400 protein-coding genes, 3 pseudogenes and 1 riboswitch (1 of these 404 cut by a window edge) are annotated in these 459,727 nt (G+C 65.1%); of the genes and pseudogenes, 213 read left to right on the top strand and 190 right to left on the bottom strand.

Translation table 11 applies throughout. The annotated features are described in order from the left end of the window. Window positions 1-140, top strand: the 3' end of a protein-coding gene (locus U4Y88_RS05340) for a S10 family peptidase (protein WP_224009542.1). 1,522 nt of this gene lie to the left of the window's left edge; only the last 140 of its 1,662 coding nucleotides appear in the window; its start codon lies beyond the left edge, outside the window; its stop codon occupies window positions 138-140. Between the two features lie 53 nt (window positions 141-193). Here the strand turns inward: U4Y88_RS05340 and U4Y88_RS05335 are convergent, their stop codons facing one another. Both U4Y88_RS05335 and U4Y88_RS05330 read right to left on the bottom strand, forming a co-directional pair. Then, window positions 194-718 carry a nucleoside 2-deoxyribosyltransferase gene (locus tag U4Y88_RS05335; protein ID WP_321782759.1) on the bottom strand — a complete coding sequence of 175 codons (525 nt, stop codon included), beginning with the start codon at window positions 716-718 and terminating at the stop codon, window positions 194-196. Window positions 719-790: 72 nt separating this feature from the next. Further along, complete coding sequence (locus U4Y88_RS05330) at window positions 791-1,174, bottom strand: Rap1a/Tai family immunity protein (protein ID WP_224009538.1); 384 nt, start codon at window positions 1,172-1,174, stop codon at window positions 791-793. 369 nt (window positions 1,175-1,543) lie between these two features. Here U4Y88_RS05330 and U4Y88_RS05325 point away from each other — a divergent pair, with 369 nt between their 5' ends. The 6 genes from U4Y88_RS05325 (at window position 1,544) to recD (ending at window position 15,501) form a co-directional block, all read left to right on the top strand. After that, a complete protein-coding gene (locus U4Y88_RS05325; RefSeq protein ID WP_321782758.1) occupies window positions 1,544-2,482 on the top strand; it encodes a transporter substrate-binding domain-containing protein in 939 nt (312 codons plus the stop codon). A 305-nt stretch (window positions 2,483-2,787) separates the two neighbouring features. Then, window positions 2,788-4,029 (top strand): NAD(P)/FAD-dependent oxidoreductase, encoded by a 1,242-nt coding sequence (locus U4Y88_RS05320; RefSeq protein ID WP_321782756.1) that lies wholly within the window; start codon window positions 2,788-2,790, stop codon window positions 4,027-4,029. A gap of 105 nt (window positions 4,030-4,134) precedes the next feature. Continuing rightward, window positions 4,135-5,436: an autotransporter strand-loop-strand O-heptosyltransferase gene (locus tag U4Y88_RS05315; RefSeq protein WP_321782754.1), complete on the top strand. Its 1,302-nt coding sequence runs from the start codon at window positions 4,135-4,137 to the stop codon at window positions 5,434-5,436. A 233-nt stretch (window positions 5,437-5,669) separates the two neighbouring features. Next, the gene (recC, locus tag U4Y88_RS05310; protein WP_321782752.1) at window positions 5,670-9,290 is read left to right on the top strand and encodes an exodeoxyribonuclease V subunit gamma; all 3,621 of its coding nucleotides are present in this window, start codon (window positions 5,670-5,672) and stop codon (window positions 9,288-9,290) included. Beyond that, window positions 9,287-13,204 (top strand): exodeoxyribonuclease V subunit beta, encoded by a 3,918-nt coding sequence (gene recB, locus U4Y88_RS05305; protein ID WP_321782750.1) that lies wholly within the window; start codon window positions 9,287-9,289, stop codon window positions 13,202-13,204. Before recC ends, recB begins: the two co-directional genes overlap by 4 nt. Further along, window positions 13,201-15,501 (top strand): exodeoxyribonuclease V subunit alpha, encoded by a 2,301-nt coding sequence (recD, locus tag U4Y88_RS05300; RefSeq protein WP_321782748.1) that lies wholly within the window; start codon window positions 13,201-13,203, stop codon window positions 15,499-15,501. The genes recB and recD overlap by 4 nt, the downstream gene beginning before the upstream one ends. Window positions 15,502-15,699: 198 nt before the next feature. Here recD and U4Y88_RS05295 read toward each other — a convergent pair whose 3' ends face one another. Both U4Y88_RS05295 and U4Y88_RS05290 read right to left on the bottom strand, forming a co-directional pair. Beyond that, window positions 15,700-16,125 (bottom strand): organic hydroperoxide resistance protein, encoded by a 426-nt coding sequence (locus tag U4Y88_RS05295; protein ID WP_224009525.1) that lies wholly within the window; start codon window positions 16,123-16,125, stop codon window positions 15,700-15,702. A gap of 307 nt (window positions 16,126-16,432) precedes the next feature. Beyond that, window positions 16,433-16,999 (bottom strand): TetR/AcrR family transcriptional regulator, encoded by a 567-nt coding sequence (locus U4Y88_RS05290; protein WP_224009523.1) that lies wholly within the window; start codon window positions 16,997-16,999, stop codon window positions 16,433-16,435. A gap of 222 nt (window positions 17,000-17,221) precedes the next feature. Here U4Y88_RS05290 and U4Y88_RS05285 point away from each other — a divergent pair, with 222 nt between their 5' ends. Together U4Y88_RS05285 and U4Y88_RS05280 are read left to right on the top strand one after the other, a co-directional pair. Continuing rightward, complete coding sequence (locus U4Y88_RS05285) at window positions 17,222-19,627, top strand: TonB-dependent siderophore receptor (RefSeq protein ID WP_321782746.1); 2,406 nt, start codon at window positions 17,222-17,224, stop codon at window positions 19,625-19,627. A gap of 81 nt (window positions 19,628-19,708) precedes the next feature. After that, on the top strand, window positions 19,709-20,389 hold the full coding sequence (locus U4Y88_RS05280) for a Fe2+-dependent dioxygenase (protein ID WP_321782744.1): 681 nt from the start codon (window positions 19,709-19,711) through the stop codon (window positions 20,387-20,389). Window positions 20,390-20,409: 20 nt separating this feature from the next. On the opposite strand, the gene U4Y88_RS05275 is transcribed toward U4Y88_RS05280, so the two are convergent. After that, window positions 20,410-21,045 carry a LysE family translocator gene (locus U4Y88_RS05275; protein ID WP_321782742.1) on the bottom strand — a complete coding sequence of 212 codons (636 nt, stop codon included), beginning with the start codon at window positions 21,043-21,045 and terminating at the stop codon, window positions 20,410-20,412. Window positions 21,046-21,229: 184 nt separating this feature from the next. Next, a complete protein-coding gene (locus U4Y88_RS05270) occupies window positions 21,230-22,048 on the bottom strand; it encodes a CerR family C-terminal domain-containing protein (RefSeq protein ID WP_321782740.1) in 819 nt (272 codons plus the stop codon). Between the two features lie 102 nt (window positions 22,049-22,150). Here U4Y88_RS05270 and U4Y88_RS05265 point away from each other — a divergent pair, with 102 nt between their 5' ends. The 4 genes from U4Y88_RS05265 to kdgT all read left to right on the top strand — a co-directional run bounded on the left by U4Y88_RS05265 (window position 22,151) and on the right by kdgT (window position 27,738). After that, entirely contained in the window at window positions 22,151-23,314 is a 1,164-nt protein-coding gene (locus U4Y88_RS05265; RefSeq protein ID WP_415774396.1) for an HlyD family secretion protein, read from the top strand. Next, window positions 23,307-24,908: an MDR family MFS transporter gene (locus U4Y88_RS05260; protein ID WP_415774395.1), complete on the top strand. Its 1,602-nt coding sequence runs from the start codon at window positions 23,307-23,309 to the stop codon at window positions 24,906-24,908. The genes U4Y88_RS05265 and U4Y88_RS05260 overlap by 8 nt, the downstream gene beginning before the upstream one ends. Before the next feature lie 18 nt (window positions 24,909-24,926). After that, entirely contained in the window at window positions 24,927-26,408 is a 1,482-nt protein-coding gene (locus U4Y88_RS05255) for an efflux transporter outer membrane subunit (RefSeq protein ID WP_321782736.1), read from the top strand. Between the two features lie 313 nt (window positions 26,409-26,721). After that, complete coding sequence (gene kdgT / locus U4Y88_RS05250) at window positions 26,722-27,738, top strand: 2-keto-3-deoxygluconate transporter (RefSeq protein WP_224009508.1); 1,017 nt, start codon at window positions 26,722-26,724, stop codon at window positions 27,736-27,738. 47 nt (window positions 27,739-27,785) lie between these two features. On the opposite strand, the gene U4Y88_RS05245 is transcribed toward kdgT, so the two are convergent. Then, window positions 27,786-28,331 (bottom strand): cytochrome b, encoded by a 546-nt coding sequence (locus U4Y88_RS05245; protein ID WP_321782734.1) that lies wholly within the window; start codon window positions 28,329-28,331, stop codon window positions 27,786-27,788. Then, window positions 28,328-29,389, bottom strand: coding sequence for a catalase family peroxidase (locus tag U4Y88_RS05240; RefSeq protein WP_321782732.1), 1,062 nt, complete (start codon window positions 29,387-29,389; stop codon window positions 28,328-28,330). The genes U4Y88_RS05245 and U4Y88_RS05240 overlap by 4 nt, the downstream gene beginning before the upstream one ends. A 195-nt stretch (window positions 29,390-29,584) precedes the next feature. Here U4Y88_RS05240 and U4Y88_RS05235 point away from each other — a divergent pair, with 195 nt between their 5' ends. Then, window positions 29,585-29,989, top strand: a complete 405-nt coding sequence (locus U4Y88_RS05235; protein WP_321782730.1) for a GFA family protein — start codon at window positions 29,585-29,587, stop codon at window positions 29,987-29,989. 61 nt (window positions 29,990-30,050) lie between these two features. Here the strand turns inward: U4Y88_RS05235 and U4Y88_RS05230 are convergent, their stop codons facing one another. From U4Y88_RS05230 to U4Y88_RS05215, 4 genes are all read right to left on the bottom strand, one after another. Beyond that, on the bottom strand, window positions 30,051-31,493 hold the full coding sequence (locus tag U4Y88_RS05230; RefSeq protein ID WP_321782728.1) for an NAD-dependent succinate-semialdehyde dehydrogenase: 1,443 nt from the start codon (window positions 31,491-31,493) through the stop codon (window positions 30,051-30,053). Between the two features lie 227 nt (window positions 31,494-31,720). Further along, the gene (locus U4Y88_RS05225) at window positions 31,721-33,985 is read right to left on the bottom strand and encodes a TonB-dependent siderophore receptor (protein ID WP_415774394.1); all 2,265 of its coding nucleotides are present in this window, start codon (window positions 33,983-33,985) and stop codon (window positions 31,721-31,723) included. Window positions 33,986-34,292: 307 nt separating this feature from the next. Beyond that, entirely contained in the window at window positions 34,293-36,431 is a 2,139-nt protein-coding gene (locus U4Y88_RS05220) for a phosphocholine-specific phospholipase C (RefSeq protein WP_321782724.1), read from the bottom strand. A 59-nt stretch (window positions 36,432-36,490) separates the two neighbouring features. Next, window positions 36,491-36,913, bottom strand: coding sequence for a hypothetical protein (locus tag U4Y88_RS05215; RefSeq protein ID WP_321782722.1), 423 nt, complete (start codon window positions 36,911-36,913; stop codon window positions 36,491-36,493). An 89-nt stretch (window positions 36,914-37,002) separates the two neighbouring features. Between U4Y88_RS05215 and U4Y88_RS05210 the strand changes: the two genes are divergently transcribed. Continuing rightward, entirely contained in the window at window positions 37,003-37,206 is a 204-nt protein-coding gene (locus tag U4Y88_RS05210) for a hypothetical protein (protein WP_321782720.1), read from the top strand. A 28-nt stretch (window positions 37,207-37,234) separates the two neighbouring features. On the opposite strand, the gene U4Y88_RS05205 is transcribed toward U4Y88_RS05210, so the two are convergent. Both U4Y88_RS05205 and U4Y88_RS05200 read right to left on the bottom strand, forming a co-directional pair. After that, window positions 37,235-38,383: a porin gene (locus U4Y88_RS05205; RefSeq protein WP_224009483.1), complete on the bottom strand. Its 1,149-nt coding sequence runs from the start codon at window positions 38,381-38,383 to the stop codon at window positions 37,235-37,237. Window positions 38,384-38,687: 304 nt separating this feature from the next. Continuing rightward, on the bottom strand, window positions 38,688-39,020 hold the full coding sequence (locus U4Y88_RS05200; protein ID WP_321782718.1) for a DUF1330 domain-containing protein: 333 nt from the start codon (window positions 39,018-39,020) through the stop codon (window positions 38,688-38,690). A gap of 205 nt (window positions 39,021-39,225) precedes the next feature. Between U4Y88_RS05200 and U4Y88_RS05195 the strand changes: the two genes are divergently transcribed. From U4Y88_RS05195 to U4Y88_RS05185, 3 genes are all read left to right on the top strand, one after another. Next, window positions 39,226-39,522, top strand: a complete 297-nt coding sequence (locus tag U4Y88_RS05195) for a type II toxin-antitoxin system RelE/ParE family toxin (RefSeq protein ID WP_321782716.1) — start codon at window positions 39,226-39,228, stop codon at window positions 39,520-39,522. A 23-nt stretch (window positions 39,523-39,545) separates the two neighbouring features. Beyond that, window positions 39,546-39,845, top strand: a complete 300-nt coding sequence (locus U4Y88_RS05190) for an addiction module antidote protein (RefSeq protein WP_321782713.1) — start codon at window positions 39,546-39,548, stop codon at window positions 39,843-39,845. A 389-nt stretch (window positions 39,846-40,234) separates the two neighbouring features. Continuing rightward, window positions 40,235-40,453, top strand: coding sequence for a hypothetical protein (locus tag U4Y88_RS05185; protein WP_224009478.1), 219 nt, complete (start codon window positions 40,235-40,237; stop codon window positions 40,451-40,453). 87 nt (window positions 40,454-40,540) lie between these two features. On the opposite strand, the gene U4Y88_RS05180 is transcribed toward U4Y88_RS05185, so the two are convergent. Both U4Y88_RS05180 and U4Y88_RS05175 read right to left on the bottom strand, forming a co-directional pair. Then, entirely contained in the window at window positions 40,541-42,673 is a 2,133-nt protein-coding gene (locus U4Y88_RS05180) for a tetratricopeptide repeat protein (protein WP_321782711.1), read from the bottom strand. Next, window positions 42,670-42,960 carry a hypothetical protein gene (locus U4Y88_RS05175; RefSeq protein WP_321782709.1) on the bottom strand — a complete coding sequence of 97 codons (291 nt, stop codon included), beginning with the start codon at window positions 42,958-42,960 and terminating at the stop codon, window positions 42,670-42,672. The genes U4Y88_RS05180 and U4Y88_RS05175 overlap by 4 nt, the downstream gene beginning before the upstream one ends. A 56-nt stretch (window positions 42,961-43,016) precedes the next feature. Here U4Y88_RS05175 and U4Y88_RS05170 point away from each other — a divergent pair, with 56 nt between their 5' ends. Then, the gene (locus U4Y88_RS05170) at window positions 43,017-44,021 is read left to right on the top strand and encodes an aldo/keto reductase (protein WP_224009474.1); all 1,005 of its coding nucleotides are present in this window, start codon (window positions 43,017-43,019) and stop codon (window positions 44,019-44,021) included. 704 nt (window positions 44,022-44,725) lie between these two features. Further along, window positions 44,726-45,541 carry a DNA alkylation repair protein gene (locus U4Y88_RS05165; RefSeq protein ID WP_321782707.1) on the top strand — a complete coding sequence of 272 codons (816 nt, stop codon included), beginning with the start codon at window positions 44,726-44,728 and terminating at the stop codon, window positions 45,539-45,541. A 364-nt stretch (window positions 45,542-45,905) separates the two neighbouring features. Here the strand turns inward: U4Y88_RS05165 and U4Y88_RS05160 are convergent, their stop codons facing one another. After that, window positions 45,906-46,958, bottom strand: coding sequence for an alcohol dehydrogenase (locus tag U4Y88_RS05160; protein WP_321782973.1), 1,053 nt, complete (start codon window positions 46,956-46,958; stop codon window positions 45,906-45,908). A 311-nt stretch (window positions 46,959-47,269) separates the two neighbouring features. Here U4Y88_RS05160 and U4Y88_RS05155 point away from each other — a divergent pair, with 311 nt between their 5' ends. From U4Y88_RS05155 to U4Y88_RS05145, 3 genes are all read left to right on the top strand, one after another. Beyond that, a complete protein-coding gene (locus U4Y88_RS05155) occupies window positions 47,270-48,907 on the top strand; it encodes a Na/Pi symporter (RefSeq protein ID WP_321782705.1) in 1,638 nt (545 codons plus the stop codon). 202 nt (window positions 48,908-49,109) lie between these two features. Beyond that, complete coding sequence (locus U4Y88_RS05150; protein ID WP_224009462.1) at window positions 49,110-49,526, top strand: MarR family winged helix-turn-helix transcriptional regulator; 417 nt, start codon at window positions 49,110-49,112, stop codon at window positions 49,524-49,526. Window positions 49,527-49,619: 93 nt separating this feature from the next. Next, window positions 49,620-49,808 carry a hypothetical protein gene (locus U4Y88_RS05145; protein WP_224009736.1) on the top strand — a complete coding sequence of 63 codons (189 nt, stop codon included), beginning with the start codon at window positions 49,620-49,622 and terminating at the stop codon, window positions 49,806-49,808. A 130-nt stretch (window positions 49,809-49,938) separates the two neighbouring features. Here the strand turns inward: U4Y88_RS05145 and zwf are convergent, their stop codons facing one another. Then, entirely contained in the window at window positions 49,939-51,414 is a 1,476-nt protein-coding gene (gene zwf / locus U4Y88_RS05140; RefSeq protein WP_321782703.1) for a glucose-6-phosphate dehydrogenase, read from the bottom strand. A 337-nt stretch (window positions 51,415-51,751) separates the two neighbouring features. Continuing rightward, a complete protein-coding gene (locus tag U4Y88_RS05135; RefSeq protein ID WP_321782701.1) occupies window positions 51,752-53,077 on the bottom strand; it encodes an Nramp family divalent metal transporter in 1,326 nt (441 codons plus the stop codon). Window positions 53,078-53,365: 288 nt separating this feature from the next. Here U4Y88_RS05135 and U4Y88_RS05130 point away from each other — a divergent pair, with 288 nt between their 5' ends. The 3 genes from U4Y88_RS05130 to U4Y88_RS05120 all read left to right on the top strand — a co-directional run bounded on the left by U4Y88_RS05130 (window position 53,366) and on the right by U4Y88_RS05120 (window position 56,759). Next, window positions 53,366-54,397, top strand: coding sequence for a YncE family protein (locus U4Y88_RS05130; protein ID WP_224009457.1), 1,032 nt, complete (start codon window positions 53,366-53,368; stop codon window positions 54,395-54,397). 15 nt (window positions 54,398-54,412) lie between these two features. After that, complete coding sequence (locus U4Y88_RS05125; protein ID WP_224009455.1) at window positions 54,413-55,420, top strand: sterol desaturase family protein; 1,008 nt, start codon at window positions 54,413-54,415, stop codon at window positions 55,418-55,420. 211 nt (window positions 55,421-55,631) lie between these two features. Then, a complete protein-coding gene (locus U4Y88_RS05120; protein WP_224009453.1) occupies window positions 55,632-56,759 on the top strand; it encodes a 3-deoxy-7-phosphoheptulonate synthase in 1,128 nt (375 codons plus the stop codon). 94 nt (window positions 56,760-56,853) lie between these two features. On the opposite strand, the gene U4Y88_RS05115 is transcribed toward U4Y88_RS05120, so the two are convergent. From U4Y88_RS05115 to U4Y88_RS05105, 3 genes are all read right to left on the bottom strand, one after another. After that, window positions 56,854-58,107: an MFS transporter gene (locus U4Y88_RS05115; protein WP_321782699.1), complete on the bottom strand. Its 1,254-nt coding sequence runs from the start codon at window positions 58,105-58,107 to the stop codon at window positions 56,854-56,856. 85 nt (window positions 58,108-58,192) lie between these two features. Continuing rightward, window positions 58,193-59,002, bottom strand: coding sequence for a siderophore-interacting protein (locus U4Y88_RS05110; protein WP_321782697.1), 810 nt, complete (start codon window positions 59,000-59,002; stop codon window positions 58,193-58,195). 51 nt (window positions 59,003-59,053) lie between these two features. Continuing rightward, entirely contained in the window at window positions 59,054-59,905 is an 852-nt protein-coding gene (locus U4Y88_RS05105; RefSeq protein WP_321782695.1) for a PadR family transcriptional regulator, read from the bottom strand. A gap of 653 nt (window positions 59,906-60,558) precedes the next feature. Here U4Y88_RS05105 and U4Y88_RS05100 point away from each other — a divergent pair. Then, a complete protein-coding gene (locus U4Y88_RS05100) occupies window positions 60,559-61,230 on the top strand; it encodes a TonB-dependent receptor (protein WP_321782693.1) in 672 nt (223 codons plus the stop codon). Between the two features lie 94 nt (window positions 61,231-61,324). Here the strand turns inward: U4Y88_RS05100 and U4Y88_RS05095 are convergent, their stop codons facing one another. Then, window positions 61,325-61,696 carry a VOC family protein gene (locus U4Y88_RS05095; RefSeq protein ID WP_321782691.1) on the bottom strand — a complete coding sequence of 124 codons (372 nt, stop codon included), beginning with the start codon at window positions 61,694-61,696 and terminating at the stop codon, window positions 61,325-61,327. Between the two features lie 337 nt (window positions 61,697-62,033). Then, a complete protein-coding gene (locus U4Y88_RS05090) occupies window positions 62,034-62,333 on the bottom strand; it encodes a hypothetical protein (protein WP_321782689.1) in 300 nt (99 codons plus the stop codon). Here U4Y88_RS05090 and U4Y88_RS05085 point away from each other — a divergent pair. The 4 genes from U4Y88_RS05085 (at window position 62,332) to U4Y88_RS05070 (ending at window position 65,450) form a co-directional block, all read left to right on the top strand. Further along, window positions 62,332-62,466, top strand: a complete 135-nt coding sequence (locus U4Y88_RS05085; RefSeq protein WP_321782687.1) for a type II 3-dehydroquinate dehydratase — start codon at window positions 62,332-62,334, stop codon at window positions 62,464-62,466. The genes U4Y88_RS05090 and U4Y88_RS05085 overlap by 2 nt on opposite strands. Window positions 62,467-62,624: 158 nt before the next feature. Continuing rightward, window positions 62,625-63,743 (top strand): branched-chain amino acid ABC transporter substrate-binding protein, encoded by a 1,119-nt coding sequence (locus tag U4Y88_RS05080; protein WP_321782685.1) that lies wholly within the window; start codon window positions 62,625-62,627, stop codon window positions 63,741-63,743. A 33-nt stretch (window positions 63,744-63,776) separates the two neighbouring features. Then, the gene (gene lhpH / locus U4Y88_RS05075) at window positions 63,777-64,784 is read left to right on the top strand and encodes a trans-3-hydroxy-L-proline dehydratase (protein ID WP_224011107.1); all 1,008 of its coding nucleotides are present in this window, start codon (window positions 63,777-63,779) and stop codon (window positions 64,782-64,784) included. Then, window positions 64,785-65,450, top strand: coding sequence for a pyridoxamine 5'-phosphate oxidase family protein (locus tag U4Y88_RS05070; protein WP_321782683.1), 666 nt, complete (start codon window positions 64,785-64,787; stop codon window positions 65,448-65,450). A gap of 15 nt (window positions 65,451-65,465) precedes the next feature. On the opposite strand, the gene U4Y88_RS05065 is transcribed toward U4Y88_RS05070, so the two are convergent. Further along, complete coding sequence (locus U4Y88_RS05065; RefSeq protein ID WP_321782681.1) at window positions 65,466-66,212, bottom strand: FadR/GntR family transcriptional regulator; 747 nt, start codon at window positions 66,210-66,212, stop codon at window positions 65,466-65,468. 207 nt (window positions 66,213-66,419) lie between these two features. On the opposite strand from U4Y88_RS05065, the gene lhpI reads away from it, so the two are divergent. Beyond that, the gene (gene lhpI / locus U4Y88_RS05060) at window positions 66,420-67,328 is read left to right on the top strand and encodes a bifunctional Delta(1)-pyrroline-2-carboxylate/Delta(1)-piperideine-2-carboxylate reductase (RefSeq protein ID WP_321782679.1); all 909 of its coding nucleotides are present in this window, start codon (window positions 66,420-66,422) and stop codon (window positions 67,326-67,328) included. Between the two features lie 343 nt (window positions 67,329-67,671). Here the strand turns inward: lhpI and U4Y88_RS05055 are convergent, their stop codons facing one another. The 4 genes from U4Y88_RS05055 to U4Y88_RS05040 form a co-directional block, all read right to left on the bottom strand. Next, window positions 67,672-68,406, bottom strand: a complete 735-nt coding sequence (locus U4Y88_RS05055; protein WP_321782677.1) for an SDR family NAD(P)-dependent oxidoreductase — start codon at window positions 68,404-68,406, stop codon at window positions 67,672-67,674. A gap of 97 nt (window positions 68,407-68,503) precedes the next feature. Continuing rightward, window positions 68,504-69,286: a hypothetical protein gene (locus tag U4Y88_RS05050; RefSeq protein ID WP_321782676.1), complete on the bottom strand. Its 783-nt coding sequence runs from the start codon at window positions 69,284-69,286 to the stop codon at window positions 68,504-68,506. 46 nt (window positions 69,287-69,332) lie between these two features. Next, entirely contained in the window at window positions 69,333-70,319 is a 987-nt protein-coding gene (locus U4Y88_RS05045; protein ID WP_321782674.1) for a flavin reductase, read from the bottom strand. 29 nt (window positions 70,320-70,348) lie between these two features. Then, a complete protein-coding gene (locus U4Y88_RS05040) occupies window positions 70,349-71,731 on the bottom strand; it encodes an LLM class flavin-dependent oxidoreductase (RefSeq protein WP_224009268.1) in 1,383 nt (460 codons plus the stop codon). Between the two features lie 183 nt (window positions 71,732-71,914). Between U4Y88_RS05040 and U4Y88_RS05035 the strand changes: the two genes are divergently transcribed. From U4Y88_RS05035 to U4Y88_RS05010, 6 genes are all read left to right on the top strand, one after another. Then, window positions 71,915-73,387 (top strand): aldehyde dehydrogenase (NADP(+)), encoded by a 1,473-nt coding sequence (locus tag U4Y88_RS05035; protein ID WP_321782672.1) that lies wholly within the window; start codon window positions 71,915-71,917, stop codon window positions 73,385-73,387. Between the two features lie 110 nt (window positions 73,388-73,497). Then, complete coding sequence (locus U4Y88_RS05030; protein ID WP_321782670.1) at window positions 73,498-74,004, top strand: 6,7-dimethyl-8-ribityllumazine synthase; 507 nt, start codon at window positions 73,498-73,500, stop codon at window positions 74,002-74,004. Window positions 74,005-74,163: 159 nt separating this feature from the next. Then, complete coding sequence (locus tag U4Y88_RS05025; RefSeq protein WP_321782668.1) at window positions 74,164-75,117, top strand: DMT family transporter; 954 nt, start codon at window positions 74,164-74,166, stop codon at window positions 75,115-75,117. A 390-nt stretch (window positions 75,118-75,507) separates the two neighbouring features. Beyond that, the gene (locus tag U4Y88_RS05020) at window positions 75,508-76,827 is read left to right on the top strand and encodes an MFS transporter (RefSeq protein WP_321782666.1); all 1,320 of its coding nucleotides are present in this window, start codon (window positions 75,508-75,510) and stop codon (window positions 76,825-76,827) included. 159 nt (window positions 76,828-76,986) lie between these two features. Further along, on the top strand, window positions 76,987-77,712 hold the full coding sequence (locus U4Y88_RS05015) for an HpcH/HpaI aldolase family protein (protein WP_321782664.1): 726 nt from the start codon (window positions 76,987-76,989) through the stop codon (window positions 77,710-77,712). Window positions 77,713-77,856: 144 nt separating this feature from the next. After that, window positions 77,857-78,696 (top strand): IclR family transcriptional regulator, encoded by an 840-nt coding sequence (locus U4Y88_RS05010; protein ID WP_321782662.1) that lies wholly within the window; start codon window positions 77,857-77,859, stop codon window positions 78,694-78,696. 114 nt (window positions 78,697-78,810) lie between these two features. Here U4Y88_RS05010 and U4Y88_RS05005 read toward each other — a convergent pair whose 3' ends face one another. Then, entirely contained in the window at window positions 78,811-80,049 is a 1,239-nt protein-coding gene (locus tag U4Y88_RS05005) for a LysR substrate-binding domain-containing protein (protein ID WP_321782660.1), read from the bottom strand. 143 nt (window positions 80,050-80,192) lie between these two features. Between U4Y88_RS05005 and U4Y88_RS05000 the strand changes: the two genes are divergently transcribed. From U4Y88_RS05000 to U4Y88_RS04980, 5 genes are all read left to right on the top strand, one after another. Continuing rightward, a complete protein-coding gene (locus tag U4Y88_RS05000) occupies window positions 80,193-81,044 on the top strand; it encodes an amidohydrolase family protein (protein WP_321782658.1) in 852 nt (283 codons plus the stop codon). A gap of 47 nt (window positions 81,045-81,091) precedes the next feature. Next, window positions 81,092-82,003 carry a hypothetical protein gene (locus tag U4Y88_RS04995; RefSeq protein WP_321782656.1) on the top strand — a complete coding sequence of 304 codons (912 nt, stop codon included), beginning with the start codon at window positions 81,092-81,094 and terminating at the stop codon, window positions 82,001-82,003. 68 nt (window positions 82,004-82,071) lie between these two features. Next, entirely contained in the window at window positions 82,072-83,430 is a 1,359-nt protein-coding gene (gene dctA, locus U4Y88_RS04990) for a C4-dicarboxylate transporter DctA (RefSeq protein ID WP_321782655.1), read from the top strand. A gap of 170 nt (window positions 83,431-83,600) precedes the next feature. After that, the gene (locus tag U4Y88_RS04985) at window positions 83,601-84,632 is read left to right on the top strand and encodes a porin (protein ID WP_321782653.1); all 1,032 of its coding nucleotides are present in this window, start codon (window positions 83,601-83,603) and stop codon (window positions 84,630-84,632) included. Between the two features lie 279 nt (window positions 84,633-84,911). Continuing rightward, window positions 84,912-85,670, top strand: a complete 759-nt coding sequence (locus tag U4Y88_RS04980) for a hypothetical protein (RefSeq protein ID WP_321782651.1) — start codon at window positions 84,912-84,914, stop codon at window positions 85,668-85,670. A 478-nt stretch (window positions 85,671-86,148) separates the two neighbouring features. On the opposite strand, the gene U4Y88_RS04975 is transcribed toward U4Y88_RS04980, so the two are convergent. Both U4Y88_RS04975 and U4Y88_RS04970 read right to left on the bottom strand, forming a co-directional pair. Next, entirely contained in the window at window positions 86,149-87,273 is a 1,125-nt protein-coding gene (locus tag U4Y88_RS04975; RefSeq protein ID WP_321782649.1) for a porin, read from the bottom strand. A gap of 187 nt (window positions 87,274-87,460) precedes the next feature. Continuing rightward, entirely contained in the window at window positions 87,461-88,198 is a 738-nt protein-coding gene (locus U4Y88_RS04970) for a GntR family transcriptional regulator (RefSeq protein WP_110330029.1), read from the bottom strand. A 159-nt stretch (window positions 88,199-88,357) separates the two neighbouring features. On the opposite strand from U4Y88_RS04970, the gene U4Y88_RS04965 reads away from it, so the two are divergent. The 7 genes from U4Y88_RS04965 to U4Y88_RS04935 all read left to right on the top strand — a co-directional run bounded on the left by U4Y88_RS04965 (window position 88,358) and on the right by U4Y88_RS04935 (window position 95,763). Continuing rightward, a complete protein-coding gene (locus U4Y88_RS04965) occupies window positions 88,358-88,783 on the top strand; it encodes a heme-binding protein (RefSeq protein WP_321782647.1) in 426 nt (141 codons plus the stop codon). Between the two features lie 14 nt (window positions 88,784-88,797). Beyond that, window positions 88,798-89,826: an amidohydrolase family protein gene (locus U4Y88_RS04960; protein WP_321782645.1), complete on the top strand. Its 1,029-nt coding sequence runs from the start codon at window positions 88,798-88,800 to the stop codon at window positions 89,824-89,826. 1 nt (window position 89,827) lies between these two features. After that, window positions 89,828-90,748: a VOC family protein gene (locus U4Y88_RS04955; protein ID WP_321782643.1), complete on the top strand. Its 921-nt coding sequence runs from the start codon at window positions 89,828-89,830 to the stop codon at window positions 90,746-90,748. Between the two features lie 53 nt (window positions 90,749-90,801). Then, window positions 90,802-91,677, top strand: a complete 876-nt coding sequence (locus U4Y88_RS04950; RefSeq protein WP_321782641.1) for a fumarylacetoacetate hydrolase family protein — start codon at window positions 90,802-90,804, stop codon at window positions 91,675-91,677. Next, the gene (locus tag U4Y88_RS04945; protein WP_321782639.1) at window positions 91,674-93,260 is read left to right on the top strand and encodes a bifunctional 3-(3-hydroxy-phenyl)propionate/3-hydroxycinnamic acid hydroxylase; all 1,587 of its coding nucleotides are present in this window, start codon (window positions 91,674-91,676) and stop codon (window positions 93,258-93,260) included. Before U4Y88_RS04950 ends, U4Y88_RS04945 begins: the two co-directional genes overlap by 4 nt. 105 nt (window positions 93,261-93,365) lie before the next feature. Beyond that, window positions 93,366-94,769 carry an MFS transporter gene (locus tag U4Y88_RS04940; RefSeq protein ID WP_321782638.1) on the top strand — a complete coding sequence of 468 codons (1,404 nt, stop codon included), beginning with the start codon at window positions 93,366-93,368 and terminating at the stop codon, window positions 94,767-94,769. A gap of 79 nt (window positions 94,770-94,848) precedes the next feature. Beyond that, window positions 94,849-95,763: a LysR substrate-binding domain-containing protein gene (locus U4Y88_RS04935; RefSeq protein WP_217086193.1), complete on the top strand. Its 915-nt coding sequence runs from the start codon at window positions 94,849-94,851 to the stop codon at window positions 95,761-95,763. Between the two features lie 181 nt (window positions 95,764-95,944). Here U4Y88_RS04935 and U4Y88_RS04930 read toward each other — a convergent pair whose 3' ends face one another. From U4Y88_RS04930 to U4Y88_RS04920, 3 genes are read right to left on the bottom strand one after another with little or no spacing between them, the layout of a single operon-like run. Further along, a complete protein-coding gene (locus tag U4Y88_RS04930) occupies window positions 95,945-96,847 on the bottom strand; it encodes an alpha/beta hydrolase (RefSeq protein WP_224009229.1) in 903 nt (300 codons plus the stop codon). Between the two features lie 18 nt (window positions 96,848-96,865). Continuing rightward, a complete protein-coding gene (locus U4Y88_RS04925; RefSeq protein WP_224009227.1) occupies window positions 96,866-98,122 on the bottom strand; it encodes an amidohydrolase family protein in 1,257 nt (418 codons plus the stop codon). 36 nt (window positions 98,123-98,158) lie between these two features. Beyond that, on the bottom strand, window positions 98,159-99,331 hold the full coding sequence (locus U4Y88_RS04920) for an MFS transporter (RefSeq protein WP_415774393.1): 1,173 nt from the start codon (window positions 99,329-99,331) through the stop codon (window positions 98,159-98,161). A gap of 354 nt (window positions 99,332-99,685) precedes the next feature. On the opposite strand from U4Y88_RS04920, the gene U4Y88_RS04915 reads away from it, so the two are divergent. The 3 genes from U4Y88_RS04915 (at window position 99,686) to U4Y88_RS04905 (ending at window position 105,498) form a co-directional block, all read left to right on the top strand. Next, on the top strand, window positions 99,686-102,316 hold the full coding sequence (locus U4Y88_RS04915; RefSeq protein WP_321782634.1) for an alpha-L-rhamnosidase C-terminal domain-containing protein: 2,631 nt from the start codon (window positions 99,686-99,688) through the stop codon (window positions 102,314-102,316). A gap of 668 nt (window positions 102,317-102,984) precedes the next feature. Then, window positions 102,985-104,076: a porin gene (locus tag U4Y88_RS04910; protein ID WP_321782632.1), complete on the top strand. Its 1,092-nt coding sequence runs from the start codon at window positions 102,985-102,987 to the stop codon at window positions 104,074-104,076. Window positions 104,077-104,160: 84 nt separating this feature from the next. Continuing rightward, complete coding sequence (locus U4Y88_RS04905; RefSeq protein ID WP_321782630.1) at window positions 104,161-105,498, top strand: glycoside hydrolase family 1 protein; 1,338 nt, start codon at window positions 104,161-104,163, stop codon at window positions 105,496-105,498. A gap of 166 nt (window positions 105,499-105,664) precedes the next feature. On the opposite strand, the gene U4Y88_RS04900 is transcribed toward U4Y88_RS04905, so the two are convergent. From U4Y88_RS04900 to U4Y88_RS04880, 5 genes are all read right to left on the bottom strand, one after another. Beyond that, window positions 105,665-106,771 carry a TIGR03118 family protein gene (locus U4Y88_RS04900; RefSeq protein ID WP_321782628.1) on the bottom strand — a complete coding sequence of 369 codons (1,107 nt, stop codon included), beginning with the start codon at window positions 106,769-106,771 and terminating at the stop codon, window positions 105,665-105,667. 204 nt (window positions 106,772-106,975) lie between these two features. Continuing rightward, window positions 106,976-107,344 carry a hypothetical protein gene (locus U4Y88_RS04895; RefSeq protein WP_310631290.1) on the bottom strand — a complete coding sequence of 123 codons (369 nt, stop codon included), beginning with the start codon at window positions 107,342-107,344 and terminating at the stop codon, window positions 106,976-106,978. A 155-nt stretch (window positions 107,345-107,499) separates the two neighbouring features. Beyond that, window positions 107,500-108,735, bottom strand: a complete 1,236-nt coding sequence (locus U4Y88_RS04890; RefSeq protein WP_321782626.1) for a porin — start codon at window positions 108,733-108,735, stop codon at window positions 107,500-107,502. A 71-nt stretch (window positions 108,736-108,806) separates the two neighbouring features. Continuing rightward, the gene (locus U4Y88_RS04885) at window positions 108,807-110,135 is read right to left on the bottom strand and encodes an MFS transporter (protein WP_321782624.1); all 1,329 of its coding nucleotides are present in this window, start codon (window positions 110,133-110,135) and stop codon (window positions 108,807-108,809) included. 67 nt (window positions 110,136-110,202) lie between these two features. After that, entirely contained in the window at window positions 110,203-111,264 is a 1,062-nt protein-coding gene (locus U4Y88_RS04880; protein WP_321782622.1) for a lactonase family protein, read from the bottom strand. A 247-nt stretch (window positions 111,265-111,511) separates the two neighbouring features. Here U4Y88_RS04880 and acnA point away from each other — a divergent pair, with 247 nt between their 5' ends. Genes acnA through U4Y88_RS04865 form a run of 3 tightly spaced genes read left to right on the top strand, consistent with a single transcriptional unit; the run spans window position 111,512 to window position 115,843 of the window. Continuing rightward, window positions 111,512-114,145: an aconitate hydratase AcnA gene (gene acnA / locus U4Y88_RS04875; protein WP_321782620.1), complete on the top strand. Its 2,634-nt coding sequence runs from the start codon at window positions 111,512-111,514 to the stop codon at window positions 114,143-114,145. Between the two features lie 35 nt (window positions 114,146-114,180). Next, the gene (locus U4Y88_RS04870; RefSeq protein WP_224009206.1) at window positions 114,181-115,074 is read left to right on the top strand and encodes a GntR family transcriptional regulator; all 894 of its coding nucleotides are present in this window, start codon (window positions 114,181-114,183) and stop codon (window positions 115,072-115,074) included. Window positions 115,075-115,108: 34 nt separating this feature from the next. Beyond that, on the top strand, window positions 115,109-115,843 hold the full coding sequence (locus U4Y88_RS04865; RefSeq protein WP_321782618.1) for an ABC transporter substrate-binding protein: 735 nt from the start codon (window positions 115,109-115,111) through the stop codon (window positions 115,841-115,843). 46 nt (window positions 115,844-115,889) lie between these two features. Here U4Y88_RS04865 and U4Y88_RS04860 read toward each other — a convergent pair whose 3' ends face one another. After that, a complete protein-coding gene (locus tag U4Y88_RS04860; protein WP_321782616.1) occupies window positions 115,890-117,173 on the bottom strand; it encodes a D-amino acid dehydrogenase in 1,284 nt (427 codons plus the stop codon). Window positions 117,174-117,350: 177 nt separating this feature from the next. Then, window positions 117,351-117,441, bottom strand: a riboswitch (glycine riboswitch). Window positions 117,442-117,617: 176 nt separating this feature from the next. On the opposite strand from U4Y88_RS04860, the gene U4Y88_RS04855 reads away from it, so the two are divergent. The 4 genes from U4Y88_RS04855 (at window position 117,618) to U4Y88_RS04840 (ending at window position 122,497) form a co-directional block, all read left to right on the top strand. After that, on the top strand, window positions 117,618-118,541 hold the full coding sequence (locus tag U4Y88_RS04855; protein WP_321782614.1) for a LysR family transcriptional regulator: 924 nt from the start codon (window positions 117,618-117,620) through the stop codon (window positions 118,539-118,541). A 120-nt stretch (window positions 118,542-118,661) separates the two neighbouring features. After that, on the top strand, window positions 118,662-119,987 hold the full coding sequence (locus tag U4Y88_RS04850; RefSeq protein ID WP_321782612.1) for an MFS transporter: 1,326 nt from the start codon (window positions 118,662-118,664) through the stop codon (window positions 119,985-119,987). A gap of 47 nt (window positions 119,988-120,034) precedes the next feature. Continuing rightward, the gene (locus tag U4Y88_RS04845; protein ID WP_321782610.1) at window positions 120,035-121,225 is read left to right on the top strand and encodes a M20 aminoacylase family protein; all 1,191 of its coding nucleotides are present in this window, start codon (window positions 120,035-120,037) and stop codon (window positions 121,223-121,225) included. Between the two features lie 90 nt (window positions 121,226-121,315). Further along, window positions 121,316-122,497 (top strand): porin, encoded by a 1,182-nt coding sequence (locus U4Y88_RS04840; RefSeq protein ID WP_321782608.1) that lies wholly within the window; start codon window positions 121,316-121,318, stop codon window positions 122,495-122,497. Between the two features lie 6 nt (window positions 122,498-122,503). Here the strand turns inward: U4Y88_RS04840 and U4Y88_RS04835 are convergent, their stop codons facing one another. After that, complete coding sequence (locus U4Y88_RS04835; RefSeq protein WP_224009192.1) at window positions 122,504-122,842, bottom strand: ArsR/SmtB family transcription factor; 339 nt, start codon at window positions 122,840-122,842, stop codon at window positions 122,504-122,506. Window positions 122,843-122,939: 97 nt separating this feature from the next. Between U4Y88_RS04835 and U4Y88_RS04830 the strand changes: the two genes are divergently transcribed. Continuing rightward, complete coding sequence (locus U4Y88_RS04830) at window positions 122,940-124,193, top strand: MFS transporter (protein ID WP_321782606.1); 1,254 nt, start codon at window positions 122,940-122,942, stop codon at window positions 124,191-124,193. Here U4Y88_RS04830 and U4Y88_RS04825 read toward each other — a convergent pair. The 4 genes from U4Y88_RS04825 to U4Y88_RS04810 form a co-directional block, all read right to left on the bottom strand. Further along, the gene (locus U4Y88_RS04825) at window positions 124,180-124,521 is read right to left on the bottom strand and encodes a zinc ribbon domain-containing protein YjdM (protein WP_321782604.1); all 342 of its coding nucleotides are present in this window, start codon (window positions 124,519-124,521) and stop codon (window positions 124,180-124,182) included. The genes U4Y88_RS04830 and U4Y88_RS04825 overlap by 14 nt on opposite strands. Before the next feature lie 94 nt (window positions 124,522-124,615). Continuing rightward, window positions 124,616-125,530, bottom strand: coding sequence for a glutaminase (locus U4Y88_RS04820; protein WP_310633152.1), 915 nt, complete (start codon window positions 125,528-125,530; stop codon window positions 124,616-124,618). 171 nt (window positions 125,531-125,701) lie between these two features. Then, window positions 125,702-126,388: a transcriptional regulator gene (locus U4Y88_RS04815; protein ID WP_321782602.1), complete on the bottom strand. Its 687-nt coding sequence runs from the start codon at window positions 126,386-126,388 to the stop codon at window positions 125,702-125,704. Window positions 126,389-126,465: 77 nt separating this feature from the next. Further along, complete coding sequence (locus tag U4Y88_RS04810; protein ID WP_321782600.1) at window positions 126,466-127,479, bottom strand: ornithine cyclodeaminase family protein; 1,014 nt, start codon at window positions 127,477-127,479, stop codon at window positions 126,466-126,468. 183 nt (window positions 127,480-127,662) lie between these two features. On the opposite strand from U4Y88_RS04810, the gene U4Y88_RS04805 reads away from it, so the two are divergent. Together U4Y88_RS04805 and U4Y88_RS04800 are read left to right on the top strand one after the other, a co-directional pair. Further along, entirely contained in the window at window positions 127,663-128,481 is an 819-nt protein-coding gene (locus tag U4Y88_RS04805) for an ABC transporter substrate-binding protein (protein WP_290371069.1), read from the top strand. A 41-nt stretch (window positions 128,482-128,522) separates the two neighbouring features. Beyond that, entirely contained in the window at window positions 128,523-129,767 is a 1,245-nt protein-coding gene (locus tag U4Y88_RS04800; RefSeq protein ID WP_321782598.1) for an FAD-binding oxidoreductase, read from the top strand. A 12-nt stretch (window positions 129,768-129,779) separates the two neighbouring features. Here the strand turns inward: U4Y88_RS04800 and U4Y88_RS04795 are convergent, their stop codons facing one another. From U4Y88_RS04795 to U4Y88_RS04775, 5 genes are all read right to left on the bottom strand, one after another. Then, window positions 129,780-131,360 (bottom strand): DHA2 family efflux MFS transporter permease subunit, encoded by a 1,581-nt coding sequence (locus U4Y88_RS04795; protein ID WP_310633159.1) that lies wholly within the window; start codon window positions 131,358-131,360, stop codon window positions 129,780-129,782. 129 nt (window positions 131,361-131,489) lie between these two features. Continuing rightward, entirely contained in the window at window positions 131,490-131,963 is a 474-nt protein-coding gene (locus U4Y88_RS04790) for a tyrosine-protein phosphatase (RefSeq protein WP_321782596.1), read from the bottom strand. Further along, on the bottom strand, window positions 131,950-132,465 hold the full coding sequence (locus tag U4Y88_RS04785; RefSeq protein ID WP_321782594.1) for a hypothetical protein: 516 nt from the start codon (window positions 132,463-132,465) through the stop codon (window positions 131,950-131,952). Before U4Y88_RS04785 ends, U4Y88_RS04790 begins: the two co-directional genes overlap by 14 nt. Continuing rightward, window positions 132,462-133,616: an MGDG synthase family glycosyltransferase gene (locus U4Y88_RS04780; RefSeq protein ID WP_224009168.1), complete on the bottom strand. Its 1,155-nt coding sequence runs from the start codon at window positions 133,614-133,616 to the stop codon at window positions 132,462-132,464. The genes U4Y88_RS04785 and U4Y88_RS04780 overlap by 4 nt, the downstream gene beginning before the upstream one ends. Window positions 133,617-133,635: 19 nt before the next feature. After that, window positions 133,636-134,331 (bottom strand): YdcF family protein, encoded by a 696-nt coding sequence (locus tag U4Y88_RS04775; RefSeq protein ID WP_321782592.1) that lies wholly within the window; start codon window positions 134,329-134,331, stop codon window positions 133,636-133,638. A gap of 490 nt (window positions 134,332-134,821) precedes the next feature. On the opposite strand from U4Y88_RS04775, the gene U4Y88_RS04770 reads away from it, so the two are divergent. The 3 genes from U4Y88_RS04770 to U4Y88_RS04760 all read left to right on the top strand — a co-directional run bounded on the left by U4Y88_RS04770 (window position 134,822) and on the right by U4Y88_RS04760 (window position 137,975). Beyond that, window positions 134,822-135,478 (top strand): alpha/beta hydrolase, encoded by a 657-nt coding sequence (locus U4Y88_RS04770; RefSeq protein ID WP_321782590.1) that lies wholly within the window; start codon window positions 134,822-134,824, stop codon window positions 135,476-135,478. A gap of 424 nt (window positions 135,479-135,902) precedes the next feature. Beyond that, a complete protein-coding gene (locus tag U4Y88_RS04765) occupies window positions 135,903-136,976 on the top strand; it encodes a rod shape-determining protein (RefSeq protein ID WP_310633165.1) in 1,074 nt (357 codons plus the stop codon). A gap of 213 nt (window positions 136,977-137,189) precedes the next feature. Further along, window positions 137,190-137,975 carry an alpha/beta hydrolase gene (locus U4Y88_RS04760; RefSeq protein WP_310633166.1) on the top strand — a complete coding sequence of 262 codons (786 nt, stop codon included), beginning with the start codon at window positions 137,190-137,192 and terminating at the stop codon, window positions 137,973-137,975. Between the two features lie 214 nt (window positions 137,976-138,189). On the opposite strand, the gene U4Y88_RS04755 is transcribed toward U4Y88_RS04760, so the two are convergent. Beyond that, complete coding sequence (locus U4Y88_RS04755) at window positions 138,190-138,591, bottom strand: hypothetical protein (protein WP_205997025.1); 402 nt, start codon at window positions 138,589-138,591, stop codon at window positions 138,190-138,192. A 364-nt stretch (window positions 138,592-138,955) separates the two neighbouring features. Here U4Y88_RS04755 and gltA point away from each other — a divergent pair, with 364 nt between their 5' ends. Both gltA and U4Y88_RS04745 read left to right on the top strand, forming a co-directional pair. Then, window positions 138,956-140,257: a citrate synthase gene (gene gltA / locus U4Y88_RS04750; protein WP_224009159.1), complete on the top strand. Its 1,302-nt coding sequence runs from the start codon at window positions 138,956-138,958 to the stop codon at window positions 140,255-140,257. Between the two features lie 270 nt (window positions 140,258-140,527). After that, a complete protein-coding gene (locus tag U4Y88_RS04745) occupies window positions 140,528-142,798 on the top strand; it encodes an amylo-alpha-1,6-glucosidase (RefSeq protein WP_224009157.1) in 2,271 nt (756 codons plus the stop codon). A gap of 68 nt (window positions 142,799-142,866) precedes the next feature. Here the strand turns inward: U4Y88_RS04745 and U4Y88_RS04740 are convergent, their stop codons facing one another. Then, the gene (locus U4Y88_RS04740; protein WP_321782588.1) at window positions 142,867-143,916 is read right to left on the bottom strand and encodes an asparaginase; all 1,050 of its coding nucleotides are present in this window, start codon (window positions 143,914-143,916) and stop codon (window positions 142,867-142,869) included. 620 nt (window positions 143,917-144,536) lie between these two features. Here U4Y88_RS04740 and U4Y88_RS04735 point away from each other — a divergent pair. After that, complete coding sequence (locus U4Y88_RS04735) at window positions 144,537-145,694, top strand: porin (RefSeq protein WP_224009153.1); 1,158 nt, start codon at window positions 144,537-144,539, stop codon at window positions 145,692-145,694. 123 nt (window positions 145,695-145,817) lie between these two features. Here the strand turns inward: U4Y88_RS04735 and U4Y88_RS04730 are convergent, their stop codons facing one another. Further along, window positions 145,818-147,449: an MFS transporter gene (locus U4Y88_RS04730; protein WP_415774392.1), complete on the bottom strand. Its 1,632-nt coding sequence runs from the start codon at window positions 147,447-147,449 to the stop codon at window positions 145,818-145,820. 67 nt (window positions 147,450-147,516) lie between these two features. Here U4Y88_RS04730 and U4Y88_RS04725 point away from each other — a divergent pair, with 67 nt between their 5' ends. Further along, window positions 147,517-148,395 carry a LysR family transcriptional regulator gene (locus U4Y88_RS04725; RefSeq protein WP_224009151.1) on the top strand — a complete coding sequence of 293 codons (879 nt, stop codon included), beginning with the start codon at window positions 147,517-147,519 and terminating at the stop codon, window positions 148,393-148,395. Window positions 148,396-148,419: 24 nt separating this feature from the next. On the opposite strand, the gene U4Y88_RS04720 is transcribed toward U4Y88_RS04725, so the two are convergent. From U4Y88_RS04720 to U4Y88_RS04705, 4 genes are all read right to left on the bottom strand, one after another. Then, complete coding sequence (locus U4Y88_RS04720) at window positions 148,420-148,869, bottom strand: hypothetical protein (protein ID WP_321782585.1); 450 nt, start codon at window positions 148,867-148,869, stop codon at window positions 148,420-148,422. Then, entirely contained in the window at window positions 148,856-149,428 is a 573-nt protein-coding gene (locus U4Y88_RS04715; protein WP_321782583.1) for a nucleotidyltransferase domain-containing protein, read from the bottom strand. The genes U4Y88_RS04720 and U4Y88_RS04715 overlap by 14 nt, the downstream gene beginning before the upstream one ends. A gap of 152 nt (window positions 149,429-149,580) precedes the next feature. Further along, on the bottom strand, window positions 149,581-150,744 hold the full coding sequence (locus tag U4Y88_RS04710; RefSeq protein ID WP_321782581.1) for a M20 aminoacylase family protein: 1,164 nt from the start codon (window positions 150,742-150,744) through the stop codon (window positions 149,581-149,583). Window positions 150,745-150,781: 37 nt separating this feature from the next. After that, complete coding sequence (locus tag U4Y88_RS04705) at window positions 150,782-151,996, bottom strand: diaminopropionate ammonia-lyase (RefSeq protein WP_321782579.1); 1,215 nt, start codon at window positions 151,994-151,996, stop codon at window positions 150,782-150,784. Between the two features lie 109 nt (window positions 151,997-152,105). Here U4Y88_RS04705 and U4Y88_RS04700 point away from each other — a divergent pair, with 109 nt between their 5' ends. From U4Y88_RS04700 to U4Y88_RS04690, 3 genes are all read left to right on the top strand, one after another. Beyond that, window positions 152,106-152,657, top strand: a complete 552-nt coding sequence (locus tag U4Y88_RS04700; protein ID WP_321782577.1) for an Lrp/AsnC family transcriptional regulator — start codon at window positions 152,106-152,108, stop codon at window positions 152,655-152,657. 117 nt (window positions 152,658-152,774) lie between these two features. After that, window positions 152,775-153,884: a nitronate monooxygenase gene (locus U4Y88_RS04695; protein WP_321782575.1), complete on the top strand. Its 1,110-nt coding sequence runs from the start codon at window positions 152,775-152,777 to the stop codon at window positions 153,882-153,884. 122 nt (window positions 153,885-154,006) lie between these two features. After that, window positions 154,007-154,897 (top strand): LysR substrate-binding domain-containing protein, encoded by an 891-nt coding sequence (locus U4Y88_RS04690; RefSeq protein WP_321782573.1) that lies wholly within the window; start codon window positions 154,007-154,009, stop codon window positions 154,895-154,897. 99 nt (window positions 154,898-154,996) lie between these two features. Here the strand turns inward: U4Y88_RS04690 and U4Y88_RS04685 are convergent, their stop codons facing one another. Further along, window positions 154,997-155,674: a TetR/AcrR family transcriptional regulator gene (locus U4Y88_RS04685; RefSeq protein ID WP_321782571.1), complete on the bottom strand. Its 678-nt coding sequence runs from the start codon at window positions 155,672-155,674 to the stop codon at window positions 154,997-154,999. 84 nt (window positions 155,675-155,758) lie between these two features. On the opposite strand from U4Y88_RS04685, the gene U4Y88_RS04680 reads away from it, so the two are divergent. Continuing rightward, a complete protein-coding gene (locus U4Y88_RS04680) occupies window positions 155,759-156,904 on the top strand; it encodes an FAD-dependent oxidoreductase (protein WP_321782569.1) in 1,146 nt (381 codons plus the stop codon). Between the two features lie 34 nt (window positions 156,905-156,938). Here the strand turns inward: U4Y88_RS04680 and U4Y88_RS04675 are convergent, their stop codons facing one another. From U4Y88_RS04675 to U4Y88_RS04650, 6 genes are all read right to left on the bottom strand, one after another. After that, window positions 156,939-157,700 (bottom strand): YoaK family protein, encoded by a 762-nt coding sequence (locus tag U4Y88_RS04675; protein WP_321782567.1) that lies wholly within the window; start codon window positions 157,698-157,700, stop codon window positions 156,939-156,941. A gap of 243 nt (window positions 157,701-157,943) precedes the next feature. After that, a complete protein-coding gene (locus U4Y88_RS04670) occupies window positions 157,944-158,219 on the bottom strand; it encodes a DUF4148 domain-containing protein (protein ID WP_224009135.1) in 276 nt (91 codons plus the stop codon). Between the two features lie 94 nt (window positions 158,220-158,313). Continuing rightward, window positions 158,314-158,901: a cytochrome c gene (locus tag U4Y88_RS04665; protein WP_321782565.1), complete on the bottom strand. Its 588-nt coding sequence runs from the start codon at window positions 158,899-158,901 to the stop codon at window positions 158,314-158,316. Window positions 158,902-159,134: 233 nt separating this feature from the next. Beyond that, window positions 159,135-160,481, bottom strand: a complete 1,347-nt coding sequence (locus tag U4Y88_RS04660) for a HAMP domain-containing sensor histidine kinase (protein WP_321782563.1) — start codon at window positions 160,479-160,481, stop codon at window positions 159,135-159,137. Beyond that, window positions 160,471-161,160, bottom strand: coding sequence for a response regulator transcription factor (locus tag U4Y88_RS04655; RefSeq protein ID WP_224009129.1), 690 nt, complete (start codon window positions 161,158-161,160; stop codon window positions 160,471-160,473). Before U4Y88_RS04655 ends, U4Y88_RS04660 begins: the two co-directional genes overlap by 11 nt. 103 nt (window positions 161,161-161,263) lie before the next feature. Beyond that, window positions 161,264-161,386 (bottom strand): hypothetical protein, encoded by a 123-nt coding sequence (locus U4Y88_RS04650; protein ID WP_321782561.1) that lies wholly within the window; start codon window positions 161,384-161,386, stop codon window positions 161,264-161,266. Between the two features lie 179 nt (window positions 161,387-161,565). On the opposite strand from U4Y88_RS04650, the gene U4Y88_RS04645 reads away from it, so the two are divergent. Next, the gene (locus U4Y88_RS04645; protein WP_321782559.1) at window positions 161,566-161,901 is read left to right on the top strand and encodes a hypothetical protein; all 336 of its coding nucleotides are present in this window, start codon (window positions 161,566-161,568) and stop codon (window positions 161,899-161,901) included. Window positions 161,902-161,912: 11 nt separating this feature from the next. On the opposite strand, the gene U4Y88_RS04640 is transcribed toward U4Y88_RS04645, so the two are convergent. The 6 genes from U4Y88_RS04640 to U4Y88_RS04615 all read right to left on the bottom strand — a co-directional run bounded on the left by U4Y88_RS04640 (window position 161,913) and on the right by U4Y88_RS04615 (window position 169,621). Continuing rightward, the gene (locus U4Y88_RS04640; RefSeq protein ID WP_321782557.1) at window positions 161,913-163,538 is read right to left on the bottom strand and encodes a penicillin-binding protein 2; all 1,626 of its coding nucleotides are present in this window, start codon (window positions 163,536-163,538) and stop codon (window positions 161,913-161,915) included. Window positions 163,539-163,706: 168 nt separating this feature from the next. Further along, a complete protein-coding gene (locus tag U4Y88_RS04635; RefSeq protein ID WP_321782555.1) occupies window positions 163,707-165,008 on the bottom strand; it encodes an N-acetylmuramoyl-L-alanine amidase in 1,302 nt (433 codons plus the stop codon). A 92-nt stretch (window positions 165,009-165,100) separates the two neighbouring features. Continuing rightward, complete coding sequence (locus U4Y88_RS04630) at window positions 165,101-166,318, bottom strand: D-alanyl-D-alanine carboxypeptidase family protein (protein ID WP_321782553.1); 1,218 nt, start codon at window positions 166,316-166,318, stop codon at window positions 165,101-165,103. 88 nt (window positions 166,319-166,406) lie between these two features. Beyond that, window positions 166,407-167,435: a sterol desaturase family protein gene (locus U4Y88_RS04625; RefSeq protein ID WP_415774391.1), complete on the bottom strand. Its 1,029-nt coding sequence runs from the start codon at window positions 167,433-167,435 to the stop codon at window positions 166,407-166,409. A 20-nt stretch (window positions 167,436-167,455) separates the two neighbouring features. After that, window positions 167,456-168,445, bottom strand: a complete 990-nt coding sequence (locus U4Y88_RS04620; protein ID WP_224009118.1) for a beta-propeller fold lactonase family protein — start codon at window positions 168,443-168,445, stop codon at window positions 167,456-167,458. 345 nt (window positions 168,446-168,790) lie between these two features. After that, a complete protein-coding gene (locus U4Y88_RS04615) occupies window positions 168,791-169,621 on the bottom strand; it encodes an AraC family transcriptional regulator (RefSeq protein WP_224009116.1) in 831 nt (276 codons plus the stop codon). A gap of 221 nt (window positions 169,622-169,842) precedes the next feature. Here U4Y88_RS04615 and U4Y88_RS04610 point away from each other — a divergent pair, with 221 nt between their 5' ends. The 8 genes and pseudogenes from U4Y88_RS04610 to U4Y88_RS04575 all read left to right on the top strand — a co-directional run bounded on the left by U4Y88_RS04610 (window position 169,843) and on the right by U4Y88_RS04575 (window position 182,260). Beyond that, complete coding sequence (locus tag U4Y88_RS04610) at window positions 169,843-172,068, top strand: TonB-dependent siderophore receptor (protein WP_321782549.1); 2,226 nt, start codon at window positions 169,843-169,845, stop codon at window positions 172,066-172,068. A gap of 31 nt (window positions 172,069-172,099) precedes the next feature. Continuing rightward, window positions 172,100-173,026, top strand: a complete 927-nt coding sequence (locus tag U4Y88_RS04605) for an ABC transporter substrate-binding protein (protein ID WP_321782547.1) — start codon at window positions 172,100-172,102, stop codon at window positions 173,024-173,026. Then, window positions 173,023-175,053: a Fe(3+)-hydroxamate ABC transporter permease FhuB gene (fhuB, locus tag U4Y88_RS04600; RefSeq protein ID WP_321782545.1), complete on the top strand. Its 2,031-nt coding sequence runs from the start codon at window positions 173,023-173,025 to the stop codon at window positions 175,051-175,053. The genes U4Y88_RS04605 and fhuB overlap by 4 nt, the downstream gene beginning before the upstream one ends. Window positions 175,054-175,062: 9 nt before the next feature. Then, window positions 175,063-176,754, top strand: a pseudogene (locus U4Y88_RS04595) (cyclic peptide export ABC transporter); the annotation flags it as partial. 38 nt (window positions 176,755-176,792) lie between these two features. Beyond that, window positions 176,793-177,614 carry an ATP-binding cassette domain-containing protein gene (locus U4Y88_RS04590; RefSeq protein WP_321782971.1) on the top strand — a complete coding sequence of 274 codons (822 nt, stop codon included), beginning with the start codon at window positions 176,793-176,795 and terminating at the stop codon, window positions 177,612-177,614. Between the two features lie 85 nt (window positions 177,615-177,699). Further along, complete coding sequence (locus U4Y88_RS04585; RefSeq protein ID WP_321782543.1) at window positions 177,700-180,186, top strand: penicillin acylase family protein; 2,487 nt, start codon at window positions 177,700-177,702, stop codon at window positions 180,184-180,186. A 122-nt stretch (window positions 180,187-180,308) separates the two neighbouring features. Further along, entirely contained in the window at window positions 180,309-181,013 is a 705-nt protein-coding gene (locus U4Y88_RS04580) for a DUF2325 domain-containing protein (protein ID WP_321782541.1), read from the top strand. 188 nt (window positions 181,014-181,201) lie between these two features. Then, window positions 181,202-182,260, top strand: coding sequence for a fatty acid desaturase (locus U4Y88_RS04575; protein WP_224009101.1), 1,059 nt, complete (start codon window positions 181,202-181,204; stop codon window positions 182,258-182,260). Between the two features lie 136 nt (window positions 182,261-182,396). On the opposite strand, the gene U4Y88_RS04570 is transcribed toward U4Y88_RS04575, so the two are convergent. From U4Y88_RS04570 to U4Y88_RS04555, 4 genes are all read right to left on the bottom strand, one after another. Then, entirely contained in the window at window positions 182,397-183,707 is a 1,311-nt protein-coding gene (locus U4Y88_RS04570) for an Nramp family divalent metal transporter (RefSeq protein WP_321782539.1), read from the bottom strand. Window positions 183,708-183,764: 57 nt separating this feature from the next. Then, on the bottom strand, window positions 183,765-184,400 hold the full coding sequence (locus U4Y88_RS04565; RefSeq protein ID WP_310633589.1) for a superoxide dismutase: 636 nt from the start codon (window positions 184,398-184,400) through the stop codon (window positions 183,765-183,767). 70 nt (window positions 184,401-184,470) lie between these two features. Continuing rightward, on the bottom strand, window positions 184,471-184,911 hold the full coding sequence (locus tag U4Y88_RS04560; protein ID WP_321782537.1) for a DUF2753 family protein: 441 nt from the start codon (window positions 184,909-184,911) through the stop codon (window positions 184,471-184,473). Between the two features lie 258 nt (window positions 184,912-185,169). Continuing rightward, on the bottom strand, window positions 185,170-185,874 hold the full coding sequence (locus tag U4Y88_RS04555) for a cation transporter (protein ID WP_321782534.1): 705 nt from the start codon (window positions 185,872-185,874) through the stop codon (window positions 185,170-185,172). A 645-nt stretch (window positions 185,875-186,519) separates the two neighbouring features. Here U4Y88_RS04555 and U4Y88_RS04550 point away from each other — a divergent pair. The 7 genes from U4Y88_RS04550 to U4Y88_RS04520 all read left to right on the top strand — a co-directional run bounded on the left by U4Y88_RS04550 (window position 186,520) and on the right by U4Y88_RS04520 (window position 192,640). Continuing rightward, entirely contained in the window at window positions 186,520-186,954 is a 435-nt protein-coding gene (locus U4Y88_RS04550) for a glycine zipper domain-containing protein (RefSeq protein WP_415774401.1), read from the top strand. Between the two features lie 273 nt (window positions 186,955-187,227). Next, window positions 187,228-187,815, top strand: a complete 588-nt coding sequence (locus U4Y88_RS04545) for a YSC84-related protein (RefSeq protein ID WP_310630898.1) — start codon at window positions 187,228-187,230, stop codon at window positions 187,813-187,815. A 114-nt stretch (window positions 187,816-187,929) separates the two neighbouring features. Continuing rightward, entirely contained in the window at window positions 187,930-188,520 is a 591-nt protein-coding gene (locus tag U4Y88_RS04540; protein WP_224009090.1) for a hypothetical protein, read from the top strand. Window positions 188,521-188,650: 130 nt separating this feature from the next. Continuing rightward, window positions 188,651-189,037 (top strand): response regulator transcription factor, encoded by a 387-nt coding sequence (locus U4Y88_RS04535; RefSeq protein ID WP_224009089.1) that lies wholly within the window; start codon window positions 188,651-188,653, stop codon window positions 189,035-189,037. Window positions 189,038-189,145: 108 nt separating this feature from the next. Further along, window positions 189,146-190,432 (top strand): paraquat-inducible protein A, encoded by a 1,287-nt coding sequence (locus U4Y88_RS04530; protein WP_321782533.1) that lies wholly within the window; start codon window positions 189,146-189,148, stop codon window positions 190,430-190,432. Beyond that, complete coding sequence (locus U4Y88_RS04525) at window positions 190,425-192,047, top strand: intermembrane transport protein PqiB (protein ID WP_224009085.1); 1,623 nt, start codon at window positions 190,425-190,427, stop codon at window positions 192,045-192,047. Before U4Y88_RS04530 ends, U4Y88_RS04525 begins: the two co-directional genes overlap by 8 nt. Continuing rightward, complete coding sequence (locus U4Y88_RS04520) at window positions 192,044-192,640, top strand: membrane integrity-associated transporter subunit PqiC (RefSeq protein WP_224009083.1); 597 nt, start codon at window positions 192,044-192,046, stop codon at window positions 192,638-192,640. Before U4Y88_RS04525 ends, U4Y88_RS04520 begins: the two co-directional genes overlap by 4 nt. A gap of 34 nt (window positions 192,641-192,674) precedes the next feature. Here the strand turns inward: U4Y88_RS04520 and U4Y88_RS04515 are convergent, their stop codons facing one another. Continuing rightward, on the bottom strand, window positions 192,675-193,595 hold the full coding sequence (locus tag U4Y88_RS04515) for a transporter (protein ID WP_321782531.1): 921 nt from the start codon (window positions 193,593-193,595) through the stop codon (window positions 192,675-192,677). 249 nt (window positions 193,596-193,844) lie between these two features. Between U4Y88_RS04515 and U4Y88_RS04510 the strand changes: the two genes are divergently transcribed. Next, entirely contained in the window at window positions 193,845-195,614 is a 1,770-nt protein-coding gene (locus U4Y88_RS04510) for a sulfate permease (RefSeq protein WP_321782529.1), read from the top strand. A 67-nt stretch (window positions 195,615-195,681) separates the two neighbouring features. On the opposite strand, the gene U4Y88_RS04505 is transcribed toward U4Y88_RS04510, so the two are convergent. Then, the gene (locus U4Y88_RS04505; RefSeq protein ID WP_321782527.1) at window positions 195,682-196,677 is read right to left on the bottom strand and encodes a DUF2950 domain-containing protein; all 996 of its coding nucleotides are present in this window, start codon (window positions 196,675-196,677) and stop codon (window positions 195,682-195,684) included. A 42-nt stretch (window positions 196,678-196,719) separates the two neighbouring features. Then, window positions 196,720-198,225 (bottom strand): DUF3300 domain-containing protein, encoded by a 1,506-nt coding sequence (locus U4Y88_RS04500; protein ID WP_321782525.1) that lies wholly within the window; start codon window positions 198,223-198,225, stop codon window positions 196,720-196,722. A gap of 359 nt (window positions 198,226-198,584) precedes the next feature. Here U4Y88_RS04500 and U4Y88_RS04495 point away from each other — a divergent pair, with 359 nt between their 5' ends. The 3 genes from U4Y88_RS04495 to U4Y88_RS04485 all read left to right on the top strand — a co-directional run bounded on the left by U4Y88_RS04495 (window position 198,585) and on the right by U4Y88_RS04485 (window position 201,338). Then, a complete protein-coding gene (locus U4Y88_RS04495; protein ID WP_310631282.1) occupies window positions 198,585-198,842 on the top strand; it encodes a hypothetical protein in 258 nt (85 codons plus the stop codon). A gap of 709 nt (window positions 198,843-199,551) precedes the next feature. Continuing rightward, window positions 199,552-200,703, top strand: a complete 1,152-nt coding sequence (locus tag U4Y88_RS04490; protein ID WP_321782523.1) for an ATP-binding protein — start codon at window positions 199,552-199,554, stop codon at window positions 200,701-200,703. After that, entirely contained in the window at window positions 200,700-201,338 is a 639-nt protein-coding gene (locus U4Y88_RS04485; protein ID WP_224015521.1) for a response regulator transcription factor, read from the top strand. Before U4Y88_RS04490 ends, U4Y88_RS04485 begins: the two co-directional genes overlap by 4 nt. 115 nt (window positions 201,339-201,453) lie before the next feature. On the opposite strand, the gene U4Y88_RS04480 is transcribed toward U4Y88_RS04485, so the two are convergent. After that, a complete protein-coding gene (locus tag U4Y88_RS04480) occupies window positions 201,454-201,711 on the bottom strand; it encodes an RNA-binding protein (RefSeq protein ID WP_321782521.1) in 258 nt (85 codons plus the stop codon). Window positions 201,712-201,744: 33 nt separating this feature from the next. Further along, window positions 201,745-202,512: a polyphosphate kinase 2 gene (gene ppk2 / locus U4Y88_RS04475; RefSeq protein ID WP_310631285.1), complete on the bottom strand. Its 768-nt coding sequence runs from the start codon at window positions 202,510-202,512 to the stop codon at window positions 201,745-201,747. A gap of 667 nt (window positions 202,513-203,179) precedes the next feature. Between ppk2 and U4Y88_RS04470 the strand changes: the two genes are divergently transcribed. The 3 genes from U4Y88_RS04470 to U4Y88_RS04460 are packed head-to-tail and all read left to right on the top strand — an operon-like array spanning window position 203,180 to window position 209,174. Beyond that, complete coding sequence (locus U4Y88_RS04470; RefSeq protein WP_405045005.1) at window positions 203,180-204,355, top strand: efflux RND transporter periplasmic adaptor subunit; 1,176 nt, start codon at window positions 203,180-203,182, stop codon at window positions 204,353-204,355. Between the two features lie 12 nt (window positions 204,356-204,367). Then, complete coding sequence (locus U4Y88_RS04465) at window positions 204,368-207,610, top strand: multidrug efflux RND transporter permease subunit (RefSeq protein ID WP_321782519.1); 3,243 nt, start codon at window positions 204,368-204,370, stop codon at window positions 207,608-207,610. Between the two features lies 1 nt (window position 207,611). Beyond that, window positions 207,612-209,174, top strand: a complete 1,563-nt coding sequence (locus U4Y88_RS04460; protein ID WP_321782517.1) for an efflux transporter outer membrane subunit — start codon at window positions 207,612-207,614, stop codon at window positions 209,172-209,174. Between the two features lie 27 nt (window positions 209,175-209,201). Here U4Y88_RS04460 and U4Y88_RS04455 read toward each other — a convergent pair whose 3' ends face one another. The 7 genes from U4Y88_RS04455 to U4Y88_RS37735 form a co-directional block, all read right to left on the bottom strand. Continuing rightward, entirely contained in the window at window positions 209,202-209,591 is a 390-nt protein-coding gene (locus U4Y88_RS04455) for a potassium channel family protein (RefSeq protein ID WP_321782967.1), read from the bottom strand. Then, on the bottom strand, window positions 209,591-210,625 hold the full coding sequence (locus tag U4Y88_RS04450) for a DUF2955 domain-containing protein (RefSeq protein ID WP_224015515.1): 1,035 nt from the start codon (window positions 210,623-210,625) through the stop codon (window positions 209,591-209,593). Before U4Y88_RS04450 ends, U4Y88_RS04455 begins: the two co-directional genes overlap by 1 nt. Window positions 210,626-210,627: 2 nt before the next feature. Further along, entirely contained in the window at window positions 210,628-211,752 is a 1,125-nt protein-coding gene (locus U4Y88_RS04445; protein ID WP_321782515.1) for an HlyD family secretion protein, read from the bottom strand. After that, window positions 211,749-213,395: an efflux transporter outer membrane subunit gene (locus U4Y88_RS04440; protein WP_321782965.1), complete on the bottom strand. Its 1,647-nt coding sequence runs from the start codon at window positions 213,393-213,395 to the stop codon at window positions 211,749-211,751. Before U4Y88_RS04440 ends, U4Y88_RS04445 begins: the two co-directional genes overlap by 4 nt. Before the next feature lie 29 nt (window positions 213,396-213,424). Next, complete coding sequence (locus U4Y88_RS04435; protein ID WP_321782514.1) at window positions 213,425-214,594, bottom strand: AI-2E family transporter; 1,170 nt, start codon at window positions 214,592-214,594, stop codon at window positions 213,425-213,427. 174 nt (window positions 214,595-214,768) lie between these two features. After that, window positions 214,769-215,698 (bottom strand): hypothetical protein, encoded by a 930-nt coding sequence (locus tag U4Y88_RS04430; protein ID WP_224015531.1) that lies wholly within the window; start codon window positions 215,696-215,698, stop codon window positions 214,769-214,771. Between the two features lie 208 nt (window positions 215,699-215,906). Further along, window positions 215,907-216,539: a hypothetical protein gene (locus U4Y88_RS37735; RefSeq protein WP_415774390.1), complete on the bottom strand. Its 633-nt coding sequence runs from the start codon at window positions 216,537-216,539 to the stop codon at window positions 215,907-215,909. A 58-nt stretch (window positions 216,540-216,597) separates the two neighbouring features. Between U4Y88_RS37735 and U4Y88_RS04420 the strand changes: the two genes are divergently transcribed. Further along, window positions 216,598-218,367 carry a SulP family inorganic anion transporter gene (locus tag U4Y88_RS04420; protein ID WP_321782512.1) on the top strand — a complete coding sequence of 590 codons (1,770 nt, stop codon included), beginning with the start codon at window positions 216,598-216,600 and terminating at the stop codon, window positions 218,365-218,367. Window positions 218,368-218,380: 13 nt separating this feature from the next. After that, window positions 218,381-219,073: a VIT1/CCC1 transporter family protein gene (locus tag U4Y88_RS04415; protein ID WP_224015507.1), complete on the top strand. Its 693-nt coding sequence runs from the start codon at window positions 218,381-218,383 to the stop codon at window positions 219,071-219,073. A 287-nt stretch (window positions 219,074-219,360) separates the two neighbouring features. On the opposite strand, the gene U4Y88_RS04410 is transcribed toward U4Y88_RS04415, so the two are convergent. From U4Y88_RS04410 to speC, 8 genes are all read right to left on the bottom strand, one after another. Continuing rightward, window positions 219,361-219,591, bottom strand: coding sequence for a hypothetical protein (locus tag U4Y88_RS04410; protein WP_321782510.1), 231 nt, complete (start codon window positions 219,589-219,591; stop codon window positions 219,361-219,363). Window positions 219,592-219,661: 70 nt separating this feature from the next. After that, window positions 219,662-219,931 (bottom strand): hypothetical protein, encoded by a 270-nt coding sequence (locus U4Y88_RS04405; RefSeq protein WP_321782508.1) that lies wholly within the window; start codon window positions 219,929-219,931, stop codon window positions 219,662-219,664. A 168-nt stretch (window positions 219,932-220,099) separates the two neighbouring features. Next, window positions 220,100-222,415, bottom strand: coding sequence for an Orn/Lys/Arg decarboxylase N-terminal domain-containing protein (locus tag U4Y88_RS04400; RefSeq protein ID WP_321782506.1), 2,316 nt, complete (start codon window positions 222,413-222,415; stop codon window positions 220,100-220,102). Between the two features lie 148 nt (window positions 222,416-222,563). Continuing rightward, on the bottom strand, window positions 222,564-223,496 hold the full coding sequence (arcC, locus tag U4Y88_RS04395; RefSeq protein ID WP_321782504.1) for a carbamate kinase: 933 nt from the start codon (window positions 223,494-223,496) through the stop codon (window positions 222,564-222,566). A gap of 49 nt (window positions 223,497-223,545) precedes the next feature. After that, window positions 223,546-224,556 (bottom strand): ornithine carbamoyltransferase, encoded by a 1,011-nt coding sequence (locus tag U4Y88_RS04390; protein ID WP_224015497.1) that lies wholly within the window; start codon window positions 224,554-224,556, stop codon window positions 223,546-223,548. 29 nt (window positions 224,557-224,585) lie between these two features. Continuing rightward, on the bottom strand, window positions 224,586-225,842 hold the full coding sequence (gene arcA / locus U4Y88_RS04385) for an arginine deiminase (RefSeq protein WP_224015495.1): 1,257 nt from the start codon (window positions 225,840-225,842) through the stop codon (window positions 224,586-224,588). Between the two features lie 22 nt (window positions 225,843-225,864). Then, complete coding sequence (gene potE, locus U4Y88_RS04380; protein WP_224015493.1) at window positions 225,865-228,126, bottom strand: putrescine-ornithine antiporter; 2,262 nt, start codon at window positions 228,124-228,126, stop codon at window positions 225,865-225,867. Window positions 228,127-228,185: 59 nt separating this feature from the next. Next, window positions 228,186-230,498, bottom strand: coding sequence for an ornithine decarboxylase (gene speC / locus U4Y88_RS04375; RefSeq protein ID WP_321782502.1), 2,313 nt, complete (start codon window positions 230,496-230,498; stop codon window positions 228,186-228,188). 486 nt (window positions 230,499-230,984) lie between these two features. On the opposite strand from speC, the gene U4Y88_RS04370 reads away from it, so the two are divergent. The 5 genes from U4Y88_RS04370 to U4Y88_RS04350 all read left to right on the top strand — a co-directional run bounded on the left by U4Y88_RS04370 (window position 230,985) and on the right by U4Y88_RS04350 (window position 236,157). Continuing rightward, the gene (locus tag U4Y88_RS04370) at window positions 230,985-231,845 is read left to right on the top strand and encodes a MurR/RpiR family transcriptional regulator (protein WP_310632849.1); all 861 of its coding nucleotides are present in this window, start codon (window positions 230,985-230,987) and stop codon (window positions 231,843-231,845) included. A gap of 197 nt (window positions 231,846-232,042) precedes the next feature. Beyond that, window positions 232,043-233,104, top strand: a complete 1,062-nt coding sequence (locus U4Y88_RS04365; RefSeq protein WP_321782500.1) for a C45 family peptidase — start codon at window positions 232,043-232,045, stop codon at window positions 233,102-233,104. A 55-nt stretch (window positions 233,105-233,159) separates the two neighbouring features. Beyond that, entirely contained in the window at window positions 233,160-234,524 is a 1,365-nt protein-coding gene (locus tag U4Y88_RS04360) for an aspartate aminotransferase family protein (RefSeq protein WP_321782498.1), read from the top strand. A gap of 87 nt (window positions 234,525-234,611) precedes the next feature. Continuing rightward, on the top strand, window positions 234,612-235,178 hold the full coding sequence (locus U4Y88_RS04355) for a carboxymuconolactone decarboxylase family protein (RefSeq protein ID WP_321782496.1): 567 nt from the start codon (window positions 234,612-234,614) through the stop codon (window positions 235,176-235,178). A 688-nt stretch (window positions 235,179-235,866) separates the two neighbouring features. Beyond that, window positions 235,867-236,157: a YodC family protein gene (locus U4Y88_RS04350; protein ID WP_321782494.1), complete on the top strand. Its 291-nt coding sequence runs from the start codon at window positions 235,867-235,869 to the stop codon at window positions 236,155-236,157. Window positions 236,158-236,271: 114 nt separating this feature from the next. Here U4Y88_RS04350 and U4Y88_RS04345 read toward each other — a convergent pair whose 3' ends face one another. Continuing rightward, the gene (locus U4Y88_RS04345) at window positions 236,272-236,904 is read right to left on the bottom strand and encodes a LysE family translocator (RefSeq protein WP_224015479.1); all 633 of its coding nucleotides are present in this window, start codon (window positions 236,902-236,904) and stop codon (window positions 236,272-236,274) included. A gap of 230 nt (window positions 236,905-237,134) precedes the next feature. Continuing rightward, window positions 237,135-237,467: a superinfection immunity protein gene (locus U4Y88_RS04340; protein WP_224015477.1), complete on the bottom strand. Its 333-nt coding sequence runs from the start codon at window positions 237,465-237,467 to the stop codon at window positions 237,135-237,137. A gap of 218 nt (window positions 237,468-237,685) precedes the next feature. Between U4Y88_RS04340 and U4Y88_RS04335 the strand changes: the two genes are divergently transcribed. Then, the gene (locus tag U4Y88_RS04335; protein ID WP_415774389.1) at window positions 237,686-239,155 is read left to right on the top strand and encodes a M20 family metallopeptidase; all 1,470 of its coding nucleotides are present in this window, start codon (window positions 237,686-237,688) and stop codon (window positions 239,153-239,155) included. Between the two features lie 107 nt (window positions 239,156-239,262). Here the strand turns inward: U4Y88_RS04335 and cadR are convergent, their stop codons facing one another. After that, entirely contained in the window at window positions 239,263-239,745 is a 483-nt protein-coding gene (cadR, locus tag U4Y88_RS04330) for a Cd(II)/Pb(II)-responsive transcriptional regulator (protein WP_321782489.1), read from the bottom strand. A gap of 82 nt (window positions 239,746-239,827) precedes the next feature. Between cadR and U4Y88_RS04325 the strand changes: the two genes are divergently transcribed. Then, the gene (locus U4Y88_RS04325) at window positions 239,828-242,461 is read left to right on the top strand and encodes a heavy metal translocating P-type ATPase (protein ID WP_321782487.1); all 2,634 of its coding nucleotides are present in this window, start codon (window positions 239,828-239,830) and stop codon (window positions 242,459-242,461) included. 355 nt (window positions 242,462-242,816) lie between these two features. Here U4Y88_RS04325 and U4Y88_RS04320 read toward each other — a convergent pair whose 3' ends face one another. Next, on the bottom strand, window positions 242,817-247,421 hold the full coding sequence (locus U4Y88_RS04320; protein ID WP_321782485.1) for a DEAD/DEAH box helicase: 4,605 nt from the start codon (window positions 247,419-247,421) through the stop codon (window positions 242,817-242,819). Between the two features lie 193 nt (window positions 247,422-247,614). Here U4Y88_RS04320 and U4Y88_RS04315 point away from each other — a divergent pair, with 193 nt between their 5' ends. Further along, window positions 247,615-248,661 (top strand): aldo/keto reductase, encoded by a 1,047-nt coding sequence (locus U4Y88_RS04315; RefSeq protein WP_321782483.1) that lies wholly within the window; start codon window positions 247,615-247,617, stop codon window positions 248,659-248,661. Between the two features lie 139 nt (window positions 248,662-248,800). Here U4Y88_RS04315 and U4Y88_RS04310 read toward each other — a convergent pair whose 3' ends face one another. After that, a complete protein-coding gene (locus U4Y88_RS04310) occupies window positions 248,801-249,145 on the bottom strand; it encodes a BON domain-containing protein (RefSeq protein ID WP_224015465.1) in 345 nt (114 codons plus the stop codon). Window positions 249,146-249,502: 357 nt separating this feature from the next. Here U4Y88_RS04310 and U4Y88_RS04305 point away from each other — a divergent pair, with 357 nt between their 5' ends. Next, window positions 249,503-251,047, top strand: a complete 1,545-nt coding sequence (locus U4Y88_RS04305; protein ID WP_321782481.1) for an RNA polymerase factor sigma-54 — start codon at window positions 249,503-249,505, stop codon at window positions 251,045-251,047. A 173-nt stretch (window positions 251,048-251,220) separates the two neighbouring features. Further along, window positions 251,221-251,862: a TetR/AcrR family transcriptional regulator gene (locus U4Y88_RS04300; protein ID WP_321782479.1), complete on the top strand. Its 642-nt coding sequence runs from the start codon at window positions 251,221-251,223 to the stop codon at window positions 251,860-251,862. A gap of 48 nt (window positions 251,863-251,910) precedes the next feature. Here the strand turns inward: U4Y88_RS04300 and U4Y88_RS04295 are convergent, their stop codons facing one another. Beyond that, the gene (locus U4Y88_RS04295) at window positions 251,911-252,765 is read right to left on the bottom strand and encodes a DUF72 domain-containing protein (protein ID WP_321782477.1); all 855 of its coding nucleotides are present in this window, start codon (window positions 252,763-252,765) and stop codon (window positions 251,911-251,913) included. Between the two features lie 197 nt (window positions 252,766-252,962). On the opposite strand from U4Y88_RS04295, the gene U4Y88_RS04290 reads away from it, so the two are divergent. After that, window positions 252,963-253,358: a transposase gene (locus U4Y88_RS04290; RefSeq protein ID WP_224012293.1), complete on the top strand. Its 396-nt coding sequence runs from the start codon at window positions 252,963-252,965 to the stop codon at window positions 253,356-253,358. 34 nt (window positions 253,359-253,392) lie between these two features. On the opposite strand, the gene U4Y88_RS04285 is transcribed toward U4Y88_RS04290, so the two are convergent. Next, on the bottom strand, window positions 253,393-255,096 hold the full coding sequence (locus U4Y88_RS04285; RefSeq protein ID WP_321782475.1) for an AAA family ATPase: 1,704 nt from the start codon (window positions 255,094-255,096) through the stop codon (window positions 253,393-253,395). A 277-nt stretch (window positions 255,097-255,373) separates the two neighbouring features. On the opposite strand from U4Y88_RS04285, the gene U4Y88_RS04280 reads away from it, so the two are divergent. Next, the gene (locus tag U4Y88_RS04280) at window positions 255,374-256,345 is read left to right on the top strand and encodes an acetyltransferase (protein WP_224012291.1); all 972 of its coding nucleotides are present in this window, start codon (window positions 255,374-255,376) and stop codon (window positions 256,343-256,345) included. Between the two features lie 35 nt (window positions 256,346-256,380). Here the strand turns inward: U4Y88_RS04280 and U4Y88_RS04275 are convergent, their stop codons facing one another. Beyond that, window positions 256,381-258,816 carry a phosphoketolase family protein gene (locus U4Y88_RS04275; protein ID WP_321782473.1) on the bottom strand — a complete coding sequence of 812 codons (2,436 nt, stop codon included), beginning with the start codon at window positions 258,814-258,816 and terminating at the stop codon, window positions 256,381-256,383. Window positions 258,817-259,296: 480 nt separating this feature from the next. On the opposite strand from U4Y88_RS04275, the gene U4Y88_RS04270 reads away from it, so the two are divergent. From U4Y88_RS04270 to U4Y88_RS04230, 9 genes are all read left to right on the top strand, one after another. After that, entirely contained in the window at window positions 259,297-260,283 is a 987-nt protein-coding gene (locus tag U4Y88_RS04270) for a zinc-dependent alcohol dehydrogenase family protein (protein WP_321782471.1), read from the top strand. Between the two features lie 145 nt (window positions 260,284-260,428). Continuing rightward, on the top strand, window positions 260,429-260,896 hold the full coding sequence (locus U4Y88_RS04265; RefSeq protein ID WP_224012288.1) for a universal stress protein: 468 nt from the start codon (window positions 260,429-260,431) through the stop codon (window positions 260,894-260,896). 360 nt (window positions 260,897-261,256) lie between these two features. Further along, window positions 261,257-261,829 carry a hypothetical protein gene (locus tag U4Y88_RS04260; RefSeq protein ID WP_321782469.1) on the top strand — a complete coding sequence of 191 codons (573 nt, stop codon included), beginning with the start codon at window positions 261,257-261,259 and terminating at the stop codon, window positions 261,827-261,829. Continuing rightward, the gene (phbB, locus tag U4Y88_RS04255) at window positions 261,819-262,565 is read left to right on the top strand and encodes an acetoacetyl-CoA reductase (protein ID WP_321782467.1); all 747 of its coding nucleotides are present in this window, start codon (window positions 261,819-261,821) and stop codon (window positions 262,563-262,565) included. The genes U4Y88_RS04260 and phbB overlap by 11 nt, the downstream gene beginning before the upstream one ends. After that, entirely contained in the window at window positions 262,562-264,454 is a 1,893-nt protein-coding gene (locus U4Y88_RS04250; RefSeq protein ID WP_321782465.1) for a PHA/PHB synthase family protein, read from the top strand. The genes phbB and U4Y88_RS04250 overlap by 4 nt, the downstream gene beginning before the upstream one ends. A gap of 167 nt (window positions 264,455-264,621) precedes the next feature. Further along, the gene (locus U4Y88_RS04245) at window positions 264,622-265,053 is read left to right on the top strand and encodes an Hsp20/alpha crystallin family protein (RefSeq protein ID WP_321782463.1); all 432 of its coding nucleotides are present in this window, start codon (window positions 264,622-264,624) and stop codon (window positions 265,051-265,053) included. A 206-nt stretch (window positions 265,054-265,259) separates the two neighbouring features. After that, complete coding sequence (locus U4Y88_RS04240) at window positions 265,260-265,502, top strand: hypothetical protein (RefSeq protein ID WP_224012283.1); 243 nt, start codon at window positions 265,260-265,262, stop codon at window positions 265,500-265,502. Window positions 265,503-265,663: 161 nt separating this feature from the next. After that, the gene (locus U4Y88_RS04235; RefSeq protein ID WP_224012282.1) at window positions 265,664-265,828 is read left to right on the top strand and encodes a hypothetical protein; all 165 of its coding nucleotides are present in this window, start codon (window positions 265,664-265,666) and stop codon (window positions 265,826-265,828) included. 162 nt (window positions 265,829-265,990) lie between these two features. Then, complete coding sequence (locus tag U4Y88_RS04230; protein WP_321782461.1) at window positions 265,991-266,971, top strand: hypothetical protein; 981 nt, start codon at window positions 265,991-265,993, stop codon at window positions 266,969-266,971. 70 nt (window positions 266,972-267,041) lie between these two features. On the opposite strand, the gene U4Y88_RS04225 is transcribed toward U4Y88_RS04230, so the two are convergent. Continuing rightward, entirely contained in the window at window positions 267,042-267,803 is a 762-nt protein-coding gene (locus U4Y88_RS04225) for an SH3 domain-containing protein (RefSeq protein WP_321782459.1), read from the bottom strand. Window positions 267,804-268,085: 282 nt separating this feature from the next. Here U4Y88_RS04225 and U4Y88_RS04220 point away from each other — a divergent pair, with 282 nt between their 5' ends. Further along, window positions 268,086-269,408: a TIGR00366 family protein gene (locus U4Y88_RS04220; protein WP_224012279.1), complete on the top strand. Its 1,323-nt coding sequence runs from the start codon at window positions 268,086-268,088 to the stop codon at window positions 269,406-269,408. Window positions 269,409-269,531: 123 nt separating this feature from the next. On the opposite strand, the gene U4Y88_RS04215 is transcribed toward U4Y88_RS04220, so the two are convergent. Then, on the bottom strand, window positions 269,532-269,909 hold the full coding sequence (locus U4Y88_RS04215) for a DUF488 domain-containing protein (RefSeq protein ID WP_321782961.1): 378 nt from the start codon (window positions 269,907-269,909) through the stop codon (window positions 269,532-269,534). Between the two features lie 96 nt (window positions 269,910-270,005). Then, window positions 270,006-270,608 (bottom strand): annotated as a pseudogene (locus U4Y88_RS04210) (uracil-DNA glycosylase family protein); the annotation flags it as partial. Between the two features lie 180 nt (window positions 270,609-270,788). On the opposite strand from U4Y88_RS04210, the gene U4Y88_RS04205 reads away from it, so the two are divergent. The 5 genes from U4Y88_RS04205 to dld all read left to right on the top strand — a co-directional run bounded on the left by U4Y88_RS04205 (window position 270,789) and on the right by dld (window position 277,896). After that, a complete protein-coding gene (locus tag U4Y88_RS04205) occupies window positions 270,789-271,838 on the top strand; it encodes a patatin-like phospholipase family protein (protein ID WP_224012278.1) in 1,050 nt (349 codons plus the stop codon). Further along, window positions 271,835-273,325: a GntP family permease gene (locus tag U4Y88_RS04200; RefSeq protein WP_321782457.1), complete on the top strand. Its 1,491-nt coding sequence runs from the start codon at window positions 271,835-271,837 to the stop codon at window positions 273,323-273,325. Before U4Y88_RS04205 ends, U4Y88_RS04200 begins: the two co-directional genes overlap by 4 nt. Window positions 273,326-273,486: 161 nt before the next feature. Continuing rightward, on the top strand, window positions 273,487-275,031 hold the full coding sequence (hpnR, locus tag U4Y88_RS04195; protein WP_321782455.1) for a hopanoid C-3 methylase HpnR: 1,545 nt from the start codon (window positions 273,487-273,489) through the stop codon (window positions 275,029-275,031). Window positions 275,032-275,109: 78 nt separating this feature from the next. Then, entirely contained in the window at window positions 275,110-276,000 is an 891-nt protein-coding gene (locus U4Y88_RS04190; RefSeq protein WP_321782453.1) for a LysR family transcriptional regulator, read from the top strand. A 147-nt stretch (window positions 276,001-276,147) separates the two neighbouring features. Then, window positions 276,148-277,896, top strand: coding sequence for a D-lactate dehydrogenase (gene dld / locus U4Y88_RS04185; protein ID WP_321782451.1), 1,749 nt, complete (start codon window positions 276,148-276,150; stop codon window positions 277,894-277,896). Window positions 277,897-277,946: 50 nt separating this feature from the next. Here dld and U4Y88_RS04180 read toward each other — a convergent pair whose 3' ends face one another. The 5 genes from U4Y88_RS04180 to U4Y88_RS04160 all read right to left on the bottom strand — a co-directional run bounded on the left by U4Y88_RS04180 (window position 277,947) and on the right by U4Y88_RS04160 (window position 282,516). Then, on the bottom strand, window positions 277,947-278,708 hold the full coding sequence (locus tag U4Y88_RS04180; RefSeq protein WP_321782450.1) for a DUF4410 domain-containing protein: 762 nt from the start codon (window positions 278,706-278,708) through the stop codon (window positions 277,947-277,949). A gap of 247 nt (window positions 278,709-278,955) precedes the next feature. Then, window positions 278,956-280,323: an ATP-binding protein gene (locus U4Y88_RS04175; protein ID WP_224012272.1), complete on the bottom strand. Its 1,368-nt coding sequence runs from the start codon at window positions 280,321-280,323 to the stop codon at window positions 278,956-278,958. A gap of 10 nt (window positions 280,324-280,333) precedes the next feature. Further along, window positions 280,334-281,047, bottom strand: a complete 714-nt coding sequence (locus U4Y88_RS04170) for a response regulator (protein ID WP_224012271.1) — start codon at window positions 281,045-281,047, stop codon at window positions 280,334-280,336. Window positions 281,048-281,084: 37 nt separating this feature from the next. After that, window positions 281,085-281,405: an EF-hand domain-containing protein gene (locus U4Y88_RS04165; RefSeq protein WP_224012270.1), complete on the bottom strand. Its 321-nt coding sequence runs from the start codon at window positions 281,403-281,405 to the stop codon at window positions 281,085-281,087. Window positions 281,406-281,496: 91 nt separating this feature from the next. Beyond that, window positions 281,497-282,516, bottom strand: coding sequence for a hypothetical protein (locus U4Y88_RS04160; RefSeq protein ID WP_321782448.1), 1,020 nt, complete (start codon window positions 282,514-282,516; stop codon window positions 281,497-281,499). 389 nt (window positions 282,517-282,905) lie between these two features. Here U4Y88_RS04160 and U4Y88_RS04155 point away from each other — a divergent pair, with 389 nt between their 5' ends. From U4Y88_RS04155 to U4Y88_RS04145, 3 genes are read left to right on the top strand one after another with little or no spacing between them, the layout of a single operon-like run. Continuing rightward, window positions 282,906-283,814, top strand: a complete 909-nt coding sequence (locus U4Y88_RS04155) for a sterol desaturase family protein (protein WP_321782446.1) — start codon at window positions 282,906-282,908, stop codon at window positions 283,812-283,814. A 23-nt stretch (window positions 283,815-283,837) separates the two neighbouring features. Continuing rightward, the gene (locus U4Y88_RS04150; protein ID WP_321782444.1) at window positions 283,838-284,017 is read left to right on the top strand and encodes a hypothetical protein; all 180 of its coding nucleotides are present in this window, start codon (window positions 283,838-283,840) and stop codon (window positions 284,015-284,017) included. Then, on the top strand, window positions 284,002-284,712 hold the full coding sequence (locus U4Y88_RS04145) for an SDR family NAD(P)-dependent oxidoreductase (RefSeq protein ID WP_321782442.1): 711 nt from the start codon (window positions 284,002-284,004) through the stop codon (window positions 284,710-284,712). Before U4Y88_RS04150 ends, U4Y88_RS04145 begins: the two co-directional genes overlap by 16 nt. Before the next feature lie 55 nt (window positions 284,713-284,767). Here U4Y88_RS04145 and U4Y88_RS04140 read toward each other — a convergent pair whose 3' ends face one another. The 4 genes from U4Y88_RS04140 to U4Y88_RS04125 all read right to left on the bottom strand — a co-directional run bounded on the left by U4Y88_RS04140 (window position 284,768) and on the right by U4Y88_RS04125 (window position 289,891). Beyond that, window positions 284,768-285,130 carry a hypothetical protein gene (locus U4Y88_RS04140; RefSeq protein WP_224012266.1) on the bottom strand — a complete coding sequence of 121 codons (363 nt, stop codon included), beginning with the start codon at window positions 285,128-285,130 and terminating at the stop codon, window positions 284,768-284,770. A gap of 109 nt (window positions 285,131-285,239) precedes the next feature. Beyond that, a complete protein-coding gene (locus U4Y88_RS04135; RefSeq protein ID WP_321782440.1) occupies window positions 285,240-286,784 on the bottom strand; it encodes a PepSY domain-containing protein in 1,545 nt (514 codons plus the stop codon). 35 nt (window positions 286,785-286,819) lie between these two features. Continuing rightward, window positions 286,820-289,225 carry a TonB-dependent receptor gene (locus U4Y88_RS04130; protein ID WP_321782438.1) on the bottom strand — a complete coding sequence of 802 codons (2,406 nt, stop codon included), beginning with the start codon at window positions 289,223-289,225 and terminating at the stop codon, window positions 286,820-286,822. 303 nt (window positions 289,226-289,528) lie between these two features. Further along, on the bottom strand, window positions 289,529-289,891 hold the full coding sequence (locus tag U4Y88_RS04125) for a DUF2946 domain-containing protein (protein WP_321782437.1): 363 nt from the start codon (window positions 289,889-289,891) through the stop codon (window positions 289,529-289,531). Window positions 289,892-290,201: 310 nt separating this feature from the next. Between U4Y88_RS04125 and U4Y88_RS04120 the strand changes: the two genes are divergently transcribed. Further along, complete coding sequence (locus U4Y88_RS04120) at window positions 290,202-290,468, top strand: hypothetical protein (protein ID WP_321782436.1); 267 nt, start codon at window positions 290,202-290,204, stop codon at window positions 290,466-290,468. 7 nt (window positions 290,469-290,475) lie between these two features. Here the strand turns inward: U4Y88_RS04120 and U4Y88_RS04115 are convergent, their stop codons facing one another. The 3 genes from U4Y88_RS04115 to U4Y88_RS04105 all read right to left on the bottom strand — a co-directional run bounded on the left by U4Y88_RS04115 (window position 290,476) and on the right by U4Y88_RS04105 (window position 295,359). Beyond that, a complete protein-coding gene (locus U4Y88_RS04115) occupies window positions 290,476-293,808 on the bottom strand; it encodes an ATP-binding protein (protein ID WP_321782435.1) in 3,333 nt (1,110 codons plus the stop codon). Next, a complete protein-coding gene (locus U4Y88_RS04110; RefSeq protein WP_224012260.1) occupies window positions 293,808-294,470 on the bottom strand; it encodes a response regulator transcription factor in 663 nt (220 codons plus the stop codon). Before U4Y88_RS04110 ends, U4Y88_RS04115 begins: the two co-directional genes overlap by 1 nt. A 232-nt stretch (window positions 294,471-294,702) precedes the next feature. Further along, window positions 294,703-295,359: a hypothetical protein gene (locus U4Y88_RS04105; RefSeq protein WP_321782433.1), complete on the bottom strand. Its 657-nt coding sequence runs from the start codon at window positions 295,357-295,359 to the stop codon at window positions 294,703-294,705. A gap of 233 nt (window positions 295,360-295,592) precedes the next feature. Between U4Y88_RS04105 and U4Y88_RS04100 the strand changes: the two genes are divergently transcribed. From U4Y88_RS04100 to U4Y88_RS04085, 4 genes are all read left to right on the top strand, one after another. After that, window positions 295,593-296,183 (top strand): YSC84-related protein, encoded by a 591-nt coding sequence (locus U4Y88_RS04100; protein WP_321782431.1) that lies wholly within the window; start codon window positions 295,593-295,595, stop codon window positions 296,181-296,183. Between the two features lie 305 nt (window positions 296,184-296,488). Beyond that, window positions 296,489-298,696, top strand: coding sequence for an indolepyruvate ferredoxin oxidoreductase subunit alpha (locus U4Y88_RS04095; RefSeq protein ID WP_321782429.1), 2,208 nt, complete (start codon window positions 296,489-296,491; stop codon window positions 298,694-298,696). Between the two features lie 15 nt (window positions 298,697-298,711). Further along, window positions 298,712-300,217: an indolepyruvate oxidoreductase subunit beta family protein gene (locus U4Y88_RS04090; protein WP_321782428.1), complete on the top strand. Its 1,506-nt coding sequence runs from the start codon at window positions 298,712-298,714 to the stop codon at window positions 300,215-300,217. Between the two features lie 36 nt (window positions 300,218-300,253). Further along, window positions 300,254-300,682, top strand: coding sequence for an acyl-CoA thioesterase (locus U4Y88_RS04085; RefSeq protein WP_224012255.1), 429 nt, complete (start codon window positions 300,254-300,256; stop codon window positions 300,680-300,682). Window positions 300,683-300,701: 19 nt separating this feature from the next. On the opposite strand, the gene U4Y88_RS04080 is transcribed toward U4Y88_RS04085, so the two are convergent. Then, on the bottom strand, window positions 300,702-301,151 hold the full coding sequence (locus U4Y88_RS04080) for a MarR family winged helix-turn-helix transcriptional regulator (protein ID WP_224012254.1): 450 nt from the start codon (window positions 301,149-301,151) through the stop codon (window positions 300,702-300,704). Window positions 301,152-301,376: 225 nt separating this feature from the next. Between U4Y88_RS04080 and U4Y88_RS04075 the strand changes: the two genes are divergently transcribed. After that, the gene (locus tag U4Y88_RS04075) at window positions 301,377-302,156 is read left to right on the top strand and encodes a cyclase family protein (protein ID WP_321782426.1); all 780 of its coding nucleotides are present in this window, start codon (window positions 301,377-301,379) and stop codon (window positions 302,154-302,156) included. 167 nt (window positions 302,157-302,323) lie between these two features. Then, a complete protein-coding gene (locus U4Y88_RS04070; RefSeq protein ID WP_321782424.1) occupies window positions 302,324-303,010 on the top strand; it encodes a CBS domain-containing protein in 687 nt (228 codons plus the stop codon). Window positions 303,011-303,135: 125 nt separating this feature from the next. Here U4Y88_RS04070 and surE read toward each other — a convergent pair whose 3' ends face one another. Beyond that, the gene (gene surE, locus U4Y88_RS04065) at window positions 303,136-303,924 is read right to left on the bottom strand and encodes a 5'/3'-nucleotidase SurE (protein WP_321782422.1); all 789 of its coding nucleotides are present in this window, start codon (window positions 303,922-303,924) and stop codon (window positions 303,136-303,138) included. Between the two features lie 160 nt (window positions 303,925-304,084). Between surE and ydiK the strand changes: the two genes are divergently transcribed. From ydiK to U4Y88_RS04050, 3 genes are all read left to right on the top strand, one after another. Beyond that, entirely contained in the window at window positions 304,085-305,146 is a 1,062-nt protein-coding gene (ydiK, locus tag U4Y88_RS04060; protein WP_224012250.1) for an AI-2E family transporter YdiK, read from the top strand. 273 nt (window positions 305,147-305,419) lie between these two features. Further along, window positions 305,420-308,083 (top strand): ATP-dependent Clp protease ATP-binding subunit, encoded by a 2,664-nt coding sequence (locus U4Y88_RS04055; protein ID WP_321782420.1) that lies wholly within the window; start codon window positions 305,420-305,422, stop codon window positions 308,081-308,083. 378 nt (window positions 308,084-308,461) lie between these two features. Beyond that, on the top strand, window positions 308,462-309,505 hold the full coding sequence (locus U4Y88_RS04050; RefSeq protein WP_321782418.1) for an alpha/beta hydrolase: 1,044 nt from the start codon (window positions 308,462-308,464) through the stop codon (window positions 309,503-309,505). Between the two features lie 190 nt (window positions 309,506-309,695). Here U4Y88_RS04050 and U4Y88_RS04045 read toward each other — a convergent pair whose 3' ends face one another. Further along, window positions 309,696-310,259 (bottom strand): thioredoxin family protein, encoded by a 564-nt coding sequence (locus U4Y88_RS04045; protein WP_224012248.1) that lies wholly within the window; start codon window positions 310,257-310,259, stop codon window positions 309,696-309,698. Window positions 310,260-310,600: 341 nt separating this feature from the next. Here U4Y88_RS04045 and U4Y88_RS04040 point away from each other — a divergent pair, with 341 nt between their 5' ends. Further along, a complete protein-coding gene (locus U4Y88_RS04040) occupies window positions 310,601-311,395 on the top strand; it encodes a cytochrome c biogenesis CcdA family protein (protein WP_321782416.1) in 795 nt (264 codons plus the stop codon). 141 nt (window positions 311,396-311,536) lie between these two features. On the opposite strand, the gene U4Y88_RS04035 is transcribed toward U4Y88_RS04040, so the two are convergent. Next, the gene (locus U4Y88_RS04035; RefSeq protein ID WP_321782414.1) at window positions 311,537-311,992 is read right to left on the bottom strand and encodes a DUF1269 domain-containing protein; all 456 of its coding nucleotides are present in this window, start codon (window positions 311,990-311,992) and stop codon (window positions 311,537-311,539) included. Between the two features lie 194 nt (window positions 311,993-312,186). On the opposite strand from U4Y88_RS04035, the gene U4Y88_RS04030 reads away from it, so the two are divergent. Further along, window positions 312,187-312,585, top strand: a complete 399-nt coding sequence (locus U4Y88_RS04030) for an FKBP-type peptidyl-prolyl cis-trans isomerase (protein WP_224012245.1) — start codon at window positions 312,187-312,189, stop codon at window positions 312,583-312,585. A gap of 450 nt (window positions 312,586-313,035) precedes the next feature. Here the strand turns inward: U4Y88_RS04030 and U4Y88_RS04025 are convergent, their stop codons facing one another. The 7 genes from U4Y88_RS04025 to U4Y88_RS03995 all read right to left on the bottom strand — a co-directional run bounded on the left by U4Y88_RS04025 (window position 313,036) and on the right by U4Y88_RS03995 (window position 321,054). Then, the gene (locus U4Y88_RS04025; protein ID WP_321782412.1) at window positions 313,036-314,673 is read right to left on the bottom strand and encodes an AMP-binding protein; all 1,638 of its coding nucleotides are present in this window, start codon (window positions 314,671-314,673) and stop codon (window positions 313,036-313,038) included. A gap of 85 nt (window positions 314,674-314,758) precedes the next feature. After that, a complete protein-coding gene (locus U4Y88_RS04020) occupies window positions 314,759-315,175 on the bottom strand; it encodes a RidA family protein (protein ID WP_321782409.1) in 417 nt (138 codons plus the stop codon). Window positions 315,176-315,210: 35 nt separating this feature from the next. Beyond that, a complete protein-coding gene (locus tag U4Y88_RS04015; protein ID WP_321782407.1) occupies window positions 315,211-316,410 on the bottom strand; it encodes an acyl-CoA dehydrogenase family protein in 1,200 nt (399 codons plus the stop codon). A gap of 2 nt (window positions 316,411-316,412) precedes the next feature. Next, the gene (locus tag U4Y88_RS04010; RefSeq protein WP_321782405.1) at window positions 316,413-317,270 is read right to left on the bottom strand and encodes an enoyl-CoA hydratase family protein; all 858 of its coding nucleotides are present in this window, start codon (window positions 317,268-317,270) and stop codon (window positions 316,413-316,415) included. Between the two features lie 90 nt (window positions 317,271-317,360). Next, entirely contained in the window at window positions 317,361-317,906 is a 546-nt protein-coding gene (locus tag U4Y88_RS04005) for a MarR family winged helix-turn-helix transcriptional regulator (protein ID WP_224012240.1), read from the bottom strand. Beyond that, window positions 317,903-318,679 (bottom strand): SDR family NAD(P)-dependent oxidoreductase, encoded by a 777-nt coding sequence (locus U4Y88_RS04000; protein ID WP_415774400.1) that lies wholly within the window; start codon window positions 318,677-318,679, stop codon window positions 317,903-317,905. The genes U4Y88_RS04005 and U4Y88_RS04000 overlap by 4 nt, the downstream gene beginning before the upstream one ends. Before the next feature lie 2 nt (window positions 318,680-318,681). Next, window positions 318,682-321,054 carry a bifunctional salicylyl-CoA 5-hydroxylase/oxidoreductase gene (locus U4Y88_RS03995; RefSeq protein ID WP_321782401.1) on the bottom strand — a complete coding sequence of 791 codons (2,373 nt, stop codon included), beginning with the start codon at window positions 321,052-321,054 and terminating at the stop codon, window positions 318,682-318,684. 510 nt (window positions 321,055-321,564) lie between these two features. Between U4Y88_RS03995 and opgC the strand changes: the two genes are divergently transcribed. Then, window positions 321,565-322,656, top strand: coding sequence for an OpgC domain-containing protein (gene opgC, locus U4Y88_RS03990; protein WP_321782400.1), 1,092 nt, complete (start codon window positions 321,565-321,567; stop codon window positions 322,654-322,656). Between the two features lie 177 nt (window positions 322,657-322,833). Here opgC and U4Y88_RS03985 read toward each other — a convergent pair whose 3' ends face one another. Further along, entirely contained in the window at window positions 322,834-323,601 is a 768-nt protein-coding gene (locus tag U4Y88_RS03985) for an SDR family oxidoreductase (RefSeq protein ID WP_321782398.1), read from the bottom strand. A 280-nt stretch (window positions 323,602-323,881) separates the two neighbouring features. On the opposite strand from U4Y88_RS03985, the gene U4Y88_RS03980 reads away from it, so the two are divergent. The 5 genes from U4Y88_RS03980 to U4Y88_RS03960 all read left to right on the top strand — a co-directional run bounded on the left by U4Y88_RS03980 (window position 323,882) and on the right by U4Y88_RS03960 (window position 330,369). Further along, the gene (locus U4Y88_RS03980) at window positions 323,882-324,871 is read left to right on the top strand and encodes a ProQ/FINO family protein (RefSeq protein ID WP_321782396.1); all 990 of its coding nucleotides are present in this window, start codon (window positions 323,882-323,884) and stop codon (window positions 324,869-324,871) included. Between the two features lie 171 nt (window positions 324,872-325,042). After that, complete coding sequence (locus U4Y88_RS03975) at window positions 325,043-325,951, top strand: LysR family transcriptional regulator (protein ID WP_321782394.1); 909 nt, start codon at window positions 325,043-325,045, stop codon at window positions 325,949-325,951. A gap of 184 nt (window positions 325,952-326,135) precedes the next feature. Then, window positions 326,136-327,482, top strand: coding sequence for an MFS transporter (locus U4Y88_RS03970; protein ID WP_321782392.1), 1,347 nt, complete (start codon window positions 326,136-326,138; stop codon window positions 327,480-327,482). A gap of 107 nt (window positions 327,483-327,589) precedes the next feature. Continuing rightward, window positions 327,590-328,930: a DUF1254 domain-containing protein gene (locus U4Y88_RS03965; RefSeq protein WP_321782390.1), complete on the top strand. Its 1,341-nt coding sequence runs from the start codon at window positions 327,590-327,592 to the stop codon at window positions 328,928-328,930. Window positions 328,931-328,962: 32 nt separating this feature from the next. Further along, window positions 328,963-330,369, top strand: coding sequence for a DUF1254 domain-containing protein (locus tag U4Y88_RS03960; protein ID WP_321782388.1), 1,407 nt, complete (start codon window positions 328,963-328,965; stop codon window positions 330,367-330,369). A 50-nt stretch (window positions 330,370-330,419) separates the two neighbouring features. On the opposite strand, the gene U4Y88_RS03955 is transcribed toward U4Y88_RS03960, so the two are convergent. Both U4Y88_RS03955 and U4Y88_RS03950 read right to left on the bottom strand, forming a co-directional pair. Further along, entirely contained in the window at window positions 330,420-331,178 is a 759-nt protein-coding gene (locus U4Y88_RS03955; protein ID WP_321782386.1) for a transglycosylase SLT domain-containing protein, read from the bottom strand. 147 nt (window positions 331,179-331,325) lie between these two features. Beyond that, window positions 331,326-332,222 carry a fructose bisphosphate aldolase gene (locus U4Y88_RS03950; protein ID WP_321782384.1) on the bottom strand — a complete coding sequence of 299 codons (897 nt, stop codon included), beginning with the start codon at window positions 332,220-332,222 and terminating at the stop codon, window positions 331,326-331,328. A gap of 761 nt (window positions 332,223-332,983) precedes the next feature. Between U4Y88_RS03950 and U4Y88_RS03945 the strand changes: the two genes are divergently transcribed. Both U4Y88_RS03945 and U4Y88_RS03940 read left to right on the top strand, forming a co-directional pair. Then, window positions 332,984-334,474, top strand: coding sequence for a DUF1254 domain-containing protein (locus U4Y88_RS03945; RefSeq protein ID WP_321782382.1), 1,491 nt, complete (start codon window positions 332,984-332,986; stop codon window positions 334,472-334,474). 20 nt (window positions 334,475-334,494) lie between these two features. Next, on the top strand, window positions 334,495-336,036 hold the full coding sequence (locus U4Y88_RS03940; protein ID WP_321782380.1) for a DUF1254 domain-containing protein: 1,542 nt from the start codon (window positions 334,495-334,497) through the stop codon (window positions 336,034-336,036). A gap of 80 nt (window positions 336,037-336,116) precedes the next feature. Here U4Y88_RS03940 and U4Y88_RS03935 read toward each other — a convergent pair whose 3' ends face one another. Further along, complete coding sequence (locus U4Y88_RS03935) at window positions 336,117-337,250, bottom strand: porin (protein WP_321782378.1); 1,134 nt, start codon at window positions 337,248-337,250, stop codon at window positions 336,117-336,119. Window positions 337,251-337,539: 289 nt separating this feature from the next. After that, entirely contained in the window at window positions 337,540-338,940 is a 1,401-nt protein-coding gene (locus tag U4Y88_RS03930; protein ID WP_310632440.1) for a PLP-dependent aminotransferase family protein, read from the bottom strand. 191 nt (window positions 338,941-339,131) lie between these two features. Between U4Y88_RS03930 and cyoA the strand changes: the two genes are divergently transcribed. Genes cyoA through cyoD form a run of 4 tightly spaced genes read left to right on the top strand, consistent with a single transcriptional unit; the run spans window position 339,132 to window position 343,150 of the window. Continuing rightward, window positions 339,132-340,172, top strand: a complete 1,041-nt coding sequence (gene cyoA / locus U4Y88_RS03925) for a ubiquinol oxidase subunit II (RefSeq protein ID WP_415774388.1) — start codon at window positions 339,132-339,134, stop codon at window positions 340,170-340,172. A 6-nt stretch (window positions 340,173-340,178) separates the two neighbouring features. Beyond that, a complete protein-coding gene (gene cyoB, locus U4Y88_RS03920) occupies window positions 340,179-342,170 on the top strand; it encodes a cytochrome o ubiquinol oxidase subunit I (protein ID WP_310632439.1) in 1,992 nt (663 codons plus the stop codon). Window positions 342,171-342,173: 3 nt separating this feature from the next. Next, window positions 342,174-342,782, top strand: coding sequence for a cytochrome o ubiquinol oxidase subunit III (gene cyoC, locus U4Y88_RS03915; protein WP_310632438.1), 609 nt, complete (start codon window positions 342,174-342,176; stop codon window positions 342,780-342,782). After that, a complete protein-coding gene (cyoD, locus tag U4Y88_RS03910) occupies window positions 342,779-343,150 on the top strand; it encodes a cytochrome o ubiquinol oxidase subunit IV (protein WP_224011434.1) in 372 nt (123 codons plus the stop codon). The genes cyoC and cyoD overlap by 4 nt, the downstream gene beginning before the upstream one ends. 92 nt (window positions 343,151-343,242) lie before the next feature. Here the strand turns inward: cyoD and bfr are convergent, their stop codons facing one another. The 4 genes from bfr to U4Y88_RS03890 form a co-directional block, all read right to left on the bottom strand. Continuing rightward, the gene (gene bfr / locus U4Y88_RS03905; RefSeq protein ID WP_224011435.1) at window positions 343,243-343,719 is read right to left on the bottom strand and encodes a bacterioferritin; all 477 of its coding nucleotides are present in this window, start codon (window positions 343,717-343,719) and stop codon (window positions 343,243-343,245) included. 165 nt (window positions 343,720-343,884) lie between these two features. Continuing rightward, window positions 343,885-345,168 (bottom strand): helix-turn-helix domain-containing protein, encoded by a 1,284-nt coding sequence (locus tag U4Y88_RS03900; RefSeq protein ID WP_321782376.1) that lies wholly within the window; start codon window positions 345,166-345,168, stop codon window positions 343,885-343,887. 218 nt (window positions 345,169-345,386) lie between these two features. Beyond that, window positions 345,387-346,505: an NAD(P)-dependent alcohol dehydrogenase gene (locus tag U4Y88_RS03895; RefSeq protein ID WP_321782374.1), complete on the bottom strand. Its 1,119-nt coding sequence runs from the start codon at window positions 346,503-346,505 to the stop codon at window positions 345,387-345,389. A gap of 41 nt (window positions 346,506-346,546) precedes the next feature. Continuing rightward, window positions 346,547-348,019 carry a benzaldehyde dehydrogenase gene (locus tag U4Y88_RS03890; protein ID WP_321782372.1) on the bottom strand — a complete coding sequence of 491 codons (1,473 nt, stop codon included), beginning with the start codon at window positions 348,017-348,019 and terminating at the stop codon, window positions 346,547-346,549. 300 nt (window positions 348,020-348,319) lie between these two features. Between U4Y88_RS03890 and U4Y88_RS03885 the strand changes: the two genes are divergently transcribed. Next, window positions 348,320-348,508 (top strand): CsbD family protein, encoded by a 189-nt coding sequence (locus U4Y88_RS03885; protein WP_224011439.1) that lies wholly within the window; start codon window positions 348,320-348,322, stop codon window positions 348,506-348,508. Between the two features lie 115 nt (window positions 348,509-348,623). Here U4Y88_RS03885 and U4Y88_RS03880 read toward each other — a convergent pair whose 3' ends face one another. From U4Y88_RS03880 to U4Y88_RS03855, 6 genes are all read right to left on the bottom strand, one after another. Continuing rightward, window positions 348,624-349,952 (bottom strand): type II toxin-antitoxin system HipA family toxin, encoded by a 1,329-nt coding sequence (locus U4Y88_RS03880; RefSeq protein ID WP_321782370.1) that lies wholly within the window; start codon window positions 349,950-349,952, stop codon window positions 348,624-348,626. After that, window positions 349,952-350,494: a helix-turn-helix transcriptional regulator gene (locus U4Y88_RS03875; protein ID WP_321782368.1), complete on the bottom strand. Its 543-nt coding sequence runs from the start codon at window positions 350,492-350,494 to the stop codon at window positions 349,952-349,954. The genes U4Y88_RS03880 and U4Y88_RS03875 overlap by 1 nt, the downstream gene beginning before the upstream one ends. Before the next feature lie 144 nt (window positions 350,495-350,638). Beyond that, the gene (locus tag U4Y88_RS03870) at window positions 350,639-351,580 is read right to left on the bottom strand and encodes a phosphatidate cytidylyltransferase (RefSeq protein ID WP_310633294.1); all 942 of its coding nucleotides are present in this window, start codon (window positions 351,578-351,580) and stop codon (window positions 350,639-350,641) included. A 3-nt stretch (window positions 351,581-351,583) separates the two neighbouring features. After that, entirely contained in the window at window positions 351,584-352,201 is a 618-nt protein-coding gene (locus tag U4Y88_RS03865) for a lysophospholipid acyltransferase family protein (protein WP_310633293.1), read from the bottom strand. Next, window positions 352,194-352,841 (bottom strand): CDP-alcohol phosphatidyltransferase family protein, encoded by a 648-nt coding sequence (locus U4Y88_RS03860; protein WP_321782366.1) that lies wholly within the window; start codon window positions 352,839-352,841, stop codon window positions 352,194-352,196. The genes U4Y88_RS03865 and U4Y88_RS03860 overlap by 8 nt, the downstream gene beginning before the upstream one ends. Window positions 352,842-353,138: 297 nt before the next feature. Then, the gene (locus U4Y88_RS03855) at window positions 353,139-354,095 is read right to left on the bottom strand and encodes a hypothetical protein (protein WP_321782957.1); all 957 of its coding nucleotides are present in this window, start codon (window positions 354,093-354,095) and stop codon (window positions 353,139-353,141) included. A 136-nt stretch (window positions 354,096-354,231) separates the two neighbouring features. Here U4Y88_RS03855 and U4Y88_RS03850 point away from each other — a divergent pair, with 136 nt between their 5' ends. The 4 genes from U4Y88_RS03850 (at window position 354,232) to U4Y88_RS03835 (ending at window position 361,271) form a co-directional block, all read left to right on the top strand. After that, entirely contained in the window at window positions 354,232-355,089 is an 858-nt protein-coding gene (locus U4Y88_RS03850; protein WP_321782955.1) for a M15 family metallopeptidase, read from the top strand. A gap of 293 nt (window positions 355,090-355,382) precedes the next feature. Further along, the gene (gene tssM / locus U4Y88_RS03845; protein ID WP_321782364.1) at window positions 355,383-359,327 is read left to right on the top strand and encodes a type VI secretion system membrane subunit TssM; all 3,945 of its coding nucleotides are present in this window, start codon (window positions 355,383-355,385) and stop codon (window positions 359,325-359,327) included. Then, window positions 359,324-360,334, top strand: a complete 1,011-nt coding sequence (tagF, locus tag U4Y88_RS03840) for a type VI secretion system-associated protein TagF (protein WP_224011446.1) — start codon at window positions 359,324-359,326, stop codon at window positions 360,332-360,334. Before tssM ends, tagF begins: the two co-directional genes overlap by 4 nt. Further along, complete coding sequence (locus U4Y88_RS03835; protein ID WP_321782361.1) at window positions 360,318-361,271, top strand: OmpA family protein; 954 nt, start codon at window positions 360,318-360,320, stop codon at window positions 361,269-361,271. The genes tagF and U4Y88_RS03835 overlap by 17 nt, the downstream gene beginning before the upstream one ends. Window positions 361,272-361,325: 54 nt before the next feature. On the opposite strand, the gene U4Y88_RS03830 is transcribed toward U4Y88_RS03835, so the two are convergent. The 13 genes from U4Y88_RS03830 to U4Y88_RS03770 all read right to left on the bottom strand — a co-directional run bounded on the left by U4Y88_RS03830 (window position 361,326) and on the right by U4Y88_RS03770 (window position 378,996). Further along, entirely contained in the window at window positions 361,326-363,587 is a 2,262-nt protein-coding gene (locus U4Y88_RS03830) for a DUF2235 domain-containing protein (RefSeq protein WP_321782359.1), read from the bottom strand. Window positions 363,588-363,706: 119 nt separating this feature from the next. After that, window positions 363,707-364,582 carry a hypothetical protein gene (locus U4Y88_RS03825; protein WP_321782357.1) on the bottom strand — a complete coding sequence of 292 codons (876 nt, stop codon included), beginning with the start codon at window positions 364,580-364,582 and terminating at the stop codon, window positions 363,707-363,709. After that, complete coding sequence (locus U4Y88_RS03820; protein WP_321782355.1) at window positions 364,572-365,522, bottom strand: DUF4123 domain-containing protein; 951 nt, start codon at window positions 365,520-365,522, stop codon at window positions 364,572-364,574. The genes U4Y88_RS03825 and U4Y88_RS03820 overlap by 11 nt, the downstream gene beginning before the upstream one ends. Beyond that, the gene (locus tag U4Y88_RS03815; RefSeq protein WP_321782353.1) at window positions 365,522-368,086 is read right to left on the bottom strand and encodes a type VI secretion system Vgr family protein; all 2,565 of its coding nucleotides are present in this window, start codon (window positions 368,084-368,086) and stop codon (window positions 365,522-365,524) included. Before U4Y88_RS03815 ends, U4Y88_RS03820 begins: the two co-directional genes overlap by 1 nt. 19 nt (window positions 368,087-368,105) lie before the next feature. Continuing rightward, entirely contained in the window at window positions 368,106-369,242 is a 1,137-nt protein-coding gene (tssA, locus tag U4Y88_RS03810; protein WP_321782351.1) for a type VI secretion system protein TssA, read from the bottom strand. Window position 369,243: 1 nt separating this feature from the next. Beyond that, window positions 369,244-371,922 (bottom strand): type VI secretion system ATPase TssH, encoded by a 2,679-nt coding sequence (gene tssH, locus U4Y88_RS03805; RefSeq protein ID WP_321782349.1) that lies wholly within the window; start codon window positions 371,920-371,922, stop codon window positions 369,244-369,246. A gap of 37 nt (window positions 371,923-371,959) precedes the next feature. Next, window positions 371,960-373,045, bottom strand: a complete 1,086-nt coding sequence (tssG, locus tag U4Y88_RS03800; RefSeq protein ID WP_321782347.1) for a type VI secretion system baseplate subunit TssG — start codon at window positions 373,043-373,045, stop codon at window positions 371,960-371,962. Then, entirely contained in the window at window positions 373,009-374,847 is a 1,839-nt protein-coding gene (tssF, locus tag U4Y88_RS03795; RefSeq protein WP_321782345.1) for a type VI secretion system baseplate subunit TssF, read from the bottom strand. Before tssF ends, tssG begins: the two co-directional genes overlap by 37 nt. Before the next feature lie 71 nt (window positions 374,848-374,918). After that, window positions 374,919-375,398 carry a type VI secretion system baseplate subunit TssE gene (gene tssE, locus U4Y88_RS03790; RefSeq protein WP_065058887.1) on the bottom strand — a complete coding sequence of 160 codons (480 nt, stop codon included), beginning with the start codon at window positions 375,396-375,398 and terminating at the stop codon, window positions 374,919-374,921. A gap of 71 nt (window positions 375,399-375,469) precedes the next feature. Next, the gene (locus tag U4Y88_RS03785; protein ID WP_224011453.1) at window positions 375,470-375,973 is read right to left on the bottom strand and encodes an Hcp family type VI secretion system effector; all 504 of its coding nucleotides are present in this window, start codon (window positions 375,971-375,973) and stop codon (window positions 375,470-375,472) included. Window positions 375,974-376,236: 263 nt separating this feature from the next. Next, window positions 376,237-377,736, bottom strand: coding sequence for a type VI secretion system contractile sheath large subunit (tssC, locus tag U4Y88_RS03780; protein ID WP_224011454.1), 1,500 nt, complete (start codon window positions 377,734-377,736; stop codon window positions 376,237-376,239). Between the two features lie 13 nt (window positions 377,737-377,749). After that, on the bottom strand, window positions 377,750-378,280 hold the full coding sequence (gene tssB / locus U4Y88_RS03775) for a type VI secretion system contractile sheath small subunit (RefSeq protein WP_224011455.1): 531 nt from the start codon (window positions 378,278-378,280) through the stop codon (window positions 377,750-377,752). 62 nt (window positions 378,281-378,342) lie between these two features. Beyond that, a complete protein-coding gene (locus tag U4Y88_RS03770; RefSeq protein ID WP_321782343.1) occupies window positions 378,343-378,996 on the bottom strand; it encodes a hypothetical protein in 654 nt (217 codons plus the stop codon). 449 nt (window positions 378,997-379,445) lie between these two features. Between U4Y88_RS03770 and tssJ the strand changes: the two genes are divergently transcribed. The 3 genes from tssJ to icmH all read left to right on the top strand — a co-directional run bounded on the left by tssJ (window position 379,446) and on the right by icmH (window position 382,430). Then, window positions 379,446-380,072, top strand: coding sequence for a type VI secretion system lipoprotein TssJ (tssJ, locus tag U4Y88_RS03765; protein ID WP_224011537.1), 627 nt, complete (start codon window positions 379,446-379,448; stop codon window positions 380,070-380,072). A 229-nt stretch (window positions 380,073-380,301) separates the two neighbouring features. After that, a complete protein-coding gene (gene tssK / locus U4Y88_RS03760) occupies window positions 380,302-381,648 on the top strand; it encodes a type VI secretion system baseplate subunit TssK (RefSeq protein WP_224011457.1) in 1,347 nt (448 codons plus the stop codon). Next, complete coding sequence (gene icmH / locus U4Y88_RS03755; RefSeq protein ID WP_310633918.1) at window positions 381,645-382,430, top strand: type IVB secretion system protein IcmH/DotU; 786 nt, start codon at window positions 381,645-381,647, stop codon at window positions 382,428-382,430. Before tssK ends, icmH begins: the two co-directional genes overlap by 4 nt. A gap of 95 nt (window positions 382,431-382,525) precedes the next feature. Here the strand turns inward: icmH and U4Y88_RS03750 are convergent, their stop codons facing one another. After that, window positions 382,526-383,587: a diguanylate cyclase gene (locus U4Y88_RS03750; protein WP_321782341.1), complete on the bottom strand. Its 1,062-nt coding sequence runs from the start codon at window positions 383,585-383,587 to the stop codon at window positions 382,526-382,528. Between the two features lie 434 nt (window positions 383,588-384,021). Here U4Y88_RS03750 and U4Y88_RS03745 point away from each other — a divergent pair, with 434 nt between their 5' ends. After that, window positions 384,022-384,582 (top strand): DUF4142 domain-containing protein, encoded by a 561-nt coding sequence (locus U4Y88_RS03745; RefSeq protein ID WP_224011460.1) that lies wholly within the window; start codon window positions 384,022-384,024, stop codon window positions 384,580-384,582. Window positions 384,583-384,656: 74 nt separating this feature from the next. Here U4Y88_RS03745 and U4Y88_RS03740 read toward each other — a convergent pair whose 3' ends face one another. Further along, window positions 384,657-385,256 carry a TMEM175 family protein gene (locus U4Y88_RS03740; RefSeq protein WP_224011461.1) on the bottom strand — a complete coding sequence of 200 codons (600 nt, stop codon included), beginning with the start codon at window positions 385,254-385,256 and terminating at the stop codon, window positions 384,657-384,659. A gap of 186 nt (window positions 385,257-385,442) precedes the next feature. Here U4Y88_RS03740 and U4Y88_RS03735 point away from each other — a divergent pair, with 186 nt between their 5' ends. After that, a complete protein-coding gene (locus U4Y88_RS03735; protein ID WP_310633920.1) occupies window positions 385,443-386,168 on the top strand; it encodes a cytochrome b/b6 domain-containing protein in 726 nt (241 codons plus the stop codon). Between the two features lie 25 nt (window positions 386,169-386,193). Here the strand turns inward: U4Y88_RS03735 and U4Y88_RS03730 are convergent, their stop codons facing one another. Then, on the bottom strand, window positions 386,194-387,267 hold the full coding sequence (locus tag U4Y88_RS03730) for a hypothetical protein (protein ID WP_415774399.1): 1,074 nt from the start codon (window positions 387,265-387,267) through the stop codon (window positions 386,194-386,196). 133 nt (window positions 387,268-387,400) lie between these two features. On the opposite strand from U4Y88_RS03730, the gene U4Y88_RS03725 reads away from it, so the two are divergent. Next, entirely contained in the window at window positions 387,401-387,661 is a 261-nt protein-coding gene (locus tag U4Y88_RS03725) for an H-NS family nucleoid-associated regulatory protein (protein ID WP_224011464.1), read from the top strand. Between the two features lie 105 nt (window positions 387,662-387,766). Here U4Y88_RS03725 and kdgD read toward each other — a convergent pair whose 3' ends face one another. From kdgD to U4Y88_RS03705, 4 genes are all read right to left on the bottom strand, one after another. Then, a complete protein-coding gene (gene kdgD / locus U4Y88_RS03720; RefSeq protein WP_224011465.1) occupies window positions 387,767-388,684 on the bottom strand; it encodes a 5-dehydro-4-deoxyglucarate dehydratase in 918 nt (305 codons plus the stop codon). Window positions 388,685-388,728: 44 nt separating this feature from the next. Then, entirely contained in the window at window positions 388,729-390,078 is a 1,350-nt protein-coding gene (gudD, locus tag U4Y88_RS03715; protein WP_321782337.1) for a glucarate dehydratase, read from the bottom strand. Window positions 390,079-390,194: 116 nt separating this feature from the next. Then, the gene (locus U4Y88_RS03710) at window positions 390,195-391,271 is read right to left on the bottom strand and encodes a lactonase family protein (RefSeq protein ID WP_321782336.1); all 1,077 of its coding nucleotides are present in this window, start codon (window positions 391,269-391,271) and stop codon (window positions 390,195-390,197) included. 38 nt (window positions 391,272-391,309) lie between these two features. Further along, window positions 391,310-392,647, bottom strand: a complete 1,338-nt coding sequence (locus tag U4Y88_RS03705; protein WP_321782334.1) for an MFS transporter — start codon at window positions 392,645-392,647, stop codon at window positions 391,310-391,312. A 389-nt stretch (window positions 392,648-393,036) separates the two neighbouring features. Between U4Y88_RS03705 and U4Y88_RS03700 the strand changes: the two genes are divergently transcribed. Together U4Y88_RS03700 and U4Y88_RS03695 are read left to right on the top strand one after the other, a co-directional pair. Then, complete coding sequence (locus U4Y88_RS03700; RefSeq protein ID WP_321782332.1) at window positions 393,037-393,408, top strand: type II toxin-antitoxin system RelE/ParE family toxin; 372 nt, start codon at window positions 393,037-393,039, stop codon at window positions 393,406-393,408. Between the two features lie 26 nt (window positions 393,409-393,434). Beyond that, window positions 393,435-393,719, top strand: coding sequence for a helix-turn-helix domain-containing protein (locus U4Y88_RS03695; RefSeq protein WP_224011470.1), 285 nt, complete (start codon window positions 393,435-393,437; stop codon window positions 393,717-393,719). A gap of 37 nt (window positions 393,720-393,756) precedes the next feature. Here U4Y88_RS03695 and U4Y88_RS03690 read toward each other — a convergent pair whose 3' ends face one another. Next, window positions 393,757-394,497, bottom strand: a complete 741-nt coding sequence (locus tag U4Y88_RS03690; RefSeq protein WP_321782330.1) for a FadR/GntR family transcriptional regulator — start codon at window positions 394,495-394,497, stop codon at window positions 393,757-393,759. A 614-nt stretch (window positions 394,498-395,111) separates the two neighbouring features. Here U4Y88_RS03690 and U4Y88_RS03685 point away from each other — a divergent pair. The 9 genes from U4Y88_RS03685 (at window position 395,112) to U4Y88_RS03645 (ending at window position 403,079) form a co-directional block, all read left to right on the top strand. After that, window positions 395,112-395,717 carry a c-type cytochrome gene (locus U4Y88_RS03685; protein WP_224011538.1) on the top strand — a complete coding sequence of 202 codons (606 nt, stop codon included), beginning with the start codon at window positions 395,112-395,114 and terminating at the stop codon, window positions 395,715-395,717. 115 nt (window positions 395,718-395,832) lie between these two features. Next, complete coding sequence (locus U4Y88_RS03680; protein ID WP_405045142.1) at window positions 395,833-397,107, top strand: c-type cytochrome; 1,275 nt, start codon at window positions 395,833-395,835, stop codon at window positions 397,105-397,107. A gap of 7 nt (window positions 397,108-397,114) precedes the next feature. Continuing rightward, a complete protein-coding gene (locus U4Y88_RS03675; protein ID WP_065058906.1) occupies window positions 397,115-397,297 on the top strand; it encodes a hypothetical protein in 183 nt (60 codons plus the stop codon). Window positions 397,298-397,312: 15 nt separating this feature from the next. Further along, window positions 397,313-397,888 (top strand): cytochrome C oxidase subunit II, encoded by a 576-nt coding sequence (locus U4Y88_RS03670; protein WP_310633925.1) that lies wholly within the window; start codon window positions 397,313-397,315, stop codon window positions 397,886-397,888. After that, window positions 397,878-399,503: a cbb3-type cytochrome c oxidase subunit I gene (locus U4Y88_RS03665; protein ID WP_224011473.1), complete on the top strand. Its 1,626-nt coding sequence runs from the start codon at window positions 397,878-397,880 to the stop codon at window positions 399,501-399,503. The genes U4Y88_RS03670 and U4Y88_RS03665 overlap by 11 nt, the downstream gene beginning before the upstream one ends. After that, window positions 399,500-400,288 (top strand): c-type cytochrome, encoded by a 789-nt coding sequence (locus U4Y88_RS03660; protein ID WP_321782328.1) that lies wholly within the window; start codon window positions 399,500-399,502, stop codon window positions 400,286-400,288. Before U4Y88_RS03665 ends, U4Y88_RS03660 begins: the two co-directional genes overlap by 4 nt. Before the next feature lie 157 nt (window positions 400,289-400,445). Then, window positions 400,446-400,877: an OsmC family protein gene (locus U4Y88_RS03655; protein WP_310633927.1), complete on the top strand. Its 432-nt coding sequence runs from the start codon at window positions 400,446-400,448 to the stop codon at window positions 400,875-400,877. 82 nt (window positions 400,878-400,959) lie between these two features. Then, window positions 400,960-401,298 (top strand): cupin domain-containing protein, encoded by a 339-nt coding sequence (locus U4Y88_RS03650; protein ID WP_224011476.1) that lies wholly within the window; start codon window positions 400,960-400,962, stop codon window positions 401,296-401,298. A 194-nt stretch (window positions 401,299-401,492) separates the two neighbouring features. Then, complete coding sequence (locus U4Y88_RS03645; protein WP_321782326.1) at window positions 401,493-403,079, top strand: diguanylate cyclase; 1,587 nt, start codon at window positions 401,493-401,495, stop codon at window positions 403,077-403,079. 94 nt (window positions 403,080-403,173) lie between these two features. Here the strand turns inward: U4Y88_RS03645 and U4Y88_RS03640 are convergent, their stop codons facing one another. Further along, window positions 403,174-404,607, bottom strand: a complete 1,434-nt coding sequence (locus tag U4Y88_RS03640; RefSeq protein ID WP_321782324.1) for a cytochrome-c peroxidase — start codon at window positions 404,605-404,607, stop codon at window positions 403,174-403,176. Between the two features lie 174 nt (window positions 404,608-404,781). Beyond that, on the bottom strand, window positions 404,782-406,464 hold the full coding sequence (locus U4Y88_RS03635; RefSeq protein WP_321782322.1) for an alkaline phosphatase family protein: 1,683 nt from the start codon (window positions 406,462-406,464) through the stop codon (window positions 404,782-404,784). A gap of 530 nt (window positions 406,465-406,994) precedes the next feature. Here U4Y88_RS03635 and U4Y88_RS03630 point away from each other — a divergent pair. Further along, a complete protein-coding gene (locus U4Y88_RS03630) occupies window positions 406,995-407,252 on the top strand; it encodes a hypothetical protein (RefSeq protein WP_224011479.1) in 258 nt (85 codons plus the stop codon). Window positions 407,253-407,345: 93 nt separating this feature from the next. Here the strand turns inward: U4Y88_RS03630 and U4Y88_RS03625 are convergent, their stop codons facing one another. From U4Y88_RS03625 to U4Y88_RS03615, 3 genes are all read right to left on the bottom strand, one after another. Beyond that, window positions 407,346-407,750 carry a DUF302 domain-containing protein gene (locus tag U4Y88_RS03625; protein ID WP_321782321.1) on the bottom strand — a complete coding sequence of 135 codons (405 nt, stop codon included), beginning with the start codon at window positions 407,748-407,750 and terminating at the stop codon, window positions 407,346-407,348. Between the two features lie 172 nt (window positions 407,751-407,922). Then, entirely contained in the window at window positions 407,923-409,017 is a 1,095-nt protein-coding gene (locus U4Y88_RS03620) for a peptidoglycan DD-metalloendopeptidase family protein (RefSeq protein ID WP_321782319.1), read from the bottom strand. Window positions 409,018-409,345: 328 nt separating this feature from the next. Beyond that, a complete protein-coding gene (locus U4Y88_RS03615; protein ID WP_321782317.1) occupies window positions 409,346-409,651 on the bottom strand; it encodes a hypothetical protein in 306 nt (101 codons plus the stop codon). Between the two features lie 205 nt (window positions 409,652-409,856). On the opposite strand from U4Y88_RS03615, the gene U4Y88_RS03610 reads away from it, so the two are divergent. From U4Y88_RS03610 to U4Y88_RS03590, 5 genes are all read left to right on the top strand, one after another. Beyond that, the gene (locus U4Y88_RS03610) at window positions 409,857-411,398 is read left to right on the top strand and encodes an FAD-dependent oxidoreductase (RefSeq protein ID WP_321782315.1); all 1,542 of its coding nucleotides are present in this window, start codon (window positions 409,857-409,859) and stop codon (window positions 411,396-411,398) included. A 155-nt stretch (window positions 411,399-411,553) separates the two neighbouring features. Beyond that, the gene (locus U4Y88_RS03605; protein WP_321782313.1) at window positions 411,554-411,763 is read left to right on the top strand and encodes a hypothetical protein; all 210 of its coding nucleotides are present in this window, start codon (window positions 411,554-411,556) and stop codon (window positions 411,761-411,763) included. Between the two features lie 56 nt (window positions 411,764-411,819). Beyond that, window positions 411,820-412,236 carry a universal stress protein gene (locus U4Y88_RS03600; RefSeq protein WP_224011485.1) on the top strand — a complete coding sequence of 139 codons (417 nt, stop codon included), beginning with the start codon at window positions 411,820-411,822 and terminating at the stop codon, window positions 412,234-412,236. A 52-nt stretch (window positions 412,237-412,288) separates the two neighbouring features. Beyond that, window positions 412,289-412,681: a hypothetical protein gene (locus U4Y88_RS03595; RefSeq protein WP_321782311.1), complete on the top strand. Its 393-nt coding sequence runs from the start codon at window positions 412,289-412,291 to the stop codon at window positions 412,679-412,681. Between the two features lie 177 nt (window positions 412,682-412,858). Then, window positions 412,859-412,996 (top strand): hypothetical protein, encoded by a 138-nt coding sequence (locus U4Y88_RS03590; RefSeq protein ID WP_224011487.1) that lies wholly within the window; start codon window positions 412,859-412,861, stop codon window positions 412,994-412,996. 145 nt (window positions 412,997-413,141) lie between these two features. On the opposite strand, the gene U4Y88_RS03585 is transcribed toward U4Y88_RS03590, so the two are convergent. Next, complete coding sequence (locus tag U4Y88_RS03585) at window positions 413,142-414,065, bottom strand: LysR substrate-binding domain-containing protein (protein ID WP_310633936.1); 924 nt, start codon at window positions 414,063-414,065, stop codon at window positions 413,142-413,144. Window positions 414,066-414,143: 78 nt separating this feature from the next. After that, window positions 414,144-415,106 carry a fatty acid desaturase gene (locus U4Y88_RS03580; protein WP_321782309.1) on the bottom strand — a complete coding sequence of 321 codons (963 nt, stop codon included), beginning with the start codon at window positions 415,104-415,106 and terminating at the stop codon, window positions 414,144-414,146. A gap of 256 nt (window positions 415,107-415,362) precedes the next feature. Between U4Y88_RS03580 and U4Y88_RS03575 the strand changes: the two genes are divergently transcribed. Together U4Y88_RS03575 and U4Y88_RS03570 are read left to right on the top strand one after the other, a co-directional pair. After that, on the top strand, window positions 415,363-416,388 hold the full coding sequence (locus U4Y88_RS03575) for a sulfonate ABC transporter substrate-binding protein (protein ID WP_321782307.1): 1,026 nt from the start codon (window positions 415,363-415,365) through the stop codon (window positions 416,386-416,388). A 251-nt stretch (window positions 416,389-416,639) separates the two neighbouring features. Next, on the top strand, window positions 416,640-417,266 hold the full coding sequence (locus U4Y88_RS03570; RefSeq protein ID WP_224011490.1) for a LysE family translocator: 627 nt from the start codon (window positions 416,640-416,642) through the stop codon (window positions 417,264-417,266). A gap of 18 nt (window positions 417,267-417,284) precedes the next feature. On the opposite strand, the gene U4Y88_RS03565 is transcribed toward U4Y88_RS03570, so the two are convergent. Then, window positions 417,285-418,700, bottom strand: a complete 1,416-nt coding sequence (locus U4Y88_RS03565; RefSeq protein ID WP_321782306.1) for a PLP-dependent aminotransferase family protein — start codon at window positions 418,698-418,700, stop codon at window positions 417,285-417,287. 155 nt (window positions 418,701-418,855) lie between these two features. Here U4Y88_RS03565 and U4Y88_RS03560 point away from each other — a divergent pair, with 155 nt between their 5' ends. From U4Y88_RS03560 to U4Y88_RS03550, 3 genes are all read left to right on the top strand, one after another. After that, a complete protein-coding gene (locus U4Y88_RS03560) occupies window positions 418,856-420,184 on the top strand; it encodes an aspartate aminotransferase family protein (RefSeq protein ID WP_321782304.1) in 1,329 nt (442 codons plus the stop codon). Window positions 420,185-420,374: 190 nt separating this feature from the next. Next, window positions 420,375-420,623 carry a hypothetical protein gene (locus U4Y88_RS03555; RefSeq protein WP_224011493.1) on the top strand — a complete coding sequence of 83 codons (249 nt, stop codon included), beginning with the start codon at window positions 420,375-420,377 and terminating at the stop codon, window positions 420,621-420,623. Window positions 420,624-420,625: 2 nt separating this feature from the next. Continuing rightward, complete coding sequence (locus U4Y88_RS03550; protein WP_321782302.1) at window positions 420,626-421,735, top strand: NAD(P)/FAD-dependent oxidoreductase; 1,110 nt, start codon at window positions 420,626-420,628, stop codon at window positions 421,733-421,735. Window positions 421,736-421,759: 24 nt separating this feature from the next. Here the strand turns inward: U4Y88_RS03550 and pcaC are convergent, their stop codons facing one another. The 5 genes from pcaC to U4Y88_RS03525 all read right to left on the bottom strand — a co-directional run bounded on the left by pcaC (window position 421,760) and on the right by U4Y88_RS03525 (window position 425,831). Next, window positions 421,760-422,158: a 4-carboxymuconolactone decarboxylase gene (gene pcaC, locus U4Y88_RS03545; protein ID WP_321782300.1), complete on the bottom strand. Its 399-nt coding sequence runs from the start codon at window positions 422,156-422,158 to the stop codon at window positions 421,760-421,762. Then, the gene (gene pcaD / locus U4Y88_RS03540; RefSeq protein ID WP_224011496.1) at window positions 422,155-422,946 is read right to left on the bottom strand and encodes a 3-oxoadipate enol-lactonase; all 792 of its coding nucleotides are present in this window, start codon (window positions 422,944-422,946) and stop codon (window positions 422,155-422,157) included. Before pcaD ends, pcaC begins: the two co-directional genes overlap by 4 nt. Before the next feature lie 4 nt (window positions 422,947-422,950). Then, a complete protein-coding gene (locus U4Y88_RS03535; RefSeq protein WP_321782298.1) occupies window positions 422,951-424,330 on the bottom strand; it encodes a 3-carboxy-cis,cis-muconate cycloisomerase in 1,380 nt (459 codons plus the stop codon). Between the two features lie 122 nt (window positions 424,331-424,452). Then, window positions 424,453-425,112: a 3-oxoacid CoA-transferase subunit B gene (locus tag U4Y88_RS03530; protein ID WP_224011498.1), complete on the bottom strand. Its 660-nt coding sequence runs from the start codon at window positions 425,110-425,112 to the stop codon at window positions 424,453-424,455. 17 nt (window positions 425,113-425,129) lie between these two features. Beyond that, on the bottom strand, window positions 425,130-425,831 hold the full coding sequence (locus U4Y88_RS03525) for a 3-oxoacid CoA-transferase subunit A (RefSeq protein ID WP_224011499.1): 702 nt from the start codon (window positions 425,829-425,831) through the stop codon (window positions 425,130-425,132). Between the two features lie 352 nt (window positions 425,832-426,183). Between U4Y88_RS03525 and U4Y88_RS03520 the strand changes: the two genes are divergently transcribed. Together U4Y88_RS03520 and folE are read left to right on the top strand one after the other, a co-directional pair. Then, on the top strand, window positions 426,184-427,107 hold the full coding sequence (locus U4Y88_RS03520; RefSeq protein WP_224011500.1) for a LysR family transcriptional regulator: 924 nt from the start codon (window positions 426,184-426,186) through the stop codon (window positions 427,105-427,107). 108 nt (window positions 427,108-427,215) lie between these two features. Beyond that, complete coding sequence (gene folE / locus U4Y88_RS03515; RefSeq protein ID WP_224011501.1) at window positions 427,216-427,878, top strand: GTP cyclohydrolase I FolE; 663 nt, start codon at window positions 427,216-427,218, stop codon at window positions 427,876-427,878. A 69-nt stretch (window positions 427,879-427,947) separates the two neighbouring features. On the opposite strand, the gene epsC is transcribed toward folE, so the two are convergent. Beyond that, window positions 427,948-428,871 (bottom strand): serine O-acetyltransferase EpsC, encoded by a 924-nt coding sequence (gene epsC, locus U4Y88_RS03510; protein ID WP_224011502.1) that lies wholly within the window; start codon window positions 428,869-428,871, stop codon window positions 427,948-427,950. A 148-nt stretch (window positions 428,872-429,019) separates the two neighbouring features. Continuing rightward, window positions 429,020-429,253, bottom strand: a complete 234-nt coding sequence (locus tag U4Y88_RS03505; protein WP_224011503.1) for a hypothetical protein — start codon at window positions 429,251-429,253, stop codon at window positions 429,020-429,022. Between the two features lie 304 nt (window positions 429,254-429,557). Here U4Y88_RS03505 and U4Y88_RS03500 point away from each other — a divergent pair, with 304 nt between their 5' ends. Both U4Y88_RS03500 and U4Y88_RS03495 read left to right on the top strand, forming a co-directional pair. Continuing rightward, window positions 429,558-429,995, top strand: coding sequence for a DUF3005 domain-containing protein (locus U4Y88_RS03500; protein ID WP_224011504.1), 438 nt, complete (start codon window positions 429,558-429,560; stop codon window positions 429,993-429,995). Between the two features lie 549 nt (window positions 429,996-430,544). Beyond that, the gene (locus U4Y88_RS03495) at window positions 430,545-431,249 is read left to right on the top strand and encodes a helix-turn-helix transcriptional regulator (RefSeq protein WP_224011541.1); all 705 of its coding nucleotides are present in this window, start codon (window positions 430,545-430,547) and stop codon (window positions 431,247-431,249) included. Here the strand turns inward: U4Y88_RS03495 and U4Y88_RS03490 are convergent. Next, window positions 431,233-431,553 carry an XRE family transcriptional regulator gene (locus tag U4Y88_RS03490; RefSeq protein ID WP_310630394.1) on the bottom strand — a complete coding sequence of 107 codons (321 nt, stop codon included), beginning with the start codon at window positions 431,551-431,553 and terminating at the stop codon, window positions 431,233-431,235. The two genes, U4Y88_RS03495 and U4Y88_RS03490, sit on opposite strands and share 17 nt — an antisense overlap. A gap of 168 nt (window positions 431,554-431,721) precedes the next feature. Between U4Y88_RS03490 and U4Y88_RS03485 the strand changes: the two genes are divergently transcribed. Then, window positions 431,722-432,312, top strand: coding sequence for an acyl-homoserine-lactone synthase (locus tag U4Y88_RS03485; RefSeq protein WP_224011506.1), 591 nt, complete (start codon window positions 431,722-431,724; stop codon window positions 432,310-432,312). 189 nt (window positions 432,313-432,501) lie between these two features. On the opposite strand, the gene U4Y88_RS03480 is transcribed toward U4Y88_RS03485, so the two are convergent. Next, complete coding sequence (locus U4Y88_RS03480) at window positions 432,502-434,040, bottom strand: MFS transporter (protein WP_224011542.1); 1,539 nt, start codon at window positions 434,038-434,040, stop codon at window positions 432,502-432,504. Between the two features lie 358 nt (window positions 434,041-434,398). Between U4Y88_RS03480 and U4Y88_RS03475 the strand changes: the two genes are divergently transcribed. The 21 genes from U4Y88_RS03475 to U4Y88_RS03375 all read left to right on the top strand — a co-directional run bounded on the left by U4Y88_RS03475 (window position 434,399) and on the right by U4Y88_RS03375 (window position 450,212). Beyond that, window positions 434,399-434,866, top strand: a complete 468-nt coding sequence (locus tag U4Y88_RS03475; protein WP_224011507.1) for a universal stress protein — start codon at window positions 434,399-434,401, stop codon at window positions 434,864-434,866. Window positions 434,867-435,045: 179 nt separating this feature from the next. Beyond that, window positions 435,046-435,804: a helix-turn-helix domain-containing protein gene (locus U4Y88_RS03470; protein WP_415774387.1), complete on the top strand. Its 759-nt coding sequence runs from the start codon at window positions 435,046-435,048 to the stop codon at window positions 435,802-435,804. Between the two features lie 166 nt (window positions 435,805-435,970). After that, window positions 435,971-437,248 (top strand): SUMF1/EgtB/PvdO family nonheme iron enzyme, encoded by a 1,278-nt coding sequence (locus U4Y88_RS03465; RefSeq protein ID WP_321782296.1) that lies wholly within the window; start codon window positions 435,971-435,973, stop codon window positions 437,246-437,248. 454 nt (window positions 437,249-437,702) lie between these two features. After that, window positions 437,703-438,509 carry a transporter substrate-binding domain-containing protein gene (locus U4Y88_RS03460; RefSeq protein ID WP_224011510.1) on the top strand — a complete coding sequence of 269 codons (807 nt, stop codon included), beginning with the start codon at window positions 437,703-437,705 and terminating at the stop codon, window positions 438,507-438,509. Window positions 438,510-438,571: 62 nt separating this feature from the next. Next, window positions 438,572-439,249, top strand: coding sequence for an amino acid ABC transporter permease (locus U4Y88_RS03455; protein ID WP_321782294.1), 678 nt, complete (start codon window positions 438,572-438,574; stop codon window positions 439,247-439,249). Then, entirely contained in the window at window positions 439,246-439,896 is a 651-nt protein-coding gene (locus tag U4Y88_RS03450) for an amino acid ABC transporter permease (protein WP_321782292.1), read from the top strand. Before U4Y88_RS03455 ends, U4Y88_RS03450 begins: the two co-directional genes overlap by 4 nt. Then, a complete protein-coding gene (locus U4Y88_RS03445; protein WP_224011513.1) occupies window positions 439,883-440,602 on the top strand; it encodes an amino acid ABC transporter ATP-binding protein in 720 nt (239 codons plus the stop codon). The genes U4Y88_RS03450 and U4Y88_RS03445 overlap by 14 nt, the downstream gene beginning before the upstream one ends. A gap of 505 nt (window positions 440,603-441,107) precedes the next feature. After that, complete coding sequence (locus tag U4Y88_RS03440) at window positions 441,108-441,995, top strand: Crp/Fnr family transcriptional regulator (RefSeq protein ID WP_321782290.1); 888 nt, start codon at window positions 441,108-441,110, stop codon at window positions 441,993-441,995. Window positions 441,996-442,093: 98 nt separating this feature from the next. Continuing rightward, complete coding sequence (locus U4Y88_RS03435; RefSeq protein WP_224011515.1) at window positions 442,094-442,648, top strand: RNA polymerase sigma factor; 555 nt, start codon at window positions 442,094-442,096, stop codon at window positions 442,646-442,648. Between the two features lie 142 nt (window positions 442,649-442,790). Beyond that, window positions 442,791-443,027 carry a RebB family R body protein gene (locus U4Y88_RS03430; protein WP_065061686.1) on the top strand — a complete coding sequence of 79 codons (237 nt, stop codon included), beginning with the start codon at window positions 442,791-442,793 and terminating at the stop codon, window positions 443,025-443,027. A gap of 22 nt (window positions 443,028-443,049) precedes the next feature. Then, the gene (locus U4Y88_RS03425) at window positions 443,050-443,751 is read left to right on the top strand and encodes a hypothetical protein (protein WP_321782288.1); all 702 of its coding nucleotides are present in this window, start codon (window positions 443,050-443,052) and stop codon (window positions 443,749-443,751) included. A gap of 29 nt (window positions 443,752-443,780) precedes the next feature. Beyond that, window positions 443,781-445,196, top strand: a complete 1,416-nt coding sequence (locus tag U4Y88_RS03420) for a patatin-like phospholipase family protein (protein WP_321782286.1) — start codon at window positions 443,781-443,783, stop codon at window positions 445,194-445,196. 196 nt (window positions 445,197-445,392) lie between these two features. Beyond that, complete coding sequence (locus tag U4Y88_RS03415) at window positions 445,393-445,860, top strand: hypothetical protein (protein ID WP_321782285.1); 468 nt, start codon at window positions 445,393-445,395, stop codon at window positions 445,858-445,860. Continuing rightward, entirely contained in the window at window positions 445,860-446,957 is a 1,098-nt protein-coding gene (locus U4Y88_RS03410; RefSeq protein ID WP_321782283.1) for a PHB depolymerase family esterase, read from the top strand. The genes U4Y88_RS03415 and U4Y88_RS03410 overlap by 1 nt, the downstream gene beginning before the upstream one ends. Further along, complete coding sequence (locus tag U4Y88_RS03405; RefSeq protein ID WP_321782281.1) at window positions 446,954-447,601, top strand: hypothetical protein; 648 nt, start codon at window positions 446,954-446,956, stop codon at window positions 447,599-447,601. Before U4Y88_RS03410 ends, U4Y88_RS03405 begins: the two co-directional genes overlap by 4 nt. A gap of 35 nt (window positions 447,602-447,636) precedes the next feature. After that, entirely contained in the window at window positions 447,637-448,077 is a 441-nt protein-coding gene (locus U4Y88_RS03400) for a lysozyme (protein ID WP_321782279.1), read from the top strand. Between the two features lie 93 nt (window positions 448,078-448,170). Next, the gene (locus U4Y88_RS03395; protein ID WP_224011522.1) at window positions 448,171-448,374 is read left to right on the top strand and encodes a hypothetical protein; all 204 of its coding nucleotides are present in this window, start codon (window positions 448,171-448,173) and stop codon (window positions 448,372-448,374) included. Continuing rightward, the gene (locus tag U4Y88_RS03390; protein ID WP_321782277.1) at window positions 448,367-449,074 is read left to right on the top strand and encodes a hypothetical protein; all 708 of its coding nucleotides are present in this window, start codon (window positions 448,367-448,369) and stop codon (window positions 449,072-449,074) included. Before U4Y88_RS03395 ends, U4Y88_RS03390 begins: the two co-directional genes overlap by 8 nt. Window positions 449,075-449,144: 70 nt before the next feature. Beyond that, window positions 449,145-449,468, top strand: a complete 324-nt coding sequence (locus U4Y88_RS03385) for a RebB family R body protein (RefSeq protein WP_065061677.1) — start codon at window positions 449,145-449,147, stop codon at window positions 449,466-449,468. 28 nt (window positions 449,469-449,496) lie between these two features. Continuing rightward, window positions 449,497-449,823: a RebB family R body protein gene (locus U4Y88_RS03380; RefSeq protein ID WP_224011524.1), complete on the top strand. Its 327-nt coding sequence runs from the start codon at window positions 449,497-449,499 to the stop codon at window positions 449,821-449,823. Window positions 449,824-449,885: 62 nt separating this feature from the next. Beyond that, the gene (locus U4Y88_RS03375) at window positions 449,886-450,212 is read left to right on the top strand and encodes a RebB family R body protein (protein ID WP_224011525.1); all 327 of its coding nucleotides are present in this window, start codon (window positions 449,886-449,888) and stop codon (window positions 450,210-450,212) included. Between the two features lie 94 nt (window positions 450,213-450,306). Here the strand turns inward: U4Y88_RS03375 and yicI are convergent, their stop codons facing one another. The 7 genes from yicI to U4Y88_RS03340 all read right to left on the bottom strand — a co-directional run bounded on the left by yicI (window position 450,307) and on the right by U4Y88_RS03340 (window position 458,698). Continuing rightward, window positions 450,307-452,649 (bottom strand): alpha-xylosidase, encoded by a 2,343-nt coding sequence (yicI, locus tag U4Y88_RS03370; RefSeq protein WP_321782275.1) that lies wholly within the window; start codon window positions 452,647-452,649, stop codon window positions 450,307-450,309. 54 nt (window positions 452,650-452,703) lie between these two features. Continuing rightward, window positions 452,704-453,768 (bottom strand): sn-glycerol-3-phosphate ABC transporter ATP-binding protein UgpC, encoded by a 1,065-nt coding sequence (locus U4Y88_RS03365; RefSeq protein WP_321782273.1) that lies wholly within the window; start codon window positions 453,766-453,768, stop codon window positions 452,704-452,706. 18 nt (window positions 453,769-453,786) lie between these two features. Continuing rightward, entirely contained in the window at window positions 453,787-454,599 is an 813-nt protein-coding gene (locus U4Y88_RS03360) for a carbohydrate ABC transporter permease (RefSeq protein WP_310634012.1), read from the bottom strand. A gap of 1 nt (window position 454,600) precedes the next feature. Then, complete coding sequence (locus U4Y88_RS03355) at window positions 454,601-455,539, bottom strand: sugar ABC transporter permease (RefSeq protein ID WP_310634013.1); 939 nt, start codon at window positions 455,537-455,539, stop codon at window positions 454,601-454,603. Between the two features lie 86 nt (window positions 455,540-455,625). Next, a complete protein-coding gene (locus U4Y88_RS03350; RefSeq protein WP_321782271.1) occupies window positions 455,626-456,837 on the bottom strand; it encodes a sugar ABC transporter substrate-binding protein in 1,212 nt (403 codons plus the stop codon). Between the two features lie 284 nt (window positions 456,838-457,121). Next, entirely contained in the window at window positions 457,122-458,168 is a 1,047-nt protein-coding gene (locus U4Y88_RS03345; RefSeq protein ID WP_321782269.1) for a substrate-binding domain-containing protein, read from the bottom strand. A 137-nt stretch (window positions 458,169-458,305) separates the two neighbouring features. Continuing rightward, on the bottom strand, window positions 458,306-458,698 hold the full coding sequence (locus tag U4Y88_RS03340) for a hypothetical protein (RefSeq protein WP_321782267.1): 393 nt from the start codon (window positions 458,696-458,698) through the stop codon (window positions 458,306-458,308). A 308-nt stretch (window positions 458,699-459,006) separates the two neighbouring features. Between U4Y88_RS03340 and U4Y88_RS03335 the strand changes: the two genes are divergently transcribed. Continuing rightward, window positions 459,007-459,273: a hypothetical protein gene (locus tag U4Y88_RS03335; protein WP_224011533.1), complete on the top strand. Its 267-nt coding sequence runs from the start codon at window positions 459,007-459,009 to the stop codon at window positions 459,271-459,273. Window positions 459,274-459,570: 297 nt separating this feature from the next. On the opposite strand, the pseudogene U4Y88_RS03330 reads toward U4Y88_RS03335, so the two are convergent. Continuing rightward, a pseudogene (locus U4Y88_RS03330) lies at window positions 459,571-459,727 on the bottom strand (EmrA/EmrK family multidrug efflux transporter periplasmic adaptor subunit); the annotation flags it as partial.

Below are 459,727 nucleotides of genomic sequence, written 5' to 3'. Positions count from 1 at the left end.
TGTATCTCGACGGCGCGTCGCGCACGGCGCTCAAGGCCGATCTCGCGAAGCTCTACGATAGCGCGGTGGCCAACCGTCCGGCCGTGGCGCGCATTCGCGCGTTGCAGCGCATGAGCACGATGAGCGCGCTGCATCACTGAGCGCGTGGTGCGTGGTGCGTGGTGTGTAGTGCGCAAGGGCGCGCGAGGCTGGGTTAAAGCGTGCGCCCTTGCGACAGCGCCGTGAGACACGCGCGCGCGTCGCCCTGCACGATGCGCGCGGCGCAGGCGATCATCAGGTTCTTCGAGAGACCGAAATCTTCCACGAGAAAGCCGCGTTCGCAGACGCGTCCGCGCGGACCGGCCTGCGCGGGCACGCGTTCGGCGAGCGTGCCCGCGTCGGTCGTATAGGCCCAGATTTCCTTGCCGAGCGCGGCGGCGAAGCCGATCTCGAACGCCGTGCCCGAATCGGGCTCGCCGGGGCCGCGAAAGTCGTCGACGTTGGCCATGACGATGTCGGCGGTGCGGATCGACTCGATGTTCGCGCGGTAGATCCAGGCGGCCTGGCGCGGGCCGTCGAGATCGGCGGGCGCCTGGGCGTCGAGCGGATAGACGCCCTCGAAGCCGAACTCCGCGCACGCGGCGACGAGACGCGCGCCGTGTTCGAGCGCATCGGGACGAAAGACGTCGAAGCCCGCGAGATAAACGCGCGGGCGGCGGGGCGAGGCGGCGAGTGTCATGGCGTCGGAGTCTCCGGTGGGACGGGCGGGGCGTTTGCCGATTCTAGTCCCGTTGCCCGCGCGCGCGCAGCTTCAGCGCTTCGCCTGGCAGGGGTACGCGGCGATCAGCGCCTTGTAGACGACCGCGCCCGTGGGTTCGAGCATATTTTCCAGATGGCCCTTCATATACGCGAGCACCGCGCCGAGCTGCTGCGGACGCGTGGCGTTCGGCGGCAGGCAATAGCGCGGCTGCTGGCGGTCGAGGAGCGCCTGGACGAGCGCGCCGTTGGCGTAGCCGGCCATGTACAGCAGGCAGGCGTCGCGGTTTTCGGGCTGCTGGCAGGCGGCGTAGAACACGTCGGCCTGATCGATGGAGGGCGCGGGCCTGGCGGCGGGCGCGGGGGCGGTTTGTGCCGCTGCGCTGCCGGCGGCGAACGCGGCGGCGAGCGCCAGCGCGGGGAGGATTGCCTTGGTCATGATGCTTTCCGTGGGATGGGAGTGCGGAACGAATGCGGCGCGAGCGTGGCGCGTCCGTCATGCGGACTTCGGTGCGGGCTTCGATGCGGACAGCCGGACGGACTTCGATGCGAACGGCAGCGTGAATTCCGGTGCGGATTGCGCCGCGGCTTCCACTGCGGTTTGTGCTGCGACCCGCGTTTCAATCCGCGTTGCGACCCGCCTGGCGGCCCGCGCGAGCCGGGCGCAAGGATAGCCGCGCCGCGCTATCTCAGGCTTGCCGTCCGTCAAAGGGAAGCGGTGGGCATGGCATGATGCAGGGCGGCATCGGATTTTGGGATGCCCGCGCGGCGCATCGCCGCTTGCCCATCAACAAGGAGAGAGACCGTCATGAGCCGCTTGAGCCGACCGAGGCGCCTGCCGCGAGGCGCGCACGCCGCCTGCGCCGCGCTCGTCGTGATCGCCGCCGCCGTGGCGTGGCCGGGACCGGCGCGCGCGCAGGTCGCGCAGCCCACGCTCGACAAGATCCGCGACGCCAACGCGATCGCGATCGGCTATAGCGAGACCTCGGTGCCGTTTTCGTCGGTCGACGCGAACGGCAAGGTCGTCGGCTTTTCGCAGGACATCTGCGACCGCGTGATCGCGGCGGTGAAGGCGCGCACGCAGCGTCCGGGGCTGGGCGTGCGCTTTATCGCCGTCACCTCGCAGAATCTGATGCCGCTGGTGCAGAACGGCAGCGTCGATCTGGTCTGCGGCGTCACCACCAACACCCACGCGCGCCAGCGTCAGGTGCAGTTCTCCAGCACCTTCTTCATCGCCGATACGCGGCTGCTCACGCGCCGCAATTCGGGCATCCACGATTTCCCGGATCTCGCGGGCAAGACCGTGGTGACGAATCAGGGCACGACGTCCGAGCGCATGCTGCGGCGCATGAATCTCGATCGCCACATGAACATGCAGGTGCTCAGCGCGCGCGATTACGGCGAGGGGCGCCGCATGCTCGAATCGGGCCGCGCCGTCGCCTACATGATGGACGACGTGCTGCTCGCGGGTACGCGCGCCCACATGGCGAAGCCGGCGGACTGGGTGATCGTCGGCACGCCGCAGTCGTCGGAGGCCTACGCGTTCGTGATGCGCAACGGCGACCCCGCGTTCCGCCAGGTCGTCGACGACGCGATGAGCGACCTCATGACGAGCGGCGAAATGAGCAAGCTCTACGCGAAATGGTTCGAGCAGCCGGTGCCCGGCAGCGGCGCGGACTTGCGCTTTCCGATGAGCGACGCGCTGCGCAAGCTGTACGCCGCGCCGAATGACCACGCGCTCGATTGAGGTCGGGTTAGGTCGATTGAGGTCGATCGGGCGTTCGATGGCGTGGCCGCTCGATCGCTCGAATAAGCGCCTGAACCCGAAGATCCCGAAGCGGACTTTTACCGGCCACGCGCCGCGATCGTGAGATGATCTCGGTCCCGGCCAGCGGCGCGAACGCGCGTTGCCGATCGGAAACAGGGCGCGAGACGCGTGTTTCCGATGCGAAAATGGCGGGTTCGAAGCGCGCCTGAACGAAACAGGCGACGCCGATACGAAACACGAACAAGGCGCGCGGGCCGCGCGCACGCACACCTGAGGGAGCGGACATGCAGGAACAGGGCAGCACGGTGGTGATCGTCGGAGCAGGGCACGCGGGTGGCAACGCCGCGGCGCTGCTGCGTCAATACGGTTTCGAAGGGCGCATCGTGCTGGTGGGCGAGGAGCCCGTGCCGCCGTATCATCGTCCGCCGCTCAGCAAGGCGTATCTGAAGGGCGAGGCCGATGTCGAGCGCCTCTGGCTCAAGCCGCGCCAGTTCTACGAGGATCAGCGCATCGAGCTGAAGCTCGGCGTCAGCGCGCAATCGCTCGACCGCACGGGCCATACGCTCACGCTCAGCGACGGCAGCAGCCTGCACTACGACAAGCTGATTCTCGCCGCCGGCTCGCTGCCGCGCGCGCTGACGGTGCCGGGCCACGACCTCGCGGGCGTGGTCGCGCTGCGCTCGCTCGCCGACGCCGACGTGCTGCGCGAACGCGTGCAGCCCGGCGAAAAACTGGTCGTGATCGGCGCGGGCTATATCGGCCTCGAAGCGGCGGCCGCCGCGCGCCAGCTCGGCCACGCCGTGACCGTGCTCGAAGCCGCGCCGCGCGTGCTCGGCCGCGTGACGGGCGAAACGGTGTCCACGTTCTACGCCGACCTGCATCGCGCGCAGGGCGTCGATCTGCGCCTGAACGCGAAGATCGAGGCGCTGGTGGGCGAAAACGGCAAGCTCACGGGCGTGCAGCTCGCGGGCGGCGAAGTGGTGCCGGCCACGCTGGCGCTGATCGGCATCGGCATCGTGCCGAATGTGGGGCTGGCCGAGACGGCGGGCATCGTCTGCGAAAACGGCATCCGCGTCGACGACGACGCGCGCACGTCCGACGCCGACGTGTTCGCGATCGGCGACTGCGCGAGCCGTCCGCTCTCGCACTACAGCCGCACGGGCCGTCTCGAAAGCGTGCATAACGCGGTCGAGCAGGCGAAGCTCGCGGCGGCGGCCATCGTCGGCAAGCCGCGTCCGGCCTGCGATGCGCCGTGGTTCTGGTCCGATCAGTACGAACTCAAGCTGCAGACCGTGGGCCTGCTCGAAGGCTATGACGAGACCGTGCTGCGCGGCGATCCGGCGGCGCGCCGCTTCGCCGTCTACTACCTGAAGAACGGCGCGCTGCTGGCGGTCGACGCGGTCAGCTCGATGCCCGATTTCCTCTGCGGCAAGAAGCTGGTGGGCTCGGGCAAGACGCTGGACGTCGCGGCGCTGCGCGATCCGGCCACCGATATCGGCAAGTTCGCGGCGGCCACGCTCGCCTGAGCGCGCGGGGGGGCAAAACGCGCGATCTGTTGATCTGCGTGGGCGTAGGGGGAAGGCGGCGCGTACTATGATCCGGCGCGCACGCCGACGGAGTCCCCCCACATCATGAATACGCCGCCCCCGCTGCCTTCCCGCACGCAAAACGTTTCCGAAGATCAACAAGTTTCCGATAAGCAGCGCGGCCGCGCGGCCGCCGCTTTCGCGCGCGTCGACGCGCCCGCGCTGAGCGGCCCGGAAGGCATCCGCTACGACTTTAACTACGGCTGCCGCGTGCAGGTGCCGCGCGCCGGCTGGCGCGTGCGCCTGCACGATCTCGATACTGGCAATCTCGTGTTCGACGCCGAAGCCGGGGCGGGCGAGATCGTCGCGAGCCGCCGCAAGTATTTCGTGCGGTTTCTGCTGGAGGTGTTCGACGGCGCGCGGCGCGTGTTCGAGCATCGATACGATGCGGCCGGCCAGCACGTGCGGATGGTGATCGGCTCGGGCGCGCTCGGCGACGCCATCGCCTGGGTGCCCGCCATCGAGGCCTTCCGGCAGCGCCACGGCTGCACGGTGAGCGTGGTGATGCGGCCGTATCTGCATGCGCTGTTCGAGGCGGGCTATCCGGCGCTGCGTTTCGTATCGGAAACGACGGCGCAACATGCAGCGGATAACGGCGAAGCGGGCCGAGGCACCGATGCCACCTTTGCCACTTTTTCCACCTATGCGACCTATCGCGTGGGCTGCTATTCACCCTACGCCGACCGCGACCATCAGCCCACCGATCCGCGCGTGAGCAGCCTGCAGGACTTCGCCTCGTACATGCTGGGCGTGGACGCAATCGAGCGACGTCCGAATGTCGTCGTCGCGCAGCCTGCGCGCACGATCGCCGAACCCTATGTCTGCGTCGCCGCGCAGGCCTCCACGCAGTGCAAATACTGGAACCATCCCGACGGCTGGCGCACGCTCGTCGCGCATCTGAACACGCGCGGCTATCGCGTGCTCTGCATCGACCGCGATCGCGAATATGGCTTGCCCGGCGCGCTCAACACGATGCCCGAAGGCGCGGAGGACTACACCGGCGAGCGGCCCTTGCAGGAGCGGGCGAGCCTGCTCGCGCACGCGGCGGGCTTCGTCGGCCTGGGCAGCGGGCTGTCGTGGCTCGCGTGGGCGGTGGGCGCGCCCGTCACGATGATCAGCGGCTTCTCGCATCCGCACACCGAGTTCCGCACGCCGTGGCGCGTGATTAACTTCCACGCCTGCAATAGCTGCGCGAACGACACGCGCGTCGAATTCGACGGCGATTTCGGCTGGTGCCCGCGCCACGCGCACGACGCCATGCGTTATCAGTGCACGACGGCGATCACGGCGGCCCACGTGATCCGGGTCGTCGACGCGATGCTCGATTCGCAGGCACACGCGGCCTGAGACGCGCTGGGACGGCCTGAAAACCTGGCCTCGTCCGGGCCGCCAATGTCGTAAACTGTCGCATCGGGCGGCGGGTTTCCTTTGCGAAACTTCTGGGCAACATGGGAAACCGTGCGCCCCGCCCGAGTTTCCTATCGGCAACATTTGCGACATCTACGACCAGGCGACATGGCCGCATTCCACCCGCTCGATCTTCTTTCCCGTCCCGCTCGCGTGATGCCGGGGAGCCGCGTTTGAACGCGCGCGCCTTGCCGCCCGGCCTGATGCTCGTTCACGGCAACGAGCCCGAACGGCTGCGCGATCTGATCGTGCAGTGGATCGGCCAGCATCCCATTGCGCCGCTCGAAAAAGAAATGCTGCTGGTGCAGAGTAACGGCATCGCGCAGTGGCTCAAGCTCGCTTTCGCGGCCGATCCCGAGGACGGCGGCTGCGGGATCGCGGCGGCGCTGGAAATGTCGCTGCCTTCGCGTTTTCTCTGGCAGGTCTATCGCGCGGTGCTGGGCGAGGAGGCGGTGCCGGCCGTCTCGCCGTTCGACAAGTCGCGTCTCGTCTGGCGCCTGATGCGCATGCTGCCCGCGCTGCTCGACGAGCCGGGCTACGAGCCGCTCAAGCGCTTCATGGCCAACGACGAGGAACAGCGCAAGTGCTTCCAGCTCGCGCAGCGCGTGGCCGACCTGTTCGACCAGTACCAGGTGTATCGCGCCGACTGGCTGGCCGCGTGGGCCGATCACGACGACGTGGTGATCGATGCGCGCAACAATCGCATGCCACTCGCCGACGACGCGCGCTGGCAAGCCGCCCTCTGGCGCGCGCTGCTCGCCGACGTGAGCGCGCGCGCGCCCGCCGGCAGCGCGCTCGCGCAAACCGGCCGCGCCGCCGTGCACGATCTCTTCATGCGCCGCGCGCAAGCGTGGCAGGAAGGCGAGCCGCGGCCGCGCGGACTGCCGCGCCGTCTCGTGGTGTTCGGCATTTCGAGCCTGCCGCGCCAGTCGCTCGAAGTGCTCGCGGCGCTCGCGCGCTGGAGCCAGGTGCTGCTTTGCGTGCATAACCCGTGCATGCATTACTGGGCCGATATCGTCGCCGATCAGGATCTGCTGCGCGCGCGTCACGCGCGTCAGCGCCGCCGCGCGGGCGCGCCCGCCGTGCTCGACGAATCGCAACTGCATCTGCACGCGCAGCCCTTGCTGGCGGCGTGGGGCAAGCAGGGCCGCGACTTCATCGGCCTGCTCGACGAATACGACAGCGACGAAGCGCGCGAGACCTACACGCCGCATTTCACGCGTATCGGCCAGCGTATCGATCTGTTCGATGGCGCCGACGCGCATACGCTGCTGCAACAGCTACAGGACGACATTCGCGATCTGCGACCGCTGCCGGAAACGCGCGACCATTGGCCCGCCGTCGATCCGCAGACCGACGAGTCGGTGCGCTTTCACGTCGCCCACAGCGCGCAGCGCGAAGTGGAGATCCTGCACGACCGTCTGCTCGCCGCCTTCGCCGCCGACCCCGCGATGCGTCCGCGCGACGTGATCGTGATGGTGCCCGACATCGAGATCTATACGCCGCATATTCAGGCCGTGTTCGGCCTCGTCGACAGCGACGATCCGCGCTACATCCCGTTCAGCGTCGCGGACCGCGCGCAGCGCGCGTTCGATCCGCTGATCGGCGCGCTCGAAATGCTGCTCGCGCTGCCGCACGGACGCGTCACCGTGAGCGACGTGCTCGACCTGCTCGAAGTGCCCGCCGTGCGCGCGCGCTTCGAGATCGACGCCGAGGATGTGCCCACGCTGCGCAACTGGATCGACGGCGCGAATATCCGCTGGGGCCTGCACGCCGAACAGCGCGCGAGCCTCGGGCTGCCGAACGGCGAAAGCGGCGCGCCCAATAGCTGGGCCTTCGGGCTGCGCCGCATGCTGCTCGGTTATGCGGCCGGCGATCGCGCGAGCGCGTGGCGCGGCATCGAACCGTATGCGGAGATCGGCGGGCTCGACGCGGCCTTGCTCGGCCCGCTCACGCGCCTGATCGACGCGCTCGACGACGCCTGGCGCACGCTGCGCGAACCGGCGAGCGTCGATGTCTGGTGCGAGCGTCTGCGCGCGTTGAAAACGACCTTCTTCGCCACCGACGAAGGCGAGGACGCGTACACGCTCGAACGCCTCGACAGCGCGCTCGAAACGTGGCGCGACGCGTGCAGCGAAGCCGAACTCACGGACGCGCTGCCGCTCGCCATCGTCGCCGAAAACTGGCTCGGCCAGCTCGACGGCGGCGGACTTTCGCAGCGCTTTTTCGCGGGCGCGGTGACCTTCGCCACGCTCATGCCGATGCGCGCGATTCCGTTTCGCCACGTGTGCCTGCTCGGCATGAACGACGGCGACTATCCGCGCAGCCGCACGCCGCTCGACTTCGACCTGATGCGGCGCGACTATCGTCCCGGCGACCGTTCGCGCCGCGAGGACGACCGCTATCTGTTTCTCGAAGCGCTGCTGTCCGCGCGCGAGCATCTGCATATCTCGTGGGTCGGCCGTAGCGTGACCGACAACACGCCGCGTCCGCCCTCGGTGCTGGTCGCGCAGTTGCGCGATCACATCAAGTCGGGCTGGCGGCTCGAAAGCGAGGACGACGACGAACCTGGCAAACCCGATGCGCTGATCCACGCGCTCACGATCGAACATCGCTTGCAGCCGTTCAGCGCCGACTACTTTCCCGCCGATCCGCGTCATGCGCCGCTGTACACCTTTGCGCACGAATGGAGCCGTCCTGCGCCGTTTGCGAACGACGTGTCGGGCGCATCGCAAGACGCGGATGCGCCGACGCTGCCCGCGCCCGAGCGCGACGAGCCGCTTTCGCTGCGCGAACTCGCGGAGTTTCTGCGCGATCCGGTGCGCAACTTCTTTCGTCAACGTCTGCGCGTCGCGCTCGAAATGCAGGACGAAGCGAGCGAGAACCACGAGCCGTTCGAAGTCGATGCGTTGCAGGCGTGGCAACTGCAGGGCGAACTGATTCGCGCGCAGGTGGCGGCGATGGAGCGCGGCGAAACCGATCTCGAACCGGTCGCGCGCGAACGGCTCGAACGCATGCATCGCAGCGGCGATCTCGCGAGCGGCGGCTTCGGCGAAGTGATCGGCGAGGAATTGCTCGCGCCGATGGAAGAACTGTTCATCGAATATCGCAAGGCGCTGGCGCGCTGGCCGCGTCTGCGCACGGATCAATATGAAATTCGTCTGGATACGCTGCGCGAGGGCCGCACGCTCGACGTGCAGGACTGGCTCGACGATATTCGCGAAGGCGAGGACGGCTCGCTCGGGCGTGTGATTCTCGAACCGGGCACGCTCGTCAAGGACAACAAGTATCGCGGCGAACGGCTCGTCGCGTACTGGGTCGCGCACGTCGCCGCGCAGCTTGCAGTGGGCGAAGTGACGACGGTCGTGGTGAGCAAGGTGGGCGTGGCCGAGTTCGCGCCGCTGGCGCGCGAGACCGCGCGTGCGTGGCTGCTCGCACTGCTTGCGGCATGGGACGAAGGTTCGCGGCGGCCGTTGCCGCTCGCGGTGAAAACGGCCTTCGCGTGGCTGCGCAAATTGCCGGTCGATTACGACGCGGCGTCGGGCGCGGTGCCCGCCGAAGCGTGGGAAGCGGCGCGCACGGCCTTCGAAGGCGCGGCGCGCATGGCGGGCGAGTGCGAGACGAATCCGTATCTGCGCCGCGCGTTCCCCGACTTCGACACGCTGATCGCCGGCGACGAATTCGCGACGCTGGCGTCCACGCTGCTGCTGCCGGTGCAGCGTGCGCCGCTCGCCTCATCGAAGAAGAAAAGCGCTTCTGCGGGTTCCGCGGAGAGCGCGGGAGATGCCGCATGATTCCGGCCGACGACATGATCCCGAACGAACTGAAACCGCTGTCGTTTCCGCTTTACGGCAGCCGCCTGATCGAAGCGAGCGCGGGCACAGGCAAGACCTTCACGATCGCGATGCTGTATGTGCGGCTCGTGCTGGGTCATACGGGCGCGCGTGCATTACACGACGAGTCCGACGACGAAGACTTCGACGGACTCGAAGCGTTCGACGAGTTCGACGAATTCCACGAGCACGGACACGAGCACGAGAACCACGGGATCGCAGCCGACGCACGGCCCGCCATGCGGCCGCTCACGCCGCCGGAAATTCTCGTCGTGACCTTCACCGACGCCGCGACGAAGGAACTGCGCGACCGCATCCGCGCGCGGCTGATCGAAGCGGCCGAGTATTTCCGCGCCGATCCCGACGACGTGCCGTTGCGCGCGGCAGGCGCCGATCTGCTGCACGACTTGCGCGAGGAATATCCGCACGAACAATGGCCCGCATGCGCGCGCCGCCTGCAACTCGCCGCCGAATGGATGGACGAGGCCGCGGTCTCGACGATTCACGGCTGGTGCAATCGCATGCTCAGCGAGCACGCCTTCGACAGCGACAGCCTGTTTTCGCAGACGCTGGAGGCCGATCAGACCGAGTTGCGCGCCGAAGTCGTGCGCGATTACTGGCGCACGTTTCTCGCGCCGCTCGACGCGCAGGATGCCGCGCAGGTGCGCGCGTGGTTCGCGAGTCCCGACGCGTTGCACGGCGCGGTTCGCAGCCTGCTCGGCCACGCCAATCTGCTGCCCGATGCCGACGTGCCCGCCGCCGCCTTGAGCGAAGCCCGCAAGCAGGCGCACGACGCGCTCGAACTGCTGAAGGCGCCGTGGCGCGCGGGCATCGACGAAGCGGAAGGTCTGCTCGCGGCGGCGCGCGAAAAGAAACTGTTCGACGCCAAGAAGCTCAACACGCGCAACTGCGAGACGTGGTTCAGCAAGCTGCGCGAATGGGCGAACGATCCCGACAGCCTGCATCCGGGTTTCAAGGACGATGCCGCCGTGTGGACGCGTCTCACGCCCGCCGGTCTCGCGGAAATCTGGAAGGACGGCCCGCCGCCCGAACACGATTGCTTCGTGGCGATGGAAGCGTTGCGCGAGGCGCTGGCCGCGCGGCCCACGGCGAAGCTGCCGATCCTCTGTCATGCCGCGCGCTGGATCGCGCGCCGCTTCGAAGAGGAAGAAACGCGCCGCTCGCAGATGGGATTCGACGAGCTGCTCACGCGTCTGCTCGACGCGCTCAAAAAGCCCAACGGCGCGCGTCTGGCCGAGATCATCCGCAAGCAGTATCCGGTGGCGCTGATCGACGAGTTCCAGGACACCGATCCGGTCCAGTACCAGATCTTCGACGCGGTCTACGCGATCCAGGCGAACCGGAGCGAGACGGCTATCGTCTTGATTGGGGATCCTAAACAAGCGATCTATGCGTTTCGCGGCGCGGATATCTATACGTATCTGCGCGCGCGCGAGGCCTGTGCGGGGCGGCTCTATACGCTCAAGAAGAATTTCCGCTCTACGCGCGCGATGGTCGATGCGGTCAATCGCTGCTTCGAGGCGGCGGAACAGCGTGCCGAAGGCAGCGGCGCCTTTCTGTTTCGCGGCGCGCCAGGCGAAGCCAATGCACTGCCTTTCGTCGCGGCGGATGCGGCGGGACGCCCCGACGCACTGATCGCATCCGGTGCCGCCGTGCCCGCGCTGAACGTCTGGTGGCTGCCCGGTTCGGCCGACGGCAAGCCGTTGAGCAAGACCGCGTACTTCGCGAGCATGGCAGCGAGTTGCGCGACCGAAATGGCGCGGCTGCTGAATCTCGGGCAAGAGGGCGCGGCGGGCTTCAAAGGCGAGCAGGGCATGAAGGCCCTGCAGCCGGCCGACATGGCCGTGCTCGTGAACAATCGCGACGAGGCGCGCGCGATCCGCGAAGCGCTGGCGGCGCGCGGCGTGCGCAGCGTCTATCTGTCCGATCGCGATTCCGTCTATCAAACGCCGCAAGCGGAGGAACTGCGCTACTGGCTCGGCGCCTGCGCGGAGCCCGACGACGGCCGCCTCGTACGCAGCGCGCTCGCAACCGGATCGCTCGGCTTAAGCTGGGACGAACTCGATGCGCTCGGCCGCGACGAGATCGCGTGGGAAGCGCGCGTGCTGCAATTCCGCGGCTATCGCGAAGTGTGGCGCAAGAAGGGCGTGCTGCCGATGCTGCGCCGCCTGCTCAACGATTTTCATGTGCCGCAGCGTCTGCTCGGCGCGAGCGCGGCGGCGGGCCTGAACGGCGAGCGCGCGCTCACGAATCTGCTGCATCTGGCTGAGCTGTTGCAGCAGGCGAGCACGCAGCTCGATGGCGAGCATGCGCTGATCCGCTATCTCGACGAACAACGCGACGACGAGAGCGCGGGCGGAGGCGGCGACGCGCGACAGTTGCGGCTCGAAAGCGATGCGGGCCTCGTGCAGGTAGTGACGATCCACAAGTCGAAAGGCCTCGAATATCCGCTGGTGTTTCTGCCGTTCGCTTGCGCGCATCGCGCGGTGAAGGCCGACGACGTGCCGTTCAAGTGGCACGACGAGGCGGGCAATCTGCGTGTGACGCTCGAAGCGGATCACGCCGTGCTCGCGCAGGCCGACCGCGAACGACTCGGCGAGGATCTGCGCAAGCTCTACGTGGCGCTCACGCGCGCGCGCTACGCGACGTGGATCGGCTATGCGCCCGTGCAGAACGTGGAGGGCAGCGCGTTCGGCTATCTGATGGGCGGCGGCGCGCCGTTGCCCGCCGAGCAAAGCGCGGTACTGCTAAACAATCTGCGCGACACATGCACGGATATCGACGTCATGGAAGCACCCGCGCCGAGCCATGAAGCCTTCGCGTTGCGCGGCCCGGGCGTCGTGCGTGGACGCGCGCGCATGTTCCCGCGTCGTGGCCGCGAACCGTGGTGGATCGCGAGCTATTCGAGCCTGAAGACCGTGGAGGGCACACAGGTCGCGTACGCCGCGCAGATGGCCGAGGAAGATCACATCGCGCCGGACACGCGCAGCGAAGACGTGTTTCGCGAACTGCTCGACGCACGCATTCTCGACGACGCCGATGCGGAAGACGCGCTGCAAACGTCGGCGGAACTCGCGCCCGAGGGCGCGCCGATGCACGGCTTCGAACGTGGCGCCGATGCCGGCAGCTTCCTGCACGAACTGATCGAATGGGTCGCGAACGAAGGCTTCGCCGAAGTCGCGCACGACGCCACGCGGCTGCGCGACATGATCGCGCGACGCTGCAACGTGCGCGGCTGGTCGCAATGGATCGACACGCTCACGTCGTGGATGCTCGGGCTGATCGGCACGCCGCTGCGCTTGCCGTCGATCGACGGCGAGGCGGTGTCGCCCGTCACGCTCGCGAAACTCGATAGCGCCTCCTATATGGCGGAAATGGAATTCTGGGTCGCGGCGCACAGGGTGAACACGCTCGAACTCGACGCGCTGGTGACTGAGTTCACGCTCGACGGCGCGCCGCGTCCGCCGCTCGACGCCACGCGTTTGAACGGCATGCTCAAGGGCTTTATCGATCTGGTGTTCGAGCACGAGGGCCGCTATTACGTCGCCGACTATAAATCGAACTGGCTCGGCGCCGACGATGATGCGTACACCGGATCGAGAATGAGCGCGCAGATTCTGCATTCGCGCTATGAGTTGCAGTACGCGTTGTATTTGTTCGCGCTGCATCGTCTATTGAAAGCGCGCTTGCCCGATTACGACTACGACCGGCATGTCGGCGGCGCGGTCTATATGTTCCTGCGCGGCGGCCGTTCGCCGAGTCAGGGCTTGCATTGCGAGCGGCCGCCGCGCGAGCTGATCGAAGGACTCGATGCGCTGTTCGCGCATCACGACGCGCTTGAGGATGCAGCATGAGCCCGCGACGTAACACGCGCAACGATTTGCCGAAAGGCGCCATCGGCACGACCGGCGATCTGTTCGACGCGTTTCTGCCGGAAGAGATCGAGCAGGACGCGCAGCCCGCGCCTGTGAAGCCAGCGTCAGCAGAGCCTGCAGAGCCCGCCGCGCCGCGCGCGAACGCCAGCGAATCCGCCGCGCAGATGCTCGCCACGCTCGACCGCTGGGTGGAGCGCGGCTGGCTGCGCACGCTCGATGGCGCGTTCGCGCGCTTTCTGCTCGACGAGACGCCCGATGCGCCGCCGCTGTTGCTGCTGGCCGCCGCGCTCGCGAGCCATCAGCTCGGGCGCGGTCACGTCTGTCTCGACTTGCAGGCCACGCTCGACGATCCCGCCTTCGCGCTGTCGCTGCCGCCCGACGGCCCGCAGACGCCCACGGCCGAGCCGCCGCAGCCGCCCGCCGAGGTGCTGGCGGGCGTGACGCTCGAACGCTGGCGCGCGGCGCTCGACGCGCCGGAACTGGTCGGGCATTGGCACGACGGCACGCAAGACGATACGCAAAGCGATACACAGAACGATGCGCAAAACGATGCGCAAAACAGCACGCCGCTTGTGCTGGCCGGTAATCGCTTCTATCTGCGCCGTTATTGGCAGTATGAACAGGACGTGCGTGCCGGCATCGAAGCGCGGCTCGCGCGGGGGCCGCGTCTCGAAGCGGCGCTGCCCGCCGCGGCGGCGCGCGCCGCGCTCGATGCCTTGTTCGTGTCGCGACCGGCGCAGGCGAAGGGCGCGGACTGGCAGAAGCTCGCCTGCGCGCTCGCGGCGCGCAGCGCCTTCAGCATCATCACGGGCGGTCCCGGCACGGGCAAGACGACCACGGTCGTGAGATTGTTGGCACTCCTGCAAACTCTGGCGCTCGATCGCGAAGGCGCGGGCGGGCGGCCGCTGCGCATTCGCCTCGCCGCGCCGACCGGCAAGGCCGCTGCGCGCCTGAACGAATCGATCGCGGGCGCCGTCGAACGTCTGCCATTCGACGCGCTCGCGCAACGCGTGGACGCGGCGGCGCTGCGTAGCGCGATTCCCACCGTCGTGACGACGCTGCATCGCGTGCTCGGCACGCGGCCCGGCAGCCGCCGTTTCCGTCACGATGCGGGCAATCCGCTGCCCGTCGATGTGCTCGTGATCGACGAGGCGTCGATGGTCGATCTGGAGATGATGGCCGCCGTGCTCGACGCGCTGCCGTCGAATGCGCGTCTGATCCTGCTCGGCGACAAGGACCAGTTGGCCTCGGTCGAAGCGGGCGCGGTGCTCGGCGAACTCTGCGAGCGCGCGCGCGACGGCCACTATACGGAGGCCACGCGCGCGTGGCTCGAAGCGGCTACCGGCGAGCGCATCGACGATGCGATGCTCGACGCGCACGGCATGCCGCTCGATCAGGCCGTGGCGATGCTGCGCGAAAGCCATCGCTTCGCGTCGGAAAGCGGCATTGGCGCGCTGGCCGATCTCGTCAACGCGGGCGACGCCACGGGCGTGGCGAAGATCTGGACGCGCGGCTACGCGGATCTCGCGCGTCTCGTCTGCCCGGCGGGCGACGATGCGCCATTGCGCGCGCTGATCACCGACGGCAACGTGAGCGAGGATGGCGCGCCCGCAGGAGAGCGCCGAGGCTATCGGCACTATCTGACGACCATGCGCAAGTTGCGGCCCGAGGCGGGCGCGACGCCCGAAGCGTTGGCGAAATGGGCGTCGGCGGTTTTGCAGGCGCATACGCAGTTCCAGTTGCTCTGCGCGTTGCGACGCGGCGCCTGGGGCGTGGAGGGGCTCAACCGGCGCGTCGCGCGGCTGCTTCAGGAAGACGGCCTGATCGATCCGCTCGGCGATTGGTACGCGGGGCGGCCCGTGCTCGTCACGCATAACGACTACGAACTCGGGCTGATGAACGGCGATATCGGCATCGCGCTCGATTTGCCGGTGGACGAGGGCGCGCCGCCGGTGCTGCGCGTGGCGTTTCCGTCGGGCGATGGCGTGGGCGGCGTGAAGTGGGTGTCGCCGAGCCGCTTGCAGGGCGTGGAAACCGTGTTCGCGCTGACCGTCCACAAGTCGCAGGGTTCGGAGTTCACGCACGCGGCGCTCGTGCTGCCCGATACGTACAGCCCGATTCTCACGCGCGAACTCGTCTACACGGGCATCACGCGCGCGCGCACGTGGTTCACGCTGGCCGTACCGGAAGGGCGCTCGGTGCTGGAGCGCGCGGTCTGCGCCCGCGTGCAGCGCGCGAGCGGCTTGATGGCGGCGCTGTTCGATGCCGCTGGCTGAAGGTTCGACCGCTTAACCACTTGACCGCTCGCGTTTCCCATCGGAAAACGAGAAAACTTTCGGGTAACACACGAAACAAACGGGCCGCGCCGGATCATGCAGATGACCCGGCGCGGCCCGTTTATTTCCGATCGGAAATCGGGAAAACAATCAGCAAAACTTTGGTTTCCCGATGCCGCTTCCGATCGTCTCGCGGCCTTAAGCGATCGTCAGCGTGACGTCGATGTTGCCGCGCGTGGCGTTCGAGTACGGGCACACGATATGAGCCTTGTCGACCAGCGCCTGAGCGGCTTCGCGGTCCATGCCCGGCAGCGAGACGCGCAGTTCCACTTCGATGCCGAAGCCGTTCGGGATCTGGCCGATGCCGACGCGGCCCGTGACCGAGACGTCCGCCGGAATGGCGATCTTGTCGCGCGCCGCGACGAACTTCATCGCGCCGATGAAGCACGCGCTGTAACCGGCCGCGAACAACTGCTCGGGGTTCGTGCCGGCGCCGCCTGCACCGCCCAGTTCGCGCGGCGTCGTGAGCTTGAGGTCGAGGTTGCTCTCGGGCACGACGGCGCGGCCATCACGGCCTCCGGTTGCGGTGGCTTCGGCGGTGTAGAGGACTTTTTCGATCGACATGACTGGCTCTCCTGTGTGAGAAACGATAGGTCAAGCAACAAGGTTGATTCGTTAGTCGTCCAGATCGATGGCGATCTTCGCGACAGGTTCTACAGCGACGATAACAATCATTCGTGGCGTACGCGTGATCGTCATCGTCATCGTTATGCTTCTAATGCTATCTATCACTAGATAGATATGTTGACGCAAGTGTTACTACAACATTCCTGCATCGCTATCTACCAGAAGATAGATAACAGGGTCCGGCAATGGGGCGGCGAGCCGCCCCGGTTCTGCATACGTGCCTGTGGCCGTGCCGCTTCGCCCGTCAGGCCGCGACTCGCCACATGGCTTCCACGTCTTCCAGACGCGACTTCGTGTGAAACAGCCGGCTCGCGATCACGCTGCCCTGCAACGCCGCGAACAGCGTGCGCGCCGCGCTCTCGGGCTTGTCCCGAGCGATCAGCGTGCCTTCCTTGACGCCTTGCGCCAGCACTTTGGCCAGCCACGCCTCGTTGGTGCGGAAGAACGCCTGCACCGCTTCGCGCACCGTTTCCGGTAGCGTTTCGATGTCGGCGGCCAGCATGCCGCACAGGCAGATCTGGTTGCCGTCGCCGAGCGTCTTGCCGAAGAAACGCGTGTACAGGCTCAGCTTTTCGTTCGCGGGCAGCACCGGGTCGATCGACTGCAGCGCGCGAACGACTTCTTCGCTGTACTGCTTCACTGCTTCGAGCACCAGGTCGTCCTTCGACGGGAAGTAGTAGTGGATGCTCGACGTTTTCACGCCCACCAGTTCCGACAGGTCGCGATAGCTAAAGCCGTTGTAACCCCGCAGCATCATCAAGGTGATGGCGTGATCCAGAAGCTGTTCGCGTACGGTCGATTGCGTGTCCATGGGTGTTAATTTATCTACTAGAAGATAGATTGTCAAGTTTCCGAAGCGAAATAATTTTTCGTGTCGGAAAACGGCGCCCGGCGGCCTGCCTGCCCGATCGAACCCCGGTCTTAACGTTTTCTTGATGCCCGAATTCTTACCATTGCAAATCGCAATCATTCTTATTTGCGATGGCGATGCCAACAGGTCATCGGAAAAACAGGTCATTGGGGTGAATACAACATGCAGTTGAATCGGGGAACGCGAGGCCGTCCGTCGGGCTTGCTGATCAATCTGTTCGGCGCGACGTTCGGGTGCGTTGCGCTCACGGCGGCGCACGCGCAATCGACGCAGGACGTGCAGACGGCACAAGCAGCAGAGACAGCACAAACAACACAGGCACCGGCAGCCGCAGCCAGCACCACGCTGCCTGCCGTGAACGTGAGCGGCAAAAGCTCGCCGTATCAGACGAAGTACGTGGAGTCGGACCAGTTCACGGCGCCGCTGCTCGATATCGCGCAGAGCATCGCGATCGTGCCCAAGCGCGTGCTCGACGAGCAGCAGGCGCAAAGTCTCCAGGACATTCTCAAGAACGTGCCGGGCATCACCTTCACGTCGGGCGAGGGCAATCTCGGCTGGGGCGACATGTTCACGATCCGCGGCTTTTCGGGCGAGCAGAGCATCACGATCGACGGCCTGCGCGACGCGGGGCTCGCGAGCCGTTCGGACACCTTCGACGTGGATCGCGTCGAAGTGTTCAAGGGCACCGGCACCATCGAATCGGGCGTGGCCGCGCCGGGCGGCAGCGTCAATCTCGTGACGAAGGAAGCGCATCTCGACGACGCGTATCACCTCGCGACCACGCTCGGCTCCGCGCGTTATCGACGCGTGACCGCCGACCTCAACAAGCAGATCGGCGAGCATTCGGCGTTGCGCCTGAATCTCATGCGCCACACGCAGGATGTCGACGAGCGCGCCAACGTGCATGACGACCGCTGGGGCGTGGCCGGTTCGCTCGCGATGGGGCTCGGCACGCCCACGCGCGTGACGCTCGACTACTTCCATCAGCAGGACAACAACGTGCCCGACACCGGCGTGCCGATCGAGCGCGGCACGGGCGGCCAGCGCATGCCCGGCGTGCCGCGCAACGGCTGGTACGGCGACCCGGATCTCTACAAGGATCACTCGACCACCAACCGCGCGAGCGTGAAGATCGAGCACGACTTCAACGACAACCTGCGCATCTCGAACATGACGCGCTGGGAGCAGACCGATCGCACCACGGTGCTCGCGCCCGCGCGTTTCAATTCGACGAGCGGCACGTCGTACGGATACGTGGGCACGGGCTCGCTCGTCACGAGCGCGTCGGGCGTGCTCTCGTATAGCGGCGTGGCGGCGGACCCGAATCTCTCGCCGCTCGCGGTGCTGCGCGGCAATAACTACGGCACCTCGAAGCGCTACGACATTCTCGCCAACGAGACCAACGTGAACACGTCGTTCGATACGGCGGGGCTGCATCACGATGTCGTGATCGGCGCGGAGTTCTATCACGAGCGTTATGGCGATCTGCCGCGCAGCGTGCTCGCGCCATCGACGAATCCCGTGATGGATCTCACGAACGCGTATGGCACGAGCATGGGCGGCGTGAACACGATGGAAGGCACGACCGGCGACTACGCGGCGGTGAACGACGCGGGCGTCTATATCCGCGACACGGTGACGATCACGCCGAAGTGGATCGTCGAAGGCGCGGCGCGTTACGACCGCTTCTGGGTCAAGCAGGTGAGCGGCGCGGCCAACGCGCATTCGGTGCTGACGACGAGCGACGGCGCGTTCAGCGGCCGCATCGGCATCACGTACAAGCCGCTGCCGTTCGGCAGCATCTACGCGACCTATGGGCGCGCGGCGCAGCCTTCGGCGGTGGGCGCGACGACCAACAACACGATCTATGGCGCGACCTCGGCGGCCACGGCGAGCCTCAAACCGGCCGTCGCGCAGACGTGGGAACTGGGCACCAAGTGGGATCTGCTCGACCGTCGTCTGTCGATCACGAGCGCGCTGTTTCGCACCGAACTCAGCGATTCGTGGGACTACGGCGATACGACGTCGAGCGTGGTGCGCGAGTTGCCGCCCAAGCGCGTCGATGGCATCGAGCTGGGCGTGTCGGGCAATATCACCGAGAAGTGGTCGGCATTCGCGGGTTTCGCGGCGATGCGCGGGCGTATCACGAAGGGCATCAACGAAGGCCAGCGTCCGGCCAATGTGCCGAACGCGACCTTCAATCTCTGGACCTCGTATGCGGTCACGCCGAAGTTCTCGGTGAGCTACGGCGTGCAGTACGTGGGCACGCGCCGTTATACCGACAACGAATACGTAGGAGGCCAGAGCAATAACAGCAGCACGGTGAGCGGCGCGAACGGCACGCATCCAGCCTATGTCTACGACGCGGAGAAAGCGCCCGCGTTCTGGCTGCATTCGCTCGCGGCGCGCTACGAGGTCAACAAGAATCTCTCGCTGAGCCTGAACGTGCAGAACCTGTTCAACACGTTCTACTACTCGGCGGTGGGCGCGTCGCTCGACGGCTTCCAGTTGTATGGCGTGCCGGGCGCGGGGCGCACGGTGCTGCTGTCGGCGGACGTGCGCTTCTAACCCGTGTTCGTGAGCGGTACGGCGGCGCGTCGCCAGAGGTGCCGCCGTTCGCGCATTCATGACGATGCAAAGAGTGAAACGATGATCGTGGAAATTCCGGGCGTATTCAGCCCGCAGGAATCGAAGGTGCTGGTCGAGCGGCTGCGCGCGGCGCAATGGGTCGACGGCAAGGCGACGGCGGGTGCGCAATCGCAGCGCGTCAAACACAATCGGCAACTCGCCGGCGACGATCCGCTCGCCCGCGAGATCGGCGATGAAATCATCGACCGTCTCGCGAAAGATGCGGTGTTCATGTCGGCGGCGCTGCCCAAGCGCATTTATCCGCCGCTGTTCAATAGCTATGCGGGCGGCGAATCATTCGGATTCCATATCGATAACGCGGTGCGGGGGATTCGTGCTTCACGCGAGCGTGTGCGTACCGATCTTTCCGCCACGCTGTTTCTCGCCGATCCGGCCAGCTACGACGGCGGCGAACTCGTGATTCGCGATACCTACGGCGAGCAGCGCGTGAAGCTGCCCGCGGGGCACATGATCCTGTATCCGGGTTCGAGCGTGCACAAGGTCGAGCCTGTGACGCGCGGCGAGCGCATCGCGTCGTTCTTCTGGATCGAAAGCCTCGTGCGCGAGGATGCGCAACGCGCGCTGCTGCTCGATATGGATGTCGCGATCCAGCGGCTCACGATGCAGAACGCCAATGACGAATCGCTCGTGCAGCTCACCGGCTGTTATCACAATCTGCTGCGCATGTGGGCCGATTGCTGAGTGGGCGCGCGCCCGGCGCTTCAGATCCCGCGGCGTCCGGCGCTGAGAATCAGGCGCAGGCCGAGCGCGGCGATCGCGCCCGCCGCGAGCCGGTCGATCCAACCCTTCGCGCGCAGATACAGATCGCGCGGACGCTGGCTCGAAAAGCACAGCGCGACCACGGTGTACCAGCCGGTTTCGATCGCGAACACGAGCGGCGGCAGCGCGAAGTAGCACCACGTCGGCGGATGTTGCGGCAGCAGCGCCACGAAAATACTGCCGTAGGCGACGGCGGTTTTCGGGTTGCTCAATTGCGTCGTGAGGCCCATCCAGAACGATTTGCCGGGGCGCGTGCCGCCCGCGACATCGCGGTTCATCGCGATCGGCTCGCCCGCGCCGCGCCAGATCCGCGAGGCGATATAAAGCAGGTAGAGGCCGCCCGCGATCTTCAGGCCCGCATAGAGCCACGCCACGGTGGCGAGCAGCGTATAGAGACCGGCGAGCGCGATACCCGCGAAGCAGATCGCGCCGACGCCCATGCCGAGCGCGGTGGCGACGCCGTCGCGGCGCGACAGGCCGATCGCGTTGCGCGCGACCATCACGAAACTGGGGCCGGGGCTCATGGCGCCCAGCAGCAGGGCGGCAAGAATACTGACGACAGCGGTAGTGGGGGACATGGCGATCGCGCGCGGGTGGCGAGTGGGTGAAAGGGTTTTTAACAGTAGCACGCCGAAATGCGCATCGCCGTGCGTTTCGCATCGGAAACCAGGAAAACTCGCGCGTGCGTGCGGGTTTCCCTTGTTTCCGATAGGCAATGAGTCGTCGCTCGCGTTTCTTTAAGGAAATGCGCAGCGTATTCGTTTATTGTGCGGCGGCTTTCGCGGCGCGCGTCCTTTGGGGCGCTGAAGCCGCCGCTTGATCGGGCGTTGCTTCCGCCTTCTTCTCAATGCGCTTCTCAGCGCCTTGTTCGCCGTCCGTGCCGCCCTGACGGCTCCAGTGTTCGAGCAGCACACGCGTTTGATCGGCAACGTTCGCTTTCAGAAACTCGGCCTTTTCAGCGTCGATGTCGTCCCATTTCAGCGTCGTCAGCGTTGCGCGCCGCGCGATATAGAACATCAGGAACTGGCCGTAGAGGCTCAGCATGCGCATGACCGTGAGCGGATCGTCCGCGCTCGTGCCGCTGATGCGGGAGAGCAGCGTGGTGTTCACGTCGTTGAGCGGTGCGCGCACGCGCTGGCGCAGGACTTCGGAGCCGGACGCCGGCTCGCCGCCGCCTTGTTCGCGTGCGAAGAACAGCCGTTGATCGGGATCGCTGCGCTTGACGAAGGTGCGGTCGGCGACCGCGCGCTGAATGTCGAGAAAGGCGTCGATCAGCTCGGCCGTGCTGCCGTCGCGGTCGAGCACGGCGCGCGCGCGCAGCACGGCGGGCTCGAACGATTGCCACGACTCGTCGGCGAGCGATTCGGCGCACGCGCAGTAGAGGCCTTCCTTGCTTTCGAAATAGTACTGGAGGGCGGGGGCGTTGACGCCCGCGCGTGCGGCGATATCGCGGGTCGAGGCGCCTTCGAAACCGTGCTGGCCAAACAGGCTGATGGCCGCTTCGATGATCTTGCGGCGAGTTTCGTCGCCGCGGGCGTAGCCGCCCGCTTTGGGGCGGCGTAGCGGTTTCGTGTCGTTCATGTGATTCGAGTGGCGGTCTGAGCTTTCGAAATATATCACTTGACACAATTTTGCCGGATGGAATAATTTTGCCGACTGGAATAAATTAAGGCTGGCAAAAACATGTCAACGACTGCGGGTGCGCCGGGACGAGATGCGTCGGGCGACGCCAATTCGCCCGATAAACGCGATATCCAAACTACCGATAAAAAGACCGGTAATAAGCGCGCCGTCATGATCGGCCTCGGCGTCGTCGCGTTGCTTGCGGGCGCAACGTGGTTCGGTCACTGGTGGCTGGTGGGGCGTTTCATCGAGAGCACCGACGACGCCTATCTGCAGGCCGACAGCGTCACCGTCGCGCCGAAGGTCAGCGGCTATATCACCGATGTCTTCGTCGCCGACAATCAGGCCGTGAAGGCCGGCGATCCGCTGGTGAAGCTCGATGCGCGCCAGTATCAGGTCGCGCTCGATCAGGCCAACGCCACCGTCGACGCGCGTCAGGCCGACATTCAGCACGCCGAGGCGCAACTCGTGCAGCAACGCGCGAACATCGCGCAGACTCAGGCGCAGCAGGAAGTGGCGCGCGTGAGCCTGCGTCATGCGCAGGACGAAGTCGCGCGTTACGTGCCGCTGGCGGCCACGGGCGCGGAAACGGTCGAGCGTCTCACCGAACTCAAGAGCACGCGCGATCAGGCGCAGGCCACGCTGGCTGCGGATACGGCCTCGGTCGAGGCGGCGCGTTCGCAAACCGCCGCGCTCACGGCGCAACTCGCGCAGGCGCGTGCGCAGCTCGAAGCGGCGCGCGCGAGCGCCGCGCAGTCGCAGCTCGATCTCGACCACACGGTGGTGACGTCGGCGCTCGCGGGCCGCGTGGGCGATCGCACGGTGCGCGTGGGCCAGTACGTGCAGCCGGGCACGCGCATGCTGACCGTGGTGCCGGTGCAGCAGACCTATCTCACGGCGAATTTCAAGGAAACGCAGATCGGCCGCATGCGCGTGGGCCAGCCGGTGGAAATGCGCGTCGACGCCTTGCCGGGCCACACGCTGCACGGCGTGGTCGACAGCTTCGCGCCGGGCACGGGCGCACAGTTCGCGCTGCTGCCGCCGGAAAACGCCACCGGCAACTTCACGAAGATCGTCCAGCGCGTGCCGGTGCGCATCCGTCTCGACACCGGACCCGAAACGCGCGCGGTGCTGCTGCCGGGCATGTCCGTGAACGTCGATGTCGACACGCGTTCCGCGAGCGAGGACGATCGCCGCATCGACGCTGAGAACCATCGTGGCTGAGGCCGGCAACGCGGGCAACGCGCCTGCCGCGCCGCAGCCGCACGGCGAGCGCGCGGGCGTCGCCGACTGGATCGCGGTGGCCGCCGGCGCGCTGGGCGCGCTGATGGCCACGCTCGACATCTCCATCACGAACTCGGCGCTGCCGCAGATCCAGGGCGAAATTGGCGCGACGGGCACCGAGGGCACGTGGATTTCCACGGGCTATCTGATGTCCGAGATCGTGATGATTCCGCTGGCCGCGTGGCTCACGCGCGTGTTCGGACTCCGAAATTTTCTGCTCGCGAATTCGGCGCTGTTCATCGGCTTCTCGATGATGTGCGGCTGGTCGAGCACGCTCGGCGTGATGATCGCGGGCCGCATCGGCCAGGGCTTCACCGGCGGCGCGATGATCCCCACGGCGCAGACCATCATCCGCACGCGGCTGCCGCTCTCGCAGCTACCGGTGGGCATGACGGTGTTCGGGCTCATCGTGCTGCTCGGGCCGCTGCTCGGTCCCGTGGTGGGCGGCTGGCTCGCGGAAAACATCAGCTGGAGCTGGTGCTTCTTTATCAATCTGCCGGTCTGTATCGCGCTCATTACGCTGCTGATCGTGGGCCTGCCCGCCGATCGTCCGCATTGGGAGGCCTTTTTCAAGGCCGACTGGCTCGGCATTGTCGGCCTCGCGGTCGGCCTGAGCACGCTCACGGTCGTGCTCGAAGAAGGACAGCGCGAGCGCTGGTTCGAATCGAGCATGATCGTCACGCTCTCCTGCGTGTCGTTCGCGGGCATGGTGCTGATCGCGATCTCGCAGTTCGTCGCGAAGAAACCCATCTTGCGGCTCTCGTTGATGCGCAATCCGCGTTACGCGAGCGTGATCATCATCGTCTCGGCAGTGGGCGCGGGGCTCTATGGCATTTCGTATCTGCTGCCGCAGTTCCTGAGCCTCGTCGCCGGTTATAACGCGGAGCAGTCGGGCGCGATCATGCTGCTTTCCGGGCTGCCCGCGTTCCTCGTGATGCCGGTGCTGCCGCGCCTGCTCGCAAAAGTCGATTTTCGCGTGCTGGTGGTGAGCGGCCTGCTGCTGTTCACGCTGAGCTGCATGCTCGATATTTCGCTCACGGCTCAAAGCGTGGGCCACGATTTCGTGTGGTCGCAGCTGATTCGCGGCGTGGCGCAGATGCTCGCGATGATGCCGCTGAATCAGGCCTCGATGGCGGCGGTCGCGCGCGAGGATTCCGGAGATGCGGCCGGGCTCTACAACATGGCGCGCAATCTGGGCGGCTCGGTGGGGCTCGCGATCATCGGCACGCTGATCGATCGGCGCGAGACCTTCCATACGGCCATGCTGCGCGAGTCGATCAGCGCGAATTCGCTGATCGGTCAGGAACGCGTCGCGAGCGGCGCGGCGAGCTGGTTCGCGCAGACCGGCGACATGGCGTATTCGAAGATGATCTCGCTCGAACAGATCGCCTCGCAGATCCACCAGCAATCGATGGTCATCACGTACTCCGAAACATTCTGGGTGCTCGGTATCGCCCTCGCGGCGTGCGTGCCGCTCGCGCTGATGCTCAAGAAACCGCAGCCCGGCGCGAAGACGCCGTCCGCCGGCCACTGACGCTTTCACTTTCGACACATGACGGCAACTCGTTCTTACCGCGTTCCATTCGCACTTCCCGTCGCGCGCCTCTCGCTGATCGCGGGCGCGTGCCTGCTCGCGGCCTGCACCGTAGGCCCCGACTATCGCGGCGCACCCGCGGTCGCGCCCGAAGCCGCGAGCGCCGCGACCTTCGTGCGCACGCCGGCGCAAGGCGTGACGATGGCGCGCGCGCCGAGCGACTGGTGGGTCGCGCTCGACGATCCGCAACTGAACGCGCTGATCGCGGCGGCGCTCGAACACAATCCCGATGTGCGCGTCGCGCAGGCGCGGCTGCGCGAATCGCGCGCGCAATTGCAGCAGCAGCGCGCCGCCGAAATGCCGAAAGTCTCGGCGGTGGCCGCCGCGCCACGCATGCGCGAACCCGATCTCAGTTCGTTCTCGCAATCGTCGGGCAGTTCGGGGGCAGGGCGCGGACCGCTGCAGTTCTATACGGTGGGCTTCGACGCCTCGTGGGAAATCGACCTGTTCGGCGGCACGCGCCGCGCGGTGGAAGCGGCCAGCGACGAAGCCGACGCCGTGTCCGCCGATCTCGCCGACACGCAGGTGTCGCTCGCGGCCGAAGTCGCGCAGGCCTATATCGATCTGCGCGACGAGCAGCAGCGTCTCGCGATCGCACAGCGCACGGCGGAGATCCAGCAGCAGTCGCTCACGCTGACCACGCAGCGCCGCACGGGCGGCACGGCCGCCGACGTGGATGTCGAGCGCTTGACCACGCAGGTGGAAAACACGCGTTCGAGGCTCGCGCCGCTGGCGTCGCAAGTGGAGATGTCGCTCGATCAGCTCGCGGTGCTCACGGGCAAGGCGCCGGGCGCGCTCGATGCGGAGCTGGCCACGCCGCGTCCGTTTCCGACGCTGCCCGCGACCGTCACGGTCAGCGATCCGGCGACCGTGCTCGCGCAGCGTCCCGACATTCGCGCGGCGGAGCGCCGCCTCGCGTCGAGCAACGCGCAGATCGGCCAGCACGTGGCCGACTATTTTCCGAAGCTGACGCTGTTCGGCGATCTCGGCTTCACGGCCGCCGATCCGGGCCACCTCGCGCGCAAGAGTAATTTCAGTTGGGTGGGCGTGCCGTATCTGCAATGGAACCTGCTCGACTTCGGCCGCACGGCCGGCGCGGTGCGCGGTGCGGAAGCCTCGCGCGACGAAGCGCAGGCGCGTTACGAAAAGGCCGTGCTCGCCGCGTTGCAGGACGCCAATGGCGCGCTCTCGCGCTACGGCTATCAGCGCGATCATGTGGTGACCTTGCAGAAGGTGCAGGCGTCGGCGGAGCGCTCGGCGACGCTGATGCGCCAGCGTTATCGCGCGGGCGCATCGAGTCTCGTCGATCTGCTCGATACGCAGCGCGCCGAATTTACCGCGCAGCAGGACGTGGTGTCGGCGCAGGCGCAGTTGCTCAAGGACTTCGTCTCGCTGCAGAAAAGTCTCGGTCTGGGCTGGCGCAGCAGTTCGCAAAGCTGAACTCACGGATGAACCGGGCGGCGCGTTCGCGCCGTCCTGCACGCTCTCCGGTCGCTCGACCGGATTCAATCGCCGCGCAAACGCGCTCGCATCGGGCGCATTCGCGCGTCGAAAATATTCACGACACATCAAACCCCAGATAGTGGGAAAACACCTTGAATTTGCGGGGTAAACGATGAGCGTGCAACGATTAAAAATCGAATTCGCGCGCCTTTCAGGCTGCTATATTTTTTCGTCAGGGAGTCGCGACTAGAACCCGGACGCCATGCGCGTGCGTGCCGATCCGGCGTGGATGAGACATCCAGGAGGAGGCATGAAGCTGAAGAAGGCCATCGACCGCGTGCCAGGCGGCCTGATGCTGGTGCCCTTGCTGCTCGGCGCCTGCGTGCATACGTTCGCGCCCGGCGCGGGCAAGTACTTCGGTTCGTTCACCAATGGACTGATCGCCGGCACCGTGCCGATTCTCGCGGTCTGGTTCTTCTGCATGGGCGCGACCATCGACCTGCGCGCGACCGGCGCGGTGCTGCGCAAATCGGGCACCTTGCTCGCGACGAAAACGGCGGTGGCGTGGGTCGCCACGCTGGTCGCGGCGCGCTATCTGCCCGCCGACGGCGTCAAGGCCGGGCTGTTCGCGGGGCTTTCCGTGCTCGCCATCACGACCTCGATGGACATGACCAACGGCGGCCTCTATGCCGCCGTCATGCAGCAATACGGCACGAAGGAAGAGGCGGGCGCGTTCGTGCTCATGTCGATCGAATCGGGGCCGCTCGTCAGCATGATCATTCTCGGCGCGACGGGCGTGGCCTTCTTCGAGCCGCGGCTGTTCGCGGGCGCAGTGCTGCCGTTTCTCGTCGGTTTCGTGCTCGGCAATCTCGATCACGATCTGCGCGATCTGTTCGGGCGCTGCGTGCATCCGCTGATACCGTTCTTCGGCTTCGCGCTCGGCAACGGCATCGACCTCAACGTGATCGCGACGAGCGGTTTCGCGGGCGTGATGCTGGGCCTCGGCGTGATCGTCGTGACCGGCATTCCGCTGATTCTCGCGGATCGTCTGATCGCGGGCGGCAATGGCGCGGCGGGACTCGCGGCGTCGTCGACGGCGGGCGCGGCGGTCGCGAATCCCGCGATCATCGGCGAGATGATTCCGCGCTTCAAGCCGCTCGTGCCGGCTGCCACGGCGATGGTCGCGACCTCGTGTCTCGTCACCGCGATTCTCGTGCCGATCCTCACCGCGTTGTGGGTGCGCAGAAAGAGCGCGCGCGAGGCCTTGCGGGAGGAGTTCATGGGGCCGCCGGTGCAGCCCGTGACGGGGCAGGACGCGCACGTTTGATGCGTGCTTGCGTTGCCCGGCGCTTTGCTCGATCCGCGCGCGCCGCGTCAGTTTCGCGCCGCGCCGCGCGCCATGCTTGCGAGCACGCCATCACGGCGGATCAGCGCATGAAAGAGCGCCGCAGCGAGATGCAGCAACACGGTCGCGAACAGCGCGAGCGCGAGCCACGTATGCGCCGCGCGCAGCCACGCGTAGAGCGTGACGTCGCGCGGCACGATCGGCGGCAGCTGCACGCCGCTCGCGAGCACGACCGGATAGCCGCCCGCCGACAACATCGACCAGCCGATCAGCGGCATCGCGATCATCAAGCCATAGAGCGCGAGATGCGAGGCGTGCGCGGCGGCACGCTGCCACGCGGGAATATCGTCGGGCAGGCCAGGCGCGCCGCGTGTGAGCCGCACGGCCACGCGCACGATCACGAGCAGCAGCAGTGCGATGCCGAGCGGGCGATGCAGCGCGATCAGCGTTTCGTGCAGCCGCGACACGGTCGAGACCATGCCCACGCCCACGAACAGCATCGCAATGATCAGGACTGCCATCGACCAGTGAATCAGCCGCGCGAGACCGCTGAAATGAGTGCCGCCGGTTTTCATGGCTGGGCTCCTCCGTGCTGTTCGTGAGATTGCGCGGCTTCTTCGCGCGTGCGGCGGTTGAACGAAACGGAATAGGCGGCCGAGCGCGCCGCGAGCAGCGGATCGTCGGAGGGCTTCAGGCCGTCGGGCAGAATCGTCGGGTCGTAGTTCACGTCGCGGCAGGCGCCTTCGCGTTGCGGCGTCGCGCGGCGCAGCACCAGCGTGCCCGCATCGATCTGCTCGCGGTCGGCGGGCCATTGCTGGGTGGCGTCGTTGGTCGGGTCGCCGGGTTGGCCGACCGTCAGCACGAGGCGCCAGAGCAGCGGGCCTTGCGCGAGCCGTGCTTCGAGATCGTCGGCGAGAAAGTCGGGATCGCGTTTTTGCGCGTCGGTCTGCGGCGCGTAGGCGATCTCGGGCACGGTCTGCCAGCGGATCGCGCGCGTATTGTCTTCCGCATCGGTGGCCAGGAACGCGTTGATGCCGTAGAAGCCCGTGTTGGCGAAACTCGACGCAGGCGGATGCACCTTCAGCCATTGCCGGAACGGCAGCGTTTCAGGATTCGCCGCAAAAAACGCATTGAGTTTCGCGGGATCGGGCTTGCCGGTGGCCGGATCGGGTTTCGAGGCGACCAGTTGCTGATAGAACTGATTCGGTGTGCGAACCACGAAAACGGGCGTCGAATTCATGCCGGTGCGCCATTGCTCGCCGTCCTTCAACTGGAACAACAGCGCCATGCTGCGTACCGGCGTGCTGGCGTCAGGCGCGGACGGATTGCTGCCCGGAATGGCGAAGCGGCCGATCACCGGCGTCTCGCCCGGCGCGAACACGGCCGCGCGCGAGACGCGGGCGCCGTTGCCATTGCTTTCGAATTCGCCTTCGAGACAGAGGCCTTTGGCGTGATTGCGGCGGAAGCCCGCGTGCACGCCATAATTCGACTCGAAGGTGTTGATGATGTGCGGGGCGTTCACGCGTTTGGGCGTGAGCCAGCCAGCGGTCCAGGCGAACGCGCCGGCCGCGCCGACGACGACCGCCGCAATGGCCGCGAGCCGGCACGGCAGGCAGATGGCGTTCTGGCTCATGGCGCGCTCCTGCGCCGCGAATGGGTACGATGAGGCATGATCGGTCCTGTCGGTGGCCAATAAGGGCTGTTACTGGCGTCAACAAGGCAGACACGCGGTCTATTCCACGTGTGCAGAAGTTTTTTCGCGGTGACCTGCGTGGCCCGACCTGCGCGGCCTGACCGTAAGGCGCACGAAACCCCACAGGAGCAAGCGATGCTGAAGCTGACGGGCGGCTGTCTATGCGGGAAGATCCGCTACGAGATCGCGGGCGAGGCGATCGGCAATACGGCGTGCCATTGCGTGGATTGCCGCCGCGCGTCGGGCGCGCCCTTCGTCGCGTGGCTCAGCGTCGCGCGCACGGCGTTTCGCGTGACGGCGGGCAGTTTGAAGCAGTACGCGTCGAGCCCGAACGTCGAGCGTGGCTTTTGCGCCGACTGCGGCACGCCGGTCACGTACCATAGCGCGGCATTCGCGGACGAGATCGACGTGGCGACCGGCACGCTCGATCGCCCGGACGACGCGCCGCCCGACCGCCACTCGTGGGTCTCCCAACGGCTCGCATGGGTGAAGCTGGCGGACAATCTGCCGCAGCATCCGCGAAGTTCTACGGAATCCTGATTAATGCGCGGATAAAAAAACGCCGCGGCGCAATTGCAGCGCGCCGCGGCGTGTGCGTCGATCAACGATGCTCGGTGACGAACTTCGTGACCAGATACGCTTCCATGGCTTCGGTGCCGCCTTCCGAACCGTAGCCCGAATCCTTCACGCCGCCGAACGGCACTTCGGGCAGCGCGAGGCCGTGGTGATTGATCGACAGCATGCCGGTCTCGACGTCTTCGGAGAGCGCCGCCGAAGTGGCGCTCGAACGCGTGTATGCATACGCGGCGAGGCCGTAGGGCAGGCGATTCGCTTCGGCGATGGCGTCTTCGTAGCGCGAGAAGCGCGTGATCGGCGCGAGCGGGCCGAACGGCTCCTCGTTCATGATGCGCGCGGAGAGCGGCACGTCGGTCAGCACGGTCGGCGCGAAGAAGTAGCCTTCGCGGCCCACGCGTTCGCCGCCCGTGAGCACCTTCGCGCCCTGTTCGCGCGCGTCGGCCACGAGACGTTCCATCGCGGCGAGGCGGCGGTCGTTCGCGAGCGGGCCCATCTGCACGCCTTCTTCCAGACCGTTGCCGACCTTCACCGTCTTGATGGCCGCCACGAAGTGCTCGACGAACTCGTCGTAGGCGGCGTCTTCGACCATGAAGCGCGTCGGCGAAATGCACACCTGACCCGCATTGCGGATCTTCGCGCTCGCGAGCAGCTTGGCTGCGCGCGGCACGTCGGCGTCGGCGAACACGATGGCGGGGGCGTGGCCGCCGAGTTCCATCGTCGCGCGCTTCATGTGTTCACCGGCCTTCGAGGCGAGCAGCTTGCCCACCGGCGTCGAACCCGTGAACGAAATCTTGCGGATCGCCGGATGCGCGATCAGATACGACGACACTTCCGAGGGCACGCCGAACACGAGGTTCAGTGCGCCTTGCGGCAGGCCCGCATCGACGAACACCTGCACCAGCGCCGCGCAGCTTGCCGGCGTTTCTTCCGGTCCCTTGAGCACGACGGTACAGCCCGAGGCGAGCGCGGCCGAGACCTTGCGCACAGCCTGGTTCAGCGGGAAATTCCACGGCGTGAAGCAGGCGACCGGGCCGACCGGTTCGCGCGTGACGATCTGGCGGACGGCGTCGGTACGCGAGGGCACCACGCGGCCATAGGTGCGGCGGCCTTCTTCGGCGAACCAGTCGATCACGTCGGCGCCCGCGAGCGTTTCGGCCTTCGCTTCGCCGAGCGGCTTGCCTTGTTCGCGCGTCATGATCGCGGCGATATCGCCCGCGCGTTCGCGCAGCAGGTCGGCGGCGCGGCGCATGAGCTTGCTGCGTTCGAGCGGCGAGACCTTGCGCCATGCGTTGAAGGCGCGCGCGGCGGACTCGGCGGCGTCCGAGAGATCCTGTTCGCTCGCGAGGCTCAGGCGGCCGATTTCCGCTTCGGTGGCCGGGTCGATCACGGCGATCGTCTTCGCGCCGGCGCGCCACGCGCCGTCGACGTAGATCTGGGTATGCGGATAGGGCTTCACGCTGGAACTCATGATGGGGCGATCCTTTGCAACGATGCAACGGTGGGGGGAAGCCGGCGGCGCGCTCGGCAACGCGCGTCGCGTGGGCCGCGAGACCGCTCATTGTGCCATCGCTTCGCGAGGCTTGCAGGCGGCCCCCAAAGCACAAGGCCTTTCGACAAATGCGAAAGGCCTTGTGGACGGCCCCGTGTTTCAGGGGCCGAAGCGCATTGCGACGGAGAGCGTCTATACGGCGCGCATCAGAATTCGAGCGTGGCGTTCGCAACGAACGTGCGCGTGGCCGACGGCATCACGTAATAGCCCCACGCGGCGGTCCAGTAGCGGCGGTTGAACAGATTGTTCACGCCCGCGCGCAGCGTCACGTCCTTGCCCGCAACCTGGGTTTCGTATTTCGCGCTCAGATCCCACGTGGTGTACGCCGACACGAACTGCGTGTTGGCCGCATCGACCGCCATGTTGCCGACGTACTTGCCGCCGAACGCCACGGTCAGCGCGCGCAGATAGGACGGGTTGTACTCCACGCGGCCCGTCGCCGTGAAGCGCGGCGCGCCGTAGACGCGCTTGCCGTCCACGCTCGGATCGTCGACGTCGACGGCCTTCGCGTCCAGCCACATCACGCCGCCCATCAGACGCCAGTCGGCAGCGAGTTGCAGCCAGCCGCTCGCGTCGATGCCCTGATAACGCTTCGTGCCGCTCTGCACGAACACGTTGGCCGAGTTGGTGTACTCGTAGCCCTGGTCGATGCGGAACAGCGCGAGATTCGCGCCCCAGTTGCGATGATCGGCCTTGAGGCCCACTTCGTATTGCTTGCTCTTGAGCGGACCGAAGGTCTGCGGATAGTTCACGTTGGTGTTGCTCGACGAACCGCCTTGCTGCAACGCTTCCACATAGCTCGCGTAGACCGTGGTGTCGGGATCGAGCTTGAACATCAGCGCGCCGGTGGGCGTGACGGGGTTCGCGCTGTAATCGGCCTGCACCGACTGATCGACGTTATAGACGCGGTCGCGGAACTGCGTATAACGCAGGCCGAGCAGCGCCGAAAGACGCGGCGTGATCTGCACCGTGTCGCTCGCGTAGAGCGCCGTCTGCGTGGTGCGTTCGTGGCGGAACAGGTTTTCGCCAATATGCACCGCGTCGTTCGTGAGCAGCGTGCTCTGGTACAGATTGCCGGTGCCGAGGCTATAGCCGTCGTTCCAGCCTTCGCTGTCGTCGTATTCGCTTTGCTGGGTCTGGTAGCTCGCGCCGATCACCACGTCGTGCTTGAACGGACCGGTGTCGAACTTGCCTTCCACCATTGCGTCGACGTTCTGATAGAAGTAGCGCGTCAACGCCGCATACAGCGTGTTCTGATAATCGCCAGCAGCGTTATAGACGTAGAGCAGGCTGTCCGAGTTGGTGCGGTTTTCCTTCGCGAAGCGGTATTTCAGGCTCGCGTGCCACGCATCCGAAATGCGATAGTCGAGGCCGGTGCCGAACGAGGCGATTTCGGTTTGATAGAAGTTTTGCGGTTGCGTGAGGTCGCGCGTGACCTTGCCCGCGTCGGGAATGCCGAGCCCGCCGCCCACATAGATGCCGAACAGCGTTCCGTTGGTCTTGCGCTTCTGATAGAACGCGTCGGCGGTCCACGTGAGGTCCGGCGTGATGCGGAAGTCGAGCGCGAGCGACGCCACCTGGCGGCGCACGTGGCCGTTCGCCTCGGCGGTGTTGCCGTCTTCGTTGACGAGATTCAGGCGATAGCCGAAGCGATTGTCGTTGCCGAAACGGCCGCCCAGATCGATCTTCTCGCTGAACACGCCCGCCGATTGATAGCCGATCGAGAAGCTGCGGTACGGGTCGTCGGTGGGGCGCTTGAGCACGTAATTGACGATGCCGCCGGGCGTGCTGAAGCCGTACATGAAGCCCGAAAGACCCTTGAGCACTTCCACCTGCTCGAACTGTTCGAGCGATAGTTCGGTGTCCCAGGAAGGGAAGTTCTGGCCGTCGACTTTCACGCCGTTGAGCATGTCCACCGCGAGGCCGCGAATCGCGAACGCGGAATTCTCGCCGGTTGCGTTGTCGCCGACGATGGTCACCGCCGGATCGTATTTGAAGAGATCGTTGGCCGTGTTGGCGAGCAGATCCTTGCCGCGCTCCGTCGTCACGACATCGGTCGAGAACGGCGTGTCCACCTGGCGCCGGTTGCCGAGCGCGCCGGCCGTCACGCGTTTGGGCGAGGCCGTTTCGCTGTCGCGCGCCGCGTTCACCTTGACGGTGGGCAGCGCCTTGCCGTCAGCGGTGGTGTCGGTTGCCGGGTCGCTTTTGTCGTTGTTGTCGCTCTTGTCGTTATTCGTCGCCGGTTTTGTTTCTGTCTGCGCCGTGGCCTGCGCCCAGCCGGCGGTCGACAGCGTGGAAAGCGTGATACCGGCGCTGACGAGCAGCGCGGCGCTCAACGAGATGCGTGCGCCCCCAACATTTTCAGCGGCGAAGCCAGGGCCCGATCGGCGCGCGGCAGCAGTATTCTTCATATTATTCTGGTGAGTCGGATGACCGGGCGCCCCCGGCAGACGGTGTTCGCGTGTAAGTGCGATGAAAGAAGCGTGCAGATGGTAATAGAAATGATTCGCATCTACAACAAAACGCATAAAGGTGTCTGAAAGGCGCTGAATCGGACGAAACCGGCTTGCCTGGGCGGCGTTTTTGTGCCCAAGCCCGGCGCGCGTGGCAGGAAATCTGCGGATTGATGGCGCAGCAGGCGCACCAAAGCGCACGGCGCCCGGAGGCGCCGTGCGAGGACATCGGAGCAGCGGGCGAGCGCCCGCCGCGAGTGGGTGTTTAGCTGATCTGCGTGACCGGCGCGACCGCGGCCGGGTCGCTGATGCTCGGCTTGCCGGTTTCGACGTGGCCGGCGTAGCGGCGCGCGAAGCTCGTGTCGTCGCGGTTCGTCACCGTGAGGTCGTACCAGTGATGGCTCGACGCCAGCACCCACGGTTCCTCGATGCGCCCGCCCGCGGGCACCACGACCAGGCGCTCGCGCGCACCGTAGGCGTTGTCCGTGACCGTGAGGCGCGCGAGGCCGCTGCCCGTGTTCGTGAACTTGAGGAACAGGTTGCCGTTGGCGACGTCGTATTGCGCCGTGACTTCGGGTTGCGGCGTGCTCGTGTGCTTGCCTTGCTGCGTCGTCTGCGAAGCCGCGACCGTGCCCGAGAAGCGGCGCACAAAGCCGTTCGGACCGTGCACTTCGAACGCGTAGACGCCGTTGGTCGCGCTCAGGTCCCACGTATCGTCGAGCGACTTGCCCGCTTCCACCGTGTAGCGCCACGGGCCGTCGGTGCGGTTCGTGCCGTACACGTAGAAGTGCGCGCCCTGGCGGCCCTTGTTCGCGAACGTGATCGAGAGCGCGTTCTTCGTCGTATCGACGTGGGCGTTCACGTGCAGTTCGTAGGGCAGCGCGCGGGCGTAACGCACGCCGGGTTCCTGCGGATCGATCGGGCCGGGCGTGGCGGGCACCGTCGGCGCGGCGTTGACCGAGCACTGGTTATCGGCCATCGACATGTAATTGCTGGTGTCGGGCAGCGTGGGCATCGACGCATCGGGCGTGCGGAAGTCGAAGGCCGTCGTGAGGTCGCCGCACACAGCGCGACGCCATGCCGTGATGTTCGGCTCCTGCACGCCGAAGCGTTCTTCGATGAAGCGGATCACCGAGGTGTGATCGAACACCTGCGAGCAGACGAAGCCGCCCTTGCTCCACGGCGAGACGATGGTCATCGGCACGCGCGGACCGAGCCCGTAAGGCAGGCCGTCGGCGGTGTACTTGCCGCCGCGTGCGGGATTCACCACGTTATGGATTTCGCCTTCCACGCTCACCGTCGACTTGCCCTGCGTCGACGTCGTGGGCGGCTGCGGCGGCACGACGTGATCGAAGAAGCCGTCGTTCTCGTCGTACATGATGAAGAGGACGGTCTTGCTCCAGACTTCGGGATTCGAGGTCAGCGCGTCGAGAATCTGCGAGGTGTATTCCGCACCATACGCGGGCGTGTATTTCGGATGCTCCGAGAACGCGGCGGGCGGCAGCAGCCACGACACTTGCGGCAGCTTGTTCGCGAGCACATCCTGCTTGAGATCGGCGATCGTGCGCGCGGTCTGCGCACGCTGATAGAGCGCCGAGCCCGGCTGCGCGTTGATGAAGTTCGCGAAGTTCTGCAGGATGTTGGTGCCGTAGTTGCCGTTCAGCGGATCGCTGCCGTTGGTGCCTTGCTGATAGATCTGCCACGAAATGCCGGCGGCCTGGAGGCGCTCGGGATAAGTCGTCCACGACAGCAGTTGATACGCGGGCGGCACGTCGCCGTCGACGTAATCGTTGTTGTCGAGCAGCGGGCCGCCCATCGTGCCGGTCGGATCGACCATGCCGGTCATCAGATAGGAACGGTTCGGGTGCGTCGGGCCGGGCAGCGAGCAGAAGTAGTTGTCGCAGACGGTGAAGGCATCGGCCAGCGCGTAGTGGAACGGAATATCCGCGCGCAGGTAATAACCCATCGTCATGTCGGTCTTGTACTGCGGCCACTGATTGTAGAGACCGTTGTTGATCGCGTATTGCGTCGGGTACCACGAGTGATCGAGGTCGCCCACGCATTGCGCGCTGGTGGTCTGCGTGTCGAGGTGGAACGGCAGCACCGGCTTCGTGGCGTCCTCTTTCGACGGCTGATACCAGACCGGCAGGCCGCCCGGCAGCGGAATCGGCAGGCGGTCGTTATAGCCGCGCACGCCGCGCAGATGACCGAAGTAGTGGTCGAACGAGCGGTTCTCCTGCATGAACACGACGATGTGCTCGACGTCGCGGATCGAACCCGTGCGCGAGTTCGCGGGAATCGCGAGCGCGTTGCGGATCGATTCGGGAAGCACGGTCATCGCGGCGGCGGCTGCGCCCGAGGAAGCGACGGTTTGCAGGAAACGGCGACGGCTGGTTGACGTCATTGTTGTTCACCTTTCTGCTTGCGGATGGAATTAGGTGTGCATAAGCACACAACGGTGCATTACTGGCTCGTCGTTACGGTGCTGCTGGAATCGTTGCCGGTGGGGGCGGCCGTGGCGGCTGCGCCGGCTGTGTTGGCGTTAGTCGCTTGCGGCGGCTCGTCGCCCGGCGCGTAGCTCATGACGGGCGCGATCTGCTCGCTGTCCGCCGCGAGGCTCGCCTGCACGCTTTGCACCGGGTCGCTCGCGTAGCTCGCAGGGGCGGCGGCGAGGGTGTCGCTGCTGGCGGTGGCTGCGTTGGTGTTGCCGGCGCTCGCGTAAGCGTTCGCGGCGTTGGTTTCGGCGTTCGCGGTGAGATTCGGCGCGCTCTGCTGCTGCGGTGCCGACGACGCGTTGTCGCCCGGCCCGCATGCGGCGAGCATGATGGTTGCGAGCACAACGGAAATCGCGGTCGCCGTGCTAACGGCGAGAGGGCGTCGAGTCATGTGCGCGGGCACTCCCGAAGATGGATCGGCGCACAGTTTCCGGTAAGGAGAAGAAAGAATTGTGAAACGAGTGAAAACGTTTGCGCGCGATGAATTTTCTTTTGCAAACGGTATTGGGCGAATGCGAAATGCGTAAAAAGCCCGTGCTGCGCGATTTAATTCTTTCCAATCGCCGACAAAACTTTCTCGATGCTTTCTATTGCATTGATGCGCTGGATAAAAACGCGGAACGAAAAGCCCGTCCGCAGACGGGCTTTTCGTATCGCGCGAAACTTGCCGCGCGAGAAGCGTGATTTAGAAAGCGTGATTTAGAAGCGCGCTTTAGAAGCGAGTCAGCATGCCGACCGCGCCCATCACCTGGTTGCCCGTCGACGACGAGCCGCCCGCGTTGTACATCACCGCGACGTTCTTGTTGCCCGTCGCGTGCTGGTACATCGCTTCGGCGTACAGCTCGGTGCGCTTGGATAGCGAGTAGCGCGCGATCGCGTTCACCTGGCTCCACTTCGGATCGGCGCCATACGAGGTCGCGCCGCTCAGATGCGCGTCGGTGTACGCATACGACAGACCGGCCTTGAATGCCGGCGTGAAGTTGTACATGCCGTTGACTTCGTAATTGTCGAAACGCACCGAGCCGTTGCTCAGGCCGAACGCGCTCGTGCCTTGATATTGGCTGTGCGAGTAGACGAAGCCCACGACGGCCGGGCCGAAACCGTAGTTCAGGCCGGCGGCCACCGTGCGCTGCACGTCGGACGTGAGGCTGCCCTTGACTTCGGCCTGGTCGACCGCGCCGGCCGTGTTCGTGTACGCGCTGGTCGTGCCCGTGACCGTCTTCGCGCCCGAACCGTTGGTCTGGAGGTAGCCCGCGGCGGCCGTCAACGAACCGTAGGTGTAGCTCGCGGCGGCGCTGTACGCGCGGCTGACGGCGAAGTCGGTGCTGTTGCTGAAGGCGTACATGCCGCCGAACTTGAAGCCGCCGTAGTTCAGGCTCGTGTACTTGACCGAGTTGTTGAAGCGGACGCTGTGCTGGAGGTTGTCGTTGTCGTACGGGTGCGCGAAGCCCGAGTCGCCGAACGTGCCGGCCGTGGCCGAGAGCGGCGAAACGAAGTCGACGACGTCGTCGTACTGGCGGCCCATCGTGAGCGTGCCGAACGCGTTGCTGCTCAGACCGACGTACGCCTGGCGGCCGAACATGCGGCTGTTCTGGCCGAGCTGGCCGTTATTGACGCTGAAGCCGTTTTCGAGCACGAAGATCGCCTTCAGACCACCGCCGAGGTCTTCGGCACCCTTGAGGCCGAAGCGGCTGCCGCTGATGTTGCCGCTCGCGAGCGCAACGCGGCCGCTGCCGCCGACGTTGTTCGTGTAGGCGATGCCGGCATCGACGAGGCCGTAGAGGGTAACCGAGCTTTGAGCGTGGGCGGACGCGGCGGCGAATGCAGTAACGCACGCGGCGGCGATAGAGATTTTTTTCACTGTGGGACTCCAGTCCTGTAGAAACGCCGGGTTGAGACGGGAGCGAGTATAGGAAGGGTCGATTCGCGAAATGCGATTGGCGGTCCGCAAGGACTCTTCCGTGAATTGGAATAATGGATTCAAAAAATTGAAATAAATCGGCGCAAGTCATGCGCAGTCAATACTTGCGCCGAAGAATCAGTAAGGACGTGAGCGCCCGGTGTGTCCATTGAGTCGCATTTCCACAACATTTGCGAGTTCGGGGTTTGGGCGGCGTGTATCGCGCATTTCGGGCATTTCGCGCGTTTCGGCTCGCGTGCCGGAATTACGCATCGTGCCGCGCGAGTACATCGGTGGCGCGATGCGGCTGCGCGACCTGATCGATCAGGAATACTTCGCCGCTCGCGTGCCGCGTGCGCAACGGCAGGATCGCCTGGTAGGCGGGCGAGCGATACCACGCGCGGGCGCGTTCGCGATCCTCGAATTCGATGATGATCAGATCACCCTTGAATGCGCCTTCGAGCCGCTCGACGCGTCCGCCGTGAACGATGAACCGGCCGCCGAACGGCGCGAGCGTGGCGTCGATCTTCTCCAGGTATTCGACGATCTCCGCGCAAGGTTCGCAGCGGTGCAAATGGGCGATGGCGTAAGCGGTCATGGCTGTCCTCGGGGCGGGGTGCGGGTGGCGCGGAGCGAAACGATGCAACCGAGGATAGGGCGAGTGCTGCGGCGGGGCGATTACGTGGGAGGTAACGAACTTCGATGTCAAACCGGGCTTTGTCGTTTTCGTCCACTCGACATTTGCCTTTGTGTATCCTATAGGATACAGTTAATGCTAACGGCAGTTCGCGAGATGACGGTACATGAACACGGTCAACAGAACAGGCGAATTCAGTGAATGGTTGGGCGGCTTGAAGGACATTCAGGCCCGAGCGAAGATTCTGATCCGAATTCGCCGGGCCGAACTCGGCAACTTCGGTGAGTGCGAGCCGGTAGGCGAAGGCGTGTCGGAAATGAAAATCGACTTTGGGCCAGGATATCGGGTCTACTTCGCGAAAGAGGGGCGGGTGGTTTACCTTCTGCTCTGTGGCGGCGACAAATCCACCCAGAAGTCCGACATCAGGCACGCGAAAGCCATGTGGAAGCAAATTCGGGGCTAGCCCCAACTCAACGGAGTGAGTCGATGAAAGAGGTCAAGATTGCACGGTTCGACGCAGCGGATTATCTCGACAGCGAAGAAGCGATCGCAGCTTATCTCAACGCCGCCCTCGAGGAAGGCGACCCTGATCTTCTCGTAGCAGCGATCGCCGATGTAGCCAAAGCTCGCGGTATCGCTAAAGTGGCAGCCGACGCGGGCCTGGGCCGGGAAAGTCTCTATAAGACGCTCTCTCCGGGCTCCAAGCCGAAGCTGGAAACCATCTTTAAGCTCATGCATGCACTTGGGATCAAGCTGGTGGCGTCGCCCGAAACGCAGCGCGCGTAATCTGCTGTCCTGCTGTCCTGCTGTCTCTCGGCTGGTGAGACAAATGCCGTTTGGGGAATACGCACAGCCCAATGACAACGACGTTAAATAACGTCTGAACTAAGCGAAGGCTGAATCGAGAGAAAGTTATTGAAATACCCAAAAAATCGCTTGCAAAGTTTAGGGGAAAACCCTATAGTTGACTCGTCTCCTCCATGTCTCCTCCTGATATGGATTCAGCCCGCCAACTTAGGTGGGCTTTTTCTTTTGTGGCGCCGGTTTTGCAAGTGGGATTGAGTCCGCGTATTACCGCGTAATCCCCGGCTTCGCCCGCATCGGTTGTCACGATCCATCGAGAGTAAAATAGCGATATTGGCGTCCATTCGCGACGCTCCGCTCCCGACATCCCGATGAAACCGTCTCCCGCGCAGGAACCCAAGCGCAAGCGTCCGCCTACCTGGGTGCTCAATACATTGACCGCACTCGTCGGCGTGCTCACGCTCGCGCTGGGCGTCGGCTGGCTGATCCGCAGCTGGATCGTCGATATGGAAATTCCGTACTTCGCGATTCCGCTCGTGATGTGCGTGCCGGTGATCGTCGCCGTCGCGTTCCGCAATTTCTGGGACTAGCGCGGGTCAGCGGACCCGCGCCGCGCCTTCATTTGCGCACTCGATTGAGCCTTCAATCGCGCCTTCAATCGCGCACGCATCGAGCTTTCAGTCACCAAATTCCTGCGCACACGCTTCCCGCACGCGCTCGATGACCGCGCCCCACGTTTCGTAGTTGCCCTGTCGAAAGAGCCGCACGGTATGCGGATACCACGGCGAATCGTCGCGCGCGTGCAGCCAGCGCCAGTCCACGTCGCGGCGCGGCAGCATCACCCAGCAGGGCACGCCGAGCGAGGCGGCCAGATGCGCCGTCGACGTATCCACGCAGATCAGCAGATCGAGTTGCGATAGGATCGCCGCCGTATCGACGAAATCCGTCACCTCGCTGCCCAGATGCAGGATCGGCTGATTCTGCGGCGGGCGCTGCGCCTCGTCTTCCCCCGCGCCTTTTTGCAGGCTCACGAACCGTAGCCCCGGCACGCGCCAGAGCGGCGCGAGCGCGGCCAGCGACGGAATCGAGCGATGGTGATCGTTGTGGTGCTGCGGGTTGCCGCGCCACACGAGGCCCACGCGCGTGCCCGGGCCGAGCGTATCGAGGCGCGCGGCCCATTGCTCGACGAGCGCCGCCTCGGGCTGGAAGTTCGCGGGCGCGGGCGTCGTGTCGAGCGTCGTGCCCAGATGCATCGGCAGGCTGAGCGGGCTCGCCCAGTAATCGAATTGCGAGGCGCGCGAAACGGCGTCGGCATGATCGATCACGATGTCGATGCCTTCGACGCCCGTGAGCACGCGATGCAGCGTGCTTACGCACGCGAACGCGATATGGCGCGCGCCTTGCGCCTTCAGCAGCCGCGCGTAACGCGCGAACTGCAGCATGTCGCCGAGTCCGTCTTCCTGCCACAGCAGCAGCGTCTTGCCCGCGATCGGCTCGCCTTGCCAGTGCAGGCAGTCGAGCATGTCGCGCGAGCGATAGTGGATGAAGCCGGTGTTGTCGTAGCGACGTTCATAGAGGCGCCAGCCTTCCTCGTAGCGTCCCATCGCGATCAGCAGCGTGGCGAGGCGGAACTGCGCGTCGCCGTAGGCGGGATTCAGTTCGAACGCGCGCCGGTAGGCCGCTTCCGCTGCATCGAACGCGCCGAGTTCCTTCTGCGCGCTGCCGATGTTGAAGTGCGTGAGCGCGAAGCCGGGGTTGCAGGCGAGCGCCTCCTCGAAGACCGCGAGCGCTTCCTGCAATCGGTCGAGCGCGATGAGCACGCCGCCGAGATTGTTGAGCGCTTCCGTGTGCGTGGGCGCGAGGCGCAGTGCGTTGCGATAGGCGGTTTCGGCTTCGGGATAGCGTTCGAGCTGCCGCAGCACGACGCCGAGGTTGTAGTGCGCTTCCGCATGATCGGGGCGCAGCGCGAGCGCTTGCCGGAACACCTGTTCGGCCTCGGGCAGACGCTTGAGATCGACGAGCACGCAGCCGAGATTGATCACCGCCTCGACGTAATCGGGACGGATCTGGATCGCGCGCCGGCAGACCATTTCCGCGTCCCCGAGCCGGCCCAGCGTCTTGAGCAGCGCGCCGTAGTTGTTGAGCGCTTCGGGATACTGAGGCTGCACATTCAGCGCCTGGCGAAACGCTTCTTCGGCCTCGTCGAGACGGCCACTGACGCGCAGCAGATTGCCGAGATTGTTGTGCGCGCGCGCGCCTTGCGGATTGGCCTCGATCGCCGCGCGGTAGGCCGTTTCGGCTTCGTCGTAGCGGCCGGTTTCATGCAGCGCGAGGCCGAGGTTGTAGTGCGCGTCGGCGTGCGCGGGCGCGAGCGCGAGCGCCGCGCGGTAGGCGTCTTCCGCTTCCCGATGGCGGCCGAGCCGATGCAGCACGGTGCCGAGATTGCTCCAGCCATCGACGTGCGCGGGGTTCAAGGCGAGCAGCTTGCGCCACACCGTTTCGGCGGCGGGCAGCTTGCCGAGCGCCGTGAGCATCGCGGCGAGGCCGTTGTAGGCCTCCATGTGTTGCGGCTGCGCGTCGATGCAGCGCTGCCACAGCGCTTCGGCCGCGGCGGCCTGGCCCGATCCCATCGCGCAGAGCGCGGCGAGATTGAGCGCATCGATGCGCGTGGCGTCGTCGGCGCAGGCCTGCTGGCTCACGAGCGGCGCGATCGCGGCGAAGGCATCCGCGAAACGGCCTTGCGCGCACAGGGCGGCCGCCTCTTGCTGGCGGTCGGGGCGAAGGGGCGCGTCGGTCGTCGTCGTGGTCACGGTGGTGCTGGGCGAAATAAAGGACCGTATGAGCTTAAAGCATGCGCGGCCCGGGCAACGGCGCGATAAGAGCGCACAGATTGCGGTTGTTCCGCCGATAAGACCTTCATTGCGGTTACGTCCCCATGCACGCCGAACGGATCGCGAAAGCCCGGAAAGGATTCGAAAAATCCGGGAAGTTCGCTTGCAGATTCGTAAGGCGATGCGGGCGTCTTCTGCGTCTGCTGCAAAGCCGCGTTATGCTTCGCAGCATTGCGCGCCGACGTGCGCTGACGTGCGGTCTGCATTCGCTGGGCTGCATGTTTCGTTCGTCATTCGCGCGCCGCTTCCACAGGAGACATCGATGCAATACCGCCGTTTCGGCCAGACCGGCCTCACCGTTTCGCGTCTTTGCCTGGGCACCATGACCTTCGGTTTGCAGACCGAGGAGGACGTGTCCCGCCGCATTCTCGACAAGGCCGCCGACGCGGGCATCAACTTCATCGACACCGCCGACGTCTACCCGCTCGGCGGCGGCGAAACATGCGCGGGCCGCACCGAGGAGATCGTCGGGCGCTGGCTCAACGCGGAGAAGGGCCGCCGCGAGCGCTTCATCGTGGCGACCAAGGCGGTTGGCAAGGTCGGGCCGTCGCCGTGGGATCAGGGCGCGTCGCGCAAGCATCTGCTCGATGCCATCGACGCTTCGCTGCGCCGCCTCGGCACCGATTACGTCGATCTCTACCAGCTCCACTCCGACGACGCCAACACGCCACTCGACGAAACGATCGAAGCGCTCGACACGATCGTGCGTTCGGGCAAGGCGCGCTATATCGGCGTATCGAATTTTCTGGCGTACCGGCTCGCGCGCGCGCTCGGCCGCGCCGATTTTCTGCGCTGCGCGCGCTTCGTTTCGGTGCAGCCGCGCTACAACCTGCTGTTCCGCCAGATCGAGCGCGAACTGCTGCCGCTCGCGCAGGAGGAAGGGCTCGCGGTGATTCCGTACAACCCGCTCGCGGGCGGGCTGCTGACCGGCAAGTATCAGCAGGGCAGCGCGCCGTCCGAAGGCCGCTTCACGCAGAGCGTGGGCGTGGCCGGTTCGATGTATCAGGACCGCTACTGGCACGAGCGCGAGTTCGCGAGCATCGAGAAACTGCGGGGGATCGTGGAGCAGGGCGGCCAATCGTTGACGACGGCTTCCATCGCGTGGGTGCTGGCGCATCCGCAGGTGACGTCGGCGCTGATCGGCGCGAGCCGGCCCGAGCAACTCGATGCGTCGATTGCCGCCGCAGATCTCGTGCTCGACCCCGCGCTCAAGCAGCAACTCGACGAAGCGAGCCACGAATACCGTATGGGCGACGCGGCACGTTGATCAGGCATCCGAATTAATTGGGTGATCGTATCCTGGTGAGCGTGATGCGCTCGCCAGGATGCGCGATGAACTAGTGTGGTAGGCTTAACTTGCGAAGATTGGGGTAAGGCCACCAGTCAGGCGCGTGCGCGCATCACTTGTACCGCCGCGCAGTTAGTTGATTCGTAAACCAGTAAATTCCTATTTAAACAAAAAGCCCACGATTACAACATTTTCTGTGACGAAGGATCGACTGTTGAATAACTTCGCCTCGCCTTAATTTTTAATAATTATATAATTTCGTCATGCGAATTAAAATTTAGACGAAATAAGGTGAAAGGTGAGGAACTCTTGTCTCTGATTGGCTGCATTCGTTGCATGTCATCAAGACGCTTTCGCTCAAAGCGCGGTGACGCTATATGCCTTTCGGAACGCAGTTTCGACTGCACGTTGCCGTTGCTTTTCAATGGTGCCGACGCGCCGGGCTGCGCTCGCGCAGATGCGTGTTGGGACGCCTTGTTTCGAACTGGACGCGAGACGGGATGCATGCCCTATCGCGTTCATATGGGACATGGGGCGTTGATTGCGGGCAAGGAGAGCCCGTACTGGCGCACGGCCGAACGAATCAGAAAGGCGCCCGATCCGCATTGAGATGCTGTCACCTGTCCGTTGGACTTCAGATACTGCAGCATCGTTTCTTTAAGATTGATATTCGGAGCACCTGAATGACTCGATTGACGTCTGAAAGACTTGCCGCGTTGAACGATGGCACCGAAGCGACCAGCAACCTCGCTGAGTGCCTGGCTATCGACCAAGCCCTGTTGGCGCAGTCTGCAATTCCGGGTGTAGGGCTGAAGCAGGCGTTACCTCGCATCCTTGCCTCGCACAACGAGGTAGCCAACAAGGGAATCAGCTATCAGATTCGTGCAATTGGGATGGCGATTGCCGAGGAATTGCGAGGATCCAGAAGGGCCGCTATTGCGGAGGTGACTGAGCGATTGCAGTGTCATACATCGGACACGGTGCGTTCCTGGGCAGTCTTCGCACTGACGTGTGCGGATGAAACACGTTCGTTGGACGACAGGCTCCACTCGGTACGGCCATTCGCTGCGGATAGTCATTTCGGCGTGCGGGAGTGGGCGTGGATGGCAGCGCGGCCCTATATCTCGAGTGACATCGAATCCGCCATAACGCTGCTGCGAGGCTGGACAACTTCAACGGATGCGAATATTCGCCGCTTCGCCGTGGAGAGCACTCGGCCGCGCGGGGTGTGGAGCGAGCATATTGCACGACTCAAGGCCGAGCCAGGAATAGCCCTGCCCTTGCTAGAGCCGCTTAAGACGGACGACGTTCGCTATGTTCAGGATTCGGTAGCCAACTGGCTCAACGACGCAAGCAAGACGCAACCTGACTGGGTCGTTGCACTGTGTGCCCGCTGGGCGACTGCGGATGATCCGTCCACAGACAGAATCATCAAGCGCGCGCTACGAACACTGCAAAAAAAGAGCGATCTCGCAGCGTGCGCTGCGCACCGGAGTTAAGTCTTCCAACAGAGAGCATTGCGATATCACTCGCCTCTCAACTGGATGCACTCACGTCATGGAATCGTCGTGCGCCTCGACGACTTGTTGAAAGATGGCCCTGTCGTACTGACGTTCTATCGCGGTCAATGCTGGCCATTACAGCGTGCATGTGTTCTCCGGATACGCCTTCTGACGTTGCTTCCAAAATCGAAACGGGATCGCGGCCGCGCTGAGTTACTCTGAAGCGGCCAGCGAACCATTCCGATGGCCGCGATCGGGCGTGCCATTGCATTCTTAAAAGAGCCGTCCCGGGTTACAACATCCGGGACGTTATGCGCCGCTTCCGATAGCACCTTGTTATTTGAATCGATCGAATGCGCCTTTACGGCACCAACACCTGACGGCCGACCACCTTGCCGTGCGCGAGCGCGTCGAGCGCGTCGTTCACTTCGCCGAGCGGTCGCGGCACCACCGCTGAAGGCTGCATCTTGCCCTCGCGCATCAGCGTGACGAGTTCGCGCAACTCGGGCAGCGTGCCCACATAGCTGCCTTCGATCTTGAGCGGACGCATCGGAATGATCGGCAGCGAGAGCGTGATGTCGCCGCCCATCAGGCCGACCACCACCACGTGTCCGCCGCGCGCGCACGCATCGAGCGCGAGTTTCACCGTAGGCGTCGCGCCCACGAGATCGAGCACGGCGCGCGCGCCGCCGCCCGTGGCTTCGGCGATCTGCTTCGCGGCGTCGGGCGCGCGCGCGTCGATGGCGGCCAGCGCGCCGGCCTTGAGCGCGGCTTCGCGCTTGGCGGCGTCCACGTCGACGACGATCGCGCCTTTCGCGCCGAGCGCCTTGAGCACTTCGATCGCCATCATGCCGAGCCCGCCCGCGCCGATGATCACGACCGCGTCTTCGTGGATGCGATCGCCGAACTTCTTCACCGCCGAATACGTGGTGACGCCCGCGCAGGCGAGCGGCGCGGCCTTCACGGGATCGAGCCCGCCGAGATCGACCAGATAGCGCGGATGCGGCACGATCACGTAGTCGGCGAAACCGCCGTCGCGCATCACGCCGAGCGATTGCGGCTTCGTGCAGATGTTCTCTTCGCCGCGCTTGCAGGCCGCGCATTCGCCGCAGCCGATCCACGGATGCACCACGGCCACCGTGCCGGTTTTCACGTCGCCCGCATCGGGGCCTGCCGCGACGATCTCGCCGCAGATTTCATGGCTCAGCGTGAGCGGCAGCTTGATGCCGCGGTCGGCGAGCGACAGCTTCTTGCCGCCGCCCAGATCGTAGTAGCCCTCCCAGATGTGGAGGTCGGAATGGCACAGGCCGGCGGCTTTCACGCGCACGAGCACTTCGGTGCCCCTGGGTTGCGGCGTGTCGCGCTGGACGAGTTCGAGCGGTTGGCCGTGATGGGTCACGCAATAACAACGCATCTGCATGGATGTCTCCGTGTGTGTTGTGTCAAGCAGGCGGGCGATGTCGAATCTCTTGCATCATAGCGGATCGCGAAGAAATTCGTCCGGTCGTTCGTTTTTTTATGCGGCGCTTGTTATGAGTTGATAACCGGAAAGCATGATCGCGCATGAGCGTTCACTTTGCGGTCATATAAAAAGCGGGTCACGTACTATTGGCCGGTCCAACACGTTCAAAGCGCGAAGGTTGCCATGCGTCGCCTCAGGTTCGCTAACGGATCGCCCATGTCCACGAGCGTGCGCGCGCACGCAGCGCGCAAAGGCGCGCACGCATGAGCGGCCTCGTCGAATCGCTGGGCGTGTTGATCGGCGGCATCGGTCTGTTCCTGCTCGGCATCACGATGATGACCAACGGCCTGAAGCTCGCGGCCGGTCCCGCGCTCGAGGTGATCCTGAGCCGCGCGACGCGCACGCCCGCGGCGGGCCTAGCGTCGGGCGTGCTGGTCACGGCGCTGGTGCAGTCGTCGAGCGCGGTGACGGTCGCGGTGATCGGCTTCGTGAACGCGGGCCTGCTCGATCTCGGCGGCGCGCTCTGGGTGCTGTTCGGCGCCAATCTCGGCATGACGACCACGGGCTGGATCGTCTCGCTGCTCGGCCTGAAGATGAAGATCGACGCGCTCGCGCTGCCGCTCGTCGGCATCGGGATTGCGCTGCGCCTCACGGGCGTGGGGCAGCGGCGCGGCGCGCTCGGCGACGCGCTCGCAGGCTTCGGCATCCTGTTCATCGGCATCGCCACGTTGCAGGGCGCGTTCACGGGCCTCGTCGCGCAATATCGGCTGCCGCAGGGCGAAGGGCTCGTCGAGGTGCTGATGCAGGTGTTCGCGGGCCTCGTGATCACATTGCTCGTGCAGTCGTCGTCGGCGACCATGACCATCACGCTGGCCGCCGCGCAGGGCGGCATGCTGAGCACGCAGGGCGGCGCGGCCGTGATCATCGGCGCGAATATCGGCACCACGGCCACGGCGCTGCTGGCGGCCATCGGTGCGACGCCCAACGCGCGGCGCGCGGCGGTCGCGCAGGTGATCTTCAACGTGGTGACGGGCCTCGTCGCCACGGCGCTGCTGCCGTGGATGATCGACTTCATCGTGCGCGTGGGCGACTGGCTGCATCTGCCGCACGATCCGGCCATCGCGCTCGCGCTTTTTCACACGGCGTTCAACGTGCTGGGCCTCGTCATCATGGTGCCGCTCGCGGGGCGGCTCACGCGCTGGCTGCTGCGCCGTTTTCGCGCGCGCGAGGGCGACGAGGGCGCGCCGCAATTTCTCGACGACACCGTCGCCGTGGTGCCCGAACTCGCCGCCGACGCGCTGCGTCTCGAAGTGAAGCGCATCGGCGCGATCGTGCGCCGCATGGTGCGCATGACGCTCGCGGGCGGCGACGCTCACGCGCTCGCGCACGAGCAAGGCGCGACCACGCGATTGTTCAACGCGGCGCAGAAGTTCGCACAGCGAATGAATCGCCAGCAAATGGTGCCCGCGACGGCGGCCGCGCTCGCGGAGTCGCTGCGCGAGCTGCGTTATCACGAGAGCGCGGCGGAGCAGGCCATGCAGGCGGCGGCGCTCGCGAGCGTGCTGCCCGACGCGAACATCGCCGCAAGCTATGCGGTGTTCGAGCGCCGCGCGCTCGCGTTGCTCGATGCGATCGAGGCCGTCGATCATGCCGATCAGCCGGGGCAGGACACGGAAAATCGTCCGCGATCGCCCGGCGAAGACAGCGCGCTGATCGAAAATCTCTCGCAGTCGATGGAGGGCGCGTATGGCGCGCTCAAGGCGCAACTGCTCGGCGAAGGCGCGGCGGGCACGCTGTCGATTGCGGTGATGGAGGAGCTGCTGCGCCGTGACAGCGCGTTGCGGCGCGCGTTGCAGCAGGTCGCGAAGGCGCATTCACGCGCGCTCTCGTTCGCGGATTGAAGGTGCCCGAAGCGTGCCCGAAGCGTGCCCGAAGCGTGCCCGAAGCGTGCCCGAAGCGTGCCCGAAGCGCGTTCGAAACATGCGCGAAGCGTGCTCGAAGCACGCGCGAAGTCGCATCGGACGAATTCGAAAGTGCCTTAAAAAAGGACTCGATCGCGTGCGATTGATTGCATGGCTAACGACAAACGGTTATCCTGTGGCCATGTTCGATCAGTGTCTTTACTTCAACACGTCGGCGCTGGCCCGCCGCCTCGAACGCGAGTGGTCCGAAGCTTTCGAGCCTTTCGGCCTCACGCCGCCGCAGGGTTTCATGCTGCGCGCGGTGCTGGAGCGGCCGGGTTCCCTGCAGCACGAGCTTTCGGAAATGCTCTCGATCGCGCGGCCCACGGCCACGCGCGTCATCGACGGTCTGGAGGCGCGCGGCTATGTCGAGCGTCAGCGCACCGAAGGCGACCAGCGCGAAGTGGCCATCGTGCCCACCGCGCAGGCGCAGGCCATTCGCGAGGCGCTGCATCACGCGAGCGCGACGGTCACGGGGCGCATCAAGCGCTCGCTGGGCGGCGAGGCGTTCGTCGACACCGTGAGCCGCTTGCGCACGGCGCGCGCGACGCTCGGCTAGCACGCATCGATTTTTTCAGGCAGACAACAGCAGAACGCGCGCGTTCCGTCCATCGAGGGCCAACGTCGCGCGGGCAGTCAGTGGAGTGGCAACATGCGGCGCATCGGCGCTTTTTGTATTTCGACGTGGCTGGCCGCGTTGATTCTCTTTCTGGGCCGCCATTCGGTGCCGATGATGGCGCTGAGCGGCGTGGTGGTGTTCGCCGGGCTCGATCTGTTTCATCCCGAGCGCGCGGGCGCCGAGAGCGCGCCGCCTGGCGACGGACGCAACGATCGCGGCTAGTCCGCAGTGGGCGGATATCGTCGCGATAGCGTCACTCAAGCAGACTCAGGCAGACTCCGGCACGCTCAAACGAAAACGCCGCGCACGAAGCGCGGCGTTTTTTCATGCCTGAAAACTCAAAGCGAAACGATCAAGCCTCTTCGGCCCACGACATGTTCTCGCGCGCGAGCAGCGCCGACGAAGCCGCCGGGCCGAACGTGCCCGCCGTGTACGTGCGCGGACGGTCGTTCAGTTCCTTCCAGCCGTCGAGAATCGGCTCGACCCACGTCCACGCGGCTTCGAGTTCGTCGCGGCGCATGAAGTGCGTGAGACGGCCGCGAATCACGTCGATCAGCAGACGCTCGTACGCTTCCGCGCGGCGTTCGGGAATCGCCTGCTGCAGGTCCAGATTCAGGTTCACCGGCAGCATGTTCATGCCGCTGCCCGGTTCCTTCGCGAGCATCTGCAACTGGATCGACTCTTCCGGCTGCAACTGGATCACGAGACGATTGCCGTAATTGCGCGGGCCGCTCGGGAAGATCGAGAACGGCAGGTCCGCGAATTCGATCACGATTTCCGACTGGCGCTTTTGCAGGCGCTTGCCCGTGCGCAGGAAGAACGGCACGTTGGCCCAGCGCCAGTTGTTGATGTGCGCGCGGATCGCCACGAAGGTCTCGGCCTTGCTGTCGGCCGGCACGTTGTCTTCTTCCAGATAGCCCTTCACCGGCTGGCCGTCGACGGCGCCCGCCGCGTACTGGCCGCGCACCGTGTCGCGCGCGATATCGGTGAGCGACATCGGACGCAGCGAGCGCAGCACCTTGAGCTTTTCGTCGCGCACTGCGTCAGGATCGAGCGAGACGGGCGGTTCCATCGCCACGATGCAGAGCAGTTGCAGCAGGTGGTTCTGCACCATGTCGCGCAGCGCGCCCGTGTGATCGTAGAAGCCCGCGCGGCTGCCCACGCCCACCGTTTCGGCCACCGTGATCTGCACGCTGCGGATATACGGCGCTTGCCACAGCGGCCCGAAGATCGGGTTGCCGAAGCGCAGCACCATCAGGTTCTGCACCGTTTCCTTGCCGAGATAATGGTCGATGCGGTAGATCTGCGATTCCGCGAAGTGACGGCCCACCGACTCGTTGATCTCCTGCGCCGAAGCGAGGTCGTGGCCGAGCGGCTTTTCGAGCACGACGCGCGACTGGCTGTCGAGCAGACCGCCGGCCGAGAGGTTGTCGCAGATCGTCGTGAACAGTTCGGGCGAGGTCGAGAGATAGAACACGCGCAGCGCGTGCTCGCGCGAAGCCTGCTTCAGATGCGCGTAATCGGCGGGATCGTTCACGTCGATGATCACGTACTGGAACAGGCTCAGATAACGGTCCCACGCTTGCGCGTCGAAGGCCTTGGCGTCGATGAACGGACGCGACTGCTCCTCCATGAACTTGCGATAGTCGTCGATGGTCCAGTTCTTGCGGCCGACGGCGATGATGCGCGTCTCGGCAGGGAGGTTGCCGTGCAGATGCGCCATGTAGAGCGCGGGGAGCAGTTTGCGCGCGGCCAGGTCGCCTCCGCCGCCGAAGATGATCATGTCGACGGGCTGTTCGGGCGCGGCTTGGGCAGGCTGATTCGTCATGGCAGGTCGCTCGGTTGTGGCGATGTGTGGCGCTAAGTTGCGAAGTGTGCATCCGGCGCGGGGGCCGGCGCGTTGAAAACGGTAATGGTGCATGGTTTTGCGCGAGTTTGCACGCGTCACGCCGATCGGCGTTCGCCGACGCGGTGGTCGATGAACGGTTCGCGCACGCATAGGGGCGATCTTGCGCGAATCGCTCGGATTGGGCGTCGCGTGCTGCACGCTTCGCGCTGAAGCGTTGCTAACGTTGGTTAGCGGTCTGGTGAGGGCGGGTACTCGACGAGGTTTTTAGCCCGCTTTGTGCAGGGTTTTTATCGCGTGGCGTTAGATCATCAGCGCATTAGCCCAATCCCGGCACGCTCACGCCCAGCGCCTGCACGAGCAGCAGCGCGTTGAGCGCGAGCACGGCCACCGCGCCGAGCACCGCGAGCCACGCCACCCACGCGCGGTTCGCGTAGGCGCCCATGATGTCGCGCCGGCAGGTGAAGATCACGAGCGCGGCCATCGGAAACGGCAGCGCGAGGCTCAGCACGACCTGGCTCGCGACCAGCGCATCGGTGGCGTTCACGCCGAGCCCCACGACCGCGAAGCTCGGCGCCATCGTCACGAGACGGCGCAGCCAGAGCGGAATCTGGAAGCCCACGAAACCCTGCATGATCATCTGTCCCGCGAGCGTGCCGACCACCGAACTCGAAATGCCCGAGGCGATCAGCGAGACCAGAAAGATGCCCGCCGCGGCCACGCCGAACAGCGGCGCGAGCGTGTGCCATGCGGTCTCGATTTCGGCGACATCGGCGTGGCCCTGATGAAACGACGCCGACGCCATGATCACCATCGCCATGTTGATGACGCCCGCGAACGCGAGCGCGGCCACCACCTCGACGTTCGAATAGCGCAGCAGACGCGCGCGCTCGCCGTCGTTGCGCGGCCGCACGCGCGCCTGCGTGAGCCCCGAATGCAGAAAGAGCGCGTGCGGCATGACCGTCGCGCCGACGATGCCGACCGCGATCGTGACCGCCTGCGCGTCGGGCAGATGCGGCGTGAACGCGCCGCGCAGCACGCCCGGCCACGCGACCGGCACGATAAAAAGTTCAAGCAGATAGCACAGGCCGATCATGCCCACGAGCGCGCCGATCACGAGTTCGAGCGGCCGGAAACCCGCGCGCTCGAAGAACAGCAGCCCGTAAGTGACGAGCGCCGTGACGGCCATGCCCGCGATCAGCGGCAGATGGAACAGCAGCGCGAGGCCGATCGCGCCGCCGAGGAATTCGGCGAGATCGGTCGCCATGGCGGCGATCTCGCTGACGATCCACATGCACCAGACGAGCGGCGCGGGCAGGCGTTCGCGGCACAGTTCGGCGAGATTGCGGCCCGTGACGATGCCGAGTTTCGCCGAGAGGCCCTGGAACAGCATCGCCACGAGATTCGCGAGCAGCACGACCCACAGCAGCGCATAGCCGTAGCGCGCGCCCGCCTGGATGTTGGTCGCGAAGTTGCCGGGGTCCATGTACGCGACCGAGACGATCACGGCCGGGCCCGCGAGCGGCAGCAGCAGCGCGGCGCCGCGCCGGCGGCCCTCGAGCGCTTCGCGTACCTTGCGCACCGTGCCCGCGGAGAGACCGTCGGGCACATCGCGCAGATCGTCGTCGCGGGTGCGGTGGTGCATGGGCGCCTCGTCGCGGTTGCGGGGCCGGAACAAACGCGCCTGGCGCGCGCCGCCGCTCACAAATTGTCGGAAATCAGCAGAAAAGCGCGTCAGAATGTGCCGCGCGCGTCATCGGAATGCATCGCTCGCGCGTTAAGCAGATGATCCTCGGCGCGCGATTCGCTGCCCGGTTTCAATGAGGTTTCATCTGGCTTTCGCCCGCGTTGCGGCGCACCAGCACCTATCTCAGCACAAACCGGCCCCGCGCGCTTTTCCCGGCAATCCCCCCCGGTCTGACGCCCTTAAGAAATGTCCCATTTCCCGATTTTCTCCCTGACCCGCAAACGCGCCGCAGCGGCGCTCCTCGCGGGCGGCCTCGCGTGCAGCGCGCTGGCCCACGCCGACGCCAACGTCAATCCGAACGACAAGGTCATCGTGCTCGACTCCGGCGAGGCGCAGCTCTCGCTGATCGACGAGGCGAGCCGCACCGTCGTGGGCACCGAGCCCACCGGCAAGGAACCGCATCACCTGATGATCACGCCCGACGGCCAGTCGCTGATCGTCGCCGATTCGGTCTCGAACGACCTGATGTTCCTCGACCCGCACAGCGGCAAGGTGCAGCGTCGCGTCGAAGGCATCGAAGATCCGTACCAGCTCGGCTTCTCGCCCGACCGCAAATGGTTCGTGACCGCCGGCCTGCGTCTGGACCGCGTGGACATCTACAGCTACAACGGCCACGACGTCACGCTCGTCAAGCGCATTCCGCTCGCGAAGACGCCGAGCCACATCACCTTCGCGTCGGACAACAAGACCGCGTTCGTGACGCTGCAGGACACCGGCGAAGTGGCGGCCATCGACCTGCCGACGCAAACCGTGCTCTGGAAGCTGCATATCGGCAACACGCCCGCGGGCCTGTGGATGACGCCCGGCGACAAGTACCTGCTGGTCGGCATGACCGGCGAGGACGACGTGGCCGTGGTCGACTGGCACAACCGCACGCTGGTCAAGAAGATCCAGACCGGGCGCGGCGCGCACAACTTCCGCAATCTCGACGACGGCAAGCACATCGCCGTGTCGAATCGCGTCGAAAGCACCATCAGCATTCTCGATTACACGACGCTGACCAAGGTCGCCGACATCACGGGCCTGCGCCCCGGTCCCGACGACATGGAACTTTCCGCCGACAAACGCTATCTGTGGGTTACGTTCCGCTTCGCGAAGCACGTGGGCGTCATCGACCTCACGACGCGCAAGCTGATCGACACGATCGCCGTGGGCCGCTCGCCGCACGGCATCTACTTCGCGAACAGCGCGCCGTTCTACGCGCCGAATCCAGACTGACGAGCGGGAGTCCCGATGCTTGACACGCTGCTTTCGCAGGCCGACAACCTCGTTTCGTGGCTGCAGACGCTCGTCTACGTGGACGTCGTGCAGCCGATCTTCTACAAGGTCGGCCTGATGGGCTACGACGAGGACACCTACGACGCGCTCTACTGGGTGATCGTCGGCGTGCTCGAAATCCTGCTGACCTACGTGCTGCTGCGTCCGCTCGAAGCGCTGCGTCCGGCCGAAGCGTGGCAGGACCGCAAGGCGCTGCGCGCCGACGTCTGGTACACGTGGATCGCGAAGCTCGGCATTCTGAACATGGCGTTCTTCTTCATGCTCACGCCGCTGTTCAACCGGCTGCAGAGCGCGATGGCGATCCACAATATTCCGAACATCGAAGTGGACAGCCTCTGGCCCGGCGTGACCGACAAGCCCTACGTCTCGTTCGTGATCTATCTGGTCGTGCTCGATTTCGCGGGTTACTGGTATCACCGCTGGCAGCATCGCTTCGGCGTGTGGTGGGAACTGCACGCGGTGCACCATAGCCAGCAGCAGATGTCGCTCTGGTGCGACGATCGCAATCATTTCCTCGACGACATCGTGCAGGCGGCGTTCTTCGCGGCCATCTCGCTGTTCATCGGCGTGCCGCCCGCGCAGTTCGTCGTGCTGATCGCGGTGAGCAACTTCCTGCAGGCCGTGCAGCACGTGAACGCGCGGCTCGACTACGGCTGGGTGCTGGAGCGCATGCTCGTGAGCCCGGCGTTTCATCGCCGCCATCACGCGATTGGCTATGGTCACGAAGGCACGCGCTACGGCTGCAACTTCGGCGTGCTGTTTTCGTGGTGGGACGTGATGTTCCGCACGGCGTCCTGGGACAAGACGCTGGAACCCACGGGCATCCGCGACCAGCTTCCCGCGCCGCAGGGCAAGGGCGTGAACTACGGCGAAGGCCTGATGGCCCAGCAGTGGCTCGCGCTCGTGCGCATCGCGAAGCGGCTGGCGGGCAAGGGCTATCCGATGGGCGGCACGGCGAACTGAGCCGGTGAGCCCGCTCGGGCGCGCTGGTGCGTGCCAGGGTGACGCAAACACACAACGAGGCGGCCGCGAGCCGCCTCGTTTCGTTTACGGCGAAGATGCGGCAGATGCGATAATCGCGGCTTGTCCCCCGCGAGACGCGTGCGCCGCGTCCGCTTCATCTGCACGAAATCTGCATGGAAAGCGCAGGCGTTGCATGAGACTGGAGAGCACCTTGAGCCGTATCGACAACCCGCAGCACGACCAGGAAGTCGGCTTTGCCGACGCCACCCAGGACACCACCCGCATCGACGACGTGCGCATCGGCGCCGTGCGTCCGCTCATTTCGCCCGCGCTGCTGCTCGACGAACTGCCGGTGCCGCAGAGCACGCAGACGCTCGTCGAAACGAGCCGCGCGCAGATCGCCGAGGTGCTCGCGCAGCGCGACGACCGCCTCGTGATCGTGGTCGGCCCGTGCTCGATCCACGACCACGACCAGGCCATCGAATACGCGAAGCTGCTCAAGGCGAAGGCCGACACGCTGAAGGACGATCTGCTGATCGTGATGCGTGTCTACTTCGAGAAGCCGCGCACGACGGTGGGCTGGAAGGGCTATATCAACGATCCGCGTCTGGACGGCAGCTTCCGCATCAACGAAGGTCTGCGCAAGGCGCGTGAGCTGCTGCTCGACATCAACGCGCTCGGCCTGCCGACCGGCACCGAATTCCTCGACCTGCTGAGCCCGCAATACATCGCCGATCTGGTGGCGTGGGGCGCGATCGGCGCGCGCACGACCGAGAGCCAGAGCCATCGGCAACTGGCGTCGGGGCTGTCCTGCCCGATCGGCTTCAAGAACGGCACCGACGGCGGCGTGCAGGTCGCGGCGGACGCCATCGTGGCCGCGAGCGCGAGCCACGCGTTCATGGGCATGACGAAGATGGGCATGGCCGCGATCTTCGAAACGCGCGGCAACGACGCGTGCCACGTGATCCTGCGCGGCGGCAAGAGCGGGCCGAATTACGACGCGGCGTCGGTGGCCGCGTGCTGCGCCTCGCTCACGAAGGCGGGGCTGCGCGAGGAAGTGATGATCGACTGCTCGCACGCGAATTCGAGCAAGCAGCATCAGCGTCAGATCGATGTCGCGCGCGATATCGGCGAACAGTTGAAGGGCGGCGATGCGCGCATCGTCGGCGTGATGATCGAGAGCCATCTGGAAGAAGGGCGCCAGGATCAGCAGCCTGGCGTGCCGCTCAAGCGCGGCGTGTCGATCACCGATGCGTGCATCAGCTGGGCGCAAACCGAGCCCGTGCTGGATGGGCTCGCGGAAGCGGTGCGCGCGCGCAGGAAGGCGCGGGCGGGGTAAGCGGCGCGGTTGGCCTGGATAGCCTGGACGGAAACGAACGCGCGGCGGACATCGAGTCCGCCGCGCGTTTTTCATAGGCGTCGTAAAAGTTGGATCAGGCCTTGGCCGGCGCACCCGCGTCCGGCGCGCGGTGCTCGGTTTCGTCGCTGAAACCGCGCACCTTGCCGACCCACAGCACCGCCACCACGGCCAGCGCCGCCGCGAGCCAGCCGTTGTAGCCGAAGCCGACAATCGTGCCGTGCGGACCGTTCTGCAGCAGCAGCCCGCCGACCCATGCACCAATACCCGTGCCCAGCGCCTGCACCGCATTGTTTGCGCTCAGGAACGCGCCGCGCCGCGCGGGCTCGGGAATCGTCGTGAGCAGCGCCTGCATCGGCACCATGCGGCTCGACAGCGCGATCATGAACACCGCGAAGAAGCCGACCATCACGATGAACGGCAGCACCGGCAGATGCGTGACGAACAGCACCGGCGCAATCGACACGAGCGCCATCACGCGGAACACGCGGCGCTTGCCGTAGCGATCCGCGAGACGGCCGACCGCGCGCGCCGTGAGGAACGTCGACGCGCCGCCCGCCACATAGAGCCACGACAGCTGCTCGGGCGCGACGCCGTAGTTGGCGACCAGCATCGGCGAGATGAACGGGATCACGAGCATGTGCGCGCACATCATCGTGAAGGTGAGCGCGAACGCCTTCATATGGCGCGGCAGCGTGAGCAACTGCCACAGGCGCGGCACGATTTCGCCGAGCGGCGTGTCGCGGTCGACGTGCTCCGTGAGCGGCGGAATCACGCGCGAACCCGCGACCCAGATCACGGCCGAGAGCACGACGAGCAGCAGGAACGGCGCGCTCCAGCCGAAGTGCGCGCCGAGCACGATGCCGGCCGGCACGCCCGCGATCGCGGCCATCGAGAAGCCCATCATGATCACGCCGGTCGCTGCGCCGCGGCGCTGCACCGGAATCACGTCGCTGACGATCGCCATCACGATGGAGCCGAGCACGCCGCCCGTGAGACCCGCGAACGCGCGCGCGAACAGCAGCAGATGGAAGTTCGTCGCGAACGCGCAGGCGAGGTTCGAGAGCGCGAACAGCGCATACGAGACCTGCAGCAGACGGCGCCGGTCGAAGCGGTCGATATAGGTGGCCGCGAACAGCCCGGACAAGCCCGAGCACAACGAATACGCCGACACGGCCGTCGCGAACATCGCGGGCGTGATCGCGAACGCGTGCATGATCTGCGGGCCGAGCGGCATCATCACCATGAAGTCCATGATGATGGTGAACTGCGTGAGCGCGAGCAGCCAGAGCAGCGTGCGTTCGCGCAGCGGATTAAGCGTTAGGGTCATTCAGGGACCTTGTTCAAGCACGCGCGGCCCCGCGAAAGTGCGGGGCCGCGCGCGCGGGTTTCGACGATTGACGAATGACGGTGAATCAATCGTCGATCGTTTCGTGCGCGGCCTGCGCGCCGCGCCGCCAGTACGCCGACGCGCGAATGCGCTTCTTGTCGACGCCGCGCTCGTTGCACAGATGCGCGCGTACCGCGCGGATCACCGAGGCTTCGCCCGCGGCCCACACGTAGCCGTCGCCGGGCGGCAACCAGACTTCGCCGACTGCATCGACGAGCGGGTTTGCCGATTCGGATTCCTCACGATAGCACCAGGTCGCGTAGAGATCGGCTTCCGTCGGCAACTCGATGCGCGCCGCGGGGTTCGCCACTTCGGCGACCACGGCCACGCGCGCGCCGGCGGGCAGCTCGCTCAGGCGGCGCTGGATCGCGGGCAGGGCGGTTTCGTCGCCGATCAGCAGATGCCAGTCGAAGCCCGTGGGGATCACCATCGAACCGCGCGGGCCGCCGACGCCGAGATACTGGCCGGGCTGCGCCTGCGCGGCCCACGCCGTAGCGGGACCGGCTTCGTGCAGCGCGAACTCGATATCGAGCTCGTTGGCGACCGGGTCGAAGCGGCGCGGCGTGTAATCGCGCGCAGCGGGCCGCTCGACGCCTTCGGGAAACACGATGCCGTCGGGACCGAGACTCGGCAGCACCGGCTGGCTCGCGCCCTCGGGCGGGAAGAACACCTTCACGTGATCGTCGAACGACGCCGACACGAAGTCGCTGAGATCGCCCGTGAGCGTGACGCGCACGAGCGCGGACGACAGCGCCTCGACGCGCACCACGCGCAGCAGGCGGAACTTGAGCGGATGTCGCACGCGGACGACTTCGAGATTGCTTTGATTCTGCATCTTTGACTCCGATGTTGGGGCGGTCGATCGACGGGGAACGAGAAGGGGGCGTCAGGCGCCGCTGTTCTCGCCGCCGCCGTTGCCGCCTTCGATTTCCTGAGTGGCGCGCGCGAGGATCGCCGCGATGCGGCGCTGCTCGTCGGGCGCGACGTCGGTGCGGCGCAGCAGCGCGCGCTTGAGCGCGCGGCGCGCCTCGATCAGCTCGCGTACCCAACCCGTGCCGTCCGACGGATCTTCGCCCGCGAGCGCGCGGCGCATGACTTCCATCTTGCGGCCGAAGTGCGTGAGCTTGGCGAGGATCAGGTCGGCGCGTTCGCGATTGGCATCCAGATACTGGCGGCCTTCGTCGGACAGCTCGTAGCGCTTGCGGTTGCCTTCGAGCGTCACGCTCACATAGCCGAGTTCTTCGAGATACGTGAGCGCCGGATAGACCATGCCGGGGCTCGGGCTGTAGAAACCGTTCGAGCGTGCGTCGAGCGCCTTGATCAGCTCGTAGCCGTGGCTCGGGCGCTCGGCGAGCAGCACGAGCAGCATCAGTTGCAGGTCTTCCGAGCTGAACTTGCGGCCGCGGCCGAAACCGTCGCCGTCGCCGAAGTTGCCGAAACCGCCGCCGCGGCCGAAGCCCTCGCTGAAATCACCGGGGCCTTCGCCGCCGCGATGACGGCCCATCGCGTGACGCAGCGCGTGCAGCGGATGGTGCAGGGCGAAGCGGGCGGCGTTGAAGCCGTGGCGGCCGGCGTTGAAGCGGCCTTCAGCGGATTCGGTGCGCCCGGCGCGCTCCGACGGGTCGAGTGTTTCGCGGCGGCGGTCGGCGAATTCGCGCTCCGGCTGGCCGTGACGGCCCCGACGGCCGTGATGTGCGTGGTGTCCGTGATGACCGGACGCGTGATGAGGGTGGCGCATGGGGCCTCCTTGTCTCTGAGTGTCTTAAAACATGTCTTAAGATATATATCTTAAGAGTGTTTGTCAAAGGAAATCTGGAGCACAGACGCGCATCTGAAGTTCGAAAATATAGGGGCGCATCAAGGTGTGCCGCCTGGCGCGTATAGAGCGCTGGCTTTCGGCTCTCGGCTTCGCTGGCGGCAAGATGTTTGGAACCTTGGCGCCGTGCATTCAAGCTCTTGGGGATAGCCACAATCGTTGCAGCTCAGTGGGCTGAACTCAATTTCTATCGAGTTGAGGCAACCGGGGGGGGCTGGTGAGTGATGATCACGCGGTGTACGGGAAACACATCCGCCTCACCATATTAATAGGAATCCGAAAGACGTCGTAGCGATGACGCCGACCGCGCGGTAGCCAGAGACGGACGAGTCATAATGAACCGAAACTACGTTGTCGCGGCAGACGCGAACATGGAATGTTGCTGATGGCAGGCGACAGCTGGTTCACGTGTGCCGCTCGCGGCGGAAACGGACCACGACGAAAGGAACGTCTGAACCAGGGTTCTGCGCGTCCTCTGACCGTACTTCCACAAAGAGGGCGACGCTGTTGCGAAATGCGTCCCGCTGGCATGCGCCCGCGAAGGGGCTGGGCGCGTTCGCGCTGTCGACATCGCTATGGGGCGCGTCGAATACTATATCGAGGCGCTCACGCCTGGTTCCGCGCCGCCCGCCGATGCCGCCAATCCGAACGCGGTGTTCGCGCCGTACAAGTCGAAGCAGGTCGAAGTCGGCACGAAGCTCGATCTGGGCAACTTCGGCGCGACCTTGAGCGTTTTTCAGATCAAGGTGCCGAGCGGGGTGGTCGATCCGGTTACGAAGGTCTACAGCCTCAACGGCGAGCAGCGCAATCGCGGTATCGAACTGTCGGGCTTCGGCAAACTCGGGCGCGACGTGCGCGTGGTGGGCGGCGTGACGTGGCTCGACGCAAAACTGCAGCGCACCCAGGGCGGTGCGTATGACGGCAATCACGCGCTCGGCGCGCCGTCGTTTCAGGCGAACCTCGGCGCGGAATGGGACACGCCGTTCATGCCGGGATTCACGCTGACCGGCCGCCTGTTGTACACGGGCGAGGCCTACGTGAGCCAGGACAATCTCCAGCACGTGCCGAGCTGGACGCGCGTGGACCTCGGCGGGCGCTACACGACGCACATCGGCACGCGCGAGGTCACCTTGCGCGCGAACGTGACGAATCTCTTCAATCGCGACTACTGGCAGGCGAATCCCACGGGATACGTGTTCGCAGGTGCGCCGCGTACATTCTGGCTGTCGGCGTCGGCGGATTTCTAGGCGGGCTTGCCGCGAGGTGTCTGGATTGCGAATGCGTTGTCTAGCGTTACGTCTCGTCACGGCGGCCGGGCGCGACGCTTTGCGGTACATGTTCTTAATCGGGCTGGCAAAGCTGGAAGACGTTGCCTTCCGGGTCGCATCCGTCACACATCACATAGGGGAAACCGTCATAGCGTTTCATCTCCCGCATCCGCACATTCGCGGCGATCAACTTTGTGCGCAAATCGGCAAGGCCCGCAGGTACATGGAATACCAGCTTCGCATTGGACTGGCAGCCTGAGCCCGTATGGTCGCGATACGGTTCGCCGACGCGATGCAGAGCCATCTCCACCGAGCCAGCTTTGAGTACAACCCATTCGCCAGGGATGCGCTCGATTACATCGAGTCCAAAGTGGCTCTGGTAGAAGGATTCAAGAAGCGTTACATCGCGGACGTAAAGAATCAAACGGGTAATCGAGAGTTTCATCACGCTTATTGGCCGGTGCGGATAGATTAGATGGATTTTCAATCATAGGGATTTTCGAGGCTGGAGGCATAAGCCCGACGACTCCGTAGGGCCATGCAAGCATGGTTTTGAAGTTCAGCCCATATGTCGCCGTCGACAAGGCGTCGCTTTGTGGCCGCGCTCGGACGCTGCCCAGATTAAAGCCGAGGCCGTGTTGTCGCCCAGCAGTTCGGTGCGCGCATTACGCGGCCCCAGATCTTCGTAGTTGTTAGTCCATGCATCACGGAATCTAATTTCTGGCTCAGGTGGTTCGTTGTCGAGCCTTTGCAGTCTTTTGTGCTTTCCAAGCGAATGTCCGCTACCAAATTGAAACCGGACCGCAAGACGGACTTGAGCAGGAATTGCCAAGCAGCGCTGAAAGGGCTGCTTGGCCATCACGCTCAAACAGAGCGAAGCTTGACTGCCGCTCGCGAATGAAATGGGCGTGCGCGTACAGTCGTTCCAGACCCATAGCGAAGCGGCGATGTGCGAGCGTATCCATCGCGCCTTTGAAAACGCCATCGATGCGATGCCGATAGGAGGCGACGCGTGGACGCGTCCCGGCTAGTGCATTCTCGACGCGCTGGCGATCCTGGTGCGTCCCGTGGTCGAGTTGCATGTCGAACATCCAGGCACGTGGGTTGTTCAGGCACCAGGCAGTTTTCACGGAAATCGTCGCCGGCCAGATTTGCGGGCTAGGTTTGGAAAGCGATCAACTTGCGATGCAGGCGTCAGTCACGGTGAATAAGTAGAGGGCAGCGCGTTCGCGGTCGGACAACCACGGGAGCCGAATGCCAATGTAGTGGATTCCCCTGGAACCAGATTCTTGGGGTATTTTTGAAAAGTGCTTGATCGGTGACCACTCTTGAACTGCATTGGTTTCTCCAAAACCAATTAGGTGAGCCCCATCATGCGTCCCCTCATTACCACGCTGGCCATCGTCGCGGCCTTCAGCGCCGTCGCGGCGCAGGCACAGGAAGTCGTCGTGATCGGCCATTCCGCGCCGCTGACCGGCCCGCAGGCCGCGAACGGCAAGGACAATGAGAACGGCGCGCGGCTCGCGATTGAGGAGCTGAACCAGCAGCACGTCACCGTTGCGGGCAAACCTGTCACGTTCAAACTGGACTCGCAAGACGACCAGGCTGACCCGAAAGTGGGTGTGCAGGTGGCCCAGAATCTCGTCGATCACAACGTGGTGGCGGTGATGGGGCCGTATAACTCGGGCGTCGCGATTCCGGCTTCGCGTGTGTACAACAACGCGGGCATCCCGATCCTCCCGGTTGCGTCGAACCCGGCGCTCACGCAGCAAGGCTTCAAAACGATCTTCCGCATCGGCGCCAGCGACGAGCAACTGGGCGGCACGATGGCCGAATTTGCGGCCAAAACGCTCAAAGTCAAAACCGCCGCCATCATCGACGACCGCACGGCTTACGGTCAGGGCGTGGCGCAGCAGTTCGAGCAGGTCGCGAAGGCCAACGGCCTGAAGATCGTCGATCACCAGTTCACGAATTCGCAGGCTACCGACTTTCTGGGCATTCTCACGGCCATCAAGGGCGAGAATCCCGACGTGATCTTCTTCGGTGGCTATGCGGCGCAGGGCGCGCCGATGGCGAAGCAGATGCGTCAGCGCGGTCTGCGCGCCAAACTGCTCGGCGGCGACGGCATCTGCTCGGCCGACATGGGCAAGGTCGCGGGCGACGCCGCCTCGATCGTCTATTGCGCGCAAGGCGGCGTCGCGCTGGACAAGACCGCCGCGGGCCGCGAATTCCTCAAGAAGTATCACGATACGTATCACACCGACACGCAGGTCTACGCCGTCAACTACTACGACGGCGTGAAGATGCTCGCCGACGCCATGGTCAAGGCGGGCACGACCACGGACAAGGCCAGACTCACGGCGCAACTGGCGAAGGAAGACTACAAAGGCGTGGCGGGCACGTATTCGTTCGACGCAAAGGGCGACCTGAAGGGCGCGCCGACGACCGTCTACGTCATTCGCAACGGTTTGCCGGTCCCGTACGCACCCTGAGTCGCCATCACAGGCAGGAGAACTATCGACATCATGAAACCCACCCGCACCATTTCGACCGTCGAGGTCCACACCGGCGGCGAGGCGTTCCGCATCGTCACCAGCGGTTTGCCGCGTCTGCCCGGCGACACGATCGTCCAGCGCCGCGCATGGCTGAAGGAAAACGCCGATGACATTCGCCGCGCCCTGATGTTCGAGCCGCGCGGCCATGCCGACATGTATGGCGGCTACCTTACCGAACCGGTTTCGCCGGGCGCCGACTTTGGCGTGATCTTTCTGCATAACGAAGGTTATAGCGACCACTGTGGCCACGGCGTGATTGCGCTGTCGACGGCCGCCGTCGAACTGGGCTGGGTGCAGCGCACGGTGCCCGAAACGCGCGTAGGTATCGATGCGCCGTGCGGCTTCATCGAAGCCTTCGTCAAGTGGGATGGCGAGCACGCGGGCGCGGTGCGCTTCATCAACGTGCCGTCGTTTCTCTGGAAGCGCGACGTGACGGTGGAGACGCCCACTTTCGGCACCGTGACCGGCGATATCGCCTACGGCGGCGCGTTTTACTTTTACGTGGATGGCGCGCCGTTCGATCTGCCTGTGCGCGAAGCGGCGGTCGAAAAGCTGATCCGCTTCGGCGCCGAAGTGAAGGACGCTGCGAACAAGGCGTTTCCGGTGCAGCATCCCGAGATTCCCGAGATCAACCACATCTACGGCACGATCATCGCGAATGCGCCGCGCCACGCGGGGTCGACGCAGGCGAACTGCTGCGTGTTCGCCGATCGCGAAGTCGATCGTTCGCCCACCGGTTCGGGCACGGGCGGGCGCGTCGCGCAGCTTTATCAGCGCGGTGAACTGAAGGCGGATGAAACGCTCGTCAACGAGTCGATCGTCGGCACGGTGTTCAAGGGGCGTGTGCTGAAGGAGACGTCGGTTCAGGGCATTCCTGCTGTGATTCCCGAGGTCGAAGGCGAGGCGTATATCTGCGGCTTCGCACAGTGGATCATCGACGAACGCGATCCGCTCGCTTACGGTTTTCTCGTGCGCTGAGTGCGCGAGGCGAAGGCATTCTCTCCCCGTACCAGGGGTCTTCGGCGCGCGCCGGTTCGTCCGTCGCGCGTTCTTTTTTTACGTAGGCCGATCATGAAACTCGACACCATTTACGCGGCTATGTGGGGCTGCCTCGTCAACGGGACGCAGCCTGGCCACCAACCGTTCAAGGTCATGCAGGCCGCCACCATCGCGCTCGACGGTTCGCCGAATGTCCGCACGGTGGTGCTGCGTCGCGTGAGCGAAGCGGATAACGTGATCGCGTTCTATACCGATCTGCGTTCGCCGAAGATCGCCGAACTGCGCAGGCAGCCGCGCATCGCGATGGCCGGTGTCGATGCCGTACGCAATGTGCAGATTCGTGTGTCGGGCGAGGCGCGCATCGTGGACGATGGCGCGGCTTTGCGCGCAGCGTGGGACGCGAGCCGCGAGCAGAGTCTGATTGTGTATCGAACGGTTATCGCGCCGGGCACCCCGATCGCGCAGCCGCGCGATGCCTTCGACGACTCGCTTGATGCCGCGGATGTGGGTTTCGAGAACTTCTGCGTGGTCGAGGTCAGGCCCGATGCGATGGACTGGCTCGATCTCTCCGCCGCGGATGGGCACCAGCGCGCGCGCTTCGTGCGGGCGGGTAATGCATGGTCCGCTTCGTGGATCGCGCCCTGACTTGACGACGAGAACTCAGGCCGGCGCGATGTCGCGCTGCACGCGGTGAATGTGCTGCTCGACGTAGAAGGCGGCGGCGTCCGCGTCGCCGGTGACGATGGCCTCGTAAATCAGCCGATGCTCGGCCACATACAGACGGATGCGCGCGGGATCGTAGATGCCGTCGTCCTTGATGCGCTTCCACAAGGACTGATCCATCGTGTCGGCAATCTCCTGCGCGATCTTCACGAGCAGCACGTCGCCCGTCATCACGGCAAGTTGACGGTGGAACAGGCGGTCGCTGTTGTTCCAGAGCGCGCGTTCTTCGGCGTCGGCCACGTCCGTGAGCGTTTCCATCTGCTGGAGGTAATGCTCGGCGAGCGGGTCGCGTTTGCGGTGCGCCGCCGCGCGCCGCGCAATCGCGGGCTCCAGGATCAGGCGCACATCCAGCGTGGCGGACGGGCTGTAGTCGGCCTGCAGGCTGTTCTCGTTGCTTGGCGTGGGCGAGAGCGCGCGCGCCAGGACTGTCGGCGCGTCTTCGGAAACATAGGTGCCGGAGTTTCTGCGCGTGACGACGAGGCCTTCGTTCTGTAACGCACCGATCGCCTCGCGAACCGCCGGCCGTCCGACGCCGAACATGGCCGCCAGTTCGCGCTCGGACGGCAGGCGCGAATCGGGCAGATACCGTCCGGCGCGAATTTCGGCTCGCACTTTTTCGGAGACCTGTTCGTAGATCTGAAGCGGGCGGAAGCTGGCCGGGAAGTCGCTACGAGCGGAAGCCATTGGGAAGTCCTGTTGTGCGTTGGTCTTGAATATACCACTTAACAGTACCGGGAGCGACGGGTGGCCAGTTTCAAGCGCACATTCTGTCATAAGTGGTTTATTGGTTGCCAGAGTTAGCGATTTTGGCGTATTGACGGATTGATTTCAGACCAAAAGTGGTTTAATTTAAACCCACTTAACATCATCGACTATTCGAGACGCCACACTATGACCCACTCACTCAAGACGTTCGACGCCAACGAAACCGCGGCGCTGCTGGACTATCCGATGCTTGTGCAAGTCCTGCGCGAGACGATTCTCGACTACGCGGACGGCAAGATCGCGAGCCCCGAGCGGCTCGTCGTGCCGCTCCAGGAGGGGGGCGTGATGTTGTCGATGCCGTCGAGCGCGGCCGACATCGCCATCCACAAGCTGGTGAACGTCTGCCCCGGCAACGGCAAACGCCAGCTTCCGACAATTCACGGTCAGGTGATCGCGTGCGATGCGTCGACGGGTGCCATGCTGTTCGTGCTCGACGGTCCCACGGTCACGGGCCGCCGTACGGCAGCGATCAGCGTGCTCGGCATCCAGTCGCTGCACGCGGCCGCGCCGAAGGAGATCCTCATCATCGGCACCGGCAAGCAGGCGGCGAATCACGTGGAAGCCTTTGCGACGCTCTTTCCACAGGCGCAAATTCTCGCGCGGGGCATGACGCCCGAATCCACGCAGCGCTTCGTGGAGGCACTCGCGCCGCTCGCACCGAATCTCAGCGCGCTCGACGGAGACATTCCCGATTCCGTGGATGTGATCGTGACGGTGACGACCAGCAAGTCGCCGGTCTACGACGGACCGGCGCGCGAAGGGCGGCTCGTGGTTGGCGTGGGGGCGTTTACGCCGGACGCGGCGGAAGTCGGAAAGACAACCGTCGATAGCAGCTTCGTCGTCGTGGACGATCCGCTGGGCGCGAAGCACGAAGCGGGCGACCTGATTCGGGCCGGATTCGACTGGAGCCTGATGCATACGCTCGCGGACGCCATCAGGCAAAGGCTCGCGCCTACCGCGCCGGTGTTTTTCAAGAGCGTCGGGTGCGCAGCTTGGGATCTCGCAGCGTGTCGTGTTGCAAGGGGGAGAGCTTAAGCCGCACGAAGCAGGTTGCATCACGTGAATGTCGCGTTTGCCGCGCATTGCTGTCATTCTGGCGCGTGCGCGGAATGTTCGGGACTGGCTGACTTCCGCGCTGATGCGCTGCGCATGGACCAAAGCGGTATAAACCTGGGGCGACCGGCAGCGAGCGACCCAAAACGATCACACGACCTGCTATCTCCGAATGACCGACATTTCGCCGGACTGCGGACGCACGCATGTTGCATCCATTCGACACCGTTGTCGGACAAAGCGCGACACGAAACAGCGAAGCATGGAGAACGCCCGAAATACGTGCGCACTTCAAACGCGTCCAGAGACGCGTGATGGATGCGCGCTATTGCGGCAGACTGAGCTTCGTCATGCGGCCGCCGTCGACGGTCCAGACCTGACCGGTGACGAAGCTGGATTCGCCAGACGCGAGCCAGGCGACGAGGCTTGCAACTTCGTCGGGTCTGCCTGTTCGCCCGACTGGATGGATAACGCCGAGCCCACGCTGGAAGCGCTCCGGGTCCGGCATGCTCTCGATAAATTCCATGTTCAGATCGGTGTCGATCCAGCCAGGAGCGACCGCATTGCATCGCACACCTTCCGGGCTGTGATCCACGGCGATCGCGCGGGTCAGGCCATGCAGTCCGGCTTTCGTCGCGCAATAGGCAGCGTGTTTCGGATTCGCCCCGATGCCCTCGGTCGACCCGATATTGACGATGGTGCCCTTCACGGCGCGCAGGTGCGGTATCGCGGCCTTGATCAGCATGAAAGGCGTCGTCAGATTCACGGCGATCGTGCGCGACCAGTCCTCGAGCGACATCTCCTCTGCGAGCCGTTCCTGCATCATGCCCGCGCTGTTCACCAGCACATCGAGCCGTCCGGCTCGTCGGATCACCTCGTCAACCACACTGGCCGCGGCCGACGGATCGGCGAAATCGGCGGCGATGCCATCGAATTCGCCGTCCGCGCCTCGCTGCGCGGTGAAGACCTGCGCGCCTTCGTCACGCAGTCGTTGCGCGATCGCGCGGCCGATGCCGCTGCGGCCGCCGGTGACCAAAGCGGTCTTGTTTTCGAACCTCATCGTGGCTTGCCTCCGGGCACGTAGTCGGTCAATCAGCGTTGAATGTGCCAGGGCGATGCATCGTCGCCCTGTGTGTTCAGACCGCGATCAATCTCCGTTAATCCCCGTATTCGAAGCTGATTTCACCCCAGCCCGCGAAGCTTCCAGTAATACGCGTGTTGGGCTTGAGTTCGACCGCGGCGAGGCAACTGCCCGGCAGAATGATCTCGCCTTTCTTGAACGTCACGCCGAACTCCGCGACGCGGCGGCACAGCCACGCGATTGCAGAGACGGGATTGCCGAACACGTCGGCGGTATTGCCGCGCGCAACGACTTCGCCGTCGAAGCGGATTTCGCCAGCCGTGCCCGCGAGATTCACTTCGCTCAAACGACGTGGTTGCGAGCTGAGCAGCACGGAGCCGACCGAGCCACCGTCGGCGAGCGTTTCGAACAGGCCGATGCGCCAGTCCTTGATGCGCGAATCGATGATTTCGAGCGAGGGGAGCACGAAGTCGGTCGCGCGGATCACATCGGCGACGGTGACCTGCGCGCCGCCGAGATCGTCCTTGAGCACGAAGGCCGGTTCGAGTTCGACATAAGGCGCGATGAAGCTGGACGGCGCGAGGCGATGGCCCTCGTAGCGCAGATAGCTGTCGAGCAGATAGCCGAAGTCGGGCTGATCGACGCCGAACTTGTTCTGCATGGCCTTCGCGATGTTGCCGAGCTTGAAGCCGACGATGCGGTCGCCGTTCTCCACGCTGCGGCGCGTGACTTCACGCTGGATGCGCACGGCGTCGGCGACGGTGGTTTCGGTGCCGGCTGGCACCAGCGAGTCGAGCGGGGTGCCGGTGCGGCGCGCCTCGATGAGTCGGCTGGCGAGGTCGTCGATATTGATTGGCATTCCTGAATCTCCTTGACTGTCCTAATCGGTTTGGTACGGCGGGCGTTCAGGCCGCGCGCGAAGCAGGTTGCGAGGATTGTGCAGATTGATCGCCGAGGTGCCAGATATGCATGCACGACAGCAGTTCGCGCGGGTCCCACACAACCCATTCCTCGGTGATGCGGCCCTCGCGATGCTTGAGGAACGACGAGCCATGCACCGTCACCTTGCGTTGCGTGGGCGGCACATCCATGAACATGCCGGTGTGCAGCGCGGTCGTGCGCCAGTGCAGCGCGACCATGTCGTTCTGGTCGATCGCGTGCAGGATCTCGACCTTGAAATTGCTGAACGCCGCATGCGATTCCTCGATCTGCTTGAGCATCTCGGGCAGACGCACCTGCTCGCCGTTCTTCGAATAGCGCACGTAGCCGGGCGCGACGATGTTCTCGAACGCGGCCGTTTCGCCCTGGCCCCACGCGCGGGTCCACGCATCGGCGATACGCGGCAGCAGGGCGGCGGCGTCGATCTCCGCAGGCGCGGCCGGGGCATCGAACAGACTGCAAGCGCCGAACTTGCCGCCGCTGAAAACGAGCGCGTCGCCCGCGCCGGTGGTCATGGCGGTGACCGAACCAACGATCATGAAGTGATCGCCCGCCACCACTTCCGAGAGCACCTGGCAGTCGATCCACGCGACCGAGCCTGCGAGGCGCGGCGTGCCGATCGCGCTGCTGTCGTAGACGAGTCCGCTGAACTTATCCTCGCCCTTGCGGCCGAGCGCCTTGCAGACGTCGAGCTGCGCGGTCGAGAGCACGTTAGCGGTGAAGCGTCCTTTCGAGCGCAGCACCGGCCACGTGCTCGACGACTTCGCGACGCAGAACGTCACGAGCGGCGGTTCGAGCGAAAGCGACTGGAAGGTGCCGACGACGAAGCCGGTGGGCTTGTCGTCGGCGGTCATGCCCGTGATGGCGACGACGCCCGTGGGCAGAAGCCCGAAAATCTTGCGCTGTTCGGCGGGCGTGCAGGTTTGTGCGGTAGGTTGGGTTGCGGCCAGCATGGTTGTCTCCTCTTGACTGTCCCGGCCGTTCAGGCCATCTCAACTGCGTTCTTGCGATACACCGCGCCGGGGTGATCGTCGGCGAGCCGCGACTGGCCCGCGCCAAATACGTTCTCGCGCAGCGTCTCGCCGTCGTACGAGGTGCGCATCAGGCCGCGCTTTTGCAGTTCGGGCACGACGTGATCGGCGAAATCCTTCATGTCCTGATACTTGAGCGCGTGGCCGAGATTGAAGCCGTCAATGCCGGTGTCGTTGACCCACGAGAGCAGTTCGTCCGCGACGGTCTGCGGGCCGCCGACGATCACGGGCGCCGTGCCGCCCACGCCGATGTACTCGGCGATGTCACGCGGCGTCCACTCACGCTCGGGATCGAGCTTCGAGAAGATGTCGATCATCGTCTGGCCGGCGTTGGTTTTCACATGGCGCAGCGGCACGTCGGGATCGAGCGTCGACATGTCGAGACCGGTCCAGCCGCTGTAGCGCGCCATCGCGCCTTCGTAATCGACCAGCGCGCGGTATTCGTCGTATTTGCGCTGGGCGTCCGCGTCGGTGGCGCCCGTGATGACGGTGATCATCTGGAGCACCGCGACGTGCGACGGATCGCGGCCTGCCGCTGCCGTTTGCTCGCGCAGGCGATCGACCTGCTGCTTGAGGCCCGCCTTGGAGACGGCGTTCATGAACACGGCCTCGGCGGTTTGTGCCGCAAGCGCCACGCCCTTGCTGGAGCCGCCCGCCTGGAAAATCACCGGCGTGCGTTGCGGCGACGGCTCGCACAGGAAGATGCCCGGCACCTTGAAATGCTCGCCCGTGTGCGCGATCGGATGCACGCGGCGCGGGTCCGCATAGGTGCCGCTGGCTTTGTCGGCAACGGCGGCGTCTTCGTCCCACGACGCTTCCCAGAGCTTCAGCGCGACTTCGATGAATTCGCCCGCGACCGCGTAACGGTCGTCGTGCGCGCGCTGCACGCCGCTGCCGAGATTGCGCGCGGCGCTGTCCGCATAGGACGTCACCACGTTCCAGCCCACGCGGCCGCCGGTCAGGTGGTCGAGCGTCGCGAACTTGCGAGCGAGCGCATAAGGATGGTCGTAAGCCGTCGACGACGTCACGCCGAAGCCGAGGTGACGGGTGACCGCGGCCATTGCGGGAATCAGGTAGGCGGGGTCGTTGGCGGGAATCTGCGCGGCGTCTTTGAGCGCGGCATCGACGCTGCCTTTGTAGACGTCGTGATAGCCGACGTTATCGGCGAAGAAAATGCCATCGAAACATGCCTGCTCCAGCAGCTTCGCGTAATCCACCCAGAACTGCAGCGACTTGTATTCGCAGCCGCGATCGAGCGGATGGCGCCACAGGCCGGCGGACAGGTGCGCCGGGCCATTGAAGTCAAAGGCAAAAAGCTTGATCTGCTTGCTCATCGTCATCTCCTAACGTTCACAAAATGAACACTATGTTTGATTTGTGAACGTAGTGTAGAATCAGCCGCATGCGTCGTCAAGCAGTGAACGAAGGTTGTTTTTTCGTTCATAAATCGGACGATTGCTGACTCAAACCTCGCCCTGCAATGGAGCGGGCGACTAATACATGTGAGGAGCACAGATATGTCCGATCAATCGATGCCGACTTCGGTGGAGCAGCTCGCCGACTGCGTGACGGCAGCACAGACCGCTTACGAGCACAGCCGTGAGGCCACGCTCGCGCAGCGCGCGTCGTGGCTGGAGGCCGTGGCGGCGGCGCTTGAATCGCACGCGGGCGAACTCGTGCCGATCGCGCGCGAGGAAACCCATCTGGACGAGGCGCGCCTGCAAGGCGAGCTCAAGCGCACGGCGTTCCAGTTGCGTCTTTTCGCGGATGAGATCGTGCGTGGCGAGCACCTCGGTGCAACGATCGATCACGCGGATGCAACGTGGGGTATGGGTCCGCGCCCGGACATCCGCCGCATGAACGTGCCGCTGGGCGTGGTGGGTGTGTTCGGCGCGTCGAACTTTCCGTTCGCGTTTTCGGTGATCGGCGGCGACAGCGCGGCGGCGCTCGCGGCGGGCTGCGCCGTCGTGCACAAGATTCACGACGGCCATCGCACGCTGGCATTGCGCACGGGCGAAATCGTCGTCGCGGCGCTGCGCGAAGCGGGCGCACCGGTGGGCCTGTTCGCGACGATAAGCGGGCACGCTGCCGCTGAAGCGCTCGTCGATCATCCGCTCGTCAAGGCCATCGGCTTCACGGGTTCGATCGCAGGCGGTCGCGTGCTGTTCGATCGCGCGAGCCGACGCCCCGAGCCGATTCCGTTCTTCGGCGAACTCGGCAGCATGAATCCTGTGTTCGTGACGAAGGCGGCGTGGACCGCGCGCCGCGACGAGATTCTCGCGGGCTACGCGAACGCGGCGACGATGGGCATGGGCCAGTTCTGCACGAAGCCAGGTTTGCTGTTCATTCCCGAATGCGATGCCGCTGAAGTCGCGCAAGCATTGCAGGCCGTGTTCACGTCGAAGCAGGCCGCGCCGCTGCTCACGCCGCGCCTGCGCGAAGGTTTCGATGCCGCCGTGAAGGCCGTGGGCGCGCTGCCCGGCGTGCGCGTGCTGATCGAAGGCGATGGCGCACGCGCGCCCAGCCCGACCGTGCTGATCGCGGCATCCGCCGACGTTCGCGCGCAGGGAGCCGTGCTCAAGGAAGAAATGTTCGGTCCCGCGACGGTGATCGTGCAATACCGCGACGAATCCGAGTTTGCCGAACTCGCGCAACGGCTCGAAGGCCAGCTCACCTGCACCTTGCAGGCTGAGTCCGATGAAGACGTCGCGAAGCTGCTGAGCGTGGTGAGCGAAAAGGGCGGTCGCGTGCTGTGGAATGGCTGGCCCACGGGCGTGACGGTGTCGTATGCGCAGCATCACGGCGGTCCGTATCCGGCCACGACCGCGCCTTCAACGACCTCGGTGGGCACCGCCGCGATCAGCCGTTTCATGCGGCCCGTTGCGTATCAGACCTTCCCGGACGCGCAGCTTCCGCTGGTGCTGCGCGACGGCAATCCGTGCGGCATCACGCGCCGTGTCGATGGCCGGTGGCAACCGGCAGTGCGTTAAATACGCACGCATTGCGGCTCTGAATCATTCATACGTATAACGAATCAATTCGACGTCGGCGGCCAACCTGTTTTGCCGCCGACGCATCGAGTCACTCCAGGAGACAGTCGATGAACACGACCACCCAACACGAAGCCCACGCCATCGCTCAACCCGCCGGTTCGCGCCCGCGCCTCGCTTTCGTGCAGGCCTGCTGGCACCGCGACATCGTCGATCAATGCCGGACGGCGTTTCTGCAGGCGATCCAGACGCACGGTTATGCCGCCGGCGATATCGACTTCCATGAAGTGCCCGGCGCCTATGAATTGCCTTTGCACGCGAAGCGCCTCGCGGGCAGCGGCCGCTATGCGGGTATCGTCGCTGCCGGTCTCGTCGTCGATGGCGGGATTTATCGACACGACTTCGTCGCGCGCGCGGTAATCGACGGGCTGATGCACGTTCAACTGGAAACCGGGACGCCGGTGTTTTCCGCCGTGCTCACGCCGCATCACTTTCATGGCGGCGACGAGCACGTGGGCTTCTTTCGCGAGCACTTTCTCGTCAAGGGCGCGGAGGTCGCGCATGCGTGCGCGCAGACCGTCGCGAGGCTGGCCGCGCTGCCCGTAGCCGTCGCCTGAAACGGGCGGGGAGCCAACCGGCTGCTATCAGGTTGCAATCGGGCCGCCATCGCGCCGTTATCGCGCCTCGACGGCTGGCTCCCGACAGACATTCATCGCGCTCGCGCTGATATTCCCGGCCCGCGCGCGCCAGGTCGCACACTTTTTCCAGGCAATGACATGGACGCAACCGATTTGCCGCAATCCCGTTCCCTGTCGTTCAACGGCGCGCTGACCTGCATGATCCTCGCGACCGCGCTCTGGGCGTTGTCGTTCGTCGCGCCGCTGTGGCTGGACGCCTGTTCGCCGGTCGAGATTACCGTTGGCCGCTTCTTTTTCTACGGGCTGGTCTCCATCGCCGCGCTGCTCACGCGCTATCGCAACATGCGCCTGCGCTCCGGCCACTGGATGCGCGCCGCGCTCTATGGATTCGTCGGCAATATCCTGTTTTCGCTGCTCGTCAGCTTCGGCGTTCAGGACACCGGCGCGGAAGTCGTGGTGCCGATCACCGGACTGATCCCGATCTGCATTTCGGTCGCGGGAAGCGGTGCGTTGACGGCGAGCGCGTGGCGCAAACTGCTGGTGCCGTTCCTGATGCTGGCGATCGGCCTGGGCGTCGTGCTCGTCGTGCAAAGCGGCATCCTCGATCATGATGCGCGGCTGTCCTGGCCAGGCGTTGGTGCGGTCGTCGTGACCGTCGTGACGTGGACGTGGTACGCCTTGTCGAATGCGCGATTTCTGCGTGCGCATCCGTCGATCAGCGGCGCGCAATGGTCATGCGCGGTCGGCGCGGCGACGTTCGCGCTCGGCGCAGTGATCGTCTGCGTGGCTTCGCTGAGCGGGCACGGACTGGCGTCGAGCGCATCGATCTTCCATGGTCAGAGCGGCGTGCTTTTCATGCTGACTTCAGCCGCGCTGGGCTTGGGTGCGTCCTGGTTTGGGGCGGTGCTTTTCAACCGCGCCTCGCATGTGTTGCCGATGAGTCTCGTGGGTCAGCTCATCGTGCTCGAAACGGTGTTCGGCATCGTTTACACGTGCATGTGGAAGCAGACCATGCCGCCGATAACGCAGGCCGCGGGCATGGTGCTGGCGATTGCCGGCATATGGCTTTCCGCGCGCGAATTGCTGAAGTAGCCCACCACACAGCACATATCCATGCTCGCGCCGCGTACGGCGCGGCCATTCGCTTCTCCGCACGATGTCGTCATTGTGTCGATCGTGCGTGATAAAAGAAATAGTTAGGTATCCGGATCGTAATGAATTGAGCGAACGAATTCGCCTGCCATGAGGGACATCCCTGGATATTGATGTAGCGCAAAGTGCTTGGCCTTGATGTACTATAAATGAACGCCACGTTTACATTGTGAACGAAATAGGCGTCGAGGAATCCGCTCCCGCAGGCTGTATCCTGATCGGCAGGCGAGGACGGATTTCCATCAGACGAATCAAAGAGACAAGGAGACGTTCATGGTTTCAAGAATCGCCTCGCGCGCATTGCCTATGGAGGCGCAGCCTCCTCGACCCATGTCCGAGACGCAGCGAAAGTTCATCGCCAAACTGACCTTCCTGATTTCAGGCGGCATGTTTATCGATGGCTTCATTCTGGGCGGCGTGGGCGTGGTCATGCCCGCGATCACCGAAAGTCTGCGGCTTTCGCTGGCCTGGCAAGGCTTGATTGGCGCATCGACGCTGATCGGGATCTTTTTCGGCGCACCCATTGGCGGCTATCTCGCTGACCGCATCGGCCGCAAGCCCATGTTCATCGTCACGCTCGGCATTTTCCTGAGCGGCTCCGTGCTTCAGTTCTTTCTTCACGACGCGTGGCAAGTGTTCGCCGTGCGGCTATTCATGGGGATGGCCATCGGCGCCGATTATTCGATCGGCTGGCCGCTGCTCGCGGAGTTTTCGCCCGCGCGCATGCGCGGCAAACTGCTTACGGTGCAGGAAGTCGCCTGGTATGTCGGCTATCTCGTGTCGTTCGCGATGGGCTACTTCATGGTGGAGACGTTCAGTTCCGATTGGCGCCTGATCCTCGGGATGAGTACCATTCCTTCGCTGATTGTGTTCCTGCTTCGGCTGGGCTCGCCCGAGTCGCCGCGCTGGCTGATCAGCAAAGGCCGCGTGGACGAGGGCATGGCGGTCGCGCGGGAGTTTATGCAGGAAGAGGATGTCCGTGATCTCGAACGGGAAATCGCGGCCACGACTCAGCGCACGCGGACCAGTTTCCGCCTGCTGTTCTCGCCGAAATATCTCAAGACCACGTTTTTTATCTGCGTTTTTTTTCTCACGACCGTCACGCCGTATTTCGCGATCGGCACCTTCGCGCCAGCAGTGCTGCACGGGCTCGGCGTGGAGAACGGGCTGACCGGCGCGCTACTGATCAACGGTGTCGTGGTTCTGGGGTCATTGGCGGCGATGCTGCTGGTGGAGCGCGCGGGCCGTCGCAAACTGTCCGCTCCGCCTCTGTGGATCTGCACGATCGCGCTGGTCGTGATCGGTCTCTTTTCTCACGCTTCGCCGGTCATCGTCATTCTCTGTTTCGCCGTGTTCTCGTTCTTCAATGCGATCCCGACCGCGCTGACCGGCGTCTATCCGGGCGAGGTCTATCCGACCGAGATTCGCGGAGCAGGGGTGGGTTTCGGCATGGCGGTCTCGCGTATCGGCGCGGCGGCGGGCACGTTTGTGCTGCCGGTCTTCCTGAATCACTACGGCGTCGCTCCCACGATGCTTATTGCGGCGCTGATCTGCGGATTCGGTGCGATCGTGTCGCAGATTCTCGCGCCGGAAACCAAAGGGCTGACGCTCGGCGAATCGTCGAATCCCGAAGGCAGCTTGAAAGGCTAGGCGCGCCTGATTCAAAAACGGCGGCAGGACGAATATCGACTGGATTCATTCAGTTTTAGATAATTCGGTATGCAAACTAAATAGCGAGCAATGAGCAAGACAATGAAGATATTTGGCGAAAGCGATCGTAGCAGCGGGATGCAAGCGCCACGCTGGAACTTGAACGACGGGCAGACACATTTCGGCGCGTGGTCGAGTTTGCGCGATCCCTTGTCGATCGACCTGCTGGCCGCTGAGGGTTTCGACTGGATCTGCATCGATGCCCAGCACGGCGGCGCGGAACTGGCCGATCTGCAAACGCTCGTTCAGGCGGCGCACCTGTTTTCGGTTCCGGCGGCCGTGCGGGTGGCCGGGCACGACGCGGGCATGATCGGCCGCGTTGTGGATGCCGGCGCCGCCGCGATCATCGTGCCGACCGTGGAGGACGAAACCACCGCCGCCGCGCTGGTATCGTCCTGCCGGTTCGCGCCGCGCGGCACGCGCAGCTATGGGCCCACGCGCCTGAGCCCACGCTATCCGAAGCCCGCGCCGGGCAACGTCGAAGCGGACCCGCTCTGCATCCTGATGATCGAGACCGCAGCCGGACTGAAGAATCTGGACGCCATTCTCGCTACTCAGCCGGACGGCATTTTCGTCGGACCTTACGATCTCTCGCTGAGTCTCGGCATCGATCTGGAGGTGTTGCTCGGCGCAGGCAGCGACGGGATGCTGGCCGATATCGCACGCCGTTGCGAACGCGCGGGCGTCGTTCCCGGCGTCTATGCGGGCGAAGCCGATCTCGCGATGCGGATGGCGAATCTCGGCTACCGCTTCATGCCGATTGCGTCCGATACGAGCTTGCTCGCCGTCGCGGCCCGCAACATCGTCGCATCGGTGAAAGGCTAGAACCGCTGTGCCGCTCACGGCCCAGCGCCGTGACCAACCCCATGAGGCATGTTATTGTTCAACTTTTGAACAAATAGCGTCCGATTTGAACTCGCATTCGACAACGAAGCGCGGGGAAGGCTCGGAGCCGGATGGGGGCAACAAGTGGCGGCTGGAAGAAAGGCGAAACTCGCGGTAACGAACGACGTTCCTGAAGCCGGGGCAGAAGACGAAGCGAACGAACCCGGCGATCTGACCAACAAGTCGGTGATCAAGGCGACGACCCTGCTCACCGAACTCGGCCGCCACCTCGACGGCATCAATGTGACGGATCTCGCGCAGCAGGTCGGCATGTCGCGGCCGACCGTGTTTCGTCTCCTGCTCAGTCTTGAGCAGACGGGGTTCGTCGAGCGCTTCGAGAGCAAATACCGGCTGGGCTGGCGCGTCGCGCGTCTGGGTCGTCTCGCCGATCCGTACCGGGGCATCATCTCGCGGCTTCAGCCAACGCTGCGCGCGCTCGCGGACGAGTTCAACGAGATGATCGGCTACGCCGTCTACGGCGGCGACGGCCAGTTCGACCTCGTCGCCGAGGCGCATTCGACGCGCCTGATTTCGCTGACGAAGGGCTATATCGGCACGGAGTTTCCCGCCCACGCGAGTGCGACCGGGAAGATGGCGCTCGCCGAACTCAGCGATGAAGAACTCGAAGCCCGCCTGCCGAAGACCTTGCCGAAATTCGCAAGCCGGACCATCACGGACCGGTCGAAGCTGATTCGCGCGCTTCAGGAAGTGCGCAAGCAAAACTACGCGACGGTGGACGATGAGCTGGAGGAGAGTCTCTTCGCCATTTCCGTGCCGGTTCGCGACGAACGAGGCGATCTGATCGGCCTGCTTTCGGTGACGGGGCCGTCGGAGCGGATGAAGAAGCGGCCCCTGCATGAGATCGCGGACCAGCTGCATGTCGCTGCCGCCGATATCGCGCGTATTCTTTCGTCGAACCGATAGCGCTCAGTACACTGACCGCTACTGCAACGTTCCAGCTTGACCGAACACGGTTAAGCAATTTATCGAGGAATGCAGTGTTCATACGTGAGTGCTTGCGGAAGCGAGCGCCACTCGCTATGACTCGGTTTCGGGCTCCATCGCGCCTTCCGCGCAGAGCATTTCGACAAAAGTCTGCTGCACCGCCGTGCCGAGCCAGTCGGCACGCACCGTATAACCCACCGCTCGGCTCGCGCCAGGTAGTTCGAGGTTCAAGGCAACCAGCTCGCGCCCCGGATAAGCGTCGCGAATCTGTGCGCGTGAAAGTAGCGTGAGGCAATCGCTTTCCATGAGCATCGCCAGCATCATCGCAAGGGAACTGGTCTCCAGTACGAGTGGTGGTTTGACGGGCAACTGCGCGAAAATCGAATCGATGACCGCACGGCGCGGCACGTTGTGTTGAGGCATGACCCAGTCGTGATCGGCCAGATCGGCAAGGACCACGCTTTTTCGCCTCGCCAGTTTATGCCCTTTGCGCACAGCGACGACGTAAGGGTCGGCAAACAGTTCGGATTCCAGAACAGATCCAGAGAGGCGAGGCTCGCGCAGCCCGCCGACGATGAAATCGATTCCGCCGCTGCGCAGCTCGCGCAGCAAATGCGCATGCGATCCTTCCTCGACGGTGACCCGCGCCGCGGGATAGCGCTCGCGCAGACGTTGAATCGCGCGCGCGACGAGACGGGGCGGCAACAACGGCAACACGCCGATCGAGACTTTGCCGGTGAGTTGTCCGCGCGCGTAAGCCAGTTCGTCGACAGCCTGGGTTATTTCGTAGAGCGCGAGCCTCAGGCAGCGCGCGAACTCGCTGCCCGCGGCGTTTGCTGAGACGCTATGCACACGGCGTCGGTACAGCGACACGCCGACATTCTGCTCAATCTGGCGCGCAGCCCGATGCACCGCCGGTTGCGAGATGTCCAGTGAGAGCGCTGCCTCGGCGGCTGAACCCGCGTCGGCGATGGCGATGTGACAGCGAACCTGCGCATCGGTCAGGCGTCTGCAAATCTTGGCCGCATGGGCCGCAGACTGGCCGATGAGGGTGAGTACGGCGCGCTCCATCTGATCGAGCATGCGGCGCACGCGCCGCTGCACGATCACGCCGTCGCTCGTCAATTCGCTGCCGCCAAAGCCGCGTTCGAACAACTGACAGCCAAAGCTGGCCTCGAGCTTGCTGATCGCCATGCTCACGGCCGGCTGCGTGCGGCCTGCACGAACCGCGGCCTGGCCGATGCCACCGGCTTCGCACACCGCGTCGAACAGAAAGAGTTGCCTTAATCGAGCCAGATCGTCACCTGACGATGTCTGTCCATCCGCCTGCATCGAGCCTCCAGACTGCCCGCTCCAAAACCCTTAGCTTAACGGAAATTGATGGGAGGGGCCTCACTTCGTATTGAGGCGTTGGACGTCACCTCGCTTACAGTGAAGCTCAATTCAGCAAGACATTTCCAGTCAGGAGCCCCTTCATGTCCGTTGTCATCGACACGCATACGCACGCCATTTCCGCCGATAAACAGCGTTATCCGCTCGCGCCCGTGGGCGGGCATCAGTCGGAATGGTCGGCGAAGCGTCCCGTCAGCTTTGAAGCATTGCTCGCGTCGATGGACGAGGCAGGCATTGACCGCGCCGTGGTGGTGCAAGCGTCGACGGTCTATGGAAACGACAATAGTTATGTGGTCGAGGCGGTGCGACGTCACGCGGACCGATTCGCCGGCGTGTTTTCCATCGACGTGCTGGCGAGCGATGCCGTCACGCAAATGCAGCGCTGGCTCGACGCGGGCCTCTCGGGTCTGCGTCTCTTCACGACCGGCAGCACGATGCCTGGTCAAGCGGGTTGGCTCGACGACGAGCGCTCGTTCCCGGTGTGGGAATACGCACAGCGCAACAACGTGTCGATTTGCCTGCAGATGACCGCGCAAGGCATTCCCGCGCTGCTGAACATGCTCGCACGCTTCCCGAACATCCGTGTGCTGCTCGACCACCTTGCGCGCCCTGAACTCGGTGGCGGCCCGCCGTACGAAGCCGCTGCGCCGCTCTTTAGTCTGGCGTCGCATCAGGGCGTGTATCTGAAGCTCACGAACCGCACGATCGCCGAAGCGGGCCGGGGCGCCTCGACGCCTGCCGAGTTTTTCCCGCGCGTGCTCGATGCATTCGGCGCGCACCGTATTGCGTGGGGCTCGAACTTCCCGGCTGCCGAAGGTACGTTGCCCGAGCTGCTCGCACAAGCGCGAGAGAGCCTGTCGATGCTGCCCCCGGACGCACAAAAAGCAATTTTTGGCGGCACGGCACGCGCCATTTATCCGGCGCTCGCCAACTGACGCGTCGAGCACGGCGCAGATTTTGTTTGCAACAGGAATACCCGATCGTGAGCACTCCCATGCATCCCGTGGTCTTGAAGGCCGCGCTGAAAACCTATCCGCACACGAAAGCGCTGAAAGCGGGTGAATTGAGCGATCCGGCCGTCGAGCTTCGTTTCGAGGACGTCGAGCCGATTCATCGCGCGTTCGCGCCGATGGCGCGCCGCCAGGAGTACGACGTCAGCGAGCTGGCCATCGTGAGCTACCTGCAGGCGAAAGCCTACGGCAAGCCGGTCGTGCTGTTGCCCGCCGTCGTGGCCGCGCGCTTTCAGCAAGGCTGCCTGATTTACGACGCGCAGCGTGCGAAGCCGGACATCGGCCATCTCGCGGGAAAGCGCATTGGCGTGCGTACTTATGCGCAGACCACGGGCATGTGGGTACGCGCGATTCTTCGTGAAATGTACGGCGTGCCGCTGGAGGAGATCGAATGGGTGACAATCGAGGGCGGCCACCTGGAAGAATATGCCGACCCCGCGTTCGTCCGGCGCGCCGATGCGGGCAAGCAATTATTGCCGATGCTGCGTGCAGGCGAGGTCGACGCCGCAATCCTCGGCAACGATTTGCCGGACGGCCCGGAATTCAAGCCGCTGATCGACGATGCCGCTGCCGCCGACCGCGAATGGTACGGGCGTCATCGCTATGTGCCGATCAATCATGTGGTCGTGGTGACGCAGGCCCTTGCCGATTCGAATCCGCAGGCCGTTCGCGCGGTGTATGACCTGCTGCTGCGTGGCAAGGATTCGGTGGCCGCGCAGGACGCCGGGAAAGCGAACAAGCTGCTGTTCGGTTATGACGCGCTGCGTGAGCCGCTTGCGGAAACGATCGCGTACTGCGAGCAGCAGGGCCTGCTGCCGCGCAAGCTGACTGTCGAGGAAATTTTTGCAGACAGCATGCGCATTCTGGGCGACGCCGCGCGCTGACGCGGTGTTCGTCTGCTTCACGATGTTTGAGCGAATTCGAATTCGCCAGAGTTTGACAAGGAGACACTATGAGCCTGCCGGGCAAATCCTCTGCCGCGAAGCCCAGGGAGCGGCGTCCGTTCTATCGCGACCTGTCGTTCCAGGTGCTGGCCGGCATGGCTTTGGGTATCGCCACGGGCTACTTTTTCCCGAAGTTCGGCGTCAATCTGCAACCGGTCGGCGACGCGTTCATTCGCGTCATTCAGATGCTGATCGGTCCCATTATTTTTTGCACCGTATGCAGCGGGATTGCGGGTGTCAACGACTTCAAGAAAGTCGGGCGCGTGGCTATCAAGGCGCTCTTTTACTTTGAAGCGGTGACGTCGCTCGCGCTGGTGCTGGGGCTCGTTGTCGTCAACGTGCTCAAGCCGGGCGTCGGCATGAACGTGGACCTTCACGGCATGCATTCGGCCGCGGTCGATAGCTACGTCGCCAAGGCCCATCATGTCGTCACGACGAGTGAATTTTTGCTCAATGTGATTCCGCATACGGCGATCAGCGCCTTCGCGGGCGGCGATGTGTTGCAGGTGCTGTTCTTTTCGGTGCTGTTTGCGTTCGGACTCGCCGCGATCGGTGAACGGGCGCAGCCGGCTTTGAATCTGATCGATTCCGTGTCGGGCGCGCTGTTCTGGATCATCGGATTGACGATGAAAATCGCGCCGCTCGCCGCATTCGGCGCGATTGCCTTCACGGTCAGCAAGTTCGGTTTCGGCACGCTGATATCGCTCGGCAAACTCGTGCTCGAATTCTATTTGACCTGCGCGCTGTTTATTCTGCTGATCCTCTGGCCGATTGCGAAAGTCAATGGCTTCAGTCTGCTGCGGCTGATGCGTTACATCGGTGCGGAACTGTTGCTCGTGATCGGCACGAGTTCGTCGGAAACCGTTTTCCCTCAATTGATCGACAAGCTGGAGCGGCTCGGTTGCGAGAAGTCGGTGGTCGGACTGGTGCTGCCGACGGCCTATACGTTCAATCACGATGGCACGTGTCTTTACTTCGCCGCGGCGGCGGTGTTTCTCGCACAGGCCACCAACACGCCGATGAGCTGGCACGATCAACTGGTCCTGCTCGCTGTCTTGCTGCTGACGTCGAAAGGCGCGGCGGGCGTGTCCGGTGCGGCCATTGCCGTGCTCGCCGCGACGCTTGCCGCGTCGAACACGATTCCCGTGGAATCCATCGCGTTGATATTGGGCATTCACAAGGCGCTGTCGAGCGGCTTTGTGTTCACCAACATCGTCGGCAACACCGTGGCGACCATTGTCGTCGCGAACTGGGAAAAGGCGCTGGACCGCGTTGCGCTGCGTCGCGAGCTGAAGTCGGGTTTCAAGCCCATTGCCGCTTCGCCGGGCAGGCTCAATCAGACCCGCAGCGGACACGCGGGCAATTAGCGGCGTGAGGCCGGCGGAACCGGGAGACCGGGTCCGCTGACGAGGAGTCAGGGCAGAAAACCGTGGCGATCGTGCATATGGTCTTCGTTGTGTAGTTAGGCATCCAAATCGTATGGGCGAATTTATTCGTCACATGCAAAAAATAAAAAACATATAGATGGAGACATTAGATGAAAAGAGTCGCATGGAGAGGCATTGGCGTCGGATTGTCGCTGGCTGCCGGCGCGGTGCCTGCCTGGTCGCAGAGCAGCATTCAGATCTACGGCACGGCAGACGGCGGTATCCGTTATCAGACCAACGCGGTAAAAGGCGGCGGTACGGTAGTGACCATGAATTCGAACGGCTACTACAGTTCGAACAAACTGGGCTTTCTCGGCAAAGAGGATCTGGGCGATGGCTGGAACGCGCACTTCAGGCTGGAAAGCGGCTTCAATCTGGGCAATGGGCAACTGGACAACACCACCGGCACCTTGTTCAATCGTCAGTCGTTCGTGGGCATCGGCAACAGGAAATACGGCTCGATCGATCTCGGGCGCCAGTACACCATCGCGCACGACATCATCAGTATTTACGACCCATTCGGCTTTCACTACACGCCGATTCTTCCTTTGACGCAGGCGTCGGACGGCACGCGCAACAACAACTCGATCAAATACAAGAACGACTTCGGGCCCTTGCTGTTCGAGGTCGACAATTCGTTTGGCGGCGTGGCGGGAAATTTCAGCAGCGGCGCGACGCGCTCGGTCGGCGTGAGCTATGACATGGGGCCGGCCAGCGTAGGCGGCGTCTATGGACATCGGAACATCCTGACCGGCACGAACTACGTCGGCGACAGCTACTACATGGCGGGTGCCGCCTACGCGATCGGCACGGTGCGGGTCTCGGGCGGCTTCATGTCGGAGGATCTCCAGAATCCGGCAGCGCCGCATCAGGTGACCAATAACGCGTTCGGCGGCCTTTCCTGGTCAATCCAGCCGTACCTGATTCTTGGCGGTGGCTACTATCAGACCACGGTGTCAACCGACAAGGCGAGCCGCCGTGGCCTCGCGATCGTCTCGCTCGCTTATTTGCTTTCGAAACGCACGACGCTTTACGGCGAATTCGATTACACGTCGTACAAGCATGCGGTGGTGAGCACGTTGAACCCAGCCGGTGCGTCGAGCCAGACTGCCGTCACCGTGGGTCTGGATGTGCTGTTCTAACTGCGCATCCACGGAAAGCTAGCGGCTTCATTTTTAGTTGTCCTCGGAGTCTGGCTAGCTGTCTCCAACAACCTCGCCTGGTTCAGGAGGGCGCTGCCATGTATCGGGTTTCGAAGACCGGCGCTACGTGGAGCGCTCGTGTTCGCGCACGGGCTATGCCTGATCGCGATGGGCGAGTGGGCTTTCCGGTTCGTTCGCCAACGGTGGAGATTCGGATTGCTCCGTGTTTCCAGCCGTGTCACGCGGAAGCATAAACCGTGACAAAAAAATTCGGTTGCAATGTGGTCGACCGCACGGTGCGAAAACGCCATCTGTGGTCAAACTTCAGACGATGATGATTGGGCGCAGCGCAGGCTGATCCGCAATCACGCTCGTGTGGGAGGCCATATGAAGGGTGCATTGACGGTTTTGCTCATCCTCGCCGCGCTCGTGTCGCCTTCGGCCTGGGCTCAGAAAATCTCGGATCTACGCCCCGCGAGCACCCCAGCGGGCGTCGCTACCGTGCCGTTTTGGCAAGTACCGAATTACATACCGAATAACACCCAGGCGTATTTGCCAACCTACGCTCAAGGTTTCGAACCGAGTGGCGGGACTGGACAGCCATCGATCGGAAAATACCCAACGAACTGGCCTCCCACCGAAACTCAAACCGAGCCGCGGGCCGAACCGCCTGCATGCGCCTCGCAGAGTTCGGGCAGCAACGACCTGGAACTCCTCGGGCGTAGCCTAAAAATAACGGGTCTATCGATCCTTGTTCTGTCGTTCGGCTCCTTCGTGATATTGCTCGAATTCGTCGTGATGATCCTTCGAAAGCAGTCCTGGAGCATCGTCACAACGCGCGTGTTCGGCTTGACCTTGGTGATCACCGTGGGTCTGCTGCTTATCACGGCTGGCTACGACAATACGCAGATCGCTCCGATGATGGGCCTTTTGGGCACCATCGTCGGTTACCTCCTGGGCAAAGGGGATACGAGCGACACGCAGCCACGACCGGCAAATAACCGGGGAACCGGTGCAGGCCGGATCAGGCGCCGTTAGCCGTTACGCACGAACGCGCTTTGTATTCAGCGCCATCCCGACACCGTGCCTGATGGCGAAGCTTTGATGAGTCGCGTTGACGATGAAAGGCTGGCGATTCAACCGTATCCGGCACACCAATTCAGCCCCACGCATACGCGCGTGGGAATCGCTGGAAATTGACAGTTTCAGACCTGAATGCCGAAGCAAACGTGGGCGGACATCGCTCTGCGTTTGCCGCGCCAATTCGATGCGATCCTGATCCGTTGCGCGGGCATCCACGTGAGCGGTGTGATCAGACGATCGAAGACGAAGTCGGTTGTCCGGTGATCACGAGCAACGCGGCTTTGCCCGGGTATTGCCTGAAGACATTGAATATCAGCGCAAGCCCGGGTGGGTTTGGCGCGCTGTCAGGTTGAACGCCGCATAGTTTGACCTCTACCGCGCAGGGGGAAGCGAAAGCGCTCCGTGCCAACTCTCCCCCTCATCATCATCCCGCCTAAAAAGCGTGAACGATGCCGAAAATCCCGGTCGTGATGTCCTTGCCCGGCGAAACGGCAATGCCTGGACCCGCTGCGTCCGTCACGGTGAACGCCGTCGTGCCGTGATTATGTACGCCCGCTACACCGGCATAGAGCCCCGTGCGTTTGGAAAGCGGATAGTCATAGCGCAAGGCCCAGGACGTGGCGTGACCGTCGCCACCAGACTTCAGGAAGTACTGCCCGAAGCTTGCGAGAAGCGAGCCGCCCCCCAGATGGCGAATGAGTGCGTTCACCTCATAAAAGTCGTGGTTCGGCGTGGCGTAGGCGCTCGAAATCGACGTGCTCACGCCGGTCGCGTTGCGGTGCATCTGGTACAGCGCGGCCGTCTTGACGAAACCGAAGTCGTACGAGACGCCGATCAGGTAGTACCGTCCCGTGCCGACCGACGTGGTGGTGGTCAGCGTCGCCGTGTTGGCGAAGCGCTGCTGCAGATAGTCGACGTCGGCAGAGAACTGGCCGGCCTTGAAGTTCACGCCTGCGGAAAGTGTGTCGCCGAGCGAGGCGGGCACCCCACTCGTTCCGTTTGCGCCGCGTGCATACAGCGCGCGCAACGTGAAGCCCGCGAGTTCGTTCGACGTGTAGCGGATCGAGTTCGCCGTGCGCGCCGCCGGCACGAACACGTAGTTGTTGGTGGCGTTGCCCCAGGCGAGCGCGTTGAGTTCGCCGATCGAGTAGGTGACGTAGGAGAGAAACAGCGGCGTGTAGTTGTTGCCCGCCTGGATCTGGCCGAACGGCCCGCGAATGCCGATCCACGCCTCGCGGTTGAAGAGTGCGGTGCTGCTCGCCATCGCGCCCGAGTTCAGGTTGAAGCCGTTTTCGAGCTTGAAGACCGCGCTATAGCCGCCGCCGAGATCCTCCTTGCCGAAGAGGCCCCAACGGTTCGGCGCGACGGAACTCGACGCCTCGCGCACCACGGTGTTGCCGCCCGTGCGGGCGACCTGGATGGCGGTGTCGAGGATGCCGTAGAGCGTGACGGACGATTGTGCGTGGGCAGCGGGCGCGACAAGCGCGGCAGCGGCGAGCGCAGCGATGGGCGCAACGACGGGCGCAAGCGGAAAGGACGGCGCGAACGATAGCTTCATGAAGTCTCCTGAACGGTGCCGTCGGGACGCAGCACTCTATGAAATCAGGAGTTTTGTGTACGGAGTAATATTCCGTCAATAAAAAATATACAAAACTATCGAAAACACCAGGTTGTGTATGTTGAGTGCGCGGACGAGCGCAACCGCGCCCCAAAGGGGCGAGAGGCTGCGTTGACAGGGGAGCGGCTTAGCGGGAGGCGGGCGGGAACAGATCGGCGTCGGTGAGGATGATGTCCGCCGTCTGCTGGTAATGCGTGGTGAGGAGCTGGATGGCGCGGGCGGCATCGCCGGCCACGACCGCGTCGAGAATTTCCTTGTGCTCGGCGCCTTCATGGCGCTTGGGAAACACGCGCCGCACGGAGAGCTGGCGGTAGCGGTAGAGCTGATCGGCCAACTGCTCGCAGAAGTTGATGAGCCAGCGCGACTGGCAGCCGCCGATCAGCGCGCGGTGAAACTCGCGGTGGCGGCGCTCCCATTCGGGGTTTTCCTTGTACTCGCTCTCCGAAAGCGAGCGCGGGACCTTGGAAAGCCGGTGATACGCGAGCACGACGTCTTCTTCCCATTCGGTCGAACGGGTGGCGAAGGCTTCGCGCAGGGCGATTTCTTCGAGCCAGCAGCGCGTTTTGGTGATCTCGTGCAGGTCGGTTGCGCTGATGCCGGCCACGGCGAATCCGCGCTGGTCGCGGCGTTCGACGAGACCGTCGGAGGTGAGCCGGTTGAGCGCCTCGCGCACGGGCGTCTGGCCTGCCTGGTAGTGGTCGCACAGAAACTCGATCTGGAGCTTGCGCCCCGGTTCGAGCTTGCCGTCGAGCAGGTCCGCGCGAATGCGGTCATACAGGTTCGTTGCGAGGGTTGCGACGCTCGCGCCCCCCGTGCCTGCGGGCGCAGCGGGGTTAGCTACGATGCGGGACAAGTCACACCTCATGAGGAATCGATCTGGGATGAAGTATATCTGATTTGGGCAGCAACACCGATCCACAGTAGGGCTTCAGTGTTTTCCCTTGTCAAATACACAAAACGTTAGACAGTCTGATTTTGTATATATTATGATCCTCAACAGATCGAATCGTGACTGGAGAGCAAGGTGGACTCGTTAACGCTGGATCAGGCAAAGCGTGCCGTCGATACGGCACTCGCCGCGGCGCGCCGCGAAGGCTTCAAACCGATGGCAGTCGTCGTGCTCGACGAAGCCGGGCAATTGAAAACCATGGTGCGCGAGGACGGTGCGACGCCGCTGCGCGTGGACATCGCGCACGGCAAGGCCGCGGCGGCGTTCGGCATGGGCGTCGCGTCGCGCACGCTGCATGAGCGTGCCAGCGCCAATCCGGTGTTCTTTGGCGCCATCGCGCCCGCCGCGGGCGGCAAGTTCATCCCGCAGACGGGCGCGGTCGTGATCGTTTCCACGAACGGTCGGGTGATCGGCGCGATTGGCGCGAGCGGCGGCACCGGCGACGAGGACGAGGCCATCTGTATCGAAGGTCTGCGCCACGCAGGCCTTGCGTACCGATAAGGCGACCGCTCGCCATGCATCCGACCTACCGCTGCGCGTGCCAGGGCATCGATGTCCATGCGCATATCGTGCCCGCCGAATTCCCGCGCTATCTGGGCGCACGCGTGCCACGCGAGTGGCCGTCCATGCGCGAAGCGCATGCGTGCCATCGACATGTCGTGATCGACGAGAAGATCTATCGCACGGTCTCCGACCTGTGCTGGGACACGCCAAAGCGGCTCGCCGACATGGACACGCAGAACGTGGCGATCCAGGCGATTTCGCCGATGCCCGAACTGCTCTCCTACTGGATGGAAGCGCCCGACGCGCTGCCGCTGCTGCACTATCTCAACGACACGATCGCGCAAATGACCGACGCGAGCGCGGGCCGCATGGTCGGGCTCGGCGCGGTGCCGCTGCAGAATGTGGACATGGCGATTCGCGAACTCGAACGCCTGATGGCCACGCCGGGCTTCGCGGGCGTCGAGATCGGCAGCAACATCAATGGCGCGCCCATCGGCGCGGCGCAGTTCGATGCCTTCTTCGAGGCCGCCGCCGCGCTTGGCGCAGCCGTATTCGTGCACGCGCTGCGTCCGGCTGGCAAGGAGCGCCTCGTGGGGCCGGCGCAACTCGTGCAGGCGCTGGCGTTTCCCACTGACGTGGGGCTGGCCGCCGCCTCGGCGATCACCTCGAACCTGATCGTCAGGTATCCGAATCTTCGTATCGCCTTCAGCCACGGCGGCGGCACGCTCGCCTCGCTGCTGCCGCGCCTCGAACAAGCCAGCCGTGTGTTCGCGCCGCTGCGCGAGACGCTGCAGCAAAGCGCGCGCGAGCAGGCGCGCGGCCTCTGGTACGACTCGCTGGTGTTCGACCCGGCCACGTTGCGCCATCTCGTCGAGTCGTTCGGCGATACGCGCATCATGCTGGGCACGGATTACCCGTTCGCGTTCCGCGAGCGCGATCCTGTGGGCGGCGTCGAAGCGCTCGGCCTCGACGCGGCCGCAGCGGAACGGCTCATCTATCGCAACGCCCGGGAATTCCTGGGCATCAGGAATGGAGCATGACATGACGCAGTGCCTCGTCACTGGCCTCAGAGGCATCGAGATCGGCGTGCCGGATCTCGAACTCGCCGCGCGTTTTTACGCGGATACCTGGCATCTCACCGAACTCACGCGCCGCCCGGAGAAAGTCTATTTCCGTGGCACGGGCGCGGCGCATCACATTCTTACGCTCACGCAGAGCGAGCACGCGGACGTGCGCGCCATCGAGTTCGATGTGGCCGAAATCGGGCATCTCGACACGATCGCGCGCGCGGTCGAAGAACAGGGCGGCACGGTGCTGAGCGGCCCGGCCCCCACGACGATGCCGGGCGCAGGCGTCGCGCTCGACGTGCTCGATCCGCAAGGGCGCACGCTGCGTTTCATTGCAGGCGGGCGCAGCCACGCGGACACCGAGCCGGTCAAGGACCGCCCGATCAAGATCACGCACGTGGTGCTCAACAGCGAGAACGTCGCGGTGGCGCAGGCCTTTTTCGAAAAGGCGCTCGGCTTCCGGCTCTCGGACCGCACGCGCGTCATGGCCTTCATGCGTTGCGGCAGCGACCATCACAGCATCGCGCTGGCGGACGCGCAGGAGAACAGCCTGAACCACATCGCCTTCGTCATGCCCGACCTCGACTCGGTGATGCGCGGCGGCGGCCGCATGAACGACGCGGGCCATCCGATCGAGTGGGGCGTGGGCCGTCACGGTCCGGGCAACAACGTGTTCGCGTACTTCCTCGGGCCATTCGATTTCGTCATCGAATACACCGCCGAAGTGCAGCAGGTGGACGAGAGCTATCGCACCGGCGGCCCGGACGACTGGAAATGGCCGCCGGGTCGCATCGACCAGTGGGGCGTGGGGCGCAATCCTTCGGACCGGATGAAGGCCGCGCAAAAGACGATTTTCTTTCGCGCGCCGCAAGCTTCTGCAACCGGGTCGCGCTGAAGCACGAATTAATATCGCATAACGAATCAATTTTTCTTGAAAGATAAAACATCATGAAACTGGTTACCTTCCGATCGGGCGACACGACGCGCCTTGGTGTGATCGACGGCGACGATGTCGTCGACCTCAATAAGGCCGACGCTTCGGTGCCCGCGGATCTGCGCGCGGCGCTCAAGGCCGGCGTGGACCTGAACGCGGCTGCACAGCGCGCCATCGAGAGCGGCGAGCACCGCGCGCCGTATGCGTCGCTCACGCTCGCGCCTGTCGTGCCGGAGCCGGGCAAGATCGTGTGCCTCGGCCATAACTTCTACGATCACGCCAAGGAAGGCGGCAATCTCAAGCCGGTTTATCCGCTCATCTTCTTCCGTGGCGCATCGTCGCTGATCGCGCACGAAGATCCGGTGATCCGTCCGCGCATTTCGGAAAAGCTCGACTACGAAGCCGAACTCATGATCGTGATCGGCAAGCGTGCGCGCCACGTGAAGCGCGAGAACGCGCTCGACTATGTGTACGGCTATGCCTGCTTCAACGACGTTTCGGTCCGCGACTACCAGAAGCGCACGTCGCAGTGGACGATCGGCAAGAACTTCGACGGCACGGGCGCATTCGGCCCGTGGCTCGTGACCGCCGACGAACTGCCGCCGGGCGCCGAAGGCCTCAAGCTGCGCCTCATCCTCAACGGTCAGGTCATGCAGCAGGCGAGCACGAGCGACATGATCTGGGGCGTGGCGGAAACCATCGAACTCCTGAGTGAATGTCTGACGCTCGAACCGGGCGACGTGGTCGCGATGGGCACGCCCGCAGGCGTGGGCTGGGCGCGCGATCCTTCGGTGTGGCTCAAGCACGGTGACCGTGTGGAAGTGGACATCGAACGCGTGGGCCGCCTGCAAAACACGGTGCAGGACGAGCAGAACGCAGTGGGCGCATGACGATGGAACGCAACAACCATTACGAAGTGGTCGTGGTCGGCTTCGGCCCGTCCGGCGCGGTGGCGGCGGGGCTGCTCGGGCAGCGCGGCCGCAAGGTGCTGTGCGTGGACCGCGCGCGCGAGGTGTACGACAAGCCGCGTGCGATCGCCGTCGACCACGAGATCATGCGCGTGTTCCAGGGGCTCGGTGTGGTCGAGCGCATTGCGGAGCATGTGGCCGTGTTCCCGCCTTCCGAGTATTACGGCGTGGACGGTCAGCTGATCAAGCGCATCGACACGGTGCCCAAGCCCTGGCCGCTCGGTTACATGCCGACGATGGTGTTCACGCAACCGCCCGTCGAAGCCGCGCTGCGCGAGCATGCGAGCGCGTATGACACGGTGGAAATCGCGCTGGGCACGGAACTCGTGAGCTTCGACGAAACGGCCGGGGGCGTGACGGTTCATCTCAAGGACGACACGGGCGCGACGCGTACCGTGACGTGCGATTACCTGCTCGGCTGCGACGGCGCGTCGAGCACGGTGCGTACGCAGCTGGGCATCGAATACGAGGATCTCGTGTTCGACGAACCGTGGCTCGTCGTGGACCTGCGCGTGAACGAGCGCGGCATCGAAAAGCTGCCGAAGGTCGCGATCCAGTATTGCGAGCCGTCGCGGCCCTGCACGTACATCGTCGGTCCGGGCGGCCATCGGCGCTGGGAAATCATGCTGATGCCGGGCGAAGATCCGCGCGACATGCAGCAGGAGGAGCAGGTGTGGAAGCTGCTCTCGCGCTGGCTCACGCGCGAGGACGGCGAACTGTGGCGCGCGGCGAGCTATCGTTTCCATGCGCTCGTCGCGAAGCAATGGCGCCGTGGGCGCGTGTTCATCGGCGGCGACGCGGCGCACCAGCAGCCGCCGTTCATCGGTCAGGGCATGTGCCAGGGCATTCGCGACGTGGTGAACCTCGTGTGGAAGCTCGACGCGGTGATGGCGGGCACGGCGCAGTCCGACCTGCTCGACAGCTATCAGGCCGAACGCAGCCTCCATGTGCGCCAGCTCACCACGCGCATCAAGGAGATCGGCAAGCTGATCTGCGAACGCGACGTCGACGCCGCTCGCGAGCGCGATGCGCGGCTGCTGCGCGAGGCGGGCGGCGTCGTGAAGACGATCGCGCGCCAGGACATCGTGCCGAAGCTCGACGCAGGGCTGCTGTCGCACGCCGCCCACGCAGCGAACGGCACGCTGTTCCCGCAACCGCGCGTGCAGCACGCCGACGATGCCGCATTGCTCGATATCGTGGCGGGTGGCAACTGGCGCGTCGTGACGCTGGGCGGCGAGCCGCTGTCGAGCGACGCACAGCAGGCTGCGGCGCGTGTCGGCGCGCAGATCGTCGAACTCGCGCCGGATGGCGACGCCCACCATGCGGCGGTGCTGCCCGACACGCATCGCATCGTCGAAATCGACGGCGTGCTCGCGGCGTGGTTCGAGCGCAATCGCTGTTGCGCGGCGATCGTGCGTCCCGATCACTACGTGTACGGCGTGGCGGGCGACGCGGCAGACCTCGCGCAATCGCTCGCGACGCTCGACGCGGCGTTGCACGGCTAACGCACGCGGACAGGCCGCAGAACGCGGCCTGTCCAGCAGCCTCGTTTCAGACCGCCATAAAAAAAGGCGGCACGGGTCCCGCACCCGACCAAACGGAGACAAACCTTGGCAACACCCATCAATGTCAGGGAGGAGCTGGCGCACGCGCGCATCGGCGGCTTCCATCTGCGCTTCGCGGTCCTCGTCGCCTGCATCATGTTCTTCGACGGCTACGATCTCTTCAACGCCGCCTACGTGATTCCGCTCGTGCGGCACGCATGGCAGCCATCGCCTGCGATGATCGGCATCATGCTCTCCAGCGGCATCGTCGGCCTTTCGATCGGCTCGGTGCTGCAAGGCCTGCTCGCCGACCGCATCGGCCGGCGCAAGGTGATGCTCGGCGCGTTGTGGACCCTGACGCTTTCCAGCGGCCTGCTTGCCACCGTGGTTCACTCCGCCGCGAGTTTCGCGCTCGCGCGTCTCCTGATGGGCACCGCGCTCGGCATGGTCACGCCGCTCGCGCTCACCTGCATCAACGAGTGGGCGCCGCGCCGCAACGCGAACACCTTCGCGACGTGGGTGTTTCAGTTCGGCTTCTCGGCGGGCGGCATTTTCGCGGGCGTCGCCGGGCTCACGCTCACGCCGCATCTGGGCTGGCAGTCGCTCTATTTCGTGGGCGTGTTGTCGGCGCTCGTCGCGGCGGCGGCCATGAAATGGCTGCCGGAATCGGCCCAGTATCTCGCCCTGCGCGGGCGCACCGACGAAGTGCTCGCGCTCCTCAAGGCCGCTCGCCCCGAGCGCGAGCCCGTCTATCGCGAAGGCCATATCCTGCCGATGCGCGCGACCTCGCGGCCCGGTTCCGTGCGCGACCTGCTGTCCGCAGAGTATCGCCGCAACACGCTCGTTCACTGGGTCGCGGGCGCATTGAGCCTGTTCTGCATCCACGGCCTGACCGGCTGGCTGCCCACCATGGTCGTCAACAAGGGCGGCGGCGTATCGTCGGCGTTCGGCTATGGCACGGTGGTCATGATCGCCTCGGTGTTCGGCGGCATTTCCATGGGCTGGCTCGCCGACCGCCTGCATAGCCGCATTCGGGCGATGGTGGTGGGCTATATCGTGGCGGGCATGTTCATGGCGGTGCTCGCCGTGACGCTCGGCAAGGCGGGCTCGATGGTGCTGATCGCGTGCGTGGGCTTCTTCATCTTCGGCGCGCAGGCGATCATGAACAATTACCAGGCGATGTGCTATCGCACGGAAATTCGCGGCACCGGCATGGGGGTCGCGGTCGGATTGAACCGGATAGGTGGCATACTCGGGCCTGTTATCGTGGGCGTCATCGCTTCGATCAACTCCGATCCGGTGTGGACGTTCGCGTTGTTCACGGGTGCGCTGGTGCTCGCGGCGGGCGTGATCGCGCTCGGCAAGACGGAGATCGCCGCATTGCCGGCAGCGGCGCAGAACGCCGCGAGCGTGCACGACGACGATGCGCTGCCTGCGAACGCGCAGCACGATCCCGGCGTGGCGGGCTGAGCGCCCGCGACCGAAAGGCCGATCGTTTTGAATAACAGGGCCGCCCGATGAGGCGGCCTTTCGCATGGAGACGCGAAAAATGCGCTTTAACAGGCTGGACCTGAACCTGCTCGTCACGCTCGATGCGCTGCTGGACGAGCGCCGCATCACGCGCGCGGCGGAGCGGCTGAACCTCAGCCAGTCGGCGATCAGCGGCATGCTTGCGAAGCTCAGGGAATACTTCGACGACGAGTTGCTGGTCCCCGTGGGACGCAATCTGGAATTGACGCCGCTCGCGCGCGAGCTGGTTCAACCGGTGCGCGATCTGCTGCTCCAGGTGCAGACGATCGTCGCGATCGATCCCGAGTTCGAGCCCGCGAATGCGCGGCGGCACTTCAAGATCGCGACCTCGGACTATGTGATCAACGTGCTCATGCATCGCCTGATTCCGGTGATCGAGCCGCTGGCGCCGCACATCACGATCGAATTCATGCCGCAAGTGGAGGATTCGGCGGAGAAGCTGCGCCGCGGCGAATACGACTTCCTGATCATTCCCGAGCCGTTCATCGCGCCGGATCATCCGCATCGTCCGCTGTTCGACGACCGTTACACCTGCGTGGTGTGGGAGGGGAACACGAAGGTCGGTGCGCGGCTGGAGAGTGTCGAGCAGTTCGAGCGCCTCGATCATGTTGCCGCGTTGCTGGGGTGGCCGCGCGCGCCGACCTACGATAGCCGCTATCTGGAAGCGCAAGGCATCGAGCGGCGCGTGCGCGTGACGACCTCGGACTTCTGTTCGATCGCGACCGCGCTGATCGGCACGCAGATGATCGCCATCATGCACCGGCGTCTCGCGAACGAGTTGTCACGCAGACTGCCGCTGCGTCTCGTGGACACGCCCATCGAGATTCCCACGGTGAGGGAGTTTTTGCAGTGGCACGAGTACAGGGAGAAGGACCCGTGCCACCGGTGGCTGCGGGAGCGTCTGATCGAGGCGGCCGCCGGGCTGGCGGCATGAGTGTCGCGCCGATCGGAACTTGAGGAAGGACTTGAGCCAGGGAAGGTCGCCTTTGGCGGCATGGCGCGCATAGCCCCGATGCTGCCGGGCGAAAAACGCCGAAACGGACAACGCGCGGACTGCGGAATTGAATCCGCTGTTCAATCCCGTGTCCTTGCGTCGTACTCGGCTTTTCGGTGTTTCAGTGCCGCTGCATGAAGTCGAGCAGCGTCGAAGCGAGGCTGTCGTCGGCGGTGTTGATCGCTTCTAGCTGGGACAAATGGTTGTGGCCGCGAATCACGGCGACGTCGGGGCCGAAGTCATGTTGCGTGGTCAGCCGCGCAAACAGTTCGCCCGCCTGGATCTGCATTTGCGGCGGATCGAGTTCGGCCCACGTGATGAGCAGCGGGAACGGTTCGCTGTCCACGTTCTCGACCGTCGACATGGCAGGGTAGCCCGCGAAGTCGCTGCCGAAATACGCTTCGTTGCGCGGATCGGGACTCGGAATGCCGAACTGCCGGCGCGCGAGCTTTTCCAGTTGCACGTTGTAGACGCCGGAGACGAGCAACGCAGCGCGCGGCGCGCTGACGCCCGCAGGCCGGAAGCGCCGCATGAGCGTGGCCGCCGCGACATGCGCCGCGCCTGCGGATTCGCCCGCCACGTAGATGCGCTGCGGATCGGCGCCGAACGCCGCGGCGTTCGCGTGCGCCCACGCCCATGCTGCGGCGACATCCTGCGCGCCGGCCGGCCAGCGGTGCGCCGGGCCGAGCCGGTAGCTGGGGACGACCGTGACAAAGCCTTGCCGCGCAAACCACCAGCCCACGTTGGCGCGGTCGCGGCGATCGCCGCGCACGAAACCGCCGCCGTGCACGAATAGCAGCAGCGGACGGCCTTTCGTGTCGCCGGTCGTCGGCAGATAAACGTCGAGCTTGTGCCGCTCGTCGTCGCCATAGGCGATGTCGTGGCGCACGTCGGCGCCGTCTTTGCGCTGCGTCTCGCGCAGCGGCGCGTACCAGCTTTTCACCAGCGGCGGATCGATCACGGCGCCCGTCGTACGGATCAGCCGGTCGAGTTCATCGGCGCACGGAGGGGCGTTCTGGCTCATCGTCGTGTGCTCCTTCGTTCAGCGTGCGGCGCGCAGCGCGTGCGGCGTCTTGTGGAAGCGGCCGTCCTTCATGATGCCGGTCAGGCGCTGCTTGTCCTGGAGGATGGCGACGTCTTCGGTCGGGTCGCCGTTCACGATCAGCAGGTCGGCGAGATAGCCAGGGGCGATACGGCCAAGCTCATCGGGCAGGCCCATCAGCGCGCCACCGAGCGCCGTAGCCGCATGCAGGGCTTCGGCGGGCGTGTAGCCGAACAGTTCGACAAAAAGCTGAAGGTCTCGCGCGTTGCGGCCATTCGGATTGAACGGGAAACCATAGTCGCCGCCGGGCAGCACGCGCACGCCGCGGCGGCGCAGTTCCGGCACGAGGCGCTGTTGCAGCTCGCGCACTTCGGCCGCGCTGCGCTTCATGTGCGTCATGTCGAAGTGGGGCGGCGGCGAGGCGTCCAGCGTCGCCTGAATGATGCCGATGGCGGGCGCCACGAAGATCTGGTCGCGCGCGGCCTCCAGCATGTCGAGCGCTTCTTCGTCGGCGTAAGTGCAGTGATAGAGCACGCGAAAGCCGTTGCGCAGCGCCATCTTCACCGCTTCGGCGGCCTGCGCGTGCGCGGCGAGCCAGACGCCTGCCGCGGCGGCTTCATCGCCTGCCGCCTGCGCTTCGGCTTCGCTGTACAGCAGTTGCTGCGACGCGCCCGGCTGCAAGGCGTCTTCGCCCGAGAGCAGAAACTTCACCGAGCGCGCGCCCATCTCCGCGCACGTGCGCACGAAGGCGCGCACGGCGTCCGGTCCCACGCCGTGCGGGTCCACCTCGCCGGGGTTCAGTTCCTGCTCGTCGGCGGCGACAGGCGGCGTGCGCTCGATGGACGACGCCACGAGCCGCGGACCGGGCATGCCGCCGCTCTCGATCTGCTCGCGCAGCGCGACTTCCACGCGCTTGCTCAGCGAGCCCGCCGAATAGGCGCTCGTGAAGCCGTGATCGAGCAGGATGCGCGCGTTGCGCGCGGTGGTGAGCACGAGTTCTTCGGGCGGCAATGCCATGCCGGGCACGAACTTCTCGACCGAACTGGGCCAGGACAGATGCGCGTGCGCCTCGACGAGACCGGGCATCAGCGTGGCGCCGCCGCAGTCGTAGAGGTCGTCGCCGTCCTGGGCGAGCGAGGGCGACTGCGGCGCCGCGAGCGCGACGATCCGGTTGCCCTCCACGCGCACCTGCGAAGGAAAGGGCGCGGAACCGCTGCCATCGAATACACGAACGTTCTGAAAAACTATGCCTGCCATGATTGGGGTCTCAAGTGAATTGTCGGAGAGTGATCGTCAGCGCGCCGGGGGAAGCTCGAAGTGCGTTTGCGTGCGCGCCACCGAGCGCAGGCGGCTGAAGAAGAGGAAGCTGAACAGGCCGATCAGGACGGCCGCGAACCCGAGCGCGCCGAAGCCGAAGCGCACGATCAGCATGCCGCCGAGCAAGGGGCCGACGGCCGAGCCCGCCATCAGCATCGCGGGGGTGTAGGCGACCGCGCGGCCCGTCTTGTCGAGTCGTGCGAGCAGGCCGAACAGGAACGTGTGGGTGAAGATCATCGCGAAGACCCACAGGCTCGCCGCGAGCGCATACGGAGCGAACGACGTCGTGTTGCAGAGCACGAGCGCGAGCACGCCTTGCGCGATGGGGCCGGCGAGCGCGACGTTGCGCGCGTCGAGCCTGCCCTGGAGCAGCGCGGCGAGCGCGGACGGCAGCAGATTGACGAGGCCGACCGCCACGAGCACGGCGTTCACGCGGGCATCGCCGAATCCGTGTGCGAGCCCGATGCGCTGCGCGAAGCTGAACACCATCGCCTGGTTGATCGCCATGAACACGATACCGATGATCGCGCTCCAGCAACCGCGTTCGAATCGTGTGTCCATGAGACGCGTGGCTTCGCGGCGCGGCGCGCCCGCATCGGCTGCCGCCGTGGCGGGCCATGCGAGCGCGAGCGCCAGCGCGGCGGCGATCGAGACCGCAGCGAACACCACGAACAAGGCCGCGCCGCCATGCAAGGCGATCAGCGTCGGCGTGGCCGCAAAGTAGACGACGCCGAACAGGGCCAGCGCGAGATGACCGAGCGCGAACAGCCGATGAGGATTGGCCGTCCTGCCGATGGCGCCATGCGCGACCGACAGCCCGCCGCCCACGCCGATGCCCGCCGTGGCGTGGGCGGCCAGCATGCCGCCGAAGGTCGTGGCGTGCGCCGCCAGCGCGAAGCCGCAGGCGGCCAGGGCGAAACCGCTCGCGGCCGCGAGCCGCCCCGGCAGCCGGGCGATCAGCGGCGCGATGCAGACCGAGCAGACGACCGCGCAGGCGAGGTAGGCCGTGGCGAGCGCACCGGCGCGTTGGACGTCGAAATGAAATCGCTCGATCAAGGTGTTGACCCACACAGGCAGGGCGACCAGGTCGATCATTCCCGCGACGTGTGCGGCGACAAGCGCAAAAGGTGAGCCGCGTCGGGCTGACATGTCTGTCTCCAATGTTTTTTGATGTGACGCAAGGCATTGCGTGTGCGGTGAGTGTAGGGGCTCGGCGCACAACGAGCAGACGCGTTTCGCGATACGGGCTATCACGTTTCGCGAGGGCTCGCCGCCCCCGAGCGCGCGCGTGCCTTGCACGTGCCAACGCCGCGTCACGTATCGCGAATCGAGATAGCAGGTATCGCCAAACAAGGCGTTACAGACCTGGAGGCGGCCTCTAGAATCCTGCCGGCACATTTGACATGGCGCAAAGCGCCGGTCAGCCATTCGTGCTGTGGCACGGCTAAAAAAATCAACCTGCTGCTTCCGCGCTGGCGGACGGTCTGGAAATATGGAGACAACATGACCACGCGGTTCAAATCGTCGGTGGGCGCGCTCGGCGCCACGGCGCTGGTGCTTTCCCTGTCACTGCTTCCGCCTGTTGCGCTGGCTGCCCAGACCGCCGCCGTCGCGACGTCGCCGTGGCCCGCACAGGTGGGCGTTGCAACGTGGCGCGCGGGCGTGGGACCGTTGCGCGCCGCGCGCATCGTCAGCGTGTCGGGCGATGTGTCGAATGCGCAGGCGCTGGTCACTGGCGGCGTCACGGTCTTGCGCTATCGCGCGGGTGGACCGGCGCCGGTCGTCGTGCTCGACTACGGACGCGAAGTCGGCGGCGTGCCGTATTTCGACGTGACGGCGCACACGGGCCAGCCCACACTCGCGGCGACCTTCAGCGAGAGCCGCGCGCACCTGGCGAGCGGCGACGTGACGGCCGGGCTGACGGTCGCCGTGGATCCGGCGCGCACGAGTCAATTTCCGGTGCTGCGCAACGGCACGATCTCGCATCCGGTCGTGCAGGGCGGCGAGCGCTATCAGGTGATCTCGCTGTCGACGCCGGGGACGGTCGTGCTGTCCGGCGCAGGCATCCGCGCGCTGAACGAGGCGAGCGCAGACACGCACGCCGCCCTGAACGAAGGCGCTTTCATGTCGAGTTCGGACGCGCTCAATCAAATCTGGAATGCAGGCGCGTATACGGTCGAACTCACGCGTCTCGATGCAAGGGCGCTGCCGTTGGCGTGGCGGATCAGCGACGCGGGCCTGACGCTGGGCGCGACCGGCACCGGCATCGTGCAAAAGAGCGGGCAGTGGCCCGCGGACTATGCGATGTCGTTCGACGTGCGCGTGGATCGCGACAGCGCGGGATGGGTCATGCGCGATCTGTCGAACCTGAGCACGCTGCGCTTCGTGCTGCATGCCGATACGGCGAACAAGGAGATCGCGAACACGCTCGAATTCAGCGCGTTCAGCACCTTTGCCGGGGGCAACAAGCGCGTCGCCGTGCTGAAGCTGCCCGCGACCGTGTCGCCGGGCACGTGGCACAGCGTGCGCACCGACATGCGCGGCCCGCGGCTGGAGGTGTTCCTGGACGGCAAGCCGGTCGGCTCGCTCGACGCCGACGCGCTGGGCGCCACCAGCATGCTGCTCGCGCCGGTGGGCAGCGCGGGTTTCTTCAACGAGCCCGGCGCGCTGGCGACCTACCGCAACCTGTCGATTACCGACGTGACGGACAAGGTCCTCTACGCGAACGCGCTCACGAACCCGGAGGCCCTGAACGACTTCTCCGCTCACACGAACGACATGGCCTTGCTCGTCGATGGCGCCAAGCGCGATCGCACCATCTGGTCCGCCGATCTCGCGGTCGCCGCGCCCACGCTGTTCTACACGTCGAATCGCGTCGACGCCATCGAAGGCTCGATTCGCCTGCTCGGCAGTTATCGCCTCGCCAATGGCGAAGTCTCGACCACCCATAGCTCGCAGGATCCGCTGATCGACACGCCTGCCGACGCTTACGGCATGACCGGTTTCTATTCGACGCAGTACTCGATGTACTTCGTGAAGCTGCTGCGCGACTACTACCAGTACACGGGCGATCTCTCGCTCGTGCGTGCGCAGTGGCCTGCGCTCGAAGGCGAGCTGCGTTATCTGGGCGATCACGTCGACGCCAATGGACTGATCTCGGTGGACGCGCGCGAGGCACAAGACTGGCTGCCCGATTTCGCGCATCCGGTGACCGGCGAGGTGACCGCCACCAACGCGCTCTATTACGGCGTGCTGGGCGACGCGGCCTATCTGGCCGGCGCGCTCGCCAAGGCCGACGAAGAGAGCGCATGGCATCAGCAGGCCGCGCGCGTTCGCCATGCGATCAACCAGCAGCTCTACAACGAACAGGCCGGGTTCTACGCGATGAGCGCGAACCGGCCGGGAGCGCTGGCGCAGGACGCCAACGCGCTGGCTGTGCTGACCGGCGTGGCGTCGCCCGAGCGTGCGCGCCAGGTGCTGGCGAGTGTGGCGAGCGGCCTGGCCAGCGAACATGGCCGCCTGGCGTTTTCGGGCGACAGCGGGCGTGCATCGATGATCAGCCCCTTCGCGAGCGACGCCGAGTTGCGGGCGCGACTCGCCACGGGTGATACGACGGGCGCGCTCGACCTGATCCGCTCGCTGTGGGGAACGATGATCGCGCCGGGCGACAACTACACGGGCACGACATGGGAAGCCATGAGCGCGGCGGGCGAGCCCGTCAGCCCGCAAACGAGTCTTGCGCACGGCTGGTCGTCGGGACCCACCTCGGCGCTGTCGCAATACGTGCTGGGCATCCGTCCTGCGAGCCCGGGCTATGGGCAGTGGCTCGTCAAGCCGCAAATGGGCGATCTGCGCTGGGCGCAGGGCAGCGCGCCGACGCCCCACGGGGCCATCGCGGTGAAGTGGAGCATCGATGCGCAGGGCGCCATCGCCATGCATGTCGTCGTGCCGAAGGGCACGAGCGGCACCATCGCGGTCCCGGCAACGCGCGGTGGCGTGCACATGAACGGCAAGACCGTGGCGACGTCCGCTGTGTCCGCGCTCGACCCGTACGGTGTGCATAGCGACGGACGCGCCTATGCCTATATCAACGACGTGGGCCCCGGCACTTACGACATCGAAGCCCTCAATTAATCGAGCGACGCGGCTGTCGAAGATGCAGCCGCCGCGATCTCGAAGCAGGCCGACTCATCCGACCGCGTCATGAAGCCCGCCTCGCAGCGGGCTTCATGCTTTTGGACGGTTGCCTGCGGACAGGCATCGTGAACAACGAAACAGACGAGGCGCCAGGCACACGGCGAGGCGAAACGCGTTCCCGATTACGCATCGCGATTCACGATAGCGGGTATCGAGAATGAGGCGGATTGCTGAAGAGGCAACCCTATAAAATTCGATCAAATGTTGATGTGACGCGTATAGCCGAGCCGAGATTCGTGCTTACGCGCGCCCAAGAACAGCCGACCCGATCTGCGTCCCCGCAAACGGCCCGGCCACCAGGAGACAAACAGGTTCCCACGTACCAAACGGTCGGCCGATGTTCCCGGTCGTGCGTCGTTGCGCTGATTGACTGAGCCGCTGCCTTGCCAATTCTTCCATGCGAAGTGGGGCTGTCAAAAGGGCACGACCTATTCCGCTTCACGCACAACGCGATCGGCAACGAACGCACGCCATGCCTGCATCGACCCATCCAGATCAGGTAACGACCGTATGAAGCCTCTGAACACATAACACTTCGGCTGACGAAGAGGCGTAGGCAGCAACCACGAAGCACAGCCGATGAACAAAATAGACACGGAGACAGGATGGCATACTCAACACAACTAAAGATCGCTGCATTGGCTTCGCTGATCGCCGCCGGTACCGCACACGCGCAGTCGAGCGTTACCTTGTTCGGCATGATCGACACCGGGATCACGTATTTCAGCAATCAAAGCGGACATTCGAACGTGATCGAGGACGGTTACGTGAATGCGCCAAGCATGATTGGATTCACGGGGCGAGAAGATCTCGGCGGCGGGAACCGGGCGATATTCCGGCTTACCCAGTCTTTCCAGTCGACCAATGGCAAGGCGATGGCTTCGGGTTCCGCTTTTGGCATGGAATCGTTTGTCGGCCTGGAGAGCGACCGGTATGGGACGCTCACGCTCGGTCGTCAGAACGATTTCATGGTCGAGATGTTGCAGTACACCGGGATTGTCGGGCCCATTTATGGTTATCACCCCGGCGATTACGATCGCATCACGGGCGAGCAGCTCAACAACTCGGTCAAGTACGATAGCCCGGAAATCGCAGGAGTACAGGGCGGAGCCATCTACAGTTTTGGTTCGACTTCCGGCAACGCGACGAATACCGGCCGGGCTTTCGGACTGAAGCTGAAGTATCACAATGGGCCATTCGCCATTGGCGCGGCCATGACCGATATTAATGGCACGACGATCAATCCCGCCGGAATCGGTCTCGCTTACGCGTTCGGAACTTCAACCGCGTCAACCGCGTCCAGCGGTATCGAGCTTCGCAACCTCACGACCTCAGCCATCGGTGCGGCCTACCAGATGGGTCCCGCCAGGTTTGTCGCCTCTTATTCCTATGTCCACTTTATCGCGCTCGACGGCGCTAAAGATCGACTTCAAACGGGTGACGTGGGCGTGATGTACGACATCCGGCCGGACTTGAATGTGGCAGCGGATTATGGCTACTCGGTCGGACTCGGCGGGCGTTGGCATGTCTATAACGCCATGATCAATTATTTCCTTTCGAAGCGGACCACCGTTTATCTCGACGCCGATTTCGAGCATGTCACCGGCGCGGGACAGGTGGCACAACTGCTTTACGCCAGCCCTTCTTCCAATTCCGATCAACTCGCCCTGCGGGTGGGGATATCGCACAAGTTCTAACGCGTAATTATTTTTTGCGGGCGATTCGTCTGGCGAGGGGCGCAACCTGGCTAGCGAAATCACCGGATTAATATCGACAGGAATATGGACAAATTGAACGCCAATCTTGATAGACGTGCCATGTTGAAATTGATGGCAACGAGCGCAGCAGCAATGCCATTCTCCAAAGCAGCTTTCGCCGAAGGCTACAAAAACCGGTCGAATTCGTTTCTTTGGGGCGTCGCGACGGCCGGTCACCAGTACGAAGGCAACAACACGAATGCCGATACATGGATGCTCGAGCACGTTTCCCCGACTATTTTTCAAACGCCGTCCGGCGATGCAGTCGACAGTTTCAGCCGATGGCGGGAAGACCTGGATATCGTCCGCGATCTCGGGCTGAATACATTCCGCTTCTCGATCGAATGGTCGCGGATCGAGCCAGCAAAGGGCGAATACTCCATTGCGATGCTCGACCACTATAGAAGGGTGATGGATGGTTGCCGTGAGCGGGGCCTGACGCCCATGGTGACGTTCAATCACTTCACGACGCCGATATGGTTCGCCGCTGCGGGAGGTTGGGAAGTGGAAGGCTCAGCCGATCATTTCGCCAGGTATTGTGAGCGGGTTGCGAGTCACATGGGCGACAGGTTGAGTTATGCGACCACGCTGAACGAGCCAAACATCCTGAAAATCATTTCGTGGTTGCCGCTGGCATTTCCACCCGGATTCGCGGAAGGTCAAAAGGCGATGCTGGCCGCAGCAGCAAGGGCCAGCGGATCGACGAGATTCTCGTCAGCGAATGTCGGCGATGCGGAGCCCAAAACGGCACAGATGATTCTGGCCCATAAAAAGGGCGTTGAAGCGATAAAGAGCGTCAATCCGCGAGTCAAGGTGGGAGTTAGCCTGTCGATCACGGACGATCAGGCCGTGGGCCCTGACAGCAAGCGCGATCAAAAGCGGCAGGATGTCTATGGCGTCTGGATGGAAGCCGCGCGTACAGGGGACTTTATCGGCGTTCAAAACTATGGACGGCAGCGTCTGGACCGGAACGGCGCGATGCCGCCACCGGCGGGGGCGGAAATGACGGCTAACGGGGAAGAGTTTTACCCGGACTCCCTGGAGGGTGCAGTGCGCTACGCCCATAGCGCGACCGGTTTGCCGGTGATCGTGACTGAAAACGGCATTGACGGGATCGATGACGCTCAGCGCGTACGCTATATCCCACTCGCCATCGAGGCCATGCAGCGCGCCATGAAAGATGGCGTGCCGGTACATGGGTATATTCACTGGAGCCTGCTTGATAATTTCGAATGGCTGTTTGGCTATGGGCCAAAGTTCGGGTTGTATTCGGTCGATCGTACGACTTTCGTTCGCACCGCAAAACCGAGCGCTTCAGTGCTTGCTTCCATCGTTAAGAGCAAGCGTTTTTTGGCTGCCTGATTTCGTCTGGTAGCCCGGGTCATCAGCAGAGTTGGCGTGAATGATGGCAGGGCGAGCATTAGCCCCCGGTATGACCTCGCGGTAATACCGGGGGCTAATAAGTATGCCGCTTGCCGGATTCAGTGAACCAGGCATTCCTGTGCCTCGCACCAGCAAACTCTCGCTTTTACATCTTCATATCAAGACGTCCGTAAAGACCATCGGCCTCCTTGTTCGGGCCTGCCGCAAAGAACAGCGTATTGGAGGGCTGATTGTTGAGGCCGTTGCCAAACGCGATGCCCCACAGTCCATCCTGTTTGAACGGCGTGTTGTTCGAGAGCGTGACGGTCGCCATGAATGCGCCGGTTGCCGGATCAAATGCGTTGATCGTGCCGTCGCCGAAGTTGCCCACGAGAATGGTCCCGCTCAGGCTGCCTAAATTGGCGGGCGCCTGGGCGATACCCCACGGTGCATTCAGTTGCCCGCGCGAGGCGAAACGCTGCAACAGGTTGCCCGCGGTGTCGTAGATATCGACGAAGCCCATGCCTGCGCCGGCGACATCGTCGTGTTTCGCCGCGTCCTGCATGGCGTAGGTCACGAACAGTTTCGTGCCGATGGCCTGAATGCCGAATGGCGCGAAGCCGGCTGGCAGCGTCGGGTCCTGAAAACCGCCGGGCATCGTCACTTTCGCGAAGTGCGTGTCGAACACGTCGATCTTGTTGTTGTGGAAGTCCGTCGCGTAGAGAAAGTTCGCGCCCGCATTGCTCGCAAGCGCGAGTCCCTTGTACACGGCGCCGCCGCTTTGATCGTCGTACGCAACGATCGCGTTGGTGGCGTTCACCGCGGGCGACCACGCGGTCAACGTGCCGCCTTCGCCATCGAAGATAAACGCGGCGACACCCGATTTCCCGCCTGCGCTGATGCTGAAGCTGGTCGTGCCATTGAAGACGATGCCGGTCGGATCTGCCGAGCCGCTTGCGCCCGTCGGGAGCGTGACGACGAGCGACTGGGGCACGCCATTTCCGTCGTAGAGCGTGGCGACGGAGCTGCCGTTGTCAGCGACCCAGACGAAGCCCGAAGGATTGAACGCGATGCCCCACGAGTTCTGCAGATTGGGATCGGTGTGCGAGGCCGCTACCGCGCCGTCCGAGACCAGCGCTGTTTCCGTGAACAGCGTAGCGGCAGCGGGCATCGACGATGATGGCATGGAATTTCCAGAGCCACCGCACGCAGCCAGCAATAACAGCGCGGCGCTTTCGGAAAGAATAAGACGAATGACAAGACCCGGGTTCATGATGGTACCTCCGGCATCGTCACAGCAAACTCACGTGGTCTAAACGGGCACCGATGTGTCTGTATTCCACGGTGAATGGAATATCTCTGGAAATAAGGGAAAGCCGCAAGCGCGCTGACGCACGATCATCAGGATCGTGACGTCAACACGTCGATTCACCGGCTTCCCTCGTTCGATGACAACTCGAATACGCACCGATCGGCTTTAGGGCTTCACGGTATGCCATATCCCCTTGAATCCGTCGCCGTTCATTTGTCCCGGCTGTTTGTCCTGCGCGAAACGATACAGTGGCCGGCCCTTATAGGTCCATTGATGTTTGCCATCACTGGTCGCAATGAATCCCCAATCGCCATTTGCCTTGTCGTACGAATCGGCGATTGCGGCCGGCCACATCGTGGCGCAGGCGCCGGCACAGGCACTCTTTCCCGGTACGGTGTCCTTGTCGAATGCATAAAGCGTCATCCCGTCATCGTCGACCACCATTCCATTGGCGATTTTCGGTGTCTCCGCGAATGACGCGACGGGCAGTGCGAGGGTCGCGATGGCCGCGAGGCATAACAGGGCTCTTTTCATGGTTTCAGTCCGTTTAAGGAAAGGGCGCAACGCATTCGCACGGCGGGACGAGGTGCAGACCCGGCGCAATCGCGATGACGTATTGGAACAGTGGCGATCCGCACTGTCCTAGCGCTTAAACGGACGGGGCGGGGGAGTTATTCCGTGATTGGCGCTCAGAACCTGTGCCGGATCCCCACCCGCAACGCCACCTGCTTATCGGTTGACGAAGGCGTGAGCCCGGTGATCTGCGCGACCGCCGCGCGGCCGGTGGAATCCATGCCGTCAGCCTTCTCATAGACCGCGATGGAATACACATCGGTTCGCTTCGACAGAAACCAGTCGATTCCGGCGCTAAACAAATGATAGTCGGCGCCTTCCTTGCCGCCCGCACCGCCATTGCGCGTGTAATCGTACGCAATGCCGGTGAGCAGGGAGGGCGTCATCTGGTATTGCAGATTCACTTCGACGTTATTGAATGCCGCGGTGCCCGCATAGTGCAGCGGATCAGGTCCTGCCGCCGAGCCGAGATTGCCGAACCGTGTATTCGAATACGCGACGTTCGTATTGAATGCGCCGAGTGTCAATCCCATGCCAGCCGCGGCAATTTCCATTCGGCCCGCCGACGCATAGCCCGCGAATACGGGATTCGATTCGGGACTCGTCGCGCTGCCGAAACTGCCGAGATTATTCGACGTCGCGGGTCCCGCATTCGGATTCGCGCCAAAGAACGAGAGATTGGGGTTGCTCACATTGAGGTAAGCGGCACCCGCTGAGAACGGTCCGGCCGCATACGATGCTCCTGCGCCCCAGATCGAGTTCTGTACGAATGAACCGGCGACGCCGCCGAGTCCCAGAATCGCTTCGACGGTCAATCCGTTCCATGTGCTGCTGCGGAACTTGATGGAATGATTGATGCGCCGGGTATTCTGCGCATTGTCGAGGTCGCTGGGGTGCGCGGTCATGTAACCGCCCCATTGCGGCGAGGCCAGATAAGGCCGGAAGAAATCGACGACGGGATCGTATTGCCGCCCGAGCGTGACGGTGCCCAGATCGCTTTTGATGCCGACGTAGGCCTGTCGTCCGAACATCGCGCCGCCTTGATTGAGTGCGCCGTTATTGCTGTAGAAGCCGCTTTCGAGCAGGAAGATCGCCTTCATGCCGTTGCCGAGGTCCTCGCTTCCCGTGATGCCCCAGCGGCTGCCTTGCAAGCCTGCCGAGCCGCCTTCGATCATCGCGATCTGATGGCCGCCGCTAAAGGCGTTCGCGGTCTTTCCCTTCTGGATGTTATTCGTATAGTTGATGCCGCTGTCGATCACGCCGTAAAGCGTGACGCTGCTTTGCGCGCTGCCAGCCGACGAATAGGCTGAACCAGTAATCAGGATACCAAAATAAATTGCGGACTTTTTCATTCGCGATGTCTCCAGTACGCGTTTGTGCCTTTGTTTTCCGGCGCTTCATCCCGAAGCGCCGCAGGTGCCGACTAGTGGTGAGAATTGGCCATCGAACCTGCCTCGTCGCGTTCGGCCTGTTCGGTGAGGCGCAGGAACAGCGTCATCAGGAACGCGAGAACCAGCAAACCGGCGAGGAACAGCAGGCCGGGCGTCGCGCTGGAGCCGCTGCCCTTGATATAGCCGATCGCAAACGGCCCCACGAATCCGCCGAGATTGCCGATCGAATTGATGACCGCGATGGAAATCGCCGCCGTCGAGCGCGACAGAAACAAGGTGGGAAGCGCCCAGAACGGCGACTTGAACGCGTAGAGTCCCGCGAGGCTCAGGCTGATCATCGCGATCGACACATACGGGTTGACCGACAGTCCCGCGCCGAGCAGCGCCAGCGCGGCCACGCCCAGCGGAATCGCGGAATGCAGGCGCCGTTCGTTGCGGCGGTCGGAATGGCGCGACCAGAGCACCATGACGATCGTGGCGAAGAGGTAAGGCACCATCGCGATCAGGCCGATCTGCGTATGCGTGAGCGCCGTCGAAAATCCCTTGATGATCTGCGGCATCCAGTAACCTACGCCAAGACTGCCGCACTGATACACGAAGTAAATGAACGCGAGATACAGCACCTTGGGATTACCCATCGCCTTGAGCGAACCGAAGTGACGTGCATTCGGCCGCGCGCGGGCGTCGGCGGCGAGCTGGCCTTGCAGCCATTCGCGTTCGGCGGGCGAGAGCCATTTCGCATCGGCGGGGCGGTCGCTCAGGAACAGGAAGCAGACGATGCCGCCCGCCACGGCGGGCGCGCCTTCGAGCACCAGCATCCAGCGCCAGCCGCTCCAGTCGAACCATTGAACGTGATCCATGATCCACGTGCTCAACGGCGCGCCCACGATGTACGACACCGGAATCGCCGCCGTAAAGAGCGCGACCGTGGTGGCGAGTTCCTTCGCGCGGAACCAGTACGTGAGATAGACGATGATGCCGGGGAAAAAGCCTGCTTCGGCCACGCCGAGCAGAAAGCGCACGACATAAAGCTGCGTCGCGGTCTGCACGAAGGCAGAGGCGACCGAGATCGCGCCCCATGTCACGAGAATCCGGGCGATCCATACGCGCGCGCCGAACTTCGAGAGCATCACATTGCTTGGCACTTCAAACAAAAAATAGCCAATGAAGAAAATGCCCGAAACGAAGCCGAATGCTTCGCTACTGAGCGCCAGTTCGCGGTTCATCTGCAACGCCGCGTAGCCGATATTGGCGCGGTCGAGATAGGAAATGATGTACAGCACGAACACGAACGGAATGATGCGCCAGGCGATCTTGCGCACGACCGCGCGTTCGTCGAGGGTCGTAGTGGGGAAGTGCATAGGTCTCCAGCGGCGGGGCGAGCCCGCCGCATGCCTCTGAAATGCGGAATGACGATGAGCGGGCGGATCAGGTCCGCGCGTGCGAGAACACCATGCAGACGGGGCTGCCCGATTTTTCGACGAAGCCGGTGGGTGCGAGGCGGCCCGTTTGCGCGTCGATCGCGAGCGCGACGATGGTGTCGCTGTCCTCGTTGAGCGCGTACATGAAGCGTCCGTCGGGCGTGCTCGTCATGAAGCGCGGCGTCTTGCCGAGCGTCGGTTCTGCGCTCACGAAACGCAGATGGCCGGTCGACGCGTCGATGCGGAACACGGCGATGCTGTCGTCGCCGCGATTCGAGGCGTAGACGAAGCGGCCGTTGCGATCCACCTCGATTTCCGACGCGCGGCTGTTGCCCGTAAAGGTGTCGGGCAGGGTCGACAGCACCTGCAGCGGCGTGAGCGCGCCGGTGTCGGCGTCGTAGCGGTAAGCAGTGACCGTCGAATCGAGTTCGTTGACGACCCAGGCATATTCGCCGCCCGGATGGAACGCGATGTGGCGCGGTCCCGCGCCTTCGCGCGATTCCACGAAGGGCTGCGCGGCGGGCGTGAGCGTGCCGTTGTCGAAGCGGAACGCGAACGTGCGGTCGAGGCCCTTGTCCGGGACGATCACGAAGCGGCCGCCCGGACCGAACGGGTTGAAGTGCGGCTTGGCCTGCTTCTGTTCGATGCGGTGCGGGCCGATCGGGCCGTCCAGATGCACGAGTTGCGTGAGCGGTTCGAGCGAACCATCGGCGGCGATCGGCAGCACGGCCAGGCTCGCGCCGATGTGATTCGACACCACCACGTAACGGCCGCCCGGATCGATCGCGAGATGCACGGGGTTCTTGCCCCCGGTGCTCTGGCGGTTCAGAAACGTGAGCTTGCCGGTGGCCTTGTCCACCTTGAACGCGCTGATGTCGCTGAGATCGCCGTGCACGGTATAGAGCCGTTCGCCATCGTGCGAGAGCGCCAGAAACGACGGGTTGACGAGATCCTTGACGAGTTGCACGAGCGTGAGCGCGCCGGTCTGGGCATCGACCTGATACACGCTGATGCCATCGCCGCGGGCGTTGCGTTCGCGCGTGGTGCGCGAGCCGACATAAGCAAACATGGGGTTCATTCCTTTTAAAACGCGTGGGCCAGAGGCCGTTTCAGCGGAGAAAACCGGTCGCGGCGCGCTGCCCGTCAGCGCCATCGCACCGAGCGCCGCGCCCGCCTGGACGAGCCGGCGGCGCTTCGTATTCAAGCGCGCAGCAGAGGCGTCGCGGCCGGATTTTTCCATGCTTGTCTCCAGATTGTTATGTTTGGGGTTTTCACTATGATTGCATTTTGTCCTGGAAAAGTGCAAAAATACAGTCATGGAAAACACTGACACCCCACTGACCGGCCACCTCGACGTCGCCGGGGCCCGCTTGCGCTTCGTCGATCTGCCGGCGATGTTCGGCGCGAAGCTCGGCGAGCTGCCCGTCGTGCTGCGCCTGCTGCTCGAAAACGTCATCCGCAACATGGACGGCGACGAGCGCCGCGCGGCCGTCGACGCGATCCTCGCGTGGCGCGAGCGCGGCACGAGCGAGCACGAAATCGCGTATCAGCCCAATCGCGTGCTGATGCACGACACGACCAGCACGCCCGCGCTCGTCGATATCGCCGCAATGCGCGACGCGCTCGCCGAAGCCGGTGCCGATCCGTCCGCGCTCAATCCGGTGCTGCCGGTCGATTCGTCGGTGGATCACTCGCTCGCCGTGGAATATTTCGGGAAGCTAAACGCTGCGCCGAAGAATCTCGCGCTGGAACTGCGCCGCAATGCCGAGCGCTATCGCTTCCTGCGCTGGGCCTCGCAGGCGCTCACGGGCGTGCGCATCCATCCGCCGGGCACGGGCATCATGCATACGATCAACCTGGAGCAGCTGGCGACGGTGGTCACGCGCGTCGAGCGGGAAGGGGAAACGTGGGCGGTGCCCGACACGATGATCGGCACGGACAGCCACACGCCGATGATCAACGGCATCGGCGTGCTCGGTTGGGGCGTGGGCGGTCTCGAAGCGCAGACGGTGATGTTCGGCATGCCGGTGATGCAGCGCATTCCCGACGTGATCGGCGTGCGACTCACGGGCGCGCTCAAGCCCGGCGTGCTCGCGACCGACCTCGCGCTCACGGTCACGCAGCGGCTGCGTGCGATTGGCGTGTCCGGCGAATTCGTCGAGTATTTCGGGCCGGGCGTGGCGACGCTGACGGCGGGCGAGCGCGCAGTCGTGGCGAACATGGCGCCGGAGTACGGCGCGTCGACGGGCTTCTTCGCGGTGGACGCGCACACGCTCGATTACCTGCGCGCCACGCGTCGCAGCGAAGACGCGATCCGGCTCGTCGAGGCGTACACGCGCGCGGCGGGTCTGTGGTTCGATCCCGAGGCCGCGCCGCGCTACACGCGCACGATCGAGATCGATCTGGCGTCGATCGGCATGCACGTGGCCGGGCCGCGCCGTCCGCAGGATCTGCTCGATTACACGATGCTGCCCAAGGCGCTCGCGAAATTCGACTTCGTGCCGACAACACCGCACGCGCAGCCCCCACGCATGCCGCGTCATCCCGTGGCGATCGCCGCCATCACGAGCTGCACGAACACATCCGATCCCGCCTTGCTGATCGCCGCCGGGCTGGTGGCGCGCAAGGCGCGCGCGAAAGGGCTGAACGTGCCCGCGTGGATCAAGACATCGCTCGCGCCGGGTTCGCCCGCGGCCGCCACGTATCTCGCGCGCGCCGGTTTGATCGACGACCTCGCGGCCGTGGGTTTCGATATCGTCGGTTATGGCTGCACGACCTGCATCGGCAATTCGGGGCCGCTCACGGAGAGCGTGCGCGCGGCGCAGGCCGAGGGCCGCATTTATCCCGTCGCGGTGCTCTCGGGCAACCGCAATTTCGCGGGCCGCATTCATCCCGATCTCGATCTCGGCTTCATCATGTCGCCGCCGCTCGTGATCGCGTTCGCGCTGGCGGGCAACGCCGAAATCGATCTGAGCCGCGAGCCGGTGCAGACCGCCGCCGACGGCACGCCGGTCTATCTGCGCGATCTCTGGCCCACGCGCGAGGAAGTGGCCGCGCTCGTGGCGCAATCGGCCGATCCCGAGGATTATCCGCGTGCGTTCGCCGTGGCGAGCCGCAATCCCGCGTGGCACGACCTGGAAGCGCCGTCTTCGGCGCGCTTTCCGTGGGACCCGAAATCGACGGCCTTGCGCCGCCCGCCGTTCGCCGCCGCCGATCAGGGCAGCCAGCTCGGCAGCTATCGCGCGTATCCGCTGCTCGTGCTCGGCGACGACATCACCACCGATCACATTTCGCCCGCGAGCGCGATTCCGAAAGACAGCTTCGTGGCGGACTTCCTCGTCTCGCGCGGCGACGATCGCGACGATCTGAACGTGTTCGCCTCGCGGCGCGGCAATTGGGAAGTGATGATGCGCGCGGCGTTCTACAACAAGACGCTCGTGAACCGCCTGAAGCCGGGCATGCCGGTCGCGCACACGCTGCACGTGCCGAGCGGCGACGTGCTGCCGATCTTCGAGGCCGCGCAGCGTTACGCCGAGGCCGGCGATCCGGTCGTGCTGATCGCGGGCGAACGCTACGGCACGGGCTCGTCGCGCGACTGGGCCGCGAAGGGCCAGCGGCTGCTCGGCATCCGCGCGGTGCTGGCCGCGAGCTTCGAGCGCATCCATCGCTCGAACCTCATCGGCATGGGGATTCTGCCGCTGCGTTTCGCGCCTGGCACCCATCCCGATACGCTCGCGCTCCAGCCGGGTGATATGCTCGACGTTCAGGCGGATGCCGCGACGCTCGCGCCGCGCTGCGCGGTGCCGGTGCGCATCGTGCGCGCCGATGGCCGCATCGAATCGATCGACGTGCGCGCCGCCGTGGAAACGCAACTCGAATGCAGCTTGCTGCGCTCGGGCGGCGTGATTCCGCTGATCCTGCAAAACACACTCGCAACAGGGGGCCGCTGAACGAAGCCCCGACGTTGCGCGGCTGGCTGAATGAGATGATCGACCGATCCATTGCGACGCAAATTATCGACCTGATTCGTACCGAAGGCATGGAGGCCGGCGCGCATCTGCCCGCGCAGATGCTGGCCGACCGCCTGCGCGTTTCGCGCTCGCCCGTGAACGAAGCGCTTGCGCTGCTGCACGAGAAGGGCGTGCTCACGCGCGAGAAGAATCGCGGCTTTTTCGTGGCGCGGCCGGTGCTCGATTCGCTGTCCGATGTGGTGGACGAACTCGGTCTCGCCGAAACCGACCTTGTGACGCGCGTGTATTTCCAGATCGCCGACGACCGTCTCAAGGGCGAGCTGCCCGATACCTTTTCCGAGCAATTGATCCGCACGCGCTACGGTCTCACGAGCGGACAACTGAACGCCGTGCTCGGCCGCATCGCGCAAGAGGGCTGGGCCGAGCGCAAGCCGGGTTACGGCTGGGAGTTCTCGCCCATGCTGACGACGCCGGACAGCCTGCTCAAGTCCTATCGTCTGCGTCTCGCGCTGGAGCCGGCCGCGCTGCTCGAACCGGGCTACAAGCTCGATCGCAAGGTGCTCGAACGCTGCCGTGAAGTCGAAAAGCATCTGCTGGCGGGCGGCATCGAAACGGATACCGCCGATCAGCTGCACGAACGTGGCGTGCGATTCCACGAGTCGCTGGTCGAAGCGTCGGGCAACAGTTTTTTCATCGACACGATCCGGCGCGTGAATCGCGTGCGCCGTCTGCTTTCGTATCGCTCGATGCAGCATCGCGAGCGCTATGTCGAGCACGCGAAGCAGCATCTTTATGTGCTCGAACTGCTCGAGCAGGAGCGCAACGAAGAAGCCTCCGAGGAATTGCGTCAGCATTTGCTGCATACGCTCGACGCGCTGTCGAACATCCGCGAAATTTTTGAACCCTGAATCGACGCCCGGCACGCGGCGTTGCACCCACACCATGACTATCGATCCCGCTGTCGTTCAAGCTTTTGCACCCACGGGCGTGTTGCGCGCGTCCATCAATCTCGGCAATCCGATTCTCGCGAATCGCGATCCGGCCACGGGCGAACCGTTCGGCGTGTCCGTCGATCTCGCGCGCGATTTCGCCGCGTATCTGGGCGTGCCGCTCGAACTCGTGGTGTTCGATGCGGCCGGCAAATCGGTCGAGGCGGTGAGCGACGAGCGCGCGGATTTCGGCTTCTTCGCGGTCGATCCCAAACGCGGCGAGACGATTGCGTTCACCGCGCCCTATGTGCTGATCGAAGGGTTCTATCTCGTGCGCGACGATTCGCCGGTTCGCAGCAACGCCGAGGTGGACGCGCCGCACAATCGCGTCGCCGTGGGCAAGGGCAGCGCCTACGATCTGTTCCTCACGCGCGAGCTGAAAGCCGCGCAGATCGTGCGCGCGCCGACGTCGCCGACCGTCGTGCAAACCTTCATCGAACAAGGGCTCGAAGTGGCCGCGGGGGTGAAGCAGCAATTGCAGGCCGATGCGCGCCAGATTGGCGGCCTGCGTTTGCTCGACGAGCGCTTCATGGTGATCCGCCAGGCGATGGGGGTGGCGAAAAGCCGTGGCGAGCAGGCCGCCGCCGTGCTCGCGGATTTCGTCGAGCAAAAGAAGGCGTCGGGCTTTGTCGCCGAGGCGCTGGCGCGGCATGGGATCGAAGGGGCGTCGGTGGCGCCCGCGGCCTGAACACGCGAGCGCCTTTCGTCCTTCAATCTGTCGATCGATCAATCGATCAATCGGCCTGAACGGCTCGCGCCAATGTCGTTGTCGACGCAACGACAAGCGGGCGAGACTCCGCGATCTCATCGCTGATCAGTGTGGCGACCGCTTCTGCCGTCGCCGCCGACAGCGTCCAGCCCAGATGGCCGTGGCCCGTGTTGTAGAACACGTTGCGCTGCCTGCCTCGGCCGACTCGGGGCAACATGCCCGGCAGCATGGGCCGCAAGCCCGCCCACGGAATCACGCGCGACGTCGAGATCGACGGGAAATGCGTGCGCGCCCAGCGCACCAGCGGCTCGATACGGTCCGAGCGGATGTCGCGATTCGCGCCGTTGAGTTCGGCAGTGCCCGCAATCCGAAAGCGATCGGCGCCCAGGCGGCTCGTGACGATCTTCGCGGCGTCGTCGAGCAGGCTGACCCACGGCGCGGCCTCGCGGCTCGCCGGATCGTCGAGGCACACGGTAATCGAATAGCCCTTCACCGGATACACGTTGACGTGGTCGCCGATCTGCGCGGCGAGCGCGCGGCTGCCCACGCCCGCGCAGATCACCACGCGATCGAACGTTGAAACGGCAGGCAGCGCATCGCGCACCGTGGCGATCGAGACCCCGGCGTTGTCCGCATCGTCAATCGACTGCACCGTGGTGTCGTAATGAAACTCGACGCCAAGCCGTTCGCACGCCAGTGCCAGGCCGCGTGTGAACTTATGAATGTCGCCAGTCGAATCGGATTTGGTAAAAAAGCCGCCGTGGAAATCGCCTTGCAGCGTCGGCTCGATCGCGCCTATTTCCTCCGGCGTGACCGCGCGCCGATCGAGTCCGCCTTCGCGCAACAGCGCATTCACTTTCGTGGCCGACTCGAATTCCTTTCGCGTTGCATAGAAGTGCAAAATACCGCGCTGCTCGTGATCGAATTCGATCGACTCGCGTTGCGCAATCGAAAACAGATGTTCGCGCGCGGCAATCGCGAGACGCACGGTTTCAATCGTATTGCTGCGGTAATTCGGAATCTGGCGCAGAAACTCGCCGATCCAGCTGTACTTGTGCCAGCTCGGGCGCGGGTTCATGAGCAGCGGCGCGTCGCGCCTGAGCATCCAGCGCAGGCCCTTGAACACGGTGGCGCGGCTGTTCCAGACTTCCGCATTGCTCGCGGAAAGCTGGCCGCCGTTCGCGAACGAGGTTTCCATCGCGGCGTAGCGGTGACGATCGATGACGGTGACGTGATGGCCGCGCCGTGCGAGCGCATAGGCGGTGGTGACGCCGGTAATGCCGGCGCCGATAACGGCGATTCGTGACATGACATGGTCCAGTGTGCATCGCTGCGCGCAGTGATTGCGTTAGGCATCGCCGGCCGATTGCAACCGGCGCCGATGCCCCATCTGTCCATGTACCTGAGAGTTTCGCCCGCGCGTTGAATGGGCGCGTGGCTCCCCTTCGGTGGGCGCCATCGCGATGATGCGCCGCTCTCCAGATGTTCCGGCTGCGTGGTCCTTTTGCCTGAGAGTTTCCGGGGCGGTTGCTCCGTCGGCGTCGTTCCGGTCGAACGATCTCTCCCATGCAGCGTGTGCGAACGCGTCAAGATTAGCCGCGCACCGCGCGCACGGCAACCGCTTTTTCAAAATTCGCTCTGCGATGTTTTGCATGAGGGTTTTGCCGGATTGAATGCGGCGAACCCAAAAAAACCGCGTGGCGTTGCGGTTAAACTGCGATCTGCCTTCCCGTTCTTCTTCCATTGTCCAAATATGAAACTGCATCAACTGAGAGCGCTTGCCGTCGTGGCGGAAACCGGCAGCATTCTCGAAGCGTCGCGCGTGCTGCACGTCACGCAATCGGCATTGAGCAAAGCGCTCAAGGAACTCGAAGGGCAGGTGGGCGCGACGCTGTTCGTGCGCTCCAGCAAGGGTGTTCAGCTGACCGCTTCGGGGCAGCGTCTCGTCGGCCATGCGCGGCTCATCAGCGAAAACGTGCGCCGCGCGCGCGACGACATGGAGGAGATGAAGGGCAACGCGGTCGGCGACATCAGCATCGGCGTGACGCCAGTGACCGCGCTGCTGCGTCCGCTCGCCGATTGTCTTTCGGCCTTCCGGCGCGATTATCCGCAGGCGCGTTTGCGTCTGCTGGAAATGCGGCCGAACCAGTTGCTCGAACAGGTCCGCGAAGGCACGCTCGATTTCGCCTTGAGCTCGCAGCGCATGGCGCCCGACAGCCTGCTCGACTGCACGCCCGTGCTGAACATGGCCACGCTGGTGGCGGCGCGCAAGGGGCATCCGCTGAGCGGCGAGCGCTCGCTGGCCGCCTTGCGCGAGGCCGAATGGATCGTGCTCGATCCGCTCGCGGACGCGAGCACGCCCTTCGTGCATCTGTTCGCCGATCACGGCCTGCCCTTGCCCGCGCGCGTGATCGAATGCTCGTCGATGTCGCTCGCGCTGGCGATGTGTTCGCAGATGGACACGCTCATCCTGCTCTCGGCCGAATCCACGAGCAGCCGTTTCATGCGCGAAACGATGGACTTTTTCGAACTCGCCGAGCCCTTGCCCGCACGCGTGATTTCGCTCGTGACGCGCGATCGTCATACGTTGCCGGGTTCGGCGGAACGCCTGCACGACGCCATCGCCGCCGCGTTGCGCGATTACGACCCGACGCGCCCGCACACGCTCAAACCGTGAGCCGCTATAACCAGACGTCAATGGATTGAAAATCCGTCACTTGTCGCGTGGATTTTGGCAACAAACACTGGTTTCCGGTGACGCACGCCGCTATCCGATCGCTCCGACAAGAGGACGTCAATGAACGAAATGCCCCACGCGCTGAACGACGGCGTGTCCGCCATGAGCCACACGTTGAATTCGGCCGAACCCGTCCGACGCGCGCCCACGCGCCGCGCCATCGTTGCCGCCGCGATCGGCAACGGGCTGGAAATGTACGACTTCACGCTGTACAGCTTCTTCGCCGTGACCATCGGCAAGCTGTTCTTTCCGGGCGGCAACGCGCTCACGTCCTTGCTGCTGTCGTTCGCGACATTCGGCGCCGGGTTTCTGATGCGCCCGCTCGGCGCGGTCATCATCGGCAATCTCGCGGATCAGCGCGGACGCAAGGCGGCGCTCACGCTGACCATCGCGCTGATGACGGCCGGCACCGCATTGATCGCGCTGACGCCCAGCTACGCGAGCATCGGTGCGAGCGCAACGATCATGGTGGTGCTCGGACGCCTGTTGCAAGGGCTCTCGGCGGGCGGCGAGATCGGCGCGGCTTCCGCGTTGCTGATGGAGTCGGGCAGCAAGGCGCGCCGCTGCTTTTTCGTGAGCTGGCAAGCGGCGACGCAAGGCGGCGCGGCACTCGCAGGCGCGCTCGCGGGCGTCGCGGTGTCCGCATCGCTGTCGCCCGAGGCGCTGCAAGCGTGGGGCTGGCGTCTGCCGTTCCTGCTCGGTCTGTTGATCGCGCCGGTCGGCCTGTATATCCGCAGGCATCTGGAAGAAACCCACGCGAGCGCAAAACCTTCGGCGCGCAACGGCGTGGGCGCGGTGATGCGCGAACACGCTCGCACGCTCGTAATCGGCACGTTTCTGATGACGAGCACGACGTCGTCGATGTACGTGATCGTGTTTTATATGCCGACCTATCTGGTGCGCACGCTGCACATGCCGCCGGTGACCGCGTTCGCGGCGACCTGCGTGTCGGGTCTCACGATGCTGGTGCTCGCGCCCATCTTCGGCCGTTTCGCCGATAAACTGCCGCGCCGCAAGCCGCTGCTGATCGCCAACAGCCTGCTCTCGATGTTGATTGTGATTCCTAACTTCACGCTGCTTTCGTCGGGAGCCGGGCTGCCGCTCGTGATGCTCTGCGTAGCGATCTCCGGCACGCTGATGTCGATCGGCACCGGCGCGGGCACGGCGATGATGATGGAAGCGCTGCCGCGTCATCATCGCGCGACCGGCATGTCGATCATGTACAGCTTCGGCGTGACGATCTTCGGGGGCTTCGCGCCGCTCGCCGTCACCTGGCTCATCAGCGCGACCGGCAGCCGAATGGCGCCCGCGGGCTATCTGCTCTGCGCGTCGCTGATCAGCTTTATCGCGCTTCTGCTTTATCCGAGCCATCCGGGCCGCGATTGAATCCGCTTGCCCGCCGTATCGACATTCCCACGACTCGACCCACTGCCATGAATCAGCGCGATCCTGTTCCCGCCGCTCTTGCGGCTTCGGCGGAGCGTTTTGCCGCGATCCGCCATCGCATCCACGCTCATCCCGAACTCGGCGCCGACGTGCCGGATACCGCCGCGCTCGTCGCGCAACTGCTGACCGAATGGGGCTACGACGTGCATACCGGCATCGGCGGTCACGGCGTGGTCGCCCAGTTGAAAGTGGGCGAGGGCACGCGCCGGATCGGCCTGCGCGCGGACATGGACGCGTTGCCGATGCAGGAACGCACCGGCCTGCCTTACGCGAGCACGATCGATGGCCGCATGCACGCGTGCGGTCACGACGGCCACACGGTGACGCTGCTCGCCGCCGCCGACTACCTCGCCGCCACGCGCGCCTTCGACGGCACCTTGAACCTCATTTTCCAGCCCGACGAAGAAGGCCTGAGCGGCGCGCTCGCGATGATGAACGATGGCTTGTTCGAGCGCTTTCCGTGCGATGCCGTCTATGCGTTTCACAACGCGCCGGGCCTGCCGGTCGGCAAGGCGGTCGTGCAGGCCGGGCCGCTCGGCGGCTCGTCCGATCGCGTAACGGTGACGTTTCGCGGCAAGGGCGGACACGGTGCGATCCCGCATCGTGCGGTCGATCCCACGCTCGCGCTCTGCATGACAGTGGTGGCGTTGCAGGGCATCGTCTCGCGCAACGTCGCGCCCGTGGATGCGGGCGTCATCAGCGTGGGGCAGATCGCGGCGGGCAGCACGTATAACGTGATTCCCGAAACGGCCACGCTGAAACTCACCGTGCGCGCGACCGTGCCCGCCGTGCGCGATCTGCTCGAAGCGCGCATTCGCGCGGTGGTCGAGCATCAGGCGATGTCGGCGGGCGTGCAGGCGGAGATCGTCTACGAACGCATGGTCCCGGCGATCATGAATACGCCCGCCGAAGCGCAGATCGCGCGCGCGGCGATCGCGAGCGTGCTGGGCGCGGACAAGGTGATTCAGGTGCCGCCTTCCACGCAGATGGGCAGCGAGGACTTCGCCTGGATGCTGGAGCGCATGCCGGGCTGCTATTTCTCGCTGGGCAACGGCACGGGCGAGTGGGTCGGCTGCTCGCTGCACAACGACGGTTATGACTTCAACGACGCCGTGATTCCGATTGGCGCGGCCTGTTGGGTGGCGCTCACTGAAGCGTATCTGCGTAACGATCGATAGCAGAACTCGCGCGAATTTTTTCGAATTCGCGCGCGGCAATTGATTCGGATATCGAAATAATTATAAATCGTGGAAACTGGAGCTCTTTTCATGCGGAATCGCGCAGTCGCAGTGACGATGGGAATGATGATGACGGGCACGCTTGCGAGCGTGGCGCACGCGCAATCGAGCGTCACGCTTTACGGCGTCGCCGACGTCGGCATGGTGTTCAATTCGAACTCGGGCGGCAAGCCTCAATATGCGCTCGCGAGCGGCAACGCGAGTTCGAGCGTCTGGGGGATCAAGGGAGCCGAGGATCTGGGCGGGGGACTATCGGCGATATTCACGCTGGAAAACGGCTATAGCGCGACCTCGGGGACGATTTCACAGAACGGCACGTTCTTCGGGCGGCAGGCGTTCGTCGGGCTGTCGGGCAATGCAGGCACGCTTACGTTGGGCCGCCAGTATTCGAGCGCTTACTGGTACACCGGCTATCTCACGGCGGGCGGCAGTTGGGCGGCGTCGGGCGCAGGCTACGGCGCGCATCCCGGCGACGTCGACAACCAGGACACGTTCGCGCGCGTCAACAATGCAGTCAAATACACGACGCCGCCTTTCCACGGCTTCGCGCTATCGGGCATGTACGCGTTCGGCAATCAGGCCGGATCGATGGCCACCAACCGTATCGTCGCGGTGGGCGCCGGTTTTGTGCGCGGACCGCTGAAACTGGGCGTCGGTTACCAGGACGCCGACCGGCCGAATTATTCCTTCTTCGGCAACAAGGCAAACGACAGCGCCACCGCGAACAATATCTACAGCCCGGTTTATGCGGGCTTCGCATCGGCGGGCACGCAGAAGATTTTCTCCGCCGCGGCGGCTTATACGATCGACCGGACGACACTGGGCCTCGCGTATAGCAACACGCGCTTCACGGATCTGGGCACGGTGGCCGTGACGGGGCTCACGGCGGCCGAAAAAGCGTTTCGCGGCACGGCGACGTTCAATATCGGCGAGGCGAATCTGAAGTTTCAGCTGAGCCCCGCGTTGATGCTGGGCGCGGCGTATTCATATACGCAGAGCAGCGGCGTGACGCACGCGCATTATCACCAGGTGGATCTGGCGCTCGACTATGCGTTGTCCAAGCGCACCGATCTCTACGCGATGGCGTTTTATCAGCACGCGTCCGGGACGGATTCGCGCGGATTACCGGCGGTGGCTGCGCTCGGCGGCGTGAGCGCTTCGCGCAGCGACAATCAAACGCTCGTGACGGCGGGTATTCGGCACCGGTTTTGAACACGATCAGGCGGGCCGCAGCGCGCGGTCCAGATCGCCGAGCAAGCGGTCGATCGCCGAGCGATTCGGCTTGTAGTAGACCCAGTTTTTGATCTTCTTCGACGTCACCAGATCCGCCGCCGCCAGCGCCTGCATATGCGTGGTCACCGTGGGCTGACTCAAGCCCGTCTTCTCGGTGATGAAACTGACGCAGACCCCATCCTTCACCAGATCGGCGTCCCGCTGCGGCGGGAAGTGCTTTTCCGGCTCGGTGAGCCAGATCAGTATCGTCAGCCGGTGGCGATTCGAAAGCGCGTTCAGCGCTTCTTGCAACTGGACCTCATCGAAGGTGTCCTTTTTCGGCATGGCTTGAATTTTTCCTCCACGTTTTCCTTGACTCGTCCGATCTATATTGTAGTCTATCTATATAGATATTTATCGATATAGAAAGCACGAGGCGACGATGACGACGAACGCCATGACGTCTGCAAGCACTCAGTCGATCGCGCGCACGATCAGCGTGGCCGTCGTCTTTACGCTGTTCGTGGCGGTGGTGTTCGGCTTTGGGCTCTATCTGTTTGCGCTCGTGGTGCCGGTGATGCGCCAACGGCTCGGGTTCGACTATACGGCGATCGGCCTCGTCACAGGCGGGGCGCAGACCGCGTATCTCGTCGCGGCGCTGGTTTGTCCGCGCCTCGTCAAACGTTACGGGGCGGGGCAGGTCATCGTGGGTGCGGTCGTTGCGGCGGCGCTGCTGTTGCTGCTGGTCGCGCAGGTCCAGAACGTTCTGTCGGTTGGGCTCGCTCTCGCGGGCTTGGGCGCGACGGCGGCGTTCATGATGATCCCGACCGTCGGTGCCATCTCGGAGACGGTTCCATTCGATTACCGGTCGCGTGTGAACGGCCTCGTATCCAGCGGGACGGCCTACGGGCAGTTCGCGAATGGCGTGCTGGTGGCGCGGCTCCTGCCGGAGCATGGCTGGCGCTCGATCTGGATCGTGGCGGGCTCGGCGTCGCTCGTCATCGCGCTTGTCGGGCTGCTTGCGCTGCGCGTTTTCGCACCGCAGGTTTTCGTCCGCGAGGCGCCGCCGCGCGCGGAGCATCGCTCTGCATCCGGCGGCGTGTGGCGGCTCGTGACACGTCCCAACGTCACAGTCTGGATGCTGCTGGCATTGAGCGGCATGGCCTGCGGGCCGTGGCAAAACTATCTGTCGAGTTTTCTGGCCGATGAGCGGCACCATTCGCTCGACATCATCGGCCAGGTCTGGTCGACGATCGGCGTGGTCGGGCTGTTCAGCGGATTCGCGGCGGGCATGGCGGCGGACAAGGCCGGTGTGCGGATCGCGCTCGCGTTTTCGTTCGCGGCGCTGGCCGGCTCCGGTCTGCTGATCGCGTTCCATGCCGAAGTCTGGCAACTGCGTGCCGCCGCCGTGTGCTTCGGCCTGTCGTTCTACGCGATTTACGGCCTCATTCCCGCCTATATCAGCAAGACGGTCGATGCGATGGCCGCGACCGCCGTGTTTGCCGTGGCCAATGTGCTGCTGGGCCTGGGCACGACAGTGGGCAACGTGCTGGGCGGCCATTTTCCGGGCTGGCTGGGATCGCTCAACGCGGTCTTTATCACCGCGTCGGCGCTGGCCTGCGTGGCGATGTTGCTGACGGCGACGCTTCGCGACGAACGAACGGCCGCCGCCCAAAACAACGTCAAGCCTTCCTGACAAACTCCGACTTCAAGCTCATCGCGCCAAAACCGTCGATCTTGCAATCGATATCGTGATCGCTGTCCACGAGGCGGATATTTTTCACCTTGGTGCCCATCTTGACCACGCCGCCCGAGCCCTTGAGCTTGAGGTCCTTGATGACCGTGACGGTATCGCCGTCCTGGAGAATATTGCCCGCCGAATCGCGATACACCTTCGCCGCCGCTTCGGCGGGCGCGCTGGCTTCGCCCGACCATTCATGCGCGCATTCGGGGCAGATGAACATGCCCGCGTCTTCGTAGGTGAACGCGGAATTGCATTTCGGGCAGGGCGGCAAAGTGCTCATGGGGATTCCTTGGTGCGTGAAGCAGGGCAACGAAAGCGCGCAAGTATACCGCGCCCCGCCGCGTGCCTGCCTGTGTTTGCCCTTGCCGCGAGCCTCAAAAAATCGAGCGGCCGATGCGCGTCGTCAACCATTCGAGCGCCAGTGAGCCGACCGCCGAGTTGCCCGTCGCATCGAGTCCCGGCGACCACACGCACACGGCGAACTCGCCCGGCAGCACCGCGACGATGCCGCCGCCCACGCCGCTTTTCGCGGGCAGGCCCACGCGATAGACGAAATCGCCGGCCGCATCGTACGTCCCGCAGGTCAGCATCAGCGCCGAAAGCCGCTTGGCCGAACTCGCGTCGAGCACGCTGTCGCCGCTCGCGGGCGACACGCCGCCGTTGGCGAGAAAGAGCGCGGCGCGCGCGAGTTCCACGCAGCTCATCTCGATCGCGCATTGACGGCAATACGCGTCGATCACCGTATCGGCGGGCATTTCCAGATTGCCGAAGCTGGCGATGAAATGCGCCATCGCGCGATTGCGCTCGGCGTGCGCGAGTTCCGATTGCGCGACGCGCAGATCGTAGCCGATGCCCGCTTCGCCCGAGAGCCGCCGCACGAAATCGACGAGCGCGGTTTCGGCCTGCACGAAGCGGCGGCACAGCACGTCGGTGACCACGAGCGCGCCCGCGTTGATGAACGGATTGCGCGGCTTGCCCGCTTCGAATTCCAGCTGCACGAGCGAGTTGAACGCCGTGCCCGACGGTTCGCGGCCCACGCGTTCCCAGAGCGCGTCGCCGAGCAGCTGGAACGCCAGCGTGCAGGCGAACAGCTTCGAGATGCTCTGGATGGAGAAGCGCACGTCGGCGTCGCCGGTGCGGTGGACCTGGCCGTCGACGGTGACGATCGCCATGCCGAAATGATCGGCGCGGACCTTGGCGAGTTCGGGGATGTAATCGGCGACGCGGCCCGAGCCGAGATGCGGTTGCAGGTCGCGGCGGATCGCGTCGAGGATGGGCGTGTAGTTCATGGACGTCGCGGGCAAGGGCGAGGAGCGAAGGGCGGCGCGCAGACGTTCATCAGTGCGCGCCGCAGTCCCGCCGATTGTAGCGGCTCCGGCATTTTTGGCCGCTGCGTTCGTGTGTGCGTGCGCGTCGTGCGCGCGTTTATCGACGCTCGCGAGACGATGCGGCTGCGTTTGTTACGCCGCGTCGCCCTTCATCTCGCGCAGATGCTTGTAGACGGTCGCGCGCCCCATGCCCAGCACCTTCGCCACGTAATTCGCCGAACTCTTGCCCTTGAACGCGCCTTCGGCATGCAGCGCCTCGACCAGCTCGCGCCGATGCTCGCGCGTGAGCGAATTGAGCGCCACCTGACGCTCGCGCAGCCAGCCGTGCAGGAAGGTGTTGATGCGCTCCTGCCAGTCGTCCTTGAACAGCTCCTCGGGCTGCGCGATCACGCCCGCGCCGCGCAGGAACAGATCGAGCGTCGCCTGCATGTCCTCGAACGCCGCGATGTTCAGGTTGATGCACATGACGCCCGCGGCGCGGCCCTCGTCGTCGAATAGCGCGGTGCTCACGCAGCGCATGCGGCGGCCGTCCCAGTTCACTTTCTCGTAGGGGCCGAGCAGCTTGTTGCGCGTGGTCTCCTCGATGTCTTCGAGCGCGGAGTCGTCGCCGATCTCGCGCTTCGAGAGATTGTTCGAGAGATACGCCACGGTCTGATCCGCGAGATCGTGGATCACGACTTCCGCGAACGGGAAGAACAGCGTCGTGATGCTGTCCGCGACGTGCGCGTAGCGTTCGAGCAGACGCGCGCGCGTGTCCGGCGTGCTGGCGGCACGGGGCGGGCGGGACGCGGCGGACTTCGCGGAATCTTTCTTCGGCATCGGTGCGGACCTGTGGCGGCAATGAAGCGGCAATGAAGCGGCAGTGAAGGTGACGTGAAGGACGTCGATGATACTGCTTATCGCGCCGCGCGCAGATGCGCGTAGAGCGCGTAAGCGATGGCGATGTCCTCCAGGCCCAGGCCGATCGAGCGGAAGAATGCGTGGCGCGCGTAGGCCGGGCGCGGGCAGGCGTCGTTGGCGAGATCGGCGAGATCGCCCACGATCGCGTCCGGCGACCAGCCGTGCTCGCGCGCGGCGATCGTCATTTCGCCCGCGCTTTGCGGCGTGGTGAGCCGATAGTCGCAATAGACATCGAGCGCGGCCAGCGCGGCCGGATCGATCTCGTGCGCCTGTGCGACGTTCGTGCTGATCGAGGTGATGAGCGCGGGCTTCGTGAGCGCGTCGAGCGCGAGCACCGGTTTGCCCGACGAGGTGCAGAGCATGACCACGTCGGCATCGGCGACGCAGGCTTCGGCGGATGCTTCGACGCTCACGCGTGCATCCGTCGCGCGCACTTGCGCCGCGCGTGCGGCATCGTCCGCGAGTGACGGCGAAAACACGCGGATGCTCTCCCACGCGCGCAGCGGCGCGGTGTGGCGGATGTGCGCGAGCGCCACCGCGCCCGCTCCGATCACGGCGAGACGGCGCGCCTCGCGCGGCGCGAGCTGGTCGACGGCGAGCGCCGTGGTGCCCGCGGTGCGCTCGGTCGTCAGCAAACCGGCGTCGCACCACATGAGCGGCTGGCCGGTCTGCATCGACATCAGCGCGGTCCAGGCCGTGATGATGGGCGCGCTTGCGCTTGCGCCCCCATTCGTCCCCGCGATGTACGGCGAGAGCTTCGCGCCGAACACGCCCGCTTCGGCGAGCACGCCCAGATAGGTGATGAAGTCGCCCGCCTGCTGCGGAAACAGCGCGAGCGTCTGCGGCGGCTGCACGGCTTCGCCGCGTCCGAGCGAGGCGAACAGGCGCGCGAGCACGCCGCGCACGTCGAGATGGGGCAGCGCGGCGCGCACCGTCGCGGCATCGGCGATAAAGGGGGCGGCAGCCGGAGCGGCGTGGGAAAGCGTCGGCGAAGCGGTCGTGGCGGACATGCTGAATTCCTTCGAAGTCTCGCGGCGGGCGGGGCGCGCCGGACGGGGTTGGGGTGTAGACATTTTTGTCCATTCTAGACTTTATTTTCATTTTTGGTCTATATTCGTTCTGCGGCCGCGACGTTTGCGAGGCACACTGCGCAGGGGCGCGCCGCCCGACCCATGAGACCAAGGATGACGACGATGAACACGAAGACGATTCGCTGCGCGCGCGTGGCGGGACTGGCCGGCCTGCTCGCGACGGCGCTCGGCATGAGCGCGCTGACCTCGGGCGTGGCGCACGCGCAGGATCCGCAGACGCTGCGTTTCGGCGTGGAGGCGTCGTATCCGCCGTTTGAGAGCAAGGCGCCCTCGGGCCAGTTGCAGGGCTTCGACATCGACATCGGCAATGCCGTTTGCCAGCGCATGCAGGTGAAATGCGTGTGGGTCGAGAACAGCTTCGACGGCCTGATCGCGGCGCTGGAGGCGCGCAAGTTCGACGTCATCAATTCGGCGATGAACATCACGGACAAGCGCCGTCAGCAGATCGATTTCACGCCGGCCGTCTACGTCATGCCGATCCAGATGGTCGCGAAGCGCGGCTCCGGTTTGCAGCCCACGCCCGCGAGCCTCAAGGGCAAGCAGATTGGCGTGCTGCAAGGTTCGACGCAGGAAGATTACGTGCGCAAGCACTGGGCGCCGCAGGGCGTGTCGATCGTCACGTATGAGAATCAGGACCAGATTTTCGCGGACCTCGCGGCGGGCCGTCTGGACGGCGCGGTCCAGGAAGTGCAGACTGCCACCGACGGTTTCCTCGCGAAGCCGCAAGGCAAGGATTACGATTTCGCGGGCGCGCCGCTCAAGGACCCGGCCACGCTGGGCGAGGGCACGGGCTTCGGTCTGCGCAAGAACGACGCGGCGCTCAAGGCCAAGGTGGTCGCGGCGCTCGATTCGCTGCGCAAGGACGGCACGCTCACGAAGCTGTCGATGAAGTATTTCGGCCGCGACATCGTCGCGAAGTAACGCTAATCGAAGCGCAACGATATGGACTCCAGAGGAATCGCATGAGCAAGAGCGCGATCGTGCTCGGCGCGGGCATCGTCGGCGTGAGCGTGGCGCTGCATTTGCAGCAGCGCGGCGTGCGCGTGGCGCTGGTCGACCGGCGCGCGCCCGGCGAGGAAACCAGCCACGGCAACGCGGGGCTGATCGAGGCGTCGTCGGTGGTGCCGTATGGCTTTCCGCGCGACTGGCGCACGCTGCTGCGGCTCGTGCGCAACGACTCGACGGTGCTGCGCTACGACGTGCGTTCGATGCCCGCTTACGCGCGCTGGCTCGCGTCGTTCTGGCGCGAGTCGTCGCCCGCGCGGCTGGCGGGCGCGGCGCGCGACATGCTGCCGCTGATCGAGCGCAGCGTTGCGGAGCACGAGGCTTTCGTCGCACGCACCGACTTGCGCGCGCTCGTGCGGCCGATCGGCTGGCTGGAGGCGTATCGCTCGGCGCAGGCGTTCGAGCGCGAACGCGCGGCGGCGCAGCGCGTGGCCGCCGAGCATGGTCTGCACATCGAGACCTTCGACGCCGCCGGTTTGCGCGCGGCGGAACCGTCGCTCGCGGCGGGCTACGCGGGCGCGATTCACTGGATCGATCCGGCCAGCGTCGCCGATCCGGGCGCGCTCGTGAAGGGCTACGCGGCGCTGTTCGAGCGCGAGGGCGGCACGATCGTGAAAGGCGACGCGCGCACGCTGCGTGCGCAGGGCAGCGGCTGGTCGGTGCAAACCGACGACGGTTCGCTCGACGCGGAACTGGCTGTTGTCGCGATGGGACCGTGGTCCGATACGGTCACGGCGCCGCTCGGTTATCGCGTGCCGCTGATGGCCAAGCGCGGCTATCACATGCACTACGCGAGCGAGGCGCCGGCGCCGCTGACGCGGCCTGTGGTCGATATCGAAGGCGGTTACGTGGTCGCGCCGATGCGGCGCGGTCTGCGTCTGACCACTGGCGTCGAACTCGCCACGCGCGATCGCCCGCCGAACTATGCGCAACTCGACGGCGCGGAGCGCAACGCGCGGCCCGTGTTCGGACTGGGCAAGCGTCTGGACGACACGCCGTGGATGGGCATGCGTCCGTGCACGCCCGACATGCGCCCGCTGCTCGGGCCCGCGCCGCGTCACGCGGGTTTATGGTTCGCGTTCGGACATAACCATCATGGGCTCACGCTTGGGCCGGTGTCGGGGCGGCTGCTTGCGGAGCAGATTGTGGGCGAGACGCCGTTTACCGATCCCGCGCCGTATTTTCCGGGGCGGTTTGGGTGATCCGCGGCGTAATCAATGCGCTCCCGCCGCGCCGCCACCACCACCACCCTTGGTCGATTTCGTGATCCAGATAAGCGGAATGATTGCGAGAAAAATAATCGCCGAGATATAGAAAATATCGTTCAGGCCCATCATCGCGGCCTGGGTCGTCAACTGGAAATCGAATAGCGCGCGCGCCGCCGGCTCGCTCAGATGCAGCACCTGCTGCGTCTGCTCGATCGATTGCCGGAAGATCGGATTGTTGATGCTCGCCTGCTCGGTGAGCCGCTCGTGATGCAGGATCGTGCGGTTATTCCAGGCGTTCGTCGAAATCGACGTGCCCACCGCGCCGCAAAACACCCGCACGAAATTCGACAGACCCGCCGCCGCCGGAATGCGTTGCGGCGGCTGTCCCGCGAGGATGATCGCCGTGAGCGGCACGAAAAAGAGCGCCATCGGCACGCCTTGCAGCAGCGTCGGCAGCACGAGGTGGAACGTGTCGATTTCGATCACATAGCGCGAGCGCATGAAGAACACCACCGCGAACAACACGAACGCCGACGTGGCGATCACGCGTGCGTCCGAGCGCGGCAGAATGCGGCCCACGACCGGCGAAAGCAGCAGCGCGAACACGCCGAGCGGCGCGGTCACGAGGCCCGCATCGACGGAACGGTAGTTCAGATACTCCTGCATCCATTGCGGCAGCAGCACGAGATTGCCGAAGAACACGCCATACGCCACCGAAATCGCCACGGTGCCGCCGAGAAAGTTACGTTGTCCGAATAATCGTAAATCGACGATCGGATGTTCCTCCGTCAATTCCCAGACGAGAAAGAACGCAAAGCTGATCAGCGCGACGACGCCGAGCCCGACGATCACGGGCGAGGCGAACCAGTCGAGGTCCTTGCCCTTGTCGAGCAGGATTTGCAGCGAGGCGACCCACGCGATCAACAGACCGAGACCCACGACGTCGATGGGCGGCTTGCGCGTGGCCGACTCGCGCTGCCGGTAGATCGACCACGTGATCGAGGCCGCGAACAGCCCGACCGGAATGTTGATGTAGAAAATCCACGACCAGTTGTAGCTGTCGGTGATCCAGCCGCCGAGCGCCGGTCCGGCGATCGGGCCGACCGTGGTCGTCATCGCCCAGAAGGCGAGCGCGCTGGCGGATTTGTCGCGCGGCCAGGAGCCGAGCAGGATGGCCTGCGAGAGCGGAATCAGCGGACCGGCCACGGCGCCTTGCAGCACGCGCGCGACGAGCAGGAAGGGCAGTGTCGGCGCGACGCCGCAGAGCCACGAGGCGAGCACGAAGGACAGAATCGACGCGACGAACAGGCGGATCTGGCCGAAGCGCTGCGTGAGCCAGCCGGTGAGCGGAATCGAGACGGCGTTGGCGGCCGCGAACACGGTGATGACCCACGTGCCTTCGTCGACGGACACGCCGAGGTCGCCGGAAATCGTCGGAATGGCGACGTTGGCGATCGAGGTGTCCAGCACGTTCATGAACGTGGCGAGCGCGACCGCGATGGTCGCGAGGATCAGCTTGCCGCCTTCAAGCGGCGGCGGGGGCGCGGGCGGCGCGCCCGGCGTGTTGGTGGCGGCAGGCTGGTTCAAGCGTCTTCTCCGCGGATTCGGTTACGACTGGCTTTCGGCGTGCCGGCGTCTGACAGGCCGGATGTCGCGCAAGGATAACCGCAATCGCAAAACCCATGCCGCGCAGGGGTTTTGGGGGAGTTCGGGCCCTTAGGTGGACGGCACCGGCATGCCAAGCTCCCGCCGCAACTTCTCGATATCGACTTCGCTCAGATAGCGGCGGATGTTCTGCCAGATCGCATGAAAGCCGAAGCCGCCGTTCAGCAATTCGTCGAGCGCGGCTTCGCGCGTCCAGTCCTGATAGATGATGCGATAGAGCGCGCAGACGAGTCCGGTGCGGTCCGCGCCATGCTGGCAATGCACGAGGATCGGGCCGTCGCGCTCCGCGTGGCGCAGCGCCCGCAGCGCGGCGAGCATGTCGCGGTCGCGAATGTTCCAGGTGTTGATCGGAATGCGCAGCGTGGCGATGCCGGTGCCCGCGAGAATGCGGCGATCCGAATGAAACGCGCGAAAGCTGATGACCTTGCGCACGCCGAGTGCCTGCAGATGCGCGACGTCCTTGCGCGAAAGCCGCGCGCTGCGAAACAGCGAAGGCGTGAGGCGAAACAGGTTATGAACGGCCATAAAACGCGTCTTTCGAAGTGCGCCACCAGCCGCGCGACAGCTGGAACAGCACCAGCGCGGCGGCGCCCATGGTCCAGTAATCGGTGGGCGCGGGGCCGAACCAGTGGATGTGCCACGGCACGTTGGCGGGCTGGAATCGCGCGAGCCCGAACGCCGGGTTCAGCACGAACCACAAAAAATCTTCAGTAATCCAGAACACCATGATGCAGGCGATCAGACGCGCCTCGATGCGCCACGTCCATCGCGCGCTAAAGATGGCCGGCAGATGGAAGAACAGCGCCACGAACGGAAAGACCCACGCGTGATAGCCAGTCATCGGGCGGCCACCCCAGAAGATGTCCTGCAGCCAGCTCTTTTCGATGCGCCAGGTCGGCAGATTCGCGGCCCAGCCCGCGCTGCCTTCGATCTGGATTTCGACGTTGGCGAAAAAGAAGGCGAGCAGCATGACCCACGCGACCAGCACGACGGTGCGCCGTGCGGGCACGAAATGCGCGAGCGTCATGTGGACGCTCCAGCGGCCGCTCCGGCGCCGGTCACGAGATCGAGCACCGCGCGCGCGGCGAGCGGGCGGCCGAGCGGCACGCTGCGCTGACGCATGGCGTCGAGTTTCGCGGGATCGTGCAGCAACGTGTGCACGCGGTAGGCGAGGGCGTCGTCGTCGATGGCCTTGAGCGCGACGCCTTGTTCGAGCAGAAAGTCCGCGTTGCGTTCTTCCTGGCCGGGAATCGGCGAATTCAGCAGCATCGGCAGATTCATCGCGAGACATTCGGAAGTCGTCAGGCCGCCGGGCTTCGTGATGACGAGATCGGAACAGGCCATCAGGCGTTCGACTTCACGCGTGAAGCCGTGCGGAAACAAGCGGCCCGGATGCGCCTTCGCCTGCGCTTCGAGCGCACCCAGCAATTCGCGATTGCGGCCCGCGAGCGCGATCAGCTGAAAATCGCCGTCCATGTCGAGCAGACGCGCCGCGAGCTGATCCATCGGTCCGAGCCCCGCGCCGCCCGACATCATCAGCAAGGTGCGGCGTGTCGGATCGAGGCCGAGCGAAGCCGCGCATTCGGCGCGGTCGAGCGGCTGGCTGAACGCGGGCATCACCGGAATGCCGGTCACGTGGATCGCGTCCGGCGGCAGGCCGCGCGTGCGCATGCGCCACGCCACTTCGTCGTTGGCCGCGAAATAGCCGCTCAGGTGCGGGACGACCCAGAGCGTGTGCAGATCGAAATCGGTGACCTGAACCCAGACCGGCACGTCGAGACGCGTCTTGCGGATCTCGCGCGAGAGCAGTTCGGCGGGCAGAAAATGCGTGCAGACGATGGCGTCCGGCTGCCATTGCTCGATTTCGGCGAACAGCGAACGGCAGTTCAGGCGCTCGACGGCGCGGCGCAGTTTCTGCGAGAGCGCGGCGGGATCGGTGCGATCCGTCTTCTGATAGAGGTAGCTCCAGATCGCGGGCTGCGAGCGCACCAGCGCGAGATAGAGGTCCGTGTAAATCTTGCGGAACGTGGACGGCACGAAGTCCATGACATCGAGATGCAGCGCTTCGATACCGGCCGGATGCGTCGCGGCGTAAGCGCTGATGGCCTCGGCCGCACGCGTGTGGCCCGCACCGGCGCTGACGCTCAGGACCAGCAGTTTCTTGACGGGTGACTTCATTTCACGCGGGTCGTGCATGTCAGGTTTTCCAGGCAGGGACGGACGGCGGGCTGGGCGCGTAGTTCGGCGCACGGTTCGGCACATCGGCGGCCTCGCCCGTGAACAGACTGCGGATCAGATTGAACAGCGACAGAAACGGGCGGATCGTCACCGGCTGCGCATCGGGATTCGCGCCCAGGCGCACGCGATAGACGAGCCACGCGGGCACTTCGCGCCAGCTCGCATAGAGGTCGCGCAGATGGAACGTGCGCGGATAGACGCCGTAGACCGCGAACGCGTCGCCACCGGCGCGCGTGACCGCGAGACGCGCGCGCGGCAAGTGGTAGTACTGGCTGACGAGCGTGACCGAGCCGAGATGGCGCTCGCGCATATAGGCGATCAGATGCTGGGCGCTCGCGAGCGTGTTGTCGCCGGCGCGGTCGGGGACGATGTCGTGCGGCTCGACGCCGTGCTGGATCAGATAGTTCTGCATGGCCAGCGTCTCGTCGAGTCCGGGGCCGTCGAGGCTGCCGCTGATAAAGAGACGCTTGCAGCGGCCCGCGCGATAGCAGTCGAGACCCGCGTCGAGGCGTTCGGCGAGCAGCGTCGCGGGCGTGCCGTCGGCTTCGAGACCGTTGCCGAAAATCGCGCCGAGTTCGGATGGCGCGGCGGGCGTCGCGAGGCCCGAGGCGTCGATCGCCAGCGCCGCGAGCGCCCAGACGATACTGATCAGCATGCAGAGGCGAAGCAGGCGGGGCCGGCTTCGGGGTGTGTGCGTCATGACAACCTTGCTCGATTGCTGGCGTTCATTGGCTGCGCGGCCGTCGTGGACCGCGGCGGCAACGATACCACGCGATATCGGCGCCGATCAGTTGCGGGCCGCGAGCAGGTGGCGACGCGCTCAGTGCACGTGTGTCCTTCGAGGACGGACGCCGCGCGCGCCGGCGTCGAGCCGTGACGCGATTCTGGCGAAGTGTGTCGGGTGGCGTCCGAACGCGTGAACGACGCGGTTAGCGGAACGAAAATGCGTCGTCGAATGCGGGAATTCGATTCGCGCACGCCGAAATCCGGCCTCAACCTTACCGCCGCCTTTCGCTCGCCCGCCTCGCCGACGCCCCGCGCGCGGGCGTCGTATGCTTGCGGCTGGCGCGCGGGGCGCAAGGGCGATGCCCGGTCCGCGATCCGCGCATGCATCCGACGATCAAGCTCACAGAGGAATCGCAACAATGAGCTGGGAACAATTCGATGGCGGCTGGCGTCTCGCGCCGGCCGAAGGCGCGCCGCGCGCGCTCGTCGTGCTGCTGCACGGCGTGGGCAGCAACGCACGCGATCTGGTGCCGCTCGCTGACGCCTGGCGCGACGCGCTGCCGGGCGTGGCGTTCGCGTCGCTCGACGGCAGCGAGCCGTTCGACGGCGGTTTCGGCGGCCGCCAGTGGTTCAGTCTGCGCGACGTGAACGAAGCGAATCGCGGCGCACGCGTCGCGGCGGCGTTGCCCGTGCTGCAAAAACGTCTCGCCGACGAACTCGCGCATTGGGGCCTCGGCTTCGACGCGCTCGCGCTGGTGGGCTTTTCGCAGGGCTCGATTATGTCGCTTTATTACACGGCGACGCAGGAGCAGGGCGCGGCTGCCGTGGTCGCTTACGCGGGTCGTCTGTCGACGCCCGTGGTCGCACATAGCCGCACGACGCTCACGCTCGTGCATGGCGAGGACGACGAAGTGATTCCCGTGCAGGAACTCGAACGCGCGGCCGTCGCGTTCAGCGACGCGGGCTATGCCGTGGCCGCCTACGCCTTGCCTGGCGTGGGTCACACGATCACGGCGCAGGGCGCGATGCTCGGCCGCGACGCGCTGGTGCGTGCGTTGCAGACGCCGCAGGCCTAAGTGCACACGCGCCCGCGTGCAATGCGCGGGCGCTAAAATCGCGCGGTCGAAGCGGAAAATCGCCTCGAATCCGCAGACAAATTCGCCGATATTCGCAGACAAATTCGCCGAGTAATCCGCTGAAGAATCGACTGTAAAACGGGCCGAAACCGTGCCGAAATCGCGCGGTCCGACTTTAATTCTTTACATTCCTTAATTAAACTGCCGGGTTATTTTTGGCGCGATTAAAGTCTCGCCCGGCTTGGCCGTTAACAGGAGCCAGTGGGCCACGGGGCCCCACGCGCCCGGTTTGCGCTTTACAGCGCGCGCATGCGTTCAGACGATGGCGACCCACGAGGTATCGCCCATTTTTCTCGACGACGGCAACCGGGTCAGAGATCCGGGGCGGACCGCCGGCAGGTCCGTTCCACACACACAAGACGACATGGCTCAAGCCGCGCGGCACTCATCCTTTTTGCACAAGCTGTCCCGCCACGACGTGGCGCTCGATCTGGGCACCGCCAACACGCTGATCTATACGGCGGACGAGGGCATCGTGCTCGATCAGCCTTCGGTCGTCTGCTTCGAGCGCGGCGGCGCCTTGGGCAAGGCCGGCGAAACGACGGTCGCCGCCGTGGGCCGCGACGCGAAAGCGCTCGTCGGCCGCGCGCCGCAGAACCTCGAAACCGTGAAGCCGCTCGTGCACGGCGTGATCGCCGACTTCTCGGCCGCCGAGCACATGATGCGCCGCTTCGTCGCCATGGCGCAGCCGCGCCGCCTGTTCGGCCGTCGTCCGACGTTCACCGTGTGCGTGCCGGGCGCGGCCACCCGCGTGGAGCGCCGCGCGATCCGCGAGGCCGCGTTCTCGGCGGGCGCAGCGAGCGTGAACCTGATCGGCGAATCGCTGGCGGCGGCGCTGGGCGCGGGGTTGCCGGTCGGCTCGTCGACCGGCTCGATGGTCGTCGATATCGGCGGCGGCACCACCGAAGTGGGCGTGATCGCGCTCGGCGCGGTGGCGTGCAGCGGCTCGATCCGCGTGGGCGGCGACCAGTTCGACCGCGCCATCATCGACTACGTGCGCAGCCTGTACGGCGTGATCATCGGCGAGCAGACCGCCGAGCATCTGAAAAAGACCATCGGCAGCGCGTTGCGCGGCGAGCCCATCGAGCGCCTGCGCGCGACGGGCCGCAGCCTCGACGACGGCCTGCCGCGCACCGTCGAGATCAGCAGCGAGGACATCGCCGACGCGCTGGCCATGCCGCTGCGCCAGGTGATCGGCGTGGTGCGCCAGGTGTTCGAGACCGCGCCGCCCGAACTGGTGACCGATATCGCCGATACCGGCATCGTGCTCACGGGCGGCGGCGCGCTGCTGCGCCGTCTCGACCAGTGCTTCCAGGCCGAACTCGGCGTGCGCGTGCGGATCGCCGACGAGCCGCTCACCTGCGCCGTGCGCGGTGCGGGCGCGGCGGCGGCGGGCGCCGTCGAGGCCGGCCAGCCGGACTTCCACGGCCACGACTGAGCGTTTGCGCACGCCGCCCAGGGCGTTCCCCAGGTCACCTCTCACGCACGTCGGGCCGACGTGCGACAATACGCGCCTTTCCCGGCGCGCCGCGCGTCTTGTGTACGCGTTCGCGCACGCGCAGCCGGTTTGTCGTCTCCATATCATCCAGCCGTGAATCAAGCCGTTTTTCCCGCTCCCGGGTCGTTTGTCGAACTCCCCGGCGGGCAACCCATGCCGTATATCGAACGCGGCGAGGGCGAGCTGCTCCTCTTCATCCACGGGTCGCTGTGCGACTACCGTTACTGGCAGCCGCAAATCTCGGGACTCTCGGAGCATTACCGCTGCGTCTCCGTGAGCCTCACGCACTATTGGCCCGCGGCCGCGCCGACGCCCGCCGAACCGTTTAGCTGGAGCCGTCACGCCGACGAGGTCGCGCAGTTCATCGACGCCTTCGGCGCCGGTCCTGCGCACGTGATCGGCCATTCGCGCGGCGGCTCGGTCGCGTATCACTTCGCGCGCCGTTATCCCGATCATCTGCAAAGCCTGATGCTCGCCGATCCGGGCGGCCCGGTGCAGATGCCGGGCCAGAGCCTCGCGAAGCTGCCGGAAACGGTCAACGCGCTGCGCGCCCGCGCGGTGCAGCTGATCGAATCCGGCGACGTGAACGGCGGCCTCGAACTATTCGTCGATTCGGTGAGCCGTCCCGGTTTCTGGGCGAAAAGCACGCAGTCGTTCCGCCAGATGGCGACCGACAACGCGCACACGCTCGGCCCGCAGTTCCTCGATCCGCTCGCCGCGTACACGCGCGAAGAGGCCGCCGAGGTGACGTGTCCCGTGCTGCTGATCGACGGCGAACTGAGCCCGCAGATGTTCCAGCGCGCGGCGGCGGCGCTCGAAGAGTGGATGCCCGATGCGCGCCGCGCGACCGTGGAAGGCGCGTCGCACGGCATGAATCTCGCGCGTCCCGGCGCGTTCAACGATCTCGTCGATCACTTCGCGAGCGGTCACGGACGCTGAGCGTCGCTCATGGCACAAAAAAGGCCGCATTTTGCGGCCTTTTTCGCATCCACCGATACGTATCGGAATCCTGATTAATTGGCGCGGACGAAAATCCGCGAATGTATGGCGTAAGCAGAAAGTAATGAAGGCGGGGCGGTCCGAAATGTCGATGAGTCGAGATCGGGCCGCCCGAGGCCTGACGCGCGTGGAATGCCTGACGCGCGAGGAATGCTTAGTCGCGGCCGTGCGCGTGCGCGTCGAGCTTGTGCTCGGCCGCTTCGCCGACGAGGCCCGCGTAGTAGAGGTGCACGCCGATGGCGAGCGAATCGTTGCGGATTTCGTGGAAGGCCTTCCATGCCTTCACCGGGTCCTTGAACACGAGGTAGTGCGCTTCCTGGGCGACGAGGCGCGCGACCTGATGCAGGCCGTGGCCGTTCAGCGCGTCGACGAGCGCGTCGAGGCTGCGGTGCGTGCGCGCATCGGTGCGCGGATACAGCATGTGGAGCACCGCCACCCGTTCGTTCGCGAGGGCCGCCGACAGGGCGACCACGATGTCCTGGTGATTGAGGGCCGTGACGACGGCGCCCTCGGCAAGTTCGTCTTCCGCGAACAGGGTGTCGATCGAGATGTTCATCTGTTCATTCCTTACGTTTTGCGTACAGCGCGTGTGGCCTTAGAAAAAAGGCCCGCCTTCGAGGGCGGGCCAATGATGCATGCTCTGACAGGGGAAGTCGTTGCATGTCAAGCAGTATGTCAGAGCTAAACCCGCTCATGTTGTGCTGCAGAGCAAAATATTGTTGCAGGAATCGATGTTAAGGAAGCTGCAAGTATTCAGTGTTGCGGGGTTCAATAGGCATTGTTGCAGCCTGGACTATCAATCGATGTTGCATTGCGCCGTAAAATGCGTCAAGTGGTCGCAGTGAGGCCGGCCCGGATTTCCGGGCGACGGGCGGCGCTGCGTCTTGCGAGATGACTGCAATTCAATGCAAGGAAAAGACATGATCGATTCGAAGACTCACGCCACTCTCACCATCCCCGGCCAGGCTGAAGGCGTCCAGCTGCCGGTCTACAAGGGCACGCAAGGCCCGGACGTGATCGACATCCGCAAGCTGTACGGCCAGACCGGCATGTTCACGTACGACCCGGGCTTCATGTCCACGGCGTCGTGCAACTCGGCGATCACCTATATCGACGGCGACAAGGGCGAACTGCTCTATCGCGGCTATCCGATCGACAACCTCGCGCAGAACGCCGACTTCCTCGAAAGCTGCTACCTGCTGCTGAAGGGCGAACTGCCGACGCAGGCGCAGAAGGACGAATTCGTTGCGACCGTCACGAACCACACGATGGTTCACGAGCAGATGCACTTCTTCTTCCGTGGCTTCCGCCGCGACGCGCATCCGATGGCGATTCTGGTGGCGGCCGTCGGCGCGCTGTCGGCGTTCTATCACGACTCGCTCGACATCACCGATCCGAAGCACCGTGAAGTCTCGGCGATCCGCATGATCGCGAAGCTGCCGACGCTGGTGGCGATGGCGTACAAGTACACGGTCGGCCAGCCGTTCGTGTATCCGCGCAACGACCTCTCGTACAGCGCGAACTTCATGCAGATGATGTTCTCGAACCCGGCCGAGGAGTACAAGGTCAACGACGTGCTGGTGCGCGCGCTCGACCGCATCCTGATCCTGCACGCCGACCACGAACAGAACGCCTCGACCTCGACGGTGCGTCTGGCGGGTTCGTCGGGCGCGAATCCGTTCGCGTGTATCGCGGCCGGTATCGCGTGTCTGTGGGGCCCGGCGCACGGCGGCGCGAACGAAGCCGCGCTGAACATGCTCGAAGAGATCGGCTCGGTCGACAACATCCCCGAATTCATCAAGCAGGTGAAGGACAAGAACTCGGGCGTGAAGCTCATGGGCTTCGGCCACCGCGTCTACAAGAACTACGATCCGCGCGCGAAGCTGATGCGCGAAACCTGCCACGAAGTGCTCAACGAACTCGGCCTGCACGACGACCCGCTGTTCAAGCTCGCGATGGCGCTCGAAAAGATCGCGCTCGAAGACGAATACTTCGTGTCGCGCAAGCTCTACCCGAACGTCGACTTCTACTCGGGCATCGTGCAGCGCGCGCTGGGCATCCCGACCGCGATGTTCACCTGCATCTTCGCGATGGCGCGCACGGTGGGCTGGATCGCGCAATGGAACGAAATGATCGGCGACCCCGAGCAGAAGATCGGCCGTCCGCGTCAGCTGTTCATCGGCAACACGCCGCGCGAAGCGAAGCCGATTTCGCAACGCTAATCCGCCAAGCTGAGCCACCACGCTCAGCCACAGCGACGATCGCCTACACCTTGCATTAACGCTGCATAACGTTTGAGCACGCGGCGGCCACGAGCTGCCGCGTCGCGATCGACGGGCGCCCGCACGTTTTACCGTGCCGGCGCCCGTAATTTTTTCCGGCGCGTTTTTTCATGCCGGTCGGGCGCGCACGATTTGACGCGAACCCGTGTTGAGCCACTACAATCGAGCGGAAGGCGATGTGTACGGAACGGCTCTAAAGGAGACAACGTAATGCAGGATCCTGAAACACTCGGTGGCGTCTCGCGCTCCAGCGGCGTGGATCATCCCGATCAACCCGCCGATGGCGCATTCATCGCGCCCGAAACCCCCGAAGTCGCAAGCGCCGACCAGCATGTGCTGAAGTCGGGCGACACCTTCATCGTCAACGATCCGCTGGGCGATATCACCGGCATCGACGACGGTCTGTTCGTCAACGACACGCGCGTGCTGTCCTCGCTGCGTCTCACCTTCGGCGGCCGCGTGCCGTCGCTGCTTTCGGGCAGCGTGAGCAGCGACAACACCGCGTTCACCGCGCATTTCACCAATCGTCCGCTGCCGCCGCTCGGCGGCACGAGCACGCCCGAAGGCGTGATTCACGTCGAACGCGAGCGCGTGCTCTCGGGCACGATGATGACCGAGGCCATCGAGCTCACGAACTACGGTACGCAAGAAGCGGTCGTGCCGCTGTCGATCTCGTTCGCGAGCGACTTCCGCGACATGTTCGAAGTGCGCGGCCTCAAGCGCGAAGTGCGCGGCGAACTCAAGCCGCCGCGCGTGGAAGGCAGCGAGGTGCGGCTCGAATATATCGGGCTCGACAAGGTCGCGCGGCGCGTGCGCATCGAGTTCTCGCCGAAGCCCGACAAGCTGCTCGCCGACCGCGCCGACTTCACCGTTGCGTTGCCGGCGCAGGCCTGCGTTTCGCTCTATCTCACGGTCGCGATCGAAGTCGAGCCGCTCGAAGGCGCGGCCTCCGACACGCCGAGCGCGGGCATCATCAAGCCCAGCCATTGTCTCGCCGAGTCGAACGGCCAGAGCGTGGGCCGCGCGGCCATTCGCGCCGCGCTGGTCGACGCGCACATCGTGATGCGCGAGCGCCGCCGCCAGACCGCGCGCGTGCGTTCGAGCAATCCGCTTTTCAATTCGTGGATCAACCGTTCGATCGCGGATCTCGGCCTGCTCACGACCGATCTGCCGACCGGTCCGTATCCGTACGCGGGCATTCCGTGGTTCTCCACGCCGTTCGGCCGCGACGCGATCATCACGTCGCTGCAAACGCTGTGGCTGCAACCGGCGCTCGCGCGCGGCGTGCTGCGTTTTCTCGCCGCGCATCAGGCGCGCGAGGACTCGGCGTTCCGCGACGCGGCGGTCGGCAAGATCATGCACGAGATGCGCAAGAGCGAAATGGCGGCCACGGGCGAAGTGCCGTTCGCGCTCTACTACGGCGGCGTGGATTCGACGCCGCTGTTCGTCGTGCTGGCGGGCGCGTATGTCGAACGCACCGGCGACCTCGCGCTGATCGACGAACTCTGGCCCGCGCTCGAACGCGCGGCGGCCTGGGTCGCGGGCGTCTGCGACCGCAATCCGCATGGTCTGCTCGATTACCGGCGCGAGTCGGAAGGCGGGCTCGCGAATCAAGGCTGGAAAGACAGCCACGATTCGGTCTTTCATGCCGACGGACGCTTCCCCGATGGGCCGATTGCGCTCGTCGAGGTGCAGGCCTATGCGAGCGCGGCGTTCGAGACGATGTCGCGTTTCGCCACTCAACGTGGACTGATCGAGGACGCCGCGCGCTATGCGGGCCGCGCCGCGAAGATCCGCCGCTGCGTGGAAGAGAAGTACTGGATGCCGGAGTCGGAGTTCTACGGCATCGCGCTCGACGGCCACGGCGATCTGTGCCGCGTGCTGGCGTCGAATGCGGGGCATCTGCTCGCGTTCGGCCTGCCCGAGTACGAGCGCGGCCGCGCGGTCGCGGAGATTCTCGAATCGGCGCTGTTCCATACGGGCTGGGGCGTGCGTACGCTCGCGGCCGGTCAGGCGCGCTTCAATCCGATGGCCTATCACAACGGCTCGGTCTGGCCGCACGACAACGCGCTGTGCGCACGCGGGCTCGCGCGTTATGGACGCAAGGAAGCGGCGGTGCGTCTGCTGCAGGCCTTGTTCGAGGCGGCGGTGACCTTCGATATGCGTCTGCCCGAGCTGTTCTGCGGGTTCCCGCGCCGACGCGGCGAGCCGCCCACGGCGTATCCGGTCGCGTGTTTGCCGCAGGCGTGGGCGGCGGGCTCGCCGTTCATGATGCTGGAAGCGTGTCTGGGCGTGAGCATCGACGCCACGCGCCGCGAAGTGCGCGTCGAGCAGCCGATGCTGCCTGAAGGCATCGACTGGCTCGAAGTGGGGCATCTGCGCGTGGGTAACGCGGCGGTCACGCTGACATTCCGTCGCGTGGACGGCAAGGTCGTGGCCTCGGCGGATCGCAGCGACGTGAAGGTCGTTGCGGTGCTGTAACGCGTCGCGCTGCCTGCGCTGTGCGGTGAAAATCGCGCGGCGCAGGCAGGGTTCATCGTTTCAACGCTTCATGTTTTGACGAGCGTGCAACGCGCTTCGAGCGCGCCCGTATCGACGCCCCGGGTGTTGAGCACGTGCGGCGTGTCATAGGCGCGCAAGGCGGCCAGTTGCTCCGGCGTGCCGATACCGAGTTGCCGCAACACCTCGACGACGATCGCGTACAGCGCCGTCTGATTCCCATCCTCCACTTTCACGGCGATGCCGAGCGCGCCCGCGTTCGCGCGCTTCACGCCGATCGCATAGCTGCCCGCCGCGCCCACCTTGCCGACCACCTCGCCGCCGAACGCCCGCATGAGCGTCGTGCAAAAGCGCTGCTCGCCCGCGACCATTTCCGGGTGCGCGGTCATCGCGCGGTAGATGCGGGCGAGTGCTTGCGCTCGTGGCGACGCGTCGCGTGCGCCGCTTGCCTCGGCGTGATCCGCGGCATCGGCGAGCTTCGCGTACAGGCGCGCGAGACGATCGAGCGGAAAGGCCGGCGTCGGCAGATTGCAACCGTCGATAGCCCATTGCACGCCGTCGTCGGGCAGATCGCAGACATCGGCGACCGTATGCTTCACGCGCAGTTGCAGCGGATGCCCGTCGACGTGGTAATCCTCCAGCGGCGCGCCGATCGCGCGCGCGCCCGCGAGCATCCCCGCGTGCTTGCCTGAACAGTTGCTGCATGCGGGACCGGGTTCGAAGCCGCGCTGGACCCAGTCGCGCCACACCGCGTCCGACAAGGGCGGATGACCGCCGCAGCGCATGTCGGCTTCGTGCGCGCCCACTTTGCCGAGCATCGCGAGCGTGCGCTCGATATGGCGCGCCTCGCTGTTGTTCGAGCCGCACATGAGCGCGAGATCGGCGTCGTCGAAATGGAAGCGGTCGAGCGCGCCCGTTTCGATGACGGCCAGCGCCTGCGCGGGCTTGGCCGCCGAACGCACGAGCGTGAGCCGGTGCGGATCGCCGAACGTATGGAGCAGCGTGCCGTGCGCATCGACGACGGCGATATGGGCGAGGTGCGTGGTTTCGACAAGGCCGCCGCGATACAGCACGGCGGCGGGCGGCGTAGCGGTCGTCATGGGGTGTCTCCGTGTCATGCGGTTCGGGTCGCGCGGCGCACAGGACACGGCGCACGCGTGATGCGGATTCTAACGCCGCATGGCGCGCGGATTCGTCATCTGAATACCGATTTGAATCCGATCTTAAGCGGACGTGAATCGACATATGAAACATGCATTGGCCGTGCGTAATGTTCACGTCCGAATAAATCGATATATCGGCGGTTCAGATTTCATTTTCTTTACGATCGAGTCTGAATCGCCGATTTAATGCATTGCGTGCGCATTTTTGGGGCGCGAATTGCACCGCTGATGCACGCATTATTTGCAGGTGTTCTTTCGGCGCAACGCCTGCCTCAATTTCAACGCAATTTTTATTTTCGAAGCCTTATGATGCGCCTGATCGTTATTTCCGCCGCAGGGCACGGCGCCACGAGCGCGCTGCCCGGCATGCCTGCCTTATTTCGCAAGTGAAGGCCGGCATTGCGTTGTTCGCAATAATCGCTTGTCGTTATTGAGGTATTTCGCAATTCAGGCGCGATTCGCATGGATCTGCGAAACGCGCGGGCCGCCTCACCATGTGTTGTGTGGAAAGCGCATTCGATTCAATGAATTAACGCCAAAACTCGGAGCCATAAAACATGAAAAAATCGCTAATCGCCCTCGCACTCACCGGCGCGTTCGCCGTCTCCGCGCATGCGCAAAGCAGCGTCACGCTCTACGGTCTCATCGACACGGGTCTCGTCTACACGAACAACCAGATGGGCCATAGCAACTGGCAGCTCAACAGCAGCTCGACGCAGAACACGGTGTTCGGCCTGAAGGGTACGGAAGACCTCGGCGGCGGCCTGAAGGCGATCTTCAAGCTCGAGCAAGGCTTCATCCTCAACAACGGCGCGCAGGCATTCTCGGGCGACATGTTCGGCTCGCAGGCGTGGGTCGGTCTGCAGGCGGATCAATACGGCACGGTCACGTTCGGCCGCCAGTTCGACGTGATGAACGACCTCGTCGGCCCGCTGACGGCTGAATTCAACACGTGGGGCGGCAGCCTCGCGGCGCATCCGTTCGAGAACGACAACCTCGCGGCGAACTCGGTCGTCATCAACAACTCGGTCAAGTACGCAAGCCCGACGTGGTACGGCGTCACGTTCGAGACGATGTACTCGTTCAGCAACCAGACCACCTTCGCAAGCAACCGTTCGTATGGCTTCGCCGTGTCGTACGCACAAGGCCCGCTGAACCTCGCGGCCGGCTACCTGCAACTGAACGGCGCGGGCAACGGCAGCGGCGCGGTGCAAACCAGCGACGCGAGCGCGAACTTCGTCGCGCAACGCCAGCGCGTCTGGTCGCTGGGCGGCAACTACACGTACGGCCCGATCACGGCCGGCCTCGTGTGGAGCCACTCGCAGATCGACAACGCGTCGGGCGTGTTCTCGTTCGGCACGGGCACGTACCTCGGCAGCGACGACACGTCGGCAGGCTCGCTCTCGGGCTCGCTGCGTCTGGACAACTACGAAGCGAACCTGAAGTACGCGATCACGCCGGCATGGTCGGTTTCGGGCGCGTACACGTACACGCACGGCGCGTACAACGGTTCGGCTCCGGGCTGGAACACGGCGATGCTGCAGACGGACTACGCGATCAGCAAGCGCACGGACTTCTACCTCGAAGGCGTCTACCAGAACGTCCACGGCGCGCCGGAAGGTTCGGTGCTCTCGCACGCGATGATCAACACGCTGTCGCCGTCGTCGACGGATACGCAGGTTGCCGTCACGGTGGGCATGCGTCACGCGTTCTGATCGACGGGTCTCATGACTCGCGCGCGCGGCGGATGTCGCGCGCGTCGATTGGGCAATGCGGGTTCGTCCTTTGTGGCGAGCCCGCATTTTCTTTTGTGTCAGATGATTCGGACGGCGAAATAATTAGTCGCGCGCGTCGGCCATCAGCTTGACTGCCACGGCGCTCGCCAATGCGACGATGCCGCTCACGAGCAGGGCGCGCGCGAAACCGTGCGCGAAAGCGAGCGGCGCGGCGCGGGCCAGCAGATGCGCCGTGGGCGCGTCTAGTGTGCGCAATGCTTCGCCGAGATCGCCGGCCAGCAGGCTCGCCATGAAGCGCGCATCGACGGCATGGCGCGCGGCGGGCACGTTGGCGATCAACTGGGCGAGCGCGCTCTGCGTGTGCGCCGCGAGCACGGCGCCGAGCACGCCCACGGCCGTCACGATGGCGCTGAAGCGCGTGGTCGTGCTGATGCCCGAGGCCATGCCGGTGCGTTCGCGCGGCACGCAGGCCATGATGGCTTTCTGCGTGTCGCCGTTCATGACGCCCGCGCCCGTGCCGGTCACGAGCATCGCGAACGCCACCGCGAGATAGTGGCCGCCCGCCGCGCACGCGGCCATCGCGAGATTGCCCGCGCCGATCAGCGCGAGGCCCGCGCTCAGCACGCCGCCGGTCGTCGCTCGACGAGCGAGCGCGGCGCCCAGCGATGGCCCGGCGATCATCGCCGCCGCGAACGGCAGCATGCCGAGACCCGCTTGCAACGCGGAGAAGCCGAACGCGATCTGCAAATAGAGCGGCAGGAACGTCATCATCACCTGAGCGCAGGCCGCATAGCCGAACATGCCGAGCAGGGCGCCGACGAAACGCGCGCGCCGGAACAGGTTCAGATCGATCATCGGCCGCGTTTGCCAGCGCTGGCTGCACACGAAGGCGACGAACAGCGCGATGCTCGCCGCGCCCCGGCCGAGCGTCGAGGCGGACTGCCAGCCGTCTGCGGGAATGCCGATCAGCATCCACACGGCGCAAGCGAGCGCCGCCGCGAACAGCACGCCGCCGGGCAGATCGAGGCGCTTCGCGTGCGGGTCGCGCGATTCGTCGATGGCGCGGCGCGCGCCGAGCGCGAGCAGCGCGCACACGGGCAGATTCATCAGAAAGATCCAGCGCCAGCCCGCCCATTGCGTGATGGCGCCGCCGACCCACGGCGCGACGGCGGTCGCGATCCCCATGCACATGCCCCAGACCGCCCACGCGCGTTCGCGCGCCGGGCCTTGTGCGAAGCGATGCGCGATCACGGCGAGCGCGGACGTGAGCAGCAGCGCCGCGCCCAGTCCCTTCACGGCGCGCGCGGTGATCAGCAGCGCGGCCGTCGGCGCCGCGCCGCAGCCGAGCGACGCGAGCGCGAACAGCGCGAGACCGTAGAACAGCACGCGGCGTCGGCCGAAACGGTCGGCGATCGCGCCGGCGGGCAGCAGGCAGGCGGCGAACGCGGTCATGTAAGCGCTCACGACCCATTCGATGTCGGCGAAACTCGCGTGAAAAGCGTGCGCGATCGAGGGCAGCGAGACGGCGACCACGTTGGTATCGAGCACGATCAGCGCGCAGGTCGCGGACGCGACGGCCAGCGTGATGTTCGGATGGCGGTGGGAAAACGAATCGGGATCGGGGTGCGGATCGGTCAGCGCGGCGGGGTCGAGCGTTGCGCGGGACACGGATGAGTCGGACATGGCGATGGCAGTGGCGGTGAGCGAGGCGGGTTCGCAAGAAGCAGCCCGCATCGTCGCATCATCGACGGTTATCGGTCATTGCCATAAAATAGCAATTTGCTTCACGAAACCGGTAATCATGAGTCGTCTCGAACTGCGCCACGTGCGGGCCTTTCTGTGTGTGGCGCGGCACCTGCATTTCGCGCGCGCGGCCGAGGAGCTGGACATGGCGCCGCCCGCGCTCACGCGCCACGTTCAGGAGGCCGAGCGTCATCTGGGCGCGCGGCTGTTTCATCGCTCGCGCAGCGCGGTGTCGCTGACCGCGGCGGGCGAGGCGTATTTGCCCGAAGCGGCGGCGGCGCTCGAACATTTGCAGCGCGGACAGGAACTCGCCGCGCTGGCGGCGCGCGGCGAAGTGGGGCGCATCGTGGCGGGCTATGTGTCGTCGGCGGTGTATTCGGGCGCGCTGCAACGCTCGATCGGCGAGTTTCGCGCCGCGTGGCCGCGCGTGGAAGTGAGCGTCACCGAAATCCCGATGGAGGACGTGGCGCGGCGCCTGGAGACGGGCCTGCTCGACGTCGCCTATGTGCGGCCGCCGCTCACGCTGCCCGACACGGTGCGCGTGTTCACGTTGCAGCGCGATGCGTTCGTGGCGGCCGTGCCCGCGGACTCGCCTTATGCGGCGCAGGAGACGCTGCGTCCGGCCGATCTCGCGGAGGCCAGTTTCGCGGTGCCGGAGCAGGAGTTCGGCACGCTCGAACTCGCGCGCCGCGGGCGTTTCGTGCCGCGCATCGCAGCGCGGCCGGGCGGCTTGCTGGCGGTGCTCGCGTGCGTGTCGGTGAACGGCTGGGTGGCGGTGATTCCCGACGCGCTGGCGGGCTGCGTGAGCTTGCCGGGCATCGTCTATCGGCGCATTGAGGGCAAGCCGATTACTTCTGAGCTTGCGCTCGTCTGCCGCAAGCACGAGCGCGCGCCGGCGGTGCGGGCGTTTTTGAGGTTGGTGCCGAAGGCGAAGTGAGGGGCGGCGGTGATCGCGCCGCGATTACTTGAGCATGTTCGCGGCGTGGTGCTGAAGCCAGTCGAATACTTCAGCCTGATACGCCTTTGCCGTGTCGATCGCCTCGGCCACATCGTCCTGCGTTGCCGAGAATGCCGCGATGTACTTGCGGTTGCGCCAGTCCTGAAGCGCTTCGACGCTGTCCTGCAGGCTCTGCGCAAGCTTCATGACGATGGCGGCTGCTTCAAGCACCTTGACGTGATGGCCGGGCTTGGACGTCGCGCGATAGCCCTGCGTGCAGATCACGCCGAGCGCGCAGAAAAATACCGCGTCGTAGGCGGCGTCCATGCGCGTGCTTTCGCTGATATCGGTGTTGCCTGCGTCGCGCAGTTTCTTGTCGGCTTCGCCGAGCCATGCGCGTAGATCGTCTTTGTTCGCGGCGCGCCGGATCAGAGGCGTATTGGGTTCGTTCAGCAACGCATCAAGTGTTTTCATCCAGCGCTCCGATTAGCGGAATCGATGGATTGTGCAGTACGTCGGCGATGAACGTGTCCTGCTTATCGACGAGTTCACGATATAGCGCAGGGCGAATCACCGTTGCATTGATGGGGCGCCCGCATTGGCGCGCCAGCGGCTTGAGCAGCGCGTTGATTTTCAGCTCGGGCACGTTGCCGAGGATCAGCACGTCGATATCGCTCTCGGCCGTTTCCTCGTGGCGTGCATAGGAGCCGAAGATCGCGGCCGCCACGATGCCGGGGATGGCTTCGAGCGTTTGCCTCAGACCGTCGACGAGTTCGCTGCTTTGCCGAAAGAGGGCGCCGAGCGGCGCGAGCGCCGGATCGGTCGAGGCCTGATAGCCGACCTTTCCCGACCCGCGCAGGATGCCGACGTCGGCCCATTTGCGCAGCCAGCGATGAATGTTGCCGGGATCGACGCCGGTTTCCTCGGCGAGTTTGCGTGCGCTGTAGAGCTGCGCCGGATGTTCGAACAGATGCTGTAGCACCTTGTATCGGCCGCCGCCGCCGAATAGCTCGGAAAAAAGCGCTTCGTTCATCGAGGGCTCCGGTCGGGCGCGGTGGATGGGCGTTGTATATTAGACAACACGTGTTGTGTTTTGTACAACAACAATCGGCCATTTGTTGACCGGCTGTTGTGTATTGTACAACGCCTGTTGTTCAATCTACAACGCCACGCCGACCGCAATCCTCACGCCGCCGCAAGCTGCATCCGCACGATCTCCGCAAAATACCGCGCCCCAACCGTCAAAATGCGGTCGTTGAAATCGTAGCTCGCGTTGTGCAGCGGCGTGCCGCCATCGTCCGCCTCGATGCCGTTGCCGATAAACACGAAATTGCCCGGCACGACTTGCAGGAACGCGCCGAAGTCTTCCGAAATCATCATCGGCTGAACATTCGCGTCGACCTGGTCCGCGCCCGCGACCGTGCTCGCCGCCGCAACGGCCACGTCGACGAATTCCGGCGTATTCACCGTCGGCACGAATTCATGCGTGTACTCGAAGGCGCATTCGGCGCCATGCGTGCGGCAAATCCCTTCGCTCACTTCGCGCATGCGCGTGGCGAGCAGGTTTTGCACTTCGGGCGAATAGCTGCGCGTATCGCCTTTGATGATGACGTTCGAGGGGATCACGTTACGCAGGCCGTCGGTGATGATCTCGGTGCACGAGATGACCGCGCATTGGCTCGGGTCCAGATTGCGTGACACGATGGTCTGCAGCGCAAGCACGATCTGCGAGGCAATCACAATCGGATCGATGCCCATGTGCGGCCGCGCGGCGTGCGTGCCTTTCGCCTTGATATGGATAACGAAGTTATCCTCGCTCGCCATGATGCCGCCAGGCCGCGTCGAGAAACTTCCAGCGGGCAATCCCGGCATATTGTGCGCGCCGAAAATCGCGTCGACCGGAAAGCGCTCGAACAGGCCATCGGCGATCATGGCTTTCGCGCCGCGGCCATGTTCTTCGGCGGGCTGAAAAATAAAGCGCACCGTGCCGTCGAAATCGCGGCGTTCGGCGAGCAGTTGCGCCGCGCCGAGAATCATCGCCATATGGCCGTCGTGACCGCACGCGTGCATTTTTCCGGCATTGCACGACGCATAGGCGCGGCCAGGCGCATTCTCGGCGATATTGAGCGCGTCCATTTCCGCGCGCAGCCCGACCGTGCGCGTGCCTCCGCCGACTTTCAGATTGGCGACGAGCCCGGTTCCGCCGATGTTGCGGTGCACCTCCATGCCGAGCGTCGTGAGAATCCGGGCGACGTAGTCGGAGGTTTGCACTTCCTCGAAACCGGTTTCGGGATTGCGATGCAACTGGCGGCGCCAGCCTTGCAGTTTTTCTTGCAGCGACGTTTCCATCGTGTGACCTGTCTCGTGATCTTCTGGTTTGTCGATATCAGTGTTCGATCGCGCTCATCCACTCGGCCTGGCGCGCGCTGACGCTGGCCGCCGTTTCGCCGATCAGCGCCTCGTAGACGCCGGGTGCGGTCGCGCTTTCCGTGTTGATGACGAGCACGTGAGACGCCGATCCCAGTCCGACCTTCACCGACAACTCAGGATTCCGAATCAAGGCGGCCAGGCCCGCGAATCCCGCCGCGCCCGATTCGCCCGCGACCAGCGGCGCATCGCGTTCCGAACCGGCGGCGAGCGTGCGCATGGCGGCCACGGCGTCGTCGTCGGCGATGGTCATGAAGTGGTCGACGCAGCCGTCGAGAATTTTCCATGCGAGCGGCGAGGCTTCGCCGCAGGCCAGCCCGGCCATCACCGAATCGACGCTGCCCGTCGCGCGGGTCGCGTGACCTGCAATCGCGCTCTGATAAAGGCAATCGGCCTGCTGCGGCTCGACCACGATGAATTGCGGGCGCTGCGCGCCGAAGTGCTCCCAGAGATAGCTGGCGACGCCCGCCGCGAGGCCGCCCACGCCGCCCTGGAGAAACACGTGCGTGACGGGACTGTCGAGTTGCGCGAGCGTTTCGGCGGCAATCACGCCGTAGCCTTGCATGACGTCGCGGGGAATCGTTTCGTAGCCTTCATACGAGGTGTCCGAGACCACGTGCCAGTGGTTGTCCGCTGCGAGTTGCGCGGCGTGTTCGACGGAGGCGTCGTAGTCGCCCTCGATGCGGACGATGCGTGCGCCGTAGTGCGCAATCGCGTCCTCGCGTTCGCGGCTGACGTTCGCATGCAGCACGATCACGCACTGGCAGCCGATATCGCGCGCGGCGGCGGCCAGCGCCTTGCCGTGATTGCCGTCCGTCGCGCTGATGACCGTGAGGGGCGCCAGCAGCTCCGCGTAGTCGCCGCGCAGCAGGCCTTGCGGATTCAGATCGTGCGTGTGCCAGAGGCGCAGGATCAGACGCGTCAGTGCAATCGGTGCGCCCAGCGCCTTGAAACTGCCGAGCGGCGAGCGCAGGCCTTCGTCTTTCACGCTGAGGCGCGCAATGCCCAACGCGGCGGCGGCATCGGGCAGATCCCACAGCGGCGTGGCGGAGCGGGAAATCTGGCCCCAGCTTGCGAGCCACGCGCCGCTTTCGTCCGCTGCGCGCACGTTCAAAATGCTTTGGAGTGCAGAGGGATAGGGGGTGTACAGGGCACGCGGGTTTGCAATCAGCATTTAACTCACTCCGTAAGACAGGCGTCGATTCGATGTGTGAAATAATATTGCGATGCGTGCGTTATTTGTAATCGTATTTCGGCATTGAAATGCAATAAATTCTCGCGCATTGCGGCGAACTTCCTTGGAATCGCGATCATTCCGGCACTTCTCTACGAGAATTTTTCTTATGGCCACGACCGACCGCGGTATAGAACTCGACGACTTCGACCTCAAGATTCTCGCCATCGTCCAGCGGGACAATCAGGTTCCCCACCGCGAAATCGGGCAGCAAATCAATCTCTCGGTGCCGTCCGTCGCGCGGCGTTTGCAGCGCCTGCGCAAGAGCGGCGTCATCGAAAGCGATTGCAGCGTGCTGAATCCGGGCGCGCTCGGTGCGCATGTGACGGTAATCACGCATGTTTCGGCGGAGAATGAAGCGGTCGAATTGCTCGATGCGATGAAAGCCCGTTTCGAAGCGTGCGAGCAGGTCCAGCAGTGTTATTACGTGACCGGCGATGTCGATTTCATTCTGATTTTCTGCACGCGGGACATGGCCGAATACACCGCGCTCACGCGCTCGCTGTTTTTCGCGGAAGGCAATGTGAAGAGTTTCCGAACCTTCGTGGCGATGGAGCGCGTCAAGACGACGTTGAATGTGCCGGTCGGCGGGCGCGGATAGGGCACCTGGAAGCGCGATTCAGTCCGCTATATCAATCTCAAAAAAAGATTGATATAGCATGCATGATTTCCATGTAAGATGATCAAGTGTCGGGTCAGCGAACGAAATGAGGTCACTATGAGCGTGAAATCTTCAGGCACTCTTCTGGAAATCCTGGGCATCGAGAAGCCCATCGTGCAGGCGCCCATGGCCGGCGTGGCAACGCCCGCGCTCGCCGCGGCGGTGTCGAATGCCGGTGGACTCGGGTCGCTTGGCCTCGGCGCGATGAACGCCGCCGACGCGCGCAAGGCCATCGACGCCACGCGTGCGCTGACCACCAGGCCGTTCAATGTGAATCTCTTTTGCCACGCGCCTGCGGTGGCGAATCGCGAGGTCGAGCAGACCTGGCTCAACTGGCTGCAACGCCACTTCGCGCAATACGGCGCCGAGCCGCCCGCGCTACTGCGCGAAATCTATACGAGCTTTCTCGCCGATGAAGCGATGCAGACGATGCTTCTGGATGCGCGTCCCGCAGTCGTGAGTTTTCACTTCGGTTTGCCCGACGCGAAGCTGATCGCTGCGTATCAGCAAGCGGGCATTCGCCTGCTTGCGAGCGCGACCAATCTGGCGGAAGCGCGCCAGGTCGAAGCGGCGGGCGTCGACGCGATCGTCGTGCAAGGCATCGAAGCGGGCGGCCATCGCGGCCTGTTCGATGCTTCGACGGAGGACGATTATCTCGGCACGTTCGCGCTCACGCGGCTCGTCGCGCGCCAATGCAGTCTGCCGGTGATCGCCTCGGGCGGCATCATGGATGGCGCGGGCATCGTGGCGGCGCTGGCGCTGGGCGCATCGGCGGCGCAACTCGGAACCGCCTTCGTTTCGTGCCCGGAAACGTCGATCGACGACGGCTATCGGCAAGCCTTGCTCGGCGCGGCTGCCGAACATACGACCTTCACGCGCGCCATTTCAGGCCGCGCGGCGCGTTCGATCGTGAATAAATTCACGCAGCTCGAACACGAGGAAGGCAGCCCGAAAACCGTGCCCGCGTATCCGATTACCTACGATGCGGGCAAGGCGTTGAATGCCGCCGCGAAGGCGAAGGGCGAGTTCGGCTATGGCGCGCAATGGGCCGGTCAGGCCGCCGCGTTGTCGCGTGCGATGCCTGCCGCCGAACTCATGCGCACGCTCGAAGCGGAAATGCGGGCTTCGGTTGCGCAGCTTCATTCGACCGTTTCGAACCTCGCTTAGCCACGCGATGCTTTGTTCGCTGCCTTGTTTCCTGCGTGGCTCCCGATCGCGCCAGGGCTTGCAGTAAAATCTCGTAGCGAGATTAATTTATGCATCGTGTTCGTTAATCAGGAATTTGCCGGATGGAGCTGCTCGATCTAGAGATTTTCAGCCTGGTCGCGAAGGAACAGAGCGTCACGCGCGCGGCGCAGTTGCTGCAACGCGTGCAATCGAACGTGACGACGCGCGTCAAGCAGCTCGAAGAGGAACTGGGCGTGCAGCTCTTTTCGCGCGAAGGCAAGCGCATGACCTTGACCGGCGACGGGCAGCGCCTGCTCGGTTACGCGCATCGCATGCTGACGCTCGCTGAAGAGGCGCGCCAGGCGATGCAATCGAACGTCCCCGTGGGCCGGTTGAGAATCGGCTCGATGGAAAGCACGGCGGCGGCGCGGCTGCCGGGCTTGCTCGGCGCGTATCAAAGTCTCTGGCCCGCCGTGCAACTGGACATTTCGACGGGCACCACGCGCGCGCTCATCGACGACGTGAAGGCCAGCCGGCTCGATTGCGCCTTTATCGCCGAAACGGATGAACGCGCCGCCATCGAATTCAATACCGGCGCCGATGCCGATCTTGCAGCGATCCCGGCGTTTCGCGAGGAATTGCTGCTGCTGGTCCCGAGTCGCCTCGGTTCCGCTTCCGAAAGCGTGACGCACTATCCGCTCGCCGCGTTCGCGAAGGGCTGCACGTATCGGCGAATCGGCGAGCAATGGCTTGAGTCGAAGTGCGCGGACCAGGGATCGCGTCCCGAGAGCGTCGGCGAGATCGTGGAATACCACTCGTATCACGCGATTTTCGCGGCTGTGTCCGCCGGGACGGCGGTGGCGGTGTTTCCGAAGTCGGTGCTCGCGACGCTGGCGGTGGCGTCGACGGTGCAATCCATTCCGCTCACGGAAATCACGACGTGGATGGTGTCGCGTCCCGCGTATCAAAGTCTCGCGTTAAACGAATTGAGCCGACTGCTGCCCGCGCGATAAGCGGGCGCGGCGAATGCACTGGCATTCCGTGCATTCGCGCGCGATGAATCATTCGGATGACTGATCAATCGCTAATCGGCCTGAAAATCAGGCCGAAAATCACTTCGCCACCGCATTCTGCTGAATACCCGCCAGAATGAAATCGATCCCGGCGACAAACTGCTCGCGATCGTCGTGACTCGCTAGCATCGCGGCCACCTGACGCACGAACGGGTGCTCGGCGGGATCGAGTTGCGCCCATTTCGCGGCGACGCTCTCCAGCACCTCGACCCGATCCATGCCTTCCGGCGCCACCTGCGGACGCGTCGCGTACTGTCCCGCAAGCCCGAGAATGAAGCTCAACAGGGCCGTGGCCGCGTTGAACTGCGCGGGCTCGGGCACGCCCATCGCCTGCACCTGCGCGCCGATGCCTTCGAGGATCCGCAGCACCGCGTACTGCCACGGATCGCGCGACAACTGCGCGCCGACCCACGGATGGGCGTCGATCGCATCGAAAATGCCGAGCGCCAGCGCGCGGATCGCGTCCTGCGGTTGCGGATTTGCCGCCGCCTCGCTCAGTGCGGCGGCGATGATCGGATCGGTGGCGGCCGCGAGCAGCGCCTGCTTGTCGGCGACGTGCCAGTAGATCGCGCCGCTGCCGGTCGCCAGATGCGCCGCGAGCGCGCGAAAGGTCAGCGCGTCTTCGCCGTCCCGGTCCAGGATCTCGATCGCCGCCTCGACGATCCGCTGCCGGGTGAGCGCATCCGCGCGTCGCCGTGTCCGAATTTCCGTTGTCATATCCATAGCTTGACACTGATGGAACTTCGTTCCAATATGTTTTTTCTTTGGAACGACGTTCCAATCTCAATGAAAGGATATTCGATGACGGCTCCGGTCACCATAATCGGCGCGGGACTCGGCGGGCTGGTGCTCGCGAGGGTGCTGCATTTGCATGGCATTGCCGCGACGATTTACGAGGCGGAGCCGTCGGCGCAAGCCCGCACGCAGGGCGGCATGCTCGACATTCACGAGAAAGACGGTCAGGCCGCGCTCGCGGCGGCCGGTCTGAGCGACGCGTTCCGGGCCATCGTCCACGCGGGCGGCGAAGCGACGCGCGTGCTGGACGCGCACGGCGCGCTGCTGTTCGACGAGTCCGACGACGGCACGGGCGGGCGGCCCGAAGTGCTGCGCGGCGAGTTGCGGCGGATTCTGCTGGCGTCGCTGCCGCCGGACACGGTGCGCTGGGGCAAGAAACTCGGCGACGTGGCGCCGCTCGGCCACGGCGAGCACCGGCTGACGTTCGCCGACGGCACGACCGTGACCAGCCAGTTGCTGGTCGGCGCCGATGGCGCGTGGTCGAAGGTGCGGCCTCTGCTCTCGGCCGCGGTGCCCGAGTACATCGGCACCACGTTCATCGAAACGTATCTGCACGACGCCGATACGCGGCACCCCGCATCGGCCGAGGCTGTCGGCGGCGGCGGGATGTTCGCGCCCGCGCCCGGCAAGGGGATCTTCGCGCACCGGGAACCCGGCGGCGTGCTGCACGCGTATATCGCGCTGAACCGGCCGCTGGCGTGGTTCGAGTCGATCGATTTCGACGATGCAGCCCGCGCGAGCGCCACGATCGCGGCGGAATTCGCCGGCTGGGCGCCCGCGCTCACGGCCCTGATCACCGATGGCGAGGCCGCGCCTGTGCCGCGTCCGCTCCATATGCTGCCGGTTGATCATCGCTGGGAGCGCGTGCCCGGCGTGACGCTGCTCGGCGACGCCGCGCATCTCGCGCCGCCCGCGGGCGAGGGCGCGAATCTCGCCATGCTCGACGGCGCGGAACTCGGCGCGGCGCTCGCGGCGCATCCCGGCGACGTCGAGGCTGCGTTGGCGGCCTACGAAGCGACGATGTTCGAACGCAGCCAGGCGGCCGCCGCGGATGCCTGCGCGATTCTCGCGCTGTGTCTGGACGAGCGCGCGCCGGCCGGCCTCGTCGAGTTTCTCAGCGGCGCGGCCGCCGCAAAACTCGTCACGACCTGACGCGAGCCGCCGCGCCCGGCGTCGTCCGTCGAATTCAAGCCGGATCGCGCGGCGACCAGCGGCGCAGATCGTCGGCGACGGGCACGCACGCAAGCGTGAGCAGCGCGGCCGCGAGCAAGGCGGCGGACGAAAAACCCAGATGCCGGAACGCGAGCGCGCCGCCCAGGCCGCCGAGCAGGAACATGCCGAGCAGCGACGAGAGCACGCGCACGCGCGGCATGTCCGCGCGCACGTGTTGCGCGGCGCTCGCCGGCACGCCCCAGTTCCAGTACAGACCCTTGCCGAGTTCGATGCCGAGATCGGTCACGATGCCGGTCATGTGCGTCGTACGGATTTCGGCGCGCGAAATCTTCGTGATCATCGCGTTTTGCAGGCCCATGACGTAGCAGAGCAGCGCGACGGTGGCGGGCACGAACATCACGCGATGGTGCTCCATGTTCGCCCCGAGCAGCGCGAAACCCATCAGCAGCGCGGCTTCGAGCACCATCGGCAAGGCAAAGACGCTGCGCACCGCGCGGCGGCGGCCCCAATTGATCAGCACCGCCGAAGTGGCCGCGCCGCCCGCGAAAGCGAACATCGCGCTGATCGCCGCGAGCGCGAGGCCGATGTCGCCGAGCGCGAGGTTATCGGCCACCGACGACACGATGCCCGACATATGCGAGGTGTACTGCCCGACCGCGAGGAAACCGCCGGCGTTGGCCGCGCCCGCGATGCAGGCGAGCGCGCGGCCGAGCCGCAGATTGGCTTTCTCGGTGCGTTCCACGGACGTGAAGCTGCGCAGATACTGGATAGGCACGGGCGGTTCCTCGGCGGGCGACGGTACAAAAGTGTAAGACCTGCCGGCTTGATGGAATCGAGGTCCGCAGCGCGATAGAGGTGCGGCGGATTGCCGCGATGGCTCGGATCGAGCGTGCGCTTCAGGTGCGGCGCACGCTCATCGCGGCTTGCGGGTCATCGCGGGATTCGCAGATATTCGCGCACTGCGATGACCGGTCTGCTGACTTCGCCCACTGACTTCGCGTCGCTTACTTCGCGTCGCTTACTTCGCGTCGAGCGCCGGACCGCCCGCCGCCGACGAACCCACCGCAGCGCCGCCCACCGCGCTGTTCTGCGCGGCGACCTTGGCTTCGGCGGCCTGGATCGCTTCCGGGTAGTGGGCGTTGTCGCCGTCGCCCGGACGATAGCCGGTCTGTTCGAGCTGCACGAGTTCGGCGCGAACCTGCGCGCGGGTCAGGCCGCCGTTCGACTGGGCGAACGCGGCAACCGGGAGAGTGAGAGCCAGGGCAACAGCGGCAACGGGGAAAAGCGACTTCATGATGACGACCTCCGATCTGTTTCGTGATTGGCTGCGGCAACTCGCCGCAATCCATGACCCAAAGTCTAGAGATCTTGCTCCCCAGGGTTAACCACTAATTCGCCAAGGCACTGTTCTGGCTGGCGGAAGGATCGCCGGTTGTGCTTGTGCTCGCCACGGGGCCGGTGAGCGCGTGATAACCCTCGGCGTCGATGCCGCGCTTCGCGCGCAGGAACGCCGCGAGCTGCCAGAGCTGCGTGTCGTCGAGCGATTTGCCGAAGGCGGGCATCGCGGTCATCTTGACGCCGTGGCGCATGACCCAGAACGTCGATTGCGGACCGTTATGGCGTTTCGCGGCGAGCAGATCGGGCGCGCGCGGCGCAATGCCCGCGCCGATCGGATCGAGAGGCGCGCCCGGCGCGCCGTGGCAATAGACGCAGTGCTGCGCATAGAGATGCGCGCCCGCGCGCACGTTGCCGTCGTTCACGAGATTGTCGGGCACCACGACCGCAGCCGACTGCCGGTCGAGCGAGCGCTGGTAGGTCGTGTGCAGGAACCACGCGACGAGCGGATTGTCCTTGTCGGTCGCAGCCACATCGACGTAACCGGAAAACGCCCAGACGGATGCACCCGCGCCGAGCAGCACGAGCATGAGGAGGGCGGCGAAAATCGCGCGCGTGGCGACGGCGGAACGTGGGCTCATGAACAGGCGTGCGCAAGGGCATTGACGGAAAACTCCGCATCCTACCGTTGCACGCGTGTGTCAACGTTGAATAATTTCGCTGACTTCATGAGTCGCGCGCATGGTGTGGTTTTCATCTCCGCGCGCGTCTGCGTCTTAACGTTTTCTTGAGGTGTCGATCGTTATGATTCGAGCGAGGGCGATGCAGGCCGGTACATCAAGACATCGATTGGCCCTGTTTTTAAGGCATTTTCTCAATCGATCGCGGCTTTGCTCGCCGTGAGTTCGATGCGAAAGCGTGTACCCGCGCCGGGTGACGAATCGAGCGTGATGCGCCAGCCTTGATGCTCGCAGATGCGCTGCACGAGCGAGAGCCCGAGGCCGAGATTGTCCGCGCCCGCTTCGCCGCCGCGCACAAACGGCGTGAACAGGTGCGGCTTGACGCTGGCTGCGATGCCGGGGCCGTCGTCGGCGACTTCGAAGCTGGCGGTGTCGGCGCGCACGAGAATGCGCGTGCCGCTGGCCGCGTGTTGAAGCGCGTTGCGGATCAGGTTCGACAGCACGATGCGCAGCAGTGCCGCCGGAAAAAGATTCGGCATCCCAGGCAATGCTTGAGCCGGGGCGAATTCGCCTTCCATGCGCAAGCCGAGTTGCGTCGCGCGCGGCGACCAGTGCGCGATTTCCTCGCGCGCCACGCTGGCGACGTCGCTTTGCGCGAAACCCGTGGCGGTGGCCGAGCCGCGCGAGAGCATCAGATAGGCCGCGAGCTGCTGATGGATGTCGCGCGACGCCGCGTGCGCGCGTTCGAGCTTCGCGCGCTGCGTGGGCGTGAGCGCGGGGTCGTCGAGCAGCAGTTCGCAGGAACTCGAAATGACCGTGAGCGGCGTGCGCAATTCGTGGCTCACATCGGCGGTAAAGAGCTTTTCGCGTTGCAGCGCGGCTTCGAGTTCGTTGTAGGTCGCGTCGAATGCGGCGGCGAGGCGGCCGATTTCGTTCTCGGGATACGCGTGCGCGAGACGCGTTTGCGGCGGCAGCGCCGGGCGTTTGACGACCTGTTCCGCGAGCCGGATCAGCGGGCGAACGAAGCGGCGCGTGACGGCGCCGCCGAGCAGAAACGCCACGAGCAGACTCGCGCCCACGCTGAGCACGGTCAGCCAGTGCGAATGCACGCGCCGTTCCTCGAAGGCCGTGTAGTCACGCAGCAGCATGTAGCGCACGCCGTCGTGGTCGTCGGCCATCACGTGCCAGTCGCGGTCGCCGTGTTCGCGGCGCGTGAAGCCGGGCTCGACGTCGCGCAGCCACGTGGGAAACGTATCGCTGCCGGGCTCGCCGTGAAAGAAGCGGTTCACGCGGCCCACGCTCTTGCCCGCGAGATATTCGTCGCGCACGCGGTCGAGCGCCATGCCCATGTCGATCTGCTGCAAATGCGTTTCGAGGCGGTTGACGGTCCACATCGACACGAGCGAAAGCAGGCCGCCGACGAGCAGCGCGAGCACCAGATACGCGAGCACGAAGTCGCGCGCGAGCGTGCGGCGCGGGCGCGTTTCCGGGCGCACTTCCGGGCGCGCTTCGTTCGAGGTGGGCGGGGTGTCAGCGCGCATCGTCTTGCGCGGCGCGTAACTGGTAGCCCACGCCGTGCACGGTGTGCAGCAGGGCGCGCTCGAACGGCTTGTCGATCACCTGGCGCAACTGATGAATATGCGTGCGCAGGCTGTCGCTGTCGGGCGGCGAATCGAGCCACAGCGCTTCTTCGAGACGCGCGCGCGCCACCACCGACGGGCTTTCCTGCATGAGAATTTTCAGCAAGGTCATGGGCGCGGGCGGCAGGCGCAGCGTCTGGCCCGCGCGTGCGAGTTCGCGCGTGTCGAGATCGAGCACGAGGTCGGCGACCTGCAGCGTGCGCACGACCGAACGTTTGCGCGGACGTTGCGACAGCGCCTTCACACGCGCGCCGAGTTCGGCGAGCGCGAAGGGCTTCACGAGATAGTCGTCGGTGCCCGCCTGAAAACCGGCGAGCCGTTCGTCGAGCGTGTCGCGCGCCGTGACCATGATGAGCGGCGTTTCGCATTGCGCATCTTCGCGCAGGCGGCGGCACAACTCGTAGCCGTCGAGGCGCGGCAGCGCGAGATCGAGAATGATGACGTCGTATTCGTTGCGCGTGGCGAGTGCGTAACCTTGCACGCCGTCGAGCGCGCAATCGACCATGGTGTTTCGGGCACCGAAATAGCTGGCGATATTGCCAAGAATGTCGGGGTCATCTTCAATGGCGAGAATTCGCATGGTCGGCGCGCAGAATACGTAGCTGAAATCAGGCGGCATTTTACCAGCGCGCAGCGAAACAAGCTGTCCTGAGCGATGCGCGCGGGCGATTCAATCGGTGAATTCAGTGCCGGATGCGACGTTCGAGTCCATGCTTGACGGCGAGCGTCGCCATGGCGATGAACGCGAGCAGGCTCGCCGCCGCGAATGCGCCCGCGGAGTTGTAGCCGTCGTACATCACCTGCACATAGAGCGGCAGCGTGTTGGTGAGGCCCGGTACGTGCCGGTCGTCAAGGTGTCGTTGATACGGCGGCGCGCGGGCCCAATGTCGCCCCCGCGCGACACAGGAAAATCCTCCGCGCTTAACGAAAATTTGATAAGGGCTGCCGCATACTTCGGTGTGTTTCCGTCACGGATAGCCCGAGCATGGCGCACTATCGCAAGTTCTCGCATGAACCCCGGCAGTTATCGGCTGGGATAGTGGGCGTGTCGCTCACGGTCGCCGCAATCGGCTTCGTGCTGATATTCGCCAGAAGCGCGAACGCGAACGATCAATGCGCAATCAGAAGCCGATTCGCCGCGCAAACGTCCGTGAATGCCTTTCTCGAACGCGCCAGACTCGACGCCTCGGGTCACGCCAGTTTCGAATCGTCTCCCTCGCGCCAGGCCGCTCGACACGGCTGGAAGGTGCCGTTCGAACTCGACGGCCAAAATCTGGTGGCGACGGTGAAATGCGACGGAGGCGTCAGCCTCGATCCCTGAATCACGATGTTTCAACGATGCGCGGTAACGTCCGCGTCGGGTTCGACGCGCAGCCGCGTCATCGTGGGCGAGGCGATGGCTTCGAATGCCGAACCGGCGACCGCGCCGCCGAAATGCGAGCCCTTGGTGGGCGATTCGATCGACACGGCAATTATCACGCGCGGATGCTGCGCCGGAATCAGGCCGACGAACGAGGCCCGATACTGGTGATAATCGTAGCCGTGCTGAGTCCAGCGATACGCGGTGCCCGTTTTTGCGGCCACCGTGTAACCGGGCACCACCACTTGCGATGCGGTTCCGCCTTTGCTCACGACGTTCTCCATCATCGCGCGCACCGATTGCGCGGTCTTGACCGAGAAAATCCGTTTGCCGGTGGCCGGCGCGTGTTGCTGAAAGATCGTCGCGGGCACGAATACGCCGTCATTGGCGAAGGTCGTGTAGGCCTGCGCGAGTTGCAGCAAGGACGCCGAAAGACCGTAGCCGTAGGCCATCGTCGCCTGCTCGATGCGCCGCCAGTGATGCCAGTCGCGCACCGTGCCCGCCGCTTCGCCCGGCAAACCCGCGTGCGGTGCGAGACCCAGACCGAGATTGCGGAAGTTGTGCCACATATCGCGAGCCGAAAGCAGCATCGATATTTTCGAGGTGCCGACATTGCTCGACTTTTGAATCACGCCCGCGACCGTGAGCGTGCCGAAATCCGCGTCGTCGTGAATGGTTTGGCCATCGAGATTCAATTTGCCGCCGTCCGTGGTCACGATCGAATCGGGCGTCACGCGCTGCTGCTGAATGGCGAGCGCGATGGTGAGCGGCTTCATCACCGAGCCGGGTTCGAACGCATCGGTTGCGGCGCGATTGCGAATGGCTTGCGGATCGGAGCGGGTGCGGCTATTCGGGTCGTAACTCGGCCAGTTCGCCATCGCGAGAATTTCGCCCGTGTGCGGGTCGATGACGATGGCCGAACCGGATTTCGCGGCGAAGCGCGTGACGGTATCCTGCAGCGCCTGATAAGCGGCATATTGAATCGGCAGATCGATCGAGAGATGAATATCGTTGCCGTTTTGCGGCGCGAGCCGCGTGAGATTTTCAATGGCATTGCCGCGTGCGTCGTGCAGCACGTCGACGCGGCCGTTGGCGCCGCGCAATAGCGGCTCCGCGGTGCGCTCGATGCCTTCCTGGCCTTTACCGTCGATGCCCGAGTAGCCGACGATATTGGCGGTGATGCCGGCCTCGGGATAAAAGCGTCGCGAATCGGGACGATAAAACACGCCGGGCACATTCAATTGCTGCGTCAGCGCGGCGACATCGGTGGGAATCTGGCGCGCGAGATAGACGAATTGGCGATGCGAGGCGAACGCGGCAACGATCGCGGAGGGCTCGATCTGGAGAAGATGGGCGAGCGCCTGGACCTGCGATGCCGACGCCGGTTGCGAAGTCGATGCGGCATCGACCCAAACCGTATCGGTCGGAATGCTCATCGCGAGCACGCTGCCATTGCGGTCGAGAATCCGGCCGCGCGCGGCGGGCAGTCCACGATCGCTGACCTGGCGAATCTCGCCTTGATGCTGATAAAAACTCGCGTCGTAGCACTGCACCCACGCGGCGCGCAGCGCCAGCGAAAAAAACGCTACAGCGAACACAAAACCAAGCGTACTTGAACGGCCATGGCGCGGTTTGAGCGTCAAGGCCGCATGACGGGAAAAACTGAGAAACTTGCTGGGAGGCGGCATCAGCGTGTTCGGGGCTTCTCCGAGGAGCGAACTTCCGGGATTGACGAATTGAAATGGCGTGCGCGTGACCGTCGTCGATCAGACGGTTACGCGGCGTTCGAGCGGCGGGTGACTTGCGAAATACTTGCGAATGCCGTCGTAGATTGCATCGGCCATTTGCTGACGGTAAGCGGGATTCTGGAGTTTGAGTTCTTCATTCGGATTGCTGATGAATGCCGTCTCCACGAGAATCGACGGAATATCGGGCGCTTTCAATACCGCAAAGCCCGCTTGCTCCAGACCGTTGCCGTGAAGATGATTGATCTTGCCGAGCGATTCGCGAACGAGCGCGCCATATTTGAGCGAGTCGTTGATCTGCTGCGTCGTCGACATATCGAATAGCACCGGCGCGAGCGCATGATCGGCGCTCTTGATATCGAGTCCGCCGATGGCGTCGGACGCGTTTTCGCTTTGCGCGAGCCAGCGCGCGGCCGCGCTCGACGCGCCGTGTTCCGAAAGCGCGAACACCGACGAGCCCGACGCAGCAGGCGTGGTGAAAGCATCGGCGTGAATGGAGACGAACAGATCGGCGCGCGCGTGGCGCGCTTTGGTCACGCGCGTGCCGAGCGGCACGAAGAAGTCGTCGTCGCGCGTCATCATCGCGTCCATGTCGGGCGACGCGGCGATCTTCGCGCGCAGGCGCCGCGCGATATCGAGCACCACGTGCTTTTCATAGGTGCCGCCGCCGCCGATCGCGCCGGGATCTTCGCCGCCGTGGCCCGGATCGATGGCGACGATCAGCTTGCGTTGCGCGCCGCGCTCGGGCGTCGAAGCGGGCGCGTTGTGCGTGGCTTGTGTGGGTTGCGTGGATTCAGTGGCTCGTGCGGCGAGCGTGTCGAGTGCGTCCTGCGGTTTGCCGTCCGCCGGATAAAGATCGAGCATGAGCCGATACGCGTATTGGCCCGCAGGCGTGGTCGAAAACACTTTCGGCGTGACCGCGCCCTTGAGATCGAGCACGATGCGCACGACGTCGGGCGTGAATTGCCCCACACGAACGGCGCGAATATACGGATCGTTGGGATGCACGTTCGAAATCAGCGCGCGCAAAGCCTGATCGAGCGTGAGTCCTTGCAGGTCGACCACGAGGCGATTCGGCGAGCCGAGCTGGTGTTCCTGCACCTGCAACGGCTGCGTGGACTCGATCGTGACGCGCGTGTAATCGGTGGCGGGCCACACGCGCACGCCGCGTATCGTCGGCCGTGTATTGGCGAGCGCGAGTCCGGGATCAATGCCGACGAGCACCAGCGAGGCGCCGAGTTTCAGCAGACGTCGCCGTGCATAAGGATGGCGATTGCGCGGGTGCGGTTGCGGCATCGCAGCGGGCTTATGATTCGATTTCATGGCGGCGTCCTGTATTGGAGATTGAATAGCGCGAATGCCAGAACGATGCGCGCGGGAAGGGCTGGTAATGAGGGACCAGCTAATGCGGGCGTTTAAACTTTGCTGCCGAGCATGAGCTGAAGCGAATCCCACGCGCGGTCGAGCAAACCGGCTTGAGGCACGGCCCAAAGCGTTGCGAGCGGCACCTGGGTCAGCACCTTGCCCTGATCGAGAATGGTCACCGTGCCCACCTGTTCGCCGGCGCTCAGCGGCGCAATGAGCGGCGTATTCACCTTGATGCTCGACGTAATCTGGGCGCGCGTTCCGGCGGGAATCGTGGCCACGACATTCTGCGTCGGTGCAACGTCGACATTCAGACGCGTGCCTTTATAAACGCGCGCAAGCGATATCGCCTGGCCTGCGCGGAAGAACGGCACCGCATCGAATGCGTGATACGCGAAATTCAGCAGCTTGAGGCTGTCCGCTACGCGAGCGGGCTCCGTGGGCTCGCCCATGACGACGCTGATCACGCGTCGCGACGTGCCGGGTGCGCCTTCGACATCGCGATTCGCGCTGGCGATCAGGCAATAGCCGGCCGCCTGCGTGTGCCCGGTTTTCAGACCGTCCACGCTCGGGTCGAGCCAGAGCAGGCGGTTGCGATTCGGCTGGCGAATCCGGTCGTAGGTGAATGTCTTCGTCGAGAAGATCGGGTAATACTCGGGAAAGTCGCTGATGATATGCGCGGTCAGCGTGGCCAGGTCGCCCGCGCTCGTATAGTGCTGCGGACTGGGCATGCCGTTGACGTCGGAGAAATGCGTATGCGCCATGCCCAGGCTGGCGGCTTCGGCATTCATCATCTGCACGAATTGCGCCTGACTGCCGCCCACGAGTTCGGCCAGGGCAATCGCGGCGTCGTTGCCGGATTGCACGATCAAGCCATAGAGCAGGTCATGCACGCTCACGGGCTTGTTCGGCTCGATGAACATGCGCGACTCGTCGGTGCCGACGCTGCGCACCGCTTCGCCCGGCAGCACGGTCTGATCCATCGTGATGCGCTTCGCGTGCAGCGCCTGAAACACGAGATAGGTGGTCATCAGTTTGGTCAACGACGCGGGTTCGGCGCGCGCATCGGCATTCGACGACGCGAGAATCTGATCCGAACCGGCGTCCATCAATACCCACGCGCGCGCCTGAAGCGCGGGCGGCGCCACTTGCGCGGAGGCCTCGGCGCTCGTTAATGCGGTCAATGCAGTCAATGCGGTAATGAACGCGGCGCACACGGTACGGCGTGGAAAAGAAAACAGCGAGAGGCGGCAGGGCGTGCGGCGCATGATCGGGTGTAGATTGATTTGAATAATGAAAAGCGGCGGCTATCGAACGAACGAACAAACAAACGAACGATCGATCGATGGACTTGCGTTAGCTACGCTCATAACGCGAGTCGACTGCGGCCGCCGATGCAGCCGTCATGCGTGCCTTGATACGGCAGAGCGAAAGCCATTGCTGCGCCCAGACACCTTTTCCGTAATTGCGTCCGCGCTGTTCCGGCCGATCCAGTTGATCCGTAATACCGGTCGGTTCCACTGCGGTTTCCCAGGAAGCCGTGCGGAAAATCATGTCCCACCATGGAAACAGCACACCGAAATTGCAGCCATAGGCCGTGCCGGTATGGCCGTATTCCATGGCGTGATGGCGCCGATGAAACGACGGGCTCACGATGACGCGTTCGAGCCACCATCCATAAGGCAGGCGCGCATTCACGTGCTGGATCGCCTGCAAGGTATTGCTGACCGCGACCAGCACGACGAATTGCCCCGGCTGAACGCCAATAAACAAACCGACCACGGTAAAGAAAGCGGTTTGCACGATGTCGTCGACGAAATGATTGCGGTCGTCGTTCCAGAGCGACATCTGGCGCTGGCTGTGATGAACCGCATGCAGTTCCCACCAGATGCCGAACCGGTGTTGCCAGCGGTGATACCAGTAGCCGAGAAAATCGAGCACCACGAGATAAATCGCAAATGAAACGAGCGGCTGATCGGTCAGGCCGGGCGCGATCTCGTCGAGATTCACGGTCCAGATGTTTTTGACCGTCATCCACGTTTCCAGATGATTGATCGTGGGTTGGAGCCAGACGAAAAAGAGTGCATTGACGATGCCCAGTTTCGCGATCCACGTGTACCAGACGTCGGGCCACAAAGCGCGGCGCTGTTCCCATTGTTCGATCGGACGCCATGCCTCGAGCGGACGCAGAATCGCGAACGTCACTGCAATTTCGAGCACGCCGACCACCGCCCAATAAAGCGCGTCGTAGGCGTCTTCGTCGTAGTCCATCAAATGAAGATGGAACAGCAAGGGCTGGACGATGTAGATATAGGCGTCGGTTTGAAGCAAACCGACGAAGCGCTCAAATTCAAGGCCCATTCCTGTTCCTATTGCATGCAGCATCGTTCTTTCCTGCCAGTCTATCAATCAGGATTGGGCGCGTAGACCGGCGCGCGGTCGCCCATGAAAATGCCGTGCGGAGAACGGCCCACTTCGATCGTGGACACGAGCTTGCGCGTCGCGAGGTCGATCACGCCCACGTGGCGCGAGAAGCGGAACGTCACCCAGAGATGGCGGCGATCGGCTTGCAATTCCATGTCGTCGGGGCCGGGCATGAGGCCGGTGATATCGCCGGTATTGGTGAGCGTCTTGTAATCGAGAATGCTGATGGTGCTGTCGACGCGATTCGTGACGGCCACATGCGTGCCGTCGTCGAGCGAGCGGAAATTGTGCGCGCCACGTCCCGTATGAATCTTCTTGACGACGGTGTGCGTCTGCGTATCGACTACCGTCACGTCGTCTTCGCCCGTCATGCCGACCAGCAGAAAGCGGTTGCCCGGCACCATCCACAGGCCGGCTGGATCGTCGCCCACATGCACGCGCCAGAGTATCGTCTGCGTCGGCAGGTCGATGGCCGCGATCTCGCCGGATTCCTGCAACGAGACGAACACCGTCTTGTTGTCGAGCGAGAACGTCATGTGGCTGGGCATTTTGCGAATCGGCACGTGTTTCGCGAGCGAGAAATGCTCGCCGTCGTAGCGATAGATATCGACGCGATCGAGTCGAAGCCCGTTCGTAACGAACCATTTTCCATCTGGAGAAAAGCCGAGCTGATACGGATCTTCCATGTCCTGAAGCCAGCCGCGCACGGCGCCGGTGTGCGGATCGAGGAACATGAAATTGTCGGAAATGGAATTCGCGACGATCAGCGTTTTGCCATCGGGCGTGATCATCAGATGATGCGGTTCTTTACCCGCGGGCATGACCGCGACGACCTTGCGCGTCGCTTCGTCGATCAGATTGATCTTCGCCTCGCCGGAATCCAGCACGACCACGTTCTCGGCCATCGCGCCGGGAAGAACTCCCGCGAGCGCAATCAACAGGGTGAAATTGTATAAACAGCGAAAGCGCATCGAAATAAACTGGATGACGGTTGAAAGGCGCGGATGAAGCGTGGAGAATCAAGCGGCGTGCCGCGAAGTTGAGCGCGAATGTATCGGGAAAAAGCCGTGTATTCCAATTACTCGTTTTCATGAGTGAATGAACGACGCGAATAAATAGTACGCCTTTCCATCTTGATTGACGGAAAGGGTCGTTTTGTTGAAAAAATGCGACGTATTAACGTTTTCTTGAGACGCGGGCGTGTAGCATCGCCCGCGCGGAGAGCCGGTGTTCGACGATTTCAGTCGGTCTTTCTTATATTTATCTCGCCGACGAAATCAATCTAAATAATCGGTAATGCGCGTGCGTGAGAATGTTTATGGTTCGGCCGAAACCGTTTGCGCTGCGCCCGCTTCCATTCCGCTTCGATTGCGAAGAAAACGTTGCGGCGTTTCGCCCATCGCGCGCCGGAACATGGTGATGAAGGCGCTGGAATTGCGGTAGCCGAGTTCGGTCGCGATGGTCGAGACCGCCATGCCCTTGGCGAGCCGCGAAATCGATTCGACGAGACGCAGTCGCTGACGCCACTGGCCGAAGGTCAGCCCGGTCTCGTCCTTGAAGGCGCGCTCCAGCGTGCTTTCGCTCGCGCCCACGCGCATGCCCCAATCGTTGAGCGGCGTGTTGTCGGCGGGCGCGTCCATCAACTGGCCGCAGATCTGTTGCAGGCGTCGGTCCTTCGGCAGCGGCAGCAGACCCTCAGTGGCGAGTTGTGCCTCGCGCATCTCCTGGAGCAGCAGCGGGTCGATCAGCGTCGATCGGCGCTCGGGCTGGCCGTTCTGCTGATCGAGCACGAGTGCCGCCACCAGTTCGTGCAGCAGCGCCGAAATCATCAGCACGTGGCAGCGCGGCTCGTCGCGCGGCGCGACATCGACTTCGAAATAGACCGTGTACATCACCGTCGGGCTGACCGCCTGCAACTCGTGCGCGACCAGCGGCGCGATCCACAGACCCCGGTACGGGCCGAGCGTCCACGCGCCGTCGGGCGTGATCACGCGCAGCACGCCGCGCGTCGTGTAGACGAATTGCGGCTGCGTATGCGAGTGCCAGCTTTCGCTATCTCCGGTCTCAAAGTCATAGCGTTTGGCAATGACTGGGCGCTTGAGATAGCGCCGCTGCATGCCGTTAAAGCGTTGCCAGATCTCGGTCATTTTGTGAGTCGGGGAGAGAAATGCGGCGAAACCGTCAAATTTCGAAGGTTTCGCGCAGCTATTTGACAGGACGTCGGCGAAGTTCAGCCCGTATTCTATCCGTCGCGTGCCGCTTACGAATGACAATAGTAATGAGTCGTATTTGTATTGAGGCGAATCTTAAATTTTGAACAGGGCGCATGGGCATGAATCGGGGATGGGGCGGGGCGTTGTCGAACGACATGAATAACGAAACGGGTGAAGCGGAAGCGGGCGGCAACAGGCGGATCAGGCTGCGCACCATCACGGCGGTCGTGGCGCTGGCGATTGCGAAGATCGCCAGTGCGCAGACGGCCGCGCCCGTGGCAGCGTCGGATGCGTCGGCGACGCAAGCCGCGCAAGCTGCGCAGGCGGGCGAGCAAGGTCAGCAGCTTCCGGCCGTGATCGTGAAGGGCGCGGGCAGCGCGGAAACGGCCACCGGTCCGGTAGTCGGCTACGTGGCGAAGCGCAGCGAGACGGCGACCAAAAGCGACACGCCGATCATCAAGGTGCCGCAGGCGATCTCGGTCGTCACGCGCGACCAGATGGACGTGCAGGGCGCGCAGAGCGTGGCGCAGGCGCTGCGCTACACCTCGGGCATCAATCCCGAGCAGCGCGGCACCAACACCGACTCGCTCGAATATCTCTACGCGCGCGGTTTTCTCGTCGACGAATTCTGGAACGGGCTGCGCACGCCCGGCCCGAGCGGCGGCTTCGGCTACAACGTGACGAGCTTCGATCCGTACATGTTCGAGCGCATCGAACTGCTGCACGGCCCGGCTTCGGTGCTGTACGGCCAGGGCTCGCCAGGCGGCACGGTCAACCTCGTCAGCAAGATGCCGACCGAGACGCCGTATCACGAAGTGGGCGTGCAGACCGGCAGCTATGGCCGCATTCAGGGCTTCTTCGACATGAGCGGCCCGATCGACCAGGACGGCAAGGTGCTCTATCGCCTGACCGCCGACGGCTTCAACACCGGCACGCAGACCGATTACGTGAACCAGCAGCGCTTCTCGATCGCGCCGACCATCCAGTTCCGCCCGACCAAAGACACCACGTTCACGATCTTCGCGAACTATCAGTCGGACCCGGAAGCGGGCATCTACAACTCGGTGCCGTACACCTGGACGAGCCGCAGCGAATATCCGGGCGAGCCGACGTGGGACAGCTTCCGCAAGACGCAGGAATCGATCGGCTATCAACTGGAGCATCGCTTCAACGACGTGTGGTCGTTCAAGCAGAGCTATCGCTTCATGCGCAACACGCAGACGATCCAGTACGTGGGCAACGACGGCTTCAAGGCGGGCACGGACACGCTCGCGCGCACCGCGTATCTGAACTTCGGCAGCGTGAATTCGCATACCGTCGATAACCAGGTGAACGCGAAGTTCAACACGGGGCCGCTCAAGCACAACGTCACGTTCGGCCTCGATTATCAGAACATGCAGTTCGACCACTATTTCTATGGGGGTTCGGCGCCTGGGCTCGACGAAAGCAATCCGCTCTACGGCCAGACGATTCCGTATCCGACGACGATGTTCGCGACCTCGAACGCCACGACGATCAAGCAGTTGGGCGTCTACGCGCAGGATCAGATCGACATCGGCAAGTGGTCGTTCCTGTTCGGCGTGCGCGAAGACTGGGCCGACGAGGAGCAGACCTCGTACAAGACCGGCGCGACGACCGAGCAGTTCAACCGCGCCTTCACGTGGCGCGCGGGCGGCGTGTATCAGTTCGACAGCGGCATCGCGCCGTACTTCAGCTATTCGCGCTCGTTCCAGCCGCAGATGGGCACCACGTACACGGGCGAGGCGTTCGCGCCGCTCACGGCCGAACAGTACGAACTCGGCGTGAAGCTGCAGCCGAAGGGCTATAACAGCTTCGTCACGGTGTCGGCGTTTCATATCACCGAGAACAACGTCGCGACCAGCGATCCGCTCCACAGCGGCTCCAGCGTGCTGACGGGCCAGGTGCGCTCGCAGGGCTTCGAGGTGGAGGGCCACGCGAGCCTCTCCAACAACCTGCAGCTGATCGCGAGCTACACCTACACGAACCTGCTCAACACGAAAAGCAATACCGCGCTCGACAAGGTGCCGGTCGGCATTCCGCGCAACACGGCTTCGCTGTGGGCCGATTACACGATCTCGGCGGGACCGCTCGCGGGGCTGCTGTTCGGCGGGGGCGTGCGTTACATCGGCGGCTCGTATGGCGATACGGCGAATACGTTCATGACCTCGTCGGCGACGCTCGTCGATCTCTCGCTGCGCTACGACCTCGGCCGCCGCTTCTCGAGCCTGCAAGGCTGGACCACGTGGCTCAACGTGTCGAACCTGCTCGACCGCAAGTACTTCGCCTCGTGTATCGGCGCGAACTACTGCTACTGGGGCCAGGGCCGGCTGTTGACGGCAGGAGCGAAGTATCAGTGGTGATCGCGCTTGACCTTCTCGCAGGTCTGATCCGATGAAGCGTCGGACCTTGCTCGCCGCGCTGCTGGGCGGCTGTCTCCCTCTCGCGAGCCCCGGCGCGCGTGCCGGCGTGCCGCGCCGCGTGATCGTGCTCGACTGGGGGCTCGCAGAGCTGACGCTCGCGCTCGGCGTGGTGCCGGTGGGCATGGCGAACACGCCGGGTTTCCGGCGCAATTTCGCGGCCTGTCCGGTGCCCGATTCGGTGGTCGATCTGGGCCTGATGTTTCAGCCGAACATGGAGCTGATGCTCGCGCTCAGGCCGGATCTGATCGTCATCACGCCCGCGCATGCGTCGATGCGCGGCTCGCTCGAACGCCTCGCGCCGACCGTCACGCTCGGCCAGTTTCGCGCGAGCCCGACGCCGTACACGGGCGCCTGCGAGGAGACGTTGCGGCTCGCGCATCTTCTCGGCTGCGCGGCGCAGGGCGAGGCCGCCGTGGCGCAATCGCGGCGCGCCATCGCGGCGGCGCGCGCGCGGCTCGATGCGCTGCCTGCGTATGCAAAAAGCGCGGGCGGCGCGCCCATCTACATGACGCGCTTTATCGACGAATCGCGTCTGCGCGTGTTCGGCACGGCGAGTCTGTTCGGAGAACTGATGGTGCAACTGGGCTTGCGAAACGCGTGGGAGCACGCGGATCGCGCGTCCACGGCGATGATCGGCTTCGACGCGCTCGACGCCGATCCGCGCGCGACGCTCGTCTACGTGAGGCCGCTGCCTGCCATGACCGCGTCGATGATGCGGACGAGTCGCGTCTGGCAAGCGTTGCCGTTCGCACGCGCGGGGCGCATGACCGGCATGGCCGAGGTGCCGCCCGAGGGCGGCATCCTGAGCGCGGCGTATTTCGCGGATGCGTTAGTGGATGCGCTATCGACGCTGCCCGCGACGTCCACGGCGCAGACACAGGCCCAGGAGGCTGCATGAAGCCGGCCATCACCACGCCCTTCGCGCCGATGCGCCGCACGCCGCTCTGGCCGGTCTGCGCGTTGTTCGCGCTCGCTACGCTGCTGTTCGCGCTGCGTCTGGATGCGCGGCTCGCGCCCGCCTTCTGGTGGCATGCGCTCGTCGCGCCGTCCGATAACGATGTCGCGCAACTGCTGGTGCACTACAGCGATTTCCCGCGCGTGGCCGTCACGCTGTTATGCGGCGCGGCGCTCGGGCTCGCGGGCGTCGCGACCCAGCAGGTGCTGCGCAATCCGCTCGCCGAACCGATGACGCTCGGCGTCTTCTCGGGCGCGTGGCTGGCGCTCGCGCTCGCCACCGTCTACGCGCCGTTCCTGCTGACGGGCGGCCGCGATATCGTCGCGCTCGCGGGCGGCGCGGCGGCGCTGGCGGCCGTGTTCGCGCTGGCGGCGCGGCGCGGGATGTCGCCGCTCGCGCTGATCCTCGCGGGCATGATCGTCAATCTGTGCGGCGGCGCGTTCTGCCTCGCGCTGGCGATCTCGCACTACGACCTGCTGAGCGGCCTGCTCGTCTGGGGCGGCGGCTCGTTCGCGCAGCACGACTGGCGTGTGGCGCTCGCGCTCGCGCCGCGCTTCGCGGCCTGCGCGTTGCCCTTGCTGCTGTTGCTGCGTCCGATGGCCGTGTTCGATCTCGGCGAAACGGTCGCGTCGAGCCTCGGCGTGTCGATGCGCTTCACGCGCGGCCTCACGCTCGCGCTCACGCTGCTGATCGCCGCGTTCGTGGTGAGCGCGGTGGGCGTGATCGGCTTCGTCGGTTTGTCGGCGCCCGCGCTGGCGCGGCTTGCGGGCGCGCGCCGACTGCGCGAACGCGTGATCTGGTCGTCGCTGTTCGGCGCGGCGCTGCTCTGGCTCGCCGATCAATTCGCGCAACTCTGCACGGCGCGCTTCGGCATGGCGATGCCCACGGGCGCGATCACCACGCTGATCGGCGCGCCGCTGCTGCTGGCGATGCTGCGCCGTCTGCGCGGCCGTCCCGATCTCACGCAGACGTCCACGCCGCGCAGCACGCCGCTCTCGCCGCGCGGGCTGCGCGTCGTCGCGCTCGCGAGCGTGATCGCGCTGGCGCTGGTGGTGATCGTCTCGCTCACACTCGGACGCGGCCTCGCGGGCTGGCATCTGAGCGATGCGCGCGAGGCGGGTGCGCTGCTGTTCCTGCGCCTGCCGCATGTCGTGGCGGCGGCGGGCGTGGGCGTGCTGCTCGCGGTCTCGGGCGGCGTCGTGCAGCGCATGACCGGCAATCCGATGGCGAGCCCCGATCTGCTCGGCATGTCGGCGGGCGGCGCGCTCGGCCTGACTGGCGCGCTGTTCTTGACCGCGCATCCCGACCTGCCGACGCTGCTCGTCTGGTGCGCGGCCGGGTCGATGCTGACGCTGGGCGCGCTCGTGCTGATCGCGCGCGCCTCGTCGTTCGCGCCCGACACGCTGATCCTCGCAGGCATGACGCTGAGCGCCGCGTTCCAGGCCGTCTCCGTGATCGCGGTGTCGAGCGGCGATCCGCGCGTCATCGTGCTCTACAACCTGCTGGCGGGCTCGACTTACAACGTCGGCCCGGCGATGGCGGCGCTCGTGGCGGTCTGCGCGCTGGTCGCGCTGGCGGCCGTGCCGTTGTGCCGCCGCTGGCTGGAGATCCTGCCGCTCGGCGACGCGGTCTCGGTCGGTCTGGGCGTGCGCATCGGCGGGGCGCGCCTCGGCCTGCTGATGCTGAGCGCGCTGCTGAGCGCGGTGGCGACGCTCGTGATCGGGCCGCTCTCGTTCATCGGCCTGATGGCGCCGCACATGGCGCGCATGCTCGGCATCCGCCGCGCCATGCCCTTGCTGTTCGTGTCCGCCGCGTTCGGCGCGACGCTGATGATCGGCTCGGACTGGCTCGGCCGCTGGGTGCTGTTTCCGCAGGAAATGCCGGCCGGCGTGATGGCGACGCTGCTCGGCGGACTTTATCTGATCCTCACAATGTTCCGGCGACCGGCGCAAGATCGGCCCGGTGCATGACGCACTCTCCCAAGGAGTCTCATGTCTTTGCTTTTTAAGCTCGCGCGTCATGCGCGATGGACCTTGTTCGTTGCGCTAACAACGAGCCTGATCAGCGGCTTCGGCAACGCCGGACTGGTCGCGCTCATCAATCAGGCGCTCACGGCCTCCACGGCGCAGCTCGCGCAACTGGGCTGGCAGTTCGTCGTGCTCGGCGTGATCGTGCTGGTCACGCGCACGCTGTCGCAAACGCTGTTCATGGATCTCGGCCAGCGCGCCAAGGCGGACCTGCGCATGCAGACGATCCGGCGTCTCGGCGACGCGTCGTTCCGCCATCTGGAGCAGCAGGGCGCGGCGCGCTCGCTCGCCGTGCTCACGCAGGATCTCGATGCGATCGTGATGCTGTTCGTGCGCATGCCCGCGCTGGCGATGCAGAGCGCGGTGATCGTCGGCTGCCTCGCGTATCTGAGCGTGCTGTCGTGGCCGATCCTGCTGGTGGCGATCGTGACGATCGGCATCGGCGCGGCGGGCTTTCGCGTCGCCAATGGCCGCGCGCTGTTTCATCTGCGGGCGTCGCGCAAACGCGAGGACGATCTGGTGCGCCACTTCCGCGCGCTGTTCGACGGCGCCAAGGAACTGAAGCTGCATCGCCTGCGCCGCGCCGCCTTCATCGACGACACGCTCTCGCCGAACGTCGAAGCCGTGCGCGTGCAGCGCACGCGCGGCTACGTGCTCTACGCGGCGGCGGCGAGCTGGGGCAGCTTCATCCTGTTCGCGTTCATCGGCATCACGCTGTTCGTGGTCGCGCGGATTGTTCCGGTGAGCACGCACGTGATGTCGGGATACGCGATGGTGTTTCTCTACATGATCATGCCGATCGAGTCGCTGCTCACGGCGATCCCGAACATCAGCACCGCGCGCGTGGCGCTCGAACGCATCGAGGCCGTGAACGCCGAACTGCCGCTCGAAAGCGGGCTCGATGCGCCGGTCAAACGCGGTTTCGAGCACCTCGTGCTCGACGGCGTCACGCATCGCTATTTCCGCGAGAAAGAGAACGACGTCTTCACGCTCGGGCCGATCGACCTGAGCTTCACGCCCGGCGAACTGGTCTATCTGATCGGCGGCAACGGCAGCGGCAAGACCACGCTCGCGAAGATGATCGTCGGGCTCTATGCGCCCGAAAGCGGACGCATCGTCGTGGATGGCGTGCCCGTGAGCGAAGCGGATCGCGACAGCTACCGGCAGCTGTTTTCGGTGGTGTTCAGCGATTCTTTTCTGTTCGACAGTCTGCTCGGCCTGCGTATCGACGGGCTCGACGGGCTCGACGAGACCGCGCGCGAACTGCTCGTGCAACTGCAACTCGATCATAAGGTCCGTATCGAAGACGGCGCGTTTTCCACGCTCGAACTCTCGCAGGGACAGCGCAAGCGGCTTGCGCTGCTGGTCGCGTATCTGGAGGATCGGCCGTTCTATCTGTTCGACGAATGGGCCGCCGATCAGGACCCGCTGTTCAAGGACGTGTTCTATCGCACGCTGCTGCCCGAATTGAAGGCGAAGGGCAAGACCGTGCTGGTCATCACGCACGACGACCGCTATTTCCATCTCGCCGACCGCTATATCAAGCTCGATTACGGGCAGCTGGTGGAAATCGGTGCAGGCGCCGATCTGGGCGCGCGCGGGTTGGGGAGCGGCGACGCATATGCGAAGACGGCGTCGCGCTGATCGCGAATAGATAAGGATTGCCAATGAGTTTAACGACGATGAATTTTTCGCGCGACGAGACGGCGACCGAAGCGTCCGAACACGCGCCCGCGCTGTTCACGCTAGACGGCGTCTCGTTCGAGGCGGGCGGCCGCACGCTGCTCAAGCCCTTGTCGCTGACGCTCGCGCGGCGCAGCATGGTCGGCCTGATCGGCCACAACGGCTCGGGCAAATCGACGCTCGTGAAGCTGCTCGCGCGTCAGCAGCCGCCCGCCGCGGGCGCGATCACGTTCGCGGGCCGGCCGCTCGCGCAGTGGGAGAGCCGCGCGTTCGCGCGAAAGGTCGCGTATCTGCCGCAGCAACTGCCCGCCGCCGACGGCATGACCGTGCGCGAACTGGTGGCGCTCGGCCGCTATCCGTGGCACGGCGCGCTCGGCCGCTTCTCGCGCACCGACACGCAGAACGTGCTCGAAGCGATGGAGCAGACCGACGTGCTGCGCTTCGCCGATCGCGCCGTCGACAGCCTCTCGGGCGGCGAGCGCCAGCGCGTCTGGCTCGCGATGCTGGTCGCGCAGGACAGCGATTGCCTGCTGCTCGACGAGCCGATTTCCGCGCTCGATATCGCGCATCAAATCGAGGTGCTCGCGCTGGTGCGGCGCTTGAGCGAGGAGCGGGGCATCGGCGTGGTGGTGGTGCTGCACGACATCAACATGGCGGGGCGCTTCTGCGACGAACTCATCGCGCTCAAGGGCGGCAGCCTGCTCGCGCACGGGCCGTCCGCCGAGCTGATGCGCGCCGAGACGCTCAGCGCGATCTACGGCATTCCGATGGGCACGGTCGCGCATCCGCACGGCGGCATGCCGATCAGTTTCGCGCATTGACGCGCTGCTCGCCGTGCGTTTGCACTACGCTTGAAGTTCGCCCGAAGTTCGTCCGAAGTTCGTCCTCGGTCCGCTTGACGCCACCATGCCCGACGCCACCACGATGACACGCGACTCCGCAGCAGGCCGTTTCCTCACGGGCGCGCTCTGCGCCGTTTTGCTCGCCGCGTGCGCGCAGTCCGGCGGCGAACGCAACGCGCTCGCGCCGCACGAACCCTATCGCGTGGACATCCGCCGCACCGCCGACGGCATCCCGCATCTGCGCGCCGACGACTGGGGCAGCCTGGGCTACGGCGCGGGCTACGTGCAGGCGCAGGACAATCTCTGCACGCTCGCCGACGCCTTCGTGACGTTTCGCGGCGAGCGCTCCGCGCAGTTCGGCGCCGAGGCGCGTCCGCCCGCGGCGGCGTCGTTCGGGCAGCCGCACAATCTCGACGCCGACTTCTTCTTCCGCTTCGTCGCGGGCGACGACGCCGTGGCGCGCTTTCGCAACGCGCAGACGCCGCGCACGCGCGCACTCGTGGAAGGCTACGCGGCGGGCTACGACCGCTATCTCGACGATTGGCGCGCGGGCCGCTTCGCCGGGGCGCATGCCGCCTGTTCGAACGCCGCGTGGCTGCGCCCGATCGACGCCGACGATGTCTATCGTCGTCTGATTGCGGCGACGCTGGCGGGCGGCGAGGCGCGCTTCGTCGAGTCCATCGTGCACGCGAGGCCGCCGCAAGCCGCGCGCGGCGCGGAAACGAGCACGGACGCAGACACAAACACATCAGCGTCAATCGACATCGCACCGACGCGCTTCGAAATCGACCAGCGCGCGGGCATCGGCAGCAATGCGATGGCGTTCGGTGCGGCGCACACGCGCGAGGGCGCGAGCCTGCTGTTCGGCAATCCGCACTGGTTCTGGCAGGGCCCCGACCGCTTCTACGAAGCGCAGCTGACGATTCCTGGCCAGCTCGACGTGGCGGGCGCCGCGTTTCTCGGCGTGCCGGTGGTGATGATCGGTTTCAACGACCACATCGCATGGACGCACACCGTTTCGCAGGCGCGCCGCTTCGGCATCTTCCAGCTCGCGCTGGTGCCGGGCGCGCCGACGCACTATCTCGTCGACGGCCATGACGAAGCCATGCAGGCCGTGCCGATCACGGTGCGGGTGCGCGGCGCGGACGGCACGCTCACGAACGTGACGCGCACGCTCTACCGCTCACGATTCGGACCCCTGATCAATCTATCGACGATGTCGCCCGCGCTCGCGTGGAATGCACAGCACGCCTTCGCGCTGCGCGACGTCAACGCCGACAACCCACGCGTGTTCGAAAACTTCCTCGCGTGGGGCAGCGCCGCTTCGCTCGACGACTTCATCGCGATCCAGAAGCGCTACGCGGCGATGCCGTGGGTCAACACCTTCGCGATCGGGCGCGGCGATCCGCGCGTCTGGTTCGCCGATATCGGCGCGATGCCGGGCGTCGACGACGCGCTCGCGCAAGCCTGCACGCCGCCGCTGGGCCGCGCGTTCGACGCGAAGGCGCCGGGCGTGCCGTTCCTCGACGGCTCGACAAGCGCCTGCGAATGGCGGAGCGCGGCGGGCGCGCCGCAAGCGTACACGTTGGGCGTGGCGCAGATGCCGTCGCTCGCGCGCGACGACTACGTCGGCAATTTCAACGGCAGCTATTGGCTCACGAATCCCGCCGCGCCGCTCACGGGCTTCGCGCGCGTGGCGGGGCTGACCGGCACGCCGCAGACGCTGCGCACGCGGCTCGGCCACGCACTCGCCGCGCAATGGCTGGCCGCGCCGGGCGGTGTCACGCGCGCGGCGCTGGAGCAGGGCGCGCTGGCGAGCCGATCGATGTCGGAAGAACTGCTGCGGCGTCCGGTGCTCGACGCGCTCTGCAAAGGCGACGCGCCGGCCACATCGAATCAGGCCGACGATGCCGATGTCGCGCAGGCCTGCAAGGTGCTCGCGAACTGGGACGGCACCGCGCGACGCGACGCGCGCGGCGCGAATCTCTGGGACGAGTTCTGGACCCGCGCGAACCAATTGCCCGCCGACAAGCTCTATCGCGTGCCCTTCGATCCGGCCGCGCCGCTCACCACGCCGAGCGGCCTGAACAGCGGCGACGCCGAGACCGTCGCCGCGCTGCGCCACGCGCTCGCCGAATCCGTGCGCGCGCTGCGCGGCTTCGGCTTCGCGGCCGATTCGACGCGCGGCCAGTTGCTCTACACGCAGCGCGGCGCGGCGCGCGTGCCGCTCTACGGCGGTTGCAGCGACACCGGCTATCTCACCGTGGTCTGCGCGCAGCATCCGCTCGATGCGGGCGGCTACGCGATGGATGGCGGCGGCCACGGCGACAGCTATGTGCAGGTCGTGAGCTTCGGCCCGCAAGGCGTGAACGCCGACACGATGCTCGCGCACTCGCTCTCCGACGATCCCGCTTCGCCGCACTACAGCGACGCGACGCGCGCGTTCGCGAGCGGCACCTGGCAGCGGTTTCGCTTCACCGGGCGCGAGATCGAGACCGATCCGGCCTTGTCGACGACGACGCTGGAAGCGCCGCCCGTACCCGCGCGCTGATCGGCGAAATCGCCCTGACCATCGCAGGGTGACTCACCGGGTGACTTCAAGTAAATGAGAATCATTGCTATTATGGAGGGGATCAAGACGAGCAATTCGGACGCGGATGCCTGCGAGGGTGAATGGACATGGTGGCGACGGATCTGAACTGGGTAAGCCTGTGCGACGAGCACGGCAGGGTGGTTCGGGAGTTGGGGCGCGCACAGCGGCGCGCGTCGGCCGTCATCGTCGAGCAGGCGAAGCGCATCGCGGCGCTGGAGGCCCAGGCGATGCAGCTGCGGGCCGCCGTGGTGATCCGCGAAACCGCGCTCGCCTGGACGCGCGATGAACTCCAGGACGTGAAAGCGGCCGTCACCGGGCTGCCGAAGCGGCTCGCGCTGGTGCAGCAGGTGCGCGTGCTCGAAGCCCGGGTGCAGGCGCTGACGCGCGGGGCATCGGGCGCGGCGTCCGCAACTGGGTCCGCCGGGCGAAGACGCGTCGTCGTGTGGATCAGTCAGGATCGGCAAGTCGCCGCCGACACTGCGGACACCGCCGATCTCGCGGATACCACTGATAGCGCCTCTTCCACGCACACCGAACGCGCGCTCGCGCAAAGCGGCGTGCGCCTGTTCCGCACGCACGCCGCGAGCGCGGAGCAACTGAAGGCCGGACTCGCGGACGCCGATCTGGTGATCTGCCAGGCGGGATGCGTGAGTCACGGCGACTGGTGGCGCGTTCAGGACTACTGCGCGCGCACCGGCAAGCAATGCGTGCTGGTCGCGCAACCCGACGCGCTCGACCGCGTCACGATGTCCAGAAACCCGGCATCGGCCGATAGCGCCGACTAGCCCGTTCCAGAAATTTGATCTCAATCAATACAGACCTCGGAATCCTGATTAAAGGTTCCGGGTGCGCGGCGCGCGGCCGGATTTTGCCCCGCCGCGATCGTATGATTGCCGCCCGCGCGTACGCGCGCGCGCCTGTGCGCTCCGTGCTGGCGGCCCGCTTATTATTATTAATCGAGGTAATTCGACCTATGACTGCACCTGTCCAGCCTATTCCGCCAGGTGACCCGTTGCCGCATCGCAAGATCCTGCGTTCGTGGCTGGTTTCGCTCTCAGGACGCACGACGGCGTATCCCATCGTCCTGCTGCTGATCGACTACGCCATCTTCGCCGCGCTGATCGCGCTCGTGGTGTTCGCGCACAGCCTCCTGCTCAAGTTCGCCGGCGCGCTGCTCATGGGCTTCGTCATCGGGCGTCTGTTCATCATCGGGCACGATGCCTGTCACCAGAGTCTCACGCCGCGACGCGGGCTCAACAAATGGCTGGGCCGCATCGCGTTCCTGCCGTCGCTGACGCCGTACAGCCTCTGGGAAGTCGGCCACAACGTCGTGCATCACGGCTACACGAACCTCAAGGGTTTCGACTTCATCTGGGCGCCGCTGAGCCTCGACGAATTCCGCGCGCTGTCGCGTCCGCGCCGCATGCTGGAGCGCATCTATCGCAGCGGCTGGGGGCCGGGCCTGTACTACATGGTCGAGATCTGGTGGCGCAAGATGTTCTTCCCGACGAAGACCGCCATGCCGACGCGCCGCCCCGTGTTCTTCCGCGACTGCTGGCTCGTCAGCGTGTTCGCCGTGCTCTGGATCGGCGGGCTGGTCGCGGCCGCGCTCGCGACCGGGCAATCGGTGCTGGTGCTGCTGCTGTTCGGCTTCGTGGTGCCGTTCCTGTTCTGGTGCTCGATGATCGGCTTCGTCGTCTATGTTCACCATACGCACGAGCGCGTGCGCTGGTACGACGACCGCACGGCGTGGGCGAATGCGCAGCCGTTCATCTCGACCACCGTGCATCTGACGTTCCGCTGGCATTTCGGCGCGCTGATGCATCACATCATGGAGCACACCGCGCACCATCTGGACATGAGCATTCCGCTGTACCGGCTCGAAGAAGCGCAAGCGACGCTCGAAACGCTGCTGCCCGAGCGCATCGTGATCCAGCCGTTTTCGTGGCGCTGGTATTTCTCGACCGCGCAGCACTGCAAGCTCTACGATTTCAGCGCGGGACACTGGACCGACTACAACGGCCGCGCGTAGTCGTGACCGGATGAAAAGCGGGCGCGGGCCATCATGGCACGCGCCCGCTTTTTGCACTTTCAGGCTGCATTCAGGCCATATTCAAAGCGCGTTCAATCCTCGCTGAGTTCGCGCGCAATCCTCGCTGAGTCCGCGCTCAAACTCCACTCAGACCCGGCAGCGCAACGCCGAACGTCTGCAGCAGTAACACTCCGTTCAACACCAGAATGACGCCCGTGGCGGCGATGGCCGCGATATCGGTCAGGCGGCTGTTGACGAATTCACCCATGATGTCGCGGCGTCGCGTGAAGCACACGAGCGCCACCATCGGCACCGGCAGCGCGAACGACAGCACGACCTGGCTGACGATCAGCGCCTGCGTCGCGTTCACGCCGAGCGCCACGACGACGAAGGCAGGCGCCATCGTCACGAGGCGGCGCAGCCAGACCGGAATGCGAAAGCCGACGAAGCCCTGCATGATCATCTGGCCCGCCATCGTGCCGACGACCGAACTGGACACGCCCGAGCAGAGCAGCGAAACGAGGAACAACGTGGCCGCGCCCGCGCCGAGCAGAGGCGTCAGCGTGCGATACGCGGTGCCGATTTCGGCCACGTCGCTGTGGCCCGAGTGAAACGCGGCGCTCGCCATGATCACCATCGCCATGTTGACGAGCCCGGCGATCGACAGCGCCACGATCACTTCGAGATTCGAAAAACGCACGAGCAGACGGCGCTCGCGCGCATCGCCGACGGTGATGCGGTCCTGCGTGAGTCCCGAGTGCAGATAGATCGCGTGCGGCATCACCGTGGCGCCGACGATGCCCGCTGCGAGGACGAGCGCGCCGCCGCCCGGCATCGACGGCAGCAGCGCATGGCGCGCGACTTCGCCCCACGCGACGGGCGCGATGAACATCTCCGCGAGATAGCAGAGGCCGATCACGGCGACGAGCGCGCCGATGGCGATCTCCATCGGCCGGAAGCCGTTTTTCTCGACCAGCAGGATGGCGTAGGTGACGATGGCCGTGATCGTCATGCCCGCGATCAGCGGCAGATTGCAGAGCAGCGCGAGCGCGATCGCGCCGCCGAGGAATTCGGCGAGGTCGGTGGCCATGGCCGCGATTTCGCTCGCGACCCACATCGCGTGGACGGCGGGGCGCGGGAACTGCTCGCGGCACAGTTCGGCGAGATTGCGGCCCGTGACGATGCCGAGTTTGGCCGACAAGGCCTGAAACAGCATCGCCACCAGATTGGCCGCGAGCACGACCCAGAGCAGCGCGTAGCCGTAGCCTGCGCCGGCCTGGATGTTGGTCGCGAAGTTGCCTGGGTCCATGTAGGCGATCGAGGCGATCACCGCCGGGCCCGCGAACAGCAGCAGCGAACGCGGTCCGCGCGGGCCGCCTGCGAGCACTTCGCGGATTGCTGTCGTGGCCCGTCCGGTGAGCGTGCCGCTGTCTGTCGCCGTGTTCATCGCGCCTCCCGCATGACGCCGCGCGTCACGCGCATGTTCGTTGCCTGATGCGGGGCGTCAGCCGCGTGCGGTTTGACGTGCGGCGTCGTATCGGCGGGCCACTTCCGGCCAGTCGATGACGTTGTAGAACGCGCCGATGTATTCGGGACGCCGGTTCTGGTACTTGAGGTAATAGGCGTGCTCCCAGACGTCGAGGCCGAGAATCGGCGTGTTGCCCGACATCAGCCCGGCCATTAGCGGACTGTCCTGATTGCCCGTGCTTTCCACGACGAGCTTGCCCGCGCCGTTCACGCTGAGCCACGCCCAGCCGCTGCCGAAGCGCGTGAGCGCGGCTTTCGTGAAGGCGTCCTTGAACGCTTCGAAGCCGCCCAGATCGGCGTCGATCGCGGCGGCGAGCGCGCCATCGGGCGTGCCGCCGCCGCGCGGCGACATCACGGTCCAGAACAGGCTGTGATTGGCATGGCCGCCGCCGTTGTTGCGCACGGCGGGGCGCAGCGCCTCGGGCAGCGACTCGATGCGCGCAATCAGCGTGTCGACGGGCAGATCGCGAAACTCGGTGCCTTCGAGCGCGGCGTTGAGATTGTTGACGTAGGTCTGATGGTGCTTCGAGTGGTGAATCTCCATCGTGCGGGTATCGATGTGCGGTTCGAGCGCGTCGACCGCATACGGCAAATCCGGCAAAACATAGGACATCGAAACACTCCTTGCGGGCTGGCCGAAGCGGCGCAGCAAAAAGTTCAGTGGCGGGATTTAGTGGCGGGATTCAGTGCCGCGTGGGGCCGTCGACGTTCAACGCGAGGCAGGCGCGGCGCAGCACAGCGGTGACGAGCGGATGCGGGCCGTGGCTCGCCACATGGGCGATCAGCGCGAGGTGCGTGGCGCGGCTCTGGCGCAACGCGGCCTGGCGCAGCGGGGCCGCGCACGCGGGATCGGCGATCAGCGCGATGAGCGCCTCGTGCGCCTCGCAGCGATAGCGGACGGCGGCGTCGGCGTCGCCTTGTTCGGCGTGCAGATCGGCGAGGTTATGGCAGGAAACGACGAGGGCCGCGACGCACGCCTCGGCGCGCGCGGGCGGCGGGTCGGCGAGCAGCTGGTGCGCGATCGAGAGCGCTTCCTCGTGGCTGGCGAGCGAGGCCATCGCGCCGGTTTCGCGCGCGGCGGCCAGCGCCTCGCGCGTGACGGCTTCCCAGCGGGACAGGCTCAAGTCCCGTGCTGGCGGATGGCCGGGAGCAAACATGGCATGCCGGTGCATGATCGAGGCTCCTGTGGGTGCCTTGACGCAGACCGGATGTCCGCGTCGTCAGGATCTGTAAATGATAACCATTATCATTTAATGGTGAGGAAATAACCGGAGTGGCAGTTGGGTTATGTGTCGGGTGATGGGGGGCGGAACGGGGGGGGAGGCTGAAAGCCGGGAGGGCGAGCGTGCACCGGGCCAGTCGGCCCGGCAGCGGCCCAGCGCTCAGCTTTCCGCGGCGCCGCCCGGGCGGCGCGTGCCGAACGCGAAGGCCCGGACGTGTCCGAGGCCTTTGCGCACCGGGCTGTTCGCGGAAAAGAGCGCGGTGGCGAGCATGATCACGCCGATCAAACCGGTGGCGATCTGGTCGAGTCCGCCGAAGCCCGCGAGGATGCCGCCGGCGCCCACTGCCGCCGCGCAGGCCGACAACGCGTCGATTCTGGCGTGCCAGGCGCTCGCGCTCAGCACGCTCGCGGCTTGCGAATCGGTATCGGAGACTTGTTCGGCGGTCGCGCTGAGCCGCCGCGCCATGTATTCGCGGATCGCGATCACGGGCAGCGCGGCGAGCAGCACCCAGCTTTCGGCGCTGTCGCCCGCCGTGGCCGGATCGGTCGAGATGATCCCCAGGCCTTGCGCGAGCAGCGTCGCGCCCGCGAGCGCCGACAACGCCGTGCAAAGCGTCGCGGGCGTCCACGACATCGCGCCCGCCGACAGACCGCGCCATTGCCGGGCGCGCAGAAACAGGGAGGCGAACAGGACTGCGTCGACGAGCAGATCGACGAGCGTGTGCGTGCCGTCGGCGATGATCGCACGCGAATCCGCGCACCAGCCTATCGTGAGTTGCAGGGCCACCAGCGATGCGCTCGCGAAGACGCTGAACCGGGCGGCGCGCAGGGATGCCCGGTCGCACACCGGGGTGACGGGTTGCATGCGAAGCGGAGGATGGGAGTTTTTGTGGCCCCTAGCGTACAAGGCGCAGATGGCACATTGATGACGGTGGGCGTGTCGGAAGGCCGTGCCGTTGCGCGCGCTTTATCGGTGACAAGGATGTGTGTGCAACCAATCGGCGCTTGCGGACTCCACTCGCGCCGCTCGCGACGATGCACCGATCACGCCAATCCGCCGCGCGTGCATCGCCACAAAACCCGCGAACGCAGCCGCTAAAGTGCCCTCGAACCGGCCCGCGAACGATCCGCAAACCCCCGCGCAGCGATCGTCCCAGACACACCGCGAGGCGCGCGCCTTCCTGCCCTTGTTCCTGCCAAACGTGCTGCAATCGCGCCGTGACGCAAGCGCGCGAAGGCAAGTAGGACTTTGGTCCGATTGCTCCAGGCAGGCCGCCGACACATTCTGAACATCAAGTGAGCATCAAGCGCGGAGCGGGCATGCATGCCGTCCGGCGCGCATCACGAAGCGTACGGGACAGACCGTGCATCGCGGCGGCCGACGTGGTCGGGCGCCGAAAGACGATGCCACGCGCGTCGGCCGGTCCTGTACGGAAACGATTCGTTCTACCTGGCGTAGCGCCAAGGAGGAGCCGTGAGCCTGTCAATCAAGCGCTGCCTTCGTGCCGTGATCGCCGCGGGTTTGCTGCCGGCGAGCCTCGTGAGCGCGAGCCCGATCGTCTATCCCGCGAAGGGGCAGAGCGCGCAGCAGCAGCAAAACGACGAAGGCGCGTGCTACGGCTGGGCCAAAAGCAATACCGGTGTCGACCCCACCAAGGTGACGTCGGCGCCCCCGCCATCGGGTCCGGCGGTCGGCGGCGGCGAGCGCGTGGGCGGTGCCGCGCGCGGCGCGGCGGGCGGCGCGGTGATCGGCGCCATCGCGGGCGATGCGGGCAAGGGCGCGGCGATCGGCGCGGTCGGCGGCACGATGGTGGGCGGCGCGCGGGCGCGCCAGAACCGGCGCGACGCGCAAGCCAATTCGCAGGCGCAGTCGCAGGGCGCGATGGATGCGTTCAATCGCGCTTACGCCGCGTGCATGGAAGGCCGCGGCTACACGATCAAATAGGCGCGTGCGTGGATTGACGCGCGCGATGTGAGTCGAGAGAAGTCGTCGCCGACGCGGTCGTTGCGGAGGCGTGATGGGGTGTGCCGCGCCGTGCTGTGTCGAATTCGCTGGCGGTGAGGGTGGCGATGGTGGCGATTGGGGCGATATAGGACCAAGGCCCGATAGGTGCTCGCGATTGCCTTCGACATAATGCAATGACGCGTCACGCGGCGTTGCATGCCGACACGGGCGCACGCGTTGCGGATGGCCTTTGAGGGTTGCCGGAGGACGATAATGAAGCGAAGAAGTTTTGTGCTTAGGGTCGCTGTGATGGCCGCCGCCGTGGGCGCGGCCGTATCGGGTTGCAGCACGACGAGCGGCGGCGGCAAGAGCGAGGAAACCGACGCCTCGAAGCGCCAGAAGATCGACGCCGAGGTGGACGGCACGATGTCGCGGCTCTATGCGATGGTGGGCGGCTCGCAGGAGCTGGTCTCCAAGGCGCGCGGCGTGCTCGTGTTCCCGTCCATCGTCAAGGCCGCGTTCATCGCGGGCGCCGCGTATGGCGAGGGTTCGTTGCGCGTGAGCGGCTCGACCGTCGGCTATTACAGCTCCGCGGCGGCGTCGTTCGGATTCCAGGCGGGCGCGCAATCGACGGCGATCATCTTCCTGTTCATGACGCAGGAGGCGCTCGACAAGTTCCGCAATTCGGCGGGCTGGTCGGTCGGCGGCGACGTGCAGGTTTCGCTGCTGAAAGTGGGCGCGAACGGCACGCTCGACACGCGCACCGCGACCGCGCCGGTGTCGGCGATCGTGATGACCAATACCGGGCTGATGGCGGACGCCTCGCTGTCGGGCACCAAGGTCACGAAGCTCAATCTATAGCGGCCGGGACGGCGCATTCGACGCGGCGGCGCATCTCGATCGATGCGGGAAGTGCGCCGCCGTGTAGCGCGGGCGCTGCGGCCCGCGACGTCATATCCCCAGACGGAGGCATTCATGCCGAAGCTCAAACTGCTGGCAGCCGCGTTGGTCATCGGCTTCGTCCAGCTTGGCAGTGTTCAGGCGCAAACGGACGCTGCCGTGGTGAAATCGCCCGGCAAGGCCGCGGTCGCTGCGAAGCGCACGGTCACGGCCGAGGTGCTGAGCGTCGATCCCGCGACGCGCACCGTGCGGCTCAAGCGCGAAGACGGCAAGACCTTCGAAGTGCAGGTCGGCGAGGAAGCGCGCAACTTCGATCAGCTGAGGATCGGCGACAAGGTCACGATGACGTATCGCGAAGGCCTCTCGCTGAGCCTGAAGAAGGGCGGCGGCGAAGCGACCTCGGTCGAGGAAACGCCTTCGCTCGAACGCGCGCCCCAGGGCGCGAAGCCTGGCGGGACCATCGGCAGGCAGGTGCGTGTGGTCGCCGACGTCGTCGGCGTGAACCACAAAACGAAGATGGTGACGCTCAAGGGACCCGAGGGCGATACGGTCGACCTCAAAGTTGAGGATCCCGAACAATTAGCGAACATCAAGAAGGGCGATCAGGTCGAGGCGGTCTACACGGAGGCGCTGGCCATCTCTGTTCAGCCCGCGCACACCAAGTAGTGAGTGCGCCGTGCCCGCATGCCTGGCACGCGCATGCGCGGCACCGACCTGTCCGCAGCCGCTGTTTGTCGGGCGTTGATGGCTCGGGAGCGACCAATGCCAGCACCGGTTTTGCTGTCGGGTGGACCAAATGAGCGCTTCCAGTCATTCCGTGGCGATCGTCGACGACGAAGCATCCGTCGGGCGTGCGATCCGGCGTCTGTTGAAGTCCGCGAACATCGACGCGGTGGCGTTCGCGAGCGGTGAGGCCTTTCTCGACGCGCTGCACGCGGCGGATCCCTATCGGCCCGCCTGCGTGATTCTCGACTTCCAGATGCCTGGGCTGAGCGGCATCGACGTGCAGCAGCGTCTCGCGGGCTCGGGTCTGCCGGTCATCATCATCACGGCGCACGACGAGCCGCGCGTGCGCGAGCAGGCGCATGCGGGCGGCGCGCTGGCGTATCTGTGCAAGCCGTTCGACGAACTCGATTTGATCGACGCCGTGCGTTCCGTGCTCGACAAGGATCGCGACGCGTGAGCGAGTAGCCGCCATGAGATTCGAGGCCGATGTTCTCCACCGTCTAGTCCGCCGTCATGCGCCGCGCCGCCGGATCGCGCCGCGCATGCCCGCATGGGAGCCGCCGCCATGAAGCACGAAGGCCTGCTCCTGTGCCACGAATGCGACCTGCTGCAGCGGCGCGCGCCGTGTCCGCATCACGGCGTGCTGCGCTGCCGCCGCTGCGGCGCGGAACTCGAACGCGATCACACCGACAGCAGCCGGCGCTCGCTCGCGCTCGCCTCGGGCGCGCTCGTGCTGTACGTCATCTCGAACCTGTTTCCGATCGTGGGCCTCGCCGTCAACGGCAACGTCATCCGCGCGACCTTGTGGGGCGCGGTCGAGGTGCTCTATTTCGACGGCATGTGGCCGATCGCGGGTCTCGTGTTCGTCACGACGATCCTGATGCCGGCCACGCAGATCGTCACCTTGCTGTGGCTGCTCGTGCCGCTCGAATTCGGCCGCAAGCCGCGCGCGGCGAATCTGGTGTTTCGCGTGATGGGCGTCGCGCGCACCTGGGGCATGACCGAGGTGCTGATCCTCGGGCTGCTGATCGCGCTGGTCAAGCTCTCGCATATCGCGACGGTGGTGACGGGCGTCGCGCTCTGGTCGTTCGGCGCGCTGATGATCGTGCTGGCGGGCACGGGCGCGGCGCTCGACGTGCCCGCGCTCTGGCATCGCATTTCGCCGACTTCCGGGGCGGGGCCGAAGCCTTTGACCGGATCGGCTGCCACGACGCCGACCCGGCCGGTTCGCGGCCTCACGGGCGCGGCCTGCGGCCTCGCGCTGTGCCCGTGCTGCGAGCTGATCGTGCGGATGCCCGCGAGCGGCCGCGCGGTCGCGTGCCCGCGCTGCGCGACGCCGCTGCATCTGCGCAAGGCCGGCAGTCTCTCGCGCACGTGGGCGTTCCTGACCGCCTCGGTCGTGCTCTACGTGCCCGCGAACGTCTTGCCGGTGATGGACACGAGTTCGCTGTTCGGCTCGCAAAAGGACACCATCATGAGCGGCGTCGTCTATCTGTGGGTGTCGGGGTCGTGGCCGCTCGCGATCGTGGTGTTCATCGCGAGCATCGCCGTGCCGATGATGAAGATTCTCGGCCTCGGCTATCTCGCGGCCTCGGCGCAGCGCGCCTCGCACTGGCTGCCCGAGGAACGCACGCGCATCTACCGGATGATCGAGCTGGTGGGGCGCTGGTCGATGCTCGATATCTACGTCGTCACGATGCTGGTCGCGCTGGTGCAGTTCAAGGCGCTCGCGACCATCAAGGCCGGACCCGCCGCGATTGCCTTCGGCTCGGTCGTGGTTATGACGATGTTCGCGGCGAGCGCGTTCGATCCGCGCCTGATCTGGGACCCCTTGGAGCGCGATCATGCCTGACTCCGGCCCTGGCGATAACCTGCCCGATCTGCCCGAAGCGAAACCGGTCGCGGGCTCGCGCTGGCGCATGCAGATCGTCTGGCTGGTGCCCGTCGTCGCGTTGCTGATCGGCGGCTGGCTCGCCGTGAAAGCGATCCTCGAAGAAGGCCCGACGATCACCATCAGCTTTCGCAACGGCGACGGCCTGGAAGCCGGCAAGACCAAGATCAAGTACAAGGACGTCGACATCGGCATCGTGAAGTCGGTGACGCTCTCGCGCGATCACAAGCGCGTGATCGCCACCGGCGAACTCGTCAAGGACGCGACCAGCATGCTCGTGGCGAACACGCGCTTCTGGGTCGTGCGCCCGCGCATTTCCGGCGGCACGGTCTCGGGTCTCGGCACGCTGCTGTCGGGCTCGTATGTGGGCATGGACGAGGGCAATTCGAAATCGACGCGGCGCGACTTCGTCGGTCTCGAAGTGCCGCCGGTGTTTCCGAGCGACATGCCGGGCCGCGAGTTCGTGCTCAAGAGCGCCGACATGGGCTCGCTCGACGTCGGCTCGCCGGTGTTCTTCCGCCGCCTCGAAGTCGGCCAGATCGCGTCGTACGAACTCGATCCGAACGGCAAGGGCGTGACGATGCGCGTGTTCGTGAACGCGCCCTACGACCGCTTCGTGCGCAGCGAAACGCGCTTCTGGCATGCGAGCGGGCTCGATGTGTCGCTGAGTCCCGACGGCGTGCAGATCAACACGCAGTCGTTCGTCTCGCTGCTGATCGGCGGGATCGCGTTCGAGACGCCGGACACCGACCGCGATCTGCCCGAGGTCGCCGACAACACCTCGTTCGATCTCTACGCGACGCGCGGGGAAGCGATGAAGCAGCACGACCGCATCGTCGATACCTATATCGTCACGTTCTTCGATTCGGTGCGCGGGCTGACCGTGGGCGCGCCCGTCGATTTCCGCGGCGTCGAGGTGGGCGAGGTCACGCACATTTACACGCGCTTCGATCCGGTGAAGAAGCAGTTCAGCATTCCGGTCGAGATCAGCCTGTACCCCGAGCGCTTCACGTCGCGCTACCGGACCAATGCGCAGCAGGGCGGACGCCTCACGTCGTCGCCGCGCGAACTCGCCGATTTCCTGATCGCCAACGGCTTCCGCTTCCAGTTGCGCTCGGGTAATCCGCTCACGGGGCAACTGTATGTGGCGTTCGACATGTTCCCCGATTCGCCGAAGGCGACGATCGACTGGAGCCGCACGCCGCCCGAACTGCCCACGGTGCCGCGCACGCTGCAATCGTTGCAGGATTCGCTGACGCGGCTGCTCGCCAAGCTCAACGGCATTCCGTTCGAGCAGATCGGCTCGCAGGCGAAGCAGACGCTGGAGAACACCAACGACGTGATCGCGAAGCTCGGCAACGACGTGGTGCCGCAGGCGCAGGGCACGCTGTCGTCGGCGCGCTCGGCGCTCGATTCGGCGAATTCCGCCTTGCAGCCCGACACGCAGCTCCAGCAGAACGCGAGCGACGCCATGCGTGAACTGGCCCGCACGGCGGCCTCGATGCGCAACCTCACGGACTATCTGGAGCGGCATCCCGAGGCGGTCGTGAGGGGCAAGCCTGGAGACAAGCCATGATGCGCGCGCGTGCCCGTGCGGGCGGTCTGATCGCGTCCCTCGCGCTGCTCGCCAGCGCGGGCTGCAGTTCGCCGACGCCGGTCTTTTACTCGATGCACGGCGATGCGCGCATGAGCGAGGCGTCCGTGCCCGCGACGATGAGCATCGTCGTGAGTCCCGTGACGGTGCCCGATCTCGTCGACCGTCCGCAGATGGTCACGCGCACCGCCGACAACCGCATCGAGCTGAACGAGTTCGCGCGCTGGGCCGAGCCGCTGAAAACCGATATCGCCCGCGTGATCGCCGCCGATCTCTCGCAGCGTCTCGCGACGGCGCGCGTGTCCGTGCTGGATACGGGCGCGGGCGGGCTGCCGCAGTGGTATGTGCGCGTCGATATCGTCAGCATCGACAGCGTGCCGGGCGACGCGGTGACGATCGCCGCGCAATGGACCGTGCGCCCGCCCGCGAAGGGCGCGGCGCTGCTCGGGCGCAGCGTGGCCCGCGAGCCGGTCGGCGGGCGCGATGACGGCGCGCTGGTGGCGGCGCACGAGCGCGCGCTCGGTGCGATCAGCGAGGAGATCGCGGCGGCGATCCGCGCGGGCGTGCCGCAGTGAGCAGCGCGCGCGGTGTCGCGACACCTCACGCGGCTCAACGATCGAACCAGCGATACTGAAGCGCCACCGAGACGATCTGATAGTTGCCCGCGGCGCGCGTGACGAAGCCGCGCGAGTACGCGAATTTCGTGGACCAGCCGCGCCCGAGCGGCACGGCGAGCGTGACGCCGCCGCGCAGGTTGCCCTGCTCGATGCCGTTCTCCACGCCGTTCACGCTGGTTTCGCCGCCCTGCGCGTAGCCCATGTCCACGGCGAGCCACAAGCCGGGCCGGAAGCTGTAGCCGCCGTGCAGCTGCACGATGACGAGCGGCGCCTGGCTGCGGTCGTGGCCGTTGTAGAAGTCGTGGTTGGGCGTGAAGAACCACGCGCCGGCCGCGGCTTCGAGAAACCAGTCGCCCCACGGCTGCGAGATGCCCGCTTCGGGCTTGAAGGCCCAACGGTGATTGCCGATGTTGACGAGCCGCGTCGGCACGTACTGCCCGGTCGGCGCCTGAATGGTGAGGCTGAGGCCCGCCGACGTACTTTGAGGCGTCGCGGCGAAGACCTCGGGCGAGGCGGCCGGATTGCCGAACAGATTGATGGCGAAGCGCATCTGCAGGTCGCCGTAACCGGTGCGGTTGATCTCCCGCGGCGCGCCGATCACGAGACCGTTGAGATTGGCGTCCACGTACGGCAGCACGAAGCCCGCCGAAGCCGTGCGTCCCGCGAGCGCGAACGTGCGCACATAGCCGAGCAGAAACGTGTCGATGCGCGCGTTGACGCCGCTGATCGGCAATGACGGATCGGTGAGCACGTCGCCGCTCACATGCGCATAGCCCGCGATGACGAAGTTCGTGCCGACCGGCGAGGGCGAATAGCTGCGCGGCTCCAGTTCCTGCGCGCGGGGCGCGCCGCAGAGCACGAACAGCGCGGCCAGGCAGAGGCCGCGTGCGATGCGAACGGTCAGGCGGCTCATGGCCGCAGGCGGCGCGCGATCCGCGCGCGGCGAGTCGAATCGGCCTCGCCACGCCGCGCGTGAGGCGGGTTCGCCCGCTGTCTTAAAGCGCTAACGTGAACTATTCTTGACATGACACATCATCCGTTCTGCCTGGCCGCATCAGCGCCGAATGTGGGCGATCCCTGCATGAATCATCCACGAATCCGATGAACCACGCGCGTTGACGGACCTGCAATCGAACGCCACGCCGCACGATCCATTCGACACATGCAAACCCCTACCTCTGGTCTCGACAACGCGCATGCCGCGAGCGCGACGCACGGATGGTCGAAGTGGCTGCCTGGCCTCGTCACGCTCAAGAGTTACCGCTTGAGCTGGCTGCCGAGCGACGTGGCCGCCGGGCTCGTGCTGACCACCATGCTGGTGCCCGTGGGCATCGCCTACGCCGAGGCGTCCGGCGTGCCCGGCGTCTACGGGCTCTACGCGACGATCGTGCCGCTGCTCGCGTACGCGGTGTTCGGTCCGAGCCGCATCCTCGTGCTCGGCCCAGACTCCGCGCTCGCCGCGCCGATTCTGGCCGTCGTGGTGGCGGCCGCCGGCAGCGATCCCGCGCGCGCGATCGCGGTCGCGAGCATGATGGCCGTCGTGTCCGGCGCGTTCTGCATCCTCATGGGCCTCTTGCGTCTGGGCTTCGTGACCGAACTGCTCTCGAAGCCGATTCGATACGGCTATATGAACGGCATCGCCATCGCCGTGCTGATCAGCCAGTTGCCCAAGCTGTTTGCGATTTCCATCGACGATGCGGGTCCGTTGCGCGACCTGCTGAGCCTCGGCACGGCCATCGCCGACGGGCAGGCGAACTGGATCAGCTTCGCGGTGGGCGCGTGCAGCCTCGTGGTGATCCTCGCGCTCAAACGCTTCGACAAGGTGCCCGGCATCCTGATCGCCGTGGTGCTCGCGACGCTCTGCGTGAGCGTGCTGCATCTCGACGAACGCGGCGTCAAGGTGCTCGGCAAGATTCCGCAGGGCTTGCCGACCTTCGCGCTGCCCTGGGCGAGCGGCGCCGATCTGGTCAAGATCGTGCTCGGCGGCTGCGCGGTCGCGATGATTTCCTTCGCCGACACCAGCGTGCTCTCGCGCACCTTCGCGGCGCGCTACAACAGCCGCGTCGATCCGAGCCAGGAGATGGTGGGGCTCGGCATCGCGAATCTGGCGGCGGGCTTCTTTCATGGCTTTCCGATCAGCAGCAGTTCGTCGCGCACGCCGGTCGCGGAAGCCGCTGGCGCGAAGACGCAATTGACGGGCGTGGTGGGCGCGCTGGCCGTCGCGCTGCTGCTGCTCGTCGCGCCGAACCTGATGCGCTATCTGCCGACCAGCGCGCTCGCGGCGGTGGTCGTGGCGGCGGCGATCGGCCTGTTCGAAGTCACCGATCTCAAGCGCATTTACCGCATCCAGCAATGGGAGTTCTGGCTGTCCATGGTGTGCTTCGCGGGCGTCGCGGTGTTCGGCGCGATTCCGGGCATCGGCATCGCGGTGGTGATCGCGATCATCGAATTTCTGTGGGATGGCTGGCGGCCGCATTTCGCCGTGCTCGGTCGTGTGGAGGATGTGCGCGGATATCACGACATCACGCGCTATCCGCATGCCGTGCGCATTCCGGGACTGCTGCTGTTTCGCTGGGACGCGCCGCTGTTCTTTGCCAATGCGGAGTTGTTTCAGGAGCGTCTGCTGGAGGCCGTCGACGCATCGCCGACACCGGTGCGCCGGATCGTGGTGGCCGCCGAACCGGTGACCAGCGTCGATGTGACGTCGGCCGACATGCTGCGCGAGCTGATCCAGTCGCTGAATCATCGAGGCATTGCGCTGCATTTCGCCGAGATGAAGGATCCGGTGCGCGACAAGCTCAGGCGCTTCGAACTGCTCGATCTGCTCGGCGATGCGCGCTTTCATCCGACCGTGGGTAGTGCAGTCGACGCTTATCTCGGCGATGCGGGCCGCGATCCGGCCGCCGATCGTCTGGGGCAGCCCGCGCCGTGACCGGCGCGCGCGCCTGGCGTGATCGATTGCGTGATCGCCAACGCTGTTATCAAAGTCTGCGACGACGCTACTGCTCGGGCGTCTGCTCGGGCGTCTGCGCGGCGTCGCCCGCATCCTGCTCCGTGTCTTTCTCTTTCGCCCAGCCCGGGCCCGGATCGAACGAGGTCATCGCTTCGGCCTTGGTCGCGGTACTGGGTCCGAGGTCACGCCCGTAGACCTGGCCGTCGTGACTCACGAGGAAAGTCTTGATGCCGGTGTCGCCGTATTTGACCGGCCACGCGACCACCGCGAAGCCGCCGAACAACTGGCCGCGCACGAGGTAGTCGTAGGCGCCGCCCGGCGCGTGCGGTCCCTGCGAGGTCAGCAGCATGTAGTGATAGCCGTTGTAGCCCGCGCTGCGCGAATTGCGCGAACCCGCGGCGGCGAAGTCCTCGCCGAGCGGGCTCGGTTCCGCGTCGGCGGCGGTCGGCCAGTAGAGCCCATCCTGCTTGCCCGGCGAACTCGCGAGGCGGCGCGCGTACACGTAGGTGTCGTGGCCGTCGTGATACGACGAGGCGTATTCGCGCTGCGCGTCGTAGATCGCGAGCATGGTCTGGATCGCCGCGAGTTCGTTGCGGCCGATGCGCCGGATGCGCATTTCCTCGGCGCACGCGGCCATGTCGAAATGCCAGCCCTGGCCGCTCTTGACGAGCGGGCAGGGGAAAGTCCAGCCGTCGTTTCCGACCGCGATATGCGCGCGATGCTCGCCGTCGGTCTTGACCGAATGGCTCACTTGCCATTCCTCAAGGAAGCGCATGCGGATCTGCGCGCCCTCGGGTGGCACGAGCCGACGGAAATCGGCGCCGAATAATTTCTTCAGTTCTGCTTCGTTATTGCCGGAGACGGCCTCGCCGAATGCGCTCATGGCGGCTTCGGGCGAGGCGAACGAGGCCTGCGCCGCCGCGGCGAACGGCTGCGTCGGCGCGAAGGCGAGTGCCGCCGTCAACGACGCCGCCGCGATCAGGCCGGGCAGCACGCGAGGCCGCGACCGGTCTTTCACGGGTGCCTGCAGAGTTGCTTTCATGGGTGCTTTCATCGCTGCTTTCATCGCATCGCTCCCTGGCGTCTAGCGTCTGCCGCCACCACGGCCGCCGCCACCGCCGCCGCGCATGCCGCCACCACCACCGGCACCGCTGCGCATGTTGCTGCTGCCGCCGCGATTGAAGCTGGACGACTGCATGCTCGACGTGCCTCGGCTGATATCGCGTTGCGTGGCGCCACCGCCACCGACGCCCTGAAATGCGCTGTCGCGTCCGCCACCGGCATTGCCGCCGCGTCCGCCGGGGCCGCCGACTCCACCCGCGCCTCCGGGTCCGCCCGCGCCACCGATGCCGCCTGCGCCACCAGCCCCACCTGCGCCGCCGGGCCGTCCCGCGCCACCGGCACCGCCGACGCCGCCCGCACCACCGGGCCGTCCCGCGCCACCGGCACCGCCGACGCCACCCGCGCCGCCAGGCCGTCCCGCGTTACCGACGCCGCCCACGCCGCCAGGTTTGCCCGCGCCCCCGGCACCGCCCACGCCGCCGGGCCGTCCCGCGCCACCGACGCCGCCTGCACCGCCGACGCCCCCAGCGCCACCCGCGCCGTTACGGCCGCGATAGTCGCGGCGACCGGCGCCGCCCGGCACGTCGCGCGAAAACTTGTCGCGCGTGGCGTTATCGCGGTACGACACGCCCTGACGATGGCCGGGGTCGTGTTTCCACTTGCCGCCCTGGACGTTGTTGCTGTTGAAATTGCGGTTGACGTTCCTGGCCTTGTTGACGTTGACGTTGACGTCGCCGCCGCCCCAGTTGCAACTGCCGAAAATCGCGCCCGCCGCCGCGAGACCGACGCCCCACGCGAAGCCCGTCATCAGTGCGCCGCCGGGGTAGTACATGGGCGAGGGCGGCCAGTAGTACGGCGGATAAGCCGGATAGCTCCACGCGCCGTACACCACGGTCGGGTTGTAGGCGGGCACGTAGATCACTTCCGGATTGGTCGGCTCGATGCGCACGACCGTCGTGCCGCCTTGCTGCGCCGGCTGGTCGACGATCACCTGCTGCTGCTCGTTCGATTTCAGGTTGCCCGCGTCCTTGGCGCGCGCGCGCAAGCGCTGCACGGCGGCCAGCACGTCTTTTTCCTGGGCGAGAAAGGCGTCGCCGAGCTTCTGCGTCCAGTCGATTTTTTCGTTCATCGGTTCGAGAATCTGCGGAAACGCCACCAGCGATTTCACGCTCGTGTCCCACGTCTGATCCTGAACCGCCTTGACGGCTTCATCGCCCTTGAGTTTCGGATGCTCCTTCGACCAGCGCGCCGCATGGACGATTTCCAGCGGATAGGTCGAGGCCATCAGCACCTGCGCGAGCACGGAGTCGGGATAGAGCGCGATAGGCGCGACCAGCGCTTCGAGTTCTTCTGGCTTATACGGCGCGGGTTGCGCGGCTTGTCCAGATTGAGCCGGCGGTGGTGCCGCTTGTGCGGGTTGCCCAGGGGGTGCCGGGTTTTGCGCGAGGGCCGCGCACGACACCGCGCTCATGAACGCGAGCATCAGCAAGCGGATCATGCCGGAGATTCGTTCAGTCCACGAGGTCATGGCCACTCCTCCCATTGCCCAGCCGTACCAGCCGATGCGCAAATCGCGACGCGACGCAGCCGAGGAAGGCTATTCGACTAGTCTTGTCGTCGCGCGCGGCGGGATCAATCGGACCAGAGTCCTATTGACTATTTGTACCGGCACGCAAATGAATGTCGTTGCGCAGGCAGGGAAAAACCGGAATGGCGTTTCATTATTCCGATAATTATTCGCGGTGATTCAATCTTATTTCGAATGGCCGGTATTGAAGTATTTTGCGTATAACGCCCGCTTGCGCGGCTGAAGCGTTCCGGCGACTTAATGAGCTTAATAAGACGCAGGGTGGTGTATCACAATGTTCATCAATTGAGGTGAGAATCATGTTCATTACGCATGCAAGGCGATGGCGGCTGGCGGCGATGGCGGCGGCGATTGCATCGATTACATCGATTACGTCGATCTGCATCGTGCCGGCCTATGGGCAAACCGGATCGCCAGGTATGAAACAGATGCAGGATGCACAGCGAAAAGCCGGGGAAAAAGCGCGCGCCTCCCAGCAGTCGCAGGACGCGCAGTCAGATCAGCAGAAAGCCGCCAGCGGCACTGCGCCCGCGTCGGCGCCGGGGCAATCGCACTAGCGTGCGTTCAAACGAATGGCGGCATACCGGTTTGCAAAGCGTTTGCAAATATCCCGCGCCGATGTCGTATGCCGCCATACACGCATGATGTAAGCGCATTACGTATGAATATCGCCATTGCATAACTGATGTGAATGACCAACAGATCGAAAAAAATTACCGACTTTAAAAATAAGTCAGGGAAAGACATGATTTTTTTCGTATAATTTACGCGTACTGTCTCGATATAGACAGTGCTGTTTCCCTTCATCCGGTGTCGTTGCAATCGACATACGTAAGTCAAGCCTTGCACGTTTCAGTACTTCATTCGCCAGGAGCGGGCAAGACCGCTTCGCCGCACATCGAGAAGAAGCGGCAGTTGGCCACCGTTGTGAATCTTTGAATATCGCGGCCAGCATGCAGGTTCTGAGAGATATCGCGCATCTATGCATCGGTCGTTTGCGTCAGGCTCATTAGCTATCAGGATAGCTAATCGAATCGTTGACCCTGTCGCACAACCCGGGCTGGATCGCGTTCGGAGGGCACCATGTACGGAGAGAACGTGGGGAACGGAAAGCGCACTTTCAGGCTCACAGGCCTGGGGCAAGGCCGCGAGGATTGGCTTTCGTGGCTTTCCGCAGTCACCGGCAGATTCACTCATCGGGCATTACCCAGGCTCGCGGCGCCGGCAACGCGCGTGAGCGCGGACGGCCGGCGCGTCGCGCCACCCATGCTGGGCAGCATGATCGACGTGATGCCGTCGGCCGCGCTGGCGGTCGACGCGAACGGCACCATCGTCGCGGCCAATGCGCGAGCGGCGCTGCTGTTCGGTTATTCGATGGCGGAGTTGACCGCGTTGCCGCTCGACGTGCTGGTGCTGCCGTCGCCCGATAAAGACATCGTCGCGCCCATCGGCAGGTCGTGGGTGATGCGCGGCACGCCGGGCAGCACGACGCGTCCGGCCGTCGTGCGTAAAAGAGACGGCAGTCAGGGCAGCGCGCAGGTGACGAGTTCCGTGTCGTTTGCAATCGAACGAATGCACTACGCGGTGCTCGTGATCGACGCGCTGTGCGACGAGGGCGACGAAGGCGGCACGGGTGACGCCGCGTGCGCCGCGAAGTCCGGCGTGCGGGGCGCGAATCAGGCGCTCGTGCATCACGATCAGGCCTCCGACGTCGGCGACATGGCGGCCGCGCTCGCGCACGAAGTCGACCAGCCGCTCACCGCCATTCTCAGCAACGCGCAGGCGGCCCGGCGCTTTCTGGCGAGCACGCCGCCCAACATCGGCGAAATGTTCGAACTGCTCGACGAGATCGTGTCCGATAGCGCGCGCGCGCACGCCATCGTCCGCAAGATGCGGCAGTTCGGCAAACGCCAGCAGACCGAATTGAGCACGATCGACATGGGCTGTCTCGTGCGCGACGTCATGCAACAGCTGCACCGCCGCGCGCGCGAATGCAACGTCTCCTTGAGTTCGCATATCGAGAACGGCTTGCCGATGCTGCTCGGCGACGCCGTGCAATTGCAGCAGGTCCTCGTCAATCTGATCATCAACGCGTTCGACGCCATGCAGGGCGGGGCGCCTGCCGGGCGCGCGCTGTTCGTGAACGTCGGCGCGGCGCCGGACCGCGGCGGCGTGCGCATTGCGATACGCGACAGCGGCCACGGCGTCAGCGACGAGCAGATGGCGACGCTGTTCAAGCCCTTTTCGACGTCGAAGCCGAACGGGCTGGGGCTCGGTCTGTCGATCAGCCGCATCATCGTCATGGGGCACGGCGGGCGCATGTGGGCCGAACGCAATCGCGAGCGCGGCATGACCTTTCAATTCGAGCTACCCGCGGAGGGCGCGACCACGAATAGCGGCGCGCACGAACCTCTATGACTACACCGCAATCTCTCGTGTTCGTCGTCGACGACGACGAGCCGGTCCGCAGAGCCTTCGGCCGTCTGCTCGGTTCGGCGGGCTACACCGTGCAGACCTTCGGCTGCGCCGGCGATTTTCTCGAACGCGCCGATCTGACGAGCCAGCCCGCGTGCCTGCTGCTCGATCTCGGGCTACCCGATCTGAGCGGCATCGCGCTGCAGAGCCGGCTGGTCGGCCGGGTGCCGATCATCTTCGTCTCGGGCCACGTGGGCACGCGTGCCGCCATCGCCGCGATGAAGGCCGGCGCGACGGATTTTCTGCTGAAGCCGGTCGACGAAGGCCCGTTGCTCGACGCGGTCGATCGCGCGCTCGCGCTCGCGCAGCAAATGTTCGAACAGCGCGCGCAGCACGCGGAAATCCAGAGGCGCGTCGCGCAACTGACGCCGCGCGAGCGCGAAGTCATGGCGCTGGTGGTCGCGGGGCGGCCGAACAAACTCGTGGCCGACGAATTGGGCGCGGCGGAGAAGACGATCAAGATCCATCGCGCGCGCGTCATGGAAAAGATGCGGGCCGAATCGCTCGCGGAACTCGTGCGGCTCGCCGAACGCGCGGACCTTGGCGGCGCCGCGACGGCGCACGCGCGCCATTCCTGAACGCGTCGTCGCTGCTGCGCCAAAAAAGCGAATCCATGCAAACAAGCGGGCGAGGCGGCCGGTTATCCAGACCGACCGCCTCGCCCGCTTTTTTTCGATCCGTGCTTCAGTTGCGTCAGTCTTCCCGTCTCGGCGGCATCACCTGCACGACGATGGCGCGATGGTTCCACTGGATGTTGTGAATGCGCGTTTGCAGCATGCGCAGCGCTTCGGGGCTGAGCTTGTCGAAACTCAGCACCACGGCGGGACGGTCGCCGGTGCCGGGTACGCGCTGGATCGCGTCGAACGGCGGGCAGCCGTATCGGCCGAGGAATTCATTGATCTCGTCCGGTGACACATCGGCGTCGATGTTTCCAATCCATAATTCGCCCATCATTGGCCTCCACATTCGCTTCGTAAGGCGAGCCTAGAATGCCTCCGGCACGCGCTTGCAGGGATGGTTGGGATCGACGTAATTGCCCGCCTTCTGCCGGCGCGGCAGCACGACCCGGTTGCGCGGCACGGTCTCATAGGGAATCGTGGCGAGCAGATGCGTGATGATGTTCAGCCGCGCGCGCCGCTTGTCGTCGGAGTGCGCGACATGCCACGGCGAAAAGTCCAGATCGGTCTTCTCGAACATCTCGTCGCGCGCGCGCGAATAGTCGTACCAGCGGCTATACGAATCGAGGTCCATCTGCGTGAGCTTCCACGTCTTGCGCGCGTCCTGGATGCGGTCTTCGAGGCGGCGCGTCTGTTCCTCCGCGCTGACTTCGAGCCAGTACTTGATGAGGATGACACCCGACGCGATGATCGCTTTCTCCACCAGCGGCACCGCCGCGAGAAATTCGTCGACCTGTTTGGGCGTGCAGAAACCCATGACCCGCTCGACGCCCGCGCGGTTGTACCAGCTCCGGTCGAAGATCACGACTTCGCCGGCCGCGGGCAGGTGAGGGAGATAGCGTTGCAGGTACATCTGGGACTTTTCGCGCTCGGTGGGCGCGGGCAGCGCCACGATGCGGAACACGCGCGGACTCACGCGCTCGGTGATCGCCTTGATCGTGCCGCCCTTGCCCGCGCCGTCGCGTCCTTCGAACACGATGCAGACTTTCGCGCCGCTTTCCACGACCCATTGTTGCAGGTTCACCAATTCGACATGAAGCCGGAATAGCTCCTTCAAATAGGCCTTGTTGCTCATCTTGCCTTCTGAATTCACGTCGGGCTGCGCCTCGGATTTCGCTGCGTTTTTTTCTTCGGCCTTTGCGGCGGCTTTCGCTTCGGCCTTCGCTTCCGCCTTGGCTTCCCGCCGCTTCGCATGGCTTGACGATCCAGACATGGTGCACTCCCACAGAGAAGTCCGTGCTCGATGGCGAGGCGTCGCGGCCAATTCGCGCGACGGTCATGGCTGAGAGCATGAACCGGGGGTCCGGGACCGCACCATAGGACCTTGGTCCTATGTCCCGATGCGGCCCGGCGGCGCGCGGGCGCGCGATGCTTTCACGCTGTATGCCGGGTCGCGCGGGCTAGGACCAAAGTCCGATTGTTGGCGCCCGAGGCCGTCACCATACTGAATCGCGGCGAATCATGGACCAGTCCGTGTCGGCACGTCCGCGAGTTCGCTGCGCAGTGCAATTTCCCAGCGGTCGGGCATGGCCTGACCGGTATGTTCAAGCAATCAGGGACCCGCTCTTTCGAGTGGCGCGCGTGCAAGCCAGGGACGTTGCTGGCGCTGTGCCATGCCGGGTCGAAAGCGGGCCTTGCGAGATCACCCTGAGGCGATGATGGCGCACGCGTGCAGGCATCAGAAGCAGCCGCTGCAATGGCGCATGGCGCCGGGCGCGGCCGTTGCGAAGGGCGTCCGTGCGATGGCCGTCGCCGTGGGCGCGGCAGCGTTCGTGGTCGCTGGCGCGGGCTGCAGCAAGAAGCCGGCGGCGGCGGCCGTGCCGCCCGTCGAAGTCACGGTGACGACGGTCGCGGCGCACGATACGCCCGTCGATTTCGAGTTCACCGCGCAGACCCAGAGTTCGCGCGAAGTGCAGATACGCGCGCGCGTGGACGGCTTCCTCGACCGCCGCATGTATGTGGAAGGCTCGCTGGTCAAGGTCGGGCAGACCCTGTTCCAGATGGACCCCAAGCCCTTCGAAGCCGCGTTGCGCACCGCGCAGGGGCAGTTGGCGCAGCAGCAGGCGCGGCTCGAAGTGGCGAAGGCGAACCTCGCGCGCGTGCGGCCGCTGGCGCAGGAAAATGCGTTGAGCAAGAAGGATCTCGACGACGCGATCGGCAACGAAAAGCAGTCGCGCGCCGCCGTGATCGCCGCGCAGGGCGAGGTCGATACCGCCGAGCTGAATCTCAGCTATACGACGATCAAGTCGCCGCTGAACGGGCTTTCGAGTTTCGCGCGCCAGCAGGACGGCAGCTACGTCACATCGACGCAGAACGGCCTGCTGACCTACGTCTATCAACTGGACCCCATGTGGGCCAACTTCAGCATTTCGGAGAATCAGCAGCTGCGCTACCGCGATCAGATCGCGGCGGGGCAATTGCGCTTCCCGGCGAACAATGCGTTCACGGTGTCGCTGCAACTCGCGGATGGTTCGACCTACAAGGGCAGCGGCGCGATCGACTTCGCCAATCCGGCCTTCAATACGGAAACGGGCTCGTTCCTCGTGCGCGCGGTCTTCGCGAATCCCACCGGCGTGCTGCGTCCCGGCCAGTTCGTGCGCGCGCGCGTCGCGGGCGCGATTCGCCCGAACGCTATTCTCGTGCCGCAACGCGCGGTGTTGCAGGGCGCGAAAAGCCACTTCGTCTGGGTCGTCAACAAGGACGACAAGGCGCGTCAGCGCGTGGTCGAGGTCGGCGAATGGCACGGCAACGACTGGTTCATTCTCGATGGCCTGAAAGACGGCGAGCGCGTGGTCGTCGATGGCGCGATCCGCGTGGTGGCCGATGCGCCGCTCAAGATCGTCGCGACTCCCGTGGCGGCGGATGCAGCGGCCGCCCCCGCCTCGGCCGCAACCCCGGCCTCCGCTTCGGCCAACTGAAGGGCGCTGACGATGAGCATCTCGCACTTCTGCATCGACCGGCCGATTTTCGCGTCGGTCATTTCGATCGTCATCACGCTCGGCGGCTCGCTGACCATGCTGGCGCTGCCGGTCGCGCAATACCCGGACATCACGCCGCCGCAGATCACGATCACCGCGTCCTATCCAGGCGCGAGCGCGGACGTGGTCGCCAACAACGTCGCCGCACCAATCGAGCAGCAGGTGAACGGCGCGGACAACATGATCTACATGAACTCGTCGAGTTCATCGACCGGGAATCTGACCGTCAACGCGTTCTTCGAGATCGGCACCAATCCGCAGCTCGCGCAGGTCGACGTGCAGAACCGCGTCAATCTCGCCTTGCCGCAGCTGCCGCAATCGGTGCAGGCGCAGGGCGTGCAGGTGCAGAAGAAGTCGTCGGCGTTCATGATGGTGATCGCGATCTATTCGCCCGACGAGCGCTACGACAGCACCTATATCGCGAACTACGCGAACATCTATGTGCTGGACGCGCTCAAGCGCATTCCCGGCGCGAACCAGTCGAGTATCTTCGGGACACCTGACTATGCGATGCGCGTCTGGCTCAAGCCGGACCGAATGGCGCAGCTCGGCATCACCGTGGCCGATGTGCAAAGGGCGGTGGAGAACCAGAACCAGCAGTTCGCGGTCGGGCGCATCGGGCAGTCGCCAACCGGCTCGAAGGTCGAGCAGTCGTTCGCCGTGACGACACCCGGCCGCCTCGCGCAGCCCGGCGATTTCGACGACATCATCCTGCGCGCGAGCAGCGAGGGCGCGGCGATCGTGCGCCTGCAGGACGTGGGCCGCGCGGAACTCGGGCAGAAGGATTACTCGATCCGCAGTCGCTATCAGGGCAAGCCTGCCACCATCATCGCGGTCTATCAGCAGCCGGGCGCGAATGCGCTCGACGTCTCGAAGCAGGTGCGCGCCGCGCTCGCCGAACTCAAGCAGTCGTTCCCCGAAGGGCTCGACTACAAGATCGCGATGGACACGACCGAGTTCACGCGCGCTTCGATCTCGGACGTCGTGCACACGTTCTTCGAAGCGCTCGTGCTGGTCGTGATCGTCGTGTATGTGTTCCTGCAAAGCCTGCGCGCGACGCTGATTCCGATTCTGGCGGTGCCGGTGTCGATCGTCGGCACGGCGATGGGCATGGCGCTGCTCGGCTTCTCGATCAACATGCTGACCTTGTTCGGCATGGTGCTGGCGATCGGCATCGTGGTGGACGATGCGATCGTCGTGATCGAGAACGTCGAGCGCAATATGACCGTGCACAAGCTCGGGCCCAAGGAGGCCGCCAAGCGCGCGATGGACGAAGTGGCCGGGCCAGTGGTCGCGATCGTGCTCGTGCTCTGCGCGGTGTTCGTGCCGGTGGCGTTCGTGAGCGGCATTACCGGGCAGTTGTACAAGCAGTTCGCGATCACCATCGCGATCTCGGTGGTGATCTCGGGCATCGTGGCGCTGACCTTGTCGCCCGCGCTCGCGGCGATCCTGCTCAAGAGTTCGCATCACGAGAAGAAGGGCTTTTTCCGCTGGTTCGAGAATGCGTTCGGCCGCATGACGCGCGGCTATATCGGCCTCGTGCATGTGGCGATCCGGCGTTGGGTGATGGCGCTGCTGCTGTTCGCGGGCATGATCGCGCTGACGGTCGTGATGATGAAGGCGATTCCCTCCGCGTTTTTGCCGCCCGAGGATCAGGGCTATCTGCTCGGCGCGGTGACGATGCCCGACGCGGCGAGTCTCGACCGCACCGGCGCGGTCTCCGATCAGGTGGCCGAATATTTCATGAAGCAGGACGCTGTGAGCGGCATCGCCACCGTCGACGGCTACAGCCTGCTCGACGTGCAGAACAAGAACAACGCGAGCACGTTCTTCGTCGGGCTCAAGGGCTTCGACGAGCGCTATTCGTCGGGCCACGCCAAGACGCAGAACGCGCGCGCGGTGTTGGTGGATGCGTACAAGGCGCTCTCGTCGATCAAGGAGGGGATCGTCATACCGGTCAATCCGCCTTCGATTCCGGGCCTCGGCACCACGGGCGGCACCGAAGTGTGGATCCAGAGCAAGGGCGACGCGACGATCACGCAGCTCGCGGAAGTGGTGCGCGAGTTCGTTGCGAAGGCGCGGCAGCGGCCCGAACTCGCGCGCGTGACGACCACCTTCAATCCGAATTCGCAGCAACTGCTCGTCGATGTCGATCGCGAGCGCGCCGAAACGCTCGGCGTGCCGGTGGAGGATGTCTATAGCGCGATGCAGACGATGTTCGGCTCGCTCTACGTCTCGCAGTTCAACCGGTCGAGCCGGCTGTGGCAGGTGATCCTTCAGGCCGATCCGTCGACGCGCCTGCGCCCCGACGATCTCGACCGCATCTACGTGCGCAGCAAGACCGACACGATGGTGCCGCTGCGCGCCGTGGCGAACTACCACTACGTGACCGGACCGGACCTGCTCACGCGCTTCAACAATTTCCCGGCGGTGCTCGTCACGGCCAACGCCGCGCCGGGCTATAGCTCGGGCCAGGTGATCGCCGCACTGGACGAGATCGCGGCGACGATGCCCACCGGCTTCGGCGTGGCGTGGAGCGGCGAAGCCTACGAGGCGCGCAAGTCGGGCGGTACGTCGGGCTCGGTGTTCGTGTTCGGCCTCATCATGGTGTTCCTGATTCTCGCGGCGCAATACGAGAAGTGGTCGCTGCCGGTCGGCGTGCTGATGGCGGTGCCGTTCGCGCTGTTCGGCGCGCTGCTCGCGATCCTGTTGCGCGGCCTCGAAAACGATATCTACTTCCAGATCGGGCTCACGATGCTGGTCGCGCTCGCGGCGAAAAACGCGATTCTGATCTTCGAGTTCGCGGTGATGAACCGCGAGGGCGGGGCCTCGGTGCTCGACGCGACGATCGTCGCGTCCGAGGAGCGCTTGAGGCCGATCGTCATGACGTCGCTCGCCTTCATTCTGGGCTGCGTGCCGCTCGCGATCGCCACGGGCGCGTCGGCCAACAGCCGTCACTCGATCGGCACGGGCGTGATCGGCGGGATGCTCGGCGCGACCGTGATCGCCGTGTTCTTTATCCCGATGTTCTATTACCTGCTCGAAACGATGTCGTCGCGCGGCAGCAAGGGCAAAGCCGCGCCGGGCGCGGGCGATGCGTCGGGCGGTGGCGCGGGAGGGGCAGCGGGCACAGCGGGCAGCGCCGCGGGCGCGCCGCCGAAAGGCACGCCTTCCGCGCCACGGGGAGACGACTGAGATGCGCGCGCTCGCCCATACGCCGATCGCCGCGCGACGGCTCACTCCGCTGCTGGCCCTCGCGCTGAGCGCCTGCCTGCTCGGGCCGGACTACCAGCGCCCGAATGTCGAGGTGCCGGCGACCTACCGGTTCGCGAGCGGCGAAGCGCTCGAAGTCGCCGATACGGTCTGGTGGGAGCAGTTCCAGGAGCCGGTGCTCAATCAGCTGATCGGCACGGCGCTCGAACGCAATCGCGACGTGAAGATCGCGGCGGCCCGCATCGACGAATTCGCCGCGCAGGTGCAGATCACGCGCTCGGCGTTCTTCCCGCAGGTGGGCGCGGGTTTCACCGCGTCGCGCCAGCGCGTGTCGCAGATTAGCGGGCTGCCGTTGCAGCCGGGCATCGATCCGGTCTACAACGCGTTTTCGCCGACGCTCAGCGCGACGCTGAACCTCGATGTCTTCGGGCGCACGCGCCGGCAGACCGAGGCCGCGCGCGCCGATCTGGCCGCGACCGTGGAAGGGCGGCGCGAGACCATCCTCACGCTGGTGGCGGCGGTGGCGGGGTCCTATATCAATCTGCGCAGCCTCGACCGGCAACTGGAGATCGCGCAGGCGACGGCCGCGAGCCGCGCCGATTCGGTGCGGGTGTTCACGCAGCGCTTCGCGCATGGCGTCGTCTCGCAGATGGAGCTGGCGCAGAGCCAGTCGGAATACGAGGCCGCGCAGGGGACCATCCCCGTGATCGAGATGCAGATCGGCCAGCAGGAGGACGCGCTCTCGGTGCTGCTCGCGCAGAATCCCGGTCCGATTCCGCGCGGCCGCGAGCTGCGCGCCATCGCGCTGCCCGCTGTGCCCGCGGGCGTGCCGTCCGATCTGCTGTCGCGGCGGCCCGATCTGCTCGCGGCGGAGCAGAATCTGATCGCCGAAAACGCGCGCATCGGCGCGGCGCGCGCGCTGTATTTTCCGAACCTTTCGGTGTCGGGCGTGATCGGCTCGGCGAGCGCCGTGTTTTCGAGCCTACTGACCGGGCCGGCCTATATCTGGTCGGTGGGCGGCGCGATCGCGCAGCCGCTGTTCACGGGCGGCAACATCACCGGGCAGGTGCATCTGGCCGAAGCGCGCGAGCAGGAGGCGCTGTACACGTATCTCGATACGGTGCAGAAGGCCTTCCAGCAGGTCGAGGACGCGATGATCGCCTTGCAGAAGAGTCAGGACGAACTGGTCGCGCAAGGACGCCAGGTCGATGCGCTGGCGGTCTACGCGCGGCTCGCGCGCAAGCGCTATGACGCGGGCTACACGAGCTATATCGAGGTGCTGGATGCGGAGCGCAGTCTCTTCAACGCGCAGCTGACGCAGACGCAAACCGAGGCGGCGGTGCTGACGTACTACGTCAGTCTCTACAAGGCGATGGGCGGCGGCTGGGTGACGAAGGCGGAGACGATGACGATGCCCGCGCCCGCGAGCGGGGCGTCGGCGACTGAAGCGACGCAGACGCAAACCCAAACCCCGGCACAAACGCAGTCAGGCTCAGCGGCAATCGCGGGCGTTGCCGCTGTGACGACGGGCTCGGCGGGCCGCTAAGTGCGCGCCAGTCGACGCCGTTTTCCCTCATTGCTGCTCAGGCCCCGCGCTCGCGCGTAGCGCGGCTTCCTGCACGCCCCGCACGGCCGTCGCGACGAACAGCCCCGTCAGCACCAGACCGATCAGGCCGAGCAACACGGCGTCGATGCGGCCGAATGTCGAGGTGGGCACGACGTCGCCATAGCCGATCGTCAGCGCGGTGATCGCGCAGAAGTAGAGCGTCTCGCCGAACGGCGAGGCCGTCCGGCGTACGGTCTCGACGGGCTCGCCGAACGCATACATCCCGATCGTCAGCATGACGAATGAAACCAGCAGGCCGCCGAGAATCGCGCGCACATACCAGAGCGTCCTGGCCATTTCCAGCAGGATGTCGCGTGCGCGCAGGCGGATTTCGTCGTCGTCCGTTGGGGGTTGCATCATGCTTGCTCCGTGGATTTCGCGCGGCTGCGCTGCTCGAAGATCAGCAGCATCAGCCAGGCGTAGATCGTGACCGCGAGGAAGAGTCCCATGCGTACCGCGAACGCCGTGAGCACGTCCTTGCCCGCCACGCTGTCCTGCACCGACTGGCCCAGCAGAATGATCATCGTGACGAGGCTGTTGAGCCAGAAGCCCGGCGAATATTGCGTCGGCCGGATCCGGTAGAGCCTGCGCGCCACCAGCAGGCCGAACAGCAGCATCCACAGGAAAAACATCCACAGGTCGACGAACAGCCGCAGCGCGAACCAGCACGCCATCGCGAGCAGGCCGCCCAGCAGCGTCGAGCCGATCAGATCGCGCGCCGCCGTGCGCGCCGTGGTCGCGCAGCTTTGCCGGCCGAGGCTCACCGACTTCATGATGATCGGCATGTAGCTCGCCGGATCGGCCATGGCGAGCAGCCACGCGGGCAGCACCACGAGCGCGGCGCGCAGCGCGATGCGCCGCGCCTGATCCTCGGACATCGGCGGCGCGGCGGGCGGGCGGCGCGCGTCGATCGGCTCGGGCAGCAGCGCGTGCGTCAGGGCCGTCACCAGCACGGCCAGCAAGAGTCCCCGCACCAGCGCGCCGACCACGGTCACGGCCAGCTGGAAGTCGCTCGTGCCCGCCGCGGAGATCATCGTCAGGCCCGCCACGAGAAAGGTCGAGACCAGGTTGTTGCCGCCGCGCAGCCCGTAGCGAAACGCGAAAAACAGCAGCAGGCCGACGATGGCGACGCCGTCGAACGCGTAGTGCCGCAGCAGCGGCACCATCAGCAGGCCGCTGCCCGTCGTCAGCGCGACCACGATCGCGAGCGCCGCGCCGGTCTTCAGCGAAAGCGGACGCGTCTGGGTCGCGAGCAGGAATACGGCGAAGACCGGTGCGATGACGGGAATCGGCCAGTCCAGCGCGAAACTGATCGCGAGGCACAGCGCCGTGCCGAAGGCGAGGCGCAGCGCGCGCCGTCCGGCCAGCGGGAGCGTGTTGGGCGTGGCCATCGTCAGTAGACGTAGGCAATCCAGCTCATCGCGCGCAGAAACACGCGGCCCAGCGGATTGAGCGGATTGGGCGAGGTCGGAAACGCCATGACCTCGGCCTGGCCGCCCACGCGCACGCTGTTGAGCTGGTTCAGGCGCGCGCGGTCGTCGGCGGAGAATTCGACGATCACGGGAAAGCGCTGCGCGGGCCGCAGCCAGTCGCGGCTGTTCTGCACCGTGGGCAGGCTGCCGGGCGGCGTGCTCTGGCCCGTGCTGACGCCGTAGCCGATGCTGCGGATGCGCCCCGCGAAGACGTCGCCGGGCAGCGAATCGAGCACGATGGAGACCGGTGTGCCCGGCTCCAGATGGCCCAGATTGTTCTCGGTCATGTCGGCGCTGATCCACACGTCGCGGATCGCGATCAGCGTCATGACCGGATTGCCCGCCGCCGCGAACTGGCCGACTTCCGCGCGCAGATCGGTGACGACACCGCTCGAACGGGCGCGGATCTGCGTGTTCGCGAGATCGAGTTCGGCCTTTTTGACGGCGGCCGCCGCGCTGCGCAATTGCGCGTTGTCGGTCTCGCTGCCGCCTTGCTGTTCGCGCGCGCGTTCCACTTCGGCGCGCGCGGCGACCACCTGGCTCTGGGCCTGCTCGTAAGTCGCACGCGCGACCTCGATGCGCCGCAGCGACACCGTGCCTTCGTCCTCGCGATAGAGCCGTTCGAGACGGTCGCTGTCCTGGCGCGCCTTGACCTCGTTCGCGAGCGCCGCGCGCAGCGAGGCTTGCGCCGAATCGATGCCCGCCGTATTCGCGCCGAGCTGGCGGCGCGCGGTCTCGTAGTCGGCGCGGGCGCGCGCGGCGGCGATCTGGTACTGGTCGGCGTCGACTTCGAACAGCACGTCGCCGGCGTTGACCGCCTGGTTGTTGTGCACGAGCACGCGCGTGACGCGCGCCGATATCTCGGCGGCGACCGGCACCACGTAGGCCTGCACGCGCGCCTGCTGTGTGTAGGGCGTGAAGCGGTCGGCGAGCAGATACCAGAGCAGGCTCGCGGCCAGCAGCGCGATCACCCACTTGAGCGCCTTGCCCGAGGCGTCGGCGGCGGGCGGGGGCGTTTGGGGGGCAGGATTCGGGGCGGCGCTCATCGGGATGCACCTTGTGACGGCGCGGCGACGGCCGCCGCGGAGCGTGATGCGGGCGCGGCGGACGACGATGCCGGCGATGCGTGCGCAACGTGCGATGTCTGCGATGCGTGCGATGTCTGCGATGCGTGCGATGTCTGCTGCGCGTGCGCTGAAGGCGGCGCGTTGACCTCGTCGATCAGATTGCCCCAGTCGGTGCGTTGCTGCATGCGCGCGCGCGTCCCCGCATCGACGACCGGCTGTTCGGTGTACCAGCCGCCGCCGAGCGCCTTGTACAGCGCGATCAGGCTGCCGATGGCGTTGCCGCGATTGACGATATACGCGTCCTGCTGCGTGAACAGCGCGCGCTGGGCGTCGAGCACGCGCTGAAAGTCGGAATAGCCTTCGCGATAGATCGTGTTGGCGAGCTTGAGCGAGCGCTGCGCGGCCGCCTGCGCCTCGTTCAGGATGGTCTCGCGCTGCCAGGCGCCGAGCAGCGACGTGGCGGCGTCGTCGGCCTCGCGCGCCGCCTCGCGCACGGTGTTCTGGTAGGCCACCGCCAACTGCTGGAGCCGCGCGTCCTGAACGCGCACGTTGTTCTCGATCCGGCCGTGATCGAAGACGTTCCAGGTCACGCTCGGGCCCGCCACGAGGGCCAGCGTATGCGACGAGCCCGCGCTCCAGACCAGCGAGCCGAGCAGCGACACGGACGGATAGAAGTCGGCCTTCGCCACGCCGATCAGCGCCGACTGCGCCGCCATCTGATATTCGGCGGCGATCACGTCGGGACGGCGCAGCAGCAGATCGGCGGGCACGTCCTGGAGCACGGCGCGGTCCACGAGCGGCAGCACGCCGCTCATGCCGGGCTGCGCGTCGAGTTCGGGCAGCGGTCCCGGCGGACGCCCGACCAGCGCGGACAGCGCGTGCCGCGCGAGTTCGATCTGGCTTTCGAGATCGGGAATGCTGCTGAGCGTGCCCAGATATTGTGTTTTGGCCTGCTGAAGATCGAGTTCGTCGGTTTCGCCGCTCTTGAACAGCTTTTGCGTGATGTCGTAGCTGCGCTTTTGCAGCTGCGCGTTCTCGCGCGCGATGCGCAGCCGCGCCTCGGCCGTGCGCAGCGTGAAATAGGTATCGGCGATCTGCGCGTGCAGCAGCACGAGCGCGGCGTCGCGGTTCGCCTGCGCGGCGAAGAACGCGGCGTCGGCGGATTCGATGGCGCGCGCGAAGCGTCCCCAGAAGTCGAGTTCCCAGCCGATGCTGAAGCCCGCGCCGTACTGCCACGCGGGGCCCGATTGCGGCGAGAAGGCAGCCGAGTGGCGGTGCGCGGACCAGGTCGCATCGGCGTCGATCTGCTGCACCTGCGGGTAGCGCCCCGCCTGCGCGATGCCCAGTTGCGCGCGCGCTTCGAGCACGCGCAGCCCGGCGATCCGCAGATCGCCGTTGCCGGCGTCGCCCGCGTCCATCAGCGCTTCGAGATTCGGGTCGCCGAAAACGCGCCACCACTGGCGCACGTCGGGTTGCGCCGTCTGCTGCGTGACGCGCTCGACCGCCTCGCTGCGCCAGTGCTCGCTCCAGGCTTCGTGCTGCGGCTGAAAATCCGGTCCCACGCGCATGCAGCCTTCGAGGACGCCGGCTCCGAGCAGCATCGCCAGCGTGAAGGGGCGCATGACGGGCAACACGTCGGGGTCCCGCAGCGTCAAGGCTGTTGTTCGGGCGCCTGTGGCGGAATCTGCGCCTGAGTCTGCGACGGGGTTTGCGCCTGTGCCACGATCTGGGCCTCGTCCAGCGTGCGGCTCTGCGGCTGATCCTTCACCCAGCGCCAGAACAGCTGATAGCCGACCGCGAGCATCACGGGCCCGATGAACAGCCCGATGACGCCGCCCGTCACCATGCCGCCGAGCGCGCCGATCAGCACGACAGGCATCGGCACCGCGACGCCGCGGCCGAGCAGCAGCGGCTTGAGCACGTTGTCGGCGAGACCGGCGATGAACACGTAGACGGAGAACACGATGGTCGCCGTGCTCAAGCCCTCGGTGACGATCACGAAAATGATCACGGGCACGGTGATCAGCGTGGCCGGCAGCTGCATGATGCCGATCAGCAGCACGGCGAGCGCGAGCAGGCCCGCGCCGGGAATGCCCATGACGATGAAGGCGACGCCGATCAGCACCATCTGGATGAACGCGATGCCGACCACACCCTGAGCCACGGCGCGTATCGTGGCCGTGCACAGGTCGGTGATCTGCACGCCGTTGTCCGGGCCGGAGATGCGCGAGGCGATCTGCACGGCGCTTTCATGGCCCTTTTCGCCGAAGGCCATGAGGATGCCCGCGACGATCAGCGCCGCGAAGAACACCATCAAGCCCACGCCCAGGCCGGTCAAGGTGCCGAGCAGCGCGCGGCCCGCGTCCTTGAGCTGGGGCGCGAACTTCTGCGCGACGCCCGCGATGTCCGTGGACGCCTGTAGCCAGAAGTCGTAGACGCGCTTGCCGACCAGCGGCCAGCTCAGCACCGATTCGGCCGGCGGCGGCACGCGCAGGCTGCCGCTCTTGAACACGGCCATCGCGTTGTCGACCGAGTCGGCGACGGCCACGCCCAGCAGATACGCGGGCACGATCACGATGACGAAAGCCGCGAGCACGATCAGCGTGGCGATCAGGCCGTCCCGGTTCGGCATCGAACGGCGCAGCCGGATCTGTAGCGGATAGAGCGTGATCGCGAGGATCAGCGCCCACACCATCAGGTTGAGAAACGGCACGAAGATGCGAAAGCAGAAGATCGCCAGCACGGCGACGAGCCCGGCGCGTATCAGGACGTCGAGCAGCTCTCGGGACAGGACCTTCTGGGTGGGCGGTGTGATCAGCATCGGTTCTTCTCCTGCCGGTGCGCCACGGGACGCGCCGCTGAAGCAAGACGGCGGCGCTGGCCGTGACCGCGCCGGTTCCCCTGATGGCGGTTCCCCACTATCGGATCGCGCCCGCACAGGGTCAATTGGACTTTGGTCCCATAGCATTCCCGGCAATTCTGTTGAAGCGGCCGCTCAGAAGCTCATCGCGAAGCCGAACGAGACGCCGTGAACGTTGTGGCCGAACACATAGCGCACCATCGCGCGCGTGCGGGTGATGATGACGGGATAGCGGCTGCTGTCGAGTTCGAGCCCCACGCCGAGCGAGGTGAGATCGTTGAAACCCAGCGCGCCGGCGCTGTCGCCGAAATAGTGCGAGTACGCGGCCTCCAGCACGTAGCGCACGGGCCGGTCGAGCGCGTGCAGGCCGGTCGGCGCGCGCCAGCGCGTCCAGAGGCTCAGTTGCTGCGCCGTGGCCGAACCCTGCACCGCCGCCGACGAACCGCCGAAACTGCGCAGGTAGATATCGGTGGCGCGCAATTCGGCGTCGATTTCGTAGTTCTCCCGATAGTGCTCGTAGTCGAGCATCAGCGAGCCGCCGTAGCCGTAGGCGTCGAGCGAGCCGTTTTCGAGAAACTGCAGATTGCTGTCGGTGACGTGATTGAACAGCGTCTGGCCCACTTTCAGGTCGCTGGCGACGCGCCCGATCGTGCCGTTCAGGATAGGGCGGAAGGCCAGTTCGTTGGTGATGCGGAAGTCCCAGCCGATGCCGACCGTGCCGCTGAACGTGTTCCATCGGGTCGGCACCGCGCGCTGCTGGGCGCCGTCCGTCGCGAGGAACACCGGATCGTAGCGGCTATAGGCGAGCGTGCCTTCGAGATAGAGCGGAAACGTGCGGCTGAGCGTGAAGCCGCCGCCGAGCTGCGACTGGCCGAAACCCGGATTGCCGGTCGCGCCGTTGTTGACCGACAGATTGCTGGTCGTCACGTCGGGGACCGTCGTGTAGGACATGATCGCGAGCACCGCATTGGCGTGCTGCTTGACGTTGCCGCCGACCACCGTATTCGACGATAGCGGCCCTTGCGCCGTCTGCGCATAGGCCGCGCCGCCCGGCAGGGCCGTCATGACGCCGATGCACGCGAGCACCCGCGCGGCGCGCGCCGCGCGATTCGCCCGATGCACGCCCTGCACGCCATACTTTTTCCGCGCCCGACCGCGCAAGATCCCCCGCGCTTGCTGCTGCATCGCTCACACCCCCGTTGTCAGCGGCTCGATTGCTGTCGATGGCCGGTCCGGCATGTGTCGAAGCCGGACCCTGCCGACGCGCGTCGCGTCACGGCGTCGTTTTTCCTCCGTTGCTGCCATTTGTGCCGCTACATTCGGCGGGCAGACTGCCGGGTTTGAGCGTCAGCGTGAGATGACTGCCGCGGCTTGAAGTGAGGATCTGGCCGTAGCTGACGGTCGGGATGAACTGGATATCCGGTGCGACGGCAACGGGCGGAGTGCGCGCGCCGTCCACGGTCAGATCGAGCTCGACGGTCACCGATTCGACGTGTGCGCCCCAGTCCTGTTTTTTCGTCGCCTGATCCTGGCGGAAATCGCAGAGACCCTGCAGGACGTTCTGCAATGCAGTGGAAATATCGACCGGCTTGCCCGGTGGAATGGGCGCCGTGTTGCAGCCGGCAATCAGCAGCGGCGAGGCGATCAGACAGAGTGAGCGAAGGGCTCGCATCCGGTTCTCCTGCTTGGCATCGTACGGCGGTTCACGGGGCGTGCTCGCGCAACGCGGGAGATCACTGCGTGGCGCGGCCAGGCCGACGATACGATCTTTGCATGACCTCTGCAATCGCGGCCGAAGACACAGCGCCTGGGTGAGTCCAGGATAGCTGGAGAAAAGAATAACGCCTTTGCGGCCGCCGCGCATGCTGAATGCGAGGCCGTTCGCACAGTGCGCGGATACGACCAAGGTCGTATTCCGCACGTACCGTTTGTATGGTCTCGTCAAGCGTGACAAGGAGAGCGCGATGACCGACGAGCAGGCCCCCGAGGCAGGCAGCGGCAATGCGGCCCAGGCGCGCGGCGGCTTCGCGGCCTGGGTGCCATGCCGATGGCTGCGCGATTACCGGCTGCGCTGGCTGTCGTCGGATCTCGTGGCGGGCGTGACGCTGGCGGCCTATGGCATTCCCGTCGCGCTGGCGTATGCGGCGCTCGCGGGCTTGCCAGATCAATACGGCGTGTACGGTTATCTGGCTGGCGGCGCGGCCTACGCGCTACTCGGCTCGTCGCGCCAGTTGGCGATCGGACCGACTTCGGCGATCTCGATGCTGGTTGGCGTGAGCGTCGCGGAGATGGCGGGCGGCGACGCGCAGCGCGCCGCGTCGATCGCCGCGTTGACCGCGCTGCTCGTCGCGGCCCTGTGCCTGATCGGCTGGATACTGCGCCTCGCGTCGCTCGTCAACTTCATCGGCGAGACGATTTTGCTGGGCTTCAAGGCGGGCGCGGCGCTGACGATCGCGCTGACGCAATTGCCGAAGCTGCTCGGTGTTGCTGGCGGCGGCGAACAGTTCATCGAGCGCCTGACGATGCTGATCCGCCAGGTGCCCGACACGCGTTTCGTCGTGCTCGCGTTCGGCCTCGTCGCGCTGGCCTTGCTGCTGCTCGGCGAAAAGTATTTGCCGGGCCGTCCGGTCGCCTTGATCGTGGTGGCGCTCTCCATCGTGCTGATGACGCACACGCCGCTGGGCGCGATGGGTTTCAAGGTCGTCGGCGCGTTGCCGCGCGGGCTGCCCGGTTTCGACGTGCCGCCGCTGAGGGTGCGCGACGTCGACGGCATCGTGCCGCTCGCGTTCGCCTGCATGCTGCTGTCCTACGTGGAGAGCGTGTCGGCCGCGCGCGCCATCGCGCGCAATCACGGCGAGGAGATCGACGCCCGTCAGGAAATGCTTGGGCTAGGCGCGGCCAATCTCGCGGCGGGGCTTTTTCATGCGTTTCCGGTGGCGGGCGGGCTGTCGCAATCGTCGGTGAACGACCAGGCGGGCGCGAAGACGCCGCTCGCGCTGGTGTTCGCGTCGATCGCCATCGGCCTGTGTCTCGTGTTTCTCTCGGATCTGCTGACGGGCCTGCCGACGGTCGTGCTGGCGGTCATCGTGCTGGTGGCGGTCAAGGGGCTTGTCGATATTCGCGAGCTGCGGCACGTCTGGCGCGTGAGCCGCCAGGAGTTCGCGGTGGCGATGATCGCGCTCTGTGCGGTGCTGCTGCTCGGCATTCTCAAGGGCGTAATTTTCGCAGTGCTCGCGTCGATGCTGCTGCTCGTGATGCGCGTTGCGCATCCGCATGTGGCGGTGCTCGGTCGCATGCCGGGCACGCGCCGCTATACCGACAACGAACGCCATCCCGACAACGAGACGATACCCGGCGTGCTGATGTTCCGCGTCGAGGCGTCGCTGCTGTACTTCAACGTCGATGCGGTGCGCGAGCGGATTCGCGCGGCCATCGGCGCGTCGGCGTGTCCGGTCGGGCTGGTGATCGTCGACCTGTCCAACGCGCCCGCACTCGATATCGCGGGCGCGCGGATGCTCGCGGCGCTGCAGGCGCAGCTCGCGAAAACGGGCGGGGCGCTGCGCATCGTCGCGGCGCACGGCAGCGTGCGCGACCTGCTGCGCGCGGAAGGGCTCGAGCGGCTCGTCGGCGACATCGGCCGCCTCGTGACGGTGGACGACGTGATCGAAACGTATCTGCGCGCGGCCGAGGCGCGCGGTCCCGCAGCGGCGCCCACGCCGCGCCAGCCAACCTGATGCGAGGTCTCTCATGAACACTGCGATGCCTGCCCGGCAAGACCAGCCCGAAGATCGACCCCACCGGCGCGAGCCGATCCTCAACGTCGTCGACCGCGTGTGCGAACTGTGCTTCGGCCTGTTCATGGCGCTGACCTTCGTCGGCGCGGTCAAGGCCGTCACCGTCGCCGACGATGCGGGGCGCAAGATGTTCATCACCGCGCTCGGCTGCAATCTCGCCTGGGGTCTCGCGGACGCCGTGATGTACCTCGTGCGCACGCTCGCCGACCGCGGCCAGCGCCGCAAGCTCGCGCTGGCCGTGCAGCGCGAGTCCAATCCCGCGCTGGCGGTGCGCAGCCTGCGCGGCGCGCTGCCCGACAGCCTCTCGCCGCTCGTCGACGACGCCGAACTCGAACGGATGCGCGCGCGCATCGCGGCGGCCTCGACCTTGCCGCCTCGCGCGCAGTTCGTGCGCGCCGATTTCGTCGGCGCACTCGGTATTTTTCTGCTCGTGGTGGTGGCGACGTTTCCGGTCGCGCTGCCGTTTCTCGTCATCGCCGATAACAAGGCGGCGCTGGTCGCCTCGCGCGTGCTCACGCTCGTCATGCTGTTCGCGGCGGGCTTCGCGCTGGGACGCTATACCGGCGCGGGCGGGATGCGCGCGGGCTTCGCGATGATCGCGCTCGGCATTCTGCTGACGATGGCGATCATTGCGCTCGGCGGTTAGGGGAGGAAAATCGGACCAAGGTCCGATTTCATCGGCGTTGGCCGGCGCGTATGCTGGCTCGACGAACTTCGGACGAGACTGCGATGCGTGCCGTACTAAGTGGATTCGCCGTGCTGGTTGCCGACCTTGCCGCGTTGACGGCAGTGCCGCTTGTCACGCTCACGCCGCTCGTACCGCTCGCCACGCTCGCACCGCCGAGGCTGCGTTTCAGAACGCACGGCCATATCGCGAGGATGCCTGGCCGGGCGCGCAGACAACGCGTTCGAGGAGACCACTAGACACGCGGGCTAGACCCCGCTCGATTTGACGGACGATGGAGCATCCGATTGGGACTGCGTAGCATTGTTCGACGACGCGGGCAACGGCGCGGGCAACGACAGTGACACCGAGGGCGCATTCGCGCCGCCGCGCACATCGGCCGCTGCCGCCGTCTCCGGCTGCGCGGGCCGGTTCATCGCGCCGCCGACCAGGATGCCGGTCGAGGCGAGAAAGACCGCAAGCAGCAGAGCGAAAGCCATAACACGTACCTCACCGGCATGGGTGGCGGCGTCCGGCGCCCGATCGAAGGGCGCGGGACGCCTGGCCTCATCAATCGACGCCCTGATGGGCGACCGCGACCGCCGCATCGCGCTTCTTCTTGGCCTCCGCCTTCTTGTGGTCGTAGACCTTCTTGGCCGCGGCCACTTCGCGGTCGTACTCGCGATTCGCGGCGGCGACCTGCTGGTGCATCCGCACGATCTCGTCGGGATGCGCGGCGTGCGCCGCCGGGGTCGATGCGGGGTTGTCCTGAGCCCGGACGCCGGAAACGCACAGGAGAGGAAGGGTCGCGATCATCATGGCCACGGTCCGGTATTTCATGACGAACTCCTATGTCGGTATGGAAGGACGAGTGCTAAAGCCCCTCCAGCCTATACGCGCGCGCCGCCCCCTTGTATCGGACTTTGGTCTGATAAGTGGGACGGCGCGTGGCTGCGCATGGTTGCGTATGGCTGCGCATGGCTGCGCATGGCTACAACCCGCGCGCGTCTAGGACGTCTTGATGCAGGCGATCCGGTACACGCCGTCTTCGACTTCGACCCCATGCGTATCGTGCGTAAAACCGGGGAAACGCAGATCGTATTGTTCGAGCGCCTTGAGATAGCCGAGCAGCGGGCCGTCGGCGGGGCCGGCGTTCTCGCCGGGCATCAGCAGCGGAATGCCCGGCGGATAGGGCACGACCGCGTTGGCGACCACGCGCCCCGCCATCTGCGAGAGGTCGAGCGTTTCCACGTCGTTGTGGACCAGCAGCTCGAACGCTTCCTGCGGGCTGCATTCGGGATGCGGCAGCGTCGAGAATCCGCGCGACATCATCTCGGTGGTCTTGAGGTCGCGCATCGCGCGGAACATCAGGTCGCACAGATCGCGCAGCCCAAGGCCCCGGTAACGCTGCGGATAACGCGCCACCAGTCCGGGCAGCGCCTGATCGAGCGGCAAATTCGCGTCGTAGTCCTTCTTGAAGTCGAGCAGCGTGTTGACGAGCGTGCCCCACTTGCCCTTGGTGATGCCGATCGAAAACAGCAGCAGGATCGTGAAATCGGTGGTCTTCTCGACGACGATGCCGTGGCGGTCGAGATAGGCCGTGACCACGCAGGCCGGAATGCCGATCGGCTGGAGGCCGCCTTCGGGCGCGACGCCCGGCGTGAGAATCGACACCTTGATCGGATCGAGCATGCAGTAGCCGTCCTCGATCTCGCCGAAGCCGTGCCAGACCTCGTTGGCGCGCAGCACCCAGCACGACGGATCGGTCGCGAGCAGTTCGGGGTCGGCTTCGTGGAACGGCGTGCGGCGGCCGGTCTGCCGGTTCAGGACCTGATCAGGCTGCCAGCCGTCGAAGAACCAGTCGTCCTGCTCGTCGAACTGTGCGTGCAGCCGCGACAGCATCTGGCGGAACGCGACGGCCTCGCGGATCGCGTCGCCCGTGAGCGCTTCGCCGCCCGCGCCGTCCATCATCGCGGCGCTCACGTCGTTCGAAGCGATGATCGCGTATTGCGGCGAGGTCGAGGCGTGCATCATGTAGGCCTCGTTGAAGCGCGCGTGCTCGATCGGATTGCGGCCGTCGCGGATGTGGATGAACGAGGCCTGCGACAAGGCCGCGAGCAGCTTGTGCGTCGAGTGCGTGGCGAACACCGTGGGCTTCGACGCGTCGTGATCGGCCGGATCGCCGTGCATGGCGAAGCGATCGCGATAGAGCGGATTGAAGCGCGCGTAGCCGTACCAGGCTTCGTCGAAGTGCAGCCGGTCGACGCTTTCGCCGAGCAGTTCTTCGAGGCGCGTGACGTTGTAGCAGAGGCCGTCGTAGGTCGAATTCGTCACGAGCGCATGCACGGGCACGGGCTCGACGCCGTCGCGGTCGCGCACGAGCGGATTTTGTTCGATCAGCAGGCGGATCGCGGCGGCCGTGAGGCGCTCGGGCAGGATCGGCCCGATGATGCCGTAGCGGTTGCGCGACGGCACGAGGTAAGTCGGGATCGCGCCCGACATCGTCATCGCGTGCTCGGCCGACTTGTGGCAATTGCGGTCGCAGAGCGCGATCTGGTTGCGCGTCACGCTCGCCATCAGGATCACGCGGTTCGACATCGACGAGCCGTTCGTCACGTGATACGTGCGATGCGAGCCGAACACGCGCGCCGCGTAACGCTCGCTTTCGCCGATCGGGCCGCTGTGGTCGAGCAGGGAGCCGAGTTCGCCGACCGAAATCGACAGGTCCGAGCGGAACAGCTGTTCGCCGAAGAACTCGAAGAACGCCTGGCCGACGGTCGATTTCATGAAGGCGGTGCCGCCGGTATGGCCCGGCGTGTGCCACGAGTATTCGAACACGCGCGAGAAACGCGCGAGCGCGCCGAGCATCGGCGGCAGCACCGTTTCCCGATAGCGTTCGATCGACGCGATGATGCGCCCGGCGATGAACGCGGTCGTGTCTTCGAGCATCCAGATGAAGTCGTCGGCCTTCTGCATGGCGTCGACGGGAATCGTCGAGGCGCTCGTGCGGCTCGCGAGCAGGAAGATCGGCACGGTCGCGCTGCGCAGCCGTTGCGCGTCGAGCACGCGCTGCGCCGCCAGGTGGCTGTCGTCGCCTTCGAGTTCCCAGCTCAGCAGCAGGCATTGCACGAGCGGATCGGACTGGATCACGGCGATGGCGTCGTCGGCCGATGCGGCGGTGACGACGCGCACGTTGCGATCCTCCAGTTCGCGCGCGAGCGCTTCGGCGGCGCGGCCGCTGGCGGTGCGCGTCTCGACTTCGTGATCGACCAGCAGCGCCTTCATGCCGAGCCGGCGATAGACGGATTCCGATGAGAACGGCATGTGAACTCCCTTGCGGTTCGGCGCGCGTGGTGGGGAAACTTCGCGCGCGCCGTGGCGCGCCGCGAAGCGTTCAGGGGAAAGGCTCAGGCGTCGCTTTCAGGCGCAGCGTTCACGGGACGCTTTCAGTCGACGCATGCAGTCGACGCTTTCAGCCGTAATAGCGCAGCCCGGGTTCGCGGGTGCTGACCCGCGTACCCGCTGCATTGCGCGTAATGGCGACGATGTCGGGCAGCGCGCCGATCACCGCGTCCTTGCCCGTGTGGCGGGCGAATTCGGCGGCGGCCATGACCTTCGGCCCCATCGAGCCGGCCGCGAAACCGAGCCGGTCGAGTTCGTCGGGATGCGCCTGCGCGATGGCCTTGCTCTCGGGCTTGCCCCAGTCGATATAGGCGGCGTTCACGTCGGTCGCGATGATCAGCATGTCCGCTTCGAGTTCCTCGGCGAGCAGGGCGGAGCACAGGTCCTTGTCGATCACCGCTTCGACGCCGTGCAGGCTGCGCTTGTCGTCGTACATCGTCGGGATGCCGCCGCCGCCCGCGCAGATGACGATCGTGCCGCGTTCGAGCAGCCACTTCACCGGCCGGATCTCGAAGATGTGCTGCGGGCGCGGACTCGCCACGACGCGGCGGAACTTGTCGCCGTCGGGCGCGATGCTCCAGCCTTTTTCCGCGGCCAGCCGCTCGGCTTCGGCCTTGTCGTAGACGGGGCCGATCGGCTTGCTCGGATGCTGGAAAGCCGGGTCCGCCGGATCGACTTCGACCTGGGTCAGAATGGTCGCAAACGGCACTTCGAAAGGCAGCAGGTTGCCGAGTTCCTGCTCGATCAGATAGCCGATCATCCCTTCGGTCTGGGCGCCGAGCACGTCGAGCGGATAGCCCGGCACGTCCTTGTAGGCCGCGCCCTGCAGCGCGAGCAGACCGACCTGCGGACCGTTGCCATGCGCGATGACGAGCTCGTTCCCCTCGGCGATCTGCGCGATCTGTTCCGCCGCGATGCGGACGTTCTCGCGCTGATTCTCGGCCGTCATCGGTTCGCCGCGCCGCAGGAGCGCGTTACCGCCTAACGCAATCACAATGCGCATCGTCTTCCCCTTCGTGGTCCGTTCTGTGGTCTCCTCGCGCCGCGTGTTCTCACATGTTGGAGAGCGTCGAAACGAGAATCGCCTTGATCGTGTGCATGCGGTTCTCGGCCTGCTCGAACGCGATGTTCAGCGGCGATTCGAACACTTCCTCCGTGACCTCGATGCCGTTCGTCAGTTCGGGATAGCGCGCGGAAATCTGTCTGCCGACTTCGGTTTCGCTGTTGTGGAAGGCCGGCAGACAGTGCATGAATTTCGCCTGCGGATTTTTCGTGGCCTTCATCAGCGCCATGTTGACCTGATAGGGCAGCAGTATGTTGATGCGCTCGCCCCACGCCTCGAACGGCTCGCCCATCGACACCCACACGTCGGTGTGAACGAAGTCGGTGCCCTCGACGGCCGCCTTGGGGTCTTCGGTGAGCGTGAGGCGCGCGCCGCTTTCCTCGGCGAACTGGCGGCAGGCGGCGATATGCTCGTCGTTCGGCCAGAGCGATTTCGGCGCGCCGATGCGCACGTCCATGCCGAGCTTGGCGCCGATCAGCAGCAGCGAATTGCCCATGTTGTTGCGCGCGTCGCCGAGATACGCGTAGCTGATCTGCGTGAGCGGCTTGTCGCTGTTTTCGCGCATGGTCAGCACGTCGGCGAGCATTTGCGTCGGGTGATATTCGTCGGTCAGTCCGTTGAACACCGGCACGCCCGCATAGCGCGCCAGTTCCTCGACGACTTCCTGGCTGAAGCCGCGATACTCGATCGCATTGAACATGCGGCCGAGCACGCGCGCCGTGTCCTTCATGCTTTCCTTGTGGCCGATCTGCGAGGAATGCGGATCGATATACGTGACGTTGGCGCCCTGGTCGTGCGCGGCCACCTCGAACGCGCAGCGCGTGCGCGTGGAGGTCTTTTCGAAGATCAGCGCGATCTCCATGCCCTTCAGATGCTGCTGCTCGGTGCCCGTGTATTTCGCCCGCTTCAGATCGCGCGACAGGTCGAGCAGATAACGCAGCTCGCGCGTCGAGTGGTGCATCAGACTCAAAAAATTGCGGTTCGAGAGATTGAAGGCCATTGTGAATCTCCGTTCTCAGTAGTCGATGCTCAGTAGTCGATGGGATCGCGAATGATCGGGCAGGTCATGCAGTGGCCGCCGCCGCGTCCGCGTCCGAGTTCGCTGGCGCTGATCGTGATGACTTCCACGCCGGCCTTGCGCAACAAGGTGTTGGTGTGGGTGTTGCGGTCGTAGCCGACCACCACGCCGGGCTCGATGCAGACCACGTTGTTGCCGTCGTCCCATTGCTCGCGCTCGGCGGCGAAGCTGTTGCCGCCGGTTTCCACCACGCGCAGCTTCGAGAGGCCGAGCGCGTCGCCCACGACATCGACGAAGGGCTTTTCCTCGCGCTGAACATGCAGCTTCGACCGATCGTTGCCGTCGGGGCGGATCGTGAACGGCACGATCGCCTTGACGACTTCGGGGAAGATCGTCACGAGATCGCGGTCGCAGAAACTGAACACCGTGTCGAGGTGCATGGCCGCGCGCGATTTCGGCAGCCCCGCGACGACGATCCGTTCGGCCGCGCCTTTTTCGAACAGCCGCTGTGCGATGGCGCCGATCGCGTGACGGCTCGTGCGCTCGCCCATGCCGATCAGCACGCTGCCCTTGCCGATCGGCATCACGTCGCCGCCTTCGAGCGTCGCGGCGCCGTGATCGGTGTCGGGGTCGCCGTACCAGACTTCGAACGGCTTGTCCGCGAAGTCGGGATGGAATTTGTAGATCGCCGTGGCGAGCAGCGTTTCCTGGCGGCGCGCGGGCCAGTACATCGGATTGAGCGACACGCCGCCGTAAATCCAGCAGGTCGTGTCGCGCGTGAACAGCGTGTTCGGCAGCGGCGGCAGCACGAAGCTGGAGTAGTCGAGATACTGGCGATACATCTTGAGCGTGTGGCTTTCCTCGCTCTCGGGGATGTCTTCGGCCACCACGCCGCCGATCAGGAACTCGGCAGCACGGCGCGCGTCGAGTCCCGCAAACCAGCTGCGGACCTCGCTCGCAAGCGAGACGCCGACCGTGTCCGGGCGGATCTTGCGGTCGAGAATCCAGTCGGCGGCATCCGGGTTCTTGAGGGTCTCCTCAAGCAGATTGTGCATTTCGACGACCTCGACGCCGCGCTCGCGCATCTTGGTGACGAAGTCGAAGTGATCGCGCTTCGCCTGGCTGACCCAGACGACATCGTCGAAAAGCAGCTCGTCGCAATTGCTCGGTGTCAGGCGCTGGTGCGCGAGGCCGGGCGAGCAGACCATCACCTTGCGTAGCTTGCCGGCCTCGGAATGCACGCCAAGGCTTACTGTCTCCGTGCCCATCGTCGTCTCCTTGCTTTTGTGTCTAGTCCGGCAGGATCGCCAGACGGTAGAAGTTGCGTGCGTCCTCGTCCGGCTGGCCGAACCACTTCACATAGCTTTCGCGGTAGTCGCCCGCCTTGAAGACCTGGCTCAGCGTGCGGTCGACGAACAGACGCAGATCCTCGTCGCCGCGCGCCACGCCCAGCGAAATCGGCGCATAGGAAAAGCGCCGCGTCAGCACCAGCAGCCGGTCGCCGGACGGGTTGCGGCTCACCTGGTCCTGCAGAATCGCGCGCTCGGCGAAGAACACGCCCGCCTTGCGCGAGAGCACCTGCTGCACGCCGTCTTCATAGCTCGACGCGGTGATCACGCGCGCCGACAGCTTGAACGTGCCCATGCGTTCGTGGAGCCAGTGCTGCGTGGGCGAGTTTTCCAGCGTCGAGAACGTCTGCGCGTTCAGCAGTTGGGCGGGCGAGGCGCGCCAGATCGGCCGCTCCGATTGCGTCGAGCCGCTGAGCACTTCCTTGAGGCCGGCGGGCGCGTCGGCGCGCGTGAGCGCGGCAATGCCGCCCGGATAGACGGGAATCGAGTAGCTGATGTACTGGCGGCCCGTAAGCGTCTCGGCGTCGGCGCAGAGCAGATCGACGCGGTGATCCTGAAGCGCGCGATAGCGATCGTCGGCTTTCACGACGGTCCAGTTCACGGCCAGCGCGGGCAGCGCGAGATCGGTCTTGAGCTTGTCGGCGACTTTCGTGCACAGCGCCACGGCATAGCCGTCGGGCTGACCTTCGCCGTTGCGGAACGCGTAGGGGCGCGCGTCGGCGACATAACCGATGGTCATCTTGCCCGACTGCTTGATGCGGGCCAGCGCGCCGGTCGTCGCCGCCGCCGTGGCGTTGTCGGTTTCGGCGGCGTGCGCGCGATGCGGCCACGGCGAGCACAGCACCAGGAACGCGATGATCCCGGCGGCGAGGATCGCGGGCTTGCCGGCTCTCGCCGCGCTGCCCGCGCGCCGCGCCGCCATGAAGCCGTAGATCACATAGCCGATGGCGAGCACCAGCATGCCGCCGAGCACGGCGTCCTTGCCCGAGGCGTAGAGCGCGTAGATGGAGTAGACCATCGCCACCACGGTGACCACGGCGTTGCGGCGGTAGACGGCGGCTTCGGTGCCCGCCTCGCGCATCATCATGAACAGCGCCGAAAGCGAAATGATGTAGGGCAGGACGTTGGTGACCACCGCGAGGTTCACGAGCGCGGCGAACTGTTCGGCGAGATTCGGCGAGATCGTCGAGAGCGCCATCAGCGACTGCACGATCGCCATGATGATCATGCCGGGGATCGGCGCGCCGGTGCGGTTGGCCTTGCTGAACACCGGCAGGAACATGTCGCTGTCGGCGGCGTCCTTCGCGGTCTGCGCGAGCGTGAACTGCCAGCCGAGCAGCGAGCCGACGCAGGCCATCGCCGCGAGCGCCATCACGATCGAGCCGATCGCGGGCGTGAACATATGCGCGAACGCGAGGCCGAACGGCCCGGTCGATTTCGCGAGCGCGTCGTTCGGCACGATGCCCTGGATCACCGTGGTCGAGAGCACGTAGATGACGGCCGCGCCGAGCGTGCCGAACAGGCAGGCGAGCGGCACGTCGCGCTTCGGATTTTCGACGGCCGACGAGTTCTGCACCGCCGATTCCATGCCGAGAAACGCCCACAGCGTGAGGGAAATACTCGAACCCATGCCGCCGAGCAGGCTCAGGCCCTGCGGGTTCCAGGCCGCCGCGAAATAGGCGGGATGAAACCAGAACCATCCGGCGATCGACATGAAGCCCACGGGCAGGATCACGCCCCAGACCGTCACCGAACCGATGCGGCCCGTCAGCTTCGGCCCGCCGAAGTTGGCGACGGTGGTGATCCACAGCAGCGCGATCACGCCGATGCAGGTGGCGACCGGCGATGACGTCAAGGCCGGAAAGAAGCCCGCGAGATAGCCGAGCGCCGAACTCGCGACCGCGACGTTTGCAATCGCGACCGAGAGGAAGTAGAGGAAGAACACCTGGAAGTAACCGGCTTTTCCATAGGCATCCTCAGCATAGGCGGCCATGCCGCCCGCGCGCTGGTTCAGGATGCCCGCCTGCGCGAAGCCGTAGGCGATCGCCATCGACCCCACGGCGGTCACGACCCACGAGAGCAGCGAGATCGCGCCGACTTTCGCCATGTTGGAGGGCAACATGATGATGCCGGAACCCATCATGTTGACGGTCACGATAAACGTCAGTTGCACGACGTTCATCTTTTTCGGCTGGTCGTTCATGGCGCTCACCTCCTTGGTGAACTCGGTCTGAACCTGATCTGAACCCGATCGTTCGATGGCTACTCTTGAACCACGTAGGTATGAAAGCGGATGCGGCCGTCTTCCCGTTCCTGAAACACGCCTTGCACTTCATAGTTGAAACCGGGGAACCGGTTGAACGATTCCTGGAACGCCATGAAGTAGTCGAGCATCGGCTGCGCGCGCGCGTCCCAGCGCTCGCCGGGCAGCACGACGCCGATACCGGGCGGGTAGATCAGCGCGAGCGTGGCGGAGATGCGCCCGCGCGCGCTGTCGAGCGGCACATAATCGACGCGGTTGGCGACGAGCGCCTCGTAGGCATCGTGCGGCGGCATCGCCAGTTGCGGAAAACTCTCCGCGCGAAAACAGAGCCGCTGCAGGTTCTTCACGTTGGCTTCGCGATAGAAGCCGTGCATCTCGTTGCAGATCTGCCGCAGCGAATAGCCTTCGTAGCGTTCGGCATGCGCCGCGTAGAGCGAGGGCAGCACATCGGCGAGCGGCGCGTCGCGGTCCCAGAGGTTCTTGAACTTGACGAGGCGCGCGATCAGCGTGTTCAGTTTGCTTTCGTCCTCGGCGGGCGTCATCAGAAACAGGATGCTGTTCAGATCGCACTTTTCCGGGACGATGCCTTCCTCGCGCAGAAAGTTCGCCACCACGGTGGCGGGCACGCCGAAGTCGAGATAGCCGCCGGTTTGACGGTCGATGCCCGGCGTGAGCAGCGTCAGCTTGTTCGGATCGACCATCACATAGCCGGGCGCATAACCCGCGTAGCCGTGCCACGTCGCTTCCGGGCGGAATTCCCAGCACTGCTGCTCGTGCTTGATCACGTTCGTCGGCAGGTCTTCCCACGCGATGTTCACCACGTCGTCCGTGAAGCGCGAGTTCTTGATATCGACGACGTCGGGCACGAACGGATCGAAGAACCACTGTTCCTCGGGCGTCTTGCCGTGCTCCGCGTAGTGATGCACGAACTGGCGCAGCTTCTTGCGCGCTTCGATCGCGAGTTCGATGCAGCCGTCCCAGAGCATCTCGCCGGCTTTGCCCTCGTGCACTTTCGCGTTCACGTCGAGCGAGGCGAAGAGGGGATAGAACGGCGACGTGCTGGCGTGGATCAGGAACGACTCGTTGAAGCGCTTGTGTTCGATATAGCGCGGCTGGCCGCGCAGATGATCGTCGCGTTTGTGGATCTGCGAAGCCTGCGAGAAACCGGCGCCCTGTTTATGGACCGATTGCGTCGAGAACAGGCCGGGCATATCCGGCGTCAGGTTCTTCAGACGCATCGGGCTGTGATCGTCGAACAAGGGGTGGAAGGCGTTGTAGCCGATCCAGGCCTCGTCCCAGAGCACGTAGTCGCAGAGGTGGCCGATCTTCTCCAGCACCTTGCGCACGTTGTAGACGGTGCCGTCGTAGGTGGCGAGCTGGATGCACGCGAGCCGGAACGGGCGCGCCGCCGTGCTGCGTACGGGATCGTTCACGAGCGGATGCTGGCGGATCTGCTCGCGCAGCGCGTCCTCGTCCCACGCCGACCAGTCGACCGCGCCGATCATGCCGAACGCGTTGCGCGCCGTCGGCAGGAAGATCGGGATCGCGCCCGCCTGCACCAGCGCGCCCTGATGCAGCGACTTGTGATTGTTGCGGTCGAACAGTACGAGATCGCCGCGCCGCAACACGCCGCCCGTCACGATCTTGTTCGAGGTGCTGGTGCCGTTGAGCACGAAGTAGGTCTGATCCGCGCCGAACACGGCCGCCGCGTGACGCTCCGCTTCGGCGGCGGCGCCTTCGTGGATCAGCAGATCGCCGAGTTCGACGTCGGCATTGCAGAGGTCGTTGCGAAAAATGCTTTCACCGAAGTGCTTGAAGAATAGCTGTCCGGCCGGCGACTTGCGGTAGAACTGTCCGCCCTGATGGCCGGGACAGTCGAACGCGATATTGGCTTCGGCGTCGTAACTGACGAGGCCGCCGAAGAACGGCGGCAACAGGCTCATGCCATAGCGGATCAGGCTGGCCGTGACCTGCCTCGCGTAGAAGGCGGGCGTTTGCTGGCCGAGGTAGATATAGCCGTCGATTTCGCCGAGGCCGCCGACGACCGCGAGATCGGACAGCCGGTGCGAGTTGGAGAGCGCCCAGAGCGGCGTGCGAAAGCCGAGCCCACGCACCGCCATTGCCAGTTCCCGCGCGCCCGCGAGGCGCTCGCCGTCGAGCAGCACGATATAGGCGCCCACGTCCGCGTCTTCGCTGACGTCGCGTTTGATGTGGCTGGTGATCTCGACACGGAAGTTTTCTGTCGAAATGGCGTCGAGCAGTTCGCGCGTCTGCGCATCGTCGGTGTCGACGATCGCGACGATCTTCAGCATCTTATGAAAAGAGATCGGAATAGTCGGCGCTTTCAGTGAGAAAGGCATCACGGCAGGTCTCCTTCGAGTGCGTCAAGCTCGTAACCGGCATGCGATCCGATGTCGGTTTTTATGTGCTGACGCGTGCGAATCGCGAGGGCGTTCGTCGCGGCGTGAGCAATGTGTGAGACGCTTTCGGTGACTGAGTATATGAAGCTGCACGTAGCGCCGATATAGGACTTTGGTCCCAGGCGAGACGGCGTTTGCAGACGTGAAAAATCGCATGCGGATGTCTATTAACGATTCGGGTTCCTGTCTAATTTTTCGGCGTGCGTTGGGTCGTGTATTGGGTCGTGAATTCGGCCGTGATTTGACTGTGAATTGGCCTTTGTGCAGCGCACGAACACAGCGTGATTTTCATCTTCGACAGGCACTTGCTTCACAACATTCTGCAACGCAGTGGTAACATTTGTTGTCGCCCACTGCCGGTCCCACGCCGCCATCCGCATGCCAGACAGCTTCGACCAGCTTGCCGCGCTCATTCGCGCGCGTTTTTCCGACCTGAGCCCGCAATTCCAGACCGGCGCGGCCTTCCTGCTCGACCATCCCGACGAAGTCGCCGTTTCGTCGATGCGCAAGGTCGCGGAGCGCGCGGGCGTGCAGCCCGCGTCGCTCGTGCGGCTGTCGCAGCAACTCGGCTTTCCGGGCTGGAACGAGTTGCGCGATCTGTTCGTCGCGCGTGTGCGCACGCGTCCCGAGCCGTTGTCGAGCCGCGCGCGTTCGCTCGTCGCGGGCAGCGCCAAGGACGCGCTCGCTCGCGATCTGCTCGTCGCGCAGCAACACAATCTCGACGCCAGTGCAGTGCACAACGCACGCACCATGATCGAGGCCGCGCGCGTGCTCAAGAAGGCGAAGCACGTGCACGTGGCGGGGTTCCGCTCGTGCTATGCGGTCGCGTTCGGGCTCGTCTACGGCTACCGGCTGTTCCGTCCGTCCGTTTCGCTGCTCGGCGGCGAGGCCGGAACGCTCGAAATGCAGTTGCTCGGCATCGAGCGCGACAGCGCGACGATCGTGGTCAGCTTCGCGCCGTATTCGGTCGAAGCGGTGCGCGTGGCCGAAGCCGCGCTTGAAAAAGGCAGCAAGCTGATCGCGATCACCGACAGCGCCGTGTCGCCCATCGCGCTCAACGCCGAAAAAGTGCTGATCTTCACGCACGAGAGCCCGTCGTTTTTCCCTTCGCTCGTGGCGGCGACGGCGCTGGCCGAATCGCTCGTCGCGCATCTGCTCTCGCTGGAAGGCGCGGGCGCCGTGGCGCAGCTTGAGGAAGCCGAGCGCTCGCTCAACGCGCGCGGGGCGTATGTGCCTTGATATGCCTTGATATGACGTGAGGGTTTCGGCCCGGTCGCCGATACCTTGCAGGCCGCCTTCGAAGGCGGCCTTTTTTACGCCCCATGCGATTCCATTTGTTGTTGCTCGCATTTGAATTGACAACATATGTTGTGTGGCGTATAAATCCGACATCGGCCGTTACAGGCATGGCCCAGGCTTACAGGCGAGAACAATCGATGCAGGAATTGAAGGTTTACCGGATGGGCGGCACGCCCGAGGCGATCGGGCGGCAGCTCGGCGAGCTGGCGAAGCCGGTCTTCGAGACCTATATGGCGCAAAGCAGCGCGTGGCAGGCCGTGAGCCGCTGGCGCGGCCATGCGTTCGTGCAGGAACTGCGCGCGGCGGCGCAGCAGTATTTCCCGGCGCAGGTCGCCGAACTCGACGCCATGGCCGCGGCGCTCGGCTGGTCCGCGCACGACCTGTTCCTCTGGAATTGCCGCGGCGAGCTGATCCACAACGCGCCGGACGGCTGCACGACGCTGGCGTCGGCCACGCCCGCAGCCGGTCTGATCGCGCACAACGAGGACGGCGACCCGTATCTGCGCGGCCGCTGCCACATGGTCGAGGTCGAACCGGCGGGCCAGCCCGGTTTCGTCAGCTTCTATTACCCCGGCTCGCTGCCGGGCCACACGTTCGCGGCGTCGCGCGCCGGTGTCGCGCAGGCGATCAACAACGTGCGCATTCGCGAGCCGCGCGCGGGCGTGCCGCGCATGATCCTCGCGCGCGCCGTGCTCGACGCCGCCTCGCTCGACGACGCGCTCGCGCTGCTGCGCGACACGCCGCGCGCGAGCGGCTTTCATCACACGCTCGGCGGCACCGACGCGGCGGGCGCGGTGCGCGTCTTCAGCGTCGAAGCCACGGCTCAGCGCGCTTCGGTCGTCGAAGTGAGCGCGCCCTCGGGGCACGCCAATCATCTGATTCACGCGGGTTGCGAGCACGAGGCGCAGATCGTCACCGATTCGTCGCGCGATCGCCAGGCGCGGCTCGCCGATTTGCTGCCGGCGCTGGTTGCAAAGCCGGGCGCACATCCAGGCGCACATCCGCACGGCGAGGCTTTCGTGCAAACGCTGCACGACCGCGCGGGCCCGGGCCTGCCGATTTTCCGCGACGACCCGCGCGATCCCGACGACGAAAACACGCTCGCCACGGCCTGCATGCGCATCGACGCGCGCGGCGTGACGCTCGACGTCTGGCAGGACGGCGCGCGCGTCACGAGCCAGCCGATCGCGCGCGGCTGATTCGCCGCATCCGAAGCCTTCACCGATTTCATCGCATCATTCAGCGAGACCGCACATGAGCAAAGTTTTTCATCGCATGCCCAAACAGACCCTGCCGGTGGCAGTGGCGGGCGAGGGCATCGAGATCATCGATTCGACCGGCAAGCGCTATATCGACGCGAGCGGCGGCGCGGCCGTGTCGTGCCTCGGCCACAGCAACGCGCGCGTGATCGACGCGATCAAGCGCCAGGCGCAGCAACTGCCCTACGCGCACACGTCGTTCTTCACGACCGACGCCTCCGAGCAACTCGCCGATCACCTGATCGCGAACGCGCCCGAAGGGCTCGATCACGTGTATTTCGTCTCGGGCGGTTCCGAGGCGATCGAGGCCGCGCTCAAGCTCGCGCGCCAGTTCTTCGTGGAGAAGGGCGAGCTGACGCGCCGTCATTTCATCGCGCGCCGCCAGAGCTATCACGGCAACACGCTCGGCGCGCTGGCGATCGGCGGCAACGCCTGGCGCCGCGAGCCCTTCCTGCCGATCCTGATCGAATCGCATCACGTGAGCCCGTGCTACGCGTACCGCGAGCGTCATGAAGGCGAAACCGACGAAGCTTACGCGCAGCGTCTCGCCGACGAGCTCGAACAGAAGATTCTCGAACTCGGCGCGGAAAACGTCGCGGCCTTCGTCGCCGAGACGGTGGTCGGCGCGACGGCCGGCGCGGTGCCGCCGGTGCGCGACTACTTCCGCAAGATCCGCGCGGTGTGCGACCGCTACGGCGTGCTGCTGATCCTCGACGAGATCATGTCGGGCATGGGCCGCACGGGCTGGCTGTTCGCCTGCGCGGAAGACGGCGTCGCGCCCGATCTGCTGACCATCGCGAAGGGGCTGGGCGCCGGTTATCAGCCGATCGGCGCGACGCTCGTGAGCGCTCGCATCTACGAAACCATCGTGGGCGGCAGCGGCTACTTCCAGCACGGCCACACCTATATCGGCCACGCGACGGCCTGCGCGGCGGCGCTCGAAGTGCAGCGCGTGATCGCCGAGGAAAATCTGCTCGACAATGTGCTCGCGCGCGGCGAGCAACTGCGCGCGCGTCTGCGCGAGCGTTACGCCGAGCATCCGTATGTCGGCGATGTGCGCGGGCGCGGCCTGTTTGTCGGCGTGGAACTGGTGCAGGACCGCGCGAGCAAGGCGAGCTTCGATCCGGCGCTCAAGCTGCATGCGGCGATCAAGCGCGAGGCGTTCGCGCGCGGGCTGATGGTCTATCCGATGGGCGGGACCGTCGACGGCAAGAACGGCGATCACGTGCTGCTCGCGCCGCCGTTCATCTGCACGGCGCAGGAGATCGATACGATCGAGGACCGGCTCGCGGCCGCCATCGGTGCCGCGCTGGCGGCGACGGGCGTGATGGGGGCAACGGGTGCGACGGCCAGGGCCTGACCGCTTGATCGCCTGAGCACTTGAACGCCTGACCGGCGCAATCGGCATACTTTTTCGACCTCAACCGGACAACCCCGGAGTCACGCGATGACGCAATCCCACCAACCGCGGCTGCCGGCCTTCGACGCCGCAACCGCGACGCACGAGCAGAAGGCTGTGCTCGATGAAATCCTTTCCGGGCCGCGCGGCAATCTGAACGGCCCGTTTCTCGGCTGGATCCACAGCCCGGAACTGGCGCAGCACGCGCAGCGCCTCGGCGCGTTCTGCCGCTACAACACGGGGCTGCCGCTGCGCCTGTCCGAACTCGCGATTCTCGTGACGGCGCAGCGCTGGCAGGCGCAGGCGGAGTGGTTCATCCACTATCCGATCGCGCTGAAGGCGGGCGTGCCCGAGACGCTGGCCGAGCAGATCCGCACCGGCGCGCAACCGCTTTTCGACGAAGCCGACGACGCGCTGATCTATGCGTTCACGACCGAACTCTACGACGCGAAGCGCGTTTCCGACGCCACCTACGCACGCGCGGTCGAACGCTTCGGCCATGAGACGACGATCAATCTGGTCGGGCTGCTGGGCTACTACGCCCTGGTCGCGATGACGCTGAATACCTTCGGCATGCGCGCCGAAGGGCAGACCACGCTGCCGTTCGCGGAATAAGCGACGACGCGGTCACTGGCTTGACTCGACGCCCCGTCCGGTTCGACCGGATGGGGCGTTTTGCTTTTTTGCGCCCGGGTTCTTGCTTACCCGCCCGTTACGTCCGGTATGCATGACGGCCATATTTCAGGCGGCTATTTTCAACCGTATGCTTATTTGAAAAACAACAATGAGCGGTAAATAATTGCCCGCGCGATATGCAAAAAATAAAACGAGCGGACGATTTTGTGCGGAAAACGTTTTCAGTCGTTTATTTTTCTTGTGGATACCGGTCTCGCGATATTTGAACTGCATGGTTAATCACAAATATTCAGGTCATTTTGCCGCGGAACCATTCGCCGTGAATGGGCCGCTGGCCGCGAAATAATAATACTGTTTGCGAAGATCATGGCTTGCGATGGCCTCAGAGGCCTTTCGGTACGGGCTGGAGGCGGATTCCGCGCGCTGCTTGCGTAGTGCGATTACGCAAATCGATGACTGGGCTGCGGCTAGCCAATTCGAATACGGGTTTCTACGTAAGCTTATTGAAAAGTGCTTGCGCGGATTAAATCGGGTTGATAGTCTTGCGAAACTTATTAATAGCCGCGAAAAGAGATTATTGCCGGAAACGGTATCCATGCGGCATCAAAGCGGGACTTCAGGCCCGCTCCGGGGATTTCAATGGGCCGATCTTTTTCCGGGGAACATCATGCTTGATACGACTTTGGAGCTTGCGCTAGTCGAGAGCCTGCCTGCCATCCAGTCCGGCATTGGCGATGTGGTGACCCTCAAGTCGGGCGGACCGCGCATGACGGTCATGTATGCGGGCCCGGTGGGCTTCGCCAATGGTCACTGGCTGATCTGCCAATGGTTCGACGAGCAGGGCGAACTGCGTCAGGACATGTTCGCGCAGGACATGGTCCGCATCGAGCCGCGCTCGATTCCGGCTGGCTCAGTGAAGCTGCGCATGCCGGCTGCGCGCGTGGCCAACCACCGTTGATCCGTGCGCAGACGGCTCGCGGTTGATGCCGCGCGCCATCTGCATTGGTCTGTCTATCCGCCCGTATTCAGCGACGTCGATTCAGCAAACCCTCTTCGCGGCTCGATGAGCGGCTTAGCGCTGCCCTTCGGCGGCGATCCGCACGGCCAGACCGGCCAACACCGTTCCCATCAGATAACGCTGGAGCGCGAGCCACTTCGGGCGGCCCGCGAGGAACGATGCGATCGTGCCCGCCGTGATCGCGGCGGCTGCGTTTATCGTCACGGAAAGCGCGATCTGCACCGCGCCGAGTTCGATCGACTGCGTGAGCACGCTGCCGCGCGAGGGGTCGATGAACTGCGGCAGCAGCGAGAGATACAGGATCGCAACCTTCGGATTCAGCAGGTTCGTGACGAAGCCCATCAGGAACAGCTTGCCGGGACGGTCCGGCGTGAGCTCGCGCACCTGGAATGGCGAGCGGCCGCCCGGCTTGAGCGTTTGCCACGCGAGCCACGCCAGATAGAGCGCGCCGCCGAGGCGCAGCGCGTCGTAGGCGAACGGCACGGCCATGAGCAGCGCGGTAATGCCGAAAGCGGCGCACAACATATAGAAGATGAAGCCCAGCGCGACGCCGCCTAGCGAAATGAGACCCGCCTTGCGCCCCTGGCAGATCGAACGCGAGATCAGATAGATCATGTTGGGTCCGGGCGTGAGCGCCATGCCGAGGGCAACGGCGGCAAAGGCGAACAGCGGGGCGACATGGGGCATAGCGGGCTCCGTGGGCATGCGGTTGACGTTACGGGGGGATGCGTTCAGGCCGCGAAACTATTAACTAGTCGGGCACGAACGCAATAGACCGATTATTTCATGCGCCGCATCGGCGTGCGCGGCTTTCAGGCGACGTTGGCCATCCGGCCAGGGCGGGGTTGGGCGTGAGCGAGGCTGTGAAGTCGCTTGGCGTTTGCAGCGTGTTCGGCGTGTGCTCTAACAGGCCTCGCTCAGTGCGAGGAGCGTTCGCGGTCGGCGTTGTCCGGATCGCGGCGGGCGTCGCGCGCCTGAACGCGGTCGTCGAGGCGGCGCGAAAACAGCAGCATGCCGACGCGGCGGCTGCGCACCTTGACGTTGCCGCCGAGATCCTTGGGCGGATTCGGTTGCAGCGCCCAGTAGAGCGCGAGCAGCCAGCCCAGCACCGTCCAGCCGATCACCGCGTTGAACAGCGCGATCGTCAGCAGGTCGTGACGCGCGCGCTTGTCCGCGATCAGCGCGGGCAGGAAGTAGACCACGACCGCCGCGAGCAGCACGACGATCTCGAAGATGGAATGGCTCGCCATGGTCGATCCTCCGTGGATGGGGCGCCCCCGATGAGTCATTGTCGCGCGGATCGGCGTCGCGCGCTGAATTGTCCTTTATTGGTGTTTATCGGTCTTTTGTCTGCTCTTTACGCGTCCTAGGTTTGCCGCGTTATCGTCCTGGCCGGATGGCCAACGTTTTTGGCGAACCCGCCGCCGGACGGCCGTTCGGGTCTATCATCGGGTTTTTCTTCGCAGGAATGCCCGCCATGAGATCAGACACGACAGAGGACACCCGTCAACTCGATCACGACGCCCTGCGCGCCTTCGTCGAGCGCAAGTGGAACGACGAAATCGTGCCCGCGCTCACGGACTACATCGCCGTGCCCGCGAAGAGTCCGGCGTTCGATCCCGACTGGGCGAAGCACGGCTATCTGGAGCGCGTCGTGCAGGAAGCGGCGCAGTGGGCCGAGCAGCAGCCGGTGCGCGGCCTCAAGCTCGAAATCGTCAGGCTGGCGGGCCGTACGCCGGTGATCTTCTTCGAGGCTCCGGCCACGCGTTCGGGCAGCAGCGAAACCGTCGTGCTGTACGGCCATCTGGACAAGCAGCCCGAGTTCGCGGGCTGGCGTAACGACCTCGGCCCGTGGACGCCCAAGCTCGAAGACGGCCGCCTCTACGGGCGCGGCGGCGCGGACGACGGCTATGCGATCTACGCGAGCGTCACGGCGCTGGCGGCGCTCGACGCGCAGGGCATCGAGCGTCCGCGTTGCGTGGGCCTGATTGAAACCTGCGAGGAGTCGGGCAGTTACGACCTGCTGCCGTATGTCGATGCGCTGCGCGAGCGGCTCGGCAACGTGGGGCTCGTGGTATGTCTCGATTCCGGCGCGGGCAATTACGACCAGCTCTGGCTCACCACGTCGCTGCGCGGGCTCGTCTCCGGCGATCTCGAAGTCGAGGTGCTGGAGGAGGGCATTCACTCGGGCTCGTATGGCGGTATCGCGCCGTCGAGCTTCCGCATCATGCGGCAGTTGTTCGAGCGGCTCGAAGATTCGGCGAGCGGCACGCTGCTGCCCAAGGGCTTCCATTGCGCGATTCCCTCGCGGCGGTTGTCGGAGGCGGAAGCCACCGCGCAGATCCTCGGCGAAAACGTCTGGAAAAGCATGCCCTGGGCGTGCGGCCAGGACGGCCGCCGCGTGCTGCCCACCACCAGCGATCCGCAGCAGGCGCTGCTCGATTCGACGTGGCGGCCCTCGCTGTCCGTGACGGGCGCGGCGGGCCTGCCCGCGCTCGCCGACGCGGGCAACGTGCTGCGTCCGCGTACGGCGTTCAAGCTCTCGCTGCGGCTGCCGCCGCTCGTGGAGGCGTCGAAGGCGGTGGCGGAACTGAAGGCGCTGCTGGAACTCGACCCGCCGTATAACGCGAAGGTCACGTTCAAGCCCGACGCCGGCGCGGCCAACGGCTGGAGCGCGCCCGATCTCGCGCCGTGGCTGGCCGGCGCGCTCGACGACGCCTCGCGCACGCATTTCGGCGCCGACTGTGCGTATCTGGGCCAAGGCGGCACGATTCCGCTGATGAACGTGCTGCAAGCCGGTTTCCCGAAATCGCAGTTCATGGTCTGCGGCGTGCTCGGCCCGAAGTCGAATGCGCACGGGCCGAACGAGTTCCTGCACGTGCCCTACGCGAAGAAGCTCACGGCGACCGTGGCCGAAGTGATCGCCAAGGCGCCTTGATGCGTTGAAGCGGTAGTTTTGTCGCGATGCTTTGCCTGGAAGGGTTCCGGGCGAAGTGTTGCGGTGAGCGGTGAAAGGTGAGATGCGGGGCGCTCGTCTCGCGCCAGTCAGTGGTGCGGGTGGAGCGCGGGCGCGTCGAGTGGCACGCCATCCGCATGAGGCGTATCCGCGTGGCACGAGCAGTTTTCCTCGTCGATCGGCTGCTCGAGATTCTTCATGATTCCGCACTCGGCGCTGCTGCTGTGGTGTGCATGGCAGCTTTCGCGCAGCGTGCGTAGTTGCTGTTCGAGCGTGCGCATCGATTCGATCTGTTGATGAATGCGCGCGATCTGGCTGTCGATCAGGTCGTTGACTTCATCGCAAGGCTGGCTCGGGTCCGCCTGAAAGCGCCGTAGCGTGCGGATGTCGGCGAGACCGATGCCCAGCGAACGGCAATGGCGGATGAAGTTCAGTTGCGCGGCGTGCGCGGCCGTGTAGCTGCGGTAGCCGTTGGTTTCGCGCGCGGGTTCGTCGAGCAGGCCCTCGCGCTCGTAGAAGCGCACGGTTTCCACGTCGCAGTGCGCGTGGCGCGCCAGTTCACCGATTCTCATCGTCACAGTCCCCAAAAATGGCTTGACCCTGTAGCGACTACAGGCTGTCCAATGATTCTGTCATCTTTGGGAGAACTCGGCCATGGGTCAGGCATTCTTGTCGCGGTTGGTGCTCGCTTGCCGATATCGGGCGCGCGCCGATACGCCGGGCGCGGACGGCGTCGGCGCGGCATCGGGCGCGGCGTTGAAGCAGTCGAAGCAAGCGGGGCACGATCACGAGCCTGCCTGCGGGTGCCATGGCGATCACGACGATCACGACAGCGGGGCGCGCAAGGCGGTGGAACTGGCGCCGGTTGCGCAGGCTTGCGGCGATCACTGCCACGAGCATTCGCAGGACCATGAGCACGCGCACGGTCACGCCGATCATGGTCACGATCACGCGGACCATGCGGCCCACGACCACTCGCACGCCCACGATCACGCCCACGATCACTCACACGATCACGCCGATCACGACCACTCGCACGCCGCCTCATCCTGCTGCCACGGATCCGCGCCGCAACCCGCCGACCGTCAACGCGCGCTGGAACCCGCGCCCGACGGCACGCAGCGGGCGCGCTACCGCATCGACAACATGGACTGCCCGACCGAGGAGCGGCTGATCCGCAACCGGCTCGAACCGATGCCGGGCGTCGCGCGGCTCGACTTCGACCTGCTCGCGCGCGAACTGACCGTCTATCACCGTCTGCCCGATGCGCAGCCGCTCGAAGCCGCGTTGCACGCGCTCGACATGGCGCCGCGTCCACTCGCCGACGACCCCGCCGAGAACGCCGCCGCCGCGTCCGAGCCGACCGTCGGCCTCGCGCTGCGCCAGAAGCTGCTGCTCGCCGCGAGCGGCGTCGCCGCTGCGGCCGCGGAAGTCCTCGCGTGGACCACGGGCCACGAAGCCGGCGTGCCGGTCCTGATCTGCGCGGTCGTTTCGCTGCTCTGCGCGGGCTTGCCGACGCTGCGCAAGGGCTGGATCGCGCTCAAGAACGTCACGATCAACATCTACTTCCTGATGTCGCTGGCGGTGGCCGGCGCAATCGTCATCGGCAAGTGGCCGGAAGCGGCGATGGTCGTGTTCCTGTTCGCGCTCGCCGAGGAAATCGAGGCGCTCTCGCTCGAACGCGCGCGTCACGCGATCCGCTCGCTGACCGCGCTCGCGCCTGAAACCGCCGAAGTCTGGAGCGCCGAAACCGAATGGCGCACGCTCGCGGTCGCCGACGTCGCCGTGGGCAGCCGCATCCGCGTGCGTACCGGCGAGCGCGTGCCGCTCGATGCGCGCGTCGAGTCGGGCCGCGCCGCGCTCGACCAGGCGCCCATCACCGGCGAAAGCCTGCCCGTCGACAAGGCGCCAGGCGATGCGCTCTATGCGGGCAGCATCGTCGTCGATGGCGTCGTGGAGGCGCGCGTCACGGCGATCGCGCGTGACAGCACGCTCGCGCGCATCGCGGCGGCGGTCCAGCAGGCGCAGGCGCAGCGCGCGCCCACGCAGCGTTTCGTCGATCAGTTCGCGCGCTACTACACGCCCGCCGTCGTCGCGCTGGCGGTGCTGATCGCGGTGGCCGGGCCGCTCGCGTTCGGTGGCGCGTGGAGCGCGTGGCTCTACAAGTCGCTCGTGCTGCTGGTGATCGCGTGCCCGTGCGCGCTGGTCGTTTCGACGCCCGTGACGGTGGTGAGCGGCCTCGCCGCCGCGGCCCGCGCGGGCATGCTCGTGAAGGGCGGCGTGTGGCTCGAACGCGGCCGGCTGCTCAAGGCCGTCGCGCTCGACAAGACCGGCACGCTCACGCGCGGCGAGCCGGTGCTGACCGATGCGGTCGCGCTCGGCGCGCTGCCCGTCGAGGAAGCGCTGCGCCTCGCCGCGAGTCTCGACGACGCAAGCGCGCATCCGGTCGCGCGCGCCGTCGTCGCGGGCTGGCGGGCGCGCGATGCGCAGGGCGCTCAGGTCGCGCTGGCCTCCGTCGGCGATTTCGCGGTGCTCAACGGGCTCGGCGTGACGGGGCGCATCGCGGGCGAGATCTGGCATCTCGGCAATCATCGGCTCGTCGAGTCGCTGGGCGTGTGCTCGCCGGATCTCGAAGCGCGCCTCGCGGCGCTCGAAACGCAGGGCAAGACGGCGATCGTGCTGTGTTCGCCGCGCGAAGCCGTTGCGCTGTTCGCGGTCGCCGACGCCGTGCGGCCCGAAAGCGCGGACGCCGTGCGCGCGCTCAAGCAACTCGGCGTGACGCCCGTCATGCTGACCGGCGATAACCCGGCGACGGCGCGCGCGATCGCGGCGCAGCTCGGTATCGACGACGCGCGCGGCAATCTGCTGCCGCAGGACAAGCAGGACGCGGTCGCCGATCTGTCGGCGCGCCACGGCATGACGGCGATGGTCGGCGATGGCGTGAACGACGCGCCCGCGCTCGCGCGCGCCGACATCGGCTTCGCGATGGGCGCGGCGGGCACGGCGACGGCGCTCGAAACCGCCGACGTCGCGTTCATGGACGACGATCCGCGCAAGATCGCGGCGTTCGTGGGCTTGAGCCGCAAGGTGTCGGCGGTGCTGATGCAGAACATCGCGCTGGCGCTCGGCATCAAGGCGGTGTTTCTCGTGCTCGCGCTGGCGGGCGAGGCGACGCTCTGGATGGCCGTGTTCGCCGATGTCGGCGCCAGCTTGCTGGTGGTCGCGAATGGCTTGCGGGTGCGGCGGCATTTTGGCGGCGCGCCGGTGGCGGGGCGTGTTCGCAACTAACTGACGGTTTTGTGCTGCTTTACGCGAAACGCTTCGAATTGCAACTAACTGCCATATCCGCGCGGTGTGGCTGAATTGGCGAGGTCGGTGAGGAAAGGAAACGTATGCGTCAATGCATGGCTTGCAGAGTGTGGAAGCGGGACGAAATGTTCCACGCGCGCGCAGCCATTAAGAATGGCGTCGCGGACGAAGCGACGGCTGCGCCGCAAAGGAACCAGCCTCGGAAGTCCACGCCACATACACCGATGCGACAGGCGCTGCTAACCGAAAAGCCCGCGCCCGAGGCCCCGAAGCCCCAAAGCCCCAAAGCGTCAGGCACCGTCAAGCAGCCGCAACCGAAGCGCGCTCCCAACCGCTACGCGCCCCTCGCCAGCGCGGCGCGCAACTCGGCGCGCGTCGCCTCATCGAACTCGCCGCGAAACTCGAAACGTCCCGCAACCAGCGCGGCGACGGGCACGCCATCGCGAAACGCGAGGCGATTGCCTGCGACCGCGGGCACCTTCTCGCCGGGCAACACCGACCCGACCAGATTCAGCGGATCGACGGCAGCGATGCACACCGTTTCGTCATCCGAACGATCTCCGCGCCGCCGCACGTCGCGCAACAGCGCGACCGCTTCGGGCAGCGCGAACTGCTCGCCTGAAAGCCCGGTCACGAAGCGTCCGCCGCGCACCTGTCCGCGCGCTTCCATCCGATGCAGCACGCGCAGCAGATCGCGCCACGGCGGCAGCCACGCCGCCTCGCGCGCGAGCACTTGCCAGCACACCACGCCGTAGCGGCGCAGCAGCACGTTCGCGATGTGTTCGAGCAACTCCGGCGCGGCGGGCGGACGTCGCGCGGCATTCGCTGCCACCACGCGCGTCGGGCGCGCGCCGCTATCGTCCGTCGCGGCTGACTGCACATCATCCGGTGCCACGCGCCGCAGCACCGCCCATCGTCCCGCGTCCGCCATCCCGCCCGCGAGCGGGCCGAAGCCGCGCGGTTTGCGTCGTCCGTGATGCGCATTGCGCTTCGCAGCGGGCTTCACGAGCGCGCGCAAGCCCGCGAAGCTGTCGGCGTTCACGAGTCCGGCGGCTACCAGTTCGCCCAGCGCGTTTTCGAGTTCGACGCCGAGCAGATGCGCGTCGGCGGCCAGTTCGTCGAAGAACATCGCGCCGTGCCGCAGCAGCGCGGCGTACACGCGTTGCGCGCGCGCCGACAGCCCGTTGGTGTCGGGCGCGTCGACCAGCGCGGTCCAGCGCGCCAGTTCGCGGCGCGGCAACAACACGACCGGCGTGCTGCGCACGGTCGTCGACGCCGCACTCGCGCGCGCGGGCAGCCGCGCCCAGGCGAGGCGTCCCGAGCGGCAGAGTTCGTCGAGCAGCATCGGCGTGTAATCGTCGATGCGCGCGGGCAGGATCTCGTCCTCCCACGCGAGCGCCGACGCTTCCCAGCCTTCCAGTTGTTCGAGCATCGCCGCGAGCGTGTCGCGTCCCGAGCCGCGTGCGTCGCGCGCGACGTGCTGCCATTCGAACAGGAAGCGCATGAAATCGTGGCGCTCGACCGGCTCGATTTCGCGGCGCAGCTTGCGCACGGTGTAGCGATGAATGCGCGCGAGCAGGTGACGCTCGCACCATTCCTCGTCGCGCGCGCCCGGCGTGAAGCGGCCGCGCATCACCGTGCCCTCGGCTTCGAGGCGCGTCAGCGCGAGCGCAACCACGCTCGCTTCGAGCGCGAGCGCAACCACGCTCGCTTCGAGCGCGAGCGGACGCGCGATCTGCGCGACGGTCAGCGGCCCGAAACCCGAGAGCCGCGCGCGGATCAGTTCGACGAGCGCGGCGTCTTCGGTCCACGGCTCGTCGTACTCGGGCGGCGGCGTAAGCGGCGGTTCGCAGCGCGCCTGCGGATAGACGGCGCGCACGCAGGCGAGCCGCTCGACGCTGACCCACAAGGCTTCATCGCCGGTTTCGTTGTGCACGACCGGCACGCGCGTCGCGCGTCCGGCCGCGGCGAGTTCGGCGAGCCACGTCTGCCAGTCGCGCGCGTTTGGCTCGCGCCCGATTTCGCTGTGCGCGAGCGCGCCGAGCGTGCTGAGCGCGTCGTGCATTTCATCGGCGTTGCGCACTTGCGGCCACGCTTCCTCGCACACATTCGCGATGGCGTCGGCGTCGAGCGCGCCCAGATCGTCGGCGGATTCGGGATCGCTCCAGCGCCGCGACAGCACGGCCTGGGTGCGGCGCTCCTCGATCGGCGCATCGTCGAGAAACGCGTAGGGGCGCGCGGTCAGGATCTCGGCCGCGAGCGGCGAGGGCGCGGAAAGATCGCGCGTCACGAGCGCCACGCCGCGCGACTCGATGCGGCGCAGCAGCGCGAGCCAGGCGTCGGTGTCCATCGCGTCGTGCAGGCAGTCGTCGAGCGTCTGATCGACGAGCGGATGCGTGGGAATCTCGCGCTCGCCCGCGAGGTTTTCGACGCACGCGACCTGATCGGGAAACACGGCCGCGAGCAGATCCTCGCTGCGCATGCGCTGGATTTGCGGCGGCGTCTTGCGTCCGCCGGTCTGACGCGGCAGCGCGAGCGCCGTGGTCGCATTCCAGCGCCAGCGCACGCCGAACAGCGGCGCGTCGAGCAGCGCCTGCACCAGCAGATGCTCGGCGGAATTCGAATGCAGATAGCGCCACACCTCGTCGAGCGCGAAGCTATGCGCGCCCGTGAGCGAGAGAATGATGGCGTCCTCGGTCGCGGCCGCCTGCAATTCGAAATTGAACTGACGGCAGAAACGCTTGCGCAGCGCGAGCCCCCACGCGCGATTCACGCGGCTGCCGAACGGCGCGTGAATCACGAGTTGCGTGCCGCCCGCTTCGTCGAAGAAGCGCTCCATCACGAGCGTGTCCTGCGAGGGCAGCACGGTGAGCGCCTGGCGGGCGCGCGCGAGATACTCGACGATCTGGCGCGCGGAGGCGTCGTCGAGATTCAGGGTGTCGATGAGCCAGGTAATGGCGCGTTCGATGCTCGCCGCGCTCGCTGCATTCTTCGCTGATGATGGTTCGGCATCCGAATCATTATCGCATTCACGCAGCAGCGTCTCGATCTGCGTGCGCAGACGCGAAATCGCGAACGACAATTCGTCGCTGCGTCCCGGCGCTTCGCCGAGCCAGAACGGGATGTTCGGCGGCTGGCCCTGCGCATCCTCGACGCGCACGCGTCCCGCTTCGATACGCAGAATCCGGTACGAGGCATTGCCGAGCTGGAACACGTCGCCCGCGAGACTTTCGACCGCGAAATCCTCGTTGACGGTGCCGATCTGCACGCCCTGCGGTTCGAGCAGCACGGCGTAATCGGCGTTATCGGGAATCGTGCCGCCCGAGGTCAGCGCGACGAGCCGCGCGCCGCGCCGCGCGCGCAGCGTGTGGCTCACCACGTCGCGATGCAGATACGCCGCGCGCGGCCCGTGGCGGCTCGTGTAGCCTTCCGCGAGCATGCGCAGCACGGCGTCGAACTGCGCGCGTTCGAGCGCGGCGAACGGCGCGGTGCGGCGCGCGAGCGCGTAGAGCGCGTCCTCGTTCCATTCCTCGCAGGCCACTTCGGCCACGATCTGCTGCGAGAGCACGTCGAGCGGCGTGTGCGGCAGCGCGAGGCGGTCGAGTTCGCCGCGCCGCACGCAGTCGAGCAGCGCAGCGCATTCGATCAGATCGTCGCGCGACGTGGGAAAGAGCCGGCCCTTCGGCGTGCCGCCGACCTGGTGGCCCGAGCGCCCGACGCGCTGCAAAAACGCGGCGATCGAGCGCGGCGAGCCGATCTGCACGACCAGATCGACGTCGCCGATATCGATGCCCAGTTCGAGCGACGCGGTCGCGACCAGCACGCGCAAATCGCCGCGTTTCAGGCGCTGTTCGGCCTCGAAGCGATGTTCGCGCGCGAGGCTGCCGTGATGCGCGGCCACGACCTCGCTGCCGAGCCGGTCGGTCAGATGACGCGCCACGCGCTCGGCCATGCGTCGCGTGTTCACGAATACGAGCGTGGTGCGATGCAGCGCGACGAGTTCGGCCATGCGGTCGTAGACGCGCTCCCAGACGTCGTTGGCCATGACGGCTTCGAGCGGCACGGGCGGCACTTCGAGCGCGAGATCGCGCTCGCGCGCGTGGCCCACGTCGACGATTTCACAGGCGGGCGCGGTGCGCGCATCGTTCTTTTCATCGCTATCGCCGCCGTCATCGCCATCGCCGACACCGACCAGAAAACGCGCCACGGTCTCGATCGGTTTCTGCGTCGCCGACAACCCGACGCGCAGCAGCCTGCGCCCGCACAGCGCGTCGAGCCGTTCGAGGCTCAGCGCGAGATGCGCGCCGCGCTTGTTGCCTGCGAGCGCGTGAATTTCGTCGACGATCACGCTGCGCGCGCTCGCCAGCATGCGCCGTCCCGATTCGGAACCGAGCAGCACGTAGAGCGATTCGGGCGTCGTCACGAGGATGTGCGGCGCGCGTTTGCGCAGCGCGGCGCGTTCGGGCTGCGGCGTGTCGCCGGTGCGCACGGCGGTGCGGATCTCGACCGGCGGCAGCTTCAGGCGCGCGAGTTCCTCGCCGATGCCCGCGAGCGGCTGCTCCAGATTCAGGCGGATGTCGTTCGAGAGCGCCTTGAGCGGCGAGACGTAGACCACGAGCGTAGCGTCGGGCAGCGCGCCGCCGTTCGCGAGGCCTTCGCGCACCAGTTCGTCGAGCGCGGCGAGAAAGGCCGTGAGCGTCTTGCCCGAGCCCGTCGGCGCGGCGACCAGCGTGGCGCGATGGCTCGCGATCAGCGGCCAGGCGGCGCGCTGCGCGGCCGTGGGCGCGTCGAAACTGCGCCGGAACCAGCCAGCCACGGCCGGATGGAACTGCGCGAGCGGATCGTCGGCGGGCGCGGCGCGGCGTCGGCGAGGCCTGGCCTGTGCGTCGGAGGGCGAGGGCGGATCGGCCTGGAGCGAGACGGTCGAGGGCGGGTTCATGGGCACGAAGATGAGGGCGCGGCGCGCGAATTTCCAGGTGTCGCGCCGGATGTCGCGGGCGTCACGGTCTGGCGCCAGTCTGGCAGGTTTCGCGCGCGTTTGCCCGGCGTCGTGGCCGGGCAAACGCGAACGCAGTATCCTCGCCCGGTTGGATGTTTCCTCGACCCACTCACGTGTCATCAGGAGTTCCACCATGCGATTGAATCCTCTGGGCCGCACCGGCCTGTTCGTGTCCGAACTGTGCCTCGGCACCATGACGTTCGGGGGCGGCGCCGGCATCTGGAACCAGATCGGCGACCTGCAACAGGCCGACGCCGAACGCCTCGTCGGCCGCGCGCTCGACGCGGGCATCAACTTCATCGATACCGCCGACGTCTACTCGCAAGGCATTTCCGAGCAGATCACGGGCCAGGCGCTCAAGAACCTCAAGATTGTGCGCGATCAAGTGGTGGTCGCGACCAAGGTGCTCGGCGAAATGGGCCCGTCGCCGAACCAGCGCGGCGCGACGCGCTATCACATCATGGAAGGCGTGAAGGCGAGCCTCAAGCGTCTGCAGCTCGACCACATCGACCTCTATCAGATTCACGGTTTCGACCCGGCCACGCCGATCGAGGAAACCGTGCGCGCGCTCGATACGCTCGTGCAGCACGGCCATGTGCGCTACGTGGGCGTGTCGAACTGGGCCGCGTGGCAGATCGTGAAGGCGCTCGGCATTGCGCAGCATCACGGGCTCGCGCAGTTTCAGTCCTTGCAGGCGTATTACACGATCGCGGGCCGCGACCTCGAACGCGAGATCGTGCCGATGCTCGCGAGCGAAGGGCTCGGGCTGATGGTGTGGAGTCCGCTCGCGGGCGGCTTGCTGAGCGGCAAATACGGCCGCGACAAGCAGGGCGAGGCGGGCAGCCGCCGCACGACTTTCGATTTTCCGCCCGTGGAGCGCGAGCGCGCGTGGGACTGCATCGATGCGATGCGGCCGATCGCGGAAAAGAAGGGCGTGTCGGTCGCGCAGATCGCGCTGGCGTGGCTGCTGCATCAGCGTGCGGTGACGACGGTGATCATCGGCGCGAAACGCACGGATCAGCTCGATGACAACGTGGCCGCGACGAAGGTGAAGCTCAGCGCGGAAGAACTCGCGATTCTCGACGACGTCAGCGGTCTGCCTGCGGAATATCCGGGCTGGATGCTCGCACGTCAGGGCGATGCGCGGCGCGAGCAGTTGAAGCAGGCCGAGCGGGGTTGAGGTTTGCGGCGGTAGAACGTAAAAGCCGCCCGCGCGCGCGTTCATGTCGATGAGCGCGCAGTGCGGGCGGCTTTTACGCAGTGGCGGGTGTCGCGGCGTGGCGTCAGAGCGTCAGCGCGTCACGCGACGCCGCGCGGCCTCACTGCGACGCGACGATCTTCAGATGGTTCTTCACCGAGTTCACGCCCGACACGCCTTCCACGACTTGCTTGGCGTTGTCGCGATCCTCGGCGCTCGGCACGCTGCCGGTCAGCGACACGACGCCCTTGCGCGTCTTCACGTGAATGTGTTCGGACTTCACGTTCTTCGCGCCGAGCAGTTCGGCCTTCACCTTGGTGGTGATGGTGGTGTCGTCGATGTGTTGACCCACGCTTTCCGAACTCGCGGGCGCGGTGGACGCGCTGTTCGTCTGGGCGCCCGCCACGAGCGCGAAGGTCATGCAGGCCACGCCTGCGGCGGTCTTGAGCAGAGGGATGCGGTTCATGGCTTCTCCTTTTCTGGTTTCTGGTTGGATCCGCCGACTGTCTCCGCAAGGTCCGTGCCGCGCCGCGTCGATCGTCCGCGAAACCGCCGCGAAGGACGCACTATCTGGGAATTGGGCGGTTTTCTGCAGTGAAGTGAAGGTGCGGGCAGGTCGAGAAAGCGGCCCGCGATAGCGCCCCATTCGGGCACGCAATTTTGCCGGGTGATTGTAAAAACGTCGGTGGCGCACTTCAATTTGTCGGCTGATTTGCGCGCTCGCAAGGCGCGATCCCGTTATAAAACAAGCTGTTGTAAAAACTGGCATGGGTGTTGCATCAGGAAGGCTAACGCTCAACCTCATTTCAAGAACGGGACCGCCATGCCTTCCATCGCGTTACAAACGCGCCAGCATCTGGCGCTGACGCCCCGCCTCCAGCAGGCCGTGCGCCTGCTGCAGCTCTCGTCCCTCGAATTCCAGCAGGAGCTGCGCGAAGCGCTCGACACCAATCCGTTCCTCGAATACGTTCCGCCCGCGACGGAAACCGGTGAAGCCGCCGAGGCCGCCGACGGCGCGGCGGGCATCGGCGCGGCGGCGGACGCACCCACGACGACGGCCGAACTGCCCGAAGGCGGCATGGACGGCGGCATGGAAGCCGCGATGCCGCAAGATTCGTCGAGCTACAGCGACGAACCGGCCAGCTTCAGCGACGACAACTCCGGCTATCCCGACGACGGCGCCTCGTATTCGGCCGACATGCCGTCGACGGGCGCGCTGCGCACATCGTCGAATTACCGCGGCTCGGAAGATGGCGATTCCGACGCCTCCGACTGGGTGCGCGTGCCGCTCTCGCTGCGCGAGCAACTGCACGACTCGCTGCGTCTGTCGCCGCTCGACGACCTCGACCGCGCGGCGGCGCAGATCGTGATCGAAGCGCTCGACGACGACGGCTATCTGCGTCAGGAACTGTCCGAGCTGACCGACTTCGAGGACATCGGCGAAGCGCTCGACGAGGACCGCCTGCGCGTGGCGCTGCGCGTCGTGCAGACGCTCGACCGGCCCGGCATCGGCGCGCGTTCGCTGTCCGAATGTCTCGCGCTGCAACTCGACGCCATGCCCGAGGACACGCCGCATCGCGATCTCGCGCATCAAATCGTCACGCAGCATCTCGAACGCCTCGCGCGCCGCGAGAACGGCGAACTGCAGCGTCAGCTCGGCTGCGATGCGCAGGCGTTGCAGGCCGCGACCGCGCTGGTGCGCCGCCTCGATCCGAAGCCCGGCAACCATTACGGACGCGCCGACGGCGGCTATGTCGTCCCGGACGTGATCGTGCGTCAGGTGCGCGGCAAGTGGGTCGTGAGCGTGAATCCGGCCATCGAGCCGCGCGCGCGCATCCACAAGCTCTACGCCGAAATGTTCGCGCGCTCGGACCAGACGAGCCGCTCGCCGCTCGCGCAGCAATTGCAGGAAGCGCGCTGGCTGATCCGCAATGCGCACAAGCGCTGCGAAACGATTCTGCGCGTGGGCGAATGTATCGTCGCGCGTCAGAAGGCGTTCTTCCAGTACGGCGAAATCGCGCTGCGTCCGATGCTGCTGCGCGACGTCGCCGACGAACTCGGCCTGCACGAATCCACGGTTTCGCGCGCCACGGGCAACAAGTACATGGCGACGCCGCGCGGCATTTTCGAATTCAAGCGTTTCTTCCCGCGCGAGCTGGAAACGCGCACGGGCGGCACGTGCTCGGCGGCGGCGGTGCGCGCGCTGATCAAGGAAATGATCGACGCGGAAAATCCGAAGGACCCGCTCTCGGATGTGGTGCTGACGCAGGAACTCGAAAAGCAGGGCGTGCGCGTGGCGCGCCGGACGGTCACGAAGTATCGGCAGATGATGAAGCTGCCCGCGGCGGAAATGCGTCGGCAGATTTGAGCGGATGAATTGCGTTTGAAGCGTGTTTGAAAGCGGCGACGGAGTAATCCGTCGCCGCTTTTTTGCGTCGATGATTTTTCGTTCATCAGGTGGAAGGCGGGCGCGCGGCAAGGCCCGGTTAAAATGCGAGCAATCGCTCAGTTTTTCTCAGTTTTAACTTTCGCCCCCGAATCATGACTCCGACGCCACGCGGCGGCGCACGTCGCCGCCCAACTCCGCTTGACGCCCGTAAGCAGCCCAAACAGCGCCGCTCGGCCGCAACCGTCGACGCGATTCTCGAAGCGGCCGCGCGTATTCTCGAAACGCGCGGCCCCGGCGGTTACACGACCAACGCCATTGCCGAACGCGCGGGCGTGAGCGTCGGCTCGCTCTATCAATACTTTCCGAACCGCGACGCGCTCACGGCCGCATTGATCGACCGCGAGAGCGCGCCATTGCTCGTGGCGCTCGAACACGCGGGCGCGGCGAGCAGCTGCGAAGCGGCGCTGCGCGAAGTGATCAGCGCCTCGGTCGAGCATCAGATGCGGCGGCCCGTGCTCGCGCGCGTGCTCGACTTCGAGGAAGCGCGCTTGCCGCTCGGCGAACGCGATGCGCGCGTGAGCGAGCGCCTGCACGCGACGCTTTTGCACGCGTTCAGTCTCGCCGATGCGCCGCGTCTGCCGGATGTCGAGACCGCTGCGCACGATGTCTACGCGATCGTGCGCGGCATGGTCGACGCTGCGGGCGCGCGCGGAGAAACCGATGCCGCCGCGCTGGAGACGCGCGCCACGCATGCGGTGGTGGGATATCTGCTGCGCTCGGCGTGCGCGGCTTGAGTGGCTTGAGTGGCTTGAGTGGCTTAAGTGGCTTGAGCGTCGCCGATTTCAGGCGTTCGCGCCGCGCTCGCGCAAGCGCTCGATGAGCGCCATCGCGGCGGCCGGGTTGTGCGTCTTGTGGCCGCTGATCACATAGAGAAACACGTCGCGGCCCGTTTTCGCCTTGAGCGGTTTTGCATAGGTGTCCAGATCATCGGGCGTCTCGCCGTGCGACCAGGCAATCGTGCGATCGGCCCAGCGGTCGAGATCGGCGCTCGAATAGCCAAGCGGATGCCGCTCGTCCGTGCCCATGATGCGCGCGTAGACGAAGGGCGCGCTCGCGTCGGCGATCTGCGGATACTCGGAGTCGCCCGACATCACGATGGCCGCGCCGCGGCTGCGGGCCAGCGCGACGAATTCCGGCGTGCAAAAACTCTCGTGCCGCACTTCGAGCGCGTGCCGCAGCGCGCGACCGCCGACTTCGTCGGGCAGCAGGTCGAGAAAGCGCGCGTAGTCGTCGGGTTCGAAGCGCTTGCCGGGCATCAGTTGCCAGTTGATCGGCCCGAGCTTGTCGCCGAGTTCGAGCACGCCGCCCGTGAGAAAACGCTCGATCGACGCGCCGGCTTCGGCGAGCGCGCGCCGGTTCATCGCGAAGCGCGGGCCTTTTAGCGCGAACACGAAGTCGTCGGGCGTCTCGTCTCGCCAGCGCGCGAAGCTCGTCGGACGCTGCGCGCCGTAGTACGTCGAGTTGATTTCGAGCGAGCCGAGGCGGCGGCTCGCGTAATCGAGTTCGAGGCGCTGGGCGAGTCCGTCGGGATAGAAGGCGCCGCGCCACGGCGCGTAGATCCAGCCGCCGATGCCGACGCGAATGCGTCCCGCTGGCTTGCGCGTGTTGGGGCGGGCGGCGGCGGAGGAGCGTGTCATCGATTCGTCCGTGTTCGTTGGTGTTCGTTCGTGAGGGTCCGCTTTAAGGCGCTGGGCGCGGCAGTTTGGCACGCCCAGCGCAGCGTGAATGGCATGGCAGATTTTCGGAGCGTTTTAGGCATAGTCCGATATTTTCTGGGATGGAGTGAGGCTAATTTAGTCGGTGTGTGTCAGACAAACCTCACTTGGAATATCAGATGCAGTCTCGTCCTACTCCAGAGCTGACCGATGCGCAATGGCGCAGCGTCGAACCGCTCTTTCATGAAATCCGCTCCAGCGGTCCGCGTCGCGGCCGTCCCGCGCATAGCCCGCGTGCCGTTTTCGAAGGCATCGTCTGGGTGCTCACCACCGGTTCCGTCTGGGCGAAGCTGCCCGAGCGCTACCCCGACTTCCGCACCTGCCATCGCCGCTTCAAGCTGTGGTTCGACGCGGGGCTCGTGCAGCAGGCCATGTCGCGTCTCTACGGCGAAGAAGGGCTCGCGCTGTGCGCGGCCATGAGCGCGCGCATGCAGCCGTGGCGCGCACCGGCCGGTCGCAAGGCGCCTCGATTTCCGGTAGCGCTCTCGCTGCGCTGGCCGCTCGCGCGCACCTGAAGGCGACGCGGTTTCGTTGCGTGCGTCAAGCGGATTATGAGTCCGCCGCCGCGTTCATGCGCGCCCAGACCGGCTTCCACCACGCCTTGTCGCTGAACGTTTCGATGGGCACGTCGGTGTTCAGTTGCACGGTCATGCGTCTTTCCTCGTCGTCGAGCGCCTCGGCGTTCGCGAGTTGCGTGGCGAGCACCGCTTCGCCCGCATCCGAAGGATCGCGCGGCCCGGCCGCGCGCGCGTTCACGCGTTCCACGAGCCGCGCCGTGTCGGCGTGAAAGTCGAGTATCAGCATCGGCACGCCTGAACGCTGCGCGAGTTCTGCGAAGCGTTGGCGGTTCGCCCGCTGCAGGAAGGTCGCGTCAATCAGCACCGTATAGCCCGCGCCCAGCACCTCGGACGCCAGCGCGACGAGCCGCGTGTAATGCGCGTCGATCGCCTCGCGCGTGTAAGCTTGCGGCGGCAGCGCGCCCAGCGCGGGCGCGTCGAGCACGTTGGCGCGTTTGCGCTCGATATCGCTTGAAATGCGGATCGCGCCGCTCAAGGCCGCGAACGCACGGCTCGCGACCGACTTCCCCGAACCCGAAAAGCCGTGGCAAAGCAGCAGCCACGGCGGACGCGTGCTGTTGGCTTCGCGGACCTCGCGCGCCGCGAGGTCGAGGTAGCGCTGGCCTGGCGTCGGGGTTTGGGCGGCGTCGTCGGCGGTGGCGGGCGGCGTCTTCAGTTGCGCGACGAGCGCCCGCACCAGCGCGCGATAGACAACATAAAGGCGCAGCGCGGCCAGCCCGCCGAAGTCGCCGGTCGCGTCGAGATAGCGCGCGAGCAGGCGATTGGCGAGATCGTCTCGGCCGTGCGCGCGCAGGTCCATCACGAGAAAGGCCAGATCGCTGGCGATGTCGATCCAGCGCAGCGCCTCGCTGAACTCGATGCAGTCGAACAGCAGCGCGTGCCGTCCGCACCGAACGATGTTGTCGAGATGCAGATCGCCGTGGCAGGCGCGCACGAAGCCGTCGATGCGGCGCGCGTCGAGCCGTGAGGCGAGGCGCGTCAGCGCGGCTTCGCACCACGCGCGCAACGCGGCGTCGCGCACGAATCCGGCGCTGCGCGCGTCGCGTTCGAGCGGCACGAGCGCGTCGAATATCTGTCGGCCCAGCAGCGACGCCGATCCATAAGGCGTGGCGCAACCTGGCGCGCCCCGCACGCCGCCGACACGCGGCGCCTCGCGATGGCAGGCGGCGAGTTTGGCGGCGGCGGCGTCGATATCGGCGGACGAGAGGACACCCGCCGCGAGCCGCCGGGAAAACAGTTCGCGCTGATCGAAGCGCCGCATGCGCACGGCGTAATCGAACACGCCCGCAACGCTGAACACGTCGCCGACGCCACGCGCCGCACGCTTCAGCACGACACCGCGCGCACGCCGCACGATCGCCTGGACATCACGATAAATCTGTCCCGCGAAAGGCCGGTTGATCCGGATTTCGGCCTCGCAGCAGCGCCGCCGCGCGTCGAGCGTCGTGAAATCGACGAAACCGAAATTGACCGGCTTCATGATTTTGTATGCGTAGCGCCCGGCCAGATACACCACGGAAATATGCGTTTCGATCCGCACGATGCGGCCCGCCGGGTGCGCATAGGTGCGCGTGCGGCGCAGCGCTTTGTCGAGAGCGCGGCCGTGGCGGCGCGCGGCGCGCAGGCGGTTCTGGACGTGGAGCGCGGCGGGGGGCTTGGTGTCGGTGTCGGGCATCGGCGGCTGGAGGCGTCAGATCGGTGGTGTCGAGGAGGAGGGAGGAAGCGCGAAGCCGAACCGCAGCGTCGAGCTTCCGAGCATACCGCGTGCCGTTCGCCGCCGACGCGGCTGTGCCCCCCGTGCGCGCCCATGCCGCCTTCCGACGACCGCACGGGACCGGCATCCGCGCGATTGAGCGAATCATCCTGCGCGGGCGTCAGTCTCGGGCGACCTTTGCGGGATTGGCCGCCTGTGCGCGATACTGTGAGGCTCAACGCAACGGAATCTTCGGCACATGGCGCATTTCGACGTATTCAACGGCGACGCGGACGGCATCTGCGCGCTGCATCAGCTTCGCCTCGCCCGGCCGCGCGAGGCCACGCTGGTCACCGGCGTGAAGCGCGACATCGCGCTCGTCAAACGCGTGGACGCGCACGAGGGCGACTCGCTCACCGTGCTCGACATCTCGTTCGACACCAACCGCGAAGCGGTCAACGCCTTGCTGCGCAAGGGCGTGCACGTCGAGTACTTCGACCACCATCACGCCGGCGACCTGCCGGTCAACGTCAATCTCATCGCCCATATCGACACCACCGCGCAGGTCTGCACGAGCGTGCTGGTCGATCGTCATCTGGGCGGCCGCCATCGTCCGTGGGCGATCGCGGCGGCGTTCGGCGACAACCTGCCCGCCACCGCCCAGGCGCTCGCGCGCGAGGCCGGTCTCTCTGACACGCAGACGGAGCAGCTTTGCGAACTCGGCGAGTCGCTCAACTACAACGCTTACGGCGACTGCGTCGAAGACCTCTTTATCGCGCCCGCCGCGCTTTACGAGGCGATCAAGCCTTACGCCGATCCGTTCGAGTTCATCGCTTCGGCGCCGCTGATGCAGCGTCTGTCGGCCTGCCGCCGCGACGATCTCGAACTGGCCCAGGAAATCACGCCGCTGGTCGCGTTCCAGTACGGCAGCGTTTGCGTGCTGCCCGACGAACCGTGGGCGCGGCGCGTGCGCGGCGTGTTCGCGAACGTGCTCGCGCTGGAGGAGCCGTCGTGCGCGCACGCGGTGCTGACCCTGAACGCGGACGGCAACTATGCCGCGAGCGTGCGCGCGCCGCTCGAACGTCCGCGCGGCGCCGACGAACTGTGCCGCGCGTTCCCCGGCGGCAACGGCCGGGTGGGCGCGGCGGGCATCGACTGCCTCGAATCGGACAAGCTCGACCAGTTCTGCACCGCGTTCGCGCGCGTGTTCGGCGGCGTCAAGACGCGTTGAGCGTTCTGCGCGCCCTCAGTGAGCCGCAGTGAACCTCACGCCGCGCCGCCCGCTTGCGGCGTGCGCGAGGTGCGCGACTGCGACCAGCGCCAGTTCTTGATCTCGGGCATGTCGTCGCCGTATTCATCGACGTAGCGGCGATGCTCCGCAAGCTTGTCGTGCAGCGTCTGCCGCAGGTGCGCGGCGCGCTGCGCGAGGCCTTCCACGCGGTCGATCACGGCTTCGCACAGGTGGAAGCGGTCGAGCCGGTTCACCACCGTCATGTCGAACGGCGTGGTCGTCGTGCCTTCCTCGATAAAGCCGTGCACGTGGATGTTCGCGTGATTCATGCGCCGGTACGTGAGCCGGTGGATCAGCGACGGGTAGCTGTGATGCGCGAAGATCACGGGCCGGCTCACGGTGAACAGCGCGTTGAAATCGGCGTCCGACAGACCATGCGGATGACGGTCGGCGGGTTCGAGCGTCATCAGATCCACCACGTTCACCACGCGGATCTTGAGATCGGGCAGCCAGCCGCGCAGGAGATCGACGGCCGCGAGCGTCTCCAGCGTCGGCACGTCGCCCGCGCAGGCCATCACCACGTCGGGCTCGCCGCCTTCGTCGTTGCTCGCCCATTGCCAGATGCCGATGCCGTCCGCGCAGTGGCGGATCGCCGCGTCCATATCGAGCCATTGCGGCTGCGGCTGCTTGCCCGCCACGACGATATTGATGCGGTTCCAGGTGCGCAGCACGTGATCGGTCACGGCGAGCAGCGTGTTGGCGTCGGGCGGCAGATAGACGCGCACCGTGTCGGCCTTCTTGTTCACCGCGTAGTCGATAAAGCCGGGGTCCTGATGGCTGAAGCCGTTATGGTCCTGGCGCCACACGTGCGACGTGAGCAGGTAATTGAGCGAGGGCAGCGGCCGCCGCCACGGAATCTCGCGGATGACCTTCAGCCACTTCGCATGCTGGTTGAACATCGAATCGATGATGTGGATGAACGCCTCGTAGCACGACATGAAGCCGTGCCGCCCCGTCAGCAGATAGCCTTCGAGCCAGCCCTGGCAGGTGTGCTCGGAGAGGATTTCCATCACGCGGCCGTCCTGCGCGAGCTGGATGTCGTCGGGCGTGGTTTCGGCGAGCCAGGTGCGCGAGGTCACGTCGAAGACATCGGACCAGCGGTTCGAGGCGGTTTCGTCGGGGCCGAAGATGCGGAAGTTGCGCGTCGGCAGATTCACGCGCATCACTTCGCGCAGGAACGCGCCCATCACGCGCGTGGCTTCGGCGTCGACCTGGCCCGGCGACGGCACCTCCACCGCGTGGCGCTCGAACGCGGGCACGCGCAGTTCGCGCACGCGTCCGCCGCCGTTCGAACGCGGATTCGCGCTCATGCGCCGTTCGCCGCGCGGCGCGAGCGCGGCGATTTCGGGCGCGAGCCGGCCGTGTTCGTCGAACAGTTCTTCGGGTCGATAGCCGCGCATCCAGCTTTCGAGCAGCGCGAGATGGCCGGGCTTGCCGATGTTCGCGAGCGGCACCTGATGCGCGCGCCACGAGCCTTCGGTCTTGAGTCCGTCGACGGACTTCGGGCCGGTCCATCCCTTAGGCGTCCGTAACACAATCATCGGCCAGCGCGGCCGCTCGATCTGCGCCTTGGGATCGGCTTCGGCCTGCGCGCGCGCCGACTGCTGGATGCGCGCGATCTCGTCGAACACGGTGTCGAAGGCGGCGGCCATCAGACGGTGACCGTTGACGGGATCGTCGGTTTCGACGAACACGGGCTCGTAACCGTAACCGCGCATCAGCGAAGCGAGTTCGTCGTCGCCGATGCGCGCGAGCACGGTCGGTCCCGCGATCTTGAAGCCGTTCAGATGCAGGATGGGCAGCACCGCGCCGTCCGTCACCGGATTGAGGAACTTGTTCGAATGCCAGGCGGTGGCGAGCGGCCCGGTTTCGGCTTCGCCGTCGCCGATCACGCAGGCGACGATCAGATCGGGACTGTCGAACACCGCGCCATAGGCGTGCGACAGCGCATAACCGAGTTCGCCGCCTTCGTGGATCGAACCGGGCGTCTGTGGCGCGACGTGGCTCGGAATGCCGCCCGGAAAGCTGAACTGCTTGAACAGCACCGCCATGCCTTCCTCGTCCTGCGGCACGTTCGGCCAGGTCTCGCTGTAGGTGCCTTCGAGCCAGGTGTTGGCGACCACGGCCGGTCCGCCGTGTCCCGGCCCCGCGAGAAACAGCAGATCGAGATCGCGCTCGTTGATGACGCGGTTCAGGTGCGTGTAGAGAAAATTGAGGCCGGGCGTGGTGCCCCAGTGGCCGAGCAGGCGCGGCTTCACGTGCGTGAGTTGCAGCGGCTCGCGCAGCAGCGGATTGGCGAGCAGATAAATCTGGCCGACCGAGAGATAGTTCGCGGCGCGCCACCAGGCGTCCATGCGCTGCAATTGTTCGTCGGAAAGCGGCGGGCGGGCGGAAGCGGTGAGGGGGCTCATGCGGGCTCCTGTTTGGCCTGGGTGGGCCTGGGTGGCTCCTGTCGCGCGCGGCGGCGCGGCATAAGACGGACGGATCGGCGCGCGAAGGCGTTCGCGCGCGAGAGGACGGGCACGTGAGCGCCGCGAGGCGTTCGAGGAGGCGATGCGCGGCGTACGCCACGGGAACGCGGGGCGCCGACATGGCGTCAGGGCTCGCGCTATGTTGCCACGTTCGATGGAAGCGCTTTCGCTGAGTGTGCGAAGGGGTTTCGTCTGCGCCGATAGGCACGAATATGCATGGATGCGCGCGGATAGATGCCGATATCTTCCCCTGCGCGCGCGTGTCGCAGCGGACGCCCTTATCGCGGCGCGCGTGCCGACCGCGTAACATGAATGACGATGCGTCCCCGTGCGCGCTGCGCTGCACACGGCCTGCCGGACGCGCAACCGCCACGCGGCACGACCGCATGGCAAGCACGGCGCCACGCCAGGAGGACGACGATGCGAGCGATGCTGTTCGACGGCACGAGTCCGCGACTGCGCGACGTGGAGCTTCCCGATCCGGTGCCGCGCGCGGGGGAATTGCTGATCGACGTGGAGGCCTGCGGCGTGTGCCGCACCGACCTTCACGTGGTCGACGGCGACCTCACGCAACCGAAGCGGCCCGTGATTCCGGGCCACGAAATCGTCGGCACCGTGGCGGCGCTCGGCGAAGGCGTCACGGGTTTCGCACCCGGCGACCGCGTGGGCGTGCCGTGGCTCGGCCACACCTGCGGCCACTGCCGCTTCTGTCTGCGTGGCCGCGAAAATCTCTGCGACGCGCCCGGTTTCACCGGCTACACGATCGACGGCGGCTACGCCGAACGCACCGTCGCCGACGCCCATTACTGCTTCCATCTGCCGCGCCAGTACAGCAGCGTCGCGGCCGCGCCGCTGCTGTGCGCGGGACTCATCGGTTATCGCACGCTGACGCTCGCGGGCGAGGCCGACTGCATCGGCATCTACGGATTCGGCGCGGCGGCACATATCGTCGCTCAGCTTGCGCGGCATCAGGGCCGCACGGTTTACGCATTCACGCGCCCCGGCGATAAGGCCGCGCAGGACTTCGCGCGGCGGCTCGGCGCGGCGTGGGCCGGCGGCAGCGACGAATTGCCGCCCGAGCCGCTCGACGCCGCCTTGCTGTTCGCGCCCGTCGGCGCGCTCGTGCCCGCCGCGTTGCGCGCGGTGACGAAGGGCGGCGCGGTGGTCTGCGGCGGCATCCACATGAGCGACATTCCGTCGTTTCCCTACGCGTGGCTCTGGGAGGAGCGGCGCATCGTCTCGGTCGCGAATCTCACGCGCGACGACGGCGCGGCGTTCATGGCGATCGCCGCGCGTCACACGCTCGACATCGAGACCACGCCGTATCCGCTTGCGCGCGCGAACGAGGCGCTTGCCGATCTGCGCGAGGGGCGGCTGACGGGCGCGGCCGTGCTGACGATGCGTTGAGCGGCGCGCGATCGTCCTCATCTATAGAGAAGGCGCGGCAAGGAACGATAACGAACACAGCACGAACACAGCGAACCGATTTTCGATAGCGCGAGCGGCGACGCGCCGTTCGCCGCGCATCATGGGCGAAGCCCGGGAGGTCACGATGTACAAGCAGATTCTGGTAGCGGTCGACGGCAGCCGTCACGGCCGACGTGCGCTGGACGAGGCGATCAAGGTCGCGAAGGCGACGGGCAGCGCGGTCATCGCGTTGTACGTCGTGCAGCATCCGGCGCGTCTCGTCGATATCAGCACGGGTTTCGCGGAAGAACAGACGCGTCACTCCGCCGAAGCCGACGTCGCGACCGCGGCGCTCGACGAAGCGAAAACCGCGCTCGCCGACGCCGGCGTGAGCGGCACCACGCGCGCCGCCGATTCGAACGGCGAGGAGATCGCCGCCGTGATCTACCGCATCGCGGCGGAGGAGGAAGCCGATCTCGTCGTCATGGGCACGCGCGGATTGTCGGGCGTGAAGCGCTTGTTGCTCGGCAGCGTGGCGGAGAGTTTTCTGCGTATGGCGGACCGTCCGGTGATGCTCGTGCGCCATGACGAGCCGCCGCCGGTCTCGGCGTGAGCGTGGCGGCCCGCGCGTCGATCCGTCGCAAAAACGAAGCCAGCGCATGCCTGGTCATGCGTTTTGATGTAGGGGGTATCCCGAAATATGACTTCAATCAGGCGTTGCGGCGTCTTTGGGCGCGCGGGCATGCGGCTTCGTGCCTATGATGTGGGTTCGATCCCGTTGACGTTGCGATAGGCCGTAGTCCGAACGATCGGGCCGCGTGGTATCGCATGTTGCGTTGCATCAGGCGGCAGCGCGCGCCACGGCGTGGCGGGATCGCGCTTGCCGCCCGCGCTTGTGCAGCGCAACGCGTGGCGGCGTCGTCATGCTGCCCGGCGCCCAGCCGGGTCCCGCACTCTCGTGAGGAACTCGATCATGACTCAAGCTTCCCATCCATCGTTCGATGCATGCCGCGCCAGCGCGTCTGCCGCGCTGAGCTGGCTCGTGCAGCAACAGCAATGGCGCGAGCAGATGCTCAAGCTGTGGCAGCGCCGCCTCGAACGCGATCGCCATGCGCTCGAAGGCACGCTCGAATCGCTGCACGGCGCGCAGGACTGGAGCGATTTTTCGGCGGCGTCGCAAACGGTCTGGCGCGACTATCTGAGCGCGAGCGCGGCGCTCTGGCAGGAGGGCGTGACGGCGTCGATGCAGGGCGCGGGCGCGTGGAGCGACGTCGCGCGCGACATGGCACAGCATTGGCAGAATTCGCTCGACGTGTTGCAGCGCGGCACGGCGGCCCCGAAGAACGGCGCGGCCCTGCCGATGCGCGAGTGGATGGCGGCGTTCGAGCGCGCGATGAGCGGCGCGGCGGCGCAGGCGGCGAGCGTCGCGAACACGATGGCGGCCGCGGCGGGTGCGCCGGATGCCACCAGCGCGGCGTCGGGCGGCGGCGCGCGCGCGTCGAAAAAGCACGAATCGAGCGCGGGCGGAGGTCAGCATGGCCGATGAGCGCATTGCTTTCGTCACCGGCGGCATGGGCGGACTCGGCGCGGCGATCAGCCGCCGACTTGCCGAAGCGGGCTTCAAGGTTGCCGTGACGTGCTCGAAAGGCAACGACCACGTGGCCGCCTGGCTCGACGCCGAGCGCGCGGCGGGCCGCGTCTTCGAACACTATGCGATGGACGTCGCCGACCACGACGACTGCGCGCGCACCTCGGAGCGCGTGCTCGCGGATCTGGGCCGCATCGACGTGCTCGTGAATAACGCGGGCATCACCTGCGACCGCACCTTCGTGAAGATGACCAAGGCCGACTGGGACTGCGTGCTGCGCACCGATCTCGACGCACTCTTCAACGTCACCAAACCTTATCTGCCGGGCATGCTCGAACGCGGCTTCGGGCGCATCGTCAATGTGGGTTCGGTGAACGGATCGCGCGGCGCGTTCGGGCAGACCAATTACGCGGCGGCGAAGGCGGGCCTGCACGGCTTCACGAAGTCGCTCGCGCTCGAAGTGGCGAAGAAGGGCGTGACGGTGAACACGATATCGCCGGGCTATCTCGCCACGCATATGGTCGAGGCCGTGCCCGAAGAGGTGATGAAGACGCGCATCCTGCCGCAGATTCCGGTCGGGCGGCTCGGGCGGCCCGAGGAAGTCGCGGCGCTGGTCGCGTTCCTCTGTTCCGACGACGCCGCGTTCATCACGGGCGCGGATATCGCCATCAACGGCGGGATGCACATGCAATGAAGCCGACGAGAACGCGTAGCGCGGGCGCTCAGCCGCGTCCGCCGCGCAGCGGTGCCGAGGAGGCCGCCGGGCGCGAGACGGCCGGTGCGGGAGCGCCGCGGGCGAAGGCTTCGGGTGCCTCGTCGTCCAGTGGGGTTGATCCGTTTGGATCGTTTGGTACGTTTGGTCCGTTCGATCTGGCGGTGCGCGCGGCGCTGTCGTTGCAGGCGGGCGGCCTGTCGCCCGTATCGGCGTCGCTCGCGTGGCTCGACTGGAGCACGCATCTCGCGAGCGCGCCCGCCACCTGCTTCGCGCTGGGCACGCGTGCATGGACCGACGCGCTGGGCGCGTGGCGTTCGGCGTGGCCCGGCGCGGTTTCATCGACGCAAGATGCGCCCGCCGACAAACGTTTCGCCGCGCCCGCGTGGTCCACGTGGCCCTACAGCGCATGGCGCGACGCGTATTGGCGCACGCAGTCGTGGTGGCGCGAGGCGACCGGGGCCGACGCGGGCGTCGATCCCCATCGCGCCGATCTCGTGCGTTTCATGGCGCGGCTCTGGCTCGACGCGGCGTCGCCCAGCAATTTCGCCGCGACCAATCCCACGGTGCTCGACGCCGCGCGCGCCAGCGGCGGCGCGAACTTCGTCGCGGGCTATCAGCATTGGCTCGATGATTGCGTCACGCAGGCCCGGCACGCGGCGGGCGGCGCGCCCGAGCCGCTCGCGTTCGAGCCGGGCAAGGATGTGGCGGTGACGCCCGGTAAGGTCGTCTGGCGCAATGCGCTCTGCGAACTGCTGCAATACGCGCCGACCACGCCGCGCGTCGCGCGCGAACCGGTGTTCGTCGTGCCGTCGTGGATCATGAAGTACTACGTGCTCGATCTTCAGCCGCACAATTCGCTGGTGCGTTTTCTCGTCGATCAGGGCTTCACGGTGTTCATGCTGTCGTGGCACAACCCGTCGCCGGCCGAGCGCGACTGGCGTCTCGACGATTATCTGAGCGCCGTGTTCGAGGCGCTCGCGGCCGCCCGCGCGCGTTGCGGCGACGCGCCCGTGCACGCGGTCGGCTATTGCCTCGGCGGCACGCTGCTGGCGATCGCGGCGGCGGCGCTCGGGTCGCCGACTCAGTCACCGTCGTCGTCGCAGACTGTCCAGGACGCCGCGCCGATCGGCGCCGAGGCGCTGCGCTCGGTCTCGCTGCTCGCCGCGCAAACCGATTTCAGCGAGCCGGGCGAACTGCGTTTCTTTATCGGCGAGAGCGAGCTTGCGGCGCTCGATGCGCTGATGGCGCGTCAAGGCTGTCTCGAAGGCGAACAGATGGCCGCAACGTTCCAGTTGCTCAATATGCGCGATCTCGTCTGGGCGCGCGCGGTGAACGACTATCTGCTCGGCGAGCGCGCGAAGCCCAACGATCTGATGTCCTGGAACGCCGATATCACGCGCATGCCGTACCGCATGCACAGCGAGTATCTGCGACGCCTTTATCTGCACAACGATCTCGCGGCAGGACGTTATGAGGTGAATGGCCGCGCGGTTTCGCTCGGCGATATCGCGCAGCCGATGTTCATGGTCGGCACCGAGCGCGATCACGTATCGCCGTGGCGGTCGGTCTATCGGCTGCTGCAATCGACACACAACCCGGTGACGTTTCTGCTGACGTCGGGCGGGCACAACGCGGGCATCGTGTCGGAGCCGGGGCATCCGCGTCGTCACTATCGCTGTGCGGTTCGCGACGCGGACGCGCCGTGGCGCACGCCGCAAACCTTCTTCGACGAGACGCCGCCCCTCGACGGTTCGTGGTGGCCGCGCTTCGCTGAGTGGCTGCACGCGCAGTCGAGCGAAAAAATTTTTGCGCGTGAGCTTGAAGCGGGTCTTGCAAACGCGCCGGGCGTCTATATCTTCGAGCGGTAGGCGCGATCGCGGGGAGTCAAAGATCAGGCTGAGCCTGGTCATCTCCGTGAATTGATAAGGAGTCCGGTGGATTGTTGCGCGTGAACTATCACGAAACATCACGTAGCATCGCGCTTTGCAGTCGCGGACAAACGCATCATTCTTTCGAAGTTTTCCAGGAGTCTGTCATGAGCACCATTTCTCGCCACGATCCGTTCACGCTCGACGGTGTACCCGATCTGTTTCAAGGGTTGTTCCGGCCGATGCGCAGCGCGGGCGGCCTCGAAGGGCAGGCGGCGAGTATCCGCATCGACGTGACGGAAAACGATGCCGGTTATACGGTCAAGGCGGAAATGCCCGGCGTCGCCAAGCAGGACATCGACGTGAAAATCGACGGCAATCTGGTCTCGATCGCGGCCAGGGTCGAGCGCGGCGCCGAATTGAAGGAGGGCGAGCGCGTGCTACGCCGCGAGCGTTATACGGGCAGCGTGAGCCGCTCGTTCACGCTGGCCGCCGACGTCGACGAGGCGCAGGCGAGTGCGAGCTACAACGACGGCGTGTTGACGCTCGTGTTGCCGAAGAAGGCAGCGGCCGCGAGCAAGCGTCTCGAGATCCATTAAAGGTCCACTGAGGGTGCATTAAGGCCTGCTCGACGGGCATGGCCGATGCGGCGCGCCGTTCGCGATTGTTGCGGACGGCGCGCCGCATTTTTACTACTGGCGCAAAGATCGCGATGCCGTAACGCGACGAAACACGGTTGTAGCGAAACTGTACGTTTAGCCCGCTATGCTGGTCAGCACTGTGAGTTCTGGACAGGAGAGATCCGATGCTCAGTCACCACGAACTGGCCGCGCTGCTGCTGATCCGCGACGCGAATACGCCGCTGCAGACGCTCGATTCCGATTTTCTGGCGCTCGCGCGCTACCAGCTCGTCGAAATGGACGAAGACGAACGCGGCTACGCGCCGCGTCTTACGCGCCGAGGTCAGGAGCTATTGCGGCGGCTGACACACGACGGACACGATGTTGGGCACGATGACCTCTGGAACGAAGAGGGCGGCACGGCGTGAAATCCGCGCAGCGTGGGCGAAATCGATGCAGCACGGATTTTGTCAAGAGGCGATTATCCGGCGCTACGATCGTTACAAGCGTGTAACGAAATGTGAGGCGCTTTGAGATAGAGTGCTGCCTTTTGTTGCAGTCCAGGCTGCCGTCCACCGAGAGTACACCCATGAAAGTCATCGCCAAGCCGTTCGCCCGTCTGTCCGCCCTGATGCTGTGCGCCGCCATGGCCGCGCCGATCGCCGCGGTCGCCGCTCCGCATCATCACCAGGTCTGCCACACCGAGATGAACCATCATCATCATCCGGTTCGCGTCTGCCACGACGCGCGCTAAGCCCGGCGCAACCGAGCATGCCGCACTCAGGTGCGGCATTTTTTTCTTCCGTAATAGTTCGTTATCCGTAGTAATGAGCGGATATGGAATGACCGGATATTTCCCGTGAAAAGGCGACGCCTGCTGCGCGTCGGCTGTCACTGCTACGGGGTCGTGTACGTCATGAAGCAAGCCTGGGGTTTCGCGGTTGCTGCCGCGGTGTTGTCGTTGTCGTCCAGGTGTGCTTTCGCCCAGGAATTCACGCTGTTCGCCGGTCCGCTCGTGAGCGGTTCCGATCATTCGTATTCATGGGAAATGAATTACATGGAAGGCTTCGGCACCTATTTCGCCGGCAGCGTTTCATGGCTCAATGAAGGCCATATTCCGGGCCATCACCGCGATGGACAGAGCATTCAGGCATGGGCGCGCCTGCCGCTCGACAATCGGCGCTTCGTGTTCGCGCTGGGCGCGGGACCGTATCGCTATTTCGATACCGAAGCCGCCAAACAGGGGCTCGGCTATTCGAACACGCACGGCTGGGGCGCGGTCTATAGCGCGCGGGCCACGTGGTATGCGAGCAATCGCTGGACCGCGAATCTGCAACTGAATCGCGTGAGCGTCACGCGCGGGCCGTCCACCACGGCGCTGATGCTCGGCATCGGTTATCAACTCGATGCGCCGGATACGCCGGGGCCGCGCGACTTTGCGCTGCCGCGCACGCACAACGTGACGAACAACGAAATCACGCTGATGGCGGGCGAGACCATCCTCAACAGTCTGGAATCGGAGACGTCCGCCGCCGAATCGATCGAATACCGGCGCGGCATCACGCACTGGCTCGACGGCTCGATTGGTTATCTGCACGAGGGCAGCGGGCTGACCGCGCGGCGCGACGGCGCGACCGTGCAACTCTGGCTTACACGCGCCTTTCTTGATGATTGCCTTACGCTTGGCTTCGGCGCGGGCCTGTATGCCGCGATTCATCACGGCGACGCCGAGGATCAGCGCGATACCGGCGACGGCATTCTTTCGGGACTCGTTTCGGTATCGGCGTCGTATCGGTTTTCCGATCACTGGGACGCGCGCGTGACGTGGAATCGCGTGGTCACGCGTTATAGCCGCGATACCGATGTGATCCTGGGTGGCATCGGGTATCGCTTCTGAAGCGGTTGGGTTGGCGCCTGGTTCGTCGGTTGGGTGCGGGCGCAATCATTGGCCGCGCACCCGGCCGCGATCAACCGCCTGGACGTCCGCCGCCGCCACCACCACCTCCGCCTCCACCTCCACCTCCACCTCCACCACCTCCAGGCGGGCGATTGCCGCCGCCACCGCCGCCGCCACCTCCACCTCCACCAGGCGGTCTCCCGCCACCCCCGCCTTGTCCTTGCGGACGGCCACCCGCGTTGCCCGGCGGCCGAGCGTTATTGCCGGGAGGCCGCGCGTTGTTGCCCGGCGGGCGTGCGCCGCTGTTATTGGGCGGCCGATGACCCTGTCCGTGCCCTTGACCGGGACGATTACCCTGGCCGCCAGGCGGACGCCCGCCCTGCGAGGGCGGACGGATCGCGGGCGGCGGTCCCGGGCGCACGCCCGGATGCCGGTTCCAGCGCGCCTGATTGCCGTACCACGGACGGTCGCGGTAATGGCTGCCCCAATACGCGCCGAGTGTGAACGTGACGATCGGCAGGCCGATGGTCGCGCCGTAATTCATCACCGGCACGCGCGCGCCTTGCCATGGGTAGGAGAGATAGCCGCCGTAGACCCAGCCGCGCAGGCCGGGCAGGCTCACATCGCACCAGCTGAAGCCGGAGACGCAGCCCATCACCGCGACCGAAACGCCGCCCGGCACCTGCGCCACGAGGGGGTAATCGCCGGCGGGGCCGGCGTAGAGATTGACGGTCGTGCTCGTGAACGCCTGGGACTGTGCGAATGCCGGCGCGGGCGCCGCAACGACCGCGGCGAATCCGGCGAACATCGCACCGACGAGCTGCTTGCGCATCGCTGCTCCTTGGTGGTTGGAACTGCCCGATAACTTTATTGCGATATAACACGAACGTTAGCAGATAAGCCATTTAGGGCGCGGTTGCGCGTATTACGAGGTATTTCGGCGACTTGTATGCACGCGCACCGATTTTCGGGGCACGGCAGCGCGCGGGCGAGCCGCACGCGTTGGCGTGGCTTGTGCAAGAATCGCGGCTCGGCACGCCGCAGGAAGCAGGCGCACCAAGTCGCAGCAGAAGCGGCAGCCGGATTCAAATCAGAAAGACGAGGAGCAGACCAGGTGATTCAACGCATTGCCAATTTCTTTACCGGCGTAGTCCATCGATTTTTGCCGGACCCGCTTATCTTCGCGATCCTGTTGACGGTCGTGACCTTCGTGCTGGCGTTCTCGCTGACGCCGCAACCGCCCGCACAGCTCGTGCTGATGTGGGGCTCGGGCTTCTGGAATCTGCTCGCCTTCTCGATGCAGATGGTGCTGATACTCGTGACCGGCCACGCGCTCGCCAGCTCGGCGCCGGTCAAGCGCCTGCTGGTCGCGCTCGCCGGCTGCGCGCGCACGCCGGGCCAGGGCGTGATGCTGGTGGCCTTCGTGGGCGCGGTTGCGTGCGCGATCAACTGGGGCTTCGGCCTCGTGCTCGGCGCGATGTTCTCGCGCGAAGTCGCGCGCCGCGTGCGCGGCACCGACTACCGGCTGCTGGTCGCGGCCGCGTACATGGGCTTTCTGACGTGGCACGGCGGCCTCTCGGGCTCGGTGCCGCTGGTGGCGGCCACGAAGGGCAATCCGATGGAAAAGACCATCGGCCTGATCCCGGTTTCGCAGACCATTTTCACGGGTTACAACGCGTTCATCACGATTGCGCTGATCGTGCTGCTGCCGATTCTCGTGCGCCTGATGATGCCGAAGCCCGAGGACGTCGTCTCGGTCGATCCCGCGCTCCTCGAAGATCCGCCCACGGTCGAGCGCAAGCTCGGGCCCGACGCGACCTTCGCCGAGCGCATCGAGGAAAGCCGCTCGCTCTCGCTGCTGGTCGCGGCGCTGTGCGTGGTGTTCCTGGGCGTCCGCTTCCATGAGAAGGGGTTCGCGCTCGATATCGACACCGTGAATCTGGTGTTCCTCGCTGCCGGCCTCGTGCTGCACAAAACGCCGATGGCCTATGCGCGCGCGGTGGCGGGCGCGGCGAAGGGCGCGTCGGGCATCATGATCCAGTTCCCGTTCTATGCGGGCATTCAGGCGCTGATGGACCATTCGGGCCTTGCGGGCGTGATCACGAAATGGTTCGTCGATATCGCCAACGTGCACACGTTCCCGCTGCTCGCGTTCCTGAGTTCGGCGGTGATCAACTTCGCGGTGCCGTCGGGCGGCGGCCACTGGGTCGTGCAGGGCCCGTTCGTGATGCCGGCGGCCCAGGCGCTGGGCGCGGACCTCGGCAAGTCGGCGATGGCAATTGCTTACGGCGAGGCGTGGACCAACATGGCACAGCCGTTCTGGGCGCTGCCCGCGCTGGCGATCGCCGGGCTCGGCGTGCGCGACATCATGGGTTACTGCGTGACCACGCTGCTGTTCTCGGGCGTCGTGTTCGTCGCGGGGATGTATCTGTTCTGATCTGTTCTGAAGTGTATTGAGGTGGTTTGAAGTGTCCGGCCGCGCTGTCTCGCGGACAGTCTGGACACTTCGCGGACACTTCGTACAGTCCAACGCAACGCCCGGCCCGCGCGCCGGGCGTTGTCATGTGTGGCGGCGATGTTTCGTCAGAAAATCGCGCAGCACGGCGGCGTGATTGTGTTCCTCGTCGTGCGAACCGTAGAGCAGCACGATGGGCTGCTGCGCGCTGGCGTCGGCGAGCGGCTGCCAGGCCGCGCGGTTGGCGTCGAGTTCGGCGTGATAGCGGCGGCGGAATTCGGCCCAGTGCGCCGCATCGTTGCCGCTGGCGTGGAACCACTGACGCAGCGCCGTGCTCGGCGCGACGTCTTTTGCCCAGGTCACGCCGGCGAGTGCTTCCTTGCGGATGCCGCGCGGCCACAGCCGGTCGACGAGGAAGCAGGCGCGGCCGTCGTCGGGCAGCGGCGCGTAGACGCGCTGGATGGCGATTGGCGCTTCGGTCATGTTTCGGGTCTCCTTGTGAGGCGCCTGGTGGAGCATGACGCCGCGCGCGCGTCGGCGCGTGGGCGGTTCGGGCGATGCCTCCGCCGCCGCCTCGAACAACGCGGCGACGCGCTCGCGCAACTCGGGCAGCACGTCGCGCTCGAACCACGGATGATGCTTGAACCACGCCTGATTGCGCGGCGACGGATGCGGCAGCGGCACGCAATCCGGCCCGTACTCGCGCCAGGCCTCCACCGTTTCGGTCAGCGACGCCTTGCGCCGTGTACCCAGCATGTAACGCTGCGCGTACTGTCCGACCAGCAACGTGAGGCGCACCTGCGGCAGCAGCGCGAGCAGGCGGTCGTGCCAGAGCGCGGCGCACTCGGGGCGCGGCGGGTTATCGCCGCTCGCGCCGCGGCCCGGATAGCAGAATCCCATCGGCACGATGGCGACGCGCGCGTCGTCGTAAAACACGTCCTTGCCGATGCCGAGCCACGCGCGCAGGCGCTCGCCGCTCGCGTCGTCCCACGGAATGCCCGAAGCGTGGACTTTCGCGCCCGGCGCCTGGCCGACGATCAGGAGGCGCGAGGTCGCGCTGGCCTGCAACACCGGGCGCGGGCCGAGCGGCAGCGCGTCGCCGCAGACCCCGCAGGCGCGGATATCGGCAAGCAGGCGCGGAAGCGGGTGCGGAAGCGGGCGATGCGAGGCGGACGAAGTCACGATGACGGCAAACGAAGCGGCGGCCGGCACGGCCGCGCCGGGAAAGCACGAAAAATCCAGTCTACCAAAGCGATCGGATCCAGACGAAATGCCTATGAATTTGCGCAGTGCGGCATCCGCGCGAGGCGTTTCGCGCTTTTCCTGTAACCTCGCCAAGGGTCGCAGATCAAGGGAGCCCCGATGCCCGCCGAACGTGACACGCCATCCCGCACCGAACCGCTGCTCGTCGACCTCGCCCTGCAAGGCGGCGGCTCGCACGGCGCCTACACCTGGGGCGTGCTCGACCGCCTGCTCGAAGAACCGTGGCTGCGGATCGAAGGCATTTCCGGCACCTCGGCAGGGGCGATGAACGCCGCCGTGCTCGCGAGCGGCTTCGCGCACGACGGTGCGCCCGGCGCGCGCAAGGCGCTCGAATCGTTCTGGCGCCGGGTCGCCGACGCCGCGCGCTTCAGCCCGTTCCGGCGCGGCTTCGTCGACATGCTGCTGGGCCGCTGGACGCTCGATCATTCGCCCGTGTTCGTCGCGCTTGACATGATGGCGCGCGTGGCGTCGCCCTACGACCTCAATCCCGCGAGCTTCAATCCGCTGCGCAATATTCTCGCCGAGACCATCGATTTCGACGCGCTGCGCAACTCGCGCATCAAGCTTTTCACGACCGCCACGCGCGTGAGCAACGGCCAGGCACGCGTGTTCCGCAACGCCGATCTCACGCCCGACGCGCTGCTCGCCTCGGCCTGCCTGCCGACGCTGTTCCAGGCCGTCGAAATCGATGGCGAGGCGTACTGGGACGGCGGTTACGCAGGCAATCCGTCGATCACGCCGCTGATCCGCGAAACCGATTCGGTCGACACCATCCTCGTGCAGGTCAATCCCGTGGAGCGCGCGGGCACGCCGCGCTCGGCGCGCGAGATCATCAACCGGGTCAACGAGATCGCGTTCAACGCGCCGCTCATCAAGGAGCTGCGCATGATGGCGCTGCTGCACAAGGTCGCCGACGCGGGCAGCGAGGAAGGCCGCCGCTGGGCCACCATGCGGCTGCATCGCGTGCACAGCGACATGCTCGTAGCGCTTGGGTCGTCGTCGAAACTCAATGCGGAATGGTCCTTCATGACGATGCTGCGCGACGAAGGGCGGCGCAACGCCGACGCGTTCCTCGCCAGCGACGGCGCGCAACTGGGCGTGACCTCGACCTTCACGCTCGACGAACTCTTCGACGGAGAGCAGCCATGAGCGCGGGCGCGCTGGCGCTCGGCCTCGTCGGCATGCTCGCGAGCCTCGCGCTGCTCATCTGGCTCGCGTATCGCGGCTGGAGCGTGCTGCTGCTCGCGCCGCTCTGCGCGATGCTCGCCGCGTTGATCTCGGGCCAGCCGGTGCTCGCGCACTGGACGCAGACTTTCATGCTGAGCACGGGTCGCTTTCTCGCGCAGTTTTTTCCGCTGTTTCTGCTCGGCTCGCTGTTCGGCAAGCTGATGGAGGACAGCGGCTCGGTCGACGCCGTGGCGCAATTCATGATCGACAAGCTCGGCACGCGTCATGCGCTGGTGGCCGTGGTGCTCGGCGGCGCGCTCGTGACTTACGGCGGCGTGAGCCTGTTCGTGGCGTTCTTCGTGCTCGCGCCGATGGCGCAGGCGCTGTTCCGTTCCGCCGATATCCCGCGCCGCCTGATGCCCGCGACGATCATGCTCGGCACGGCGACGTTCACGATGTCGGCGCTGCCCGGCACGCCCGCGCTGCAAAACGCGATTCCGATGCCGTTCTTCGGCACGACGCCGTTCGCGGCGCCGGGGCTCGGCATCGTCGCGACCTGCGTGATGGCGGGCTTCGGCCTCTGGTGGCTCGGGCGCGCGGCCGCCGCGGCGAAGCGTAACGGCGAGGGCTTCGTCGAGCCGCACGACGGCGGCGCCGACGACGCCTCGCGCGGCAAGACCCCGCTCGTGCGCGAGCGCGCGAGCGTGGCGCAGACCTTCGATCCCGCCGAAATCGGCCCGAGCGCGGAGGCGTCGAGCGAGGTGCGAGCGACGCCCGCGTGGGTCGCGCTCGCGCCGCTCGTGGTGGTGGTCGCGACGAACTTCGTGATGAACATGCTGGTGTTTCCGCGCATCGATGCGAGCTATCTCGCCGAGCCGCGCTGGGGTTCTACGTCGCTGGTCGCGGTCGCGGGCGTGTGGGGCGTGTGCGTGGCGCTCGCGCTCGGCATCGTCGTGCTGGTGGCGCTCAACTGGCAGCGGCTGCCCGCGTTGCGCGAGAGCGTCGATGCGGGCGCGAACGCATCGGTGCTGCCGGTGCTGAGCGTGGGGAGCCTCGTCGGTTACGGCGCGGTGATCGCCGCGCTGCCCGCGTTCGAGGTCGTGCGCGACTGGGTGCTCGGCATCGGCGGCGGGCCGCTCGTCTCGCTCGCGGTGGCGACCAATCTGCTCGCGGGGCTGACCGGTTCGGCCTCGGGCGGCCTGACGATCGCGCTCGACGCGCTCGGCGACACCTATATGCAGCTCGCCGCGCAGCATCACATCGATCCCGCGCTGATGCATCGCGTGGCCGTGATGTCGTCGGGCACGCTCGACAGCCTGCCGCATAACGGCGCGGTGGTCACGCTGCTGGCTGTCTGCGGCTCGACGCATCGCGAGAGCTATCGCGACCTCGTGGTGGTGAGCATCGTCGGTGCGTTGATCGCGCTGGCCGTGGTGATCGTGTTGGGCTCGCTGTTCGGCAGCTTCTGATTGCGCGGCGGCCTGCCGATGCAGCAACGATGAGGAGGCGGCACCCCTGAAAGCGTGCTCGCGCGAAGGCGCGTAGACTCGCACGTGGCAGTGCCAGGCGAACCGCATCGAAGCATCGAGCAACAGGCGCGCGCACGATGCGCGCCGTGCAAGGAGGCGTCATGAGATTGCTTGCCGTCCACCCGAGCGGGCTGATGTATACGCGCGTGTTTTTGCGCCTCGAACCGCTGGGTCTCGAATCGGTCGCCGGCACCGCGCGCGATGCGGGCCACGAGGTGCAACTGCTCGATCTCCAGGTGGAAACCCACCGCGACCTCATGCGCCGCGTGCGCAACTGGCGGCCCGAGGCGCTGTGCTTCTCGGGCAATTATCTGGCGAATATCCCCGAAATCGTCGATCTCGCGAAGGCCGTGAAGGCCGCGTTGCCGTCGTGCTTCGTGTTCGTCGGCGGCCATAGCGTCTCGTTCACGGCGCACGATCTGCTGCGCCACGCGGACGGCGCGATCGACTGCATCCTGCGCGGCGAGGGCGAAGCGTCGATCAACGATCTGCTTGCCGTGGTCGCGCAAGGCGGTGATCTGCTGGGCGTGGCGGGCGTCGTCACGCGCGATGGTTCCGGTCCGCCGCCGCGTTTCGTCGAGCATCTCGATCCGGTGCGGCCCGCGCGCGATCTGCTGCGGCATCGGCGTAAATACTTCATCGGCACGCTCGATCCGTGCGCGTCGATCGAGTTCGCGCGCGGCTGTCCGTGGGACTGCACGTTCTGCAGCGCATGGACCTTCTACGGACGCAGCTATCGCACGCGCAGCCCCGAAGTCGTGGTGGAAGAACTCGCGGCGCTGCGCGAGCCGGGCGTCTTTATCGTCGACGACGTGGCCTTCGTGCACGCCGAACACGGCATGGCGATCGCCGATGCGATTCGCCAGCGCGGCATCAAGAAGCGCTATTACCTGGAGACGCGCGGCGACGTGCTGCTGCGCAACAAGGACGTGTTTCGCGCGTGGGAAGCGCTCGGTCTCAAGTACATGTTTCTCGGCCTCGAAGCGATCGACGAGGAAGGGCTCAAGGCGTTTCGCAAACGCATCAGCCTCGACCGTAACTTCGAAGCGCTGGAGTTCGCGCGTTCGCTCGGTATCACCGTGGCCGTCAATCTGATCGCCGATCCCGACTGGGATCACGACCGCTTCGAGACCATTCGCCAGTGGTGCCTCGACATTCCCGAAATCGTGAATATCAGCGTGAATACGCCGTATCCGGGCACCGAAAACTGGCAGCAGGAATCGCGGCAGCTCACGAGTCTCGACTATCGTCTCTACGATATTCAGCACGCCGTGGTGCCGACGCGTCTACCGCTGCCCGAGTTCTACGCGGAACTGGTGCGCACGCAGCAGGTGCTCAATCGCAAGCATCTGGGCTGGACCGCGTTGCGCGGCGCGGCGGGGCAGGCCGCGCATCTGCTCGTGCGCGGTCAGACCAATTTCGTGCGCATGCTCTGGAAGTTCAATTCCGTGTTCGATCCGCGCCTGCAACTCGCCGATCACGAACGCGAGGTGAAATACGAAATGACGCCGCCGCCCGGCATGAACGGCACGGCGCGCGTCGATATGAAAACCGTCTACATTCACGGCCCGACCGGACGCAGGGGCCGCAAGATCGACGACGCCACCGAGCAGTTCGTCGACCAGACGCGCATGGGCACCGGCTGAGGCATCCGCCATTTGGCGTAATGGACGCGCGCGCCGATCTGATCCACACTGCGCGGATCGGATCTAGACGAAAAAGATATGGAACTGCGTCAGCTACGCTATTTTCTCGCGGTCGCCGAGCATCTGCACTTCAGCGAGGCCGCGAACGCGCTCGGCATCGCCCAGCCGCCGTTGAGCCAGCAAATCCTCAAGCTGGAAAAGGAGCTCGGCACGCGGCTGTTTATTCGCCATTCGCGGCGCGTGGAATTGACCGAAGCAGGGCGGCTGTTTCGCGTGCGCGCGCAACGGATCGTCGAAGACGCGGACCTCGCGCTCGCCGAGGCGCAGAACGCCGGGCGCGGCGAAAGCGGGCGGCTGATCCTGGGATTCGCGGGTTCGACGGTGTTTCATCCGCTGGTGGCGACGGTGTTGCAGCGCTTTCGCAGCGCGTGGCCCGGCGTGACGATCGGCTGCGAAGAAAGCAATAGTTCCGTGCTGCTCGAACGCGTGAACGACGCGAAAGTGGACGCGGCTTTTGTGCGCCTGCCGCTCGACTGCCGCGGCCTCGCCACGCAGACGCTGGTCGAAGAAGACGTGCTCGCCGTGCTGCCGCCGCGCCACCGTTACGCGCGCCGCCGCAGCATCGATCTGGCCGATCTTGCGGGCGATCCGCTCATTCTGTTTCCACGTCCCATCGGCCCCGATCTCTACGATTCGATCATCAGCGCATGTCACGCGGCGGGCTTCAATCCGGTCATCAGCATGGAGTCCCCGCAGATTTCGTCGACCGTGAACATGGCGGCGGCGGGCTTCGGTGTCACGCTGATTCCGTCTTCGATGCGGCAGATCCAGGCGAAGGGCGTGACCTATCACGCGCTCAAGGGCGGCTCGCTGCATACGACCATCGCGCTCGTCTATCGGCCGCGCGAGAAGGCGCCCACCGTGCAGAACTTCGTGCGCATCGTGCGCGAGGCGTCGCGCCAGGCCTGAGGCGGCGCAAGCCGATCTATATCTTTTTCGTCTTGATCGAGCGGGCTTCCGATATTGGACGGCGGTGGCGCGCGCCCTTATTCTTGCAAGCGTTGCGAAAGCCCCATGTCGAGTATGTTTTCGCCCTTCGATCCAGGAGTTTTTCGCATGTCCACCGTTTCTCCGTCCCCGGTCTCGTCCCGCGCGCCGCGCGCAGCAGGCCGTCCCGCGCTGATCGCCGCACTGCAATCGCTCGTTGGCCGCGACGCTGTGCTGACCGGCGACGAAGCCACGCGCCGCTATCGCACGGGATTCCGCTTCGGCCAGGGCAAGGTGGCGGCGGTGGTGCGGCCCGGTTCGCTCGTCGAGCAATGGCAGGTGCTGCAAGCCTGCGTGGCCGCGAATGCGATCGTGATTTCGCAGGCATCGAATACCGGCTTGACGGGCGGCTCGACGCCCGACGGCGACGACTACGATCGCGATGTCGTGATCGTCAGCATGACGCGTATGCGCAAGGTTTATGTGATCGACGGCGGCAAGCAGGTCGTTTGCCTGCCTGGCTCGACGCTCGATCAACTCGAACAGACGCTCAAGCCGCTTGGCCGCGAGCCGCATTCGGTGATCGGGTCGTCGTGCATCGGCGCTTCGGTGATGGGCGGCGTTTGCAACAACTCGGGCGGCTCGCTGGTGCGGCGCGGTCCCGCGTACACGGAAATGAGCGTGTATGCGCAGGTGGACGCGCAAGGCAGGCTGAGCCTCGTGAACCATCTGGGTATCGCGCTGGGCGACACGCCGGAGCAGATCCTCGCGCGTCTCGATCGCGGCGACCTGCCCGAAGCCGATATTCGCCACGACGCAGGCGCGGCCTCGGACCGCCATTACGCCGAACACGTGCGCGACGTGAACGCCGATACGCCCGCGCGCTATAACGCCGATCCGCTGCGCTTGCATGAAGCGTCGGGATCGGCGGGCAAGGTCATGGTGTTCGCGGTGCGCCTCGACACTTTCCCTATCGAGACGGGCGCGAAGGTGTTTTATATCGGCACCAATGCAACGTCCGAACTGACCGATGTGCGCCGTTATCTGCTCACGGAATTGTCGAATCTGCCGATTGCGGGCGAGTATCTGCATCGAGACGCTTTCGATATCGCCGAGCGTTACGGCAAAGATATGTTCCTCATGATCCAGCATCTCGGCACGCAGCGCTTGCCGGGGCTGTTCGCGTTCAAGAGCCGTTGCGATGCGTTCTTCGAGCGGCTCGGCTTTCTGCCCGCGCATTTCACCGACCGCGTGATGCAGGCGCTGAGCCACCTGTTTCCGAGCCATCTGCCCGCGCGCCTCAAGGACTATCGCCAGCGTTACGAGCATCATTTGATGCTGAAGGTATCGGCCGATACCGTCGATGAAACGCGCGCGTATTTGCAGCGCTATTTCGCGGACATGAGCGGCGATTTCTTCGAATGCACCGATGAAGAAGGCAGCAAGGCGTTTCTGCATCGTTTTGCGGCGGCGGGCGCGGCCGTGCGTTATCGCGCGGTGCATGGCGATGAGGTCGAGGATATCGTCGCGCTCGATATCGCCTTGCGCCGTAACGATCGCGACTGGTTCGAGACATTGCCCCCGAACGTCGAGAAGCCCATCGCCATCAAGCTGTATTACGGGCATTTTCTCTGCCACGTGTTCCATCAGGACTATATCGTGCGCAAGGGCAACGATTGCCTCGCGCTCGAACATGAGATGTGGAAACTGCTCGACAAACGCGGCGCTGAATATCCGGCGGAGCACAACGTCGGGCATCTTTATCACGCGAAGCCCGCGCTCAAGGCGTTTTACGAAGCACTCGATCCGTGCAACTGCTTCAATCCCGGTATTGGGCAGACGTCGAAATTCGCGCATTATCGCGAGCAGGCTGAATAAGCCAAAACGGCGGCGCATCAAAGCGCCGCCGTTTTTTTCCACCGACGTGTTCAGCTTGCCTTGCTAACCGGCATCCACCCATTCTCCTGCGCGGCCTGACCCAGTTGCTTCGCGATCGAACGTGCAAGCTTGTCGGCGTCCGACGTCACGGTGTCGTGCCTGGTTTCCGACGCGCCGTGCAAGCCGCCGGCTGCTGCCGCCGAGACCGCCACATGGCCTGCCGCCGCGCCCACGCCCGCCGTTTCGGCGACGCCGGGCATATGGCCGCTGTCCGCCTTCGCTTCGAACGTCGCGAGCGCTTGCGGCGCGCCGTTGGCCGGCACGAACGAGAGCGCGATCGTGGCGCCCACTTCGCTCTTGCCCGCGCCCAGGCCGATCAACACGCGGCGGCGACGGCTGCCCGCGTCGATGGTGTCGATGCGGCCTTCCACGACGATCGCGTTGCGTCCGGCGGGCACCGGGCCATCGACGCGCACGGCGTTCAAGCCTTCTTTACGCAGTTCGGCGACGATTTCGTCAGCGAGTGCTTCGCGTGCTTCGAGCGCCGTCTGTTGCTGCGCTTGCGCCGACGATTCGCCGCTCGCCATCGACTTGAGCTTCTGCGCCATGCCGCCGTCGAGCTTCACGAGATCGGGCGAAATCTCGAACGCCGAGACGTAGATCACATCCGCGTGGACTTGCGGCAGCGGCCCCGCTGCCTGCAATGCCGTAGCCGCCGAGGCGCAGCCCGAGGCGAACAGCGAGCCGGCGAGCAGCACGGCGCCCGCGAGGCGCTTGGTCTTGTTGACGAGGGAGATAAAGAGGGTGCTCATATCGATGTCCGTTGCCTGAGTGCTTCATTGCGTGAGAGGTCCGATACTCGCGAATTGATCAGGATGGCGAACTATCGGAAATACTTCGGGAAATGCTTCGGTAGCGCTGGCAGGGCATCGTGTTCCGCGCGCGGTGTGTCGCGTGTCTTGCGGTTCGATGCGTCCTTCAGCGCACAGGTGCAAGTATGGGCAAAGGCGCGTGCGGACGCCACGCGCAAATTATGTCGATCTATGTCACCCGCGAGGGTCAGCCGCGCACAGCGGGGAGGGGATTCGTCTGAGGGTTCAGCGGCAGCCGCACGACGGCTTCGAGGCCGCCGCCCGCGCGATCGTGAAAGGTTAGCGAACCGCCGTGCAGACGCGCGATGCGTTCGACGATGGCGAGCCCGAGGCCGGTGCCGCCCGAATGCGTACGGGCGTTGTCGCCCCGGCTGAACGGCAATTTGAGGCGTTCGAGATCGGCCGCGCGAATGCTGTTGCCGCGATCGCCGATCGTCACGCAGGCGTCGTTGCCATCGCGCCAGGTGCGCACGAGCAGACCCACGCGCCCATACACCACCGCGTTCTGCATCAGGTTCATCAGCACGCGCATGACGGCGACGGGGCGGAACGCGAACGGCGGCAACGCGCCTTCCTCGAAATCGAATTCGTGTCCGAGCCCCGTGAAATCGGCGACGAGCTGGCCCGCGAGCGCGTTGAGATCGCCCGTTTGCGGCGCCTCGCGCTCGCCGCTGCCCGCGTAGTCCATGAACTGCTGGAGGATCGTGTCGATATGGTCGAGATAGCCTTCGGACGACGCCACGAGGCTGTCGTTGGTGCCGCGCGGCAAGGCCATCGCAATCGCGAGCCGCAGTTTCGTGAGCGGCGTGCGGATGTCGTGCGAGACGCCCGCGAGCATCAGCGCGCGCGTGGCTTCCGCCTGCTTGAGCGCGTCGGTCATCTGATTGAAGGCGCGGCTGACTTCGGCGATTTCGGTGGGGCCGTCGGTCGGCAGCGGCGCGGGCGCGTCGCCGGCGCTCACGCGCCGCGCCGCGTCGGCGAGATCGGCGAGCGGCCGGTTCAGGTGCAACTGGATCAGCCAGCCCGTCAAGCCCGCGAGCAGCGCGAGGCCAATCGAGAGAATGACCGCCGTGGTAATGCCGCTCGCCTGCGCGTCGGCGGTCATCGGCAGCGCGATCCAGACCGGTTCGCCCGCCGCGTGCAGGCGTATCCAGAGGCGTTCTTCGTCCGTGGTTTCCCAGCGCACGGGCATGTCGGCGGGCAGATCGCGCGTGAGCGCGCGGATAAACACGTCGCGCTGCCACGTTTTGAAAAAGCGCAGCGGATTGATCGCCGGCATCGCCGTGCTTGCGGCGGGCGCGCTGCGATGCGCGTTCATGCGCGCGGCGGCCGCGCGGCCTTCGTCGGGCGGCATGGCGGCGAGCAGGCTGTCGAGCAGGCGCACGTAGTCCGCGAAAATGATCGACGCGCGCTCGATGCGCGGGCGCTGCACGAAGTGGAGCAGCGCGCTCAGCGAACACGCCTGCGTGAGTGCGACGAGCACCACCAGCAGCACGATGTTGCGTGAGAGCAGCGAGCGCGGCAGCCAGCGCCGACGTTGGACGGGAGCACGCATGCGCGGCGCGTCAGGTGTCGACGCCGGCCACCAGCATATAGCCGATGCCCCACACGGTCTTGATGAAGCGCGGCTTGGCGGGATCGTCCTCGACGATCTGGCGCAGCCGCAGGATCTGCACGTCGACGCTGCGGTCGAGCGCGTTGTGATCGCGTCCGCGGGCGCGCGCGAGCAGGTTTTCGCGGCTCACTGCGCGGTTCGGCGACGAGCCCAGCGCGTGTAGCAACAGCATCTGCGCCGAGTGAACTTCGATCGGCACGCCGTCGCGCATGAGCGTCTGCTGGCCCACGTCGAACGTGAAGTCGCCAAAACGCAGCCGCTGCGTGGTGACCGTGGGCTCGCCCGACGCCATCTTCTGGCGGCGCAGCAGCGCCTTCACGCGCGCAACGAGTTCGTCGGGCAGAAAGGGTTTGGCGAGATAGTCGTCGGCGCCCGTTTCGAGGCCGATGACCTTGTCGGCGGCGTCGCCTTTCGCGGTGAGCATCAGGATCGGCAAGGTGTGGCCTTCGGCGCGCAGACGCCGGCAGACGCTCAGGCCGTCTTCCGGCTCCATCATCAGGTCGAGCACGAGCAGGTCGTAGGGCTCGCGTTGCAGCAGGCGGTCGAGGCGCTTGCCGTCGGCGACGGCGCGCACCTCGAAGCCATGTCCGCTCAGGAAGCGCTGCAGCATGTTGCGCAGCTCGGCTTCGTCGTCGAGCACGATGATCCGGTTTGCCTGCTCCATCGGCCGCCTCCGGCGGGGGTAGAGATTGTGGGGCGCGTCAGCGGACCGCTGCCGCGCGTTCGCGCATGAAATCCTCGATCTGCGCGAGCGTGACGTAGCCGTTGTGCTGCGCGTCGATTTCGTCGAAGTGCTGTGCGACCATCGGCATGCCGCTTTGCGCCTGGGCGCGCGTGAGCTTGCCGTCGCCGCTCGTGTTCGCGTGGGCGAAACGCGTGGGCAACTGCGCCATCGCGCGTTCGAGCCGTCCGTTGTTGGTCGCGCCCGGCGGCGTGGCCGTTGCTTGCGCGAGGGCCGTGGCCGGCACGCTGACCGCTGCTGAAACGATACACAAAACCAGGGCGGCAATCATCTTCTTCATGCTGAACTCCGTGAGGTAGCCGACGCGGCGCGCCGGCGAGGTTGAAACGCGGTGTGGGGAAATCGATTGAAAACGTCGGCGGATTAAGGACTTAAGCCCAGTGCGCGGGCACCCAGACGCCGCGGGCCCAATGTGCGGGGACCCAGATGGCGGCGCGCGGCGCGGGCGCGACGTAGACCGGACGCGGCGCGATATAGACCGCGCGCGGCAACGGACGCGCCACGTAGACGACTTTGGGCGGCGGCGGCGCGACGTACACGACCTTCGGTGCGGGCGGCGCGACGTAGACGGTTTTCGGCGGCGGCGGCGCGACATAGACGGTCTTCGGCGCGGGTGCCGGAGCGGGCGCGACGTAGACGGTGGCGCCCGGCGGCGGCGGGGGCGGCGGCGTCACGACGACCGGCGCGGGCACGACGACAGGAACCGGCGCGGGTGCGGGGACCACGGCCACCGTTGCGCCGACCGCCACCGTGCTGCCATGCACGACTGTCGTGCCGCCCGTGCTCACCGTGCCGCCGTGGACGACCGTGCTGCCGCCCGAGGTGGTCACGACGCCGGGCGCGACGCGTGTGGCGCTGCCCGAGTGCGTGACGCTGTCGCCGTTCGAGCCGGTCGCCGTGCCCGAACGCGAGCAGGTGTTGCCCGCGCAGCTCGTCGAGGCGTTGTGGCTCACGCTGTTGCCGTTCGCGGCCGTGACGGTCCCCGTCGACGAATACTGGCCCGGCGCCGTGCGCGTCACGCTGCCCGAGGTCGAGGCGCTGCGGCCGTCCTCGCCGGTCATCGAGCCGGTGTGCGAGCAGGTGCCGCCCGCGCAGCTCGTGTCGCCCGAGTGCTGGACCGACCGGCCGTTCGGGCCGACCGCCGTGCCGCTGTTCGAGAACTGGCCCGGCGCGGTGCGCGTGACCGTGCCCGTGTTGGTGGCGAGCCCGCCCCACGGACCGACCACGCCGCCTGCATGCGAGCAGCTGCCGCCGCCGCACGAGCCGGCGTGCGCGCCGCTGTAGGTGCCGTGCGGCGTGTAGGCGGTGCCGTGGCCGGACCAGCCCGCGAAGGCGGGGGCGCTGGCGAGGCCGATCAGCGTGGCGGCGACGGCGAGAGTGAGCTTGTTCATCGAGGTTCCTTGCGGTGCGGGTGGCGCGGTGGGCGGGGACGAATCCGCCGGTGGTGCCGGGGCTTCGTTGCAGCACGTTCGTGGCGTGTCAGCGGAACGAACTATAGGGCGGGGCCTCGCGCAAGTCGCGTTGAAAACCATGTCGCCGTGTTACATGGCGGACCCGCGCAGCGCCTGCGCGCCAGGTACGGCGGGCGCGGCCGGGCAGGGCGCGCGCCGCAGGAAAAGGGCCATGACATGCGGCGACATAATTCGCGCGTGGTGTTTCGCGCGGCGCGCCACTACAGTGCCGTTCATCCGACGCGCCCCGCGAAATCTTCTGCACCCGACGCGTCGCTTCTCAACCGCACTGCATCGCGCCCAACCGCGCAAAGAGGCCGTCGCCCATCATGCTTGCCACTGGAAAAATCGCGCTTTACGTCACACTGTTCATCGTCGCCGCGTCGATGATCGAAGCCGCCGTGCTCACGTTCAAACAACGTCAGCCGGGCGCCGAACGATTCGACTGGAGAGAAGTGGGGATCTCGCTCGCCGATCTCGTCGGACGCAAACTGTTCGCATTCCTGCCGATTTCGCTTTCGGCGCCGATCTTCCATTTCGCCTGGGAGCATCGCATCTTCACGCTCAGCATCGACAACGTCACGCTCGCGCTGTTCGTGTTCATCGGCCAGGAGTTCTGCTACTACTGGTATCACCGCGCCTCGCATCGCATCCGTTTCTTCTGGGCCACGCACGCGGTCCATCATTCGCCGAACCAGCTCACGCTCTCGTCCGCGTACCGGCTTGGCTGGACCGGCAAGCTCACGGGTCCGGCGATGTTCTTCGCGCCGCTCGTCTGGCTCGGCGTGCGCCCGGAAATCGTCTTTGCGATTCTCTCGTTCAACCTGCTCTATCAGTTCTGGCTGCATAACACGTGGATGCCCAAGCTCGGCTGGCTCGAGTACGTGTTCAATACGCCGTCCGCGCATCGCGTGCATCATGCGTCGAACGTCGATTACCTCGATGCGAATTACGGCGGCGTGCTGGTCGTGTTCGACCGGCTGTTCGGCACCTACGTGGCGGAGCGCGCCGAGGAGCCGTGCCGCTACGGCCTCGTAACGCCGACGCGTTCGCGCAATCCGCTGGTCGTCGAGTTCGAGCACTGGGCGAGCCTCGCGCGCGATATCGCCGCCGCGCCGGATTGCTGGACCGCCGTGCGTCACGTGTTTCTGCCGCCGGGCTGGCGCGCGAATGGCGAGGGCGAGACGACCGAGGATCTGCGCAAGCGCACGCTCGCGACGGTGCGCACGGATGCTTGAGCGTTCGAACGTCTGAGCGCCGCGTGAAGTTGTCGCCGCAAGCGCGCTCGGTTAACGTGTCGGCACGCGGCGGCGAGGCACGCCAGGCCGTCGAACGCCGCCGCATCAAACAGGCAGGCAACCGCCGCAAGGACGCATCGCTGAAGCAACCGCGCGCGTCCCGGCGCATCACTCGCAGGAAAGCACAATGGAAAATTCGATGAACGGAATGGCCGTGGCGATCACGGGCGGCTTCGGCAACCTCGGCATGGCGACGGCCGCGTATTTCGCGGCGCGCGGCGCACGCGTGGCGCTGATCGGACGAGGCGACGCGCCGCAAGGTTCGGCGTGGCCCGACACGCTGGCGAACGCCGTGCCGCTGGGTGGCGTCGATCTCGTCGATCCCGAGGCCGCGCGCAAGGGACTCGACGCGGCACATCAGACGCTTGGCGGTCTCGATGCGCTCGTGAACATCGCGGGCGCGTTCCGCTGGGAAACCATCGCGGACGGCGACGCCCGCACCTGGGACCTGATGTTCGATCTGAACGTGAAGACGGCGCTGAACGCGTCGAAGGCCGCGCTGCCGCATCTGCTCGCGCGCGGCGCGGGGCGCATCGTCAATATCGGTGCGGGCGCGGGGCTGAAGGCGGGGCTGGGGATGGGCGCCTACGCGGCGTCGAAGGCGGGCGTGGCGCGCCTGACCGAAGCGCTCGCCGAGGAACTCAAGGACAAGGGCGTGACGGTGAACGCGATCCTGCCGAGCATCATCGACACGCCGCAGAATCGCGCCGATATGCCCGATGCCGATTTCACGCGCTGGGTGCAGGCCGACGAGATCGCGGCCGTGATCGCGTTCCTGCTGTCTGCCGATGCGCGCGCCGTGACGGGCGCGTCGATTCCGGTGAACGGACGCGTCTGACGAAACAACTTACGCGCGCAATTACACGTGTGGCGGAGCGGGCTCGACGCGCGCGTCAATGGCCGTGACCGCCGCCGCCGTGCATCCCGCCGCCGCCTTGCCACGTTCCGCCGCCGCCGTGCCAGCCGCCACCACCGCCGTGGCCGCCATGCCAGCCGCCATGATAGCCGCCGTGCCAGCAGCATCCGCCGCCGCCCCAATACGCGATGCCGAAACTCGGGCCATAGTAATAGCCGGGCCAGTAACCGGGGTAGGAGCCATAACCATACGGATAGCCGTAGGGATAGGCATAACCGTATCCGGCGTCGTAGTAAGCGCCGCCGTAATAGCCCGGATAACCCGGCCAGGGCGCGACCGCGCAACCGGCCAGCGCCGCCGCGAGGCTCGCGATACACAGTGCAAAGATTAGCCGCAACACGTTGGTCTCCTTCGATACTGCTTGGAAACCGCCTGGCGGGGACGGGTTCAATCGCAATTGTGTCCACAGATTACCACCGCGCTGCGCCGCCTATCGCCGGAAATAATCGTCAGGAAGACGAAAGAGTCGTTCGTCTGCCGAAAGCGATTTTGTCGAGTAACCAGACGCCGAGCATCGTCGCGCCCATCAGCGGAAAGACGATGCCGAGTACGACGAGTCCGCCTTTCCAGGCGCGCATCGGCGGCGGAGCGCGTTCGCGCGAGGGCGCGCCGAGCGCGCGGGCGGGACGGCGCAGCCACCACATGACGAAGCCCGTCACCGCGAGCGCCGCGAGCCCGAGCGAAATCGCCGTGCAGATCAGTTGATTCGCGAGCCCGAAATAGCGGCCCATATGCAATGACGTGCCGTACGAAATCACCTGCGAGACCGCGCCGTAATCGGCGTAGCGAATATCCTTGAGCACCTTGCCGCTGTACTGGTCGATATAGACGGTACGCTCGCGCTGCGGGTCCGGCGGAAAGTACGAGACCGTGTAGACGCCGCTCGCGGTCGCGGGCAGCGCGATGTCGTAACCGCTCGGCACGCCGAGCGCGGCCATCTGCGCGACGACCTGATCGAGCGTCCAGTGTGCGGGCTTCGGCGTTGCCGAATGATCGGCGGAATGCGCCGACATATCCGCCGCCGATTTCGCCGCTTCCGGCGATTGCGGCACGGGCACCGCGCCGACCGCCCACGGCACGTTGGGCAGCGGCAGATCGTCCATCACCATGCCGGGCATCGAGGCCATGTCGTGGCCGGCGTGTCCCGCATGTTCGGCATGCTCCGCGCCCGGCAGCGTCGATTGCAGCGGCAGCCCGCCGCCCCACGCGCCGCGCGGCGCGCCCAGACTCACGCGCGTCGCGAGCGCCTTGAACTGCTTGCCCCACGAACCCGTCCACGGCAGGCCGCTGAGCACGAACGCCAGCGCGCCCGCCGCGAGCCAGAAACCGGTCGCCGCGTGCACGCTTTTCCAGAACGGCCGTCCCTTCGCGCCGAGGCGCGGCACCAGCGCCGAGCGCAGCGTCGCGCCCGGCGACACGGTGCGGCGCGGCCACCAGAGCGCGACACCGGTGCCGATCATCACGAGCGTCCAGCAGGCGGCGAGTTCCATCAGCAGTTCGCCCGGCTTGCCGATCAGCAGCTTGCGATGCAGCATGCGATCGACCTGCATGAAACGCCGGTCGACGTCGAGCGTGCCGAGCACCTCGCCGTTATAGGGATTCACGTAGACGCTTTCCTTCGTCGCGGGCGTGTCGCCGTGCGGCAGCGCGAACACGAACTCCGCGCTGCGCGCCGGATTGGCCTCGATATGCGCGCGGATCGGCTGCGCGTCGGGCGGCAGCGATGCCTGGGCGCGCGCGAGCAGCGCGTCGGCGGGCAGACGCGGCGTGGCCTGCGGCGCGACCACGAGCCGATGCGGATACAGCAGCGGCTCGATCTGCGGCTGAAAACAATAGATCGTGCCGGTGATGGCGAGCACGATCAGAAACGGCAACACGAATAAACCGGCGTAGAAGTGCCAGCGCCACAGCGTGCGGTAGCCGGGATGAACGGTGCCGGACGTGCGCGTGCTGCGCGCGTCGGGGCGGTCGGAAGCGGGCATTGTCGTCGACATCGAATGCTCCTGGTGGGTGTGCTGCGAATGGAGGCTCACAGGCCGATCTTCGCTTCGGCGTAGAACGTGCGGCCGGGATACGGGTGATAGACGTAGTAGCGGGCGTCGAACAGGTTGTCGATGCCCACGCCGATTTCGGTTTTCTTCGTCGGACGGAACGTGAATTTCACGTCGGCGACCGTGTAGCTGCTGGTGCCGCCGAACACGTTCGGATTCGTGTCGGTATTCGTGAGCGTGTTGTACTGACGCCCCGAATAACGTGCGGCGAGCGTGAGCGCCATGCGCGCATCGAATCGATACGTCGCGACGGCATTCACGCGCCACAGCGGAATGCGATAGAAGTACTTGCCGACGCTCGCCGGGTTCTGCGCATTGGCGAGAATTTTCGACTGCGTATAAGCCACATTCGCCGAAAAATCGAGGCCGTGCAGCAGCACGTCCTGACCTTGATAGCTCGTCTCCACGCCGCGCGAACGCACCTTGCCGATGTTCTGGAAATTCGTCACGTTCGGAATGACGGTGGTGTCGGTCTGACTGAAGATCGTGTTTTTCACGTCGTCCTGAAACAGCGTGAAGCGGAACAGGCCGTTCCAGTGCGCCCATTCGGCGCTGAGTTCTTTCGAGAGATCGTCTTCGGGACGCAGGTTCGGATTGTTATTGACGATCGATGAGCCGTTAATCTGCCCCTGGAACAATTCGCCGACGGTCGGGAAGCGATACGCCCGCGCGATCGAGGCGCGCAGCGTGAGGTCGTCGGTGAGGTCGAACGAGAGCGAGGCCTTCGGCGAGAAGTGCTGGTCGCTCACGCCCGCATACGGCACGCGCACGCTGCCGAGCGCCTGGTAGCCGTCGTAGGCCTGCCAGTCTTCGTAGCGCACGCCGTAGACCAGTTTCCAGCGCGGCAGAAAACGCCACGCGTCCTGTGCGTAGAGCGCCTGCGTTTGCGTCTTGCCCGCGAACGCGTTGGCGAAACTGCCCGCGCCGCCGTCGCGCCAGGCGAGCGTGTTGTAGGTCTCGTTGTCGACGTGAAAATTGTCGTAGTGATAGCCGAAGATCAGCCAGTGGGCGGCGAGCCCCGCGTCGGGCCGCGCGGGCGTCCACGTTGCCTTGAGGTCGAGTGTTTTCCAGCCGGTGCCGTCGCCGAGCGTCATCGTGCCGGGACCGTTGCCGGTGCCGCCGCTGCTGGCCGTGCGCGCGACGCTGTTGCTTACGTCGTAGTACGAAGCAATTGCTTCCGCGTTCCAGCCGGTTGCCTGGTGCGTGCGCAGCGACGCGCCGTAGAGCCAGTTCTCGCTCCAGCCGCGGCTGGGCGCGAGCGCGGAGGCCGGAATCGTGTACTCGTAGCCGCCGATGTTGACCTTGCCGCTGTAGACGGGATTGCCGTTGTCGTCGTAAAGGAAGGTCGAAGTCTGGCTGTTGTAGGTCTGATGCCAGTAGCCGAGCGTCACGCCGCCTTGCACGGTCGGCGTGAAATCGTACTGCATGCGCAGCTTGAACTGGTCCTGCACGGTGTGCTCGATGCCTTCGCCGTTCACGCCGAGCACGGCCGTGCGCGTGTTGGTCTGGTTGTTGTAGAAGTACGCGCCGTGCACCGGTGTGTCGCTGGCTGTGGCGGGCGTGCTCGACTGCGCGAGCGTCGCGAACTGCAAGGGCTGGCTCGTGTTCTCCAGATGATTCACGCCCAGCAGATACGAGAACTTGCCGATGCGGTCGCCGATCGACGCGCTCATTTCGCTGCCGTTGAAATTCTGGTTCACGCCGTAGAGGCTGAAGTGCTGCGTGAACGCTTTCACATCGGCGGTCGCTTCGAACTTCGTCGGCATGCGCGTGGTGATGAGCACGGTTGCGCCGAGCGAATTGCCCGGATAAAGCGCCGAATACGGCCCGTAGATCACATCGACCTGCTGGATCTGGTCGGGAAACACCATCGACCAGCGCGGCGGGAACGTGTAGCTGTTGCCGAGCAGATTCGAGAGCAGCAGGCCGTCCGCGTAAACGAGTCCGCGCGCACTCTGCGCGTTGCTCGTGCCGCGCACCGCGATGATCGAATTAAGGTCGCCGACGAAGCGCTTGCGCACGGCGAGATTCGGCAGGTACTTGAGGACGTCTTCCGTATTCACGACGTTCCAGTTGTTGAACTGTTCGGGCGTGACGGTCTCGACCGTGGCGGGCAGGTTCGGATCGACGGCGCGCGTGGGCGCCGCGTTCGATGCGTTGTTCGACGCGCTCACGCTGACCGTGGGCAGCGTGGTGACGTCGGTGTTGGATGCGCTATCGGCGGCTGCTTGCGCAGCTTCTTGTGGCGTGGTTTGTTCGGCGTGCGCGGCCGGTGCGAACGGTGCGATCAGCGAAAGCGGCAAGATCGGCCAATGCTGCAACAGGCCGAGACGGACACGGGCGCGCAGGCGCAACCGCGCGCCGCGCGAAACGGGCGTGGACATGAAAGAGACTTCCCCGGAAACGATGGACGTGCGACTGCACGCACGCGCGGTGCGATTTGCGGCGATTGCCGCGATAGTCGCGATTACGTGCGGGTCGCGTCTCGACGCGTTCTCATCGTGGCTGTCGACGCGTGGCGCGACAGCGAGCCTGTGCAGGCGCGGTTCGCCTATGCGTCATCGCAGAGGATTCTGCGTGATGACGATGCGAGCGAACGCGCGCGAACACGCGCTAGCGGGCGCGAGCGCCAAAGCCAACGAGAGAGCGTAAAGAAAGCGCGGACGTGCAGCCGGTGACGGCAGCGATCAGGCGAGCGAGGGTGGGGCGCGCGGGCGGCCCGAGGGGAAGGCGCCGAACGGCGTGTGACGCGTGGAAAGCGTGGCGACGAGGGCGTCGGCGACGATGAAACCGAGCGTGAGCGCGGGCACCGCGACGGACGGCATCGCTACATGATGCTCGAGCAGATTGCAGTAGCCGCAGGCGCCGAATGCGTCGTCGTGCGAAAGATGCGGCGCCGTTGCGGGTTGCATCGCGGAGCACAGCGCGGCATCGGGCTGATGGGCCTGATGCGCGGCAACCAGCTGACTCACGAGCGGCGCGAGCACGATGAGCCACATGGCGACGAGGCCAAGCCATGCGGTCAGCAGTGCGTGCTTGCGTAGTTTCATGATGGAGTGAGCGATTGCGCGCGCAGTCTACCATGCGTCGGCGCGTTTGCGCACGCGATCCGGCACGCTGAACGCCGTCATAAAGCACGCCATATCTGGCGCGTGTTGCGACCCTCGTTGCAGTCTTTGCCGACTTGAATGCGGGTGCGTTTCGAATCTGTCCTATGGTCCGCGCGCGCGTGCTGCGCGAAGATCGTTGATGTACTCACGAATGCCATGCCGCGTTGCGCGGCCATCGATCATGCCTGTCTTTTCCCTGCGTCCCGCGCCGAGTTTGCGCTGGGTGGCCCGCACGTCGGAACCGTGCGGTGTGCCAACGATTTCGCGCGCCGACGCGTGCGTATCCGGCGAAACGCCCGCGCCGGAAAACGGCACACGCGTCGCCGCGTGCGGTCTCGCGTTGCCCGCGAGTTTCGCGCTGCGTCTGGAGGCGCGTCAGCACGTCAAGCCGCGCGGGGCGCAGTCGTGTCCGCTCGACACGAGCGCGCTGCGCCAGTGGTGCGTGCGCCTGCAAGGCGGCGGGTGTCCCCGCGAAGCGGACGCGCAGGCGCCGGCCTTTCTGCGCAGCGCCGGCTAGGCGGCGCTCAGGTCGACTCGCGGCTCGCCGCGTGGGCGCGCAAGGCGCCCAGGTCGGCGACGAGCGCGGCGGCCAGCGTCTGCACGTTCTCGTCCCAAGCGCCGCTGGCGTGGATCGCCTCGCGCAGCTCGCCGCAGGTGTCGTGCAGCACCGAAGGACCCAGCACGGCGATGCCGCCCGCCACGCGATGCAGCCACTCGCGCAATTGCTGCACGTCCTGCGTGCCCGCGATGCGCGCGTAGTCGGCGAGATCGTGATCGGCCTGCTCGATGAAAATCGGCGCGAGCCCCGGCGGCAGTTCGGGAAAGCGCTGCACCTGTTCTTCGATACCGGTTGCGTCTTGCACGTTCTGCACGGATTGCGCGGGCTTGGCAGACCCCCGCGCGGCGACATCGGCGAGCACGCGCGCGAGTTCCGCGAGCGGCACGGGCTTGCTCAGATAGTCGGTGAAACCCAGCGTGCGGCCTTGCGCGATCTGCTCGGGCAGCGCATTGCCGCTCACCGCGTAGACCGGCAGCGTGGCGAGTCGCGCGCGCGCGGTTTGCAGCAGTTCATAGCCGTTCAGCTTCGGCATGTTGAGGTCGGTGATCACGAGATCGACGCGCGCCGTATCGAGTTTCGCGAGCGCTTCTTCGCCATCCTTGGCTTCGATCACGTTCGCGCCGAGCGTGCGCAACTGATCGCGCAACAGCGAGCGATTGAGCAGATTGTCTTCGGCGATCAGCACGTTCAGGCGGCGGAAATCGGCCTGTTCGAGCGCATCGCCGCTGGCATCCTCGTTGGACAACGCGGCAGCACCGCCCGGCGCGGACGCCTGCCCGCGCAGCATCTGCGTGGCAGTGCGGATGCCCGCGAGGCTGTACAGGCTGACTTCCACGCCGCCGTCGTCGAGCGCGAGCGGTACGAGTGGGCCGTCCTGGCGCAGCCACACGACCTTCGACGGATCGCGCCACACGCGCCGCACGTCTTCAACCGAGCATTCGCCCGTCACCAGCAGATAGTCGAACGCGCCCTCGGGCGGCGCGTCGGCCGCGCGCAAATCCATCGGCGTACTCACGTTAACATCGAAGAGATTCGTGAGCCATTCGCGATTCTCGGGCGCGCGGCAAAGGATGGCGGGATGCGGGTCGGGCAGCGTCCATTGTTCGCCCGCGCTCGCGGGGCCGTCCGCGCGCAGCGGCAGGCTGACGAGCACGCGCGTGCCGACGCCCAGCGTGCTTTCCACTTCGCAGCGGCCGTGCATGAGTTTCGCGAGGCGTCCGCAGATCGTCAGGCCGAGCCCGGTGCCGCGCGACTCGGTGAGCCGGTGCTTGTCGCCCTGCGTGAACGGCTGGAACAGGCGCGCCTTGAGATCGTCGGGCATGCCCACGCCTGAATCGGCCACGCTGATGTCGAGCGTGGCGTCGCGCCAGACCGCGCGCAGCACGATCTTGCCCGAGTGCGTGAACTTGAACGCATTGCTCAGCAGGTTGTTGACGATCTGCGCGAGCCGGATCGGATCGAAGAACAGCCGCGCGGGAATGGCGCGATCCATCACGAGAAAGAACGGCAACTGCTGGCGCGCCGCGAGCGGCGCATGCGCGAGCGCGATGCGCACGAGCAGCGCGGCAATCGATTCGGACTCCTCGGAAAGCTTCATCGCGCCTACGTCGATCTTCGAGAAGTCGAGCACGTCGCTGACGATTTGCAGCAACTCGCCCGCCGAGACCTGCATTGCCTCCACGCGCGCTTCCTGTTCAGCCGCGAGCGGGCCGCGCGCCACCAGTTCGATATTGCCGACCAGCGAGGCGAGCGGCGTGCGGATCTCGTGGCTCATCGCCGCGAAAAAACTCACCTTGGTGCGCGCGGCCTCGTCGCTCGTGCGTTGCGCTTCGCGCAGCAGGCGTTCGGCTTCGTAGTGCTTCGACATATCGGCGAACGCGCAGAACATCACTTCCTCGCGATTCATGATCGCGGCGGCGTAGGTGATGTCGAGATGCACGCTCTCGCCGTCCTCGCGCGTCATCGAGAAGGGCAGCGTGTGGATCGGCGTGCTGGCCGCGCCTTCCTGGACGGCGGCGGGCAGATGCTTTTCGAATTCGAGGCAGAGCGCGGCGGGCAGGCGGGTCGCGCGGGCGTCGAGGCCGAGCACGTTGCGCACGATCTGGTTGGCGATCACGATGTCGAAGTCGCGTTTGCGCACGATGCACAAGCCGATCGGCGTCGCATGCACGAGCAGGTGGTTGAGCAGCTCGTTTTCGAGCGCGCGCGTGGCCTCGCCATAGGTGCGCGCGAGCACGCGTCGGTTCCAGTAGCGCAGCAGCGAGAGCAGCAGCAGCACGAGCGCGGCGGTGAGGAGCAGCACCACGGCGACGGGCACGCGGATCTGGCGCAGATGGTCGGCCCACGACAGCGCGAGCAGATAGTGGCCGAACTCGTGCACGAGCGGCCGCTCGCGCATCGCCCAGCCGAAGCGCGGCAGCAGATGGAAGCGGCCCGTGGGCTGATTCGCGAGGCCGTGCTCGATCAGTTGCGTGGCGCCCGCAGAGAGCGGGCCGGTCAGCCGCGCGCCGTCCGCGTCGACCAGCACGGGCGCGATTCCGGGTGCGATTTCGGGCGTGGCGCTGTCGGGATCGTGGCCGAGCGCGTCGATGTCGATGCTGGTCAGCACCAGCGCGTAGGGTTTGTCGTCCCTCAGCACGCTGGTCGCGCCCAGCACGAGATTCGGCGCGAAGCCCAGCGCGGCGGGCGGACGAAACCAGATCACCGTGCGGCCGCGGCCCACCGAGAGCGGGTCCATGCCGCGCGCGCTCATGCGCAGGAGCGCGCTGTCGACCAGCACGCGTGCGCCTTCGCCGGGACGCAGCGGCCCGTTGGCCGCCGTGCGCGCGGCGGGCGCGAGCTGGTAGCCGTAAGCGGTGCTGCCGTCGACGAGCACGAACAGCAGCGGCGTGTCCGAACTCGCGCGCGACATCGCCGCAATCGCGAGGTTGCAGAGCGCGCGCAGCGGCGGCGAGCCGTCCACGCCGTCGAAGGCCGGCGCGCAAGCCGCGGGCGCGTGGTCTTCCACGAGCAGCGAGGCCTCCTTGAGTCCGAGCAGCAGGCGCGCGCTCGTGAGCTGGTTGTAGCGGTACGACAGTGCTTCGTTGGTCTGGGCGATGGTCGCGCGCAACCGGGCGCCGTCACCGGCGAGCGAGAGGAACGCGATCGTCGTGATCGCCACGCCGGCGGCGGCGAGCGCGGCGAACACGAGCAGCCCGATCAGCATCGTGAACACGCGCCGCTCGCGCCGCAGATTGCGGTCGAGCGCCTTCAGCGTGTCGAACGGCGACGCATTCGCGGGGGAGTCGTGGGCGGGCATCACGCGAATCCGTTTTCGCTCGCGTAGCGGATCAGGTCGGCATTCGAATCGAGGTTGAGCTTGCGCATCGCCGCGCGCTTCTGGGTGGCGACGGTGGTCACCGAGCGGTTCAGGCGCTGCGAGATTTCGGTCACGTTGAGCCCGAGCGCGAAGAGGCGCACGACTTCGAGCTCGCGCGGCGAGAGCGGATGACTGCGGCGGAACTCGGCTGCATCGGCGTTGCCCGGCGCGAGGCGTTCGGCGACGCGCGCCGAGAGCGTCGTGCCCGGCTCGGCGAGCGCGCGCTGGCACACTTCGGCGAGCACGGGAATCGGCTCGTCCTTGCCGACGAGGCCCGCCACGCCCAGTTCGGCGAGTTCGTGCAGGATGCCGACGTTGGTGAGCATCGTGAACACGACGACGGGCAGATCGGGGTAGAGGCGGCGCAGGCGGGCGATCAGGCGCAGGCCGTCTTCGTCCTGGAGTTCGCCCTGCATCGAGAAGTCGGTGACGAGCAGATCGCAAGGCGTCCTGCGCAAGACGTCGAGCAGATGCGCGCCCGAATCGGCGGTGCCGACGACCGTGCAGCCGGGCGTCCGGGTGAGATAGTCGCTGATGGCCGTGAGCACGAGCGGATGGTCGTCGGCGACCACGATCCGCAGGGTTTGCTTGGCGTTCGTCATGGGCGTGTGCGTAGCGGCTCGCGCGTGCCGGCAAGGCCGCGCCCTCAACCGCGCGGACACCTCTGCCGACAGTGTTTGACGTCTTCAGCCCATTATATGTCAGTGCTAAATGAGGGTCATTGTAGGGTGGCCGTCAGTCGCTGCTGATCGACGCACAATCGCTCGGAGAAACCTGGTTCGTCATGCGATCTATTCCGACAAGCTACTAGGACTCGCGCGCGCCGGAGCCGAATCACGATGCGCGGGTCGGGCGGCCGTGCGGCTCGGCACGATTGGCGGCCGCGCAATGCGCCTGATAGCAGTTGACCGAAATGCGCATTTCCTCGCCCGCTGCGGTCGTGCAGGTTTGCTCGCAGGTGCGGGTCGGCATGCGCGCGAAGCGGATCGGCACGACGGCGTGCACGGCGCGCGACGGCGCTTGCGCATGGGCACGGGCGCGCGCACTGGCGTGGCTGGCAGGGACGGCCTGCGGCGCGGCGCTCGCCAGGTAGAAGATCAGCGCGCCCGCGAGCATCGTGCCGCCGAGCGTGAGCGCCGCCGCCGTCAAGGCGAACGCGATGTGCTGCATTACGCCGAGCACGAACAGTGCGGCGAAGAACGCGATATAGACGACGGGCAACAGCGCGATGCCCAGGCGGCTTGCCCGCTCGCAGACGCGCGCAAGCCGCGCGGCGGCGGGCTGGGACAGGCGTTGGAGCGTGGCGGCGAGCATGATCGGACCTTTCCGGGGAGTGATGAGGGTGTGGCGCGGTCTGGCCACACCTTCACTGTATGGGGCGCGCCTGGCCCGGAAAATCGGACGATTTCGAGAAACGCGGCGGCCCTGCCGCGGCGCAGCAAGCGGCGCGCGCAATGCCCGCCACACGGGGCTGCGCGCGGAAAACTTCATCCATTTTGTGAACTCGATGCGCGCCGCATGGTCAGATACCGCCAAGGAAGGCGGACGTGGCCGCCGCAGCCATCCATCGGCACGGGCTGGCCGGGCGTTCGGGAGGCCGGCGGCCACGCGCGCCATCCTGCGGCCCCTCGCTGGGCGCGGCGGCTGCTGTCAGGGCCCGTCTGCACGTGTCTTAGCCGCGTCCGCGAGACTCATCGAAGCATCGCTTTTACAGGGACACCTCAATGCGCCGACGTCAATTTCTTCTCAGCTCCAGCGCCGCGCTCGCGGCGAGCGGTCTGGCTCTCTCGGGCTGCACGACGACCCCGCTGGGCTCCAGTGACAGCGCCGCGCAGAACGCGGCCAAACGTAATGCCATCGACGCCGGCGTGGACGCCACGCTCGCGCGTCTCTACAACACGGTGTCGGGTTCGCAGGAACTGCTCTCGAAGGCAAGCGGCGTGCTCGTGTTTCCGAGCGTGATCGCGGCGGGTTTCTGGTTCGGCGCCCAGTACGGCACCGGCGCGCTGCGCGTGAACGGCCGCACCTCGGGCTACTACAGCACCGCGGCGGGCTCGTTCGGCTTGCAGATCGGCGCGCAGTCGAAGGCCATCATCTTCGCGTTCATGAACCAGGGCGCGCTCGACGATTTCGTCAAGAGCCTCGGCTGGTCGGCGGGCGCGGACGCCACGGTTGCCGTCGTGACCGTGGGCGCGAACGGCAATGTCGATACCTCGACGGCGCTGAGTCCCGTCGAAGCCTTCGTGCTGACCAACGGCGGCCTGATGGCGGGCGTCTCGGTCGAAGGCGTCAAGGTTTCGCGCCTCGTGATCTGACGTCCTTCCTTTTTCCTCCTTCCTGACCTCCGCGCTGCGCCGCCCACCGTGGCGGCGCGCTTGCTCGCGGGCCGTTCCCAGAGCTTCTTGTCCGACGCAGCGTGCGGGGACGGCCCCCCGCAGGCTCGATTTCGTCCACTGCGTGTCCATTCCGCGCTCGTCCGCGACCTTGCGGGGCATGCCGCGCATAGCGTTTTCGCAGGGTTAACTATGATTTTGGAAATATTTAACTCTAAACTATACTGACCCGACGCATGACGATGGCGCGTCGTGCGCCACGGTTTCGAACATCGAAGAGGACGGTCATGGCAGAGCGGTCGTTTGTCGAGGAAGTGAAGAAGCTGCGCCTCGGCGCGGGCGAGGTGTTCAGCGGCGAGGGCATTCTCGCGGTGACGAAGGCGCTGCTCGAATCGGGCGTGGCCTACGTGGCGGGCTACCAGGGCGCGCCCATCTCGCATCTGATGGACGTGCTGGCCGACGCCCAGGACATCCTCGCCGACCACGGCATCCGCTTCGAGAACAGCGCGAGCGAGGCCACGGCCGCCGCCTCGCTAGCCGCCTCGGTCAACTATCCGCTGCGCGGCGCCGTCACTTTCAAGGCGACCGTCGGCACCAACGTCGCCTCCGACGCGCTCGCGAATCTCGCTTCTGGCGGCGTGACGGGCGGTGCGCTCGTGATTGTCGGCGAGGACTATGGCGAAGGCTCGTCGATCATGCAGGAGCGCAGCCACGCGTTCGCGATGAAGTCGCAGATCTGGCTGCTCGATCCGCGCCCGAATCTGCCGTCCATCGTGCAGGCGGTGAAGGACGGCTTCGATCTTTCCGAGGCGAGCAGCACGCCCGTGATGCTGCAATTGCGCATTCGCGCGTGCCACGTTCACGGGCAGTTCGTGGCGTCGGACAATCGACGCCCGGCGTTCACGATCAAGGACGCGCTCGAACATCCGAGCCGCGACGTGAATCGCATCGTGCTGCCGCCCGCGAGCTTTCTGCACGAGCGCGAAAAGATTCACGAGCGCTGGCCCGCCGCGGTGAAGTTCATCGAGGAGCGCCAGCTCAACGAGTTCTTTTGCGGCGACGAAGGTAGCGGCGAGGGCAACGCACGCGACATTGGCATCGCGGTTCAGGGCGGCAGCTACAACACGGTGCTGCGCGCGCTCGAACGGCTTGGTCTCGCCGATGTCTACGGCGAATCGGCGATTCCGCTCTATGTGATGAACGTGGCCTATCCGCTGATTGATTCGGAGTGGGAACGATTTTGCGCGGACAAGCGCGCCGTGCTCGTGATCGAGGAAGGGCAGCCGAATTTCGTCGAGCAGAACGCGAGCGCGATTCTGCGTCAGCGCGGCGTGAACGCGACGCTGCACGGCAAGGACATGCTGCCGCTCGCGGGCGAGTACAACGCCGCGACGGTGGTGAAGGGCCTGCGTGCGTTTTTCGAGCGTTATGGCGTGCTGGAGGTTCAAGCGACGCCGCCCGCGCCGCGCAAGGTGATTCCGGTGCAGGCCGTGGCTGCCGGGGCAGAAACCCATGCCGATCACACGGCGCTACCTGCGCTCGACGACAGCGTTCACGCGCGTCCGCCGGGCTTCTGCACGGGCTGCCCCGAACGCCCGATCTTCACGGCGATGAAGCTGGTCGAGCGCGAGCTTGGTCCGCATCACGTGAGCGCCGATATCGGCTGCCATCTGTTCTCGATCTTGCCGCCGTTCAATCTCGGCGCGACCACGATGGGATACGGCCTCGGCAGCGCGAGCGCCGCCGCGCTCAACGCGCCCGCGAGCAAGCGCGCGATCTCGGTGATGGGCGACGGCGGCTTCTGGCACAACGGCCTGACGAGCGGCATCGCCAACGCAGTGTTCAACAAGAGCGACAACCTCACGATCGTCGTCGACAACAGCTATACGTCGGCCACGGGCGGCCAGGACATTCTGTCGTCGACGGCGCTCAATCCCACGCGCAGCACGGGCCACGAGATCGAACAGGCGGTGCGTGGCGTCGGCGTGAAGTGGGTCAAAACGGTGCGCCGCACCTACGACCTCAAGACCATGATGGCCACGCTGAAGGACGCGCTTACGACCGGCGCGAAAGGGCCGAAGGTGCTGATCGCGCAAAGCGAGTGCATGCTGAACAAGCAGCGCCGCGAAAAGCCGAAGCAGCGCAAGGCGATCGCGGCGGGCGAGCGCGTGGTGCGCGAGCGTTTTGGCGTGGATTCGGATACCTGTACCGGCGATCATTCGTGCATCCGGCTCTCGGGCTGCCCGTCGCTGTCGATCAAACCCAATCCCGATCCGTTGCGCACCGATCCGGTCGCGAGCGTGCTCGATAGCTGCGTGGGCTGCGGCCTTTGCGGCGAAGTCTCGCACGCGGCGGTGCTGTGTCCGTCGTTCTATCGCGCACAGATAATCAGCAATCCTACTAAAGTGGACCGCTTGCGGCAGCGCGTGCGCAATGCCGTGATCGGCTGGCTGCAACGCCGCGAGGCTCAGCGCCGCGCGCGCTACGCATTCTGATTCCGGGGCGAGACCATGACGACAACCCAACCGATCAAGATTGCGATTCTGGCCATGGGCGGCGAGGGCGGCGGCGTGCTGGCCGACTGGATCGTCGATCTCGGCGAGCACAACGGCTATTACGCGCAGACGACGTCGGTGCCCGGCGTGGCGCAGCGTACCGGCGCGACCATCTATTACGTCGAACTGTTCGCGCGCGAGGAGAGCGAGCCGCGCGTGCCCGTGCTCGCGCTCATGCCGCTGCCCGGCGACGTCGACGTGGTGCTCGCCTCCGAGCTGATGGAAGCGGGCCGCGCCGTGCAGCGCGGGCTCGTGACGGCGGAGCGCACGACGCTCGTGGCGTCGACGCATCGTGTCTATTCGATTGCCGAGAAAACGTCGATGGGCGATGGCCGCGTCGACGACAGCGCGCTGATCGCGCACGCGCATCGGGCCGCGAAACGCTTCGTGCGCTTCGACATGGCGCAGGCCGCCGAAGCGAGCGGCAGCGTGATCAGCGCGGTGCTGTTCGGCGCGCTCGCGGGCACTGGTGTGCTGCCGTTCAGCCGCGCACAGTTCGAGGCCACCATCGAGCGCGGCGGCGTGGGCGTGAAGCCGAGCTTGCGCGCGTTCGAGCTGGGGCTTTCGCGCGCCGATGAGGACGCCGATGCTGCATCGCCCACGCAAGCGGAAAAGACCGGGAAACCGCAGACACCCGCACCGCGTGATCCCGCCGTCGCCAAATTGATCGAGCGCGTGCGCGCGGACTTGCCCGAAGACGCGCAGGCGTTCGCGATCGAAGGCGTACGTCGGCTGATCGATTACCAGGACCCTGCGTACGCCGCGTTCTATCTCGACCGCCTGACCGGGGTGCGCGCGACGCTGCCCGATACCGACCGCGCCTTGCTGCGCGAAACCGCGCGCCATCTCGCGCTCTGGATGTCGTACGAGGACACGATCCGCGTCGCCGACCTGAAAACGCGCGGCTCGCGTTTCGAGCGCGTGCGCGGCGAAGTGCGCGCGCAGGCCGATCAACTGCTCGCCATCAACGAGTTCATGCACCCGCGCATCGAGGAAATCTGCGAGACGCTGCCCGCCGGGCTCGGTCGCTGGCTCGCGAAACCGCATGGCGTGCATCGGCTCGTGAAGCGCTTCGCGGCGTCGGGGCGTGTCGTGCGCACGAGTTCGCTGCGCGGCTACCTGCTACTCTATGCGGTTGCGCGTCTGCGCGGACTGCGCCGCCGCACGCTGCGTTACGAGCTGGAGCACGCGCGCATCGACGGCTGGCTCGCGCAGATCGTCGAGTCGGCGCGGCACAATCCGGCGCTGGCGACCGAAGTCGCGCAATGCCAGCGTCTCGTGAAGGGTTACAGCGACACGCATGCGCGCGGCCTGGCGAATTTCCAGACCGTCATGGCCGCCGTCGCGCGCGCGGGTCAGCGGCTCGCGCCCGCCACGCTGCGCGAGTTGCGCGACGCCGCGCTCGCCGACGAGCACGGCCACAAGCTGCGCGCGGCGCTCGCGAGACACGCGCTCGCCTGATTCGCGCGTGGCGTGCGCAGAGACATCGAGATCGACATGACATCGCCCACCTTCAGCCGTCCGCACAAGATTCATTTTTCCGAATGCGATCCCGCGGGCATCGTGTTCTATCCGCAGTATTTCGTGCTGTTCAACGATCTGATCGAGGCGTGGATCGACGAACTGCTGCCCGACGGCTATCACGGCGTGATCGGCGCGCGGCGGATCGGCATGCCGACGGTGCGGCTCGAAGTCGACTTCAAGGCGATCAGCAAGATGGGCGACCGGGTGGTGCTTTCGCTCGACGTGCAGCGGCTAGGCAATGCCTCGCTCGTGCTCGCGTGGGCCTGCACGGGCGCGGACGGCGTGGTGCGCATGAGCGCGCTGCAGACGCTCGTGACGACCTCGCTCGACACCCACAAGGCCATTCCGATGCCCGACGATCTGCGCGGCGCGATCGAGCGCGCGATGGCGCGCGCGCAGTAAAACCCGGCGCCGAAGCCGTTCACGCAGGCGGCCGGTGCAGGTCGATCAGCAGCCGCAGCGTGGCTTTCAATTCCTCGGCCTTGTCCTTGCCGAGCGGTTCGAGCACCTGATCCTCGTGCTGCTTGGCCTGCACCATCAGTTCCGACACGAGCTTCTGCCCGCGCGGCGTGATGCGCACGAGCGTCACGCGCCGGTCGGCCTCGCTCGGAATCCGCTTGACGTAGCCCTGCGCCTCCATGCGGTCGAGCAGGCGCGTGACCGTGGGCTGCTTGGTCACCGAAATCTGCGCGAGCCGCCCGATGCTGATGGGCTTGCCGTCCGAAAGCGTGGAGAGCACGCGCCAGTCCGAGACCTCGAATCCCGCCGCCTGCACGATCACGTGGAATTCGCCGGAGATCAGCTGGCTGACCTGGGCGAGCAGCGCCGGAGTGTAGCTGTCGACGAAGCTGGCGTCGGTGGACTGGCTCATACGGACCTGGATTGGCGGATAGCGGATGGGACGGAACGCAAACATACCACGACGCCCGCGCGGACCCTTGTCGGCGAAAGGAAAAAGGGGTTAACCATGATTTTGAATTGATTTATGCCTAAAGATAATTTTGGCGTTTCAGGATGATTTCGCCGTGCTGGACGAAGGGGTTTGAGAAAGCAGATAAGCGGTTCAGAACCGGTTCAGAACTGAAAGGAGCGCAAGATGACGAGCAGTCTGCAGCAACTGACCACCGATCTCGCGAGCGGCCGTGTGCGCATCGTGGACCTGACGCAAACGCTGTCGCCCGAGTTTCCGGCGTTGCAGTTGCCGCCGCAGTTCGGCCAGGTGTGGGCGTTCAAGATGGAGACGATCAGCCAGTACGACGAGCAGGGGCCGGGCTGGTACTGGAACAACTTTTCCTGCGGCGAACACACGGGCACGCACTTCGACGCGCCCGTGCACTGGATCTCCGGCAAGGACCACGCGCAGAACTCCGTCGATACGATCGACGTGAAGAATTTCGTCGCGCCCGCCGTGGTCGTCGATGCGAGCGCCGAGATCGCGGCGGACCCGGACTGGCTGCTGACCGTCGAGTTTCTGGAGGCGTGGGAAGCGCGGCACGGCCGCATTCCCGCTGGCGCGTGGGTGCTGCTGCGCTCGGACTGGTCGAAGCGCACCGATCCGGCCGAGTTTCTCAATCTGCGCGAGGACGGCGCGCATACGCCGGGTCCGACCCAGGCGGCCGTCGAGTGGTTGATCCACGAGCGCAAGGTGCATGGCTTCGGCGTGGAAACCATCAATACCGATGCGGGCCAGGCCTACGCGTGGCCGGTGCCGTATCCGTGCCACACGCTCATGCACGGCTCGAACCGCTACGGCCTGCAATGCCTGAAAAATCTCGATCAACTGCCGCCGACGGGCGCGGTAATCGTCTCCGCGCCGCTGAAGATTCAGGCGGGCTCGGGCAGCCCGTTGCGTGTGCTCGCGATGGTGCAGGACTGATCCCCGCGCGTGCCTTGCGCCGTGCATGAGGCACATCGCTGCAGAGGCATTTCATCGCATGAAATCCACGCCCGTTGTACGAATTGATCTAGATCAATGTCAGTAGGTCGCACGCCAGTACGCTTGAAATACCGATCACGATTTCACGAGCGAACAGGAGAAAGACCATGCGTGCAATGGACGTCATGACCCCGAATGTCGTTACCGTCAGCCCCGAAACGAGCGTGCGCGAGGCGGCGAAGCTGCTGCTGGAACGGCGCATCAGCGGCGCGCCGGTGCTCGATGCGCAAGGGCAGCTCGTGGGCATCATCAGCGAGGGCGATTTGCTGCGGCGCATCGAAATCGGCACGGACACCACGCGCCGCAAGCGCTGGCTCGATTTCTTCGCGACCAACGCCGACGCGGAGGCCTACGTGAAGTCGCACGCGCGCCGCGTGGAAGACGTGATGACCACGGAAATCGTCAGCGTGAACGAGGAAGATTCGCTCACGCACATCGCGGCGCTGATGGAGCGGCGCGGCGTGAAGCGCGTGCCGGTGCTGCGCGACGGCAAGCTCGTGGGCATCGTGAGCCGCGCGAATCTATTGCAGGCGCTGGCGAGCAGCGCCGAGGACGCGCCGCCCGTTTCGGCGAGCGATCGCGAGATCCGCGAGAAGCTGGTGGCGGAACTCGAAGGGCGGCCGTGGGCGTTCGCGGGCCGTAACGTCGTGGTGCGCGACGGCGTGGTGCATCTGTGGGGCACGTTCAATTCGGCCGACGCCGTGCGCGCGGTGCGCGTGGCCGCCGAAGGCATTCCCGGCGTGCGCAGCGTGGAAGATCACACCGAACCGTATCCGATCATGCCGGGCATCTGAGTGATCTGAGCAATCTGAATCAGCGGACCGGAAGCGGTCCACTGGAAACGGAGGAGACGTAGTCGCAACGAAGGCCGGCGCCATGCCGGCCTTTTTCATGCGCGAGCGCGGTTCGCGCGCCGAACTCAGCTGCTTGCCGCGAGCGCGCTTTCCAGCGTGGCGAACGTGCGTTCGGCGGTGCGGTCGAAATGCAGCGGCGTGACCGAGACGCGCCCCGAGTTCACGACGGCCGTTTCCGTGTCCGGCCCGTTTTCGCGCGGACCGCGATGAAAGCGCAGCCAGTGATAGTCGATGCCGCGCGGATCGGTCAGCGGCACCACGTCGATGCCTTGCACGAGGCCCACGCCCTGGCGCGTGACGGTCAGCGGGCCTGCCGCGCTGGCGTCCACATCGGGGAAATTCACGTTCAGGCACACGGGCGCGTCGTGCGAGATCGCGGCGAGGCGGCGGATCACGTCCGGCGCGAGCGCGCGCGCCGTGTCCCAGCGCACGTGATCGCGGTCGCGGAAGGTCTGGCTCATCGCGATCGACGGCAGGCCGAGCAGCAGCCCGGTCATGGCCGCGCCGACGGTGCCCGAGAACATCGTCTCCACGCCGAGATTGGCGCCGCGATTGATGCCGGAGAGCACCAGCGTGGGCGTGACGTCGCCCATCAGCTGGCGCACGGCCATCACCACGCAGTCGCCGGGCGTGCCGAGTACGCCGAAACGGCGCTCGCCGCGGCGGCTCACGCGCAGCGGCGAGTGCAGGCTGATCGAGTGCGAGGTGCCGCTCTGGTCGTGTTCGGGCGCGACGACCCAGACTTCGTCGGCCAGTTCGTGCGCGACTTCTTCAAGCACGGCGAGGCCGGGGGCGTCGATGCCGTCGTCGTTGGTCAGGAGCACGCAGGGCAGTTTCGATGCGGATGCGGACATGGCGAATCTCTTTTCCGATGAAGGTGGGCGGGAGCAGTGAACGGCCATTATCGGATAAAGGGCCATTTCGCGACGGACGGGATCGCTTCCGGGATAGACTACCGCCTATCCCCCAAGCCCCTGACGACGCGCGCGGCGCACCCGCCGCGAGGAGAACCCCGTGAAGCCGCAAGACCAGCCGGATATTGCTCGCGTGCTGTTTGTCGTCGCGATCCTCTGCGCGTTGACGGTCGGCAGCCTCTACGTCATGCGCCCGTTCCTGCCCGGGCTGATCTGGGCGACCACGATCGTCGTCGCCACGTGGCCCGCCATGCTCGCCGTCGAGCGGCGCTGCAAGCGGCGCTGGCTCGCCATGCTCTGCATGCTGCTGATCCTGCTGGTCGTGATCGTGCTGCCGCTTTACGAAGCGATCTCCACGCTCGCCGCGCATGGCGCCGAGATCATGGACCTGATCCGCAAGCTGCCCGACTACGCGCTGCCGCCGCCGCCCACCTGGGTCCACGACGTGCCGATGGTCGGCGCGCGCGTGGCCGAAAAATGGCAGTCGTTCTCCGACGCCGGTCCCGGCGGCCTGCTCGCGCAGCTCGAACCTTACGCGTCGATCGCGGCGCACTGGCTCATCAGCCATGCGGCGTCGGTGGGCGTGTTCGTGATCCACATGTTCATCACGGTGATCATCACCGGCCTCCTCTATATGCAGGGCGAGAAAGCGGCCGCCTATGTCGTGCGCTTCGCCGCGCGCGTCGCGCCGGCTCACGGCGCGGAAGCCGTGAAGCTCGCAGGCGCTTCGATTCGCGCGGTCGCGCTCGGCATCGTCGTGACGGCGGTGCTGCAATCGGCGCTCGGCGGCATCGGCCTCGCGGTGGCCGGCGTGCCCGGCGCAGGCGTGCTGACCGCCGTGCTGCTGATGCTCTGCCTCGCGCAGATCGGGCCGGGCCTGCCGCTGATCGGCGGTGTCGTCTGGCTGTTCGTGCACGACGCGAACATCGCGGCGATCCTGCTCGCGATCTGGTCCGTGATGGTGGCGATGCTCGACAACTTCGTGCGCCCCGTGCTGATCCGGCGCGGGGTGAACCTCTCGATGCTGCTGATCCTCTCCGGCGTGCTCGGCGGGCTGTTCGCGTTCGGCATCGTCGGCCTGTTCATCGGGCCGGTGATACTCGCCGTGTCTTCCACTTTGCTGACGGCCTGGATCAACAAGACGCCGACGCCCAGCGCCTGACATGCGTCGCCCGCGCACGCGCGCAGATCAAGACGATATTCGTCTGAATCGCGCGGCTTGCTGCGGGCGCGGCAGCCTGGCAACACGCCGCACGATTCGACGTTAGGATGACGGCTGGACTTCGCTTGGCTCTTGCGTTCTACGCGTCGGTGCCTGAGTACCGTCACTCGCGTTGACGCGCATTTTCTTGCGTCCGATGCGCCTCACCCGTCGTCCCTTTCTTCGGCGACGCACGCGTGGCTTCGCGCGGCGCACCGCTATCGAGGAGGGGAAATGGCTCAGTTCAACTGCGACATTTGCGGCGTGCGTCCCGCGACCGTGCGGGTAGCCGTGTTGCAGGACGGCAGGCGGCGTTATCTCGACGTCTGCGATTATCACTACGCGCAGCTCACGCGTCATCAGCGCACCGTGAGCCCGCTCGAAGCGCTGTTTCGCGGCGCGCAGCAGGCAGCCGTCGATCCCGCGGCGCCGCCCGCGCCGCAGACCATGGAAGCCGGTGACGGTGCGATCGTCGAGCGCTACTTCAGCGACACGGCGCGCGAATTGCTGCAACGCGCCGCCGAACGCGCGGTGCAGTTCGGCCGCCGCGAAGTCGATACCGAACACCTGCTGTATGAACTCGCGGACAACGACGCGGGCGCGGCCATGCTCAAGCGCCTCGGCATCGAGCCCGACGACGTGCGCGCGTTCATCGACGCCAACGCGCAAAAGCGCGAAGCAGTCGCCGCGCCCGACGAAGCGCGCATCGCCGTGTCGCCGCGCCTCAAAGGGGCGCTCGATCGCGCGTTCCTTGCGTCGCGCGAACTGGGCCACAGCTATGTCGCGCCCGAGCATCTGCTGCTCGGTCTCACGCAGGTGCCCGAAAGTTTCGCGGGCCACCTGCTGGGACGCTATGGCGTGACGCCGCAAAAGGTGCTGCAACGTCTCGTCGAAGCACAGGGCGACAAGCGCGAGCAGCCCGCCGCGAAGGCGCCGAGCCCCACGCCGCAACTCGATCAATACAGCCGCGATCTCACCGCGCTCGCGAGCGAGGGCAAGCTCGATCCCGTGATCGGCCGGTCGAGCGAAATCGAAACCGTGGTCGAAGTGCTCGCGCGCCGCCGCAAGAACAATCCCGTGCTGATCGGCGAGCCGGGTGTGGGCAAAACCGCCATCGCCGAAGGGCTCGCGCAGCGCATGTTGAGCGGCGATGTGCCGGAGTCGCTGCGCGGCAGACGGCTCGTCGAACTGAACGTGAACGGCCTGATCGCGGGCGCGAAATATCGCGGCGAATTCGAGGAGCGCGTGAAGGGCGTGATGGAGGAAATCAACGCGCAGCGCGAGACGCTCGTGCTCTTTATCGACGAAGTGCACATGATCGTAGGCGCGGGGCAAGGCGGCAACGAAGGCGGGCTCGATATCGCGAACGTCTTCAAGCCCGCGATGGCGCGCGGCGAGTTGAACCTGATCGGCGCGACCACGCTTTCGGAGTATCAGAAGTACATCGAGAAGGACGCCGCGCTCGAACGGCGTTTTCAGCCGGTGTTCGTGGCCGAGCCGAGCGTCGACCAGACCATCAATATTCTGCGCGGGCTGCGCGATAAACTCGAAGTTCATCATCATGTGACCATTCGCGACGACGCGCTCGTGTCCGCCGCCGAATTGTCCGACCGCTATATCACGGGCCGCTTTTTGCCCGACAAGGCGATCGATCTGATCGATCAGGCGGCCGCGCGCGTGCATCTTTCGGCGACCTCGCGGCCCGCTGCGATTCTCGAACTCGAATCCGAACTCGCGCAGCTCAAACGCGAGCAGGATTACGCGGCCACGCGCAAGAATTTCGAGCGCGCGCATGCGCTCGACGACCCCATCGCCGAGAAAGAGAAATCGCTCGCCGACGCCACGAGCGCATGGAAAGGCCAGCTCGGTTCGGTCACGTCCGACGTGACGACGGAGCAGGTCGCCGAGATCGTGTCGAAGCTCACGGGCGTGCCGGTTACGCAGCTCACGGCGGAAGAACGCACGCGTCTGCTCGAAATGGAGCAGCGTCTGCACGAGCGCGTGATCGGCCAGGATCAGGCGATCGTTGCGGTCAGCGACGCGGTGCGCCGCTCGCGCGCCGGTTTGCGCCGTGGCCGGCGGCCGACCGCCGTGTTTCTGTTCCTTGGCCCGACGGGCGTGGGCAAGACCGAACTCGCGAAGGCGCTGGCCGAAGTCGTGTTCGGCGACGAGGATGCCATCGTGCGCATCGACATGAGCGAGTACATGGAGCGCCACGCGGTGTCGCGCCTGATCGGCTCGCCGCCGGGCTACGTGGGCTACGACGAGGGCGGGCAACTGACCGAACGCGTGCGCCGTCGCCCGTACTGTGTGATCCTGCTCGACGAGATCGAGAAGGCCCATCCCGACGTGTATAACGTGCTGCTACAGGTGTTCGACGATGGCCGACTCACCGACGGCAAGGGCCGTGTGGTCGATTTCAGCAATACCGTGGTGATCGCGACGAGCAATCTCGGCTCGGACGTGGTCTCGGGGCAGAAGCGTTCGGGTCCGGGCTTTCTCACGAGCGCCGATGCGTCGATGCAGAGTGCGGTGCTCGGCGAATTGCGCCAGCATTTCCGCCCGGAGTTTCTCAATCGTATCGACGACATCATCGTTTTCCAGCCGCTCTCCGACGACGAATTGCGTTCGATCGTGCGCCTGCAACTCGAACAGGTGCAGCGCATGGCGCGCAGCCAGGATATCGATCTGAGCTTCGACGAGAGTGTGGTCGATTTTCTTGCCGCCGAGGGTTATCGGCCCGAATACGGCGCGCGCGAACTGAAGCGCCAGATTCAGCAGGCCATCGAAAACGAACTAGCCAAGGAAATGCTCAAGGGCGAGGTGAAGGAAGGCGCGAAGGTCGTGTGCCGTTACGACAAGGCGCAGCGCCATATCGAGTTCGCGGCGCAGTCCTAGCCGCCGTGTGACTGGCCGATGAGGCGCTCTGCCTGCCGGACGTGTCATCGGCCTGTAGTTGGTTCGATCGGTTTGCCGATTGTTTTCTCGATTTCCGTTCGGAAACTTTTGTACGGCGGTGGCCCGGCCGTGTCTGGAAACCAGCGCGCCGCGTCGTACCCGCACCACGCTTTCGGTCCAAATTGATTTGTTTTGTGTACGTCTTCCAGACAGACACATTGGGATACAAAGCGCACACGCGATTCCGCTATAAATCCTCTGAAGCGTTTTTCTGCCGCCGCGCCTGCGATCGTCCGATCCGCATAGGACGGCGAATTCGAGCAACCGTGCCGATTCCGGCGCGGGCCTTTTCAGAAGACAACCAGGAGAAGTGGGCTCATGTCCGATCCCGTCAATGTCCGCCGTCGCCGTATTCTCGGTACAACGCTCGCGAGTTTCAGCCTCGCGGATCTGGGGCTGAGCAGCCTCGCGCACGCGCAATCGTCGAACCAGGCGGCCGGTAACGCGCGGACCGGCAGCGGTGCGTCGTTCGGGCCGATCAAGCAGATCGATGCGGGCGTGCTCAACGTCGGCTATGCGGAAGCCGGTCCGAAGAACGGCACGCCCGTGCTGCTGCTGCATGGCTGGCCGTACGACATTCACAGCTATGTGGAAGTGGCGCCGATGCTGGCCGCCGCGGGCTATCGCGTGATCGTGCCGTATCTGCGCGGCTACGGCAGCACGCGCTTTCTCTCGGCTGACACGCCGCGCAACGGCCAGCAGGCGGTGACCGCCGTGGACATCATTGCGCTGATGGATGCGCTCAAGATCGATCAGGCCGTGCTGGGCGGCTACGACTGGGGCGCACGCACGGCCGACACGATCGCCGCGCTGTGGCCCGAGCGCGTGAAGGGGCTGGTTTCCGTGAGCGGTTATCTGATCGGCAGCCAGGCGGCGAACAAGAATCCGCTGCCGCCGAAAGCGGAATTGCAGTGGTGGTATCAGTTCTATTTCACGACCGAGCGCGGTGAACTCGGTTACGCGCAGAACCGTGACGGTTTCAACAAGCTGATCTGGCAACTCGCCTCGCCGAAATGGAATTTCGACGACGCGACTTATGAGCGTTCGGCGGCTTCGTTCCAGAATCCCGATCACGTGGCGGTCGTGATTCATAACTATCGCTGGCGTCTCGGTCTGGTGCAGGGCGAAGCGCGTCTCGACGGTCTCGAACAGCGCCTGGCCGCTGCGCCGAATATCTCCGTGCCGACCATCACGATGGAAGGCGACGCGAATGGCGCGCCGCATCCGGCGCCGGAAGCGTATGCGAAGAAGTTCACGGGCAAATATCTGCACCGCAATTTGACGGGCGGCATCGGCCACAATCTTCCGCAGGAAGCGCCCAAGGAATTCGCCGAAGCGATTCTGCAGGTCACGCATCTTTGACCGGACGCATCGCCGAATGAGAAAGCGCGCCACACGGCGCGCTTTTTTTCGTCCCTTCGTTTTCGTTCCTTCGTTTTCGTCCTTTCGTTTTGGTCCCTTCAAATCGGGCTGAAAAAAATGGCGTGCAGTTTTTAACTGCACGCCATGTTTCATGCGCCGGACCGTTTTACTATCCGGCGCGATCAGTCGATTAACCGTGCTTGGCGTCGAGGCCGAGCAGTGTGCGAATCTGGTGCTCGGTATCGTCGTAATTGCCTTCGCCGAAGTGCGTGTACACGAGCTTGCCGTTCTGATCGATCAAGTACAGCGCAGGCCAGTATTGATTGCCGTAAGCGTTCCACGTCGCGTAACGATTGTCTTGCGCGACCGGATACTTGATGCCGTATTGCCCGATCGCTTTCTTCAGGTTCGCCGTATTGCGTTCGAAGCCATATTCGGGCGTATGCACGCCAACCACCACGAGTCCCTTGTCGTGGTATTTCGCGTACCAGTCCTTCACATACGGAATCGTGTGTGCGCAATTGATGCAGTCGAAAGTCCAGAATTCGACCAGCACAGGTTTGCCGCGCAATTGCTTGAGATCGAGCGGCGGGCTGTTGAGCCACGTATCGATGCCGGTGAAATCGGGCGCGGGCGCGCCGGTCTTGATCGCGGACGGCTCGACGCCGGAATCCTGCGCGGATGCAAAAGCGCCAAATGCAGCGGTGGCGACGAGTCCTGCCGCGACGGCGGCGATCTTGAGTCGGTTGAGCATGACGAGTTCTCCTTTTGGTGAGTGTGCGAACGTATTGAAACGCGCACACGTATCTGGCGCGTGTCTCGTCATGGGCTCGCGTGAATCGCCATGTATCGTCGCCATGGGCGTACACATTGGCATACAAAAACGCGGATCGGGCCGCGCCGCTTCGCTGCACGCGCGGTTTGCGTCTGTATCGGCGTGTATCTCCTGCGGCGCGCGACACATGCCGATTCGATATCGCATTCACCCGACATTTGCCCGATACACGCGGGCGTTTGAATACGGTTCATGCACGAAGCGCGGCTCGCGCTGAGTTGCGAATCGATTTCAAACGCACGATATTGGGAGTCCGAATCATGTTGCTCATCGTTATCGCTTTCGTCGGCGGGGCATTCACCGTGTTGAGTCCCTGCATTCTGCCGGTCGTGCCGTTCGTGTTCGCGCGTTCCGACCGTCCGTTTCTGACCGACCGTCTGCCGTTGCTGCTCGGCCTCGCAGGCACGTTCGCGTTGCTCACCGGGCTCGGCGCAGCCGGCCTGAACGGCGCGGCGGAACTGAGCGAATACGGGCGCTGGTTCGCGCTGGCGCTGTTCGGTGTGTTCGGCGCGGCCTTGTTGCTGCCCGCGCTGGCGACGCGGCTGACACGTCCGCTCACCGCGCTCGCCGACCGCTTCATGTCGCATTCGCAAGGCGACGGCGCGCTCGGGCAGATCGGCTCGTCGGTGTTGCTGGGCGCAGCGACGGGGCTGCTCTGGGCGCCGTGCGCCGGCCCGATCCTCGGCCTGATTCTCACGGGCGCGGCACGCCACGGCGTGACCTGGCAGACGTGGGGCGCGCTCGCGGCCTACGCACTCGGCGCCGCGTGTTCGCTGGCGATTGCCGCAAGCCTCGGCCGCCGCGCGATGGATGCGCTCAAGCGCTCGCTCGGACTGGGCGAATGGCTGCGCCGTGCGATGGGCGCGCTCGTGTTGGTGACGGTGGCCGCAATCGCATCGGGCGTGGACACGCGGGTGCTCGCGCTGCTGCCCGGCGCGCCGACGACCAGCCTGGAAAGCCGCCTGACCGCGTCGATTGGATCGGCCTCGCATGGTTCGCGCCAGGTTCAGCAGAATGTTCAGTCGAATGCCCAGTCCGTGGCGACGCCAGGCTGAGCCGCGTGAAGTTCGCGCCGCGTTCGATGCTATCGAGGCAGCCCCTCGATCTGGAGAGCGAGCATGAACGCGGACGAGCGCGCGGCGCTCGGCGACGCGAGCCCGCTGTCGTCGTCCTGAGCGTCGCGCCAGTGGCCAATCTCACCAGGCCAATTTCTGGCGAAAGAGGGTGCCGCCGTAGCCGTGCACGACTTCGTCGACTTCGGTGGTCGATTCCTCTTTGGCTTCGAGAATGAGCGCGACGCTGCCGGGCTTCAATTCGGCTTCGATGGATTGCGTCAGCTTGCTGTCGAGCAGGCTTTCGACCGCGCGGCCGCCGAGTGCCGCACCTGCGCCGAGGGTCATGCCCGCGAGCGCGCCCACCGGGCCGCCGAGCAAACCGATCAGTCCGCCCGTGACCGCGCCGACGACCGTGCCCCAGTAGGCGTGTGTGTACTGGTCGAGGACCGTGCATTTGCCGTCCGCGTGTTTTTGGACCATGACGCCGCTTTCGATCTTCAGTCCCACGCCATCCTTTTCGAAATTTTTGAAGTCGCGGGCGGCGCGCTGCGCGGAGTCCAGCGTATCGAAGGTCGCAACGAGTAATTCCTGAGCCATGGTCCTGCTCCCGCGCGATGAGGCGATGCTCTAAAGATAGTCAATCGGCATCGCCGCGCCAGTGGGGAATTCGGGGCGACAAGCGCGGCGACAAGCGCGGTGACAAGCGAGGCGACAGGCATGCTGCAGGGCGGCGAAATGAACGCGAAATGCGAGGCCGATATAATCGGTACGCTACTCAACGAGGACATCGCATGAAACTACTTATCGCTCTGCTTGCCACCGCCACCGTCGCAACGACCGCGTTCGCCGCCGATAACGTCCAGAAACTGCCGTCGGGCGTGATCGTCGAGCAGATCAAGCAAGGCACCGGCCCGCAGCCGACCGTCAACGACGTCGTGCGCGTGAACTATCGCGGCACGCTCGCGAACGGCACCGAATTCGACAGCTCGGCCAAGCACGGCGGTGCGGCGACGTTCCCGCTCGGCCGCGTGATTCCGTGCTGGACGCAAGGTCTGCAGACGATGAAGGTCGGCGGCAAGGCCAAGCTGACCTGCCCCGCAGCAACGGCATATGGCGACCGCGCCGTGGGCCCGATCCCGCCGAACAGCGATCTGACGTTCGAAGTGGAACTGCTCGGAATTCAGCAGTAAGTTAAGCGGATTGACGCCGGGCGAGGGGAGTTCCTCGCCTGGTCTTTTGCGTGCTGTTGCGGGTGCGGCGGGCGCGATGTGAGGCGTTTCTTTGGGCTACATAATCAGGATGACGAAATAAGTTGCTGGCGTGATTCTGCGCCCGGAGTGCCTGATGCGAGGGTGCTTTCGGGGAATTTCTCGCGATTTTGCGTCTGCGCGGGCGTGAAGTGGATTCGGATGGATTTGCACGCCAGGATCCAAACATTATATGAATAATGTCAAATATAGATGTGCATAACGTAAAATATCTAACGGTTTACGTTGTAATACGTGATATTTGGTGAGATTCCGATCGGAAACCGAGAAAACTCCGCACCCGACACGCGTATTCAGGAACGCAAACCCGCAAAAAAAGCGACACGCTCACGCGTGCCGCCTCTCACGATCCAACCAATCCGCCAAAACCCGTCACATCGTCCGTAAAACTGCGCGCTTGAGCTTCCCCGTCTCCGTTCGCGGCAAAGCGTCGATAAACGCGATCAACCGCGGATATTTGTACGCCGCCACAGCCGCTTTCACGAAGTTCTGCAACTCGGCCACCATCGCGTCGTCGCCGTCGAAGCCCGGTTTCAGCACGACGAACGCCTTCACCACCTGGCCGCGCACCTCATCCGGCACGCCCGTCACGCCACATTCGGACACGGCAGGGTGCTGCATCAGCACGGTTTCGACCTCAGGGCCCGCGATGTTGTATCCCGAGGAAACGATCATGTCGTCGGCGCGCGCCTGGTAGAACACGTAGCCATCGGCGTCGATGGACACCGCATCGCCAGGCAGATTCCAGCCGTCGCGCACGAACTTCAGTTGCCGCTCGTCGGCCAGATAACGGCAGCCCGTCGGGCCGCGCACCGCGAGATTGCCTGTCGTGCCGGGCGGCACCGGTTGCAGCGCGTCGTCGAGCGCCTGCACGACATAGCCCGGCACTGCGCGGCCGATCGAGCCGGGCCGCACCTCGCTGCCCGCCGAGGAAATGAAAATGTGGATCATCTCCGTGCCGCCGATGCCGTCGATCATCTCGATGCCCGTCGCCTCGCGCCACAACTCGCGCGTGGTGGGCGGCAGCGCCTCGCCGGCCGAGACCGTCTGGCGCAGACTGGAGATATCCGCGTCTTTCACAAGCGGCGCCATTTGCCGATAGAACGTGGGCGCCGTGAAGACAATGGTCGCGCGGAATTTCTCGATCGTTTGCAGCAGCAGGGCGGGCGTCAGCTTTTCGATCAGCACGGTCGACGCGCCCACGCGCAGTGGAAAGCACAGAATGCCGCCGAGCCCGAATGTGAACGCGAGCGGCGGCGTGCCGCAAAACACGTCGTCGGCCGTGGGCTTGAGGATGTGGCGCGGGAACAGATCGCACATCGCGAGCACGTCGCGATGGAAATGCATGCAGCCCTTCGGCGTGCCCGTGGTGCCGCTCGTAAACGCGATCAGGCAGACGTCGTCGCTTGCGGTGTCGCACGCCGTGAATTGCGCGGGCTTGTCGGCTGCGAGCGTTTCGAGGCTATCGGGCGCGTCGTCGTTGAAATAGCGCACCTGTTCGAGAGCCGCGCAGAAGTATTCGTCGGCGGAATCGGTGCAGCGCGCGAGTTCGTCGGCGAGCCGCACATCGCAAAGCGCCGCGCGGATATTCGCCTTGTCGATAATCTGCTTGAGTTCTTTCGCGCGCAGCAGCGGCATCGTCGGCACCACCACGAGACCGGCCTTGAGCGCGGCGAGCATCGCGACCGCCATCTGCAGCGTATTCGGTCCGCGCAGCAGCACGCGGTTGCCGGGCTGCAGTTTCATCTCGTCGACGAGCACGTGCGCGCTGCGGTCGACCAGTTCGCGCAATTGCGCATAAGTGGTCGCCTGCGGCTGACCGTCGACTTCGGACCAGATCGCCGGACGCGCGCCGTGTCCGGCCTCGATCGCGCGGTCCAGCAACTCGGCCGCGCAATTCAGGCGCGCCGGATAGGCGACATCGGGATTGTCGAGCAGCAGCGCGGGCCATTGCGATTCGGGCGGCAAATGATCGCGTGCGAAAGTATCGACGTGAGCGGTCGGTTGCATGGTGTCTCCGGCTTCGGTCTGAACAGACTGGCGCGCGTTTTATGCGTATTCCTGGCGCGCTCCTTGATGTGAGCTTCGCTGCGCGCTATGCGTGGCTAAGTCGCGCGTCGTCGGGAATCACGGCGGTCGCCTCGATCTCGACTTTCGCCTCGTCCTCGATGAGCGCGACGACCTGTATCGCGCTCATCGCGATGTCGTAGTCGCCGATCAGATCGCGAAACGCCCCGCCGATTTCCTTTAGCGATGCCAGGTATTCCCGCTTGTCGGTCACGTACCACGTCATGCGCACGAGATGTTCCGGCTTGCCGCCCGCGGCGTCGAGCACGGCCACGATGTTGCGCAGCGCCTGCACGGCTTGCGCGCCGAATTCGCGGCTCGTGAATTTCGCGTTTTCGTCCCAGCCGATCTGGCCGGCGATGAAAATCTGCGTGCCGCGCGCGGCGACGCCGTTCGCGTAACCGCGCGGCTTGATCCAGCCTGCGGGAAGAAGGGCTTTTTTCATGGGGTTTTCGCGTTCGTTGAGTGGTTCAGCGCGCATCACGACGCCGGGTGTTCGGCGTGATACGACTTGAGCAGATCGCGGCCGACGATCAACTGCTGCACTTCGGTCGCGCCTTCGTAGATGCGCAGCGAGCGAATCTCGCGATACAGCGACTCGACCACGTTGCCGCTTTGCACGCCCATGCCGCCCCAAAGCTGCACGGCGGCGTCGATGACTTGCTGCGCGCCTTCGCTCGCATGCCATTTCGCCATCGCCGCTTCGCGCGTGACGCTTTCGCCCTGATCGCGCAGCCACGCCGCGCGATAGACGAGCAGGGCGCTGCTGTCGATCGTCAGCGCCATCTGCGCGAGCTTGGCCTGCGTGAGCTGGAAGTCGCCGAGCGTCTGATTGAACATCGTGCGCGAGGCGGCGCGCGCGAGCCCTTCGGCCATCGCACGGCGCGCGAAACCGAGCGACGCGGCGGCGACCGAGGTGCGAAAAATATCGAGCGTGCGCATGGCGATCTTGAAGCCTTCGCCAGGCACGCCGAGCAACTGGCTTTTCTTGACACGCGCGCCCGTGAAGCGCAAGCGCGCGAGCGGATGCGGCGCGATCACGTCGATACGTTCGGCGATGTCGAGCCCCGGCGTATCGGCATCGACAATCAGCGCGCTGATGCCGCGTGCGCCCGGCGCTTCGCCTGTGCGTGCGAACACCACATAGAAGTCGGCGATGCCGCCGTTCGAGATCCACGTTTTCTCGCCGTCGAGCACGTAATGATCGCCTTCGTCGCGCGCGGCCAGCGCCATCGCGGCGACGTCCGAGCCCGCGTTCGGTTCGGAGAGCGCGAAGGCGGCAATCGCTTCGCCCTTCGCCACGCGCGGCAGGTAGCGCGACTTCTGCGCGTCGTTGCCCGCGAGCGAGATCGCGCCCGAGCCGAGGCCCTGCATCGCGAGCGCGAAGTCGGCGAGACCCGAATGTTTCGCGAGCGTTTCGCGCAGCAGGCAAACGGCGCGCGTGTCGATGGTATCGCCGTGGCCGCCGTAAGCGGTGCCGCCTACGCCATAGCGCAGCCAGCCCGCTTCGCCGAGTTGACGCACGAGCTTGCGGCAGGTGTCGTCGACGTTATCGTGCGAAACGTGCGTGAGATGCTCGCGCGCCCACGCTTCCACGCCTTTCGCGAGCGCGCGGTGACGGTCCTCGAAAAACGGCCACGCGAGCGCGTCGTGCAGATGGGTTTCAGCCGGTGCGTTCACGCTCAATCTCCCTTGAAAACCGGACGCGTCTTCGCGGCAAACGCGTCGTAAGCGCGGCCGAAGTCGCGCGTCGCCATGCAGATCGCCTGCGCCTGCGCTTCGGATTCGATCGCTTCGTCGATGCTCATGGTCCATTCCTGATGCAGCATCGTCTTGGTGATGCCGTGCGCGAAGGTCGGGCCGGAAGCGAGATCGGCGGCGAGTTTCCGTGCGTCGGCGAGCAGTACGGCGGGGTCGCACAGGCGGTTGTAGAAGCCCCATGCGTGGCCTTCTTCGCCGCTTGCCGAGCGTCCCGTGTAGAGGAGTTCGGCGGCGCGTCCCTGACCGATGATGCGCGGCAGGATCGCGCACGCGCCCATGTCGCAACCGGCGAGGCCCACGCGCGTGAACAGGAACGCGAGCTTGCTGCGTGCGGTGCCGTAACGCATGTCGGAGGCCATCGCGAGGATCGCGCCCGCGCCCGCGCAGACGCCATCGACGGCGGCGATGATCGGTTGCGGGCAATGACGCATTGCTTTCACGAGGTCGCCGGTCATGCGCGTGAACATCAGCAGTTCGGGCATCGGCAAATCGATGAGCGGCGCGATGATGTCGTGCACGTCGCCGCCCGAACAGAAGTTCTCGCCCGCGCCATGCAGCACGACAGCCTTCACGTCGGTCGCGTAGCCGAGTTGGCGGAACAGGTCGCGCAGTTCCGCATACGATTCGAACGTGAGCGGATTTTTGCGCTCCGGGCGATTCAGCGTGATCGTCGCAACGCGGTCTTCGACCGACCAGCCGAAGTGCTTCGCCTCGTAACCGGCGAGCGTGACGCGGTTGCCCGCGAGGAGCGCGTCGGCGCTCGAACGTTCTGTCGTCAAGGTCTGTCTCCTTCCTGAATCCTGCTTGAGTTCTGCTTGAAATCCGGGTGAATGCGGGCGTCGCGTCGGCGTCTTGATTGCGCCGTTCGCTCAGCCCGGCAAACTGTCGCGCAGATGCTGCTTGAGTTTGCCGAGCCGGTCATGCATCTTCGACTTTTCGTCGAGCGAGAGGCCGCCCAGCATTTCCACCACCCATTGCTCGTGCGCGACCGCCATGCGGTCGAATGCGGCGCGGCCTTCGGGCGTGAGCCGCACGGCGATCGAGCGGCGGTCGTCCGGGTCGGCGTCGCGCACGACAAGGCCTTCTTTTTCGAGCTGATCCGTGATGCCCGTGACGTTGCCGCCCGTCACCATCAGACGGCGCGACAGTTCGGTCATTCGGAGTCCTTCTGGATGACGTTCGAGCTGCGCCATCAGATCGAAACGCGGCAGCGTCGTGTCGAATTCGCTGCGCAGACGGCGGCGCAATTCGGCTTGCACGAGGTTCGTCGTGGTGAGCAGGCGCAGCCACAGACGCAGGCCCATGTGGCTGTCGGTGCCCGTGCTCATCTCCATGTCGACGACATTGTCCGCGGGCTGCGCAACGCCTTTGCGCGGCGACTTCGCGGCTGCCGTCTTGCGGGCGGGCAGGGTCATGTAATTTCTCCACCAGAAACGGATATCGATTGCCCGGTGATCGCGGACGATCCGGGCGCGCACAGCCACAACACGGCGTTGGCGACTTCGTCCGGTGTGACGAAGCGCTGCTGCGGATTGTGGCGCACGAGGATGCTACGCGCCTCGGCCTCGCTGCGCGAGGTCTTGCGCGTGATCTGCGCAAGGGAAGCCTGCAAAAGTTCGGTTTCCGTGTAGCCGGGGCAGACCGCGTTCACGGTCACGCCTTGTGTGGCAACTTCGAGCGCGAGCGCGCGCGTCATGCCGATTACGCCGTGTTTCGACGCGCAATACGCAGCCACATACGGATAGCCGACCTGGCCTGCCGTGCTCGCGACGTTCACGATGCGACCGTGCTTGCGCGCGAGCATCGCGGGCAGCACGGCGCGCGTGCAGAGAAACGCGCCCGTGAGATTCACGTCGAGCATGCGCTTCCAGAGCGCGAGATCAGTTTGCGCGAACGGCGCGGCGGTGGCCTGACCCGCGTTGTTCACGAGGATGTCGATGTCGCCGAGTGCCTGTACCGCGCGCGCGAATGCGTCGTTCACGGCGGCTTCGTCGGCGACATCGACGCTCACGCAGCCGATGTTCTCGCCGCCGCCGAGCGTGTCGCGCTGCGCTTCGAGCTTCGTCATGTCGCGGCCCATCAGCGTGACGCGCGCGCCCGCGTGCAGCAGCGCCTTGGCGGTGGCGGCGCCGATGCCGCTGCCGCCACCCGTGACGACGGCGTGACGTTGATGCAATGCGTCGTTCATGCTCATACCGTGCCTTCCGCGCGTTGTGCGCGTTCGAGCGGCGACAGACCTGCGGCAGCAGCAGCCGCGGCGCGCTCGCGTTCGATGTTGCGTTCGAGTTGATTCTTCGCGGCCGTGTATTGATGCGGCCACATCACATCGAAATAACCGATCTTCGCGGCTTCGTTGAGCGTCCACGCCGGATTCGCGAGATGCGGGCGCGCCACCGCGCACAGATCCGCGCGGCCCGCCGCGATGATGCCGTTCACGTGATCGGCCTCCGAGATCGCGCCCACGGCGATCGTGGCGATGCCCGCTTCGTTGCGCACGCGATCCGCGAACGGCGTCTGGAACATGCGGCCATACACGGGTTTTTCGTCCTTGCTCACCTGGCCCGAGGACACGTCGATCATGTCGGCGCCCGCCGCCTTGAACGCGCGTGCGATCGCGACGGCGTCGTCGGGCGTGATGCCGCCTTCGACCCAGTCATGCGCCGAAATGCGCACCGAAATCGGCTTGTCTTGCGGCCACACGGCGCGAATCGCGCTGAAGATTTGCAGCGGATAACGCAGGCGGTTGTCGAGCGAGCCGCCATAGTCGTCTTCGCGCTGATTCGTGAGCGGCGAGAGAAAACTGGAGAGCAGATAGCCGTGTGCGCAGTGCAGTTCGAGCCAGTCGAAACCGGATTCGACGGCCATTTGCGTCGAGCGCACGAATTGCGCTTCGATCTCGCGCAGTTCGTCGGCGCTCGCGGCATGCGACCACTGGCTCACGCCGCGCAGATATTGTTGCGGCGACGCCGATACGAGCGGCCAGTTGCCATCGTCGAGCGGCTGGTCGATGCCTTCCCACGCGACGCGCGTCGAGCCTTTCGCACCGGAGTGGCCGATCTGCACGCCGATCTTCGCATCCGACTGCGCGTGCACGAAATCGACGATGCGCTTCCATGCCGTCACATGTTCGGGCGCGTACAGACCGGGGCAGGCGGGCGTGATACGCGCTTCGGGCGAAACGCAGGTCATCTCGGTCATCACGAGTCCCGCGCCGCCCATGGCGCGCGCGCCGAGATGCATGAGGTGATAGTCGCCGGCCACGCCGTCCTGCGCGGAATACTGCGCCATCGGCGAGACCACCACGCGATTCTTGAGCGTCACGCCGCGCACGCGATACGGCGTGAACATCGGCGGCACGGGGCGCGCGTTGATTGCGGCGTCGGGATTCGCGCGTTGCGCGAGCCATGTTTCGAAACCGCCGAGATAGGCCGCATCGCGATCACGCAGATTCTCGTGCGAAATGCGCTGCGAACGCGTGAGCAGCGAATAGGCGAATTGCTCGGGTTCGAATTTCGCGTAACGGTCGACGTGCTCGAACCACTCGGTGGAATTGCGCGCGGCATTCTGAATGCGCAGCACGTCGACGCTGCGCACGCTCGTGTAATGCGCGAGCGCGGCGCGCAAATCGTGCGGATGCGCGTCCATGCTGTTGGCGAGTTCGATCGCGTCTTCGAGCGCAAGCTTGGTGCCCGATCCGATCGAGAAGTGCGCCGTATGCGCGGCATCGCCCATCAGCACGACGGGCGTTTGCTGGCCTTGGCTGCCGGTTTTCCAGTGCACCCATTCGCGATTGACGACGCGCGGAAAGCGGATCCATTGCGACGAACCACGCAGATGCGAGGCGTTCGAGCGCAGCGCATGGCCGTCGAGATAGCGCGCGAACAGCTTTTCGCAGAACGCGATGCTGTCCTCCTTGCTCATTTCGTCGAGGCCCGCCGCGCGCCAGACGTGCTCCGGCGCTTCGACGATGAAGGTCGAGGTGTTGTCGTCGAAACGATAGGCGTGCGCCTGAAACCAGCCGTGCTCCGTTTCTTCGAATGCAAACGTGAAGGCGTCGAACAGCTTCGACGTGCCGAGCCACACGAAACGGCAGTCGCGCAGATCGATATCGGGCTGATACGTGGCGGCGTATTTCTGGCGCGTCGCGCTGTTCAGGCCGTCGCTCGCGATGATGAGATCGGCGTTTTGCACGTCGTCGTCGCTCATCTGGGTCTCGAACACGAGCTTCACGCCGAGCTGCTCGCAGCGCGCCTGCAAAATATTCAACAGACGCTTGCGGCCGATGCCGCAAAAGCCGTGGCCCGACGAACGGATCGAGCGGCCGCGGAAATGGATTTCGATGTCGTCCCAGTGATTGAAGGCGTCGAGAATTTCGGCGGCGCTTTCCGGGTCGGCCGCGCGCAGGTTGCCGAGCGTCTGGTCCGAGAACACCACGCCCCAGCCGAAGGTGTCGTACGGGCGGTTGCGCTCGATTACCGTGATCTCGTAGTCGGGGTGACGGCGCTTCATCAACAGGCCGAAGTACAGCCCGGCGGGCCCTCCGCCGATACAGGCAATGCGCATGCTAGCTCCCGTGGTCAGTCCTTGAGGTTAATGTAGATCTAAATATTTTAAATGTCAAGTAATTGAGCGTGACGGAATGGCGGAGGGTTCGCCGGGATGTCGCGCGGATGCGTGCCGCATAAGTCGCGGCATCGGCAACACATTGGGCGGAACCTCGCGCGCGATCGCGCGTCAACCCGGACATGGGGCGCGCGGCGCTCATCCTTACGGCGGCCTTGCCGGTCGAGGGAGAAACTGCGTGCGCAACCGTAGATGTGCCATGCTGGATGTCGAGGAAAGATTCGACATGCGCTGGCACCGAATTCGCATGGTGTAGCGATGAAACGAACCGGTTTTTACGAAGCGCTTTCGGATGCCCGGCATTTTCATGCGCTTTTCGCGCGCGGTGCAGCGGCATCGAAACTGTCAGTCATCCTCATGAAAGCATTCGCGTAGTCATCGACAGCCACATCCAGCAGAGACGTCTTTCTCAATCGCCACATCCGCCAGGGACGACGGGAGTCTTCATTGATGAGCCAGACAGCGAAGCGATCGATCGAAATCGACTTTTTCCGTGGTTTCGCGCTGATCGCCATTGCACTCGATCACATTCCTTCCAGCGTGTTGTCGCACGGCATGCTGCACACGTTCGCCTATTGCGACTCCGCCGAGGTGTTCGTGTTCGTGAGCGGCTACGTGGCGGCCGCGAGCTGGCTCGCGATTGCCGCACGCAAAGGCACGGAGGCCGCCAATCGCCGCTTTTTGAGGCGCGGGCGCGAGATCTATGCCGCGTATCTGTGCGCCGCCGCGTTGATGCTGCTTTCTGGTGCGGCGGCCGTCGCGCTGCGCGTGGATTCGCCGCTGGTCGCGGAGACGGGCTTTCTGCGCTTTACCGCGCATCCGTTCGCGATGCTCGGCAATATCGCGATCTTCCGCGATCAGCCGTATCTCGCGGGCGTGCTGCCGCTCTATGTGATTCTGGTGCTGATGCTGCCGCTCGTCATGCCGCTGGCGCGCCGCCGTCCCGATCTGGTGCTGCTCGGCAGCTTCGCGACATGGTTCGCTGGATGCTGGCTCGTGCGTTTCTTGCCCACGGTGCCGGGTTCGATCTGGCCGTTCAATCCGTTCGCGTGGCAGGCGATGTTCCTGCTCGGGCTGCTGTGCCGCCTCTATCCGGTGACCGATGCGTTCCAGATCTCGCGGCTCGGCCGACTGCTCACGGTGCTCGCGATCACGCTGGTCGTGGCGTTCGCGGTCGTGCGGCTCTTTATCGAAGTGACGCCCCAGCCCGGCTATATGAAGCAGAACCTCGCAAGCCTGCGCATCGTGAGTTTCGCCGCGGTCGCGTGGCTCGCCGCGCAGGCGGTGCGACTCGGCTGGATCGGCTGGCTCGCGCGGCGCTTGCCGGGCGTCGTGAGCGTGGGGCAGCAGGGGCTTGTGTGCTTCGTGGGCGGTGCGCTCGTGTCCAATGCCGTCGATACGCTGATTCGCGCGACGCACGTTTCGGCGATCTTGCCGGCCCGTCTCGCCGGTGACGTGCTGGCGATCGGCGCGTTGTTGATCCTCGCGGGCGGCGCGCGTCGTTTGAAAGCGGAGTTGCGTCCGCGCGTGGCGCTCACCTGAAAGCGCGGCACGAATGCAAAGGTGAGGGTTTGCGGGAGCGATGGGAAACGAGCCGCGCAAGGCGGCTCGTCATCGCGCTGAAATTGCGCTGAAACCCGTCATTGCAGGTTATGGTCCCGCGTCATCCTTGACCATCAAGGTGAGCGTTTGCGGGAGCATGTGCATTCGACAGCGCAATCAGCCGAGTTCGCGTACATCGGCGATCGGCGTCGAGCCGAAGGCGTCGCTCAGCGCGTAGTCGATCAACAGACGCGCCGCGTGGTCGGGCGTCGCCAACTGACCGTTCTGCTTCAATTGCTCGAATCGTTCGCGTTGCGGGAAGTTGTCCGCCGACGTGGAGCGGATCGTCGCCTGCATGCCGGTGTCGACCACGCCGGGCGCGACGCTGCAGATGCGCACGCCGCGCGGCGCGTCGAGCGCGACCGCGCGTGCGTGATGATCGAGCGCGGCCTTGGTCGCGCAATAGACGCTCCAGCCCGCGTAGGCGTTGCGCGCGGCGCCGCTGGAGACGTGCAGGATGCGTCGCGACGCGGCGTGACCCGAACCGGCTTCGCTGGCCAGTGCGTTGGCGAGCATCAGCGGCGCGGCGACGTTGAGCGTGATCGCGCGGGCGATGGCGCCCGCGTCCTGTGCGCCGAGCGGCGCGATCGGGTCGACGGTGCCTGCGTTGTTGAACAGCAGCACGCAATCCGCGCCTTGCGCGAACGCGCTCAGCGCGCCGCTCGCGAGCCAGTGCTCGACGGCGGCGGGATCGGCGAGATCGACGGCGGTTTCGGCGAAACGCGCGGCGCTCTGTGCGGCAAGCGTCGGATGCGCGCTGCGGCCCACGCCGAGCACGTCGATCTGGCGCTCAAGCAGCAGTTCGGCGAGCGCGGCGCCGAGTCCGCGTGAATGTCCGGTGACGATGGCGCGGATCGAAGAAGGCGAAGTCGAGGAAACGTTCATGTTTGTGACAAAAAAAGCGCACGATGCGCGCGGGGGCGCGTGCGGCGGGAAAAATGGGGGCGCGGTGCGGGTGTGAAGTATGGAAATCCGCAAAAAACCCCGTAAAAACAGGGTGATTCGCACGCAAGACCGGTTTTCGCGGAGGCCACGTTAGCAGGCGATCCAGCGCTTCGCTCGCGCTGCGAGCGGCACGCGCGTGGCATCGGCGAGTCGCGGCGACAGAAATGCTGCGCGCGATTCGGTATCATAGCGTCCGATCCAATAAGGAAGAGAGCTGGACGTGAAAGCCGCAACGCAACAACGCCGTACCCTGAGCTTCAAGGATGGTCTTCTCGAAATCAAGAAGAGCATGGGGATGGGCACGGGACAGCCGCCCGAAGAACAGGCGCAGTCGCCGCAAGGCAAGTCCTCGCCCAAGGGCGCGCAGGGCCCGCGTCGTGGGCAGGGTGCTCCGGGCCACAAGGGCCCGAAGGGTCCGCGTCCGGCCGGCGCGGAGGAAGCGCGCGCACGCGGTCCGCGTCCGTCGCATGGCAAGCCGCAGGGCAAGCGCGCCGAGGGCGCCGCTGAAGGCGGCAAGCCGCAGGAAGGCCGCGGTCAGGGTCGTCCGCGCGGTCCGCGCGACGGCGAGCAGCGTCAAGGTCAGGGCGCACGCCAGGGGCAAGGGCAAGGTGAGGGCCGCGGCCCGCATCGTCAGCGTCCGGCGCGTGCGCAACAACCGGCGGCGAACCTCAGCGAAGCCGAAAAGGCCCGCATCGAGCGCAATCGCCAGCTCAACACGGTCTGGAACGTTTTCGCGAAGCTCTATCCGACCTTCCGCGAGCGTCTGCCGCTCAAGATCGGTGTCGTCGAGGATCTGGTCGCCGCGCACCCGGACTACGAGCGCACGCTGATCGTCGCCGTGCTCAAGCGTCACGTGAACCATCCGCGTTACCACGAGCGCGTGGCCGCGGGCGGCCCGCGTTACGAGCTGGACGGCACGGCGTCGGAAGGCCCGGGCATCGATCCGTCGCATGTCGGCCGCGCCAACGCGGCGCTCGCGCGCCAGAAGGCCAAGGCCGAGGCACAAGCCAAGCCGCAGAACGCGGCTGCGCCGGCAGCGCCCGCCGCCGAACAAGCGGCTGAGCCGGCGGCTCCGGTTGCTCCGGCTGAAGCGGCCGCGGCCACCGAAGCGCAAGCGCCCGAAGCCGCGCCGCAAGCCGTGGAACCGGCTGCGCCCGAAGCACCGGCCACCCCGGCTGCGGACGGCGACACGCCTGCCGCGAACGCCTGAGCGCGTCGGCCGCCGCCTGAGCGGGGCGGCCATCCCGGTTAGCGGTCTCGAACCGGCGCGCCCTTCCGCGCGCCGGTTTCGCGTCTGCACGCGTGCCTGCGCGCGGCATCCGGTCCGGCGTTCGAAGCGGACCGCTCAACGGTCACCCCGTCTCGATTGCCGCGCCTCGCCATGAATCTACGCCAGCTCGAACACGTGATCGCCCTCGCCGAAGAGGGCAGTTTCGCGCGCGCCGCGCAACGCGTCCATTTGAGCCAGCCCGCGCTGAGCCGCAGCATCCAGTCGATCGAGGACGATCTCGGCATGGCGCTGTTCGACCGCACGACGCGCGAGGTGCAGATCACGCCCGCGGGTGAAATGGTCGTGCGCCGCGCGAAAAAGGTGCTGTTCGAGGCGCGCTGCCTCGTGCGCGACGTCGATCTGCTGCGCGATCACGGCATGAGCGCCGTGAGCTTCGGCGCGGGGCCGTATCCGGCGGCGATGCTGCTGCCCGCCGCGCTCGACGAACTCGCGCGCCATCATCCGCAATTGCGCATCAACGCCGCCGTCGACAACTGGAAAAATCTGCTCGACGCGCTGCACGCCGAAACGCTCGATTTCCTGATCGTCGATATTCGCGGCGCCCAGCCGACCAGCGAGGTCGACGTGATAGCGCTGCCGCGTCACCAGGCGGCGTGGTTCGTGCGCGAGGGGCATCCGCTCGCGGGCCGCGCGGGGCTCGATGCGCAGGCCTTGCACGCGTATCCGGTCGTGTCGGTGCCGCTGCCCGATCCGATGCGCGAGGCGCTGCGCAAATGGCTCCGTTACGCGCCGAATCACGAACTCGAATTTCATCTCGTCTGCAACGATGTGCATGTGTTGCAGGAGTACGCGCGCAAAACCGACGCGCTCCTGCTGCTGACCACGCACGCGATGTCGGATCCGGCGCGCATGGCCGGGCTCGTGCCGCTTTCGCTGCCCACGCGCTCGCCGCTATGGCTGCAGTTCGGCATTGTCCATCTCGCGGGGCGCACGCTGTCGCCCGCCGCCGAACAGGCGATCGACGCGTTCAAGCGCGTCGCTGCCACGCCATCCCGATAAGTCCCCAAGGCGATTGCCACCGTGCCCCGGGCGGCGCTTCGCATTCATGCGCTCAATCTATTGATTCGATGCAAATTATGCAGTTGTATTATTGATCCGCGCATCGTCCAATGTCTCCCGATGCGGCAGACGAGGCGACCGGCGCTGGCCGGCCGTCCGAAAAAAAGCCGCGAATGGAGACGCAATGACGTTCGAGACGCATACTCGCGCCCAGCGATGGTTAATCGTCGCCGGCCTGTTTTTCTTTCTCGCCATCAATTTCGCCGACAAGGCGCTCATCGGCCTGGCCGCCGAGCCCATCATGCGCGAGCTCAATCTCACGCACGGGCAGTTCGGCCGCATCGCCGCCAGTTTCTTTACGTTGTTTTCGATTTCCGCGCTGCTCGTGGGCCTGCTGTCGAATCGCGTGAAGACGCGCTGGCTGCTGCTCGCCATGGCCGTCACGTGGTCGATTTCGCAGGTGCCGCTGCTCCTCTTCGCCGCGCCCGCCACGCTCGTGCTGTCGCGCGTGCTGCTCGGCGCGAGCGAGGGGCCGGCGTATCCGGTCGCGGTGCACGCGCTCTACAAGTGGTTTCCCGATCGCGAACGCGCGGTGCCGTCGGCGCTGCTCACGATCGGCGCGTCGTTCGGCGCGGGGCTGATCGCGCCGCTGATCACGACGGTGATCGTGGCCTTCGGCTGGCGCGCGGCGTTCCAGTTGCTCGCAGTCGTGGGCCTCGTGTGGAGCGCGCTGTGGCTGTGGATCGGCAAGGAGGGGCCGCTCGGCGGGCATGACGACCCGCACGCCGTGGCGGCTCGCACGGGCCACGGCGAGGGCGCCACGGCCTATCCCGAGCGCATTCCGCTGTCCGCGCTGCTGCTGTCGCGCACCTGCGTCGGCAGCGATCTCGCGGGCTTCGCGGCCTATGTGATCCTGACCGTCGCGACGGTGTGGCTGCCGAGCTATCTCGTGCGCGTGGCGGGCTATTCGCTCACGCAGGTCGGCTGGATCGTGGTGCTGCCCGCATTCGGTCAGATGGTGAGTTCGCCGCTGCTGAGCTGGTGGTCGCAGCGGCTGATGGCGCGCGGCGTGTCGAGCCGCCATGCGCGCGGCACGCTCGGCGCGGCGGCGGTGGTGGCCTCGGGCATCGCGCTCGTCCTGATGACGCGTCTTGGCACCGGGCCGCTCCTCATCGCGGCGGTGACGGTGGCTTTCTCGCTCGCGTCGTTCACGTTCGTGAGCGGCATGACGCTCGCGGGCGAGATCGTGCCGCCCGCGCAGCGCGGCGGCGTGCTCGGCATCAACGTCAGTATTGCGACGCTCGGCGGGCTGGTCACGCCGGCCGTGATCGGCTCGGTAATCGACCGCGCCGCCAACCCGGTCGCTGGTTTCCAGACGGGCATGACGCTCGCGGGCGGGTTCGCCATCATCGCCGGACTGGTCGCCGCCGTGCTGATTCATCCCGAAGGCGACCGCGCGCGCTTCGCCGCGCTCGCCCGCAACGAACAGCCCGAAAGCGTGGCGAGTCCGCTGGTGTCGGGCGAGCGCTGAGCGCCCGCCGCTGGCGAGTCGATCGCCCGTAACGATGCGCGAAACGCGCTCGCTCGATCTTAAATAGGCAGGAATCCAAAGTTATTTGAAAGCGCAGGAATATCGCTATGTATACGCAGGCCATGAGCCAGATTGATCCGCTGATGCAGTCCGATGAAGATCCCGTCGTCGCGCTGGTGAAGATGGCGGCGGGGCCGCTCGCGCTCGCGCGCTATCCGGTCGTCGAGGTGATGCGCACGTGCGCGCTGCACACGCAGCCGCATTCGCGCAGTCCGTTGCGCGCGCCGTTCAATACGCTCTATGCGAGCGCGCGCCGCTGGACCCACGAGGACCGCGACATCGTCACGCCCGCCAACGATTTTCTCTATCTGAATGCGTGGATCGATCTCTCGAACGGTCCCGTCGTGCTCGACATTCCGCCGGTGGAGGACGCGCGTTATTTCGTGATCGAGCTGCTCGACGCCTTCACCAACAACTTCACGAATCTTGGGCCGCGCAACGTGGGCACGCGCGGCGCGCGCGTCGTGCTGCACGCGCCGGGGCAGCAGCCCACGGGCGACGGCACGCCGGTGGCCTGTCCCACGGCGCTCGTGTGGCTGCTCGGCCGCGTGCTCGTACAGGCCGATAGCGATCTGCCGCGAGCGCGCGAGGCTGCAGTCGGTTTCCGCCTGAGCGGTCCGCGTTCCGAAGGCCCGCAGTGCGTGCGGGAATGGGGAGAAAACGATTGTGAAAGCGGCGACGCCGCGCTCGACTTCTTTCAGCACGTCTTCGATTCGTTCGCCGATTTGCCGCCGCGCGCTGACGAGGCCGCCGCCTTCAGCATGTTGCTGCGCGCCGGTCTGCGCGAGCACGGCCGGACCGACGTGAGCGCGCTGCCCGAGAAAGTGCAGCACGGCTTGCGCCGCGCGTATGCCGACGCGCAAGGTCTGCTGCTCGCGTTCACGGAAAGCCGCACGCGCCGCAACTGGGTCTACAGCCTCGAACTCGGGCGCTATGGTCATGCGCATCTGCTGCGCGCGTGTATCGCGATGAAAGGTCTGGGCGCGCTCGCGTCGGAAGAGGCCGTCTACGCGACCGCCGATTTCGACGATGCCGGCGAGCATCTGCACGGCACGCGCCGCTACAGCCTGTATTTCGCGCCGGGCCAGTTGCCGCCCGTCGATGCGCTGTGGTCGCTGTCGCTCTATGGCGCGGACCGCTATTTCGTCGATAACCCGATCCGCCGTTACGCGATCGGCGACCGCACGCCGGGTCTCCAGTACGACGCCGACGGCGGCCTGCGCATCGTCATCCAGCACGACGCGCCCGCCGATGCGCGCGCGAACTGGCTGCCCGCGCCCGCCGACGGCTTCTATCTGATTCTGCGTTTCTATCATCCGCAGGCCGCGTTTCTCGAAGGGCGCTATGCGATTCCGCCGGTGCAAAAGCTCTCCGACGCAAACGCCTGACGCCGACGCCATTCATCTCGCTACACATCGCCATGAATACTCCGACTGTCTCATCCGCATCGCTTGACGACTCCGCCGCCGCGAGCCGCGAACTGTTCGATCTCGCCGTCGAGGCGGTGCAATTCGCGCTGCCGCTTTACGAAATGGCGCGCATGTTGTCCGCGACCTGCCCGCGCGTCGAAGGCCCGGATGCGCCCGACGCGAATCACGCCAATCACGCCAATCACACGAATGCGCGCTGGGCCAACGCCTGGCTGCACACGCGCCAGTTGCTCGGGCCGCAGCATCGGCGCGTCGTCACGCCGAACAACGACACGCTTTATTCGAGCGCGTGGCTCGACCTGCGCGGCGGCCCGCTCGTGATCCGCGTGCCGGCCATGCACGCGCGCTATTACGTGCTCGGTATGCTCGACATGTTCACGAATCCGTTCGGCTATATCGGCAGCCGCACGACCGGCGGCGACGCGGGCGCGTTCTTCGTGCACGGGCCGTCGTGGCGCGGCGAGGTGCCCGCGGGCATGCGCGTGCTTGCGTGTCCGACCGATACGGTCTGGGTGATCGGGCGCATTCTCGTCGATGGCGCGGACGATCTCGCGGCGGCCGTGCAGTTGCAGGATCAGTTGTCGATCGAACGCGCGCCGGGCGGCACGGCGCCGGTGCCGACGCGCATCGATGCCTGGTTGCAGCCGCAGGATCGTCTCGGCGATGCGGCGCGCTTCGTTCAGGTCGTGAACCGCGCGCTCGCGGAGAACCCGCCGCCCGCCCGCGCGCAGGCCAACGTCGCGCGGTGGCGCGCGTGCGGTATCGGCGTGGAATGTGCGAATCGTGTGGATGGTGCGGTTGGTGCGGTTGGCGCCACGCTCGACGCCGCGCAAGCCGACGCGCTCACGCACGCCATTGCGCAGCTCACGCGCGAACTCACGAGCGCGCCGCCGCTCTCGCTGGGCGGCGGCTGGGCGCTGCCGGTCGATGTGCGCGAAACTTTCGGCGACGACTATCGCGAGCGCGCGCAGGTCGCGCTCAGCTATATCGGCGCGCTCGGCATCGAGGAAGCGATGTACATCACCGCCGATTGCGACGCTGAAGGCACGCCGCTCGACGGCCGCGAATCGTACGTGCTGCGCTTCGCGCCGGGCGCGGCGTTGCAGGTCGATGCGTTCTGGTCGCTGACGGCCTACGAGCGCGCGACCTGCATGCTGGCCGAGAACGCCATCGGCCGCTATTCGCTCGGCGATCGCACGCGTGGTCTGCGTCACGACGACGACGGCGGCTTGCGTATCGCGATCTCGGCGCGCGAACCCGCCGATCCGGTGCTGCGCGCGAACTGGCTGCCCGCGCCCGCCGAGCGCTTCTATCTGGCATTGCGGCTTTACGTGCCGCGCGCGGTGCATCTCGAAGGATGTTACGCGTATCCGCCGGTGGAGCGGCAGCGCGGTTGAGCGGATGAGTCTGAGCAACGCCGCGCGCCAGTTTGCGCGCGGTTGGCGGATCAGCGTTCGCGCGAACGCGACTGGTTGCGTGTGGCGTCGCGCGCGCTTGAGGCCTTGGTGGCCGAGGCGCTTTGCGCGCCCGATGCCGCGACTGATGATGACGCTCCAGTTGGCGCCGACGCCGCGCTCGCACCGCTTGTCGCTGAACTGGCGGTGGACGCTGCGGTGGCCGCTGCGTTGGCCACCGCATTCGCCGCCAGCGTGGCAGAAAACGCGCCGGTGTAGGCCGCGCTCGCGCTGGCTGCCGCAGCATCGTCGGCGCTCGGGGCGCTCGCACTGTCGAGCACGTGGCTGAACTCCATGGCGCGCGCGCGGATCTTCTGCGCGTAGGCTTTCGAGCCGCCGTAGTTCTTCATCGCCGCGTCGAGATCGCCGCCAGCATCGCGCTTGTAGCCATAGAGGATCGACGAGCCGACATCGATATTGACGTCGGGGTCGGTGAGATCCTTGTTATGCAGCAGATTGCGGTGCGCCGACGGCACGACCTGCATGAGCCCGGTGGCGTTGTTCGCGCCGCGCGCCTTTTCGCGAAAGCGCGACTCGATCGAAATGATGGCGAGCAGCACGGCGGGCGGCAGCGAGTATTTCGCGGCGGCCGTGGTCACGGCCTCGGAAATCTGCGCAGCCTTTTCCTTCGCCAGACCGAACTTCTGGGTGAGGTAGGTGGGGAGCTTCTGATTGTCCTCGGGGGGCTGCTGGGCTGCTGCGTATTGCACGAAGCCCGGCAGCATGGCGAGCAGGCAGACGATCCGCCTCATGGCCGGTCCATATCGCGAAAAATGAGTGAACGATCAACTGGCGCACAGTATAACCGTCTCGCAAAAAAAGACAGCCGGGATCCGTCCCCGGCTGTCTTTCGGTTTTTAACGCGACGGCCCCGGCGCGGGGCGCATGCGGCGAGCCGCTCAGTCCTTCTTGACCGACGCCTGATAGATCTCGTCGATGCTCGCGGCAAGCGTGGCGTCGAACTCGGCGTCGCTCATCTGCTTCGTGAGGTCGTTGATCAGCGCGCGCGAGAAGCTCGCGATCATGCCGTGGTTGTGCGCGAGGCGCGCGCACGCGTCGCTGCGCGAATAGCCGCCCGAGAGCGCGACCACACGCACGACGCGCGGATGATCGATGAGCGGCTGGTAGAAGTCGGGCGTGTCGGGGATCGTCAGCTTGATCATGACGTCGCTCGATGCGGGCAGGGCGTCGAGGCCCTTGAGCAGTTCGTCGCGCAGCAGCGCTTCGGCCTGGGCCTTGTCGGGCGCCTTGATCGACACTTCGGGTTCGATGATCGGCACGAGCCCGTGCGCGCTGATCTGCGCGCCGACCTCGAACTGCTGCTTCGCGATGGCTGCGATGCCCTCGGGCGAGGCACGCTCGATCGTGGAGCGCATCTTGGTGCCGAAAATGCCGGCTTTGCGGGCACGCTCGAGCAGCGCGTCGAGGCCGGGGTTCGGCTTCATGAGGCGCACGCCGTCGGCTTCCGCTTCGAGACCCTTGTCGACCTTGAGGAACGGCACCACGCCACGGTCTTCCCAGAGGAACGCGGGCACGGGCTTGCCGTGCGCCTGGCCGTCCATGGTCTGCTCGAACAGGATCGCGCCGATCACCTTCGCGCCCGTGAACGCCGGCGCGCTGATGATGCGCACGCGCATCTCGTGCATGAGGCGGAACATGGCGTCGTCGCCCTGATAGTCGCTCTCGGGAATGCCGTATTGCCGCAGCGCGCCCGGCGTGGAGCCGCCGCTCTGGTCGAGCGCGGCGATGAAGCCCGGTTTGTCGCGCATCTGCTGCAGCATCGTGTCGTTGGCCATCTTCATTTCTCCCGAAAAAAGGCGCCGGGGGCGGCGCGGTTACCTGGAGCCCGGTGGTCGGCCTGGCGGGCGAGTCCGTTTCGACGAGTGTACTGGCGCTGCGTGACAGCGTCTCGCCGAACTGTGTGCTGGCCGTGCGTTGCCGGACTCATGAGTCGATTCGAAAGGCGAGAAGCAAGCGCGATGCCAGCCCCGGCCGATTTCGCGCCGCAATGCGGATTGCCGTTATGTTTTTCCGGCTCAGTGCAAATGCGCATTGAAAAAAATCGAATAAATCAGGGTAAAAAATGCGGCAATCGAATTGCGCGTTCGATTATGCGGCGTATTGGGATTGCGGCGGCGTATTGCGCCTGCATATCGACGCATTTCCGGTGCGAGTGACTCACGTCAATAAGCCGGAAGAGTCCAAAACTCATTGAGCATTCCCGGTTGTCGCCGCCCCGGCCGCAGCGCTAGTATCCGCCATGCAGGGAAAATATCGGATTTTCAATTGCCCGATATGATTCTTTATCGGCCCGGCATCATTCGTTTGTCGTGCATTTCATTTCGCATAAACCGCCATGCGCGCGGGTTCTTGCGAATTGGCCCGCCGATGAATTGACCCGACGCAGAGTCCGGGAGTCGTACCTTGTCTTTTTAGCCAGGCGGATTTGTTCAGCATTCGCTTCATCGTCGTTCCGTTTTTTTATTGGCTTGCCTTTTCAGCGCCGTTGCGCTGGCACGCGCGCTATGCGAACTATCACGATAATCGGAAAAGAACCATGAAAAATCGCATCCTCATGAGCGCGCTCGCCCTGGCGGCCGCGTCGTTCGCCCACGGCGCGGCGGCGGCCGAAGCCCCGTCTCAAGGTGCGCCGCAACCTCACGCGGCGGCGCTGCCGCCCGGGCCGGTGGCAGGCTACGCGATGTCCGAGGCGTATGCGCGCACGCTGGCGCGCAGCCTTTACGTCTGGGCCTGGCCGATGACGAACATCTACAACCGCCTGCTCGCGGCGCGCCAGGTGCCCACGCCGGGGCTGAACGGCGGCATCGTGCCGCTCGCGCCGCCCAATCACCTGTCGATGCTGCACGACTACATCGAACCCGCCGAGCGCTTCGTGGCCTGCCCGAATCAGGATGTCGTGTACGGTTCGGCCGTGGTCGACCTCGACGCTTCGCCGGTCGTCGTGCAGGTGCCCGACTTCGGCAGCCGCTTCTGGGTGATCCAGGCCGTCGACACGCGCACCGACAGTTTCGCGAGTCTCGGCAAGATGTATGGCACGAAGCCCGGCTTCTATCTGCTCGCCGGCCCGAACTGGAAGGGCAAGGTGCCTGCGGGCATCCAGCACGTGTTCCGCTCGCCCACTTCGGTGGGGCTCGTGATTCCTCGCGTGTTCATGGACGACACGCCGGAAGACCGCAAGGCGATCCAGACGACGATCGACCAGATCGGCGTCTATCCGCTCGCTGAATTCGACGGCAAGATGAAACGCACCGACTGGGCCGCGCTGCCGCACTTCGGCAAGGACGGCGGCGGCGGCGACACGGAAATCCGCTTCGTCGAGCCCGAGAAGTTCTGGGACGAACTCCCGCTCGTGCTCAAGGCCACGCCGCCGCTGCCCGGCGAACAGGCGCTCTACACGCAGGCCGAAGCGCTGCTCGCGGCCGCGCGCCAGGATCCCGCGCTCAAGGCCGCGATCGTCGACGAAGCGAAGAAGGCCGACACCGAAGTGGTCGCGCCGATGTTCAACTTCAACAGCTTCGGCCATGCGCTCAACGACAACTGGCACACGATCACCAACGGTGCGGCATTTGGTACGGACTACTACACGCGCACGGCGGTCGCCAAGTCGAACATTCTCGTCAACAAGAGCAACGAGACCAAATACTTCTATCTCGACGCCGATGCGGGCGGCCAGCGCCTGAACGGCTCGCATGCGTACACGGTCACGTTCCCGAAGGGGCAACTGCCGCCCGTGAAGGGTTTCTGGTCGCTGACGCTCTACAACGAGCATCACTTCTTCTCGCCGAACGACATCAAGCGCTATTCGGTGGGCACGAAGAACAAGGATCTCAAGCTCAACGCGGACGGCTCGCTCACGATCTATATCCAGAGCGCGCCGCCCGAGGGCGACAAGCGCGCGAACTGGCTGCCCGCGCCCGCAGGCCAGGACTTCTCGCTGTACGTGCGCGCGTACTGGCCCGAGCCCGCGGCGCTCGACGGCTCGTGGACGCCGCCTCCGGTGCGCGCCGCCAGCGCGTCGAACCCGTAATCGGCGAGCGGAGGAGACGCATGATGAACCTGAACACCTCGTTGCGCGGCATCGCACTTGCCGCCGCGCTCTCGGCGTCCTGCATGGCGTGGTCGCAAGCCACACCGGACGCCGCACCAATTGCACCAATCGCACCAATCGCGCCGCACTATGGCGAACTCGCGAACCTGCCGTTCCCCGGCGGCTATCCGGCGGCGAAGTCGGTCCAGTCGCTGCAAGACGAGTGGCTGTTTCAGCGCGCGGTCCAGACGTATATCTGGGCGATTCCCGCGTTCAACATGTACGCGATGAAGGAGGGCTCGGAGCGGCAGTTCGGCGCGGGTTACAACGTGCTGCCCATCTTCAAGGAGCGGCTCGACGCGCGCACGCAGATCACCACGCCGAATTCGGACGTGATCTACGCGCTCGGTTATCTCGACGTGGGCAAGGACGGCCCGATGGTGATCGAAGTGCCGCCCGGCCTGCAAGGCATTCTCGACGACTTCTTCCAGCGCCCCATTTGCGGACCGAAGCTCGAAGGGCGCGTCATGTGCGGCGACGTCGGCCTGCCGGGCCCCGACAAGGGCAAGGGCGGCAAATATCTCGTGCTGCCGCCCGGTTACGACGGCCCGGTGCCCGAGGGCTATTACGTCTATCGTTCGCGCACGAACGGCGTGTTCGTGTTCTGGCGCGGCTTCTTCAAGAATCCGAAGGCACTCGCGCAGCCGGTCGGCGTGCTCGAACAGACGAAGATCTATCCGCTTGGTCAGCAGGCCAGCGCGAAGCCCATGCAGTTTCCCGACGCGTCGGGCGTGCCGGTCAACATGCTGTATCCGACCGACGGCAGTGCGTTCGACATGTTGTCGCGTTTCATCGACAGCGAGTATCCCGATCCCGCCGATATGGAAATGCGCGGCATGGCGGCGAGTCTCGGCATCGTCAAGGGGCAGCCGTTCAAGCCGGACGAGCGCACGCGCAAGATTCTCGACGCCGCCGCGCGCACGGCGGCGAAGATGGCGCGCGTGATCGCCGTCGCGCCGCCCGCGAATACGCACGCGCAAACGTGGTATCCAGACCGCCAGTGGCTCAACGTGTTTCCGGGCAACGCCGAATTCACGTCGCCGACTTTCAACTACATCGACATTCGCACCGGTTTCTTCACCTACGCGTACTCGGCGAGCCCCGGCATGGCCGTCAATATGGTCAACGTGGGCGCGAAATATCCGGTGGCGTTCAAGGATGCACAGGGCCGTTTCCTGATGGGCGAGCACACCTACAAGCTGCATTTGCCCGCGGGCATTCCGGCGCATATCTTCTGGTCGGTCACGGCCTACGATGCGTGGAGTGCTTCGGGGTTGCAGAACGGCCAGGCGTTTCCGTCGATCAACACGATGGACGAGCCCGCGAAGAACGCCGACGGTTCGATCGACATCGTGTTCGGGCCGAAGCCGCCCGCCGACGCGAAGAACTACATCCGCACCTTGCCGGAGAAGGGCTTTTTCGTGATCCTGCGGTTGTACGGCCCGACGCAGCCGTTCTTCGACAAGACCTGGAAGCCCGACGACGTCGAGCGCATCGACTGAATCATCGATTGAATGTTGCGCGCGGTAGTAAAAAAAGCGGCCCTTGCGGGCCGCTTTTGCCTTTAATGGAGCGAAGCGCTTTAGAAGCGATGCGTCATGCCGACCGCGCCCATCGCCTGTTTGGAACCGCTTTCATTAACGGGCGGGGGCACGCTCACGCCCGGCCAGCTCACGGTGGCCGTGCCGTTGTTCTTGAAGTAACCCGCACGCGCGTAGAGGCTCGTGCGCTTCGAGATCCAGTGATCCATGCCGATCTGGAAGCCCGGCGTGTTGTCGTGCGCACCGCGCACGTTGCGGTAGAGCGCGGCAAGCTGGATTTCGTCGACGGCGGTCGCCTGAATCGTCGCGCCGATTTCCGCAATGCTCAGCGAGTGCGCGGAGCCGAGCCGCGCGGTGAACGAGCCCGGCGCCGGTTCGCCCTTCGGCCGGTTGTACGAGTAGTTGGCCTGAAGATTCACGGGACCGATGCGATACGCGAGCGCGGCAATGAAGTGCTCGGTGTTCATCAGGTCGATCGAGGCGGGCAGCGACGCGTAGCGCGCCGTGCCGCTGTGCTGGTAGACATACGCGAGCCCCGCGTAAAGCCCGCCGCCCGTGAAGTTCACGCCGAGGTTCAGCGTGTTGCCGAACGTCGAGGGCACCGGTTGCGTGACCGTCTCCGAGAAACCGTACATCGTATAAAGCTGGACGCCGCCGATGCGCGGCGTCTGGTAGAGCACCGAGTTGCTCAGGCGCGCCGAGTCGTACTGCGTGGACAGCGTGTTGCGGTCGACGGCCAGCACGTAGGCGGCGAACGGCGAAAGCCCTTCGTTGACCTTGAACGGATCGGTCGGGTAGACCACGCGGAAGCTCGAATCGTACTGACGTCCGAACGACAGCGAACCGTATTTCTCGTGCTTGAGGCCGACCCAGGCCTGACGGAAGAACAGCTTGCTGGTGTCGGCGTAGAGCCCGCCGTTATTGAGGTTGAAGCCCGTTTCCACGTTGAACTGCGCGAGCAGCCCGCCGCCCAGATCCTCGGTGCCTTTCAGGCCGAACAACGAACTCGTGGAGCCCCCGCTTTTGAGCGCGACGGTGTTCTTCCCGTCGTTGCTGAGGTACTGCATGTAGGTATCCGCGACGCCGTACAGCGTCACACCCGATTCGGCTGCCACCGCGCCGCTTGCCGCCACTGCGAGAGCAATGCCACATAACCCATGCCTGCGCACACGCATGTATGTCTCCAATATATTTATGTAAGCGTCATGAAAAACGAATGACCGTGCTAATTAAAGGGGCATCGAAATTCGCTGTCCACTGCATTGTTTTCATGAGGAGCTTGCAGAAAGTGCATGGGACGAAGGCCGACGGGTGCGCGTCGCGCTGGGAGCGAGTCCTGATGCGGTTTGCAAGGCGTGGGGAGGCGCGCAGCGCGGGGGCAGGCCGCGCGCCCGGACACGCGGGCGGCGATCCGCCTGTGGCGCGCGCGCAGCAGGCGGCGCAGGCGAGACCGCGCGCGCCGGTTTAGACGATGACTTGCGCGTGCGCCGAGCGATTGCTCGCGAGCAGCGTGGAGAGCCGCCGCAGCGCGGCCTGAAGTTGACTGCGCTCGGCAGTGGCGCCCAGCGAGATGCGGATCGCGTTCGCCGTGCCGGGCCCTTGCTCGAACGCCGTCGATGGCGCGACGGCGAGGCCTTCGATATTCGCCGCCGCCGCGAGGTCGCGCGCCTGCCAGTAGCTCGGCAGCGCGTACCAGAGATGGATGCCCGCGCCCGCCGACGAACCGAGCATCTGCGCGGCCATGCGCTGGCGCTCGTGCGCCTCGGCGCGCACGCCATCGAAGATGCGCGCGGCCGTGCCGTCGCCGATCCACTGCATCGCGAGCGCGTTCGTGAGCGGCGCGGCCATCAGCGAAAACGTGCGCAGCGCCGCCAGAAAGCGCGCGTGCGAGGCCACGTCGGGCATCACGAGGAAGGCCGTGCGCAAGCCGGGCGAGAGCGTTTTCGAGAGCGTCGAGAGATAGCAGACCTGCGAGGGCGCGAGGCGCGCGAGCGGCGGCGGGGCGTCGGGGGCGAAGCGCCAATAGGGATCGTCCTCGACGATGCGCACGTCGTAGCGCGCCGCGACGCGCAGGATCTCGCGGCGGCGCGCCTCGGGCATGGTCGCCGCCGTGGGGTTCTGCAAGGTCGGATTGAGATAGAGCAGCCGCGCGCCGTGCGAGCGGCAGGCGGCTTCGAGCGCGTCGGGGCGCATGCCGTCGGCGTCGGTGTCGATGACTTCGAGGCGGCGGCCCAGTTGCGCGACGGCATGCGGCAAGCCCGGATAGAGCAGCGGCTCGGCGAGGATCGTGTCGCTCGGCGAGGTGAAGGCGACGAGCAGCGCCGCCAGCGCGGCCTGCGCGCCGGGGCAGACCGCCACGCGCGCGGGATCGACCGCGCCGAGCGCCGGCGCGAGCCAGTGCGCGGCGGCCGTGCAGTCGGCCGCGCCGCCGCCGCCGACGTGATAAGTCATCAGCAGATCCGCGTCGCTGCGCAGCAGCAGGCGCGAAAGCCCTTCGCGCAGGAGCGCGTTGGTGTCGATGCCCACGGGCGGCGGCGGGATGTTCATGCTCAGGTCCACGCGCTGCGCGAGTTCCGCGCGCGGCGCGGACACGAAGGTGCCGAGCGGCCCGCGCGCCTCGATCAGTCCGCGCCGCCGCGCCTCGTTGAAGGCGCGCGTGACGGTGGTGAGATCGACGCCGAGCAGGTTGGCCAGCCCGCGCTGCGCGGGCACGCGGTCGCCGGGCGCGAGCGTGCCGTCGGCCACGGCGCGCTCGATGAAATCGACGAGCTGGAGGTAACGCGGACCGCTGCCGCGCGTGAGCGCCGACGCCCACGGCGAGGCGGCGTGATCGGATTCGGAATCGTGCTCGATGGGCTGCGTCATTGACCTTGCGTCATCCTGACGCACCATGTATGTATCATGTCTTACTCTAGCATGCGGACACGAATCGCGTAAATCCATACATATAGTGCATGTATGGCCACTGCCGCGGCGGAGCCTGACCAAAGCGGCGAGGCATTCCGGGCACGCGCTGTATCGACGGGTTTGCGCGTTCGTCAACCCTGGAACCCGACATGCGCCAATCCCTTTCTCGAAGAGGACCGTCCTTTGAAGGCGGCCCGCCGCAGCCACACTCCACCCACACCTCCCGTTTTCACCCGCCCACAGGTCAACCGTTACGCCAATCATTACGCGCGGCCGCAACGTTCGCCGCGAGCGGCGCGCTGGCCTTGCTCGGCGGTTGCAGCTCCGTGCTGATGGACCCGAAAGGCGACATCGGCGTGCAGGAAAAGAACCTGATCCTGATCGCGCTCGGCCTGATGCTGCTGGTGGTGATTCCCGTGATCGCGCTCACGCTGTGGTTCGCGTGGCGCTACCGCGCGTCCAACACGGACGCGACCTACGCGCCGAAGTGGGCGCATTCGACCACGATCGAAGTCATCGTGTGGTCGATTCCCTGTGTGATCGTGCTCACGCTCGGCGTGCTGATCTGGCGCACGACGCACTCGCTCGATCCGTACAAGCCGATCGAATCGCAGACGAAGCCGATCCGCGTGGACGTGGTCGCGCTCAACTGGAAGTGGCTGTTCATCTATCCCGACTACGGCGTTGCGTCCGTGAACCAGCTGGCGATTCCGGTCGACACGCCCGTGTCGTTCCGTCTGACCGCCGAGTCGCTGATGAACTCGTTCTTCATTCCGCAACTGGGCAGCCAGGTCTATGCGATGTCGGGCATGGAAACGAAGCTGCATCTGATCGCGAATGAACCCGGCGTCTACGCGGGCCGTTCGGCCGCCTTCAGCGGACCGGGTTTCTCCGACATGCACTTCGACACGCTCGCCACCAGCCGCGCCGACTTCGACGCATGGATCGCCCGCGCCAAAGCCTCGCCCACGATGCTGAGCCGCGGCGCCTACGAGCGCCTCGCGATCCCCGGCGAAAAGACCCCCGTGACGCTCTATTCGAACGTCGCGCCGGGCCTGTTCGAAGGCGTCGTCGACAAATACATGCGCGACGTTCACGGCAACCCGATTTGCGGCACCGGCGCGAACGTGCCGGCGCTCACCCTCGAACGCAGCGGCGCGCGCGCGCCCGCCATCCTGGCAGCGGAGTAATCACACATGTTCGGAAAACTCACGCTCGATGCCGTACCCTGGCACGAGCCGATCATCATGGGCACCGGCGCCGTCGTGGCGCTCGGCGGCCTTGTCCTGCTCGCCGCGATCACGTTCGCGGGGAAGTGGGGCTATCTGTGGCGCGAATGGCTGACCTCGGTCGATCACAAGCGCATCGGCGTCATGTACATCATTCTCGCGATCGTGATGCTGCTGCGCGGTTTCGCCGACGCGATCATGATGCGCGCGCAACAGGCGCTCGCTTACGGCGACGCGGCCGGCTATCTGCCGCCGCATCACTACGACCAGATCTTCACGGCGCACGGCGTCATCATGATCTTCTTCGTGGCCACGCCGCTGATTCTCGGACTGATGAACGTGGTCGTGCCGTTGCAGATCGGCGCGCGCGACGTCGCGTATCCGTTCGTGAATTCGCTGTCGTTCTGGCTCTCGGTCGTGGGCGCGATTCTCGTGATGGTCTCGATGTTCGTCGGCGATTTCGCGGCCACGGGCTGGGTGGCGTATCCGCCGCTCTCGGAACTGGGCTACAGTCCAACGGTGGGGATGGACTACTACATCTGGTCGTTGCAGGTGTCGGGTCTGGGCACGACGCTCTCGGGCATCAACTTCATCGTGACGATCCTGCGCATGCGCGCGCCGGGCATGAAGCTGATGATGATGCCGGTGTTCGTGTGGACCGCGCTCATCACCAACATCCTGATCGTCGCGGTGTTTCCGGTGCTCACCGGCACGCTCGCGCTGCTCACGATGGACCGCTATCTCGACATGCATTTCTTCACGAACGAGCTTGGCGGCAACGCGATGATGTATATCAACCTGATCTGGGTGTGGGGCCACCCCGAGGTGTACATCCTGATCCTGCCCGCGTTCGGCGCGTACTCGGAAATCATCGCGACGTTCTCCGGCAAGCCGCTGTTCGGCTACAAGTCGATGGTGTACGCGACGTCGTCGATCGGCATTCTCTCGTTCTTCGTGTGGCTGCATCACTTCTTCACGATGGGCTCGGGCGCGAACGTGAACGCGTTCTTCGGCATCATGACCACGGTGATTTCGATCCCGACCGGCGTGAAGCTGTTCAACTGGCTGTTCACGATGTATCGCGGCCGCATCCGCTATCACAGCGCCACGCTCTGGACCATCGGCTTCATGGTGACGTTCGCCGTGGGCGGCATGACCGGCGTGCTGCTGGCCGTGCCGGGCGCGGACTTCGTGCTGCACAACTCGCTGTTCCTCGTTGCGCACTTTCATAACGTGATCATTGGCGGCGTGGTGTTCGGCTGCCTCGCGGGCATCAGCTTCTGGTTCCCGAAGGTGTTCGGCTTCACGCTCAACGAGTTCTGGGGCAAGGTCTCGTTCTGGTGCTGGCTGATCGGTTACTGGCTCGCATTCACGCCGCTCTACATCCTCGGCTTCGAAGGCATGACGCGCCGCATGAACCATTACGAAGTGGCGTCGTGGCATCCGTGGCTCGTGGTGGCGCTGGTGGGCGCGGTGTTCGTCGGCCTCGGCATTCTGGCGCTGATCGTGCAGCTTTACGTGAGCATCCGCGACCGCGATTTGAACCGCGACGTCACCGGCGATCCGTGGGATGGCCGCAGCCTCGAATGGTCGACCTCGTCGCCCGCGCCGTTCTACAACTTCGCCGTGATGCCGAAGATCACCTCGATGGAACAGCACTGGGACAACAAGGAAGCCGGCACCGCGTACAAGCAGGCCGAGCACTACGAAGACATCCACATGCCGCGCAATACGGGCGCGGGTTTCATCATCGCTGCGTTCAGCCTGCTGTTCGGCTTCGCCGCGGTGTGGCACATGTGGCTGTTCGCGGCGGCGGGGCTCATCGGCATGATCGTGACGTTCATCGTGCGCAGCTATGACCAGGACGTCGATTACTGGGTGCCGGCGGCGGAAGTCGCGCGCATCGAAAACGCGCGCTTCGCGCAGCTCGCGGAACTGGACATCAAGGAGGCTGCGTAAGTCATGGCGCACGCTGCAACGACACATCACGGACACGCTCAAGATCACGGCCACGGCGACAACACCAAGACGACGCTCGGCTTCTGGATCTACCTGATGAGCGACTGTCTGATCTTCGCGACGCTGTTCGCCACCTTCGGCGTGCTCGCGAACGCGACGGCCGGCGGTCCCGGCGCGAAAGAACTGTTCGAACTGCCTTATGTGCTAGGCGAAACGCTGCTGCTGCTCGCGAGCAGCGTGACGTTCGGCATGGCGATGCTGAACCTGCACGCAGGCAAGCGCGCGCAGGTGATCGTGTGGCTTGCGATCACGTTCGCGTTCGGCGCGGGTTTCGTCGGCATGGAAGTGAACGAGTTCGCGAAGCTCATCGCCGATGGCGCGGGTCCGCATACGAGCGCGTATCTCTCGGCGTATTTCACGCTGGTCGGCACGCACGGTCTGCACGTGACGGCGGGTCTGCTGTGGATCGCGATCATGATGCACCAGACCTTCAAGTTCGGTCTGACCGACACGATCCAGCGCCGCCTCGCGTGCCTGAGCCTCTTTTGGCACTTTCTCGATCTCGTGTGGATCTGCGTGTTTACCTTTGTCTATCTGCGAGGTGTGCTGTGAGCCATTCTCATGTTAATCATGCGGCCCCGCAGAGCGGCCACGGCAGCTTCAAGGGCTACATGATCGGCACGGTGCTGTCGCTCGTGCTCACGCTTGCGTCGTTCGGCGTGGTGATGTTTCATCTCGTGCCGCCCGCGATGGGGCTCGTGGCGATCGTCGTGCTGTGCGTCGCGCAGCTCGTCGTGCAGCTCGGCTACTTTCTGCATATCGGATCGTCGCGCAGCCAGCGTGCGAACACCGGCATCTTTATTTGCACGGCATTTCTGATTGCGGTGATCGTCGGGTTGTCGCTGTGGGTCATGCACAACGCGAACGTCAACATGATGCCGACGCATATCAGCGTCGAGCGCGCGATGGCGCACGATTGAGGCGATCGCGTTCGATTACGTTCGATCGCGAATTCTCGAATAAAAGCCCCGCGCGGTGCGAGCCGCGCGGGGCTTTTTTATGCGTCGCTGAATCAGCTAACCGAGCCGATGCTCGACTGCTGATAATTCTGAATGCCGATCTTGTCGATCAGGTCGATCTGGGTTTCGAGCCAGTCGATATGATCTTCGGTGTCGTCGAGAATTTCGACGAAGATTTCCCTCGACACGAAGTCGCTCACCGATTCGCAATACGCGATGGCTTCCTTGCATTGCGCCTGCGCGATGCGTTCGAGCTTGAGATCGCATTCGAGCATTTCGCCCGTGCTTTCGCCGATCAACAGCTTGCCGAGGTCTTGCAGATTGGGCAGGCCGTCGAGCATGAAAATGCGCTCGATCAGCTTGTCCGCGTGCTTCATCTCCTCGATCGATTCGTCATATTCATGCTTGCCGAGCGCGGTCAGCCCCCAATGTTTGTAGAGGCGCGCATGCAGGAAATACTGATTGATGGCCGTGAGCTCGTTCTTGAGTTCGGCGTTCAGATATTCGATAACCTTCGGATCGGCTTGCATGAGGTTCTCCTGACCGTGTCGGTGGGCGCGTGGGCATACCAGGAGGATAGACAGTCGGCGCGCCGACCGCGCGAACGACGGCGTCAACCAGAATTATTCGCAGTTACAGCCTGAATTGTCGGCCAGCATCACGTCCGTTCACGCCGACCTGGCACCGATGATTCGTCAATCGGTGCTGCCTGTCGCGTCATCGTTGAACATGCCGGTTTCGCGCAACTGCTTCAGCCGCGCGTAGACGGTCGTGCGCGAGATGCGCAATTGCCGTGCCACGGCGGCCACGTTGCCGTTGTGGTCGAGCATCGCCTGCTGCACGGCGCCGAGCGTGTGTTCTTCGAGACTTGCGCCGGTTTTAGCGGCGGTTTTGTCAGCGGGCTCAGCCGCTTCCCGCGCGCCGTCTTTCGGCACCGCTCCGGCAGGGGCGGCATGACCGGCATGTCCTGCGTAATCGGCATGATCGCCGAATCCGGCCCCCACGCGCCGCGCCGTGCTGCGATTGAGCGGCGCTCGCGCATATTGCATCCACACGTGACTGCCGTCCGCGCGCGCGATGCGCTGCGGACCGCGCTGGGGTTTGAGCAGACGTCTGAGCAGGGCGGGCGGCGCGTCGTCGAAGAGATCGTGCAGCGAGACACCCGGCAACGGCGCGCCGTAAGGCAAGCCGAGAATGCGCCGCGCCATGCGGCTCGCGGCGCGCAAATCGCCGTTCTCCTCGACGGCCAGCACGCCCGCGAGCGGCGTGGCGAGCCAGCGCGGATCGTGCTGAACGCGCAGCAAATGACAGCCGCGCAAAGTCGCGAATAAACGCTGTTCAGCCGCGAGCGCGGCCAGCCGGAACTGCTCCTTGACCTGCGCGAGATCGCGCTGGCCCGTGCCGGTGAGATCGAGCGCGCCGATCACTTCGCCATGCAGCCCGAACAGCGGCACCGCGAGGCAGGACACGCGCTCGAACTGATCGAGATAATGTTGGCCGTTCGCGACCGTCACCTCGATGCCTTCGTGCAGCACGCAACTGGGCGCCGTCGTGCCGATATGCGATTCGAGGATGCGCCGCCCCGCGATGATCGGCAGGATCAGATCGTCGTCGCAGGCGGGGCTGCGGCGCGCGTGCACGACGGTGCCGTGCGGATTCACGCAGAAGATGGTCCAGTCGTCGCCGCCGAAGGCGTCCCAGAGCTGCTCGATTTCATCGACGATGCAGCTATAGAGCCGCCGGTCTTCGTGCGATTCGCGCACGCTGCGCGTGCCCTTGAGCAACTCGTACTCGGGCGCCTGCCGCGGCAGCACGCCCGCGTCGCGCGAACGCGCCCAGGAGCGCGCGACCGATTCGGGCAGCAGATCCGGCATGAGCGCGGCGGGCAGTTGCTCGCCGTCGCCGAAACGCTCGCGGGCCGAATGCAGCCGCGCGAGCGCGCTGGCCTGCACGGTTTCCGGCGCGGACTTGCGATTCATGCGGGCTCCCGTCGTGGCATGGGGTGAAGCAACAAGGGTGGTGCGAAAACGAAAGGACGGGCGGCGCGGCGCGTTGGGGTGCAATGAGGGGCGCCATGCCGTCCGTCCGGGCCTGCGCCGCGCGCGGGGCGCGGCGCAGGCGGGCTCATGCGAGGATACCGCAGCCGGCGCGCGCCTGACGTCGCGCCCGCAGTCACACGCTGCAACGTATGAGAACGTCAGGCGTGCGAGAAACGCAGGATCGGCTTGAGCGTGACGCCGCGCGTGCTGTCTTCGGCGGCCTCGTTGATCTGCTCGACCGGATAGAACTTCACGAGCTTGTCGAACGGAAAACGCCCTTGCTGATACAGCTCGACGAGTTGCGGAATGAAGCGTTGCGGAACGCTGTCGCCTTCCACGATGCCGCGAATCGTGCGGCCGTTCAGCAGCAGGCTGTTGATGTCGAACTCGGCCTTGGTGCCGAGCGGCGGCGCGCCCACCACGCCGATCGCGCCCAGCGTGCCGAGCGATTCGATCGCGCTCGACAGCACCGGCGCAATGCCCGTCGATTCGAGCGCGAAGTTCACGCCGCCGCCCGTGATCGCGCGGATCGTCTCGACCACGTCGACTTCGCGGCTGTTGATCGTGTGCGTCGCGCCCAGTTCCTTCGCGAGTTCGAGCCGCGAGGGCACGATATCGACGGCGATGATGGTGGTCGCGCCCGCCACGCGCGCGGCCATCACCGAGGAGAGGCCGACCGCGCCCGCGCCAAAGCTCGCGAAGCTGCTGCCCGGCGTGACCTTGAGCGAGTTGATGACGGCGCCCGCGCCGGTCTGGATGCCGCAGCCGAGCGGCCCGAGCAGTTCGAGCGGCGCGTCTTTCGACACTTTGATCGCGTTGTTTTCGCGGGCGAGCGCGTGGCTCGCGAACGACGACTGCGCGAAGAAGTGGTCGTGCAGCGGACGGCCTTCCTCGTCTTCGATGGCGGTGTGGCCGTCGAGATCGGCGCCGCCGAAGTTCAGGCCGAAGAAGTGGCTGCAATACGCGCCGTGGCCGCCCGCGCAAGGCTGGCAATGTCCGCACGCGCCATAGGTCAGCACGACGTGATCGCCGGGCTGGAGGTTCTTCACGCCGGGGCCGACCGCTTCGACCACGCCCGCGCCTTCGTGCCCGAGCACGGCGGGCAGCGGCACGGGATAGTACTGGTCGCGCACGATCAGGTCGGTGTGGCACAGGCCGGTGGCCACCACACGCACCAGCACTTCGTCGTCTTTCGGGCCGCGCAGGCGTGCTTTCTGGATCGTGAACGGCTCGCCTTTGCCGCGTGCGACGGCTGCCGTGACGGTTGTCGTACTCATGTTGCGTCTCCTTGTGTCGATGGCTTCGATCGTGTCGAGGTTCAGATCGGGTAGAGCGGCGCTTCGCCCTTGACCGTGAGCCATTGCCATTGCGTGAATTCTTCCCAGTTCGCCGGGCCGCCGATGCTCGTGCCGTTGCCCGACGCGCCCACGCCGCCGAACGGATTGATCACTTCGTCGTTGACGGTCTGATCGTTGATATGCAGCAGGCCCGTGCGCAGCCGCTCGCCCATGCGCAGCGCACGGCCCACGTTCGACGTGACCACGGCCATCGATAGTCCGTACTCCGTATCGTTGGCGAGCGCGACGGCTTCGTCGTCGCTATCGAATGGCACGACCACGGCCACCGGGCCGAAGATTTCCTCGTTGAATGCGGGGTTTTGCGCGGTCACGCCGCTCAGCACGGTCGGCTCGAAAAACAGGTCGCGGAAGCCGCCGCCCGTTTCGACGCGCGCGCCCGCGTCTTTCGCGGCGGCCAGCACGCGCGCGACGTGATCGCGCTGCGCGGCGTTGATGATCGGGCCGAGCGCGACGTTTTCGGTGGCCGGGTCGCCGACCGTGAGGCTTCGGGCCTTCGCGACCAGTTTTTCCACGAAACGATCGTAAATCTTGCGCTGCACGAGCACGCGGCCCGTCGCCATGCAGATCTGCCCCTGATGCAGATACGCGCCCCAGGCGGTGTTGGCGACGGCCAGATCGAGATCGGCGTCGTCTAGCACGATCAGCGAATTCTTGCCGCCCAGTTCGAGCGAGACCTTCTTCAGATGTCGACCGGCCGCCTCGCCGACCTTGCGGCCCGCGCCCGTCGAACCCGTGAACTGGATCATGGCGATGTGCGGATCGCTCGTGAGCGCCGCGCCCGCCGCGCCGTCGCCGGGCAGCACGTGCAGCACGCCCGCGGGCAGGCCCGCGAGTTCGAACAGACGCGCGATCGCGAAGCCGCCGCAAACCGAGGTGCGCGGATCGGGCTTGAGCACCACGGCGTTGCCGAGCGCGAGCGCGGGCGCAACGGCGCGCATCGCCAGATAGAGCGGGAAGTTGAACGGCGAGATCACGCCGACCACGCCCAGCGGGCGGCGGCGCGCGAGCGAGAGGCGGCCGGGCACCGAGGGCAGCACTTCGCCCGCCGAGCGCGAGGGCAGCGCGCTCGCCTCGTGCAGCGCCTTGACGGTCGCCTGGGTTTCGAAACCCGCCTTGCCGCGCGTCGAGCCGCTTTCGCGCACGATCCAGCCGGCGATTTCGTCGAAGGCGTCTTCGGCGAGGCGCGCGGCGCGGCGCAGCACGGCGGCGCGTTCGTCGTAGGGCAGCGCGGCCCACGCCTGCTGCGCGTCGAACGCGGCCTTCGACGATTCGGCGACCAACGCGGCGTCGGCCATGCCGATGCTCGCGAGACGCTTGCCCGTAGCCGGTTCGAGGACGTCGGCGCTCGCGGTGCCGTCGCGCCAGGCGCCGGTGAAGAGGCGGCCTTGCCAGACGTCGCTGTCGAGAATGCGGGGGGAAGAGGTGACGCTCATGCTGACTCCTTGAAACCTGGAACCTGGAAATGGGGGGCGGCGGTATCGACGGCACGCGCCATCGACGCAACGACGCGAGGTTAAGGAATGAGGGCCAGCGTCACAATCGGGAATTGTTCGCGTCCCGCAAGGCCCCGTCGCGGCGGGGCCGCGCGCGGTAAAGCGTTCAGTTACTGAACACCGGGGCGGATGGCGGGCTGAACACCGCGCGCGTCACGCAGGGATCGCGCGGCGTCGGGCACGGCGCGTGCGATAACGAAGGTGTCGCGACGCACCGTCGCTTCTACGTGGAGATGCACCATGAACAAGGACCAGGTGAAGGGCACGGCAGAAAAGATCAAGGGCAAGGTCAACGAAGCAGTGGGCCGCGCCACCGACAACCCGCAGCGCGAACTGAAGGGCGACATGCAGCAGGCCGCCGGCCAGGCGCGCAAGAATATGGGCGACCTGAAGGAAGCCGCGAAGGATATGACCAAGCGTCATCACTAAGCGCGGCTGCGCCACGACAACCTTCGCCGCCGCGTTTCGCGGCGGCATCTTTATCCGCGACGGCGCCGGTTTCGGCGTCGTCGCTTTTACGTCCGCTTTTTCATCTTTTCGTCGATCAGCCGCCCAGCACCCGCGCGAGCCTGCGCATGCCCGCGAACACGGCATCGGCGACATCGAGCGGAAATTCCCGCGGAATCCGCGCGCCCACTTCGTCGATGACGCGTTCGGTCTGCGCCACGACCGTCGCCATCATTTCCTCGACCTGATCGATTGAAAACCCCACACGCTGACCTTGCGCGATCCAGTGACGCGGCAAGATCTGCGCGATGCGGTAATGCGCGTTGCGTCCGCGCACGGCCATGGCGAGGCTCGCGCGCTGCGCGGCGACCTGATTGCGGCCGCGCCCGATGATCGGATGCGCGGAGAGCACGTCGTAAAGCGGCGTCGCCGTGTAACGGCTACCAGGCAGATGCGCGATGCTGAAATTCTTGGCGTGGCCGTCGGTGGCGGCGAGCAGCCAGAAGATCATCTGCGCGAGAAAGAAGTGGCGACGGTCGTCCGCCGCGCGCACCGAGCCGCCGAGCACCGCCATCACGGCGTCGATGCCGGGGCCGCCATCGGCTTCGTATTTGAGCAGGCCCGGCGTGCCGGTCGCCTGGCACAGATCCTCTTGCGGCAGCCGCACGATCCAGCGGCCGTCGCGCGACAGGCGGCGGTCGAAGCGCTCGACCACGAGCGCCTTCACGTCCTCGAATTCGGCGATTTCGCAGGGCGCGATCGGCAGGCCGAACGCCGCGACGATCTGCGCGCAGAGCCATTCGTTTTCGACCGAAGTGCGCATATCGGCGCGCATGTTGCCGACGAGACCGAGCGGCAGCTTGAGGATGTGCGTGGTCGGCGTGCTGCCCGTGGGCAACAGCCACTGGCCGTCATGCCAGAGCAGCGCGGTTTTTTCCTGCGCGCCGGCGATCGACAGACGCAGGTCGCCGACGGCGTCGTGTTCGGCGGCGTGCGGCGTGGCCGTGGTGTCGCGCAGCAACTGGGCGATGGCGTTCTCGTCGAGCGGACGTCCTTCGATACGCTCCAGATCGACAGGCGCCTCGCCCGCGGGCAGCAGTTGCAGCGCGCCCACGCAATCGCGGCCGAGCACGGCCAGCAGTTCGAACGGCGTGGTGCCGCCCGTGCGGTAACGCGTGGCGATGCGGCGGCGGATGCGTTCGCTGTCGGGCAGCAGATTGTCGAAGTAATCGGTGACGATCTCGCCGCGCAAGGGCTGATTGCCAGGCGTAAACGGTAGCGAAAGCGACAGCGGGCGGCCTTGCTCGTCCGCGAGCCAGCTTTCGGCATAGGCGAGCCGCTCGACGCCGCGCACGATTTCCCAATGCCCGACCGGCAGGCCGTTCATCCAGAGATCGAGGCGGTTGGCGAGGCGTGGACGCGCCATTACCAGTCCTCCCGCTTGCGGGGTTTCGCGGCGGTTTGCGTTTTACGCGGCGGGGTTGGGGCGGATTTGGGTGCTTGCTTCGCGGGCGTGGCTTTCTTGGCTTTCGTGGCTTTTGTCGTCTTCGTGGCTTTTGCTGCTTTCGCAGGCGTCACGCCGCTCGCGCTTGCCGGGGCGGCAGGGCGCTTTTTCGGCGTGACGGCCTGGGGCTTCGGTTTCGTATTCGGCTTCGTATTCGGTTTCGCTGATTTCGCCGCTGTGGCGCTTTTCTTCACGGCGGCGGCACGCGGTTTCGACGGCGTTGCGCGCGGCGCAGACACCGTGTCGGGCTCGCTGGAGAACAGGCGCATGTCGACGCTCAACAGGCGCAGGACGCGAAAGAGCCGCTCGACGCTAGCAGCGCCGGGATTGGCTTCGAAAGCGGCGTAGCTTTGCTGGGAGATGCCGAGCCGCTGCGCGACCTTCTCCTGGGTGAAGCCGTTTTTTTTGCGGAAACCCAGCAGCAGAGGGCGCAACTGGCTGATGGTCTTGAGCGGATAGTCCACGCGAAGCTCCGAAACCGATGACGCGGCGGATGACATATCCACAGTCTATAAGCTGTAAATGCAAAATACAACCTTAAGGCTGTAAATGCAAAATACAGCCTATAGGCTGTATCGCGCGGGCGCAAGCGAGCGAGCCCGCGCGCTTCAGCAGCCGGGCGGCACGAAGAAATAACGGGTGAGGTGGAAGAAGATCGGTGCGGCGAAGCAGATGGAATCGACGCGGTCGAGCATGCCGCCGTGGCCGGCGATCATGACGCCCCAGTCCTTCGCGCCCATCGAGCGCTTGACGGCGGAGAGCACGAGGCCGCCGACGAAACCGCCGATCACCGTGACCGCCGACATCAGCACGGCCTGCCAGAGATTGAATGGCGTGAGGCCGTGGAGCAGGGTGCCGAGCCCGATGGCGAGCGCGCCGCCGCCGATCAGCCCTTCCCAGGTTTTCGACGGGCTCACGAGCGGCGAAAGCTTGTGCTTGCCCCACAGCTTGCCGCAGACATACTGGAACACGTCGCTCGACTGCACGACCAGCAAAAAGAACAGCAACAGCGGACCGTTATTGCCGAAGTAATGCGGCAAGGGCAGCAACAGCAGCGCGGGCGCATGGCTCAGCGAATAGACGCACACCATCAGCGCCCACTGGATCTTCGCGTTGCGTTCGAGAAACTCGGCCGTGTCCTGCGCGAATGCAGCGGCCGCCGCGAGCACGAAGAACATGTACACCGGCATGAAGATCGCGAACAGGCCGTACCAGTTGAGCGCCACCAGCAGAAACTGAACCGGCAGCGCGACGTAATACGCCAGCACGAGCGACCAGTAATCGGCGGGCTTGGTCGGCGTGAGCGTGATGAATTCGCGCAGCGCGAAGAACGCGCAGATGAAGAACAGGAACAGCGTCGCATAGGGGCCGAGCCAGAGCGCGGCCGTGACCACGGCAATCATGACCCACCACGCCGAGATGCGCTGGTTCATGTTGACGATGGTTGCGTTGCCCGCGCCCAGTCGCGCGCGCAACACCGCACCGACCAGCGTGAACACGCAGAGCAGGGCGAGAACGCCGATGATCGTGATCCAGAAAACGTGCGGCATCGCTTATCCCCGTACCGATTCTTGAAGGTGGATGACGGCCTCGCGCGCCGTGGCCAGGAAGGTGTCCTTGTCGAGCGTTGCCGCACCGGGCACGGTATCGCCGAACGAGACATGGCAGTTGATCGGCACCGGCAACAGCTTGCCCTTGGGCATCGCGCGCACGAGATCGGACAGATGCACGGGCACGAGCCGCACCTCGGGAAATTCACGCGAAAGCCAGTACAGGCCGCTCTTGAACGGGCCGATTTCGCCGGTCGCGCTGCGCGTGCCTTCCGGGAAGATGATGATCGACCAGCCCGCAGTAAGCGCGTCGCGCACGGCCTGCAACGGATCTTCGCCCGCCGCGCCCTGGCGCGTCACGTAGACCACGCCGAGCACGCGATTGGCGATGAAGCGGCGCATCGGCGTGGCGTCCCAGTAGTCGCGCGCGGCGGCCGGGCGCACGCTCGCGCGAAGGTCCGGCGGCAGCGCGGCGAGAATCGCGAGCGTATCGACGTGGCTCGAATGATTCGCGAAATAGATGGTCTGGCGCGCATCGGGCGGCGTGCTCGCATAGCGTCCGCGCGCGCCCACCACGAGCCGCACGACGCCGAGCAGCCAGCGCTGCATCACGTTACGCATGACGGTTTTCCTCCGTGGTCTGCTGCTGCGCGTGCAGGTCCTGCACGAGCGCGCGCGTGCGCGTCACGCAGGTCAGCGCGCTGCCGGCGGCGATTATGACGAGCGCGATGAACAGGCAAACGTGCTGGCGATGCAGCCAGGTCTCGACCATCGTCGCGGCGCAGGCGAGCGTGAGCACGGCCATGCGATGCTGCTTGGCCATCGGCCCGATGAAGCGCTGCGGCACGCCCACCGAGCCGCCGAACACGCGCACGTAGGCCGTGAGCGCCGCGAACAGCGCGGCCGCCCAGCCGAGCCACGGCACGCTGGCCGCCACGCCCGCGGCCACCAGCAACAGGCTGTCGGCGACGCGGTCGGGAAACTCGTTGAAGATCGGCCCGACGATCGACTTCTTGCCGCCTTCGACGGCCACCAGTCCATCGACGACATTGCACAGCAAGCGCAACTGGATGCAGACGATCGCCGCGATCATGGCGGCGATGCTCTCGGGATTGAGCAGCGCGAGCGCGCCGATGAACGCGAATACTGCGCTCGCGCACGAGATCTGGTTGGGCGTGACGCGCGTGCCCGCGAGGAATGAGGAAAGCGCGACGATTGCCGCGTTGGAACGCGATTTGATCGGGCGTCGATTGTCGTCCATGAGGCGTCTGGGTGCGGTTGAGTGGATCGGGACCGGCGCGTTATACCGAGGTCGGAGAACTCATGGTGCGCTATCGAGAGAAACTTTGCGCGTGGGCAGGATCGATGCAGCAATCCTGACATACTTGGCTATGATACAAAAGTGCGCTAATTTGCATTATGTTAAATACTGAAGAATGCAGCATGATGACGGGGTTCTGCTATCACCAGCTCAATCAGATCGCACGCATTACATTTAGCATGCCGAAGAATCCAGTGATTCCCCGGCATGCGGATAAAGCGTGCGTGGCTCGTACCGTCAATGCTCGTTGTTGGCGCGTGCCGTCGAAGGACACGCGGGATCTTTGCCCCAATGGCCGTCGCAAACGCGCCAGCGGCACAGTTGATCCTCGAAGAATCCGCGCTCGCCGCAAGCCTTGACCTGTTGCGCGAGCGACGCGTTGCCCGCCGCGGCGGATTTGCTCCCACGCGAACTGGCCTCGCGCTTCGGATCGGCGGGCTTGGTGCGCGCCACCAGCACGGCGAGCAGATCCGCGTCCGAGTCATCCTTCTTCGACGCCTCGTGATGCGTGGTCTTCTTCGATTGCGCGACGCTCGTCTTGCTTTCCTGTCGATGCGCATTCGCGGTTTGATGCTTCGCGTCGGCGCTCTCGTGTTTCGACTTTGCGGCGCCCTTTTCCGGCGCGGCGCTCGACGGCGCCACGGCGGCAACGGCAGGCGCGCTCGCCGGGCCGTCGTGAGCCCCGTCGGACAGCGCGCGCGACAGACGGTCTGCGTCGTTGCCGGGCGCCGAGGCTGCGTTGTCCGCCGCCGGCTTGGCGCTATCGTCGTCGGCGACGATCGTGGCGGCTTGCGAGGCCGAAGCCGCCTCCGGCGCGTTCTGTGCGTTCTGCACGTTTTGCGTACTCGCCACGGCATGCGTCGCGCTGGCCGCCGAAGCGATCATCGTGGCGCTCGCGATCGTGCCGGCCGTTGCGGGCGCACCCGATACCGCGGACGGCGTGCGAGTCATCAGATGCCAGGCGCCAAACGCGCCGGCGCCGACCACGAGCAGCGCAACGAGCGCGGGCGCTTTCGAGGAGCGCTGCTGTTTGTTCGCGGGCGCCGCGGGCGGCACGACGCGCCCTTCGAGGTTCGCGAGGATGCGCGAGCCATTGGGCGCGCCATTGGCGGCAGGCGCGCCGGCCGGCTTGCCGGGACCGTCGGCCAGCAGGCTGGGTGGAGCTTTAGGGCGGGAGTTGTCCGGCACACTCATTAGAGTCTCATTCGAATCGTGCACATTGAATCAGGCCATTTTCGACGTAATAATACGTGTCGGCCCGACTTCGGGCAGGCCTGATTCTAAAATCAAGCATTACAAAAAACAATTGCCTCAGTTCTCGGGGTCGCTTTTGGTTGCCATTGCACTCGTCGCCTATTTCGCCATTGCCGTTCTGATCGCGGCTTTACTGTTGTTGCCTGCGGTAAGAGCCGCTGTTTTCGGCGGCGTATTCAATTTGCATAATTCGATTGCAAAGCGCGCTTCAGCACGTGCAATGCAAGCGCGTAGTCACGTTGGTAAGTCGGCAAAAAATTCTATATCGGCGATTTCATTCCTGCAAAATTTGCTGATTAAGCGGCGCTTGCTGATTTTGGTGACGACAGGTATTCTTGCGACGCCGCCGCTGATTGCAATTGCGCTTCGCGGCCACCAGTTATTCCAATACGATGACACGCTTCGGGCACCCGATGAAAAAATCTCGGCGTTGCTCAATGGCGAGCAGCTTGTACCGCCGCCGCCCTTGCCGCCCGAAGTGTTCGCCACACGGGAGGTCGAGCAGATCCGGCCCGCGCTGGTCGATGCGAGCCGCGACTGGAATCTGCTCGATGCGGATTTCCGTACGCGTCTTTTGCTCGTCTATAAAATCATGCACGAGCAATACGGTTACGACATGGCTTTGCTGGAAGGTTATCGCAGCCCCGATCGGCAAGACCGTCTGGCAAAACTGGGTGGCAGCGTGACCAATGCCGCGGCGTTTCAAAGCTATCACCAATACGGTCTCGCGGCGGATAACGCGTTTTTGCGCGACGGCAAGCTCGTCATTTCAGAAAAAGATCCCTGGGCCATGCGCGGCTATCAACTCTACGGACAGGTCGCCGAGCAAGTCGGTCTGACGTGGGGCGGCCGATGGAAAATGATGGATCTCGGGCACGTCGAATATCACAAGCCCGGTTTTGTACTCGGGCGCAAGCCGCCCGGCATGAAATGACGCAATGGTGTAACCGAATGCGGATACACATAGACGCATATATGCATTTTGGGCCGATGCAGGACGCAATGCGGACAATAAAGAGGATGTTATGGGGCGTTCTTTCAATATCTTGCGCCGCGCGCCGCATTGGCCGCGCCATTCCCTTTCCCATTTCTTGCCAACGCGGCGCCATGCCTGAGCGCCGCGTTCGCGCGCGCCCATGCGCCCTGCCCGCGTGACGCCGCCGCGCGCGTCGCGCCTCGCAACGAATCACCAGAACAGCACACAAAGCACCAGGACCTGACCGGCTTATGCAACGCATCCTCAACGTGTTGACTCACAGGCGCACGCTTTCCATCATCGGCTTCATCGCGCTCGCCGCCGTGTTGTTCATCGCAGCCGACACGCTGCAGATCGGGCTCATCTGGGTCGGCGTCGTGCTCGGCGCGCTGCTCGCGATCTGGCTGCTGGTGTGGATCGTGCGCCGCATCCGCGTGCATCGCGCGAACCGCAAGCTCGGCGACATGCTCGAACAGCAGGCGCAGGTCGAAAGCCCTGCCGCCGTCGCCGCGCGCGGCACCCAGGCCGAACTCGATGCGCTGCGCACGCGCCTCGTCGACGCGGTCAAGACCATCAAGTCCTCGAAGATCGGCCAGATGTCGGGCGGCTCCGCGCTGTACGAACTGCCGTGGTACATCGTGATCGGCAATCCGGCGGCCGGTAAAAGTAGCGCTGTGCTGAACTCGGGCCTGCAATTTCCTTTCGCCGATAAAAAGGAAGCCATCGTTCACGGCATCGGCGGCACGCGTAATTGCGACTGGTTCTTCACCAATGAAGGCATTCTGCTCGACACGGCCGGCCGCTATTCGATTCACGAGGAAGACCGCGGAGAATGGCTCGGCTTTCTGGGCCTGCTCAAGCGTTTCCGTCCGAAGGCGCCGATCAACGGCATCATCGTGACGGCCAGCATCGCGGAACTCACGGGCAGCAAGCCCGAGTTCGCGATCGACCTCGCGAAGAACCTGCGCCAGCGCGTGCAGGAACTCACCGAAAAGCTCGAAGTGTTCGCACCGGTCTACGTGATGTTCACGAAGGTCGACCTCATCACGGGCTTCACGGAATTCTTCAGCGGCAGCGAACGGCACGAATACGACCGCGTGTGGGGCGCTACCCTGCCCTACGAACCCGACGAGAAGCGCGACATCGTCACGCTGTTCGACGACCGCTTCGAAGAACTGTATGACGGCCTGAAGGAAATCAGCATCGCGCAGATGTCGATGAGCCGCGGCAACGCGCTCACGCCGGGCCAATTGAGTTTTCCGCTGGAATTCTCGACCATCAAACCCGCATTGCGCGCGTTCCTCGCCACGCTGTTCGAAAACAATCCGTTCCAGTACAAGCCGATTTTCCGCGGCTTCTATTTCACGAGCGCATTGCAGGAAGGCGAAACCAATAGCGCCGCCGCGCAACGCATCGCCAATCGCTTCGCGCTGTCCGCCGACGGTCTGCCCAAGCCGCAAGCCGCGTTCTCGAAGAACGGCTTCTTCCTGAAAGACCTGTTTTCCAAGGTGATTTTCGCGGATCGCCACACGGTTCGCCAGTTCGCGAGCCCCGCGAAAACACGTCTGCGCTACGCCACGTTCTTTGGCGTGGTGGCCGCGCTCGCCCTCGCACTCGGCGGCTGGACGTGGTCGGCGATCAACAACCAGCAGCTCGTCGCGAACGTGCAGGCCGACCTCGACAACGTCGAAAAGCTGCAGCAGAACCGCAACGATCTGCAATCGCGCCTGCAGGCGATGGATATTCTCGAGGATCGCATCGATCAGCTCGAACAGTTCCGTCACGACAAGCCGCTCGCGGTGTCGCTCGGTCTGTATCAGGGCGACCGCCTCGAACAGCATCTGCTCGAGGAGTATTACAACGGCATTCGCCAGATCATGCTCACGCCGGTCTCGCAGAATCTCGCTTCGTTCCTCAAGGACGTCGACGCGCATCCCGACCAGCTCGCGCCGATGACGCACGCGCCGGACTCGGGCGCCGTGCCGGTTTCCGCGCACGCCGCGATGGCGAACACGAGCCAGGGCGGCCTCTATAGCGACGCCTCGCCGAGCAGCGTCGAAGACGCGTACAACGCGCTCAAGACCTACCTGATGCTCTCCGACAAGCGCCACGTCGAGACCGCTCACCTCACCGACCAGATCGCACGCTTCTGGCGCGGCTGGCTCGAACAGAATCGCGGCAACATGCCTCGCGACGAGATGATCAAGAGCGCCGAGCGCATGATCACCTTCTATCTCGCGCGCGTGAACGACGACGACTGGCCGATGATCGACGCGAATCTCGCGCTCGTCGACCAGACGCGCGAAAACCTGCGCCACGTGGTGCGCGGCATGCCCGCACGCCAGCGCGTGTATGAAGAGATCAAGGCGCGCGCCTCCACGCGTTTCGCGCCGATGACGGTCGCGCGCATCGTCGGCGACGGCAACACGAGTCTCGTGGCGGGCAGCTACGCGATTCCGGGCACCTTCACGCGTGAAGCGTGGTTCCAGTATGTGCAGCCAGCGATCCGCGACGCCGCCACCAAGGAACTGCAGGCGAAGGACTGGGTGCTCAACACCTCGGCCGCCGACGATCTCACGCTCGAAGGCAGCCCCGAGCAGATCCAGAAAACGCTCGTCGGCATGTACAAAACGGAGTACGCGCAGCACTGGCAGAAGTTCATGCAGGGCATCGCGGTGCAGGACTTCGGCACCTTCGGGCAGGCCGTCGACGCGATGAACCGTCTCGGCGACCCGCAGGATTCGCCGATCCGCAAGATCCTCGAAACCGCGTATGACCAGACGTCGTGGGACAACCCGTCGCTCATGAACACGAGTATCAAGCGTGCGCAGAGCGGCATCACGGGCTGGTTCAAGAATCTGTTCTCGCGCGCGTCGAGCGGTCCGCTGCAGGCCAACATCGACATCAACGGCAATCCGATCGAGCTGCCGATGGGACCGATTGGGCAGGCGTTCGCGGGCCTCGGCCGTATCGTCGTCACGCACGACAACGGCTCGATGCTCAAGGGCTATATGGATTCGCTCTCGAAGGTGCGCACGCGCTTTAACACCATCAAGAATCAGGGCGATCCGGGACCGGGCGCGCGCCAGCTGATGCAGCAGACGCTCGACGGCAACGGTTCGGAACTCGCCGATTCGCTGAAGTTCGTCGACGAGCAGATGCTTACCGGCCTCACCGACGATCAGCGCAAGGCACTGCGTCCGCTGCTCGTGCGTCCGCTGATGCAGGCGTATGCGGTGGTGATCCAGCCGGCCAGCGTCGAAGTGAACAAGGTGTGGAATGCGCAGGTGTATCAGCCGTTCCAGGCGTCGCTCGCGAACAAGTATCCGTTCGCGGGCACGGCGAAGGTCGAAGCCGGTGCGAGCGAAATCGCGCAGATGTTCGGCCCGGACGGCGCGATCTCGAAGTTCGTGAGCACCACGCTCGGCCCGCTCGCGGTTCGTCGCGGCGACACGCTGTCGGCCCGCACGTGGGGCGACATGGGTCTGTCGCTCACGCCTGATTTCACCGGTAGCTTCGCGCGTTGGGTCGCCCCGCTTGCGGGCGGCGCAGCCGGTGCGAACGGCGGCGCGAGCGAACCGCAGACCGTGTTCCAGATCCTGCCGCAGCCGTCGAGCGGCACGACCGAGTACACGATCGCGATCGACGGCCAGCAGCTTCGTTATCGCAACACGCCGCCGCAATGGACCAACTTCGTGTGGCCGAATCCGGCGGGCTCGCCGGGCGCGACGCTCTCGGCGACCACGTTCGACGGCCGCACGATCCAGCTCGTCAACGAGCCGGGCCGCTACGGTCTCGAGAAGCTGATCAACTCGGCGCAACGCAGCCGCCGCCCGGACGGCACGTTCGACCTCACGTGGACGCAAGGCAGCGTGACGGTGTCGGTGAGCATGCGCATCATCAGCACCTCGCAGCCGACCGCGGCGAGCGGCGACGCGCCGCAACAGCAAGGTCTGCGCGGCGTGCAGCTGCCGTCGTCGATCGCCAGCGTGGGCACGGCCGCGAATCCGAATGCGGTGAATCCGGCCGCGCCTGCGAACGCGTCGAACGCATCGAACACGGCGAACACGGCGAACACGGCGAACACGGCGAACACAACGAACGTGAGCGCGGCGCCCGCCACGAGCGCGCCGCAAGCGGCAACGACGACGGCCAATGCAGTGAGCGCCAACAACAACGCGGGAGGTGCGCAATGACGCAAACCGTTCAGGCGCAGATCGCCTATTTCGGCAAGATCCCTTCGCGCGGCGACTTCGTGAAAAGCGGACACAATCCGCAGCTGCTGCAAACGCTCGATCGCTGGATCGCGCAAGCGATGGAACTGCTCACCGACGATCCGCGCTGGAAGATCGTCTACGAAGAAGCGAAGCCGATGCACTTCGCGTTTCTCGGCTCGCAAAGCAAGCTCGCGATCGCGGGTCATATGGTGGCGAGCCACGATCAGTCGTCGCGGCGCTTTCCGTTTCTCGCGGCCACCGCGCTGGAAGTCGAGCAACCGCTCGCCTTTCTAGCACGCAGCCCGCTCGCGTTCGCGCGTCTCTGGTCGCGCGTTGCCGCGCAGATGCAGCCGCTGCTCGGACCGAGCGAACCCGCGGGCGCACTGCAATCGCTCGGCGAAACGTTCGTGCCGGTCGATGTGGGCGGCACGGGTAATCCGCACGACGGCACGTTCGCCGACTTCGTCGAACATCAAACGCTCTCGGGCCTCGAACAGATGCTGCTCGCCAGCGGCCATCCGGTGCGTTTGCGCGGTGCGATGCTCGCGCTCGGCTCGCTGTTGCGTCCCGTGATGGAGAGCGGCGCGGCCCATCTCGAACGCGGCCTCACGCTGCCGCTGCCGACCGATCCGTTCTATCGCAGCCTCGTCGCCGCGTTCTGGCTCGAACTGATCGCGCCATTCGTTTCGAAGGCCGATTTCGAACTGGCGATTTTCATCGGCACGATTGCGCAACGCGAACGTCTCATCGTCGGCTTCAATGGCGCATCGGCGAAGACCTTGCACAGCGTGGTCGATCCGCAAACCTACGCAGCCCACAATATCGACATCGACGATCCCGAATGGATCGACGATCATGCACAAAGCGACCATGGCATCAGCAAACTCGTCAGCTACCTCGACCAACCGCAACTGTCGCTGCGCGTCTCGATCGACACGTTCCGCGAGGCGTTTATCGGGGAGCCGGTCAATGGCCGCCGTGCTTGATTCGCGCGCGCGCCGCGCGCTGGCGGCTGCGGTGACGCTGGCGTTCTGTGCCGCCACTACGCCCGTTTTCGCCGACGACGGCAGCCCCGCTCGCGTGACGCCGATCGACAACAGCGGCTCGCAGATTCGCACGACGGTCCTGCCCGGCTCGGCGTCTTCGTCGACAGGCCAGGCGAATGCCGCGCCCGCCGCTTCGGGTACGCGCAGCGCGGTGACGTCGACGCCCGCGCCGATGGACAACGCGCCGGGCCAGGTCGTGGTGGGCGGCAAGGTGCCCGACGAAGCCACGCACGCGGCTGTGTTGCAACGTCTGCGCGATACGTATGGCGCAGGCAATGTGGTCGATCAGATCGAAGTGGGCGATGTGGCGACGCCGCCGAACTGGTCGTCGAATGTGCAGAAGCTGATTGGCGCGCCGCTCAAGCAGATTCATAAAGGACAGCTGAAGATCGACGGCACGCAGATCGACGTGCGTGGCGAAGTGGGCAACGAAGCGCAGCGCCAGCAGATCGCGAGCGATATGGCGAATGCGTTGAATCCCACTTATACGATTCGCAATGGATTGCGTGTGAGCGCGTCCGAACAGGGTCTGCTCGATCAGACGCTCGCGAACCGCACGATCGAATTCGAAACCGGCAGCGCGACGCTCGCGCCGGAAGGTCGCGCGATTCTCGATCAGATGGCCGCTGTGTTGGCAAAGATGAATACGCGTACCGTGGAAATCATCGGTCATACCGACAATTCGGGGAATCGCGCTTCGAATATCGCGTTGAGCCAGGCGCGTGCCGATGCGGTGAAGGGTTATCTCGTCGCCAAGGGAATTTCGCCGCAGCAGCTCACGACCAATGGCGTGGGCCCCGATCAGCCGGTGGCGTCGAACGATACTTCAGATGGGCGGGCGCGGAATCGGCGTATTGAGTTTCGTGCGGGGATTTGAGTGTTGATGGGCGGCGCGGGGGAGAATGCCCCGCGCCGTGTTTTTACATTGCTTTTACAGCGCTGAACGCGCCTTTTGCATGGCGGCTTGATCGGCCGCCATTTTGTCGATGCGCGCTGCGTTCGCGTCATCTTCCTTGCGCTTCTTGTCTTCCGCATCGTAGTCGGTGACGCCGAATACGTCTTTGTCGCGGGTGCGGAAGTACAGCGAAGGCGCCAGAACGTGATCCTGCCAGCTGGTCAGCAGCGTGTCGTGGACGAGCATGTCGAACAGCGCCATGACGTCGTCGGGGAGTGGGTTCTTGCCGCCCATCCCTTCCTCCCACGCTTTCACCAGCGCAATCTGATTGGCGTCGAGAGGATCCTTGTGCGCGAATGCAGGCGCGAGAAAAAGCGGTGTGTACTGCATTTGAGTGTTGAATGAATGCGTGAAACGGCGCTGCTGTTCCGCTTCATACTCGGGCCGCATCTTGTCCCACTTCGACGTCATCTCCCTCGATTCGGCGTCCAGCCGCTTCCACACCGTCGTGTAGTTATTCGAAGGCGCGTGTGCGAACAGATCGTTCCAGTGCGCATCGGCGGCCTGCTTTTCCTGGCGCAATTGCTGGATCTTCGGTGAGTCCATCGGCCCACTGCCCTGCATTTCCCATTGCAACTTCGCGGCGGCCGCGCGGCGATCGTAATCGGCCTTTTCAACCTCCTTGCGCCAGTTCGCAACAGGATCGGTTACGGAGTGGCGGAAATCTGCGTCCTGGTAGCGAACTGCAATCCAACGCAAGAACGTTTCCGAATGCGGCAGGAAATCGACACCGGCGTTATTGCGCACGATCTTGCGATAAGCCTCGACCAGTTGCTTGATGCGGTATTGCTTGCCCTCGTAAGTGATGGGCTGAGCGATGGTGATTTGCTTGAAGAGCGCTGGCCGCACGTCATAGATGGTTTCGAAGTCAAGCATGGCACAGCCTGCCTTGAGTGCTTCGATCAACATGTCGCGGCACGGCAGGCGCATCAACTCCGCATTTAGACCCAGTGACCCCAGCGGCGCACCGCCGACCAAGTCGCAACTCGTTCCTGGGTAGAGGTATTGTTCAGCACGTGTCTTTTCGAGGCTATCGAGTCGCTGATAAAAACGCATCTCATGCGCCGCGGCGTAGTGCACACAACGCTTGACACTGGCCGGAATAGAAAGCGGAAAGTCCTTGTAGTCGGGCTTGATGGTACCGAGATAAGGAATCAGGCCAATGACTTCGCCCGCCTCCTCGGACATAATCGAAGAAACCGCATCGAACAGACCGACGAACTTGATTTCAATCGGCACGCCATCCACTTGCAGATCTTCGTCGTCGCGATGCTTGTACTTCTGTGCAATCCGGTTAACGAAAGCGCGCGCGAGCACGCATCCGCGGTCCGCGCCGAACACAGAAAGTTCGACTTTGCGAATTTTGCTAACCGGGGTCGGCCCTGTGCGCACGGCCTCGATTGCCGCTTTAAACTGATCCAATGCCGCAGCTAGCCGTGTGTCGACGCCCGTGCCAAAGTAAAAACTCATGGCTTGCGAGTCGCGCACGATGGCGACGTTCTCCATTATCACACTCGTGAAGACCTGGCGTACGACAGCCTGCGCCACCTTCAGCGGATTCTTCTTGATATCGTTCTTCGCATTCTTGTAGACGTGAACGACGCCTAGCTTCGAGCGCTCCCACAAACGTGCGGGCGACGGATCCAAAACATTGGCAACCCGGCGCATCGTCGCCGGAATGTCCTTGATATCTTTTTTGAAATCGTTATAAGCCTTCAGCAATGGACGGTACGAAAAATCTTCGGCGGACTTCTTGAATGCCTCCGTTGCGCGCTTCTTGGCGTCGAATTTATCGAGTTGATTCGCGCGCGTTGCGGAGTTCAGGACACTCTTTCCTGCGCCGAGAAGGTCCTTTCCTACCAGCGTCGCCGCAGCCACACTAGAGTTTATCCAGTCGTTGTTCTCGGCGTCATCGTTGAGATCAGTCCCAAGCCCCGAATAATAGAAGGCAAACCAGAACTGATTTGCGGGACGACCCAAATCCCGATTATTGCGATGTGCTTCCCACAGCCGTGCGATATTCGAGTACGAGGACGGATTATCGCTTTTCTTATCTTCGTCCTTGCTGCGACCAAAAGCGTCAAAAAATACGCCGATACGAATCGTCGCGCCGCAAGGCATGCAATCACCCTTCGGGTAATCGTTAGCCGTCATGCGGTTGACGGCGAGACGGACGCTTTGCGGCGTCGCGTCGTCAGGATCCAGTCTGGACGTATTCTTCCCTTGATCAGCGGACATCGTTTGATTCCTCGAGCGGGGGCATCAGCAATTCGTTCATGTTGTCATCGACAGGCACTGTCGCTAATGGATCGTGATTCGAATCACGCATAACGGGCAATGCCTGCATCACGCCGCAATTAGCCCGCATGTTGATACGTCTCGCGCGGAGGCGGCACCAGACCGTCGGGAATAGCAGGAACAGGAACTTTCGCGAACTGCTTGTTCCTCAATTGCTTCCGCACAGCCGGCTGCAAGCCTTGCAACGAGACGGCCAGCGCCCCTGGCTTTCCCTTATCGGCCTGAATGATTTTCTGTACAACGGGATGCGCGTCGAAATCCGCATTGATCAACAATGCAAAGTAGGCGTACTGCTCAAGATCGCGCTCATCGGTCAGACGATATTTGATCCACGCTTGCGCGACGACGCGCGCGATACGGCGATTGGCGTCGCCCAGCGTATCGTCGTAGCGATGATTCAGTTCGTCGCCGTGCTTCTGCATCAGTGCGCGAACGACTTCAACCACGGGCAGTTTCGAATTGGGCATGATGCTCGCCGGAAACTCGAGTTCGACATGACGATCCGGGAAAAAATGCACGCCGAGAATGCGGTCGCCTATCCGGCTCGGCTCGGGTGTATCGGGCAGCGTCACGGTCGTTTCTGCGTGAAATTTCTTTTCCTGACCTGCATGCCACTGATCGGCATCGTAGTAATCCCACGACACCCTGAACTGCGTGCCTTTCAACGCATAGCAGCACGAGACGCTACCGCCGCCGCCCGGCTGGCTATCGCCACCGCCCGTGGCCTTGTGGCCGTATTGGTCTGTGATCGTAAAGCCATCCAAGTTGTACGGCATGTAGTTGAGCGCCATTGTGGAAATGCTGCTGTAGCTCGGCTCGGTTTTCCCGCATGCATTAAGCGCAACACACAGCGCACCCGCAACAGCCATACGTGTCAGCAAAAAAGTCCCCCACTTCACGGTCAGCTCCTTGAATTCCTGAATATCATCCCGCACGAATCTCATCCCACGTCGCATCGTCGATAGCCTCGAACGCCTGCGCCGCGTCCATTTCCTTGCGCATCACCGCGGCCAGTTGCGCCTGCACGGCCGGATGCTCATCGAATCTCGGGCCAATCAACAGCCCTGTCATGACATACGCCGACAACGATTCATCGCCCGTAATCCGATACCGCCCCGAGCGCTCCAGTTGTTCCAGCGTTTGCTCGTAAAGCTCGATATCGCTGAGATGATCGAGCGATGTTCCCATCGTGACGCGAAACTTCAAGGCAAGCTTGTCGGCATAGCCAAGCTGCAGCAGACCGTCGTGCTGTTCAGCACTCAGTGGCGACACGGTGCGTGTGAGCGTAGGCGGCAACTCATTCCGCCACGTCGCCTCTTCGAGCCGCCGCGTGCGATATCCCATCTCGACAAACGGCCCGATAAATTCCCGCGCCTGCTTTTCGCTCCACACCTGCCGCAATCTCGGCAGCACATGGTTATCGAAAAAGAACAGGTAATACGCACGCCCATTAGGCAGTTCATACATGACGTAGCGGCGCAAATGCGCGTCGACTTGCTCGATCGAAAACGGCGACCAGATCCACGTCAACGCGTAAAGATCGACAGCCTCGCACCACAATTGCTCAAGCATACGCAGCCCGGCTTCATCGTTACCGAACAGCACGTGCGGATCGAATTCGATCAGATACGGCGAAATCTCGGGATATTCCTCGAGCTCGATACCTTTCCACAGCGACACATGGCGAAGGCGAGTCTCATTCGCGAGGCGTTCATGCAGATTTTGATAGCCGCGCGTATCCACGAGCAGATAAAGCCGCGCGTCGATATCCGCCTGCACGTAGGCGGTGAGCTTCGCGCGGAGACCACTCAACCACGCGGGCCATTCTTCCTGCCGCGCATTGACGACGTCTTCCTGAATATCCTGTTCGTTCATCAACCGACCTCAAGCATCGATTCGCGTCCGCTCAACGCATTGAGCACGCATTCCTTGCAGGTGGAATTCGGCATGGTCGGCAGCGGATAATTCGTGCTAGCCGGGCCTTCGAACGAATGCTGCGCGCCCTTGATGTCGATTTTGCCGGGCGCATGAATCTCGATGTTGCCGTCCTTGATGCGGATATACGCGCCGCCCGACGTCAACAGCAATTCCTTCTTCGCCGCACTTTCAACCTTGTCGGTCGCGGAAATCACCTTGAGCACTTTCTGCGCGGTGATTTCGACGTTGTCCGCGTGCGCCTGAATTTCCACTTTGCCTTGCCCCGCGAACAGCTTCATGCCTGCGTTCTGCGCAAACAGACTGAGCTTCTCGCGCGCGCTCGCAATCAGCGATTTTCCGGTCGCCACGTGCGTGCTCTGCCCGCTCGCCAGGCTGATTTGCTGGTCGGCGGCAATATGCGTCGATTGCTGCGTCGACAGCGCGATGCCTGCGGGACTCGCCATCAGCATTACGGGTTGCGAGAACGCATTCGCGCTGCCGGTGCCACCGCCCGCCGTATTGCCGCCGCTTCCAGTCGCCCCTTGCGCACGTTCCTGAGTGGCAGTGGTGAACGATTTCAGCGCACTCACGCCATCCGCGAGACTTTCCGCCTGCTGATTCGCGCTCGCTTGCGAAAGCGCGTCCATCATGTCCTGCGAACTCGTCAATTGCTGATGCGCTTCGGTCACATCGAGCTGCGCGCTCGCCGCCGATCTGGCATACGTCGAAACGTAAAGACCCTGCCCGGCCCGCACTGCGCCATACGCATCCGACTTCAAATCGAATCCGCTACCGAGAAATGCGCCGCGCGTATTGGCGTTTTGCGCAATCAAATAGCCCAGGTGCAATTGCGAATTCGCGCTGGTGCTATAAAGCTGCATGCGGTTCTGGCCCGTGGCGTCGTCGAGTACGAGCTGGTTATAACCGCTGCCGCTGTACTCCTTCGATTTATAACCGGAGAGCAAGCCGTTCGAATGCCAGTTCGGCGCAGTCGATCCGTTATAAACGCGTCCTGTCACGATGGGCCGGTCGCAATCGCCATCGAGCCAGTCGACGATCACCTCCTCGCCCACGCGCGGCACGTGCACGCTGCCATAACTGCTGCCCGTATCGGACATCGCCACGCGCAGCCAGCATGAGGCGTTCTCGTCGCTGCCATTAAGCCGGTCCCAATGGAAATGGACCTTGATGCGATTCAGCGAATCGGTATACACCTCTTCGTTGGCCGGTCCCACCACGATCGCCGTCTGCATCTGCATATCCGGCTTGTGATGTTCGAAGGCGCTGCGATACGGCACATTCTTGCGCTGCGTTTCGATTTGCGCGAACAGGAATCCTTCGCTGCCGTCCGCATGCGCGATTTCGAGTGCAGCCGAGGTGGACGTATGCGCTGCCTTGATTGCGGCGAGACGGCTTTGCAGGCTGTGCGGAAACGATTGCGCCTGCATCGTCGAAACCGGCAGATTGTTTTCGACGAACCATGCCGTTTCGATAATGGCGAATTCGCGATCCTGCTCGCTGTCCGCGTCGTGCGCGGGATGCCCGCTCAGTGTGAACCAGCGGCCCGCGTCGAGGTTGCGCACCGCGCCGCCGCCTTCGTAGCGTTTCGTGCGCGACTCCCACTCTTCCATGCGAAACGTCGAAAGCGCGTCGCCGCGCGCCTGATCGCCGAAACTATAGGCGCCGCTGTATTCATACACCTCGGTCTGCTGCGGAAGACTGCCCGCCGTGTCGAGCGTCGGCACCGACGTGCCTTTTGCATTGCTGCCCGTCGAAGGCGACTTGTAGTCGAACGTGCGCGTCGTGAGCGTGACACTCTGCAATGTGCGCGTGGCACTCCATTGCACGAGCGCATTCGTTTCGCTGTTCGTGCCCGCGCGATAGAACTGCACCGTTTGCGGAGAAAGTGCCGGCAACGCTGCCAGATTATCGATCACGACCAGCGTATGCGATTTGCCGTCGCTACCTTGCTCGAAGTAGCTATAAAGCCCTTCCGATTCCATGATGCGCTGGCAGAAATGCCAGTCGTCTTCGTATTGCACACAGAACGAACGCTGCGGCAGCGAATTCTGCAAAGCGAAGCGAAATGCACCCTGCGCCTGTGGGTGTGCGTTGAATACATCGGTAAGAATGGCGTCGGCGGTTTTGTCTTGCCAGATGCGCGCGTCTTTTCTGAATTTCAGAAAATGCTGCCAGGAAGCGAATTCGAGTTGATAGCTCGTCAAGCCGCTATCCGAACCGAGCCGGCGTGCTGTATGCACGTAACCGTGATGCGGCAGATACGATTTATCGGTCTGTTCGAACCAGAGCGTCACCGGCTGCGCAATCAGTTTCTTCAACGCGATATCGCCGCTGAGCGACACCGCATCCACCGTGAAGCCGTAATCGCGGCCCATGCGCGAACGGCCGATCACCCGCTGCGGCAGCAACGCGTTGTCGCCGAGCGGTGTGTCCAGTTTCAGCAATCGGCCGTCCTGCACGAGGCCGCCGCTGATGAGACTCATGATGTCCTGTGCGCCCATTTCGCTCACCGGGTGAAGGTCATTCGTCCGATTTCACGCCTAGCATCTCGCGAATATGCGCGAGCGTACTGTCGTCCTTGACCACTGTCGAAAGCCATTGATGCAGCGGCATGCCGGCCCACTCAGCCGCTTTATCGGCGAGATAGGCGACCGGGCTATGCGGCTCGGTCTGGCGGAAATAATCGGCCACCGCACGCAATTGCGCCACGGCGTCCGCGCGGCTTTCAATGCCGCCATGCGCGCGGGGTTGAATGCGAGTCGGAGTCAGCACATGTTCCTCATTGGGCAAAGGCGTCTTGAAGCTCGGCTCCGAGCGGTCCTGCGCGCCACGCGATGCAACGTGGCCGTCGCCCTGTGCGGATTGCTCCTCCACGGGCGGCTTCGGCGCGGCGTTCGGATCGACACCCACGTCGCGCGCGAAACGTTCCAGCAGTCGATACACATCGTCGTAGGCATTGCGCGTCTGGCGAAAGCTCGGCGCGGCATCACCGGCACGCCGTTCGAGTTCCGTATCGAGCGCGCCAAGTGCCGCTTCAAACGTTTTGAATTGCGCGAGCAGCGCTTCATAAAACGCGGGCGACGTGGCGCGTCGTGACGCGTCGATCTGTTCGACCGAAGGTTTGCCGCGCGCGATATCGGCGGCATTGTCGGGATCGCGTTTGATCGCTTGCGCGACGTGCTGCGCGACCTCCCAGTCGAGCGTGCTGAATGCCGTGCCCGATTGCGTGAGCGGCACCGCGCGCAGCAATTCCGCCGCGCGCCCCGCGAGCCACGCAACGTTGCCGAGGCGCGATTCCACGTCGTCGCCCTCGGGCAGCGGATGCACACCGTCCCAGAATCGCTCGACGAGGCCCGTGAGCACCGAGATGCCTTGCGTCAGGCCGGGCACGCCTTCCTGAATCGCGAGCGCCTCGGTGAGCCACACGGCGAGGCGCAGGTCTTTCGTCTGCGTGGCGAGCAGCGACGTGCAGCGCTCGATCACGAGCGGCCAGTCGGCTTCCTTGATGTCCGTGACCCATTCGCCCTGATCGAGCGACGGATCGTCGAAGCGGCGTGCGTAAGCAATCGTGTCGAAGTCCGCCGAAAACAGCAGGTCTTCGCCGCAAGGCGACGCTTCGTTAATAGGCGCGAGCAGCGCGGTGTAATCGTTCGACATATCAATTCACGGTGTATTCGAACTCGCCGGCCTCGCTGGCGCGCACCGTCACACGCGCAAGCGCGGTGCCCTGCGCGATGCGTTCGAGCACGTATTGCGCCAGTTCCGGCAGCAGCGTGCCGTTGAGGATGTGATCGACATTGCGCGCACCCGAGTCGACTTCGGTGCAGCGCGCGAGCACGGCTTCGACGAGCGTAACGTCCCATTCGAAAGCGGCGCCATGATTCGTTTCGATACGCCGGCGAATGCGTTCGAGTTTGAGTTCGATGATCTCGGCGAGCACGTCGTCGGAGATCGGGTAATACGGCACGACTTTCATGCGCCCGAGGAATGCGGGCTTGAAGGTCTTATAGAGTTGCGGACGCAGCAATTCGGCGAGCGCGTCGGCGTCGGGCAATTCCTCAGCGGCTTTATTCAGGCACGCCTGCATGACCGCCGACGAACCGACATTCGAGGTCAGAATAATCAGCGTATTGCGGAAATCGATTGCGCGCCCTTCGGCGTCGTCCATCGTGCCCTTGTCGAAAATCTGGAAGAACATTTCCAGCACGTCGGGATGGGCTTTTTCCACTTCGTCGAGCAGCACGACTGAATACGGATTGCGGCGCACGGCTTCGGTCAGCACGCCACCTTCGCCGTAACCCACATAGCCCGGCGGCGAGCCTTTAAGCCCCGACACGCTATGCGCTTCCTGATATTCGCTCATATTGATGGTGACGAGTTTGCGCTCGCCGCCATAGAGAATATCGGCGAGCGCGAGCGCCGTTTCCGTTTTGCCGACACCCGAAGGTCCAACGAACATGAACACACCGCGCGGCTTGTCCGGATCTTCCAGATTCGCGCCTGCCGTGCGCACGCGTTGCGCGATGGCTTCGAGTGCATGGTCCTGACCAATCACACGCTCGCCCAGCAGCGGATTCAGGTTCAGCACCGTTTTGATTTCGTCTTTCACCATGCGGCCGAGTGGAATGCCGGTCCACGAAGACACGACTTCGGCGACCACGTGCGCATCCACTTGCAACGGCACCATCGGACCTTCGCCCTGCAATGCATGCAATTGCTCGACGAGCGCAGGCAGTGCGGCGCGCGCTTCGTCGGCGTCCCGTGCGAGCGCGGCGTCGGCACCCGTTTCGCGCGAGGCGTCGATACGCGCGCGCAGCGCCGCGATCTGCGTGACGAGTTCGCGCTCCTGAGCGTAGCGCACTTCGTCCTCCGCGACTTCGGCGGCGCTGGCCTCGCGCTCCACCTTCAGCGCAGCGAGCCGTTCTTCGTGTGCCGCGCCATTCGCGGCTTCGCGTTCGAGCGCGGCAATTTCAGCATCGACGCGTTCGATATGGCGCTTGCCGTCGTCGATTGCACCGGGCGTCGCGCTATGCGCAAGCGCGACTTTCGCGCACGCGGTATCGAGCACGCTCACGGCCTTATCGGGCAATTGACGCGCACTGATATAGCGATGCGAAAGGCGCACGGCTTCAGTAATCGCCTCGTCGAGAATACGCACATTGAAATGCTTTTCCATCAACCCGGTCATCCCGCGCAACATCGAGGCCGCGAGCGTTTCACTCGGCTCCTCGATTTTCACGACCTGGAATCGGCGTGCAAGCGCAGCGTCCTTTTCGAAGTACTTTTTGTACTCGCTCCACGTGGTCGCCGCGATCGTGCGCAATTCGCCGCGTGCGAGTGCAGGCTTGAGCAGATTGGCAGCGTCATTCTGGCCAGCTTGACCACCCGCGCCGATAATCGTGTGCGCTTCGTCGATAAATAGCACGATAGGCTGCGGACTTTTCTTCACTTCGTCGATCACGCTTTTCAGGCGATTTTCGAATTCGCCCTTCACGCTTGCGCCCGCCTGGAGCAAACCCATATCGAGTACGCGCAGCGCCACATTACGCAGCGACTCCGGCACGTCGCCTTCCGCGATACGCAGCGCGAGACCTTCGACCACCGCCGTTTTGCCGACGCCCGGTTCGCCCGTGAGAATCGGGTTGTTCTGGCGGCGGCGCATCAAAATGTCGATGGTCTGGCGAATCTCACCTTCACGGCCAATCACCGGATCGACGCGGCCTTCGCGCGCGCGCTGCGTGAGATCGGTCGTATAGGTATCGAGCGCCGGTGTTTTCGACGGGCCGCCACTCGCTTGCGTCTCGCTGTCCGCATCCGATGCAAGCGGTTGCGCCGAAGCACGCTCGGCGTCGCGCGGCGCGGCCTCGACAGAACCTTCGGTCAATTCGTCGAAGCTGTGCTTGAGTTCAGCGACCGGCACCTCGGCCAGACGCGCCGACATGCGTTGCGCGAATTGCGCGAGATCGGGCGCGCTCAACAGCGCGAGCAGCAAATGGCCCGAGCGGATACGGCCGATCTGCGTGTCGAGCGATGCGATCAACCAGGCTTGTTCAAACAGCGCGATCAAATGCGGCGAGAACACCGGCGTGCGCGTATTGCCCGTCTTGAGCTGCTGCAATTCGCGTTCGAGATCGGCGCGCACGGCATGCGGATCGATACGCGACGCGCGCAGCGCGCACACCAGATCGCTCGCGGGTTCTTCGAGCAAGGCGAGGAACAGATGCTCCAGATCGACTTCGTAATGCCCGCGCGAAAGGCACGCGCTGGCAGCGCGCTCGGCCGCGAGACGGCAGGTGGAGTTGAGCTTGGTGATGAGGGTCTTGAGAGGCGTGCTCATGTCGTGAAGTCGGTCCGGGCGGAGTTCCAGTCAGTCGTCAGTGGGTGACATGCAATTCGTAATGCGCGTCGGCGCGGTCGCGATCGGCTTCGTGCGTGCAAAGGAACGCATCCCAGCCGAGGCGCGAGCCGCCGCCAAGCTGGCTCGGCCCGACCTCGTCACGCTGCAGCACGAGCCGCACTTCGTATTCGAGCGTCACGCGGCCCAGCAGCGTGAGCATGTGCTCCAGCGCGATTGCGCGCTCGCCGCCGGGCAAAAACGCCTCGTAATTCGCTTTGGAAAGCGGGCCGATCACGAGGCGCGCGCGCATGTCGCGCTGCCAGACGCGCTGACCCGCGAGCGCCGTCGCGCCCAGCGCGACGTTGCGCATGCCGAGCATCGAGAGTTGATCGGGCGGCACGTCATACCATTTGCCCACGAATTGCTCGATACGCACCGGCACGTTGAAATACTCGGACAGCGTGTTCTGCAAATACGCCGCCGACACCGGCCGATGGCGCGCGGCCGGCGCATAGCCAGCGATCGCTTCATCGAGCAATGCGCCGCGCCCGCCATGCAGACTCTCGCGCGAATCGTTGTCGGCCACACCCGCGAGTGCGAGCAACAAGGGCATATAGCGCTCGTCGCGGTCGAGTTCGTAATGGAACGGCAGACGATATTTCTTCCACGCCGAATAGAACAGCGCAGTCGCGCGATTCGAAAAGACGTCGAAGAATTCACGTGCGGCGCGATCGCGCTTGAGCTGCTCGCGCGCGATCAACTGCTCCGTATAGTGCAGCGGCAACGCACCCTGCCCGCCGAGCAAGCCAAAGAACGCGGGCGTGATTTCCACCTGACCGAGACGCTCGTCGTCGAGCGCGGCCGCGCGTTGTTCGGGTTCGGCGAGCCGCGTTCCCGCTTCGTCGTACGACGCGGCCTGCTCGATTTCGCTGGGCGGAAAACCCAGTGAAAGCGTGTTGCGAAATGCCACGCGATGCGCGAGCACGTCGCGCTGACGATCCTGCTTCTTGTCGACGAACCAGCGTTCGAGCAGACGCACCGCCTGAAAAAATTCGAAGCGGTGCGGTTCGTCGAGCAGACGCTCGATTACACGAGGATCGAATCGCCGCTGCGGGGCTTGCATCGCAGGATCTCCTCGCCGGTAAATTTCGAAATCACGACCAGTTGCACAAAACTGTTGATATGCACATACAGACCGAAGAACACATCGAGCACGCGCGCGAAAGTGCCGAGACTCGTGCCGACGAAATGGTCTTCGTCGACCGTCACGCGAATTTCCACGCCGCGCACGAACGTGGCGAATGGTTTGCCTGGCAGCCATTGCACGGCGGCGCGCTGCTCCACGTCGACGATGCCGTCGATATGCCGCGACGACACCGCGCTACGCCGCAAGTCGTAAAGCGCGAGCATTTCCTTGAGCGTGGTCGCGCCGCCGCTCGCGAGCGAAACGTGACTGAGCGCGAGATGAGAAATAAGGCGCCAGTGTGCGGCCTGGCGGCGCTCGAAACGCGCGCACGACGTGGGCCGCGCGAGCAGCGCAATCTGATTCGTGAGCGAGCCGCCTTCGAGAAACAGGTCGCCGCCTTCCAGACCCACGGCGAGACCGGCGGGTAAATCGCGGTTCGTGCAGGTGAGTTCGATACTCAGCGTATCGGTCTGTTCGACCGCCGGATCGAAATCGATATCGACGATCGAAATTTCGGTTTCGTAGCCGGGGCTCTTTTGCGCAACGGCTTCATCGCGCCGCGCAAACCAGTAATGGCCCGCGCGCGAGTTCTCGCCGTGGCGCAGCGAATAAAACGGCCGGAATTCAACCACCGATTCTTCATCGGCACGTTGCTGCACGAGTTTGACGGAGTCGATCGAATAGACTTCGTACGCGAATGCGCGGCGCGCCTCGGCCACCACCGGATACGCGATGCTCTGGTGATTGAGGCGGATCGGCTCGCCGTGCTGTTTGAAGAGATTGACGACCGGCGTGCAAAAGAGCCGCAGATGATGGGCCGCGAGCGTGTCGAGCAGGCGCGCCTCGTGCGAGTCGCCGCGCACTTCCTTGAGCACAACGTGCAGCGTAAGCCGCTGGCATCGGCCAGCGGCGGCAGCCATTGCGCCCAGATCGAAATCGACGAAATCGAATTTCGCGGGAAACGCGAAATACTCCGTGAGCAGGCGATACGCCGGATGCGAGCGCGAAGGAAAATCGATCAGCGCTTCGTCTTCGCCGAAACCGGCCTGACTAAACGGCATGTCCGGCAACGCGCGCCAGCGACCGCTGCGATCGGGTTCGACCCACGCGCCCAATGCGTTCACGAACAGGCAGTCGCCAAGCGCGGCAATAAACGATTGCTCGCCGTGCAGATAGGTGCGCAATTGCGGCAGTTTCAACGCCGCGAGATCGAGTTGCGGCGAGGTCGATTCGATCGTGATGGAAATGACGCCCGTGGCGTCGCCGGGCAGCACGATCGAACTGGGCGCCATCGCGACCGGCATATAGCGCGCTTCGCTGATGCGCACCGGCGCGAGCGTCACGTCATAGGCCGTGCGAAAACGGCATTGCACGCCACGCAGCGGGCGCGACTTCAGTTCAGTACCGCGCTCGATCGTGGCGGGCGCAGTGAGTTGCGCAAACGACGCCGTGGTGCCGAGCTGCGCGACGGAACAAGCGGGAAACGGCCGCAGATAATGCGGATAGAGGACTTCGAGCAGCGCCTCGGTGAACTCCGGGTAATCGTCGTCGAGACGCTTGTTGATGCGCGCGCCCAGCAGCGCGAACGACTCGATCATGCGCTCGACGTGCGGGTCCTCGCAGTGCTCGCCGCTCATCGCGAGCCGGGCCGCGATCTTCGGGTAGCGCTCGGCGAATTCGCGCGAATAGCGTCGCAAGAACGACAACTCGCGCTCGTAGTACGGCAACAACTCTTCCATCGCGACTCCCCGCCCCCCAAAACTACCTGTGCAGCCGCGGCTGCGTGACAACTCGCGGCCGTTGCCGTGCTTCAGGTCTTCGCGCGTGCGCGCGAGACCGAATATTGCAGCGTCGAAGGCTGCAACAATGCATCGAAGTTGACCGGCTCCTCGGCCGGATGCACGACCAGCAATGCCTGAATGGCGAAATTCAGCACGCTGGTCGAGCGCGAATTCAATTCGAGCGACACCGTCACGCGTTGCAGACGCGGTTCGTGGCGCTCGATTGCCTGCTGGATCGACTTGCAGATGAACGCGCGATCGTAATGACTCGCGAGGCTCAAACCCGCGAAATCGTTCAGGCCGTAAGTCAGCAGGGATTTACGGCACTCGGGCAATTGCGCGAGCATGTGCTCGGTGAAGGCAATCCGCGTATTGAGGATCGACTCCAGATCGCGCGCCACCGTCGCTTTCAGTTCGTCCAGCGACAATTGCCGCATCGCGGCCGGTGCCGGCGAATGCGGTTCGTCGTCGAACAGCTTGTCGAAGAAACTGGGCTCGAAACGTTTCATCAAACCATCCGGCGTCGCATGCTATGAAAACCAGGCGGCGCGCGAGGCACCCCGCCCGGTTCAACGACACCTTAGACCGCGTAGGTCTTGTCGTTCTTCGTCAGGCTCCATGCGCCCTGAGCGTTACCGCCCTGGTTGCCGCCGATCTTCTGCTGCGTGTACTTCCACTGCACGGCAGCGTACTTCAGCGAGAACTCTTCGGTCGGCAGGCCTTCGCCCACGACGGTCGGCGTGATGCTCGAAATGATCACGTACTTGAGCTTGATTTCGAGGTACTTGATGCGGTTGCCTTCGCCGTCCGAACGCATGAAGTCGATGGTGACTTCGTCGAACGTCGTGCCGCCCGAAGCGTGCTGATACAGCAGCGGGCTGACCACGTCGATGTCCTTCGTGAAACGCATGTCGGCGTGTTCGCAACGCTCCGACGTATGGCCGCCGGCCGTCGATGCCGTTGCCGAACGCGGTTGCAGGATCGCGTGATTCCACGAATCGATTTCGATCCAGTTGGCGTGATCCTTATCCTGCGATTCGCCCTTGATCGCGGGATTGCCGAATTTTAGGTAGATGTCCTTCATAACGTATCGCTCCCCATAGAGGTGGTTTGTACGGCGGCGCGAGGCTCGAGGCCGGGCCGCCCGATGGACCGCTCACACTTGGCGCGGGCCCCATTTACGCCAGGGCCTCTACACCGGATGCATCGCGTGGCATGCACCGTCATGGCGGTACATGCCAACGCGTTCGGCGCGTTCTCGTTGCTCGTCGTGCGGCTTTCTTTACGTCGTATTGATTGCCGCTGCGTTGATGTGCTTGTTACGACGCGCTCATTGCGACGCGCTATTTACGAATTAGCCGGCTTCGGCAGATCCGCCACGAGACGCAGCGAGATCGACAGTTCGTCGAGCTGGAAATGCGGACGCAGGAACGCAACCGAACGATACGCGCCCGGACGCCCCGGAATTTCCGCCACCTGGATCGACGCTTCGCGCAGCGGGAACTGTGCCTTCTGTTCCTGCGTGGCGTTGTCGTCGAGCAGCACGTATTGCGAAATCCAGCGGTTCAGGAACACTTCGACGTTTTGCGCCGAAGCGAAACTGCCGATCTTGTCGCGCATCATCGCCTTCAGGTAGTGCGCCACGCGCGACACCGAGAAGATGTATTGCAGCTGCGCGGACAGCACGGCGTTCGCATTCGCGCTATCGGTGCTGTACTTCTTCGCTTTCTGCACCGACTGCGCGGCGAAAAACGCGGCGTAATCGGAATTCTTGCAGTGGACGAGCGGAATGAAACCGAGGTCGCTCAGTTCCTTTTCGCGGCGGTCCGTAATGGCGATTTCGGTCGGGCACTTGAGCGCGATTTCGCCGTCGTCGGTCTTGAACGTGTGCGTCGGCAGATCTTCCACGAGACCGCCGCCTTCCACGCCGCGAATCGCCGCGCACCAGCCGAAGTCGTCGAATGCTGCCGTCAGGCGCGCGCCAAAGGCCCACGCCGCGTTGCACCAGAGGTATTTGCTGTGGTCGGTGCCGTCGACGTCTTCAACGAAGTTGAAGCCTTCCGCGGTCGCGCCGTCTTTCGGATTGAACGGCAGGCGGCCGAGAAAACGCGGCAGCGTGAGGCCCACATAGCGCGAATCTTCGGCGTCGCGGAACGACTTCCACTTCGCGTATTCGACGGTGTCGAACACCTTGCCCAGATCGCGCGGCTTGCCGAGATCGGCAAACGATTCGAGGCCCATCAGTTCGGGCGACGCCGACGCGATGAACGGCGCGTGCGCGGCCGCAGCGACATGCGACATCTGTTCGATGAAGTACATGTCCTCGGGCTGGCGCGTGATTTCGTAGTCGCCGATCAGCGTGCCGAAAGGCGCGCCGCCGAACGTGCCGAATTCTTCTTCGTAGACTTTCTTGAAGAGTGCGCTCTGGTCGAATTCGACCGCGTTCTTGAAGTCGCGCACGACGTCGCGCTTCGGTGCGTGCAGCGCCTTGATCTTGATGGTCTGGCCGGTATTGCTTTCCTTGCACAGATAATCGAGGCCGCGCCACGTGCTTTCGAGGCGCTGGAATTCCGGCGCATGCATCACCGCGCTCAATTGCGCGGAAATCAGGCGGTCGAGTTCGGCCACCCGCGCGTCGATCGTCGCGGACAGATTGTTCGACACGACCACGGTGCCGTCGAGCACCTGATGCACGAGTTCGCCGATCAGGTCCTTTGCACGCGCGTGCTCCGAATCCGATTTCGCGACCTTGCTTTTCTCGACGATGCTGTCGAGCAGCGAAGACGTGCTTTCGCCTTGCTCGGCTTCGATGGCCGCGCTGTGCGCGGCTGCGGTTTGCTGGTTCATTGCGTCCCCCGCCTCATTCGCCCTTGGGTTCGTCTTCCGACGGGTCCTTGCGTGCGTTCTCCGCGAGCGCCTGCAACTGCTGCGTATTGGAGAGCACTTCGCTCAGCAGGTCTTCGAGCTTGTCGTTGCCCGCGAGCTTGTTGCGCAGGTCCGCGAGCTTCGAACGCGCGTCGAGCAGGCGGCGCAGCGGCTCGACCTGAGCCACGACCTCGTCGGGATTGAAATCGGCCATCGACTTGAAGCGCAGATCGACGGCGAATTTGCCGCCCGCTTCGCTCAGGCGGTTTTCCACCTGAAACGCGGCGCGCGGCTCGATGCCTTTCATCACGTCGTCGAAATTGTCGCGATCGATATTGATGAACTTGCGGTCGCGCAGCTTGGGCTGCTCGATTTCCGATTGACCGGCCAGATCGCCCATGACGCCGACGACGAACGGCAGTTCCTTCACTTCGATTGCATCGCCGAGCTCGACCTCATAGGTCAGCTGGACGCGCGGCGGCCGCACTTTCTGCAAGCGCTTCTGGATGCTTTCTTTCTTTGCCATCGACGGCTCCCTGCTTCCGTTATGACCTTGTTATCGGACGTGTCGCGTGTGGTGCTCGAAACTCAGCGCAGCGCGCTGAACGGATCGGCGGCGCTGCCCGCGGCCTTCGCGGGTGCTGGTGCTGCGGGCGCGGCCGGAGCGGCGGGCGCTGCTGCTGTTTCAGCGGCTTCGGCGGCCTTCGGCGCGGCCTTGGTGACGCGCTTGACGTAGCGCTTCTTCTTCACCGCCTTCGTGCCCTGATCGGGCGGGAACAGTGCGTCTTCGCCGAGCGTGTCGCGCAATTGCTTGGCGAGCGCCTGGGCGTCCGACTTCGCGTCGCCTTGCAGCGAAGCATCCTGACGCAGTTCGCCGAGCGACTCGGTTGCCACGCGCAGGCCGGCCACAGCCAGCACACTCTTCGCGCCACGATCGGTCTGATCGCGTTGCAGCGCTTCTTGCGCGGCGACGATGGCCTGGCCGTAATGCTGCTGCTGGAACTGGATCTGCGCGATGCGCGACCACGGTTCTTCACGCGTGGGATCGGCGGCGGCGAGCTTTTGATAAGCGGCGATGGCCTGATCCTGATCGCCGCCCTTCGAGAGCGCGTCGGCATCGGCGAGCGCCTTGTTGAATGCTTCGGGCGAGGCGGAAAGATTGTTGCCCTGGGTGGCGCAACCCGCGACGATGCCGCACGCGATCACAGCCCCCGTTAGCTTCGAGAAGACGCTCTTATTCATGTTTTCTCTACCGACCAGAGAGTTTGATTGTGTTTGTATTGGATTCAGCCCGAGATCTTCGCCTCGAAAAGCCGCACCTCAATATTGAAACGAGAGTTTTACTTATTGCTCAACGCGCGGGTATAGTACAGGCCAAATTTCGATAATTCAACTGCGCAGTGAAAAGTGCCTGAAAGAAAATGGCCGCGCGTGAAGTAGAGAAGCAAGTAAGAAGCATGACAGAAGCCGCAAACTAAAGGCGAAAACGCGGGGCAAACGCGGTGCAAACGTCGCGCGAGGAAATAATTTCCGGCGCAACCATTGTGCAAGGCCCTGCGGGCAGGAAAATTTGCCGGAATTTAATTAGAGAAGGCATCACGGGGATAATGCCCGCGCAATGCGCCGTGCATTACCAACGTTCAAGTCTATTTAACGTTGTCGGAGAGTTCGGGCTTCAGCCCGCGATAAAAATGACTGCGCGCATTATTCAAATCGCATCAAATGCGGCGATACTCTGCGCCGCTGCCGCCTTGCTGGGCGGATGCGCGGCGGCGGTGCCCGCGCTGGGCAGCGCTGCGTCGGCGGCGCTGCAGCTCGCGGGCATCGGCAAGCCCGATGTACCCGACAGCCAGAAGCCCCCGCGCGATCTCGGCATCACGCTTTATGCAGCGCGCAATCTCAATGCGGCGACGGACAACAAGCCGCTCGCATTAGTGGTGCGCCTCTACGCGCTCAAGGATCCGACGTCGTTTCAACAGGCACCGTTCGACACTTTCACCGATCCCGCCAAGGAAAAAAGCACCTTGGGCGCGGACCTGCTGAGCGTGCGCGAAATCACACTGATTCCGGGCCAGCGCTATAACGCGACCGAGAAAGTTTCGCGCGAGGCGCAGGCATTCGGTATCGTCGCGCTGTTCCGCGATCCGGCAATGAAGCGTTGGAAATTCGCTTTCGATCCGGCGAAATCGGAGAAATCCGGCATAATGGTTGGCCTGCACAACTGCGCCATGACAGTCACGAGCGGCACGGTGATCCCGGCAGATGCGGCTCAGCCGGCGCAAGCGCTCAATCTGCTTTCGTCCGTCACCTGCGGTTAAATGAGAATAGGCGACGGCAAATGCGCGGATTTAAAACGGGACGGAAAGCGTGGCAATCGAAGCTGCAATCCAGGCTGCAATCGAGGCTGCAATCGACGTGTCAATGGGGAATGAATGCACCGCCCAGTCGCGCGGTGAATTTCACGGAAACGGACCTCTTTAACCAATTCAGTCCGCCGGCGGCTCGCACGCCAGGCGCGACCCGATCGACGCATAACGCTGAATCAACATGAGCTATTCCTCGAAAGTGCTTTGGGGGGAAGGTCTGTTTCTCAGGCCTCAGCACTTCCAGCGGCAAGACGCCTATCACGAAGCGCGACTCTTCGAGTCGATCCAGGCGATCCAGCCGTATAACTGGGGCGTGCGCTCGATCCGCATCGATCACGACTCGCTCGGCAGCAATATTCTGCGCATCAGCGAGTTGTCGCTCGTGTTTCCCGACGGCACGCTCTACTCCGCGCCGCAGGCCGACGACCTGCCGCCGCCCGTCGCGCTCGACACGCTGCCCGAAGGCATCAACGAATTCACGTTCTATCTGGCGCTGCATCAGGTGCGCGAAAACGGCTCGAATTATTCGCCCGACCGCGACGCCGGTTTTGTCGCGCGTTATGTGAGCGAGCAGTCGAGCGTGGCCGATCATTACACCGACGCTGCGCAGGCCGACATCACGTTCCTCAAGAACAACGTGAAGCTCGTGGCGCATACGGAGCCGCGCGACCAGTTGCTCTCGGTGCCGGTGATGCGCGTGCGGCGCACGGCGTCGTCGGGCTTCGAGGCCGACGAGAGCTTCGTGCCGCCGAGCCTCGCGATCGAGGCTTCGCCGCTGCTGCATCAGCGTCTGCGCCGCCTGATCGACGCGTTGCAGGCGAAGGTCAACGCGCTCTACGGTTTCCATCGCGAGCCGACCAAGAACATCATCGAATTCCGCTCGGGCGATATTGCCTCGTTCTGGCTGCTGCATACGGCGAGCGGCGCGTTCGCGACGCTCGCGCATCTGTACCAGCACGCGGCGCTGCATCCCGAACGGCTCTTTCAGGAAGAACTGCGCCTCGCCGGCCAGTTGCTCACGTTCTCGAAGAATCACACGCTCGCCGACCTGCCCGCCTATCGTCATGACGATCCGGGCCCGGGATTTGCGCGCCTCGACGCGATCCTGCGCGATCTGCTCGAAACGGTGATCTCCACGCAGTACTTCGCGATCGCGCTGGAAGAAGTGCGTGCGTCGTTCCATATCGGCCGCCTCGACTCCGGCAAGATCGACGACAAGACCACGTTCTACCTCGCCGTATCGGCCGACATGCCCGCCGTCGATCTGGTCGATGCCGTGCCCGCGCGCTTCAAGGTGGGCGCGCCCGACGACGTCGACAAGCTCGTGCTCTCGGCCATGCCGGGCGTGCGCCTCGTCTACACGCCGCAAGTGCCGCCCGCCATTCCGGTGCGTCCCGGCGCGTGCTATTTCGCGCTCGAATCGCGCAGCGCGCTTTATGAGCGCATGATTCAGGCGCAGTCGGCGATGGTGTACACGCCCTCGGGCCTCAACGATCTCAAACTCGAACTGATTGCGGTGACGTCATGACCAACGCGCCCTCCCTTTTCGGCGACGTCGCGCCGCCGCCCGTCACGCCGCAAGTGCCGGCCGGCGATCCCGCGTATCAGGTGCGCTCGCTGCTCGATCTGCTCTACGACGGCTTTTTCATGCTGTTCCTGCTGAAGAACGGCCGCGAGCCCGGCGACGCCACCGAGTTCAGCGCACGCGTGCAGCAGTTTCTCGGCGATTTCGAGCGCGGCGCGAAAAAGCTGAACGTCGCCGCCGAAGACGTCTATGCGGCCAAGTTCGCGTTCTGCGCCGCCATCGACGAATCGGTGCTGTCCTCGCCGTTTCGCATCCGCTCCGACTGGGAGCGCCGTCCGCTGCAGCTCACGCTGTTCGGCGAGCAGCTCGCGGGCGAGAAGTTCTTCCAGTATCTCGAACAATGCCGCGCGCAAGGCGCCGCGCGTCTGCAATCGCTCGAGGTCTTTCATATGTGCCTGCTGCTCGGTTTCCAGGGCAAGTACATGCTCGAAGGGCCGGAAAAGCTCGCGTATCTGACTGCGCGTATCGGCGACGAAATCGCCCATATGAAGGGCAAGCGCGCGCCGTTCGCACCGCATTGGCCGCTGCCCGATCAAGTCGTGCACCGCCTCAAGCGCGAAGTGCCGCTGTGGACGATCGGCGCGGTGTTTGCGCTCGTCGGCGTGCTGGGCTGGCTCGGCCTGAGCACGTGGCTGCGCGACAGCACGCTGCGCACGCTCGCGCCCTATACACAGATCGTCAAGCTCGGCCCGCAATCGGCGAATCTCACGATCTCGCTGCCCTGAAGACGTATCGTCGACACATCGAGCGCACGTGACAACACGCGTGCGCTCGATTCAGCCCTGAAAACAAGGGCTGAAATCGCGCTTCACGTCCCATCTCACGCGTGCTCGCCCTGCTCCGCGACCACGCGATCCCGTCCCGTCATCTTCGCGCGATACAGGCTCGAATCGGCACGCTTGAGCCATGCCGCATGATCGTGCATCGCCTCGTCGCATTGCGCCACGCCGATACTCACCGTGCACGGGCAGACGCTGTCCGCGTGCTTTGCTTGCGCCCGCACTGCGCCCGCAAAACGCTCGGCGACTGTGCGCGCCTCAGTGAGCGTCGCGCCCGGCAGAACCACGCCGAATTCCTCGCCGCCATACCGGCCAATGCTGTCGCTCGCGCGAAAATGCTCGCGCAATTGCCGGGCGAACGCGCTCAGCACAGCGTCGCCGGCCTGATGTCCGCGCGTGTCGTTGATGTGCTTGAAATGATCGAGATCGATCAGCAACAGGGACGACGCATAGCGCGTCGCGCGGCAGCGCTCGAATTCGCGCACGAGCAGATTTTCCCAATGGCGGCGATTCAATAAACCGGTGAGGCCGTCGGTGCGGCTCAAGCCTTCGAGAAAGCGCGATTGCTCGGCGAGTTTCTTCGATATGCGATACACGGCGAGACCGAGCGCAAGCGGATAAATCACGAGAAATGGCAGACACGCGAGCAGCGTGGGCATGCGCGTGGCGGGCTCGAACGCCATGCCGACCATCAGCAGTCCGGCCGCCAGCCCCGCGAGATTCGCGGCCACGCCGCGCAGAAACAGCCGCGTGCCGCCCGCGGCCATGTTATTCATGCTCGTCATCACGAGCATGAGCGCGCTCGGCAATAAATCGAATCGCATCGCGGCGACCCATAGGCCGCCCATTGCGGAATCGACCATTAAATTGAGGCGTTCGCCGCGATAGGGCACGGCCCATGCGTGCGCGGCACGGCGTGCGATATGCGGCCAGATCAGGCAGTCGAGCACGAGCAACACCCAGAACGGCACGCCGCGCCCCTGCTGCACGAATACCGACGCCATGCAGAAAAACGCGAGCGCGCGGCCGCCGACGCGCAATCGCCAACTGCGCTCGACGAAGCGCCTCCCCTTGCCCGCCATCGGATTCGTGCTGGGTAACATTCTCGGTCTCTCGAATGTCCTGCTGTCGTGCAGGATCTATGCAGGTATTGTGCCACCGGCGATGGCATTCGCCGTCGCGAATTCGGGTTTTTCCGGGCAAATCAGGGCTCTTTCGAATGCGTGCGATAACCGCACGATCGATGCCTGCGCAACCGCATCACACCACGACCGCTCGCGCGCTTTCGCGCTTCAGATTACATCGCGATGAATTCACACCGCGCATTTCGCGTGCGCGCGTGTTCTTACCAACCGTTACAGAAGCGACGTCATCGTTGCACCTGTACGCGCCATGCCTTTCTAGAATGCTTCAACCGTTGCGCAGTCAGACCGCCAGCGGCCGCCGACGACATTCGATGCGTCGATGCCATGTGCATTCGGCGTAACACGAATCGCGTTGGCGATATCGATACTAATCACGCAGAAAAGGAGTTCGCATGAATCGCCTCTCGCTTGCCTCGCTCGCCAGTGTTTCCGCCACCGCGCTGCTCGCGCTTTCGCTGAATGCGCACGCGCAAACTGCCGCGCCGGCCGCCTCCGCTGCGGGCGCCACGCAGGAACTGCATGCCGCCGACAAGTCGTTCATCGCGGACGGCACGCAAACCGTCGCTACGCAGCGCGACGCGGCGCGTATCGCCGATTCGCGTTCGACCGACCGCGAAGTGAAGGCTTTCGCGGAACAACTGGTCGCCGATTACACGAAGCTCTCGGATTCGATGCGCGCCGCCAGCCCGCGCGGCGTGGACGTGCCGCGCGACGATCCCGACACCGCCGTGCTTTCGAGCATCAAGAATTTGCGTGGCGCCGAATTCGACAAGACGTATATCGAGCAGGTCGCGCTCGCCGGCCAGCAAAAAACGCTGTCGGCATTCCAGGCGGAAATTGCATCGGGCCGCGATGCGGGTCTGAAGAAGGCCGCGACCGAAGGATTGCCCGTGATTCAGGCGGATATCGCCAAGGCAAAGGCGCTGGCCACGCGCAAGCATCTGGCCAGCTGATGAACGCGCGCGTGAGCGCATGACTTGTGAGGCGGCGGCACGGCGACACATCGCGCGCGCCGCCTCGCGAGTTTTTACTCTTCGGTATGTTCGTGCGCGGAGGTCGCGAGACGCTCCATGCGCTGATCGGGCACGAGCCACAGCAGCGCGACCAGCAGGAAAAACAGCGCGCCGAAATGCGCGTAATCGGCGGCGGCGCAACTCATGCCGAGCAGATAACCCACGACCGACACCTTGCCTTTGTAATCGCGTCCGAGCGCCAGCGCCAATGCGCTTTGCGCGCCGTGATAGCGCACGAGGCAGCCTTGCAGCACGACATAGGCAATCGCGCACAGCAGCAGATTCAAGCCATACAGCATGGTCGGCCAGCGTCCAAAATGGTTTTCGCCCATCCAGCCGGTCGTGAACGGCAGCAGCGAAAGCCAGAACAGCAAATGCAGATTCGCCCACAGCACCGTGCCGTTCACGCTGCGCGCCGCGTGCATCATGTGATGATGATTGTTCCAGTAGATGCCCACGTAAATGAAGCTGAGCACATAGCTCAGATACGTCGGCCATAGCGGCGCGAGCGACGCGATGCTGTCGCCGTGCGGCACCTTGAGTTCCAGCACCATGATCGTGATGATGATGGCGAGCACGCCATCGCTGAACGCTTCGAGTCGGTTCTTGTTCATCGGCTAAATGATTCGAGGTGTTGTTTTCGAAGTGTTCGCATGACGGAGAAAGGCACGCGAAAGTAATGGCCGAAAGTATGGCTGAAACCGCCGCGCGAGGCTATGCCGTATCGGCGTCGCGCGATAATCTGGCGATGCCGCCAATCACGGCGTGCTGCATCGTCTGACGAATCGGCCCTCCCCGCCATGGATACCGAACGACGCGCCACCGCCCCGCATTCCGCCCATTCAGGGCCTTCCGCCACGCCGGCCGCCGAACCCGAGCGCAGCGTGCGCGTCTGGGATGTGCCCACGCGGCTCTTTCACTGGCTGGCGGCGCTGCTCGTGGCCGTCGCGTGGGTTTCGCAGCATTTCAACTGGATGGACTTGCACGTGCGCGCGGGCGAGACGCTGCTCGCGCTCGTGCTGTTCCGCTTGATGTGGGGCGCGTGCGGCAGCGAGACCGCGCGTTTCGCGCGCTTCGTGGCCTCGCCCGCCGCCGCGTGGCGGCATTTGCGCCATGTATTGCGCCGCGAGCCCGACGCCCAGGTGGGCCATAACGCGGCGGGCGGCTGGATGGTGTTGCTGCTGCTCGCGCTGCTGGCCGTCGAGACGCTCAGCGGCCTCTACGTCAACAACGACATCGAAAACGAAGGCCCGCTTTCCGAGCACGTGAGCGCCGCGTTCGCCAACGCGATTTCGGCGCTGCACGCTTACGGCTGGGACGTGCTGGCCGCCGCCGTCGCGCTGCATGTGTGCGCGATCGTCGTCTATGCGATCGCCAAGGGCCACAATCTGCTCGGCCCGATGCTCACGGGCCGCAAGCGCCTGCCCGCCAGCGTGCGTGCGCCCGCACGCGCTTCGTTGTGGCTCGCGGTGCTGCTGATGGGCTGCGCCGCGCTCGTGACGGCCTTGCTGGCGATGTATCTCTGAGCCGTCGAGCAAGGCCTCGAACGCATTAGCCCGCCGGCACCGTGAGTATTGGCGCTTTCTGATCCTGATTCGCCTGCGCGAGCGCGATCAGATTTTGCAAGACCGTCAACGCGTATTTCGAATCGAAGTCGTCGTTCTCGATCCAGTAAGTCGCGTCGTGATAACCGATCGTGGCATACGCATCGGGCGGCGCCTTGCTGCCGACGTGCACGATAATCGTGGGCCGCGTTTCGCCGCCGATCAGATGCACGGTGGGTATCGTCGCGCCGCGCTTCACGTCGTCCTCGGGCACGGAAATCTGCGCGCCGAGATTGGTCAGAATGCCCATCACCGAGCGCGTGACCATGTGGATGCTGCGGCCGTCGCCGTTCGCGGGACCGTACACGACCGGATATTCGCGCACCACCGGCGAGAGTTTCAGCAGGCGGCGCACATCGTCGAGATCGGCTCTCGTTTCGGGCGGCGCGCCGTCGCTGCCGAGCGTCATCGTCACGCGGTGCGTGTGATCCTGCGGATCTTCCTTGTAGCTGACGGTGAGCTGCCCCGCGAGCTGCAAGCGCCGCAACGCGCGCAGCAGTTCGAAGAAGCCGGGGCTGCCGTCGCTGGTCGGTCCGCCGAGCGGCGCGGCGTTTTGCAGACCGCCCACCGACTGCACCGAAAGACGCAGCAGCAAATCGATCGGCACGCCGCTGTCCGCGAGCGGCAGCACGAGTTCGGTCGGCAGCGGGCGGATATAGCCGGTGGCGAGCGCCTCGCCCGTGGTCGGCACGAAGGTGAAGGTCGGGTGATTCGAGTACGACGCGCCCACGCTCGCCTGGCCGTAACTCGTGCCCGCCGTGCTCGATCCGCCTTCCGCGATCACGCCCGCGTTCGCCTCGAAGGTATAGGACGCGATGATCTGGCTCACCGCCACGAACGACGGCGAATCGCCGAAACGCAAGCCGACGATGGTCGCGAGCATCTCGCGTTTCTTGGCGTCGCCGAGCGCGCGCTCGTAATCGACCTGATCGGTGCGTAACATGTGCGGGCCGAACCAGGCACAGCCGGACGTCATGAGAAGTGGACACAGCACGGCGATCAGGCGCCGCCTCGGCAGCAGGCGAAATGAAATCATGTCGGCAGTCGGTCGTCGATTGGGCAACAGCCGATGCAGCTAGCAAGTCACATGCCTCGCGCGCGCCGCTTGACGTAAAATCGGGCGATCCCGTTCACTTCATTCGACACGACCGCAGATGGCTACCTACCTCGAATTGCTCGCCGAAAAGCGCGCGCTCGACGCGCGTATCGATGCGTTGCGCGCCGAGGCGGCCGAAGAAGCACTCGCGGCCGCCCGCGCCGCCATCGCCGAATTCGGCTTCACGCCCGACGACCTGTTTGGCAAACCGCGCGCGAAACGCGAGAAAAAAGGCGCGGGCCGCCCGCGCAAAAATGCGTCCGCGCAAGATGCGGACCACGGCAATCTCGATCTGTTCGGCGGCTCCGGCGCGCATTGAGGCGTTGAAACACTGACACATCGACACGCGTGAAATACAACAGGCCCGCGAGCCGCATTGGCTCGCGGGCCTGTTCGTTTCTGCGGCTGCTTCTGCTGCTGTCGCTTACTGTGCGCCGAGCTTCCTGATCAGCGCATCGAGTTGCTCCACTTCTTCGGGCGCGAGGTCGGTAAGCGGCGCGCGCACCGGACCCGCATCGTGGCCGACGAGCTTCGCGCCCGCCTTCACGATACTCACCGCGTAACCGGCGCGGCGATTGCGGATCGCCAGATACGGCAGGAAGAACTCGTCGATCAGCTTGCCGACCGTTGCGTGATCGTCTGCGGCAATCGCGCGATAGAACGCCATCGCGGTCTTCGGAATGAAGTTGAACACGGCCGACGAATACACCGGCACGCCCAGCGCCTTGTACGCGGCCGCGTAGACTTCCGCCGTCGGCAGGCCGCCGAGATACGAAAAGCGGTCGCCCAGACGACGGCGGATCGTCACCATCGCCTCGATTTCGCCCACGCCGTCCTTGAAGCCGATGAGGTTCGGGCAGCGGTCGGCGAGCTGTTCGAGCATGTCGGCGCCGAGCTTCGAATTGGCGCGGTTATAGATGATCACGCCCATCTTCGGCACGGCCTTGCAGACCTGCTCCGCGTGCGCGGCGATGCCTTCCTGCGAGGCTTCCGTGAGGTAATGCGGCATCAGCAGAATGCCTTGCGCGCCGTTGCGCTCCGCTTCCTGCGCATACTCGATGGCGACGCGCGTCGCGCCGCCCGCGCCCGCGAGAATCGGCACCTTGCCCTTGCAGGTTTCGGTGGCGGTCTTGATCACCTGCGAGTATTCGCTTTTCGTGAGCGAGAAGAACTCGCCCGTGCCGCCCGCCGCGAACAGCGCGCTCGCGCCATACGGGGCGAGCCATTCGAGGCGTTCGGCGTAGGTGTCGGCGCGGAAGTTGCCTTGCGCGTCGAAGTCGGTGACGGGGAACGACAGCAGCCCTTCGGAAACGATCTGCTTGAGTTCTTGCGGCGTGGTCATGGTCTTGGATCCTGTGATGATGGCGATGTCGGGCGAGCTTGCGTTCAGCGCACGAGGCACGGACGCTTGTGGTCGAATGTCCAGTTGGGAATCAGGTATTGCATGGCGATCGCGTCGTCGCGCGCGCCGAGTCCGTGCTGCTGATACAGCGCGTGCGCCTTGTCCAGTTCGTCCAGATCGATCTCGATGCCGAGGCCCGGCTTCTGCGGCACCTGCACCTTGCCGCCGACGATCTGCAACGGATCGCGCGTCAGACGCTGGCCGTCCTGCCAGATCCAGTGCGTGTCGATCGCGGTGATCTTGCCGGGCGCGGCGGCGGCCACGTGCGTGAACATCGCGAGCGAAATATCGAAGTGATTGTTCGAGTGCGAGCCCCACGTGAGGCCCCAGTCGTTGCACATCTGCGCGACGCGTACCGAGCCCTGCATGGTCCAGAAGTGCGGATCGGCGAGCGGAATGTCGACCGATTGCAGCTGGATCGCGTGGCCCATCTGACGCCAGTCGGTGGCGATCATGTTGGTGGCTGTGGGCAGGCCGGTCGCGCGGCGGAATTCGGCCATGACCTCGCGGCCCGAATAGCCGTTTTCCGCGCCGCACGGATCTTCCGCGTAGGCGAGCACGTCGTGCTTGTCGCGGCACAGGCGAATCGCTTCGGCCAGCGACCACGCGCCGTTCGGGTCCAGCGTCACGCGCGCCTCGGGAAAGCGCTCGGCCAGCGCCGTGACCGCGTCCATTTCGGCGTCGCCCGCCAGCACGCCGCCCTTGAGCTTGAAGTCGTTGAAGCCGTAACGCGCCTTCGCGGCTTCGGCCAGACGCACGACGGCTTCGGGCGTCATCGCGGCTTCGGTGCGCAGGCGTTCCCAGTCGTCGCGGCCATCGGCGCCGCTTGCGTACGGCAGATCGGTTTGCTTCCGGTCGCCGATAAAGAACAGATAGCCCAGCATCTCCACTGCGCTGCGCTGCTGCCCTTCGCCGAGCAGCGCAGCCACCGGCACGTTCAGATGCTGGCCGAGCAGATCGAGCAGCGCCGCTTCGAGCGCCGTCACCGCGTGGATCGTGGTACGCAGGTCGAAGGTTTGCAGACCGCGCCCGCCCGAGTCGCGATCGGCGAACTGCTTGCGCACCGTATTGAGCACCGCCTGCAGATTGCCGATCGACTGACCGACCACGAACGCGCGCGCATCGTCGAGCGTCTTGCGGATCGCCTCGCCGCCCGGCACTTCGCCGATGCCCGTGTTGCCCGCGCTGTCGCGCAGCAGCACGACGTTGCGCGTGAAGAACGGGCCGTGCGCGCCGGAGAGGTTCATCAGCATGCTGTCGCGGCCCGCGACGGGCACGACGCGCAGTTCGGTCACGACGGGCGTGGCGTTCGGTTGGACGGTCTGTGTGGACATGAAGGCTTACCTGCTTGAAAGCGCGGTTGAAAAGCGGCGCGGGCGAGCGTCCCGCGCCAGTCAGTCGATCAAAACGATGAAAACGATGAAAACGATCAAAACGGTGGGCGGCAAAGTCAGGCCGGCGCGGCGACGATCTCCACCCAGTTCGCGCCGTGTCCGCCCGCGCAGCGCGCGGCGAGCGTGAGCGCCCCGCTCTGCGCATCGACGCGATAGAGCGAGACATGCGGCGACTTCTCTCCGCAGGCCACCGCGAAGCGGCCCGACGGATCGAGGCGGAAACCGCGCGGCTGGGTTTCGGTATCGACGAAACCGGCGTACTCCAGCGCGCCGCCGGGCTGCACGGCGTAGGTCAGCAGGCGGCTGGTCGTGCGCTCGGAGGCGTAGACGAAGCGGCCGTCGGGCGAGACGTGGATATCGGCGGCCCAGACCAGTTTCGCCAGCTCGGCGGGATCGGGCTGCACCGGGTCCGACGAACTCGGGCGCGCGAAACCGTCGTTCAGATGCGTGAGGTCGGCCGCACGCGGCGAGACGTGTCCGGGCGTGAGCGCGCCGGTCTGCGCGTCGCGCGTCAACGCGGCCACGGTCGCGCGGAATTCGCTCAGCACGTAGAGCGTGCTCTCGTCGGGCGACAGGCACAGATGGCGCGGCCCGAAGCCCTGGCCCAGATCGACGGTGCCGATCTCGCGCAAGCGCCCTTCGTTTTCCAGCGCGAAGCAGAACACGCGGTCGCTGCCGAGCGACGAGGCATACGCGAAGCGCCCATCGGCGGAGACGATCACGCAATGCGCGTTCTGGACGCTTTCGACGGTCTGCAACGGCGCGCCGAGGCCGTTGTCGATGTCCTGCGCGCGATACAGACAGACGCGATGCTCGCCATACGAAGCGCCGAGCAAAAAGCGGCCGAGCGGATCGGCGCACAGATAGGCGAAGCTCGAATCGAGCGGCGCGCGGCTGAGCGTCGTGAGCGTGCCGTCGTGCGCGTCGATGGCGTAGCGATACAGATGCAGGTCCGACCCGCGCGTGACGGCGTAGAGATGGCGGCGGTCCGGCGCGAGCGCCATCGGCATGACGGTCGGCGCAATCGTCGTGCGCGCGTGCGGCGTGAGCGTGACGGCGTTGGCGTCCAGATGCAGCACGTCGATTTCGCCGTCGTTGGCGTTCGAGACGTAGACAAAGTAGCGGTCTTGCATGTGCGTGTCCTCAGTGGTCGCGGTCGTGGGCGAAAGCCTTAGTGTGCGCCACGATGGACGGACTCTGCTTCGTCGCCGAACGCGCGGCGCGCCGGTTTGTTGCGTGCGAGGAACGCGGCGGCGGCGGCGATCAGCGAGGTCACGCCGAGTCCGTACAGGCCGCCCGCGATCGAGCCGGTGTGCTGCTGCAGATAACCGAAGGTGGCCGGCGCGAAGAAACCGCCCAGATTGCCGAGCGAATTGATCAGCGCGATCACGGCGGCGGCCACGCGGGCGTCAAGATAGCCTTGCGGCAGCGGCCAGAACAGCGACGAGGCGGCCTTGAAGCCAATCGCCGAGAAGCAGATCGCCACGAACGAAAACACCGGATTCGACGAAGTCGACGCGAACAGCCCGCACGCCGCGATCACCAGCGCCAGCGCGAGCCAGGCCTGCTGGAAGCGCCACCGCGCCGAAAGCAGCGCGAAGCAATACATCGCGACGATGGCGATCATCCACGGAATCGCGTTGTAGAGGCCGACCTGGAAATCCGTGAGGCCGCCCATCTTGCGGATGATCGTCGGCAGCCAGAACGTGGCCGCGTAGATCGTGAGCTGGATTGCGAAGTAGAGGAAGCAGAACAGCACGATCTGCGGGTCTTTCAGCAGGCGCATGACGGGCACGTGCGCGCCGGTCGCGGCTTCGCGCTCGGCCTGCTCGCGCGCCATGTAGGCTTCGAGCGCACCCTGCTCGTCGCGCGTGAGCCAGTGCGCGTCGCGGATGCGCGACTTCAGCAGCAGCCAGCTCGCGGCGCACAGCGCGATGGAGAACGCGCCTTCGATCAGGAACATCCACTGCCAGCCCGCGAGGCCGAAGCCGCGCACCGAAAGCAGCGCGCCCGTGATCGGACCGGACAGCACGGAGGCGAATGCCGAGCCCGCGAGAAACACCGCCACGGCCTTGCCGCGCGCCTGCTGCGGCAGCCATTGCGCGAAGTAGTACACCACGCCCGGAAAGAAACCCGCTTCGGCGATGCCGAGCAGAAAGCGCAGCAGATAGAACGAGGTGTCGTTCTGCACGAACGCCATCGCGCCCGCGACGATGCCCCACGTCCCCATGATGCGCGTGAGCCAGGCGCGCGCGCCGTACTTCTGCATCAGCATGTTCGACGGCACTTCGAACAAGGCGTAACCGATGAAGAACAGCCCGCTGCCGAGCCCGTAGGCCGCCGCGGAGAGACCCAGATCGGCCTCCATATGCGCGTTCGCGAAACCGACGTTCACACGGTCGATGTAATTCGCGATGAACATGATCAGAAAGAGCGGCAGCACGTGCCGCATGACCTTGGCGCTGGCCGAATCCAGCAGGTCGTCGTGACGCTTGGCGGGAATGGACATCTGGGCTTGTCTCCTGAGCGGCGCGGCGCATCGGCATGTCGTGCGCGGCGCTTCATGGTACGTTGTCTGATGACAGTGTATGAGGGAGACGGGTTCGATTCTATTGGGTGTTTACCCTGCTAGATTGGCTGGAGTTTGGGCTATTTCGTTGTCAAATATAGCTTTGCAGTATGCTTGATGGTTGCTTTCTATCGCACTGAATCTGTGTGCGCGCTCAGTTGTACGATGACTTATGTTGTCTGAGTAACCCATTCAGGCGTACCACGCGCCGCTCGCCTCCGAACCGGCATTTCCATCAAATCCCACGCCTGATCTGGCCATTCGGCCGATCCTTTTCGCGTCCTTTCGCTACGTAAGATCAAACTCCATCAGCTTGATATTGCGTACCAATGTTGATACACTCGAATCGCCTCAGCCCTCACGACACGCCGCTCGTCGTGCATTTTTTCCGCACGGAGGCCGGTCACGAACCGGTGCGCCGATGGCTCAAGGAGCTCGAGGTGGCCGAGCGCAAGGCCATCGGCGAGGAAATCAAGGTCGTGCAGATCGGCTGGCCGCTGGGCATGCCGGTCGTGCGCAAGCTGGAACGCGGCTTATGGGAAATCCGGGTGCATTTGCCGCTGCGCATCGCCCGCGTCTTCTTCACGGTCTCGGGCACCACCCTGGTCCTGCTGCACGGCTTCATCAAGCAGTCGCAAGCCACGCCGCAAGACGACCTGGATCTGGCAAGAACGCGGTTACGTCAATTGAAGAACGGCTAGCGCGCCTCGCGCGCAAGGAGCAAAACGTGGCGAACAAGCATATCGGCGAAAACTTCGACGACTTTCTCGCCGGAGAAGGACTGCTCGAAGAATCCACGGCGACGGCCATCAAGCGCGTCATCGCGTGGCAGATCGAGCAGGAAATGAAGGCGCAGAAACTGACCAAGACGCAGATGGCCGCGAAAATGAAAACCAGCCGCGCGGCGCTCAATCGTCTGCTCGACCAGAACGACACCAGCCTCACGCTCACCACGCTCGCCAGCGCCGCCGCCGCGCTCGGGAAGAAGTTCCGGTTCGAGCTGTGTGCGTGATGCGTGGATGAAAACCGCCTGACAGGCGGGTGAGCGCCTAGACCTTGCCGCCCTGCTCCGTCGCCGCGCGGCGCAGTCTTTCGCGGCTGCTCGACAGATGCATGCGCATGGCGGCGCGCGCGCCTTCGGGGTCCTGGCGCGCGATGGCGTCGAAGATGCTCTCGTGCTCGCGATTCACGAGTTCGGCGTAGGCTTTCGGATCGCGATGCGCGATACCGGCCGAATCGATCCGGTGACGTGGAATGAGCGCGGCGCCCATCTGCGTGAGGATGTCCACGAAATAGCGGTTGCCCGTGGCGCGCGCCACGGAGACATGAAACGCCAGGTCCGCTCCCGCGCTGTCGCCGCCCGCCTGGGTGGCAGCCGAGATCGCGTCGAGCGCCGTGCGAATGTTCGCGAGATCGCGTTCGCTCGCGCGCTGCGCGGCGAGCCCCGCGCACTCGGTTTCCAGGCTGATGCGCAACTCCAGCACCGAGAGCAGATCGTTGAGCGTGCTCGCGGGCACGACATCGAGTTCGAGCGGCTCGCGGCGCGGCTCCAGCACGAAGCTGCCAATGCCATGCCGCGTCTCGATCACCGACATGGCCTGCAGGCGCGAAATGGCCTCGCGCACCACGGTGCGGCTCACGCCCAGTTGGGTCATGAGGCTGCTTTCGGTGGGCAGCTTGTCGCCGGGTTTCAACGCGCGCGATCCAATCTGCTCGTTGATGAAGTGGACGACCTGCTCGGCCAGATTGCGGGTGCGCGTGGGCATGGGCGCGGCGAGCGATACGGCCATCGTCCCCTCCTTGTCGTTCGGTTTAGGGTTTTATTATACGTCGTCGGACAACTGGCGGTTTGCGCTGAACCGCACGCCTGATGACTCACGATTTAGCGATCCATCTGTGTGGATCACCGGCTGTGCAGTCATCCGACAACCGTGCTGGCGGTGCATTCGTGCAGCGCGCTTTACGGTTGCCCGTAGAAGCCATTCATGCGTCTGCGAAATTTACTTAGCGATACGAATCAAATACCAGGCAAGAACTCACGAACGAAAACAAACGATAAACAAACAGAAAAGCCAACGCCCCACCGTTGCGTTAGCAAACGTCTGTGCACACGAATCGCGCCAAGAATTTTTTGCACACCTTCGCGCGCATCGAATCCGATTTTTTTGATAATGTTGCGACAGAGGATGCGCACCGGACTGCCGGAACATCGGCTGCCAAAGAGAACGAAAGCTGCCCCACCCGGACGACGCCTCAACTGATATCGAATCGCACCGCGTTTGTGTCGCCACAATCCGCAACGAGGGAATCATTGAGAACCCGCTTCGTCCTCTTCATTGCCGCGCTCGTCCTGCCCTGGGCGCCGCTTTTCGCGGCACCGCCGGCTGAACCCGCGCCCGACACGATGCAGGCGCGCGTGATGGGTTGCGCCGCCTGCCACGGCGCGCATGGCGAAGGCACCGACAACGACTACTTCCCGCGGCTCGCGGGCAAGCCGGCCGGTTATCTGTACAACCAGCTGATCGCGTTTCGTGACGGCGGCCGCAGCTATCCGCCGATGAACTATCTGCTCGCCTATCTCCCCGACGCTTACCTCAAGCAGATCGCGGAGTTCTTCGCGCAGCAGCATCCGCCCTACCCGCCGCCCGCCACGCCGAAGGTCGATGCCGCGATGCTCGCGCTCGGCAAGTCGCTCGTGCTCAACGGCGCGCCGAACCGCAACGTGCCCGCGTGCGCGGCCTGTCACGGCGCGGGCCTGACCGGCATGGAGCCCGCGATTCCGGGCCTCGTCGGCCTGCACGCCGATTACATCAGCGCGCAACTGGGCGCGTTCCGCTATGGCACGCGCCGGGCCGCTGACCCCGACTGCATGCACGACATCGCCTCGCATCTCGCCGAGCGCGACATCACGGCCATCGCCGCGTGGCTCGCCGCGCAGCCGGCCCCCGCCGATCCGAAGCCCGCGCCGCCCGCGCCTCTGCCGCTCGCCTGCGGCAGCGTTCCCCACTAGCCGAGGCCTCGACGTGCGCAAACATCGAATCCTCACTTCGCTGCGCGGTCTTTCGCGCTCGCCTTCGCGCCTGACGGCCCTGCTCGCGCCGCTGGCCTTGTGCTGCGCGTTCGCCCTGAGCGCGAGCGCGCAAACCGGCGCGCCTTCGGTCAATGCCGCCGATGCGGCGAGCGCCGCAGCCGCCGCCGCGGCGGCGAACGCGAAGCCCGTCGCGGCCAACGCCGTGCAGATCGCGCGCGGCGAATATCTCGCGCGCGCCGGCGATTGCATCGCCTGCCACACGGTGCCGTCGCAGAAGATGTTCGGCGGCGGCCGTCCGATGGAAACGCCATTCGGCACGCTCTACACGCCGAATATCTCGTCGGACAAGGAGTTCGGCATCGGCGCCTGGACCGCCGACGAGTTCTACCGCATGCTGCACGACGGCAAGTCGCGCGACGGCACGCTGCTCTATCCGGCGATGCCGTTCGCCTCGTACACGAAGGTCACGCGCGCCGACTCCGACGCGATCTACGCCTACCTGCTCTCCACACAGCCCGTGCATCAGCCCAATCGCGCGCACTCGCTGCGTTTCCCGTATAACCAGCGCTCGCTGCTGCTCGGCTGGCGCGCGCTGTTCTTCCGCGAGGGCGAGTTCAAGCCCGATCCGAAGCAGTCGGCCGAATGGAATCGCGGCGCGTATCTCGTCGAAGGTCTCGGCCACTGCACGATGTGCCACACGGCCATCAACGCGCTCGGCGGCAATTCCGCCTCGAAGGCCTTCGAGGGCGGCCTGATTCCGTTGCAGAACTGGTATGCGCCATCGCTCACCTCGAACAAGGAAGCGGGTCTCGGCGACTGGAGCATCGAGGACATCGTCGACCTGCTGCACGCGGGCGTGTCGAATCGCGGCGCCGTCTACGGGCCGATGGCCGAAGTCGTCTACGACAGCTTCCAGTACCTCACCGAAGACGACGTGCGGGCCGTGGCCGTCTATCTGAAGTCGCTGCCCGGCCACTCGGGCGAAGTCGACAAATCGCCGAAAAGCAATTACGTGACCGAGGAAGCGAACCGGCTCGCGCCGCTCGGCAAGAAGATCTACGAGGCGCAATGCGCCGTGTGTCATGCGACCGAAGGCCAGGGCAAGCTGCCGCATTTCCCGCCGCTCGCGAACAATCAGTCGATCCAGATGAACTCGGCGGTGAACCCGATCCGCATGGTGCTCAACGGCGGCTATGCGCCCGGCACGCGCAAGAATCCGATGCCGTACGGCATGCCGCCCTTCGCGCAGTCGCTCTCCGACGAGGAAGTGGCGGCTGTGGTGACCTATATCCGCACGGCGTGGGGCAATCACGGCACGCCGGTTTCCGAACATGAAGTGAACGCGCTGCGTTCGGCGCCGCTTTTCTGAGGCCGCGATGATCGAAACTTCCGTTCCCGAACAGCCGGGCGAGCGTCCGCAGCACGAACAGGTCGACGAGATCGTGCGGCGCGGTCCGGGCGGCGCGCTCGCGCTCGCGGGCATCGCCACGGCCATCGTGTTCGCGATCTGGTTCGCGTTCTACTTCCTCGTGTTCCTGCCTCGCGGCGTCATTCAATAGGCGGGCCGCTCATCCATGTCCACGAATCCGACCGATTCCCACGCCAGTGCCGACGTCGCCGCGCGCGTGGAGCGCCGCTGGGCCACGCTCATGCTGGCGCTCGTTCTGCTGCTGGTGGCGATGGTGGTGTTCACCGGCCTGCACTGGGCGATGATGCCGCCCTCGCGCGTGGAAACCATCGACCCCGAAACGCTGCACGTCTCCGGCGAGTTCGTCGAAACCAATCTCGGCAGCGCGGTCGAATCGGACGGCTCGGTGACCGTGCGCGTGCTCGCGCAGCAGTATTCGTTCACGCCGCAATGCATCGTCGTGCCCGCGGGCGTGCCGATCACCTTCCGCGCCACCAGCGCCGACGTCGTGCACGGCTTTCTCGTCACCGACACCAATCTGAATTCGATGGTCGAGCCCGGCTACGTCTCCACCTTCCGCACCACCTTCGAGAAGCCCGGCGACCATCTGATGCCGTGCCACGAATACTGCGGCACGGGCCACCAGGGCATGTGGGCGCACGTGAAGGTCATCGATCGCGACGCGTTCATGCAACTGGCCAACCAGGCGGGAAATTCGCGGAGACTCAGCTGTGTTAAATAACAAGCGCCTCGTCCTCGCCCACTTCTGGCTCGCCTTCGTGCTGTTCGGCGTCGCGCTCGTGCTGGGCGCGTGGCAGATGCTCGTGCGCAGCCCGCTGCATCCGTGGCTCAAGGACCCCGAGCTGTATTACCGCTCCGTCACCGAGCACGGCACCGTGATGGGCTACGCGTTCCCCACGCTCATCGCGATGGGCTTCGGCTACGCCGTCACCGAACTCGCCCTGAAAAAACCGCTCGTGGGCGTGCGCTGGGCGTGGCTCGGTTTCATCCTGCTCACGCTCGGCTCGGTCACGGCGAGCGTGCCCGTCGCGCTCGGCCGCGCCTCGGTGCTCTACACCTTCTATCCGCCGATGATCGGCAGCGTGTTCTACTACCTCGGCGTGGTGCTCGTGGTGGTGGGCTCGTGGGTCTGGGTCGCGCTGATGGGCGTGAACCTCGCGGCGTGGAAGCGCGAGAACCGCGGCAAGCCGGTGCCGCTCGCGATGTTCGCGACTGTGGCGGGCGCGTATCTGTGGGGCTGGACCGCCGTGGGCGCGGCCATCGAGGTGCTGTTCCAGATCCTGCCCGTGGCGCTCGGCCTGCGCAGCACGATCGACGCGGGCCTCGCGCGCGTGTTCTTCTCGTGGACGCTGCACGCGATCGTCTACTTCTGGCTGATGCCCGCGTATATCGCCTATTACACGATCATTCCGCGCGCGATCGGCGGACGCCTCTACAGCGACTCGATGGCGCGCATCTCGTTCATCCTGTTCCTCGTGGTGGCGATGCCGATCGGCCTGCACCACCTCTTCACCGACCCGCAGGTGGGCTCGGGCTTCAAGTTCCTGCAGTCGGTGTTCACGGCGCTCGTCGCGGTGCCCACGCTGCTGACCGTGTTCACGATCTGCGCCTCGGTGGAAATCGCGGGGCGGCTGCGCGGCGGCACGGGCGTGTTCGGCTGGATCGCGAAGCTGCCGTGGCATAACCCGCAGATGCTGGCGGTGGCGTTCTCGTTCGTGATGCTCGGCTTCGGCGGCGCAGGCGGCCTCATCAACATGAGCTACCAGCTCGACCAGCCGATCCACAACACGCAATGGGTCACGGGCCACTTTCATCTGATCTACGGCGGCGCGATCGTCATCATGTACTTCGCCATCGCCTACGATCTGTGGCCGCAGCTCACGGGCCGCGCGCTGACCAACTGGCGGCTCATGCGCTGGCAGTTGTGGCTCTGGTTCATCGGCATGATCGTGACGACGTTTCCGTGGCACATGGTCGGCATTCTCGGCATGCCGCGCCGCATGGCCTATTTCGATTACAGCGATCCCGCGCTCGCGGGCCAGGCGCTGCTCGTGGCGATTTCGGCGATCGGCGGTTTCATCCTCGTGCTCTCGGCGGTGCTGTTCTTCATCGTGCTGTGGCAAGGTCATCGCAGCGAAGCGGCCGCGCCCGAGGAATACCGATTCAGCACGCCGGTGCACGACTCGCCGCGCCTGCCGGTCGCGCTCAATAGCTTCGCGCTGTGGATCGTGCTGATGATCGCGCTCACGGTCGCCAACTACGGTTATCCGATCGCGCAGCTGCTCGCCACGCCCGACACCGCCGTGCCCGCGATTCCGATTGGAGCGCCGCGATGAGCGACGAACGCCTGTTCTCGTTACGCAATCCCTGGTTCCGCGTGAGCGTGGGCGCGACGATCGTCGCGTTCTTCGTTTCCGCGCTGATCGGCTTCGTGTGGCTGCCTTCGGCGCAGAGCGATCCGAATTTCCAGGGCCTCTGGAACGCCATCTGCAGCGCGGCGGGCGTGCCGCGCCAGTGGCATCAGGGCGAAACTTCGCTGACGCCCGGCTACAAGGTGAGCACGGTCGAACTCACGCCACACATGCTCGACGACGCGAACAGCCTGTCGATCGGACGCGGCGCGACGCTCTCGTTGCGCTGCACGATGTGCCACGGTCCGCGCGGCATGAGCGAGGCCAATTCGCCGAATCTCGCGGGCCAGTACGCGAGCGTGATCTACAAGGAACTGCTCGATTTCCAGACCGGCGCGCGCCAGAGCGCGGTGATGTCGCCGATGGCGAAAAATCTGTCCGATCAGGATTTGCGCGATCTGGCCGCGTATTACGCGTCGCTGCCGCCATTCGTGCACCTCACGGGCGACCCGCCCGAGATCGTCTCGAAGGGTGCGCCGATGCGCAATATTCCGGCCTGTGCGTCGTGTCACGGCGGCGTCGATCACAAGGTCGGCAGTCCGTGGCTCGACGGTCTGCCCGCCGTCTATACGAAGGCGCAACTCGCGGCCTTCGCGAACGGCACGCGCCACAACGACATTTCCGAGCAGATGCGCAACATCGCGCGCAACATGACGCCCGAGGAAATCGACGCGGCCGCCGCCTGGTACGCGGGCACGACGCAGCATTGAGCGCCGGGTACCGCGTGGTGCCGATCTGTCCCGCACTGCGTGGCGCCCGTCGCCGAACCGAAGCACCGAACTTAAGCACCGAACTGAAACCCCGAACGACCGGCGCGGCACGCGGCTTGCGTGACTCGCCGTCCCACCCTTCACGCGGAGAAGCATCATGCAAAAGACGGCAAGCGCCAGATGGCACGGCGGCATCAAGGACGGCCAGGGCTCGATCTCGACCCAGACGGGCGTGCTGCGCGACGCACCCTACGGATTCGCCTCGCGTTTCGAAGGCGGCCCCGGCACCAATCCCGAGGAACTGATCGGCGCCGCGCACGCGGGCTGCTTCACGATGGCGTTCTCGCTGTTTCTCACCGAGGCCGGTTTCAAGGCCGACAGCATCGAAACGAAATCGACCGTCACGCTCGAAAAAGTCGGCGACGGCTTTTCGATCACGGCCTGCCAGCTCGACATGACCGCGAAGATTCCCGGCATCGATCAGGCGAAGTTCGAGCAGCTCGCGAACGGCGCGAAGGAAAACTGCCCGGTGTCGAAGCTGTTCGCCAACAACGCCAAAATCACGCTGAAGGCGACGCTCGCGGCCTGACGCGCGGGCGCTTTTCGATTGACCGGATCGGTGCCGCGCGCCGGCATCGATCCGCTGACTCCCGTTTCGTAGAGACCTCATCATGGCCATTCCGCATGCCGCGCCCGGCGAGATCTTCGACGCCCGTCCGCTCGGCGGTGCGCTCAAGGGCGCGAAGTCGACCACGCTGATCCGCGCGAAGCAGCTCGAAGTGATCCGCCTCGTGCTGCCCGCGGGCAAGCATGTACCCGAGCATCGCGCGCCCGGCGAAATCACCGTGCAGTGCCTCGAAGGCGTGCTGCGCTTTTTCGTCAATGGCGATCCGCGCACGATGCACGCGGGCGACATGCTGCTGCTCGACGCGGGCGTGCCGCACGCGCTCGAATCGCTCGACGACGCCTCGGTGCTCGTGACGATCCATCTCGCGCACGACGGCCAGTAAGCACGCGCGCCGCGACAGCGTTGCGGTTTTCGAAACGCCCGATTCGTTCGTTGCACTGAACGTTACGATAGACAGCCTCCCGCGCGTCCGCTCCACCTATCGCGCATCATTGCGGGCCGACGGCTTCCCTCGCGCGCCCCGCTGCGGCACCATGCTCTAACGCGGCCCTGAGAGGCGCGCCCCGGAGAGTCTGCATGACAGTCCCGTCGTTGCTTCGACGCGCGTTCGCCGCCGCGCGCGCCGGGTATGTGGCCACGTTTCGCTGGCTCGGTCAGCATCCGTTCGCGATCGGCACGTCCGGCACGCTGGTCGGCATCGCGATCGTCGCGCTGGCCTTCGTCGGTTTTTCGCAGCAGCGCGAGCAGGCCCTGCAAAACTCGCGGCAAACCTCGGCGATGCTCGCCTCGCTGATCACCACGCACCTCGAAACCAATCTCGGCCTGTACGACCTGATGCTCAGCGACGCGATCGATGCGATCCGCGACCCGCGCACCGCGTCGCTGCCCGCCGACCTGCGCCGCAAGGTGCTGTTCGGCCGCCTCGCGGGCGTGCTCTATATCGACGGCGCGCTCTATGTCGATGCACACGGGCATATCGTCGATGCGCAGGACGGCCGCGACTATCCGAACGTCAATCTATCGGACCGCGACTATTTCCGCGTGCAGGAGCGCAGCCGCTCGCTCGGCATGTATCTCTCCGATCCGTTCCGCTCGCGCGTGAACGAAGGCCAGTATTCGATCGGCCTCTCGCGCCGCATCAACGACTACGAGGGCGGTTTCGGCGGCGTGGTGGTGCTCACGCTGCGGCTCGCGTATTTCCAGCATCTGTTCGACCGGCTCGAAGTGGGCAAGCGCGGCAACGTCTTCATCATGCTCGACGACGGCACGCTGCTCGCGCGCAAGCCCTATTCCGATTACGACGTGGGCACCAATCTCGCCTCGCAGCGGCAGATCGCGCCGATGCTCAAGTCGACGTCCGGCTCGTTTATTTCGCGCGACGACGAGGACGGCACCGAGCGCATCTACACGTATCAGCGCGTGCCGCACGCGTCGCTGATCGTGGTGGTCGCGCCCGCGCTCGACGACGCGCTCGAACGCTGGCGCGCGCGCATCGCGATCTACGAGCCAACTTCGATTGCGTTCGGCGTCTTCGTCGCGCTGTCGTCGTGGCTGCTGGCGTTCGGTTTGCGCGCGCGCCTGCGCGCCGAATCCGAGCTTGAACGGCTCTCGGTCACCGACGCGCTCACCGGCCTGTCGAACCGCCGCGCGCTCGATCTGCGGCTCGTGGAAGAGTGGCAGCGCGCGCGCCGCGCGGGCCAGGCGCTCTCGATTCTCTTTATCGACATCGATCGCTTCAAGCTGTTCAACGACTTCTACGGCCACGCGGCCGGTGATGAAGTGCTCGCCGCCGTGGCGCATGCGATCGGCGCCACGGTGCAGCGCGCCACGGACATGGTGGCCCGCTACGGCGGCGAGGAATTCGCTGTGGTGCTGTCCAGCACGTCCGCCGACGGCGCGTGGAAGATCGCTCAGCAGATCCGCGAGAACGTGGCCGCGCTCGGCATCGCGCATGGCCACAGCGAGCACGGCTCTGTCACGGTGAGCGTGGGCTGCGCGACCTGCACGCCACGCGAGGCAACCGGCGCGCACGCGCTGCTGCGCGCCGCCGACGAGGCGCTCTACGCCGCCAAGGAAGCGGGCCGCAATCAGGTCAAGGCGACAGTGTTCGAAGGCGCGCCGCCCGATCCGCGCGACTCGTTGATCGGCAACGGCGCGACCTGATTGCATGCGGCATCGACAAAACGTCGGCGAAAAAAAAGCGCGCCCGAGGGCGCGCCTTGAATACGTTACGCGTTATCGCGCGACGTCGCGTGGATCAGTGCGACGGCGCCGGATCGTCGTTGAGCGTCTTGAGGAACGCGATGATGTCGTGAATATCGTCCGCGGTCATGGCGGGCTTGTCGCCGAACTTGCGGTCGAACGGCGCATCGGCCACGTCGACATTCTTCTGCAGATCCGCCGGCAGATCGTCGTATTTCTCGATCTTGCCGTCGGCGCCGTGCGGATAGAACTTGCCGGGGTCGGTATTGCGCTCGTTGTAGAACGCCATCACGCGGTCGAGGTCGTGATAGATGCCGTTGTGGAAGAACACCGTGCGCGTGGCCGCGTTGCGCAGCGTGGGCGTGAGGAACATGCCGCAATATTGCTGCTGAGCCTTCATGTCGGAACGGAACGGCCCGCACACGCCGAGATCGTAGAACTTCGGGTCCCGATTCTGCGCGAGATTGCGGTTACGCGGCACGCCGAGCGCTTCGTACTGATAGTCGGTGAACATCGGCGGCAGGCCGTCCTTGCCGGGCTTCGAGAGGTGGCAGCCCGCGCAGTTCGCCTTGTCCGGGTCGTTGAACAGACGCAGCCCGTGCAGTTCGGCCTGCGAGAGACGCGCGTGCCCTTCGAGCCAGCGGTCGTACTTGCTGTTATACGGATGGAACGACGGATCTTCCACCTGATAGCGCGAGATCGCGAACATCGCTTCCGAGACCGCCATCTTCGGATTATCGAAGATTCGGGCTCCGAACAATTCGTTGAAGTGCTTCGCGTAAGGCGCTTTCTGCAATTTCTGCGCGACGCTGTCCACGTCCTTGTTCGCCATTTCCACCGGATTGAGCAGCGGACCATAGGCCTGCTGCTGCAGCGTGTCGGCGCGGCCGTCCCAGAACAGGCCGCCCTGCGGCACCATTTCCACCGAGGTCGACGGACCGCCCGCGGTCTTCTGCGACTTCACCACATTCGCCGAGGCGGACGCCTGCTGCTGCACCGTGGGCGCATCGTCGTTTTCACCGGCATCGGGACCGATGCTGAAATTCGGCTGGCGATACAGATACATCAGCGAAGGCGGCGGGCGGTAGCCCTGCTGCGTCATCGCGAGACCGCCCTTTTGCACGTCGAGCGCGTTGGGCGGGCCGTACGCGTGATCGGGGCTATGGCACGAGGCGCAGGACTGCTGACCCGAGCCCGAGAGCGAGGGATCGAAGAACAGTTGCTTGCCGAGTTGCGCCATCGCCGAGAGCGGCGCGACCGGCGGACGCTGCAACACGACAGGATGCGGATTCGCGCCGGTGAGATTCTCGACGACTTCGCCGACCGCCTCGGGCACGTGCGCGGGAAACGCCACCGCATAGGCGCAGAAGCCCAGGCCGGCGACCAGCACGGCGGCGGCGGCGCGCAGCACGAGGCGCGCGGGACGCGCAGGCGCACGGGATTTGGGCGAAGGAGAAGACGGAGTGGGCGATGCGGAAAGCTCGGACATGATGCGTTTTTTCGTGTTGGCGCTGAAAAGCCGAATTGCCGTGAGCGCTACGGGAGCGCATGCACGGCAAGCGGGTCAGCGATAGTCATCTCGTCATCGATCATCGAAAGCCGTCGATGGCGGGCAAACACGGCGCGAGGCCTGTACAACGCCGGCCTCGCGCCGCCGCTCGATTTACATCGCCGGCGCGGCGCTCAGCTGCGTGCCGAGCGTCTCGTCGAGATACAGGGGCGACGTGACAGCCGTGCCGGTCGTGTTGAGCATGCCGCGCAGGTCGCCCGCGGCTGCATCGAACGAACCGCCGCCGAGACGCGCGCCGCCGAGCCAGTTGTCTTCGATGAAACGCACCACCGAAGCCTGGTCGATGAACGTGTGGTCGACGTAGTTCGTCTTCGCCCACGGCGAGATCACGAGGAACGGAATGCGCGTGCCCGGACCGCAGCGGCCGTTGACCGGCGCGCCGTTCACACCCGTCGGCTGCGTGCCCGTGCCGCACACAGCGCTGCCGTTAAGCTGGTCGGCGCTGGCGAGCGACGAATGCACCGGCGCCATGTACTGGTGGTCGTACCAGCCGTCCGAGTCGTCATAGGTCACGACCACGGCGGTGTTCTTCCAGTCCGGCTGCTGCATCAGGAAGTTCACGACCTTCGTGACGAACGCCTGCTCGTCGAGCGGATCCGAGTAGCCCGCGTGCGCGTCTTGCGCGGCCGGCGCCTTCAGGAAGCTCACCGACGGATAGTTGCCCGCCTTCACCGCGGCGAAGAAGTCATCCGTGTCGTACTGGTGGTTCGCCGGATCGGCCGTCTTGCCGTCCGCTTCGAGCGTGCTGCCGATCGCGGCCGTCGAGCTCGGGCGCAGATGCTGCGGGTTCGACGTCGACTTGAAGTACTGGAACCAGTTGTGGTGCGGGATGTAGTCGCTCGTCGCCGCGTTCACCGCCGTCGCGATCGTGCTGCGCTTGCAGCCCGTCGTGCCGTTCGAGTTCACCGTCTGCAGGTTGAAGCCGCCCATGAAGCCGCCCCACGTGATCTTCTGCGCGTTCAGCAGGTCGCCGATGTTCTGCGCGTTGATCATGCCGGAGTCGGTCGTGCTCGAGCAGGTGTCGTAGCCCGGATCGACGTCGTTGATCATCGTGAAGCCGCCCGCGCCGTCCTGAATGTAGTACGACGAGGTCGTGGCCGTGGCCGGCTGCTTCGACGTGTTCACGAGTTCGAGGCCGTTGGTCTGGCCCGACACGACTTCGAGCGCGCCCGGCGTCGACGGACCGTAGGTCGTCGTCCATGCGTTGTCGCTCATCGCGTACTTCTGCGCGTAGTTCCAGAGCGCCGTGACGGTGTTGCCGTCGTAGAAGCCCATCACCTGGCCCTTCGTGCCGAAGGCGCCCGCGCCGCCGCTCGTGCCGTTACCCGTGTACTTCGGGAACAGGTCGAGCGCGCCGTTGTCGCCGGCTTGCTGCTCGGCCGTATAGGCGTGGTTCTGGTCGGCCGTGGCGGCCTGCGTGCGGTCGAGACGGAACGGGTTGGCCGCGTCCGTGCCGTTGGCGGTGTTCGTGAAGTTCGGGTTCGACGTGAGCAGCGTGCCCGACAGGCCGTTGACCGTCGGCGTGCCCGAAGCCGCCGAAAACGCCGGCTCGCCCGACGGGTTCGTCGCGCTCGGATAGGTCGCGAAGTAGTGATCGAACGAGACGTTCTCGCCGTAGATCACCACGAGGTGCTTGATCGGCGTAGCGGTCGTGAGCGCGTCCTGAGCGGACTGCGACGCGGTCGTCGAAGTCGGATTCGAATTGCTGCTGCCGCACGCGAACAGTGCGGCGGCCAGGCCGACGCACGGCACGGCGAGTAATGCTCGGCGGTACATTTTTGTGGGCTCCATCGATTTTTCGAGTTGGTTTTCTGAGTCCTGTTCGACGCGTCGAATACGTGTGGCCATGCTTGCGCGTCAATCAGGTTTCACCGGGTTAATGCGCCAGACATCAGGGCGAGCGAATTACAACACCACAACATGACGTGACAGCGACCATTCAATTTCCTTAAGCTTTCACTACATTTCAATGCCGAAAGAAATGGGAAGGATTAGCGAAATACGGAAAGGGGCCCGGTTTTGCACTCTCGCGTGCGCGCGCTATAACAGAAAGTGCAGCGCGGACGTTCTCTGCGCGCCCGCTTTTTGCCCCGCTTTTGCCTTCTTCTTGCGCCGCGCCGCGCTGCGCCGCCCTCCCGCCTGGCGAGGGCGCGACGGTGTAGGCAGTCAGCTAACACGTTCGGCAGCCCTGGCGTTGTGCCGGCATCCCGACTCCACCTGAATGCGCACGGCGCGGTGGCGCGTGCCGTGCGCGCGCGCCGTCCTGCACCGAGTTGTGCGGCGGCGCATGAAGAAGGAGTGTCGAAATGAAAATCCGATTGGCGATATGCGCCGCATGCGTGTGCGCCGTGGCGGCCGGCATGCCCGGCACGTCACTCGCGAAAGACGAGCCTGTTTCGCAGGACACCGCTCATCGCGCCCTGATCGACGACGCCAACGCGTCGGCCCAGGCCGCCACCGACATGTCGTACGGCGGCACGACCGACACGCGCAGCGCGGCCGGTCAGCGCACCGTCAAGCCGTGCTGGCCTCGTTCGCAGTGCGATATATTTTTTGGTCAGTGAGGCGCGCGCTTTCCGATAGGCAGGCGCCAACCCGATGAACGCTCGCGCACGTCCTTCGCCTCTTATTTCAGGGGCGATGGCGCGCGACGTTCGTCACTGCACGGCGGCCTGGAGCAAGCCCGCCACGCGCTGGATCGGCGCGAGCAGTTCGGGTGAGATGGCGTAGAGCGGACCGAGTGTCTGCGCAACGTCGCGGTAATCGACGATTGCGTGGCCCTCGTCGTCCTGCCAGACCACGAGACGCAGCGGCAATTCGAGCGCCGCGTGCGGATTGGCCGCCATGATCGGCGTGCCCGCCTTCGGGTTGCCGAACAGAATGAGCCGCGTGGGACGCAACTCGAGGCCGGCGAGCGCCGCCGCTTCGCGCTGGTCCACGTCGGCGAACACGGCGGCGCCTACACCGTCGAGCGCCTTTTTCAGTTGCGCGATGGTCGTATCGAAATCGTGGGCACTCTTGAAGGACACCACGGACGAAGGGTGCTGCCTGTGTTCGGTCATGACCTGGCTCCCACGGGGACGAGAACGGACAGTAACGGACGACAACGGGACGACAACGCACGTGCGTGCTCACGCACTCTAGTCCATTAACCTGACACCAGGAATACGGCGGGGAAACAACGGCAATACTGCGTCGAATCGATTCGACATCGACTCGACCACCGCGCGGCGTTCAGAGCAACGGCTCGAACTGCGCGACCTGCTCTGCGAAATGTTCCTTTTCTTCCGCGCTCATGCCCGAGCGTTTCGGCAGCGCGACCGTGAGCGGATTCTTCGGCACGTGATCGACGTGCACCTCGTAATGCAGATGCGGCCCCGTGGCCCAGCCCGTCGAACCGACATAGCCGATCACCTGCCCTTCGCGCACCTGCGCGCCCGCGCGCAGCGATTTCGCGAAACGCGAGAGATGCGCGAAAGTCGTCGAATAGTCGCCGGAGTTCTTGATCTTGATGACGCGACCGTAGCCGGTTTCCCAGCCAGCGAACGTCACGGTGCCGCGCGCGGTCGCGTGCACGGGCGTGCCCGCGGGCGCGGCGAGATCGACGCCGTCGTGCGCCGCCCAGCGATGCGTGACGGGATCGAGCCGATGCGGCGAAAACGACGACGAGACGCGCGTGTAATCGAGCGGATAGCGCGCGAACGACGGCGCGTTCGATTGACCATCGGCGCCGTAATAGAACGCCTTGCCGTCGAGATTGCGATAGAGGAACAGATCGTGCGAGGTCTTGCCGGTGGAGATGCGCACGGCGAGCGGCAGATCTTCGTCTGCGGTCGCGGTTGTGGAAGCGGCGGTTGCGGCGCCGGTTTGCGTATTCAGCTGTGCATTCGTCTGCGCATTGCCTTGCGTGCCCGCCTGCGCGTTCGCGTCGGCTTGCGCGTCGTTGCGGAACACAAAGCGCACTTCGCTGCCCGGATGCAGATCGCGGCGGAAATCGATCCGGCCCGCGAGCGCGCGCGCCAGTTGCGCGGCCGTCGCGGCATCGATGCCCAGCTTGCTCGCCGCTTCGGAAAAGCTGTGCGTGACCTGGGCCGTTTCGACGCGATAAGCCGGCGCGGCGGGCGGGACTGCGGAAGCGGCCTGGGCCGCTTGTGCGGCGGGCGGCGTGGACGCGCGGTCGCGCGTGGCATGAGCCGGGATATCGTCGGATGCGTGCAGCGAAACGTCGGCGCTTTGCGTGGGCGCTTCGTGCATGAGCCACGCGGTGCTGAGCGTGCCAATGGCAGCGACGATGAACGCTTTACCCGCGAATCCCGGAGATGTCGACAAGACGAGTTTGGGCATCTGCTGGATACGGAATGCTGGCGAAAGGCCACGCGCGTGACGCGCGACTTTCGAATTGACATCGGCAACCAAGGCGGCGCCGATGGGCGAAAGGCTCGAGGCTAACGAGGGTTTCTTAAATCAAACTTAAAAATGTTCCAGTTCGTTAATTCCCTCATTTATTCGGTATTTATTTCTGAATTTTTTTTCGGCGCGAGGCCTGAATCCGGAAATTATTTTACGACCCCGCTTTAAGCGGGAACGGCCCTTACGGGCCGCTCGCGCACGGTGTTTCAACGAATGCCCGAATACTTATAGGCCGCTTATTGCCTGCTTATTGGCCCTTCGAATCGCTGCTGGCATCTGCGCCCGGCGTATTCGTGCTGTCGTTCATGGGCTTCTTCGCGTGGTGCTTCTTCGTGCTGTGATGCTTTGTCGTCGCATGAGCCGACGAGGCAGGCTGGCTCTGATCCATATTCATGTTTTGCGTCGAACTGTTGGCGTCGCTGCCGCCCGCACCTTGCGAACCGGTGCCGCTACTGCTGCTGCCGCCGCCGTTGCCTTGCGCGTATGCAGCGCCCGAAACCGCCGTCATGGCTGCCACGATCGCAACCGCGAGTGTCTTCTTCGTCATCGTCATGGATTGGACTCCTGATTAAATGGTGATGGACGATCTACCCAGACAGTAGATCGGCGAAACGTGTCGATCCACGTTCGATCACACGCTCGCGATCGTCACCGCACGAAGCATGCCTCTGCCCGCTCACAGAAACCCCGGGATTCGCGGCGGCACGGCGCTTGCGCTCCAAGCTCGCAACTTCGGCACATTCAAGCAGGAGCGCGCCATGAATGCATGGATCAAGGCAGCGGAACTGGCGGCATTGCCCGCTTCGGGCATGACGCGCGTGCAGGTCGAGAACGAAGCCGTCCTGCTCGTGCGCGACGGCGAATGCCTGCGCGCATTTCAGGCGGATTGCCCGCACGCGGGCGCGCCGCTCGAAGAAGGCGCGCTCTGCAACGGGCGCATCGTCTGCCCGTGGCACAAGGCCGTGTTCGCCGCCGACAGCGGCGCGTGGATCGAACCGCCCGCGCTCGCGAGCCTGAAGACGTGGCCCGTCAAGGTGGAATCGTCGAGTGTGTTCGTCGATCTGCGGCCCGGCGCGCCCGCTGCTGCTGCGGTACGGCGCGGCTCGCCGCAGCGCTTCGCAATCATCGGTGGCGGCGCGGCGGCAGCGTCAGCCGTGGCCACGCTGCTCGACAACGGCTTCGACGGCGAGCTGACCGTGTTCGCCGCCGAACCCGAAGCGCCCTACGATCGCACCTGCCTCAGCAAATACGTGCCCTCGGGCGAGATGAAGCCCGACGAAGTGCCGCCGCTTTTGTCCGAGGAAACGGCCCGCGACGAGCGGCTGCGCATCGAGCACACCGAGGTTCTGCGTTTCGATACGGCGCTCAAGCGCGTCACGCTCGCCGATGGCCGCGAAACCGCATTCGACGCCGCGCTGGTGGCAACCGGCTCGGTCGCGCGGCGGCCCGATATGCCGGGCGCCGAACTGGAGCGCGTGTTCACGCTGCGCACGCTGCTCGACGCGAAAGCGATCTTCGAAGCGACCGCGCCCGGAGAACACGTCGTCATGCTCGGCGACAGCTTTATTTCGCTGGAAACCGCGTCGGCACTGCGCAAGCTCGACGTGCGCGTGACCGTCGTCACACCGAGCGGCGTGCCGCTGCGCCACGCGCTGGGCGCGCGCGTCGGCAGTCTGTTTCGCGAATGGCATGAAGCGCATGGCGTGGTGTTTCATCGCGCGAAGGCGCTGCGTCTGGACGGCCGCGAACGCGTCGAATCGATCCAGCTCGACGACGGCGCGACACTGCCCGTGCACGCGGTCATCGCGGGCGTGGGCGTGCGCCCCGCGACGCAACTGCTGGCCGGACTCAAACTCGATCAGGACGGCGGCGTGAGCGTCGATGCCTCGATGTGCGCCGCGCCGCGCGTCTACGTCGCCGGCGATATCGCGCGTTTTCCACTCGCCGACGGCTCGGGCCTCGCGCGCACCGCGCGCATCGAACACTGGCGCGTGGCGCAGCAACTCGCGCGCGTCGCGGCACTCAACATGCTCGAACGCGAGGTCCGCTACGAAGGCGTGCCTTTCTTCTGGACCGAGCATTTCGGCCAGCGCGTGGACTATCTCGGCCACGCCACGCAGTGGGACGACCTCGACATCACGGGCAGTCTCGCCGAAGGACGCTTTCGCGCGATCTATTCGCGACTCGGGCACGTGCAGGCCGTGCTCGCCTGCGGCTACGAGCACGCCGCCGCGCATCTGATCGAACGCATGCGCGAACCGATTACCGCCGATGTCGCGCGCGCCGTGTTCGGCGCGTGAACGTTCTCTTTCGCGTCGATTGAACTCGCTTCGATACGGCGCGTTGATAACAGCCGCCCCGACTTTTTGCACGGTTTTTACGGCGCGCCCGCTACGATTTCCTCCATGGTTGCAGCGTCTGCAACCTTCGCGCCTCGCGCGCCGATGGAGGATTCATGGCGGTATTCACCCTGGTCAAAGCGTCGTACTCGCGCTCCGCATCGCTGGCTGAAATCGAATGCCGACGCACGCGTCGGCGGCGTCTGGATGCCGTCGCCTTGACAGGCGTGGGCGCAGCCGCGACGTGCATCGCGCTCGGTTCCGCCGTCGCCGGCCTCGCGCTCTGCGTGGCCGCGCTCGCCCCGTTCGTGTTCGTGCGCGACTGAGCGCACCGCCTCGCCTTCCCGCCGCTGCGCGCGTTCCGTTTACCCACGAGGTCTTCGTGCTCAAACTGCTGATTCCCATCTTCGACCGGCACGGCGCCGCCGAAGCCGCGCGCCATAGCGCGTTTCTGTTCGCCGAACGTTGCGTGAGCGAAGTCGAAGTCGTCGAAGTGCTCGGCGATGCCACGACTGACCGCGCCGCCGCATTCTGGTCACCGAACGCTTTGCGCGAACGCTACCGCCGCTCGACGAGCGCCGCGCTCGCGCAGACTTGCGCGATTCTCGACGACGCAGGCGTGCCGTACACGCGCCGCAGCGTGTTCGGGCCGCCCGCGCGCAGCATTGCCGCGTGCGTGGAAACGGCCAGCGCCGATATCGTCGTGGTCGACGCGAGCCGCCTGGGTTTTCTGCGCAAATGGGGCATGCTCGCGCAACTCCGGCGACTGTGCACCGCGCCCGTCACGCTGCTGCAATGATCCCGCTAATACATCGGATACCGAATCTATATCGAATTCGTATCGATCCACCATGCCCGACACCGGCACCCCCCATTTGCTCCGAGTCGGCCCCGCTTTGGCCTCTCGCCGACGCGCGGTCGCGCGCCTCGTCGTCCTGATCCTGCTGATCAATCCGATCCTCACCTGCGCGTTTGCCTTCGTGGCGCGCGGCAGTCATCCCGATCTCGCGCTCGGCCTCACCACGCTGTTCTGTTTCATGACCTGCGCCGCCTTGAGCGCCTGGATCCGCTCCGACGCACGGCACGCCTGGCGCGACGCGCGCGCCAGCGGTTTCGTCGAGCCACGCGCAATCGCGAGCGGCGCGACGGTGCGCGTGCACGGCGACTGTCCGCGCCGCTGGCTTGTGGAACTGCATATTGGATTGCAGGGCGGGATCACGGCGCGCCGCCAGCCGGAGCCTTAACCGTTACGCCGATTGGCATAGTCCCCAGCCGGCCTGGCTCCACGATTTGCCCCTTTTTGGCTTTGAAAACACCCGAGTGTTGCAAATAGACACACAGGAGCCGTTGCATTCTCGGGCGAACGGCGTATGATTAGGGATAACCCTTAGGTACATACCCCCAGCCAAAACGAGGACATCATGGGCGCAGTGATTATTGCAATTTCGTCGAATGTGGCTCGATTTCTTGAAGCAGCACGCCGTCTGAGCACCGTGGCGCTGAATCGCCACCTCGAATACTGCGAACTGCTCGCCGAAGCGCAGCGCCGCAGCTACTAAGCGAAGAAGCCCAGGCTTCGAGGCAGGCCGTCGCCTGCCCGCTGTTCGATCGCGCGGTCAACGTTCGCAACGTGACCGCGCCGGTCGTTGATGATTCGGCGCGCGGCGTCAGTGCGCGCTTTCCGCGCAAGACGCCACGCCTGCGTTAATCCGCGGCCTTCGCTACGCGGCCTTTCCCAACGATCGCCAAAAACCGGCTCAGCGCGGGCGTCTCACGCGCCTCGTGCCAGACGAGCCAGAGTTCGGCGCGCGCCGCGCGTCCCGCAAGCGGACGCGCGACGATGTCGGCACCCGCGAGCCGCGCGATCTCCTGCGGCACGATGCCGAATCCCAGCCCGGCGGCCACGAGGCCGACGATGCTGCCCACGTCCGACACCTTCCACTTCGGTTGCAGCTTCACGCCCGCCTTCGCGGCGAGGTCCGTGACGACGCGCATCGTCCCGACATCATCGGGATCGGGAAAACCCACCATCGGCTCCGTGGCGAGCCGCGCCAGCGGAATCTTCTCCAGCGCCGCGAGCGGATGACGCTTCGGCAAGATCACCACCAGTTCCTGACTCGAATGCACCCGATGGCGCAACGGCGCCTCGGCGGGCACGGGCGCACGCACCAGCGCCACATCGAGTTCGCCCGCCTCCAGCGCCGCGAACAGCGTGCGCAAATTCTCGTCGCGCAACTCCAGTTCCACGTTCGGATGCGACTCGCGCATAGTCCGCAATTGCGCGGGAAAACTGCGCTCGAACATCGCCGACGCAACATAGCCGATGGCCAGCGTGCCCAGTTCGCCGCGCGCCGTGCGCCGCACCGCGTCGATTGCGTGACCGTGCAGCGCGAGCAGCTTCTGCGCCTCGGTGCGGAACGCCTCGCCCGCAGCGGTCAGGTCGATGCCGCGCTTGCGGCGATGGAAGAGTCGCACACCGAGCGCCTCTTCGAGGCCCTTGATCTGCTGGCTGAGCGCGGGCTGGGCCACGCCGAGCTGCTCGGCGGCGCGCGCCATGTGCAGCGTCTCGCACACGGCGAGAAAAACCTGCAGGCGCCGCAGCGATGCGGAAGTGAGTAAAGAATCCATAGGTTCCAGCCTATCAATCCCGCGCGTCGATGTATATCGATCTTTTGGGTAAGACGCGAGTCAGGGCTGGAAGCTGAATCAGACCACGCCGTTGCCGAACGGATGCACCGGTGCGTCGGTGGCCTTCCAGGCGTAGCGCCGCAGCAATTCGCCGTAGCCGCCGCGAATCACGAAATCCGCGCATTTATCCGCGTAATCCGCGCGGCGCAAATGGTAGGCGCGCGGCAGGTTGTACCACGCGAGCGACGGCAGATCGTGATGAACGAGGTGATAGTTGTTGTTCAGAAAGAGCAGCCGCATGGCGGCGCCCGCCTCGTTGATCGCGATGCGCGCCTTCGGGTCCGGCACGGCGCGATGCTCGTACAGCGAGCGGATGGTCGCGAGCGACAGCGCGGGCCACGTCACGGCCAGCAGATAAAACCACCACGGCACGCCCGCCCAGCGCTGCAGCGCGAACAACAGCGCCACGACGCACACGGCATGCACGATCCACATCGGCGCATAACGGCGGTCGCGCGTGCGCAGCGCGTCGAAGGCCGCGACGAGCACGGCGGCGGCGCTCATCGGCGGGCCCACCACCATTCTCCCCACGAAGCGCTTGCGCGCGTGCCACAGCGCGCGCCGCCATGCGGGCCAGCTCTGCCACTGTTCGGCGGGAACGTAATTCGTCTCGGGATCGAGGCCCGGCAACGTCAGCGCTTCGTCGCGATGATGTTCGAGATGCGTGTCGCGATAGAGCGTGTAAGGGAACCAGATCGTCAGCGGCGCGAAGCCCAGCAGTTTATTCAGGAATGCATATCGTGTTGGGTGACCGTGCAGCAATTCGTGCTGCATCGACATATGCCACGCGCACAACACCGCAAGTGAAGGCGCGGCGGCAAGCAGCGAGAGCACGTGATGGCGCACCATCAGCAGCGTGGCGAACCAGCCGCCGTACACGCTCGCGATCAGCAGCCACGTGGGCCATTCGGTGCGCGCCGCGAAGCGCGCTTCGAGCGCGGCCACTGCCTGCGCGTGCTCCGCGTCGAAATATTCCGCCATGTTTGCCGCCTGCCACTTCACCCACGATGAGGCCGCAGTATAAGGACGCGTCGCGCGGCGCTCCAATAACGGATTCGCACATCGTTATGACGAGCGCGCGTGCAATGCGATATGCAAAGCGGCAGATAAGCATCTGACGATATCTTGGTTAGGCCGACGCTAAAACGGATTTAAGGTGACACACCATGCGCGATGAATGGGACGTTCAGGGCGCGCAATCATTTTCGAATAGCGTCATTCAAAGGCAGACCACACGATGTCGAACGATCAACACGACGGCCACCGCGCCAACGGCTCGCGCCGCCAACTCCTGAAAGCCGCTGCGGGGGCGGCCACGCTGGCCACGATCCGCGCCGCCGCGGGCATCGGCGGTGCCGCCGCGCTCGCGCTGCAAAGCGGCGCGGCACGTGCGCAAGGCAACAAGGTGCTGCGCGTCGGCTTTCAGAAGTACGGTAATTTCGTCGTTTTGAAAGCGCGCGGCACGCTCGAAAAGCGCCTCGCGCCGCTCGGTTATTCGGTGCAATGGCTTGAATTTCCCGGCGGTCCGCAATTGCTCGAAGGCCTGAATGCGGGCGCTGTCGATGTGGGCACGGTCGGCGAAACGCCGCCAATCTTCGCGCAGGCAGGTGGCGTGGATTTCGTTTATATCGCGAGCGAACCGCCCGCACCGAAGGGCGAGGCCATCGTGGTCCAGCAGGATTCGCCAATTCGCACGGTCGCCGATCTGCGCGGCAAGCGCGTGGCCTTCAATAAAGGCTCGAACGTGCACTATCTGCTCGTGAAGGCGCTGCAAAAGGCCAATCTCAAGTACGAGGATATTCAGCCCGTTTATCTCGCGCCCGCCGACGCGCGCGCCGCGTTCACGAGCCGCAGCGTCGATGCGTGGGTGATCTGGGACCCGTACCTCGCCGCGATCGAGCGTCAGGCGAACGCCCGCACGATCGCCAACGGCGAGCATCTCGTCGACAACGTGCAGTACTACATCGCGACCCGCAAGTTCGCCGATACGCAGCCGCAGGCCGTGCGCGCGCTGCTCGACGAACTGATCGCCGTGGATAACTTCGCGCGCGACAACATCCCGGCCGTCGCCGCGCAACTGTCGCCGCTGGTCGGGCTCGATACCGCCACGCTCGAAGTGGCCCTCAAGCGCGCCGGTTACGGCGTGCGGCCCATCGATGCGGCCACGCTCGCCTATCAGCAGCAGATCGCGGACACTTTCACCGAACTCAAGCTCATCCCGCGCAAGCTCGTGGTCGCCGACGCGCGCTGGCAGACCACCTGATCGGCAATACACTTGAAGCGCTCGCCGTGCGCACTGTCCGCACGGCGGCGGCTTCCCGCAGACACTTTCAGCGGACAGTTCCGGGGGACACTTTCACCGGACACTTCGGCCGGACACTTCGCGGCCACCCTTCCCCACGCCGTACCGGCAGACACCCTGCAATCTGTACCGGTACTGTACCGACACACGCAGCTAGACTGGCTCCATCCTGATCGATACGATCGCCCTCGTTTCACCGGAGTCACCGCCTCATGCTGCCCGACATGCTCAGCGCCCTACCCGCCGGCATGCTGTTCGTCATCGTCACGACCATCACGCCCGGCCCCAATAACACCATGCTGCTCGCCTCGGGCGTCAATTTCGGCTTCCGGCGCACGGTGCCGCATATTCTCGGCATCAGCGCGGGCGTTGTGGTGTTGATGCTCTCGGTGGGTTTCGGGCTCGGTCAGGCGTTCCGCCACGTCCCCATGCTCTACACCGCGCTCGAAGCCGCGAGCGTGGCGTATCTGCTGTGGCTCGCGTGGAAGATCGGGACCTCGGGCGACCTCAAGATGAAAAGCGGCGAGCGCCGCCCCATGCGTTTTCACGAGGCCATCGCGTTCCAGTGGATCAATCCCAAGGCGTGGATGATGGTGCTCACCGCCGCGACCACGATTCGTCTTTCGGCCGATTTCGGCATGAATACCGTCGTGATGGCCGCGCTGTTCTACGTGATCGGCCTGCCCTGCATCTGCGTATGGGCAGCGTTCGGCACCGGCATGCGCCGCTTTCTCGCCGATCCGCGCCGCTTGCGCGCGTTCAATATCGCCATGGCGCTGTCGCTGGTCGCGTCGATGTATCCGTTGCTCGCGCATCTTGCCCAGCTCGTGCAAGGCTGAGCACTTCGTCAGGATGACTTAGAAGTTTCCGCTGCTCACTCGCTCGATGAAACGCCAGAGTGCGTCGTCGAGCGAGTACGGCGCATTGAAGCGGAACCAGCTGCTGGCCGCATCGTCGGGCCGGAAATACGAGCCCGGCGCGAGCCAGATGCCGTCGCGCAATGCGGCGGTCGCGAGTGCGCCCGCACGCGCGGCTTCCACCGGCAGACGCACCCACACGAACAGCCCCGCGCGCGGCCGGCAGAACGGTTCGAGCCCGAGCGCGTCGATGCGCTCCTCGAACGCCGCGTGCGCGCTTTTCAATTGCTCGTTGACGATTTCGACGTGGCGCGCATAGCGGCCTTCGAGCAGCACCTTGTCGACGATGCGCTCGATTGTTTGCGAGGACGTGAGCCCCACCGCCATCTTCGCGCGCGCCAGTTCGCGCAGCACGTCGCGTTCCGCGACGACATAGCCGCAACGCAGTGACGGCGTGACCGTCTTCGAAAATCCGCCCACGTAGAGCACGCGCTGCAGGCCCTCCATCGCCGCGAGCAGCGGCGCGCCCGGCGGCGCGAGTTCGCGGCTGACGTCGTCTTCGACCACCCACATGCGCTCGCGCTCGGCGATCTGCAGCAGGCGGAACGCGTTCGCCATCGTGAAGGTCGCGCCAGTGGGATTTTGCAGCGTCGTGTTCACGAAGATCGCCTTGGGCCGATGCGCGGCAACCTGCTGTTCGAGCGCGTCGAGATCGAGCCCGGCGGGCGTGCGCGGCACGCCATGCACGGTCAGCCCCGCGAGCTTGAGAATCTGCAGCAGATTGCAGTAGCCGGGATCCTCGACCAGTACAGTGTCGCCGGGCCGCAGCAGCGTGCGCACGATCAGATCGAGCCCCTGCGTCGCGCCCTGCGTGAGCAGCACGTTGCCGACCTCGACCGGCAGTCCCTGGCGATCCAGTTGCGCCGCCACGCGTTCGCGCAGCGGCGCGAAACCGTACGGATGCCCGTAGTCCCCCAGACGCACGGCCGGCACGCGGCTCGTCGCGCGCAGCGCATGGTGCAGCCCCGTTTCGTTGATCCACTCGCCCGGCATCCAGCCGCAGCCGGCCTTGATCGGCACCGAGTGATCGGCAAAAACGTCGGACAGCAGCCAGGTAGCGGCGAGCGTGGGCGGCTGCCAGCCCGCCTCACTGGCCCGCGGCGCCTCGGCGCGCTGCGCCACGCGATAGCCGGAACCGCGCCGGGCCACGACCAGTCCCATCGACACCAGCCGGTTGTACGCTTCCGTCACCGTATAGGTCGAGAGCGCGTGCGACTGCGCGAGCTGACGCACCGAAGGCAGCAGCGCGCCCGTGCGCAAGGTGTGGGCTTCGATCGCGCGTGAAAAGGCACGCACGATCTGTTCGACGAGCGTCGTCGAGGCCTGACGGCCGCGTTCCAGTTCGATTTCGATCATAAGGTGGCGTCGACTGTACCCTGCCGTACCGAGTACAGACCAATACAGTTGAGACAAATTGTCCAGCACAGTTATCAGCGCAGTATAGAGACTGTATCTGCCGCGCTTCAAGCCCCGGCGATAGAGTCTGTCAAACCACCTCAGGAGGAACACCCATGACTTCGCGCCCCGTCATCGACGACCTGTCGTCGTTCTGGATGCCGTTCACGGCCAACCGTCAGTTCAAGGGCGCGCCGCGCCTGCTCGAATCGGCCAAGGGCATGTATTACCGCACGACCGACGGCCGCGAGGTGCTCGACGGCAGCGCGGGTCTGTGGTGCGTGAACGCGGGCCATGCGCGCGAGGAAATCGTCGCGGCGATCGCCCAGCAGGCCGGCACGCTCGATTTCGCGCCGACCTTCCAGATGGGTCATCCGCTCGCCTTCGAAGCGGCCAGCAAGATCGCCGAAATCATGCCGGAAGGGCTCGACCGCATTTTCTTCACGAACTCGGGTTCGGAGTCCGTGGATACGGCGCTCAAGATCGCGCTCGCCTACCATCGTTCGCGCGGCGAAGGCCAGCGCACCAAGCTGATCGGCCGCGAGCGCGGCTATCACGGCGTGGGCTTCGGCGGCATTTCGGTCGGCGGCATCGGGCCGAACCGCAAGGCGTATTCGGGCCAGTTGCTGCCCGCCATCGACCATCTGCCGCACACGCACAATCTGGAGCACAACGCGTTTTCGAAGGGCCAGCCGGCCTGGGGCGCGCATCTCGCCGAGGACCTCGAACGCATCGTCGCGCTGCACGACGCCTCGACCATCGCGGCCGTGATCGTGGAGCCGGTCGCCGGTTCGACGGGCGTGCTGATTCCGCCGCAAGGCTATCTGCAACGTCTGCGCGAGATCTGCACGAAGCATGGCATCGTGCTGATTTTCGACGAAGTGATCACGGGTTTCGGCCGTCTCGGCAAAGCCACGGCGAGCGAGTATTTCGGCGTCACGCCGGACATCATCACGATGGCGAAGGCGATCAACAACGCCGCCGTGCCGATGGGCGGCGTGGCCGTGAGCCGCACGATCCACGACACGGTCGTGAACAGCGGCGCGCCGGGCGCGATCGAACTCTTCCACGGCTACACCTATTCGGCGCACCCGCTCGCGTGTGCAGCCGCGATCGCCACGCAGGATCTGTATCGCCGCGACGGCCTGTTCGAGCGCGCCAACAGCCTCGCGCCGAAGTTCGAAGCCGCGGCGCACGCGCTGCGCGACGCGAAGCACGTGAAGGACGTCCGCAATCTGGGCCTCGTCGCGGGCATCGAACTGGACTCGCGCGACGGCGCACCGGGCGCGCGCGCCTATGAAGTGTTCGTGAAGTGTTTCGAAGCGGGCGTACTGATCCGCTTCACCGGCGACATTCTGGCGTTCTCGCCGCCGCTGATCGTCACGGAAGAAGAGATCGAGCGTCTCTTCGGCACCGTGCGCGACGTGCTCACCAAGGTGCAATAACGCAGCTTCGCCGCCGTGCTTCGGCGCGGCGCGCAAGGCAATCGGGCGGCCCGCTTCGGGCCGCTTTTTTTTCGCCGTCCGCCGGGCGCGCGCACGGTTCGGGCAAGCCGCGCGCCATCGGCGTATCGTGGGGTTATCGACACATCAATGCGCTGCCGGGCCGCACGCGGCAGCGGCCGGAGGGATTGCGATGAAGACACCAATCCGCGTGGGAACGCATATTGAAGGCGTTCACTGGGTGGCCGAATATCTCGCGCCGACACTGCAAATCCGCGTGTTCCGCGAAGGCCGCGAAATCGAAACTATCGCGGCGCCCACCTCGCTGTTCGGCGACGAAGCCGACGCGGGCTCCGCGAGCGACGATGCGAGCCGCGCTGAGGACGCCGCCGTGCTCGCCGTCCTCAAACATTACGTGGCCGAGCGCAATCCCGAGGAGTGACCATGACCGACGGCGCCGAACGCTTGCCCGAGCCCGCCATCTCCGCGCGCTCGCGGCCCGCCGCCGCGCACGCGACGCCCATCGAAACCGATGCGCTGATCGTCGGCGCCGGTCCCGTGGGGCTGTTTCAGGTCTTCGAATTGGGGCTGCTCGAAATCCGCGCGCACGTGGTCGATTCGCTGCCGATGGTTGGCGGTCAATGCGCCGAGCTGTATCCCGACAAACCCATCTACGACATTCCGGCGATTCCCGCCTGCACGGGGCGGCAACTCGTCGATTCGCTGATGAAGCAGATCGAGCCGTTCGGCGCGACGTTTCATCTGGGCGAGGAAGTGCAGATCGTCGAGCGGCGCGGCGACGGACGCTTTTTCGTGCAAACCTCGAAAGGCACGCAGTTCCTCACGAAAACCGTGTTCATCGCGGCAGGCGTAGGATCGTTTCAGCCGCGCACGCTGAAATTGAGCGGCATCGAACGCTATCGCGACACGCAACTGTTCTATCGCGTGCGCGATCCCGAGCAGTTCCGCGACAAGGACATCGTGATTTGCGGCGGCGGCGATTCGGCGCTCGATTGGGCGCTGCGCCTCGTCGACGTCGCGCAGAGCGTGATTCTGCTACACCGGCGCGAGCAGTTTCGCGCGATGCCCGCCTCGGTTGCGCGCATGCGCACGCTCTGCGAGGAATGGCGCATGCAATCGATCGTCGGCCAGATCACGGGTTTCGATGAAGAGGACGGCACGCTCAAGCGCATCAAGGTCACGGGCGGCGACGGCGTTACGCGCTCGCTCGAACTTGAGTATTTGCTCGTGTTTTACGGCCTCTCGCCGCAACTCGGACCGATCGCGCAATGGGGCGTCGAACTGGACCGCAAGCAATTGCCCGTCGATACCGCGCGCTTCGAAACGAGCGTGCCCGGCATCTTCGCCGTGGGCGATATCAATACGTATCCGGGCAAGAAGAAGTTGATACTCTCGGGCTTTCACGAAACCGCGCTCGCGGCTTTCGGCGCGGCGCGCCATGTCTTTCCCGAGAAGAAAATCCATCTGCAATACACGACGACGAGCACACGCCTGCACGAAGTGCTGGGCGTGAGCTCGCCGTCGATGGACTAAAGCGTTTGAAGCGATGAAACCGCTTTACGCGTCGGCTGCCGGTGCAGCGTCTTCCTCACGGAAAATGCGGTCGGCCAGATGGAAGGCCGAATTGGCCGCGGGCACGCCGCAATAGATGGCCGTTTGCAGCAGCACTTCCTTGATTTCGTCGCGCGTCACGCCGTTGTTCTTCGCGGCGCGCAGATGGAGCGCGAGCTCCTCGTTGCGGTTGAGCGCGACCATCATCGAAATCGTGAGCAGGCTGCGCGTGTGACGCGGCAGACCTTCGCGCGTCCAGATCTCGCCCCACGCATAGCGCGAAATGAGTTTCTGGAATTCTTCGGTCAGGTCGGTGCGGTTCGCAATGGAGCGGTCGACGTGCGCGTCGCCCAGCACGGCGCGGCGCACTTTCAGGCCGGCTTCGTAACGATCGTCTTCGTTCATTTCGACTCCTGCAGGAAGGCGAGCACGACCTTGTTCCATTCGTCCGCGAGTTCGACGTTCGAAATGTGCGCGGCGTTCAGCTCGACATAACGCGCACCCGGCACCGACTCCGCCAGTTCGCGGCCTTGTGCGGGCGTCGCGGCCAGATCGTGCGTGCCCGAGATCACGAGCGTCGGCGCCTTGATCGACGAGGCTTCGCCACGCAGGTCGGCGGCGTTGATTGCTTCGCAGTTCGAAGCATAGCCGTCCTTGTCGGTGTGCACGAACACGTCGCGCACCTGAGACATCACCAGCGCGTTGCGCGCGATGAATTCCGGCGTGTACCAGCGCGGCAGCACGGCGTCGGCGAGCGCGAGCATGCCTTCGGCGCGGGCCTTCGCGGCGCGCGGCACCCACACTTCCGGCGTGCCGATCTTCGCGGCGGTGTTGCACAGCACGAGGCGGTCGATGCGGTCCGCGAAGCGTGCACCGAGGCCCACGCCCGTGAGGCCGCCCATCGAAACGCCCGCGAAATGCGCGCGCGCGATGCCGAGATGATCGAGCAGGCCGATCACGTCGCCAGTCAGTTGTTCGATCGTGTACGGACCTTGCGGCGCGGCCGAATGGCCGTGACCGCGCGTGTCGTAACGCAGGACGCGGAAATGCTTCGAGAATTCGACGAGCTGGGGCGTCCACATCGACACGTCGCTACCGAGCGAGTTCGACAGAACCAGCCACGGCGCCGTGCTGTCTTGCGCACCGTCGATGCGGTAGAACAGCTGCGTGTCGTTGACGGCTGCATAAGGCATGCGGTTACTCCTGATGAGTCTGCGATGAAGAATGAGGCGAACGCTTCGCGTACGACGCGAGCACCGCGTCGACAAAGGCGTGCGCTTCGCCCACGTAATGAGCGGGGTCGAGCAGCGCTTTAAGACGATTTTCGTCTAGATGCTGCGTGACGGCGGGATCGGCCGCAAGCACGTCGTAGAGCGTGCGTTGCGATTGCACCGCCTGTTTCGAGGCCTTTTCGACGAGGTGATGCGCATCGAGACGACCAATGCGGTCGCCGAGCGCGAGCATCACGGCCTCGCCGAGAATCAGGCCATGCGTGACGTCGAGATTGGCCGCGAGTCGCTCGGGCCGCACTTCCAGTCCGCCGGTAATCTGTTCGATCTGTGCGAGCGCGCCGCCCGCGAGACGCGCGAGTTCGGGCAGCGCGTCCCATTCGGCTTGCCAGCCGCCGAGCGCGCGTTCGTGCTCCTGCACCATGCCTGCGAACACCGTGGCGACGAGGCCCGGCGCGCGCGTGGCGGCGGTGAGCACCGCTGCACAGCCGACCGGATTGCGCTTGTGCGGCATGGTGGACGAACCGCCCTTGCCTGCCGCCGCCGGCTCGCCAAGTTCGCCGATCTCGGTCTGCATCTGCAGCGAGATATCGCGCGCGATCTTGCCGAGCGTGCCGATCAGCATGCCGAAAAATGCCGCCGCTTCGGCGATGCGGTCGCGTTGCGTATGCCACGGCAGCGTCGGCTGCGCGAGGCCGAGTTCCTTCGCGAGTTCGGTGCTCACGTTCGCGGCCGCGTCGCGCAGGCTCGCGAGCGTGCCCGCCGCGCCGCCGAACTGCAACACGAGCGCACGTTCGCGCAAGGCTGCAAGACGCTCGCGATGACGCAGCAGCGTATCGAGCCACTGCGCGAATTTCAGACCGAGCGTGATCGGCAGCGCCTGCTGCAGCCACGTGCGTCCGACTGCGGGCGTCGCGCGGTGTGCGCGCGCGAGTTCAGCGAGATTGGCGCAGGTGGCGTCGAGACCCGTTTCGATCAGCGCGAGCGCGTCGCGCAGTTGCAGCACGGTCGCCGTGTCGATGATGTCCTGGCTCGTCGCGCCCCAATGCACGTATTTCGCGGCCTCGGGATCGGCCTCTTTCACGCGAGCAGTCAGTTGCTTGACGAGCGGAATCGCCAGATTGCCACCGAGTGCGGCGTCGCGCGCGAGCGCTTCGGCATCGAGCCGATCCGCACGGCAGGTCGCGACGATCGCCGCCACGGCCGTCTGCGGAATCACGCCATGCAGCGCCGACGCGCGGGCAAGCGCCGCTTCCACGTCGAGCATGCGCTGGAGCGTGGCCTCGCTCGACCACGCGGCGTTCATCGGCTCGGTGCCGCAAATGAGGCTCGTCAGGCGTTCAATCATGGATCGATATGAAAAAGATATGGATGCGCGCAAACGCAGATGGCGCGGCGCCCGGCGACTGTTGCCGCCAGACCCGCGCCACGCTGGTGTTCATCTGCGAGAGGAACGCGCGTTGCCGCAGTTTACGCCGCGCGGCGATTCTGCGTCGCGTCGATCAGCGGCACGCCGGCAAGCTTTTGCAGCGCGTCGAAGTCGATGTCCGAATAGATCTCGCGCACGGCGAGGCCGTCCGGCGTCACGTCGAACGCGGCGAGGTCCGTGTAGATGCGGCCCACGCAGTTCACGCCCGTGACCGGGTACGAGCATTCGCTCACGAGCTTGCTTTCGCCCTGCTTCGTCAGCAGTTCCATCATCACGAACACCTGCTTCGCGCCGAGCGCGAGGTCCATCGCGCCGCCCACGGCGGGGATGGCGTCCGGTGCGCCGGTGTGCCAGTTCGCGAGGTCGCCCTTCACCGACACCTGGAACGCGCCGAGCACGCAGTAGTCGAGGTGGCCGCCGCGCATCATCGCGAACGAGTCCGCGTGATGGAAGAAGGCGCCGCCGGTCAGCAGCGTGACGTGTTGCTTGCCTGCGTTGATGAGTTCGTCGTCTTCCAGGCCGGGCGCGGGCGCCGGGCCCATGCCCAGCAGACCGTTCTCGCTGTGCAGGAAGATTTCCTTGCTCGGATCGAGGTGGTTGGCCACCAGCGTCGGCACGCCAATGCCGAGATTCACATAAGCGCCCTCAGGAATGTCCTGAGCCACGCGTTGAGCCATTTCGTCGCGATTCAACCGTTTCATTGCATAACTCCGTAGCGTCAGGCGGCCTGGCCGGCTTGCTGCGCTTGATGCGCGGCCTGCGGCACTTCAACGACGCGCTGCACGAAAATGCCCGGCGTCACGATGTTTTCTGGATCGAGCTGGCCGAGTTCGACCACTTCCGACACCTGCGCGATCGCCACCTTGGCGGCGCTCGCCATGATCGGGCCGAAGTTGCGCGCCGTTTTACGATAGACCAGATTGCCCCAGCGGTCGCCCTTGTACGCCTTGATCAGCGCGAAGTCGGCGTGCAGCGGCGCTTCCAGCACGTATTGGCGGCCGTCGATCAGGCGCGTTTCCTTGCCTTCGGCCAGCTTCGTGCCGTAGCCCGTGGGCGTGAAGAAACCGCCGATACCGGCGCCCGCCGCGCGGATGCGCTCGGCCAGGTTGCCTTGCGGCACGAGTTCAAGCTCGACTTCGCCGGCGCGATAGAGGCCGTCGAACACGTACGAGTCGGTCTGGCGCGGGAACGAGCAGATGATCTTGCGCACCCGCTTGGCCTTGAGCAGCGCGGCCAGGCCCGTGTCGCCGTTGCCGGCGTTGTTGTTCACGATCGTGAGCTCTTTCGAGCCTTGCGCGATCAGCGCGTCGATCAGTTCCGCCGGCATGCCGGCCGTGCCGAAGCCGCCGATCATCACCGTGGCGCCGTCCTGAATGTCGGCGACGGCGGCTTGAAGCGAGTCGAAAATCTTGTTGATCATGCCTGTTCCTGAAAGCGATGCGCATCGCGGAAAGTCCACGCCACTCGATCGCGAAAAAGTTCTATATACGAACACTGATTCGTTTAGCGAACGTCCAACGCATTATCGGAGTGCCCAGGCGCGCTTGTCAAGGCGGGACTTCCTTAGGGCAACCCCGAGCGCGCGCGGATTCTTCAGCGGAAATATCGTGCATTGACCTACAACAATGCACTGAAATGCATGCGCGCGGCGGCACGCCGTCCACCGACGCGCCCCGACCCGGGCACATACCCCAATATCTGGAATCCGCATGTTTGCACTAAGGTCTATCCCGTTTAGACATAGTGCGGCGCTGCCCGCGCGCTCCCGCCCGATGCAAGACCTCGACCTGAATCTGATCCCCTATCTCGTTGCGATGGAGGACACGCGCAACGTCAGCCGCGCCGCCGAACGGCTCGGCGTCAGTCAGCCGCGCGTCAGCACGGCGCTCGGCAAGCTGCGCGAGTATTTCGGCGATCCGCTGTTCGTGCGCACCTCGCGCGGCATGGAGCCCACGCCGCGCGCGCTCGGGCTGATTCCCGCCGCGCGCGACGCGCTGATTCGCATCGAAAAAGGCATGCTCGAAGATCAGGCCTTCGATCCGGCCACCAGCACGCACACGTTTTCGATCGCGCTCTCGGACGTCGGCGAAATCGTGTTTCTGCCGCGGCTGCTGCAAATGCTCGCCGAGCGCGCGCCGCATGCAAATCTGCGCTCGGTGTCGCTGCCGCCCAGTCAGGTCGAACGCGGCCTCGAATCGGGCGACATCGATCTGGCCGTCGGTTACTTTCCCGACCTCGGCGGCAATAACTTTTTCCAGCAGCGGCTTTTCACGCATCGCTTCATCTGCCTGATGCGCAGCAACCACCCGCTCGCGGGCAAGCCGATCACGCTCGAACAATTTCTCGCGCTCGGCCATGCGGTGGTCCGCGCCGAAGGACGCAGCCAGGAAGTGCTCGAACATTTCCTGGAGAAGAAGCGCCTGCGCCGCCGCGCCGTGCTCGAAACGCCCCACTTCATGAGCCTGCCGTTCATCCTCACGCGCACCGACCTGATCGCGACGGTGCCGCACGCGATCGGCTTCGCGTACGTCTCCGAGCACGCGTCGATCACGCTCGTCGAGCCGCCGCTGCCCTTGCCGCACTTCGACCTCAAGCAGTACTGGCATCGCAAGTATCACAACGCGCCGCGCGGCGCGTGGCTGCGCAGCGTGGTCGCCGAACTCTTCAATGACGCGATGGACGAATGGCCGAAGTGAGCGCGGCCTCCGAACATTCGCGCGCTCGCACGGTCATGCAGGATTCATGGAACAATGCGCGTTCGTGGCGCGCCGAGCGGGCGTCGGCCACATGACAGGAGCCGATGCATGAGCGACGCAAAGAACACTGAAAAGAAAGGTAAGAAACGCCCGTCGAAGGACGCCGTGGAGATCGCCGCGCGCCCGTCGCGCACCGAAGCGGAAGACGCCGTGCGCGTGCTGCTGCGCTGGGCCGGCGACGATCCCACCCGCGAAGGTCTGATCGATACGCCCGGGCGCGTGGTGCGCGCCTACGAGGAATTCTTCGCGGGTTATCAGCTCGATCCGCGCGAGATCCTGTCGCGCACGTTCTCGGAAGTCGACGGTTACGACGAGATGATCGTGCTGAAGGACATCCGCTTCGAGAGCTACTGCGAGCACCATATGGTGCCGATCATCGGCCGCGCGCACGTGGCGTATCTGCCCGAGCATCGCGTGGTGGGCATCTCGAAGCTCGCGCGCCTCGTCGACGCTTTCGCGAAGCGCCTGCAGATTCAGGAAAAGATGACTGCGCAGATCGCCGACACGCTCAACGACGTGTTGCAGCCGAAGGGCGTGGGCGTGATTCTCGAAGCCGCGCATCAATGCATGTCGACGCGCGGCGTGCACAAGGCGGGCGTGTCGATGGTCACGTCGCGCATGCTCGGCACGTTCCGCACCGACCCGTCCACGCGCCGCGAGTTTCTCGCCATCGTCGGCAATCCGGGCGCGATGAGCGTGGCGAATACCTGATCCTCGCGATCAGGCGGACGCCGCGCCCGCGGCGTCCTCCCTGTCGAACGAACGCGAACGAACGCCTGATTACTGGCCGTCGTTGCCGCGTTCGATTTCGCGGATCTTGCCCTGACGCACGCTGCTGCCCGGCGGCACGCTATGCGTGAGCCACACGTTGCCGCCAATCACCGAACCCTTGCCGATGGTCACGCGGCCCAGAATCGTCGCGCCCGCGTAGATCACCACGTCGTCCTCGACGATCGGATGGCGCGCGTTGCCCTTCACGAGCGTGCCGTCGAGATCGGCGGCAAAACTCTTCGCGCCCAGCGTCACCGCCTGATAAACGCGCACGCGCTCGCCGATGATCGCCGTTTCGCCGATCACCACGCCCGTGCCGTGATCGATGAAGAAGCTCGGGCCGATCTGCGCGCCCGGGTGAATATCGATGCCGGTGGCCGAATGCGCGATCTCGTTGATGAAGCGCGCGAGCAGCGGCACGCCGAGCCGATGCAGCGCGTGCGCGAGCCGGTGATGCGTCATCGCCCACACGCCCGGATAGCAGAGCAGGATTTCGGTGATGTGCTGCGCGGCGGGGTCGCCCGTGAAGGCGGCCTGAATATCGCTCACGAGCAGCGCGCGAATGCCGGGCAGCTGATGGCCGAACTCGCGCGCGACTTCGAAGGCGCGCGTGCGCAGGATGTCGTCGGCGGCATCGGCGTATTCGGGCAGGAAGCGCAGCGCGCGCCGGATCTGTTCGGCAAGCAGGCGCAGCGTGCTTTCCAGCGTGTGGCCGACGTAGTAATCGACGCTCTCGTCGGTCAGGTCGGGCGCGCCGTAATGCGTCGGGAACAGCGCCGCGCGCAGCCCCTGCACGATATTGATGACGGCGTCGCGCGACGGCAATTCGCGGATGCCGAGCGGATGGCGCGTGCGGTGACGTTCCTCGCGCGACGCGCGCAGATCGGCGACGATCTGTTCGAGGCCCCAGTCGGGGCTGGCAGGTGTGGACATGGTAATGCGGCGGCGGCGGCAGGCGCCGCACAGGAGTGTATCGACCCCAGAGATTACCGCTTTTCTCGATAGTTCGCCGAGGTCCGCCTGGGCGCGGAACGCGTCGATTCAGCATCGGCAAGCGGCAAGGCGTGGGGCGATACGCGGATCAGAGCGTGACGCTGCTGGCGTCGATCCAGCGCACGGCCCAGTCGCGCGCGTGGGCGATGGCAGCGCGTTCGTCGTCGAAACGGAGATCGGAGGGAAAAAAACGATTGGCCACGAGTTCGCCGTCGCTCGAACGCGAGATCACGACATAGGGTTGATACGTGCCGTCGCCGGTGCGCGCCGGTGCACAGTTGAGCAGGTAACCGCGATGCGTGAATGCAGCGTCGAAGTGCATGTGTCTCGTCCGCCCCTGACTGCCTCGTTCGTTTTTTGTCAGGCGCGTGCAGGATCGATGCGGCAAAGCCACAGCCCGGCCATGATTTCAGGCCGTTAATCTAAAGCGCGCCAACTCGTTGAAAGAGGATCATACTCCGAGGAAATACGGCGATCCAACGAAAAAAATGCGAAATCGCTGGAGGCGTTCTCCTGGCGTGCCGGCTTGATTTTCGGTCCGATTCCAGATTTCAGAAACGAGTGGAACGCCAATTGCTGAACCAGGGAGTACCGCTTCTGAGCCAGCCTCTTTGACGGAGGACATCATGAATCGCCCCGACGACACGCACGCCACGCAACCCGGCGCGCCGCGCAGCGCCGAATTGCACAACGACCGCACGCACGACAGCACGGTGGACACCGACGGCAAGAATCGCGAAGCCGCGCGGCTCGCGGGCGCCGGCGACATCGGCCCCGACGAGATCACCACAAGCAACGCCACACTCGACAACAGCATGCCCGAAGCGAACGACGGCTTCGCGGGCTTCGACAGCCGCAGCGGCGCGCATCGTCATCCGTTTGCGACGCAGGCCGATTTCGAAGCCGTCGACAAGGGCATGGCCCCGCCGGAAACGACCCTCGACGCCGAGCGGCAATTCGCCGAGCCGGGCGAGCGCGGCGCACGCCGCAGCCCCGGCCGCATCCACTACGCGATCAACCATCTGCGGCCGACCCGCATCATCGAATTGCAACGCAAACCGTAACGCTCGAATGCCGGAATGCTGGAAAACATGACGCTCGCATGACGCAATCAATCCGTCATGCGCGCGCATACGCCGATTTAAAGACAACGAATGCGCCGATATCGGCGCGCCGCCGTTTTTTCGTAAAGCCGGTCTCAAGCACGGATGACTGTCATTGCAGCCATTCGCATGTCATTGCGCCGACGGTAAAATCCCGCCGCGCTCGTCGCTTTATTACCGAATTTGATTAAGCGAATTACAGAATCGGTAATGAAAGCGGCAATCCAGTTCCGTTTTCCGCGCCCGAACGCGCGCGGCGCTCGCTCCCGATCGGCACTTTTGTTCAGCAGCCGACGAGATACTCGCCAGGGATTTTCCCCAACGGCGGGCAAATCCCTGGATCAAAGCCCACAGCGCTGCGGGATAAAGACGAGCATGACGGAATTTAGTGATAAATTGTTACATCATAAGAAGCCATAAGAAGCGAGGCCAGAGCCCGCCGGGCGCTGGTAGCGGACTGGCCCACCGCCGACGGAGAGTGTTGACGTGCCTCTACATTTCATTGAGCAGATGTCGCCCGTGCTCGACGCGCCCGAAGAGGCCGCGTGGTTCGACGCGGTGTCGCAGCTTGCCGTTTCGTGGGGTTTCGGCCAGGTCATGCTGGCGATCCTGCCGCGTGCCGGCATGCGGCTCGAGGACGCGTTCATCCGAACGAACTATTCGGCTGCCTGGCGGCAGACCTATAACGACAACGGGATGGCGTATTTCGACCCGACGGTGACGCATTGCACGACGCGTTCGTCGCCGCTCATCTGGTCGCCGGAACTGTTTGCCACCGAGCAGCAGCAAACCATGTATGAGGAAGCCCGCTCGCATGGGCTGCGCGCCGGCATTACGCTGCCGATCCATGGCCCGCGCCAGGAAACCGGCATGTTGTGCTTCGTGAACGACGTGAATCCGTCGGACCAGTTCTGGCAGGACGTCAATCGTGCGCTGCCGAACCTGGTCTTGCTGCGGGATCTCGTGCTCGACACGAGCCAGCGCCATCTGAACGATCACGCCCAGTCGCTGGTTCCCAAGCTCACGCCGCGCGAAAAGGAATGCCTCAAGTGGACTGCTCTCGGCAAGTCCACTTGGGAGATTTCGCACATCCTCAATTGCTCCGAGGCCGTCGTGAACTTCCACATGAAAAATATTCGCGGGAAGTTCGGCGTGAACTCACGGCGTGCGGCAGCCGTGATTGCGACGCAGATGGGCCTTATTGACCCGGGCTAAGCATCATCGACGCCTCGGGACGTCGCAGCACGCGCTCCGCACGGCCCAGATCGCCGTCCGAAATCGTTTTGTTGAAGTACAGACCCAGCAGGATCGACACCGGCGGCGGAATCTCCGCGCCCGACTCGAAACGGCTGCCGCGCGACTGCGTCACGCCGAAACGCGCCCAGAAGCGGCGCTGACTTTCCTTCTTCTTTTTCCGATACGCGATGATCAGGACACGGTCGATTACCGACGACAGGTCCCCCGCGTTATGAAGGGAATTCGTGCCTGCCTGCCATTGATGATTGTCCAGAAGTTCCATTTTGACCTCGCTGTCAGATATGCCTGATGAGTGACTGCCGCCCAGCCATTCTCCAGAAGTGACCCTCCCTCCGCACCTACCTATCTGGATAGGTGTTTTTTTATATTCATAACGCATAGCTTTCGATCCATACCGCTGCCCCCTCCACCAGTTCAAGGGAGAGTTGTCATGCAAGCTGCGATCAGGATCGGACTGCGTCAGGAGTTCGACAACGAGGACATCAACGAAATGTACCGGCTACGGGCGCGGGTTTTCCGCGACCGGATGGGCTGGGATATTCCCACCATTGCCGGCATGGAGATCGACGGGTACGACGCGCTCGGACCCCACTACATGCTGATTCAGGACGACGAGCGGCAGGTGCGCGGCTGTTGGCGCCTGATGCCGACGGACGGGCCGAACATGCTGCGCGACACCTTCCCGCAACTGCTGCACGGCGAAACGGCGCCCACGGGCCGCCACATCTGGGAATTGAGCCGTTTTGCGATCGAAACGGGCAACGATCAGGCCTTCGGCTTCGCCGAATTGACCATGCACGCGATCCAGTCGGCGATCCAGTTTGCCGACCGCATGGGCATTTCGCGCTACGTGACGGTGACCACCACGCCGATCGAACGCATGCTTCGCCGCACCGGCATGGAGATCACGCGGCTCGGCGCGCCGATGCGTATCGGCGTGGAAAATGCGGTCGCGCTCGACATCGCCATGAGCGAGCAGACGCATAACGCGATCTTCGGCCCGATGGCTGCGGCCGCCTGAATCGCGCTCAGAACGCGACGAAAAAACCCGGATTTCGCGTCACGGTTCGCGGTGCAGCGTCAGACATCATACGCTTTTGTCTGACGAATCGCGCCGAAGACGGCCGAAAAACGTCGCAGCGGGCGAGCCGCGCACGCGAATCCGGGGATCAGCGCCGCGTTTTTCCCGTCTTTTGCCGGATTTTTGCCGTCATTCCGGCTGAGCCGGCGCCGGTTTCGCGGCGGATTTGCCAAAACGGATATGCGAGATGCGGCGCACGCACAACGCCGCCACCAGCGCCGCGAGGCCGGTCAGGCCGATGCCGAGGTGAATCGCGTCGACCAGCACGTGCCGCACCGCCTCGATGAGCGCCGCGCCGTCGAGGCCCGCGGCTTTCATCTGCGCCGTCAGGCCGTCACGCAGCGCCGGATCGATCAGCACGCGCGGATCGGAAAGCTGCGGCTGCCAGCGCGCTGCGCCGGGCGCGCCGAGCACCGCGAGCGCGTCGCCGATTCCGGCCGCGTAGCGGTGATTCACGATCGTCGCCACGATGCTCGTGCCGAGCATGCCGCCCACCATCCGCGTCGATTGCAGCAGCGCCGTCGTGATGCCGAAACGCTCGCGCCCAGCGATCTCCTGGCCGAACACGTTCAGATTGTTGAGGATGAAGCCGAGACCGATGCCGACCGCGCCCATCGCCAGTTCGAGCCATAGATGCGCCGTCGTGCGTGTCGCGAACGCGAGACCCACGGACGCCGCCACGAGCAGGCCGAAGCCGACCGTCAGGATCGACGTGGGCTTTTTCAGATGGATCACGATGCGCGTGTTCACGAGGCTGCCGAGCGCGATGCAGGCGGCGATCGGCGTCGCGAGCAGACCCGCGACCTGCGGCGACAGGCCGAAGCCGCCTTGCAGCAGCAGCGGCGCGAAGAAGATCAGCGAGAACATCACGAAACCGGAGAGGACCGAGAGCGTGAACAGCGTGACGAGCTGCGGATCGCGGAACAGGTCGAGCGGAATGATCGGATGTGTCGCGCGCCGCTCGCACACCAGCAAGGCCACCGCGCCCACCGCCACCAGCGCGATCAGGACGAGATTGGCGCTCGTGAAGCCGTCCTTCGGCACCGCTTCGATAACGGTCTGGAAACCGCCCAGCACAAGCGCGACCAGCGCGGCGCCGGTCCAGTCGATCTTGACCTCGCCGGTGCGCGCGTGGCGATAGTTCGGCAGATGCGCCCAGATGAAATACAGCGCGAGCACGCCCACCGGCAGATTGACCATGAAGGTCGAGCGCCAGCCGAAGTGCTCGCTGAGCCAGCCGCCCAGCGACGGTCCCGCCGCCGTGCCGATGCCGTAGGCGGCCGCCATCACCACCTGCCAGCGCACACGCGCGCGCGGATCGGGAAAGAGATCGGGAATCGACGCGAATGCGGTCCCCACCATCATGCCGCCGCCCACGCCCTGCAACGCGCGCGCGGCCGCGAGAAACGGCATGTCGGTCGCGAGCCCGCACAGCGCCGAGGCCACGGTGAACACGATCACGGCAGCGAGCACGAAGCGTTTGCGGCCGAAATAATCGCCGAGGCGGCCAAACACCGGCACCGTCACCACCGAAGCCAGCAGATAGGCGCTGGCAATCCACGCGTAATACTCGAAACCGTGCAGTTCGGCGACGATCGACGGCAAAGCGGTGCTGACAACGGTCTGATCGAGGGCAACCAGCATGTTGACGAGGCCGATGCCGAGCATGGCCAGCAACGCGTTGCGAAACGGCAAGGGAGTGTGGGTAGAGGTCACGGCGGGGATTTGCTGCGGCGCGCAAGGACTAAAGAGACGCAACGATAGCGGCCTCACGGTGCGCGCGCAACCAGACCATTAAGAGAAACGGTCGCCATCTGTCAGTTTATCCTGACGGAACTCGCCCGTGGCCGTCTGACGCAGCGCTCTTGATCCGCCTCCCCCCGGCTTCCATCTTTCATACAGCGGCACTGCATCTTTGTCAGTGATCCTTTAAGCTCATCGCAGATCGCGACATGCCGCACCCGGCCGACGATGCCCGGACGCGCGCAGCCGCGCCTGTTTTCGGGCTCATTTACGCGGAGGTTCCATGTACAAACGCATCCTGGTGGCAGTGGACGGCAGCGCAACGTCGCGCCGCGCATTCGAAGCCGCGCTCGAACTCGCCAAGGCGATGGGTTCGACGCTGCAACCGTTCTATGTCGTTGAAAACACGCCGATGTATTTCGACGCGCCCGGCTACGACCCGTCGATCCTGCGCAATCAGATGATCGCCCAGGGCAACGAGCTCGCCGAGGAAATGAACAAGCTGATGCGCGAACGCGGCGTGACCGGCGAAATGCTGACCGGCGAAGCGTCCTCGCTCGACGACGTGCCGACGCTCGTGCTCAACGCCGCGAAGTCCAGCGGCGCCGATCTGATCGTCATGGGCACGCACGGACGCCGCGGTTTTCAGCGTCTGATTCTCGGCAGCGTGGCCGAACGCTGCGTGCGTCAGGCGACCTTGCCGGTTTTGCTTATTCCGAGTGCGGCAGGCACCGCGAATATCTCGGAATAATATCGAGATAATCAAAGAAATAATGCATTTCAAGTGCCGCTTGCGCCTTGTCATTTGCCGCGAAAGCGCCTTCTGACAAGGCGCAAGCGGCTTCATCTCAAAAGCGCGACCTTTTGCCTCCATTTTGAGATTCGACCCTGGTGGGAGAATGCTCCGAAACCGATAACAGGAGCGTGCAAATGCTGACCCCTACCGTCGTTACTCATACCACCACCGTGCGTCGAGGCAGCCGCGCACCTGTGACAAGCCCGCGCTCATCGGCGCGCTGCTCGAGTTGCGCGATGCGGCATCTGTGCATGCCCCAAGGTCTCGCGCTCGACGACCTGCCCAAGCTCGAAGCGCTCATCTGCACCGCGCGCAGCGTGCGCCGCGGCGAATCCCTCTACCGAGCTGGCGACCCGTTCGACAGCCTCTATGCCGTGCGTTCGGGCTCGCTGAAAACCGTCATGGCGCATCGCGACGGGCGCGAGCAGGTCACCGGCCTGCGCCTCGCGGGCGATCCGCTGGGCCTCGACGGCATCAGCACCGACACGCACACGTGCAGCGCCGTGGCGCTCGAAGACAGTTCGGTCTGCATCATCCCCTACCCGGCGCTCAAGCATCTGTGCCGCGAAACCTGCGCGATGCAGGACCGGCTGCACCGGCTCATGAGCGAGCAGCTGATCCGCGAATCGTCGCAGATGATGGTGCTGGGCTCGCTGTCCGCAGACGAACGCGTGGCCGCCTTCCTGCTCGACGTGTCCGAGCGCAACGGCCTGCGCGGCTACTCGCACGCGGAATTCAACCTGCGCATGACGCGCGAGGACATGGGCAGCTATCTCGGCATGACGCTCGAAACCGTCAGCCGCACCCTGTCAAGATTTCAAAAGCGCGGCCTGATCGACGCCCAGGGCAAGCTCATCCGTATTATCGATATCGACGGATTGCGGCACCTGTAAGCCCGCCCGTTCGTCCCATGCGCGCCGCCCCGCAAGGCGGCGCGCAGCCGTTTGCGTCGTCCTGAGCGCGCCCCGCGCGCGCCGCATCGCGATTCGAAGTGCATTGGCACAGCGCGTGCGCAGCGGTAGAGTCTCACTCACCGCCCACGCCAGGAGACTCGCCGCAATGCAGCTCCCGACCACGCCCTCGCTGGCCGCCCGTCTCGCCGACGCCCGCGCGGCCAGCGACGCACTCTTCGCCCTCGTCAAGCCCGAATTTCTCTACGAACGCCCGATTCGCGAGCGCCATCGCATCGTGTTCTATATCGGTCATCTGGAGGCGTTCGACCGTAATCTGTTCGATCAGCGCCTGTTCGACCTGCCGTCCGCCGACGCCCGGCTCGACCAGCTGTTTGCCTTCGGCATCGATCCCGTCGATGGCGCGCTGCCGACCGACATGCCCTCGGACTGGCCGAGCCTCGACGCCGTCCACGAGTACGCGCGCGACGCCCGCACGCGCATCGACGCGCGGCTCGCCGGACTCGATCTGGCGCCCGGCGCGCTTATTCACGACACGCCAGGGCAATTGCTCAACGTCGCAATCGAACATCGGCTGATGCATGTGGAGACACTGTCCTACATGCTGCATCAGCTACCGTTCGAGCAGAAGCAGGCGCCCGCCGCCGCCCGAGCTCGCGCGGACCATCTCTATGCGGTGACGCCCGAAACGGTGAGCGTGCCGGCCGGCCGCACCGAACTCGGCATGACGCTCGAACGCGGCCTGTTCGGCTGGGACAACGAATTCGGCGAGGAGCAGGTGGACGTGCCCGCGTTCGAGATCGACCGCTTTATGGTCACGAACGGCGCGTTTCTCGACTTCGTGGCCGACGGCGGTTATCGCCGCCGCGAACTCTGGACGGATGCCGACTGGGCCTGGCGCAAGGCCGAAGGCATCGAACATCCGGTGTTTTGGGTGCGTGGCGAACAGGGCTGGCGTCTGCGCACGATGTTCGAGGATATTCCGCTGCCGCTCTCCTGGCCCGTCTACGTGAGCCACGCGGAGGCGAGCGCCTTCGCGCGCTGGCGCGGTGCGCGGCTGCCGACCGAAGCCGAATGGCAGCGCGCGGCGCACGGCGCGCTGCCCGCTGAAACCGACAACTTCGACTTCCGCAGCTGGGACCCAGTCGCCGTCGATTCGACGCCGGACAGCGCCAGCACCTGGGGCGTGGAAGGCCTTTACGGCAACGGCTGGGAATGGACCTCGACGGTATTCGCTCCGTTGCGCGGCTTCACGCCGTTTCCGTTCTACGAAGGCTACTCGGCCAACTTCTTCGACGGTCAGCACTACGCGATGAAAGGCGGCTCCGCGCGCACCGCGGGGTGCATGCAGCGGCCGACGTTTCGTAACTGGTTTCAGCCGCGATATCAGTATGTGTACGCGGGGTTTCGCTGCGCGAAGGTTTGAGGAATCAAGCTTTACCGTCCCGTAAAAAATCCGAAGCGCGCCGCACTAGCGAAGCTCAACGAGCGGCAGGCGGCGCGCACTCATCATCGTAATCGCCGCGACGTCGTTTTCCAGATCAGCCCCATTGCAGCGGCCGCACGCCAGTCGGAGGCGATTCCATCGTGGATCAAGTGCTCCCTTCGGGACGATCCAACGGCCGATGACATGCTCTTTCCTCGCTGCTCATCACATGAGGCGTACCCCGCCTGATCACCCTCGATCTCCGCCATCGCATTGCGCCAATGCAATGCACCAAAAGCGTGAACTATCGCGCCATCGACGCGAATTCATCGCCTCTCATTCCCCGTTGACGGCCGGCGCACGCCCGCCCCGCTTCGCTTGGCTCGACCCTTGCTTAGTGCATCGCCTGCTGCGCAACACCCGTCGCGCCAACCACCTTTCCGGGGAACACAGGATGGCTCTCGCCCAAACACTCGCGTCGCGCCGACGCCTGCTCGCCGCGCTGCTGAGCGCGCCCGTACTCGCCGTTTTCGCCGCGCCCAGCGCGCACGCTGACGCGCTCGACGCGATCCAGAAGCGCGGCACGCTGCGCGTGGCGGTGCCGGAGGACTATCCGCCGTTCGGTGCGGTCGGCCCCGACATGCAGCCGCAAGGCTATGACATCGACATGGCCGCGCTGCTCGCGAAGTCCATGAAGGTGAAGCTGCAACTCGTGCCCGTGAACAGCGGCAACCGCATTCCGTATCTCCAGACCGACAAGGTCGATCTCGTGATTTCGTCGCTCGGCAAGACGCCCGACCGCGAGAAGGTTATCGACTTCTCGGCGCCTTACGCGCCGTATTTCCAGGGCGTGTTCGGCCCCGCCGACGTCAAGGTGAGCGGCCCGGCCGACCTCACCGGCAAGACCGTGGGCGCGACGCGCGGCGCGCTGGAAGAAGTGGCGCTCACCAACATGGCGCCCAACGCGACGATCCGCCGTTTCGACGACAACAACGCCACCATCCAGGCGTTTCTCTCCGGTCAGGTTCAGTTGATCGCGGCAGGCAACATCGTCGCGGCGGCGATTCTCGCGAAGCATCCGCCGCGCGAGCCGCAGATGAAGTTCGTCATCAAGGACTCGCCCTGCTTCGTCGGGCTCAACAAGAACGAGCCGCAACTGCTCGCGAAGGTCAACGCCACGATCGACGAAGCGAAAAAGGACGGCGCGCTTCAGTCGATGTCGAAAAAGTGGTTCGGCCAGCCGCTGCCCGCCAATCTCTGACGCCTCTCTCGCGCCGCCGCCGCGCGCGGCGCGCGTCATCACCGCGAGTCTTTTTTCCGTTCATGAGCTATCAGCTTCAGTTCGGCGACCTTGCCGCCTATAGCGGCATGTTCGCGTCCGGCGCGGCCGTCACGCTCGCGCTCACCGCCGCCTCCACGGCGCTCGGCTTGAGTCTCGGCGTGGCGGGCGCTGCCGTGCACCAGAGCCGCCAGACGGCCGCGCGCGCGATCGTTCACGGCTATGTCGAAGCGGTCCGCAACACGCCGTTTCTCGTGCAGCTGTTCTTCGTGTTCTTCGGCTTGCCCGCGCTCGGCGTGCATATCGGCGAATACACGGCGGCCGTGCTCGCGATGACGCTCAATCTTGGTGCGTACTCCGTGGAAATTCTGCGCTCGGGCATCGACGCCGTGCCGCGCGGGCATCGCGAAGCCGCCGCCGCGCTCGCCATGTCGCCGCGCGAGACCTTCGTGCACGTGCTCTTGCCGCAAGCGTTCGCGAAGGTCTTTCCGGCGCTCACGAGCCAGATCGTCATTACCATGCTCGGCTCGGCCGTCGTCTCGCAGATTTCCGTCGCCGACCTCACGTACGCGGCGAGCTACGTGCAGTCACGCAATTTCCGCGCGTTCGAAACGTATTTCCTGATCGCGGGCATCTACCTGGCCATGGCGCTCGTGCTGCGCGCCGCGCTCAACGCGGCCGGCCGCAGGCTGTTCGCACGCAACCCGCGAGGCACGCGATGATCGAATTCACTTTCGCGCAAATCCTTGAAGGGCTGTTGCTGGCCGCGCGCTGGACCGTCCTGCTTTCGCTCGTGTCCTTCGTCGCGGGCGGCGCCGTCGGTCTCGTGCTACTCGTGATGCGCGTGTCCAGTTCGCGTGTGCTGCGCGCGATCGTGCGAATCTATATCGAGGTGTTTCAGGGCACGCCGCTGCTGCTGCAACTCTTTATCGTGTTCTTCGGTTTGCCGCTCGTGGGCGTGGACGTTTCGCCCTGGGTCGCCGCCACGCTCGGCCTCACGTTCTTCACGAGCGCCTATCTCGCCGAAATCTGGCGCGGCTGCGTGGAAGCGGTGCCCAGGGGCCAGTGGGAAGCTTCGTCCAGTCTCGCGATGAATTACTTTGAGCAACTGCGCCACGTGATCCTGCCGCAAGCGGCGCGCATCGCCGTCGGGCCGACCGTCGGCTTCGGCGTGCAGGCGATCAAGGACACGGCGCTCGTCTCGATCATCGGCTTCGCCGAACTCACCAAGGCCGGCACGATTATCTCGAACGCGACGTTCCGGCCGTTTCTCGTTTATGGCCTCGTCGCGCTGATCTACTTCGTCTTGTGCTACCCGCTCACGCGGTATGCGCGCTCGCTGCAAAGGAAATGGCATGCCGCTCGTTAAAACCCAGGGCGTCGAAAAACAATTCGGCGCGAATCACGTGCTCAAGGGCATCGACCTCAGCGTGGAGCGAGGCCAGGTCGTGAGCATCATCGGCCGCAGCGGTTCCGGCAAAAGCACGTTCCTGCGCGCACTCAACGGTCTCGAAAGCATCGACGCAGGTTCGATCGAAATCGACGGCGAACACGTCGATGCACGCCACGCCGACCTGCGCGCACTGCGGCTGAAGGTCGGCATGGTGTTCCAGCAATACAACCTCTTCCCGCATCTCACGGCTGGGCAGAACGTGATGCTCGCACAGACGGTGGTCAAGAAAATGTCACGTGCCCAGGCGCGCGAGACCGCGCAGCAGATGCTGGAACGCGTGGGACTCGGCAATAAGTTCGACGCGCTTCCCGACCAGCTTTCGGGTGGCCAGCAGCAGCGCGTGGCGATCGCCCGCGCGCTGGCGATGAAACCGAGCGTGCTCCTGTGCGATGAAATCACCTCGGCGCTCGACCCCGAACTCGTGGGCGAGGTGCTGAGCGTGGTGGAAAGTCTCGCGCGCGAACACATGACGCTCATTATGGTCACGCACGAAATGCGTTTCGCGCGAGCGGTGAGCGATACCGTCGTCTTCATGCACGAAGGCCGCGTGTGGGAGAGCGGGCCGCCGGAAGCCATTTTCGAGCGGCCGTCGACGGTGGAATTGCAGCGCTTCATTCAATAGCGCGGCGCATCGTCGATACGTGCAATAACCTCATTAAGCGCCGCAGATTTCCGCCTCTCACATTCTCTTCGGCCAATCATGAAATGTCTTTCTACTGCCTGATGCCGCCATTGCGCAGTGACTGACACGATCTACGCACGCGCTCCTCAAATCAAGGACTGAGGAACGCCGTTGCAGCCTAATCTCCGCGCTGCTCCTGATCCCGACACTACGATCAGGATGACTACACGTCTCTTTCCCGCTTCACAGAATATTCGTGAACGTCACCGATTCCGGTGACGTTCACTTCGCCAATCTTGCGAAAATTTCCCGCACGCCGGGAAAGACATCGAAAACCCGAAGCAATGGCCTGGCGCCAAAATCGGATTGAGGCGCAAAGCCCATCGATCTTCGCCGCCGCATAGGGCTGCATTCTTTCGCATCCCTTTCTCCCGCGCCCCCCTGTAGTCCACACCCCGCGATTTCGCGAGCCACGCCTTGAAACAAGGCACATTACGCATCTTGCATGACCTCTCGCCAGCCGGCGGTCCGCTTATGCGCGATGCAATGCGCCCCGCATCGTTCGTTCATTCCTCGCGTACCGCACGCATTCGCTGCGTTTGCAATACTCACTATCAACATTGACAGGGTCAAGGCGCTGACCCTTCACATCCGGCATGACAGGACGTTTCCGCGAGGGGGTCACCAGACAACATTACGACAAGGCAAGGACGTCATGCCAGCCGCCAAAGACCATTACGGGGTTCGCTCATTTGCGCTGCTACAGGGGCTGCCCGAATCACTCATGCAGCATATCGACGAGCACCTCACGCCCTGGCCCGCGCACCGCAGCCGGCTGTTGTTCTTCAAGGGCGACGCAGAAAATTTCGTGGCGCTTGTCCATCGCGGACACATCTATCACACGCTGCACGAACCGGGCGGGCGAGAACTCATCCTCGACTACACGCTCGCGGGCGGGCTCGTCGGCGAGGGTGCGCTGCTGCATCCGCGCCGCCGCAGCTTCAACGCGCAACTGAGCCCCGACTGCGAGATCTCGCTGCTGCACGAAACGCATTTCGCCGCGTTGCAGGCCAATCCACTCTTCATGCTGCGCGTCCAGCAACTGCTCTGCAACCGCCTAGAACAATTGAGCGATTTCGTCGAATCGGCCTGTCTGTACCGACTCGAGGCGCGGCTCGCGCGCCATCTGCTCACGCGCATGGACGACGGCGAGCGTCACGAAGTCCGCCTGCCCGGCAATCAAAGCATCATGGCCGCGATGCTCAACGTAAGCCGCCCGCGCCTCAATACGCTGCTGCAACGCTGGCAACGCGAAGGTCTGATCCGGCCGCAAGCACGCACGTTATGCATCGAAAATCCCGAACGCCTTCGCCACATTGCGGCGGCCCGATGAAGCACATTGCGCGGGCGTCGAGCACGTTGTTACGTACGCAACTGATTTCCTCATACGATTGGCCGGATTCTGCGGATTCCACCCACGGAGGACGCAGAATGAACATCACAACTTATGCCGGCGACGAGACCACGGCCTACCGCGAGCAATTCGATTGCACCTGGCGGGACGTGCAAGGCAAGCTGCGCAGACGCGCGCGTCTGCTATGCAAGGGCGATCCTTCGCGCGCCGACGATCTCCTCTCCGACACCGCGCTGAAAGTGCATCTCTACATGCAGCGCTCCCCGGATCGCGTCAAGAATCTCGCCGGCTTTTTCTTCCTCGCGCTCAACCACGCGTTTCTCGATCATGCACGCCGACGCAGCCGCGAGGATCGCGTGATCGAGCACGGCAGCGAATGGGAAGACGAGCAATGCATTGCCATCGCCGATCGTGCGCCGCCCATCGAACAGCAGCTCGCGCTCAAGCAGCAACTTGCGCGCATGGAAAAAGCCGTCGCTGAACTCGCGCCCGCGCAACGCACGCTGTTCGCCCTGAAATTCGAGGACGAACTGGCGTATCCGCAAATCGCCGATGCGCTTGGCATCAGCGAAGCGCTCGCGCGCAAGCGCGTCGAACTGCTGCGCAAAAAGCTGCGCCAGAAACTCGACTAGGCGCGCCTCGCCGGTCTGCTTCGCAACCGTCACCGACCTTCACAAGCGCGCCGACGACACGTCCGTATTCATGCAAACCACGCAGCGCGGCGCCAGTCGACTCGCGCTTTTTCCACCCCCATGTCGTACCGAAGGAGTCGTCATGGCAGACAACACCGCCGTCAACGGCCAGATCACCGATGCCGTCACGCAAACCAACGTCAAGGTCGTGGCCGAAGCCCCGGCCCAGGCGCTCGCCTCGCTCTATCAGTTCGCCAGCCATTCGGCGGGCTTGTCGTTGCAGAACGCCGTGCACAGCCAGCAGGCGCTGAACCAGATTTCCAGCGCCGTGATTTCGAAGGCCGTGACGATGATTCTCGCCGTCGGCGACAAGAGCTGACGCGCGCCAGGAGACCTGAACCATGAGCCTCAAGGACCTCTTTGGCGGCAAGTCCGGCGCGAGCGCGGTCAGCGCAACGCCGGCCACGGCGCCGCCCGTCGCGCCAGCCGAGCCGCCCTCGCCGCCTTCATCACCCTCATCGTCGCCTGCGGCGAACGCCAGCGCCTCGCCCCCCGCGGACAACGCTGGCGCGAGCGCCGCCAGTCAAAACGGCAGCAGCACGAACAGCGGCGCAGCGACGCCGCCCGCAAGCGCGCCAACCAGCCCGCTTGCAGGTTTCACCGAGCAGATGCAAAGCGCCTCGGCGGCGCCCGCGACCGACGCGCTCAACAGTCAGATCGTGCAGGCGGTCCAGTTGAGCAACGCCGAGACGACCGCCTACGCGAGCAGCCAGATCGCAGCCGGTCCCAACATGATGATCAGCCAGGCGAGCGGACTCGTCGCGCAGTCGGCCGCGAACTACTTCGACGGCGCGAGCAAACTCGCGCTCGCCAGCAAGAGCGTGCTGCTCAAGAACATGACCGAGAAGCTCCTCCAGGAAGACATCAAGGGCGCGGCAGAAGATGCGCTCGGCGTGCTGATCACCGATCTGCTGGTGGGCACGGCGGCGGCCGTCGCGGCGGCCGCGGGCGCCATCGAAGGCGAGTCCGCGCATTTCGCACTCGAAAAGATCGACCAGAGCATCAACAAGTATCAGTCGCTGCTGGACCGCAAAGGCGGCTAGGCGACCCATCTCATCGACAGGAGAACGACATGCTCGACCTACATTCGCTCGTGCTCGGCGGCGGCGGCGCCAAAGGCGTGGTCTACCCCAAGGCACTCCAGAAATTGCATCGCGACCGCCAGATCGACCTGCGCGCCGTGCCCCACGTGGCGGGCGCGAGCGCAGGCGCGCTGACCGGCTTTATCCTCGCGCTCGGCGGCACGCCCGAAGCGATCGCGCGCCTTTCGCCGACCATCACCGAGGCGCTGCCCTTCGCCACCAAATCGTTCGCGAATCGCAGCGAAACGCGCATCGCCCTGAGCCGCGCGTCGACCGTCGTCGACTACGCAGCCGACAAGCTCGACGGCTCGACGATTCCCTCGGTGCTGATGATCTGGGCCGAAACCGCGCTGCTGCAACTGATGCGCCGCATCGTCGAGCAAATCGACCTCGACGATGAAGGCGACAGCTACCTTGCGCTCGACGGCGAGCGCTATTACCTGAATGAGCTGCACGGGCGCGGCATGGGCTTCTTCTGGGACTACGACGTCGACCCGGGCGGCCCGCACATCGGCGCGCTGCGCACCGCGCTGATGACCGGTCTGCGCGATCTGCGGCGCTTCGGCTGCTATCTCGTCAGCACGCATCACCGCATCGTCACACTGCTGCGCGACGCGGGCATCGACGCCGGCTGGAAGCACCTGAGCGTCACGCTCACACGGCTCTATTCGGCCCAAGTCGACAGCGCGGCACTCGCCGAGACCTTCGGTTCGCTTAACTATGTATCGACGCTGTTGCCGCCGGGCGCCGGGACGTCCGAGCGCAATCCCGTCCACAAGGCATTCGTGCGTCACGAGGGCGTTTGCCTGCTCGCGGCCGCGCAGGCGAGCGGCGCCTTTCCGCTGCTGTTCGCCGCGCCGCCGCTCGGGCCGTCACCGTCGCTGCGCGACTTCCTCTACACCGATGGCGGCTGCATGAGCAACATGCCCATCGAAGCGCCGATCTTCGCCGATAGCATCATCGGCAGGCCGACCGCGGAGCGCGACATCCTCGCGCTCGGCCTCAACGACGGCGACGAAGCGAGCAGCCTGCCGTCCGCGTGGCAGATGTGGGCGGTGCAGCGCCTGATGCTGCCGTCGGCGCACAAGACCATCGTCGTGCCCGCCGACGATTCGTTCTACGCGAGCGCGCGGCGCGACATCTGCAGCACGCCACCCGCCGCGAAAACCGAGCACGGTGCGTTGTTTCGCTTCAGCATGAAGCCCGAAGGGGACTACCGCATTTTCTACGCGAGCAAACTGCCGGACGCACCGATTTCGCTGACGGCGGAAATCCCGATGGGCACGCAAAGCCGTGGTGTGCAGAACGCCATCGACGAGTACGCGGACAGCATGGCACGCAATCTCGCGCTGCTCGTGCAGCAAGCCGGACAGCAACGCGGCGGCCTCGTGTGGGGCGGATTGTAAGCGCCCACGGACGGGAGTCCATCGCCCACGGTTGTGCTTGCGCGCACGGCGCGCGAGCACAACGAGCGCTACACCGCTTCATGAAAATACTTCGTTATCCGATTGATCTCGCATCGATACGAAACCGCGCTTCACAGCGACTTCCGGAGCGCGTTCCTTTCAGCAACCGCTTCGCAGTTTTCACGGATCGACCGACATGCCTCCCCCCGCACCGGCATCGCGCCCCGAAGCGCCCCGAACGGGCGGCTTGCCTTCGCTGAGCAGAAGTCCGATTCATCTGCTATCCGCACTCGTCACGGTATCCGTCGACAAGCTCTGGGACAGCATGTTGCTCGACATGGTCAAACCCATGCCGCTCGAACAAAAAACGCATTTCCTGCTGATCGTGGGGCTGTTGCTGTTCGTCGTCACCTCGGTCAGCACCACGCTCACACAGTCGAGGGTCGACACGGACTCGCCCGGTGTCGCGCTCGCCAAGGGACTGGCCATGGGCGTGCTGGCCAGCCTGCCCTACACCTTCAGCGCGACGGAAATGGGAATGCTGTTCATCGGCTGGTCGGGCATCAACGAGTTGCAAAAGCAGAGCCAGAAGCATCGGCGAGAGCCGAACCCGGATCACCCCTCGTCCCTCACCCAACAGGAGAACGTCCCGTGGATTCGCTAATGACCCTGTCACGACGCTTCGCCGTCGCGACCCTCTTCACACTCGGCACACTCGGCACGCTGGCCGCACTCGGCGCGACCTGCGACGACGCGCGGGCCGCGGACGCGCCGCCCTTGCCCGCCCTCGCCGCCGATGCCAACCAGGTGACTGTCTCCGGCTTGTCGTCGGGCGCGTTCATGGCGGCGCAATTCAGCGTCGCGTATTCGCAAAGCGTTGCGGGCGCCGGCATCGTCGCGGGCGGGCCGTTTTACTGCGCAGGGCTCGGACCGCACGGCGGCCTGGACCACTTTCTGATCAACGCGAGCACGCTCTGCATGACGCCACTGGGCGCCGCGCCGTCCGGGGCCGCCGCGTTCAAGGCCGCGCAGCGCTTCGCCGACGACGGCTTGATCGACGACATCGCGAACCTCAAGCGCCAGCGCCTCTACATCTTCACGGGCGCCTCGGACAAGATCGTCCTGCCGAAGGTCGTCGCGCAGACCCGCGCGTTCTACCGTAGCGCGGGCGTCCCGGATGCGCAGATCGCCTATGTCGACAACATCAACGCCGGTCACGCGCTCATCACCGCGAACCGCAACGACCTGCCCTGCCCGGCCAACGCGCCGCCCAACCTCAACAACTGCGGCTTCGTGCAATCGCACGACATCCTGCGCCAGCTTTACGGCGAACTGGAGCGGCCGTCCAGCAAGCTGAGCGGCGAGTTGCTCGACTTCGACCAGACCGAGTTTTTCCAGGGCAGGCGCACCGGACTGTCCGACGTGGGCCACGTCTACATCCCCGCCGACTGCCTCACGCAGACATGCCGCGTGCACGTCGTCTTTCACGGCTGCACGCAGGAAGACAGCCGCCTTGGGGATCGCTACTACACGACGACGGGCTACAACCAGCTCGCGGACAGCAATCGCATAATCGTGCTCTACCCGCAGATCCGCACCGATGCGCGGCGCAATCCCAAGGGCTGCTGGGACTTCTGGGGCTACACCAGCGACGATCCTGCGCATCCCGACTTCTATATCAAATCGGCCCCGCAAATGGCCGCCATCGACGCGATGGTCCAGCGCTTGCTCAGCGCACGCAACGCAAAGGAGGCACGATGAACACGTCGACTTCGCATCACACCACGGCCGCCGCGAATGGCGATCAGGCAGCGAGCGCGACGGTTGCGCCCGCGTGCGGACCGCTTGCGGCCACGATGTTCGGGCCGATCGCGGGCGCACTCATGGAGCCGTTTCTCGAAGCGCTGGTGCGCTACGTGCCCGCGCCGATGCTTGCGGCCCAGCCGCCGTCGGCGGCGCAATGGAAGCCCGCGCTCAAAGCTGCGCTCGACTGGCGCGAGGCCCTCGTCGAGCGCATCGAAGAAAATGCGTGGCAATGGCCGCGCGCCTGGCATCTTCGCAACGACACCGCCGGGCTCGTCGAATTCGGACGGCAGGTCGCGCTGACCACCCATCAACTCAGCAAGCAGTGGCTCGACGCACAACTGCTGGCAGCGGCGCAGTGGCGCGCGCAAGGCTTCGCGCTGCTGCCGCAATGGCTCGATGCACGCGGCCAGGCCGACGCCGCGCTGATCGCCAACGAGGCCCAGCAGGCGGCGCGCAAGACATGGGATGCCCAGAACGAAGCGCTGATGCAATGGTTCGGCGACATTTCCCCTGCGTTTCAGGCGTGCCTTCAGCAATGGCTCGACGACGATCCCGATGATCGCAGCGCTCCCGAAAACACCGACGCCGACCCCGCCTGACCCGGCCCCTACGACAAGATCGCCGAGGAACCATCATGAAAATCAATTCCGCTGGTATCTCACTCATCAAGCAATACGAAGGACTTTTTCTGATCACTTACGCCGATGTGGTGGGCGTACTGACGATCGGATACGGACACACGGGTTCCGACGTGAAGCCGGGCCTGATCATTACGCAGACGCAAGCCGACCAGCTACTCGACGACGACCTCGCTCGCTTCGAAAAGGGCGTTAGCCGTCTCGCACGCGTGCCGCTCAATCCGAATCAGTTTTCGGCGCTCGTGAGTTTCAGCTTCAACCTCGGGCTCGGCAATCTTGGCAATTCGACGCTGCTGCGCGACCTGAACCGGGGCGACTATGTGGCCGCCGCGAACCAGTTTCCACGCTGGGACCGGGCCGGTGGCCGCGAGTTGCCGGGTCTGCTGAAGCGACGTCGAGCCGAACAGGCGCTGTTCCTGACGCCACTCGCAGCCTGAGGGTTCACAACCCGTGCACACGCAGCGTCCTGAGCACGACAGGCGTGCACGCTTTGCGTCTGTCCCGTCACGTTCACTCCCGGAGAAACCACCATGCAAAACGATCTGAACCAGCTCCACGACATCGCCACGAAACTGGTCAGCAGCCATCTGGCCGAATGGGGCGAGTCGCTCCTGAACGCCACCGCCGGTCACGACGACAACAAGTACTTAGGCATCCTGCACGCGTTGCTGTCGGTGCGCAGCGCACTCGCGCCGTTTATCGGCGGCCAGCAACAGGACGCGAGTCATGGCTGACGCCACGCTCAACCCGGCGTTGCGCCAGATCGCCGAGCAGTATCTGAACCGCTCGCTCGAAGCGCAGGAAGAAGCCACTTTGCTGCGGCTGCAGCAAGGCTTCCAGGGCCGGTCAGCGACGACGCCCGCGACGCAATCGCTCGACGCCGTCGAGCAGGCGCGCCGTCAGGTGCAGTCCGCCATCGGTCAGGGGCAGGCGCAGGCGACGTCCGGCATGCGCAACATTCTGGAGACGATCCAGGCAAGCTCCGCTCAGGCGCTCGACGTTCAGGAAAAGGAGGAGCAGGCCATTCTCGCGTTGCTGGAGAGTTGCAAGACGCTCTCCGATCTGCGCCCCGCGACGCTCAATCCAGACCTCGCGCAATTGCAGCCGGGCAACCAGCTCGCACTCACCCAGATCGCCGCGCATCTGGCTGGGCTCGCGAAGCAGGAAGTCGAGAATTGCTTCAACCAGCAATTCGGGCCGCTCGTCACGCAGTTGCAGGACCTGATCCAGCGGATCAATGCGCAGGAAACGGCGAAGGCCGCGCAAGGTAGCAACAGTGGCAACAACGGCAGTGCCGACGCCACGGCGAATAGCGCTGGAAATAGCCCTGCACACAGCGCGAACGACGCATGCGCCGGCGCAGCCACGTCCCCCTCACACACCGAGCAGTCAGGTGGTGTTCACGAGCCGTCCGGCGGCTCGTCCATGCAGTAGCACGGCGCGACACGCAGCGCTACCGCCCGTCAGCGCCGTGCATTCACTCTTCAACCAAAGGAGCAACACCATGTCTTTCCCGACCTCTGTCAACGACCAGATCACGGACGCCGTCACGCAATCGAACGTCAAGGTGCTCGGCGAATCGCCCGCCATGGCCATCGGCTCGCTGTACCAGACGATGGCGCACTCGACGGGCATCCTGTTCGAGAATTCGGTCTCGGCGCAGCAGCAACAGAACACGCTCACGCAAGCCGCTTCGAACATGGGCGTCATGCAGATCTACAGCATGGACACGATGGCCGGCGCAGCGGGCACGGAGAAAGTCGCCCAGGGCGGCGTCGCCGATAACCTGACGAGCCTGCTCACCGTGTTGCAGTCGTTCCGCCGCTGATCGACCGCCTCGACACCGGAGCTGAACCATGGCCTACAACACCTCTGTCAACGCGCAGATCACCGACGCCGTCACCCAGGCGAACGTCAACGTGCTCGCCCAGGCACCCGCGCTCGCGCTCGGCTCGCTGTTCCAGAGCCTCGCGCACTCGACCGGCATTCTGTACGAGAACACGGTCTCGGCGCAGCAGCAGCAAAACACGCTCGCGCAAGCGGGCGCGAACACGGGCGTCATGCAGATCTACAGCGTCGACACGATGGCCGACGCTGCCAGCACCGAAAAGGTGAGTCAGGCCGGCGTTGCCGACAACCTGACCAGCCTGCTCGCCACGATGCAGGCGTTCCAGAACCGCTGAAGCACTGTGCGCGCTGAGCGCGCACTGCCGACGCTCTGACGTTTTGTCAAAGGAGAACCCAGATGAGCTTTCCGACTTCCGTGAATAACCAGATCACCGACGCCGTCACCCAATCGAACGTGAAGGTGCTCGGCGAAGCGCCCGCGATGGCGATGGGCTCGATCTACCAGACCATGGCGCACTCGACCGGCATTCTGTTCGAGAACGCGGTTTCGGCGCAGCAGCAACAGAACACGCTCGCGCAGGCTGCCGCGAATCAGGGCGTGATGCAGATCTACAGCATGAACACGATGGCGGGCGCGGCCGCCACCGAGAAGGTCGCGCAGGGCGGTGTCGCCGACAACCTGACGAGCCTGCTCACCGTGCTGCAAAGCTTCCAGAATCGCTGAGTTTCCCTCGTCCCGCGGTCGGCAACGTATTTGCGCCGACTGCGGAACGTTGATCGCAGCCCTGCGTGCGTCGAGCGCACCAGGGCGCTTCGGCTTATACGTGCAACACGACTTCCCCGTCGCCCGCCGGCAACTGCACGACCACGCCCAGTTCTCCCGTTTGCGTCGCCAGTCCGCCCGCATCGCGCAACTCGGGCCATTGCCGAAGCGTCAACGGCAATGCGCCATCTACGCCATTCGCGCCCTTCACGCCCGCATAGCGCACGCTCAGCGATGAGCCCCGACGCGTCACGCTCACCTGCGTCACACTCGCGCCGCGCTCGTCGCGCAGCGTTGCGGCCGCGCTCGCGCCATCGGCCAGTTCGAACAGATGCAGTTCGCTGCGCGACGCGTAGTCGTAATCCGGGCGCTGGCTTTCCGTCCCGATCGCCAGCAGCGTGTTCGGCCGCACGTATACGGGCAGGCTCGTGAAGCCGTGCCGCTCGCGCAGCCACCTGCCGCCTTCGACGGCCTTGCCCGTGAACAGATGCGTCCAGCGTCCCTCAGGCAGCCAGAAGTCCACGTCGCCGATTGCGTTGAACACCGGCGCGACCAGCAGCGCATCGCCGAGCAGATACTGCCGGTCCAGATGATCGCAGGCCGGATCGTCGGGAAACTCCAGCAGCATCGCGCGCAGCATCGGCGTGCCGTGCTCGACCGCCTGCTGTGCGGCGTCGAACAGATACGGCATCAGACGCGATTTCCATTCGGTGAAATGGCGCACCACGTCGACGGCTTCGTCGTCGAACAGCCATGGAACGCGATACGACTTGCTGCCGTGCAGACGGCTATGGCTCGACAGCAGCCCGAACGCGCACCAGCGTTTATAGACGTCGGCGGGCGCGGTGTGCTCGAAGCCGCCGATATCGTGACTCCAGAAACCGAAGCCGCTCAATCCGAGCGACAGCCCGCCGCGCAGCGTTTCGGCCATCGATTCATAGGTCGCGCTGCAATCGCCGCCCCAATGCACGGGCAATTGCTGACTGCCCACGGTTCCCGAGCGCGCGAACACCACGGCCTCGCCTTCGCCGCGCACTTCGCGCAGCACGTCGAACACCACCTTGTTGTAAAGGTAGCTGTAGTAGTTGTGCATCTTCTGCGGATCGGAGCCGTCGTGATAGGCCACGTCGGTCGGAATGCGCTCGCCGAAATCCGTCTTGAAGCAGTCGACGCCCATGTCCAGCAAGCGCCGCAAATGCCCCGCGTACCACTGCGCCGCCTCAGGATTCGTGAAGTCGACGATGCCCTGACCCGGCTGCCAGCGGTCCCACTGCCAAACGTCACCGTTAGGCTTCCGAAGCAAATATCCTTTCTCCATCCCTTCGGCGAATAGCGGCGACGGCTGTGCGATATACGGATTGATCCACACGCAGATTTTCAGCCCGCGCGCCTTGAGGCGCGCAAGCATGCCCTGCGGGTCCGGGAAGGTTTCGCGGTTCCACTCGAAATCGCACCAGTGGAAAGCCTTCATCCAGAAGCAGTCGAAATGAAACACGTGCAGCGGAATGCCACGCTCGGCCATGCCGTCGATGAAGTGATTGACCGTCGCTTCGTCGTAATTCGTCGTGAACGACGTCGTGAGCCACAGACCGAACGACCAGGCGGGCGGCAACGCGGGACGTCCGGTGAGCCGGGTAAAGCGGTCCAGCACGGCCTTCGGCGTCGGGCCGTCGATCACGTAGTATTCGAGCCGCTCGCCCGCCACGCTGAACTGCACCTTCGCGACCTTCTCGCTGGCGACTTCGAACGACACGTTCTCCGGGTGATTGACCAGCACGCCATAGCCGCGATTGGTCAGATAAAACGGCACGTTCTTGTACGCCTGTTCGGTGCCGGTGCCGCCGTCGCGGTTCCAGCTCTCGACCACCTGCCCGTTCTTCACGAACGCGGTGAAGCGTTCGCCGAGCCCATAAACGTTTTCGCCGACCCCGAGATCGAGCCGCTCGAACATGAATGCCGCGCCCTGCTGACTCGCGTCGTGCACCTGCCCGCTTGCGCGAAAGCCGCTACCCGTGATGCGCTCGCCGTCGCGCAGGAAATCCACCGACCAGTCGCCCGACTTGACGATGCGCACCGTGAGCGAGCCGCTGGTGAGGCTCGCGGCGTCCTCGGTGTTGGTGGTGACGATTTGCGTCGGCGCACGTTCGAGCGTGAAGTGCGGACCGCGATCGCGCACGCCGGAGAAGTGCTCCACGCGCACACCGATCACGCCGCTTTGCGGCGAAAAGAACCGCCACGTGAACAGCCCCGTATCGAGCTGGCGCTCGCGGCTCGATACATCGCGCGGCGCGACGTGCACGAGCAATTCGTCGCCGACGACTTCCACACTGTGCGGCGAGGCTGCGTAGGTCACGCCCAGCCCTTCGCGGATCAACCAGTTTCCGTCGCTGATTTTCATTTAGATATGCTCAATGCTGATTGAACGTGAATGTCCATGCCAACCGGCACGCGCTCACAGCGCGCGCTCGGTCTTCCTGTCGAAAACGTGAATGTGCTCGCTCGCCATGTCGAGCCCGATCGCCTCGCCGCTGCGCAACGTGCACGGGCCGGACTGCGCGATCATCAACGGCGCGTCAACGCCATCGACCTTCACGGCGATGAAGTTCATCGATCCCGTGCTTTCCACGGTGTCGATCACGCCGCGCACGCCGTGCGCCTCGCGATGCAGCTGTAGATGCTCGGGACGCAGGCCGATCCAGACCTCGGTGCCCGCTGGCAGCGCGCGGCCGAGATCGAGACTTTGCGCGCCGCCAAAACGCGCGCTGCGTCCATCCGGGCCAATGACCGCTTCGACGAAATTCATCGAAGGTGAGCCGATAAAACCCGCCACGAAACGATTGGCCGGCTGTCGATACAGCGTGAGCGGCGCGCCCTGCTGCTCGACTTCTCCGGCGCGCAGCACGACGACGTGATCAGCCATCGTCATCGCTTCGATCTGGTCGTGCGTGACATACACCGACGTCGCGCCCAGGCGTTGATGCAGCTTGCGGATCTCCGTGCGCATGTGCACACGCAGCGCCGCATCGAGATTCGACAGCGGTTCGTCGAATAAAAATACCTTCGGATTCCGTACAATGGCGCGCCCCATCGCCACGCGCTGACGCTGGCCGCCGGAAAGCTGGCGCGGCATGCGCGTGAGCAGATGGTCGAGCCCGAGCGTGCGCGCGACGCCGTCGATACTCTCGCGGATGACTTGCGGCGCCGCGCGCCGCAGCCGCATCGAGTACGACATGTTCCGCTCGATATTCATATGCGGATAAAGCGCGTAGCTCTGAAACACCATCGCGACATCGCGCTTGCGCGGCGGCACGTCGTTCACAACCTTGCCGTCGATGCGCAGCGTGCCGCCCGTGATCGGCTCCAGTCCCGCAATGGTGCGCAGCAAGGTGGACTTGCCGCAACCCGACGGTCCGACCAGCGCGACGAAACACCCCTCGGGCACGCTGATATCGATGTCCTTCAAAATCTGCACGGCTCCGTAGCTTTTGCTCAGGCGCTCGATCTGTATGCGATCCACTGCGATTCTCCGTATGCGTTACTTGAGCGCGCCGGCGGTGAGCCCGGCGACGATCCTGCGTTGCAGCAGCATGAAAGCCACGAGGATGGGCGTGACGAAAATGGCCGAGTACGTCATGATGCCGATCCAGTCGACCTTGGTCGCGCCGACGAAGGCCGAGAGACCCACGGTCGCGGTCTGATAGCGGTCGTCGAGGATCAGCGAGCGGGCGTACACGTACTCGCCGAACGACTGCAAAAACACGAGAATCGCCGAGACGAGAATGCCGTTGACCGCGAGCGGCAGGATCACGCCGAAGAACGCGCGCGCGGGCGACGCACCATCGACGAGCGCCGCGTCGCGCAGTTCGCGCGGCACCTGCACGAAGCTCGGGCGGCACAGCACGATATAGAACGGCAGCGTCTTGGTGATCTGCGCGAGCACCACCGCAAGGCGCGGCGTGTCGAGCAGGCCGAGGCTCTTGAACGCCGTGAAGATGGGCGTGACCATCAGGCTCGACGGCAGCGCCTGCAACACGAGCACGGCGAAGATCGCGAAGCTGGTCCAGCGGTTCTGCACGAAGGCGAGCGCGTAGGCCGCGCCGGTTCCGACGAACACCGTGACGGCCACGGTGCCGCACGCGGTCACGAACGAGTTCCAGAGGAAGTTGCCCATGTGGCTCTCGCTGAACACCTGCCACACGTGCGATTGCCAATGCTGCGGCCAGAACGTGGGCGGATACTGGAACATCTCGCTCGCGTTCTTGAACGCCGTGATGTACATCCAGTACAGCGGAAACAAATAGACCACGGTGACAGACAGCGCGATGAAAAACAGCACGTAGCGCTTCATGTCAGACCATCCTTTCGTTGCGCGTCGAGCGCACGTAGATCACCGCGACCACCAGCACGAGCAGCAGCATCACCGTGGCGACCGCCGAACCCGCCGACACCTCGAAGGTCTGCAACGAAAGCTGCCACGACCAGTACTGCGCGACCAGCGACGAATTGGCCGGGCCGCCCTGGGTGAGCGCCGCGATCAGATCGAATTGCTGCATCGTCATGATGGCGCCCAGCGCGATCACGGCGCCGAGCGTCGCCTTCATCATCGGCAAGGTGATACCGGTGAAGCGTTGCAGCGCGTTCGCACCATCGAGTTCGGCGGCTTCGTAAAGGTCCTTCGGAATGGCCGCGAGTCCGACCGACAGCAGCAGCATGTTGAACGGCACGCCGAGCCACACGTTCGCCGCGATCACGGCGTAGAGCGACCAATGCGGATCGGAGAGCCAGAATATTTTCTCGTCCAGCACATGCAGTTGCATCAGCACGTGATTGAGCACGCCGTAATCGCCCGCGAAAATCAGCTTCCAGATCACGCCCACCACGAGGCCCGGCATGATCCAGCCCGCGAGAAACAGGCCGCGCATCAGGCTCGCGAACGGAAAATCCTGCGCGAACAGCAACGCGAGCGCGAAGCCGATCAGCACCTGAAACAAGAGCGAAAGCCCGACGAACAGCACCGTATTCACGATAACCTGATGCATTTCCGGGCGGCTGAACACGTCGCGGTAATTCGCGAGTCCGACGAACGGACGCAGCAGCGTGGCCGGCTCCATCAGATCGACTTGCTGAAACGAGAGCACGATGTTGTAGACGAGCGGCAGCCCGGCAAACACCAGCAGATACAGCAGCGCGAACACGGCCAGCGAAATCTCGAAGGCATGGGCGCGCGGAAAGCGGCGCAGCAGGCCCGAAGCCGGCTCGCGCGGAGCACGGCGCAAGAGTGTGTTCATGGCGTTGATCGCTCAAAGGCGGCGCGTCGGACGAAGGACGATGGGCGTCCTCCGGCCAACGGCTTGCAGACTTTATTTCGGATGACTTACTTAAGCGAGGCTTGAACGGCTTGTGCGTCGGCGTTCATGGCCTGTTGCGGCGTTGCCTGGTGCGTCAGCACGGACTGAACCGCATCGGAAATCGACTTCGAGATTTTCGGCCATTGCGGATTCGGTCCACGCGGGCGCGCGTACTGCATCTGCTCGTTGAAGACCTGATAGGCCTGCGGCCACTTCGGATTCGGCGTGTTGGTGTCGCGCGAAGGCGGCAGCATACCGAAGTCGTTCCAGTTGCGCCCGCGCTGCGCATACATGTATTCGAGGAACTGGAACGCCGTGGCCGGATCCTTCGCGCCGCGCAGGACCGCGTGATTCTGCTCGCCGAGCGCCGACGCGCGCGGACCGCCTGCCTTCTCGGCCGGCAGCAGCGCCACGCCCCACTTGAACTTCGCGCCCTTGTCGACCGCGCCCAGTTCCCACGGGCCGTCGATGTCCATCGCGGCGTTGCCGTTGATGAACGTGGCCGCCGCCTCCGACTGGCTATGCGTGAGCGTATCGGGCGACGCCACCTTGCTGTCCAGCAGCTTCTGCCAGAAGGCGACCGCGCGCACCGCGCCCGGATCGCTCATGCGGTCCCAGTCGGCACCCGCGGCCTGCACGAACGGCAGGAACTGGAACACGCCCTCTTCCGTGTTGATCGCGGAAAACGCGAGACCGTACACGCCTTTTTTCGCGTCGGTCAGCTTCTGCGCATCGGTGTAAAGCTCGTCCCAGGTTTGCGGCGGATGCTCGGGATCGAGCCCGGCGGCCTTGAACATGTCCTTGTTGTAGTAGAGCGCGAGCGTGTTCGTGCCGCGCGGAATCGCATAGATCTTGCCGTTCCAGCTCGCGTTTTTAAGGGGTCCGGGGAAGATCTGCTTCGCGTCGATGACCTTCGACTTCGCGAGGTAAGGACCGAGATCGAGCAGCGCATTCTTCGAAGCGAACATCGCCGTGTTCGGGTTGTCGATCGGCACGACGTCCGGCATGTTGCCCGACATCACGGCGCGCATGGTTTCGTCGTTGAGCGCCGCGAAGCCCACCTTGCGGATCTGCACGTGAACGTCCGGGTGCAGCTTCGCGAACTCCTGCGCCATTTTCGCGGTGTAGTCGTCGGGCTCGTCGACGGCCCAGACCGACAGCGACGCCGCGTGCAGCGGCGCGCAGGAAAGCGACAATGCCAAACCGATCGCCGCCGAGGCGGCCAGTAGCTTCTTCATGCTGTCTCCGTTTTCGCGCGTCTGAATCGCGCTGTGTTCGAGGCTCTTTCCGGTTCTGTGCGGGAGCCGTCTCGTTCGGCCGGCCTGGCCGTGCATGCGTCTTGCTGCGGTAATCGTGCTGCGTTCCCGGAAACGTTTCCGGGAACAGGCAGATAGTTGCGTCTGGGCCCGACGCTGTCAAGCTGGCTGCGAAAATCGCAAAGGCGAATCGCGGAAAAAACAATGTCGATGATGCGCGATGGCTCGGTGCGAAAGCGAGCCGCGCGAAGGTGCGATGAAGCGGCTCAGCGGCCGGAGGACGTCGGCACGGGGGCGTCGTCGTCGCGATCGCGCAGGGTCAGCGGCCACAACTGCGGCTCGCGCGCGGCGGGATACGTGGACGCGAAGTCGGGAAGCTGAGCCAGCAGCGCCTGCGCGAGGCGCTCGCCCAGCGCATAGGCATCGAGCGTGAAGCCGGACAGGCGCGGCGCGAGGTAGTCGGACACCTCGCCGGCCAGCACGCCGCCCGAGATCGCCAGATCGCGGCCCGGCGTCATGCCCGTTTCGTGCAGTTTGCGATAGGCGCCGATCGCCATGCAGTCGCTCTGGAACATCAGCGCGTCGGGCGGGTTTGCCAGCGCCAGCAGCGCGCCGGTCGCGAGATAGCCGCCGCGCTCGGACAGCTCGTTACGCTGCACGAAACCCTCGGGCACCGCGAGTCCGTGCTGCTTCATCGCCTGCTGCCAGGCGCGCAGGTAGATGTGCGCCTGCATCGCATCGCCGCCCGGAATCGCCAGCGCGATACGCCGATGCCCGCGCGCGACGAGTTGCGCGACGCAGGCCGCCACCGCCGTTTCGAAATCGAGGTCGACCCAGGCGTGCTCGCCGCCCGACTCGCTGCGGCCCAGCGCGACGAACGGAAAATGACGGCTCGCGACGTAATCGAGCCGTTCGTCGTGGCGCCGCGTGCCCGCGAGAATCACGCCATCGACATGCCGCCGGTCGACGATGCGCCGCAGCCGCGCGCACTCGTCGTCCCATGAGGCGCTCGAGTACATCACGAGGTCCATCCCATGGCGCGAGAGCACCGACTGGAGACCGTCGGCCAGGCGCATGAAAATGCCGTGCGTATAGGTCTCTTCCTCGCGCCGCACCGGCAGCATCAAGCCGACGATGTCAAGCCGCCCGCGCCGCAAGCTCGCCGCCGACTTGCTCGGCGCATAGCTGTGTTCGAGCGCGGCGGCGCGCACGCGCTCGCGTGTTTCGTCGCTGACCTCGTCGCTGTCGTTCAAGGCGCGCGACACGGTCGAGACGGACAGCTTCAATTCCTTGGCGAGTTCCCGGATACCCATGCGCTGGTCTGGTGATGAAGGGGGTGAGCCGGGACGCGACATGCGCGCCCGACGCCGGACAGCATAACGGCAAGTGGCCGGATCGACCGAATCGCGCCGAATCCTTCTGAATCTGCCTGAATCTGGCTGTGGCGGTTTTAAAGCGGCACGTCTTCGATCAACGCCGCCTTTACCGCGCGAATACGCTGATCGACGAAATAGCCGCCGCCTTCCGTATATCGCAGATAAAGCCGGCCGCACTGCGTGCATTTCCACACACCGCAGCGGTTATACGGAAAGTAGCGCGGTGCAATCGGCGCTTCCTCGGACCAATAGCCGAGATTTCCGGGCAAATGTTCGGCGAATGTGGGTTCGGCCTCATCCTGCAACGCGAGCGTGCCGATCTGTTCGAGTTGGCGCTCGTCGAGCGAAAGCGGCTGCGTTTGCCAGCCATCGAGCGGCGTTTTTGTGCAGACGCACACGGAGGCTTGAGTCTGTTCCGCGCGTTGGGCGAGTTCGATGAATGCGGCAGCGTCGAGATATTGGGGCATGGCGCGAGAATGAGTCTGCGATTGAGCCTGAAAGACTTCGGAGTCGAGCGCGCATCTTAACGCTATTAGCGATTGCGCTCATTTTTCGTTTCTCGCCGTTCCGTTTTCATTCATTTACGGCCTGGAATCCAGGCTTTTCATGCGGCTTCGCACAACGCCTTTCAAGCGTCTTGACCCCATCAAATCCCCGCAATTTCGGCTAATCCACGTCGATTTTCAGTGAAATTACCTCAGGGCTTTCACCAAGTTTTCATTGGATTGCCATCGTGCGACTCTATGTCCCAGTGCCACTTCAAATGGAGACAGGCATGCACGCAGAAACGCTCAAGAACGCAAAGGTCGCCGTTTTCCTCAATCGGTCGGCGCTGTGTATGTTGCTGTTGCCAGCTGCCTGCCTGTCATGGGCACTCCCCGCGTACCCTCCTCAAGACGCTTTCTGGTTCTGCTTCGTGCTGGCGACGTTCTCCTGGCCGTTTGCAGGAGTCCTGTTTATCGTTTCGGCCGGATTCCAGTCCGGTAGACGTGCCGATCGATTCGAGCATGACGCCGGTTTCCGCGAAGCGCACGGACACTGATCCGTTCGTCCGAGCCGGAAATCCGGTAAGCCGTTAAGCAGACACTCTGCTGCTTTCGCCAGTCGAACAAAAGCCTCCTGTTTTCAGGAGGCTTTTGAACAATACCTGGTTATCCGAACGATGTTCGCAAACCAGCCGTTTTAAGCGGCCGGTGCGAATGCGTGCAACCGGGTTTCGACAATAAGATGCACTGCTTCGAGCCTCACACCCTGTTAGCGCTCAGACTGTGCGCCGGGAACCGGCGTATCCAGGTCGCGGAAGGCTCTGGCAGTTAGTTGCATCTCCACTCGCACGCCCTCACTCGGCGCGCTTGTCTGCCGTCTTCACGCCCGCGTTCTGCGAAATAATCCGCGCAATCTCCGCATCGGCTTCGTCGCCGTACTTCTCGAACACGTTCGTTTCGTAGACCGTGTTCTGCGCGTTGCCGAGCTGGCTGCCCGAATCGTTCTTGATA

The sequence above is a fragment of the Paraburkholderia sp. J94 genome, from assembly GCF_905220285.1.
GTDB classification, from domain to species: domain Bacteria; phylum Pseudomonadota; class Gammaproteobacteria; order Burkholderiales; family Burkholderiaceae; genus Paraburkholderia; species Paraburkholderia tropica_A.
Note: the sequence above shows the minus strand (reverse complement) of the source record. Positions and strands in the feature narration are given on the sequence as shown.

Bases quoted from the DNA above. Each gene is read 5' to 3' on its own strand.
- U4Y88_RS04555 (WP_321782534.1), bottom strand. From the start codon at position 185,874: ATGCAACCCGTCACCCCGGTGTGCGACCGGGCATCCCTGCGCGCCGCC.
- U4Y88_RS04660 (WP_321782563.1), bottom strand. From the start codon at position 160,481: ATGCGCGCTGACACCCCGCCCACCTCGAACGAAGCGCGCCCGGAAGTG.
- U4Y88_RS03345 (WP_321782269.1), bottom strand. From the start codon at position 458,168: ATGGGTATCCGGGAACTCGCCAAGGAATTGAAGCTGTCCGTCTCGACC.
- U4Y88_RS04835 (WP_224009192.1), bottom strand. From the start codon at position 122,842: ATGCCGAAAAAGGACACCTTCGATGAGGTCCAGTTGCAAGAAGCGCTG.
- U4Y88_RS04490 (WP_321782523.1), top strand. From the start codon at position 199,552: ATGCTGGGCAGCATGATCGACGTGATGCCGTCGGCCGCGCTGGCGGTC.
- U4Y88_RS04320 (WP_321782485.1), bottom strand. From the start codon at position 247,421: ATGAACCCGCCCTCGACCGTCTCGCTCCAGGCCGATCCGCCCTCGCCC.
- U4Y88_RS04205 (WP_224012278.1), top strand. From the start codon at position 270,789: ATGCCCGCCGAACGTGACACGCCATCCCGCACCGAACCGCTGCTCGTC.
- U4Y88_RS03580 (WP_321782309.1), bottom strand. From the start codon at position 415,106: ATGGCGGAATATTTCGACGCGGAGCACGCGCAGGCAGTGGCCGCGCTC.
- U4Y88_RS04705 (WP_321782579.1), bottom strand. From the start codon at position 151,996: ATGCTGATTGCAAACCCGCGTGCCCTGTACACCCCCTATCCCTCTGCA.
- U4Y88_RS04775 (WP_321782592.1), bottom strand. From the start codon at position 134,331: ATGCTGATCAGTATCGTCTGGGCGCTCGCGGCGCTGGCGATCGACGCC.
- U4Y88_RS04285 (WP_321782475.1), bottom strand. From the start codon at position 255,096: ATGCCCGACACCGACACCAAGCCCCCCGCCGCGCTCCACGTCCAGAAC.
- U4Y88_RS04810 (WP_321782600.1), bottom strand. From the start codon at position 127,479: ATGTCCGCCACGACCGCTTCGCCGACGCTTTCCCACGCCGCTCCGGCT.
- U4Y88_RS05110 (WP_321782697.1), bottom strand. From the start codon at position 59,002: ATGCAGAATCAAAGCAATCTCGAAGTCGTCCGCGTGCGACATCCGCTC.
- U4Y88_RS04685 (WP_321782571.1), bottom strand. From the start codon at position 155,674: ATGACAACGGAAATTCGGACACGGCGACGCGCGGATGCGCTCACCCGG.
- tssE (WP_065058887.1), bottom strand. From the start codon at position 375,398: ATGAAACGTTTCGAGCCCAGTTTCTTCGACAAGCTGTTCGACGACGAA.
- U4Y88_RS04045 (WP_224012248.1), bottom strand. From the start codon at position 310,259: ATGCTCAACCGACTCAAGATCGCCGCCGTCGCGGCAGGACTCGTCGCC.
- U4Y88_RS04030 (WP_224012245.1), top strand. From the start codon at position 312,187: ATGAAACTACTTATCGCTCTGCTTGCCACCGCCACCGTCGCAACGACC.
- U4Y88_RS04525 (WP_224009085.1), top strand. From the start codon at position 190,425: ATGCCTGACTCCGGCCCTGGCGATAACCTGCCCGATCTGCCCGAAGCG.
- U4Y88_RS03455 (WP_321782294.1), top strand. From the start codon at position 438,572: ATGAGCTATCAGCTTCAGTTCGGCGACCTTGCCGCCTATAGCGGCATG.
- gltA (WP_224009159.1), top strand. From the start codon at position 138,956: ATGATCGATTCGAAGACTCACGCCACTCTCACCATCCCCGGCCAGGCT.
- U4Y88_RS04820 (WP_310633152.1), bottom strand. From the start codon at position 125,530: ATGAACTACACGCCCATCCTCGACGCGATCCGCCGCGACCTGCAACCG.
- tssK (WP_224011457.1), top strand. From the start codon at position 380,302: ATGAGCTATTCCTCGAAAGTGCTTTGGGGGGAAGGTCTGTTTCTCAGG.
- U4Y88_RS04975 (WP_321782649.1), bottom strand. From the start codon at position 87,273: ATGAAGCTATCGTTCGCGCCGTCCTTTCCGCTTGCGCCCGTCGTTGCG.
- U4Y88_RS03750 (WP_321782341.1), bottom strand. From the start codon at position 383,587: ATGTTACCCAGCACGAATCCGATGGCGGGCAAGGGGAGGCGCTTCGTC.
- U4Y88_RS04290 (WP_224012293.1), top strand. From the start codon at position 252,963: ATGCAGTCTCGTCCTACTCCAGAGCTGACCGATGCGCAATGGCGCAGC.
- U4Y88_RS04970 (WP_110330029.1), bottom strand. From the start codon at position 88,198: ATGAGGTGTGACTTGTCCCGCATCGTAGCTAACCCCGCTGCGCCCGCA.
- fhuB (WP_321782545.1), top strand. From the start codon at position 173,023: ATGAAGCCGGCCATCACCACGCCCTTCGCGCCGATGCGCCGCACGCCG.
- U4Y88_RS04095 (WP_321782429.1), top strand. From the start codon at position 296,489: ATGGCAGAGCGGTCGTTTGTCGAGGAAGTGAAGAAGCTGCGCCTCGGC.
- U4Y88_RS05115 (WP_321782699.1), bottom strand. From the start codon at position 58,107: ATGACCCTAACGCTTAATCCGCTGCGCGAACGCACGCTGCTCTGGCTG.
- U4Y88_RS05055 (WP_321782677.1), bottom strand. From the start codon at position 68,406: ATGAGGTTCGAAAACAAGACCGCTTTGGTCACCGGCGGCCGCAGCGGC.
- U4Y88_RS04435 (WP_321782514.1), bottom strand. From the start codon at position 214,594: ATGCTGATCACACCGCCCACCCAGAAGGTCCTGTCCCGAGAGCTGCTC.
- U4Y88_RS04130 (WP_321782438.1), bottom strand. From the start codon at position 289,225: ATGTCCACGCCCGTTTCGCGCGGCGCGCGGTTGCGCCTGCGCGCCCGT.
- U4Y88_RS04520 (WP_224009083.1), top strand. From the start codon at position 192,044: ATGATGCGCGCGCGTGCCCGTGCGGGCGGTCTGATCGCGTCCCTCGCG.
- U4Y88_RS04735 (WP_224009153.1), top strand. From the start codon at position 144,537: ATGAAAAAATCGCTAATCGCCCTCGCACTCACCGGCGCGTTCGCCGTC.
- U4Y88_RS03435 (WP_224011515.1), top strand. From the start codon at position 442,094: ATGAACATCACAACTTATGCCGGCGACGAGACCACGGCCTACCGCGAG.
- U4Y88_RS03900 (WP_321782376.1), bottom strand. From the start codon at position 345,168: ATGAATCGCAAGTCCGCGCCGGAAACCGTGCAGGCCAGCGCGCTCGCG.
- U4Y88_RS04355 (WP_321782496.1), top strand. From the start codon at position 234,612: ATGACGCAATCCCACCAACCGCGGCTGCCGGCCTTCGACGCCGCAACC.
- U4Y88_RS03855 (WP_321782957.1), bottom strand. From the start codon at position 354,095: ATGAGTGTGCCGGACAACTCCCGCCCTAAAGCTCCACCCAGCCTGCTG.
- U4Y88_RS04170 (WP_224012271.1), bottom strand. From the start codon at position 281,047: ATGGAGCAGGCAAACCGGATCATCGTGCTCGACGACGAAGCCGAGCTG.
- U4Y88_RS03450 (WP_321782292.1), top strand. From the start codon at position 439,246: ATGATCGAATTCACTTTCGCGCAAATCCTTGAAGGGCTGTTGCTGGCC.
- U4Y88_RS05040 (WP_224009268.1), bottom strand. From the start codon at position 71,731: ATGAGCAAGCAGATCAAGCTTTTTGCCTTTGACTTCAATGGCCCGGCG.
- U4Y88_RS05005 (WP_321782660.1), bottom strand. From the start codon at position 80,049: ATGCAGGCGGATGGACAGACATCGTCAGGTGACGATCTGGCTCGATTA.
- U4Y88_RS04895 (WP_310631290.1), bottom strand. From the start codon at position 107,344: ATGAAAAGAGCCCTGTTATGCCTCGCGGCCATCGCGACCCTCGCACTG.
- U4Y88_RS03495 (WP_224011541.1), top strand. From the start codon at position 430,545: ATGTCGCCCGTGCTCGACGCGCCCGAAGAGGCCGCGTGGTTCGACGCG.
- U4Y88_RS03560 (WP_321782304.1), top strand. From the start codon at position 418,856: ATGACTTCGCGCCCCGTCATCGACGACCTGTCGTCGTTCTGGATGCCG.
- U4Y88_RS03525 (WP_224011499.1), bottom strand. From the start codon at position 425,831: ATGATCAACAAGATTTTCGACTCGCTTCAAGCCGCCGTCGCCGACATT.
- U4Y88_RS03835 (WP_321782361.1), top strand. From the start codon at position 360,318: ATGGCCGCCGTGCTTGATTCGCGCGCGCGCCGCGCGCTGGCGGCTGCG.
- U4Y88_RS04480 (WP_321782521.1), bottom strand. From the start codon at position 201,711: ATGGGCGAATTATGGATTGGAAACATCGACGCCGATGTGTCACCGGAC.
- U4Y88_RS04655 (WP_224009129.1), bottom strand. From the start codon at position 161,160: ATGCGAATTCTCGCCATTGAAGATGACCCCGACATTCTTGGCAATATC.
- U4Y88_RS04710 (WP_321782581.1), bottom strand. From the start codon at position 150,744: ATGGAAACGTCGCTGCAAGAAAAACTGCAAGGCTGGCGCCGCCAGTTG.
- U4Y88_RS04590 (WP_321782971.1), top strand. From the start codon at position 176,793: ATGAATTTTTCGCGCGACGAGACGGCGACCGAAGCGTCCGAACACGCG.
- U4Y88_RS03735 (WP_310633920.1), top strand. From the start codon at position 385,443: ATGGATACCGAACGACGCGCCACCGCCCCGCATTCCGCCCATTCAGGG.
- tssJ (WP_224011537.1), top strand. From the start codon at position 379,446: ATGACTGCGCGCATTATTCAAATCGCATCAAATGCGGCGATACTCTGC.
- U4Y88_RS04470 (WP_405045005.1), top strand. From the start codon at position 203,180: ATGGCCGTCGCCGTGGGCGCGGCAGCGTTCGTGGTCGCTGGCGCGGGC.
- U4Y88_RS03670 (WP_310633925.1), top strand. From the start codon at position 397,313: ATGTCCACGAATCCGACCGATTCCCACGCCAGTGCCGACGTCGCCGCG.
- U4Y88_RS04920 (WP_415774393.1), bottom strand. From the start codon at position 99,331: ATGTCAGCCCGACGCGGCTCACCTTTTGCGCTTGTCGCCGCACACGTC.
- U4Y88_RS03590 (WP_224011487.1), top strand. From the start codon at position 412,859: ATGGGCGCAGTGATTATTGCAATTTCGTCGAATGTGGCTCGATTTCTT.
- U4Y88_RS04000 (WP_415774400.1), bottom strand. From the start codon at position 318,679: ATGAACGACGCATTGCATCAACGTCACGCCGTCGTCACGGGTGGCGGC.
- U4Y88_RS04190 (WP_321782453.1), top strand. From the start codon at position 275,110: ATGGAACTGCGTCAGCTACGCTATTTTCTCGCGGTCGCCGAGCATCTG.
- ppk2 (WP_310631285.1), bottom strand. From the start codon at position 202,512: ATGAGCAACAAGGCCTATTTGAAGGAGCTATTCCGGCTTCATGTCGAA.
- U4Y88_RS03890 (WP_321782372.1), bottom strand. From the start codon at position 348,019: ATGAGCGTCACCTCTTCCCCCCGCATTCTCGACAGCGACGTCTGGCAA.
- U4Y88_RS04945 (WP_321782639.1), top strand. From the start codon at position 91,674: ATGACGATGGAACGCAACAACCATTACGAAGTGGTCGTGGTCGGCTTC.
- U4Y88_RS04615 (WP_224009116.1), bottom strand. From the start codon at position 169,621: ATGACCGAGATCTGGCAACGCTTTAACGGCATGCAGCGGCGCTATCTC.
- U4Y88_RS03375 (WP_224011525.1), top strand. From the start codon at position 449,886: ATGAGCTTTCCGACTTCCGTGAATAACCAGATCACCGACGCCGTCACC.
- U4Y88_RS05265 (WP_415774396.1), top strand. From the start codon at position 22,151: ATGTCAACGACTGCGGGTGCGCCGGGACGAGATGCGTCGGGCGACGCC.
- U4Y88_RS05000 (WP_321782658.1), top strand. From the start codon at position 80,193: ATGTCCGTTGTCATCGACACGCATACGCACGCCATTTCCGCCGATAAA.
- U4Y88_RS04715 (WP_321782583.1), bottom strand. From the start codon at position 149,428: ATGAACGAAGCGCTTTTTTCCGAGCTATTCGGCGGCGGCGGCCGATAC.
- U4Y88_RS03860 (WP_321782366.1), bottom strand. From the start codon at position 352,841: ATGGACGACAATCGACGCCCGATCAAATCGCGTTCCAACGCGGCAATC.
- U4Y88_RS03830 (WP_321782359.1), bottom strand. From the start codon at position 363,587: ATGTCCGCTGATCAAGGGAAGAATACGTCCAGACTGGATCCTGACGAC.
- U4Y88_RS03595 (WP_321782311.1), top strand. From the start codon at position 412,289: ATGCCCGACACCGGCACCCCCCATTTGCTCCGAGTCGGCCCCGCTTTG.
- U4Y88_RS05080 (WP_321782685.1), top strand. From the start codon at position 62,625: ATGCGTCCCCTCATTACCACGCTGGCCATCGTCGCGGCCTTCAGCGCC.
- U4Y88_RS03660 (WP_321782328.1), top strand. From the start codon at position 399,500: ATGAGCGACGAACGCCTGTTCTCGTTACGCAATCCCTGGTTCCGCGTG.
- U4Y88_RS03350 (WP_321782271.1), bottom strand. From the start codon at position 456,837: ATGAAGAAGCTACTGGCCGCCTCGGCGGCGATCGGTTTGGCATTGTCG.
- U4Y88_RS03965 (WP_321782390.1), top strand. From the start codon at position 327,590: ATGTATACGCAGGCCATGAGCCAGATTGATCCGCTGATGCAGTCCGAT.
- U4Y88_RS04115 (WP_321782435.1), bottom strand. From the start codon at position 293,808: ATGCCCGCCCACGACTCCCCCGCGAATGCGTCGCCGTTCGACACGCTG.
- U4Y88_RS03975 (WP_321782394.1), top strand. From the start codon at position 325,043: ATGAATCTACGCCAGCTCGAACACGTGATCGCCCTCGCCGAAGAGGGC.
- lhpI (WP_321782679.1), top strand. From the start codon at position 66,420: ATGACCCACTCACTCAAGACGTTCGACGCCAACGAAACCGCGGCGCTG.
- U4Y88_RS04900 (WP_321782628.1), bottom strand. From the start codon at position 106,771: ATGAACCCGGGTCTTGTCATTCGTCTTATTCTTTCCGAAAGCGCCGCG.
- U4Y88_RS04840 (WP_321782608.1), top strand. From the start codon at position 121,316: ATGCGGAATCGCGCAGTCGCAGTGACGATGGGAATGATGATGACGGGC.
- U4Y88_RS04280 (WP_224012291.1), top strand. From the start codon at position 255,374: ATGGCGCATTTCGACGTATTCAACGGCGACGCGGACGGCATCTGCGCG.
- U4Y88_RS03865 (WP_310633293.1), bottom strand. From the start codon at position 352,201: ATGCGTAACGTGATGCAGCGCTGGCTGCTCGGCGTCGTGCGGCTCGTG.
- U4Y88_RS05280 (WP_321782744.1), top strand. From the start codon at position 19,709: ATGATCGTGGAAATTCCGGGCGTATTCAGCCCGCAGGAATCGAAGGTG.
- U4Y88_RS04830 (WP_321782606.1), top strand. From the start codon at position 122,940: ATGACGACGAACGCCATGACGTCTGCAAGCACTCAGTCGATCGCGCGC.
- U4Y88_RS05210 (WP_321782720.1), top strand. From the start codon at position 37,003: ATGAATTTTCTTTTGCAAACGGTATTGGGCGAATGCGAAATGCGTAAA.
- U4Y88_RS03870 (WP_310633294.1), bottom strand. From the start codon at position 351,580: ATGCCGCACGTTTTCTGGATCACGATCATCGGCGTTCTCGCCCTGCTC.
- U4Y88_RS03655 (WP_310633927.1), top strand. From the start codon at position 400,446: ATGCAAAAGACGGCAAGCGCCAGATGGCACGGCGGCATCAAGGACGGC.
- U4Y88_RS04670 (WP_224009135.1), bottom strand. From the start codon at position 158,219: ATGAAGTCGCTTTTCCCCGTTGCCGCTGTTGCCCTGGCTCTCACTCTC.
- dld (WP_321782451.1), top strand. From the start codon at position 276,148: ATGTCCACCGTTTCTCCGTCCCCGGTCTCGTCCCGCGCGCCGCGCGCA.
- U4Y88_RS03505 (WP_224011503.1), bottom strand. From the start codon at position 429,253: ATGCACTTCGACGCTGCATTCACGCATCGCGGTTACCTGCTCAACTGT.
- U4Y88_RS03550 (WP_321782302.1), top strand. From the start codon at position 420,626: ATGACCGACGGCGCCGAACGCTTGCCCGAGCCCGCCATCTCCGCGCGC.
- U4Y88_RS03355 (WP_310634013.1), bottom strand. From the start codon at position 455,539: ATGAACACACTCTTGCGCCGTGCTCCGCGCGAGCCGGCTTCGGGCCTG.
- U4Y88_RS03415 (WP_321782285.1), top strand. From the start codon at position 445,393: ATGCCTCCCCCCGCACCGGCATCGCGCCCCGAAGCGCCCCGAACGGGC.
- U4Y88_RS04085 (WP_224012255.1), top strand. From the start codon at position 300,254: ATGACATCGCCCACCTTCAGCCGTCCGCACAAGATTCATTTTTCCGAA.
- U4Y88_RS03785 (WP_224011453.1), bottom strand. From the start codon at position 375,973: ATGAAGGACATCTACCTAAAATTCGGCAATCCCGCGATCAAGGGCGAA.
- yicI (WP_321782275.1), bottom strand. From the start codon at position 452,649: ATGAAAATCAGCGACGGAAACTGGTTGATCCGCGAAGGGCTGGGCGTG.
- U4Y88_RS04890 (WP_321782626.1), bottom strand. From the start codon at position 108,735: ATGAAAAAGTCCGCAATTTATTTTGGTATCCTGATTACTGGTTCAGCC.
- U4Y88_RS04250 (WP_321782465.1), top strand. From the start codon at position 262,562: ATGAAGCCGACGAGAACGCGTAGCGCGGGCGCTCAGCCGCGTCCGCCG.
- U4Y88_RS04535 (WP_224009089.1), top strand. From the start codon at position 188,651: ATGAGCGCTTCCAGTCATTCCGTGGCGATCGTCGACGACGAAGCATCC.
- U4Y88_RS05285 (WP_321782746.1), top strand. From the start codon at position 17,222: ATGCAGTTGAATCGGGGAACGCGAGGCCGTCCGTCGGGCTTGCTGATC.
- gudD (WP_321782337.1), bottom strand. From the start codon at position 390,078: ATGTCCACACAGACCGTCCAACCGAACGCCACGCCCGTCGTGACCGAA.
- U4Y88_RS05160 (WP_321782973.1), bottom strand. From the start codon at position 46,958: ATGCGTTGTTATTGCGTGACCCATCACGGCCAACCGCTCGAACTCGTC.
- U4Y88_RS04405 (WP_321782508.1), bottom strand. From the start codon at position 219,931: ATGAAATACCGGACCGTGGCCATGATGATCGCGACCCTTCCTCTCCTG.
- U4Y88_RS03940 (WP_321782380.1), top strand. From the start codon at position 334,495: ATGATGAACCTGAACACCTCGTTGCGCGGCATCGCACTTGCCGCCGCG.
- U4Y88_RS03985 (WP_321782398.1), bottom strand. From the start codon at position 323,601: ATGAACGTTTCCTCGACTTCGCCTTCTTCGATCCGCGCCATCGTCACC.
- U4Y88_RS03945 (WP_321782382.1), top strand. From the start codon at position 332,984: ATGAAAAATCGCATCCTCATGAGCGCGCTCGCCCTGGCGGCCGCGTCG.
- U4Y88_RS04155 (WP_321782446.1), top strand. From the start codon at position 282,906: ATGCTTGCCACTGGAAAAATCGCGCTTTACGTCACACTGTTCATCGTC.
- tssM (WP_321782364.1), top strand. From the start codon at position 355,383: ATGCAACGCATCCTCAACGTGTTGACTCACAGGCGCACGCTTTCCATC.
- U4Y88_RS05170 (WP_224009474.1), top strand. From the start codon at position 43,017: ATGCAATACCGCCGTTTCGGCCAGACCGGCCTCACCGTTTCGCGTCTT.
- U4Y88_RS05175 (WP_321782709.1), bottom strand. From the start codon at position 42,960: ATGCAGACCGCACGTCAGCGCACGTCGGCGCGCAATGCTGCGAAGCAT.
- U4Y88_RS04390 (WP_224015497.1), bottom strand. From the start codon at position 224,556: ATGGCCTTCAATCTCTCGAACCGCAATTTTTTGAGTCTGATGCACCAC.
- U4Y88_RS04510 (WP_321782529.1), top strand. From the start codon at position 193,845: ATGCAAACCCCTACCTCTGGTCTCGACAACGCGCATGCCGCGAGCGCG.
- epsC (WP_224011502.1), bottom strand. From the start codon at position 428,871: ATGTCCACACCTGCCAGCCCCGACTGGGGCCTCGAACAGATCGTCGCC.
- hpnR (WP_321782455.1), top strand. From the start codon at position 273,487: ATGAGATTGCTTGCCGTCCACCCGAGCGGGCTGATGTATACGCGCGTG.
- U4Y88_RS04800 (WP_321782598.1), top strand. From the start codon at position 128,523: ATGAGCAAGAGCGCGATCGTGCTCGGCGCGGGCATCGTCGGCGTGAGC.
- U4Y88_RS04755 (WP_205997025.1), bottom strand. From the start codon at position 138,591: ATGAACATCTCGATCGACACCCTGTTCGCGGAAGACGAACTTGCCGAG.
- zwf (WP_321782703.1), bottom strand. From the start codon at position 51,414: ATGACGAATCAGCCTGCCCAAGCCGCGCCCGAACAGCCCGTCGACATG.
- U4Y88_RS03640 (WP_321782324.1), bottom strand. From the start codon at position 404,607: ATGTCCGAGCTTTCCGCATCGCCCACTCCGTCTTCTCCTTCGCCCAAA.
- U4Y88_RS03335 (WP_224011533.1), top strand. From the start codon at position 459,007: ATGCACGCAGAAACGCTCAAGAACGCAAAGGTCGCCGTTTTCCTCAAT.
- tssB (WP_224011455.1), bottom strand. From the start codon at position 378,280: ATGGCAAAGAAAGAAAGCATCCAGAAGCGCTTGCAGAAAGTGCGGCCG.
- U4Y88_RS03635 (WP_321782322.1), bottom strand. From the start codon at position 406,464: ATGTACCGCCGAGCATTACTCGCCGTGCCGTGCGTCGGCCTGGCCGCC.
- U4Y88_RS03895 (WP_321782374.1), bottom strand. From the start codon at position 346,505: ATGAGTACGACAACCGTCACGGCAGCCGTCGCACGCGGCAAAGGCGAG.
- U4Y88_RS03935 (WP_321782378.1), bottom strand. From the start codon at position 337,250: ATGCGTGTGCGCAGGCATGGGTTATGTGGCATTGCTCTCGCAGTGGCG.
- U4Y88_RS03475 (WP_224011507.1), top strand. From the start codon at position 434,399: ATGTACAAACGCATCCTGGTGGCAGTGGACGGCAGCGCAACGTCGCGC.
- U4Y88_RS03820 (WP_321782355.1), bottom strand. From the start codon at position 365,522: ATGAACGAACAGGATATTCAGGAAGACGTCGTCAATGCGCGGCAGGAA.
- bfr (WP_224011435.1), bottom strand. From the start codon at position 343,719: ATGCAAGCCGATCCGAAGGTTATCGAATATCTGAACGCCGAACTCAAG.
- U4Y88_RS04915 (WP_321782634.1), top strand. From the start codon at position 99,686: ATGACCACGCGGTTCAAATCGTCGGTGGGCGCGCTCGGCGCCACGGCG.
- U4Y88_RS04105 (WP_321782433.1), bottom strand. From the start codon at position 295,359: ATGAAGTTTTCCGCGCGCAGCCCCGTGTGGCGGGCATTGCGCGCGCCG.
- U4Y88_RS03615 (WP_321782317.1), bottom strand. From the start codon at position 409,651: ATGACGATGACGAAGAAGACACTCGCGGTTGCGATCGTGGCAGCCATG.
- U4Y88_RS04265 (WP_224012288.1), top strand. From the start codon at position 260,429: ATGTACAAGCAGATTCTGGTAGCGGTCGACGGCAGCCGTCACGGCCGA.
- U4Y88_RS03995 (WP_321782401.1), bottom strand. From the start codon at position 321,054: ATGCGCATTGCCTGTATCGGCGGAGGGCCCGCCGGGCTGTACTTCGGC.
- U4Y88_RS05105 (WP_321782695.1), bottom strand. From the start codon at position 59,905: ATGCGCCACCCTCATCACGCGTCCGGTCATCACGGACACCACGCACAT.
- U4Y88_RS04020 (WP_321782409.1), bottom strand. From the start codon at position 315,175: ATGAAAAAAGCCCTTCTTCCCGCAGGCTGGATCAAGCCGCGCGGTTAC.
- U4Y88_RS04165 (WP_224012270.1), bottom strand. From the start codon at position 281,405: ATGAAGAAGATGATTGCCGCCCTGGTTTTGTGTATCGTTTCAGCAGCG.
- U4Y88_RS04790 (WP_321782596.1), bottom strand. From the start codon at position 131,963: ATGGCCGTTCATAACCTGTTTCGCCTCACGCCTTCGCTGTTTCGCAGC.
- U4Y88_RS04815 (WP_321782602.1), bottom strand. From the start codon at position 126,388: ATGCCGAAGAAAGATTCCGCGAAGTCCGCCGCGTCCCGCCCGCCCCGT.
- U4Y88_RS04950 (WP_321782641.1), top strand. From the start codon at position 90,802: ATGAAACTGGTTACCTTCCGATCGGGCGACACGACGCGCCTTGGTGTG.
- U4Y88_RS04745 (WP_224009157.1), top strand. From the start codon at position 140,528: ATGCAGGATCCTGAAACACTCGGTGGCGTCTCGCGCTCCAGCGGCGTG.
- U4Y88_RS04680 (WP_321782569.1), top strand. From the start codon at position 155,759: ATGACGGCTCCGGTCACCATAATCGGCGCGGGACTCGGCGGGCTGGTG.
- recB (WP_321782750.1), top strand. From the start codon at position 9,287: ATGATTCCGGCCGACGACATGATCCCGAACGAACTGAAACCGCTGTCG.
- U4Y88_RS04430 (WP_224015531.1), bottom strand. From the start codon at position 215,698: ATGACGGCCCTGCCGGGCGGCGCGGCCTATGCGCAGACGGCGCAAGGG.
- U4Y88_RS04580 (WP_321782541.1), top strand. From the start codon at position 180,309: ATGGACATGGTGGCGACGGATCTGAACTGGGTAAGCCTGTGCGACGAG.
- U4Y88_RS04495 (WP_310631282.1), top strand. From the start codon at position 198,585: ATGTTCATTACGCATGCAAGGCGATGGCGGCTGGCGGCGATGGCGGCG.
- U4Y88_RS04360 (WP_321782498.1), top strand. From the start codon at position 233,160: ATGAGCAAAGTTTTTCATCGCATGCCCAAACAGACCCTGCCGGTGGCA.
- U4Y88_RS03490 (WP_310630394.1), bottom strand. From the start codon at position 431,553: ATGGAACTTCTGGACAATCATCAATGGCAGGCAGGCACGAATTCCCTT.
- cyoC (WP_310632438.1), top strand. From the start codon at position 342,174: ATGGCGCACGCTGCAACGACACATCACGGACACGCTCAAGATCACGGC.
- U4Y88_RS03705 (WP_321782334.1), bottom strand. From the start codon at position 392,647: ATGTCCATTCCCGCCAAGCGTCACGACGACCTGCTGGATTCGGCCAGC.
- U4Y88_RS04620 (WP_224009118.1), bottom strand. From the start codon at position 168,445: ATGCGCTTTCGCTGTTTATACAATTTCACCCTGTTGATTGCGCTCGCG.
- cyoA (WP_415774388.1), top strand. From the start codon at position 339,132: ATGCGCCAATCCCTTTCTCGAAGAGGACCGTCCTTTGAAGGCGGCCCG.
- U4Y88_RS04765 (WP_310633165.1), top strand. From the start codon at position 135,903: ATGGCTCAAGCCGCGCGGCACTCATCCTTTTTGCACAAGCTGTCCCGC.
- U4Y88_RS05050 (WP_321782676.1), bottom strand. From the start codon at position 69,286: ATGCCAATCAATATCGACGACCTCGCCAGCCGACTCATCGAGGCGCGC.
- U4Y88_RS05145 (WP_224009736.1), top strand. From the start codon at position 49,620: ATGCGGCGCATCGGCGCTTTTTGTATTTCGACGTGGCTGGCCGCGTTG.
- U4Y88_RS05165 (WP_321782707.1), top strand. From the start codon at position 44,726: ATGACTCGATTGACGTCTGAAAGACTTGCCGCGTTGAACGATGGCACC.
- U4Y88_RS03930 (WP_310632440.1), bottom strand. From the start codon at position 338,940: ATGACGCAGCCCATCGAGCACGATTCCGAATCCGATCACGCCGCCTCG.
- U4Y88_RS04415 (WP_224015507.1), top strand. From the start codon at position 218,381: ATGAACACTGCGATGCCTGCCCGGCAAGACCAGCCCGAAGATCGACCC.
- U4Y88_RS04515 (WP_321782531.1), bottom strand. From the start codon at position 193,595: ATGAGCCGCCTGACCGTTCGCATCGCACGCGGCCTCTGCCTGGCCGCG.
- U4Y88_RS04180 (WP_321782450.1), bottom strand. From the start codon at position 278,708: ATGAGCACCCTCTTTATCTCCCTCGTCAACAAGACCAAGCGCCTCGCG.
- U4Y88_RS04860 (WP_321782616.1), bottom strand. From the start codon at position 117,173: ATGTCACGAATCGCCGTTATCGGCGCCGGCATTACCGGCGTCACCACC.
- U4Y88_RS04445 (WP_321782515.1), bottom strand. From the start codon at position 211,752: ATGAGCGCCGCCCCGAATCCTGCCCCCCAAACGCCCCCGCCCGCCGCC.
- U4Y88_RS03420 (WP_321782286.1), top strand. From the start codon at position 443,781: ATGCTCGACCTACATTCGCTCGTGCTCGGCGGCGGCGGCGCCAAAGGC.
- U4Y88_RS04485 (WP_224015521.1), top strand. From the start codon at position 200,700: ATGACTACACCGCAATCTCTCGTGTTCGTCGTCGACGACGACGAGCCG.
- U4Y88_RS05330 (WP_224009538.1), bottom strand. From the start codon at position 1,174: ATGACCAAGGCAATCCTCCCCGCGCTGGCGCTCGCCGCCGCGTTCGCC.
- U4Y88_RS04740 (WP_321782588.1), bottom strand. From the start codon at position 143,916: ATGACGACCGCTACGCCGCCCGCCGCCGTGCTGTATCGCGGCGGCCTT.
- U4Y88_RS03340 (WP_321782267.1), bottom strand. From the start codon at position 458,698: ATGCCCCAATATCTCGACGCTGCCGCATTCATCGAACTCGCCCAACGC.
- U4Y88_RS04500 (WP_321782525.1), bottom strand. From the start codon at position 198,225: ATGACCTCGTGGACTGAACGAATCTCCGGCATGATCCGCTTGCTGATG.
- U4Y88_RS03480 (WP_224011542.1), bottom strand. From the start codon at position 434,040: ATGCTCGGCATCGGCCTCGTCAACATGCTGGTTGCCCTCGATCAGACC.
- U4Y88_RS03360 (WP_310634012.1), bottom strand. From the start codon at position 454,599: ATGAAGCGCTACGTGCTGTTTTTCATCGCGCTGTCTGTCACCGTGGTC.
- phbB (WP_321782467.1), top strand. From the start codon at position 261,819: ATGGCCGATGAGCGCATTGCTTTCGTCACCGGCGGCATGGGCGGACTC.
- U4Y88_RS04335 (WP_415774389.1), top strand. From the start codon at position 237,686: ATGCCCGCCATGAGATCAGACACGACAGAGGACACCCGTCAACTCGAT.
- U4Y88_RS04450 (WP_224015515.1), bottom strand. From the start codon at position 210,625: ATGGCCACGCCCAACACGCTCCCGCTGGCCGGACGGCGCGCGCTGCGC.
- U4Y88_RS03710 (WP_321782336.1), bottom strand. From the start codon at position 391,271: ATGCAAGACCGCTACTTTGTCTACGTCTCGAACGCCAACGACGGCGAA.
- U4Y88_RS03585 (WP_310633936.1), bottom strand. From the start codon at position 414,065: ATGGATTCTTTACTCACTTCCGCATCGCTGCGGCGCCTGCAGGTTTTT.
- U4Y88_RS03610 (WP_321782315.1), top strand. From the start codon at position 409,857: ATGAATGCATGGATCAAGGCAGCGGAACTGGCGGCATTGCCCGCTTCG.
- U4Y88_RS04575 (WP_224009101.1), top strand. From the start codon at position 181,202: ATGACTGCACCTGTCCAGCCTATTCCGCCAGGTGACCCGTTGCCGCAT.
- U4Y88_RS03770 (WP_321782343.1), bottom strand. From the start codon at position 378,996: ATGAATAAGAGCGTCTTCTCGAAGCTAACGGGGGCTGTGATCGCGTGC.
- kdgD (WP_224011465.1), bottom strand. From the start codon at position 388,684: ATGACCACGCCGCAAGAACTCAAGCAGATCGTTTCCGAAGGGCTGCTG.
- icmH (WP_310633918.1), top strand. From the start codon at position 381,645: ATGACCAACGCGCCCTCCCTTTTCGGCGACGTCGCGCCGCCGCCCGTC.
- U4Y88_RS03535 (WP_321782298.1), bottom strand. From the start codon at position 424,330: ATGATTGAACGCCTGACGAGCCTCATTTGCGGCACCGAGCCGATGAAC.
- pcaD (WP_224011496.1), bottom strand. From the start codon at position 422,946: ATGCCTTATGCAGCCGTCAACGACACGCAGCTGTTCTACCGCATCGAC.
- U4Y88_RS04315 (WP_321782483.1), top strand. From the start codon at position 247,615: ATGCGATTGAATCCTCTGGGCCGCACCGGCCTGTTCGTGTCCGAACTG.
- U4Y88_RS03555 (WP_224011493.1), top strand. From the start codon at position 420,375: ATGAAGACACCAATCCGCGTGGGAACGCATATTGAAGGCGTTCACTGG.
- U4Y88_RS04955 (WP_321782643.1), top strand. From the start codon at position 89,828: ATGACGCAGTGCCTCGTCACTGGCCTCAGAGGCATCGAGATCGGCGTG.
- U4Y88_RS04090 (WP_321782428.1), top strand. From the start codon at position 298,712: ATGACGACAACCCAACCGATCAAGATTGCGATTCTGGCCATGGGCGGC.
- U4Y88_RS04310 (WP_224015465.1), bottom strand. From the start codon at position 249,145: ATGAACCGCATCCCTCTGCTCAAGACCGCCGCAGGCGTGGCCTGCATG.
- U4Y88_RS04865 (WP_321782618.1), top strand. From the start codon at position 115,109: ATGACTATCGATCCCGCTGTCGTTCAAGCTTTTGCACCCACGGGCGTG.
- U4Y88_RS05190 (WP_321782713.1), top strand. From the start codon at position 39,546: ATGAAAGAGGTCAAGATTGCACGGTTCGACGCAGCGGATTATCTCGAC.
- U4Y88_RS03690 (WP_321782330.1), bottom strand. From the start codon at position 394,497: ATGGCCGTATCGCTCGCCGCGCCCATGCCCACGCGCACCCGCAATCTG.
- U4Y88_RS04100 (WP_321782431.1), top strand. From the start codon at position 295,593: ATGCGCCGACGTCAATTTCTTCTCAGCTCCAGCGCCGCGCTCGCGGCG.
- U4Y88_RS04960 (WP_321782645.1), top strand. From the start codon at position 88,798: ATGCATCCGACCTACCGCTGCGCGTGCCAGGGCATCGATGTCCATGCG.
- U4Y88_RS03700 (WP_321782332.1), top strand. From the start codon at position 393,037: ATGTTGATACACTCGAATCGCCTCAGCCCTCACGACACGCCGCTCGTC.
- U4Y88_RS04690 (WP_321782573.1), top strand. From the start codon at position 154,007: ATGGAGCTGCTCGATCTAGAGATTTTCAGCCTGGTCGCGAAGGAACAG.
- U4Y88_RS04400 (WP_321782506.1), bottom strand. From the start codon at position 222,415: ATGCCGTTCTCATCGGAATCCGTCTATCGCCGGCTCGGCATGAAGGCG.
- U4Y88_RS04565 (WP_310633589.1), bottom strand. From the start codon at position 184,400: ATGTCCTATGTTTTGCCGGATTTGCCGTATGCGGTCGACGCGCTCGAA.
- U4Y88_RS05095 (WP_321782691.1), bottom strand. From the start codon at position 61,696: ATGAAACTCTCGATTACCCGTTTGATTCTTTACGTCCGCGATGTAACG.
- U4Y88_RS05195 (WP_321782716.1), top strand. From the start codon at position 39,226: ATGAACACGGTCAACAGAACAGGCGAATTCAGTGAATGGTTGGGCGGC.
- potE (WP_224015493.1), bottom strand. From the start codon at position 228,126: ATGAACGACCAGCCGAAAAAGATGAACGTCGTGCAACTGACGTTTATC.
- U4Y88_RS05135 (WP_321782701.1), bottom strand. From the start codon at position 53,077: ATGCACCACCGCACCCGCGACGACGATCTGCGCGATGTGCCCGACGGT.
- U4Y88_RS05020 (WP_321782666.1), top strand. From the start codon at position 75,508: ATGTCCGAGACGCAGCGAAAGTTCATCGCCAAACTGACCTTCCTGATT.
- U4Y88_RS04025 (WP_321782412.1), bottom strand. From the start codon at position 314,673: ATGCAACCGACCGCTCACGTCGATACTTTCGCACGCGATCATTTGCCG.
- U4Y88_RS05230 (WP_321782728.1), bottom strand. From the start codon at position 31,493: ATGAGTTCCAGCGTGAAGCCCTATCCGCATACCCAGATCTACGTCGAC.
- U4Y88_RS04645 (WP_321782559.1), top strand. From the start codon at position 161,566: ATGGCGCACTATCGCAAGTTCTCGCATGAACCCCGGCAGTTATCGGCT.
- U4Y88_RS04035 (WP_321782414.1), bottom strand. From the start codon at position 311,992: ATGGCTCAGGAATTACTCGTTGCGACCTTCGATACGCTGGACTCCGCG.
- U4Y88_RS03520 (WP_224011500.1), top strand. From the start codon at position 426,184: ATGCAAGACCTCGACCTGAATCTGATCCCCTATCTCGTTGCGATGGAG.
- U4Y88_RS04925 (WP_224009227.1), bottom strand. From the start codon at position 98,122: ATGGCAGGCATAGTTTTTCAGAACGTTCGTGTATTCGATGGCAGCGGT.
- U4Y88_RS05200 (WP_321782718.1), bottom strand. From the start codon at position 39,020: ATGACCGCTTACGCCATCGCCCATTTGCACCGCTGCGAACCTTGCGCG.
- U4Y88_RS05150 (WP_224009462.1), top strand. From the start codon at position 49,110: ATGTTCGATCAGTGTCTTTACTTCAACACGTCGGCGCTGGCCCGCCGC.
- U4Y88_RS04855 (WP_321782614.1), top strand. From the start codon at position 117,618: ATGAAACTGCATCAACTGAGAGCGCTTGCCGTCGTGGCGGAAACCGGC.
- U4Y88_RS05185 (WP_224009478.1), top strand. From the start codon at position 40,235: ATGAAACCGTCTCCCGCGCAGGAACCCAAGCGCAAGCGTCCGCCTACC.
- U4Y88_RS04460 (WP_321782517.1), top strand. From the start codon at position 207,612: ATGCGCGCGCTCGCCCATACGCCGATCGCCGCGCGACGGCTCACTCCG.
- U4Y88_RS04175 (WP_224012272.1), bottom strand. From the start codon at position 280,323: ATGCGTGCTCCCGTCCAACGTCGGCGCTGGCTGCCGCGCTCGCTGCTC.
- U4Y88_RS03425 (WP_321782288.1), top strand. From the start codon at position 443,050: ATGAGCCTCAAGGACCTCTTTGGCGGCAAGTCCGGCGCGAGCGCGGTC.
- tssA (WP_321782351.1), bottom strand. From the start codon at position 369,242: ATGTCGAACGATTACACCGCGCTGCTCGCGCCTATTAACGAAGCGTCG.
- U4Y88_RS03725 (WP_224011464.1), top strand. From the start codon at position 387,401: ATGGCTACCTACCTCGAATTGCTCGCCGAAAAGCGCGCGCTCGACGCG.
- U4Y88_RS04455 (WP_321782967.1), bottom strand. From the start codon at position 209,591: ATGCAACCCCCAACGGACGACGACGAAATCCGCCTGCGCGCACGCGAC.
- U4Y88_RS04230 (WP_321782461.1), top strand. From the start codon at position 265,991: ATGAAGCAAGCCTGGGGTTTCGCGGTTGCTGCCGCGGTGTTGTCGTTG.
- U4Y88_RS05155 (WP_321782705.1), top strand. From the start codon at position 47,270: ATGAGCGGCCTCGTCGAATCGCTGGGCGTGTTGATCGGCGGCATCGGT.
- U4Y88_RS03395 (WP_224011522.1), top strand. From the start codon at position 448,171: ATGCAAAACGATCTGAACCAGCTCCACGACATCGCCACGAAACTGGTC.
- U4Y88_RS03955 (WP_321782386.1), bottom strand. From the start codon at position 331,178: ATGAGGCGGATCGTCTGCCTGCTCGCCATGCTGCCGGGCTTCGTGCAA.
- U4Y88_RS05215 (WP_321782722.1), bottom strand. From the start codon at position 36,913: ATGACTCGACGCCCTCTCGCCGTTAGCACGGCGACCGCGATTTCCGTT.
- U4Y88_RS03460 (WP_224011510.1), top strand. From the start codon at position 437,703: ATGGCTCTCGCCCAAACACTCGCGTCGCGCCGACGCCTGCTCGCCGCG.
- U4Y88_RS05220 (WP_321782724.1), bottom strand. From the start codon at position 36,431: ATGACGTCAACCAGCCGTCGCCGTTTCCTGCAAACCGTCGCTTCCTCG.
- arcA (WP_224015495.1), bottom strand. From the start codon at position 225,842: ATGGGCACGGAGACAGTAAGCCTTGGCGTGCATTCCGAGGCCGGCAAG.
- U4Y88_RS04625 (WP_415774391.1), bottom strand. From the start codon at position 167,435: ATGCTGCATGCAATAGGAACAGGAATGGGCCTTGAATTTGAGCGCTTC.
- U4Y88_RS04880 (WP_321782622.1), bottom strand. From the start codon at position 111,264: ATGTTTGCTTATGTCGGCTCGCGCACCACGCGCGAACGCAACGCCCGC.
- U4Y88_RS04780 (WP_224009168.1), bottom strand. From the start codon at position 133,616: ATGAAGTCACCCGTCAAGAAACTGCTGGTCCTGAGCGTCAGCGCCGGT.
- U4Y88_RS05065 (WP_321782681.1), bottom strand. From the start codon at position 66,212: ATGGCTTCCGCTCGTAGCGACTTCCCGGCCAGCTTCCGCCCGCTTCAG.
- U4Y88_RS05240 (WP_321782732.1), bottom strand. From the start codon at position 29,389: ATGAGCCAGAACGCCATCTGCCTGCCGTGCCGGCTCGCGGCCATTGCG.
- lhpH (WP_224011107.1), top strand. From the start codon at position 63,777: ATGAAACCCACCCGCACCATTTCGACCGTCGAGGTCCACACCGGCGGC.
- U4Y88_RS04910 (WP_321782632.1), top strand. From the start codon at position 102,985: ATGGCATACTCAACACAACTAAAGATCGCTGCATTGGCTTCGCTGATC.
- U4Y88_RS03405 (WP_321782281.1), top strand. From the start codon at position 446,954: ATGAACACGTCGACTTCGCATCACACCACGGCCGCCGCGAATGGCGAT.
- U4Y88_RS03430 (WP_065061686.1), top strand. From the start codon at position 442,791: ATGGCAGACAACACCGCCGTCAACGGCCAGATCACCGATGCCGTCACG.
- U4Y88_RS04365 (WP_321782500.1), top strand. From the start codon at position 232,043: ATGCAGGAATTGAAGGTTTACCGGATGGGCGGCACGCCCGAGGCGATC.
- U4Y88_RS03470 (WP_415774387.1), top strand. From the start codon at position 435,046: ATGCTGACCCCTACCGTCGTTACTCATACCACCACCGTGCGTCGAGGC.
- U4Y88_RS04665 (WP_321782565.1), bottom strand. From the start codon at position 158,901: ATGAGCCCACGTTCCGCCGTCGCCACGCGCGCGATTTTCGCCGCCCTC.
- U4Y88_RS05045 (WP_321782674.1), bottom strand. From the start codon at position 70,319: ATGCTGGCCGCAACCCAACCTACCGCACAAACCTGCACGCCCGCCGAA.
- U4Y88_RS04225 (WP_321782459.1), bottom strand. From the start codon at position 267,803: ATGCGCAAGCAGCTCGTCGGTGCGATGTTCGCCGGATTCGCCGCGGTC.
- U4Y88_RS03380 (WP_224011524.1), top strand. From the start codon at position 449,497: ATGGCCTACAACACCTCTGTCAACGCGCAGATCACCGACGCCGTCACC.
- U4Y88_RS04785 (WP_321782594.1), bottom strand. From the start codon at position 132,465: ATGACGCTCGCGCATTTCGTGCCCGCACGGCGCACCGTCGTGCTGGTC.
- U4Y88_RS03565 (WP_321782306.1), bottom strand. From the start codon at position 418,700: ATGATCGAAATCGAACTGGAACGCGGCCGTCAGGCCTCGACGACGCTC.
- U4Y88_RS04440 (WP_321782965.1), bottom strand. From the start codon at position 213,395: ATGCGCCCCTTCACGCTGGCGATGCTGCTCGGAGCCGGCGTCCTCGAA.
- tssF (WP_321782345.1), bottom strand. From the start codon at position 374,847: ATGGAAGAGTTGTTGCCGTACTACGAGCGCGAGTTGTCGTTCTTGCGA.
- U4Y88_RS03960 (WP_321782388.1), top strand. From the start codon at position 328,963: ATGAATACTCCGACTGTCTCATCCGCATCGCTTGACGACTCCGCCGCC.
- U4Y88_RS04805 (WP_290371069.1), top strand. From the start codon at position 127,663: ATGAACACGAAGACGATTCGCTGCGCGCGCGTGGCGGGACTGGCCGGC.
- U4Y88_RS04905 (WP_321782630.1), top strand. From the start codon at position 104,161: ATGGACAAATTGAACGCCAATCTTGATAGACGTGCCATGTTGAAATTG.
- U4Y88_RS04985 (WP_321782653.1), top strand. From the start codon at position 83,601: ATGAAAAGAGTCGCATGGAGAGGCATTGGCGTCGGATTGTCGCTGGCT.
- U4Y88_RS04545 (WP_310630898.1), top strand. From the start codon at position 187,228: ATGAAGCGAAGAAGTTTTGTGCTTAGGGTCGCTGTGATGGCCGCCGCC.
- U4Y88_RS04240 (WP_224012283.1), top strand. From the start codon at position 265,260: ATGCTCAGTCACCACGAACTGGCCGCGCTGCTGCTGATCCGCGACGCG.
- U4Y88_RS04635 (WP_321782555.1), bottom strand. From the start codon at position 165,008: ATGAAATCGAATCATAAGCCCGCTGCGATGCCGCAACCGCACCCGCGC.
- U4Y88_RS05245 (WP_321782734.1), bottom strand. From the start codon at position 28,331: ATGAAAACCGGCGGCACTCATTTCAGCGGTCTCGCGCGGCTGATTCAC.
- U4Y88_RS04075 (WP_321782426.1), top strand. From the start codon at position 301,377: ATGACGAGCAGTCTGCAGCAACTGACCACCGATCTCGCGAGCGGCCGT.
- U4Y88_RS04570 (WP_321782539.1), bottom strand. From the start codon at position 183,707: ATGAACACGGCGACAGACAGCGGCACGCTCACCGGACGGGCCACGACA.
- U4Y88_RS04630 (WP_321782553.1), bottom strand. From the start codon at position 166,318: ATGCGCCGCACGCCCTGCCGCCTCTCGCTGTTTTCTTTTCCACGCCGT.
- U4Y88_RS05290 (WP_224009523.1), bottom strand. From the start codon at position 16,999: ATGGACACGCAATCGACCGTACGCGAACAGCTTCTGGATCACGCCATC.
- U4Y88_RS04505 (WP_321782527.1), bottom strand. From the start codon at position 196,677: ATGAAAGCAACTCTGCAGGCACCCGTGAAAGACCGGTCGCGGCCTCGC.
- kdgT (WP_224009508.1), top strand. From the start codon at position 26,722: ATGAAGCTGAAGAAGGCCATCGACCGCGTGCCAGGCGGCCTGATGCTG.
- U4Y88_RS04770 (WP_321782590.1), top strand. From the start codon at position 134,822: ATGAGCTGGGAACAATTCGATGGCGGCTGGCGTCTCGCGCCGGCCGAA.
- U4Y88_RS03530 (WP_224011498.1), bottom strand. From the start codon at position 425,112: ATGAAACGGTTGAATCGCGACGAAATGGCTCAACGCGTGGCTCAGGAC.
- U4Y88_RS04930 (WP_224009229.1), bottom strand. From the start codon at position 96,847: ATGAGCCAGAACGCCCCTCCGTGCGCCGATGAACTCGACCGGCTGATC.
- U4Y88_RS05295 (WP_224009525.1), bottom strand. From the start codon at position 16,125: ATGTCGATCGAAAAAGTCCTCTACACCGCCGAAGCCACCGCAACCGGA.
- U4Y88_RS04725 (WP_224009151.1), top strand. From the start codon at position 147,517: ATGAGTCGTCTCGAACTGCGCCACGTGCGGGCCTTTCTGTGTGTGGCG.
- U4Y88_RS03500 (WP_224011504.1), top strand. From the start codon at position 429,558: ATGAATCGCCCCGACGACACGCACGCCACGCAACCCGGCGCGCCGCGC.
- U4Y88_RS04200 (WP_321782457.1), top strand. From the start codon at position 271,835: ATGAGCGCGGGCGCGCTGGCGCTCGGCCTCGTCGGCATGCTCGCGAGC.
- U4Y88_RS04695 (WP_321782575.1), top strand. From the start codon at position 152,775: ATGAGCGTGAAATCTTCAGGCACTCTTCTGGAAATCCTGGGCATCGAG.
- cyoB (WP_310632439.1), top strand. From the start codon at position 340,179: ATGTTCGGAAAACTCACGCTCGATGCCGTACCCTGGCACGAGCCGATC.
- tssH (WP_321782349.1), bottom strand. From the start codon at position 371,922: ATGAGCACGCCTCTCAAGACCCTCATCACCAAGCTCAACTCCACCTGC.
- opgC (WP_321782400.1), top strand. From the start codon at position 321,565: ATGAGCCAGACAGCGAAGCGATCGATCGAAATCGACTTTTTCCGTGGT.
- U4Y88_RS04260 (WP_321782469.1), top strand. From the start codon at position 261,257: ATGACTCAAGCTTCCCATCCATCGTTCGATGCATGCCGCGCCAGCGCG.
- tssG (WP_321782347.1), bottom strand. From the start codon at position 373,045: ATGCAAGCCCCGCAGCGGCGATTCGATCCTCGTGTAATCGAGCGTCTG.
- U4Y88_RS04350 (WP_321782494.1), top strand. From the start codon at position 235,867: ATGCTTGATACGACTTTGGAGCTTGCGCTAGTCGAGAGCCTGCCTGCC.
- U4Y88_RS04825 (WP_321782604.1), bottom strand. From the start codon at position 124,521: ATGAGCACTTTGCCGCCCTGCCCGAAATGCAATTCCGCGTTCACCTAC.
- U4Y88_RS04345 (WP_224015479.1), bottom strand. From the start codon at position 236,904: ATGCCCCATGTCGCCCCGCTGTTCGCCTTTGCCGCCGTTGCCCTCGGC.
- U4Y88_RS05320 (WP_321782756.1), top strand. From the start codon at position 2,788: ATGCAGGAACAGGGCAGCACGGTGGTGATCGTCGGAGCAGGGCACGCG.
- U4Y88_RS04215 (WP_321782961.1), bottom strand. From the start codon at position 269,909: ATGACCGAAGCGCCAATCGCCATCCAGCGCGTCTACGCGCCGCTGCCC.
- surE (WP_321782422.1), bottom strand. From the start codon at position 303,924: ATGTCCGCATCCGCATCGAAACTGCCCTGCGTGCTCCTGACCAACGAC.
- speC (WP_321782502.1), bottom strand. From the start codon at position 230,498: ATGCTGAAGATCGTCGCGATCGTCGACACCGACGATGCGCAGACGCGC.
- cadR (WP_321782489.1), bottom strand. From the start codon at position 239,745: ATGAGAATCGGTGAACTGGCGCGCCACGCGCACTGCGACGTGGAAACC.
- U4Y88_RS04585 (WP_321782543.1), top strand. From the start codon at position 177,700: ATGCCCGACGCCACCACGATGACACGCGACTCCGCAGCAGGCCGTTTC.
- U4Y88_RS05275 (WP_321782742.1), bottom strand. From the start codon at position 21,045: ATGTCCCCCACTACCGCTGTCGTCAGTATTCTTGCCGCCCTGCTGCTG.
- U4Y88_RS04370 (WP_310632849.1), top strand. From the start codon at position 230,985: ATGCCAGACAGCTTCGACCAGCTTGCCGCGCTCATTCGCGCGCGTTTT.
- U4Y88_RS05335 (WP_321782759.1), bottom strand. From the start codon at position 718: ATGACACTCGCCGCCTCGCCCCGCCGCCCGCGCGTTTATCTCGCGGGC.
- U4Y88_RS04420 (WP_321782512.1), top strand. From the start codon at position 216,598: ATGACCGACGAGCAGGCCCCCGAGGCAGGCAGCGGCAATGCGGCCCAG.
- U4Y88_RS04125 (WP_321782437.1), bottom strand. From the start codon at position 289,891: ATGAAACTACGCAAGCACGCACTGCTGACCGCATGGCTTGGCCTCGTC.
- U4Y88_RS04980 (WP_321782651.1), top strand. From the start codon at position 84,912: ATGTGGTCGACCGCACGGTGCGAAAACGCCATCTGTGGTCAAACTTCA.
- U4Y88_RS04870 (WP_224009206.1), top strand. From the start codon at position 114,181: ATGATCGACCGATCCATTGCGACGCAAATTATCGACCTGATTCGTACC.
- U4Y88_RS03675 (WP_065058906.1), top strand. From the start codon at position 397,115: ATGATCGAAACTTCCGTTCCCGAACAGCCGGGCGAGCGTCCGCAGCAC.
- U4Y88_RS04145 (WP_321782442.1), top strand. From the start codon at position 284,002: ATGGAAAATTCGATGAACGGAATGGCCGTGGCGATCACGGGCGGCTTC.
- U4Y88_RS05085 (WP_321782687.1), top strand. From the start codon at position 62,332: ATGTCGAACATCCAGGCACGTGGGTTGTTCAGGCACCAGGCAGTTTTC.
- U4Y88_RS03410 (WP_321782283.1), top strand. From the start codon at position 445,860: ATGACCCTGTCACGACGCTTCGCCGTCGCGACCCTCTTCACACTCGGC.
- U4Y88_RS05125 (WP_224009455.1), top strand. From the start codon at position 54,413: ATGCTTGACACGCTGCTTTCGCAGGCCGACAACCTCGTTTCGTGGCTG.
- U4Y88_RS05255 (WP_321782736.1), top strand. From the start codon at position 24,927: ATGACGGCAACTCGTTCTTACCGCGTTCCATTCGCACTTCCCGTCGCG.
- U4Y88_RS04935 (WP_217086193.1), top strand. From the start codon at position 94,849: ATGCGCTTTAACAGGCTGGACCTGAACCTGCTCGTCACGCTCGATGCG.
- U4Y88_RS03385 (WP_065061677.1), top strand. From the start codon at position 449,145: ATGTCTTTCCCGACCTCTGTCAACGACCAGATCACGGACGCCGTCACG.
- U4Y88_RS04305 (WP_321782481.1), top strand. From the start codon at position 249,503: ATGCCTTCCATCGCGTTACAAACGCGCCAGCATCTGGCGCTGACGCCC.
- U4Y88_RS03815 (WP_321782353.1), bottom strand. From the start codon at position 368,086: ATGGGCGCACAGGACATCATGAGTCTCATCAGCGGCGGCCTCGTGCAG.
- U4Y88_RS05035 (WP_321782672.1), top strand. From the start codon at position 71,915: ATGTCCGATCAATCGATGCCGACTTCGGTGGAGCAGCTCGCCGACTGC.
- U4Y88_RS03485 (WP_224011506.1), top strand. From the start codon at position 431,722: ATGCAAGCTGCGATCAGGATCGGACTGCGTCAGGAGTTCGACAACGAG.
- tssC (WP_224011454.1), bottom strand. From the start codon at position 377,736: ATGAACCAGCAAACCGCAGCCGCGCACAGCGCGGCCATCGAAGCCGAG.
- U4Y88_RS04760 (WP_310633166.1), top strand. From the start codon at position 137,190: ATGCCGTATATCGAACGCGGCGAGGGCGAGCTGCTCCTCTTCATCCAC.
- U4Y88_RS04540 (WP_224009090.1), top strand. From the start codon at position 187,930: ATGCCGAAGCTCAAACTGCTGGCAGCCGCGTTGGTCATCGGCTTCGTC.
- U4Y88_RS05030 (WP_321782670.1), top strand. From the start codon at position 73,498: ATGAACACGACCACCCAACACGAAGCCCACGCCATCGCTCAACCCGCC.
- U4Y88_RS03685 (WP_224011538.1), top strand. From the start codon at position 395,112: ATGCAGGCGCGCGTGATGGGTTGCGCCGCCTGCCACGGCGCGCATGGC.
- U4Y88_RS04270 (WP_321782471.1), top strand. From the start codon at position 259,297: ATGCGAGCGATGCTGTTCGACGGCACGAGTCCGCGACTGCGCGACGTG.
- U4Y88_RS05130 (WP_224009457.1), top strand. From the start codon at position 53,366: ATGTCCCATTTCCCGATTTTCTCCCTGACCCGCAAACGCGCCGCAGCG.
- U4Y88_RS04005 (WP_224012240.1), bottom strand. From the start codon at position 317,906: ATGACCCTGCCCGCCCGCAAGACGGCAGCCGCGAAGTCGCCGCGCAAA.
- U4Y88_RS03605 (WP_321782313.1), top strand. From the start codon at position 411,554: ATGGCGGTATTCACCCTGGTCAAAGCGTCGTACTCGCGCTCCGCATCG.
- U4Y88_RS03740 (WP_224011461.1), bottom strand. From the start codon at position 385,256: ATGAACAAGAACCGACTCGAAGCGTTCAGCGATGGCGTGCTCGCCATC.
- U4Y88_RS05100 (WP_321782693.1), top strand. From the start codon at position 60,559: ATGGGGCGCGTCGAATACTATATCGAGGCGCTCACGCCTGGTTCCGCG.
- recD (WP_321782748.1), top strand. From the start codon at position 13,201: ATGAGCCCGCGACGTAACACGCGCAACGATTTGCCGAAAGGCGCCATC.
- U4Y88_RS03440 (WP_321782290.1), top strand. From the start codon at position 441,108: ATGACCTCTCGCCAGCCGGCGGTCCGCTTATGCGCGATGCAATGCGCC.
- U4Y88_RS04325 (WP_321782487.1), top strand. From the start codon at position 239,828: ATGGGTCAGGCATTCTTGTCGCGGTTGGTGCTCGCTTGCCGATATCGG.
- U4Y88_RS04055 (WP_321782420.1), top strand. From the start codon at position 305,420: ATGGCTCAGTTCAACTGCGACATTTGCGGCGTGCGTCCCGCGACCGTG.
- U4Y88_RS04850 (WP_321782612.1), top strand. From the start codon at position 118,662: ATGAACGAAATGCCCCACGCGCTGAACGACGGCGTGTCCGCCATGAGC.
- folE (WP_224011501.1), top strand. From the start codon at position 427,216: ATGAGCGACGCAAAGAACACTGAAAAGAAAGGTAAGAAACGCCCGTCG.
- U4Y88_RS05270 (WP_321782740.1), bottom strand. From the start codon at position 22,048: ATGAACGACACGAAACCGCTACGCCGCCCCAAAGCGGGCGGCTACGCC.
- U4Y88_RS04110 (WP_224012260.1), bottom strand. From the start codon at position 294,470: ATGACGAACGCCAAGCAAACCCTGCGGATCGTGGTCGCCGACGACCAT.
- tagF (WP_224011446.1), top strand. From the start codon at position 359,324: ATGACGCAAACCGTTCAGGCGCAGATCGCCTATTTCGGCAAGATCCCT.
- U4Y88_RS03880 (WP_321782370.1), bottom strand. From the start codon at position 349,952: ATGGCGCGTCCACGCCTCGCCAACCGCCTCGATCTCTGGATGAACGGC.
- U4Y88_RS04135 (WP_321782440.1), bottom strand. From the start codon at position 286,784: ATGTCGACGACAATGCCCGCTTCCGACCGCCCCGACGCGCGCAGCACG.
- U4Y88_RS05025 (WP_321782668.1), top strand. From the start codon at position 74,164: ATGGACGCAACCGATTTGCCGCAATCCCGTTCCCTGTCGTTCAACGGC.
- U4Y88_RS05325 (WP_321782758.1), top strand. From the start codon at position 1,544: ATGAGCCGCTTGAGCCGACCGAGGCGCCTGCCGCGAGGCGCGCACGCC.
- U4Y88_RS03630 (WP_224011479.1), top strand. From the start codon at position 406,995: ATGAAAATCCGATTGGCGATATGCGCCGCATGCGTGTGCGCCGTGGCG.
- U4Y88_RS05225 (WP_415774394.1), bottom strand. From the start codon at position 33,985: ATGAAGAATACTGCTGCCGCGCGCCGATCGGGCCCTGGCTTCGCCGCT.
- U4Y88_RS04845 (WP_321782610.1), top strand. From the start codon at position 120,035: ATGAATCAGCGCGATCCTGTTCCCGCCGCTCTTGCGGCTTCGGCGGAG.
- U4Y88_RS04070 (WP_321782424.1), top strand. From the start codon at position 302,324: ATGCGTGCAATGGACGTCATGACCCCGAATGTCGTTACCGTCAGCCCC.
- U4Y88_RS04295 (WP_321782477.1), bottom strand. From the start codon at position 252,765: ATGACACGCTCCTCCGCCGCCGCCCGCCCCAACACGCGCAAGCCAGCG.
- U4Y88_RS04245 (WP_321782463.1), top strand. From the start codon at position 264,622: ATGAGCACCATTTCTCGCCACGATCCGTTCACGCTCGACGGTGTACCC.
- U4Y88_RS04040 (WP_321782416.1), top strand. From the start codon at position 310,601: ATGTTGCTCATCGTTATCGCTTTCGTCGGCGGGGCATTCACCGTGTTG.
- U4Y88_RS04410 (WP_321782510.1), bottom strand. From the start codon at position 219,591: ATGGCTTTCGCTCTGCTGCTTGCGGTCTTTCTCGCCTCGACCGGCATC.
- U4Y88_RS03575 (WP_321782307.1), top strand. From the start codon at position 415,363: ATGTCGAACGATCAACACGACGGCCACCGCGCCAACGGCTCGCGCCGC.
- dctA (WP_321782655.1), top strand. From the start codon at position 82,072: ATGAGCCTGCCGGGCAAATCCTCTGCCGCGAAGCCCAGGGAGCGGCGT.
- U4Y88_RS03745 (WP_224011460.1), top strand. From the start codon at position 384,022: ATGAATCGCCTCTCGCTTGCCTCGCTCGCCAGTGTTTCCGCCACCGCG.
- U4Y88_RS04340 (WP_224015477.1), bottom strand. From the start codon at position 237,467: ATGGCGAGCCATTCCATCTTCGAGATCGTCGTGCTGCTCGCGGCGGTC.
- U4Y88_RS05090 (WP_321782689.1), bottom strand. From the start codon at position 62,333: ATGCAACTCGACCACGGGACGCACCAGGATCGCCAGCGCGTCGAGAAT.
- U4Y88_RS03645 (WP_321782326.1), top strand. From the start codon at position 401,493: ATGACAGTCCCGTCGTTGCTTCGACGCGCGTTCGCCGCCGCGCGCGCC.
- U4Y88_RS03970 (WP_321782392.1), top strand. From the start codon at position 326,136: ATGACGTTCGAGACGCATACTCGCGCCCAGCGATGGTTAATCGTCGCC.
- arcC (WP_321782504.1), bottom strand. From the start codon at position 223,496: ATGCGCATTGTGATTGCGTTAGGCGGTAACGCGCTCCTGCGGCGCGGC.
- U4Y88_RS04610 (WP_321782549.1), top strand. From the start codon at position 169,843: ATGAATAACGAAACGGGTGAAGCGGAAGCGGGCGGCAACAGGCGGATC.
- acnA (WP_321782620.1), top strand. From the start codon at position 111,512: ATGGAAAACACTGACACCCCACTGACCGGCCACCTCGACGTCGCCGGG.
- U4Y88_RS04465 (WP_321782519.1), top strand. From the start codon at position 204,368: ATGAGCATCTCGCACTTCTGCATCGACCGGCCGATTTTCGCGTCGGTC.
- U4Y88_RS04080 (WP_224012254.1), bottom strand. From the start codon at position 301,151: ATGAGCCAGTCCACCGACGCCAGCTTCGTCGACAGCTACACTCCGGCG.
- U4Y88_RS04160 (WP_321782448.1), bottom strand. From the start codon at position 282,516: ATGAACAAGCTCACTCTCGCCGTCGCCGCCACGCTGATCGGCCTCGCC.
- U4Y88_RS04275 (WP_321782473.1), bottom strand. From the start codon at position 258,816: ATGAGCCCCCTCACCGCTTCCGCCCGCCCGCCGCTTTCCGACGAACAA.
- U4Y88_RS04530 (WP_321782533.1), top strand. From the start codon at position 189,146: ATGAAGCACGAAGGCCTGCTCCTGTGCCACGAATGCGACCTGCTGCAG.
- U4Y88_RS03570 (WP_224011490.1), top strand. From the start codon at position 416,640: ATGCTGCCCGACATGCTCAGCGCCCTACCCGCCGGCATGCTGTTCGTC.
- U4Y88_RS05235 (WP_321782730.1), top strand. From the start codon at position 29,585: ATGCTGAAGCTGACGGGCGGCTGTCTATGCGGGAAGATCCGCTACGAG.
- U4Y88_RS05315 (WP_321782754.1), top strand. From the start codon at position 4,135: ATGAATACGCCGCCCCCGCTGCCTTCCCGCACGCAAAACGTTTCCGAA.
- U4Y88_RS03950 (WP_321782384.1), bottom strand. From the start codon at position 332,222: ATGGCCAACGACACGATGCTGCAGCAGATGCGCGACAAACCGGGCTTC.
- U4Y88_RS04605 (WP_321782547.1), top strand. From the start codon at position 172,100: ATGAAGCGTCGGACCTTGCTCGCCGCGCTGCTGGGCGGCTGTCTCCCT.
- U4Y88_RS03400 (WP_321782279.1), top strand. From the start codon at position 447,637: ATGAAAATCAATTCCGCTGGTATCTCACTCATCAAGCAATACGAAGGA.
- U4Y88_RS03390 (WP_321782277.1), top strand. From the start codon at position 448,367: ATGGCTGACGCCACGCTCAACCCGGCGTTGCGCCAGATCGCCGAGCAG.
- U4Y88_RS03625 (WP_321782321.1), bottom strand. From the start codon at position 407,750: ATGACCGAACACAGGCAGCACCCTTCGTCCGTGGTGTCCTTCAAGAGT.
- U4Y88_RS04730 (WP_415774392.1), bottom strand. From the start codon at position 147,449: ATGCGGGCTGCTTCTTGCGAACCCGCCTCGCTCACCGCCACTGCCATC.
- U4Y88_RS03885 (WP_224011439.1), top strand. From the start codon at position 348,320: ATGAACAAGGACCAGGTGAAGGGCACGGCAGAAAAGATCAAGGGCAAG.
- U4Y88_RS03445 (WP_224011513.1), top strand. From the start codon at position 439,883: ATGCCGCTCGTTAAAACCCAGGGCGTCGAAAAACAATTCGGCGCGAAT.
- U4Y88_RS04885 (WP_321782624.1), bottom strand. From the start codon at position 110,135: ATGCACTTCCCCACTACGACCCTCGACGAACGCGCGGTCGTGCGCAAG.
- U4Y88_RS04300 (WP_321782479.1), top strand. From the start codon at position 251,221: ATGACTCCGACGCCACGCGGCGGCGCACGTCGCCGCCCAACTCCGCTT.
- U4Y88_RS03465 (WP_321782296.1), top strand. From the start codon at position 435,971: ATGCAGCTCCCGACCACGCCCTCGCTGGCCGCCCGTCTCGCCGACGCC.
- pcaC (WP_321782300.1), bottom strand. From the start codon at position 422,158: ATGAACGAAGACGATCGTTACGAAGCCGGCCTGAAAGTGCGCCGCGCC.
- U4Y88_RS04720 (WP_321782585.1), bottom strand. From the start codon at position 148,869: ATGAAAACACTTGATGCGTTGCTGAACGAACCCAATACGCCTCTGATC.
- U4Y88_RS04050 (WP_321782418.1), top strand. From the start codon at position 308,462: ATGTCCGATCCCGTCAATGTCCGCCGTCGCCGTATTCTCGGTACAACG.
- U4Y88_RS04235 (WP_224012282.1), top strand. From the start codon at position 265,664: ATGAAAGTCATCGCCAAGCCGTTCGCCCGTCTGTCCGCCCTGATGCTG.
- U4Y88_RS03650 (WP_224011476.1), top strand. From the start codon at position 400,960: ATGGCCATTCCGCATGCCGCGCCCGGCGAGATCTTCGACGCCCGTCCG.